The following is a 461,373-nucleotide window of genomic DNA, read 5'->3' as shown; positions in this document are numbered from 1 at the left end:
AAACAAGATCTGGACACTATTAACAGTGGGCAAAGAGTGACGCTGATTAAAACCCATTTTTTTGGTCGAGAGAAAAAGTTGCAACCTTATTTGTATGAAAAGTTTCCGCTCTATGATGAAAATAATGAGTGTGTAGGCACGGTGTTTTATGGCAAAAAAATGGATTTTATTTCACCCCAGCAATATGCGAGCAGGATCAATCCTTCGGGATTAAAGGTGGCTCCTCCAATGAAATTATTTAACAAGTCAGAGCTGAGAATCATATTTTTTATATTGCAGTCGATGAGTGCTAAGGAGATCGCGAGGAAACTCTATCGCTCTCATAGGACGATAGAAAATAATCTGTACAGGATGTACCAAAAATCGGCAGTCAGTTCCTTGAAAGAATTTAAAAAATTTTGCCAGAAAGCCGGATTTGATCGTTATATTCCACCCGAATTTATTCCGCTTGGTATCCAGTTTATTGAAAATAGGAGGGCGTCGTGATGAGTAACCGACAAAGTAGGGCGAGAAACCGCGCGTTAAAAAATAAAATAATAGCGATCGCGCAAAATGAAAATAAAAAATTATTTTATAGATTAATAAATTGGCTAAAGAAAAAAAGAAAGCCAGAAAAACACTATTTACTCAGTATAAAATAAAACACTTTTCCTGGCGGTAAAATAAATTATTCACTGTTCGCGATGAAGAGAGAAAAAAAGAATCAGTGCTGAAAATTTGCGATGCGCTTCGCAGATTATAAAAGGGATGAAGGATTTATTTTTAAAATAATAATTAACGTGAAGCCGTCATGCGCTGCACGGGAAATCCTTGCCGTTTTATTAAATGAAGACATTTTTATTATTTATTCGCGTTTAACGCAGGGCTTCGTATTGCCTGCATTTAGAGAAAGTACCTTCCAGTAGGTGGAGAACGCAGGCACACACTGGATAGCCGGACGGTGGGCGATAAACGATAGCCGGGCTTGGGGCGGGAACAGTCTGTACAGTATGTTCATTCGACGAATAGGACGACTGATTTTGTGAGATAAATCAGCAATCCAAGTAGCAAAAGTGAATTCACTATGCGTCCACGCGAGTGGGCGCATAAATGAATTTTCTTAACAAAGCAGGCCATCAATTTGTTTGGATATACCCAATGAATTTCGAGTTACCGCAAGGCGGCCAGGGGGTGAGACCGATGAGCGTAGATAGACTACGTGATGCGGCGAACACCCGTAGCCAATGCCGCCGTAACTTGAAAGGCGAAGGGTATACAAGGGAGGAACTCTCATGAAAACAACCTTGACCCCGGAAAAAAGAGGCTTATGCACCATAACTCCTCGCGATTTAAGGGACAAATTCGCAGGCTATTTGAATACGTTACCTTTGCATCAAGAGGCCGGCAGGGATCCTGTTTTTTGTCAGGAAGAGCGTGATGCATTGTTCACCTTGTTGGATCACGTTGAAGCGAGCTTGCCTGAATACCGTATTGTTAACGAAATTCACCCAAAAAGAATGATGATTTACTCCCTCCTTTGTTTTTACATGAAAGTGATCCCTCATGAAATTAATGCCAACCCTCGTATTTTTATCGATGTTGTTGGGTGGCTGTAGTAGCACGCGGCATCATCGGCCTGCCGATAACGATGCCCTGAACTTTGTGGCGACCCAAATACACACGCATAGCCAACGGATTGCCCAGGCGCAAGAGAGGCTAAAACAGGCTAGTGCTACAGCGATACGCCCTCGTTTATCGGAGCACAAGCTGAGGACAGCAACAGGCCTCACGCAACCCCCCACGCCGGTCGCAACCGTGTCGAAGCAGGCGCTTAACAAGGACGTTAACGCAACAGCGGACAGTAAGGAAAAGCGCACGACGGTATCGAGCGGCTTCATCTCAACGAAGGCCACGACGCCTGCGGTTAAGGGTAGCGTTAAGTCGGTACCAAAACCGATTCAGGCGGCAAAAATGTGGCGAGCAGAACGGGGCTCCACCCTCAAAGATACGCTGTATGTGTGGGCGGCAGCACAGAAGTGCCCGCATGGGCAGAATGCCACCTGGAATATTGTCTGGGCAACCGAAATCAATTACCGCATTGATGCCCCTTTATCCTTTCCCGGGAGTTTTCGCGAGGCGTTAAACGGCGTATTTCACTTGTATACCACGGCCACCGTGCCCTTGTTTGCCGGTATCAATACCCCCCAATGCTTGCTGAAAGTCGATGACAAGGCGGTGCGCTAATGAGTCTGGGGTATTGGTTGTTGTCGATGTTTTTAGTGCTTTTTTTGATGATTGCCGATATGAACCACCGGGGGGCTTATCAGGCCACGCAAGCGGCTGACAGTGCAAACCAGCAGCGCGCCCGTCAGACGGTGCATTACATCAATACCATTAATGATTATTTGTACGCCAACCCGCAAAATCGGGGTGTTATCAGCGAGGCGAAATTGGGTTTCGCCTCTGTGCCGTCGTTGGCACATGTTATTGAAAAGGGTCGGGTCTTTGTCTACCAACCTAACCAACCGGGGTTAATGCGTGCACTGAGAGCCCAGACCCGCGATTCGGCGCTGCTAGGACGGGTACACCAGCGCCGCTTAGTGGATAACCGGGGTGATGAGTTAAACATCACGCTTCCTAACGTCATTCCTGACACCGCGCTTGTCTATCTCAATTGATAGGGTTTTTTTCATGCCAAAAATGTCCACTGTGTCGGCGTTAGCCTTCGCACTCAGTCTTCTGCTGGTCGGTTGTGCCAGCTTTGATCGCGTTAACCACATTAAAAAGCAGGCCGATGAGGAGCTCCGCCACGCAAAACAGCAATTTACGCAAATCACGTCAGGCTCACCGGTGCAAGAGTTAAGCACCCAGTGGATCAATCCGCTGCCGCTAAACAGCACAACGCCAACGCGGGCGCCATTACCGGGGTGTGCCGTGACCTTTACCCGTCCTGGCGAGGTGACATTGGCCGAGGTCAGTGCCTTCATCACCCGTACTTGCCGTATCGTGGTAGTGGTGACCCCGGATGCGCAATTTTCAGCCGGGCAAGGGAAAACCGAAAAAATGCAGGGCGCGCTGCCCGCCCCGGAGGCCAGTGGTATGGTGCCGTTGGAGGCCATCGGGGGCAATGAGAGACCCAACATGCCCTCGAACCGGCCCAATCGCCTGCGGGGCGTTTACTGGCAGGGCTCTCTGGCCGGGTTGCTTGACGATGTCACCACGCGATTAGGGCTCTTCTGGCGTTATGAGCAGGGGAGGGTGTCGATTTTTTATCTGGATACCCGCACGTTCCCGGTGATGTTTCTCGATTCCAAGACCGCCTTTAGTTCAAAAGTGGTCAGCGGAACCACAACATCATCGGGGGCGTCTGGCAGCAGCGGCGGGTTGTCGGGCGATGTGAATACCTCGCAGATCACCACCACAGAAATGAAAGGAGAACGCTACCACGATTTACAGAATACCGTGAAGGCGATGTTGACACCCGGTACCGGGCGCTTGTTTCTGGCCGCAGGGTTACTGACCGTCACCGATACCCCCCGGGTGCTTGGCGAGGTGCAACGGCATATTGATGATCGTAACAAGGAGCTCACCCGTCAAGTGGTGCTCAACGTGAAAGTGTTTTCAGTGGCAAAACGCCAGCAGGATCAAATGGGAATCGACTGGCAGGCGGTATTTAACGCCGGCCGTGTGGCGGGGTCACTGGGCAGTACCTTCACGGAGGCATCGGCTTCTGCGCTGACGGGAGGCTTGTCTATTCTGGACGGCACATTTGCCAACTCAAAAACCTTCATCAAAGCACTGTCTGAACAAGCCAGTGTGTCATTGGTGACCCAGCAAGCCAGCACCACCACCAATATGTCGGCGGCACCCATCCAGATAGGTGACCAGCAGGATTACGCCAGTCAAGTGAATACGGAAACTACCGCCAACGTGGGTACATCGACCTCGATCACCAAATCGACAATGACGACGGGTTTTAACATGACGGTATTGCCGTACATCATGCCGCATTCCAGCCAAATTGAGCTGCAATTCTCCATTAACATCAGCGATAAACCGACCCGGCGCACCTTCACCAGCGGTAACAGCAGCATTGAATTGATGAAAACACAATTGAAAACCCTGACCCAACGGGTGATTTTGCGTTCCGGGCAGGCCTTGGTGCTCAGCGGTTTTCAACAAATGAATCACAAAAGTGACCAGCAAGGGGTGGGATCGGCGTCCTTCTTTGGCTTGGGCGGTGGCACCAAAGCCCAAAAAGACGACAGCCTGCTGCTGATTATCATTACCCCCACACTCATTTAATGTAAGGAAAGCCATTATGCGACCCCTAAAACACCTATTCCCCCGTTTACTCGCGGTGCTCTTATTAACACTTTCTTCTTCTGCGTTTTGTGTGATGTCAACGCTACTTTAGATTGACCACTTTTTGCTACTTTAAAATGTCCAGTTTTTGCTAATTTTCCTGTTGGGTTTCTATTCCAGGCGCCTGGATAATATCAGTCGTTTTTATAGGCAACATGCCTGCTTTGCGTTTATTTTTGAGTCGATAGCTTTCTCCTTTAATATTCAATGTGGTTGAATGATGTAAAAGCCTGTCTAAAATCGCAGTTGCTAAAATGTGATCACCGAATACGTCCCCCCAATCAGTAAAACTTTTATTTGATGTGAGAATGATGCTCGCCTTTTCATAACGACGGCTCAATAACCTGAAAAATAGGCTAGCTTCTTCGCGATTCATCGGTAAATACCCGATTTCATCCAGTATTAATACCCTGGCATAGCACAGTTGCTGAAGTTGGCGTTCCAGACGGTTTTCTTGCTTTGCCTTCATTAAGGTACAGCAGAGTCTATCCAGAGGCATAAACAATACCCGATGCCCAGCTGTAGCTGCCTTGACAGCCAGCGCTATCGCCAAATGCGTTTTCCCTACCCCAGGTGGGCCTAACAAAATGACGTTTTCATGATGTTCGACAAACCTCAGCCCCGCCAGCTCGCGGATAATTTTCCTGTCTATACTTGGTTGGAAAGTAAAGTCAAATTGCTCCAAGGTTTTTATCCACGGCAAACGTGCTTGTTTTAACCGCGATTCCAAGCCTTTTTGGTGACGCCCGTTCCATTCCTGGGCTAATGCCTGCTGGAGAAATTCACGGTAGTTCAGTGCTTTCTTGGTGGCTTCTTCACATAAACTCTCCAACGCATCGCCCAGGTAATCCATTTTTAACCGTATCAACAAGTTTTCCATTTCCATCAGAGTAGCTCCTCATACACACTGAGCGAACGAGACGCTACTCGATTGACCTGTTGCCAAAGGGCTTGATGATGTTCTGGCACCTTTTGCCAGCCCTGCGTTACCTCCTGCAAGAGATGCGTCGCGAGCAGTTGCTCATCGCCGTAAATACGTAGCGTATTATCTAAACCGATACGAATATTAACCGCACGACCACACCAGAATGAAGGCACGCTATAGCGATTACCTCTGACATCGATATAGCTGTCCCATGCCACTTGTCGTAGGTCGAAGTAGCTGGTATCGAAATCAGTCGCAGGGAGTGGCATCAAAGCTATTTTTTCCTCAGCAAAACGATTTTCCGGTGTCTGCTTGAATTGACGAAGATGACGCTGGTCTGCCACTTTCGCCAGCCACATCGCTAGCAGTTGATTAACATGAGCGAAACTCTCAAACTGACGGTAGCGAGTGAAAAAATTGTGTTTAACATAGCCCACCATCCGTTCGGTTTTGCCTTTCGTTTGCGGTCGATAGGGCTTACAGGCGCGAGGACTAAACCCATAGTGATTAGCCAGTTGCAGGAAGCCTGCATTGAACTCGATGTGGCCATTTTGTCCATGTTTGATAACAGCGGCTTTTTGGTTATCTACCAAGACATTTTTTACGCTGCCACCGAAGTAATTGAAGCTGCGAACCAGCGATTCATACGTGTGCTCAGCATCTTGCTTAGGGGCAGCAAAGACATGAAAGCGACGCGAAAAACCGAGCGTATTAACGGCAAAATTAACCGTACAGGCAGAGCCTGCCACCTCAACGATGATTTCTCCCCAATCGTGTTGAAGTTGATAACCGGGGAGGGTTTCAAAGCGTACCGTGTTTTTCGAGGCCCTGAGCGGACGTTTGGGATGTATATAACGTCGGAGCATCGCACTCCCACCCCGGTAGCCTTTTTCACGGATTTCCTCAAAAATAACCGCCGCATTCCAAACCTGTTCACTCAACCTTGAATCGATGTAGTCTTTAAAGGGCTCGAGTTTAGCAACCTGTTTTTTACCGCGTTTTGCTGTTGGCGGCGCAGGATAGCTAATGTGCCGTCTCACCGTTTTTTCTGAACACCCTATCTGATGGGCAATATCAACAATAAATGCCCCCTGTTGATGGCGTTGTTTTATCATGTAGTGGTCCTCTCTTCTTAGCATGCTTATTTCCCTCATGGCTTTGTCACCACAAAGGAAACTGCATTCTGGCTTGAGTGGACAAATTAAATTAGCAATTTACGGTCTTTTATCATTAGCGCTGACAAAGGCTTCAATCTGGTCTGGAGTCATCCTGGGTTAAGACGCCTCTACGCGATGATAGGCATTATGATGTTGATAACCTCACCCGCTTTCACGCTGGCCCCCTTGCTAGTGAAGACACATTTTGGCGGTGGTGCCCCTGAGGTTGCCTTTATTGAAGGCATGGCGGGCGCAGGCATAATAGCTGGCGGGCTCGGTGTGGCTTTCTTTGCACCGCGAAAAAAAATTTCCTGGATGCTATGGGGCCTTTCTTTCTCGTGTTTTGCCATAGCGCTGACGGGGCTCACGCCTGCCAGTCTTTTTGGGATTGCCTCTATCTGTTGGATGATTAGTAGTCTGACCTTTATTTTGGGAGAGGCTCCGCTGACTACCCTGCTGCAAAGCAGTATTCCTAATCACCAGCAGGGACGAGTCCTTTCGTTGATGAACATGCTTCTTGGGCTGGGTGCTCCGCTCGGATTGGCGTTAACTACCCCGTTGGGTGAACTTATCGGGGTACGATGGCTGTTTGTTGTCATGGGAAGCGTTGGAGGCCTCGCTTGCTTGTTGGGGTTCCTCTCCGTTCACATACGACACCTTGAAGGCGGTATCAGTCACGAATAATGAGGTAGATAAACTTACCGGCGCACTCGTGTATCTGCGCCGGTACAAAAGTATATAAGTGCAGAAAAAGTTAAGGAGAAGTATACCCTATTGGCACCAATTGTTTTATCAGGAAATACGCTAACTATTACGGAACATCACAATCTCTCTGAACTTTGCAGGTTATACCCAGCGCAGTGGATGAACTCAATTAAACATAGCCCACTCAACGGTATATAAGATCTTGAAAATGGCTTAGCGCGGGCTTCCGTACCACTGAGCAATTGGACTCCTAAATTAGCCAAAAGTCAGGTGTTGCGGGGCTTTTAGACGGTTATTATGGGGCTTTTATGTCGTTTTTTTAAGCTTACCTATGTTAAAAAGTGGCGAAATTGTTGAAAACATAATCTATAACTTATATTATAAAAATATAAGCTATACCTTATGAGGATTTGATTTTGTGGACAGTGATTTTCACTCCAAGATTTGACGTCTGGCTACAGGAACAAGAAGAGGGAATGCAGGAAAAGATACTAGCCGATCTAACCAACCTTGAAACTTATGGCTCGAAACTGTCGCGTCCCTATGCCGATACAGTGAAAGGCTCCAGGCACAAAAACATGAAAGAGCTACGCGTACAGTATTCAGGCCGCCCGGTACGCGCGTTTTTTGCTTTTGACCCTAAACGTCAAGCTATCGTGTTGTGCGCCGGTGACAAAAGTAACGACAAGCGGTTTTACGATACGATGATCCGCGTAGCGGATGAAGAATTTACCGCACATTTAACCGTGATCGAGGAACAGAAATGAAGACATTACGTGATGCTGTAGCAGCTCGTTCGCCAGAGAGCCAAGCGCGGATTAAAGAAATGGCGGATGAAATGATTCTGGAAACTGGACTCCAGTTGATGCGGGAAGAATTGCAGCTTTCACAAAAATCTCTGGCTGAAACGATGGGGGTCAGCCAGCCAGCCATAACTCAAATTGAGCAACGAGGTAACGACGTTAAACTAGCGACGCTGAAACGTTATATTGAAGCTATGGGCGGAAAGTTGAGTCTGACCGTCGAACTTCCTGAAGGAGGTGGGCGGGTGTTCCATATCTGACAATAGTCAGAGGGATGTAATGATGTGATGGACACCCCTCTCTAGCACTTAGCAGAGAAAGTGTTACCAACAATGCAAAACTGAGCCAAGCCAACAATTGAAATCTGAGCCACTTGTTTTCACCATGGTGTCTTTTCGGAGGTACTTTGATTTCAAAAGAAGAACTCATGAAAATTCAGATTTTGTATAAACAGGGGCTGTCACAAAGAGCTATCGCCAGACAACTGGGCATCTCGCGTAATACCGTCAAGCGGTATTTGCACAGCAAGATGAATGAGCCAGTGTAATGGTCTAATGTTTCCGGCCACTTTTGAAGAGCTGTAATAAACTGCAAATCAGAGGTGTATAAAATGAAAAGTAAAAAGAAGCCATTGACATTTACGCTGGAGTTTAAACAAGACGCAGCAAAGTGAGTCCTGTAAAAAGCGTATACGTGCAAACAAGCGTCAGAGAGTTTAGGGGTTTCATTAAGAGCGATAAAAAGCTGGGTCAAGGCTGAAAGGGGGGAGTTTCCCCGGTAGGCTCTGAACAGGTGAGTCTTAGTTTGGCCGAGCGTGAAGAATTACTTCGTCTGCGCAAAGAGCGCAATAATTTGTTAATGGAGCGTGAAATATAAAAAAAAGCGGCGGTCTTCTTTGCGAAAGAAAACGGATAAGATTTCAGTTTATTCGTGAGCAAAAGAAACCTACCTTTGCCCGTTATCCAAAACGCCATAAGATAACAACGGACAGCGCTCATAATCATTCTATCGTACCCAACCTGTTGGCGCGGGAATTTACCGTTACTCAGAGAGAGGAGGTATGGACAACGGATATCACCTATGTTTGGACTTATGAAGGCTGGATGTATTTAGCGGTGGTGATGGACTTATACTCGCGCCAAATAATCGGTTGGGCAATGGCAGCCCACATGAAGACAGCACTGTGTGTACAAGCTCTCCAGATGGCTTACTGGCGCAGAAAACCTCCAAAAGGGTTGCTCCATCACTCAGATAGAGGCAGCCAATATACCCGCCATCAGTATCGTGCCCATTTGCAAGTGATGGGTGTGCAAGCCAGTATGAGTGGTAAAGGGCAAGGTTGGCATAACGCACCAACAGAACGTTTTTTTCGGAGCTTGAAATATGAATACTTGAATTATGAAATACTTAAAACCCGTAATGATGCCAAGTTAGGGGGGCTGGATTATTTAGCCTATTACAATAGTAGAAGACCACATAGTCTACTCGCTTATTTTTCACCCATGGAATTTGAGCTTATACCTGTAGTCAATTTGTCTTAAAAATGTGTCTGGGTTTACTTGAACACTACACTAAAAGCCAGCCAGATTGGAAAACGTTTACCGACGTTCAACTTTCTGGGGTTTACCTGCTATTGGGGGAAAACGCGAAATGGATACTGGCGGCTAAAATTTACCAGTCGAAAAGATCGTTTCGCAGCCAAACTCAAAGGATTAAGAGACTTTCTTTGGAGGAATCTTGTCACAGATAAAAGGCAAACCCTAAACACCGTCATTAGAGTTGTCAGAGGCTGGGTAAACTACCACGGCATTTCAGACAATCAAAGACGGGTTGGCCAGTTTATACACCAAAGTCGCCATATCATCTTCAGGTGGTTTAACCGTAAAGGGGGACAACGTCGCTTGACATGGGAAAAGCTCGATTTAATCCTTAAAATGCGGGGTTATCCAACAAAATGGAAAACCCGATCAATGTTTCAATCTCGCTGAATAGGTGTGGGGACACTGATCTATCGGGAGCCGGATGCGGTAGTTCCGCAAGTCCGGTTCTGAGGAGGGTTCGACTGGAGTGATCTGGCAGTTCTACTCACCCAACAGTATGCGAGCAAAATCACCCCATCAGGATTAAAGGTGGCTCCTCCAATGAAATTATTTAACAAATTAGAGCTGAGAATCATATTTTTTATATTACAGTCAATGAATGCTAAAGAAGTCGCGAAGAAGCTCCATCGCTCCCCTCGAACGATAGGCAATGCTCTGTGCAGGATATACAGAAAATCGAAAGTTAATTCTTTACAAGAGTTTAAAAATTTTTGCTACAAAGTCGGATTTGATTGCTATATTCCACCAGAATTTATTCCGCTTGGCATCCAGTTTATTGAAAATAGGAGAGCGTCATGATGAGCAATAGACAGAGTAGAGCTAAAAAACGCGCGTTAAAAAATAAAATATTAGTAGTCACACAAAATGAAAAGAAAAGCATATTTTATAAGTTAATATATTGGTTAAAAAAAAGAATATCGCGATTACGCATTAATTATACATTTACTGATATCAATTATGATTATATTAAGCTCATAGATTATCATGAAAATGTTTATTATTAGTTTCCCTAAAAATATTGTTTGCGGAGTATTTTACACACTTGCACTGAATGTTTTTAAAAATTTAAAATTATAAATAATTTAAATTCTGTTGCTAAAAATAGGTATTCTCTTGAATTTATTAAAATTAGTTGTAATTGGGGTGTACGGTATAATTGGGTTGATTGGATGGTATAAATATTATGAAGAGTTGGCAGCGCGTCCGATGGGAGCAGCTACCGTAAATAAATTCTCGCCGGAAATGACGGTAACCTATATTCCAGCGATGGTCAGGTATCATTCTATAGGAAAATTACAAGTATTACGTTCTATCCTACTTACCGATAATTTAGAGGATCAAGAGCAGGTAAAGACAAGGATAACGAATATACTGAAACATTGTACATCGGTACATATTCGTGATTTTAATTTATTAGACACACCAATTAAAAACATTGGTAATTGGTATCAGGATAATTTTGATTTTGATAACTTTCTTGCTGCTGTTTTTGATGAAGTATTTAATAGTAAATTATCCGTAGAAGAAAAAATCCGCAATATCTTTGATGTAATGGAAACATATCAAAATGCAACAACCCAAAAATTATTGATTGAGATGAATAAGCTAACAGGCAATCAATACTAAAATAGATTTGACTTTATTTTCGCTTGAAAAAAATGATAGAGGTAATGTAATTGTTTTATTTTATAACTTTTTTGACGGTGTCACTGTTTTTTTTGATTGTTGTTATTTACCACATAGAGGCGAAAAATAATGTTAACCAATTAAAAAAACATGATCTTTCATATAATGAAAACACCCGTCAAGTGATCCTTGATGGGTGTTTTGTCCTTACGTCTTTCCGTCAAGGCTCTTTAAATTGTTCTTTGTTTCAGTATCTAAATAAAAATCGAGATAAAAAATTATCTTATGATGAACTTAATGACAGGGTTTTCAAAGGCCGTCATGTTGAGTTAAACAAGGTGGTTGATGCTATGGGGTTCCGAGGTGATCTCAAACGTATATTGTTCAGTTTCGATGCGAACAGTATCATTTTTCACCCGGAAAAAATAAATCAAGTTAATGATTTAATTAGGTTAAATTAAAGATATAAGTTCTAAATCCCGTTAAATAAAGTGTGATCACTATCACATTCTGACTTCTTCCAGCTTAAATTATTTTCTTCCGACTGCTTCCGACTGCTTCCGACTAGCCATTTCATGCCTTTCCTATGTGTTCACATCGACTATTATTTTTTACGAAGCAGCGATCACCAGGGATTTTCGAAATTAGGTTATTGGGAGGTAATAAGGTAAGGATGCCGTTTTACAAACAGGACGAAAATTATATTAAAAGGGATAAAACATTATTTGTGATAATGGGTTGAATCTATCGACAAGGCTATTTCTTAAGAGAGGTAAGTAAAAACAACATTTATTTAGGTAATGCTAAAAATTTTTCATCACAATATGTCATTAATTATTTTAGGTAAGGAGTGATTATGAACAAAATAACTTGCAATACCTTCAATAGATTTATGGTCAGTACATTATTATGTGCGGCATCTTTCAGTGCGATGGCTCACAATCCATCTGCAATTTTAAAGGTAACAGGTAAGCTGACACCCACTAGCTGTAATATAAGTCTATCAAACAATATACTCGATTTTGGTACGATTAGTTCAGGTCAATTTACCCGTCTCGCTAAAGGTAAGGAGTTGCGTGGTATCGATGTCACAGATGATGTTGGATATATCAAGAGAAATGATAAAAGTGTCGTATTAACAGCCAGTTGTGACGGCATCGCTACCCTGGGGGTTAAACCCAAAGATAATTATGATAACGCCACGGTGATGAATTTTAGAAATTTAAAACTTGATGGTGTAACGCTTGGTCAAGCGTTTGGTTTAAGACGCCTGGAAGGAGAAAAAAGAACAGGGGTTTACTTTCTTAACTACTCAGATGCAACAGTAGATGGTGCTGGCAAACCTTTTTATGATAATAAAAAAATGGCCGATACCAAAATATGGGGTATTAATGAAAACACCCCCTCTTCAGGAAGAAATTTTTCGGTCAAAATCACCCCAACACTGGTTTTCTATTATGACCGAGAAGATGCTGGAACAATGGGTGAAACTCAATTTGAAGGATCTACCACCTTTGAGCTGAAATATATTTAATTTAATTAAATTTAAATCAGTAAACTATTAAATTTAGGGCAGTTTATTTCTGCTGCCTTGTTTAAGAATAAAGCGGTTTCTTAATAAAAAATGCTTTAATTTATTAGGGGATATTTTGCATTACTTCGCGCGAAAAAATTATTTAGCGGATTTTCTATAGCACCCATTGTTATTTAATAAGCGTCGGGTCGTTATTAAGAAACCGCTTTAATATCATTCAATTTATTAATAACTCACCTTATAAATATAAATAAGGAGATTTTTATCGTGCCAATAAAAAATATTATAGTGCTGTTGCTGTCATTTATCTTTTTCCCAGCAACAGGAATAACCGGTTATCTGAAACCTCATACGTCTGTGGTGATAATAGAGGCTGATGAGGGAGAACAGTCCTTCCTGGTAAAAAACGAAGCCGATTATCCCTTAATGATGCTCACCACCCTGCAGACACTGCCTGAAGACCCGGAAAAACTTCTTACTGTCACCCCCCCGGTTTCTCGAGTAGAAGCCGGCGACACTCAGGTGGTGCGTTTTATACTGAAGCGCATCCATGACCTTAAAACGGAACGCCTATCCCGCGTGATCTTTGAAGGCATTCCGCCCAAAAATGACAAATCAACAAAAAATATCGCTATCAATCTCGCCCAAAATATGCCGGTCATTGTAAGACCCAAAGGTCTTAAACGCGATTACGCGCCCTGGAAGCATTTGCAATGGAAAATCGCTAACAACAGCCTGACGGTGCACAATCCGTCGCCCTATGTGGTGCGGTTTCATTCCGTGTTGACGCTGTTACCCGCTCAGAGCACCGCCAGTTTACCGGACAGCTACATTCTTCCGGGAAAAACCCTGTTCGTCACCCTGCCAGCGCAGAAAAGTCCAGTTACCAGTGTCAGGCTAACCCCGGCATCGCTGTACGGTTATATGCATGCGCCTGTTGCTCTCCCCGTCACCGCGTCATAAGGATTTTAGCTATGAAAATACGCTTGTGTCCCACTGGTTTTGCCCTGGTGCTATCATTTTCACTGTGTCTGCTCGACAACTCTCGGGCGCAGTCTCTGACCAATTTTAATACCGATATAATCAGGGCTCGCGGGATCCCTGCGTCGGTTGCAACCTACTTTCAGACTAGTGCTCGCTTTTTACCAGGGGTAAACCATCCCACTCTGGTGGTCAATGGCAATTCGCGCGGCACCCTGTCAGTCAACTTTAGCGACCAGGGGACATTGTGTGCCGATGAGCGTTTTCTGAAGGCCGCGGGGATACTAACGCAACAGCCTGATAGCAGGGTATCGGATCAGAATAATCTCTGTCCGTCACTACCCGCAAGTATTGAAGCAAAACTACAGCCTGGGCGTAATCGTATTGAACTTTTGGTTCCTCCCCAACTGCTTGATAATCGTGAGTCTGAACCCCTGTATGTGAGTGGCGGGCGCGCCTCGCTGCTGAACTACTCTCTTTTCGCCGTCAGTAACCACACTCCTCGATATACTTCGCAAACCTTTTATGGCAGTACGGAAAGCGGTTTTAATTTTGATAATTGGGTAATACGCAGCCACGACCTCTATTCTGGTCAGGGAAATCAAGCGCAATTTAAGCATCAAAGCGCCTGGATACAACGAACATTTCCGGATATCAAGTCAACCCTGCAGGCGGGTCAGCTCTATCTCAACAGCCCTCTATTTTCTGCTCCGTCGTTTAATGGATTCCTGTTAATGCCGGAAACCGCATTAATAAAAACTGACAACGGCATTCGTGTCTCCGGCATTGCGCCATCAGCCGCACGTGTAGAAGTTCGTCAAGGTGGCACCCTGATTTATTCCACACTGGTTCCCCCTGACCATTTTGTGTTGGAAAATCTGCCACTGATAAGTTTGTCGCAAGACCTGGAAGTGTCCGTTATTGAAAACACCGGCGAGCAACGTCGCTTTATCGTTCCGGCAACTTCATTTGCCACAAATTTCATGCCTGTACAACGAAGATGGACATTCGCCGCCGGAAAGCACCGGGATACTGGATATGGAACTACCGACCTGAACAGCAACGGGTTCATTACAGCAACAGCGACCCTTCCTGTGAGGGCATTACAAAGCAATATGACGGCGGGGATCCTGGCTGCGCAACACTACACCTCTGCTGGACTAAATGCCTCTACCCAATTGTGGAAGCACTCTTCTAGCTATCTTCGCTTGCTCGTCGCCCGTGATGCGCGAACGGGGACACAAGGCACGGTGACGCAAGCAGGACACAACATGTTACTGAGTGAAAACCTGTCAGGGGATGTCAGTGCGGCCTTTTATAGTGCTGGTTTTCGACATCTGACCGATCGGCCTCGATCCGATGCATCACGCCGTAGCTTGCAAAAACGACTTTACAGTACCAAATTGGAATGGAATAACGAAGTCCTCGGTGCTTTTTCTTTCGGCCTGACTCGAACCGAGCGGTTTGATGGCAGTGCTGAAAATTATCCTGTCATTAACTGGAGCCGCAGTTTCGGAAACGCGAATGTTTCTTTAACCATGGAGCCCCACAGCGGCCAACGCGATGAAAATAGGTATTATCTGAATATTAGCCTACCACTGGGCAGGGCTTACGCTAGCTTCTCTGCCACCCAAGAAGGGCGTTACACCCGTGCCTCTCTCAACGCCAGCCAGCAAGTCAATGAATATGTCAGTTACAGCCTGGGGACATCCACCCTCGATAATCGGTTCCGGCGGTATGGTTTTAACGGCTCACTGAACCTGCGGCCACTTTATACCAGCCTGTATGCAGGTTATTCCTATAATGGGCACAATAGTCATTCATGGTCTGGCAGTATGAATGGTGGTGTGGTGTATGACGGCCAGGGTTTACTTTTTTCGCCTCAGTCAGTCAGTGATACCTTTGGTATCGTTAGTCTTCCGGAGTTGCCTGGCGCGAAGATACAGACCCCTGCCGGTACAGTATGGATCAACGGCAGTGGCCGCGCCGCCGTGCCTTCCATTACCCCTTATCAGCGCTCACATGTCGAGCTGGTTACTCATGGACTACCACGTAATGTCGAGGTGCGTAACGCCCTCAGTGTCACCGAAGCTGGACGAGGCTCCGTTAGCCGTGTCAGTCTGAAAGCCGAACGACACCGAAAAATTCTACTGCAAGTCACTCGACCCGACGGAAAGATTTTCCCGCAGGGAATGGCCGTATTGGACGCAAGGGGGAACTATCTGAGTATCACAGGCAGCGACAGTGACATCTATTTGGCCGCTGAGCATACCGGCAACGGCGTGGTGATTGAAGATGATAACGGGCAGCGTTGCACGCTGGACTTTATATTAAATTCGCTCCCTCCCAAAGACGACGCCCCTTATGAAACTATTCCGGCAATCTGTCGGTAAATTTTGAATGGCGTACCAAAAAAAAAGGAATATAAGATGAAGATGATCCCCCTGACACTTATCATCACTGCCCTGATGGCATTCTCTTTCGTTAACAAAGCGCTTGCGAGGGATGTACCTGGTTGTAGTATTAGCACTAATCCAACCGAGATTGATTTGGGTGAATTGAAAGAAATTCAGCGAGATAATGAATTCTTCATTACAAAGCATTTTCAGCTGGTTATAGATTGTAAAGATTTTGAAAGAAAGCTTGAAATTGAAACCAAATCAATTAAAACAGGCAACCTAATTTTAAAAGTGACATCTCTTTTAGAAAAAACGGCTGATGCCTATCTTACACTCGACAAAATAACAGTGAATAATAATGCAGTGATTGACTCCACTCCTACAGATCCCCTATACAGCAATATATTGAGTGAAACTATTTCTTTAGGTAAAAAATTAGATGAAAAGATAGGAGAAGAGTGGTTAAAAGGCCAGCCCTTTCATGCTACTTTAAACCTAAGATTTATACTGTTTATTCCAGGTAACTTAACCCATCTTAAAGAAACGCTTGATCTGGATGAAATATATCAATTCACCTTGGATAAAAGTTATCTATAGTAACGATAATTGGCATAGGCGGTGGGTATTGATCCAAACCGCGGCCACTCTTGACATTAGGATACAACATCATTTAACAGTGATTAGCGGGCGTTGCCCGCTATGCTATCCATCTCCCTTCAAAATAACTCGCTAACGCTCACTAGCTATCGATGAAGAATTTCGCGCAAACTGTTAAATTTCAATACTTATACTACCTATGCTATAACTGTCAATCCGGCGGACAATACAGAGATACTTGTGAAAGATGCGCTAAAGTGTCAAGAAATGACAAAACCTTTTCCTCATGCTGTGAAAATAAATTTGCTGTCAGAGATTTGTGCGCCATTAAAACCACTGTAAAATTTGCTCAACTAGGGGTCGTGGGTCGGGGGGAAGTTCCCTTGCGCGACCCGATAGCCCCTGTAATGGCATTTTTCTGGCGCATTGGATGTAATCATTATTAAACAATTTAGCTATATTATTCCTTATTTGATGAATAAGATTAAAGGAAATTGATATCATCCACTGGGTTTTGATGAATTACCAATGTCCAATATTTGGTGCGGACGCCCATGGCTCTTGTTTTGGTAATCTCTCACCTTTTTGTAACAATTCAATGGAAATATTATCGGGTGATCGTATAAATGCCATATACTCATCCCGAGGTGGTCTATTAATAATAACCCCCGCATCCTTTAAACACTGGTAGGTTTCGTAAATATTATCCACGCATAAGCTAGGTGACCGAAATAACGCTCTTCAGGGTAGGTTTGGGTGTCCCAATTGTTAAGTCAATTCCAGCATGAGCCCATGTGATATTTCAATTCTATTTAAATCGCCAGGGGCGGCTAAAAATATCAAAGTAAATTGTAAAAGTTTGAATTTAATCTGACATTCTAATATGTTTAGTATGAGATAAAGGAGTGTTAGGCCTAGCGCTCCGGAACTTGTGCCCTGACGCAAAAATCTAAAATATCTAACAAAGCCATGGCTAATTTCTCAGCTGCTGAATCCATGCAAGCGTGGCGTAAAGTCATCGAATCTCGTTTCTATGTAAACTTTGCATACATCAAACATGCAGTAATTAATGTAAAATCAAAAAAAGTAACTTTTAATTTTACATGTTGTAACTTTAAATTATACAATACTTGTATTGAATGGAATGATGGAACAGATAATGATTAAGTCTTTTAGGAATAAAAACTTAGAACTGTTCTACATGGAGAGTAAACGAGATCGCGCAATACCGGCAACAATAGAACGCCAGTTAGCTAAAAAGCTTGATATGTTAGCCGCTGCACACAGTGAACGCGATTTGTTTATTCCAACCAGTAATTATTATAAACGCCTCTCTGGACAGTTTTATGGTTTGTCCAGCATGAGAGTCAATATTCAATGGCGGTTAATGTTTCAGTGGAAAGATGGATATGCTGAAAACATCTACCTTGATCCTCATCAAGACACCTAGTTAGGGGGATTTATGCTTGATACCACTACCCGTGAACCTACCACTGTGGGTGAGATTTTGCAGGAAGAGTTTTTAACCTCGCTGGGAATAGGTCAAGAAGAATTAGCGGACATTATGGGAGTTACCCGCGCAACGGTTAACCGGTTGTGTAAGGGACGTCGTCGTTTAACTGTAGAGGAAGCGACGTTGTTTTCTGAGTTGTTCGAGACAACCCCTGAGTTTTGGTTAAACCTCCAAGCTGCTCATGATCGCTGGGAAGCCCGTGAGGTTCTTCAAAAACAAAAACGTCTCCCAATGCGGCCAATTATGGAAATGCTGGGACGGCGTATATCACACGGATGATCCTGTTCAATTAATTATGTTATAGATGGTTCCTGAGCACATTCCCAGGAGAGATACACATAGTTCGTTAGTATGCGGTGAGTTTGCTTTAGGTATGCTTTTAACGAACCGGTGATATGTGGTACTGTTTAGATAACATCAATAACTTAAACCAGACTGGTTCAGCTAAATGATCCTAACAGTACCAAAGTATTTTGTTCGTGCTTGTCTTCGTGCTTCGACCAGTAAACAAAGCCCCCGCTCTTAGGTCTGTACCTTTAGGGATAAGACACCTGACGACCATTTAGGCATTTTTTCTAGGGATTGGGCTTACCGCCCTCCCCCTGCTAACGTTTGTCGCTTCGTTCACACTCGGCGTAGTATCCGATATCTGTGTATCCTCTGCTATAACATTAACTGCTGTGTCTGTTACCTGTACAGTGCCAAAAACTCGCGCATTACCGCGCACTGTCGTATTACCCATTACTCGAGCATTACCGTATATTTTAGCATTCTCATATATATCTATTCGATCATATCCTCGCGACTTTGTGCGACCTACACACGCGCTACCGTACACTCGTGCATTACCGTATATATTTGCATCGTATATTCGCGCATTACCATTGTCAACGCTACTTTAGATTGACCACTTTTTGCTACTTTAAAATGTCCAGTTTTTGCTAATTTTCCTGTTGGGTTTCTATTCCAGGCGCCTGGATAATATCAGTCGTTTTTATAGGCAACATGCCTGCTTTGCGTTTATTTTTGAGTCGATAGCTTTCTCCTTTAATATTCAATGTGGTTGAATGATGTAAAAGCCTGTCTAAAATCGCAGTTGCTAAAATGTGATCACCGAATACGTCCCCCCAATCAGTAAAACTTTTATTTGATGTGAGAATGATGCTCGCCTTTTCATAACGACGGCTCAATAACCTGAAAAATAGGCTAGCTTCTTCGCGATTCATCGGTAAATACCCGATTTCATCCAGTATTAATACCCTGGCATAGCACAGTTGCTGAAGTTGGCGTTCCAGACGGTTTTCTTGCTTTGCCTTCATTAAGGTACAGCAGAGTCTATCCAGAGGCATAAACAATACCCGATGCCCAGCTGTAGCTGCCTTGACAGCCAGCGCTATCGCCAAATGCGTTTTCCCTACCCCAGGTGGGCCTAACAAAATGACGTTTTCATGATGTTCGACAAACCTCAGCCCCGCCAGCTCGCGGATAATTTTCCTGTCTATACTTGGTTGGAAAGTAAAGTCAAATTGCTCCAAGGTTTTTATCCACGGCAAACGTGCTTGTTTTAACCGCGATTCCAAGCCTTTTTGGTGACGCCCGTTCCATTCCTGGGCTAATGCCTGCTGGAGAAATTCACGGTAGTTCAGTGCTTTCTTGGTGGCTTCTTCACATAAACTCTCCAACGCATCGCCCAGGTAATCCATTTTTAACCGTATCAACAAGTTTTCCATTTCCATCAGAGTAGCTCCTCATACACACTGAGCGAACGAGACGCTACTCGATTGACCTGTTGCCAAAGGGCTTGATGATGTTCTGGCACCTTTTGCCAGCCCTGCGTTACCTCCTGCAAGAGATGCGTCGCGAGCAGTTGCTCATCGCCGTAAATACGTAGCGTATTATCTAAACCGATACGAATATTAACCGCACGACCACACCAGAATGAAGGCACGCTATAGCGATTACCTCTGACATCGATATAGCTGTCCCATGCCACTTGTCGTAGGTCGAAGTAGCTGGTATCGAAATCAGTCGCAGGGAGTGGCATCAAGGCTATTTTTTCCTCAGCAAAACGATTTTCCGGTGTCTGCTTGAATTGACGAAGATGACGCTGGTCTGCCACTTTCGCCAGCCACATCGCTAGCAGTTGATTAACATGAGCGAAACTCTCAAACTGACGGTAGCGAGTGAAAAAATTGTGTTTAACATAGCCCACCATCCGTTCGGTTTTGCCTTTCGTTTGCGGTCGATAAGGCTTACAGGCGCGAGGGCTAAACCCATAGTGATTAGCCAGTTGCAGGAAGCCCGCATTGAACTCGATGTGGCCATTTTGTCCATGTTTGATAACAGCGGCTTTTTGGTTATCTACCAAGACATTTTTTACGCTGCCACCGAAGTAATTGAAGCTGCGAACCAGCGATTCATACGTGTGCTCAGCATCTTGCTTAGGGGCAGCAAAGACATGAAAGCGACGCGAAAAACCGAGCGTATTAACGGCAAAATTAACCGTACAGGCAGAGCCTGCCACCTCAACGATGATTTCTCCCCAATCGTGTTGAAGTTGATAACCGGGGAGGGTTTCAAAGCGTACCGTGTTTTTCGAGGCCCTGAGCGGACGTTTGGGATGTATATAACGTCGGAGCATCGCACTCCCACCCCGGTAGCCTTTTTCACGGATTTCCTCAAAAATAACCGCCGCATTCCAAACCTGTTCACTCAACCTTGAATCGATGTAGTCTTTAAAGGGCTCGAGTTTAGCAACCTGTTTTTTACCGCGTTTTGCTGTTGGCGGCGCAGGATAGCTAATGTGCCGTCTCACCGTTTTTTCTGAACACCCTATCTGATGGGCAATATCAACAATAAATGCCCCCTGTTGATGGCGTTGTTTTATCATGTAGTGGTCCTCTCTTCTTAGCATGCTTATTTCCCTCATGGCTTTGTCACCACAAAGGAAACTGCATTCTGGCTTGAGTGGACAAATTAAATTAGCAATTTACGGTCTTTTATCATTAGCGCTGACACTAGCGTATGCTCTTTGCGGTTAAAGCGGCTTTTATGCTCTTCTGGGCGGTAAAACCACTGTTTTTTCTTTACCGCCCACTTACAGCCCATTTCCTTTAAGGTGTCTTTGTGTTCGTGGGTTTCACCGTTGATCCAAACCCAGTTACCAATGATCTCATAAATCACGCCCGCCAGACAAGAAAGGATATTTAATACATTTTCCAATTCCTCGCCGTAGTTGTAACGGGCGCTTTCGTCATTACTCTGAAATTGGTTGATTTTGTCGATGTTCGCGATCAAAAAATCAAAAGCAGCATTAACGGCTTTCATCATTTCGTCACCTAAAGGGTTACGATCTGGATGATATTTCAGTGCCATTTTTTTATAGGTCGTTTTAATGTCTTGCTCGGTCAATTCACCGGATAAACCAAAAACGTTTAGGGCTTCTTGTACATTCATTTTAAATCTCCTGCCCGCGGGGGCTTTGGTTGGTAGTGGATAATTCCACTCCCTTCTGTTTATTGTACTGACCATTGTCAGTAATACAAGATTTTATTACTCTTTTTTATTTGAGCAGGATCATACGTGTGAGATACGCCGTCCCAGCATTTCCATAATTGGCCGCATTGGGGGACGTTTTTGAAGGGTTTCACGCGCTTCCCAACGATCATGAGCAGCCTGGAGGTTTAACCAAAACTCAGGGGTTGTCTCGAACAATTCAGAAAACAATGTCGCTTCCTCTACTTTATGCTTTCCATTGTTTGGGGAAGAGCTCTTTCGAGAGCATAAAAAGCTTGTTTATTGTGTTGATGTATTTCGCCTGGGAATGAGTCGTGTTGTATTTTCCTATCGATTGCTTACAACAAGGTATTAGTAACCTCTATACAGGTTTTAATAGGCAGCCACATTTCAAGACATGAAGGATCGCTTTGCTCAGCGGGTAAAAAATCATACTGTTGATAAAACGGAATGACCTCAGGAGTCATAGGATCAACAAAGAGTCCTATGGCTGATATTTGTTGCGCAACTAGCACTGTTCGATAGATCGCATCAACCAATAGCATTTCGCCTAATTTTTTCCCCTGATGAGAACGATCAACAGCAAGACGAGCCAGTTTTACGGCATTCAGGGGATGAGGATATTTTTTATACTCTTTATGGGTGGGCGGAGTTGTGACTGAATACCCGGTTAGCGTGTAATAACCGACGATAGTGGTGGGAGCTGCATCTGAGCAAGCCACGTAAGTTTTTGATATATTTTTTACGGTTTTCTGCCGTGCTTGTTGTTGTAGAAACTGATTTAATTCATTGATACCGCAATCAAATACTTTGCGATTGTGTTGGTGGGTGATGGCTTCAATGGTTATGGGCATTCATTGTATCCTTGTAGCCCTGTACTGCCTTAAGAAGCTTCTTGCTTGCTTTTGGAGGATTTTCCAATACAGCAAACAATGCATCTGCACCGGCCATCGAAAGGTGAAACGTTTCAGTTCGTTCAATCACATGGCGAGCCTTATCCATTGCAGATTCAATAAGGAATTGTGAAAGGGTGGCACCGGAGTAATCTGCCGCCCTTTGTATGATCTTTTGTATTTCTGTGGAGGTTCGCGCAACTAAACGGGTTTCTTTACGTTCTGCATGAGTGGTCATAATTTTACCTGCGTCTTCAATAGGGGTAAATTTCAATCATTTATCACTATGACATACAAAATCAGCCTATGTCAAATTGTGTGCCATTTAGGCATACAGTAATGCCGATGTGCATTATTGGGATTGTACTATCGGCAGAGTAAAAAGCGGAGTATCCACGAAACTGCAAAGATTACCCTACCGGGTACAATTGCTCTCAGGTATGCCGGATTTAGAGCTTCTACCGACAGGAAAGTCAAGGAAACCTAGATTAGGCTCTTATTGGTAATCAGAGGTATCAAGTCATGTTAATCATTTTTAGTGGTTTACCGGGAAGTGGAAAAAGTACTATTGCGTATACATTATCCGAACAGCTGAACGCAGTTTACTTACGTGTTGACACTATAGAACAGGCTATTCGAGAAGCTGAAGAAGGAGATAAAGAAATGGGATCTGCTGGTTATTTTGTCGCGTATGAATTAGCCAGAGAGAACCTGAAAATAGGGTCAACAGTTATAACTGATTCTGTTAACCCGATGCTGCTGACGCGAAATGCTTACCGTGATGTTGCCCTTTCTGTAGGGGTATCCTTTTGTCAACGCTACTTTAGATTGACCACTTTTTGCTACTTTAAAATGTCCAGTTTTTGCTAATTTTCCTGTTGGGTTTCTATTCCAGGCGCCTGGATAATATCAGTCGTTTTTATAGGCAACATGCCTGCTTTGCGTTTATTTTTGAGTCGATAGCTTTCTCCTTTAATATTCAATGTGGTTGAATGATGTAAAAGCCTGTCTAAAATCGCAGTTGCTAAAATGTGATCACCGAATACGTCCCCCCAATCAGTAAAACTTTTATTTGATGTGAGAATGATGCTCGCCTTTTCATAACGACGGCTCAATAACCTGAAAAATAGGCTAGCTTCTTCGCGATTCATCGGTAAATACCCGATTTCATCCAGTATTAATACCCTGGCATAGCACAGTTGCTGAAGTTGGCGTTCCAGACGGTTTTCTTGCTTTGCCTTCATTAAGGTACAGCAGAGTCTATCCAGAGGCATAAACAATACCCGATGCCCAGCTGTAGCTGCCTTGACAGCCAGCGCTATCGCCAAATGCGTTTTCCCTACCCCAGGTGGGCCTAACAAAATGACGTTTTCATGATGTTCGACAAACCTCAGCCCCGCCAGCTCGCGGATAATTTTCCTGTCTATACTTGGTTGGAAAGTAAAGTCAAATTGCTCCAAGGTTTTTATCCACGGCAAACGTGCTTGTTTTAACCGCGATTCCAAGCCTTTTTGGTGACGCCCGTTCCATTCCTGGGCTAATGCCTGCTGGAGAAATTCACGGTAGTTCAGTGCTTTCTTGGTGGCTTCTTCACATAAACTCTCCAACGCATCGCCCAGGTAATCCATTTTTAACCGTATCAACAAGTTTTCCATTTCCATCAGAGTAGCTCCTCATACACACTGAGCGAACGAGACGCTACTCGATTGACCTGTTGCCAAAGGGCTTGATGATGTTCTGGCACCTTTTGCCAGCCCTGCGTTACCTCCTGCAAGAGATGCGTCGCGAGCAGTTGCTCATCGCCGTAAATACGTAGCGTATTATCTAAACCGATACGAATATTAACCGCACGACCACACCAGAATGAAGGCACGCTATAGCGATTACCTCTGACATCGATATAGCTGTCCCATGCCACTTGTCGTAGGTCGAAGTAGCTGGTATCGAAATCAGTCGCAGGGAGTGGCATCAAGGCTATTTTTTCCTCAGCAAAACGATTTTCCGGTGTCTGCTTGAATTGACGAAGATGACGCTGGTCTGCCACTTTCGCCAGCCACATCGCTAGCAGTTGATTAACATGAGCGAAACTCTCAAACTGACGGTAGCGAGTGAAAAAATTGTGTTTAACATAGCCCACCATCCGTTCGGTTTTGCCTTTCGTTTGCGGTCGATAAGGCTTACAGGCGCGAGGGCTAAACCCATAGTGATTAGCCAGTTGCAGGAAGCCCGCATTGAACTCGATGTGGCCATTTTGTCCATGTTTGATAACAGCGGCTTTTTGGTTATCTACCAAGACATTTTTTACGCTGCCACCGAAGTAATTGAAGCTGCGAACCAGCGATTCATACGTGTGCTCAGCATCTTGCTTAGGGGCAGCAAAGACATGAAAGCGACGCGAAAAACCGAGCGTATTAACGGCAAAATTAACCGTACAGGCAGAGCCTGCCACCTCAACGATGATTTCTCCCCAATCGTGTTGAAGTTGATAACCGGGGAGGGTTTCAAAGCGTACCGTGTTTTTCGAGGCCCTGAGCGGACGTTTGGGATGTATATAACGTCGGAGCATCGCACTCCCACCCCGGTAGCCTTTTTCACGGATTTCCTCAAAAATAACCGCCGCATTCCAAACCTGTTCACTCAACCTTGAATCGATGTAGTCTTTAAAGGGCTCGAGTTTAGCAACCTGTTTTTTACCGCGTTTTGCTGTTGGCGGCGCAGGATAGCTAATGTGCCGTCTCACCGTTTTTTCTGAACACCCTATCTGATGGGCAATATCAACAATAAATGCCCCCTGTTGATGGCGTTGTTTTATCATGTAGTGGTCCTCTCTTCTTAGCATGCTTATTTCCCTCATGGCTTTGTCACCACAAAGGAAACTGCATTCTGGCTTGAGTGGACAAATTAAATTAGCAATTTACGGTCTTTTATCATTAGCGCTGACAACACAACCCGATGACCCCCTACCTTTTATCTTCGATGAGGTGGAAAAACAGGCCGCTGAACAAGAGAAAAAAAACAGAGAGATTGCACAACTACAGCCTGAGCAAGAAAATCAGGCGATAGCTATCGAGAAAGCAGCGAAGAGCATCCAAGAAGAAGTGACACAGAATACATTAAAATCAGATCTATCAAGTAAAGATAATGGTACGCAAGAGGTTGCCCAAACAACTCTGTCTTCTGACCGGTTGCAGAAGCTGGAACGGGATATAGTGAAAGAAAAAACATTCGGGGAATAGCGAGAAACTAGCATCTATGTAGGGAAAAACACTTATCAATTGAGGGTACTGAGTTTAACTGTCTGAAATGTAGCAACAATCGAAGCAGAATATTTTAAAATGAAATCATGATTTCATTCTAAAACTTATCGCATATAATTATTTCATTATTTCATTATTTCATTACTCTGTTTGATATCGATAACATTAACTCACAATGGGAATAAAAGAAGCTATTCTAAGAATAGATTATAATTTAAATAATCATTAAACCATTAAATCATTATTTCATGATTGAGGTAAGCAAGCGTGATAATAAGTTTTTTGAGCCAAAAAGGTGGGGTATCCAAAAGCGCATTAGCCAGAACAACTGCCGTCGGGTTCATTAATGGCGGCTGGCGTGTCCATGTAGCTGATTTAGATGAAAAGCAACAGACGACAATGAAATGGTGCAAAAGACGTGAAGATAATGGCCTTAATTCTGTCGATTGTGCAGTTTACCGCAGGGCAGCGTCTGCTTTAAAAGTAAGCCATCAGCATGATCTAGATCTCGTTATCATTGATGGACGTCCTGCCGCTGAGCATTCATATTTGGAGATATCCAAAGGATCGGATTTGGTGGTACTAACTACAGGAGCCACGGTAGATGACCTTGAACCATCCTTAGAGCTGGGTCGTGAGCTGGTCAAAGGGGGGCTGGATAAAAACCATTTGGTTTTCTCTATCAATAAAGCTCCATCTGAAGCAGAAGCAATAAAAGCTATCGCTACGATCACAGAATGGGGTTTTAAGTCGCTTAAAAGCATTATCTATTTCCAGAACGCTTATGGTCAAGCGCTTGATAAAGGCCGTGCTTTGACGGAAACGCCCTACTCATCCCTCAACGAAAAAGCACAAGAGATGGTTGATGAAATTGATGAATTAATTAATTCATCAAAGCATGATATAATTAATTCATGATATCATGCTTTGTTTTTTGAGCTGAAAGGAAAAAATTATGGTTATGCCGCCAAAAATAAAATCCAAGCTGACGCCACCGGCTGACAATGAACCTACGTTGAACATGACAGGTAAAAGTTCACAACCTGATGGAACAGTTAAGCCTATCCAAATAAAGATAACAATGGCAAAACACAAAGAGATCAAGACTTATGCAGCAGAGCAGGGGATAACAATCACAGAGCTGCTATTAGCGGGTTACGATATGTATCGTTCTAAAATGAATTAATGAAATCATGATTTCATTATTAACTGCAAAACGTCGGTTACACACCGGTAGAACGCGGAATATTGCTGTTTGAAGCAGCCCAGTATTCCCTGAATAATACAAAGGTAAATACCGTACCCACTCTGAAGCCAAAGAAATCACTCCCAGCCACAATGAACTGGAACAGAGCCATGAAAATCGGTGCATTAAAACAAACGATAGAAAAGTCCAACAAGATTTGGAGTCACATCCAATCCAATAGGTATAGCAGGATGAATACTCTATTAAAATATCACCTATTAATAGTTAATAATCTTCGTTATTATAGAGTAGCTTTTAAGCTAAAATTGTCCTTATGAACGAAATTATCCATTATTTAACACCAGAAGGTAAAGATCTGTACCAAGATTGGCTAAACAACCTGAATGATAGAATCGCTAAGGCTCGAATAACCACCAGGGTTAACAGAGTAGCAGCAGGTGCCTTCGGAGATTGTAAGCCTGTTGACAGCGGGGTATGGGAACTTCGTATAGACCAAGGAGCAGGATACAGAGTCTATTACGCTCTAACGGGCAAGAAAGTAGTTTTGTTGCTACTCGGGGGTGATAAGCGAACACAGCAGGCCGACATCAACAAAGCGGTTGAGTGTTGGAAAGACTTCCAACGGAGGAAATAATGAACAAATCACGTAGTCACGATGAAACGGTTATCGAAATGATACGTAACGACCCTGATTTTGCCGAATTTTATCTTCATGCTGCTTTTGAAGAGCTGGATGAGGAAAGCGGCGAAGCGGGTTTCCTGTTAGCACTTCGCCACATTGTTGAAGCACGTGGTGGAATGGGGATGATTGCCGAAAAAGCGGGTCTATCACGTGAAAGCCTTTACAGGGCTCTCTCACCGAAGGGCAATCCTACCTTGAAAACCATGAAACAGGTTGTTCATGCAACTGGTCTAAAATTTGCCGCTATCGCGTAAACGGGGCGATAAAACAATATATAACCTAATTGAATTCAATGAACCTAACAGATGCTTCACTAAGTTTCCGTAAAGAAATGACTCAAAACAACGATTGGCAGCACCCTGTCCCGATTGATGAGCAATCAACAGCAGCCGAATATCCTCTAGATGCCTTGCCAACTCTCATTCGAAATGCTGTTTCTGCCTATCACTGTTATGGTCAACAGCCTATTCCTCTTATTGCCAGTAGTGCATTAGCTAACATCTCGTTGGCTTGTCAAGCGCATGCTAGGCCTTGTTGGGGTTATTAGGCGTCAACCCAATCCCATCAAGTAAGCAATTGAGGCAGGTGGCTCATTGGATTGTTATTTTGATCAAATAAGCCACCTGACGATCATTTCGATGTTTTTTCTGGGGATTGGGCTTACCGCCCTTTCCCTTTGTGGTTTTTTATGTAGTGCTCGTGGTCGTTTCACATTCACTCGGCGTATGATCCGATATCTGTGTATCCCCTTCTATAACTATAGCTGTGGTGTCTATTACTGGCACAGTGCCAAAAACTCGCGCATTACCGCGTATTTTTGTACTACCCATTACTCGTGCATTGCCGTATACCTCGGCATTCTCATCTATCTCTATACTACTATATCCTAGCCCACCTGTACTTTCTACACACGCATTACCGTACACTCGTGCATTACCGAACAAGAATGCATATACTAGTCGTGCATTACCATACACTTTCGCATTGGATCCTACAAGCCCACCACTGACATGAGCGTCACCATACAGTTGCGCATTGGCAGTAATTCTTGCTTTCCGGATTATCGCATTGCCGTAGGCTTGTGAATTGCCTTCCATAAGTCCGTCTATTCGAGCATTTCCATAGACTGTCGCATTATTATGTATACGTGGCGCATTAAAATCATTTGTATGGTTCCCTGGATCCGCATTGTAGATTTGTGCATTGTTATAGACTTTCGCATTGTCGTATACATGAGCGTTGGTAAAAACAGTTGCATAATCAAATACTTGTGCCTTATCGTAGATTTTCGCGTAGCCATACACATTGGCCGAACCATAGATCTGCGCTTCACCGTAAACGCGGGCGTATTCACTCACCTGTGCTCGGTCATATACTTGTGCCTGGCCGTACACCTGCACATTTCTAAATATGCGTGCGTTGCCATATATGTGTGCTTGACCGTAGACTCTTACATCACCCCCCCCTCAATTCCGATACAGGCATCCCCATAAACCCGTGAATTATAGCCAACCCACGAGAGACCTGTTTGCGAGAGATTAGCTGCTTTCTCAATCAACCCACCCTCTGATCCTGGACACTGAGTACCGAAATACTTCAATGCCCTAATTCTGTAAAACGTCACACCATCAATTTCTTGTGGATCAATTAACTCATACTTATCACTCATATTCTCTCCTTAAATATAAAAAAGCGCGATTAACGCGCGGTGATTGGCTCGATATTTCCATATCGGGCATAAAATGATTAGTTGGATCTTGATAATCGCACTTATCAAAATCAACAATCAGATTTGTTAATTTAAATAATTAATCCCTGGTGAAAACGAAAATTTATTCAGAACAAAAAAGAAGGGTTAGTAAGATAATTATTACTGCAAATTAATCGGCTAATGCGAGAACGAATAAAATAGCGGTAATTATTTGATAGCAGCTAATAAGATTTAGTTTTTGAAAATAGAAACACTAAAAATCCTCAACGAAGCTTCAGTTGATTTTAGTTTTTATTAAATTAAGAGGTAACTACAAAAAATAAGAACTTTGGCAGTGGTAATACGGGGTGTATGTTTATTAATAATTTTTTATTTCAGCATTGAAACTGCTTAGGGATGCTAATAATTACTTAGTGAACTCAGTCATTATTATAAAACAAGATAGAGAGATGCTAGGTTAAAAAACCGACTATGGTTCAGCCTACGCCAACTATATGCAAAATACAAGCGATTAATTATACTAGTGTTCTTATGCTTGCAATGGCCTTTGATTCTCAGTGGTACGGAAAACTAGCGCTACTCGACGAAAACCCTAAATGATGCGACGGTCATGTGTTTAATGTTAGAGATACCCAACCAGTATTGTCAGATCAATTCAGTTTTTAAGCGTTTTTTGGCTCAAATTGTAGTAATGTAACTATATATAATAAGTTAAATAGGAGGCTTCCATGACTATTACAACGTTATCTAGTCGAGAACTCAATCAGGACATTGGTCGTGCGAAGAAGGCAGCCAGACAAGGCCCGGTGTTCATTACTGATCGCGGAAAGACCGCCCATGTGTTATTAAGCATTGAAGAATATCAACGGATTACTGGAAATCGCAGGAATATCGTTAAGGCACTGGCTATGTCTGGGCTGGCGGATATCGATTTTGAACCTCAAGGGATTACCATCCAAAGTCGCACGGTGGAATTCCTATGATGTTTTTGCTTGATACCAACATCATTTCCGAATTGCGCAAAGTCGGGGATAGAAAAGCAGATACCAACGTCTGCAGGTGGTTATCCCATACAGACGCCGCGGGCTTCTACGTTTCAGCAGTGACTATTATGGAGTTGGAAATCGGCGTCTTACGGGTTGAGCGTCGTGATCCCTTACAAGGTAAAATGCTTCGCACATGGTTTGATACTCATGTTCTGCCTGAATTTTCTGAACGAACTCTGTCGATAGATGCCACGGTCGCACTGTGTTGTGCCCGATTGCATGTACCTAACCCTTGTGCTGAGCGGGACGCCCTCATTGCCTCCACCGCCATTGTTCACGGGATGACTGTTGTTACGCGGAATATAGTTGATTTCGAGACGACGGGCGTTCCTCTCCTAAATCCTTGGGTTAAACATACAGGTCGACCAGAGCGATAGCCAGATGGTCACAGACGAAAACCCAAATTTTATAATTTTTATGGATTTATTGAAGGAAAAACCGCAGTTTCTTTTTCTTCTGGTGGTTTGTTCGATTTTGGTTTGAACATCAGAGAAAGGGAGTATCCGCAGGCGTCTGCGTAGTAGCGTAAGTTTTTGATAGATGGATTATAGCGGTTGTTTTCTAGCTTAGAGATATTTCCTTTATCCGTTCCCATTCGTGTTGCAACCTCTTCCTGAGATAAGCCAGCCATACGACGAATATTGATTAGCTGATTAATTTCCTGAATTTCTGTAGCCCTTCTTTCTACATCTCGAATAAAGCCCGGGGAGATTTCCTCTATCTCTTTCATTACATTATCGAAGGATTGTGTATTCATTCTTCAACCTCTTTTTTACGTTTTCTCGCCAATGCTAAATTTTGCTCAGGGGTCTGTTGCGTTTTTTTCTGAAAAACATGGAGAACATAAATTTTTTTACCCTTCTGAAAAAAATACAGACTCCTGGCTATCCCATCCTTTGCTGATGCTCTGAGTTCAAACAGTCCGTCTTTCATTGCTCTTGAATGAGGGAGCCCTAACTGATGACCCTCTGTTCGTAGCAGGCTGATAAGTGACATAGTTTCAACTTGAAGGCTATACGGTAGTTTTTTTATTTCTTTAACCGCATTTTTATGAAAATCAATGGTAAACATTATTCTCCCTACGTTAATGTTGTACTATAGGATAACTTTTGAACGGATGCAAGGAAGCTGGCGTAAAGGGCAGGACAATAGTTTGTTTTAAGTATGCTTTTAACGAACCGGTGATATGTGGTACTGTTTAGATAACATCAATAACTTAAACCAGACTGGTTCAGCTAAATGATCCTAACAGTACCAAAGTATTTTGTTCGTGCTTGTCTTCGTGCTTCGACCAGTAAACAAAGCCCCCGCTCTTAGGTCTGTACCTTTAGGGATAAGACACCTGACGACCATTTAGGCATTTTTTCTAGGGATTGGGCTTACCGCCCTCCCCCTGCTAACGTTTGTCGCTTCGTTCACACTCGGCGTAGTATCCGATATCTGTGTATCCTCTGCTATAACATTAACTGCTGTGTCTGTTACCTGTACAGTGCCAAAAACTCGCGCATTACCGCGCACTGTCGTATTACCCATTACTCGAGCATTACCGTATATTTTAGCATTCTCATATATATCTATTCGATCATATCCTCGCGACTTTGTGCGACCTACACACGCGCTACCGTACACTCGTGCATTACCGTATATATTTGCATCGTATATTCGCGCATTACCATACACTTTTGCATGACCTTTTAGACTCCCATCCAGATAAGCGTCACCATACAGTTGTGCGTCGTCATGAATGCTCCCATCGTTTATCGCCTTGCCGTACGCTTGTGAATTGCCATCCATTAATCCGTGTACTCGAGCACTGCCGTAGACTCTTGCATTACCCCATATATGTGGCCCTATTAAATTGGGAGTGCTATAGTCCCCTGGATGCTTGTTGTAGATTTGTGCATTGTTGTAGACTTTCGCATTGCCGTTTACCCTTACATTGGTAAAAATAGTTGCACAATCAAATACTTGTGCCTTATCGTAGATCTGCGCGTAGCCATGCACATTGGACGAACCATAGATCTGTGCTTCACCGTAGACGCACACGCCATCACTCACCCATGCTTGATCATATATTTGTGCCTGGCCGTACACCTGTACATTTCCAAATACGAGTGCTCGGTCATATATTTGTGCTTGACCGTAGACTCTTACAGCACTTCCATTAACTGCGATTCCGACTCTGGCTCCGATATGGGCATCGTCAAACACGCGAGCATCACCATAAACCCGTGAATCATAGCCAACCCACGAGAGACCTGTTTGCGAGAGATTAGCCACTTTTTCAATCAATCCCCCCTCTGATCCTGGATACTGATTGCCGAAATACTTCAATGCTCTAATTCTGTAAAACGTCACACCATCAATTTCTCGTGGTTCAATTAACTCATACTTATCACTCATATTCTCTCCTTAAATATAAAAAAGCGCGATTAACGCGCGGTGATTGGCTCGATATTTCCATATCGGGCATAAAATGATTGGCCGGTTCCTGATAAGCGCACTTATCCAGCATCAACAGTCAGATTTATCAATTTAAATAATTAGTCCCTGATGAAAATGAAAATTTATTCAGAACAAAAAAGGTGAGTAAGACAACTATTACTGCGAATTAATCAGCGAGTGTGAGAACGAATAAAATAGCGGTCATGATTTGATAATCGCGAATAAGCTTTATTTTTTGAATACTAAAAATCTTCAACGAGGCTTCAATTTATTTTAGTTTTAATTTATTAGAGGTAACTAAAAAACAAACACGTTGGGTGCATTATTTTATGAAATAATATTTTTAATAATTTTTCATTTCAGCATTATTTATGGTGTAAAAAAATTGCTTAGGGAGGCTAATAATTATTTAGTGAACTCAGTGAGTATTATAAAACAAGACAGGTATATGCCAGGTTGCAATAACCCAACTATGGTGCAGCCTACGCCAACTATATGCAAAATACAAGCGATTAATTACACTTGTGTTTTATGACTGGACAACGTATTTATAATAACCTGAAAACTTGGAAAGTTTTGATCAAAATTCCCAGTAACTATACGGAAGAACGTTTTCATCGAGTCGTGGTTGAGTAGACTCAAAATAGGTTAATGATTTTATCGTCAATGGAAATGATTTGGATGATTGCCCAGATTTTTTTATGCTCTCCTCTTAAGGCCAGATTATTGAATGCTATCGCCAAAGAGGTCACGGCCTAATTTCATTAGTAGTGATAGGTTGAACAGCAAGACGCAAGCCCATAACACGTAAAATCGCGTTTAAGCTTCTGATTTCTGGATTACCCCTCGCAGATAAAGTGCTTTCGTACCTATGATGTAATTCGTACATATATTTCGTACGGAAACATTATCATGTCACGGGTTTTTTGCTTACTGCCCAGGGCGTTCATATAAACGTATTATCTGTTCAAGTCCATAAGGCAGGATATTGAGCACGGATAAGAGGGACTGCTGGGTGCGGGTCTGTTTCTCTTGCGCTTGAAAGACAGTCATCGCGTGAGACGGAACTGTGCTATCAGTCTTGCCCAGCAGCTCACACAGCGGTGGATTGGCATAAATCGTGGATGCGGCATCAGTGAGACCACAGGGATCAGTACTGTGCAGGCAGGTCAACATCAGGGATTTATTCATGCTGCACCTCCCAACTTCAGGAGATGTGTGCGTTGACGCAAGGTCAAGTTGTGCGAAATACGGGCAAACAACACCAGTATGATAGGTTGTGCTTCACATATGAGCACGCGGAAGGTAGACTTTTTCATAGTCCGACTCCTAGTTTAGTTAGGTTTTGGATTAGCTATTCGTAGGTGTTGGCTCACCTGCGAGTAGCGATTAATTAGTCATAACTAATTTCATTTTCACTATAAATTACTGGTACAGCTTTAAGTTTCTTAACTTCTTCCCATCCTTTTTCCTGTTCACATTCATGCGCGACGATAGTTGCCGAAAAAACAGCCTTTCTTTGAAAAGGACTTCCAGAAAAAGCAATTTTTTCGTTCACCACATAAGTATTAACATTTCCTGTTTTTATTATTTGTACATAGTTATGCTTGGCTAAATGAGATACTGCCCTTGTGATAGTTGCTCTAGACTTATCTATAATTTTGCATAAGGCTCTATTGGATATAGTTACTGCATTTGTTCCAATCTGCATATGTTCCCGAATTATACTAAATACTAGTGATGCTGCTGGGCTTTCTTGCTGTAAAGCTCTCAAGTTTTTTTCAGCCTCACGAGACATCATATAGTAACCACCTGGAACAAAATTCTTTGTCCTGCGCTGCTCAGCAATAACGTCATTCAACTTATCAGTCGTTAGATTAAGTAGATTTCTTGTTTTTGATAATTTTTTCCTTAGATCATCAACTGATTCTTTTTCCATGGTGCGCATCCCGTGAGCCTATAAGTGCTCATTTATGAGTTATGAGTGCTCTCATATGAGGCAATATAGCTAGAGTATTAATCAAAACCGAGGGTGAGTCAACATGCATCAAAAAAATTTAAGTAAACTCATTAGTGCTCATAGCTCATGAGCTGAAGAGGTGCACAACATGAGCATATCAACAATAAAAAATTATTTTAATATCAATTTATTAATTGATGATACCTTTCTATTTCTACACTAGCTTAACTGAGACGGTTATAAACATTAACTGAGCCAGTTATAATTTATAATCATCTCAGTTATAAAAAGTTTTATAAAAATGTTATTTTTCAATAAATTATATATATATTCTCATTCTATTATATTGTATACATACGCCGTATTTTTAAGGTATTAATTTTTTAATAAAAAATACTTAAAAATTTACCCCTGTGTTACATATCCTCATATTGGGGACTAATGTTCCTTAATAATATGAGGATAAATAATTATTATAATTAATTGAATTTAAATAAAAAAATACCACTACCTCCTTCTATTATATTCTTACGACTTCCGCCAGCCAAAAACACAACCCCAGTGCTTACTTTTTTATCAAAGAGTGACCGAGTTCCTTTTTGACACCAGATGATATTCCGCTTCCTCGAACGGCCTTCGCAAAGCGAAGGCCATTCTTGCGGCGAGCGTTGCGGATCTAAAAAATCCGTTTTAATTCAAATTTTTAAAAAATCGGTTTAATCATCCCGCTAAGGATTAGGGATTGGCTGTAGCGGTCTGAATTTACCTTTCGTCAAACGACCCCAAGCCCGCTTCAACCTGATCCAACAGCTCCAACAACCCGTCAAGCGCTTCCTCACAAAAAGCATGATCCCTGCCGGCCTCCTGATGCAACGGTAACGTATTCAAATAGCCTGCGAATTTGTCCCTTAAATCGCAAGGAGTTATAGTGCATAAGCCTCTTTTTTCCGGGGTCAAGGTCGTTTTCATGAGGGTTCCTCCCTTGTATCCAAACAAATTGATTGCCTGTTTTGCCAAGAAAACTCAGTCCTGCGCCCACTTGCGTGGACGCAGAGTGAATTCACTTTTGTTACTTGGATTGCTGATCCCTGAATTCGAACCAGTCGCCCTGTTCGTCGAAAAACATCCTGTTCTCGCCCCAAGCCCGGCTATCCAATCTGTGCTGACAGTTTCTGTCCGCTTTATCCCCTATTGGAAAAGGGGTTTTTCTCTAAATGCAGGCAATACAAAGCCCTGCGTTAAACACGAATAAATAATAAAAATGTCTTCATGTAATAAAACGGCAAGGATTTCCCGTGCAGCGCATGACTGCTTCACGTTAACTCTTATTATTAAAATAAATCCTTCATCCCTTTTATAATCTGCGAAGCGCATCGCAAATTTTCAGCACTTATTCTTTTTTTCTCTTTTCTATATTCATCACGAACAGTGAATAATTTATTATACCTCTAGGAAAGGCGTTTTATTTTATATTTGGTAAATAGCGATTTTCTGGCTTTCTTTTTTTCTTTAGCCAATTTATTAAGTAGTGTCGTCACGTAATAAAAAATATATTATCATGTAACAAATAACGACAACTGTTGAGATGATTCAATAATGAAAGATGATTCGGGAATGAATTTAGCCCATCGCCGCCACGATATATCCGATCATGTTTGGAGCCTATTGGAAGCTCATCTCCCGGGGAGAAAAGGCACTTGGGGTGGCATAGCCAGAGATAACAGGCAGTTTATTAATGCTGTTTTCTGGATATTGAGAACCGGCGCTCCCTGGCGTGATTTACCGCCTGATTATGGCGGTTGGAAAAATACTCATCGCCGGTTTTGCCGCTGGCGTGACAAGGGGCTATGGGAGTCTCTGCTCGAAGCGCTGATTGTGGAGCCAGATTTTGAATGGCTGATGATTGATGCCACTCATAGCAAAGTTCACCCTCATGCAGCAGGCGCAAAAGGCGGTAATCAGGATATGGAGCGCACAAAAGGGGGCTCAACAGTAAGATACATCTGGCCGTGGATGCGCATGGTATGCCGGTCAGAATTTTTATTACATCAGGTACCACAGCAGATTGTCAGCAAGCAACGAATTTAACCAAAGGTATTGCAGCAGAATATCTGTTGGCTGACAAGGGCTATGACAGTGATAACATCATTAAAAAAGCAGAAGAAGCCGGCATGCAAATCGTAATACCACCTAAAAAGAATCGTAAAATTCAACGTGAGTACGATAAAGCGCTCTACAAGCATCGACATCTCGTGGAAAATGCTTTTCTGCACCTAAAGCGCTGGCGAGGTATTGCTACTCGTTATGCAAAAAATACCTCCTCTTTTCTCGCTGCTGTACAAATACGATGCCTTGCTCTATGGCTCAAGATCTCATGACGACACTATATAATTTATAAAATAATTTTTTATTTTCATTTCTCTTTTTATCTAATATCTTATATCTTAATTCTCGGTTTCTCGCTCTACTTTGTCGATTGCTCATAATGACGCCTCCCTATTTTCAATAAACTGGATACCAAGCGGGATAAATTCAGGTGGAATATAACGATCAAATCCGGTTTTCTGGCAAAATTTTCTAAATTCTTTCAAGGAACTGACTGCCGATTTTTGGTACATCCTGCATAAATTATTTTCTATCGTTCGATGAGAGCGAGAAAGTTTCCTCGCGATCTCCTTAGCACTCATCGACTGTAATATGAAAAATATGAACTTGTTAAATAATTTCATTGGAGGAGCCACCTTTAATCCTGATGGGGTGATCCTGCTCGCATATTGCTGTGGTGAAACAAAATCCATTTTTTTGCCATAAAACACCGTGCCTACGCACTCATTATTTTCATCATAGAGCGGAAATTTTTCATACAAATAAGGTTGCAACTTTTTCTCTCGACCAAAAAAATGGGTTTTAATGATAGTTACTCTTTGCCCACTGCTGATAGTTTCTTGATCCTGTTTTTTCAATTCTTCAGCAAATTCCGCGACCGGTGTGGGAAGTTGATCATCGCTTTTTCCTTCAATTTTAAATTTATCAGGGATATTTAAAAATTTACGAAAAGCACGATTGGTATAAATAAACCGTGATTCACAATCTTTTATTCCCCAAATATCTTCACTGTGTTCCATTATAGAAATAAGGGAAAATGATTTTAACGAAACCGCCATCTTTTTCATAAAAAATAAATCTCCCTCCAATTAATTTTTATTTGTAAGAAGACTAATAATTATTTTAATTTTTTGAAAAACTTGTATTACAAAAACAAAATTTAGCATCCATCATTAATATGATATATTATAACTAGTTATAATGTTTTCCCTGGTATCAGTCTTACAAAGAAAATAAATACATAATGTGATATAGAATATCAATCATATTATTATTACAGTATTTATCCTTAAAATTTTACATACATCCACTTTATAAATTTAATTATAATGGAACCCAAAACTAATTATGTCACATTCATCATTCATAATTTTCCACTATTTGCTTCACAAGCATTACCATGTTACATAACATATTCAACATCAGTACTTAATGCTCCATATGACTGAAAGTTTGTCGAATATAAAAATAAATATAAGCAAGTTGACTCTACTTCAGATTCTGGTTTAGTGCCCTCAATTAAGTGATCAGTTACCATAGCGGTTTTCTTAATTTATTCAGCATTAGCAATCTATTCTTCATTTCTTCGTGTTCATCAATAAACGTGTCACACACCTTACTTCACCTATGTTCCTCCATTTGAACAAGATACTATCTGGATGTTTTCCATATAGAGTACTTGATACCTTTTTTCTTCACTTTTTTAACAGAACATTAAACCGTACGTAGGAACTTTGTGCTTATTCTGCAACTATGGGTACCATAGGAGAGCATAAGGGTGAGATTCCCTTGGGCTACTCGACCACTTATGATGAAAATAAGCTTTATCACTCTCCGAAAACACATTTTCTCTAACACAGATAATTATTCCCTCGAAGAAAAACGTGGGATATATAACGACATCATAAGTCTCCTCGATTTACCTAAGAACATCAAAAGATCCGAGACTTTAATACTGCAACAAAGCCATCAAAACACACATAGGTCAAAATATTTAAAACCAAATGCATTATCTTTGAACGGTAGCTCAAACCTCACGACGGAAAAACCAAATAACAAAATATACACACACTCTTGAAACTCACTTTTTACAGGAGTAAATTGTACTTACTCTGACTTAGAGATTTGCTGAATTCTCTGTTGTCACTCAGGGTTTTGTTTTAGTCTTAGGAGATATATGATGGATAAAATTAAATCAGATAAAATACAAAACTCTCAAAATTTGGTTGTAGAATCTCTAAATTCATTACCACTCATTTCAATCACAGAACATAGCAATGAACCATGGGTTATAAGAGACTGCCAATCACGATATGTATATGTCAATCAAGCGGGGCTTGATTTCTTAGGCTTACCCGCTAATTTTAACATTGAAGGTAAATTGGACAACGAATGCCCGGCTGATTGGGCAGAATTCGCCGCAGAATACCAAGCAAACGACAGAAAAGCAGAAAAGACCGGAAAGCGTGTAGCTATTATCTCAACTAATTTTTATGGGCGAAAAAAAATACTGGAACCTTATTACCTTCCAAGATTTCCAATTTACAATAAATTGGGTGAATGTATAGGTACTTTAACAAATGCAAGCAAGTTAAATTTTATTTCTCTTTCTCAATATGTGAACCAGCGAACGCCTTCTGTTTTAACGCTTACTCCTCCCACGACCCTCTTTACCGAGAAAGAACTTAGAGTGATATTTTTTATATTACAGCCCATGACAGCTAAAATGGTGGGGGATAGACTTTGCCGTGCTAAAAAGACGATAGAAAATAACCTAAGGGTCATATATGATAAAGCAGGTGTCAGTTCTTTAAAAGATTTCAGAGAATGGTGTGGAACGATAGGTTTAGATCTATATATTCCCCCTGAATTTGTAAAACCCAGAGTACAGTCTCAGAGGCTGTCTTGAAATAATTTCATCGTAGTTTGGCAAGAGTAAGACGTACCATAGCAATTCTGAATATATTTTCAGCGGTGGCGGTAAGGATTTCAACCTCCTTTGCCAGGCGCCGAAACCCATTAAGCGAAGCAAAGGTACGTTCAACAATCCACCGTATAGGCAAGACCGCGAAGACATCTTTAATTTTTGTCGAGATGTTTAATTTCAGTTTTAATCGCTCTTCAACAAATTCTACTGCTGTGCCCCGATAGCCGGCATCCCCCGAAAACGCTTTGATTGATGGATATTTTTCAGCGGCTCGTTCGAATACAGCAACGCCCGCTTTCGTGTCGTTGATATTGGCTTTGTGTACCGACACATGCAGTAAATTCCCCAATGTATCAACGATAATATGCCGTTTTCTGCCTTTTATTTTCTTACCGCCATCGAATCCTCTTTCTTCGCTGGCATAGACCGTTTTAACGCTTTGGGAATCAATAATCGCATAACTGGGCACCCTTCTTTTTTTTTGAGTGGCGATATTGCTCGTTTAGCTTATCTAGGGCACATTCCCATACGCCTGCTTTATTCCAGCGGCTGAAATGGTCATAAACCGTCTTCCACGGGGGGAAATCTTTTGGCATCATCCGCCACTGGCAGCCGCTTTTCACGACATACAAAATCGCATCCACAATTGTTTTTTTATCATGTTTCGATTTGCGGCCTCGTTTATCACTAGGGTTGAAATAATTCTTTATTATCAACCATTCGGCGTCTTTTAAGTCACTTTGGTACACAAAATATTCCCAGAAAAATAAAAATAGGCAGGTTTACGAAAAAATTATTGTAAAACAGTATATTTACTCTTGCCAAGCAAGATTAAATTATTTCAAGACGGGTTCTCAATCTTTTTGAGTATTTGCGCTCATTCATACACATGAAAAACTAACTTTAGGCGTTTCGATGAATCTAGCTTTCTCAGCACGCTCTTAGCCATCGTTGTGTTCCTGTTGGTGAAGCTACTTCTTAGTTACTACGATCTTTTCAACTAAGATGAAGTGACGAAATTTCCGGCGTACAACCCCATGTTTGATACTTTTCATGTACGCATTCAATACATACATATTGTTGTTTACCCGACTTTATTGTACTATTTTAATACGTAAAAAAAGGAAAGATCTCCCATGCCTCAGCTCCTAGTAGAAACCAATGACCGTATGTCATTGCGTATTGCCTCGGAAGAAAAATCGTTGTTAATACGCGCAGCCGCTATACAGCATACTAACCTGACTGAATTTGTAATTCGTAATGTGGTGTCGGTAGCACGAAAAATTATCGACGATAACGAACGGCTGGAACTCACAGAGAGAGACAGTTTACATGTACTGGAGCTTTTGGATAATCCGCCGACACCCAACGATAAGTTGATGACGGCTGCATTTTCTTTGCCGATGCTGTCATGACGTTACCAGGTTGGCACGAAGCTCCCATAGGTAAACATCATGATCGCGCAGCCTTCGATTGTGGTGATGATACGTTGAATCAATTTTTACATCGTCATGCGCGGCAGAGCCATGAGAAAGGTGGGGCAAAAACCTACCTTGCTGTTAGTGACAGCAATCAAAAGGTTTTGGGTTACTACAGCCTTAGCCCCGCCTCCATTGCTTACGAACGCGCCCCGGAGGTGATAAAACGTGGTTTGGCTCGGCATGAAGTGCCCGTATTTCGGCTTGGCCGTCTGGCTGTAGATATTTCAGTACAGGGGAAAGGGCTTGGTGGGCAGTTATTACTTGCAGCAGGGCGACGCTGCCTTTTGGTTGCCACACAGGCAGGCGGTGTCGCGCTTATGATTGATGCTAAGAGTGAGCAAGTAGCTCATTGGTATGCGAGTTATGGTGCTGTTCCACTGTTAGATGCGCCTTTGTCTCTGTTGTTGCCGTTAAAAACGATTCATGCTGCACTTACTACAGCAGGGAAACTCTAAATGAATGATGAAAATTCAAAATATGAAGCGACAAACCTCAGCAAACTCCCGGCCAGTATCTCCGTTAAAAAGCGCGGAAACACCTATGTCATTTTTAGAAACGGCCATGAAGAAATAGGCGGCATCGTTGTTTGTGGTACTCCGTTAGGTGATACTCAGCTTCAGCCCTATGTTGAGGAGCCACAAGATAGGAACAAAACAATTGTCGCTTTGGTAGCACAGCAAATGTCAGATGCGCTACTGGTGCATATAGCTAAAAAGCCTGAGTATTTAAGACGTGACGCCTTCCCGCCAAACTTTGTTCCCGCAGGGACAGAGGTTCTTGAAAACAAGGTGTTTCCTTGCTCAAAATGCAATCAGATCGTTGCCAGACTGGTATTTTCCTGGAACACTGCGTCAACAGAAGAAATGGAAATGGTAGGTAAAAAGTTCGAGCTGGAAGCCTCCGTTTCTGATTATCCGGTATGGGTGCTTGGCGCCCCTGATTGCGATGATAACGATATTGCAAAGTACCTAACCTTTCAAATTGCGCCTACAAAAGGCGCCGTTTATTGGGAACATCCGGACGACATGAACAAGCGGTTGATCGCGCTGGATGTTAACCATTGCTGAGTGGTCTACGAATCACACACTAGCCGTTTGTTTCCCAATAGCTCTATACACAGTTGGACGTGATACTGAAAACACTTCAGCACGAGTACTCCCCCGTTCCGTGCATGTGACGTGGCTCTTTCTGTTGTTTATCAGAGAGTTTTGGTTGTTTACCCCACACTTTTTTATGCTCTCCTAAGTCGGTTCGCTGTTCCACTACTCCCCAATCAGGAGAGCAGCTGAGTTCTGATAGATCCGAGCTTTTTAAGTATTGCTACAGCCTTTTTATCAAAAGTAGCGAAAATCTCGCCGCCGAGGGCAAAACCTTCATAGGCTATGACGCCATCGGCAAAGTCGCCACCAGAACGAAGCATTGCAATACCGGCATCTACTGCACCCTGGTTAACTTTGACGTTATCAGCTTCTATGAGAATCCCTATAGCGTCGGCTATATCCTCGTTTGCCAGTTTATAGCCTCGTGACAGGTTCCATACGACTTCACAAAGTACCGGCAAAGGAATAGTTACCAATATTGCTTCTTTCATTACTTTACGCGCTATAGTGGCCTGTTTTATATCATCGGCCAGCAGGTAGCGGAGTACAACATTGGTATCGATGGCAAGTTTCATTTTTCACTCGCCCAACCCTTGCGAGCTATCTCGTTCATGTCGTCGATAGACAAAACAACATTGCCCTTATTTTTTGCCCGGAGGATCCCAAATGCATCTTCAATGTTTCGCCCTTCCCGCACTGCTTGAATTACTGCCCGACCACCTGGAAGCGTATTGACGTTTATTTTCTGGCCGGGTTTAATGCCAAGGTGTCTCAGAAGTGTTTGCTTAAACGTCACCTGGCCTTTCGCCGTGACTGTAAGGGTAGTCATGCTGCTAACCTCATTTATTGAACATGACCATATAGTAAGGCAACATCACCTTACTAGCAAGCAATTATCATGGTTTTGGGTTTTCGTCGAGGTAAATACAATGATGTTATTGGAGATTTTCCAATTTGATATTTTTGCGTCAGGGCGCGAGTTCCGGAGCATCAGGCCAATAAGGATCCAAGGGACTATAGCAATCCCAATTTAGCGGGGCCATATATACGTGACAATGCGACAGTCTACGGCAATGCTCGAATATGCGGATCAATGGACGGCAATTCACAAGCGTACGGCAATACGATACTAGACAGTGGAAGCATTAGTGACGATGCGAAACTGTATGGTGACGCTTATCTGATATATTCGACTCTAAAAGGCAATGCGAAACTGTATGGTAATGCTCGAATAAGATATGCACGTGTATACGGTAATGCACGCGTGTACGGTAACACGTGTGTGGGAGGCACTCCTTCTGGGTATGGATATGATGAAATAGAGATATATGAGAATGCTGAGGTATATGGCAATGCCCGACTAATGGGTAGTACGAAAGTACGCGGCAATGCGCGAGTTTTCGGCACTGTACAGGTAATAGACGCCACAGCTAAAGTTATAGAAGGGGATACACAGATATCGGATAATCCGCCGAGTGTGAGCGAAGCGACAACAAGCACTACATAAAAAGCCACAAAGGGGAAGGGCGGTAAGCCCAATCCCCAGAAAAAACATCGAAATGATCGTCAGGTGGCTTATTTGATCAAAATAACAATCCAATGAGCCACTTGCCTCAATTGCTTACTTAATGGGATTGGGTTGACGCCTAATAACCCCAACAAGACTAATATTAAGTGTTTTCTTCATTTTTTGGGAAGAATTCATTTATCACTTCTGCTGTATCATTACGGACGGCACGAGCCATCAATTTGTAATCTAATTTTTCATTATCTTGTATTTCAGACATAAATGAATTAATGCCTAATAATTTCTGACAAATAAAACTGGTTTTTACCACATTCTCCAATATGACCTTGTTAAATTCTGTTTGATTAAAATTACTGTCTGTTTTTTTCTGCTGCAATTCATAGACCTTTAAACCCAACTCAATTAGCATGGATGCTGTATTAGATGTATTAGCTTCATGTTCTTTTGCTCCATCGTTACGTTTATCAATAACAATAGTGTTTATGTTTTCTAAAATAGCCTTACTAACAAAAACCTGAACTTTTGGCATGGTTAATCTCTGTTAAAAGCTAAAAAAATAGAGTCTATTATAGAGTCTTTCTAGCTAACATGCCAGAAAAAACAGAATCTGTTGTAGAATCCATCATGGCTAGCAACCTATATAACTCATTGTTATAAAATAAAAAATATAAATAGACTCTATTTAGAGTCTATTTTAAAGTTAAAAACAAAAATGCATAAACATTTTAAAGTTAACATGTTGAAAATAAAACATAATCATGCAAGATAGAATCTTGCGAAGTGTGTGGATATCTTATGGCTAAAAAAGAAGTGCTTATAATACCATTTAAGACTGAATTTTATGTATAACACGGGTTGAAATTTTAAAGAAAAATAGAATTTCAGTGGAATTAAGTCTAGTGAATTTCGTGACTTTTCTTTTAATAGCTGTGGCACGGCATAGCGGATACCAAGGCGCGGAAAAATAACAATCAATTTAGCTTGTTTTTAATTTTAAATTATCAGGGGTCTATTGGCTTTCTATTTACCCATGACCCTTATCAAAGAAGAGAAAGGGGTTAGCAAAAAAGCTCTACGGAAACAGGCTATGTCATCATTATTTTGTGGCTAACTAAGTTGACAGCCTGTATTTTCAATCATGAGAGGCTCAGGCAAGGTTGCTTCAACCTGATCCAACAGATTCAATAGCACCTCAAGCGCTTCCTCACAAAAAGCATGATCAATACCGGCATACTGATGCAAAGGCAACGTATTAAAATAGCATACTAATTTGTGCTCTAAATCACGAAGACTCATGGCGCATAAGCCCCTTTTTTCCAGAGTCAAGGTCGTTTTCATGAGGATTTCTCCCTTGCATCCAAACAAATTGATTGCGCCTGCCTGCTTTGCTAAGAAAAATCAGTCCTACGCCCACGTGAGTGGATTCAGGGTGAACATCCTGTCCTCACCCCAAGCCCAGCTATCCAATCTGTGCCAACTTTTTTTCTCTATTGGAAGGGGCATTTTTTCTAAATACTGGCAATACAAAGCCCTGCGTTAAACGCTAATAAATAATACAAGTGTCTTCATTTAATAAAACTGAGTGCTTATTTATTTTTTTTCCCTTTTCTCTATTCATCGCGAACAATAAATAATTTATCCTACCTCTAGGAAAGGCATTTTATTTTATACTGAGAAAATAACAGTTTTCTGGCTTTCTTTTTTTCTTTAGCCAATTTGTTAATTTATAAAATAATTTTTTCTTTTCATTTTTCTTTTGATCTAATATTTTATATCTTAATTCTCGGTTTCTCGCTCTACTTTGTCGGTTACTCATAATGATGCTATCCTATTTTCAATAAACTATATTCCAAGCAGAATAAACTTTTGTGGAATATAGCGATAAAATCCGATTTTATGACAGGATTTTTTAAACTCCCGTAATGAATTAACCTCCGATTTTTCGTATATCACTTGCAAATAATTTTCTATCATTCTATAAAAATGATCTAATTTTTTTCGCTATCTATTTAGCGCTTAAAAAGCGTAATATATAAAAGACGATTTTAAGCTACAAAAGCTGTAAAAAATATTTTTCATTGCACAGTTGAAATCTTTCACAGAGATATAGTTTCGTTTTATTTTAAATATAATCACTATAATTAAATATACAACAAAATATTAATGTGGGATATTTATTAGATTGCAAGATATTTATTTTTTGATATTTATTAAAAAATATTTATTTAATGATTTTATTTTTCTAAAATTTACAACATACTCTATTTATAAATCTACGTGGAAGGTAACGATGATAATTTTTCTCTTCGCAAAAAGCTCTAAAATCATCAATGTGATTAACTCCCGCTTTGTTGTACATCCTTTGCAAGCTATTCTCTATCGTTCGGCAGGAAAGGTACATTATATTTCCTATAACTCTACTTTTTAGCCCTTGTAATCTGAAAAATATTATTTCGCATTCACGCTCTGAAAAAGTATCATCAGGCCGATTCAACAGCAATGAACCTGGCATCGACCCTCTTACATAGTCATTGAGAGTACAAATTTCGAGATTTCTATTATGACCAATAATACCAATACACTCCCCTTCGTTATTCAACAAAGGAACTTTCCTAACAATGAACGGATGATCAATCGCCTTAGGGTGAATTTCTAATGTAACCAAACTACATTTAGTATCAATAACCTGCTTATCCTGCTTCTGAAATTCTTCAGCCGCATTATCAAATTGCACTAATTTTGATTTAATCTCATGATCAAATTTACCTACAACATCAGAGACAGATTTCACGCCAAACAAAGCAATCAGCGCCGGATTAGCATAAACAATCCGAGATTCAAGATCTTTGATGCCGTACGGTTCTGGAAATTTATCTAACGCCACGGTTAACACGTTAGACACCCCGCCAGAAAAATCAGTAGTGACCATGATAGTTACCTCCGTTCATTAGACTTATATAAAGTATAGAATAACTCTACCTATATAAATTACCTCTTGTAGATATTTTATATAGGGTAATTTTTACTTAGCTTTACTAAAATTTAATTCTATTTTATCTCCGCTCTATTTTTAATTATTACAAAATATATTATTGCAATAACAACTAATATAGTATATTTATTGTTTTTTAATTAAAATTCACCGTATAAGTTTCAATAAAGCCATATTTGAATCTTTCGAAAAGAAAAATTATTATCATTGTCTTCCATGACAATGCCTGATTAGGAACACATTTAATTTTGCGGAAAAATAACATTATTAGCGATGATTATGCTGTAAGTCGTGTGCCGTTAAAAGCGCGTGCCAGTCTGCTTAGTACCACCCTAATACGAGTGGGAGCAATGACAGCTTTATCACAATTTCTAATCGGCGCTACGCTGGGTCATTCAATGACATTTGGTCAAGCAGTGCTGGCTACTTTTATTGGTAGTTTACTCCTCGAGTTTGTTAGCCTTGGACTGGGCATCGCTGGTGCCCGAGAGGGAATGTCAACAAGCTTATTGGCGCGTTGGTGTGGTTTTGGCCGTTTTGGATCTGTACTCATTGGAATGGTTATAGCGATTAGTTTCCTCGGTTGGTTTGGTGTGCAGAATTCGATTTCTGCCAAAGGATTGAATTATGCGTTTAATGATCAACTCGGCTTTACCTGGTCAGCGATCATTTCAGGTATCGCGCTGACTGTATTAGTTGCATTTGGATTTCGCGCTTTGAGTTGGACGGCAATAGTGTCAGTACCTGTTTTCTTTCTGGTAATAGGTTGGATTGCTACAAGCCTTCTCATGGGGCATAACATTACTGATTTGATTTCTATCGCTCCCTCTGGTACACCTTTTTCTCTCGGCACAGGTGTCATGGTTGTTGCTGGCGGTGCTATTTCTGGTGCACTTATCACACCGGATATCAGTCGCTATTGCAAAAACGGGCGACACGCATTCTGGATGATAACGCTTTCTATCATTGCTAGCGAATTCATTGTTAATACCATTGCCATATTAATTGCACACGCACTTGATACTTCTGATGTCGTTACCATTATGACGCAAAGTGCGGGATGGATTGGGCTACTTGCTGTCATTCTCGCTGTCGTTAAGGTTAATGATGTTAATTTATATTCATCGTCACTGGCTTTAGCCAACGCTATAGAGTGCGTAGCAGGAAAGAGATTAAATCACGTAGGATTAATTTTTGGATTAGGAATAGCAGGCACAATCCTCTCAATCGCAGGAATTTTAGATAACTTTCTCAATTTCCTTATTCTAATGGGGGTTGTTTTTCCTCCTGTTGCCGGTGTAATACTTGTTGATTATTATATTTTACGTACTAGTCGCAAGCTACTTGATACGACCCGCGATAAAGAAATTCTACCTACAAAGAAATTAACTCCATCAATAGGGTGGCCTGCAATTATTTCCTGGGTTGCGGGTAGCGTTGTCGGTTTGGTAATTGAGTGGGGCATACCATCGCTCAACGCCTTATTAGTTGCCAGTGTTATATACTGGACAATGTGTACCGTTCGCAAAGTACGTTCAACTAAGATGAGGTGACAAAATTTCCGGCGGTTCCGGCATACGTATGCCACGAATGGTTTCATGGTGAGCTAAAAGAGCGAATATTCGGACTGACGATAGGCATATCGGAGAAGGGACGGATGTAAGCACGGGATTAGCTGGATAGAATTACTTCACACTTTTATGAGCATAGTTTTATTGAAATGGTCGTCTGGCGGGTTGATCCACCTGTTAAAGCCAGTCAACATAGCTACAAATATCGCTTGGCATACATAGAAAAAGGCGTCTGTGTGCTCCGTTATGATAATGAAGCCGGCAAAGGAGACCACAAACACATCGGCAGTCAGGAGAGCCCCATCATTTTTAATGACGCGGCTCAGTTAGTCTCAGATTTCCGTGCCGAAGTAGAGAAGTACAGAAAAGGAGTAATATCATGAAAACATTAACCTTGAATGTTTTAACGTCCGATACTGTTGATGAACGTTTCATTTGCGCGATGAACGGTGATGAAATGGGAGAGTTCATCAGTTTTCCCTCCTTTGATTTGCTTTGGAAAATCATTAGCCCAAAACGCCTGGCTATATTACGAGCTATGGTCGGTGGCGGTGAAATGTCCATACGCAGCGCAGCGCGGCGAGTCGCTCGTGATATTAAAGCCGTACATGCTGATGTGCAGGCGTTGCTTGCGGCGGGTATCATTGAAAAAAACGGGGAGAAAATCTTATTTCCGTATGACCAAATACATGTGGATTTTGTCGTATCGAACATCGCGGCTTAATCGGCCTAGCGCTCCGGAACTCGCGCCCTGACGCAAAAATCTAAAAATCACTGATTTTTTCTACAAATTCCCTTTTCGTTTGGTATTTTTTTATTCGAACATCTTCTAGTTCCTACTTATAATTCGTGGTTGATATTACTATCCGATTTGAGTAGATTTCAACGACAACTTTAAGTGAATATGGCCTTTTTAGTTCCGACTCTGGCTATTCTAGGAACTGACTGACTGAATAAAATATGAAGCAATAAACTTTATAAAAACAAAGCTATTTTAAATTTTTGCGTCAGGGCGCGAGTTCCGGAGCGCTAGGCCTAATCAAAAAAATTAAGCCAATAAAGCCAGACGTAAGGATTCGGGCGTAAATATGTAATATCGGCTGTTTATCCTTTCCACTCCTGAATTTTCAAAACATTACAGCATAATTTACGGGTGCTGGATGGGGTCGTTGGTGAGTAGATTGACCCAGTATGATGACTCCTGGTTTTCAGTGTTTCACCAGCTTAAAATCAGGGTGTTCCCCGGCAAGTAAAAGTAATAATATGTACTCACTTTTTGAAACCTTTCTATTTTGCGCACTGTCCTTACTCAACTCTTTTTTCTGCCAATAGTTTAGTGAGATACCAAACAGGTCAGCAGTTTCTTTTTGTGTTAACCCTGCTTTAACACGCAAACGTTTAATTTCTTCTGGCGTTGATAACTCACTTTTCATTGCGGTAACCATCAAATGTCATTTCTTTAATGATATTAATGAATATATCTTTTTCTACAGGCGATAATGACGAAAAAATATCATCATGATTTATCGAACCAATCGATTGCGTTTTTATTATTTTATTAAAAACAACTTGCCTTGTGGTGGATTTCGATTTGTCTGCTATTTTTTTCTTTGACCGTATTTTTATTTTTTTCTCAAATGTTAATAAACATCCATCATCCATTTTTTGACAGGTTACGCAATATGTTCTGTTTCCGACACCTTTTCTAATATACATTTCATTTGATGAACTCATATTATTTTTGACATCCTCCCCGCCCTAAAGGCCGAGGTTTTACAGCATACCGGATAATAGTTTAAGGGGGCTTTTGCCCCCATTCTGGTTATGCTCTGGCTTCTACTTTCTTCCAGCCTTTCGCTTTGTGGCGTCCGTCCGTTCCATACATTTGCCGTATTTCTTCTAGTGTCAACGCTACTTTAGATTGACCACTTTTTGCTACTTTAAAATGTCCAGTTTTTGCTAATTTTCCTGTTGGGTTTCTATTCCAGGCGCCTGGATAATATCAGTCGTTTTTATAGGCAACATGCCTGCTTTGCGTTTATTTTTGAGTCGATAGCTTTCTCCTTTAATATTCAATGTGGTTGAATGATGTAAAAGCCTGTCTAAAATCGCAGTTGCTAAAATGTGATCACCGAATACGTCCCCCCAATCAGTAAAACTTTTATTTGATGTGAGAATGATGCTCGCCTTTTCATAACGACGGCTCAATAACCTGAAAAATAGGCTAGCTTCTTCGCGATTCATCGGTAAATACCCGATTTCATCCAGTATTAATACCCTGGCATAGCACAGTTGCTGAAGTTGGCGTTCCAGACGGTTTTCTTGCTTTGCCTTCATTAAGGTACAGCAGAGTCTATCCAGAGGCATAAACAATACCCGATGCCCAGCTGTAGCTGCCTTGACAGCCAGCGCTATCGCCAAATGCGTTTTCCCTACCCCAGGTGGGCCTAACAAAATGACGTTTTCATGATGTTCGACAAACCTCAGCCCCGCCAGCTCGCGGATAATTTTCCTGTCTATACTTGGTTGGAAAGTAAAGTCAAATTGCTCCAAGGTTTTTATCCACGGCAAACGTGCTTGTTTTAACCGCGATTCCAAGCCTTTTTGGTGACGCCCGTTCCATTCCTGGGCTAATGCCTGCTGGAGAAATTCACGGTAGTTCAGTGCTTTCTTGGTGGCTTCTTCACATAAACTCTCCAACGCATCGCCCAGGTAATCCATTTTTAACCGTATCAACAAGTTTTCCATTTCCATCAGAGTAGCTCCTCATACACACTGAGCGAACGAGACGCTACTCGATTGACCTGTTGCCAAAGGGCTTGATGATGTTCTGGCACCTTTTGCCAGCCCTGCGTTACCTCCTGCAAGAGATGCGTCGCGAGCAGTTGCTCATCGCCGTAAATACGTAGCGTATTATCTAAACCGATACGAATATTAACCGCACGACCACACCAGAATGAAGGCACGCTATAGCGATTACCTCTGACATCGATATAGCTGTCCCATGCCACTTGTCGTAGGTCGAAGTAGCTGGTATCGAAATCAGTCGCAGGGAGTGGCATCAAGGCTATTTTTTCCTCAGCAAAACGATTTTCCGGTGTCTGCTTGAATTGACGAAGATGACGCTGGTCTGCCACTTTCGCCAGCCACATCGCTAGCAGTTGATTAACATGAGCGAAACTCTCAAACTGACGGTAGCGAGTGAAAAAATTGTGTTTAACATAGCCCACCATCCGTTCGGTTTTGCCTTTCGTTTGCGGTCGATAAGGCTTACAGGCGCGAGGGCTAAACCCATAGTGATTAGCCAGTTGCAGGAAGCCCGCATTGAACTCGATGTGGCCATTTTGTCCATGTTTGATAACAGCGGCTTTTTGGTTATCTACCAAGACATTTTTTACGCTGCCACCGAAGTAATTGAAGCTGCGAACCAGCGATTCATACGTGTGCTCAGCATCTTGCTTAGGGGCAGCAAAGACATGAAAGCGACGCGAAAAACCGAGCGTATTAACGGCAAAATTAACCGTACAGGCAGAGCCTGCCACCTCAACGATGATTTCTCCCCAATCGTGTTGAAGTTGATAACCGGGGAGGGTTTCAAAGCGTACCGTGTTTTTCGAGGCCCTGAGCGGACGTTTGGGATGTATATAACGTCGGAGCATCGCACTCCCACCCCGGTAGCCTTTTTCACGGATTTCCTCAAAAATAACCGCCGCATTCCAAACCTGTTCACTCAACCTTGAATCGATGTAGTCTTTAAAGGGCTCGAGTTTAGCAACCTGTTTTTTACCGCGTTTTGCTGTTGGCGGCGCAGGATAGCTAATGTGCCGTCTCACCGTTTTTTCTGAACACCCTATCTGATGGGCAATATCAACAATAAATGCCCCCTGTTGATGGCGTTGTTTTATCATGTAGTGGTCCTCTCTTCTTAGCATGCTTATTTCCCTCATGGCTTTGTCACCACAAAGGAAACTGCATTCTGGCTTGAGTGGACAAATTAAATTAGCAATTTACGGTCTTTTATCATTAGCGCTGACATAGATCGAGTTGTGCCCGAATGTATTGTGGAGAAAGCTTGAGTTTTTTTAGAGCAACGTTGCAATATTCCTGAAGGATTTGGGTAGAAAGCACCCCACTTGCGTCTTCGTAAAGCTGTTTAAGCAGGGAAAGAGCAGCTTTCTGCTTCACGGGTATGTCGCTTGCCTCTGCGTAAACAAGGATATTGGTGTCGATAAAACTACGATTTGCCATGCGATTAACGCTCATTGGCTTCGTTACGATCAAATTGCCAACCGTCAAGCTTAGCGGATGATTGCAAACAACGAGCTTCAAACTGTACCCATTGCTGATCACGGTAGGCACTGCCTGCTAACTGCTCCAGGTAGTCACGTACAATCTGGTTAAGGCTTTTACCCATTTTTTGCGCTGCGTCACGTGCCCGTTGCGCAACTTGTTTGTCTACAGAAAGAGTGATATTCATGATTGATCTCCATTATTTTTGGATATAGCACATATTATGTGCGCACATTGAATGTTTTTCAAAAATGGATGAGGTATGTGATGTAGATTACAGATATTGATAGCGACTGAAGTCTAGCTGCCCTTGTTTTTTATCCTATCGTTTTTAAAGCCACATAAGCCACGTAGCGTTAAGGTAAGGTGAAGCCGTAGGTAAGTATGGGTAAGTCAAAGAAAGCGTCTCTATGGCCATTCTAGAGCCCTTGGAGGGGCATCATTGAATCTTATCTCTGTCCTATCTCTGTATTATCTAATTTTTTCCTGTTAATCCGATTTTTTAACGATATTTTTTTAATTCTAAAAAAATTTTAATGAAAATGGTTTTTTTAGATCGGTAACGCTCGCCGCAAGAATGGATTTCGCAAAGCGAAAGCCGTTCGAGGAAGCGGAATATCATCTGATACTAAAAAGGAACTCGGTCACTCTTTGGCTAAAGGTAAGCTCTGGATTTTTTTGTAACTACAGGTTATTGAAAATGGAAAATATTGGAGAAAGAAAATGGCGTTTTTTTAACCGGTCTTCTGAAATAGAGGTCGTTATAATTACGACGATAAAGAAGGTTACTCACAATTTTTTATTTTAGCTCCATGTTTTTATTTTCTTTATTCTTTATATTCTCTTTATTTAGAGTTAAATTTTGCTTTTTTTATCAATACGTTACGATGTTTAAGGTCGCGTGATTTCTGCGAAAGGTCGCGTGATTTCTGAAAAAGGTCGCGTGATTTCTGCGAAAGGTCGCGTGATTTCTGTGTGGATAACTTTTGTTTCTGTGCTATTGATTATCTGAGATAAATAGCTACCTAATGATGATTATTTGTTCTGTTAAAATCAGGAGAGTGCTATTTTTGAATGTTTTTTATCAGCTGAGTTGTGCCAAGAAAGGGTATACAGTAAGTACTAAAAAAGTACTAAAAAAATTTAAGGTCGCTAGATTTCTGTTTTGATAATCAGGATTGCTTGTGATTAATTATCGGGATAAAAACTCTTTAAGTTTATATCAATTAACTGTTTTTAAAAAAAATTTTATGTTGTCAATATAGATCATCAAAACATTTTAGCGCTCTAGAAATCGCGCAATTTTTTTCGATAAAAAAATAAAAGGTCTTTTTATTGATTTATGAGAAGACCTTTATATACTAAAGGAAGTAGAAATGAAGGATAAGAAGGTTATAAATTTCATGGATCTGATTTCTATAGAAAAAAAAGTTGTTGTACAATCAAACTCGATTGTTGATGGTGTTTATAAGATTACATTAGATGAAGCAAGGGTAATAAACCTTGCTATATCAAAAATAAAAAAACATGATCCGCCCGGTAGCCCCGTTAGAATCACTCACGCAGAATTTACTAATACCTGGAAAATTAAAGATAATAATTTAAAAAGAAGACTGTCAGATATAGGTGATGAGTTAATTCAACGAACAATAGATACAATATCTATTGATAAATCTACAGGTAAAAAAATAAAGATACGGAGGACATGGATATCTAAGATAGAATATAATATGGATAACATAGATCAATATTTAGAAATAACATTTTCTCAAGATGTTGAAAGATTTATTTATCAATTAAAAAATAATTTTACTATGTTTGAAATAGAAAATGTTTCTAATTTTACCTCACCATATTCTTTTAGAATTTATGCCTGGATTTATAAATATATAAATTTTTTTTCACATGTGAAAGATGGATTGCATTTTACAGATCAAATAAAAATTGATGATTTTAAAGAAATGATGGGTATATCAAAAAATTACGAAAAATATAAATATCTTAAAAATGGAGTTATAGAAAAAGCAATAAAAGAAATTAATAATTACTCTGATTTGTCAGTAATTTTAGAAGAATTTAGAATAGGCCGTTCAGTAAAACAAATAAGGTTTGTTTTTGTTAGAGAAAAGAACACTATTTTCTCTAACGAGGAAAAAAAACCTAAAAGAGCTAGATTACCATCTAGACCAAAAGTTAAGGTAAGAACCCATTTGGAAGGAGAGTGGGCTAGACGGTGTATTGATATCATTGAGAAATATGAAAAAGATATAAGAAACTATGATGCTACTATGGTATTGCCAATATCTGATTTGGAAAAGTTAATTAATTATTATCAAATATTAGGAGACAAACAAAAAGTTAGCGAGTTAAGTAAAAAACTGGAAGCAAGAAGAAATTGATTTTTGCGCTGATCGTAGGAGTCGTGACCTCCTCCAATCAGCTAATCACACAAACCTATCTAGGAGGTCTATATGACTGCGTTCGATCTTACCCAATGTGCGGTGTTACGCAAAGTATTTCCTGAACTTACTAATGCTCAATTTGAAACAGCCATACTGTTTGCTGTGGGTTTTTCGCGTAAAGAAATTGCGGGTTTGCGTGTTGTTTCAGATTCTTGTATTGAACATACATTGAATGTTGTGAAAGAAAAATTTAACATTGCTAGCATAGGCAGTTTAAGAAATATTATCTTGTTAAGATATCTTTTGAGTAAAAAGTAATTTAGCTAATTAATGTATTAGATTATCTTCTTCATGCTAATAGGCATGATGATACGATTTAAGTTTTTTCGCCGAGTCCGGTCACCGCAGATGTTGCTGGCCGGAATACCCAAAGTTCAGTATCAGCTAGGGTGAACGAATGCATAAATACCAATCAATTATCAATTCGGATTTTTTTAACCTAACTTTGTGAGTGTTACCTAACGTTTTAGGGTTGTTTACTAAGCGCAAATAGTATGGATATTGATCATTTTTATTCAGAATATTTTTATCTTTGATTTACTCATTGATGCGTCCCTGCCGGTAGCTATCGTAAAATAGCTGACAAGTTAAGTAAAAAATACTCTGTATTAATAGTAAGTAAATAGTACCGTATAATACAATCACACTGAGCGAGTTATGAATCGTTAGCGCTTGGTATTAGTTTATTTAACTTTTTGTTTTTTATTAAAACTTACTATCTACGATAGAAGGATGAAAAATTAATGATAAACGATAAAATTATTTATATAGTCACTATTAATTCTGAATTAACATTAATACTTGATCAAGTACCAGAGTCTTGGGGTATCCCGTTTCGTTTATGCGAATCTGGCGTTGATTAGCTTAAACAATTTGAAATCTAGCTCGGATATGGTCGGCAAAATTGATCATGAAGTTGAGTCAAAGTCAGCGGAATTAGAGGCTGAATCGTTTGAAAAACAAGATATTCAGGTATTTGAAACTCAACAAGATCTGCTCACCTTTGTGTTTGTGATAAATAGAATAATAGTTTTTCCCGTTTTATTTTTGTTAAAGTAGGAATTTAGTTGAATTTATTGAAATTAATTATTATTGGCTTGTACGGTGTGATTGGGTTGGTCGGGTGGTATAAATATACGGAATTGGTCGCTCATCCTGTGACAGTTGTCACTGTCGATAAATTCTCCTCGGAAATGACGGTAGCCTACATTCGTGCCATGGTTTGGTATCATTCTAGAGGCAAGTTACAGGAATTACGTTCTATCCTATTGACTGATAATTTAGCGAATGAAAAGCAGATAAAAATAAGAATAACGAATATGTTGAAGCATCGAACATCGGCATATATTCGTGATTTTAATTCATTAGACACGCCCATTGAAAACATTGGTAATTGGTATCAAAATAATTTTGATTTTGATAATTTTCTTTCGGCTGTTTTTGATGAAGTATTTAATAATAAATTGTCCGTAGAAGAAAAAATACGCAGTGTCTCTGATGTAATGGAAGCCTATCAAAATTTAACAACCCAAAAATTATTGATTAATCTGAATAAACTAAAAGGAAATTAATATGGATACTGATAAAAAAGTAGCGGTTATTTTGTCAGGCTGTGGTGTCTATGATGGTGCTGAAATTAATGAAGTCGTTTTGACGTTATTATCGCTTGAAGAAAATGAAATTCAATATCAATGTTTTGCTCCAGATATCGATCAGCATCATGTTGTTAATCATTGTACGGGTAAGGAAGTTACTGAAAGAAGAAATGTTTTGGTTGAATCTGCCAGAATAGTACGCGGCAACATTAAATCATTAAACGAATGCAAGGCAAATGAGTTTACAGCAATGATTGTTCCTGGTGGATTTGGAGTGGCAAAAAATCTCTCTGATTTTGCTTTTAAAGGAGCTAATGTTAAGGTAGAAAAAGTGTTTCTTACTATTTGTGAAGCATTTAAAAATAGCAAGAAACCTGTAGGGTTTATGTGTATCGCTCCAGTTCTTTTAAGTAAAATATATGGTAAAGGGGTTATTTTAACTGTGGGTAATGATAAAGATACCATTGCTGCCATTTCAACTATGGGTGGGGAGCATAAGGTGTCTACAGTTAATGAAATTGTGTTTGATGAAAAAAATAAAATTGTGACGACCCCAGCATATATGTTAGCAACGAGTATTATTGAAGCAAAAAAGGGAATAGATATGTTAATTAAAAAAATTATAGAGATAATGTAATTGTTTTATTTTATAACTTTTTTGATGGTGTCACTATTTTTTTTGATTGTTATTATTTACCGCCTGAATGCGAAAAATAATATTAATAAATTGAAAGGACACAATCTCTCATATAACGAAAACACCCGTCAAGTTATTATTGATGGGTGTTTTGTCCTCACCTCTTTCCGTCAAGAATCTTTAAATTGTTCTTTGTTTCAGTATTTGAATAAGAACCGAGATAGAAAGTTATCTTATGACGAACTTAACGACACTGTTTTCAAAGGCAGGCATGTTGAGTTAAACAAGGTAGTTGATGCCATGGGATTTCGAGGTGATCTCAAGCGTATATTGTTCAGTTTTGATACGAATAGTATCACTTTTCACCCAGAAAAATTAAATCAAGTTAATAAGTTAATTAGATTAAATTAAAAATATGGATTTTAAATCTACTCAAAATAAAGTGTGATCAGCAAGGAATCTAAGTCAGGCACTGTTTTAGTGCCGTTATCTAAACCGGTTGTATCCACAACCCTATCCTCGGCGGGGTACACAAGCCCCGAGTTAATCCAATTTATTTCACGCTGTTAACTCTCTGCTTGGCAATCTAAAAACTCCCCTGGGTCTACCACGCCTTTGCCTTCGGCAAGTATGCTACTCGATACTTCGCAGCATTTATCTATCGCTTTTTAACCCCGGTTTCAATCTCAAGGATCTATCTCCGCGTTTGCTTTTGGCTGCTGTGCTATTTGTGCGCTCCACTCAACAAGGATACTTCTGATGGCTTAAGCTCCTTGATAATCAGGAGATAAAATGTGATCACTGTCACATTCTGACTTCTTCCGACTTAAATTATTTTTTTCCGACTTCTTCAGACTAGCCATTCCATGTCTTCCCTGTATTTTTATATTTGCTATTCTGTGTGTGTCGGAAGATCAAGGCTGCTACTTCACAAGTATGTATAAATTACAATTGTGTTTTTTACCCAATTTACATTAGTTTAACGTTGCTGTAATTTTATCTATATTAAAAAATCGGGGTTTAACTTAAGGAATGTGGAAAGTGGAATTAGATAACGATTTTAATGAAAAAGGAACGACAGTGACTGTCAAAATAACTGCGACTGCAAATAATTTTTTAATAGAAAGCGCCAAACATTCAAAAAGAACAAAAAAATGTGAATCAGAATTAAGATTGGAAGATCATTTACGCCGTTTTTCATCTATCTCGGCGATTGGTATAACGAAAAATAGATGTGAATAAAATGATGATTCTATCACTGGGGAAACTATTTAAATCTTATCAGAAAAAAGAAAATATTATTATGAGCAACCGACAAAGTAGAGCGAGAAAACGTGCGTTAAAAAATAAAATAGTAGCGGCCACGCGAAATGAAAATAAAAAATTATTTTACCGGTTAATAACTTGGTTAAGAAAAAAGGCTGAACAACGATTACTATAAATACATTTTATTGACTATTAATAAAATAATGTGTTTAACACAGGACTTTTTTATTACTTGTTATATCCATGCTATGGATAATGGATTTGCATTATTTTTTTAAAAAACGAGCAGTGAAATGTAAGACTAATACCAGGGATTTTTATAAAATTTTAATATAACTGGAGTAAATTATGATTCTGTCTATTAAGGCTGCGGGCAGTGCTATATCTAAAAAAATTAATAAAAAAAATAATAACCACTATATCGTGTTAATACTTATTTCAATCATGGCACTTTTGGGCATAACCAGTACGGTTCAAGCTGTTGATTTAATGGCAGGAGGAAAAGTGACGGTCACTGATACTTTTGGTGCAAGCTCTGCCATCGCTAAGTGGATAATATTGGCGGAAGTGATTGTCGGCATTATTACCTTTATCAAAACAAAAAATGTGTTCATGTTGTTTGGTATTGCTGTTGTGATTGTCTTTACCACGATTGGATTTAGTTTGACTGTTTGATTATCTGATTAAATTAAGAGGGCGATCATGACTACTGAAGATGATCTCCAAAAGTACCGATTCCCGAAAACGCTCAGTGAACAACGTCGGTTATTCGGTTTGCCCTATGATGAGGCCATACCGTCGTTACCTGTTTTTTTATGGGGCATTATGGTTCATCAAGCTTTATTTGGGATGGGGATGGCATTGGTAATTTGTTTGGGTATTCGCAGCGCAAAACGCGGAAAAGGGAGTATGTGGCTATACAACCTGCTTTACTGGTATTTCCCTACTATTCTGTTTCGCTCTGTTTTTAAAGTGATCCCCTATTCAAGTTTTCGGCAATGGATAAAATAAAGGACTCAGGAAAATACTGTGGAGCTAACAGCACGTCATTCCTCTAATAAAATAATCGCCGTCACCTTGTTGGTTATTTTTTTAATGCTGATCTTGAGCTTAATATCAACCATTTTACTGGCGGTAGATAATCACTCTCTCAGGCGTCACCAGGAAAAAATAGTTATTCCGATGGCATTCAATGTTCCTTTTGCTATTTCAGAAGCGCTGGCCAGTCCAGCTTATTTGCAAATGATGGCGCTATCATTTATTTCATTGCGCCTCAATGTGTCACCGGAAACCGTCGATGCCCAGCATCAATTTTTACTCTCATTTGCCAAACCAGGTGCTCAATCTGATTTCAAAATAACGCTGGCTGAGGAATCCCGAAGAATTAGACAAAATGAAGTCAGTTCAGCGTTCTATCAGACCCGTATTCGTGTTTTTCCTGCGGAAAGCATTGTTGAGATCCACGGGGTATTAAAAACCTGGATCGGTAACGGTAAGCCAACCAGTGAACAAAAAAATTATAACCTCAAACTGGATTATGCCGATGGCATGACGCGCATTGTTGCCTTCCTGGAGAAAACCGATGCGAAAAAATAACCTTTTGTTCGTTGTTATCATTGCCATCGGAGTGTGTTTTTTTACGACTGCAAAGGCGGTTACTGCATTGCAGGCAGTGGCTCTGCCTGCTGATGGCCAGTTTCAGTTAGCTATTAGCAGTAACAATCCTAACTTGATAGGTGTTTTGGGTGATCGGGTTGTGGCGATAAACAGTGCAGCCGGTATGTTGACCGATAAGCGTAATACTGTCGATGGTGCAGTATTGTTTTCTTCTCTCAGTGAAAAGCCGTTTACATTGTATATCGAGACAGAGCACAGACAGGTTTTTTCTGTCCAGGCGACACCCAGTAAAGGAGCAGGGCGACGTTATCGCTTGTCGGGCGAGCAATCAGTAGATCGGCCTGCTGCGAAAGTCTGGGAAACTGCTCAACCCTACGGATCTTTATTGGTTGAACTGAATAAGGCGGCATGGCGGGGAAAAATGCCGGAGAGTTATGCACAGGCTGATTTGACTCAATCTCGCGCATCGGCACCGACTGGTTTAACCATGACAGCAGAGCAAGCCTGGGTGGGCGATGCATTGCGTGTCATCCGTTATCACGTGCGTAATCCTAAGTAGTGTCGTCACGTAATAAAAAATATATTATCATGTAACAAATAACGACAACTGTTGAGATGATTCAATAATGAAAGATGATTCGGGAATGAATTTAGCCCATCGCCGCCACGATATATCCGATCATGTTTGGAGCCTATTGGAAGCTCATCTCCCGGGGAGAAAAGGCACTTGGGGTGGCATAGCCAGAGATAACAGGCAGTTTATTAATGCTGTTTTCTGGATATTGAGAACCGGCGCTCCCTGGCGTGATTTACCGCCTGATTATGGCGGTTGGAAAAATACTCATCGCCGGTTTTGCCGCTGGCGTGACAAGGGGCTATGGGAGTCTCTGCTCGAAGCGCTGATTGTGGAGCCAGATTTTGAATGGCTGATGATTGATGCCACTCATAGCAAAGTTCACCCTCATGCAGCAGGCGCAAAAGGCGGTAATCAGGATATGGAGCGCACAAAAGGGGGCTCAACAGTAAGATACATCTGGCCGTGGATGCGCATGGTATGCCGGTCAGAATTTTTATTACATCAGGTACCACAGCAGATTGTCAGCAAGCAACGAATTTAACCAAAGGTATTGCAGCAGAATATCTGTTGGCTGACAAGGGCTATGACAGTGATAACATCATTAAAAAAGCAGAAGAAGCCGGCATGCAAATCGTAATACCACCTAAAAAGAATCGTAAAATTCAACGTGAGTACGATAAAGCGCTCTACAAGCATCGACATCTCGTGGAAAATGCTTTTCTGCACCTAAAGCGCTGGCGAGGTATTGCTACTCGTTATGCAAAAAATACCTCCTCTTTTCTCGCTGCTGTACAAATACGATGCCTTGCTCTATGGCTCAAGATCTCATGACGACACTATATAACGCTTATTCGGTTCACTTAACCGAGCAGGATTTTTGGCAGCCCGGTATTCGTGCCGTGATGTTTACTCAACCGGTAAAGCACTTGTTGCCGGGTGCTACGCTCTCCCTCTATATCACGACAGGGAAGGAGCGTGATCATGGCGAATATTAATGCATTGGTGAAACGTAAACAGATGACACTGTTTATCGCCGTTGCGCTGGGTTTGTCGGCTGCGATGGGCGTGGGCTGGTATGCCTCTCGGGTATCGATGAAAAATGAGACTCAACCTCTAAGTTCAGAGCCTGCCCCTAATATGACGGGGGTCGTCAATGCGACCTTTGATGACAAAGTGCAACAAAATGCGATCATAGAATCTCAAGCTACGACTAATGAGATACGTAAAGAGATGGCGGCGGTGCGTCAGCAGATGGATAGCTTATCAAGCCACCGTGAACATGATCAAAAACGTATCAGCGATCTGGAGCATGAAAATGATCTTTTACAGAGTCAGTTAACGGCATTTGATAATGCGCCACCTGATGAGCCTTTGCCCTCTGTTGGGTTCAATCAACAGGGCGTCCCGCCTCCTAGCGCGTTCTATCCTGGCATGGGCTCTGCTCCACAAGGGCAAATAACGTATGCGCCCGTGCCCACGATGCAAAGTCCAGGCACAGTAGAAACCACCCGTTTTTCTTATGCTGAATCGGTGATTAAACCCAGGCTACCTTATATCCCGTCAGGGAGTTTTGCTCAGTCGCTGGTGATTGAGGGCGCTGATACCAATGCCGCTGTCACCGGTCCGCAAAATACGGCGCCGATGCAATTTCGTTTGACCGGAAAAGTACAACTGCCGAATGATCGTGAAGTGGATTTAACCGGCTGTTTTGTTAACGCCGAAGCCTACGGTGATGTGTCCAGTGAGCGAGCAGAAGTACGTACCCGCAGCCTGAGTTGCCATCTTGGTGATGACGTCATCGACCAGAAAATTGCCGGTCATGTGAGTTTTATGGGCAAAAACGGCATTAAGGGTAAGGTGGTGATGCGTAATGGCAAGATCCTAGGTTGGGCGTTTGGCGCAGGCTTTGTTGATGGTATCGGCAAGGGGATTGAAAAGGCGGCTTCACCCCAGGTTGGATTAGGCGCCATCGCCACAATGGGTGCGCGTGATATTGCGCAATTAGGGATGGGTGGCGGTGCCAGTCAGGCCGCCAAAACACTGAGTGATTACTACATCAAACGTGCCGAGCAGTATCATGCCGTTATTCCTATTGGTGCAGGGAATGAGGTTACCGTGGTCTTTCAGGAGGGTTTTCAATTGGAAACCCTGGAAGAAGCTCGACTGAAAAAGGCCAATAAAATACAGCAACAGTCCCATGATGCACTCAGTACACCTAACATGATCAACTCACTGAATGAATTGAAAGTGGGCGATTTAATCCACGCGACAGGGCAATAAGGAACAGTTAATGAAGCATTTTCTTTTACTCGCTGTGGTTGGCAGCGTTTTGCTACTGACAGGCTGTGCGGGTGTCAGTGGTGATTTTGAGTGTCATGCCACCACCGGCGACCGTTGTATGACGATGGAGCAGGCCAATCAAAAAGCGCGTCAGCAGGAAAAAACCAGTAAGGAAAAGCAAGCGGTGGCCAGCCTACCTGGCTTGGTTAATTTGTCACCATCGGCTTCTGATGCGGCACCTGCTGTATTGCCATCGTTGTTACCTCAGCCCGTTAACCCGTCATCGCGTCAACAAACGGAGAGGTTAACCGTTACGGTATTACCTCCAATGACAGCATCCCCCCTTATAGCCACGCCACACTGTCCAGCCCATAGCTGTCATCTCAAGAAAAAAATGCGTGCCCAACGTACCGCAGAAAAGATAGCGCACATCTGGATTGCACCGTGGATCGATACGGATGATGCGTTGCACCAACCAGGTAGGATCTCGTTTGTTGTCGGCTCTGCCCACTGGCAGTTGCCACAGGCAATGGATTAAGGGGGAAGAGGATGGAACGTTTACTTGATGCGGCGAATCGTTTGATACAGGCGTTTAACACGCCGGACGGGGCAACACAGGCCAATAAAACCCTAGGTGAAATGAACTACCCACAGATAAGCAGTATGTTGCCCTACCGTGACTACGATGCGGAGAGTGGCTTGTATATGAATAACGCCTCTATCGGTTTTATGCTGCAAGCGGTGCCGCTGATGGGTGCCAATGAACACATCATCCAGGTATTGGATGATCTGATCAAAAGTAAGTTACCGCGTCACATGCCTATTGCCTTCCATTTCGTCTCCAGCAAGGTCATTGGTAAGCAAATTGACGCCGGGCTTGCTGATTTCCGTTGGCAAGGAACGCAAGCTGAACGCTTTAACCGTATTACTCAGGCATTTTATCACCGTGCCGCCCAGCAGCACTTTAACAGCCCCACCCACTTACCGCTGACGCTGCGGGATTATCGCCTTTATATCTCTTATTGCCAAAAAACGAAAAAACGAGACAGTGCCACCCTCATGGCGTTGACCCACTTGCTGAAAGTGATCCGTGCCTCGTTGGATTCAGCAAAGATTAGCACGCAATCTGTATCGCAGGCTGATTTTGTCAACATTATTAGCCAGATGGTGAATCATTTCCCCGATGCGCTTTATGCGGATCCGGTCAATGTCAGCACTTATGATGATCTTAATCGCCAGTGTGTAGACAGAAGTCTCGATATCGTCGTCAAGCCGGATCATTTGTCATTGACCCTGAATAAATCCACAGGGGAGAAGTCTTGTACACGGGTCATGAATTTTATGCTGGAGAGTAACCCTGATTTATTTTTCCTGTGGCAAGGCGGCGACAATATCAGCAATTTGCTCAGCCCTGACTTGAGTATTGCTAGCCCATTTATCATGACCTTTATCCTGGAAGCGGAAGATCAGGTTAAAACACAAAATGAAGCCACACGTAAATTTATCGATCTGGATAAAAAGGCGAATTCACCCTATGCCAAGTTATTTCCCAGTGTGGGCAGGCAAGCCAAAGAGTGGGGAGCGCTGCGTGAGCGATTGAACAGTAATCAATCCTGTGTAGTACGTTATTTTTTCAATATCACGACCTTCTGTCTCGATGAGGATGAAGCCGCCTTGGTTTGTGAACAACAAGTTATTAATACCTTTAAAAAAAATGGTTTACGTCTGTATTCGCCGCGTTATATGCAGATGCGTAATTACCTGGCGATGTTCCCTTTTGTTGCTGGAGAAGGGCTATGGCAAGACATTAAAGCCAGCGGCGCCACCTGCCGTGCTGAAAGTACCCAGGTGGTCAATCTTTTGCCCATCGTGGCGGATAACCGTTTGTGTTCTCGTGGCCTGCTGGCACCGTCTTATCGCAATCAACTGGCTTTCCTCGACATCTACGGTGCCAGACTAGGAAACACCAATTACAACATGGCGGTAACGGGAACATCCGGGGCAGGCAAAACCGGTCTGGTGCAGCCTATTTTACGCAGCGTACTGGATTCCGGTGGCATCGTATGGGTATTTGATATGGGGGATGGTTACAAATCATTTTGCGAAAATGTCGGTGGTGTGTACCTGGATGGGCAATCCCTTAAATTCAACCCCTTTGCCAATATCAGCAATATCAGTGAGTCTGGTGAACGTATTCGTGATCAATTGGCGGTGTTAGCCAGTCCGAATGGAACGCTAGATGAAGTGCATGAAGATTTATTGCTAAAAGCCGTGATGAGTGCCTGGAACAGTAAGCAACAAACTGCCCGTATTGATGATGTGGTGGATTACCTGAAAACCGCCCGCAATGCGCCACATTACGCCAATGCTGAGCGTATTACCGGGCGTATGGACGAAATTATCGAATTGTTGGAGAAATACAGTGCACAGGGTATTTACGGTGATTATTTTAACAGTGATCAGCCTTCTCTGAGCGGTGATGCCAGAATGGTGGTGCTGGAGTTGGGCGGTTTGCAGGATAAACCGGCTTTGCTGGCGGCGGTGATGTTTTCGCTGATTATTTATATCGAAGACAAAATGTATCACAGCCCGCGCGATCAGAAAAAATGTTGCACCATTGATGAAGGTTGGAAATTGCTGAACTTCAAAAATGCCAAAGTCGGCGCTTTTATCGAAACAGGCTACCGTACCGTGCGTCGCCATCTGGGTTCATTTATTACTATCAGTCAGAACATCAAGGATTTCGATGCCGATGATGCGTCGACGGCGGCTAAAGCCGCGTGGGGGAATTCTGCTTTTAAGCTGGTGCTGAAACAGGATGCGGCAGAGTTCAAAGCCTATAACCAAAGCCGCCCGGATCAGTTCAGTGAACTGGAACGTTTAGTTATCAGTCGATTTGGTGATGCAAAAGACCAATGGTTTAGCGCTTTTATGCTGCGCATTAATGATAGCCGTTCATTCCATCGATTATTTGTCGATCCCCTCAGTCGCGCCATGTTCAGCTCGAATGGGCGTGATTTTGAATTTATCCGTGATCAACGCCGCAAAGGGGTAGATATCCACACCGCAGTTTATGCCTTGGCACAACGTAACTTCCCTGAGGAAATGGAGGCGCTGGAATTATGGTCAACAATAGCGTAACCCCGATTGAAATGATGATCCCTAAAAAAGCAGAAAAAAAGTGGAGCAAACGTCGTCGTCGTTGTGTCAAGCCGGTGGTTATCGTGATTGCCTGCATGATGGTACTGCATGCGGCTGTTGCGCTGTTGCTGATTCAGTGGCAATCGCCGGTCATTGTGACCTTTGATATGAAGGAAACCGTGGACAGCTTTATGGATCAAAGCGCTAAAACACGCTTGTCACCGGCGCAAACGGAGCAATTGGTGGATCGTTTCAATCGAGCACTGGACAGCAGCCTGGCTGAATATCGAAAAACACAGCGAGCGATCATTCTGGTAGCGCCTTCTGTGGTCAGTGGTGCGCGTGATATTACCGCCGCGATTCAACAAGACATTGCTCGCCGTATGCGGACGGGTCGTGACGAATGAAGCCGTTATGGCTGGCTATGATCACACTGGTTTGTTCGCCCCTCGCCCAGACGGTTGATTTGGGGACATGGGGGGATCTATACCCGATAGCGGAGCCTGACATGCTGATGACTATCCATAACCGTTTGCATGACATGGATCAGAGCGGTGAATTGGCCAAACAGCAAGCTGCCTTTAAACAGCGCGTGATTAAAAATAGCCTGCGGCCTGCACCGGTAACGGGACTGACAGTAGCGCAAGAAGACAGCACGCATTATGTCGATCCCTCTTTTGTTGTCAGCCAGGATATAGCTGACCATCAAGGTCGCATTTTTGCCCACAAAGGTGAGCGGCATAACCCGCTGGAATTCGTGCCCTTTATGCAAACGCTGTATTTTATTGACGCGGACGATCCGCGCCAAATAGCTTGGCTGAAGCAGCAAAAACCAGCAACCACAGGTCGTAAAGTGATCCTGGTGAAGGGGGATGTTAGTGCAAGCACTCGGACTCTCGATACCCGTATTTACTTTGACCAACAAGGGATAATGAGCCGCAAGTTTGCGCTTACTGCGGTACCGGCTCGCGTGACGGCGTCACAAGAGGGCAAACGTCTGCGTGTAGAGACCTTTGCCATGAGGGAGCAGCCATGATGCGTAATGCCTTGTTGACTTTAGCGTTTCTGATGATGTTCACCGGCAGGGTCAATGCAACAGCCACGGAATGTGAGGGAAGATTTGTTAACCCGATCACTGATATTTGCTGGCAATGTCTTTTCCCGATTTCGATTGGCAGTATTGCAGTGACGTCGGGTATCGCGCCCGACACCGCGAATCCCTCCAGCCCTATCCAGCTGTGTCCGGTTGGCCTGCTGTATCGGGTTGGATTGGCTATCGGTTATTGGGAGCCAATGGCGTTGACAGACGTCACGCGCTCGCCTTATTGCATGGTTAATCTGGGCGGTTTTAGCTTAGATATCGGTAAAGTGGGGACAGGGACAGCAGGTCAGAGCGATAAACCGGCAGCAGGGGCTTTCTACCATGTGCATTGGTATAAATATCCGCTGACCTATTGGCTGAACATCATCACCTCGGCAGGGTGTCAGCGCTAATGATAAAAGACCGTAAATTGCTAATTTAATTTGTCCACTCAAGCCAGAATGCAGTTTCCTTTGTGGTGACAAAGCCATGAGGGAAATAAGCATGCTAAGAAGAGAGGACCACTACATGATAAAACAACGCCATCAACAGGGGGCATTTATTGTTGATATTGCCCATCAGATAGGGTGTTCAGAAAAAACGGTGAGACGGCACATTAGCTATCCTGCGCCGCCAACAGCAAAACGCGGTAAAAAACAGGTTGCTAAACTCGAGCCCTTTAAAGACTACATCGATTCAAGGTTGAGTGAACAGGTTTGGAATGCGGCGGTTATTTTTGAGGAAATCCGTGAAAAAGGCTACCGGGGTGGGAGTGCGATGCTCCGACGTTATATACATCCCAAACGTCCGCTCAGGGCCTCGAAAAACACGGTACGCTTTGAAACCCTCCCCGGTTATCAACTTCAACACGATTGGGGAGAAATCATCGTTGAGGTGGCAGGCTCTGCCTGTACGGTTAATTTTGCCGTTAATACGCTCGGTTTTTCGCGTCGCTTTCATGTCTTTGCTGCCCCTAAGCAAGATGCTGAGCACACGTATGAATCGCTGGTTCGCAGCTTCAATTACTTCGGTGGCAGCGTAAAAAATGTCTTGGTAGATAACCAAAAAGCCGCTGTTATCAAACATGGACAAAATGGCCACATCGAGTTCAATGCGGGCTTCCTGCAACTGGCTAATCACTATGGGTTTAGCCCTCGCGCCTGTAAGCCTTATCGACCGCAAACGAAAGGCAAAACCGAACGGATGGTGGGCTATGTTAAACACAATTTTTTCACTCGCTACCGTCAGTTTGAGAGTTTCGCTCATGTTAATCAACTGCTAGCGATGTGGCTGGCGAAAGTGGCAGACCAGCGTCATCTTCGTCAATTCAAGCAGACACCGGAAAATCGTTTTGCTGAGGAAAAAATAGCCTTGATGCCACTCCCTGCGACTGATTTCGATACCAGCTACTTCGACCTACGACAAGTGGCATGGGACAGCTATATCGATGTCAGAGGTAATCGCTATAGCGTGCCTTCATTCTGGTGTGGTCGTGCGGTTAATATTCGTATCGGTTTAGATAATACGCTACGTATTTACGGCGATGAGCAACTGCTCGCGACGCATCTCTTGCAGGAGGTAACGCAGGGCTGGCAAAAGGTGCCAGAACATCATCAAGCCCTTTGGCAACAGGTCAATCGAGTAGCGTCTCGTTCGCTCAGTGTGTATGAGGAGCTACTCTGATGGAAATGGAAAACTTGTTGATACGGTTAAAAATGGATTACCTGGGCGATGCGTTGGAGAGTTTATGTGAAGAAGCCACCAAGAAAGCACTGAACTACCGTGAATTTCTCCAGCAGGCATTAGCCCAGGAATGGAACGGGCGTCACCAAAAAGGCTTGGAATCGCGGTTAAAACAAGCACGTTTGCCGTGGATAAAAACCTTGGAGCAATTTGACTTTACTTTCCAACCAAGTATAGACAGGAAAATTATCCGCGAGCTGGCGGGGCTGAGGTTTGTCGAACATCATGAAAACGTCATTTTGTTAGGCCCACCTGGGGTAGGGAAAACGCATTTGGCGATAGCGCTGGCTGTCAAGGCAGCTACAGCTGGGCATCGGGTATTGTTTATGCCTCTGGATAGACTCTGCTGTACCTTAATGAAGGCAAAGCAAGAAAACCGTCTGGAACGCCAACTTCAGCAACTGTGCTATGCCAGGGTATTAATACTGGATGAAATCGGGTATTTACCGATGAATCGCGAAGAAGCTAGCCTATTTTTCAGGTTATTGAGCCGTCGTTATGAAAAGGCGAGCATCATTCTCACATCAAATAAAAGTTTTACTGATTGGGGGGACGTATTCGGTGATCACATTTTAGCAACTGCGATTTTAGACAGGCTTTTACATCATTCAACCACATTGAATATTAAAGGAGAAAGCTATCGACTCAAAAATAAACGCAAAGCAGGCATGTTGCCTATAAAAACGACTGATATTATCCAGGCGCCTGGAATAGAAACCCAACAGGAAAATTAGCAAAAACTGGACATTTTAAAGTAGCAAAAAGTGGTCAATCTAAAGTAGCGTTGACAGCGTCTTCCTGACCTCGGGTTTTTTACTATTTCTAACCGAGATACAACATGGACAAACGTCGCATGGGTACGCCTGGAAATGACGGCTTTCTTTTGCTCAGTGCCTTGATTGGCGTTGCCGTTATTTTTTGGTTCTTTTTGGCAGAGCTCATTTACTGGAGTTGTCTGCTGCTGTATCACCTCTGGCAATGCTGTGATCTGCCTCGCCTTCACGCTGTTGTTGCCCCCCGTATTAACCTGCTGGCGGCGACCGCTAACAACGCCGATAATGTGACCTTGATGCAATGGCTGAGTGTGATGAACCAGACCGCCGGTATTTTGCTACTCTTCCTCCTGCCGCTGGCCATCATGGGGATATACGCCACTGTCACGCATCCCGCCAGTAAGACCCGACGAGAAATCAACATCCACACGCTGCCCAAAATCATGGCAAGGTTCTCACCCAGTATCATTCCAGCACTCTGTTACGGCGATCCCCGGACGCAATTGTTAAATGTTGACCCGCCCGCGCATCGCAGTGCACGTGACCCGGCGGAATTTGCCCAGCAGCACCAACTGGTGATCAACCGGCGTTTGGATCATAAGAAAGCGACCGCGGTCTTTATTCAGCAGCTGAGCCGCCAGATAACCCAATTAGCGGATCTGAATGCCTATGAGCGCGCCTTGTTCGCCGTCTTTGGACTGCAATTTTTTTTCAATGACCGTAAGGCAGCTGAAACGCTGCTCGATACCTTAAACCGTTCTTGCCTGATCAAAAGCCGTCGTGAAAAGGAAAACATCGGCTATCCGGTATGGTCTGCGGCCAGCCAGGCATTCAAAAGGCTCGCCGCCCATCCCGCCGCGAGACAGTGGATCAAACAACACCGCTATGCGCGTACGGCTCTCGCCGCCCTGCATGCCAATGATCTTCATCTGCCCCCCGCCCGTTTTCGCTGGTTAAAGGGGCTTGATCGCACGCTATGGTATGCGCTGTGCTCCTCAGATCGCCCAAAACCCTTTGTCGAAGGAGCCGGTGTCGTCACTCAGGCGCAGTGGGAACGGGAAGCGGCTCAACATCAGGTCACCTTACCCGCCCCTATCCTCAATTATGCCGTGGAAGGACTGGAGCGGGATTTGATCAGCGTCGGTATCGTTATCGATGATAGGAAGCCAAAAACCGATGAAAGCGAAGAGGACGATAAGGCGCCGCAGGAAGAAGACCCGCCAATACAGAGCAATCCTCCCTCGCAGAAGGCGGTACCGATGCCCCCCAGCGTAACAAAAACCGAGGAAACCTTACCCTCCGCCCCTTTTGTATGTAAACCCAAAAATACCCTCTGACAGCAATAAGGACTGCTATGCGCCCGAAAACATTTTCTACCCACATCATCGGCTCCATCCTGACGACCCGCCTCGGTCATGCTGACAGCGGCGCGGTGCTTTTTACCTTGGATATCAGCCAGGAAACCCATTTTTTCATGCAGGGTAACCACCTGATCATTCGCCAAAATAACCAGCAAGATATCGTTATGCTCGATGACCGTCTTTCACCCGCTGATGCCCAAAACGTGCTCAATACGTTGACCCAGGCTGTGATGCAACACCAAAAAATAAAATTATGGCGGAGGCGAATAGTGTGGGGTCTCATACTTATCACCCTAGCGGCGGTGTGCGGCCATCGACTCTTACCCACGACACCCCCGATACAGACCGCGCTATTGCCGTCATCCGAGCAGCCCCCGGCATCCTGGCTGGCTGCCTCATCGGTGCCGGAAACCGTTCAACTCCCCTCCCGTGAATACCGCGAGCCGGCAGAGACGATTCAACCTACGTCAACCGCATGGGCCACCTTAGCCAATAATTTACGCGACGCCGCTGGGCGAAAGCTCTTCACCGTTCCTTTAACCACCGGTCATTCACGCACTTTATACGTATTTTCCGACCCCCTCTGCCAACATTGCCGGGATCTCGAACCCACCTTGGCGGCCATGGGCAAAAACGTCAATATTGACGTTTTTCCGGTGACATTGATTGGAAAAAACCAAACCGCGGCTCAGATAATCCCCGTGCTTTGTGCTCCACCCGAAAAACGGCGCGCCTTGTGGAAAGCGTTATTGGCTGACAACTCCCCCGCTCAAGCGCCTTCCTGTGATATTGGCGAAAAAGCCTTAGCGGTTAACGACAAAGCCTTTGCTGCGTATGGTTTCCCCGGGACACCGCAACTGATTGCAGATGACGGTCGTCCCGTGCCCTTCAGTGCGCTAGAAAACGATGAAACATTAGCAGCATTTATGAATGCAGGCGCCCCGCTTAAGAGAAAATAACGTTTAAACTGCCTGCTTTTGGTGTACGGCGAGATTTACCAATCACTATTTGTACATCACGTCCCAGCAAAGTAAGGCATTCCAGCATTTTAGTTTCGCTGATCCCTCTAAACTGCCCTCGTAGCAGGTGAGATAATTTGGGTTGTGTCATACCCAGTAAACGGGCTGCTTCAGTCTGGGTCATGCGTTTATGCTTAATAATATCGGTAATTTTTGATGCCAATTGCGCTTTTAATTGCATGGTTTCAGCATCAGGCATCTCGAGATCGGCATAAATATTGCCGCTGCTGATTTCAATATTGGGTGTCATTTCAGCCTCCTTTAGCATCATTTTCCGCTATTTTGAGACGCTCGCGTATTTTCTCTACATCAGGCTTAGGCGTCGCTATGCCTGAATTGGATTTTTTTTGGAAAACATGAAGCACGTACACAGCGGTATCAAATCTAACGGTATACACTGCTCTATAGGCATTTGTAGCATAATTTTCGACAACTTCTAACACCCCAGCACCGCCAAAACCTTTCAATGGTTTCGCATCAGGATGCTTTTCACCTGATTGAGCCAGATGCAACGCATAGCCAAATACATCCTGGACTTCATCAGGCAACAGTTGCAAATCTTTTTTACTGCTACCAACCCATAGCAACGATTTTTGTGATGGTGTTTTCATCCATTAATTATATCTAAATGGGTATAAAAAACTACCGGTAAAAACAAAGACAAAAATCCCCTTTTATCTAACATGTCACCAAGGTATCTATATTTTATGGATAAACGACCCGCTTCAATCGATCCGCGGCGAGTGAATCGCCCTCTGTTCAATGCCACTCTTGCCGACACGTTACTGTCTCCCACGGGCGTACAATTAATGCTATTGATGGCATTGATTTTTGGCTGCTTCTGGCCAGCCACCTTGCTGATGGGATTGCCTGCCTCAGTAATAATATTGATTCTTTTCAGCGATAGACCGTTTCGTATGCCGCTACGGCTCCCCACGGATGTCGGGGAGCCCGATCTGACCACGGAGCGTGAAAGCTTTAAAGCGCGCTCAGGGCTGGCGGGACTGTTCTCTTTTGTCACTCGTACGCGAAACTACCAGCAGGCCGCGGGCATACTCTGTCTGGGTTACGCGCGGGGCAAATCGCTGGCGCGGGAATTGTGGCTGAATCTCGATGATGCATTGCGCCATATCCAACTGATGGCCACCACCGGGGGCGGAAAAACCGAAGCCATTTTATCGGTTTACCTTAATTCACTCTGCTGGGGTCGCGGCATGTGCCTCTCAGACGGTAAAGCAGAAAACAGCCTGGCCTTCGCGGTCTGGTCACTGGCGCGTCGCTTTGGTCGGGAAGACGATGTGTATGTGCTGAATTTTTTAACTGGGGGGAAGAGCAAATTTACCTCTTTGGTGAAGGGCGAGCACTCGCGGCCTCAATCCAATTCCATTAACCTGTTTGCCAACGCCTCCGAAACCTTCATCATCCAGTTAATGGATTCTCTCTTGCCCACGGCAAACGGCAATGAAGACGGCTGGCAAGACAAAGCCAGAGCCATGATCAGCGCCTTAATCTATGCGCTGTGCTACAAACGGGAAAAAGACGGATTACTGTTATCACAAAGCGTCATTCAGCATTATTTGCCGCTGCGCAAGACAGTGGAACTCTATCAAGAGGCCAAAAAAAATAACTGGCATGCGGCCGGCTATCAACCGCTGGAAAATTACTTAAATACGCTGGCAGGGTTTGATATGACCCTGATCGACCGACCGTCTGAATGGGCGCAAAGCGTCTTCGATCAGCATGGCTTTCTTATTCAGCAATTCACTCGCATGCTTACCCTGTTTAATGACATTTACGGCCATGTGTTCCCTCAAGGCGCCGGTGACATTGATTTGCGCGATGTCCTGCATAATGATCGCATTCTTGTCGTCCTTATTCCTGCCCTGGAGCTCTCCAGTAGCGAAGCCGCTACCCTGGGTAAACTCTATATTTCCGGCCTGCGCATGACCCTCAGTCAGGATTTGGGCGATCGCTTTGAAGGGAAACGCGAAGACGTCCTGATCGCGAAAAAATTTGCAGGAAAATTCCCCTACCCCCTCATTTTTGACGAACTGGGTGCTTATTTTGCGCCGGGTATCGACAAACTGGCGGCACAGATGCGTTCGTTGCACTACATGCTCATGATTGCCGCCCAAGATGTGCAATCCTTACTGGCAAAATCGATGCGTGAATTTTTTACCGTCAGCGCCAACCAGCGCACCAAATGGTTTATGGCATTAGAAGATGCCGTGGAAACCTTCAACATCATTCGTTCCGCCGCCGGTAAGGGCTATTATTCTGAACTGGCTACCGTCGAGCGTAAAAGCGGTATCGTCGGGGAGCAATACGAAGAGGCGGATACCCGCCACATCCGTGAACGCGACAACATCGAGCTGAGTGAATTAAAAGCCCTCAACAGCGGTGAAGGGGTGATTGTTTTTCAGGATGCCGTTGTACGCAGTTCAGCGATTTTCATTCCTGACGATGAAAAGCTGTCAACCAAACTGCCGATGCGCATTAACCGCTTTATCGAATTAAAGCGCCCGACGTTCAATGCGCTCTGTGAAATCGTGCCTGAATTGGCGCAAAAGCGCCCGGTTTCTCAGGCCAATGTTGACGGTATTTTGCGGCAACTCCAGCATGCGCCGAGGAAAATGGCACGGATGGAAGACAAAACCTTAATGAAGGTGGCTACCGTCGCTCTCGACCTGGATAACCGTGATGACACCTCCTACACGCCAGCAGAACGCGGCATATTGTTGTTTGAAGCCGCCCGGCGTTCGTTAACAAGGACAACGGGTCACTACAAAAGCCAGCAGGAACCCAAAAACATTAGCATTAGCCGTAAGGAGCTAGAAAACACTCATGAAAATACGTAAATCCGTTTCCATCCCGCGCGAATAAACGCAATGCTGAAAACGTAGTAGTGCTATGGAATATGCCTACGCGCGCGATGCGGTATCAGCAAGAATTTATTCGCCTTTGGCATGAGGCAGACGTGCTTTCACCCGCCTATTGACTTATTTAGCGCTACGGATGTCAACGCTACTTTAGATTGACCACTTTTTGCTACTTTAAAATGTCCAGTTTTTGCTAATTTTCCTGTTGGGTTTCTATTCCAGGCGCCTGGATAATATCAGTCGTTTTTATAGGCAACATGCCTGCTTTGCGTTTATTTTTGAGTCGATAGCTTTCTCCTTTAATATTCAATGTGGTTGAATGATGTAAAAGCCTGTCTAAAATCGCAGTTGCTAAAATGTGATCACCGAATACGTCCCCCCAATCAGTAAAACTTTTATTTGATGTGAGAATGATGCTCGCCTTTTCATAACGACGGCTCAATAACCTGAAAAATAGGCTAGCTTCTTCGCGATTCATCGGTAAATACCCGATTTCATCCAGTATTAATACCCTGGCATAGCACAGTTGCTGAAGTTGGCGTTCCAGACGGTTTTCTTGCTTTGCCTTCATTAAGGTACAGCAGAGTCTATCCAGAGGCATAAACAATACCCGATGCCCAGCTGTAGCTGCCTTGACAGCCAGCGCTATCGCCAAATGCGTTTTCCCTACCCCAGGTGGGCCTAACAAAATGACGTTTTCATGATGTTCGACAAACCTCAGCCCCGCCAGCTCGCGGATAATTTTCCTGTCTATACTTGGTTGGAAAGTAAAGTCAAATTGCTCCAAGGTTTTTATCCACGGCAAACGTGCTTGTTTTAACCGCGATTCCAAGCCTTTTTGGTGACGCCCGTTCCATTCCTGGGCTAATGCCTGCTGGAGAAATTCACGGTAGTTCAGTGCTTTCTTGGTGGCTTCTTCACATAAACTCTCCAACGCATCGCCCAGGTAATCCATTTTTAACCGTATCAACAAGTTTTCCATTTCCATCAGAGTAGCTCCTCATACACACTGAGCGAACGAGACGCTACTCGATTGACCTGTTGCCAAAGGGCTTGATGATGTTCTGGCACCTTTTGCCAGCCCTGCGTTACCTCCTGCAAGAGATGCGTCGCGAGCAGTTGCTCATCGCCGTAAATACGTAGCGTATTATCTAAACCGATACGAATATTAACCGCACGACCACACCAGAATGAAGGCACGCTATAGCGATTACCTCTGACATCGATATAGCTGTCCCATGCCACTTGTCGTAGGTCGAAGTAGCTGGTATCGAAATCAGTCGCAGGGAGTGGCATCAAAGCTATTTTTTCCTCAGCAAAACGATTTTCCGGTGTCTGCTTGAATTGACGAAGATGACGCTGGTCTGCCACTTTCGCCAGCCACATCGCTAGCAGTTGATTAACATGAGCGAAACTCTCAAACTGACGGTAGCGAGTGAAAAAATTGTGTTTAACATAGCCCACCATCCGTTCGGTTTTGCCTTTCGTTTGCGGTCGATAGGGCTTACAGGCGCGAGGACTAAACCCATAGTGATTAGCCAGTTGCAGGAAGCCCGCATTGAACTCGATGTGGCCATTTTGTCCATGTTTGATAACAGCGGCTTTTTGGTTATCTACCAAGACATTTTTTACGCTGCCACCGAAGTAATTGAAGCTGCGAACCAGCGATTCATACGTGTGCTCAGCATCTTGCTTAGGGGCAGCAAAGACATGAAAGCGACGCGAAAAACCGAGCGTATTAACGGCAAAATTAACCGTACAGGCAGAGCCTGCCACCTCAACGATGATTTCTCCCCAATCGTGTTGAAGTTGATAACCGGGGAGGGTTTCAAAGCGTACCGTGTTTTTCGAGGCCCTGAGTGGACGCTTCGGATGAATATAACGTCGGAGCATCGCACTCCCGCCGCGGTAGCCTTTTTCACGGATTTCCTCAAAAATAACCGCCGCATTCCAAACCTGTTCACTCAACCTTGAATCGATGTAGTCTTTAAAGGGCTCGAGTTTAGCAACCTGTTTTTTACCGCATTTTGCTGTTGGCGGCGCAGGATAGCTAATGTGCCGTCTCACCGTCTTTTCTGAACACCCTATCTGATGGGCAATATCAACAATAAATGCCCCCTGTTGATGGCGTTGTTTTATCATGTAGTGATCCTCTCTTCTTAGCATGCTTATTTCCCTCATGGCTTTGTCACCACAAAGGAAACTGCATTCTGGCTTGAGTGGACAAATTAAATTAGCAATTTACGGTCTTTTATCATTAGCGCTGACAACGGAATTGGCCGCCTGGCGTCAATGTGAAGCGTTGTGGGTATAAATGATTTCATTGCGTGTTGTTATTTTACGGCGTGAGAAGGAAAAGCAGTGAATAATACGTTTGAGCGATATTAAATAATGGATCTATTTATTTTATGTTATCAAGCGGAAAAATATTTTTCATGTTTAATCATTAAATTTTTCGGCAGGTATTATAAATAAAATATAAGTAAAAATAGAGAGCAATCATTTTTTATAAGAACAGAGTCAATAACATGACATAACGTGTCTTTTTTTAGAGGCGCGCCCTGTCATCATGTTTTAGCTGAAGACTAAGATAACCTTTAAATAAAATTATAAAGTGAAAAAATAAGTTATGATAAACTCAAATCATCCCATAATAAATCTCGATATTAAGCTACTTAGAACTTTTGTCGCTGTGGCGGAGAGAAAAACGTTTTCTGCTACTGCTGAGACAATTTGTCGAACGCAATCTGCGGTAAGTCAACAAATGCAACGTTTAGAACAAGTGATGGGTAAAGAATTATTTATTCGTCATGGCCGTAATAAACGGCTGACAGAATACGGCGTCCAGTTGCTTCATTATGCCCGAAAAATTTTAGCGTTTAATGATGAAGCTTGTCATTCTCTGATTTTAAATCATTTCACGGGTCTTGATATCGCGCAACAAATTGTCAGTTGTAAATCAACGAAATTATCGCCTTGGTAGTCTTTACACTGATAATGTCTAAGCGTTAATTTGATAAATTACGGTTATTTTAATCAATGACAGTAATTATAAAAGTGGCTTGCCGATATTGAATAATATTATTATCAGGTTTATTCCGTTCTGTTTTAGTTAATATCCCTCTTACTATGTAAAATACAAGCGATGAATTACACGGGTGTTTTATGACTGGACAACGTATTTAGAATAAACTGCAAATAAGGGAATTTTTGATCGAAATTCCCGGCAACTATCTGGCAGAATGTTTTCATCGAGTCGTGGTTGAGTAGATCCCAATGGGTTAATGATTTGGATGATTGCCCTAGATTTTTTTATGTTCTCCTCTTAAGGCCAGATTATTGAATACTATCGGCAAAGAGGTCACTGCCTAATTTAATTAGTAGTGATAGGTTGAACAGCAAGACGCAAGCCCATAACACGTAAAATCGCGTTTAAACTTCTGATTTCTGGATTACCCCTCGCAGATAAAGTGCGATAGAGCTGGTTTGAATTCAACTCAGCCTCCTTTGCCACCCGGCGAACACCACCGAAAGCTTTAGCCATCTGGCGCATAGCAACCAGTAATTCGGCTTGTTCACCGTCTTCGAGGATGTCATTAAGCAGCTCAGCTGCATAAGCAGGGTCTTTACGGAATATTTCGGCCATTGCATCGTCGTGTGATCTGTCTTTCATTAGCCCATTCTCCTATCCGCTCTTGCTTTTCCATTCGCGCCAATATTCACATGCGCGGGTTATGTCTGCATCCTGCTTGCGTTTGTCTCCACCGCAGAGCAGCAGAACTATCGTCAAGCCAGCTTTAGCGTAATAGACTCGATAGCCAGGACCAATATCGATGCGTAACTCCCAGACGCCTTCACGTAAAAGCTTGTGGTCGCCGAAATTGCCTAGCTCTACACGCATGATACGTCGGTCAATAGCAATCCTAGCCTTGGTGTCGCGTATCTGCTCACGCCACTCATCAAAAGGGTCGTTTCCATTGTTATCGATGTAGTGTCGTATTTCATTCATATCTTACATTGTCGTTTATAAACGATAATATATCAAGTTAAATGCAGATGTTGTTGTATTTATATCGGGAGCAAGTCAGGATACACATGTAATTGACCAGTTTCATTTTTAAAAAGGGCGTTTATCCCTTGTCAGGCTTAGGTTTTATGGTTTGTTATTCAAATCTAATTTGAATACAGTATCGATTCGAAACCGACCGGTTTCGGACACCCACGGTCAACAATGTACAAAAGTAAGGATAATTAATTTCGTACCTATGATATAATTCGTACATATATTTCGTACGGAAATAACCTGATCCTAATTATTTATTATCTTTTATTAATTTTTATCATTAAACTATAATTCAAGGCGGATAGAAACGTTGCTCAATCTATTTTTATAACAAAAGCTAGAGATAATGTTTTGCTCTTTATTTTTGACCGCAAGTGAACCCATCAAATGTCGATATTCGTTGCGGTTTCGAGTGGCCTATTATAGAAAATAATTCAGAGCACAGGAAATTGCTTTGAGTTATTCTTTATTGGAAAATAAATTTGTCGGTACTATAAATGGCAGAAAGATAATGATGACACTAATGCAAGTAAAAAATATAGATAAAATAGAATTATCTAAAATCGCTGCCATAACACCAGGAAAAAAAGACAGAATAGCCGTCGTCCAGCCAGGTAAACCGATATCTCTAAATCTCTTTGCTGTTATATTTAATAGAGAGAAAAAATAAAGCAATATAACTAATATACTGGAGAATGCAGAAGTAATACCTGTGAGGCTTGACGTCGTCATCTCTGAAAATAAAAAAATTGTGGGTGCATCATGAAAATTTCCAACATTCATAAATGAAATAATAAACGAAATAGTAAAAGAAATAATAAACGAGAGAAAAAATGAAAGTGCTATTGAAAACATGTTGTAAAGTAAAAAATTTAGCCTCTGTATTTTTCCAGTCATACATTCACAAAACAATATCCTAAGCATGTTCATGCTGTTCTCACTATAGAAATAGATGTATATCTATATTGATATTAGTTGATACCATCCTGCAGCTTTATATTTATTATTTTTTATGAATAATTCATTATTGAATAATAATCCATGACTAATCATGTAACTTGTTTAAGGCGCAGTAAAGTGGCAACAAGGCCTAGCGCTCCGGAACTCGCGCCCTGACGCAAAAATTAAAAATAGCTTTGTTTTTATAAAGTTTATTTCTTCATATTTTATTCATTCAGTCAGTTCCTAGAATAGCCAGAGTCGGAACTAAAAAGGCCATATTCACTTAAAGTTGTCGTTGAAATCTACTCAAATTGGATAGTAATATCAACCACGAATTATAAGTAGGAACTAGAAGATGTTCGAATAAAAAAATACCAAACGAAAAGGGAATTTGTAGAAAAAATCAGTGATTTTTAGATTTTTGCGTCAGGGCGTGAGTTCCGGAGCGCTAGGCCATGAAAGTACTGGATTAGCTGCTTAGGATTGCCCCACACTTTTTTATGCTCTCCTACTGAAACAAAGCCACTTTATGACCATTGGTGACAGCTTTAAGCCAATCAGCACTGTTAGCTTTTATCCATGAGTCTAAGCAATAGTCATATATCATTTTATTCTTTTTTGACCACTGATTCATTTTGGTTTCAAAGCATTGTGTGTATTGACTCGCTTCACAGACGATTCCAGCCCAGGGATCAACAACCCAGCACCCATCATAATCTGAAAAATGAACGTTGTCAGTTGCCGTATTAGGAGGAATACCTACTAACGTAAACGCATGTGTTCCCTTATCATCAACTCTGTATTGCTTTGCATATCCTCCACTTGCATTGATTAATTGGGCAGCAATTCCGGCCATTTCACTACAATTTCCTACCGCCATCTCCCAGGCATACCTATAGTTCGGTGACCCTTTATCTTTATCTGTTTGATTTATTTTTTTTCTAACATCAGGAAGCTTAAGATTAGCTAGTTCCATGCGTTCTACACTTTCAGCATTGCCGAAGTTATACTTGTTTGCTGATTTTATACCGATATTTTTAAATCGATTTCTTACCAGGCCAAATGCGGTTCTTGCAAAGTATTCGGTTCCATTATTTTTCAGCGTATCGACATTTTTCTTAAAAATTTGAATAATACTGGAAAAATTTTCCTGTATCTCTTGAGATTTTTGTTTTTTTTCACCGTCATTAGTCGCCGAACTATCAGTGATACCTTTTTTTACTAAAAATTTATTAATTCGGCTAGATTCTTCTTTTTTTTGCTCTAAGCTTGATGTAACAGATGTTAATATTGCTGGCGAGTTGCTGGTTCCATCAGGAATTTTGCTTTTTATGTTACTTATTATTGTAATTGAATAGTTAGAAGATGAAGTTTCAGCGTAGGTTTTTTTTACATTTTTCTCCATTGCTTCTTTTTTTCTTAGATGTGCTTCCAACTCCTGGAAAGTAAAATTTCTACTGTTGTTTTCAGGACTCGTATTCTCTGCGCTACTTGCTATTTTGAATTTATACTGAGATGAAGAAGTTTGACAGAAATAAACTTTCCTTCCATTTAAATTAGGTAAATTAATAAATTTTCCACATCCAGCAAGCATCTGAGTGCCCAAAATACTAGGAGCAGCGGCAGTCAGCTCGATGAGATTATTGAGCTGCATTTTATCATTGAGTTCAACCCATGAACCGTTTTGCGGAGTTAACTGTGTTATTTTATCGGTGATAAATTGTTTTAATTGTTCCTGTTTCTTTATTAATGAGACCTGTTCAGGCGCATCAGCAATAATACCTTCCTGTTTTATGTCACCATTGATTTCAGCAATCACAACTTGCTGAAATTCATTAAAATTTATCAATTCACCGAACTCTTCACCAAAGCAATGATCGTAAGTTGCTCTAATCAAAATTTTTTCTTTTGATACTCGGAATATATCTATTGAATAGATGTTCGATAATGTTTCAGGATTAATAAAAGCGAGCTGTCCTTTAAGAGAGAAGGAGCGCATTAAGAACTGATAAAAATGGGATTGTTTGGTATTATGGAAGTAGTCACTTATCTTAGATTCAACTAATTTTTTTTTCAGCTCATGATAATAAGGAATATCTGGGCAATTATTTTGCTTACTATAAGTTTCTGTTACTCGTGCTGTGCTGTTCTGTGCTGATTCACATTGACTCAGATTAGATTGATTTATTTTATTAGCTGTATTTATCTGGCTATAAATATTACTGGTTACTTTGCTAGAAGCTGAAGAAAAAACAGAAGACATAATGTTATTTATATTTTGATTAATGGATTGAATTAATCGTATGACTATATAAAAAAATCAAGCATAACACTTTCAAAAAACGTTTTTTTCAGCATTCACTGGAATTATGTGAATTATTTTCGGTATGGATTGAATTATTTACGCAACTATTTATTAAATTTTTCTTATTATACAAGGGCTCCGTTTGGGAAAAAAATCTTTTACGTTGAGACTGATCATCCCCGAGTGCCTACCTAACTATCAAATCTCTTTGGATGTTTTGATTAAGTAGTTATGACAGTACTTTTGATAGGTCTTTTACAAGATAATCAAATGGTATACTATTTGAGACGGCACAAAAAGTGCAGTTAAACAACTATCAGATATCATTGATCTTAATGAATCCTTGGGGTTTGGATTAAGTAAAGTAACCAAAACCCCAGATCAAGAGGGATCAGGCTAGATCCATTAATGTGATGACAACGGATTTGCTGCTAAATTTGGGTCACGGGTGAATAGACTCGGATTCACAGATGACGTAGCTTCCCGTTCAGACGAAGGGAATGAAGGGATCATCTGCACTAATCGCGCGATATCATCACCGCGCATTTCATCTCTGCCCATCTTTATTTTCTCAATTTGAAAAGCAGATGATTTGAAGTAGTGCTTAACGGTTATCCTGTCGGTATCCTTGGCAAGGAATGTAATTTGCAAGTCGTTTCCTGCTCTTTTAAACCGCAAATCATTGTGGGTTATCCCTTCATCAAAGAGCAAAGTATCATGGCCGCCTGCATCATTAATCAGATCATCACCATCCCCCTGGCCATAACGATAGGTATCATCCCCTTCACCGCCCATCAGCTGATCATTGCCGGTACCGCCTAGCAGAATATCGTTTCCGACATCACTAAACAGTTGATCATCGCCTTCCCCTCCTTCGAGGGTTTTTCTGCCTGATCGACTGGCTATTAATATATCGTTGCCCGCATCGCCATATAACCTGCGATCACATTCGCTGCTATCAAAAACCGTGTCGTCACCGGCCAGTGCATGGAAACTCCCTTCTGCCAGGATGATGGCGCCCGATAACAGAATACTGTCATCGCGCTCCGTTGCCTGAATTTCACTTTGTTTCTGACCAAGATAAGCCTGACCCTGTTCATCCACATCCAAAGTGTAGGAACCCCCCCGTTTATCCACCACCGTGATATGACGGTAACGCGCGTCGAGCATAAAGTTGCGCAGACCAATTTTAAATTGACCCAAGGCCGGGCTGGCGTGACTTAACACAATATCGTTACCTACCTGGCTGATTTTACTGATTTGCTCAATCGCTACCGGCAAGATCAACCAATCTGACTGGGGATTGGGGTGAGGATCCTCATTATCGATCCAGATCATTCTGGGCGTGTCACCTTGGTTTTCGTCAAGATGGATAATGTAGCTATCAGTACCGCCTTTTCCCTGCAACTGGTCATTTCCCCGGCGGCTATGTAACTGATTATTGGCATTGTCGCCCACCAAATAATCATTAAAAGGCGTATCTTCCGCCACCAATTGCATAAAGGTCGGCAGCGATAGTGTGGCACCCGCGACCGTAATTTTTCCCTGGCCATTATTCTGCGCCAAGCGAATAGGGCTATCTGCCGGTTGCGGAGCCTTAAAGAAATTCAGGCTGCTGGCTCGGTGATCATGTGCAATGCTGTATTGCGCGTTAAAAATCGGCGAAAACGACCCATTGCCCTCATCATCTTGCGCGATACTGTCTGGCCATCCCGAGAGCAATAATACCCCGTCACGGGTTGACAGCAGGTAGCGGTTAGCTAAGGTGAGATATTTGCTGTTTTCATTATTACGCTGGTAAGCGTCCTTTAATAACAGCGTGGTGTGTGTGCCATTGTTATTGCGCAGCCTGATCGCGACCTTTACCGGGTATCTCTCATCTCCATCGCCCCCTGAAATGATACGAATAGATTCTATCTGATCGACATGATGACTGAGCATGATATTACTCACTTCTCCTGCCAATTCACTGTCACTTAATGAGATTTCGACGTCTTTTTCTTGTGAATTTTGCAAAATACAGTAAGTATCTATGCCAGTGCCGCCATTGGCCTCCCCTGCCGCCAATGTCAATACATCATCTCCTCCCAGGCCAAACAGCTTGTCTTCCCCTCCTTGACCATCAAGCTGATTGTTATCCTCATTTCCTATCAGCACATCATGGGTTTCACGATGTCCGATAACATGCTCAATATTAAAAACCTCAGCGACCAGACCTGTTATGCCTCGATAGCGGATCTCACCCCGTTTAAGATCGATGAGATAACCGTAAGCGGCCAGCGGTTTGCCACGGGCAACCAGCGTGTCGTGCTCTTTTGTCGGAGAAAAGGGGGCATTTGAATCGCTGGCTAATGCACTGCCGCCATCCAGTCGACTCGGATTAGCAGGCATCGCCGTGCAGTCCAGATAGAAAATATCCGATAATCGGCCGCCGGTATAATTTTTTCTCCCCGCGCCGATATTAATATTAAAACTATTTCTTTTGTTGCGATGACCGATAGCGATATCGTCACCGTCACCGAGATCAAACAGAGCCACCATCTCTTCACTGTCAGCGAGCGCCTCCTGTGGAGGATGGGCTAAAACCGCTTTTCTGACGGTGCTGGCCGGGGAAAGCGGCGCATTGGCATCAACGAAATCATTGATACCATAAAGCTGAGTTGGGATAAAACTTACGCTATCTTTATACGTAAAACCGCCATTAAGCACCAAATAATAAGGTGTCGCATTTTGTAGAAGACCTACCACGCTAAGATCCAGCTCTCTTTTAACGTATTCCTTCAGATGGAAATCACCCCGACTGTAATAGTAACTCTCGAGCCGTTGTAAGGGAGAAGCTTGTTTCAGCAATGTATCCGCATATTTTTCTAATAACTTGTCATATTCTTGACGTATTGCTGGCTTCTCTACCTGTTCTGTCCACCGTCTCTGCACCTCGGGTGTCAAATTTTCCCCTAAAAATAGCCGCCAACCATTCTCCCAGCTTTCAATGGTCGTCAGTGTGATATGTCGCTTGATGGCTTCAATCTGGCGCACGGCGGAATAAATTTGAGCACTGGCGATAATCGCCGCGCCCAGCGCAAGACCCAAGGGGCCTGCAACCACAGCGGCGGTTCCGCCAATGGCAAAGGCAATATTCACCCCGATGCCAACCGCCGCTCCCAGCACCGAAAGTGAGCCATTCACCATCAGATCTTGCCGAATTTCGGGATCAGTGGTCTGCGCCAATTGGGAAAATGATCGGTAAGCATTGTAAATGTCAAAGCCGCTCGCCAATACACCTAACGCAGGCGCGCCCATTCTGGCGAATTTGCTCCCCGCATTGAAGCTAATCTGCCCGAGGCGAGAGCCTAATATCTCCAGTCCCACGGTTGCCCGACTCGCGCCCAGCCTGCTAGCAAGAAAAGGCGCAAAGGGTCTGAGGCCACATTGTGCAATCTCGATAACCGGCGTAGGTCCTGTACGCGCCAGATAGCCCCCCAATTTAGCCAGGCCGTATTGGCTACCATCAATCAAAAAGTTAGATGTCAGTGAGGCGATAGCGAAATTGCGTTCAAAGCGTAAATCCCGCTTTTCTTCCTGGGTCAAATCAGTGCGATTGAGCAGCCGGTTATAGTTAATCAGATCCTGTATCCCGCGGGTGTAGCCATAACCTTGCATCAGCCTGTCAACGCTACTTTAGATTGACCACTTTTTGCTACTTTAAAATGTCCAGTTTTTGCTAATTTTCCTGTTGGGTTTCTATTCCAGGCGCCTGGATAATATCAGTCGTTTTTATAGGCAACATGCCTGCTTTGCGTTTATTTTTGAGTCGATAGCTTTCTCCTTTAATATTCAATGTGGTTGAATGATGTAAAAGCCTGTCTAAAATCGCAGTTGCTAAAATGTGATCACCGAATACGTCCCCCCAATCAGTAAAACTTTTATTTGATGTGAGAATGATGCTCGCCTTTTCATAACGACGGCTCAATAACCTGAAAAATAGGCTAGCTTCTTCGCGATTCATCGGTAAATACCCGATTTCATCCAGTATTAATACCCTGGCATAGCACAGTTGCTGAAGTTGGCGTTCCAGACGGTTTTCTTGCTTTGCCTTCATTAAGGTACAGCAGAGTCTATCCAGAGGCATAAACAATACCCGATGCCCAGCTGTAGCTGCCTTGACAGCCAGCGCTATCGCCAAATGCGTTTTCCCTACCCCAGGTGGGCCTAACAAAATGACGTTTTCATGATGTTCGACAAACCTCAGCCCCGCCAGCTCGCGGATAATTTTCCTGTCTATACTTGGTTGGAAAGTAAAGTCAAATTGCTCCAAGGTTTTTATCCACGGCAAACGTGCTTGTTTTAACCGCGATTCCAAGCCTTTTTGGTGACGCCCGTTCCATTCCTGGGCTAATGCCTGCTGGAGAAATTCACGGTAGTTCAGTGCTTTCTTGGTGGCTTCTTCACATAAACTCTCCAACGCATCGCCCAGGTAATCCATTTTTAACCGTATCAACAAGTTTTCCATTTCCATCAGAGTAGCTCCTCATACACACTGAGCGAACGAGACGCTACTCGATTGACCTGTTGCCAAAGGGCTTGATGATGTTCTGGCACCTTTTGCCAGCCCTGCGTTACCTCCTGCAAGAGATGCGTCGCGAGCAGTTGCTCATCGCCGTAAATACGTAGCGTATTATCTAAACCGATACGAATATTAACCGCACGACCACACCAGAATGAAGGCACGCTATAGCGATTACCTCTGACATCGATATAGCTGTCCCATGCCACTTGTCGTAGGTCGAAGTAGCTGGTATCGAAATCAGTCGCAGGGAGTGGCATCAAGGCTATTTTTTCCTCAGCAAAACGATTTTCCGGTGTCTGCTTGAATTGACGAAGATGACGCTGGTCTGCCACTTTCGCCAGCCACATCGCTAGCAGTTGATTAACATGAGCGAAACTCTCAAACTGACGGTAGCGAGTGAAAAAATTGTGTTTAACATAGCCCACCATCCGTTCGGTTTTGCCTTTCGTTTGCGGTCGATAAGGCTTACAGGCGCGAGGGCTAAACCCATAGTGATTAGCCAGTTGCAGGAAGCCCGCATTGAACTCGATGTGGCCATTTTGTCCATGTTTGATAACAGCGGCTTTTTGGTTATCTACCAAGACATTTTTTACGCTGCCACCGAAGTAATTGAAGCTGCGAACCAGCGATTCATACGTGTGCTCAGCATCTTGCTTAGGGGCAGCAAAGACATGAAAGCGACGCGAAAAACCGAGCGTATTAACGGCAAAATTAACCGTACAGGCAGAGCCTGCCACCTCAACGATGATTTCTCCCCAATCGTGTTGAAGTTGATAACCGGGGAGGGTTTCAAAGCGTACCGTGTTTTTCGAGGCCCTGAGCGGACGTTTGGGATGTATATAACGTCGGAGCATCGCACTCCCACCCCGGTAGCCTTTTTCACGGATTTCCTCAAAAATAACCGCCGCATTCCAAACCTGTTCACTCAACCTTGAATCGATGTAGTCTTTAAAGGGCTCGAGTTTAGCAACCTGTTTTTTACCGCGTTTTGCTGTTGGCGGCGCAGGATAGCTAATGTGCCGTCTCACCGTTTTTTCTGAACACCCTATCTGATGGGCAATATCAACAATAAATGCCCCCTGTTGATGGCGTTGTTTTATCATGTAGTGGTCCTCTCTTCTTAGCATGCTTATTTCCCTCATGGCTTTGTCACCACAAAGGAAACTGCATTCTGGCTTGAGTGGACAAATTAAATTAGCAATTTACGGTCTTTTATCATTAGCGCTGACAGGTTGCAACAGTGGCTACGAAATCGACCTAATCCAAGTCTACGGGAGATACTCGAATAATATGACCATCGGGGTCTTTAACCAGGAAAGTACGACCAAAGACTTCATTGTAGGGTTTCTTCACAATATTAATGTTGTCGTTCTTTTCCCATTTCTCAAAGAGGCGATCTACATCTTCGTTAGATGGCAAGAGAATGCCGATCTCAGAGAACCGAGGAGTAGCAATCTCTGGGGTTGTTCCACCTGTCCAAACGGTAAACAGTGCTTTACCGCTGTCGTCAGCGGCAAATGTCACATAGCGTGGGCTCGAAAACACGGGATCAGCATTGAAAATAGTTTTGTAGAATGCTACCGAACGTTCGATATCCGATACGTAAACAAGCTGAAGGTTGGGTTTAGGGGATACTGTCACTATGTACTCCTCTTCAAGGGTGGGAATAAGCTGTTGTAATGTGAATATCAGCCGAAGTTGGCTCGATTAAAGCCGCTAACACTGCTATTTGCAACAGTGCCGATTCAACCAGTAAATGTAACCCTAAAATTATTATTTATGCATAAAAGGTCATAACCTATTAATTTACAGAGTGTTCCTTGAACGGTTCTGCTTATCTAACCATCCGACCACATAAGCACGATATTCATCAAACCATTCATCTACCTGCATCCCACCAAGATCTGTATTGACATTTGACCAATGAGGGCCTCGTTTAAAAAGCCAATTAAGAAATAGACTGAAAAATCCGTTTTTGCCAAAACCCTCTATTTTTGCAGCAAAATAAGCATCATCAGAAAAGGCACTATGCTGGACATGAGGGATCCATACAGTCGCATTTTGGATTTTGTTCAACTGATCGGCAACATCTTCCTGGTATTGCATCATCCCTCTGATGAACAGGACAGGTTTGCCAAATGGATTAGGCGGTACACCGACACGCCCAAAAACTTCGCGTTCGGTAATTTTTGAATCTATATCTACAATTGCTTTAATTCTGGGGTCGGTAAATCCCATAATATGTGCCACATTTGCCCCTAAGCTACGACCCATAAGGATGACTTTATCAGGATCCAATGTCGAGCTGATCCCTCCCAACGTTTTTAAATTATCTAAAACATAAGCAATGTCGTTGATATATCCTTCAATGACTTCATCGTCGTAAGCGTAACGATAGTCCCGGTTCCTTGAAACATTCCATGCATCTTTAAAAGTCGGAGCAATTTTGCTGCCGTCAGGAAATTTCACAAAATTAGTCACATAAGATTGATCCATCGCAAGAACGGCATATCCTTGTGAAGCAAGTTCTTCGTACAAAACAGTTTCTCTCTGCCGTTCTTCACCACGACCAGGGATAGCGATAATCAGTGGGAATTGTTGAGATATGATGGGCACGGCGTTGGGTTTAGCAAAAGAGATGACCTTTTCCCCCTCTACTATGCCCTCTTCAAGAGTGCCTGGCATATAAGGATAAGCCCCTGAATGACACATAGCGGGGTAAAAAAATTGTACCATCCAACGTCTTGTTTCATTTCCTCTCAGCATTAGACGCAAAGGATCCTGCAGCTCTATCGCTTGCGTACCAACAGAGTAGATACCCGTTGGCTTAGGAAGGGTGAGTTCTTTAGCATACAGGGAGAGAATATTGAAAAGTAAGCTCATCAAAATAGTGCAAAGTATCACAAAAAATTTCATGCTGACCTCAAAATAACCTTTTCTCCATTTTAAAATCGGAAAACGTGTTGTTGAGACAGGAACTGGAAGCCTTTCTTTTCGAAAAATGGCCTTGCAGTAATGCTGGCTTCAGTAAACAGCAGTAAAACACCATTGTTAGCAGCATCTTGTTCAGTGGCAGCCAGAAGTAAAGAAGCCACTCCCTTACCCTGGTAAGCCGGATGTACAAACAACATATCAAGATGACCTTCAGGTCCGAGACTCGTAAACCCAATTATTGTTTTTTCGAGTACAGCCACCCACGTTAGCTGACCGAGGCGGCGTTGAGCAAACACCTGGCGATCAATATTCAACCAGCGATTTGTTCGGTATCGTAGTCTCTGGATGCGACATATCGTACAGCACCTGTAAATACATCAATGACATCATCAAGATCAGTTGGCTGATATGTGCGCAATAATAGATCGGTATATTTTCAGCGTATCACCTCCGGATGCTGCGATAAAAGCTTCCGATTAAGCGTTTTTATACGGTTTTCGCATTCCTGTGGGTAGCAGAGGCCGGTATATTCCGCAACTTCCCGACCAAGCCGCCCATATAGCTGTATCGTTGCCTCAAATGCGCGTTGTGCATCAGTCGCGTCAAACTGCCCAAAAGTTTCCTGCAGCTCAATCCACGTTTGTGGGGCAACCCATTCATGCATACGTAAACCGTTATGCCAGATATCTACAGGTTTAGGGCTGCAGGCAATGGCATGCCATTCCAGCATACACAACAAGAGCTCTTTCATCGTATTATCACGTAGCTTAACCATCCAGAGTTCACCGCGGGCAAGATACTTAGGAATATGAAAGGCTTCAAACCAGAATTCTTCAACCGAGGTTCTGAATGAATATTGTGATGGCAGAGTCCTGCCGGGAAAGCCATATGATGTTGCTGGTAGTCCCGCGGTTATCGCCGTTTTGTCGAGCAGGATACGATAACCACGTTCATAAAGTTCACAGAGCTTTCCTTCGTCAGCCATACCGCGAACACGCTCAATGCCAGCCAGTGTGAAATCAACTTTCACACCATCGCGATAAATGGCGAGGCGGGTTGCCCATTCCTGATCACTATTAGGATCGAGGCGCAGCACAGTAATCAGCTCGCCAATTTTATTCATCCATTGGTCATCGTTCATCAGGACTTCAGGGTTGGATGTGATGATTTCGATATCAATGTCTGAAAGAATATCCGCAGAATTATCATTCCTTGCCAGGGAGCCGGTTTGAATCAATGCCTGTACACCGTCGGCGTTCTTCGCCCATTTGACAATCGCTTCCAGATCCTCATCTTGAGACTTCATCTGATATCCTTGGATTTTCCGCATGTCCAGCCAAAACTAGCAATGACTGATATTTTAGATTTTTGCGTCAGGGCACAAGTTCCGGAGTCTTAGGCCTAAAAGTGGAAATTAATTCACAGTGGTACTCCAATTCATGTACCAAGTGATAGATAAAGGGTCATCGGGTGATCACGGCAGGAGGTAAATCCGTAATGCTCATAGAACGCTTTGGCTCGTTCTCCCTTTGCACCGACCACCAAAGCATATGCAGCTACCTGTTTCTTCGCCTCTAAACAACGCTCAACGGCACACCCAATGAGGAGTCGTCCCAAGCCACGCCTGCGATGGGCAGAATGTGTCGCTAAACGTCCTAGGCGAAAGCACGGCACTGGGTAACGCGGTAGTTTTCGCTGTGTACGTTCATCCATTTGAATCACATCGATTTGAGCGGCGCTCAAACTGTAGTAACCCAATATGCTCTCAGGTACGTCAGTGTCGACCAACACACGTACTACGGCAATACCTTTTTTGCTTTGTTGTACGGCGAAACGATGAATATATTCGTCAAGCTCAGCAACGCCGCAGGTAAAGGATTGGCGGTTATGACGATGTGGATCGAGTAATTGATCTTCAAGCACGAGAAACCTTTTGCGCAATACTTATTGCGTTTTGCAACGCGGCATTAGGTGAAAATGCCACATTAAGCGCTGACGTGAATGCCTGGAAATCTTGATCTGACATCGTGATGCGGGATTCTCTATCTAACAGTTCGCGCGCTTTTTCTTTGGCGGCGGCTCGTACAAATGCAGCCATCGTGGTGCCTACTAAAGCCGCAGCGCGAGAAACAACCTTTTTTTCATTGATATCCATTTTTAAATCAAATCGGGCAGTGGTAGACATACTAACCTCCTAAAATACGGCAAATTTACGTATACGGAAATATACCGTATAGATAAACAGCAAACAAGTGTCACTTAGGATTTTCATGGTCAATTTTCAGTTCCTTGCGGCTGATGGTAAGCGGGATTGGTGATCCTATGCCTGGCTAGATAGTTGATAGTTACCTAAAAGGAAAGCACTTAGTGGTTTTCCGATGCCACGTGAAACGATAAAATTAAGGTATTCATTTTTTGTTTGTTCTTTCACTGAAATTTAAATAGATGTGAATTAATTTTAATTTGCGTCTATCCATTGGTTACATTAAAATGTGTATCTATTAGATATACACGAGGCGTTTGTTATGTACAGAACAGCACCGATCAACATGCGTGTTAAGCCCAGCCAGCATGCATTATTAACCAAAGCCGCTGCGCTCCTTCATAAGGATAGAAGTGCTTTTATTCTGGATGTTGCCTGCCGAGAAGCAGAAAATATCCTCTTGGATCAGCGTCTTTTCTGTTTGAATGAAGAGAAATTTAAGGCATTCGAAGCCGCGCTAGTTACTCCTCTCGCTAGCAACGCCAAGCTTAAGGCGTTATTAACGGAGCTATCACCTTGGGAAAAATAACGGCTCCAGTACTGCTCAGTGCTGAGTACGATACAACCTCATTTAATAGTGGGGTGCTTTCTCTGGATGAATGGCTTATCAAGCGTGCATTGAAAAACCAGAACACCGGAGCCAGCCGGACTTTTGTCATTTGTGAGAATAACAGGGTAGCAGGTTACTATGCCCTCGCGACCGGTAGTGTTGAACGATGGGTCGTGCAAAATTCAATCGCTCGAAATATGCCTGATCCAATACCTGTCATTGTGTTGGGAAGATTAGCTATTGATAGGCAATATCAACGGCGGCGGTTGGGTGCTGCCTTGCTCAAAGACGCTATGTTGCGAACGTTATCTGTTGCTCAAAGTGTGGGTGTTAGATGTCTATTGGTGCATGCTATTTCAGAGGAAGCCAAGAAATTTTATCTAAACTATGGCTTCCTAGTATCACCTATCGAACCCATGACTTTAATTTTGCCCATCCAGCATATCAAAGGCTATTTTACAGAGTAGTATTATTGATATAGCCAGCTGCACGGGTTATCACAGATGTTCACCAGTCAGTCAAAATAGGGGATTAGCTAGCACCATGACGCCATTGCCTGCGGGTTGATTGTAATTACTGTCTTGCCACCCTCTTTTTGTATTCTGATCCAATGATGTTCAATCAACATGTTTAATGCATGGTTACGTTGATCTTTGTCGCGTACGGGACTGGACTGCTGAATTGTCCGAGGGGTAGTTTGTTGCAATCCTTTGGATAGTAGCCATTGCATGAGCATTTTAGCATCTTGATGACGGGTATTAGCGGATGTTGGCGCAAGTAATCGTTTTGCTTCCTGCAAGTGCCAGTTAACGATTTCAATAGCTTGTTCGGTATGCACAAGACTAATATCACCGACAGCACCTTCAAATAAATGGAAAAGGGCGGCTAGACGCGCGGCATTTTCCGCCGTTTTACTGGCAAAATCTTTTACATCAACCCACAGTCCTTCGTTTTTAAGCCCCATCTCAAGGCTGTTGAAAAAAAGGATCCACTTTTGTTTGGCCTGTCGACTAAAAAATAATGTTGGGATAGGGTGACAACCTTGGCGGGTCAGCTTCTTTGTTTGATTCAGGCAAGCTGTAAGGTGTTTTTCATACTCTGCCATATATTTTCTAGATTCAGGCGGCTCCTGATAAAATCGGCTGCCCATGGCGCTTTCGGGATAGGCGAGTAGGCAGCGCGCTAAAAAACCACTTTGTCTGCCAATCCCCTTAGCCTGATTGGCGAGTTTTTGTAATAGGATCGGCTGCATCATCAAATTTAAGGTGAGTCGACGATGTTCAAGTGTATAGTCATCGCTGGTTTTGCGATGAGCAGTGAATGATTTGCCGTCCCACAGTTGATTTAATAGTGCGATAAATCGTAATGGATTTCCTTGCATGCTGTGGCTACCTAGAACAATCCCAGCCTCGTTACTCCAAAGGGAAGCGCTTGGCCAACCATCCGATAGGTTAAAAGCCAGTGCTTCCTGAGTTGCATCCTCGAAATAAAGCCTAGGTTGCAGAGGGATTTCTGGTTCTTGTCGCATTAGGTTACTCAGTAGTAACTTTAAATATTCAGTGTTATCGCCCGTGATCATCGAGCGTTTGATTTGCGTTAATAATCCTTCTTTTTCCATTGACCAGGCATAATGCAAGGATTTTGCGGTTGATACGGCGGGAGCACGTTGCTTTCTTACCCCATGTGCCGTAAAGCCTCGTCGTTCAGGGCGAGGATATAAGGCACGGTTTTCTCCTAACTTGGTGTTTTCTGTTGTTCAATGTATTGCCTGATGATGGATATTGGTGCCCCTCCACAGCTGCTAGCAAAATAGCTTGGTGTCCATAGAGCGCCTTTGTAGTAGTATCGCTCGGCAATATCTGGACGATCTCGGCGCAGTAGCCTGCTGGATACCCCCTTAAGACTGTTAACCAGACTGGATACCGGGAGCTTGGGTGGATAGTTGATCAGCAAGTGAACGTGATCTCGCTCACCGTCCATCTCAACCAATTCAACATCAAAGTCAATGCATACGCTGGTGAAATAGCCTCGCAGTTTCTCAATAGCATCCTGATCAAATATGTTGCGTCGATACTTGGCAACAAACACCAAATGAACATGCATAATGAAAGAGCAGTGTCTTCCTCGACGAATATTAATTTTTTTTGTCATAGACCAAGAGTATAATTTGCAGTATGAAACGACTGCAAGCCTTTAAATTCCAGTTAAGACCAAATGGTCAGCAAGAGCGCGATATGTGGCGCTTCGCTGGAGCCTGTCGTTTTGTGTTCAATAAATCATTGGCCTTGCAGAACGAAAACCATGAAACGGGGAATAAATATGTTCCTTACGCCAAAATGACCGCATGGCTGGTTGAATGGAAAAATTCACCTGAAACGCGATGGTTGAAAGCAACACCATCTCAACCCTTGCAACAATCACTCAAAGCTCTGGAGCGAGCATACAAAAATTTCTTCCATAAAAGGACTTCATTTCCTCGCTTTAAAAAGCGGGGTCAAAGTGATAGATTCCGCTACCCGCAAGGTGTGAAACTTGATCAGGAAAACAGCCGTATCTCTTTGCCTAAACTTGGCTGGATAAACTATCGCAACAGCCGCCAGGTTATGGGTGAGGTTAAAAACGTGACTGTCAGTCAGTCATGCGGCAAATGGTACGTCAGTATTCAGACCGAATATGAGGTTTCCGAACCGGTTCACCCCTCAACGTCGATGATTGGGTTGGATGCAGGTATAGCAAAGTTAGCGACATTGTCAGATGGCACTATTTTTAAACCTGTAAACAGCTTTAAATCGAACCAGAAAAAGCTCGCCAAACTCCAGCGTAAAATGAGTAAGAAGGTGAAATTCAGCAACAACTGGAAAAAGGTCAAAAGCAAAGTCCAAAATCTGCATTCCCGCATCGGTAATATCCGCCGCGATTACCTTCATAAAGTTAGCATGACAATCAGCAAAAACCACGCAATGATCGTCAAAAATAAGCGTTTTCTGAAAGAATTATCATGGCATTATCTTTACGCTTCTTTACTGAAAATTAATTAAATTGGAATATAAGAATGATATATCCTCCACCGCTTCCAGATCCATTGAAAGAGTACTACAAAAGAAATGATAAACTATTTGGAGAAGATTTTCATGCTAAATTAAATAACATTTATCATAAAAATCATACAGGAAAAAAGGAGGTTGTGATATCTAGCGAAGAACGTTATTTTTCTGAAAACAGTCTAGAAAGCTGTTATAAGATTCACAATTCACCCGCTGTTTTAGAACATAAAAAGATTGTGGAAAGCGATTTCCCTCAATCTTTTTTATTACATTTAGTTCCAAATTTTATTGAATCATTATTGTATAAAGGAAACAGCTCAGGCTTCATTGTATTCAATCAAGTTCGATATTCGGACGATATAAAAAAAGAAAAATATATTATAAACAACAAGGAACCTATAATTTTTATGCACAAAAATGGGTTGTGTTACGGATTAGCATTTGCCTGGTTAGTGAGACAAGGAAATGATAGCAGTAATGATTTTTTTGAATATATTAAAACAGAATCAGGCTATGATGAAATCTGTTATGTACATAAAATACAAAAAAGTAAAAATGATATTAAAAAACGAGAAGAAAAAATTAAAAAACGAGAAGAAGGAATTAAAGAATGCGAAGAAAAAATTAAAGAATTCGAAGAAGAAATTAAAAAAGAGCCAAAAAGTACAATCTATCAATTTTTCATAGATGTAAAAAAAGATATTATAAATAGCAGAGAAAATACTATAAAAATAAATAAAGATATGATAAATGCCAACGAATTTATTATAAATATCCGCATAAATAATTTTGGCTATTACGATATAGATAATGGAGATAAAAAAATATATGTTTATACAATCAATGACTATGTAAATGACATGACAGGTAAAAAACATCGGTGTAGAGAATTAGCTATCAATATATTCCCAACAAATGATGGTCGATATCATATTAGATACAATAATAATCATACGATAGCTCTGTTTATTGATAATAAAACCAACAAATTTAAATTGTTTGACGCCAATTATGGTGAGTATTCGTTTTTTACTCTTACCGACATGAAGAACCACTTCAACCAATTTTATCGAGCTAAAGGGGAAATAACAAACATTTTCGCCTACCAGGTTATACCAGAGCCAGATCTGACTGCAGCTACCGCAACGGCTTAAAGTGTAATATAGACCTAGCGCCCCGGAACTTGTGCCCTGACGCAAAAATCTAAAAGATTTAAAGCTATGATTAGCTAAAAAGCTTGATATGTTAGCCGCTGCACACAGTGAACGAGATTTGTTTATTCCAACCAGTAATTATTACAAACGCCTCTCTGGACAGCTCGATGGTTTGTCCAGCATAAGAGTCAATATTTAATGGCGGTTAATGTTTCGGTGGAAAGAGGGATATGCTGAAAACATCTACCTTGATCCTCATCAAGATACCTAGTAGGGGGATTTATGCTTGATACCACTACCCGTGAACCCACCACTGTGGGTGAAATTTTGCAGGAAGAATTTTTAACCTCGCTGGGGATAAGTCAGGAAGAATTAGCAGGCATTATGGGAGTTACCCGCGCAACGGTTAACCGGTTGTGTAAGGGACGGTCGTTTAACCGTAGAGAAAGAGACATTGTTTCCTGAATTGTTCGAGACAACCCCTGAGTTTTGGTTAAACCTCCAAGCTGCTCATGATCGTTGAAAAGCGCGTGAAACCCTTCAAAAACGTCCCCCAATGCGGCCAATTATGGAAATGCTGGGACGGCGTATCTCACACGCATGATCCTGCTCAAATAAAAAAGAGTAATAAAATCTTGTATTACTGACAATGGTCAGTATAATAAACAGAAGGGAGTGGAATTATCCACTACCAACCAAAGCCCCCACGGGCAGGAGATTTAAAATGAATGTACAAGAATCCCTAAACGTTTTTGGTTTATCCGGTGAATTGACCGAGCAGGACATTAAAACGACCTATAAAAAAATGGCACTGAAATATCATCCAGAGCGTAACCCTTTAGGTGACGAAATGATGAAAGCCGTTAATGCTGCTTTTGATTTTTTGATCGCGAACATCGACAAAATCAACCAGTTTCAGAGTAATGACGAAAGCGCCCGTTACAACTACGGCGAGGAATTGGAAAATGTATTAAATATCCTTTCTTGTCTGGCGGGCGTGATTTATGAGATCATTGGTAACTGGGTTTGGATAAACGGTGAAACCCACGAACACAAAGACACCTTAAAAGAAATGGGCTGTAAGTTGGGCAGTAAAGAAAAAACAGTGGTTTTACCGCCCAGAAGAGCATAAAAGCCGCTTTAACCGCAAAGAGCATACGCTAGAAGAAATACGGGAAATGTATGGAACGGACGGACGCCACAAAGCGAAAGGCTGGAAGAAAGTAGAAGCCAGAGCATAACCAGAACGGGGGCGAAAGCCCCCTTAAACTATTATCCGGTATGCCGTAAAACCTCGGCCTTTAAGGCGGGGAGGATGTCAAAAATAATATGAGTTCATCAAATGAAATGTATATTAGAAAAGGTATTGGAAACAGAACATATTGCGTAACCTGTCAAAAAATGGATGATGGATGTTTATTAAAATTTGAGAAAAAAATAAAAATACGGTCAAAGAAAAAAATAGCAGACGAATCGAAATCCACCACAAGGCAAGTTGTTTTTAATAAAATAATAAAAACACAATCGATTGGTTCGATAAATCATGATGATATTTTTTCGTCATTATCGCCTGTAGAAAAAGATATATTCATTAATATCATTAAAGAAATGACAGATGGTTACAACAATGAAAAGTGAGTTATCAACGCCAGAAGAAATTAAACGTTTGCGTGTTAAAGCAAGGTTAACACAAAAAGAAACTGCTGACCTGTTTGGTATCTCACTATATAGTGTCGTCATGAGATCTTGAGCCATAGAGCAAGGCATCGTATTTGTACAGCAGCGAGAAAAGAGGAGGTATTTTTTGCATAACGAGTAGCAATACCTCGCCAGCGCTTTAGGTGCAGAAAAGCATTTTCCACGAGATGTCGATGCTTGTAGAGCGCTTTATCGTACTCACGTTGAATTTTACGATTCTTTTTAGGTGGTATTACGATTTGCATGCCGGCTTCTTCTGCTTTTTTAATGATGTTATCACTGTCATAGCCCTTGTCAGCCAACAGATATTCTGCTGCAATACCTTTGGTTAAATTCGTTGCTTGCTGACAATCTGCTGTGGTACCTGATGTAATAAAAATTCTGACCGGCATACCATGCGCATCCACGGCCAGATGTATCTTACTGTTGAGCCCCCTTTTGTGCGCTCCATATCCTGATTACCGCCTTTTGCGCCTGCTGCATGAGGGTGAACTTTGCTATGAGTGGCATCAATCATCAGCCATTCAAAATCTGGCTCCACAATCAGCGCTTCGAGCAGAGACTCCCATAGCCCCTTGTCACGCCAGCGGCAAAACCGGCGATGAGTATTTTTCCAACCGCCATAATCAGGCGGTAAATCACGCCAGGGAGCGCCGGTTCTCAATATCCAGAAAACAGCATTAATAAACTGCCTGTTATCTCTGGCTATGCCACCCCAAGTGCCTTTTCTCCCCGGGAGATGAGCTTCCAATAGGCTCCAAACATGATCGGATATATCGTGGCGGCGATGGGCTAAATTCATTCCCGAATCATCTTTCATTATTGAATCATCTCAACAGTTGTCGTTATTTGTTACATGATAATATATTTTTTATTACGTGACGACACTACTTAAGATGAGGTGACGAAATTTCCGGCGGTTCCAGCGACAGATATTGATGGCTGCTGAAGTCTAGCTGCGCCTATCTTTGCTAAATCAATTTTAAAGCCCCATAAGCGCCCAAGCGTGACTTTAACGTTTAAATCTTCAGTCTGGTATGGATAATAAGTTTACGGCGCTTACAGGTGCCTTAGAGAGAAGATTATCGCGGCATTGAATGGATGTTTACCCCTGTTAAGTTTCTTAATCTGTTGCAATTTAAAAAATTTCTAGCAAAACGAATTTGTTAGATTGGTAACGCTCGCCGCAAGAATGGCCTGAGCAAAGCGAAGGCCGTTCGAGGAAACGGAATATCATTTGATGCTGAAAAGGAACTTGGTCACTCTTTGAATAAAATATAAGCATTTGGTTTGTGATTACACGTTGTTTAGAGTGAAAAAGATCCACCCGGATATTTTCCGCGTCCGCGGATTAAAAAAGATTAGCGGGAAAGGTTGAATTATATTTTTTTTAAAATCATGTGGTTATATTATTATTTTTTAGGATCGCGCTACTCGCTATACCCCTATTGGTATCCGTTATCCCCCCTATTGTGGTTTGCGTATTAGCAATGCGGTGATTATTGAAAATTACGATCTTATGATACGAAATGGAGCGCTCAAGCGTTCGAGAATACCGTAGGTAACAGCGGCCATAAGAAATGAATTCAGTGAGGGGATACCCCATTCAACCGTCAATCCAACAAAACTACCAGCAAGCCAAGCAATAATCGCTGACCACCCTATTAATAACGTAGAAGCCGTAGTGGGTAGATTTCCTTTAGCACGAGTAGTATCAAGCAGTACACGGCTCGTGCGTAAAATGTAATAGTCAATCAACATCACTCCCCCAATAGGAGGGAAAAGGACGCCCAACAGAATAAGGAAATCGGTAAATTTATCTAATATACCGAACACAGAAAGCACGGTACTGATGGCGCCAAATGCCAATGTTATCCAGGTATAGCGCCATTTTTTACCTGTGATACCTTCGACAACATTTGTGACTGCCAATGAAGTGGTATATAAAATCACGTCATTCACTTTAACCGAAGAAAGAATGATCGTCAGTAATCCAATCCAGCCCGCGCTCTGTGTCATAATTGTAACAACATCCGGGGTATTAAGTGTGTGAGCAACTAATATTGCTACACCATTAACGATGAATTCACCGATAATAATCGTCGCGGTGATCATCCAGAATACATCCCGCTGACCACGACAATAACGGCTAATATCTGGAGTAATAATCGCTCCAACAATATAGCTCCCCGCTACGGCAGTGGCAGCAGCACCCAGGGTTAGTGGGGTACCCATTGGTGCAGCAGCAATCAGATCAACCAGATTATGCCCTTTCAATATATCGAATAAAATCCAACCAATGACCAGAAAAAATAGCGGAACCGTGATTTTGGCCGTCCAGCTTAATGCCCGAAATCCAAAAGCGACTAATACGGTAAGGGATAGACCAGATAGTGCTGCCGCCATGCCAAAATTAAGCTGTTCATTAGTTGCGTACACTAATCCTTTAGCCAGGATCGAGTTTTGCATACACAACCAGCCTACAGTGCTAACAATGATAGCGCACCCAATCAACACTGAACCAAAACGGCCAAACCCACACCAACGGGATAATAAGCTGGTTGATAATCCTTCACGCGCGCCAGCTATCCCCATAAACAGACCAACAAACTCAAGAATAAGACTCCCCAGCAACGTAGCTAGCATAGGTATGTCCCAACGTCGCTCCTAGCATAAATTGGGACAGGGCGGATATTCCACCGACACGGATTAATATAATATTGAAAAGATTAGAACGAGCATGAAGGGGGACACGACCGAAAGCATAATCGTCGGTGATAGGGTTGTTTCTTCTCAAAGGGGTTCGGGGTGAGTAACCCCCTCAAAATGAATGCTCAGTTGGGGGATGAATTTTTTTGGAAGGTAACGGTGATAATTTTTTTCTTCGCAAAAACATTTAAACTCGTCAGAGTTCTTAACCCCGGCTTTTGTATAGAGTAGTTGCAGACGATTTTCTATTGTTCTACGAGAAAGGTTCAGCCTCTCACCTATAGCGCTACATTTCATACCTTGTAGTCTGAAAAAAATCACTTCGCATTCTTTTTCATCAAAAAAACCATCGGGATTTCTCAACAATAATGAACCTGGCATCGATCCTTTTACATAACTGTCTAAAGAACAAACCTCGAGAGTTTTAACATAACCAACAACCCCAATACACTCCTGTTTATCATTGAAATACGGATATTTTCTTACAACGTAGGGATAATCAACAGCTTTAGGGTAAAGTTCCAGTGTGACCAGATCTTTTTTAGTTTTGAATACCTTTCTATCTTGTTCTTTAAATGATTCAGCCCCTAACTCTGCTAACGTCGATTCGACTTCATGATCAATTTTACCGACCATATCCGAGCTAGATTTTAAACTGTTTAAACGAATCAACGCTGGATTGGCATAGACGAAACGGGATTCAAGGTTTTTAATACCCCAAGGCTCTGGTACTTGGTCAAGTATTAATTTTAATTCATTCGGAATAGTGATTTCAGGAATCGTTTCATAGTTCATAATTAATTTTTCATCCTTCTATCGTAGATAGTAAGTTTTAATAAAAAACAAACCGTTAAATAAGCTAATACCAAGCGCTAACGATTCATCGCTCTTTAATAGCTATATTATACCGTACTATTTACTCAGGGTGGGATCCCACTCATTAATTAATCAATATCAGATTATAAAACGAACAATTTGTGCATATTAATTAAACAAATAAGAAAATTTTGTCTGCGAAATGCTTAAATATCAATCTTGTTGATGACAAAAAATACAAAGTGGAATCCCGCCCTGACTATTTACTTACCATTAGTATAGAGTATTTTTTACTTAATCCATCAACTACGTAAGTAAGATAGTTGATGGACTTGTTTTTTATCCTATCGATTTTAAAGCCACATAAACCACTTAGCGTTAATTTAAGGTTGAAGCCGTAGTTAGGTATGGGTAAGTCAAAGAAAGCATCTCTATGGCCGTTCTAGAGACTTTAGAAGGGCATCATAGTATCTATCTCTGTATTGATTGATTTTTTGATGAGATTTTTTCTAATTTCCAAAAAAATTCTAATGAAAATGATTTTGTTAGATCTGTAACGCTCGCCGCAAGAATGGCTTGAGCAAAGCGAAGGCCGTTCGAGGAAGCGGAATATCATCTGATTCTGAAAAAGAACTCGGTCACTCTTTGACTAAAAGATGAGCACTTGGTTTGTGTTTGTAATTACAGGTTGTTTAGTGTGAAAAAGATCCACTCGAAGATTTTTCGCGCGCGCGGATTAAAAAAGATTATTTTCTTTTGATTATAAAAGATTAGTGAAAAAATTAACTTCTAATATTTTTCTTTTAAATCAATAAATTATTCCATTATTTTTTTGTGCTTTGGTATCCGCTATGCCGTGCTTTGGTATCCGCTATGCCGTGCCTTGGTATCCGCTATGCCGTGCCTTGGTATCCGCTATGCCGTGCTTGGTATCCGCTATGCCGTGCCTTGGTATCCGCTATGCCGTGCCTTGGTATCCGCTATGCCGTGCTTTGGTATCCGCTATGCCGTGCTTGGTATCCGCTATGCCGTGCCTTGGTATCCGCTATGCTGTGTCACATTAACTAATTTAATCTTAATTATAACTTATTGAAATTATTGTTATATATATAATATCGGTTTGATTTAATAGAAATAAAAAAGCGGGTATTGTTTTTTAGATCGGAGGTGCTATATTGAATGGAGTGAATTTTATTCAATTGACTAATGAATTTAACGCAGGCGGAAAAAGGGCTTAAACTTTCTCCACCGGCTGACCACTACAACCTAGACAGAGGCTGATATGGCTAAGATTGATCGTAACTCATTACGAGTGTTTTACCAATGCTCCCTTTCATTTTATTCCCTTCTTGTTTGTTTTGATTCTATTTTTTCAAGTGTTTATTTGAAAAATCTCATTAAATTTTTTAATGGGAGAAACAAGTGATGCTCAAAAATATTCAAGATTTGATGAAGCTCGGGTTAGAAAATCTTGAAAAAAAACAAGCTGATGGATTAAATGATCTTGAAGCTCACAAAGCATTCATTGAGGCATCTCTAGCGAAAGAAAAAAGGCGAAATACGCCCAAAAATGAAATGATTGAAAGTAAAACAACAGGTTCTCTACTGCCTTCTTGTTCGAATAATGTTTTTATACTTCCTAATGCTATTTTGCGGTGCTCTTTGTTCGGCATAGTTGCAAAAGGGAAGAGGTGTTATGAGAAAAAAAGTCTCAAAGCTGCTGTTAAAGGTATTACGGTTAAGTTTACTGGTGAACAACTTGATCAAGCCGATCTTGATGTCTGGGCAGAGTGTATTCATCGTTGCCGAGGTTATGAATTAGGAGAAAAAATCCGTTTTTCTTCACATTCTTTTCTCAAAGCAATTCGGCGCAGTACAGGTAACTCTCAGCATGAATGGTTGAAATCTTGTTTACTCCGGTTGTCAGCTTGTGTATTGGAGCTTGGTGATGGACGTTTTTTCTATGTGGGGCACCTTCTTCAGGAATGGTATCGAGATGAAAAAACTGGAGAATATATTGTTGTAATTAATCCAAAAATTGCAGTGTTTTTTTCAGTCGACATGTGGACAGGAATTTTAGCGGAACAGCGAGCAAAATTGAAAAATAAACCGTTAGCAAAGTGGTTACATGCCTTTTACAGTACGCACGATAAGCCATTTGAATACAAAGTAGAAACATTAATGAATTTATGTGGTAGTGAAGTTTTTGCGGTGAAGACCTTTAAGCAAAAACTTAAAAAATCCCTTGTCGATCTCTCTGATGTGACAGGTTGGGAGTGTTCGATAGATAAAAATGATTTGGTACAAGTAAAAAAGAATTAATATTGGCGCTGCTTGCAGGAGTTAGCCGCTCCCGCATGCAGCTAATCACATAAACCTATTCTGGAGGTCTATATGACTGCGTTTGATCCTACCCAATTTATCCAGTTTCACAAGGTTTTTTCGGAACTTTCCGTTGCGCAAAGTGAAACGGTGCTGCTATTTGCAATAGGGATTCCCTATGAAGACATAGCGGATTTTCGTCATATTTCGGTGAAAAGTGTGAGAAGACATCTCCATGAATCAATGAAGAAATTATCTATTTTTTCCCTAAATTCACTACGTTCTGTAATTATTATTCGTTTATTTTTATTCACATTTAACGGTATTTCAGCTGGTCAGTGATGCTGTGACTGCCAGTGTTTTCTAAACACGGAAAATACCGGTGGGTTTAGTGACAATATAACGGGGGCGTTGTTCATCGGTAGCGTTTTTTGTTAGCATAATCCCTCTTTTCTATTTTCTGTTTTTTTATGGATAACCATGAAAAAGAAAAAGCCGGTATTGCAAGATATTGCTGACATGATCGGGATCAGTAAGATGACAGTGAGTCGTTATCTATGTGATCCACGCCGAGTTTCAGAGCGCTTACAAGTCAAAATTGCTACCGCTTTAAATGAATTCGGCTATATTCCCAATCGGGCTCCAGGTATTTTGTCTAACTCTACCAGTCGTGCTATCGGTGTATTATTACCTTCACTGACCAACCAAGTATTTTCTGAAGTTCTGCGTGGTATTGAAAGTATTACTGATAAACACCATTACCAAACCATGTTGGCACATTATGGCTATCAGCCAAAATTGGAAGAGGAAAGGTTAACCTCATTGCTTTCTTACAGCATTGACGGCTTAATTTTATCGGAACGCACGCATACAGAGCGTACACTGAAAATGATAAAGGTCGCTGGGATACCTGTGGTTGAAGTCATGGATTCTGTTTCACCGTGCATCGATATGGCAGTAGGTTTTGATAATTTTAAAGCGGCCTATCAAATGACCAAACGCATGATCACACGTGGATACTGTAATACAGTCTACTTAGGTGCACGTCAGGATGAGCGTACGCTGATAAAACAACAGGGATATGAACGGGCGATGTGTGATAATCATTTACAGCCAAAGAGTGTCCTTGTTGCGTCTCCTTCTTCCTACTCGATAGGTTGTCAATTATTGGATAAAACTTTGAAAGTTCATCCGAAAACAAACGGTATTTTCTGTACGAATGACGATCTGGCTATTGGTGCGATGTTTGAGTGTCAGCGGCGGGGTTTAGCCATTCCTAAGGATATGGCTATTGCTGGTTTCCATGGACATGATATTGGTCAGGTTATGAAACCACGGTTAGCGAGCGTATTAACACCTCGTGAGTGTATTGGTCGAATGGCTGCTAAATGTTTGCTGGAACGTTTACACAATAAAATGTCTTCTTCTAAGCAAATTGATGTGGGCTTTTCTGTTATTGATGGGGAAAGTATCTAGCGATGATACGTAATAAAGAGTATTAAATACTTGGTTTTTTGTTTTGATAAGTGGTAGTTTGAGTAATAAGTGAACCTTACTCTGTTTAAAAGGTGAAGCATAGAGTTAAAAAATAGAGGGTGATATCATGAAAACAAAAGCTAATCTGATGAAAAATATGATATTAATATCAGAAATTACTGCCATTTCTTCGTGCTTTTTTTCACTTTCAAATGTTACCGGTAACATTGTTAGTGTCATGAATATGACCTCACTGTAGGAGTCGATATGAATATCCAACAGTGTCCGCCGCATCACGTTTATATTGTTATGGGTGTTTCCGGCAGTGGAAAATCTACCCTTGCCAATGCGGTTGCTCGCCAGCTTAATGCGGCTTTTCTCGATGGGGATTTTTTACATCCCCGCGCAAATATTATCAAAATGTCTCAGGGGCAAGCCCTGAATGATGAGGATCGAATGCCTTGGCTGGCCATTCTGAGTGATGCGGCTTTTGCTATGCAGCAGAGTGTCCACGAAATTTCGTTGATTGCCTGTTCTTCATTGAAAAAATGTTACCGGGACCATTTACGCTTAAATAACAAAAATCTTTCGTTTATCTATTTGAAGGGTGATTTCGATGTTATCGAGCGCCGACTTAAAGCCCGTCATGGCCATTTTTTTCAGTCTCAACTGTTAATCACACAATTCAATATCTTAGAAGAACCCAATGAAGATGAACAGGATGTCTATGCCATTGATGTCAATGTACCACTTAAGGATGTCATTGCCGCTACCGTGAAGCATATTCACGCCAAAGGAACCCAAGCAATGGAAGGGAGCAAGGAAAAATTATGAATATTTTAACGCTGGTGTTAACAGCTATGGGATCAGTTTTGTTGCTGTTATTTTTAGTGATGAAAGTACGTATGCACGCTTTTATTGCTTTAATACTGGTTTCCGTGGGTGCAGGGGTATTTTCTGGTATGCCTGTTGAAAAAATAGCTGAGACTATGCAAAAAGGGATGGGAGGGATATTAGGATTTTTGGCTATTGTGGTCGCTTTGGGGGCGATGTTCGGTCGAATTTTGCATGAAACTGGGGCGCTTGATCAAATTGCAATGAAATTGCTACAAACATTTGGTGAAAAACGTGCTCATTATACGTTAGGTATCGTCGGTCTTATCTGTGCTCTCCCCTTGTTTTTTGATGTAGCAGTAGTGCTACTTATTGGCACCGTATTTGCCATTGCCCGTCACACACGTGGTAATGTTATTAAATTGGCTATCCCATTGTTTGCCGGTGTGGCTGCCGCTGCCGCCTTTTTGCTGCCAGGATCGGCTCCAATGCTGTTAGCGTCCCAAATGGGTGCTGACTATGGTTGGATGATTTTGATTGGTCTGGCGGCGGCGATCCCTGGAATGATCCTGGCTGGTCCAATGTACGGTAGCTTTATTAGCCGTCACGTTATTCTCACATTACCTAAAGAGACGGGGGAAAACAGCCATAAAGGCCAGCTACCTTCATTTGGTTTTAGCTTGGCGTTGATACTTTTTCCGTTAGTGTTAGTGGGTTTGAGAACTCTAGGTACAGGCTTTGTTGAGCAAGGCACCCCTTTGTTCCATTGGTTAGAATTTATCGGTCATCCGTTTACTGCACTTTTAGCCGCGTGCTTAATTGCTATTTATGGTTTAGCGCTCCGTTGTGGGATGAATAGAGAGAAAATCATGGATATTTGCTCAGCCGCTATCCAGCCCGCCGGTATTATTCTGTTGATTACAGGAGCAGGTGGGGTATTTAAACGGGTTTTGGTAGATTCAGGTGTCGGCCCGGCTTTGGGTAATGCACTGATCAATGCAGGTTTACCTATTGCTATTGCTTGTTTTGTACTTTCTGCTGCCGTACGTGTCATTCAAGGTTCCGCGACTGTGGCGGGTTTAACGACAGTGGGTCTGGTGATGCCGGTTATCAGTGAATTGGGTTTCAGTGGGGCACAGATGGCCGCGCTCTCTATTTGTATCGCAGGGGGATCGATTGTACTCAGTCATGTTAACGATTCTGGTTTCTGGTTGTTCAGTAAATTCACCGGAGCGACCGAAGCCCAGACGTTGAAAACATGGTCGGTAATGGAAACTATTTTAGGAACGACAGGTGCAGCAATTGGCATGATAGCTTTTGCCATGCTGTAACTTTTATTTTAATAGAAATGTAACAGTAGATATTTAGGGACAGAGAAAATGTTGTTAAAACAGTTTTATTGATTCATTAAAATCTTAGAGGGATGAGATATGTTTATTTACGACGATAACCACACTAAATGTCTTATGAAGGTTTTTCATGAGCTTTCAGCAGCAGAAGTGAGAATATTGGTTATGTACTCATCAGACATTGCAAATAAGGATATTGTTTTTAAATCAAGGTGTCGCGATTGTGGCGGGTTTGACGACAGTGGGTCTGGTGATGCCGGTTATCAGTGAGTTGGGTTTCAGTGGTGTACAGATGGTCACGTTCTCTATCTGTATAGCAGAGGAATCGATTGTACTCAGTCATGTTAACGATTTTGGTTGTTCAGTAAATTCATCGGAGCGACCGAAACCCAGACTTTGAAAATATAGTCGGTGATGGAAACTATTTTAGGAGTGGTTCATTAAAATCTTGGAGGGATTAGATATGTTTATTTACGATGATAATCAGACTAAATTTCTTATGAGGGCTTTTCATGAGCTTTCAGCGGCTGAAGTGAGAATATTAGCTATGTACTCATCAGGCATTGCAAATAAGGATATTGCTGTTAAATTAAACATTAGTGTGAAAACGGTAAATTCTCATCTTAACAATGCTGCCCATAAATATAATTTACAGTCTTTTTCAGAATTAAGATCGTTATTTAGCATAAGATTGACACTGTTAACGTTGGAGATCCGAGATACTGCGCTTTGTACCGAATAAATTTCTATGTTTTTTTTAATATAAGTATTTGTTCTATATCCATAAATAATAGAGTAGCTAAAATAGATATATAAAAATGTATTTTGTTATTTTAATTCAGTAGACGACAATATAAAAAATAACTATATAACTATTGTTTTTATTAAAATGTGACATGCATCACATGATGGGTTATTTGAGACAGGGTAATTGTATTGATGCATAATTTTTTGTTAATTGCAACGTGTCTTTTTTCCTCGTATACATCATCTAAAGGTTATTGTAATTTATAGTCGTATTTATAAAAAAGAGATTAAATTAAGGAGCAATAGAGAGTGACATTAGATAATGATTTTAATGAAACAGGAACGACAGTGACGGTTAAAATAACAGCGAAGGCAAATAATTTTTTAATAGAAAGTGCTAGACATTCAAAAAGAACAAAAAAATGTGAATCAGAATTAAGATTGGAAGATCATTTGCGTCGTTTTTCATCCATCTCTGCGATTGGTATAACGAAGAATAGATGTGAATAGAATAATAATTTGATCACTGGGAATATTTATATCTTGTCAGAAAAAAAGATATCCGAGAAAAATATCATTATGAGCAACCGACAAAGTAGGGCGAGAAACCGCGCATTAAAAGAAAAAATAGTAGCGGCCACACGAAATGAAAAGAAAAAACTATTTAATAAATAAAAATCAATTTAATTGGGATTGACTGGCGATGACCAATATTAATCATTCATTAAAATCATTTCCCCTAATATCCATAATGGAAAGTAGCAACGATATTTGGGGTATAAAAGATTGCGAATCCCGATTTATTTATACTAATCGGGCTTTTCGTGAATTTTTAAATATTCCGGCCCGATTTAAAATTGAAGGAAAGCGTGATGAACAACTTCCCACGCCGATTTCTGAATTTGCTCCGGAGTTGCAAAAACAAGATCTGGACACTATTAACAGTGGGCAAAGAGTGACGCTGATTAAAACCCATTTTTTTGGTCGAGAGAAAAAGTTGCAACCTTATTTGTATGAAAAGTTTCCGCTCTATGATGAAAATAATGAGTGTGTAGGCACGGTGTTTTATGGCAAAAAAATGGATTTTATTTCACCCCAGCAATATGCGAGCAGGATCAATCCTTCGGGATTAAAGGTGGCTCCTCCAATGAAATTATTTAACAAGTCAGAGCTGAGAATCATATTTTTTATATTGCAGTCGATGAGTGCTAAGGAGATCGCGAGGAAACTCTATCGCTCTCATAGGACGATAGAAAATAATCTGTACAGGATGTACCAAAAATCGGCAGTCAGTTCCTTGAAAGAATTTAAAAAATTTTGCCAGAAAGCCGGATTTGATCGTTATATTCCACCCGAATTTATTCCGCTTGGTATCCAGTTTATTGAAAATAGGAGGGCGTCGTGATGAGTAACCGACAAAGTAGGGCGAGAAACCGCGCGTTAAAAAATAAAATAATAGCGATCGCGCAAAATGAAAATAAAAAATTATTTTATAGATTAATAAATTGGCTAAAGAAAAAAAGAAAGCCAGAAAAACACTATTTACTCAGTATAAAATAAAACACTTTTCCTGGCGGTAAAATAAATTATTCACTGTTCGCGATGAAGAGAGAAAAAAAGAATCAGTGCTGAAAATTTGCGATGCGCTTCGCAGATTATAAAAGGGATGAAGGATTTATTTTTAAAATAATAATTAACGTGAAGCCGTCATGCGCTGCACGGGAAATCCTTGCCGTTTTATTAAATGAAGACATTTTTATTATTTATTCGCGTTTAACGCAGGGCTTCGTATTGCCTGCATTTAGAGAAAGTACCTTCCAGTAGGTGGAGAACGCAGGCACACACTGGATAGCCGGACGGTGGGCGATAAACGATAGCCGGGCTTGGGGCGGGAACAGTCTGTACAGTATGTTCATTCGACGAATAGGACGACTGATTTTGTGAGATAAATCAGCAATCCAAGTAGCAAAAGTGAATTCACTATGCGTCCACGCGAGTGGGCGCATAAATGAATTTTCTTAACAAAGCAGGCCATCAATTTGTTTGGATATACCCAATGAATTTCGAGTTACCGCAAGGCGGCCAGGGGGTGAGACCGATGAGCGTAGATAGACTACGTGATGCGGCGAACACCCGTAGCCAATGCCGCCGTAACTTGAAAGGCGAAGGGTATACAAGGGAGGAACTCTCATGAAAACAACCTTGACCCCGGAAAAAAGAGGCTTATGCACCATAACTCCTCGCGATTTAAGGGACAAATTCGCAGGCTATTTGAATACGTTACCTTTGCATCAAGAGGCCGGCAGGGATCCTGTTTTTTGTCAGGAAGAGCGTGATGCATTGTTCACCTTGTTGGATCACGTTGAAGCGAGCTTGCCTGAATACCGTATTGTTAACGAAATTCACCCAAAAAGAATGATGATTTACTCCCTCCTTTGTTTTTACATGAAAGTGATCCCTCATGAAATTAATGCCAACCCTCGTATTTTTATCGATGTTGTTGGGTGGCTGTAGTAGCACGCGGCATCATCGGCCTGCCGATAACGATGCCCTGAACTTTGTGGCGACCCAAATACACACGCATAGCCAACGGATTGCCCAGGCGCAAGAGAGGCTAAAACAGGCTAGTGCTACAGCGATACGCCCTCGTTTATCGGAGCACAAGCTGAGGACAGCAACAGGCCTCACGCAACCCCCCACGCCGGTCGCAACCGTGTCGAAGCAGGCGCTTAACAAGGACGTTAACGCAACAGCGGACAGTAAGGAAAAGCGCACGACGGTATCGAGCGGCTTCATCTCAACGAAGGCCACGACGCCTGCGGTTAAGGGTAGCGTTAAGTCGGTACCAAAACCGATTCAGGCGGCAAAAATGTGGCGAGCAGAACGGGGCTCCACCCTCAAAGATACGCTGTATGTGTGGGCGGCAGCACAGAAGTGCCCGCATGGGCAGAATGCCACCTGGAATATTGTCTGGGCAACCGAAATCAATTACCGCATTGATGCCCCTTTATCCTTTCCCGGGAGTTTTCGCGAGGCGTTAAACGGCGTATTTCACTTGTATACCACGGCCACCGTGCCCTTGTTTGCCGGTATCAATACCCCCCAATGCTTGCTGAAAGTCGATGACAAGGCGGTGCGCTAATGAGTCTGGGGTATTGGTTGTTGTCGATGTTTTTAGTGCTTTTTTTGATGATTGCCGATATGAACCACCGGGGGGCTTATCAGGCCACGCAAGCGGCTGACAGTGCAAACCAGCAGCGCGCCCGTCAGACGGTGCATTACATCAATACCATTAATGATTATTTGTACGCCAACCCGCAAAATCGGGGTGTTATCAGCGAGGCGAAATTGGGTTTCGCCTCTGTGCCGTCGTTGGCACATGTTATTGAAAAGGGTCGGGTCTTTGTCTACCAACCTAACCAACCGGGGTTAATGCGTGCACTGAGAGCCCAGACCCGCGATTCGGCGCTGCTAGGACGGGTACACCAGCGCCGCTTAGTGGATAACCGGGGTGATGAGTTAAACATCACGCTTCCTAACGTCATTCCTGACACCGCGCTTGTCTATCTCAATTGATAGGGTTTTTTTCATGCCAAAAATGTCCACTGTGTCGGCGTTAGCCTTCGCACTCAGTCTTCTGCTGGTCGGTTGTGCCAGCTTTGATCGCGTTAACCACATTAAAAAGCAGGCCGATGAGGAGCTCCGCCACGCAAAACAGCAATTTACGCAAATCACGTCAGGCTCACCGGTGCAAGAGTTAAGCACCCAGTGGATCAATCCGCTGCCGCTAAACAGCACAACGCCAACGCGGGCGCCATTACCGGGGTGTGCCGTGACCTTTACCCGTCCTGGCGAGGTGACATTGGCCGAGGTCAGTGCCTTCATCACCCGTACTTGCCGTATCGTGGTAGTGGTGACCCCGGATGCGCAATTTTCAGCCGGGCAAGGGAAAACCGAAAAAATGCAGGGCGCGCTGCCCGCCCCGGAGGCCAGTGGTATGGTGCCGTTGGAGGCCATCGGGGGCAATGAGAGACCCAACATGCCCTCGAACCGGCCCAATCGCCTGCGGGGCGTTTACTGGCAGGGCTCTCTGGCCGGGTTGCTTGACGATGTCACCACGCGATTAGGGCTCTTCTGGCGTTATGAGCAGGGGAGGGTGTCGATTTTTTATCTGGATACCCGCACGTTCCCGGTGATGTTTCTCGATTCCAAGACCGCCTTTAGTTCAAAAGTGGTCAGCGGAACCACAACATCATCGGGGGCGTCTGGCAGCAGCGGCGGGTTGTCGGGCGATGTGAATACCTCGCAGATCACCACCACAGAAATGAAAGGAGAACGCTACCACGATTTACAGAATACCGTGAAGGCGATGTTGACACCCGGTACCGGGCGCTTGTTTCTGGCCGCAGGGTTACTGACCGTCACCGATACCCCCCGGGTGCTTGGCGAGGTGCAACGGCATATTGATGATCGTAACAAGGAGCTCACCCGTCAAGTGGTGCTCAACGTGAAAGTGTTTTCAGTGGCAAAACGCCAGCAGGATCAAATGGGAATCGACTGGCAGGCGGTATTTAACGCCGGCCGTGTGGCGGGGTCACTGGGCAGTACCTTCACGGAGGCATCGGCTTCTGCGCTGACGGGAGGCTTGTCTATTCTGGACGGCACATTTGCCAACTCAAAAACCTTCATCAAAGCACTGTCTGAACAAGCCAGTGTGTCATTGGTGACCCAGCAAGCCAGCACCACCACCAATATGTCGGCGGCACCCATCCAGATAGGTGACCAGCAGGATTACGCCAGTCAAGTGAATACGGAAACTACCGCCAACGTGGGTACATCGACCTCGATCACCAAATCGACAATGACGACGGGTTTTAACATGACGGTATTGCCGTACATCATGCCGCATTCCAGCCAAATTGAGCTGCAATTCTCCATTAACATCAGCGATAAACCGACCCGGCGCACCTTCACCAGCGGTAACAGCAGCATTGAATTGATGAAAACACAATTGAAAACCCTGACCCAACGGGTGATTTTGCGTTCCGGGCAGGCCTTGGTGCTCAGCGGTTTTCAACAAATGAATCACAAAAGTGACCAGCAAGGGGTGGGATCGGCGTCCTTCTTTGGCTTGGGCGGTGGCACCAAAGCCCAAAAAGACGACAGCCTGCTGCTGATTATCATTACCCCCACACTCATTTAATGTAAGGAAAGCCATTATGCGACCCCTAAAACACCTATTCCCCCGTTTACTCGCGGTGCTCTTATTAACACTTTCTTCTTCTGCGTTTTGTGTGATGTCAACGCTACTTTAGATTGACCACTTTTTGCTACTTTAAAATGTCCAGTTTTTGCTAATTTTCCTGTTGGGTTTCTATTCCAGGCGCCTGGATAATATCAGTCGTTTTTATAGGCAACATGCCTGCTTTGCGTTTATTTTTGAGTCGATAGCTTTCTCCTTTAATATTCAATGTGGTTGAATGATGTAAAAGCCTGTCTAAAATCGCAGTTGCTAAAATGTGATCACCGAATACGTCCCCCCAATCAGTAAAACTTTTATTTGATGTGAGAATGATGCTCGCCTTTTCATAACGACGGCTCAATAACCTGAAAAATAGGCTAGCTTCTTCGCGATTCATCGGTAAATACCCGATTTCATCCAGTATTAATACCCTGGCATAGCACAGTTGCTGAAGTTGGCGTTCCAGACGGTTTTCTTGCTTTGCCTTCATTAAGGTACAGCAGAGTCTATCCAGAGGCATAAACAATACCCGATGCCCAGCTGTAGCTGCCTTGACAGCCAGCGCTATCGCCAAATGCGTTTTCCCTACCCCAGGTGGGCCTAACAAAATGACGTTTTCATGATGTTCGACAAACCTCAGCCCCGCCAGCTCGCGGATAATTTTCCTGTCTATACTTGGTTGGAAAGTAAAGTCAAATTGCTCCAAGGTTTTTATCCACGGCAAACGTGCTTGTTTTAACCGCGATTCCAAGCCTTTTTGGTGACGCCCGTTCCATTCCTGGGCTAATGCCTGCTGGAGAAATTCACGGTAGTTCAGTGCTTTCTTGGTGGCTTCTTCACATAAACTCTCCAACGCATCGCCCAGGTAATCCATTTTTAACCGTATCAACAAGTTTTCCATTTCCATCAGAGTAGCTCCTCATACACACTGAGCGAACGAGACGCTACTCGATTGACCTGTTGCCAAAGGGCTTGATGATGTTCTGGCACCTTTTGCCAGCCCTGCGTTACCTCCTGCAAGAGATGCGTCGCGAGCAGTTGCTCATCGCCGTAAATACGTAGCGTATTATCTAAACCGATACGAATATTAACCGCACGACCACACCAGAATGAAGGCACGCTATAGCGATTACCTCTGACATCGATATAGCTGTCCCATGCCACTTGTCGTAGGTCGAAGTAGCTGGTATCGAAATCAGTCGCAGGGAGTGGCATCAAAGCTATTTTTTCCTCAGCAAAACGATTTTCCGGTGTCTGCTTGAATTGACGAAGATGACGCTGGTCTGCCACTTTCGCCAGCCACATCGCTAGCAGTTGATTAACATGAGCGAAACTCTCAAACTGACGGTAGCGAGTGAAAAAATTGTGTTTAACATAGCCCACCATCCGTTCGGTTTTGCCTTTCGTTTGCGGTCGATAGGGCTTACAGGCGCGAGGACTAAACCCATAGTGATTAGCCAGTTGCAGGAAGCCTGCATTGAACTCGATGTGGCCATTTTGTCCATGTTTGATAACAGCGGCTTTTTGGTTATCTACCAAGACATTTTTTACGCTGCCACCGAAGTAATTGAAGCTGCGAACCAGCGATTCATACGTGTGCTCAGCATCTTGCTTAGGGGCAGCAAAGACATGAAAGCGACGCGAAAAACCGAGCGTATTAACGGCAAAATTAACCGTACAGGCAGAGCCTGCCACCTCAACGATGATTTCTCCCCAATCGTGTTGAAGTTGATAACCGGGGAGGGTTTCAAAGCGTACCGTGTTTTTCGAGGCCCTGAGCGGACGTTTGGGATGTATATAACGTCGGAGCATCGCACTCCCACCCCGGTAGCCTTTTTCACGGATTTCCTCAAAAATAACCGCCGCATTCCAAACCTGTTCACTCAACCTTGAATCGATGTAGTCTTTAAAGGGCTCGAGTTTAGCAACCTGTTTTTTACCGCGTTTTGCTGTTGGCGGCGCAGGATAGCTAATGTGCCGTCTCACCGTTTTTTCTGAACACCCTATCTGATGGGCAATATCAACAATAAATGCCCCCTGTTGATGGCGTTGTTTTATCATGTAGTGGTCCTCTCTTCTTAGCATGCTTATTTCCCTCATGGCTTTGTCACCACAAAGGAAACTGCATTCTGGCTTGAGTGGACAAATTAAATTAGCAATTTACGGTCTTTTATCATTAGCGCTGACAACCTAAACGCACCGGAAAGGGTTTTCCGTCAACGGTTTGAAACACCACACTCGCTTCATCTGGCCAGGGCGTCGCAGGACGATTTAACGGCAGCATCGCCAGCGCGGCTGACAACGGCGGAAACAGCAGATTGACACCCCCGTGAGTCGAGGCGGCCAAGATCGTAGCCGTCCAGGCGCGCAGGGGGTCGCCAAACGTGCGGGTGATCTCACAAATGCCCCAAGATTGGAAGGCTTTCTGCAACATCGTGATATTGCGTTTCACCCCCGGGGGCGTGTCCGCCCAGGTACTGGCCGTGATGGTCATCACGCAGGTGGGATCACGATCATTGGTTTGCGCCAGCCAATTGACGGCGGCATACACGGGGCGCAATGAGGGGATCACCGCCAGAAAATCCAGCGCCGTGCGTTTTTTGCCCAAGATAGCGTGCCCGCCGGGCATGACATCAAAACGTACCCGAAAGGGCACTTTGCGATTAATCTTATTCAACAGCTGGCTGAACGTTTCCGGTTTCTGAGGCCCCAGTGTTACCGCCAGACTGCTGTGCCACAGGCCATCGAGCTCAACCAGATTGCCGTGAGTGTTGACCTCGGACGAAAACAGCTGGTAATTCAGGTGAGGGGGCAGCAGCGCGCTGTCGTCCTCATTTTTCGGTCGCCCATGGGGAAACATCGGATCCCCCGGCAACAGGGGCTGCCAATCGCAAGCGGTGCCTTCCCGATCAATTTCTTCTCGGACAGTGAATCCCACTTCATGCCCCTCCATCAAGCGCAGCAATACGCCTTGACCGTCAGTGGAAAAATCCTGTTCTATCTTGCTCACCAGCGCATCGTGACGAATTTTCAAGCCTTCCAGGCGATAATGCTCTGGATCCTGGCCAAATCGCGCCCTGGGAGCCCCTTCTAGCCGTTGGTTGAGGCGTTGTTGCTCATCCTTGAGTTCTGACGCCGGCAAGGCAATCCGACCGGTGTAAACCACCATAAAAGCCCGTTCTCGCGCGACAAAAGGGACTAATTTATCGATTTTCTCTTGCAAAATATCATCAAGATCAAGACCCAAACGGCGGGTGGCACGGGATTGCGGGGACATCAGTCGGGTTAATTCTTCCCGCGCTTTATCCGGATCACGCTCAAAAACAAAACTGAGTTTATGGCCCAAGGTTTTAAACTCACTGGCCAGCGCAGTATGCAGCCGCGCGATGTAATCATGGAAAGCGTAGCTGTCTTCTTTTTTCGACGTCTCACTTAAGGTCGCTTGCTCATCAAACTCGCAAAAGGCACCTTGTATTTCAAATACGCTGGCGTAATCACCGCGGTGGGTGACAAAGAGGTAAGGCGCTTGCAACGCCGGGCGAAGCATTTTATCTTCTTTGGTTAAGCCAATCACGGTACGCAGATCACAATAGGTAGCGAAATCTTTTCCCAGCGTGTAGCGCGAAACCGCTGCTATCATAAAAATCCTTCATGGTGTGGACTATGGAACATAACTTTTACGCCACCGATGTATATCCCATTGACATATACAAATTACGTGTCAAACTTGGATATACACTGTGCATATCCAAATAACGGAGAAAATATGGAACAAACCTCAATATTTAAAAGCAATCGCAGCCAGGCTGTTCGCCTACCTAAAGCAGTCGCGCTACCAGAAGACGTTAAACGGGTTAATATTGTGGCGATAGGTCGTACCCGGATCATCACACCGGCAGGAGAGTCCTGGGATAGCTGGTTTGATGGAGAAAGTGTATCCGCTGACTTTATGGTGAGTCGTGAGCAACCGGTAGACCAGGAACGGGACACATTTTGATGCTGAAATATATGCTCGATACCAATATTTGCATCTTTACTATTAAGAACAAGCCACAGGAAGTACGCGCCACATTTGATCGTCATCATGGCCAACTCTGCATCAGCACCGTGACGTTAATGGAGCTAATTTATGGCGCTGAAAAATCGCATTCTGCTGAGAAAAATTTACGGGTTATTGAAGGATTTGTCGCACGCCTTGAAGTGCTCAATTACACGCAGAAAGCGGCTGCCGATAGTGGTCAGCTTAGGGCTGAACTGGCTAACAATGGCACCCCAATTGGCTCCTATGACCAAATGATCGCCGGTCATGCGCGTTCACAAGGATTAATTTTGGTAACAAACAATTTACGTGAATTTGAGCGTGTACCCGGTCTCCGTGTTGAAGATTGGGTGATTAATCAGGCTAAATTAGTGTTCGAGTAACCCTGATACAAATCCGTCCACTGCGCAGTGTCCCATTCAGTTCCGTTATCGGCAAAAATACCCTTACCGGTTAATTTTTTGGGATTACGTATTAACGCTAAATGACGCCAGCGGCGCTGTAATTCAGCGCGTTGTTCGTCACCGGCCTGCGCCAGGGCTTCAGCAAATTCACCCGGATGCGCAGTCCCCCAGAACTCTTCCACGTCTTTTTTGTGGGCGGCCAACCAGTTTATTACCGCTTTGGCCGCCTCACGATAAACCGGATCGACTGATTGCAGCGCAAAAATCGCCGCACGCTGCAAGTGATTCACTTCTTCGGGTCTTATTTCCGGCAGATACACCACTACTCCGTCGTCCGCATTCAGTGCGCCCAGGTTTTGCCAAGCTTCACATAAGGGATCAACCACCGTAAGGTTGTCACGGTGGTGATTAAGCGGATTGTGATCAACAAAATGCAGGCGGTTATTTTTTGACGTGTAACCACAATACTCGCATTGATGTTGACTGTTTTCATGCGCGTGGTGATGCAGTTTATCGGGGATTTTTTGGTGCGCCTGACCCCAAGTGTGGCGCAAGAGAGAAAAAATCAGCATGGTTGATCCTCAGAAAATGTGTCCCCCCTCAACCCACACTGACCGGCCGCAGACCCGCCTGTTTTTGACCGCGACTGATGAACTGATCGAGGGCTATCAAAATGTAGCCGATGCCAATAAATATCACGATGTGTGATCCTTTTACATGTGGATCGTTTTTCTTGCGTAACCACAAGAAAATACCGGCAATCACACAACCGATGCCCGCCACTTGTGCGGCTAACAGCAGTCCGGGTTTGACGCGGGTAATGCCCGCCGTGATGCTATTGACTATGGCGGCAATATCTTCATCGGCCGACGCCGCCTGCGCACTGCACAGGCCAATCAGCGCGAGGAGCCCTTGTGCCATTTTTTGGCTAACGCGCTCAAACGCCAAAGAAAGATGGGTGCAAACAAAGAGGATGGGGTGATGAAAGGGGCGCATAAAATCTCCTGTATTGAAGTAAGGGGGGATGAATTGTCCGGCGTTTCCATTACCAGACGATGTTAAGGGTGTTTTGCAAGGCGGTTAAAAAGTAAGGATTACAAATGAGTAGCGTGCCAATCAGCAGTTTAATTACGCCGTTGGAGACATCTTCACCGGCGGTCAGACCGGTATGGCCATCGATAAGCGAGCGTTTCATACGTCGCAAGCCTTGGTAGAAAAAAATCACCCCCAGTAAACGCAGCAGCGTGAGTACGGCATTGATATGGAAACCCTGAAGAACCGATAATGAATGCTATATTTTGAGCTAAGCCTTTGTAACGCACTTTTCTAAAGTTGAACTGGCATTTTAATACACGGAAGGGGTGTTCTACTTTAGCCCGGATTTTCGCGTTGAGACTTTGCTGATGCCGATGTTTTTCCCATACCTGCTGCTCCTGCCCGGGCAAGGCCAATACCCTCCGTCGGAGGATGTGCCAGGTGACCACGCTAACCGGCATCACCATGAACAACCTCTTCTTGGCCGTGAAGAAGGTGATGAACTTGCGTCACATCGGCTACATTCGCCGAGGTTCCCACCAGGGAATGCACCAGCCCCCGTCTGTGCATCCACGCCAATATGCGCTTTCATGCCAAAGTAGCACTGATTGCCTTTACGGGTGGCTTTCATGTCTGGCTCACGAGTATTTTGCCGGTTTTGAGTTGAACTGGGTGCATCAATAATCGTAGCATCGACAATGCTACCCCGTTTGATAAATAGCTGAAGCGAAGCTAAATGCGTATTAACTTCTTCAAACAGCGCTTCACTTGGGGTAATGACGACTGAATTTGGCCAGAATCTTTTCCCGGGGAACTATCCTATTCATTTGCGCTTAAAAGTCGGCTCGTCTCGTCGATTTCGTTTTCATTTCACTATTAACCTAAAAAAATTATTGCTAACAGAATAGACTACTTTTAGCGGTTTTTCAGGGTTTCCATATAAGCAGGAAGAAGAGAGATTTAGTAGCTCAAACAAAAAATAGATTAATCGGGCTAACGCTCCGGAACTTGCGCGCTTACGCAAAAATCTAAAATATCAGTTATTGCCAGCTTGATCTGGATATACGAGAAAATCCAATGTAGGAGTTTTAATGAAATGCTTCTGTGGTCTGTACAAAAAGCTGGAAATAAGTCAGTATTAGGTCTACATTTGGCTCTAATATTGAACTGCTACCCAGTAGAGGTGTTTATGTTGCAGAAAGTTATGTGTGGCTACGCCATACCTATTAGCAAATTCAAATCCAATCCCAGACGTGCTTTAGTTGAAGCCGACGGAGAGACTATAGCGGTTTCGTCTCATAACGAGATCTTGTTCTATGCGGTACCCGCAGAGATCTATGAAGAAATGCTTCGCTTCGTTGAATTTAAACAGCGTGGTACCTCTGAACTCAAAGCAGCGCCCGCTAAGTTTAATTTGACAGCCGAAATAGTTGAAGAAATGACAAAAAAACTCAGAAATATTTCTGATGATGAGGCCGGAGAATTTATTGAATGCGCAAGCAACATATAAAAGTCAGTGGTAATAAAACGGTTTACGCATCCTGGATCCACAATGTCCACCTCAGCGGTAGAATAAACGAAATTTCATCCAATAGATGATCAGCTTAATAAACTTGCCCCGCAACGAAAAAAGCTCTAGATAAGAATATAATATAGGGTTTTCAATGAGAAAGGTTAGGCTATTCCAGAGTAAGCTTATCGTCGATACGATAAGCAAAGCCACCGACAGGGCTTGCATCAATTCCGGTAATTCCCTCGGTGTCAACGCGGGTCTATTTTTCTTTTTCGGTTTTTCAAAAGCTTTACCAATACCGCCCGCGGGGTTGGCATCAATTAATCCACAGTTAACGGCAAAAATCATGATTTCATTTAACCGTTGCGTTAATCTTTTTACCGTTTCCAGCGCGCCTTTGGCCTTGACGGGCTCCAAAGCAGTAATAAGCGTGCGTGCTTTAATCTCCTGTATCCCTACCTGTCCAACCACAGGAAAAATATCACGTTCAAGCGATCGCCATACATCACGGGCATGGTTTGCCGTGATACTGGATTGCTTAATTTTAAACCACTCAGTGGCAACCTTTTCCAAGGTATTAATCCTCGCTTCTTGCTCACTGGCTAATATCGTTCGTTGGTACTCCTGTGGATCCATCTTTTTTGCCAACAGGGCTTTTGCAGCCTCTCGCTTCTGCCTGGCCTCAGCCAGTGAGAGGGCGGGATAATGGCCAAAAGTGACCGTCGTTCTTTTTTTACTCAGGGGGTGATAGTAGCGAAAGCGCCATGTTTTAACACCCGATGTTTTGACAAATAATAATAAGCCGCCACCATCATGTAATGATAAATCTTTGCCGATGGTTTTTGCTGCTTTTACTTCGGTATTCGTTAGGGGTTTTGCCTGTATTGCCATGTTCATCACCCTTTAAGGACTATGGGACTACCTATTTTGGGATCTAAAAAACAGAGTCCCTTATGTAGTCCTAAAAAAACAGGGTATAACCATGCCACACCCAAATAAAACAGGCAATAAAAAACCCGCAAACCTAATTGGAGTGCGGGTTTTTCTTGGTTTACCGGTACTTTCTAGTGACTACCGATAGTTTATTTGATTGACGTCATGGCGTCTGAACCCGCAACTGCTGATAATGCTGATAAACCCGTCTGGCATACTTCATGCAGCGTGGGTGGTTATGACGCGCCAAGCCGGCATTGTAGGAGCCGAGGCACGGCCAGTTCACGCCACAGCGTTGCAGGTGTTTGGCCAAAATCCAGGCGCCAATCTGGACATTCAGGCAAGCGTTACTGAGTAACTCCTTTTTTGATTTGATGACCCCCATCGACACCAAGGTAGGAATGTGACGGGAGTTAATTTGCATCAAGCCATAGTCGGTACTGAGTGCCTTGCCCGCCTTGTTGCGGTTAATATTGACGGCACGCGGATCCAGGCCACTTTCTTGTACCGCCATCGCTTTTAGCAACAGCGGATCGACCTGATAACGCAGCCCAGCGGCCTGAAAACACAAGGCGTTAACGCTGCCAGAGAAGCCGAGCAAACACAAAATGGGTATCAAAAACTTTTTTTTCATTTTTACCGCCAAATAAAAAATAACTTTAATAGCACGCTTAACCGGTCTATTATTCAATCTATTCATGTGTTAAACAAAAGGAAGAACGTGACATGCCAAATCTCATCCTTAGTGATACCAGTGCCAGCGTGAGTGAGTTGAAAAAAAATCCGATGGCAACAGTGGATGCCGGAGACGGCTTACCGGTCGCTATCCTCAATCGAAACAAACCCGCTTTTTACTGTGTGCCCGCTCCCCTTTATGAAGCCATGATGGGATCACTGGATGATCTCGATCTGATAGAGATTGTTCGCCAACGCGAAGGAGGTGAAACCGTAGAGGTGGATTTGGATCAATACTTATGATCTATAAAATTAAATTTGATAAAAAAGCCTTCAAAGAATGGGAAGCACTGACTGATCCCCTTCGTAAACAATTTGCTAAAGCATTAAAGAAAAGACAAGAACAACCCAGAGTACCGCAAGCAAAATTATCAGGATTAGCGGACTGCTATAAAATTAAGCTGCGAGCTTCTGGTTTTAGGCTGGTTTACAAAGTCGTTGATAATACGCTTATTATCACGGTGATAGCCGTAGGTAAGAGAGAACGTAACCAGGTATACGTGGCGGCTAAAAAGCGCCTCACTTGACGATAAGCGACTGACTCCAATACCTATCCCCTCCTTCACCGGTACAGTACTACGTTAAGCTTTTAAATTTCAGGGTGTTATTGCCGGCCGAGCCGGTGTCAGCGACACACTGCGCCCCGGTAAGCGCCGCAGAAACAGACCCAATGGTGGTGGTGGTATTGATGGTGGTTTCCGCAATCACGCTGGTTTGCGACAGCTTGGTAGCCAAAGTGACACAGGCTTCTTGCGGTACCCCGGTATAGCTGACCGAAAACCCGGTTTTGTTGTTGCCTGTGGAGGTTTCAGGTTGCACGGTCACGCTGCCACCCCAGGTGTTAATCACCGTCGCTGTCCCCGCACTTTTGTTACCCAGTAAGGTCATTGAATTAGGGATGCCACCAAATTGCGCCAACATGCCGGTCATTTGGGCGGCGGTGGTGAAGTCATACACCCCTTTGGTTTTCAGCAAGGTGCGGTTTGCGTGATGATGTCCTGCACGTTGCCGAGCTCCATGGTGGTGTTGTTTTTGCTAAACAAACTGCCGCTGTTAGAGAAAATGTAAATGATTAAAATCACGACAATCGCCAACGTGACGACCAAATCAATAGTCAATACACCGCGATGAACCGCGCGGGCAAGGTTTTTCATAAGTAGGCTCCTGTAAAGGGCGGATGGGCGGTAACGCCAAAAGAGGACAAAGGGGAAAAAACGTTTATTGGCCGATTTGCCCGGCCAGTTGATTCAGTTGTTGGATGACCTGCACCAGCAACAGCATGTAGCCACTGACCAGCAAAAATAAGGCCGTGGAGAGGCGGGCAGTACGCCGTTTAAGGGTTATGATGGTGTTTTTCAGCCACTGGTTGGCGTAATTTTCAATGATACGTTCGGCATTATCACCGTCAGTGAGCAACATCAATTTGTTGACACAGGGCTTGGACGGAAAATGATAGTCGGTATTGCGTAGCGCGAGCCCCAGGTGTTGGCCTTGGCGCACTAAGCGGCGGGCAGCATTTAAGCGTTCCAGCAGCCACGGCGAGGCATTGCGTGTAGTGGTCAAGTAAACCCAGACACATTTTTAAGACAAATTGATTACAGGTATAAGCTCAAATTCGATGGGTGAAAAATAAGCGAGTAGACTATGTGGTCTTCTACTATTGTAATAGGCTAAATAATCCAGCCCCCCTAACTTGGCATCATTACGGGTTTTAAGTATTTCATAATTCAAGTATTCATATTTCAAGCTCCGAAAAAAACGTTCTGTTGGTGCGTTATCCCAACATTGCCCTTTACCACTCATACTGGCTTGCACACCCATCACTTGCAAATGGGCACGATACTGATGGCGGGTATATTGGCTGCCTCTATCTGAGTGATGGAGCAACCCTTTTGGAGGTTTTCTGCGCCAGTAAGCCATCTGGAGAGCTTGTACACACAGTGCTGTCTTCATGTGGGCTGCCATTGCCCAACCGATTATTTGGCGCGAGTATAAGTCCATCACCACCGCTAAATACATCCAGCCTTCATAAGTCCAAACATAGGTGATATCCGTTGTCCATACCTCCTCTCTCTGAGTTGTCAACGCTACTTTAGATTGACCACTTTTTGCTACTTTAAAATGTCCAGTTTTTGCTAATTTTCCTGTTGGGTTTCTATTCCAGGCGCCTGGATAATATCAGTCGTTTTTATAGGCAACATGCCTGCTTTGCGTTTATTTTTGAGTCGATAGCTTTCTCCTTTAATATTCAATGTGGTTGAATGATGTAAAAGCCTGTCTAAAATCGCAGTTGCTAAAATGTGATCACCGAATACGTCCCCCCAATCAGTAAAACTTTTATTTGATGTGAGAATGATGCTCGCCTTTTCATAACGACGGCTCAATAACCTGAAAAATAGGCTAGCTTCTTCGCGATTCATCGGTAAATACCCGATTTCATCCAGTATTAATACCCTGGCATAGCACAGTTGCTGAAGTTGGCGTTCCAGACGGTTTTCTTGCTTTGCCTTCATTAAGGTACAGCAGAGTCTATCCAGAGGCATAAACAATACCCGATGCCCAGCTGTAGCTGCCTTGACAGCCAGCGCTATCGCCAAATGCGTTTTCCCTACCCCAGGTGGGCCTAACAAAATGACGTTTTCATGATGTTCGACAAACCTCAGCCCCGCCAGCTCGCGGATAATTTTCCTGTCTATACTTGGTTGGAAAGTAAAGTCAAATTGCTCCAAGGTTTTTATCCACGGCAAACGTGCTTGTTTTAACCGCGATTCCAAGCCTTTTTGGTGACGCCCGTTCCATTCCTGGGCTAATGCCTGCTGGAGAAATTCACGGTAGTTCAGTGCTTTCTTGGTGGCTTCTTCACATAAACTCTCCAACGCATCGCCCAGGTAATCCATTTTTAACCGTATCAACAAGTTTTCCATTTCCATCAGAGTAGCTCCTCATACACACTGAGCGAACGAGACGCTACTCGATTGACCTGTTGCCAAAGGGCTTGATGATGTTCTGGCACCTTTTGCCAGCCCTGCGTTACCTCCTGCAAGAGATGCGTCGCGAGCAGTTGCTCATCGCCGTAAATACGTAGCGTATTATCTAAACCGATACGAATATTAACCGCACGACCACACCAGAATGAAGGCACGCTATAGCGATTACCTCTGACATCGATATAGCTGTCCCATGCCACTTGTCGTAGGTCGAAGTAGCTGGTATCGAAATCAGTCGCAGGGAGTGGCATCAAAGCTATTTTTTCCTCAGCAAAACGATTTTCCGGTGTCTGCTTGAATTGACGAAGATGACGCTGGTCTGCCACTTTCGCCAGCCACATCGCTAGCAGTTGATTAACATGAGCGAAACTCTCAAACTGACGGTAGCGAGTGAAAAAATTGTGTTTAACATAGCCCACCATCCGTTCGGTTTTGCCTTTCGTTTGCGGTCGATAGGGCTTACAGGCGCGAGGACTAAACCCATAGTGATTAGCCAGTTGCAGGAAGCCTGCATTGAACTCGATGTGGCCATTTTGTCCATGTTTGATAACAGCGGCTTTTTGGTTATCTACCAAGACATTTTTTACGCTGCCACCGAAGTAATTGAAGCTGCGAACCAGCGATTCATACGTGTGCTCAGCATCTTGCTTAGGGGCAGCAAAGACATGAAAGCGACGCGAAAAACCGAGCGTATTAACGGCAAAATTAACCGTACAGGCAGAGCCTGCCACCTCAACGATGATTTCTCCCCAATCGTGTTGAAGTTGATAACCGGGGAGGGTTTCAAAGCGTACCGTGTTTTTCGAGGCCCTGAGTGGACGCTTCGGATGAATATAACGTCGGAGCATCGCACTCCCGCCGCGGTAGCCTTTTTCACGGATTTCCTCAAAAATAACCGCCGCATTCCAAACCTGTTCACTCAACCTTGAATCGATGTAGTCTTTAAAGGGCTCGAGTTTAGCAACCTGTTTTTTACCGCATTTTGCTGTTGGCGGCGCAGGATAGCTAATGTGCCGTCTCACCGTCTTTTCTGAACACCCTATCTGATGGGCAATATCAACAATAAATGCCCCCTGTTGATGGCGTTGTTTTATCATGTAGTGGTCCTCTCTTCTTAGCATGCTTATTTCCCTCATGGCTTTGTCACCACAAAGGAAACTGCATTCTGGCTTGAGTGGACAAATTAAATTAGCAATTTACGGTCTTTTATCATTAGCGCTGACATCAACAAGGCTTCACAGGCGATATTTTCCGTGGGGAGTGGCTCACCCCGTTTACTCGCCAGCTGTCGTAAATCGGCGACACTGGCATAACTTTCTCTTTCAGGGGAATCGATATCAGTGATAAGCATGTTATTTTCCCTGCTCACTGTGTTGCCACCCTTCCTCCTGCCAGCGGGTCACTTCATTGGCATGGACATTAGCAGTGATCGGCTCATCAGGATGTAACGGATTGTAGCGCACCATCCGGATCAGCGCTGAAGGGGGCTTGATTGTTGTAGTGTCTTTTTTGCTTTTCGTCATATTTCCTCATTCAACTTATTCATACTAAAGAGGATATTTTCAATAAAGTAAAATATACTTTGTCATCCCTTTTTTAGTCATGTATTTTAATCCTCTCTCCTTACTGGTATTGCAATCTTGCTGAAAGTGAAACAACGAGAGTGACAGTAAATACGCTTTTTAAGTATGACGAAAACCAGGAAGGGTAGATGAAAAGAACTAGAAAATTGTTGGCGGCAGCATTACCGATTTTATTATCACCCATGCTGGCTTTTGCTTCCCCCGCTTTAGGTTGTTTTAATGTTATGTCTGCACGCTTGTAAAACTTAACATAGGAGAGGAGCACATGATGTTTTTATTAGAAACAGCGATGAAATTTATTGACACAGTTACAAATTTTATCGCCAATAAAAACAGTGGTGCAGTAGCTAAGCACACTTCGCTTCCACTGGTGGTACGAATAAATAAAGCCCGCAGTGGTGGACGAAGTTATAAACTGTACTTTAAAAATTCCAATAAATCCTATCTATTAAAAGATGGCATATTACAAGAGAACAGTGAGCAAACAGCAGTAGGCGAGGCGCTACGCTCTCCAACTACCTTGCCCCCCCATGCTCAAGGGAAGCTAAGAACGTTAGATCTAATTCGCTATCAACAATCATCAGCTTTTGTTGCGTTAGAAAAAGGGGGTATTGATAAATCTTCCTGTACCTACTTGATTGATAATGGTATTTATGAATCCTGTGAAGCAAATATGGTGAATATTCTAGCGCCATCAGGCAAGAGCTTGCTGGTTGGCAATGATAATGCTAATTGGCTTGATGGGGGGGCGGGAACTGAACGCAAAAGCATTATTGGGCATGATGGCGATGATGTTTTAGCGCTACATATCGGCTCTGCCGCTGGAGGAAAGGGCAAAGATACCTATATGATAAAATCGCTAGCGTCCTATCAAAGAAACAATGTGAGCGAGCGACCTGCTGATATCGAGATCGACGAATCTGATAACGAGATAAGCATAATAAAATTTGATTATGAATATCAAAATGTTAAATTCTACGATGGTATTATCTCTTTCAAAACAATCCCTCCCACTCGCTTCCTGTTGACGGGTCCCCTCTATTTTCAATACTTCCCTATTATAGAGCGCGGGAAAGAGAAACCCTTGGATGAAATGCTAGGTAAATCGATAGAAACTGACAGACCCGATACTACAGAGCGAGAGAAAACAATGTGGGCACTCTATTACGAACACATCATGACGGATAATGCCAGTCTCTATTTCACTATAGATCTCAATAATGGAAGCGAGCATGATGGAAATACAGCAGTCAATGTTAGTACTGAACAACAAATCGAGGTTGGGCGAAGAGCAGAGCTTGGCGCAATCATAGCGCTCTCTGCTGCATTAACGCCTCAGAATGAGAGGAGTAGTAGCAGGTCTTTAGAGCATAGCCCGCTACAATTTCAACTTCCTGTTGTTACCGCAACAAGTACATTAGCTTTAGCACATTAATGCGCACCTATTATTGAATTTGAGATAACGATGTTCCTATACATAGCGGCCATGGTAAGGAAACAGAGCCATATCGCGCTATGTCTCCCTAATTGATTGCCTGGGGGATTTGGTAGTATCGACATTGGCCTTTCAAAAAATATGTCGTTTACGCTCTACTCTATTATCAATACATTTTCAAGATGATTTATAGCGCGATTGCCCTGAGATAATGCGCTTTTTTTATATAATAGTTGGATTTATGCTTATCCCTATAAAGTTAAAATAAAGCAGCTATCACACCACCCTATTAGCCTAAAATCAAAGCACTGTGCTCCGGTTTCACTGCCGCTACCCCCCAGGCCAGACCCACTTCATAGCGGATCTGACGATACTGGCGGTAGAGCGCCACTTGGAAAGTGATACCAGAGACCGGATCAGTGACATTCATCACATCATCGGCGGTATCTCCCCCGTCGGGCATGGCGGGGGTTCGCGAAGCGAGCAAGAAGGCATGACGATCAAAGGCCATATTCGCTGTGTAGTTACCCCCCCAGTGTGATAGCGGTGTTATCGGCAAGATCTTGCAACAAGCCCGGTGCCGACAGGGTGATAACGGAGGCGCTGGCAGTTGCTACTACATACTGATGCGTATCACCGGCAAAGGTAACAATATCTCCGCGATTCACCGTGCCGCTGCCAGTATCCACCGCAATCAGCTGCGCACCCACCTGATACCCACCTGACTTGTTGACCAAAAAACCGCTGCCTGTCCCTGCGGTTACCCGTTTGATGCCAGCGGAATTATGCAAGTTAAAGCCTTCGATCCGCCCAATGGTACCTTCACGCAGCAAGCTTTCACTGCCAGCTTCATTGACTTTAAATAACACCGATTGTTTGCCGCGAATAGCTGATATCGCCGCGGAGCCCAACACCATTTGCAGATCGGTCGTTGGCGCCCCATTATCTTCCAGCACCCGACGCGCATCAGCAAAATCGGCCAGGTCTTCTTTGACGCCAAAGGGCGTGCTGCCGGCTTTCCCGACAGCTCGCGCCGAGCCGTAATACAGTGCCCCTATATCCTGATCGACTTCATTGGCCAAGGCACGAAAAGCTTGTTTAAATTGGTCAGCCAGCAGCAAGTTATAGCTGCCTGCCGACCCCATGGCCATTTGTTCTTCGCCGTTCCATTGCACCGGTGCCATTTTGGATTTGCTGATTTTAACTTCCACGGTGCTGATCGTTTGTTCCGCACTGCCGGCCGCGGTAGGACCGGGGACGATATCCACCGTTTTGGCAATCGGCGCCACTGGGGCGGTGACATTTTGATCGAGGGCGGCGGCTTCTGCTTTGCTGTTGCGGGCGACGGCGGGAATAAAACCGACCTGCTCACGGGACACGCTGTCTAATGCGGTATAAATCGTGGGGATCAACCCCGTTAAGGTGTTTGCCATGCGGTGACTCCAAGGTTAAATGAGATACAATTAATCGACGATGGACATACCGTCTTTGAGGGCGGCCTGTTTACTGCCACTGTCCAAGGCATCAAAGGCGCTGCGTTTGAGGGTTTTTTGTCCTAATGGAGGTTGTGTTTGTTGTGACCCGCCGCCACTGTGGCCGGACGCTTTCAGAATGTGGTCTTTGTGCGGATACTGTTCGATAAGGTATTCCAAGGCTTCATCAAACTCCGCCATTTCGCCAGGCCGGCGGCGGGAGAAGACTTTGTTGCCTGCGGCATCCGTCGCGACCACTTTACCCGCCTCGATGTTGAATGCTTGACCGAATCGCGCCTGCACCAAATCCGCCGGAATGGCCAGGTTTGTCAGCGCTAATGATAAAAGACCGTAAATTGCTAATTTAATTTGTCCACTCAAGCCAGAATGCAGTTTCCTTTGTGGTGACAAAGCCATGAGGGAAATAAGCATGCTAAGAAGAGAGGACCACTACATGATAAAACAACGCCATCAACAGGGGGCATTTATTGTTGATATTGCCCATCAGATAGGGTGTTCAGAAAAGACGGTGAGACGGCACATTAGCTATCCTGCGCCGCCAACAGCAAAATGCGGTAAAAAACAGGTTGCTAAACTCGAGCCCTTTAAAGACTACATCGATTCAAGGTTGAGTGAACAGGTTTGGAATGCGGCGGTTATTTTTGAGGAAATCCGTGAAAAAGGCTACCGCGGCGGGAGTGCGATGCTCCGACGTTATATTCATCCGAAGCGTCCACTCAGGGCCTCGAAAAACACGGTACGCTTTGAAACCCTCCCCGGTTATCAACTTCAACACGATTGGGGAGAAATCATCGTTGAGGTGGCAGGCTCTGCCTGTACGGTTAATTTTGCCGTTAATACGCTCGGTTTTTCGCGTCGCTTTCATGTCTTTGCTGCCCCTAAGCAAGATGCTGAGCACACGTATGAATCGCTGGTTCGCAGCTTCAATTACTTCGGTGGCAGCGTAAAAAATGTCTTGGTAGATAACCAAAAAGCCGCTGTTATCAAACATGGACAAAATGGCCACATCGAGTTCAATGCGGGCTTCCTGCAACTGGCTAATCACTATGGGTTTAGCCCTCGCGCCTGTAAGCCTTATCGACCGCAAACGAAAGGCAAAACCGAACGGATGGTGGGCTATGTTAAACACAATTTTTTCACTCGCTACCGTCAGTTTGAGAGTTTCGCTCATGTTAATCAACTGCTAGCGATGTGGCTGGCGAAAGTGGCAGACCAGCGTCATCTTCGTCAATTCAAGCAGACACCGGAAAATCGTTTTGCTGAGGAAAAAATAGCCTTGATGCCACTCCCTGCGACTGATTTCGATACCAGCTACTTCGACCTACGACAAGTGGCATGGGACAGCTATATCGATGTCAGAGGTAATCGCTATAGCGTGCCTTCATTCTGGTGTGGTCGTGCGGTTAATATTCGTATCGGTTTAGATAATACGCTACGTATTTACGGCGATGAGCAACTGCTCGCGACGCATCTCTTGCAGGAGGTAACGCAGGGCTGGCAAAAGGTGCCAGAACATCATCAAGCCCTTTGGCAACAGGTCAATCGAGTAGCGTCTCGTTCGCTCAGTGTGTATGAGGAGCTACTCTGATGGAAATGGAAAACTTGTTGATACGGTTAAAAATGGATTACCTGGGCGATGCGTTGGAGAGTTTATGTGAAGAAGCCACCAAGAAAGCACTGAACTACCGTGAATTTCTCCAGCAGGCATTAGCCCAGGAATGGAACGGGCGTCACCAAAAAGGCTTGGAATCGCGGTTAAAACAAGCACGTTTGCCGTGGATAAAAACCTTGGAGCAATTTGACTTTACTTTCCAACCAAGTATAGACAGGAAAATTATCCGCGAGCTGGCGGGGCTGAGGTTTGTCGAACATCATGAAAACGTCATTTTGTTAGGCCCACCTGGGGTAGGGAAAACGCATTTGGCGATAGCGCTGGCTGTCAAGGCAGCTACAGCTGGGCATCGGGTATTGTTTATGCCTCTGGATAGACTCTGCTGTACCTTAATGAAGGCAAAGCAAGAAAACCGTCTGGAACGCCAACTTCAGCAACTGTGCTATGCCAGGGTATTAATACTGGATGAAATCGGGTATTTACCGATGAATCGCGAAGAAGCTAGCCTATTTTTCAGGTTATTGAGCCGTCGTTATGAAAAGGCGAGCATCATTCTCACATCAAATAAAAGTTTTACTGATTGGGGGGACGTATTCGGTGATCACATTTTAGCAACTGCGATTTTAGACAGGCTTTTACATCATTCAACCACATTGAATATTAAAGGAGAAAGCTATCGACTCAAAAATAAACGCAAAGCAGGCATGTTGCCTATAAAAACGACTGATATTATCCAGGCGCCTGGAATAGAAACCCAACAGGAAAATTAGCAAAAACTGGACATTTTAAAGTAGCAAAAAGTGGTCAATCTAAAGTAGCGTTGACAAGGTTATCCTTGATAAACGTCGAACTGTTGAAACGGCTACCTATCATCTCTTGATATAACTGCGCTTCCAGGGTGTTATTTTTGCTGCTGGCCTCATCAAGCTGGCTCTGAAAGGCTTGGGTGATTTGCGCTTTCACCTGATCGACTGCCCCGGCCTCGATTAATTTCTTTTGATCGATCTTGGTCAGGGTATGCAGCGCTTCACGTGCTTTAGCTGGGTCGTCAATGCCAGCAAACTGGCTCAACTTGGCTTCAAGCGCCTCCTTGGCCTCCCGATGGCTTTTGATCTCGGTATTGAGCGCGGTAATTTTATTCAACGCGGCCAACGCATCAAACGGGATCGCTTTGCCATCCTCATGCAGATACACCGGCATGCCGTTTTCCAGTACTGCTTTTCCTTCTGTATCGATATGCAATTTCATTGCGATTTTCTCCGTGCATAAAAAAACCACCTTAAGGTGGCTTCGGGGAATTTGAATGACTTGGTGGTTAATTAAAATATTCAGTTTTTGCTACTTTATTTCATTACGCTTTCTTTCATTTTTCTTCATTTTATATCAGATACATCAATCGTTTTGTAACAATCATTGAACTGGAAAATCAAAATAAGTCGTTAAATAGGGTTCATTGACAAAAGTAAAATGCCACCACTCCGTATCTAAAGGTTTGAATCCTGCCGCTACCATTAAAGAGCGCAACAACAATCGGTTAGCTTTAGATTGTGCTGATATATTTTGAGAGTCGGGATGCGAAAGTGGACTGAAACAGTCAAAACCCGTGCCAAAATCTAAACTATTATCAGGGGATCTTTGTGATTTAGGGGCAGTACAACTGACTTGTTGATTTTTTTTGTCATAAAATGGGATCGTGCTGTTGATTGGCACTATGGTTAAATCAAGTGTACTGCCCCGACTGTGTCCAGACCGGCGGGCAATATAGCCCTCACTAAACAGTTTATTTTTTTCGACTGAGGGATAAAATTCAGTACGCATGAGCACGTTACCACTTTCACTCGCCCATTTGACGAAATCATCCACTGCGGTTTGTGGCCGATAACAATCGTAAACCTTCAATGTTAGCCCCATAGGCAATAGCTTCGTTACTACCGTTTTCAATGCTTCAGCAGCCGGTACCGTCAGTAAGCAAATCGGAGCCTGATAACCCTGTATCCTTCTCCCGACAAAATTATGTTCAGAAAAATAACGCATATCTATTTGTATCTTTGGGATAATCTGTTTTATATCAACAAAATCAGCGGGGCGTTGTTTTTCTATTTTAATGTTATTTGTATCTGCTGTGGAAAGCAGAGGGAATATCATTAACAAAACATTAAACAGTTTCATATCAATTGCCCTTTATCAGTCCAATGCGCTATTACGGTATTTCAGACAATCGAAGGCGGGTTGACCCATTTATACATCAGAAGACTTGTTGTATCGACTATAGATGCTTTAAGCGAAAAAATGAGCAATGTTGCCTTAATATCTGATGTGGGAAAGCGGAACCTAATGCTTAAAATGTCCGGTTTTTCTACTTCAAGCAAACACATATTAACTTGTGTAGATAGGCTCATGGGTAATGTTAGGCCTTTATCATTTACACCGCCATGTTATATTTTTACTTTATAGCAGTAATTGCATGCAGCTGCTCCAATGTCAACCACTCCCCTTTATCGCTGAAAAAATCATCAACCTGTCGCTTCCCTTCACGCAGCAGGTTGGCGCGGGTTTTCCCCAGCACCTGGACTTGGCGAGAATAAGGTTGTTGCTGTAACCAGTCAGCATAAGTCGTCTCCGCCGGCACTTGCCCGTCCATACTGGCGCGGGTGCCCGCCTCCAGCTCATCCCGATCAATGCCGAGGGCACGCCAGGATTTTGTGATGAGTGTCTCGGTTGAACGACAGCAGAAATGCAGTCGCCCTGCTCCTTGCAGGTAAGGAATGGTATGACCGATAGGTTTGCCCGCTAAGCTGTAGCACAAACGGTCACGGATAATACAGGGCGATGAGGTTTTGTTATCCAGCGTACTGAGCCACTGTTTTTTGTCGATCAGTTCAGCATTATTCTCGGCAAACTTATTCCGTGCTACTGCCGAAACATGATTGACCGCGGTTTTGACCACCGTGGTGAGATTTTTGCGGCTGAGGTTAAGTACCCCCTCTTGATACTGTTTTGCGCGGCTGCCCCGTACCTTGCGGGTAATGTGCTCGACGCTATCCCCCAAGAGAAACCCGTGCTTTACCGCATGATTAATACGGCTCACGCGATCGATTGCCAAATGGTTGACCCAATCATGCAGTAAACGCCCTTGAAAGGGCTGTGCCATTGCCGCGGCGTAAACCTGTTCTGGCGTGATAATGGCTAACGGATAGCGCGCCAGTACCACATCCGGTAGCAGGGAATCAAAAAGGCGGTAGTGATAACCGGTTTCGTGCGCGGCAAAGGCCAATAATTCCTCACTGAGTGAGACAAACATCGCCGTCATCGCCTGCTGATTCACCGCCTGGACGCTGGCTAATAAGTGGGCTAACTGTTTTATCTCAATATAATGTGGATTGACTTTATCCAGTGCAACCCGCAGTCGGGCGATTAATTCAGCATCGCTTTTATTGAGTATGGCGACTATTTTTCTGGCAACACCGCGGGCATAGCGCGATTGAAACAGACTGTGCGCCAGGGCTTCATCACGCAGACGTTGGTTGACTGTGGACATGGTAACCCCTTAATAGAAAAACCGGTTTGATGGAATGAAGATAACGGGGTGTTTCTGTACAGCCTGCGAGTCACCTCACGATTACACGAGAACGTTACAGTAAATCCAGTGGCAAATTGTTCAGTTCATCACACACCCTGTCCGGATTGGCATCGGCATCGATAATGTTCAGCGACTGTAAAGCGCGTATCGCATCCACCTGACGAATATCACCCCCTTGCCGCAGAGCTTGTATCGCTAAGGCGGCCGGGGCATTGACGCTTTGCTGAGCGGTTTCAAGTTCGGTACGAATATCCACCTTGCCGCCGTCTTTTTCACCGACCCAGTCGGCCATCAATTGCAAAATGTTATCTAAGGCATCTTCCAGTGAATTCGATAAGGTATAGAGCGGCGAGTGCGCTTGCAGGCGTTCTTCACTCACCTGGTCAATCGTTTTAGTGCTGCTATTTTGACAACGCAGCAGTTTGCCCCCGGCTTGCCGCATCTGCTCGACTAAATCGCTCAAGGCGGCTTTTCCGGCGTCCACCGCTGCGCCCGAATGTTCGGTGTAAGCGGTGCCCTGCCGGGTACGGTCAGTGAAATGCAGGGCACTGGCGGCGCCAATGGCCAAGGTTTCGCCTTCCTCAAGACCAAACACATTGAGAATGGGCACCCGCGCCACATGTAAAATATTGTCTTGCTCACTCTGACTTTGCCAATGTTTGATATTGAGTAACGCCAGATTGAGTAGCGGCGGGGCACCGCACATAAACCCGGTGCGTTTACTGTACAACGTGACCAGCGGGATAACCGGGCAGGAGGTAACCCAGCTATCATGCAGCCTCCAGCGTTCCACCCCGTCGGCCTGTGTCATTTTACGGTAGAGTTCAACCCGCCCGGGGGTCAATTTGCGAATTTGCTCGATTTTCTGCGGGTGATAGGGAGCCGTCTCGACCACAATCTGTTCTTTGATGCGCAGTTCCGTCAATTGACACTGTCCCCCCGAATGGTGCGATTGCCAGCCAATCACCTGACGCGGATTAATCAACACCGCATACGGGCGAGCCCCGCAGGCTTTTTCCTCAGCACGGGTTTTCAACGCCTCCACGCGGGGATAATCAACCAATGCATGCGCCACGCCGTATTGCAGCGCCAGGCTAAAATACGCCTGTGCCCACACATCCAGCCGGTTGCCCTGCAAATCCATATTGTGGCAGTAATCGACTATCACCGCGGGCGTAGTCTCACTTAATTGCGTCGGCTCAGAAAACACCCGCCCCAGGTTATTTTTCAGCGTTTCCTCGTAAGCCGGCAGGAGTGTGGCTACCGCGAGACGTTGTTGGTAGCGCTGTTTATCTTCATGAGGCCAACGCGGTAAATAGCGCTCGCCCTGCTGCCGCAGAAATAAGGTGCCACCCATCAAGGCATCGTTAATGTCCCAGGCTTCAGTCAGCTTGCTATAGTCGAGATGGGGGGTGGAAATATCTGGCATGATGATGCTCCGAGAGAAGTCAATCACCCTTGACGTCGTGATGGTAATCTGTACACTGTGTTTAATGTACACCAATGACGTATAAACGATGATTTTTATTGAAACCGCTATTTTTACGGAAGATTTTCGCGCCTTACTGAGCGACGATGAATATCGGGCATTACAGCAGGCGCTTGCGGATAACCCAGAGGTCGGCGATGTCATTGCACAAACAGGCGGATTGCGTAAAGTACGCTGGGCAGCAAAAGGTAAAGGTAAGCGCAGTGGTGTCAGAATTATTTACTATCATAAGGCCGCTGTGTCTCATATCAGGTTGTTGCTGATTTACAAAAAAGGGATCAAAGACGACTTAAGTGCGGATGAAAAAAAAGTATTACGTATGCTGAATGAAAGGTGGTAATGATGGATAAGAAACTTTTTTCTCGATTGACCGACAGCATGAAACAGATGAACGATATCATCGATGGGGATGCCTCCCCGTCTCGTGAAACGATTGTCAGTAATGTTAAGGTGAAGACTATTAGGCAAACCACCGGTTTGACGCAAATTGGGTTCGCTCGGTTGCTGGCGGTTAATGTGGGCACGTTACGTAATTGGGAGCAGGGACGCCGTGAACCGACAGGCCCGGCGAAAGCGTTATTACGGGCTATTAATAACGATCCGACCCATGTACTCAAAGCACTGTCAGCTTGATGATACGCTCCTCTAGATGAGTAATGACCTGACTTTACCGCGGCGTAGACGGCAATTCTGTTTGGCGACAGCAAAATAACGAAAGGCATCGGCGGCATGGGAGCTGGCATCGTGCAAGGGCTTGTCTTTCCAGCAGCCATGCTGGTTATCCCAGGCCTTGCGGTAACGCTCCAGGTGACTCAGCCCCTGTTCACAAGTCACGCTATCAAAGGCACAGCGCGGCAGGATTTCCCGTACCGATTCAATGCCTTCATCGATACACAGTCGCGGCACCACTTTAAAATTGAGGCGGTAAATGTCACCGTCGAGCACATAGCCTTCATAAGCCCGTTGCCGACGGGTTTTGCCGTCGCCGGAAAACTCGCGGTGCTCAATATCGTGCGGTGCCCAGTGTTCGCCATACGGATACGCCCGTGCTTTTAGCACCTGCAAGTAATGTCGCAAGCCTTCACCGCTGTTTTGGTAATAGTCAATCAGGTGAAATTCACTGCCGACCTCGCGCACAAACCAAATCACCGTGGCATCACCTACGCCTAAATCCCAAAAGGTGTGCACCGGCAGGTGCGGGTTAGCCGGTAAGGTACCAATGCGCTGATGTTCATAGAGATAACGAAACTGATGCGCATAATAGGCGCCTTCAATCGATTGCTGAAAAGCTTCCGCGGGGATTGACGGGTATTCGCGCATCATGTCCTCACCCAGGGTCGATGCTTTGGCGTGATACCAGGCTTGTTGTTCCTCTGTCAGGGTAATCCTGTTCTTGGCCTGAAAATCGCTAAAATAAGCCTGTAAACGCCGCGGCAGCGGACGACGCAACGGCAAGGCATACTGCGGGTTTTTCCACCAAGGGAAAAAGAAGAATTTCCAGTCCAACTGCCCTAAGGGGCGGTTGCTAAGTAAGGTTTTTTCTGCCGTTTGACAGTAATCGAAAAAATACCCTGTCCGCCCTTCGGCAGTCGATTCAATGGTGACAACCCCTTTGGTCGCCACCGCTTCAAAGGCGCCGGTGACGATTTCACGGGCTTTTTCGGGAAACGCGGCGCAAATCTTACCGAATTCAGAAATATGCAAATAACGCAAAGTGCCGCCGCGAAAGGAGGTACTGATATACAATGAGCCGCCGTTGCTAAACACCAATTCCCCTGCCGAATCATTGCGCGCTGGATTGGCCTGCTTTAACAGTGTCGGCAGATTATCGTAGGCGTATTTCACCTTCTCGCGAAACAACCGTTTAGCATCGTTTAAGGTATGCGCAATCAAGGCACATTTGGCTGATTCAAACAGCGCGGCATCCAGCTGAATCAAACAGACCAAGGTGGTAAAGCCCAGTTGGCGGGCTTTCAAAATGATATTGCGGGTATGCATGCCAGTGAAATAGTCACGCTGCGGAGCGGTCATGGTAAAGCGGATTTTGCCGCCTTGTTTATCGGTAATGGAGTACAGGTGGTTAAGACGCCACAGCCGATGTCAACGCTACTTTAGATTGACCACTTTTTGCTACTTTAAAATGTCCAGTTTTTGCTAATTTTCCTGTTGGGTTTCTATTCCAGGCGCCTGGATAATATCAGTCGTTTTTATAGGCAACATGCCTGCTTTGCGTTTATTTTTGAGTCGATAGCTTTCTCCTTTAATATTCAATGTGGTTGAATGATGTAAAAGCCTGTCTAAAATCGCAGTTGCTAAAATGTGATCACCGAATACGTCCCCCCAATCAGTAAAACTTTTATTTGATGTGAGAATGATGCTCGCCTTTTCATAACGACGGCTCAATAACCTGAAAAATAGGCTAGCTTCTTCGCGATTCATCGGTAAATACCCGATTTCATCCAGTATTAATACCCTGGCATAGCACAGTTGCTGAAGTTGGCGTTCCAGACGGTTTTCTTGCTTTGCCTTCATTAAGGTACAGCAGAGTCTATCCAGAGGCATAAACAATACCCGATGCCCAGCTGTAGCTGCCTTGACAGCCAGCGCTATCGCCAAATGCGTTTTCCCTACCCCAGGTGGGCCTAACAAAATGACGTTTTCATGATGTTCGACAAACCTCAGCCCCGCCAGCTCGCGGATAATTTTCCTGTCTATACTTGGTTGGAAAGTAAAGTCAAATTGCTCCAAGGTTTTTATCCACGGCAAACGTGCTTGTTTTAACCGCGATTCCAAGCCTTTTTGGTGACGCCCGTTCCATTCCTGGGCTAATGCCTGCTGGAGAAATTCACGGTAGTTCAGTGCTTTCTTGGTGGCTTCTTCACATAAACTCTCCAACGCATCGCCCAGGTAATCCATTTTTAACCGTATCAACAAGTTTTCCATTTCCATCAGAGTAGCTCCTCATACACACTGAGCGAACGAGACGCTACTCGATTGACCTGTTGCCAAAGGGCTTGATGATGTTCTGGCACCTTTTGCCAGCCCTGCGTTACCTCCTGCAAGAGATGCGTCGCGAGCAGTTGCTCATCGCCGTAAATACGTAGCGTATTATCTAAACCGATACGAATATTAACCGCACGACCACACCAGAATGAAGGCACGCTATAGCGATTACCTCTGACATCGATATAGCTGTCCCATGCCACTTGTCGTAGGTCGAAGTAGCTGGTATCGAAATCAGTCGCAGGGAGTGGCATCAAGGCTATTTTTTCCTCAGCAAAACGATTTTCCGGTGTCTGCTTGAATTGACGAAGATGACGCTGGTCTGCCACTTTCGCCAGCCACATCGCTAGCAGTTGATTAACATGAGCGAAACTCTCAAACTGACGGTAGCGAGTGAAAAAATTGTGTTTAACATAGCCCACCATCCGTTCGGTTTTGCCTTTCGTTTGCGGTCGATAAGGCTTACAGGCGCGAGGGCTAAACCCATAGTGATTAGCCAGTTGCAGGAAGCCCGCATTGAACTCGATGTGGCCATTTTGTCCATGTTTGATAACAGCGGCTTTTTGGTTATCTACCAAGACATTTTTTACGCTGCCACCGAAGTAATTGAAGCTGCGAACCAGCGATTCATACGTGTGCTCAGCATCTTGCTTAGGGGCAGCAAAGACATGAAAGCGACGCGAAAAACCGAGCGTATTAACGGCAAAATTAACCGTACAGGCAGAGCCTGCCACCTCAACGATGATTTCTCCCCAATCGTGTTGAAGTTGATAACCGGGGAGGGTTTCAAAGCGTACCGTGTTTTTCGAGGCCCTGAGCGGACGTTTGGGATGTATATAACGTCGGAGCATCGCACTCCCACCCCGGTAGCCTTTTTCACGGATTTCCTCAAAAATAACCGCCGCATTCCAAACCTGTTCACTCAACCTTGAATCGATGTAGTCTTTAAAGGGCTCGAGTTTAGCAACCTGTTTTTTACCGCGTTTTGCTGTTGGCGGCGCAGGATAGCTAATGTGCCGTCTCACCGTTTTTTCTGAACACCCTATCTGATGGGCAATATCAACAATAAATGCCCCCTGTTGATGGCGTTGTTTTATCATGTAGTGGTCCTCTCTTCTTAGCATGCTTATTTCCCTCATGGCTTTGTCACCACAAAGGAAACTGCATTCTGGCTTGAGTGGACAAATTAAATTAGCAATTTACGGTCTTTTATCATTAGCGCTGACAAAACAAGCGTTAACCAGTGCCAAACTTAAATTTGAACCTCGTTCACTGCACGGTTTGTTCACGATATTTCATATCCGCCTAACACTGTTTGCCTTGCAGGGATGCCGTAAGCGCCTGCCCCGAGAGCGATGAGCGCAAAAAAGACAGACTCTCCACTGAGGAGACTAGCCATTTTTATTTTTCTGCCTAAACTGGGCACGGGCTAAGTAACTGACCCTCTTCTATTGAGGAGAGGGCGTGAAGAGGTGAAGAACCGCCGATGAAGACGATAGCACTGGAATTAAACACCTTCCCCCTAACCGCGCTGATGGACAAGAGTCTAGATAGCTGGGGAATCAAAGACAGGCACTCGCGTTTTATTTATACCAACCGTGCTTTTCTGGATTGTTTTAATTTACCACCGGGAGTCGATATTATCGGCAAACGGCATGATGAACTGCCGTCCTGCGTGGCAGAATTTTTGGCTAATCTACGCCAGGAAGAAAAAAACGTCATTAAAAGCGGACAAAGAACGACGCTGATAAAAGCGCATTTATTGAGGCATAAGCAAAAACGCCACCCTTATTTATACGAAATCTTCCCGCTGTATAATCAAGAAGGCCGCTGTGTGGGCACGGTTTTTTATGGCAAAAAGCCCGATACTTTTTCATTACCTCCCATCAGATATTTTTACGCTATCTGAATGGCAGATTATCTTTTATTTATTACGCACTTTTAACACCAGGGAAATCACGATAATAAAAAATAGAATAGGTATTATCGATCCAAAGGTAAAAGTAAATTCATTGCGGGAATTTAAAACCTTTTATCATCAAACTGGTTTTGATCGTTATTTTTCCAAGACGTTATCTCACGTGAAATACGGTGTATTGAAGAGAGGAGAGATTGTAATGAGTAACAGACAAAGCAGAATCAGAAAACGCGCATTAAGGAATAAGCTATTAGCTGCCAAACGGAGAGAAAAAAATAAAACCTGGTTTACTCGATTAATGTGTTTATTTAAGCAGGAGAAAACGCATGTTATCTTCTGAGACGGAAAAGAAAATAACTATTTCCACCCCACTCTACCAAACACTGGAAAAATCCGCCGCTTCGGTGAGCGTTCATTGTGGTTGCACGGTCACGCCAGATAATTTCATTCATTACCTGATCGAGCATTATGCTGAAAGCGCTTGCGATAATATTATTGCCAAGCTGGAAAATTAAAAAATATCATGACAGAATAAAATAAAAATAATCGCTATTTTGATTTCGGTTATTTTTATCGGATAAACTGGATAGATATTTAACGCCATTTTTTGCCAAAAATAAGAAGGAGGATAATAATACCTGAAAATTGTTAATACTATTATTTTTGTTGATTAATCATCATTCACCCCCTTACTTTTTTCATCACTGACGGACTTCTTTTTATTAAAGAGGAGCCGTCATTATTTTTTATTGTTGAAATAAATTTATTCAAATGACCTTCTGTAACTTTTCCGTTTAAAACACGGACGAAGTGATGACATTTTTAACCTTAACAAAGAGAAAACGACAATGGAAGTCAGCCTTAAGCAATGGAATGAAAACCAACCCCGCCCGCGTTGCATGGAACAAGTACGCCGATGGGTACGCTCTGGTGTCATACAACCACCCCCTCGGCTCGATGGCCGAGAATACCTCGTCAAGGCTGATGCCGTGAAAATCGACCTAACAACCCCCGCAAGTTACGCCAGAAAGCGCTTAATGGAGAAACTGTATCATGGCACGTAAAAGAAAGCCGGCTAACCGAGATTTGCCACCCAATCTGTATGTGCGCAATAACGGCTATTATTGCTACCGAGACCCACGGACGGGTAAGGAATACGGCGTAGGTAGCGTGAAACGCATGGCGATCAACGAAGCCGTTGCAATGAATATGCAGATTTTTGACCAGCACCATAGCCTGGTAGACAGAATTAACGCGGTCAATACGCTGTCAGTGACAGAATGGATAACCCGATTTAAAGAAAAATTGCATCAACGTGGCCTTCGTCCAAAAACGATTCAAGACTATCAGAAAAGATTAGTACCTGTCGCCCGTGCTTTTGCTGATAAAACGCTGAATACCCTTACTACCAAAGAGATTGCTGAATTTATAAACAGTTACAGCGCTCAAGGTAAAACCACCACCGCCAAATTAATCCGTAGTTTGTTGATCGATATGTTTAATGAAGCGATTGCAGAAGGGCATTTGGCAACTAATCCGGCTACAGCGACAAAAAGCCCTCGTGTACAGGTACAGAGAGAACGCTTATCACTGGAAGATTTTCTGGTAATTAGAGGGGTGGCAAACAAACGGCAGCCGTGGGTAGCGCTGAGTATGGATTTAGCCTTGCTGACAGGTCAAAGAGTGGGAGATATCCAACAGATGCGGTGGCACGATATTTATGATGGGAAATGGTGGGTAAAGCAACAGAAAACAGGGATGAAATTGGCGATTCCCTTAACCTTGAGTCTGGAAGTGATTGATAAGAGCCTTGAAGGTGTTCTCAATGATTGTCGGCAACAAATAAAGAGTGAAAATTATGTCTTTGCGGGAAGGAATAAAACCTGCTTCAGTCAGTTCTATCTATCGATAACTTTTGCAAATTCAAGAAAAAAATCAGGCTTGACATGGCAAGGTACACCGCCCTCATTTCACGAAATCAGAAGTTTATCCGCAAGGCTACATAGTGAAGCCAGAGGTAAGGATTTTGCACAAAAATTGCTGGGACATAAATCCTCCGCTATGACAGATAAATACCGTGATAGCAGAGGGAGTGAGTGGGACGAAATCTGATATCAATTTATGATTTTTAGGTTATCAAGTAAGATGTTAGGAGATAAAATAATCCAATAGGCATTGTGACCTTATTTTGATCGATTGTGACCTTTGTATTTTAATGCATTGATTTTTATTGTAAATAAAATACAGTAGCTAATTCGGATATCGCTTGAATTTGTGTATATTTAGATTCTCCCAATCCTTTTTGTGCGCAGAGTGTCGGATAGTCAGCAGACATTAAATTATGAAGAGATCCAAATTCCGCGATTAAATTTCCGGCCATTTCCATCACATGTATCCCCGCTACTCCGGTACGCAAAAAAATGGCGAGTAGCTCGGTGTCAGTGAGTGACGCAGCACCAAATTTTAGTAATTTCTCCCGAGGCGGCATACATCCAGGCCATGCATTCATCCCTGAGCTCCTACTTTTCTCACCATAACCACATTATCAGTATGCCATTCAACAAACTTCTGCGCGATTTCGTTTTGAGAAATATGCGGGATACTCCGCAAAATTGGCTTAACAATTATGCTAAAATAGCGCACCTTAACGCTTGTATTAAAGATCATCACAATGAGCAAATTGCTAGGAAAACGTATTGTGCTTGGTATCAGCGGGGGTATTGCAGCCTATAAATGCCCCGAATTGATACGCCGTTTACGTGAAAGAGGCGTCCAGATCCGGGTGGTAATGACAGAAGCCGCGCATTCTTTTATTACTGCACTCACGTTACAGGCAGTTTCAGGGTATCCAGTTTATGATAATTTACTCGATTCCAGCGCAGAAGCGGCCATGGGGCATATTGAATTAGCTAAATGGGCTGATCTGATCGTTATAGCGCCTGCTAGCGCAGATTTATTAGCACGGATCGCCACAGGGATGGCCAATGATCTGTTAACCAGTCTTTGTCTCGCCAGTGCCGCCCCTATCGCGCTAGTCCCTGCTATGAATCAACAAATGTATCGCACTAGTGTTACTCAGGATAATATTAAATTGCTCGCTAAGCGCAGCCTGATAATATGGGGTCCTGACAGTGGTAGTCAGGCGTGCGGTGATGTCGGCCCTGGTAGAATGCTTGAGCCTGATAACATTGTCGATTTAATACAAGCCCATTTTGCGAGTAGACAAGACCTAAAACATCTGCACATTATGATTACCGCCGGACCTACCCGTGAAGCTTTAGATCCAGTGCGTTTTATTAGTAATCACAGCTCAGGAAAAATGGGATTTGCTATCGCTCAGGCTGCAATAGATCGCGGAGCACAAGTGACTTTAATCGCCGGGCCGGTCAATTTAGTGACACCGCCCGGCGTTAAACGTATTGATGTAACCTGTGCGTTAGAAATGCAACATCTAGTGCAAAAAAATGCCGCAACCCAGCACATTTTTATTTCATGTGCCGCTGTAGCAGATTATCGGGCAGTTCAAATCTCAGATAAAAAAATTAAAAAGCAACCAGAGGAAATCAGCCTGAGAATGATAAAAAATCCAGATATTGTTGCTGGTGTTGCCGCGATGGTTGAAAATCGTCCCTTTGTCGTTGGATTTGCTGCTGAAACTGATAATGTAGAAAAATATGCACGCCAAAAACGGATCCAAAAAAATTTGGATCTTATTTGCGCCAACGATGTATCCCTGACAGGGCATGGGTTTCATAGTGATACTAATGCTTTGCACCTTTTTTGGCAGTCAGGGGACAAATATTTAGCGCATAGCGATAAATTTTCCCTTAGTCAACGCCTCATCGATGAGATTGTGAACCTTTATGAAGAAAAAAATCGACGTTAAGATATTGGATGCAAGAATCGGCAAAGAATTTCCTTTACCTTGCTATGCAACCCCTGGCTCTGCCGGGTTGGATTTACGTGCCTGTTTAGATGAGCCGTTAAATGTCGCCCCTGGTGATTGCGTTTTATTACCAACCGGATTAGCTGTCCATATTGCCGACCACAATTTAGCGGCCGTTATTTTGCCCCGCTCTGGATTAGGCCATAAAAATGGGATTGTATTAGGTAATTTAGTCGGATTAATCGACTCTGATTATCAAGGTCAATTAATGGTGTCAATATGGAACCGCAGTAACCAGCCTTTTAATATCAAGCCAGGGGATCGTATTGCTCAAATGGTATTGATACCTGTAGTAAAAACAGAATTTAATATTGTTGAAGAGTTTACCAGTAGCGAACGAGGAACCGGTGGGTTTGGTCATTCTGGGCGCCATTAAGTTTATTGGCGTGATGATCCGCAAATTTTTAAGCTGTTTTTTATCCTGTATACCCAATGAATTTCGAGTTACGGCAAGGCGGCAATCAATCGAATCCCAGGAGTGTACAGGTAGTACATGACAGAGGATGAGGGTGAGCAGCCAACGCCGCCGTAACTTGAAAGGCGAAGGGTATATGCCGTAAAACCTCGGCCTTCAGGGCGGGGAGGATGTCAATCTGCTTACCCCCCACCCTATTTTTCAGGGTGGAGGTAAGCACATCGAATAAAATATTATGCAAGAAGTCTACTCTTTTCATGGCTGTTTGCGTTTCTGTAATAGCCAATAAACCATTGATAAAATAATAAACCACAAGGGTATTACCATTAAGGCTTGCCGGGTATGGGTTTCAAATGTTAACAACAGGATAATAAAAGCAAAAAAAACCAGACAAATCCATGACATAAAAATACCGGCGGGCATTTTATATCGCGATTTTTTATGCAATTCGGGTCGTTTTTTTCGGTAGATAAGATAAGAGCATAAAATCATTGACCAAACGAATATAAACAAAACCGCTGACACTGTCGTCACTAAAGTAAATACCCTCATAACATCAGGGATCAGATAGATTAAAATCACCCCTCCGAGCAAGCAAACACAAGAAAACGTCAGCCCATGCGCCGGTACCGAATAACGTGATAAATGACTAAATTGTTTAGGCGCATTGCCTTTTTTAGCGAGGCCAAAAAGCATTCTGCTGGTAGAAAAAACACCGCTGTTAGCCGATGATAACGCTGAGGTTAATACAACAAAATTGATCACACTGGCGACAGCAGGGAAACTAACTAAAACAAATAATTCGACAAAAGGGCTTTGGTTAAGCGTGACAGAACGCCAAGGCGTGACTGACATAATCGTGATCAATGAAAAAACGTAAAATACAATAATACGAATAGGAATCGAGTTGATAGCACGTGGTAATACTATTTCAGGATCTTTGGTTTCCGCCGCGGTGGTGCCTACCAGTTCGATACCAACAAAAGCAAAAATGGCTATTTGAAAACCGGCAAAAAATCCCATTAAACCTTTCGGAAACATACCACCGTCTTGCCATAAATGATGCACAGAAGCGCCAGAGGAAAATGACAAAGGCAGGTAATTTATCAAAATCATCCCGAAACCAACCACAATCAATGCAACGATAGCGATGATTTTGATCATAGCAAACCAAAACTCTATTTCACCAAACAACTTTACTGCGGTTAAATTCAGTAAAAATAATAATAAAACGGCTAATAAAGATGCCACCCAATGCGAAGATTCTGGAAACCAAAACTGCGTATATGCCGTGATAGCGACTATGTCCGCGATACCGGTAATTATCCAACAAAACCAATATGTCCAACCGGTAAAAAATCCAGCCCAGGGACCTAAAAAATCAGCAGCAAAATCGCTAAATGAACGGTATTGCAAATTAGACAATAACAGTTCTCCCATTGCCCGCATCACAAAAAATAATATAAATCCGATGATCATATATACGAAGATAATTGAAGGACCGGCAAGCGCAATACTTTTACCTGATCCCATAAATAATCCGGTGCCAATGGCACCACCAATAGCAATTAATTGAACATGGCGATTGGTAAGACTACGTTGCAGGTGCTGGTGCTTTTTTTGCTTCAAGCTTGTATCAATTTCCGTTTGCTCTACCATTTTTTCATATTCTCTTTTGTTTACATTTTTTAGTAATATTTTTAGCCGCTAAATTAACCTTTCGATTATATAAATTAAGAGAACAAACACGCTGCATTTATCTTTATTTTCTTGCAAAAATCAGACGGCTTGCAAAACCCCCTTACCGTAACTCGAAATTCATTGGGTATAGAATTCGCTCTTCGCAGTAGGTTTTGCAAGCCGTTTATCGAAAAAATGAATGAAGTATTTGACAGTCGTACTTAAGAAAGGAATAATCGCCAGCAACCGGGTCGTTAGCTCAGTTGGTAGAGCAGTTGACTCTTAATCAATTGGTCGCAGGTTCAAGCCCTGCACGACCCACCAGTTTTATCAACGGGTGATATACCCAATGAATTTCGAGTTACGGCAAGGCGGCAATCAATCGAATCGATACACGGCTGGAATGAGTGATCGCTGCCAACGCCGCCGTAACTGGAAAAGCGAAGGCTATAAATCTCAAGTGCCCGTCAGATTGCTTACATTTGACCACAAGGTAGTATAAAGGCGAGAGAAATTTGCATTTTCTGACATCAAGCTCAAACGTTGCTGAGGATCGAATGAAGAAAGGCTGGATACCAATGTATCAATATTACTACCACTGAGTTCACCATCTACCGTTTGGATTTTTTCGATTCTATTCGAAGGCGATTTAAAATATTCTTCTACTGTGATGCTATGTTCAGCCAGCAGTATTTCTAGATCCTCCCCCTTCTTCTGAAGAAAAATTTCTTTTTTTGTGATGCCGCCAGCAAAGATAATAGTATCATTCCCCCCTATATCCTTGATGAGATCCCAGCCATCATCAGGATCAAAAATATAACTGTCATCTCCTTGCCCCCCAAAAAGATCATCATTGCCTTTGCCCCCATAAAGTTTATCGCTTCCCGCACTACCATACAGTTCATCGTTACCCGTATCGCCGAATAGCTGATCATCTCCTTCCTCACCATCTACTCTTTTTATTCCTTTACCCCTGACGATCAAAATATCATTACCCTCCCCTCCGAATAAGCTATGATCGTATTCACTGGTATCAATAACAACATCGTCACCGGCCAGAGCAAAAAAAGTATTATCCGTCAGTGTGACAACATTGGATAAAAGAATAACGTCATCTCCTTCCGTTGCCTGTGTTTCACTCAGTTTATGGCCGAGATAAGGACGCCCTTGTTTGTCAACATCCAGCGGATGGAAATCCCCATTTTTATCCACCAAAAGAATATGGCGGTAACGGGCATCGCGCATAAAATTCAGCATACGTACCTCAACGTACCCGCTAGATGATTCGAAGGGACCTAAAATGATATCGTTATCTTCTTGTCTAATATGCTTGATTTGTTCAATAAAGACCGGAAGTATTAACAAATCCAGCTGATGAGTGTTTTCCATGTCTTCGTTATTAATCGAAATGGTTCGATGGGTATTTTTTTCTATCGGATCATCATGAAGATAATAAATATCAGCGCCTTCTCCGCCTGTTAAGATGTCATTACCTCGACGACTGTGGAGCATGTTATTGAATTTATCTCCCTTAATATGATCATTAAACGGCGAATCTTCAGCCACAAGCCGGACATATTCAGGCAATAACTTGGTGATACCATTGATGGTGATTTGCCCTTGCCCACGACCATTATCCTGTTGCAACTCAATTTTGGGGGTAGCTGATGGATTATTGGCAAAAAATTCCTGCAAACTTTGATCATGCACAATGCTGTATTGTGCTTTAAAAGCAGAAAAAAACAGCCAATTGCCACTGTCATCTTGTTCAAGGATTTCTGGCCATTCAGGAAATAATAATAACCCGTCACGGGTTGACAAAATATATTGGTTAGCCTGCTTAAGCTGCTTATTATTATCAACAACAAGCTGATAAGCATTCTTTAATAATAGCGTCGTTTGCGTGCCATTATCGTTCCATAAGCTGATGAATACTGAATACTTTGATCCGCTATGACTTTCCGCCAATAATGAGATCCTGTCTATTTGATCAATATTATGGTTGAGCATAATATTATTAACCTCTGGCACGCCATTATTTGACATTAAAGGATCATGCAACGTTATTGTGACGTCTCTTGTTTGTGAATTTTGCAAAATACAATAAGTATCAATCCCAGTGCCACCTTCCGCTTCTCCCTGCTCTAGTGACAGAACATCATTACCACCTCGCCCCTGGAGATAATCTAAACCTCCTCGACCATTGAGCTGGTTATCACCCTCATCACCTATCAAAATATCTCCCGTTTTAGCGTGCCCCAACGCATGCTCAATATTAACGACAGTAGCAACGAGGGCATTCATGCCAATATAACGGACTTCACCTTGCATAAGATCGATCACATAACCACTGGCTCCGACGGGGAGAGAACCAGCAGCAACCAGTGTATCGTTATCTATTAACTTATTTTTATCAGGAATATGTCTATTTTGTTGTGCAGCGGGTAATGGAGCGGATCCTTTACCATTGAGTATACTGGCCTGTTGCGGGGGAATAGCGCCCATTAAATAAAAAGTATCCGCTAATTGACCTCCGGTATATTGTTTAAAACCTGCCCCCACGGTAAAAACATTTTTTTTATTTCGGTAGCCAATGACAGTATCATTACCTCCTCCCAGTTCAAAAAAAGCAGCATTACCCGCCTGTTGCTCTGGATTAATCGCCAACAGATCATCTGCATTGCCAGGAATATTCGCTATGTCATGGTTTGCTAAATAAGGATTAGTACGACTTGGCTGGTTTAACGACATCTCCGATAAAGTCAGCCTTCTAACGCTATCCTGAGTATAACTATCAGCGGTATTGGTATTAACATCAATGTTATCGTCAATGCTATGTAACGCTGTTGGCTCAAAATAAAATAATCCACTGTTATGCGTGGCAAAGGATCCCTCTTTTAATCGATGAGCCTGTTCTCGCTGCACTTTACCTATATCTTGTAGACGAACTTTCTCGGCTAAAATAATCAAATTCTGATCAGCCGGTTTGACAAATGTCACACCAGGAGAAACTAATATTAATGTCAAGTACTCTTTTTCTAATAAAGTAAAATCACCACGGCTATAATAGATGACATCAGCCTGTTGCGCCGATTTTTCCAGAATTTTACCCGCATGTTCATCTAACTGTCGGTCATATTCTTTACGTACTGCTTTTTGGCTTTCCAATTTTGCCAATCTATTTTGCACGTCTTTGCTTAGATCCAAGCCGAAAAAGAGCCGGCTCGTATTTTCTAGTTGTTCAAATGTCGTTAATACGATATTTTTTTTGATTTTTTCCATGGTACGGCTAGCAAAATAAGCTTGACTCACCATGATGATAGCAACACCCAAAGCAACACCTAATGATCCAGCCAATGTGGCTGATGTTCCCCCCGCAGCAAAGGCAATGCCAACACTAATGTTAACCGCGGCAGAGATAACAGCTAATGACCCGGTGAAGATAAGATCTTGCCGGGTTTCAGCATTATCCGTGATCGTGAACTGAGAAAATGCTCGATAAGCACTATAAATATCAAAGCCACTCGATAAAATCGTTAACGTCGACCCACCAAATTTTGCTATTTTAGTACTGGCATTAAAGCGCATCTGCCCTAGGCGAGCACCGGTAAGCATGGCTGTACCTGTTATTCTATGCCCGCGAAAAAATTTATTGAACATATGCTGGGTACGGTTGATCATAGCCGTCGGGCCTGTAGAAGCAAGCTGTTGTCCCCATTTAACCAAGCCGTATTGGGTCGCATCGATCAACACATTAGAGCCAAACGAAGCCAGCGCTAAATTTCTTTCGTAGACCAACTCGTTTTTTTCTTCGTCAGTGAGATCATCACGCTTGAGCATTGCTCGATATTTAATCAAGTCATAGATACCGCGAGTGTAGCCATATCCTTGCATTCCTACGCCGACACGATGGACTGAACGGTTAAAGCGCCCCCACACTGTGGCATCGTGCAACGATGACCATAAGCCAGACATGATATGTCCATTTTTTACATGGTAATTAATTTTATCTAATAGCACGATGGAGACTTCGTGCATACTTTGATTCTTGCTCGTTGTTAACAGATCCGCAAGCCTCCCTTTTTGCACGAAGATTTGTTGTTTTAGTAACATAACGGCCTGGATAGCAACAGGATCATTTTTATCCAGTTGCATTAGGTAATTATTCAGTTGTGCGGGGAAAAAACGTAACCTGGCAAGCCGAGAAGCGTCAGTGAGATGACGGGGGGAAAGCGGCTCCCCGTCAATGTTTGCACCCATTTGGCTGAGTGCGTGCGCTGGCAGGGTAACATTACCAAGGCGGACATCTCCTGCCTGTGTCATCCTCTGTTGGTGAGTACGAAAGTCCACCAATAATGTTTGCAGTTGAGTCAAGGCGGGTAATTGCTGAACAGCATTAGCGATATTCACTTGGTAGACGGTGAAGTGATATTGATTATTTTTTTGCGTTACCCCGTATTGCTCTGCTCGAGTGTCAGGATCCAACAGCGCGTTTCTACCTTGCAAGTAATCATTTAGTATTGCATTAAGCGCTAGGCTGCTCTTAGCGCTGTCTTTACCACTACAGCGTATTTCGCCAACATGGGGATCGTACAGATAGTAAATATGCTGCCCGTTTTCAATCTGGCTGGCTAGCATCAACGCATGGTGTTGGCTTTTAAACAAATAATAACCGGGTTTCCAATCAAAGGGTGATATCAGTTGCTGAGTAAAAAGTTTTTTATCATTTAAATCAAAATTTTGTAATTTGATAAATTGCTGACGGAAAAGATTGGCCTGGATCATTTCGCCGTCGGTAATCATCCCATCAGCATCCGCTTTTTGTTCGTTAATCAGGGTATGGGTAAGTAAACCATTTAACAGGCGACGGGTTTCCGGTGTTCCCAAATATCGGGCATGGAGCCAAGCCAGCCCTAAACTGATAGCGTTAGATTGCGTGTGTAGCTCACTGCCACCAATATATAATCCTTGTGGCGCGATTTGCATTTGGATACTGACAGCGCTGCCATTTTGTTTCATACTCGCCTCAGCCAGTGCAACAATGCTTTTTGCCTGGATTTTGTTCCACTGTTGACTCTGCTGCAATGCAGCTTGTACGCTTAATCCTGATAATTGAGGATGATGGGTATCTTGTAGTTGTAACAGTTGATAGATTTCGTGACGCCACGCCAAATAATCCATGTTATTAAATGCGGTTAGCATTAGCCGTTTAACATCTAACTTCCCTTGCTTCGATTGAAATGCATCGTTCAAATCAGCAAGCTCTTCCAAATTCAATGCCCTATATTTCAGTTCACCTGAGGCTAGGTTATCGACTAGGCTTAACACCCGCTGCAAACGTATCGACAGATCCGTGGTCGGGACTAATCGACCTTGTTTATTCCAAGTTAGAATTAATTTATTTTCACTGGCCTTATGATGCCAAGAGCCACGGCTATCCAGTGTCATTTTTTGACCGCGGGGCGTAACCGCCATTTCGGCACTGTGGGCGGAGACATTAGAGTAGATATCGTGTTTACCGAGTTCTTGAGCAAATTGCCAAGCAAAACCACCTTCTTTACTCGTGTCGATCAATGAACAACCCACCAAGCTAATGGAGTGGGGATCCTGATTAATTTTGAATTTAGCCCCGAAGGCGTGATGAAAGCCTTGTAGATTGTTCGCCAGTACTCTAGCGGACTGATATGCCAAGGTAACCTCAGTGCCCCGGACAAAACCATGACCGACCAGCTGCCAACGCAGTTTTCCTTTCAATTTTTTTGCATCACCAAAAACGACACGGTAATAGCCATTTTTATCTAATTGTACTAATACTGAGTTCTTATGTTTGCCTACCAAATAGCCAGCAGATTTGGCAACAACCCGATCATTTTGTAACTGAATAATGATTTGACCGTCATAATGCGTATCTCCACCATTGTGCGCTGTGACTTCGGGGATATCCCAAGAACTCACCATAGAGGCGAAGTTATTATTGCCCCTGCTGCTATAAGTGTTTGTATCAACCAGCGAATTGCTTTGTACTCCATTGCTTCCATTCATAAACGAAACTCCATATTAAAGCGATTGAATTAAACAGAATTAAGATAGTTATGTAATATAGTCAAAACATTTTAATTTGATTCTGTGTTGTCGTCGCTTGCCGTACTATTTGTACTGTCTGTGCTCCTCCGACTTGAATCAAATTTATAATCAAAACATTTCGCAAGTGGGACGTAAAATGATCCCCCCCTTTTTTTAAGATAAACCACAGCATCTCGCACCATTAGATTAAAAACATAATGGCATTCATTAACGCGATGATAATTAAAAGTATGAAATCACAATGAGACGATAGGAATATATCGTTAACTCATAATAAGATGCCCTCTACTGTCAACAAACCGTTATCTTTTTCATATAGCCAAGTCAGTTTAATTTGATTCTGTGTTGTCATCACTTGCCGTACTATTTGTACTGTCTGCGCTCCTCCGCCTTGAATCAAATTAAACTGATTTGGCTATATCGTGCCTCAAAATTTTATTTAATATAATGATATCTTTGCTTTTTATTAAAAATAACTACAATAGAAACAGCTGACTTTTTTTAGTTGTCTTGAATAACGTTACCAATCCACAGGAGGCATATGTTCTGAGAATGCATCTTTCTCTTTATTAGAAGATAAATTTTCTGCATGCGTTGTTGTTTGCTGTACTGTCACATCTTTTTCTGATTGAGAAAGTGTATTATCTGTATTGACAACGGTTTTCTTATGTAAGCATATTTTTGATGGGAAGAACTGAATCTTTCCAGACTTCCAAAGTTCTTGGCATATATTTGAAATGGTTCTTTCATGAGAAGCTGAAGCCACCGTTGATAATAATAAGATAGATAACACGCTCAACAGAGTTTTTATTGTTTTCATATACTCATCTCCCATTTTCCAATCAACCCCATTTGATATGCCTTGAGTTGCTGTCGCTTATTAAGCCTAGTCACAATAATCGTTATTTTCCTTCTCAATCTTTTATTACTCATTTATCACTTAAGATCATTGACGGCGTTTTATTTCAAAGGCAACCCGATTCCTATATAGCAGAATCAGTCTAATTTGATTCAAGTCGGAGGAGTACAGACAGTACAAATGCCCCCCCTCTCTCCCTAGGGAATAAAGGTGATGTGTTTATAAAAGGAGAGGCTAAAATTTGGCCATTACAGACCAGGATGAATTAATTTTTACCGGGCAGCTGCCTGAGTACTTCATCGCTAAAATAGGGTTCATCTTCAACCCAAAAAATATAATTTAATCCTAAATAATGCTGGGCAAAATCAAGAATATCCGCCACTGTATTTTTTTTACCTGTTTTAGGATTAATTTGGCGAAGATTACCTTCTTGTACCGCCATGCCTTTTACCAACGTAGAGGGAAAGGTTTTGAAAAAGCCATAACTCTGCGCCATGTGACTTTTGCGGTAGGGCATTAAATCGGGGCCACCTATGCCCATTTTGAGTTTTTCTGCTTGCGCAAACAAACTACGCATATAGTTTTTGTCGTCCCATGGCAACCATTCGCCTGGCACAAAATTAAGATAGACCATCGGGATGGATTTTTTGAACGCCCCTGCAAGCACTTGCATATTTTCTCGCACCGCATCGATATAAGCTTTGGGGGTAAAATCGACAGGAAAGGTCGTGCTGCCATCTGCGTTTTCTATTCCGATATCGATCGAGCTTTCACTAAAATTAATCCCGGCAATTTTTCCATCAAATTCACGCCCTAACTGCTGAACCAGTTTTTGATAACGTTTTCGAACAGGTTGTTCCCACATTTTGGCTGACCAGCCATATTCGTCGGCAGCAGGCGGTTTATTAGGATCACGCTCCGGAGCCGTCAACATGCTCTGTTTAAGCACACCGCCTTTATATAATGGATCCTGCAAAATATAGTCAGGTACATTGTAATGAGGAGTGAAAGACTTTTCCTGGAGTTGGATCCAAAGCTGTTTTCCAATCGAATTTAGATAAAGGAGATCTTCTTTTATTGCACTAAAATCATATTGATCTTTGCTTGGCTCAAGATTGCGCCATGTATAGACAATTTGTGCACCACTAAAACGCGCATCGTGCAATGCCTTGTCTGCACGGATGTTAGCCCCACCGGCATCTCGATGATAAAAATAAATATAATGCTGCAGTGGATGCTCAGCAGCAACCGAAGCAACATTCCCTGCTATTAGCAACAAAAAAAAGCACAGCCTAATAAAATTTTCCATCGTTCCTCCACTGTTATTGAGCCAAAAAAGTAGCAAGTTGTGAGCATAGTTGTTCAGCAGCTAATAAGCTACGTGGCCCAGCGCGATTAAACCAATCTTCATTGAGTGTGATCACAGGTAACTTCAGTTGTGGTAGCCAAAAATTTTTAACATGCGCCGCAGATTGGCCAGTGATAACAATTAACTGAGGTTGACGACGCAACACTTGCTCGCGACTGATTTGCGGCCAAGGTACTCGACTATCGGCAAAAATATTTTCGCCACCACACAAGAAAATGATTTCGTTTTGCAAGGTATCCGCTGAACTGGTAAAGAGTGGCTGAGTGCCCAATTGTATTAAAATCCGTAACGGTGAGGAGCGATGCACAGATTGATGGCCATATTGGCGGTATAATTCGGCACTTCGTTGGCGGATATGCGCCGCTGCTTGCCGTGCACGATCGGGATGCGGACTATATGCTGTCAGTTTTTCCAACTCTTGCGCTATCTGTTCAAAACTACGCGCATCAGAATAAAAAATAGGGATACCTAACGCCGCCAGTTGGTCTAATGGACGCTGTGGATTTCCCCCGCGCCACGCAAGGATCAGATCAGGTTTTAACGCTAAAATACGTTCAACATTGATTCCCTGCCAAGAAGCAACCCGTTCTAATTTATTCGCCGCCGCCGGATAATCAGAAAAATCACTGGCCGCTACCAATTTTTCTCCTAATCCAGCCGCGTAGGCGAGTTCAGTGGTGCTCGGTGCTAAGCTGATCACCCGCTCTACAGCGGCATATACCGGTAATGCGATTAACCAATATCCTAGCAAGCCGATAAAAAAACGATATATACCCTTCGTCTTTGAAGCCGCCGAGTTGTTGGCGGCGGGGGCTCGCCTCATCAGGTAGTAGTCTACGCTCATCGGTCTCACACCCTTGCCGTAACTCGAAATTCATTGGGTATAAGCACCCTAAAAACCAATTTAAAATCTCTGTGGCTTGCTGATATTTTGCCAAAATAGATGCACCGATAATTTATTGGTTAACATAAATCTTGGCTAAGGTGGATTAACATAGCTTCAACCAATGCGCTAGATTGTATTGCTGCTGTGTCTAGAAATTCTTCAAAGCTTAAATGAGACTCTTGGCAGGCGACATCCGAAATGGCACGCACGACCACAAAAGGGATCCCGTATTGATGACAAATGTGACCGATGGCCGCCGCTTCCATATCCACCGCAATCGCGTCTGGAAAAGTAGTGAGGATATCATTTAATGGTTTACCTCCATTGATAAAAGCATCACCACTGCAAATCAAGCCGGTTACCGACGATGGATTTAACGGCTCAGGACAGGTTTCTGCCACAGATAACTTTAACTGCTGTAAACATTTTTCTGCCATCTTTATCAATTTTTCATTGGCTTTAAATCTTGCCGGACAACCCGCCATTTGTCCCTTAGCATAACCAAATGCCGTCACATCCACATCATGGTAGAGCACTTCTTGAGAGATAACGATATCCCCTATATTTAAATCCTTACTTAATCCACCGGCAGAGCCCGTATTAATCACATAATCCGGCTGACAAGAATCAAGCAATAATGTCGTTCCCATTGCAGCGGAAACTTTACCGATACCTGATTTCAATAAAGCAACATTAACACCTTGTAATTCACCGGTATAAATTTCAATTCCCTTTAATGATCCGCGCAACGGCTGAATTTTGCATTCTTTAATTTGAGCACGTAAATGAATTACTTCCTGCTCCATCGCACCGATAATGCCTACTTTTATCATAGCTATTCTCTTGTTACTAAGATTAAATATTTGCTAAAGACTGGTATTGTTTTTTACTATTGACCGGTCACATGACCTACTGCACGGTGCGAAATCAAAGCGCCCTACACGCCGCAACCTTTGTTAACACAAAGTACATGCGCATTGTGAGCACCGCGTAACCTAGAATTCGTACCATGCAGTAGGTCATGAAAATCTAATGAACTTCGCGTCGGCGAGTTAATCATACTGAATACAACGAAGCAACTAAGCCAACGTTTTTATCAGCTAATTTTATTGTCAAAAAGAGAAATTAATTTTATGAATAAAACAATTTTAGTGCTGAATGTCTTGGCATTAAGTATAAGTTTAGCCATAGCACCAACCACAGCCACTGCTCTAGAAACAGCCCCTTCCCTTCCTAGTAGCCAACCACTACCCAGCTTGGCACCGATGCTAGAAAAAGTCATGCCTTCTGTGGTGAGTATCAATGTTGAAGGCAGTACTATGGTTAAAAACGGCACTATGTCACAGCCATTCCAGCAATTCTTTGGCGGTAATTCTCCTTTCTGTCAGGAAGATTCGCCATTTCAGGATACACCTTTATGTCAAAATGACCGCATGAGCCCAAGACAATCAAAAAAAGAAGAATTTAAAGCATCGGGAGCAGGTGTCGTGATCAATGCCGCTAAAGGATATATCGTTACTAATAACCATGTCGTCGAAAATGCGAATAAAATTCAGGTTCAATTAAGTGATGGCCGCCGTTATAACGCAGAAACAGTGGGTCAAGATCCTCGAACTGATATTGCACTCCTCAAATTGAAAGATTTTAACAATTTAACAGCAATAAAAATGGCAGATTCAAGTCAACTGCGGGTAGGAGATTATACTGTTGCTATTGGTAACCCCTTTGGTATAGGCGAAACAGCGACATCTGGCATTGTTTCTGCGTTAGGCCGTAGTGGAGTAAATATAGAAAATTATGAAAATTTTATCCAAACCGACGCCGCCATTAACCGTGGTAACTCAGGCGGTGCCTTAGTTAACTTGAACGGTGAATTAATTGGTATGAATACGGCTATCTTGGCTCCAGACGGCGGTAATATTGGTATCGGTTTCGCCATTCCTAGCAACATGATAAAAAATATAACGACTCAAATAGCAGAGTCTGGAAAAGTAAAACGTGGTGAAATAGGGATCATGGGCACTGAACTCAATGCCGGGCTCGCCAAAGCGATGAATCTGGAGACACAGAAAGGCGCGTTGATTAGCCAGGTAATAGCAAACTCTTCAGCCGCTAAAGCAGGTATCAAAGCGGGGGATGTGATCATCAAATTAAATGGTAAACCGATCAATAGTTTCGCTGCTTTTCGAGCAGAAGTCAGTAGCTTACCTATTGGTACACAAGTCAATTTGGGTCTACTACGTGATGGAAAATCCATTTCAATAGACGTGAAATTAGCGGAGAGTTCGCGGGCTCAAAATGCGCATGACAATATTATTTATAAAGGGCTTGAAGGGGCTGAATTAAGTAACGCAGAGGGAAATAAAGGAATAAAAGTGGGGAAAGTGGAAGCTAATTCTATCGCTGCCCGCTTCGGTCTAAAAGAAAACGATATTATTACAGAAGTGAATACAGAAAAAAGACCAAATTTAGAGAAGTTACGCAAAATTCTTGATGCCGCTCCCCCCGCATTAGCATTAGGTATCCAACGTGGGGAAAGTGTCATTTATCTTTTTATTAGCTTATAGCCATGATTAATAGGTTTTTCTTAAAGCCTGTGCCAAATCTTCTTGAGCGACGCTCATTTTTGACGAAGTATCAGCGAGCACAAGAAGATTTTCCATATAGCCGAATCAGTTTAATTTGATTTAAGGCGGAGGAGCGCAGACAGTACAAATAGTACGGCAAGTGACGACAACACTTAAATCAAATTAAACTGCTTTGGCTATGACACTGTTAACAAAGTAATTTAAAAACCTTAAGACAAGAGATGGCGAAAAAAGAAAAGAAGGTGACATCCAGCTTATCAAAGCGTAAAGCGAGTCTTTTGTGTTCTTTTATTTTGCCGAAGAAACGTTCAATGGCATTACGTGTTTTATATTTTTCTTTATCTTTTGGCGGGATACCGGGATAAATCGCGCCTTGGCGGCGAGGGATAACCGGGTATTTTCTGCTATCACGAATAAGCTTTTTGACATCATAAAAATCGTAGCCTTTATCCGCGATAACATCGTTTATCTGTCTCCAGTCTCCTTTTGCCCACAAAATAGGAAAAACTTTCATATCGGTACGTTGTCCGTAAGAATAAACAAACACTCCTGAGATAATCGCCTGAAAGGCCGACATGAATTTTAGTACTCATTCCTTTGCGACCGCGCCCTATCGACTGAACTCCTTTTTTTTTAAACTCCCTGAGCCGTGGCGGTGTAGGCTCACTGTGGTGCTGTCTATCCAGACGCAGTCAAGGCTGATTTTCTTTTTTTCTGCAATAGATAAAGCAAATGCCAGAATAACCCATTCTCACTCCAGCGTTTAAAACGTGTGTAAATCGTATGCCAGTGGCCATAAAAAGTAGGCACGTCACGCCAAGGGATACCGGTTCTCAATACGTATAACACTGCCGAGAAAAAGTGATAATGACTGATACCCGTGGGTTTGCCTGGACGCTTGTAATATTTAAGAATATGAGGCTCGATTTCTTTTATAAAATCGGACGCTTTGTGAGATCAATTATACGGAGGCTGAAGCCAGAGCAACCCTTGTTGCTTGATATTGATAGGCACAGGATTTGCCGGCATGGTGTTCTCCTTAATATTAACAGACGACAACTATGCTGACACAGGGGGTTATTGAGTGATCTTCTTGATGATAATATGCATTGATATCCGCATAACAGCACGAACGTCTGGAGACATTTTAAATAGTGTCATCACGTAATAAAAGTAAGCGATTCTTTATATTTATTTTTATCGTGATTATGCATGATGAATTAAATAAAAAATTCACTTATTGCTTTGACAATGAGTGATTATTAACATTAATCAGAGGATATCAATGATATGCCAATAGTACAAACTGGAACGAAGCAAAGCGTAGCAATGACATCTACACAAACTAACACACAAAAACCAACAGCTACAGCATGTACCCGGGAACTTATCCAAGTTGCTAATGATCAGGTTACTAATGCAGAGCCGCTTCTTAATTTCAAAGGGTCAGAAACACTACCACAACTATCAACAGAATCTCAAAGAAACTACCGTATATTTCCAGAAAACAATGAATCCATTCTGGAACACCCAGATGCTAGTGAGAGTAAAGTCGATGATGGTAACTTTGAAATAAGTGATGACTGTGGAGCCGAAAAAGACGAGCTCATCAGGCCATATTATAAGAGCAAAGTCACAAGCCTCCCTATTTCTATATCTCCCTCCATTCTAGAAGAGACTAAAGAAACTATGGTAAAGGAAGTGAACCCTGATGGTATTGCCGTGTGGTGGCTTCGGCCTATTGCTTGGATTGGAGCACGGCTAGGCTATCATGGCATTGGGCAAAGCAATTGCTCCTCTTGTAGCGTTGCAGTGGCGGATAGCCTTAAAATCGGACAATTGTGCCGTGCGGATCCTACTCTTCGTGGCGGCTGTCAACGCTACTTTAGATTGACCACTTTTTGCTACTTTAAAATGTCCAGTTTTTGCTAATTTTCCTGTTGGGTTTCTATTCCAGGCGCCTGGATAATATCAGTCGTTTTTATAGGCAACATGCCTGCTTTGCGTTTATTTTTGAGTCGATAGCTTTCTCCTTTAATATTCAATGTGGTTGAATGATGTAAAAGCCTGTCTAAAATCGCAGTTGCTAAAATGTGATCACCGAATACGTCCCCCCAATCAGTAAAACTTTTATTTGATGTGAGAATGATGCTCGCCTTTTCATAACGACGGCTCAATAACCTGAAAAATAGGCTAGCTTCTTCGCGATTCATCGGTAAATACCCGATTTCATCCAGTATTAATACCCTGGCATAGCACAGTTGCTGAAGTTGGCGTTCCAGACGGTTTTCTTGCTTTGCCTTCATTAAGGTACAGCAGAGTCTATCCAGAGGCATAAACAATACCCGATGCCCAGCTGTAGCTGCCTTGACAGCCAGCGCTATCGCCAAATGCGTTTTCCCTACCCCAGGTGGGCCTAACAAAATGACGTTTTCATGATGTTCGACAAACCTCAGCCCCGCCAGCTCGCGGATAATTTTCCTGTCTATACTTGGTTGGAAAGTAAAGTCAAATTGCTCCAAGGTTTTTATCCACGGCAAACGTGCTTGTTTTAACCGCGATTCCAAGCCTTTTTGGTGACGCCCGTTCCATTCCTGGGCTAATGCCTGCTGGAGAAATTCACGGTAGTTCAGTGCTTTCTTGGTGGCTTCTTCACATAAACTCTCCAACGCATCGCCCAGGTAATCCATTTTTAACCGTATCAACAAGTTTTCCATTTCCATCAGAGTAGCTCCTCATACACACTGAGCGAACGAGACGCTACTCGATTGACCTGTTGCCAAAGGGCTTGATGATGTTCTGGCACCTTTTGCCAGCCCTGCGTTACCTCCTGCAAGAGATGCGTCGCGAGCAGTTGCTCATCGCCGTAAATACGTAGCGTATTATCTAAACCGATACGAATATTAACCGCACGACCACACCAGAATGAAGGCACGCTATAGCGATTACCTCTGACATCGATATAGCTGTCCCATGCCACTTGTCGTAGGTCGAAGTAGCTGGTATCGAAATCAGTCGCAGGGAGTGGCATCAAGGCTATTTTTTCCTCAGCAAAACGATTTTCCGGTGTCTGCTTGAATTGACGAAGATGACGCTGGTCTGCCACTTTCGCCAGCCACATCGCTAGCAGTTGATTAACATGAGCGAAACTCTCAAACTGACGGTAGCGAGTGAAAAAATTGTGTTTAACATAGCCCACCATCCGTTCGGTTTTGCCTTTCGTTTGCGGTCGATAAGGCTTACAGGCGCGAGGGCTAAACCCATAGTGATTAGCCAGTTGCAGGAAGCCCGCATTGAACTCGATGTGGCCATTTTGTCCATGTTTGATAACAGCGGCTTTTTGGTTATCTACCAAGACATTTTTTACGCTGCCACCGAAGTAATTGAAGCTGCGAACCAGCGATTCATACGTGTGCTCAGCATCTTGCTTAGGGGCAGCAAAGACATGAAAGCGACGCGAAAAACCGAGCGTATTAACGGCAAAATTAACCGTACAGGCAGAGCCTGCCACCTCAACGATGATTTCTCCCCAATCGTGTTGAAGTTGATAACCGGGGAGGGTTTCAAAGCGTACCGTGTTTTTCGAGGCCCTGAGCGGACGTTTGGGATGTATATAACGTCGGAGCATCGCACTCCCACCCCGGTAGCCTTTTTCACGGATTTCCTCAAAAATAACCGCCGCATTCCAAACCTGTTCACTCAACCTTGAATCGATGTAGTCTTTAAAGGGCTCGAGTTTAGCAACCTGTTTTTTACCGCGTTTTGCTGTTGGCGGCGCAGGATAGCTAATGTGCCGTCTCACCGTTTTTTCTGAACACCCTATCTGATGGGCAATATCAACAATAAATGCCCCCTGTTGATGGCGTTGTTTTATCATGTAGTGGTCCTCTCTTCTTAGCATGCTTATTTCCCTCATGGCTTTGTCACCACAAAGGAAACTGCATTCTGGCTTGAGTGGACAAATTAAATTAGCAATTTACGGTCTTTTATCATTAGCGCTGACAGCGGCAGGCGTGATCAGTTTGAAACGCTAGCAAACATTGAGTTTAAGATGTTCAACCCCATCGACAAGTTAGATCCCAGCAACGAGTCCAAGTTAGATCCCATCGACAAGTTAGTTGAATATATCCAAGCGAATCAGGATCTCAACGCTGTATTACTTATTAAGCGTCCTTGGTATTATCGTTTCTTTTCCGGTGTTGATGGTCATGCCGTGAATATATTTCAGTACGCAGGCACAACCCACTATATGGATGCGCAAAAGAAGATTTACCCGTCTATATCGGCTGAGGCCAAAAAGATGAAATCGGAACTGACTTCTCTAATAGGATCCTTCCACGGTTCCCTGGAGATAGGCAACGTTGGTTTCTAAGAGCTGGTTTGATTGCTCATATTCCATCCAGTAATTCTTCATTAGAAAGGGAGGCAATATGCAGGGACATGATTCATTTACCCTTTTGAATAGCATTATGAAAGGGACTTCTTCTAAATAAGGTTACTGTCCACCCCTTTGTGCCATTATGGCACTGTTAACAAAGTGTATTCATATAAATTATTGAAATAATTATAATTTAAATACATTTAAAGTAAACGGTTCCTCTTTAAAAAAACAGATGAATCGATTTTTTATGGCAGCGATCGGCGAATTCTTTCAATGATGAAGCCGATCACAAAAAGTATTATTTTTATCTCATCATTATTTTATGCGTCCTAAATATTTTTATAAATTCTTTTTTATTCAATAGTTTAACTTTGTTAACAGTGCCATAGCCAAATCAGTTTAATTTGATTTAAGTGTTGTCGTTGCTTGTCGTACTATTTGTACTGTCTGCGCTCCTCCGCCTTGAATCAAATTAAACTGATTCGGCTATATGGAAACCCTGAAAAACCGCTAAAAGTAGTCTATTCTGTTAGCAATAATTTTTTTAGGTTAATAGTGAAATGAAAACGAAATCGACGAGACGAGCCGGCTTTTAAGCGCAAATGAATAGGATAGTTCCCCGGGAAAAGATTCTGGCCAAACTCAGTCGTCATTACCCCAAGGCAAGTCCTAAAGGCGGCAGACCGGCGAAACCGTTAGAAGTGATGCTGCGGATTTATTTTTTACAGAATGGGTTTAATTATGCTGATTTATCGATGGAAGAAGCGTTATACGACATCCCCTTATTACGTCAATTTGCGGGGGTATGTGTCGATGCCATTCCCTCCGATCCCACTATCCTGCATTTTCGTCATTGGCTGGAAAAACATCATTTAAGCGAAGCGCTGTTTGAAGAAGTTAATACGCATTTAGCTTCGCTTCAGCTATTTATCAAACGGGGTAGCATTGTCGATGCTACGATTATTGATGCACCCAGTTCAACTCAAAACCGGCAAAATACTCGTGAGCCAGACATGAAAGCCACCCGTAAAGGCAATCAGTGCTACTTTGGCATGAAAGCGCATATTGGCGTGGATGCACAGACGGGGCTGGTGCATTCCCTGGTGGGAACCTCGGCGAATGTAGCCGATGTGACGCAAGTTCATCACCTTCTTCACGGCCAAGAAGAGGTTGTTCATGGTGATGCCGGTTAGCCAGGTCACTTGGCACATCCCCCGACGGAGGGTATTGGCCTTGCCCGGGCAGGAGCAGCAGGTATGGGAAAAACATCGGCATCAGCAAAGTCTCAACGCGAAAATCCGGGCTAAAGTAGAACACCCCTTCCGTGTATTAAAATGCCAGTTCAACTTTAGAAAAGTGCGTTACAAAGGCTTAGCTAAAAATACGGCGCAATTATTCAGCTTATTTGCTTTGACCAATCTCTTTCTCGCTAGAAAAATTTTGTTTTGTCGCCCCTAATTGACCCTTGATACTGAAAAATGTTTAGCTATTAACTCAAAATATAGCATTCATTATCGGTTCTTCAGAGGTTCCTTATGGAAGTTTTTTCAGTGTTTCCGTAGGTGTTGGATCCGCTTCAACTAAAACAACCAATTCATGTTTAAGCTAATTAAATTTCAATACTTACTTGCACTTATTAATGCTTAATAAAATATTATTATTTTTTATAAATTAAAACCAAACCATTTTTCATTATTTATTTTAAATACAATGGGTTAATTAATTTTTTAGCTGAAAATTTTCCGTATTCTTCTTTGTTTTGTCGACAAATGGTGTTTTATAATCATTTTTATCCCCGTAGAATAGCGCTAGCTAAATAAAAAGCGTCATCTTTCATTTAGCCAATGTAATTAAAATGGAGAAAAAATAATATTAATCTATTATTTTATAATAATTTCTTATAAAAAATAAAAAAGGAATTTTCAATGAAAAAATTTTTACAACTGATAGCAGTAGGTTGTCTTTTATCTGCATCAATCTTCGTCCAGGCCAGCGAGGGAACAACAAAAACGACTTTTTCTCTAGAACAATGTCCTGATTGTCAACCCGGCGGACAGTACAGAGATACTTGTGAAAGATGCGCTAAAGTGACAAAAAATAGCGACGCCTTTCCCTTATGCTGTGAAAATAAATCAGGTGCCAGAGATTGGTGCAATAATTTTCTCAATTATGTTCCAAAGTTCTAGTCATCGCGAACGCTTTGATTAAATATTGTTGTTAATAGACTTTTGCGATCCGTTATGGGTTTCAAGTGATCATTAACGATATAACCCTTTTAACTCAATATATTGCTGAACTGCAGGCGGTAACAGATTATCGCAGCGTTGTCCTTGATGATAACGGTGACGAATATCGGTAGCGGAAATATCTAATAATGGTGTATTGGCCAAATAAATATAACCTTTTGGCTGCTGACAGAGTTTTTTAACGTCTTTTATTTGATATTTTTTTAACCACTGTTGCAGTTCAGGAATCGGTGTTTCATTAACATGATGGGGGCGAGCACAAACTAACAAATGGCAAAAATCCAGTAGTGATAACCAACGCTGCCACGTAGGCAAAGACAGTAATGAATCCTGACCAATAATAAACGCTAATGGCACTTTATTCCCCTTTTCCAGGCGCACCCTCTCAAGCGTATCAACGGTGTAAGAAGGGCCATCATGCATAAGCTCTCGTCTATCCACACTAAATAATGGATTATCCGCCACGGCTAATTCAACCATTTTTAAACGTTGTTGGGGACTGGCTTCCGGTTGCCTACGATGGGGAGGAACATGGTTAGGCATTAGCATCACATGTTGTAACCCTATCTGACGCGCTAATGACTCTATTGGCCGTAAATGACCGTAATGAATGGGATCGAAGGTACCGCCTAGTAAAGCATGTAGCTTATTTATATCAATATGTTTGCTAGACATTTAAAAAACTCTCAGCTAACACTTCACCGCACAGCAGCATGGATAGTGTTTCTAATCCAGGCCATATTGAATAACTGTGATCATTTTTAAAATGGATTTCTATTTTTGTGAGCAAATGAATGGCTTGGTAAATTTGTTGTATCGAGAGGCGTTGCAGTGCCTGAGTTAAGACATTACGGCGATTTTGCCAAACGTGATACTGCTCGAACAGCACAGTTAAACCCGTTTGTTTCATCTGGCGTTTGAGTGTTGTCAATAATAATAATTCACGTTGTAATATTCGCAACAGAATAACAGGGGTGTCCTCTTCTTGTTGCAGTTTTTTCAATATATGCCAAGTTCGTTGACGTGATCCTGCCAATACCGCATCTAACCAATGATAAGGGGTGAAACACGCCAAATTATGCACAGCTTGTTCGACACGCGGCAAGGTGAGTTTACCATCAGGGTAGCATAACGACAGTGTTTGCAATGCTTGAGAAAGTGCTAACAAATTACCTTCATAACAATCACACAGTAACAAAATTGCCGCCTCATCCACCTCCAGTTTCATTTTTTTGGCGCGGGTGTGGATCCAACGCGGAAGCTGGGTGTGATCCGGCGTCTGACAGTTGACTAATACCGCATTTTGGCTTAATGCCTTATACCACTGACTATTTTCTTGAGTTTTGATCAATTTATTGATACCCAGTATCAATAAAATATCAGGATGTAGCAAAGTCACTAACTTAATGAGCTGTTGACTCATCAAGGCGCTTAATCCTGTTTCCGGAAAAGTAAGCGATAATATCTGACGGCTAGCAAAAAGACTTAAGGACTGACAAATACTAAAAATCGCCTCCCAATCAGTATGTGCATCTAATGTAATATTAAAATATTCACTGAAATTATGTTGCTGAGCAGCATGACGGAGACTTTCTTGGCTCTCCTGTCGCAATAAAGGATCGTTACCACAGAATAAATAGCAACCGTGCAACCCTACATTCAATTGCCCGGCAAGCTGCTGCGGATAGATGCGGATCATCGTTGATTAAGACGTTGCGTATACCCTTCGTCTTTGAAGCCGCCGCGTTGTTGGCTGCGGGGATTCGCCTCATCAGGTAGTCTATCTACGCTCATCGGTCGGTCGCCCTTGCCGCCTTGCCGTAACTCGAAATTCATTGGGTATATCATTGATAGCGAGTGGATCATTTTTTTGTTTCTCCTTACTGTCACTGTTTTCAACATCCACCGTCAATAGCTTTCTTATTAATTTTTCAGCGGCCTGATCGCGCATTTGTTGATGAATAATTTCACTTTCAGCCTCTTTGGCTAACGCGGTTAATGGATTATTAAAGAAAGAGCGAAAAACCGTGACATCGAGCGGATAAATGCCCCGTCCTGGCATCAAAATTTGTGTCTGCACTTTTAATGCTAACTGATTTTCCGCACTGGTTCCGTTTTTAAAAATGGATACTGTGCTTTGACTGTCAGATGAACCTATAATGCGTAACGTTGGCAGATCTTTACGTGTCGCGTCATCAACAATATTCACATTGTTAAGCCGCAATTGCTGACGGATAGATCTGGTTAATGAACCGTAAGGATCACTGCTCTCCAGTAGCATGTTTTGTAGTTTTGCGGGTACCTGCGTACTGCCCCGTAAATGAAAACCACAGCCAGCACTCAGCAGTACAGCAAGTCCCAGCAGCAGTATGCCAATCATATGTCGCACTATTCCTCCTCTTTTCTTTCAAAAGTTTCATTTTTGACCTGGCGGGTCTTAACAGTAACCAAATTCATCAGTTTACCAGGAACATAAAATACCTCAGGCTTGGTCAACCCGTCTAAGTATTTAGTCACTGAATATTCTCGACACGCATACTCATAAACTTGTTCTTTTTCGGCATTAACAGGCACAGTGATTTTGCCGCGTACTTTGCCGTTGACTTGTACAATCACTAAATTAACTTCTTCAATCATTGCCTGCTGATCGACAACCGGCCAAGGGGCGGTATCAATATCACCTTCACCCCGTAATTGTTGCCATAAGGTAAAACAAATATGAGGGCTGAATGGATATAACATTTTCACCACCGCCAACAATGATTCTTGCATCAATGCACGAGCGGATTCAGTATCCTGTGGTGTATTATTAAGCTGTTTCATTAATTCCATGATTGCCGCTATAGCGGTATTAAATGTCTGACGACGGCCAATATCGTCAGTAACTTTAGCGATAGTTTTATGGAGATCACGCCGCAAAGATTTCTGTTCGGGGTTTAAACAAGTCTTGTCCAATTCTTGCGTAGCACCTTTTCCAACATGATTAAAAACCAGGCGCCAAAGACGTTTCAAAAAGCGGTTCGCCCCTTCAACGCCGGATTCTTGCCATTCTAATGTCATTTCAGCGGGCGCAGCGAACATCATAAATAATCGCACCGTATCCGCCCCATATTTTTCGACCATTAATTGTGGATCGATGCCATTATTTTTCGATTTTGACATTTTACACATGCCAGTATACTCAAGCTGATGACCTTCATTATCGACTGCTTTAACGATACGCCCCTTATTATCGCGTTCAACAATGGCATCAATCGGAGAAACCCAAATCCGTTGACCATTATCACCAATATAATAAAACGCATCCGCCAACACCATGCCTTGACAAAGCAAACGTTTGGCAGGCTCATCAGAATTAACGAGCCCAGCATCGCGCATCAATTTATGGAAGAAACGAAAATACATCAAATGCATGATGGCATGTTCAATACCGCCGACATATTGATCTACCGGTAACCAATAATTAGCAGCAGCAGGATCTAACATACCGCGATCATAGTTTGGACAGGTATAGCGCGCATAATACCAAGATGATTCCATAAAAGTATCAAAGGTATCCGTCTCACGCAGACCCGGCAAACCATTAACGGTCGTTTTAGCCCACTGTGGATCGGATTTAATTGGGCTGTTAATGCCATCCATTATCACATCTTCTGGCAGAATAACGGGCAACTGATCGGCAGGAGCGGGAACTACACTACCGTCTTCCAGAGTGATCATCGGGATAGGTGCACCCCAATAACGTTGACGTGAAACCCCCCAATCACGCAAGCGATAGTTAACTTTTTTCTGACCCGCACCGACCGATACCAGCTTATCGACAATAGCATTAGCGCCATCTTGATGATTCAAACCATCGAATTGATTTGAATTAAATAATCTACCTTTTTCAGTCATCGCTTGTTGATTTAAGTCAGGCACTTGATCATCAGCGGTCAATATTACCGCTTTAATCGGCAAACCATATTTTACAGCAAATTCCCAATCGCGTTGGTCATGAGCAGGAACTGCCATCACAGCACCAGTGCCGTAATCCATCAGCACAAAATTGGCGATCCAAATCGCAATTTTTTCGCCACTGAGAGGATGAATAGCAAACAAACCTGTTGCCATGCCTTTTTTTTCCATTGTCGCTACGTCAGCTTCAGCAATTTTAGTATTACGGCATTGCTCGACGAATTCAGCCACGCCAGAGTCGACGGCAGCCACTTGTAAAGAAAGTGGATGACCTGCCGCTACCGCTAAGTAGGTGACCCCCATAAAGGTATCAGGGCGCGTACTGTAAACCGTCAACTTTTCTTTCATACCCACAACATCGAAACTGATTTCTACCCCTTCAGAGCGACCAATCCAGTTCCGCTGCATGGTTTTCACTTGTTCTGGCCAGCTTTCTAGCTTGTCTAGATCATCGAGTAATTGATCAGCGTAAGCAGTAATTTTAATGAACCATTGCGGGATCTCTTTACGTTCAACTTTACTATCACAACGCCAACAGCACCCATCGATCACTTGCTCATTAGCCAATACGGTACGATCATGAGGGCACCAGTTAACCGCTGATGTTTTTTTATAGGCCATACCTTTTTGATATAACTGGGTAAAAAACCACTGTTCCCAATGATAATAATCCGGTTTACAGGTTGCAATTTCACGATCCCAGTCGTAACTGAAACCCAATAATTGCAACTGTTTCTTCATATAATCGATATTTTCATAAGTCCAAGGGGCAGGAACGGTATGATTTTTCACTGCCGCGCTCTCTGCCGGGAGACCAAAGGCATCCCATCCCATAGGCTGTAAAACATTTTTACCTAACATACGTTGGTAACGAGAGATGACATCACCGATAGTATAATTACGAACGTGCCCCATATGCAGGCGACCAGAAGGGTAAGGTAACATCGAAAGGCAATAGTATTTTTCTTTACTGCTGTCCTCCACCACCTTAAACGTTTTTTTCTGCTGCCAATGAAGCTGTACCTGTGGTTCGATATCTTCCGGACAATATTGTTCTTGCATAGCGGTGGCTAATCCTATTGATAATAAAAATTTTTCCTATCCTCCTAGCATAACTGATAAGCAGTAGAGGCAACAACTGCCACAGAAATCTAAGAACAGGCTCTAAGGAGAAAATTGTGCTGGTAAGATGCTGTCAGTAGAAATCTACTTCCCCCGCTCATACATTTGATAATGAACTATAATAAGATTATTTATTGATCAGGTAACGCATTTGTTATTTTAATCTAGTGTAATAGTGAGGTCATTATGCAACTATTTAGAATAAATTTAACAAACCTTGTCGAAGAAATAAAAACAAATTATTCACAATATGATGAAATAAGGACTAACCTTAGACAGGTTGGAAATACCTTTCATAAAAGTTGTCCTGCAATTTCAGCAAGAAAAAAAGAATTGTTGTTTAATAATTTAAATAAAAAAATTAAAACCGTAAGAAAGATTATTGATCATAAATTGGCAACCACCGACAAGAAAATTATTCGATTAAAAAATAAAAATTCGATTACCATTGAAGCAGCAGAAAACTTTATTATTGAAGGTAGAGATTCTAAGATTGTCGATTTATTAATGGGAGAAAATTGCTTCTGGTATAAATTAGGCGAAAAAAAATCAAATCGAAAAGATTTATTTAAAGCAGTGGAATTATTTAAAAAACAAAAAAAATATAAAGCACTGCTGGAAGAAATTAATCATTGTATTAAATTATAATTGTATTTTCTGTAAAAAATTAAAATACTTATTTATTCTATATAAATTGTGCTTTTAGAAATATTTTTCATTGTTTGATCCGCTATAAAAGAAAATTCACAATAGACGCTATTAGACTTCTCGCAAAACCGCAGTGTACAATCAGGCAAACACAACGCAGAATTCATGCCATGCAGTCGGCTATGCAACATAGTCTATTTTATCTGGCGTAGACACCAATTATTAAACAACTTTCAAACAATTATGTACAGAGCGGAATACACTGGGCAAAATTAGTATTAGACTTCTTGCATAAATCTATTATGAACTATTCATAGCCTAGATCAGACGGAGAGCTAATAATGAACACATTAAAAGCCGGTGATAGTGTGCCGGAATTTGTTTTACTCGATCAGAATGGCCTGAAAACCAGCTTGGCGGACATTCCTACGGGAAAACGTGCCTTAATTTATTTTTATCCCAAAGCCATGACGCCAGGTTGTACCGTTCAGGCCTGTTGTTTGCGTGACAATATGGCTAAATTGGCAGCAGCTAACGTCGAAGTAATGGGGATAAGCACCGATAAACCCGAAAAACTCCTCCGTTTTTTCGAAAAAGAATTATTAAATTTTACCCTGCTATCTGATGAAACACATGAAGTCGCTGAAAAATTTGGCGTGTGGGGAGAAAAATTTTTTATGGGAAAAACGTACGAGGGGATCCATCGAATTAGCTTTTTAATTGATGAAGCAGGCAAAGTAGAAAAAGTGTTTGATGATTTTAAAACCAGCAACCACCATGATATCGTGCTGGATTATTTACAACAAAAAGAAAAATAATAGCTTTACACCTTAGTGGAATTATATACCCTTTGTCTTTGAGTTGCCGCTAGGCGGCCAGGGCGTGAGACCCGATGAGCGTAGATCTACTACATGATTCGGGCGAATGTCCGCAGCCAACAACGCAGCGGCTTCAAAGGCGAAGGGTATACGTTAACCAGAGCGGCGGTCGAAGGTGAGGCCGATGGGGGTGTTGTTAACGGTTTTTAATCTCCAGAGGATGAAAAGGATGGCGGTATCATAGACTGCTGCGGCGATCAATCTGGGATAGGGGTACCTATGTCTCCCATATAGATAGGCGAGATCTCCAGCAAGAGAGCCATCATCTTGTATATTATTTTGTGATGAAATTGGTTTTGAATATTCTTTACTCACCCTATATAGATAAGCGAGATGTCCAGCAGGGAGACCTTTTATATTATTTGGTGATGAGGTTAGTGTAGGTAGATCTGGCATTAAAGTTAGCATTTATACTTTTCTCTTTAATTGAGGCTATGGCAATAACATTTCGTGTGATTAAAATTAAAAACATATTATGGAAACACTGAAGAACCGATAGAAAGTAGTCTAGTCTATATTCAATAAATTTCGAGTTACGGCAAGATGGTAATCAAAATCGAGTCTGGGTCAGATCATATGACTGAGATGAGTACAAACAGCCAACGCGGCCGTAACTTGAAAGGCGAAGGGTATAAAAGATTTCGAACAGGCTCTAAGACATACCCTCGTCCTGGTGATTATCCTGTATTGAGCAAAGAAAAAACCTTCATAGATTGACGATGTCATAAATAGTATTACATCAAAAGGAGAGTTTTTTTATATGGTTTTTTTCAAGCTTAGCAAAACAGTGATCACCCTATTAAGCATCTTACATTGCTGGCCAACCACCACCACCGCAGCAGTATCAGATCCGCTACCTGATATCGGCACTACGGCGGGCGGTGTACTTAGCATCAATCAAGAATTGGCGCTGGGTGATTTTTATCAGCGCCAAATGCGTGCTCGGGCACCCATAATTAATGATCCACTGTTAAGTCAATATATTGATCAATTAGGTAATAAATTAGTCCTCAATGCGCATTCGGTTCTGACACCTTTTCATTTTTATTTAATTAATAACGATCGGATCAACGCTTTTGCTTTTTTTGGTGGCAACGTGGTATTACATTCGTCCCTATTGTGGCATACCGAAAATGAAAGTGAATTAGCTTCGGTCATTGCCCACGAAATTGCACATGTCACCCAACGTCATTTAGCACGTGCCATGGAAGAAACAAAAAGCACAGCTCCACTAACCTGGGTTGGCATGCTAGGTTCTGTTTTGTTAACCATGGCTAATCCACAAGCAGGAATGGCAGCACTAAATTCAACTATCGCCGGTAACCAACAAGGCATTATTAGTTTTACTCAGTTAAATGAGCAGGAAGCCGACCGTCTTGGGATTCAAATTTTGCAACGTTCGGGGTTTGATCCACAAGCAATGGCGAATTTTTTACGCAAGCTAGCTGATCAAGCCCGTTATGCTGACGCCCCTCTTGAGATATTACAAACTCACCCCTTACCAGAGAGTCGTGTATCGGATGTACGAAATCGCGCAGATCAGATGCCAGCAGGCTCCGTGAATTCTTCACAAGAATATTGGTTTGCAAAAGTACGTATTCTTGCCATGTATTCACAAAAAAATAACTTGCGGGATGATTTATTTACTCGCCTTAATAAAAGCACTGGTGAGCAACAATTAGCCGCTAAATATGGTCAAGCCATTATGTTTTTTCAAACTAAAAATTATGGCAATTCTCGTCATATATTGGAGCCTTTATTAGCACAGCAATCGGATAACATCTGGTTTCTTGATTTAATTACCGATATCGATCTGGCAGAAAACAAAAATGCACAAGCTATCGCCCGTTTACAACAGGCAATGAGCCGAAAACAAATTCACACTCAAAACACAGATGATAAAAATAATGAGAAGGTATTGCAGTTAAATCTCGCTAACGCCTACATTAAAGGAGGCCAACTGGTTGCAGCCGGTAAGTTATTATATTCCTATACCTTCGCTTATCCCGATGATCTGAATGGCTGGGATTTACTGACCGAAGCGATGGCGAAACAAGGGAAGCGCGATGAAGAATTGGCAGCGAGGGCTGAGAGTTTAGCGCTCCGTGGTAATCTCCCTCAAGCCATCGAAGTATTAAGTAATGCCAGCACACAGGCAAAGCTCGGTAGCCTGAACCAGGCGCGCTATGATACAAGAATTGATCAATTACGGGCATTAAATCGGCGCTTTCGCCAATATACCTCTTTCTAAACCTACTGCGTGACGCGAATCCTGCGTTGCCCCGTGCGCGCAATCTCTAAAGGCGGCAGACCGGCGAAACCGTTAGAAGTGATGCTGCGGATTTATTTTTTACAGAATGGGTTTAATTATGCTGATTTATCGATGGAAGAAGCGTTATACGACATCCCCTTATTACGTCAATTTGCGGGGGTATGTGTCGATGCCATTCCCTCCGATCCCACTATCCTGCATTTTCGTCATTGGCTGGAAAAACATCATTTAAGCGAAGCGCTGTTTGAAGAAGTTAATACGCATTTAGCTTCGCTTCAGCTATTTATCAAACGGGGTAGCATTGTCGATGCTACGATTATTGATGCACCCAGTTCAACTCAAAACCGGCAAAATACTCGTGAGCCAGACATGAAAGCCACCCGTAAAGGCAATCAGTGCTACTTTGGCATGAAAGCGCATATTGGCGTGGATGCACAGACGGGGCTGGTGCATTCCCTGGTGGGAACCTCGGCGAATGTAGCCGATGTGACGCAAGTTCATCACCTTCTTCACGGCCAAGAAGAGGTTGTTCATGGTGATGCCGGTTAGCCAGGTCACTTGGCACATCCCCCGACGGAGGGTATTGGCCTTGCCCGGGCAGGAGCAGCAGGTATGGGAAAAACATCGGCATCAGCAAAGTCTCAACGCGAAAATCCGGGCTAAAGTAGAACACCCCTTCCGTGTATTAAAATGCCAGTTCAACTTTAGAAAAGTGCGTTACAAAGGCTTAGCTAAAAATACGGCGCAATTATTCAGCTTATTTGCTTTGACCAATCTCTTTCTCGCTAGAAAAATTTTGTTTTGTCGCCCCTAATTGACCCTTGATACTGAAAAATGTTTAGCTATTAACTCAAAATATAGCATTCATTATCGGTTCTTCAGGGTTTCCATAGGTCGCGCCTGTGGTCACTTTGTCCATGCTCTGTCTCGTCTATTAAATGGAAAAGGGGAGATGAAAAATAGCGCCATCCCCCGTTTACCCTCTCGTGGATAAAAGAATTTGAGCACTGATGGGCAGGGGGGAGGTGCTAAAAGGTAAAAAGGCCGCGCGATGCGTGGCCATTGAAATAAAAAGCGGTCAATAACGTTAAATAATAAACAGGTAATAAAAATTGAAAGGGAAAATTGCTTTTTTGGTGACTATGCTAAATAAGAGATCAAAAACCAGTACCGATTAAATGAGGCTAACAGGAAAACAGGAGGACGAGGAGCGATGCAGCATTATCATCTTGTTATATTTTCAATGAGTTGCACAAATAAAACTATCGCCACACTAGAACATGACAGAAAGAGGTGAACGGCATGAAAAAAAGAAAAACTATTTTGAAGGCGTTACCCATTTTGCTGATGCCAACGTTTGCCTCGGCTATTCAAGAGACGCCACGAACTTGTGACCTTCCTTGGGATGGATTAATGCCCATAGAAATAAACTGTAAACAGGAGGCCACTGCAAATGCTGCTAAGCAGTCCACATTAGACACGCCTCAAGGGGTAAGTATCGCATTTGTTCGCGCGATAGCTTTACTTTTATGAATAGCATAAGACCCCATTAATTGATCATGAGATAACGCTAAGTATGTCTTTAGTGTCCCACACCATAAAACGCTTTAGTGTGATTATGTAAAGAAAAAGAGATTTAAGATCAATTAATGGCTGAAACTATATAATTCGCGGTCTTTGAAATAAAGGGCAAACTTTTACCTAAAAAGTTATCACCAAACAATAAATGGGTAATAAAGATTGAGCAGGAAAATTACTTTTCTGGTGACTATGCTAATAACAGATTAAAAATCAGTACCAATTTGAGGCTAACAGGAAATAATCCGATGAAAAAAATAACAACATTCTTGAAACTGTTACCTGTTTTATTATTATTTTCATTAGCAGTCCCTGCATGGGCGTCTTCTGTTTGTAACACCACTACGTGGGAGGTGACTTTTTTTGGTTCCATCCCTGTGTGTGAAGCAGGGCGGGATCCCACTTTAATTTGAACTCTATGTAGGCAGAATGATCATAAGAGTATTTATCCTAATGAATACCTAACGATGAGCCTATTTAAGCAATTAGCCCTGATCCCCAACCCGTGTAAAGATATCAATATTAAGCACCAATTGATCGATGTGATTTTCTTAGTTTTTGCCGCGGTGTTAAGTGGAGCCTCGGGATGGAAATCAATCCAGGATTTTGGCGAAGCTCAGCTCTTTAGGGGTAAAACTGTTCACCCTATTAATCCTTATATAGCAAGGCTTTTAGCATAGTGTGAACAGGGGTGAACACTTTTTCCTATTATTTTTAGTACCCCCCTATCACCACCGGATTAGTGGTTTAAATCAGCGGTGCCTGTCGCTCGTGGTAGCCATTCATCCGCACTGTCTACATTCAAATTCAGGTTGCTACGGATCCCCTGCCTGCTTTTCTTACGTAGATACTGTAAGCCAAATTCCGCTAAGGAGCCCGGCATATCACTGCCAAAACGTGTTACTGATACCGGTTTAGTCAGATTGTTACCTCTCATGTACGCAAGATAAGCGTGATACAGATATTTACGCGGATTAAACGGGATAATCTCCGCATTGCCTACCAACATCCCATCCGCTTCAACCGAGGCTAACAGATAGCCACAAAAATCTACCAGCGAATCAGTACTCCGTTTGACATTAAGCGCTTCGGCTGATTTTTGCTGCTCCAGCAATAAGCATTTGGCTTTGGCAGGCTCAACAAAACGGGTCAGCAGGTGGCGGATAATCACCGGTAATTCTCGGGCGATTTTATCACGCAATAAGGTATCACGTTCATTTTCAGGGATGATTTCTGAGAAGTTAAAAATGACGCGCCGACGAGACACACCGCCACTCCGATCACTGAAACTCATGGCGTTATTATTCACCGCCACTATCACCGCAGGGATACGTGTCGAATAAGGTTGTTTATGTTTGGGATCGACAGAAACTTCATCACCACCGGTAATCGCCTTGATCCCTGAGCCTTCTCCCACATAGCGAATTTGGTCGGGCATGATGATCAGTGAGTAGCCGATGATTAACGCACGTTCGCGTGGGTTCTCCAGTGCTGTCATACTGGCTGATACCCTGTTATTTTTTCCTGCCAGCAGGGTACAAATTTCCGCCAGAAGGCTTTTACCGCTGCCGCCTGCGCCTGTGACCTCAAGAAATAATTGCCAGTCATAGCGGTTAGCCAGCACCATAAACAGCGCGGCGAGTACTCTGTCTGTTTTGCGATCATGGTTTGCTGTTGCTCTGCGTATCCACTGCCAAAAATGAGGCGCGTTATCGACCAGTGTTTCACCCGGTTCCGGCGAAGTGAAGTCGATTTCATTGACGATCAATAACCCATCTTCCTTATTATGTGGTCTGAACTGCTTTTTTTGCAGATCAAAGACGCCATTACAGAAGCCGATTAAGTGACGAGCCGGGCTTTTCATTAACGGCAGTTGAAGTTTTAGTGCATCAACGGCAGAACGGATGCCGATTGACGTATAAGGCACATCTGATCCGATAAAGATAGCCACCATTTCCCGCATTAAATCGCGATCACTGATGGCACGCCAGGCGATATGGAAACCCTGAAGAACCGATAATGAATGCTATATTTTGAGCTAGTAGCGTTAATTCTTAAGGTCATGTAATAAAAAAGGAAATTAATGCACTCTTTTTTTACGGTATAAGAGACGGCGGATACACTTTTTTTCAGTATCAATGGAAAATCAGGGGTTACAGAGCAGGATTTTTCTAGCGAGAAAGAGATTGGTCAAAGCAAATAAGCTGAATAACTGCGCGGTATTTTTAGCTAAGCCTTTGTAACGCACTTTTCTAAAGTTGAACTGGCATTTTAATACACGGAAGGGGTGTTCTACTTTAGCCCGGATTTTCGCGTTGAGACTTTGCTGATGCCGATGTTTTTCCCATACCTGCTGCTCCTGCCCGGGCAAGGGCAATACCCTCCGTCGGGGGATGTGCCAGGTGACCGCACGATGTTAATGTTCACTGCGTCGCATCACGCCTTTATAACCGGCATCACCATGAACAACCTCTTCTTGGCCGTGAAGAAGGTGATGAACTTGCGTCACATCGGCTACATTCGCCGAGGTTCCCACCAGGGAATGCACCAGCCCCGTCTGTGCATCCACGCCAATATGCGCTTTCATGCCAAAGTAGCACTGATTGCCTTTACGGGTGGCTTTCATGTCTGGCTCACGAGTATTTTGCCGGTTTTGAGTTGAACTGGGTGCATCAATAATCGTAGCATCGACAATGCTACCCCGTTTGATAAATAGCTGAAGCGAAGCTAAATGCGTATTAATTTCTTCAAACAGCGCTTCGCTTAAATGATGTTTTTCCAGCCAATGACGAAAATGCAGGATAGTGGGATCGGAGGGAATAGCATCGACACATACCCCCGCAAATTGACGTAATAAGGGGATGTCGTATAACGCTTCTTCCATCGATAAATCAGCATAATTAAACCCATTCTGTAAAAAATAAATCCGCAGCATCACTTCTAACGGTTTCGCCGGTCTGCCGCCTTTAGATACCGTCTTGCCTACGTCTTTGCAAGCGCTATTTTTTCATCAAAAGGGACGCCTGATTTCAGCACGCCATACGCCAGTTGAAGTAATTTGCGCATTGCAGCACAGACGCCTATTTTTCCTCCTTTATTGCGTTTTACCAACCGTTCCCATTGAGACTTTATTATTGGGTTATAAGTGATTGAGGTAAGGGCTGGCATGTATAGTGCTTTTCTGAGTTCTGTACACCCGATTTTTGAGAGACGGCTTCGTCCTTTAAATACGCCTGATTCGCACAGTTTCGGATTAAGCCCTGCGTAGGCTACCACTTGCTTGCTGCTAGTGAATTTTGATACATCACCGACAAACGCCAATAAAGTGGCACTCAATATTTCGCCTATACCGGGAATACTTTCCAAGAGCTGCTTATTTTTTTTCAGCTCGGGGGAGTCATTGATATGCTGTTTAATTTTTTGTTTTATCTCGCGTATTTGCTTTTCTAATGCACAGATACTTTCTGTCAAAAAAGGCTGGACGATTTCATCTGCGCCCTCTTTTCGGTTATATTCCATCTGTTTCATTTCGACTAAATGATTAAGACGACGTATCAGTGCAGTAAGCTGACGTTCATTTAACGGGGCGGGAAACCAGCGTGCGGGTGAATAAAGCGCGCAATAACGGGCAATCATCTTCGCATCCCCTTGGTCCGTTTTATTACGACTCAGCTCACTTTGAGCAAAGGCATGAATGCGGGCGGGGTTTTCCACACTGACCTCAACCCCGTTATCCACCAAAAAAGTGGCCAGTGGCAGACTGTAATGGCTGGTTGCTTCCAGACAAATGTGGCAGTCACCGTAAGGAAGTAGCCACTTCAGCAAGTCGCTAAAACCGGAGGGGGTATTATCAAACACTTTTGTTTTGTATTTTTTTCTTTCAATCCAGACAGCCACATCGAACTTTAATTTTGCTATATCAATACCGACGGGGGTTTTGTCCATCAGAGACACTCCAGACATGACAGTAAAAATCAGAGAATTCGCCAAGATCATCCTTATAAATAGGTGCTCGAAGCACAAGATACCGTTCGGTCTTGAAGGCGATGATGAATATGTCACCGGGGTTTTATCTATTCAACAAGCTTTAAGCTTAAGGACTTACCCAAACTCACCGGTGACATCGCGATGATCAGTCGGGGAGCATCAACCTTTGAAAGCTAATGATCAAGATATAAGGACTTGCCTTGGGGTAATGACGACTGAGTTTGGCCAGAATCTTCTCCCAGGGAACTATCCTATTCATTTGCGCTTAAAAGTCGCCTCGTCTCGTCGATTTCGTTTTCATTTCACTATTTTATTGCTAACAGAATAGGCTACTTTTAGCGGTTTTTCAGGGTTTCCATATGTGAAGATGAGTGGTTTTTAAAGAATAACGAAGGTTGGTCCCCCGAGCAGCGCTTTGCGGCGGTCATTGAAAGCGCAGTGATGTCTGAAATTGAGCTGGCGGAATACTGTAGGCATAAAGGATTGTTTGTTGAACAGGTTAAGGAATGGCGAACGGTTTCGCTCCAGGCACATGAGATGAAAACCTCAAATAATCATAAAGTTGATAAAATCGTCAAAGAATACAGACAAAAGAACCGTGAACTTGAAAAAGAACTCGCTAGAAAAGAAAAGGCACTTGCGGAAACCGCAGCCCTACTGGTATTAAGGGAAAAGTTCAATGCCTTCTGGGACAACAGCGAGGACGTCTGATACCTCTCCCGGAGCGGCTTAATATAGTTGATATGCTCAGGAATGCGATGAAACAGGGAGCTCGTAAGGCGCAGGCCTGCCCAGTATCCCAAAGCTAACGCCAAAACGTTTAGCCCGTTCGTATTGGTAATCATCAGGATAAGTAGCGACATCTTCTGCTAGCGCTTCCATATCTATTTTGGTAGCCGGTTTATTGTGCGTCGTGCAAAGCGTTATGCGGCGATTCCAGCGCATAGGACTGGCCATCCCTACGCCAAAACGAGACGCTGTTTTCGCATACGTCAGCTTTTCTTTTTCTTTAATGGCCAAGACATGTTGGCGAAATTTTAATGGATAAGTCATCAGATTAGTATACATCATAAAATAAAGTGTTAGCTCTACCGTGCCAATGCGGATCAAATTTGCCAGGCGGCGTTGATAGTCTGCGTGATTGAAGGTTTTCATGCCCTCAGTGTGTCGCCTATCGGGCGCGGGAGCATGTGACTGGTGTTGTGTGGGGAGTGGGACAAAGCGAAAAAGATTAGTGTGCAGCAAGTAAAAGAAGAAAAAATAAGCTAGATTTTGATATGTGGCCACAATGTGGCTATAATGTGATTTTAACTCATTGGAGAAATAGCATGGTTGATACTATTGTAAAAGCACGAGTGACACCAGAATCTAAGGCAGCAGCTATCGTGAATGCTAAGGCGCTGGGATTAAATTTATCTACTGTGATCCGTATGGTAGTCAATCGGTTAGCAGTAAACGCAGATTTACCCGCTGATTTTTTCCAGCCTAATCGGACAACATTGCAGGCAATCTCTGATTTAGAAAAGGGTGTTGGTATTAATCGAGTCAATACGGTTGATGATCTAAAACGTGATTTAGGATGGTAGACAATGTTAACCATTGTTTACCAAAATCAATTTAAAAAAGATGCAAAACGTTATGTAAATAACAAAAAATCAAAAAAAGTAATTTTGGATACCATAGCCTTATTGCAAACGGGCAACGCCCTGCCGAGCAAATACAGAGAGCATCAACTAATTGGTAAATACATAGGGTATCTGGAATGTCATGGTTCTCCAGATATCTTATTGATCTACCGACGGACGCATACTGAATTAAAGTTATACAGGGTTGGTAGTCATGCTGAATTATTTTAAATAAATGACTGTTACACAGCGCGGGAGCATGTGACTGGCGTTGTGTGGGGAGTGGGACAGAGAAAGGAACTACATGTTGAACTGTGAACATCAATGACAAAAAAGATCATTTGATGTCTGATTATTCTGGCCTAATAAATTTGGACACTAAAGAAGGGAAAAATTTTAGTGAATAGAGAGTGAATAGATTAAGGTATAAAGAAGATGTCTACCCAGAAATGTACGCCAGAATTTAAACATGAAGTGGCTAACTTAGTGATTGAGCAAAATTACACAATTTCCCAAGCGAGTACGGCCATGGTTGTTAGCAAAAGTGTGTTACGACAGTGGGTGAAACAATTACTCAGTGAAAAGAAAGGAAATACCCGTTTGACAAGCAAAGCGATAACAGCAGAGCAGCGACGTATTCAATAACTTGAAGCCAGATTGCGCCAGGTTGAACGAGAAAAAGAAATACTAAAAAAGGCTTCTGCTCTCTTAATGTTGAACTCCTACAATCGGTTAGTCTGATTGATAAATTAAGTGAGCATTATACCCGAATGGAGTTGTGTCATGTCTTCGGCGTCAACCGAAGCAGCTACTACTATCAACGTAAACGTCAGCGAGAAGGTGACGCCGAACGCGAACGCCTGAAAATACGATTAACTGAACTTCATCAGGCTAGCCGAGAGTCTGCAGGAGCCCGTATGTTATCAGTAGTGGGGTGGTCTTTTTCGACATCACCCGACAGTGAACTCACCCGACGGGCTCTCATGTTAGCTTATCAATCAAGAGGAAGACCTAAAGATGTCCTGTTTCACTCAGACCAAGGCTGTCATTACAGTAGCCTATCGTATAGACAACAGCTCTGGAAATATCAGATAAAACAGAGTATGAGCCGCCGGGGTAATTGTTGGGATAATGCCCCAATGGAGCGCTTCTTTGGCAGTTTAAAGTCAGAATGGATACCAAAACAGGGCTATAGTACCGTTCAACAAGCACAAGCTGATGTACTTCCCTACCTCACTCATTATTACAATCAAGTCAGGCTACATAGTGTTAATGATTACCAAACGCCAATGATTAAAGAATACCAGGCGGCATAAAACACCTGAATTTGTGTCCAAAATTATTTGACCAGAGCAATTCCAAGAACGGCAGACAAATTAGGCAATGGTTTGAATCCCCTTATTTTTAACTACTGTGAGTAATTTAAGTGCTGAACCACAGGGTTTTCTCGTTCCACGTTCCCAATCGGATATGAGATTTTTGCTCACATTCAAATAGCGGGCAAAAACCGGTTGTGATAACTGTTCGCGTTCACGAAGAGAACGTATGTCTTCAGGTGATAATGGTTGCACAGGGGTAAGACAAGCGTCATCAAAGGCTCGCATAGTTTGCTTGTCGATTGCATTGACTTCTCGTAACGACCCCATCATTTCATGAATAGCCGCAAATGCATCACTGCGATATTTTTTCATCATTTTGATTGACCTCATAAAACTGCTTCTTGCTGATTAATTCAGCGAGTTGCTGATCAGATAATGCCAGTACGTGGATGGCGGTTGTTTTAAATAAAGCTTTTTCATCATCATCAATATTGGCTCTATCGTTTTTACAAAAGCCATAGACAAAGAAAGCCCGTTTTGTTGTGCGATATAGGATGATGGTGCGATATCCAGCAGATCGCCCTTGTCCTACGCGAGCGATACGCTGCTTAAGCACTCCCTTACCTAGATTGGCATCAATCTGGCCTTTTTCTGCTCGTTGCACCGCCTCAAGGAGCATTTGGGCGGTGATCTTTTGTTTTCTAGCAAACCGCTCAAACCATAAATTTTTGAATACCCTCACAATATGTATCCTGTGGTTTATAGATTATAAATATCATACAGAGTATGATATTTTTTTGCTAATAAATAAACAAAAACCGGTTGCTCAGATCTAAGTCGGTTGACATCCATCGTTCTTAGCCGATTGGAAAGAGAATAATCCAATATTTTTATCCGGTACACATCATGACAATCAACACCTTCACTTGGCGTACGCAAGGTACCCCGGAGGCAGGGCGGGATCCCACGTTAATTTGAACTCTATGTAGGCAGAATGATCATAAGAGTATTTGTCCTAATGAATATCTAACCATGAGCATTTTAAAGCAATTAGCCCTGATTCCTGACCCGCGTAAAGATATCAATATTAAGCACCAATTGATCGATGTGATTTTCTTAGTTTTTGCCGCGGTGTTAAGTGGAGCCTCGGGATGGAAATCAATCCAGGATTTTGGCGAAGCTCAGCTCGATTGGCTAAAAAAGTATGGCACTTATCAAAACGGCATCCCACGCCGCCATTGCATTGCTAACATTATCAATGCATTAGATACGGATTTACTGGTTCAAACCTTGCTTTCATGGATTAATGAACGACGTGAGCGAACGGGTAGGACGCTGATAGCACTCGACGGTAAAACCTTACGCAGAAGCTGGTCTGAAGAGATTTGTACCACCTTACATACCGTCAGTGCCTATGAGGTGGACGCCGGTATTACGCTCTATCAAAAAGCGGCAAACAGTAAGGGCAAAGAAGGCGAACTCGCTCGTCAAATCATCGATGCATTAGCGTTGGATAATGCGATTGTGACGCTCGATTCATTGCATTGCCAAACCTCAACGTTATCACTTATCACGCAACGCAACGCAACGCAACGCAACGGTGATTTTGTCGTGCAGCTTAAAGCCAACCAAAAGACACTGTTTGAACAGGTAAAACAGCAATTTGCTACCCCCTATTATACGGATAAAGTGCATGAATACACACAGACTAATCAGGGACATGGGCGAGTAGAGAAACGCACCGTCATGCAAATCAATGCGGAATTACCGGAGGAATTAAAAGCCAAATGGCCTTCCATTCGCACCTTCATTGAGGTAGCCAGTGAGCGAACAAAGAATGAGGTAACCCACTGTCGTTCGCGTTGGTATGTCAGCTCACTCCCTTTAAATGCAGAACAAGCGGCATTGGCGATTCGGCAACATTGGGGGATAGAAAATCAACTTCACTGGGTTCTGGATGTGGTGTTTAGAGAAGATGAACTCTCGATAAAGGCGCTTGAGGGCGCCGCACATATGGCTCTTTTCAATCGTGTTGCCTTGAGCCTGATTAAACAACATAAAGGCAAACAAGACAGCATTGCCAGTAAACGTAGAAAAGCCGCCTGGTCAGCCGATTTTCGCAGTCAACTTATTTTTGGATAAAATATCAGCAAAGTGGAATCCCGCCCTGCCCCGGAGGGCAGTTTTTTACATCGCGTCAGGGTGGCGAAATTTGGCGACGGCTATCAACAGGTGGCTGGCGATGGCATCAACCCGGAACGCCAATCCTGGCCGCTGACCTTTCAAGGCACAGAACCCGATATGCTGCCGTTACTAACTTTTATTCGTCAGCATACGATAAAAGCGTGCTTATGGACGCCGCCCTATGGGATACAGGGTCTGTATCGTGTCACCGCAGATTCTATCAAACTAACTCCCTTGGGCGGCAACATCCTGTCCATCAGCTTTACCTTTGAACAAGCCTTTCAGCCTTAATCACGAGTTACACCATGACCATTAATACCGACCTGCAACGCCTGTCGCCGGGCAATCGTATTCGTTTGTTCGAAGTCGACGGCACCGCCTTTCATGCCGAGATATTACGCTTTCATGCTGATACTTTAGCCTACACGCCAGAAGAATTAGCCGCGGCCGGGGGCGATGAAACGCAATTACCCGCAAAATCCATCTGGTGGCAAGGTAAGGACTATGCCCCTTGGCCAGTACAAATCGAGGGACTGGAAACTGCTAGCGACGGGCAACAAGCCCAGCCTAAATTAACGGTGGCCAATTTAAACGGGGTCATCACTGTACTTTGTCTGAAATTTGATGACCTGCTCCAAGCTAAAGTCATTATTCACGATACCTTCAAACACTATCTAGATGCGCGTAATTTCCCGCACGGCAATATTGAGGCCGATCCACAACAAGAAAAAGTCCAGGTTTATCACATCGACAGCAAATCGATGGAAACTAACGAAATCGTCGAATTCACCCTCTCCAGTCCCGCGGATTTGCAAGGGGTGTTAATTCCGACACGGCAGATTCATTCACTGTGCAGCTGGGCAATGCGCGGAGGCTACCGCAGCGGTAATGGCTGTGATTATGCGGTTAGCTTGTATTTTGATGAGCAGGGTAACTCAACAGATGACCCGACCCAGGACAAATGCACTGGCCGGTTAGTGGAATGTAAAAAACGTTTCGGCAAACATAATCCGCTGCCTTTTGGCGGCTTCCCTGGCTCCGCGCTGGTCAAGAGGTAATGATGCGTAAAAAAACGCGACAAGCGATACTGGCGCATGCGGCTGCCGTTTATCCCTTTGAGTGTTGTGGGATCATCGCCCAGCAATCACGGCAAGAACGTTATTTCCCCTGCCGCCATCGTGCACAGTCATCCCGAGTGCGACAAGAAGTCGCATCCATCTTGCGGGTGAAAGTCCCGTCGTAGAAGGTGAAACCAGCACTACTACGTAGCGAGTCTTGCGTTTCCGGCGGCAACAAAGGAGACGAAGCGTAGATAGCGAAACACTCGAGCCGAAATCGAAAGGTGAACGCTGTAGCCCTGAAAAAATGATGGTCGCAAAGAGCCGACACGTTTCGGGACGTGGCAGGCAACAGGACATGGTGAGGAAAACCTGGTCACGAGCCATGACCAAATGCCGGGGTTGTAGGCGTCGGCGAGTTTGTAGAGATGGATGTCGAAACTTGTGAGATCCATTAATTCCTTCAAGGATCGAAGTATTCGATGCGCAAGTGCAAAACACAAGGCATTAAAAATGGGTTAATGGAAGTCGGAGTCAGCCATAGTAGTGATGAAGCAGAGTAATGCCTGTGGAGCGAAGGGCTGGCAGATAGATCGAGCGTGAAAAGAGAAACAATGACTGTACACAGCAACGACAGACCATCATGGTTAACAAAACTTGAGCGCATAGGCGAATTATCAGCGCGTAACAAGGAAATGGTGTTTAACAACATTGGCCACTTGTTGAATGCTGATATGTTAAAGGAGCAATACCAGCAGCTGGATGGAAAGAAGGCTATTGGCATCGATAAAGTGACGAAAGAAACGTATGGCAAAGCCCTTGATGAGAACATTAATAACCTCATCAAGCGGATCCGCCGTGGGACATACAAACCCAAGCCCTCTCGGATAACTGAGATACCTAAAGAAGATGGAAGCCCACGGCCATTGGCTATATCGTGTGTAGAAGACAAACTGGTTCAATCAGCAGTCAGCACACTATTAACCAAGATTTACGAGCCGTTATTCCTTCCTTGTTCCTATGGTTTTAGGCCGGGAAAAAGCTGCCACGATGCCTTAAAAGCACTAATGACATCAGTGTTCCCCAATATGAATGGTGCAATAGTAGAGATCGACATACGTAAATATTTTAATTCAATACCACACTCTGTGATATTGGAACTATTGCATTGTCAACGCTACTTTAGATTGACCACTTTTTGCTACTTTAAAATGTCCAGTTTTTGCTAATTTTCCTGTTGGGTTTCTATTCCAGGCGCCTGGATAATATCAGTCGTTTTTATAGGCAACATGCCTGCTTTGCGTTTATTTTTGAGTCGATAGCTTTCTCCTTTAATATTCAATGTGGTTGAATGATGTAAAAGCCTGTCTAAAATCGCAGTTGCTAAAATGTGATCACCGAATACGTCCCCCCAATCAGTAAAACTTTTATTTGATGTGAGAATGATGCTCGCCTTTTCATAACGACGGCTCAATAACCTGAAAAATAGGCTAGCTTCTTCGCGATTCATCGGTAAATACCCGATTTCATCCAGTATTAATACCCTGGCATAGCACAGTTGCTGAAGTTGGCGTTCCAGACGGTTTTCTTGCTTTGCCTTCATTAAGGTACAGCAGAGTCTATCCAGAGGCATAAACAATACCCGATGCCCAGCTGTAGCTGCCTTGACAGCCAGCGCTATCGCCAAATGCGTTTTCCCTACCCCAGGTGGGCCTAACAAAATGACGTTTTCATGATGTTCGACAAACCTCAGCCCCGCCAGCTCGCGGATAATTTTCCTGTCTATACTTGGTTGGAAAGTAAAGTCAAATTGCTCCAAGGTTTTTATCCACGGCAAACGTGCTTGTTTTAACCGCGATTCCAAGCCTTTTTGGTGACGCCCGTTCCATTCCTGGGCTAATGCCTGCTGGAGAAATTCACGGTAGTTCAGTGCTTTCTTGGTGGCTTCTTCACATAAACTCTCCAACGCATCGCCCAGGTAATCCATTTTTAACCGTATCAACAAGTTTTCCATTTCCATCAGAGTAGCTCCTCATACACACTGAGCGAACGAGACGCTACTCGATTGACCTGTTGCCAAAGGGCTTGATGATGTTCTGGCACCTTTTGCCAGCCCTGCGTTACCTCCTGCAAGAGATGCGTCGCGAGCAGTTGCTCATCGCCGTAAATACGTAGCGTATTATCTAAACCGATACGAATATTAACCGCACGACCACACCAGAATGAAGGCACGCTATAGCGATTACCTCTGACATCGATATAGCTGTCCCATGCCACTTGTCGTAGGTCGAAGTAGCTGGTATCGAAATCAGTCGCAGGGAGTGGCATCAAGGCTATTTTTTCCTCAGCAAAACGATTTTCCGGTGTCTGCTTGAATTGACGAAGATGACGCTGGTCTGCCACTTTCGCCAGCCACATCGCTAGCAGTTGATTAACATGAGCGAAACTCTCAAACTGACGGTAGCGAGTGAAAAAATTGTGTTTAACATAGCCCACCATCCGTTCGGTTTTGCCTTTCGTTTGCGGTCGATAAGGCTTACAGGCGCGAGGGCTAAACCCATAGTGATTAGCCAGTTGCAGGAAGCCCGCATTGAACTCGATGTGGCCATTTTGTCCATGTTTGATAACAGCGGCTTTTTGGTTATCTACCAAGACATTTTTTACGCTGCCACCGAAGTAATTGAAGCTGCGAACCAGCGATTCATACGTGTGCTCAGCATCTTGCTTAGGGGCAGCAAAGACATGAAAGCGACGCGAAAAACCGAGCGTATTAACGGCAAAATTAACCGTACAGGCAGAGCCTGCCACCTCAACGATGATTTCTCCCCAATCGTGTTGAAGTTGATAACCGGGGAGGGTTTCAAAGCGTACCGTGTTTTTCGAGGCCCTGAGCGGACGTTTGGGATGTATATAACGTCGGAGCATCGCACTCCCACCCCGGTAGCCTTTTTCACGGATTTCCTCAAAAATAACCGCCGCATTCCAAACCTGTTCACTCAACCTTGAATCGATGTAGTCTTTAAAGGGCTCGAGTTTAGCAACCTGTTTTTTACCGCGTTTTGCTGTTGGCGGCGCAGGATAGCTAATGTGCCGTCTCACCGTTTTTTCTGAACACCCTATCTGATGGGCAATATCAACAATAAATGCCCCCTGTTGATGGCGTTGTTTTATCATGTAGTGGTCCTCTCTTCTTAGCATGCTTATTTCCCTCATGGCTTTGTCACCACAAAGGAAACTGCATTCTGGCTTGAGTGGACAAATTAAATTAGCAATTTACGGTCTTTTATCATTAGCGCTGACAGAGTAACGGTAAATTCCCGCGCCAACAGGTTGGGTACGATAGAATGATTATGAGCGCTGTCCGTTGTTATCTTATGGCGTTTTGGATAACGGGCAAATAACGCTAATTTTTTCATGAGGCTTCGTACTTTGTAGCGACCCACTGAAAATCCTAATTCATTAATTTTTACCTTTAACCTTCTAGAACCCAGCGTCTTTTTATGGTCTATAAATAGTCTAACCGCCTCTTGCTCCAGCGCCGTCAAGGCAGAAGCGATTACCTGATGTGATTTTCATGCCCTCTCATAAAACTCACTTTGCTGCGTCTTGTTTAAACTCCAGCGTAAATGTCAATGGCTTCTTTTTACTTTTCATTTTATACACCTCTGATTTGCAGTTTATTACAGCTCTTCAAAAGTGGCCGGAAACATTAGACCATTACACCTCCAACGGGGTGATTGCGGTACAGCATTGGCTGTTAGCCCATGGCCTGCCCAAACTGGCCGTCACTAATGTTAAAGACAGTCAGATGACAGCGCTCTGGGATGATAAAGCCATTCGGGTGGTGAAAAATACCGGCAAGCCTTGTTATGCCTGTGCGGGTGTTAATTGTTTTTCGGCACAGGAGGAAGAGGTATTGACCGATTGTTAATAACAATTTTAAAAACAGAATAAACTGATGCAAAGAAGGAACGTACATTCATTATTTCATAACTTTGGCGCTACTACAGCTAACTTTCTTAGATGGGATAAAAAATAGGCACTCACACTGTAATAACATATTAATTTTTATTCACAGATTTTAATAATTTGATTCAGTATTTCACTGGCAAGAACTAAAACTTCTTCAGGCGCTTTCTTCCAAGGATGGAGTTTTGCATTTCTTCGCCTCCAATCGAAACTTTTAGGTTGGTGGGCTAATACATAACTGGCTTTACCTTTAGCTCCAATAAATTTCACAGCAAATGGATTAGTTTCATTGGACTCAGACGTTGTCATAGGAAGCCCAATGACAATTCTTGTTCGGTCATTAAATGCCTTCGGTGATAAAACAAGTAACGGATGTAAATCTTTCATTTCACACCCAACTTGAGGATTGAAATCAATCGAGATAATGTCGCAACGTTCAGGTACCCAAATTCTACTTGCCATCAAAACACCTCGGCACCAATACGGCCAGTTGCTATCACTTCACCACCGTGTTTTGTTGTATCAAATGCTTTCAATCTTTGCTCTAGAGTTAATTTTGGTGAACCTTTTCTATGAACTAGGATACCTAAATCATTAGATAAAACTTCTACGGGTTGCCCTACAACAAAATGTGCTTTTCTCGCAATAGCCGCTGGAATACGTACCGCCAAGCTATTGCCCCATTGCTGCACAGTTGAAATCTTTCTTTTATCCATATCTCCTCCCCATATGTAGATACAAGGATATACAAAAAGCATAGGCATATCAACCGTACCTTTATGTTGGGTAATAATTAAGAATCTTTTTTGTGTTAACTTACGAGCCCCCCATCAAATCCGCATCGGCACCCCCCTTTTTTTCACCTTCTGCCGTATGATCATTTTTCGCTTGCCGTTAAAACCGCGGCTATCAACGGTTTTCACCCCGATAAAAGGGTGCATAAATATGCACACATTAGCCAAAGCGCGGGGGCGTGGCGGGGAGCGCACGCTTGAGGTACGGAAGGGCGTTTTTTGATCCGCTCCTGGTAGCCATGGCTTTCAGTTTTACGAACGGGTCTTTAAATAGACATTAAAGGCTAATGGTAACGCTAAAACACTACTGCATATCAGTACCAGCCCTAAATGTTGGCCCCAGCCGGCCAGAGCCAACCCACAACCTAACAGTAAATAATAAAATAGACCCAATAACGCCCCCGCCGTCCCCAAACGATCAACATAATGAGCAAGTGCTGAGGTCAGAATATTGGGAATGGCAATCCCATAAGCCATGACAATCAGCAAAATAGGCAATATGAATAATTTGCTGCTATTCATCAATAATACCGCAACGACAATACTGCCGATGAGTGACGTTACCGCAGCGTACAGCACCAGGCGCGAAGAGTGGTAACCTCTCTTTAGCATAAATTTGTTTAACCAAGCTCCCATACCCACACCTAAAGTCAGTAGCAATCCACTATAGCCAAGCACCTCTGGAGATAATCCTAACTTTTCGAAATGAAAAGGTGCCAGCTGATAGTAACTGAATAGATTGACATTGAATAATGCCACTAAGAAAGCGGTACACCAGATACCCGTATCCATCACCATCATTATGAAGGTTTGCATCAGTGGCGCGATCTTCACGTTATTGGGACGGGTTTCCGGTAATGCTATAACTGACCAGCCGACTAAAACCGCGGCCAATAACGTCAAACCAGCAAAGACCCCCTGGTAACCCCAAAATTGGGTTAACATCCCGCCAGCCAACATTCCTATCCCAGGGCTGACCGCTAGAGCGACCCCCATAACCGAAAATACTCGCGCCAATGTCGCCCCTTGAAATGTATCGCGGATCATAGTTTGTGTTCCTATAGAGCCGACAGCAGCGCCAAAAGCGGCAAACATCCTGGCAACCAGTAGAATTGCAAACTGCTGGCTAAACAATGCCATCAAGGACGCGGCGCTATACAACAGCAAACCACCGAGTATAGCGGGACGTCTTCCCGCGATATCACAAACTCGCCCCCAGAACACAACACCCAATGCAAAGGCAAAAAAATACAATGACAGCGTTTGGGCTGCTTCCTCAGCACTGACCTTAAAGCCGTGCGCAATATGGGTTAAGGCTGGGCTATAGATAGTTTCCACTATTTGAGGAAACATCATCAGAGCGGTAAGCAATACCAATCCAATATTTTTATTCATCTTATTTTTATCTTTTCAGTCAAATAATGAGGAAAGGATAGCAGTTGTTTATTTTGATGGTGACAATAATAAAGACGAATTGTATATAATAAATATATGGAAACACTGAAAAACCGATAATGAATGCTATATTTTGAGCTAACGGATTATTAATCCTTGTCGTCAAATGAGCCATTCAAATTGACGTAACCTTAATACTGTTTTTGGAAGACGCTGCTTTAATAAACAGTCAAAATATTCATTGATACTTAATGGAGGGTTTTTAAGTTCAGCTCTATGACGGCGGGTTGCTTCAATAACTACACTGGCATCTAGATTCATCAAATAGACTATAAAATCATCGGGGTGAATTGCGCTTAGGTTATATTTTTGTAATGCTTCATTTGGGAAATCTTTGAGATTAAAGGTCACGATAACATCTGCATTAGTTTGAACGGCAGCGGCGACAACATGACGATCATTTTGGTCTGGCAACGCTATCATAGGGATCAATGATTCATAACCTGTTACCAATGCCTCCGAAACATGACTGTCCATGAGTAGGCGTACCCTCTCCAATTTTTCTCTATTGAGATCTGAACGCACCGCCAGCAAATTCCTCATCCATTCTTCATGAATATCATGAGACCAGCGAGCGTTAAATAAATCAGACAACGCTAAATACATTAGCAAACTTCGTAAAGGAGCAGGGTACATAACACAGGCGTCATAGACAACGGTATAGGTTGAACTCATTCGTAGCCTAACCCTAATGCTTGATCTAACGAAGATAACTCAGATAAGGCTTTCAACCGTTTATTTTCAATTTGTTGTTGCCATACACGAAGATCAGAAAATTTCACTTTTCTACGATTACCCACTCTACGATATGGAATTTCTCCTTCATCCAGCAATTTGATCAACGTTGGGCGTGATACACTGATCAAGTCGGCGGCTTCTTGGGTGGTTAATTCTGCGGATACAGGAACCAATTTAACGGTATTACCTTCACCCAGTTTAGTCAGCATATCGACGAATAACCGAAGTGCATTGACAGGCATTGTCATTGTATGTATGCCCCCCTTACGATCAGTCAGCGACATGGTCTGGCTTTCTGCTTTAGTCTCCAACCCCGCCGATAATTCCAGGCTACATAGCTTCGCAAGGGCGGCTTCTTTTTGGGTAGGTAATTTTTCTTGCAAGCGATTCATGCTAAAACCTCTTTAAAATATTACCCTATTGGTATTATTCGAACTATTCGCAATTTTGTCACTTTTTCGAATTATTCGCAAGAATAATGTCATTTACTTGCAAAAGAAAATTTCGACCCCTCAAACCCGCATCGGCACCCCTACTATGCAATCCGTTAATCCCTCCGTTAACTCTGACGAAATAACAGAACTCCATTTTTTAATACATTATTCGTATTACCTTGAAATCATGAGAGAACGTCTCTTTTCACGCTTAGACAAACTGGTGTTATACGTTCAATTCATGCTAGCTTCATGGGTTATCGCTTCTATGCCTTACTCAGTACTGGTTGGGTTACTACTGATTTTATTGGCTGCTATTCAATTCAGTTATCAATACGGTACAGCGGCTTCTCAGTCAAAAAATCAGGCGGCTAAATATAAAGCCTTGCGCTATGAGTTACCGAGGTTGACGGCGCAAGCTATTCGCCAACAATTACACGTCATTGAAGAAACTGACCCACCAGAAGTGGGCGCATTATGTCTTCCTGCTTATTGGCGTACCTGTATTCGCCTTGACCATGCGGATCTCAATAACCGCATGGAAACCCTTTCCCGTTGGCAAAAAATAATCGCCTGGCTGGCAGGTGATCTGCCGACGAAACCGCCTCACTTTTTGACGCAATAACCTTCAATTCTATAAAGCCCTTTCGACAATTTCATTTGCGGGAAGGCTTTTATGCGACGTTTTAAAGCGCCTGACGCTTTTTACGTTTTATTTCTTCTTCATGCAGGAGCAATTGTTGCCAACCGGTTAATTTGGTGTGTTTCTTTCGGTACGCCTGGATGGCGATAATCACCGTGAAAAACATCGTGATGGATATCAAGAGTGCTATGAAATAACTCATCTTCTCTCCTTGCTATTTTTTTCATCTGGTATAACTGATCGATGTAATCGGTAGCTTGTGCTAACGCATCCACCTTGCCAAACGACTGATTATCTAACCACAGGTGATAACGGCTCATCGGCTGCGTCGCCGTTTTCGGCAAGTAGGTAATGGTAAACCCACGGTATGCTTTGGAATGACGACTTATGGGGGTTGTGGGATGTGTCATATATTCCCTCAAACGCGCTTTTCGATGGTATCAAAACACTCGATAACAGGGATTGCATAAAGAGCTACCATATTGATACGTTTTAATTCTCTTCAATTGTTTATCGTGCGTTTCAATAATGGGAGGTAGTTACGCTCAGCATCACTTTGAACTTGTCTTAATTCCATGCCAGTAAACTTTGCATACTCACTAAGTGTCATGCTTGGCCTGATATTATTTGCTGTTAAATAAGAAAGAGATAACTCCATAGCACTAGCTATGGAAGGATGCGGATTCCTTTGCGTCAATGAAACAATACCTTCTTTTGATTTTGGAACGCGGATCAATTCACTTTCCAATGGTTTATTTTGTTGCACTGCTTCCATGAGTTATCCTTACTGGATTGGTTTTAATTGGCCTTTTATGGTCTTGTAAACATTACCTAGATAAGAAGGATGGTCTTGTGAGCATGACCAAGTCAAGTGATTATGCAAGAAAATTAAAACTTATGAGAAAATCAGAAGGTTTGACACAAAAAGAATTTTCAAAAATAACAGGAATCCCTTTAGGAACATTGAAAAATTATGAAACGAACCAGTTTGAAGCTGGATTAAAAGTGATCGAATTGGTTATCCAGCATCAATTATTCACTAAGTACACGTTATGGCTGATGACTGACATGATAGCTCCGGAATCAGGACAAATAGCACCGGCTCTCACATACCGTGAAAAAGAGAAGGAAAAACCTTCCAGACCAATGGATATTTGATAAAAAATTCATTTCGTTACGTTAAAACGGTATGTATAAGTTCAGACTCGCTTCGATATAAACTGATAAAATGGTAGTCGCTATCAAGTTGAGTCTGAACGGGCTAAATCGTCAATTAGCTATGTTTATTTTTTGAGAAAAAATCACACAAACCTTTATCTTTCATCTCATTCAGTACGAAAGAAATATCGTCTGCAATATAGCTAACTAGTTGATGGATCAAAAGCTTATGGATACCATTTAGTTCTTGATGAATAAAATTTACGTTTAGGAGTACTAATAAATTTTTTGAACGATTTAATTTGTGATAACTTTCAACACTGATTTATGACTGTTTCATGACGCGATCTCCCTGGATAAACGCTCTTCATCACGCCCTCTTAGCCAGCTTTCCACCTCATCGGCATACCACCCTATACGACGAATGCCAATGCGGATCGGATTAGGGAAATCATGTTTTTTCCACATTTCATCTAAAGCGCTGTCGGAGGCAATACGCAGAATGGACTTCACTTCCTTTCTCAATAAAATTTTACGATTTAACATTGACATTGCTCTTTTTTCCTTGAGTAAACGGGATGCCCCGCGGAGGAAAAGATGATTGATCTTTTTTTAACAGATAGAAAGAAATGGGGGGCTAATTTAGCCCCCTCGTCTCTTAATTAGCGGTCAGACATTTTTTATAGGTTGTCTTTGACGGCTTCGTACCAGTTTTTAAGCGTGTCTTTATTGAATTTGTGATTACAGCCCGCTTCAAGCGCATAAGCTGACAAGATGTTGGCCGCTTGCGTATAATTGACTGAAATCTTTCCATGTGTTTTTTCGTACAGCGTAATAATGGCTATTTTGCAAGCGAGAGAGAGTCGACCGTTGTTGCTATTTTTGGCTTGGTGACGATTTGAGATGAGGGCGTTAGGAACCGGCTTGCCGGTCGTTTTGAGTCGATGGATTAACGCCTGTCGCTGTAAATAGAAGAGAGTAAAATTGTATTCGGTATTACAAACAGCAGCCTTTCGCAATGCTTGTATACTCATTCAACTTGAAGGTCTGGATTAGATGGTTTGGAAATTATCGTTAATTCTGCCCCTGAGAAAGGGAGCAATTTTTGCCAATGTACTATCAAAAAATTCGGCTATAGCCGCCCGAAACTCTTTGGCTGAAGAGAAAAATCGGTTGTTTCTGACACGCTCGTTCATGACCTTCCATAATCGCTCGATGGGATTAAGATTAGGGCTATAAGGGGGTAAATAATGGAGTACGATAGCCTTCTCTAATGCGGCGTCTTTGACTCGCTGACGGCAATGATAGCCAGAATTATCTAAAATAATGTGTATCTTTTGTGCATCAGGATAAGCCGTTTTGAGCTGCTCAAAAAAAGCGACGGTGGTTTCTGAATTCACCTGCTCAGGACGGGCACTGACAACCTTCATGGTGCTCAATTCAATGGCACTCATGATATTAACCCGTGTTTTTGCCCCTGTTTTGACCAGCGGCTTATCTTTGCCTTTCCTTATCCAACCGCAGACCACTTTGGTGGCCATCGTTGGATGGGCTGAATCCATAAAAACAATCGGTTCATTCTTAAGAGCACTCTCTAGCAAAGTGAAATAAGACGCGATAAACGCTTCTTGCTGAGCAACATCCACTTTAACCGGCGTCGCTTTGGGCTGCTTATAGCTAAAACAATGCGCTTTCAGTCATTTTGTCATGCCAGATACGGTGTATACATGTTGCCTCACTGTTTCTTCATGAATACGTAATGCTTGGGCAATCGCTTTGTTATTCTAGCCTTCATTTTTCAACAACACGGCTTTGATTCGATCTCGAACACGGCCATCGTGTTCGTAACGATGAAGGCGTTCCAAATCTTGTTTTTGAGAGGCTGTCAGTGAGTTTATTTTCATGACCTTATTTTTAATCTAGTTGAGCAAATTTTACAGTGGTTTTAATGGCGATGGGTTATTCCAACTGGAAGGTAGCCAGTGCGTTGGCGATGCCTGGGCTAACGAAACCATTGCTTAGCTTGATATATTGAGCCGCCATCTCTATTGTTTCGTCGATTACTTCGTCGTGATCGCCAAGATATTGCGTCACGGTATTACTACAAAGGCGTTCTGTGAACACCGAGCTATTTTGCCAGTAACTGCGGAGAGGGGAATACATTGAACAACAGTAAACACCAAGTTAAGAAAACCGTGCCTTATATCCCCGCCCTGAAGGCCGAGGTTTTACGGCACACCGGATACTAAGATAAAAATTTTGAAAAATCATTCAACTGGTTACGGGTTTTACCCCTGAATATTTCGGTAGAATAGCCGGGGTTGCCAATTCATTGTGACGACCGATACTCAGGTGCGACAAAACAAATTGTTCGGAAAAATAATGACTAAAAGTTAAAATGAAACCAAGCTATAGCAACAAATATTTTGATCAATCAAGTGTTTTTCTCCCTCTAATTCAGATAACTTGATGATAAAAGCCGCATCATTCACTTCACCGCCTAAACGGCGAATGAGTTTTACCGTGGCGGCAATAGTCCCTCCGGTCGCTAGCAAGTCGTCGATCACTAATACTTTATCATCAGGTTTGATACTGTCGCGATGGATCTCCAAGGTATCAGTACCGTATTCAAGTTGATAATCTTCGCTGATCGTTTCACGCGGCAATTTTCCTTGCTTACGTACTGGCACAAAACCCACACCAAGAGACAAAGCAACCGGAGCCGAAAATAAAAACCCACGCGCTTCAGTACCTACAACTTTAGTGATCCCTTTATCTCGATACGGTTCAACTAATAAAGCCACACTATCAGCATAGGCAACAGGATTGGCCAACAAACTGGTAATATCACGAAAAAGTATCCCCGGCTTGGGATAATTCGGTATGTTTTTTATACTATTTTGAATATTATTTATCATCAATTTACGTTTTTCTTGAGGGGATAACATTATAGGGATCCATTATTTGTGCCTAATCAAAATGCGATATAAAGTCTTATAGCCAAATCAAAAATGAAAAAAAGGATAACGGTTATCAATGAAAACAGAACAATTATTAACAGTGCTTACAACGCAGATTGAAGCCCTATCGGAAAAAATTGAGCCGCTGGGCAATATTTCTACTCAACAAGCGCGGTTTGATCAAGTTTTGTTTAACAACCATGGCACACGTTTGCGAGATTACTTGTTAGAAGTGCGAAAAAATTTGGCGCAACTAAAACAAGTGGTAGCAGAACAGCACCAGCAACAAGTTGCCTTTTTAGCAGAAAAATTAGTTGCGCAGGCAGCTGCATTACAGCGTGAGCTGGCCACTCAAGTGCTACGCAAAAAATAATCCCCCGCCTGCATTGCGGCGAGGGTTTACAGCAAATTTTGCTAAAATAAAAAAATGTAACCTGCAAAAATTTTTTTATTTTTTTGGCATATGACGATAAATATAGATACCACTGATAATAGTGAATAACAGCGTTAACAACGTCAAACCGAATACTTTAAAATTTACCCATACCTCTTGTGGCAACCAAAATGCAACATACAAATTGATTACCCCGCAAATTAAAAAAAATAACGCCCAAGACAGATTAAGTTTTGACCATACACTGTTCGGTAATATCAGCTCTTTCCCTAATATTTGTTGAATAAGTGATTTTTTTAGTATCAGTTGACTGACTAACAAAATAACAGAAAACAAGATATAGATAACTGTTACTTTCCATTTGATAAAAAGATCACTTTGAAAAGCAAAGGTCAAGGAACCAAAAATAACGACCATCAATGCGCTAATCAACGCCATTTTTTCTACTTGACGGTATTTCATCCAAGTAAAAATTAAAGCAAATACAGTCGCCACTACCAGTGCAGCAGAAGCAACAAAGATGTCGTAGATTTTGTAAAAAACAAAAAATACTACCAATGGAAGAAAATCTACAAGCTGCTTCATGTCATTATCCGTTATTTGTAGATCACTCGATTATAGCCGCGTTGTTGGCTGCGGGGGGTTCGCCGAATCACGTAGTATATCTACGATCATCGGTCTCACGCCCTAGCCGCCTAGCGGTAACTCCAAAGACGAAGGGTATAATCGTTCACCCCATACTTGATTTTTTAATTAATTCAATAACACGTAATTTAGCGATAGCTTTTGCCAGTTCAGCGGATACTTGAGCATAATCGACATCGCTGTGAGAATGACCGATATGGGTTTCTGCTTTTTGTTTCGCTTCCAGTGCTTTTGTTTCATCGAGATCTTCTCCACGAATAGCGGTATCGGCTAAGACGATAACGACATTAGGCTGAACTTCAAGCAAACCACCAGAAAGATAAATAAAGGCTTCATCACCACATTGTTTAACAATACGCACCATGCCCGGTTTAATAGCCGTGAGCAGCGGGGCGTGACCGGGAAAAATGCCTAATTCGCCCTCACTCCCCGTTACCTGAATTTTCTGTACTACGCCAGAGAACATCCTTTTTTCTGCACTTACGACATCTAGACGGTAAGTTGTTACAGCCATATGCCCTCCTGTCGGTTACAGTTTTTTGGCTTTTTCTACAGCTTCTTCAATGGTTCCAACCATGTAGAAAGCCTGCTCAGGTAGATGGTCATAATCACCATTCATAATGCCTTTAAAACCACGGATGGTATCTTTCAACGAAACGAACTTACCTGGAGAACCGGTAAAAACTTCAGCAACAAAGAAAGGCTGTGATAAGAAACGCTGAATTTTACGTGCACGAGAAACAACCAATTTGTCTTCTTCCGACAATTCATCCATCCCTAAGATCGCAATAATATCTTTCAGCTCTTGATAACGCTGTAAGATCGACTGCACGCCACGCGCTACGTTGTAATGCTCTTGACCCACAACTAAGGGATCAAGTTGGCGACTGGTTGAATCAAGTGGATCAACTGCTGGATAAATTCCCAAAGAGGCAATTTGACGGCTGAGAACAACAGTCGCATCTAAATGCGCAAAGGTAGTGGCAGGTGAAGGATCGGTTAAATCATCTGCTGGAACATAAACAGCTTGTACTGAAGTAATGGAGCCGGTTTTTGTCGAAGTAATACGTTCTTGTAGTACGCCCATTTCTTCTGCCAAGGTCGGTTGGTAACCTACCGCAGATGGCATACGCCCTAACAAGGCTGAAACCTCAGTACCGGCTAAAGTATAACGATAAATGTTATCGACAAAGAACAGCACATCTCGCCCTTCATCGCGGAACTTTTCCGCCATCGTCAGACCCGTCAACGCCACACGGAGACGATTTCCTGGCGGCTCATTCATTTGACCATATACCAAAGAAACTTTATCCAATACATTGGAATCCATCATTTCATGGTAAAAATCATTACCTTCACGGGTACGTTCACCCACGCCAGCAAAAACAGAATAGCCAGAATGCTCTATCGCAATATTGCGGATTAATTCCATCATATTGACGGTTTTACCGACACCCGCGCCCCCGAACAGACCCACCTTACCCCCTTTAGCAAAGGGACAAATTAAGTCCATCACTTTAATACCGGTCTCTAACAAATCTTGTGAGCTGGCCAATTCTTCATAAGAGGGGGCTTCTCGGTGGATAGCCCAACGTTCTTTTTCGCCAATTGGGCCTTTCATATCGATGGGATCACCCAGTACATTCATGATACGCCCAAGCGTTGCCGCCCCAACAGGCACTTCAATGGGATGAGCCAAATCAGTAACTTTTAAGCCTCGTCTTAAGCCGTCGGAAGAGCCCATGACAATACAGCGAACCACACCTCCACCCAGTTGTTGCTGTACTTCTAATACCAATTTTGCTGCGCTGTCTTTCAGATCTACCTCAAGGGCACTATATACTTTGGGTACTCTTTTTTGATCAAATTCGACGTCCACTACGGCGCCAATTACCTGGATAATTTTTCCAGTAGCCATCTTGAATCCTCTACGTGATGCGTAAAATTTTAGCTTTTAACCATTTATACCCTTCGCCTTTCAAGTTACGGCGGCGTTGGTTGCAGGTGCTCACCGAATCACGTAGTTGTCTACGCTCATCGGTCGGTCGCCCTAGCCGCTTTGCCGTAACTCGAAATTCATTGGGTATAGCTTTAAACCGCGGAGGCTCCTCCAACTATTTCGGTGAGCTCTTGAGTGATACTGGCCTGACGCGCCTTGTTATAAATCAGTTGTAATTCTTTGATCAGACTGCCGCCGTTATCAGTAGCCGCTTTCATCGCTACCATTCGCGCGGCCTGTTCACTGGCCAAATTCTCAACAACTCCTTGATAAACTTGTGATTCTAAATAGCGGCGCAGAAGCGTATCCAGTAAAACTTTAGGATCAGGTTCATATAAATAATCCCAAGATTTTTTCTTCAGTTCACTGTCTTTTTCAGGTACAAGCGGTAACAATTGTACGATTTGTGGCTCCTGAGACATGGTATTAATAAATTTGTTATTGACGATATACAGCTTGTCCAGACGGCCTTCATCGTAGGCTTGTAACATCACCTTTACCGGCCCGATCAGTTCAGATAACGATGGGTTATCTCCCATACCCGTGACTTCTGCAACGATGTTATTCGCTAAACTGTTACCCGCGAAGGAGCTAAAAAAAGAGACCGCTTTTGTTCCAATCAGCGCCAAGCTGCATTTAACCCCTTTATCAGACCAAGTTTGCATGTCAGCTAACAATTTTTTGAATAAATTCGTATTCAAACCACCACATAAACCGCGATCGGTAGAAACAACAAGATAGCCTAAGTGCTTTACATCCCGATCTTCTAAATAAGGGTGTTTATATTCCAAATTACCTAATGCGAGGTGACCGATCACACTACGTATCGCTTCTGCATAAGGACGGCAGGATGCCATTCTTTCTTGCGATTTACGCATTTTAGAAGCAGCAACCATTTCCATCGCTTTAGTGATTTTTTGCGTGTTTTGTACGCTCGCAATCTTAGAGCGTATCTCTTTTGCGCCGGCCATTTCCGCTTCTCCTTCATCGCTAGACAGGTGAGACTATCTATGTAGCCAAATCATTTTAATTTGATTCTGTGTTGTCGTCGCTTGCCGTACGATTTGTACTGTCTGCGCTCCTCCGCCTTGAATCAAGTTAAACTGATTCGGCTATCCCCTTCGCCTTTCAAGTTACGGCGGTGTTGGCTGCTTTGATTGCCGCCTTGCCGTAACTCGAAATTCATTGGGTATAGCTTTTACCAGGATTGGTTTGTTTTAAACTCATCAAGGATATTTTTTAGCTCACCCTTTATTTGATCGTTATATTCACCCGTTTGGTTAATTTTTTGCAAAAACTGGGGATATTCACGGTCGGTAAAAGCGAATAGTGCAGTTTCAAAGTTACCTATCATCGTTAGATCAATATCTGCTAAATAGCCTTCTTCTGCAGCAAATAACACCAAAGATTGCTGTGCAACCGACATAGGTCCGTACTGTTTTTGTTTCAGCAATTCAGTCACTTTTTGACCATGATTTAATTGTTTTCGCGTTGTGTCATCTAAATCAGAAGCAAATTGAGAAAATGCAGCAAGTTCACGGTACTGTGCCAGTGCGGTACGGATCCCCCCCGATAATTTCTTAATGATTTGGGTCTGCGCAGCCCCTCCTACACGTGATACAGAGATGCCAGGGTTGACGGCAGGGCGAATACCTGAGTTAAACAAGCTCGATTCTAGAAAAATCTGACCATCAGTGATCGAAATAACATTTGTGGGAACAAAGGCGGAGACGTCACCGGCCTGCGTTTCTATTATTGGTAACGCGGTCAAAGAGCCTGTTTTACCTTTCACTTTACCTTTAGTAAAAGCAGTAACGTAGTCCGCATTAACACGGGCGGCACGTTCTAACAAACGTGAATGAAGGTAAAATACGTCACCCGGATAAGCTTCACGGCCTGGAGGACGACGGAGTAATAAAGAAATTTGGCGATATGCCACGGCTTGTTTGGATAAATCATCATAAACAATCAGTGCATTTTCGCCTCTATCGCGAAAATACTCACCCATAGCACAACCAGAATAAGGTGCTAAATACTGTAGCGCAGCAGATTCAGATGCGGTGGCTACCACCACAATAGTATTGGCTAATGCGTCATGTTCTTCTAGCTTACGCACCACGTTTGCAACAGTAGAGGCTTTTTGCCCAATCGCAACGTATACACATTTGATATCAGAATGACGTTGATTAATGATGGCATCTATTGCTAAAGCGGTTTTACCTGTTTGACGGTCGCCGATAATTAATTCTCGTTGACCACGGCCAATTGGAATTATTGCATCGACAGATTTATAACCTGTTTGAACCGATTCATTAACCGATTGGCGATCAATAACACCAGGCGCTATAGCTTCAACGGCAGAAAAACCATCATTTTCTATCGGACCTTTGCCATCAATAGGTTCACCGAGCGTGTTGATCACTCGCCCTAATAAACCAGAACCAACAGGAACCTCCAAAATACGACCGGTACATTTAACTTTCATCCCTTCAGCAAGATCTGCGTAAGGTCCCATCACTACTGCGCCAACAGAGTCGCGTTCTAAGTTTAATGCCATGGCGTAGCTATTACCCGGCAGCGCTATCATCTCACCCTGCATGACATCGGCTAAACCATGTATACGAATGATGCCATCGCTAACGGAAATAATAGTACCTTCATTATGAGCTTCACTGACTACATTAAATTGAGCAATGCGTTGTTTAATCAGTTCGCTAATTTCAGTGGAATTTAGTTGCATATACTCCAGTTCCCTCAAGACTGCAAGACGTCAGATAGACGTCTAAGACGATCACCTACACTGCCGTCTATGACCATATCACCAGCACGAATTATTACCCCTGCTATGACAGACGAATCGATTTTGCAATTTAATTTAACTTTACGTGATAGCTGTTTTTCCATCACAACAGCTATTTTCTTTTTTTGTTGATCATTTAGCGGCATAGCAGAGCAAATTTCGACATCAACGGTAGATTCTAATGAATCACGCAATTGAATAAACTGTGCTAGCACTTCAGGAAAAACTAATAAACGATTGTTTTCAGCCATAACTCGAATGAAGTTTTGGGCGGGTTCACTCAGTTGGTCGCCATAAGCGGCTATAAATATTTTGGCCATAGTTTCGGGCGCTAATGCGCCAGAAAGCAGTGAAATAATAGATTCATCATAGGTTACTCGGGCAGCAAAAGTTAACATATCCTGCCAATATTCAACTGTTTTATGTTCAACCGCAAAATCAAAAGCCGCTTTAGCATAAGGACGGGCTACAGTGGTAGATTCAGACATTAGCCCTCCTACTGTTCAAGTTCAGCGACCATGGTATCAACAAGCGTTCTGTTAATCGTTTCATTGACGGAACAGTTGATAATTCTCTCAGCACCAGCTATTGCCAATCCTGCGATTTGTTTACGTAACTCCTCATAAGCACGTTTACGATCAGCGTCTATCTCAGCCTGTGCTTGCATGATGATTTTTTTACGTTCTTGTTCGGCCTCTACTTTAGCATTTTCAAGTATCTGAACCTTGCGTTTGTTTGCCTGCTCTATGATTACCTGTGCCTGTTCTTTGGCTTTTTGCAGTTGTTCGGTCACATTGGCTTGCGCTAAATCTAAATCTCTTTTGGCACGTTCTGCAGAAGCAATACCGTCAGCAATTTCTTTTTGACGTTTCTCGATGGCTCCAATAAGGGGAGGCCATACATACTTCATACAAAATATGACAAATAAAAAAAACGCAATGGCCTGGCCGAGAATGGTCGCATTAAGATTCACAGCACCATGCCTCTTTTAATAAAGTTAATAAATGAGCTTCATATTTTTTCCAAAAAAGGATCAGGCAACCGCGAACATCACGTATAAACCTAGCCCCACCGCGATCATTGGAATAGCATCGACTAATCCCATTACAATAAAAAATTGTGTCCGTAATAAAGGAATGAGATCAGGTTGACGCGCTGCCCCCTCTAAAAATTTGCCCCCAAGAATGCCAATACCGATTGCTGCCCCGATCGCCGCTAGCCCCATCATCACAGCAGCTGCCATATACAGCATATCCATGTTCAGGTTTTCCATGATAAGTCTCCATTTTAGTTAAAACACAGTAGTGTACCTTTCGTTTTTGAAGTTGCCTTCGGCTGCCAGGGTGACCGACCGATGAGAGTAGACATGCTACCTGATGAGACGAGCACCCGCAGCCAACAACCCGGCGGCTTCAAAGACGAAGGATATATAAAAAATCAGTGCTCTTCAGATGCCATAGCAAGATAAACAATCGTCAGAACCATGAAAATAAAAGCCTGTAGCGCAATGATCAAAATATGAAAAATGGCCCAAGGCACACTTAACAACCACTGAGACCACCAAGGTAACAGACCCGCAATCAGGATGAAGATTAATTCACCTGCATACATGTTACCAAACAGCCGTAGCCCTAGTGAAATAGGTTTAGATAACAGGCTGACCCCTTCTAATATTATATTGACTGGAATAAATAGCGGGTGATTAAACGGCTGTAGGGTTAATTCTTTTATGAAGCCACAACTTCCTTTCATTTTGATGCTATAGAACAGGATGAGGGCGAACACCCCCAAGGCCATTGATAAAGTGATACTGACATCAGCACTAGGAACGACTCGTAAAGCGGGTAATCCAAAAATATGTTCGGCAATATAAGGTAAGAAATCAATGGGGAGTAAATCCATGGTATTCATTAACACCACCCAAACGAATACGGTTAACGCCAGTGGGGCGATAACTTTACTTTTCCCTTGGTACATGTCTTTCACATTGCTGTCAACGAAACCAACTATTAATTCGATGACTGTTTGTAGTTTACCGGGTACCCCACTGGTGGCGTTGACGGCAATTTTACGGAAAACAAGCAGAAAGAGGATCCCCAATACCAGTGAGAAAAACAGAGAATCAATATTGAGTGTCCAAAACGAAGCAGGATCGGCAGAATGGGGATTGATGAGTTCAAAGTTACGGAGATCCAACTGAAGGTGATTCAGATGGTGACTGATATACGCTTGTTGAGAGGGAGTTTCGCCAGACATAATGCCTTTTACCGTCGCTAATAATCTTAAAATAATCAATAGATCTTTTGTGAGAGTCTGTTCGAAATCTTTTGTGCTCGCTGATACTTTGTCAAAAAAGCAACTGTGCTTTTTCGCCTTTTTTTCATCAATTGAGTGCCGCTCAAAGAATATTTCTAACTGTCTCTGAAATCTACTGCGTTATGAGCATTTTCGTTCAATTTCTACACTTTAACTATTAATCAGTTAAATGATCCAAAGTGGGCAAATTATACGGTGCCGTCAGATGAATTCAATCTATAAGTTGTGAAAAAGGGATGTTAGTAGGAATTTTTATCTGGTATACCGTAGAATCTCGGCCTTTAAGCTGGGAAGGATGTTAAATGTTAAGGATGTTACTCAGGTTTAATTTGTATTTACATTGATATTATTAAATACAATAATTAATTATCGAATAATATTTATTGTGGTGTTATATGACATTAGCGGTTAATATGCAGCCAGCTGTAGAAGCTGTAGTATCAGTGCCGTCAGAGGTAATAAATCCTGAGGGATTGGCAGCACGTTTAAAAAAAGCAAGTAATACCAGCATACCGGTTCATTTTTTAAGAGAGGCGGGGCTTTTTGTAGCAAAGCTTCCTTATTACTTTTTAAAGGGGCTTCTTTATGTAGGGCGTATTATCCTCCAAATAGTATTTGTTGTACCTACTGCTGTGGGAGTGGGGATAGGGAGTTTCTGTGTTAATGCTCACAGGATTAATAAAGAGATGTCAGGAAAGCCTGCAAAGCAGCGTATTGATGGAATAATAAATAAAGGTTCGTTCAAAAGCGGAGAGCAAGTTTATAAGAGTGTGTGTGTTTTGCTTGACGGGATAGATCAAGTTACGCTTAGAAAACACTTTCATAAGTAAGCGTTTTCTAAGTAAATCATCTTTTAAACATCGTCACTTAATTATTTTTCAATTAAAAGTGACGATGTAAGCGAGTTAATATTTGAGCGTTGAAAGCGAAGTAAGATCGACGGCTCAGGGATTGATGAGTTTAAAGTTGTAACAACTCTCCGGAAGATGATTCAGAGGGTAACTGAATGTGTTTTTGTGGAGAGGAGGTTTTGCTAAACATAATTTTTGTTACCTTCCGCTAATAATCTTGAAATAATCAATAAATTCCTTGATCAAATTTACTGTGTTATCGGTATTTTTACTTAAGGAATGCCTTTCATTTTTGTAAATTTTTTGTTACGAAGTGTTGTTATATTAAATAATTTTCTTTGCTACTATTTTAATGAATAGTAATTTTGAGGGTTATATAAAATGACACTTCCAATTGGACTCTTAGGTACGGCGGCGGGGGCGGCGACATCACAACCCCAAGAAAACACAGCAACAAGTGATTTTCAACGAAGAATAGTGGATACAAGTAATATATCAACTGAGGTACTTACTGAGTTATTAGCTAATAGATTAGCTGTGGAGGGACAAGTAAAAGGTCCAGTAGCGGGAGCAACGGTAGCAAGTAGTCTTCAAAAAGTAATGAACACAGATAGTACACGAACTGAGAAGTCTTCTGGGGACTTATTTAGTAGATTAGTTGATGAAATGAAAAGATCGAGTGGGAAAGTAGCTGATGAAGTTGGTAGAACTGCACCTAGGGTAGAGGGAGAAATTAGTAGATCGGCGGATAAAATAGTTAATCAAGTTCAAAGATCGGCAGATGACGTAAAGGAAGGAGCTCGTCAACTGGAAGGGAACATTAGGAAGTTTTTAAAAAAATGGTAAAAGTAAACGATTTCAGAAAAAGTTAGGATTATTATTTTCCTTTCCCCCAATACTAATCATTTAAATTTTTTATTTCGGCATTTAATTTGAGAATAATTAAATGCCGCTCTTCAGCTAATTCAGGGACGGATAATTTATTGATTGATAATACCGTCGCCATTCCTTCCGATAGATTGATTAATTCCTCACTTGGATTTTTTCCTTTCAGGGCATAAAAATGCCCTTTATTTTTATCAACTAAATGATGGCAGCAAGACAGCATATCGGTTAATGATGCAAAGGCGCGACTGATCACGCCATGAAACTTAACTTCTGTGACAAAATCTTCAACACGGCTTTGTGTCGGCGCAATATTAGCTAATCTAAGTTCAAGTTGTACCTGCCGTAGAAAGCGGACACGTTTACCTAAGCTATCAAGTAAAGTGAAATGGATATTAGGACAGATAATGGCTAAAGGAATACCGGGTAAACCCGCGCCAGTTCCAACATCAATAAATTTATCGCCTTGTAAATAAGGCTTAACAACGATGCTATCCATAATATGACGAATTAACATTTGTTGTGGATCACGTACCGAGGTTAAATTATAAGTTTTATTCCATTTATCTAATAAAAAGACATAATTAATAAGCTGATTTTTTTGTTCATCAGATAAGGTAATTTCTGCTATTGCTAATAAATGTTCTAATTTTTTTAACACCTTTTAAGCTCTTAATAATATTTAATCTTTATATAGGAAATTATTTAAATTAAGCACTGCGGCGTAATAAACTTTGTTTTTTTAGCCAAATAAGCAAAATAGATATGGCGGCAGGGGTAATACCTGAAATACGTGATGCTTGCCCAATGGAATGCGGTTTATGATCATTAAGTTTGGCGATCACTTCGTTTGATAGGCCAGGTATTTCGTGGTAATTGGTATTAATGGATAATTTTGTATTTTCATTACGTAATTGTTTTGTGATTTCTTCTTGCTGACGTTCAATATATCCCTGATATTTTGTTTGAATTTCAACTTGAGCGGCAGCTTGATAATCTTGCAGTGCGGGGCCAAATAAATTAAGTGTAGTCAGGTTATGATAATTAATTTCTGGCCGGCGTAATAATTCTTCACCATTGGCTTCTTTTGATAATGGCGTTTTAAGTAATTCATTGATTTGCATAATATGTGGTGATTGAGGAGATATCCAGGTATTACGCAAACGTTGGCGTTCTTTTTCTATTTTCTCAACTTTCTCACAGTAATGTTTCCATCGATCATCATCAACTAAACCTAAGCCACGACCTATTTCAGTTAAACGTAAATCAGCGTTATCTTCACGTAGCATTAATCGGTATTCAGCCCTAGAAGTAAACATGCGGTAGGGTTCTTTGGTACCTAGCGTGCTTAAGTCGTCTACTAAGACGCCAAGATAAGCTTCATCACGTCTTGGTGACCAGCCTTCTTTTCCTTTAGCCAAACGTGCTGCATTTAGCCCTGCGAGTAAGCCTTGTGCAGCGGCCTCTTCATAACCGGTAGTGCCGTTGATTTGGCCGGCAAAGAAGAGTCCGTGGAGATATTTGCTTTCTAACGTGTTTTTTAAATCACGTGGATCAAAATAATCATATTCAATGGCATAGCCGGGGCGGATGATGCACGCGTTTTCCATTCCCTTTATCGAGTGGATGAGATTTATTTGAGTGTCTAAAGGCAGACTGGTTGAGATGCCATTTGGGTAGATCTCGTTACTGTTTAATCCCTCAGGCTCTAAAAAAATTTGATGGGTATCACGGTCGGCAAAGCGAACTATTTTATCTTCAATCGATGGGCAGTAGCGGGGGCCGATTCCTTCAATTTCTCCTGTGTACATCGGACTACGATCAAGATTGTTTCTGATGATTTCATGTGTTTTTTTATTAGTGTGAGTGATATGACATGCAATCTGTTTTGGTCGTTGTGTCAGATGGTTTAGGAAAGAAAAGCTTGGGATAGGCGTGTCACCTAACTGCACGGTTAATTGACTAAAGTCGATAGTTTTTGCATCGATACGGGGTGGAGTGCCTGTTTTTAAACGATTGACTCGTAGTGGAAGTTCTTTTAAGCGACGTGACAATGTGATTGATGCAGGGTCTCCTGCACGACCCCCGCTGTGATTTTCTAAGCCAATATGGATTTTACCGTCGAGGAAGGTACCAACGGTTAAAATTACGGCTTTGGCTTGGAATCTTTGGCCAGTCTTTGTCACTGCACCCGCTACAGAATTATTTTCGATGATCAGGTCTTCGACAGTTTGAGCGAAAATGGAAAGATTTTTTTGTTTTTCTAACGCGTTACGTATCGCTTGCCGATACAGTGCTCTGTCTGCTTGCGCTCTGGTAGCCCTGACTGCGGGACCTTTGCTGGAATTTAAAATTCTAAATTGAATGCCAGCTTGGTCGATGGCTTTTCCCATTAGGCCACCTAGTGCGTCGATCTCTTTTACCAGATGCCCCTTGCCGATCCCTCCAATGGCAGGGTTGCAAGACATTTCGCCTAAGGTTTCGATGTTGTGAGTTAGTAACAAGGTTTGACATCCCATGCGAGCGCTGGCCATAGCAGCTTCAGTGCCTGCATGCCCCCCGCCGATGATGATAACGTCAAATTGTTCTGGACAAAACATGCTGATTGAACCTTGCGATTATGCCAATGAGGGTTGTTCGTTCTGAATGCTGTGGATTCTACGCAAAATTTTTTGATTAGCCAAATTTTATTTATTGCGTTTTTTGATTTTTTGGCGTCGGTAATTATTTAAAGATCTTTTTTTTTAGATCTTTTTTATTATTATTATTATTAGGGAGAGCGTTTTCTGTGGATAAGTCATTATTTTTTATTTAAATCATAACGTTAAAAAAAGGATAACCTGTGCGTAACTTGTGATTATTTTATGTATAAGTTGTGAATAAAATGGCGAGTTATCCACAGGGTTTTTTATTCAAAATTCATCCACAAGATAATCACAGGATATACACATGCTTTACACAGCTTTTACACAGGTTTATCCACAGCTGATTGCTTGTTTTTTAATCTGATGAAAATTTAGCCATCCAATCAATTAACCATTTTTCTGCCGCAATTTCTGGAATGGGATATTTAGCCACATCAATCTCAAGTTTTTTACTCATTTGAATAGCGCCTCGCGCTATCAATTGCTGCTCTAATTTTTTGATTGCGCCACAAAATTGATCGTAGCTAGAGTCGCCTAAACCTATTGCGCCGAAATAGACCTGAGATAGATCGGGTTTTTGTTGTTTAATTTGTGTGGATAGAAGTTGCAGATTATCCGGGAGCTCGCCTGCACCATGGGTTGAAGTGATAACTAGCCACTGACCTGATAGGCGCAGTTCATCCAGATTAGGGCCATGTAAAAGTGTGGTACTGAACCCCGCCAATTGTAATTTTTTGGTTAAATCTTCAGCGAAATCTTCAGTGTTACCGAGTGTGCTACCGGTGATTAGCGTAATGTGAGGCATTAAAGGCTCCAATTAAAGAAAATAAATAACAATTATACCGAGTTTATTACCTGTTGATAACCTGTTAGCAACCTGTTGATAAGCCCGGTATAACCTGTGCGTAACTTATATTTTTATTTTAAGACTATGCAACTGGTTGAATTTATGCATACTTAAATTGACTCTGGTAAAAATTAATTCATGACGGTAGAAATCGTATATTCAAGTTAAGTGTTGCAGTAAAACACACTCCCTATTTTTGGCTAATTTTTAGGCGTAAAAAACGCTTTTACTGATGTTTAAGAGCCTATTCGAAATCTCTTGTACTCGCTGATACAAAGAAGATTTTGAACAGGCTCTAAGTAATCAAAAGAAATAAACTATGAATACAGAACGTAAACAGTCTTTATTAGCGATAACACTTTCCACAATAGGTATTGTTTTCGGTGATATAGGGACAAGTTCTCTTTACACTTTACGTGAATGTTTTTCTTCTCATTACGCTTTGGATGTTCGTCCTGATGTGGTATTTGGATTCTTGTCACTGATTTTTTGGCTGTTAGTTTTAAGTGTTTCACTAAAATATTTAACTTTTGTTATGCGGGCGGATAACGCGGGCGAGGGCGGGATTTTAACCTTGATGTTGTTGTCTGGGCGTAACACTTCTGAGCGTATTACCGCAAAATTAGTTACGATCGGTCTCATTGGCGCCAGTTTTTTTTATGGTGAAGTGGTGATAACACCGGCCATGTCTGTGATGTCAGCGATAGAAGGATTACACATTGTTGCTCCTTCGTTACAGCATTACATTTTGCCTTGTTCAATAGCGGTATTAACTTTGCTTTTTGCTATTCAAAAAAAAGGAACGGCTAAAGTAGGGAAACTCTTCGCTCCTGTTATGTTGATATGGTTTTTAACTTTAGGGGTTCTAGGCCTGCGTAGTATTATTGCTAATCCTGAAGTATTGAATGCACTTCATCCAAAATGGGCGGTCACCTTTTTTATCAACTATAAAATGGTTTCTTTTTTTGCGTTGGGTTCGGTGGTACTGGCCGTTACGGGCGTAGAAGCCTTATATACTGATATGGGGCATTTTGGTAAACGTTCTATTCGATTAGGTTGGTTTATTCTTGTATTTCCTTCTTTAGTGCTTAATTATTTTGGCCAGGGTGCGTTATTATTAAAAAATCCTGAAGCTGTCAGAAATCCTTTCTTTTTACTCGCCCCAGATTGGGCAATGATCCCTCTATTGATATTAGCAACACTGGCAACGGTTATTGCTTCACAGGCTGTTATCTCCGGCGTATTTTCTCTTACTCGACAAGCGGTACATTTAGGTTATTTACCGCCAATGCGTATTATTAATACATCAGAAATAGAGTCAGGCCAGATTTATATACCAGTCATTAACTGGCTTTTATATATTGCTGTTATATTTGTGATCTTAGGTTTTGGACATTCGAGTAATTTAGCTAATGCTTATGGTATCGCTGTAACAGGGACTATGATTATCACCAGTGTTCTTTTTTGCACGGTAATATTTAAAAACTGGCACTGGGATCGTCTCGTTGTTATTGTTTTATTGTTGCTATTATTGAGTATCGATATTCCATTATTTGCGGCTAATGCCTTAAAATTTTTTTCGGGGGGGTGGCTGCCGCTCATGTTGGGGTTGGTGATGTTTACTATTATGACCACCTGGAAAAATGGGCAGATTTGCCTGTTACGCAGGATGCATGAACACGGCAATTCGTTGCATGCCATGATAACTTCGTTGGAAAAATCACCGCCCATGAGCGTGCCGGGTACAGCAGTTTATATGTCACGTGCTGCCAATGTTATCCCTTGTGCATTATTATGTAATCTAAAACACAATAAAATATTACATGAAAGAATACTTTTGTTGACTCTGCAGACAGAAAATACGCCTTATGTACATAATATTCGTCGGGTTACAATTAAAAAACTGTCACCCACTTTTTTTCAGATCTGTGCGCGCTATGGTTTTAAAGAGACGCCAAATGTGGAAGAAATTTTTTATCTTTGTAGTTTAGAAAATTTATCATGTCAAATGATAGAAACATCGTTTTTTATGTCGTATGAATCGATTTTTTTAACTAAACGACCCTGGTATCTCTCTTTTCGTGGCAAATTGTTTATTTTACTTAAACGCAACGCCTTACGTGCCTCAGATCAATTTGAAATACCACCTAATAGGATAATTGAATTAAGTATACAGGTAAGAATTTAATCTAATAAAAGGAAGTAATAGTGAAAGAGAGCGGTAAATATTGATGATAAAGAATATTGTTTTCTGAATTTAGATTGTGCTATCGTCAAAATAGTTAAATTTTTAATCCAATTATTGGTAAACACGAGAGATTTCGTATAGGCGTTTAGATTATTAGCGGCGTTAATGAATGATAAAGGAATAAATCATTTCTATCACAGGAATCATTTTTATGAAAATAAATAAATGGGTTACCTTATTTATATTAAATTTTGCATTGAGCACCCAAACAATGGCTAAGGATACCATTGCGTTAGTCGTTTCTACTTTAAACAATCCATTTTTTATTTCGTTAATAGAAGGCGCACAAAAAGAAGCCTACAAACGGGGTTATGAATTAGAGGTGTTCGATTCGAAGAATAATTCAGCTACCGAGTTACTCAATGTACATTCTCTGATTAGCCGTACTGATATTAAATTTCTGTTAATTAGTACGGTAAATTCCAATGCGGTAGGTAATTCTATTAAATTAGCCAATGAGGCTAATATCCCTGTTATCACTTTGGATCGCGTCGCCCATCAGGTGAAAGTAAAAAGTCATATTACGTCTGATAATGTATTAGGTTCAAAAATGGCGGGGGATTTTATTGCGAATAAACTCGGGGATGGCGCTAAAGTGATACAATTGGAAGGTATTGCTATTTCTTCTGGCGTTCGCGAACGGGCTGAAGGGTTCAAACAATCAGTAAAACAACATAAGTTCAATTTATTAGCCAGTCAGCCAGCATATTATGATCGCACCGATGGTATGCACGTGATGCAAGAATTGTTAGCCACTTACCCACAGGTTCAAGCGGTGTTTGCACAGAATGATGAGATGGCGTTGGGTGCATTGCACACGTTGCAAAATTTGGGAAGAACGGATGTGTTGGTGGTAGGATTTGACGGTACTAATGATGCCGTTAAAGCGGTAAAAAATGGAGAAATGGCGGCGACCATCGCTCAGCAACCAGAAAAGATTGGTGCAAAAGGCGTAGAAATGGCAGATAAAGTCTTAAAAGGTGAAAAAATACCCCGTCTTACCCTAATAAGTTTAAAGTTAGTCACTCAATAAACATCCCAAATTTTTTCTTTATTCATAGAAGGTTTTAAGAGCTTGTTCGAAATCTTCTTTGAACTGTTTTTGACAAAGTATCAGTGAGCACAAGAAATTTTAAATAGTCTCTAACGTAGACGTTAACATTTTTTTGGTAGAGACGTTGCCGGTATTTTTGATATTGATAGAGCGGGCATAAGCTGTGTTGTTATCACAGCAGCGGCGAATTCCTTCATCACTCGACGGTATACATCACGTTTAAAAGAGACCACTTGACGTACAGGATACCAGTAGCTTACCCAAAGCCAACCGTCAAATTCTGGCGGATTGCTCTGTTGCATGTTGATATTGCTATCATCACTGGTTAATTGAAGTAAAAACCATTTTTGTTTCTGGCCTACACACACGGGTTTCGTATCCCAACGAACCAAACGTTTAGGTAATTTATAACGTAACCAACTACGGGTAGAGGCCAATATGCGAACGTTCTTTTTACTTAAACCCACCTCTTCAAAAAGTTCACGGTACATTGCCTGTTCTGGTGTTTCATCTGCATTAATGCCGCCCTGAGGAAATTGCCAGGAATGTTGACCGCAACGGCGAGCCCATAAAACCTGTCCCTGCCGGTTACAAATGACAATACCAACATTTGGGCGGTAGCCATCATCATCGATCACTAGACTACCTCGATAAACTTAGAATTCAGAAATGATCTGATTGTTTCATACTAACCACAGGCGGTAAACTAATTAAAAGATACTCACATTAGACATCTTTCGAAACCGTAGTTCGTTATGTGAAGTCAAGGCGCCCGGCGCACAGCAACCGGAGTGTACGTGTGAGTACATGAGGATTGCGCGCACCGGGCAACGCAGGATCCGCGTCACGCAGTAGGTTTCGAAAGAGGTCTATATACCCTTCGCCTTTGAAGCCGCTGAGTTGTTGGTTACGAGCCGTCGCCCTCATGGTATGTCCACGCTCATCGGTCTCACGCTCTAACCGCCTAGCGGCAGCTTTAAGGACAGTGGGTATAGAGCATCAGCAATTTCTAAAGAGGTCTCGTGTGTAATTTAATTTCTGTCCCTCCCCTCCGTGATGAAAATCAGCTTTTGCTCCGTGCTCAGGCTTTATCGGGATTTACCTTGGGTGAATTAGCGATGAAAGCGCAATGGCATATGCCTGCCAATTTGAAAAGAGCAAAAGGTTGGGTAGGCGTATTATTAGAATTTCATCTTGGTGCGAAAGCAGGAAGTAAGCCTGAGCAGGATTTTGCTGATATCGGCATTGAACTAAAAACTATCCCAGTGAATGCTCAAGGCAGAGCATTGGAAACCACTTTTGTTTGTGTGGCACCATTAACGGGCAATAGTGGGGTGATTTGGGAGAGCTGTCATCTTCGCAATAAACTTTCCCGGGTTTTATGGATCCCTGTAGAAGGTGAAAGGCAGATCCCTTTAGCAGAGCGCCGTGTTGGTACTCCTTTGTTATGGAGTCCAAGTGCAGAGGAAGAAAAACAGCTCCGCGACGATTGGGAAGAGCTGATGGATTTGATTGTTTTAGGTAACGTGGAAAGTATTAGAGCGCACCATGGTGAGATTTTACAATTGCGTCCTAAAGCAGCGAATGGTCAGTCTTTAACCGAGGCAGTGGGTAAACAAGGGCAGCGTATCATGACCTTGCCTCGTGGTTTTTATTTGAAAAAAAACTTTACTAATAAATTATTATCTCGCTATTTTTCTATTTGATAGCCTGTATATTTAAAAATAACCACTTCTTTCATTATGATTAATAGAAATATAGCGCGTATAATCAAGTCTTTTTGTTTAATAGGATATATGAGTAATGTTTGAATGGATTGCTGATCCAAATGCTTGGTTAGCTCTGGGTACACTCACTATCCTAGAGATTATTTTAGGTATAGATAATATTATTTTCTTATCTTTGGTCGTGGCAAAATTGCCTAAAGCACAACAAAATAAAGCGAGAAGGATTGGTTTATCTGCTGCGATGTTGATGCGTTTAACTTTGTTGGCGTCTATTACCTGGGTCATTGGTTTAACGAAGCCTCTTTTTACTCTTGCAGAACATGCTATTTCAACACGTGATTTGATCTTGTTTTTCGGCGGGTTATTTTTAATTTGGAAGTCGACTAAAGAAATTTATGACTCGATCATTGGGGATGAAAATTATCACAGTAGCCATGTGAGTTCTTTTGCTAGCGCTATCATACAAATTATGTTGTTAGACATTATTTTTAGTTTAGATTCCGTCATCACGGCGGTTGGGCTTTCTGATCATCTGTTTATTATGATGACCGCCGTTATCGTTGCTGTCGGTGTGATGATGTTTGCCGCCCGGCCTATTGGAGAGTTTGTCAATAATTACCCCTCGGTTAAAATGTTGGCGCTTGCTTTTTTGATTTTGGTTGGAGTGACTTTAATGTTGGAAAGCATTCAAGTACAAATACCTAAGGGATATATCTATTTCTCTCTGTTTTTTTCCATCAGCGTCGAAAGCTTAAATTGGTTACGAGGTAGAAAGAGAAATAAAGAGGAAGGAAATAAGTGAATAATGCTGAAAGCCTTGCAGAAATTTGCCATTTTTTGCGCGAACAGCATGTACTCACACTCTGCGCAAAGCGTAGTGATGATATGTGGTGCGCGAATTGTTTTTATTTTTTTGATCAAGACAAGATGGCGTTATATTTGATGACTGAACCGACCACCCATCATGCGAAGTTAATGCAGATTAATCCACAGGTTGTCGGGACTATTGCCAACCAGCCCCATCAAATCGAATTAATCAAAGGTATTCAGTATCGCGGTGATATTACTGTGCTAACAAAAGAGCGGGATACCTCGATGCGTAAGCGTTATTGCCACCGTTTCCCCGCTGCCAAAGGCGCGACAACCCCCCTTTGGCAGCTGTGTCTGCGGGAAATCAAAATGACCAATAATACATTAGGGTTCGCTAAAAAATTGTTTTGGCGGCGTGAAGAATAAACTTCTTGCATAACCGACAGTAAAAATTCAAAGATTTATGCGGTGAAATGGTATTTTAATAAATACCATCACCGCAAATTATTGAAATATTTAATTATCAGTATCATTCCTGTTTATAATTATTGGAATGATACTGAATTTTATGAGCTAGGTTGAAAAATAAGTATTTCTGATAATGATGTATTCTCAAATCCGTTTTCAGTCCTATTTTTGGCAAATTGAGCAGGGTTTTTTAACAGGTTTTCTGCATAATCATGATATTCGGTTTTTACATTTTCGTTAATCCATTGTTTCATCAACCCTTCGTTTAATTCATTCATTGCACCTGGATAATCAAAATACTGCGGAGGATCGCAGAACTCTTTCGTGTCTACACAAGGATCTATCATACTTTGCCTAAGCTTGTCGTCTTTTGTAGTAGCGGCTACTATCGTCATAAGCAATGCATATTCATCATATGTTTTAAGTGAATTTTTTTCTTGCGGTGAAAATTCCTTCCCCTCTATAATCTTTGGACTTATTTCCGTGAACTGTTGCAACAAACCAATTGTCGTGTTCTCAAAGGTTATTCCGGGGGTTGTAGGGAGTCCCTGTCTTACTCTTGATTCTAAATCAATAAACTTAACACTATTATTTTTATCATCAACCATATTTTCTAATTTAATATTTTTAGCCATATTTTCTAATTTTATGTCGATAAGATAGGTAGCTATTTTATGTAATTCAGCTAAATCTTTCGTGGAATTTTCAAAATCTTTTATTTCGACGGTATTATTATTAAATAATATTGCAGCTAAAGATTCACCTGCATTAAGAGCAATCATTACATCCTCTCCGACTACTGTACTGTAGATCATGGTTCTTAAACCAAGTAAATCGCTGTTATCAGATTTAGTGTCAAATTTGGGTGATTGTTCATTAAGCGGCGCAAGAGCAATCCATCTGTCACTTATACCAATAGCTTTTTTAGCACCACCCTCTAGTGGAGTACTAGGCTTCCTATCGGGTACAGAAAGCGTAATCCCCTCTATGCCACGATAAAATTTTTTGCCATATATTTTACTATTAGCACTTTTATAGGTTAATTCCTGACGACTTGCGTCATTAAACTCTTTTGATGCTAATAGTTTTGTACGAGCTCTGACGGCACCTAGTATTCTATTAGCTGCCTCTTCTTTTGTAATAGGTTTACTGTTAGCGGCTATTCCTTCTTCTCCTTTTTTTACGGGAAAAAACAGGGTTCTTGGTTTTGGCTCTGGTTTTTTTAATGCCACTTTCTCTTCAGTTGCTAAATTTTTCAACTCAACAGAACTATTTTTTCCTGTTTCAAATTGTTTTATCAATGATCCAGTATTGCCTGTTAATTCTAATCTATTGATTAATACATAATTGGGTTTTCTAACCGAATACACTTCTACTTTCTTCATAATGATATTTCCTGGAGTTAATTTTTATGTCATTTTATTGTCACTCCATAAATAAAATTATCAAAAACAGATTATGGTATAAATTATTACTTGTCATATAGAATAAAATACATTTTTTTATTTTTCTTTAAGGATCCGCAGCATACGCCGCAGTGGCTCTGCGGCACCCCACAGTAATTGATCCCCTACGGTGAATGCCGATAAATACGTTGATCCCATATTGAGTTTACGTAAGCGCCCAACAGGCGTTTTTAAGCTGCCAGTGACGGCTGCTGGAGTGAGTTTACTCATTGTATTCTTGCGATCATTGGGGATCACCTCTACCCACTTGTTATGCTCAGCAAGCAATTGTTCAATTTCTGGCAAGGGAAGATCTTTTTTTAGTTTCAAGGTAAAAGCTTGACTATGGCAACGCAGGGCTCCAATACGTACGCATAAACCATCAATCGGAATGATATTTTTGCGTGCTAATATTTTGTTGGTCTCTGCCTGACCCTTCCATTCTTCACGGCTTTGCCCGTTTTGAAGGGCGCTATCAATCCACGGGATCAAACTGCCGGCCAGCGGTACACCGAAATTATCGGTGGGTAAATTACTACTGTTGGTTTTTTCCGTTACCTTTCGTTCAATATCAAGAATGGCTGATGCAGGATTGTCCAATTCTGTTATGACCTCTTTATGTAAAGCACCCATTTGCGTGAGCAATTCACGCATATGTTTTGCTCCGCCTCCGGAAGCTGCCTGATAAGTGGCGACAGAAGCCCATTCAACCAAATCATTAGCAAATAATCCGCCCAGTGACATTAACATCAGGCTAACGGTACAGTTACCACCAACAAAGGTTTTGATGCCTTTATCTATGCCCTGCTGAATCTGCTTTTTATTAACCGGATCCAAAATAATAATGGCGTCATCTTTCATGCGTAGAGCGGAGGCGGCGTCGATCCAATAACCTTGCCATCCGCTGTCACGTAATTGTGGATAAATCTTGTTGGTATAATCGCCGCCTTGACAGCTGATAATGATGTCCATATTTGACAATTTATTAATATCATAAGCATCTTCTAAGAGGGTATCAGCTAGACTTTTGATCACTGAAACCTTTTTGTCGCTTTTTTGTGACGTAGAGAAAAATACTGGCTCGATAGCCTCAAAATCGTTTTCTTCTTCCATACGTTGCATCAGCACGGAACCGACCATGCCACGCCAGCCGATAAAACCTACTGTTTTTTTCATATTTATTGCCTTGTTTGAGGAGGTTGAAATAGGTTTTTATACCCTTCGCCTTTCAAGTTACGGCTTTGTTGTCTGCGGGTGCTCGCCGAATCACGTAGTATGTCTACGCTCATCGGTCTCCCCCCCTGGCCGTAACTCGAAATTCATTGGGTATACACCTTAGTCAGTATTTCGAGCTGTTCTTGCATCGCTAACCACGCTATTTCAACTTTTTCTAATTTCATTTTAAGCTGAGCTTGTTGTTGCAGACATGAGATAAGCTCATTTTTACGTGCTATATCGTAGAGTGTTTGATCAAGCAATTTTTGTTCAATGGTTTGCAATTCAATACTTAATTGCTCCATTTTTTGTTCCAGTAGCGTAATTTTATTACGCAAGGGTTGGCTCTGTTTGCGTAATTCTGCTCTGTGGCGTTTTTGATCAACCCGTCCTGCAACAAATTTAACTGCCGGTTCAGGGGGTTGCTGTTCATTTTGTTGATCCTGTGAACCCATTAGCCATTGTTGATAATCAGTTAAATCCCCGTCGAAGGGCGCAACACTGCCATTGTGAACCAGATAAAGATCGTCGGTGGTTGATCGCAATAAGTGTCGGTCATGTGAAACCACCACCAGCGCCCCTTCAAATTCAATGAGTGCTTCTGTTAAGGTTTGGCGCATATCTAAATCTAAATGGTTAGTAGGTTCATCAAGCAATAATAAATTAGGGCGCTGCCAGACAATCAGCGCCAGTACCAATCGCGCTTTTTCGCCTCCGGAAAAACGTTCCGTTAGGCTGGTTACTTGATCCCCTTGAAAACCAAAACCACCAAGATAGTTACGTAACTGCTGCTCAGGCTCAAGTGGTGCTAGGCGAGCCATATGTTGCAGCGGTGATTCATCCGCATGTAAATATTCAAGCTGATGTTGTGCAAAATAGCCTAGCTTGATGCCCTTAGCTAAATTTATTTCGCCACTTTGTGGCTTAAGTGTACCGGCTAATAACTTAATTAACGTCGATTTTCCTGCGCCGTTACAGCCTAATAATCCGATACGCGAGCCAGGAACTAAATTGAGTTTGATGGATTGTAAAATCACTTTTTCATCATAACCGGCACAGACTTTTTCCATCCTTAACAATGGATTGGGTAAATTTTCGGGTGGAAAAAAACGAAAATGCAACGGATTATCAATAACGGCGGGGGCGATTAACTCCATCCGTTCAAGCATTTTTATGCGGCTTTGGGCTTGTTTAGCTTTACTGGCTTTAGCACGGAAACGATTAATATAGTGTTGTAAATGCGCTACTTTTTCTTGTTGATGCTGATATATTGATTTTTGTTGTAAAAGTTTAGCTGTTCGCTGACGTTCAAATGATGAATAATTTCCCGTGTATTCATTTAGCTTTTGCTGTTCAATATGTAAAATTTTGTTGATAATTGGATCCAAAAAATCGCGATCATGGGAGATAAGCATCAAAGTGCCGGGATAATTTTTCAGCCATTTTTCTAGCCAAATCACGGCATCTAAATCGAGATGGTTAGTGGGTTCATCCAAGAGCAGTAAATCTGAGCGACAAATCAGTGCCCGCGCTAAATTAAGACGCATTCGCCAGCCCCCTGAAAAGGAGCAGACAGGTTGTTGTAGTTGATGTTGTGAAAACCCTAGGCCATTGAGCAGATTGGCGGCGCGCGATTGAATGGTCCAGGCTCCAATGGCTTCTAGTTCTCCGTGTAAATTAGCGATGGCATGACCATCATTTTTTTCGTTGACGATTTGTAACTGGTTTTCTAAATGACGAAATTGGCGATCACCGTCGATAACGTATTCTATGGCGGGAACCTTTAATCCGGGCGTTTCTTGGTCAACCCAGGACACTGTCCAATTAGGGGGAAAAATGGCATCACCGCTTTCGGCGCTGATTTCTTTTTTCAATAGCGCCAGCAGCGTGGACTTTCCACAACCGTTCTTGCCAATGAGCCCGACCTTTTTACCTGGATTGATCGTTGCGGTTGCGTTGTCAAGTAACACACGAGTACCACGTCGAATTTGAAGAGAAGAAAAAACAATCATAGGCGCCGTATGTTTAAAATATGTTAAATTGTATTGTTTGATGACCGATTCAGAGTAACTCTTTGCCTTTGAAGTTGCCGCCAACAGCGCGGCGGCTTCAAAGGCAAAGGGTATACCGGACGTTTTTTATCTTTACTCGCATGGTAACGGAAAACCAGCATTTTGACGACTTTTGGAGGAAAATGATGTTACCGATGCCTAAAATTTTATTATTGTATGCTCATCCCGAATCACAAAATTCGGTGGCTAATAAAATTTTATTACAATCCGCGGCGAAGTTAGCGCATGTTACTGTGCATGATCTCTACGCTTGTTACCCCGAATTTTTTATTGATGTTTGTCACGAACAACAACTATTGCGTGACCATCAATTCATTGTATTTCAACATCCTTTGTATACTTATAGCTGTCCAACTTTATTAAAAGAATGGTTTGACCGCGTATTATCTCGGGGTTTTGCCAGTGGCGTAGGTGGCAATGCTCTGCGAGGAAAATATTGGCGGTCGGTGATCACTACCGGTGAACCTGAGGGCAGCTTTTACCGCGACTATGATAACCGGTATCTGATGGAAGATATTTTGCAGCCTTTTAAATTTATTGCATCGATGTGTCATATGCATTGGATCATGCCGATGATTGTTTATTGTGCTCGCCGGTTAGCGCCAGCGATGTTGCATCGACATGCTAAGGAGTACGTTCAATGGTTACAGTCCCCACTATCCATCTCTGTATCTACGGGAAAAAAATAATGGAAGATTCGGGGTTATTAACGGCTATCTTATTATTTTTATTTGCGGCGGTGGTGGCCGTTCCTATCGCCCAACGTTTGGGGATTGGGGGGGTATTAGGTTATTTGATAGCGGGGATAGCGATCGGGCCTTGGGGATTAGGTTTTATCCATGATGTTGATGAAATTTTGCATTTTGCTGAGCTTGGTGTGGTTTTTTTGATGTTTATCATTGGACTAGAACTTAAACCGGCGAAGCTCTGGCAGCTTAGACGCTCGATATTTGGTGTAGGTGCTGGCCAGGTGGTGATCACTGCTTTGATCTTGGGTGCGTTGCTTTATTATAGCGATTTTGCTTGGCAGGCGGCGGTCATTGGTGGCATCGGTCTAGCGACTTCTTCTACCGCAATGGCGCTACAGTTGATGCGTGAAAAAGGAATGAATCGCAACGAAGGGGGGCAGCTTGGATTTTCAGTCTTATTATTTCAAGATATAGCGATAATTCCTGCATTGGCATTGATTCCTCTTTTGGCGGGATGTCATGGGGCCGTCGAGAACGATTGGGGTAAAATTAGCCTGAAAATGGCCGCTTTTGCTGGGATGCTGATCGGTTGTCGTTATCTGTTACGCCCTTTATTTAGTTATATCGTGGCGTCCGGTGCACGTGAAGTGTTTACCGCTGCTGCTCTCTTGGTGGTCTTAGGCTCGGCATTATTTATGGATATGTTGGGTTTATCGATGGCATTAGGGACTTTTATTGCCGGTGTTTTATTAGCAGAAAGTGAATTCCAACATGAATTAGAAATTGCTATTGAGCCTTTTAAAGGGTTGTTACTCGGGCTGTTTTTTATTTCTGTTGGGATGGCGCTAGATGTAGGCGTGCTTTTTGTTCATTTTTTTATCATATTGATGGGTGTGATTGCACTGGTTTCTATTAAAATTGCGGTGCTTTGGGCTTTATCGAGTATTTTAACGTTAAATCGTTCGGTACGATTGCAGTTTTCCACGGTACTGAGTCAGGGAGGAGAATTTGCATTTGTTCTATTTTCTGCGGCATTTAGCCAAAAAGTGCTGACGGCAGATCAATTGGCGCTGTTATTGGTGGTGGTGACGCTGTCGATGATGACGACGCCGCTGTTGATGAAGGGAATTGATTGGATGTTGGTGCGTCGCTATAACGAGCAGGAAGAAAACGATGAAAAGCCCTTTGTAGAAGATAATGATCCACAGGTGATTATTGTCGGTTTCGGTCGTTTTGGGCAGGTGATAGGGCGTTTATTAATGGCAAATAAGATGCGCATTACTGTATTAGAGCGTGATGTTAGTGCCGTTAGTATGATGCGTAAATATGGTTATAAGGTTTATTATGGCGATGCCACGCAACTAGATTTATTACGTGCCGCTGGTGCTGAAAAAGCAAAAGCCATCGTTATCACCTGTGATGAACCGGAAGATACGATGGAATTGGTTCGCCTCTGTCAGCAATATTTTCCGAATTTATGTATTTTTGCTCGCGCCCGTGGCCGGGTGGAGGCACATGAGTTGTTGCAATCTGGCGTAGATAATTTCGCCCGTGAAACTTTCTCTAGCGCTTTGGAATTGGGTCGTAAAACGTTATTAGCGTTAGGAATGCATCCTCATCAGGCTTATAGAGTACAGCAACATTTTCGTCGTTTGGATATGCGAATGCTACGCGAATTGATGCCACAGCATCATGGGGATGTCGCTCAGATTTCTAGAGTAAAAGAAGCGCGGCGTGAATTAGAAGATATTTTTCAGCGAGACATGCAAGATGAACAACGGCAATTTGCTGATTGGGATAAATGATAAGTCGTAAAGTCGTATTGATAATTTCGAAATCTTCTTGAGCGATGTTCAATTGAGGAAAAAATGAGCACAAGAGATTTCAACGCGGAGATAACAATGACAACACGTAAAAGGTTTATCGCTGGTGCAATTTGCCCACATTGTCATGCGTTAGATACATTAGCGTTGTGGCGAGAAGAGCAGGCTGGTGTCGCAATGGTAAAGTGTGTGAAATGTGATTATTACCAGCGTCAGCCGGATAAAAAAGCGAGTAAAACCATTCATGTTGATGAAAAAATAATAGGGATGTTTCATGTCTTTTGATGTCTTTAAAAATGATGTTATTTAAATTATTACGCTCGATTATTTTAGGGCTGATTGCTGCCGCCATTCTATTACTTTTATACCGTAGTATAAAAAATAATATTCATGAAACCATTCCGGTTAGTTATAGCAGAGCGGTAAGCCTTGCAGCGCCCGCGGTGGTAAATGTTTATAATCATAGTGTAGGAAATTTAGCTCAAGTTCCTTTAACGATACGGATGTTGGGGTCTGGCGTCATTATGAGTGACAAAGGCTATATACTGACCAATAAACATGTTATCAATTACGCTGAAAAAATTATTGTTGCGTTACAAGATGGTCGTATATATGAAGCATCATTGGTTGGTTCAGACGCTTTGACAGATTTAGCGGTATTGAAAATTGAGGCAGATAATTTGCCGGTGATTTCAATTAACCTGAATCAGGTAACCCATGTTGGTGATGTCGTTTTGGCAATAGGTAATCCTTATAATCTAGGACAGACTATCACTCAAGGTATTATTAGTGCCACAGGTCGAGTTGGTTTGAGTGATTCTGGTCGACAAAATTTTTTACAAACGGATGCTTCAATTAATCGCGGCAATTCCGGCGGAGCCTTAGTCAATAGCTTAGGTCAGTTAGTTGGTATCAATACATTATCATTTGACAAAAGCAGTAATGGTGAGATCCCGGAAGGCATCGGTTTTGCTATCCCTACGGCTTTGGCAACTAAGGTGATGCAAAAATTGATTCGTGATGGAAGGGTAATACGTGGTTTTATTGGTATTACCGGCGACGATTATCCACAGTTTAATTTAACTAATGCTAATAAAAAACCGATACAAGGCATTAAAGTGAACAAAATTTTGCCTGAGGGCCCCGCTGCTGCTGCGGGGATCCGGATTGGAGATATTATTCTTAGCGTAAATGATATCCGCGTTATTTCTACAATAGAAACGATGGATCAGGTGGCAGAAATACAACCTGGTACTGTTATACCGGTGCTGATATTACGTGATGAACAACAAATTATGTTGAAAATAATCATTAGTGAATATCCTGATAGTTGAATGGTTATTACTTTTAGAGATTTCGACGGGCGCTTAACATAGAAACCAGAAGCGTGTTATTTATTTTTCGGTCAGTTATACTGCCCGCATCATTCATTTTCTTTCCATAAACGATTATGCCAATGTTTTCGATTTTGGCTTTGATTGCCTATTTATTCAGTTTGGGATTAATTATCCCCAGTTTATTACGGAAAAATAGTGCCTACCGACGTTTGGCACTGCTTTTTGCTGTCTTAGCGTTAATTTGTCATGCTGCGGCGTTAAAACAACAGATTTTTGATGTGGTGGACGGTAGTCAAAATCTTACTTTACTTAATATTGGTTCTACCGTAGGGCTTGTTGTGTGCTCAATCATGACCATAGTGGCATCACGTGGGCGTGTGTGGTTTATGTTGCCGATTGTTTACAGCTTTGCCATGATTAATTTGGCTTTTGCTAGTTTGTGCCCTGGTGAGTTTATGACTCATTTAGAAGGGACGCCTACATTATTTGTCCATATTGGTTTGGCTTTATTGGGTTATGCTACTTTAATTATTGCTGCACTGTATGCTTTACAATTGGCTTGGCTTGATTATTTGTTGAAACATAAAAAGCTGGTTTCTACTGCCGATATGCCTCCTCTCATGAGTATTGAGCGTCAAATGTTTTATATCACGCAAATTGGGGTGGTGTTATTGAGCTTAACTTTGTTTACTGGACTCTTTTTTAAAGATAATTTGTTTAGTGAAGAAAATCGTTATAAAACATTATTATCTGCTATAGCTTGGTGGATTTATATTGTTTTATTGTGGGGGCATTATTACAAAGGCTGGCGGGGTCGCCCCGTGGTGGGGTTTAGCCTGGTGGGCGCATTTTTTTTGACTTGTGCCTATTTTGGTAGTCGCTTAATTCAATAAACCCTTCGTCTTTGAAACCGCCGCGTTGTCGGCTGCGGGTGTTCGCCGAATCACGTAGTATGTCCACGCTCATCGGTCGGTCGCCCTGGTAGCCGAAGGCAACTTCAAAGGCGAAGGGTATAAGAGACTATTCGAAACCTCTTTAAATCAAAATACTCATCCAGACAAAAAAAGCCATTAAAATAGTCAGAAAAACCGCTGCTGAGGCGATATCTTTTGCTTGGCCAGAGAGCGGATGCTGTTCACTGCCAATCCGATCGATAGCGGTTTCAATCGCACTATTTATTATTTCAACAATGATAACCAGTACAATCGACCCTATTAATAAAATACGTTCTATTGTCGTAAAATCTAGGCAATAAGCTAATATAATGGCGATAATAGCTACTATTGTTTCTTGGCGAAAAGCGGCTTCATTTTTCCACACCGCTAGCAATCCTTTTAGCGAATATTGGCTAGCGTGGTAGAGGCGGGTTAATCCCGTTTTTTTATTTTTTATCAATGGGTATGCCTTTATCTTTGTTAATTCACAACTTTAATCGAGGGTTTCTGGTATCCTTGCGCTGAATTGCTAATGCTAATTTATAGAAGAGAGGCTTGACCTTGTTATGTCGGGTTGGCGTAAAATATACTACAAGTTACTGAATTTACCACTTAATGTTTTGGTAAAAAGCAAGCCGATTCCGGCAGATATGCTAACCGTATTAGGTTTAGATCCCTTATGTCCCATTCTGTATGTTTTACCCTATTATGCTAAAGCGGATTTGCTGACGTTACGAACGCAGTGTTTAGTGCGAGATTTACCTGATCCCTTAACGCCATTAGAAATAGCCGGCAGGCAACTTCCCCGTTATATTTGCCTTGCCAATGGCGCTAAAACGGCGCCTGACGGTCAGTTCAAAACGTTATTTCACCATTATTTGGATCTATATCAAGTTAATCCTAAATTGGATCTACAAATATTACCTGTTACGGTGATGTTTGGTCGTTCTCCTGGTCGTGAAAATAATAATCCTCCTTATTTCCGTCTATTAAAGGGATTGCGGAAATTTTTCACTTTGTTATGGCTAGGGCGTGATACTTTTGTGCACTTTTCTGCCAAAGTGTCATTGCGTGCCTTGGCAAATGAACATGGTCAAGATAAAGCCATCGCTGATAAATTAGCGCGGGTAGCGGCTATTCATTTTTTACGGCAACGTTTAATGATTATTGGGCCACCCCTGCCGATTCGGCAAGATTTGTTTAAAAAACTGCTCTCTTCTAAGGTGATTGAAAAAGCGATTTTGGATGAAGCGCGGGTAAAAAAAATCTCTGATAAAAAAGCATCGCGTTCTGCGCTGCTATTAATGGAAGAAATTGCCACTGATATTTCTTACGAAGCGGTGCGTTTTTCTGATCGTATATTGGGTTGGATGTGGAATCGTCTTTACCAAGGAATTAGTGTCCACAATGCGCAGCGGGTACGCAAATTAGCGCAAGCAGGGCATGAGATTGTTTATGTGCCTTGTCATCGTAGCCATATGGATTATTTATTGCTCTCTTATGTGCTTTATTATCAAGGTTTAGTACCCCCTCATATCGCCGCGGGAGTGAATCTAAATTTTTGGCCCGCGGGTCCTATCTTTCGCCGCTTAGGCGCGTTTTTTATTCGCCGTTCTTTCAACGGCAATAAACTTTATTCAACGGTATTTTGTGAGTATCTTGGCGAACTGTTTAGCCGTGGTTATTCGGTCGAATATTTTATCGAGGGGGGGCGCTCTCGGACTGGGCGTCTTTTGGAGCCAAAAACCGGGATCCTCTCCATTACACTTCAATCAATGTTACGGAAAGGGATCCGCCCTATCACATTAGTGCCGGTTTATATTGGCTATGAACATGTGATGGAAGTGGCGACCTATACGAAAGAATTGCGTGGCGCGGTCAAGAAAAAAGAAAGTCTCCTACAGATGATACAGGGTCTGCGAAAATTGCGTAATCTGGGTCAAGGTTACGTGAATTTTGGTGAGCCTTTGTCGTTGACCGATTATCTTAACCATTATGCGCCAGATTGGCGTCGATCTATCGATGCGGTAGAGGCTCAGCGCCCAAGTTGGCTGACACCGGCAGTGAATGACTTAGCCAGTACAATAATGATCAGGATTAATAACGCTGCGGCGGCTAATGCGATGAATTTGTGTTCAACGGCGCTGTTAGCGGCGCGCCAATTTTTGTTAACAGCAAAGCAATTGCTTGAACAACTTGATTGTTATTTGCAACTTCTTCTGCATGTGCCTTATACCACAGAAGTGACAGTGCCGGATAAAGCGCCGGAAGAATTACTCAATAATGCACTGAGTATGAATAAATTCCAGTTAAAGCATGATAATGGGGAAGATATTATTACTTTATCCCATGAGCAGGCGGTATTGGTGACTTATTATCGCAATAATATTCAGCATTTACTTATATTGCCTTCATTGGTTGCTAGCATAGTAATCAATCATCATGGGATCAGTCGGCAAGAGGTTATACATCAGGTGGCGCTGATTTATCCCATGCTGAAAGCGGAGTTATTTTTGCATTATAGTCAAGAGCAGCTTCCCTCCGTATTGAATGCTTTGTGTGATGAATTGATTCGCCAGCAATTAATCAATGAAAGTCATCACCAGCTGATGGCGAACCCGATGCGATGTTATCCATTACAATTATTGGCTGCTGGAGCCAGTGACAGGTTACAGCGCTATGCCATCACTTTTTTCTTGCTCAGTACTCATCCCTCGATCAATCGGGCAGAATTAGAAAAAAACAGCCGTTTGCTGGCACAAGGTTTATCCGCATTATCGGGTATTAATTCCCCTGAATTTGCTGATAAAACAGGGTTCTCGATATTGATCGCTAAGCTACGAGAAATGGGTTTTATCAGTGATAAAGAGAATAAAATAGCGAGCGATGTGTTAGCTATCTATCGTATGTTGAGCCAGTTGATAGCCCCTGAGGTAAAGCAGAGCATAGAAAATAGTAACTTGTTGGAGAAGAGCTAAGACCTCCCTATGGCATAAGTTAATCCATATTTTAAGATAATTATATATATTTATAATTAATTTATAATTATATATTAATATATAATTAATTTTATTATATATTAAGTAATGTCTTTTATAGGGAAAATGTTAAAATTATGGGAAATGGGCTAAGTATTCCAACTAATCATTCGGGTTTGTCTGTTTCGTCAGTAGCTACTTTTTATCAACAGGATCAAGAGCAGATACTAAAACTGGAACTAGACAGGTATCAGAATGATCTGACACAGAATCCTGACGAAGATCATGCCCGTGTTGTAGATACAATAATATCTTGTATTGCAAATAGGTTAGAAACATTAAATTTGAATGGTATGTCATTTAGTACCTTGCCAAATATTAAGCTTTGGGGAGTGGGGATAGAAAACATAAAAGAAATATCGATCAGAGATAATCCCTTGTTAAGGGAGCTGCCGGATATGAGCGCTTGCAAAAATTTAAGAAGTTTGGATTTGACAGGGAGTGATAATATAGAAAAATTACCTGATTGTGTAGTGAAAAGGATGAAATATTTAAAAGCAAAAAAATTACTTTCTCTCTTAGAGATATTATGTCCTCTTAATGAAGATAGTACCCAAAAAAATATTAAATCTTACTTAAAAAAAATAATTGAAAAGGAAACTAATGATCTAAAAAAATTAGAAAAGATTAATTGCTCTGAAAATTCATACTTGATACGGCAATGTTTATTTCCAGGAGAGGTTGACATATTAACGATGGTATCTACTTTTATTACGTCTCATGCTGATGAGGAATCGATTATTAATGTATCGGATAGCGAGAATGGCTCATTAGTAAAGAGTAATCAGAAGAAAATAAAATTTTTTAATATTAAAGATCTCCCCGGCACTTGGTGGAGAGAATCATAATAAGAAATTAACCTCAACAAATAAGCTAGAGTTATACTTTGGCTTATTTTATCACTCCTGCATTTAATATATAAAAAATAAATATCATCCTGTTTAATATTTTTTAATTATATTGTTATGCTTACCTTCCTTGACGAAAAGCTTTTATTAAACTTTACTGTATTTGTGATTTTAATTATTTTATTTAATAGGGTTTAAATAAAATAATACTTTGTCTAATCTAAGTTAACGTTATTTTTGCTGGATATTTATTCTCTCTAATTTATATCATTATAAATTTATGGAGTTATATGGCTATTATCTACAGTGTTTCTCTGGAGAATAAAGGTGATATGAATAGAAGATATTATTTGATACAAGATAAAGTGAAATATTTTCTAAGAATTTTAGCAATAGCGAGCCATATTTTTTGTATTTCTTCGGTATCAATTGTTTATTCTTCTACACAGTTAAATAGCGGTTTAGTGATATTTGATCGTTCAGACTATTTTGGCAATGACGTTCTCCATGCAAATGGAGGAGCGATTGAAGCCAGTGATAATAAACTTGATCTTCATAATAAAATTATTTTAGATGATGAAGGACTGATCATTCAGGGTACAAATCCATTCACGTTATCGGGTCAGATTAGCGGGATAGGCAAATTAATAAAATTGGGTTCTTCCAATCTAATATTGAATTCATTTAACACTTATCGTGGTGGTACCCTTACTAAGGAGGGGCAATTAACACTTGGTAACTCTGCCGCATTGGGCAGTGGTATATTAACGGTTGAAGGCGCCACGAAATTAGATAATTCTCATCATATCCCCTTAAATAATCCAATAAAACTCAATGCAGACCTCTCTATAGAAGGGAATCAGAATCTGGATATTAATGGCATTATTTCAGGAGCAGGAGGGTTACATAAATACGGTACCAGTGAATTGATGTTGAATGCCGTTAATCACTATAGCGGTGGCACTGTCCTTTATGATGGAAGATTGTTCCTCGGTAACGAAGACGTCTTGGGCAGTGGTTCACTAAACGTGAAAGGTGAAGCAATACTTGATCACAGTAGAGGTTTTACATTGAATAACGCGATTGAACTGGATGCTGATCTTAAGCTAGCGGGGCGTTATTTGACGTTAAATGGAACTATTTCAGGAGCGGGGGGGATAAATAAGCTGTCTTCTGCTCAACTAACCTTGAATGCGGCTAACAGTTATAGCGGTGGCACTGTTATTAAAGGGGGAGGAAAGCTGGTCATTGGAGACAATTTAGCATTAGGTAGTGGTGCTTTAGTGGTCGATAAGGAGGTGCGCTTAGATAGTTGGCAAAATTTAGCATTAAAAAATGATCTCCATTTAAATGCCGACCTGGAGCTAGAAGGTAGCCATGATCTTATGCTCAATGGGATTATTTCAGGTAGCAAAGGGATCAAAAAACAAGGGAGGGCTTCATTGACGTTAAAGAGGGATAACAGCTACCAGGGGGGTACCACCATAAATGAAGGAAACTTGATACTCGGTGGTGATACGGCCTTGGGCAGTGGCGGGGTGAAGTTAGAAAAAAAGATGTCTTTAAATAGCCTCATCCCATTAAGGTTAATGAATACTGTGTGGGTAAATGAAGATCTCAAAGTGGTGGGGGATCACGATCTAACACTCGATGGCGTTATTTCAGGCTCTGGAAGCCTTTCGAAGTTTGGTATGAATCATCTGATGTTGAATGCGGCTAACAACTACAGTGGTGGCACTTTTTTTCATCATGGAATACTGGTGTTGGGTAACGATGCGGCATTAGGCAGCGGCACATTAACGGTTAGAGGGATGTTGAATCGATTAGGAACGACCACTGCCCTTACATTAAATAATCCCATCGAGCTTATTGGGGAGCTCATCGTAGATGGACATCATGATTTGACATTAAATGGGGCTATTTCTGGCGAAGAATACCTCAACAAACACGGTGAGGCCACGTTAAGATTAAACGCCGCTAACCGCCATGAGGGTGGGGTTATACTCAGTGGTGGCAAACTATTGCTGGGTAATAGTGCTGCCCTTGGCAGCGGTAGTTTGATGCTGTTGGAAAAAGGGGGCAGCTTAGAAACGACCACTGCATTAACGCTGAATAATACGGTTAAGTTATGGGCAGGAAAGCTCGACCTAAGCGGTAGTGAGGATTTAACGTTGGAAAGCGAGCTATTGGGCCCGGGAATGATCACCAAATCTGGCACGGGTGTACTGACATTAAATGCCGCTAACCACTATGAAGGGGGAACCCTGCTGAGTAATGGAAAATTGCTATTGGGCAATAATGCGGCATTGGGGAGCGGTGTATTGCAGATTGCTAAGCAGGAGACAAGCCTCGCTACCCGTCGTGCCCTGACGCTGAATAATCACATTGAACTTAATGCGGATCTCAATGTAGCCGAAGGCAGCCAGGACATGACTTTGAACGGGGTGATTAAAGGGGAAGGGAAAATAATCAAATCGGGCTCTGCTGCATTACAGTTGAATCAGTCTAACCACTATAGTGGTGGCACTGTGCTTAATAATGGCAAGCTATTACTGGGTGATGATAGCGCATTGGGCAGAGGTGCTTTGACGGTGGCGGGCGCGTCGACTTTGGCTACCGTTACCCCGCTGGAGCTGAATAATAGCATTGAAATTAAGGCAGATCTCAAGGTTGTAGTGGATCACCGACTAGCGTTAAACGAGAAGATCACTGGCGTTGGCAAAATCATCAAATCTGGATCTGAAACCCTAAGTTTAAATACCGATAACCACTATAGTGGTGGCACTGTGCTTAATAAGGGCACAGTGCGACTCAGTAATGCTAAGGCGTTGGGCAGTGGTGGTTTAATTGTCACAGGTAGCGCGACCTTAGATACCGTTCCTCATCTCGCGTTGGACACGCCTATTGAGCTGAAAGCTGATCTTGATATAACAGGCCGCTATCTGACCTTGAACAGTATTATTTCAGGCTCAGGCGGCATAATTAAATCCAGCTCTGCGCCACTTAGGTTAAATGCGGCTAACCGTTATAACGGTGGCACTACGCTGTACGATGGTAAATTGTTATTGGGGCATCCGATGGCATTAGGTCAGGGTACCTTGACGATCAAAGGGGCGGCTATCCTCGATAATCAGCTTGAATTGGCGTTGAATAATCGCATTGAATTGCAGGATGATCTCAATGTCATGGGCGTAGAAAATTTGACCTTGAACGCTGTCATCTCAGGGACTAAAGGGTTAACTAAATACGGTCAAGCGGCGCTGACGCTGAATGCGGCTAACACTTACCAGGGGGATACCACTTTGTATGACGGTACTTTGGCTCTCGGCAAGGGAGCCCGTTTGGCCGCAACTAACAGAGTAAATATGATTGGCGCTAAAGCGAAATGGGATATTTCGGCGGCGGGGGATCAGCGTATTGGCGCTTTAACCGGAGTGATCGGCAGTGGAGTCGATTTAGGAAAAAATTCGCTTACTTTTGGTAATGATAAACAACAAACCTTTGCAGGGGTGATCAGCGGTCAAGGGGGAATAACAAAAATAGGAAAGGGAAAAGCAATATTGAGTGGTACCAATACGTTTACCGGTAACACAACGATTGATGAAGGTGCGTTACAAATTGGTGATGGAGGCACAGGGGGGAGCCTAGTTGGCGATATTATTAACAATAGTTTGCTGATATTTAATCATGTTGATAACCGTGTTTTTAGCGGCGCGATCAGCGGCAAGGGGAGTCTTATTAAAGAAGGGAAAGGACAATTAATACTGGCAGGAAATAACACTTATACCGGGGAGACGGTGGTTAACGCAGGGGTGCTGAAGGTGGTCGGCTCTTTTCCTCAGGCTAAGGTAAAAATCAATAATGGGGCGATTTTTCAAGCCATAGGGACGGTAGGTGACTTAAATGTTGAAACTGGGGCGACTTTTACCACCACTAATCGTACGGTTCGTTCAACGGTGCCCAGTAGTGATAGTGATCTCAATAATCATTTACAGGTAGTGGGTGATGTTAATTTTGCCGCGGGTTCATTTTATGATGTGCAGCTCGATGAACAACAAAGTGACGCGATCAGCGTTACCGGTCAGGCTAATGTATCGGGTGCAACCCTGAGAATACAAGCGGCTCCAGGCGCTTATCCATTAGAGAAGGAATATGAAATTTTGACCGCCGAGAAGGGGATCAAGGGTACCTTTGCTAATATCACTTCTGATCTGGTTTTTGTAACACCTACGTTGCGTCAAAATGAGCATAATGCGGTGCTAACGTTACCACGCAGTAAAATCCCTTTTGAGCAGTTAGCCGACAGCCAAAATCAAAAAAATGTGGCGGAAATACTAAATAAACGAGAAATATCAACGCCTATTAATCGTCATTTACTGCTTCTTAATGAGGACTCTGCTCACACCGCGTTCGATAATTTATCTGGAGCCGTTCAAGCCAGTGTACACAGTATTTTACTTGCTAATAGTCATACCATCAGAGAAGTAGTGACGACAGCGATGCATCGCAGAAAGGCGGCTGACAATCACCAAAGCGTTTGGGGAAATTTACTGGCCAGCAAGAGCAGTTTAAAAGGAGATAGTAAGACTGAGGGAGTGGATCATCGTACCCATGGGTTGGTTATCGGTAGCGACATTAAGTTAGGTGATCATTGGCATGTCGGTATTGCCGGGGCAGTAGGCCAGACTTTTTTCAATACTGATCAAGCGGGCAGTTCTGGCGTCATTGATAATTATAATCTGGCGTTATACGGTGGATCGCATTTGGGCGCATTAGTCGCAAGATTCGGTGGTGCTTATGCTTTCCATGATCTTAATCTTGATCGCCGCATTGTCTTTCCCGGTTTTAGTGAAACGGTTAAATCAAATTATAACGCGGGAACAATGCAGTTTTGGGGGGAACTGAGTTATGCCATCCCCACAAACGCGGCGCTGTTTGAACCTTTCTTTGGTTTGGCGCATGTCAGTGTACAGAGTGATAAATTTACCGAGACAGCGGGAAGCAGTGCATTGATGGGGAATAAAGATAACCACCATGTGACTTTTTCAACCTTGGGATTAAGAACAGAGGTCGCTTTTGATAGCTTTGATTCAAGGGTCAATGGCCGTGGTTCTCTTGCTTGGCGTCGCGGATGGGGAGATTTGGCATCCACCAAAAATCTTGCTTTTAATGACAAAAGCACCGATTTTTTTGACGTCGTCGGCGTTCCTATCACGAAAGATGCCTTGCTGGTGGCAAGTGGTATCGACATTAAGATCGGTAAAAAATGCATGCTAGAGGTGGGCTATACTGGCCAATTTGCTGCAAAAATGAAAGATAATGCGATTAGTACGCGGATAAAATGGTTTTTTTAATCTGCAAAACCGTAGTGAGGGGGATGAATTCGGCGTTGCGCGGTGCTCACAATCCTCATGTTGTGTACACTCCGGTTGCTGCGCTCCGTGCGCTTTGACTCCGCGCTACACAGCAGGCTATGCAATAAGTCTTTTGTAAAAAAAGGGCTCAAAGAAGATTGCGAATGGGCTCTTGCGACGATCTCGGTGCCAAGCAGTATGTTTTGTAGCAGCTCTACTATATAATCTGCCTCTTTTTAAAAATAGAGGCTGTTATGGCTATCGAACGTACCCTATCGATCATTAAGCCCAATGCCGTTGCTAAAAATGTCATTGGTGCCATTTATGAGCGTTTTGAAGCGGCGGGATTTAAAATTGTTGCAGCAAAAAAAATGCATTTAAATAAAGAGCAGGCTGAAGGTTTTTACGCGGAACACAAAGATCGCCCATTTTTTGCTGCGTTGATTGCCTTTATGACTTCAGGGTCGATAATGGTACAGGTGCTGGAAGCTGAAAATGCAGTACAACGTCATCGTGACATCATGGGGGCGACTGATCCGGAGCAGGCTCTACCCGGTACACTGCGTGCTGATTTCGCTGATAGTGTTACCGCCAATGCGGTTCATGGCTCTGATAGCGTTGGATCGGCTCAACGTGAAATTGCTTATTTTTTTACCGCCGATGAAATTCTTTATGATCGGGTCATCTAAAAAATTTAAGAGTACTCCCTACCATGGTTAGCACTAAAGTCAATCTGCTTGATTTAAATCGTCAGCAATTACGCCATTTTTTTATCGAAATGGGGGAAAAGCCCTTTCGTGCTGATCAGGTGATGAAATGGATATATCACTATTGTTACGATGATTTCGAACAAATGAGTGATATCAATAAAGTATTACGCACCAAGTTACAACAAATAGCAGAAATTCGCGCCCCGGAAGTGGCACAAGAGCAACGATCGGCGGACGGTACCATTAAGTGGGCGATTAAAGTAGGCGATCAACAAGTTGAAACGGTTTATATCCCAGAAGCTGATCGCGCTACCTTATGTGTTTCCTCACAGGTAGGTTGCGCGTTGGAATGTACGTTTTGTTCAACTGCTCAGCAAGGCTTTAGCCGTAACTTACGTGTCGCGGAAATTATTGGTCAAGTCTGGCGTGCCGCCAAAATTATCGGCTCGCTAAAATCCAGTGGTCGGCGTCCTATTACTAACGTAGTCATGATGGGCATGGGCGAGCCGTTATTGAACTTAAATAACGTGGTGCCAGCGATGGATATTATGATGGACGATTTCGGTTTTGGTTTGTCCAAACGCCGCGTTACCCTATCGACCTCGGGTGTGGTACCGGCGTTAGATAAATTGGGTGATATGATCGACGTCGCTTTAGCTATTTCTCTTCATGCACCGACGGATGAGATCAGAGATGAAATTGTGCCGATTAATCGTAAATATAATATCGACACTTTTTTAGCGGCAGTGCGGCGTTATCTGGCGAAATCTAATGCTAATCAAGGGCGTGTTACTGTTGAATATGTGATGCTCGATCATATTAATGACAGTCCCGAGCAAGCTCATCAATTAGCCGAACGTTTAAAAAATACCCCCTGTAAAATTAATCTTATTCCTTGGAACCCTTTCCCGGGCGCGCCCTATGGTCGAAGCTCTAACAGCCGTGTGGATCGATTTTCCAAGGTGTTAATACAGTATGGTTTTACCACTATTGTACGTAAAACACGGGGTGATGATATCGACGCGGCTTGCGGTCAGTTAGCGGGGGAGGTGATTGATCGTACTAAACGGACATTGAAAAAGAGAATAGCGAAAGAAGGTATATCTATTAAACTTCTTGCATAACCTACTGGGTGGTGCAAGAAGTCCATTCCCTTTTAATTACTGCCATCAAATTTTTAAACCGTTAAGTCTTGCTTCTATTTGTTGTTGAATACCTGCTGCATCGAGGCCAAATTCACGGCGCATTTCATTTTGTTCTCCCTGCGGAATAAAGTGATCAGGTAGACCAATATTTAGCACGGGTATTCGTGATTGCGTCATCATTAATAGCTCATTGACGCCACTGCCTGCCCCTCCTTTAATAACATTTTCCTCTATTGTCACTAAAAATTGATGGCGAGCCGCGATCTCTAATACCATGGCCTCATCTAACGGCTTAATAAAACGCATATCGACTAATGTTGCATCTAACTGATTTGCAACTTGCGCCGCTTCTGTTAATAAACTGCCGAAACAAAGAATGGCAATTTTTTTTCCTTCGCGGCGCACGACCGCTTTACCAATAGCTAGCGCTTGCAAGGGCTGCAACTCAACACCGGTGCCATTACCGCGCGGATAACGTACTGCCGCCGGCCCATGATGCAGATACCCGGTATGTAACATTTGGCGGCATTCGTTTTCGTCACTGGGTGTCATGATCACCATATTCGGAATGCAGCGCATAAAAGAAAGATCAAAAGCCCCTTGATGCGTTTGACCATCGGCACCGACCAGACCTGCCCGGTCGATAGCCAATAACACGGGTAAGTTTTGTAGTGCGATATCGTGGATCAACTGATCATAAGCCCGTTGTAAAAACGTGGAGTAGATAGCGACCACCGGTTTATAACCGCCAATCGCCAAACCGGCAGCAAAAGTAATGGCATGTTGCTCGGCGATAGCAACATCAAAATATTGTTGTGGATATTCGCGTGAAAAACGCACCATACCTGAGCCTTCACGCATGGCAGGCGTGATCGCCATTAATTTCGGATCTGCCGCCGCGGTTTCGCATAACCAGTCGCCAAAAATGGCGGAGTAAGTGGGGAGCCCTTGTTTTCCTTTGGGCAAAGTGCCTGATGTCAGATCAAATTTAGGTACTGCATGCCAACTTATGGGATCTAATTCTGCCGGGGGATAGCCTTTGCCTTTTTTAGTGATAATATGCAGCAATTGTGGGCCTTTTAGCTGCCGTATGTTTTTCAGTGTGGGGATCAGGATTTCAATATTATGCCCATCAATTGGCCCAATGTAGTTGAATCCCAATTCTTCAAATAATGTCCCCGGGACAACCATTCCTTTAAGATGTTCTTCTGTGCGTTTTAATAGCGCTTTGATCGGTGGCAGCCCCTCAAATGCCTTTTTCCCACTTTCCCGTAGCGTAGCGTAGCATTTGCTTGATAATAATTTTGCTAAATAATTATTTAGACCACCCACATTTTCTGAAATTGACATTTCATTGTCATTCAGTATTACCAGCATATCCGCGTGTATTTCCCCAGCATGATTCATCGCTTCAAAAGCCAGGCCTGCTGTCATCGCACCGTCACCGATAACGCACACTGTATGTTTTTCTGATTTTTCTTGTTTTGCCGCTACCGCCATACCCAGCCCGGCACTGATCGAGGTTGAAGAATGACCCACAGAAAGCGCATCATATTCACTCTCTTCACGACAAGGAAAAGGATGCAATCCGCCTTTTTGCCGAATTTTTGTGATGTTTTCACGACGGCCAGTGAGAATTTTATGAGGATAAGCTTGATGACCCACATCCCAAACCAAATTATCAAAGGGAGTCTCATAAACATAATGCAAGGCTACTGTCAGCTCAACAACACCTAATCCTGAGGCAAAATGCCCGCTGGAAAGACTGACACAATCAAGTAAATACTGGCGCAGCTCATCACATAATGTTGGCAATTGATCTTCGGATAATAGGCGCAATTTTTCTGGATTTTCCGCTAGAGCTAGGGTCGGGTATTTAGCAGTATCAAAACTCATTCGTTACTCGTATTAGGTTGTGGGCTTTAAATCTTCTTGTTTCCTCAATTGAGCGTCGCTCAAGAAGATTTCGAATCAGATGATGAAGTCTAATAATTTTAACGATCACGCTGGATAATAAAAAGCGCTAATGCACGCAGTGATCGGGTGTCGTAAGAGGCTCCACTGTCTTGAAGTGATTGGCTCGCCAAACTATCAAGTGCTATTTGCGCGTCTTGACAAAACTTTTTGGCTTTTATTTTTGCCCCTTCAAGGCCGAGCAATGAGGAGTAAGTGCTTTTGTTTCTTTGCTGATCAGCGCCTTGCTGTTTACCCATTCTATCTGTCTCACCGGTAATGTCTAAAATATCGTCTTGTACTTGGAAAGCCAAACCAATCGCGTCGGCATAGTCATCTAACAGTGACAAGGTTTTTTCACTGCGCTCACCGGCTGCTAATGCGCCGATACGTACCGCGGCACGGATCAATGCGCCGGTTTTATGGCGATGAATTTTTTCTAATGATGCCAATGAAATTTGGCAATGTTCAGCGGCTAAATCGAGGGCTTGACCAGCACACATCCCGCCTGCACCAATGGCTTTCGCCAGTTCAGATACTATCTTGAGGCGATTTTCGAGAGTAACATTTGGCATCGGTTGATCGGCTAAAAGAGAAAAAGCCAGCGTCTGTAAAGCATCACCGGCTAAAATAGCAATAGCTTCACCAAATTTAATATGGCAGCTTGGTTGTCCACGACGTAAATTATCATCATCCATTGCCGGTAGATCGTCATGAACTAATGAATAAGCATGTATGCATTCAACAGCAGCGGCGGCTACATCCAAGCTACCAGGTGATAGGCCAAACATTTTGCCGGTAGCGTAAACCAGATAAGGACGTATTCGTTTACCGCCACAAAGCACAGTATAGCGTATGGCTTCTATGAGTTGGCGGCTGTGAAAAGGCAATGGTTGGATAAAATTTTTGAGTTTTTCATCAACGCGCCGCTGATAAAGCGTAAGCTGTTGATGAAAATCAATTGGTAAATTGAGATCAGACATTCGCTTATTCAGGCTCTACGACAAAAGGTGTTAATGGTTTATCAACATCGTCACTGAGTAAGATCTTAACCCGTTGCTCCGCTTGTTGCAGTGTTTGTTGGCTTGTTTTAGCCAGTTGTATCCCACGCTCAAATTCATTTAACGCCTCTTCCAATGGTAATTCTCCTGACTCTAAACGGGTCACTATCTGTTCCAATTCACGCAGTGAAGTTTCAAAACTGGCAACAGCTGGCTTGCGGGTCTTTTTAGCGATTTCGGGTGATACCGTTTTTTTTGGCATAATGGTTAGCTTTTGTGCATAGAGACATTTATACCCTTCGCCTTTCAAGTTACGGCGGCGTTGGCTACGGGTGCTCGCCGAATCACGTAGTATGTCTACGCTCATCGGTCGGTCGCCCTTGCCGCCTTGCCGTAACTCGAAATTCATTGGGTATAGTCATGGGCTTTTTGTAACAAGTCTATTGATGATAGACTTCGCGCCTTATTAAATAACGAAAGGTTGCCATGAAGTTTATCATTAAATTGTCGCCAGAAATAACTATCAAAAGCCAGTCTGTGCGATTACGTTTTATTAAAATCCTTTCCACTAATATTCGCAACATACTGAAGCCCTGCTGTGATTCATTGGCGGTGGTTCGTCATTGGGATTATATTGAGGTGCGGACAAAAAATAGTGCGCAGGCTCCCCAAATTTGTGATGCGCTGACACGTCTCCCCGGGATCCACCATATTCTTGAAGTTGAGGAGCATAGCTACAAGGATATGCAGGATATTTCTGCGCAGACGCTGGCTTGTTACCATGACCTATTGGTCGATAAAACCTTTTGTGTACGGGTTAAACGCCGTGGCCAGCATTCGTTTTCTTCCCTCGAGGTCGAGCGATATGTTGGTGCTAGATTAAATCAACAGATTAAAAATACCAAAGTCGATCTAACCTGTCCTCAGGTCACTGTACGTTTAACCATCGATGAAGATCAACTCGGGTTGATCCAAGCTCGTCACCAAGGGTTGGGTGGTTTACCGATTGGTACGCAAGAAGACGTATTATCATTGATTTCCGGTGGTTTTGATTCTGGCGTATCCAGTTATATGCTGATGCGCCGAGGTTGTCGAGTCCATTTTTGTTTTTTTAACCTCGGGGGAGTGGCGCATGAACTGGGGGTTAAACAGGTAGCTTACCATCTGTGGCATCGCTTTAGCCGTTGTCATCGCGTGCGTTTTGTGAGTATTGATTTTGCCGAAGTTGTGGCTGAAATTTTAACCAAGGTGAGCGATAGCCAAAGGGGGGTGGTGCTGAAACGGATGATGATACGTGCGGCGACTAAAATTGCGGAGCGTTATAAAGTACAGGCTATCGTTACCGGCGAGGCGTTAGGGCAGGTTTCCAGCCAGACGCTGACCAATTTGAACGTCATCGACAATGTTTCCGATACGCTGATTTTACGTCCGTTAATCGCGCATGATAAAGAACAGATTATCCGATTGGCGCGTGAAATTGGTACTGAAGAATTTGCTAAAACGATGCCAGAGTATTGTGGTGTGATGTCCAAAAGCCCGACGGTAAAAGCGGTGAAAGCCGAAATTGAAGCGCAAGAGTCTCATTTTGATTTTTCTCTACTCGATCGCGCCGTCAGTGAAGCTAAAAATAGCGATATTCGTGAAATCGCGCAGCAAGATCCCTCTTTATTACCGATTGAAACGGTCACTGAAATGACGGCAGGTGATGTCTTGTTAGATATTCGCGCGCCGGAAGAGCAAGAAGAGAAACCATTGGATTTAGATCCAGTCCACATTCTGCCCTTTTATAAACTCAGGAGCCAATTTAGCACGCTTGATCAGAGTAAAACTTATTTGTTGTATTGTGATCGGGGCATCATGAGCCGTTTACAAGCCCTTGATTTACGCGAACAGGGTTTTACCAATGTGAAAGTGTATCAAAAAGAAAAAAATGAGACGCCCGGTTAGCGACTCATTGTGCTCCGCGTGGTCAGAAGCGGAGCACTGAAGATTAATAGTATTTCACACAAGCCACATAGCTAGTGCTAGTAGCAGTGATTGGGGTCTCAATCACGTGTCCGTTGCCTAAGTGAACACTATAGCCACTAGGATCCCGTGTCCAATAGTTATCGCTTTGCCAACCATAGCCATAATAATGAGTCATGCTCCCCCATTCACTCCATAATATACGATCAGCGACACGAGTCGCGTTTGTTTTTTGCTGTTCTGTTGCATTGGTCATGAAAGATATAAGGGGTAATTGAAAACCGTTGCCTCCATTGTTACAAATGGAGTCAGCTTTACTATTGGTGAGTTTTATAAGACCACTATTAATCCACCATTCTTCTATCGTAAATTTATAAGATTGCATATTATTCTGTATATCTCTATCTTTCGCCGTAATGCTAACAGTGGTAGAAAATGGGTCGAGTGGACTCACCATTGTCACAAAACCATTTTGATCTACCGAGACATTCTGATCAGACGAACTCCAATCATAGTCTTTATTATTAGCCTCTGTTCCATTGACCAGCAATTGAAAACGAGCCCCTTCAAACCCGGTTTGTGGAAAGCCTTGATCAACATCAAATTCAGCCCCATTGACCCGTACTTTTGTAAAAATCAGTTGGGGTTTTAATGTGACGCGGGGCGATGGGATCCCAGCGACGGGTTTACCCGCGATCTGTAGCTCAATCGTCACCTCTTTGGCGGCACTGCCTTTCAAGGTAGCGGTGTAAATGCCGCCGTCTTGCTCCGTCACTTTACTCAGTATGGTGTCAGCGGCGTCGTTTACCTTGAAGTTTACTGTTAGTCCACTGAGGGGTTTGTTATCGGCATCTTTAGCAGTAAAGGTCAAAATAGATTCATCATTGCCATCGGCAAGCATTTTCGGTTTGGAAACCACAAATGAAGACTTGTCTGGACTTACTTCATCCACTTTCACTTTTTTCGCCGCCAAAGTGAGTTTTTGTGGGGTTACGCCGATAGATTTGCCTGTGATCAGCGGTTCGATAGTAACCTCTTTTGCGGCACTGCCTTTCAAGGTAGCGGTGTAAATGCCGCCGTCTTGCTCCGTCACCTTACTCAGTATGGTGTCAGCGGCGTCGTTTACCTTGAAGCTTACTGTTAGTCCACTGAGGGGCTTGTTATCGGTGTCTTTAGCAGTAAAGGTCAAGACAGTTTCATCATTGCCATCGGCAAGGATCTTCGGTTTGGAAACCACAAACGAAGAGGTGTCTGGATTCACTCCCTCCACTTTTTTCTGTATTAAGGTCACAGCTTTGGGGGGGATAGCGGCTATTGAATTACCATCGATGCGGGGTTCGATAGTCACTTCTTTTGCAATGCTTCCTTTCAAGGTGGCGGTGTAAATGCCGCCGTCTTGCTCCGTCATCTTACTCAGTGTGGTACCAGTGGCATCACTCACCTCAAAGCTTACCGGTAATCCACTAAGGGGCTTGCTATCGGCATCTTTGGCAGTAAAAATCAAGACAGATTCATCATTGTTGTCGGCAATAATCTTATTTTTGGAAACTATAAAATCAAATTTAGCAATTTTATTAAGCTTATGAACTTTCATTAAATTCACAGTGTACGGTTGCAATATGTTTTTATTCAAACTCGGGGTGAGCTCTATTGTCCCTGGTTGCGTGCCTGCCGTTAAGATGGTGGTATATTTACCCGGTTTCGATTCTTTTATATCACTTAATTTAATCGGTGATCCCGGAAGTGTTTCCCCATTTTCAGGGTTCTCTGTTGCGGTAAAACGCGGTGTTAAAATTAATTGATTCGCCATTCCTTCAATGGGTTGATTATTATCATCGCGTAAATTGATATAAATATGGCTGGTTGACTGACCATCAGCAATTAAAGCATCTGATGATGCCCATGTTTGTGAGTGCTGCCCGTTGACATTTTGAGGTGTTACCATTAATTGCACGATAACAGGGGTAGATGTATTCCCTTTATTATCATAAGCAACTGAACTTAAAGTATAAATATTATTGCTGCCTGGCTGATAAGGAGGCATTGTGATCTCTAACGCAACAGGAGACACTGATCGCACCGTTCCTCCCGCCGCCTGTAAAGCAGCACTGTTCCATTCAATACGTCCTAGACCATATTTTGTCGTGACCGACGCGGTTAAACTCTGTTTACTTTTCGCCATCCCGGTTATTTTTTTCGGCAAGGTTAAGCTGATCAGTGGCTGTTTTTGATGATCCAACACAATATGATTATTGCGCTCTACCAAATCGTAGTGGCTACCGGCCAGGCTCCGTATCGTTGCTACTGTTGTTGGGTTGATCTGTGTTTGCCAGGGTTGGCCTATCCGATAATTTATTTGAAGATTAAAACGCGTATCGCTTTTATTTCCTTTTCCTTCTCTATGCTCAGCACCCAAGGTGATTAATGGGATCGGGGTATAATTGATCCCCATACTGATAGCATAAGGATCACGCTGGCGCTGACTTTTACCCCATAAATCGACATCATTACCTCGATATTGTTCAAATAACAGTTTACCGCCCAGTTGTGGATAAAAGGGTAAATACATTTCAGCACCTATGTCGTATCCATTCGCTGGCCGTTCGTTATAATCAGCAAAATCTGCTGACGAGTGCCAATCCGTGATGGCGACATAATGGTTGGCGGATAATTTTAGGTGATCCGACCAAATTTCGGCGCCTATCCCAATACGTCGGTTTTTATTCGTCACGTCTTGATCAAAAAAGGTATTCATCCCAAACAGCCAATGATTTTGCCAGGTGCGTATTCCCATGCCGATATTGACGGTGTTGCGGCTATCTTTATTACGGGCACCGAGCTGAGTAAATAACATCGATTGGGGGCTATCGTATAGAGGAAGCAGAAGATCGAGCGCACTTCCCTTTAAATGAAAATGATCATTAACATTGAATTGTACTCGCGCGGTGCCAAATTGTTTGAGCCATTGCTGAATTGAGGTATTCGCTTGCGTCAACAACGCTGATCGCGCCATATTAATGGCCGCATCAGTGGTATTACTGCTTGATAATAAGGAGCCTGTTTTCATTACGACAGTAGCTAATTGGGTATCAGCGGTCTTTTCTTCAAAATAATGCGTATTTTTATCTGAAAATGAAGTGGCATCACTATTGGCCATAATCATTAATGGTGAAAAATAAAGACTCAATGGAAATAACAGCTGAAAGACAATATTAACCCAGGTTATACTTCGCAAAAGGCGGGACTGTTTTTTTAAATTGGCATAGATCCTATCAACAGGTTTTTTAGGGTGATTTTTTAGCAATAAAACTGTAGCTTTAAAAAAAAGCAGCATAAACGTCCTTATCAAGTATTTCCCTGTAGTACGGGTAGTGCCATGAATTAAATAAGTTTAAGTGTAGTGCCATAGTGTCTATTTGCCAGAAACAGGCTAAAAATAATAAATTTTTAAAAAACATAAAAATAAAATACAACCTACAGGAGAGAATATGCCCTCGTTTGATATTGTTTCTGAAATCGATATGCAAGAAGTGCGCAATGCAGTAGAAAACGCCACCCGTGATTTAAGTACTCGTTGGGATTTTCGTAATATTCCCGCCAGTTTTGAGTTTAATGAAAAAAGCGAAAGCATTAAAGTTGCTTGTGAATCGGATTTTCAAGTTAAACAATTAGTCGATATTTTGCGTGAAAAACTGGCCAAAAGAGGGATTGAAGGGGCGGTATTGGATATCTCGCAAGACATTATCCACAGCGGTAAAACCTACAGTGTAGAAGCCAAACTAAAACAAGGCATTGAAAGTTTACTGGCAAAAAAATTGGTAAAGCTGATTAAAGACAGTAAGTTGAAAGTTCAAACACAAATCCAAGGTGAACAAGTCAGAGTCACAGGGAAATCCCGTGATGATCTACAAGGGGTGATGGCATTGATTCGCGGGGCAGATTTGGGGCAACCTTTTCAATTCAATAATTTTCGTGATTAATTTTTCTCTCACAGTAAATATACCCTTCGTCTTTGAAGTTGCCGCTAGGCAGCAAAGGCGAAGGGTATTTACCATAAAGATTACCGACGCTGTTTGATGAAGTGTGGTTGATTAGTTAAATTTTTTCTACTATAAAATAACTATTATTATTTAATTAAATAGGAAAACAATGCCTAATCATTCTGATGGTTTTTCTTATTCTTATTTACCCTTATCTTCTTCTGATTTTTCATCAACACTGAATGAGTGGGATATATTTAGAATAAAAAATAAAGGAACTAAATTCAGTGCAACGGTATTTAGAAAATGGTTTGAATGGTTGAAAAAAAAATTAGGTATGAAACTCAGTAAAACTGAATATATTATGCTGAGTCAAGCGATTGAGAATAAGGATGGAATGTATAATGCACTAAATGTAATGCATGTTCTCTATGATTTGATGCCAAGATATGAAAAAGAAAATATTGAATTCACCGTTAATTTTGATACTCATTTTCGTGGCAGCAGCCCGCTTAGTGTGCACATGAAGCATAAAGGTGATGTTTTGATTTCAAGTAATTTATCTGATTTTTCAGATTATAAATATTTTAAAGAAAACTTTAAAACCTTTACTATAAACTTTCCCTATATTAACTTGCAGAATATTTTTAAAGAAGTTAATGACATTGGTTTTAATTTTCCTGATCTTATTAAAAAAATGAATAATATTATTAAATTAGAACAAATGACTGATCCTACTCCAGATTATAAAATAGTTTGTCCGGAGACTCTCCCTCCTCATTATGAAAATTTAGCTTCTTATGAAGAGAAGGTTAATTATAATGATGAAGTTTATGCCAATCAAAAAAATGTTTTCACAGCCATAGCGATTTCCTGCATATTATTATCATTTGCAACGGAGATCGCGCTCTGTAGCCGCTTGGTTTCTGAGAATTTTCAATATAAATTTAAAGATCATAAAAGATATATTAATTTTATGGTTAATCGTGCCGAAGCAGATATTGATAATATTTTAAATAAAGATGAAGATAATGCATTCAATAAAGAGACTAAAATTAAAGAAATCCTCGAAAATTTTTTGGCTAAAATAAATAAGAAAATAGAAGATCAGACTAAATATGAAGGCGTTGTCATTGAATTATATTTATCCTCAACGGTTGATGAACCCCACCGTTTGGCCATGTTAGGGCACATTTCGGAAGAAAAAATAAAACAAAATCCGTTTTTTTCTGAGGAAGATAAGTCTCAATTTATAGCAAAACTTAGCGCATCTACGCCTCGCGGTATCTAATCGTATATTTTCATCTGTTATACCCTTCGCCTTTGAAGCTGTCGCGCTATTGGCTGCGGGTGTTCGCCTTGCATCAAATTAAACTGATTCGGCTATAATTATTAACTAATTGCTCTAGCTGACGGCGAGTCGTTTGTTTGGTATCCACTTTTACGTAAATGCTTTTTTCCGTTTTTACTACCATCACTTCTGTTACTCCGGGCTGCTCTTTGATACATCGCTCTAGTGTTATGCTATTTTGTATCGCTGATGAAGGCAGGATAATGCGTAGGCTGCTGACGTAAGGCGGCTCTTGCATAGTACAACTAACAGTAAGCCATAACAGCGCAAGCAATCCTCCGGCTAAAAATACAGTTTCAATCCCTGCCAGACCCAATATCCACCCCCCCATACTACCGCCAATAGCAACGCCAACAAATTGACTGGTGGCGTAAATTCCCATCGCTGTACCTTTATAGCCTACAGGGGCTTCTTTGCTAATCAGTGAAGGTAAAATCGCCTCCATTACGTTAAAAGCAATAAAAAATAATTGCACTGCGGCAATGATGACCCAAAGATGTTGCTCTGCTTTCCACCATATTATTTCTGCGACTAACAATAATGCGACAGCCGTAATGAAGACCTGTTTTATTTTTCGTTGCAGTTCCGCATAGATAATGACAGGCACCACTGCGGCAAAGGAAATTAGCATAGTCACCAGATACACTTGCCAATGTTGAGTTGGCGCTAATCCGGCATTTGCCATCACTTGCGGCACGACAACAAAACTCGACATTAATAGCGCATGCAAGGACATAATACCGAAATTGAGTTTTAATAAACGCCGATTTTTAATCACTTTATTGATACTGCTTTTAACAATATTCGACTCGCGATTTAAAATAGGGGTATTAGGAGAAGGTACCGCGAATAAAGTAATAACGATAGCCAATAAAGCGAGTAAAGCCATGCCGAAAAATAAATTTTGTAGGCCAAAAGCATGGGTAAAAATAGGTCCCAACACCATAGCACCGGCAAAAGTAACGCCAAAACTAACGCCGATAAACGCCATCGCTTTAGTGCGGTTTTGCTCACGAGTGAGATCAGACAACAAAGCCATTACTGCCGCCGAGATGGCACCTGAGCCTTGCAACGCACGTCCCAGGATAATCCCCCAAATAGAGGTGCTTAGAAATGCTATCAGGCTGCCAAGTGCAAAAAGCAATAATCCAGCAACGATAATTGGCTTACGACCAATACGATCAGCCAGCAGTCCAAGAGGAATTTGCAACAGCGCCTGCGTTAGTCCATAAATACCAATAGCGATACCAATCAGTGATTCAGTGGCGCCTTCCAACGTCATGCCATAAATGCTAATCACAGGTAATAGCATAAACATACCCAGCATGCGCAGTGAAAAAACCGTCCCCAGCCCCCAAGTGGTACGTAGTTCTAACGAGGTCATTTTATTGTCGTTAATATTGGGTATAGATCTCATGTTGCAACTGCAAACACCGTCAAGCTGTTGGGGTAAGAGGTTTAATAAAATCAATAGACATCATGATACTCAATGAGGTGATGGCAATGATGGAAAACACAAAAAGTTTTCTCGCCCAAAGATGATTATCTATTGCTTGATAACCGCGCAATGCCATAACGAACCACCAAAGGCTTACTGCGCCGGTCACGATAAAATAGTGATATCCGGTATAACCACTTAACGTTAGCATTAACGTGGCTACCATAAATGCCAAAATATAAAGTGTGATGTGGTTTTTTGTGACCGATATACCTTTTATGATAGGTAAGATAGGAATATTGGCGGCGCGATAATCCTTAATGCGGAAGATAGCAATAGCGTAGGAATGTGGCATTTGCCACACACAAAAAATGAAGAATAGAATAAAAGCAGCGGTATCAAATTGCCCTGTAACGGCGCAATAACCAATAACCGGGGGTGTAGCGCCAGATAAACTGCCAACTAAAGTACCGTAGACAGAGTGACGTTTCATGTAAAGACTATAAATGCCAACATAGATAATAAGACCTATTACCGCTAATATCACAGCCAGTACATTAGTCATAAAACAAAGCAACAAAACACCGATAATACCTAATAGGGAAGCATAAACCAGGCTGGTTTTTGGATCGATAAGTCCTTTTACCAGCGCCCGGTTTTTGGTTCTTTCCATCATTTTATCGATATCGCGATCAATATAGTTATTAAATACACAGCCTGAAGCAATAACTAATGAGACACCCAAAAGAGTAGCCAGCAATAAAGCATAATCAACACTACCCTGTGCCGCTAGCAAAAATCCGCCAACGACGGAAATTAAATTACCAAAAATAATACCGGGTTTAGTGATCTGTAGGTATTGCTTCATCATTACAATACAGCTCTTAGAGGCTGTTTGAAATCTCTCGTGTGTACTGATACCTTGTCAAAAAAAGGCTCGAAACGTCCATTGATGTCCTTGTTTTTGTATAAAAAAGGCAACTGCGCTTTTTCGCCCATTTTTTTTTCAACTGAGCGTAGCGGTAGCTCAACGGCGATTTCAAATACGCTTTTATTGATCATCATATTAGTTAGGGCATCATATTGATATTAAGGTTATACATAATCCAAAGTGAGCCAACAACAATAATAGCTATTACCAAGATGGTGAATAAAAAAGCGCCTAAATTCCAACGCTCTTCCGATGAGCCATTCATATGTAAGAAATAGACTAGATGTACGATAATTTGCACGATCGCTAAAGCCACTACCGTAGTAAGAATAAGAGTATGAGAAGCAGTATTGCTCATCACCATGGCAAACGGAATCACGGTCAGAATAATGGACAGCACGAAGCCAATCAAATAGGACTTCAAACTTCCATGACTCGCCCCAGCATGGTCAGTAGTATCAATCATTTACATTGCTCCCAACAAATAAACAATGGTGAATACGCAGATCCAGACCACATCAAGAAAATGCCAAAATAAGCTCAGACACATCAACCGCGTTTGATTTGTGGTGTTTAAACCCCGTCTCATGACTTGAATTATCATAATAATGATCCAGATCAAACCGGCGCTGACATGGATACCGTGAGTGGCCACCAATGCGAAGAAGCTCGATAAAAAAGCGCTGCGATCCGGGCCATAGCCTTCAGCAATGAGTTCATGGAATTCAAAAATTTCCATCGCGACAAAACCCAGCCCCAAAATAAAAGTCAATGCCAACCAAATGTTAACTTGATTTTTACAGCCTTTATTGATGCCGAGCATTGCGATACCGTAAGTGATGCTACTCAATAACAGCAAGAAGGTTTCTATCAATACGAATCGCAGATCAAAAATATCTTTACCGCTTGGTCCATCTGCTATGCCATTGACTAACACAGCATAGGTTGCAAATAGCGCTGCAAATAAAATGCAATCGCTCATTAAGTAAATCCAGAAACCGAATACCTTAATGGCGCCCATGTCCTGGTGATGGTGCTCTGAATGAATACTATTATGATGGGTGATATTATTAGGGTGCGCCAGAGTTTCAGTTGACATAATTCACGCCTGCTTTGCTGATTTGTTCATGATGTTGACTCTCTATACGGGCTACTTCGTCAATGGGTACATAGTAATCCACATCTTCATCGAAGCTTTTTATAATCCAAGTAACCATAGCGCCAATCAGACCGACAATAGCTAACCACCAGATATACCAAATCATCGCAAAACCGAAGATCAAGCTAAACCCAGCAATAATCACGCCTGCTCCAGTATTTTTTGGCATATGGATGGGTTCATATTTTGCGGAGTTTGGTTTGATAACATCGGATTTCGCTGTGTCTGGCGAGGCCAAAAACGGGTAAGCCTCAGCATTTTCTTTCATCCGCCAGAATTCATCACGATCATGAATTTGTGGCACTAGCGCGAAGTTATAAAATGGAGGAGGAGAAGAAGTCGCCCATTCTAATGTCCGTGCATTCCAGGGATCACCGGTGAGATCGCGATTTTTTTCACGATCACGAATGCTGACAAAAATTTGGATGAGCTGACATAAAATCCCGCAGGCGATCAGCAAGGCGCCGCCGGTCGCGACCATCAACATCGGATGAAATTCTGGGTTAATATCTTGGCTCAGGCGTCGCGTCATCCCCATAAAGCCTAAAATGTACAGCGGCATAAAGGCGACAAAGAAACCAACGAGCCAGAACCAGAATGCGCGGATCCCCCATTTTTCATCGAGTGTAAAACCAAAAGATTTTGGAAACCAATAAGTCAAACCGGCGAAACAACCAAACACAACCCCTCCAATAATCACATTATGGAAGTGAGCAATTAGAAATAAGCTGTTATGTAGAACAAAATTGGCACCTGGTACCGCCAGTAGCACGCCAGTCATACCACCCACGGTAAAGGTAACAATAAATCCGATAGTCCACAGCATAGCAGAATTGAATTGGATACGACCTTGGTACATGGTAAACAGCCAATTGAAGATTTTCACCCCAGTGGGTATAGAAATAATCATAGTGGCGATACCAAAGAAAGCGTTAACGTTAGCACCTGATCCCATAGTGAAAAAATGGTGTAACCAAACGACAAAGGAGAGAATGGTAATAACAATGGTCGCCCAGACTAATGAGGTGTAGCCAAATAAACGTTTCCGGCAAAAAGTGGCGGTTACTTCAGAAAATATACCAAATGCGGGCAGAACGAGAATGTAAACTTCCGGATGGCCCCAGGCCCAAATCAGGTTGATATACATCATCATGTTGCCACCCATATCGTTAGTAAAGAAATGAGTGCCAAGGTAGCGATCTAACGTCAGTAACGCGATAGTCACTGTCAGGATGGGAAAGGCAACGATGATTAAAATATTCGAACAGAGTGCTGTCCAGGTGAACACTGGCATTTGCATCATCGACATGCCAGGTGCTCGCATTCTAAGAATGGTAGCGAAAAAGTTGACACCTGCCAGCAAGGTACCGAGGCCAGATATTTGCAGACTCCATATCCAATAATCGACCCCAACGCCTGGATTATATTCTTTAGCTGATAACGGTGGATAAGCCAACCATCCCGTTTGTGCAAATTCACCCACGCCAAGCGATATGTTAATCAAGAGTACACCGACGACAAACAACCAAAAGCTCAGTGAATTTAAAAATGGATAGGCAACATCACGTGCTCCGATCTGTAAAGGCACCACAATATTCATCAAACCGACGATAAAAGGCATCGCCATAAAAAAAATCATGATCACGCCATGGGCGGTAAAAATTTGATCGTAGTGATGAGGGGGCAAAAACCCCGCTTCTCCCGCTGAAGAAAGCGCTTGCTGGCTCCGCATCATAATCGCATCAGCAAAACCACGCAGCAGCATGACCATGGCAACGATGATATACATAATACCGATTTTTTTATGGTCAACTGAAGTCAACCATTCGCTCCATAGCCATTTCCACTTGCCAAAGTAGGTTAAGGCCGCTGTCAGCGCCAATCCAGCCAGCATAACGATCGCAAGGGTTACCATAACGATAGGTTCGTGAAACGGCACCGCGTCAAGTGTTAATTTTCCTAACATCTTTTATTCCTCGGCCTCTAGGTGAGCATGTTCACTTTTATGTGTGTCTTTATGCATGTTTTCGTTCATATGACTGCCATTATGCATATGCATATCACCCATAAATTTGTTAATCGTTTCATTAAATAGTTCGGATTTCACACTAGAAAAGTATTGAACGGGATTATTTTCACTGGGCAGCGCTAATGCATCAAAATCAGCTGTATCTTTTAAAGCGTCTGGTGAGGCTTTCACTTGAGCGACCCATTGATCAAAATCTGCTTCTGTAGGCGTAGCGATAGCGGTAAATTTCATACCTGAGAAGCCGGCACCACTGTAACTACTGGAGATGCCTTTGTATTGACCCGCTTCATTAGCAATGAGATGCAATTTGGTTTGCATTCCCGCCATCGCGTAAATTTGCCCGCCTAACTGAGGGATAAAAAACGCATTCATTACCGAGTTAGAGGTGATTTTAAAATTCACGGGGACATGAGTTGGAAAGGCTAATTCATTGACGGTGGCAATACCTTGCTCGGGGTAGATAAATAGCCATTTCCAATCAAGTGAAATCACTTCAATAGTGACAGGTTGTTTATCGCTAACAAGGGGTTTGTAAGGATCAAGCTCATGGCTGGTTCGCCAAGTTATTACTGCCAAAATAACAATGATAATGATTGGCACTGTCCAAACAACAAACTCTATCTTGTTAGAGTGGCACCAGTTAGGCTTGTAAGTGGCATTTTTATTGGTAGCACGAAACTTCCATACGAAAAAAAAGGTCATCAAAATAACCGGGATGACCACGATTAACATCAAACCGGTAGCCATCAGTATCAATTTTTTTTGTTCAACTCCGATAGCACCCTTAGGATCCATTAACACAGTATCACAACCACCCAACATGATTGTGGCTACTAATAAAAAAAACATTCCTATGTTTTTAATGTTACTTTTCAGTCCCATCTAACGACCCCAATAACAAAAATAGTGCGATGAAATTTCGCTCGAAACTGATTGTTGCGCGTCTTTGGCGCTTTGAATTTATTGATATCATCTATACTCATCGCCTTTGAAGCCGCCGTGTTGTTGGCTGCCAGCTCTCGCCTCATGGTATGTCTACGCTCATCGGCCTCACCCCCTGGCAGCCGAAGGAAACTTCAAAGGCGATGGGTATATCCTTGTCTTTGAAGGACAGGGTTTCACGGCGCATCGGATAAACGGCCATTCTACGGCAAGGTTATTGGACTGTAAATAAGCTTAATTTAAGATATACCCTTCGTCTTTGCAGACGCCGTGTTGTTGGCTGCGGGTGCTCGCCTCATGGTATATCTACGCTCATCGGTCGGTCGCCCTGGCAGCCGAAGGCAACTTCAAAGACGAAGGGTATAGCATTGAGTGGGAAGGAGAAGGTGGTGCTGAAAAAGAATTCTGTTAAGATGCGGTTGGGTGCTTGAGGCTTTTTGCTTTGAGCAGTCGTGATAGGCAGGAAGACAAAAGCCCCAAGTTATTTTTCAATTAACCTGAGGCTCTCGAATGCTCCAACAACATAAGAGTAGCCTCTTAACCGCAGTAATGCAACCGGAGGCTAAAATGTCACGAAGACTTATTTTGTATGGACTTATCGTTATTTGTGTAACCATACTGGTGTTCACCTGGATGGTAAGAGGTTCACTTTGTGAACTAAGTATCAAACAAGGAAACACAGAGTTTTCTGCCGTTTTAGCCTACGAAGCAAAACGTTAAGAGCAACTCTGGCGGGAGGTGACTCCCGCCGTTTTGCTGCTGTTGCATGCGAGTTTTTAAGCACCCAACCCCTCTCTACTTAACTTACTTTTAGTTGTGCGCTGCTGCGCCCCGGATCCTTTCCCCTCACAGAAAAAAATGAATCCAAAGACAAGCATGCTATTTCTTCCTGTTTGGCTGTGTGATAGGGAAGCGATCGTTAGCACCTAGGGTCAGATAGCATTGAGTGGGAAGGAGAAGGTGGTGCTGAAAAGGAATTCTGTTAAGATGCGGTTGGGTGCTTGAGGCTTTTTGCTTTGAGCAGTCGTGATAGGCAGAAAGACGAAAGCCCCGAGTAATTTTCTTAATTAACCCGAGGCTCCAATATGTCCACAGAACATAAGGATAGCCTCTTAACTGCAGAAATGCAATCGGAGGTCAGAATGCCGCGAAAATTCGCGTTATCCGGTTTAATTGTGATTTGTATCACAATTTTACTTTTCACCTTGCTGATACGCGATTCACTGTGTGAGTTACGTATCAAACAAGGTAACACGGAGGTAGCGGTGTTCCTGAACTACGAATTTAAGAGCTAACCGCGAGGCGGGGTTCGCGCCCCGCCTTTTCGGTGAAAGACATGTGACACTTGAGCACCCAACCTTTTCTGCTTACTTTTAGTTGTGCGCTGCGCCCCAGATCCTCTCCCCTCACAGAAAAAAATGAACTCAAAGCATTGAGTGGGAAGGAGAAGGTGGCGCTGAAAAAGAATTCTGTTAAGATGCCGTTGGGTGCTTGAGACTTTCTGTCTTGAGCGGTCGTGACGGACAGAAAGACGAAAGCCCCGAGAATTTTTTTAATTAAACTCGAGGCCATCTATATGTCTACACAACGTAAGGATAGCCTCTTAACTGCAGAAATGCAATCGGAGGTCAGAATGCCGCGAAAATTCGCGTTATCCGGTTTAATTGTGATTTGTATCACAATTTTACTTTTCACCTTGCTGATACGCGATTCACTGTGTGAGTTACGTATCAAACAAGGTAACACGGAGGTAGCGGTGTTCCTGAACTACGAATTTAAGAGCTAACCGCGAGGCGGGGTTCGCGCCCCGCCTTTTCGGTGAAAGACATGTGACACTTGAGCACCCAACCTTTTCTGCTTACTTTTAGTTGTGTGCTGCGCCTCAGATCCTCTCCCCTCACAGAAAAAAATGAACTCAAAGACAAGCATGCTATTATGTCACGAAGACTTATTTTGTATGGACTTATCGTTATTTGTGTAACGATACTGGTGTTCACCTGTATGGTAAGAGCCTATTCGAAATCTCTTGTGCTCGCTGATACTTCGTCAAAACATTAAGATAAAAAAGAATTGCGCTTTTTTTCATCAATTGAGCACAGCTCAAAGAAGATTTCAAATAGGCTCTATACTCCAGTCCTTCAAGTTTCCGCTAGGCGGCCAGGAAGTGAGACCGATGAGCGTAGACTACTATGTGATTCGGGCGACTCCCGCAGCCAACAACGCGGAGGTTTCAAAGGCGAAAGGTGTAAATACTTCCCTTTACCAGAAACGCCTGATAGATAAAACAAATATTCGTGTCTCTCCAGTATTTAAAGTTAATTGTCTACAGAATTTGGTGAGATGTGTCGCAAATGGGCAGGCTAAGCTCAATCTTCCTTATTTATCTTTAATCCCTTTACTATTTCTTCACACGCCAGAAGTAACAGAACTTAAATTAAGCGTATACGGAAACGAAAAAGATAGATGAAAATAATAGTATGTATATTATTATGCTTAATAAAAATTTAATGTTAATTACAGTATTGGGAAAATATTTCAATTATGGAAATGCCAGGTTTTGTAACTAGTGCAGCTAATTATGTTTACTCGTTTTCGTCGCCAGAAGATACCTCTCTGCACAACAGGTATAAAGTGCTAGATGCGTACCAGAATGATCCAAATCAGAAGCCTGGTGAAGATCGTGCTCAGGTTGTCAATATATTGAAAAATCGTGCTAAATATGAATACGGTATATTAGATTTGTCTGATCTACGATTTAGTGCTTTACCAGATGCTAAGTTCTGGGGAAAGGGGATAACAGAGCTATGGATCAAAAATAATACACTTTTAAAGGAACTGCCGGATATTAGTATTTTAGAAGATTTAGTGGTTTTGGATTTGACAGATAGTAATATAGAAATATTACCTGCTTGTGTAGTGGGCAGGATAAAGTTTTTAAAAGCAAACATTTTACTTGAGCGGTTAAATATATTATTAGATATTTTTAATAAGAAAAAACTTCTTAATGAAGAAAACCTCCTAGAGCTTAAAAAGGTAAAAATTTATTTAGAAAAATTAGTTAGTGACGGAACCGAGGATCTAAAAAAATCGGAAAAATTTTATTACTTTTATAGTAAAGGCCATGACCATATCATGCTGCAATCTTTATTGCCAGGAGAGGCTTATATATCAATATGGACGTCTCTTATTAATAATTTTTGGCCTGATGAAAAATTGAGAGAAATATCAGTACATAATTTTGATGATATGATTATGCCTGTACCTAGTAAAATGCATGATATACAACATTACGGCCCATTTTTTGGAATTCGTCCGCCTGGTTTTATTGAATACGAAAAAATTATTATGGATCATTTAGCAGCGGTTAGGAAGAGAGCTCATTTTGACGTTTCTATGACCGAATATGACACCAATAAATAAGCTAGAGTTATACTTTCGCTTATTTATAGCTTCTGTCTGTATGTACTATCTTCGTGGGGTGTACGACCCCACCTTGAACTATACCCTTCGCCTTTCAAGTTACGGCGGCGTTGGCTGCGGGTGTTCGCCGAATCACGTAGTATGTCTACGCTCATCGGTCTCACCCCCTGGCCGCCTTGCCGTAACTCGAAATTCATTGGGTATATCTATGCTGTATCACTTTTCATGCCCCTCGATACCCTCGGTGTGCTTACTAAAATGACGACGAACCATCACAAAGAATAATGGGATAAAGAAGATAGCCAGTACTGTTGCAGCAATCATTCCTCCCATAACCCCGGTACCTACCGCATTTTGTGCGCCCGAACCTGCTCCGCTGCTAATGACTAACGGTGTAACGCCGAGGATAAAAGCCAAGGAGGTCATTAGAATGGGTCGCAAACGCATGCGAACCGCTTCAAGCGTTGCTTCAATCAACCCTTTATTTTCTTTTTCCATCAGTTCTTTGGCAAATTCCACGATCAGAATGGCATTTTTAGCGGACAACCCGATAGTGGTTAGCAAACCCACTTGAAAATAAACATCATTATCCAATCCACGTAAAAAGGTGGCCAATAAGGTTCCGAGGATCCCTACAGGTACTACCAAAATAACCGCGAATGGAATTGACCAACTTTCATATAATGCAGCCAGGCATAGAAAGACGACCATCAGCGAGATAGCGTATAGCATGGTTGCTTGATTGCCAGATTGACGTTCTTGATAAGACATGCCACTCCATTCATAACCTATTCCAGCGGGGAGTTTTGCGGCTAAATCTTGCATTAGATCCATGGCTTCACCGGTACTTTTGCCGGGTGCCGCCTGTCCTAAAATCTGCATTGATGGCCGACCGTTATAACGTTCTAACCGTGGTGAACCCTGTTCCCATTTGGCACTGGAAAACGCGGAAAAGGGCACCATTTTATCTGTATTGCTGCGGACGTACCATTTATCGATATCATCTGGCAACATACGAAATGGCGCGGCAGCTTGCACAAAAACTTTCTTTACCCTGCCACGATCAATAAAATCATTGACATAGCTGCCACCTAATGCAGAACTCAGGGTGGTATTAATATCCGAGATGGTCAGTCCTAACGCTTGTGCTTTTTCCATATCGATTGAAAGTTTGAATTGTGGCGTATCTTCTAAGCCATTAGGTCTCACCCCAACTAATACATCGGGATGTTGTGCTGCCATCCCTAATAGCTGATTGCGTGCTTCGGTTAGTTTTCGGTGCCCTAGATTTCCTTGATCAATGAGCTGAAAATCAAAGCCGGTAGCGGTACCTAATTCGGTGATCGCCGGAATATTAAAAACGAAGACTAAGCCGTCTTTAATGCCTGCAAAAGTTCGAGCCGCACGGTTCACTACCGCTTGCACGGTATTTTCTTTCCCGGCTCGTTTGTTCCATTCTTTCAAGCTGATGAATGCTAAACCCATATTTTGCCCCTGCCCGCTGGTGGCAAATCCGTTAATGGTGAGCAATGAGCTAACGGCATCTTGGGACAGGAAATAATCGGTGACTTGTTCAAGTATTTTTTCCGTACGTTGTTGCGTCGCCCCAGCGGGAAGTTGAGCTAAGGTTAGTAGTACCCCTTGATCTTCTTCTGGCAAGAACGAGGTTGGCAAACGTAAAAATAGGATAATGGTACCCAGTATAATCAGGAGATAAAGCACTAAATAGCGCCCGGTAGTCCGTAAAATACGGTTCACGCCATCACTGTACTGTTGGGTGGCTTTGGCGAATAGGCGATTAAACCAACCAAAGAAGCCTTTCACTGAATGGTGACTCCCTTTGGCGATAGGCTTTAACATGGTTGCGCACAAGGCGGGGGTTAAAATTAACGCGACAATAACCGACAGCACCATGGCAGAAACAATAGTAATGGAAAACTGTCGATAAATTACACCGGTAGCCCCCTCAAAAAAAGCCATAGGAATAAATACGGCAGATAAAACTAGCGTGATCCCCACCAAAGCACCTTGAATTTGTCCCATGGCTTTTTTAGTTGCCGCTTTGGGCGATAAGCCTTCTTCCTGCATCACTCGCTCAACATTTTCTACCACCACGATAGCATCATCCACCAACAGGCCAATCGCCAGCACAATGCCAAACATCGTGAGTGTATTGATCGAATAACCAAAGGCGTAGAGGATAGCAAAGGTACCCAGTAAAACGATTGGGACTGCAATTGTTGGGATCAGGGTTGCGCGGAAATTCTGCAAAAATAGATACATGACGAGAAAAACGAGGATAATGGCTTCAACGAGCGTGGTCACCACGCCTTTAATAGAGGTTTTTACAAAAGGGGTGGTATCGTACGGATGAACCACTTTTAAACCCGGCGGAAAAAATTGTTGCAGTTTATCTAATTCCTCTTTGACTGCTGCTGCCGTTTTTAATGCGTTAGCCCCAGTGGCTAATTTAATCCCTAAACTTGTCGCGGGTTTGCCGTTATAACGGATAATCATGTTATAACTTTCAGCACCAAGCTCAACAGTAGCGATATCTTTTAAACGTACCTGTGAACCATCAGGGTTGATTTTGAGTAAAATTTGGTTGAATTCTTCTGCTGAAGTGAGGCGAGTTTGAGAGATAATCGAAGCGTTAAGTTGTTGGCCTGGTACCGCAGGAGTAGCACCGAGCTGCCCCACTGCCACCTGATCATTTTGCGCTCGAATAGCATTAATGACCTCAACAGGCGTTAACTTAAACCTATTAAGTTTATTCGGATCCATCCAAATACGCATCGCGTTTTGTGCGCCAAAAAGCGGTGCATCACCGACACCCGATATTCGACTAATAGGATCTTTAATATTGGTGGCAATATAATCAGCAATTTCTTCTTGTTGCATGGAGCCATCTTCAGAAACAAAGCTGGGAAACATTAAATAAGCATCACTTGATTTTTCAACTTCAACACCTTGCTGTTGAACCTGTTGGGGCAGTAGCGGCATTGCCAACTGTAATTTATTTTGCACCTGTACTTGGGCGACATCCGGATCGGTACCAGGTTTAAATGTTAAAGAAATCTCTACATTACCTGAATAGTCACTACTAGAAGATAAATACAGCAGATTATCGATACCATTCATTTTTTGCTCGATAACTTGCGTCACTGTATTTTGTACGGTCGCCGCATCAGCCCCTTGATAATTGGCGGATATGCTAATGGTGGGGGGGGCTACAGTAGGATATTGTGCAATCGGTAATATCATTATTGCCGCACTTCCTACCAACATAATCATGATGGCAATAACCCAAGCGAAAATAGGGCGATCTATAAAAAAATTAGTCATGAATTATCGGCTCCTATTTAAGCTGAGACATCTGAATTTTTTTATACCCTTGCCTTTGAAGCCGCTGCGTTGTTGGCTGTGGGTGCTCGCCGAATCACGTAGTATGTCTACGCTCATCGGTCGGTCGCCCTGGCAGCCGAAGGCAACTTCAAAGACAAAGGGTATATTCATTGTGGAACTGTATCGGATGCCGGATGATCAATCTCCTGTCCCTTAACCTGAATACCCGGTTTTATTTTTTGTAAGCCGGTTAAAATAACGCGATCACCGGGTTGCAATCCTTCGGTAACCAACCATTTATCACCAATCGCTTGCCCTGTTGTCAGTTTACGTAACTCTACTTTGTTATCTTGGCCTATTACCATCGCGATGGCGTCACCACGAGGATCACGGGTAACTCCTTGTTGTGGTACCAGTAGCGCATCCGTTTTTATACCCTCATCCAAACGAGTCCGAACAAACATCCCCGGTAACAATGCTCCATTAGGATTTGGAAAAACAGCACGTAAAGTAATGGAATTGGTGCTTTGATCAACAGTGACATCAGAGAATTCTAGCGTGCCGGTAGCCGGATATTCTCTGCCATTTTCTAATAGCAGACGTACTCTGGCTTTGCCTGCTTCTTGTTTTAGTCTACCGGTTGCTAATTCTTCTTTCAGACGCAGAAATTGATCACTCGACTGCGTAACATCCACATACATAGGATCAAGTTGTTGGATGGTTGTCAATGGATTGGTTTGACCGCTGCTGACCAATGCCCCTTCAGTGACCAATGATTTACCACTACGCCCCGAAATGGGTGAATTCACTTTGGTATAGGCTAAATTAATGCGCGCTGTTTCCAACTTTGCTTTCGCACTCATCACTTCTGCATTCGCTTGGGTCAATGCAGATGAAGCCTCATCGTATTCTTGTTTACTGACATAATGTGTTTTTAACAGTGGTTTATAGCGATTTAATTTCATACCGGCGATTTCGGCACTGGCCTGTGCTTTTGCTAAATCACCCTTGGCGCTGTTATAAGCAGCATGATAGGGGGCAGGATCAATTTGATACAGTGAGCTGCCAGTAGTGACATTACTGCCTTCTGTGTAATTACGTTTCAGGATAATACCACTTACCTGTGGGCGAACTTCCGCTACCAAGGATGCGGCTGTACGACCTGGAAGCTCAGTGGTGACATTGATGGATTGTGCTGCTAGGGTCACGATTCCCACTTCAACCAAGGGTCGTGAAGCCGCCTTTTGTGAACTATCTTTATCATTACAGCCTACAATGACGACACTGCTTAAAAGTATTAGCATTGGAACCAGAGGTATTAACCCTTTTTTTTTGCTCATAAATAAACCTCAAGCATTCTATTGCCAATAAATTAATGGATGGTAAATGCTTAAAACCTGTTTGATAGCGCTAGTGCTCTTATTAATGGTATCTCAATTAGAATCACATTATAGCTAAAGTTATTATAACTACAGCTATATTGTAGCTATAATCCTTTGCCTTTGAAGCTGTCATGTTGTTGGCTGCGGGTGTTCGCCCGACTCACGTATAGCCAAACACCTAGCGGCAACTTGAAGGACTGTGGGTATAAATCAAAACCTAGCTTGTTTTTCTTCTCGCTTGTCACCCCCTGATTTTTTCCTTTTCGCATTTGATGATAAACGTCTATTCAACAAAAAATTAATGTTGATGATGCCCTTGCTCATCAGTATTTTCACTTCTATGCTTCTCTATAGGCTGGGATTTCATTAAGGAATCACTAATGCTACCTATCAGCTCGTCAGAGCCGTCTGCGATCAACCCTTTTGCTCAGTTGCGTTATAGTAAACGTGCGCCAATATTCATAGTAGACAGTGAGCAAGCGATGACTTTCACTGAGAAATTGGATCAAAATATTAATGACTGGTGTCTTTCTCCGGAAGAAAAGGACGCTACTGCCTATCAAGCAGCTTGGAATGAAAGAATAAATACCAGTCATCACCTTCTTAATAATCAAAAAATTTATTTTTTTTCAGGTTTGTATGCCTCTGAACAGATACGCTTTTACGTCTATAAAATTAATGATGAAACCCCGGCTGGCATGATGATCACATCTTGTTTTTATGAGGGGTACCTAACAATCGAACGCTTGGTAACGCATCCAGGTTCAATGGGGTGTGGAGGGGCTTTAATAGAAGAAGCCGTCAGATATTCTGAAATGCAAGGTTATCACGGTGTGGTTAAATTAATCGCGGTTGATGACAAAGCAGCACTTTGTTATCTAGCGTTAGGATTTAAAGAGGAAAAAGAAGAAGAGGAAGATGAGGTACTGCTGCTAAAGCTTGACCCTAATACCAATGAACATTGGGAAAAAAATAAAGAAAATGATAATAAGTGGTCTTTGAAGAAATATATCACTACATTCTATTTGGAAAATGTGTTTAAAGAAGTTGCTGGCGAATAAAAGGATATTAGTATGAAATGGCATATTTTTATTATGACGGTTTTAATGGTGTGCAGTCATTCCTTGTTGGCACAAAGCGATAAAGTTGATATGCGCGTCATTCTTTTAGGAACCTCTGGGCCAGAAATGTCACCTGATCGTTCAGGATACGCAACATTGATTGAGGTGGGAGGAAAAAAATTATTGTTTGATGCGGGTCGTGGCGTGTTGCAACGGCTTTATGAATCGGAAGTAGATATTAAAAAAGTGACTACTGTTTTTTTAACCCATCTTCATAATGATCATATCGAAGGATTAGCTAGCCTTTGGATCACGCCTTGGTTTTTGTTGGGGCGAACGGAGCAGATGAAAATATGGGGTCCTGTCGGCACATTGAAAATGCGCGATGGTATGCGAACTATGTATGGTCATGATGTACAAAATCGTTCAGATGAACATAATAAAAAAGAATCACTGGATCTCAAGGTTATAGAAATTGAAAATCCCAAAGAAAATGTTTGTCCAAAAAAGGGCGACCCGATAAGTCTAGGACAAGAGCTTTACAAAGAAAAAGATAATACGCCAGCAGCGCATGAAATTAAGGTAACCGCATTTCCGGTGTGTCATGCCGATGGTAATCCTGCTTTTGGATATAGTATTACTTACAACAATAGAAAAGTGGTTTTGTCAGGAGATACTACCTACTCGCGTAATGTTGTGCATCACGGTATGAACGCTGATTTAATTGTTCATAATGTGATCGCAACCGGTAAAGATTTTTCCCATACACCAGAAATGCAGATCATTTTGGGAAAATTAACGACCCCGGAACAGGCGGCCGACGTTTTTAAAGAAGCCAAACCGAAAATGGCGGTATTCTCTCATATTGTTAAAAAAGGACTTCCTGGCGCGGAGGGCGATAAAGAAATAATGAAGAGGACACAAGAAACCTATAAAGGTCCTCTTGAAATGGGTGTTGATCGGATGATCATTGACATTGGTAGTCAAGTGAGAGTAATCAAACCCAAGGTAATCTCTGATTTAACTGATCTTGATTTTAAGAAGCATCCTGATAAATGAGGGTCATGTTAATTCGAGAGAAAGTCGATGCGACAAAACCGCTAATCCGCTACTGTTTGTAGCAGTGAATCAGTAACAGGGAGCAGAATATTGTCAGTTTGGTCGCTGTCAAACATTTCTGCTCCTCCCGTTTTTTCACTGTAATATGCCGCCAATTTTTTCGCTGTTGTGTATTGGTTGTGAAAGATAAATTGTACTTTTCTAGCCATCTCGTCATCTTCACTGTCTATAAACACACCAACCACCACCAGTAGTTTATCATCAACAAACATTCTCAAATCATTCTGTTCTCGGGTGATAAGTACCTTGGAAAAATCAGTGCTATCGGGGAACTGGCAATATATTTTCTTCTGGTTGTTAGTGGTAATGTTACAAATATAAATCACTGTGTAATGAAATAAGGTTGGATTAAACGTAAAGCTCATGTGTTGCTGATCGTCGGTCATGATCACTAATAAAGCCGGTACGTCAATTTCTACATGTGCTTGCTCAGTGAGCCTGAGTACATGATCTGCCTTTAATACCAGCAAATTATCCAAGCGTTGGTAATTGGGGCTCTGGTCTGGAAAAGTGATACGGCCACCGTTATCATAAATTTTAAGTAATAGCTGGCTTGAAAATCTGCTAGCAGCACGGATAAACCAGGCCGATCTGTCCCATTTGTTAAAACCAAGATAACGATATAGTCGATCAGCATCATGGATAATAAATAATTTTTGACTAGCGGGGTGATACCAGCCTCGATGCTGATTTCTACAATTCATTGGTATCACTTCGGGAACGCTATAATAATGGCAGAGCGTGCTAAGATCTTGTTTTAATTTTGTGATGTCTAATATTTCGTTTTGATGATAACCATCAATAAAGTTATCGGTGGCGGATAATAATAGCGTATCAAACCCGTTAGCTTGCTTGCGGATATAAAAAATCAATCCACCTTCAGTAATCGCCTTTATATCGCCATTATCCTGCGGAATAATGTAAGTTAAAAATTTATCTTTTTCCGCTAATACGTTGCCCATACTCTGTACGATCAGATGGGGAATTAGCGCTTTATGAGCCAATAGATTGCCGCTAAAAATAGCCGCTAATTGATCCGGCTCCAGGGTAGGTATGTAGCCCAGCGTTTTTTTCCCGGCAGTATTTTCTGCGGAGAGCCAGGCTCCTTGCTGGCCGTTAACCTCATGTGCGATACCCAGATAGCGCAGTTTTTGCCAATGACTACTTTGGCAAAGAACAAATTGTTCTCCATCACATTGATACCAGGCGTGCAGTGGTTTCCCTTCCTCACCCATGAGCAAGCCAAACAGGGTAAGATTTGCTTCTACCTTAATCGCTTTTTTTTGTCCGGCGGGCAGTGCTGAAACACCATGTAGCCGCTCTTGCAGTGTTCTTACGTAATGTTGCAGCGCTATTGGCCAGTTTATTTGCTGTTCGAGCCATATTTTTCTTACCCCGACCAGGGTAAGAGAATCACTATCAGATAGACGATAGATTAGCCCATCTCTCATGCTGAGCAGTGTATCCTGAATGTTGAATACCTGTTGGTTATTCAAGCCGAAATCACTCAGAGCTATTTCGCTAGCATCATAATTGTCTTGTTGCACATACAATTTAATATTTTGATAATGGTTCGCTGGTGGAATGAGGTACCAAAAGTAATAGTGACTATGGTTATCACTGCTATTTTCTACCGGCGCTTTTCCCGCCGGCTTGATAAGATAATCGACATTATTCATGGTACTGGTATCTATCTTGGCAGAAATTTTTTCATTTACGTCATAGCTTTCACTCAGTACCGGCCATATTAGCTGATGACTAAAGGATCCTATGAGTTGATCGCCTCCCGACAAGAATTGCGGTTTTTTGATGGATAACAGAGCTGTATTGGGTAAGCGGATTGGGGAAAGATGTTTATACAACAACTGTGGGGTGGCATCGTCAAGCAGGGGATTAATATTCAACATGGGATCAATGTTATCTCTGCCACCTTGTCTGACGATAAGATCGGTTAACACCCGAAAATTTTTCTCCGTTGATAGCGCATTTAGCACATTTTCTGGCAAGCCGCTGGCCTGAGTGAGCTGTAAGCTGTTATCAATATCAGCGGTATCAATCAGATAATCAAGCAAAGCTTGAACTGTGCGGGGAGGATGAGAGTCAGAGCCTGGACTGAGATAACTGTATTGCTGCTGAAAGCGAATAGTGCCAGGAGAAACTTGCCAATTGATCAGCGTTGACGGAGATTTATATTTATACTGTTCTGTCTGCATATTACTGTTTTGTGTATCAAGCAGATGACTCATATAGATTTTGATCAGCCGTTGCCAATTGAAGCGCTCTGGCAGAGATTTATTTTGTTCTATCTCCTGTTCTATCTGCGTATTCATTACTTTTATATTCATTTTATGATTGATAGGCAGGTAGATCTTTATCAGCTCTTTAGTATAAAAATCAGATACCCAGCAGATATTATGATAAGTATAAATATTGGCTTTTGTGGTTTGATCTGCCGGCTGATTATGATCAATCTCATGCGGAATAATGACTGAGACATTTCCCTTATACCAGGCATATTTTTCATTGGTAAATAATAACTCAACATGAGTGCGTTTCGTTTTATGCGTAAAAAGTGTATTGTCATCGGTTTTGGTATAAATAAAATCGTTCTGCCTTAAAGAATAAAAACAGGCTTGACTTTGCTCTTCTTCAATCGGATGAAAATTATTTATTCGCAGTAGTTTAATAACTTCTTTCAGGCCTTTGGTATATTCAGCCAGATATTTTTTTACCGTTCTCTGATTTTTATTAGCAATAATTCTATTATCTAGTAGGGTTTGTACATTAACCTGTAACGGAATTATACTTAGGTTTTGTTTATCTATTTCCAATAGACCGGTGGCAAGTTGAATAATAAGCTGCGTATTCTTGATGTCAGTAATAGTAATTTTAATTGTTTCCGTTTTTTTGTCCGGAGAATGACGCTGGAAATTTAATACTGAATCCGTCAAGGTGACTTGCATACCGGATAAATGGCTGGCAGAAATCACCCACTTTACTTTATTATTACTGCATTTTATCCTGAGGTCTGCTTGTGCTTTATTTAATCCTAACACCACAACCGCATCGCCTGTTTCTGGTGCGAAAAGCGTATAATACAAATACCCTTTGTATAGGCTATGTTCTACTTGCTGATCTTCACTAACACCTGGCGCAATGAGTTTGTAATCACCATTTCCTAATAAAATATCTATTGTTGTCCAGCTATAATTAAATATTATTTTGGTTATTACTCTCCAGACCGATGTTATCGATGCGCTTGTTTTTATCTGTTCTGCAAATATAAATCCGGGATCTTTTTGTGCAAACTGGCGCAGGGTTTTAAATTCAGGCAATGTTTGTAAAACAGGAAATAATACGGAGTCATAAATAGGTTCCATGCTGGCTCTCGGTGTCACAGGTAAGACAAACCGGTTTAAATTGGGATTGTCTTGTAGAACAGTGATGGTTTTTTCTTCTTCTATGCCTGTTAATTTATGTAAATTAATATAGGTATCCAGATCGGTAGGAATACCGGCTTTTTCCATTTTTCGTATTTGTTGACCATGCCTATCGAACAATACGGTAGGATTATTGCGTCTTCGTAGATCTATTCGGCGGATGACAACGCCTTCGACTGGGAGTAAAACCCCTTGTTCAAGGCTAAATCCTCCCTGTTGCCACCCCTCATTCATACGATTGAAATAGTGACCCCAAGTGTGTATGTTTTCTCTATTTTTTAATGAATTCTCTGTCTTATGCGGTATAAATCGACTGAGTGCAGTCAGCATAATGTTAGTTATGGATAGCATTACCGTTGCAATATTGCCGGCGATGCTAAAAGCGGTGTTCATGACATTATCGGTGATCTGTGTCATAGCACTATGATGTTTTTCTTGCTCTTTGGTTGCGATTAACTCATCAGTATTCAGTACAAAATTTTTTCTGGCTAATCCAGAAGCGATGACTTCGGTTTTTTTATTACTGGTTCTATCCATCATGTTAAAAAAACGGTTAACACTTTTCATTCTTGCTGGAATTTGACTGAGTTTACCCTCTCTAAATAATGTTAATTGTATATCAGTTGCGGTATCTGAAGTGTTGGATACATTGTTAATATCTATCGGAACAGATAGCGCGAAATAGATATCGAGCGCTTTTCTTAAATCAATAAATATTGGGCTAATATTATTAATGCCAATATCCATATCAGACCAAAATTTATATACTGATGCAGTAAAATCAGCTTTATTTCCTATATTATTAATATCAATTATTTTACTCAGGTGTTTAATTGGTAATTGCCCATTGCCAAATCGACAAAATTCCCGAATGGTTGCTGTCGATTTATCTAATAACGGGTTGATGTCGGTAAAAAATTTATTGGTTGTTTCTAATGTTTTTATTTCAATAAAATCGTTAATATTTAGATAGGGTATTCTGTATTTTTTTTCTTGTGGGTAGTATCGAATATCCGATAGTATCGCTATCCATTCATCGCCAAGTATACCTGCCATTTTTATTTTCTTAGCTGCGAATGATAGGATGTAAGGATAAATATTATTGATAATATAGCCCGATTTTGATTGCTTGATACGTTCTATATATTTAATCTTGCTATAATTGTCTTGTAATCTATTTATTTTAGTAGAAAAATTTTGTGTATTATAATCAATAAGATAAAAGGAATGATAATAAATAGAAATATTTTTAGGTAAAAGTTTAAGAAAGTTATTAATATCATAAATAGTCGAAGAAATTGTTGTGATATTTAATCCCGTGCTATTTTTTGTTATTTCTTGACGATTTAAAAAAATATAGTCATCAATATTTCCTAGATAAACGGCAGCAATAATGTCGCTCTTGCTGTACATCTTTTGCAATATTTTATTGATGTCCTGTGTGTTTCTATTTTTAGCCAAATCTATATGGTAAAAGGTAAACTGGTTGTGGCGTACCCGACTTTGTAGCCGCTCAAAAGCGATTTGAGGCGCATGGAATAGTTTGTTGATCAAAGATTTCAATGCTAATTTTCCGTTGGAAAGATTCAGTGAATCAAACCAGTCGGTATAATTTTTCTTTAATAATGAGCTGGCTAACGCCTCCATCAGGAGCGCTATCTTAGCGAGTTGGCGATCAAAAATAATGATTTCTCCTCCTCCTCCCCCCATAGCAACGAGTAATACCATGCTATCGGCAGACATTAACAGCGCGCCTTGTTGCCCGCTGTGCAACAGCGCCTGGGCGGTGTCTTCATGAATCCAGCAGGCGGATAGCTTTTTCTGATTAATGATCGGTGTCTTAGTGATGTAACCGAGTGTAAAGGGCTCTGGCTGGAAGGCAGTAACGATTTTATTGGGATCAATAAGGTACTTTTCTAAGGGGTGAGAGAGTAACGTTTTTTGATCATCTTCTTGATTATTACTGATGATGATTTTTTTGTCGCCAGGTTGTGTCAAATTCCATGTCATGCCTGATGATGTTGCTGTACCTGTCCATTTCAAGCCAATGGTATCAACAGTAATGAGTTTTTCCTGGATTATTGTGCGTTTTATTTCCACTTCTTTTTCAGTAAGAACAGCACAAAAATCGACAATAAAACGGGGTAGCTGAAAAATTTCGCCGGGCTGCTTAATATCTTCTTCTAAAAATTTAACGGTTTCGGTAAATTCAACGGTTGAAAACCCAGTAGCCATCAGGCTCAATTGTGTAATGATGTCATGGCTTCTTAATAGTGGTTGATTAATGAATAGCGGTTTATGAAGCAGTAAATTAGCGATTATTTCCCCATCGATGCTGGATTCGCCGCTGTTGTTCTCCATTCGATTATCCACCAAAATAATTCTTTTTTTTCGGTGGTCGCCAAGATATTCAGTGCCAGCAACTTTGGCTAATTGTTGTTTGAGGGGATCATAGCGATACCAAATACTCAACAGAGGATTTTGCTGATAGAGGAAATTGGCAGCTGCTAGCGCCGCCGGGTTGGCGTAGAGCTGGATAATGTATTGCTGATCGTAGCACGGGCGGTTAATTAGCAGGCTGTAGTCGCGCATTACCCCTGATAAGCGTGATTGATAAATTTCTTCAGTTAAAAAGAACACATTGATAAAAGGCTGCTCGGATGCCATGAGTGTTTTAGTGCGTTCAATCTCGACCTGATTATACAAATCGGCACAAGCATAATCATAAGCACGGATCCCGGTCAATTCATCGCTTGAGCGAGCATGTTGCCCCTTGTGGGCAATATTATCATCGCGATACTGAACCAATACACTCGCATCAAATCGCAACGATAATTCCATTAGTCGTTGCTTGTGTCAACGCTACTTTAGATTGACCACTTTTTGCTACTTTAAAATGTCCAGTTTTTGCTAATTTTCCTGTTGGGTTTCTATTCCAGGCGCCTGGATAATATCAGTCGTTTTTATAGGCAACATGCCTGCTTTGCGTTTATTTTTGAGTCGATAGCTTTCTCCTTTAATATTCAATGTGGTTGAATGATGTAAAAGCCTGTCTAAAATCGCAGTTGCTAAAATGTGATCACCGAATACGTCCCCCCAATCAGTAAAACTTTTATTTGATGTGAGAATGATGCTCGCCTTTTCATAACGACGGCTCAATAACCTGAAAAATAGGCTAGCTTCTTCGCGATTCATCGGTAAATACCCGATTTCATCCAGTATTAATACCCTGGCATAGCACAGTTGCTGAAGTTGGCGTTCCAGACGGTTTTCTTGCTTTGCCTTCATTAAGGTACAGCAGAGTCTATCCAGAGGCATAAACAATACCCGATGCCCAGCTGTAGCTGCCTTGACAGCCAGCGCTATCGCCAAATGCGTTTTCCCTACCCCAGGTGGGCCTAACAAAATGACGTTTTCATGATGTTCGACAAACCTCAGCCCCGCCAGCTCGCGGATAATTTTCCTGTCTATACTTGGTTGGAAAGTAAAGTCAAATTGCTCCAAGGTTTTTATCCACGGCAAACGTGCTTGTTTTAACCGCGATTCCAAGCCTTTTTGGTGACGCCCGTTCCATTCCTGGGCTAATGCCTGCTGGAGAAATTCACGGTAGTTCAGTGCTTTCTTGGTGGCTTCTTCACATAAACTCTCCAACGCATCGCCCAGGTAATCCATTTTTAACCGTATCAACAAGTTTTCCATTTCCATCAGAGTAGCTCCTCATACACACTGAGCGAACGAGACGCTACTCGATTGACCTGTTGCCAAAGGGCTTGATGATGTTCTGGCACCTTTTGCCAGCCCTGCGTTACCTCCTGCAAGAGATGCGTCGCGAGCAGTTGCTCATCGCCGTAAATACGTAGCGTATTATCTAAACCGATACGAATATTAACCGCACGACCACACCAGAATGAAGGCACGCTATAGCGATTACCTCTGACATCGATATAGCTGTCCCATGCCACTTGTCGTAGGTCGAAGTAGCTGGTATCGAAATCAGTCGCAGGGAGTGGCATCAAGGCTATTTTTTCCTCAGCAAAACGATTTTCCGGTGTCTGCTTGAATTGACGAAGATGACGCTGGTCTGCCACTTTCGCCAGCCACATCGCTAGCAGTTGATTAACATGAGCGAAACTCTCAAACTGACGGTAGCGAGTGAAAAAATTGTGTTTAACATAGCCCACCATCCGTTCGGTTTTGCCTTTCGTTTGCGGTCGATAAGGCTTACAGGCGCGAGGGCTAAACCCATAGTGATTAGCCAGTTGCAGGAAGCCCGCATTGAACTCGATGTGGCCATTTTGTCCATGTTTGATAACAGCGGCTTTTTGGTTATCTACCAAGACATTTTTTACGCTGCCACCGAAGTAATTGAAGCTGCGAACCAGCGATTCATACGTGTGCTCAGCATCTTGCTTAGGGGCAGCAAAGACATGAAAGCGACGCGAAAAACCGAGCGTATTAACGGCAAAATTAACCGTACAGGCAGAGCCTGCCACCTCAACGATGATTTCTCCCCAATCGTGTTGAAGTTGATAACCGGGGAGGGTTTCAAAGCGTACCGTGTTTTTCGAGGCCCTGAGCGGACGTTTGGGATGTATATAACGTCGGAGCATCGCACTCCCACCCCGGTAGCCTTTTTCACGGATTTCCTCAAAAATAACCGCCGCATTCCAAACCTGTTCACTCAACCTTGAATCGATGTAGTCTTTAAAGGGCTCGAGTTTAGCAACCTGTTTTTTACCGCGTTTTGCTGTTGGCGGCGCAGGATAGCTAATGTGCCGTCTCACCGTTTTTTCTGAACACCCTATCTGATGGGCAATATCAACAATAAATGCCCCCTGTTGATGGCGTTGTTTTATCATGTAGTGGTCCTCTCTTCTTAGCATGCTTATTTCCCTCATGGCTTTGTCACCACAAAGGAAACTGCATTCTGGCTTGAGTGGACAAATTAAATTAGCAATTTACGGTCTTTTATCATTAGCGCTGACAGCTTGAGTGCGGCTTGAGCGAATTCAGGTTGCCATTCGATCAGGGTTAACCGGTCAATGCTATAAAGGCTATGCTTAATGAGTAAATGACCTTTATTGAGATTGTCTAACATCTTTTTGATGCATAAACTATCCTTTTTCGCGACCACAGCCCGGTTATAGCCAGTGTCATATTGACATTGGAAATAGGGATCCACTTTTAATTCGTTAAGCGATTTGAAGAGAGGAATATTTTGTTCATGCGCTCTGGCCAGCACATCTTTTATCTTATTGACAAAAAGAGGTTCAACAAATTGCTCGCCTTCAACCTCTGAGGCTACCGGCACCCTCCCCGTTTGTTTCTGCTGATCTAAAATAATATTGACAATGCGCCGTTGACTTTCAGCGCCCTCTGGGTCTTCCGCGGTGCTGTCGATAAATTCGCTAAATAACGTTGTATTTATTGCGGGTAACAGGTCGGTATGCAAACAAATACCGCCATATTCTTGCAGTATCAACAGGCGACAAATATCGCTGGCGGCGGCTAGGTTGCCGCGTAACGCCAACTCTTTAATATACCATTCACTTTCTTTTTTATCTGGCGGTATTTGTATGCTATCTGTATCCGGTACAAGATCAAAGACAGTTTCAGGCGAGATATCAGGTAAAAGTTGCGATAAGTTGCGTAGGTTTAATCGATAAATTTTGGCTGTAGGATTGCGGCTTTGTAGCTCACTCAAGGCATCATCAATGCTTTTTTCATTTTTTAGTTTGATTTGTTTCAGTTCATCTTTTGTCGCTAAATTTTTATTTTGTAGAAATTCTGAGATGGCTTGATCAAAACTAAAAAAATCGGTCTCCATAGCGGTTTTAATGGTTTCATAAGCCTGATTTTGCTCTATGATCCTGTTTTCTTTAGACAAGGAATAAAGCTCACCTGTGCCGATAGTGAGCGCAGTAAGTGCTGCTTTACTCGCCTCGTTCTGTAAACGCAGTGCCAGCTCCCAAGCTAAAGTAGCTGTATTATCAACCCAGATATTTATTTCATAATCCGGATTATGTTTTATCCACAGATCGATGTATTGTTGTTGTATTTCCGTTATTTTTATCAGGCAGATAAAGTGTATTTTTTTATCTACGGTTTCTTTAATTGCTTCAATCCGTAAATCGAACACATCAATTAATTTATTTTTTTTTATTATTTTATTTTTTTCATCGATAAATATATCGGAACTTTCTTTCAATGAATCAAGAAGCTGTAGCAATAATAACATCTCTTCTGCGGTGGTTTGCTCAGGTGTCAGATTTTCATAGCAGCTCTTGAGGTTAATAAATTGTTTATAAAATATATTCTGTTGATAATAGTCATTGTTGGTATGAATGTTTCTTAGAAGGCTGATAACGAATGCGCGTTGAGCAGTTTGGTCAAGTGTGCGCTCTACATCAAATTCAAATGTCATAATCAATTTCCCTATTAATTAGCATAAATGTTGGTTTGTAATAGCCAACGCCGCCGTAACTTGAAAGGCGAAGGGTATATAGCCGAATCAGTTTAATTTGATTCAAGGCGGAGGGGATAGTAAGCAAGGAAGAAAGTAAAAGAAGGGTTGGGTGCTTAAAAAGACGCTGAAAAGTAAGTAGAGAAAGGGTTGGGTGCTCAAGCGTCGTATGTCTTTCACCGAAAAGGCGGGGCGTGAACCCCGCCTCGCGGTTAGCTCTTAAATTCGTAGTTCAGGAACACCGCTATCTCCGTGTTACCTTGTTTGATACGTAATTCACACAGTGAATCGCGCATCAGCAAGGTGAAAAGTAAGATTGTGATACAAATCACAATTAAACCGGATAACGCGAATTTTCGCGGCATTCTGACCTCCGATTGCATTTCTGCAGTTAAGAGGCTACCATAATGGTGTGTAGTCATAACGGAACCTCGGGTTAATTAAAAAAATAACTCGGGGTTTTTGTCTTTCTGTCCGTCACGACTGCTCGAGACAGAAAGCCTCAAGCACCCAAACTCATCTTAACAGAATTCTTTTTCAGTACCATCTTCTCCTTCCCAGTGACAACTTCCACCCTATTAGGCGAGGTGCCCCAATAGATTAAGTCAGACGAATAGGCTCTGGTAGGGTTCTATCGCATTAATTGAGGTTGCAGAAGGTAAATATAGGATTTATTACGAAGTGAGAGGTCTATACCCTTCGCCTTTCAAGTTACGGCTTTGTTGTCTGCGGGTGCTCGCCGAATCACGTAGTCTGTCTACGCTCATCGGCCTCACACCTTGGCCGCCTTGCCGTAACTCGAAATTCATTGGATATATACGCTGGATGAAGTTACAACAAACCAAATTGTGGCGCAGTCTACGCCAACTGTATGCAAAATACAAGGTCAATCAGGGGCGTATGAAACAGCGAATCGACTTAAGGATCGGGCATTTTTGTACACTCGCAGCCAACAACACGGCAGCTTCAAAGGCGAAGGGAGTAAATGGCAAAATAGTTCGTATCTACTAAGCTCATCAATGGAAAAGTAGGCGGAGTGCTATAAATTAAAATTGTCGGTCAGACAAAAGAGGATCATCATGGAACAAACGATTAACCCAATAAATGAATTTAAAAAAGGGATTGATGTTTCACACTTTCAAGGAAATATCGATTGGTCGCGGGTAGCGGCCAGCGGTATTTGTTATGGCATGGCTAAAATGAGCGAAGGCGCAACCTATACAGATGAGCGCTTTGTAACGAATTTTAAAGGGATGAAAAGCCAGGGTATCGCCGCCGGGGGGTATCATTATTTCCGGGCTTTAAGCAGCTCGGCACAACAGCAACGGGACAACATCCACGCCAGATTGAATGACAGTGGATTTGACCTTACCCAAGATAGGCTGGCAATAGATGTAGAAGCAGGGGGAAATGAAGGCGCGACACCCGATCAAATGGCGGATAATTTATATGAATTGGTCAATTTGCTGAAAGACTCGCTGCTTAATGGTCGTTTTCCTTACATTTATACTTCTCCCAGCGTTTGGACTGAAAAAGTGGCGTGGAAAAAATATGATTTCAGTGGCTGTCCTCTTTGGATTGCTCATTGGAGTGCGACTGAACCGAAGGTTCCGGATACCTGGAAAGATAAAAGTTGGTGTTGGTGGCAGCATAGTAGTAAAGGAAAGGTTGAAGGGATAGTTGGTAGCGTGGATCTCGATTGGATTAAATCTTAGAGCTTGTTCGAAATCTCTTGTACTCGCTGATATACCCTTCGCCTTTCAAGTTACGGCTTTGTTGTCTGCGGGTGCTCGCCGAATCACGTAGTATGTCTACGCTCATCGGTCGGTCGCCCTTGCCGCCTTGCCGTAACTCGAAATTCATTGGGTATACTTCGTTAAAAACGAGCTCAAAATGCGCATTACTCTATGTAAACTGCGCTTTTTCGCCCGTTTTTTCCTCGTCTGAGCGTCGCTCAAGAAGATTTTGAATAGTCTCTCAGTTGAGGAATAAGATGAAAGCGTCCCTTTTCACCCCTACCCAAGCCGCTGAGTGGGGTCTGTTGATCGCTGATGTGATGAATGCTTACCAAGCAGGCGATCCTCATATTATGTGCCGCCAACCGTTGCCTGGCAGCCGCCTCGCAGCGAGCTGGCAGATCCAAGGTTGTCTGGTAGCCAATGATGCTTTTGGTTTAAGTGATGCTAACAGTTGGCGCTTTTATGGCGTATTAGCACAACAGGTGGAAACGAGCGAGTATGCCGTTGTGCTACGTGGTACGGCAAATATACAAGAGTGGATCGATAGCCTCAAATGTTGTTTGATTTCCCATCCTGCTCTAGAGGCGGGGAAAGTCGAAGAAGGGTTTTTTCGCCTGTACCAAAGCATGAGGTATCTTCCCCTGCGTCAAGACGGAAACGGGTTACTCTCAAATATTCCAGACAATGCGCCCAGTGCTGCCTCCGGGATTTATGATGCGGTGGATAAGCACCATTTGGTCATTACTGGCCATAGCTTGGGTGCTGCCTTGGGTACCTATTTAGCCTTTGATCTCGCTGATCGCTATTATAGTGATCAGCCTCAGGCGGCAACATTGAGCATGTGTTTGTTTGCCTCACCGCGTCCAGGTGACAAAGGCTTTGCTGATCGTTTTGAAGGGCTAATGGCTGACTGTTACTTAGTCTACAATTATGCACGCGATATCGTGCCGCATCTGCCCCCTTCCTTATTCGACTATTGTTCTCTCACTCAGGTTGTCGAGCTAACACCCCAAATGGCTCAAGCCGTTATTGCCGCCGATATTGCCTGTAACCACCATATTTTGTGCTATTGCGCGATGCTGGACTATAACTGTATTGAAAATTGGCATCTTCTTTTGGCGCGTACCGGAGATAACAACACTTGTATTTGTGGTTCTAATATTCAATAGAGCCATTAACTTTCCTTCTTGTTCTCTTTTTACCATCATTTATTACAGAGAGATATCCAAACGAAATTCAGCCAAGCTGATCACATGTACTATAATTTATCGCACGCTGGCTACAGACGGCGATAAGCGATTATGGCTCAGCGAAGGCGTCCATAAGGTTGGCATAAATGAGGTTTCCATTGGATCGCCAACGGATAATGCGCCCATCGCTTGGATCAGCCGTTGATAACCGTTATTTTCATTAAAAATGGGTTTGGTGCGTTCTGTTATATCCTCGCGGCTCAGTCGCGTTTCTCCTATTTTGATCAGCTGGATGCCATGAGATGAAGATAGGAAATGGTTTTTTACCCTAATACTGTTTTCGCCATCGGGCAGTTGTATCAGCAGATCATTTCCTTCCTGAGTAAACTGTAAGTCTTGTGCGCTAATATCGGCGAGAAGCTTCACTGTATTAGCGCCGTGGCTGTCCTCGATAACATCGTGGCCATCACCCAGCCGAAAAGTATAGGTGTCATCTCCTTGCCCACCCAGCAGCCAATCATCTCCCTTGCCTCCCAAAAGATAATCGTTTCCTTCCCCTGCATCGAGCCAATTATTGCCTTCCCCCCCAATGAGTTCGTCTTGCAGCGCGCCGCCGCGTAACCAATTATGGCTTTTTCCCGTATCGATAACTTTATTTTTATTCAAGCCACCAGCAATGTAGTGGTTTCCTGTTTGGCTCAGCAGTGGGGTGCCAATAACGGAAGACGGTGATCTTGTGTGTAGCGCGGTATTGTGTAGCGCGGTATTGTAATGATGGTCAGCGATTGCCTGCATCAGCGTTGCAATATTGTAACAGGCTCCCGCCACTTCCACTGTTGCCAGCAAAGTTCCCTGTGAGTTGAAGTAGTTGTTTAATGTTATCAGACCGGATTGCCTTCCCTCTCGCGCCGCAATAACGATATTAAGATGCTCCGCTTTTTTATATAACCAAAGATCAGCCAGGGTGATCCCCTCTAAACGTAACTGGTTTCTCCCCTCGCAGTCGGTTATTTCATCCTCGCCATCCCCTAAACGATAGAGGTAAGTATCATTACCGATACCACCAAACAGCCTGTCATTGTCTGTACCGCCATCAAGTATATCGTCACCATTGCCGCCAAATAAGATATCGTTGCCAGCGCCGCCATACAGGCGATCATGTCCAATGCCGCCGTCAAGCAGATCGTCTCCTGCCTCCCCTTCCAACCTGTCGTTACCCATACCGCCGAACAGGCGATCGTTTCCTTCTCCCCCATACAGATGGTCATTACCTGCTTCACCAAACAGACTGTCGTTACCGCTTAGCCCATATAAATGGTCGTCTCCTGCTCCGCCTTCTTGCCAATTGTCTTGCTCATCGCCCCTGATGTTGTTATTGGTTTCGTCTCCGACGGTGCGTGCAGTCGTCGCTAACAGATCATTGAGGCGATAATTTTGCTGCTCTAGCCGGATGATTTCTAGCTGATGATCGGCGGAAAGGAAGTGATTTTTCACCCTAATGATGTTTATTGCATTATTTTTATCGCCTGCCTTCGGCGCAATAACGATCTGTAAATCGTCGTATACTCGGAGCAATCTAACCTGCTGGCGCGTGATCCCAGCAAGTAACATCAATGTATCAACACCTTTTATGTCTTCGATCTCATCATCACCATCACCGTACTGATACAGGTAAAGATCGTTTCCTGTGCCGCCCGCTAAATGGTCGTTGCCTTTATGACCCTGCAATATATCGTCGCCCTCACCGCCATCCAGCCTATCGTTATCACTGCCGCCATAGAGCTTGTCATTGCCCTCACCGCCATAAAAGGTTTTTTTACCTTCAGGCAGCGCAGGCGCCTGTGGATTTTGTTTGGGATCCAGCATCGGATTGCCATTTGTATAGGGAACGACGCGGATTTCATCATCTCCCACCCCGCCATGGATTGTGCGATCACTCCGACTTTTGTCAGTAATGATGTCGTTGCCCCCTAGCGCGTCGAAGGTGTTATTGGGCAGCATCACCGCCCCCGATAACTCGAGGGTATCCTTGCCCTGTGTCGCTTGGATCGCTGATTTTTTTTGCCCAAGATAGGCCTGCCCCTGTTCGTCGATATCCAAGGCATAGTCATTGCCATAGCGGTCAACCACCACCAAATGTCGATAACGGCTAGCGGTAAAGAAGCGTTTGATCTTGATTTCAAGAATACCGAGCCGTTGATCAAGAGTGTTGGCACACAAAACCAAATCATCCCCCTCTCGACGCAACTGGTTTAATTGATCGATAGAAACCGAATGCAAAACAATGATATCGGGCGGAAGCTCAGCCTGATCAATCACATATTGTGTCGATCTGGGTTGGTAACGGGCATCATCGTTATCAATTGTCACCACACGGCGGTGTTTTGCATGATGGACAATATTATAGATATCTGTCCCTACCCCTCCTGTTAGTTTGTCGTCACCGTATAAACTGTTGAGAACATTGTTATGTTGATCACCGGTTATATCGTCATTGTGTTCGGTATCTTGCAGACGCAATTGTAGAAAAGGAGGGAGTATTCTTTCTGTGCCATTAACGGTGACGATGCCACGGCCGTTAAGCTGTTTTAGTTGCACCTGCTGCCCCGCCTCTAATGGCTGGTGGAAGAAATCCCGCTGGCTTTCATCCAATTGCGCCACGTATTCCACGGCAATCACTGGCAATCGCCAGCTTCCATCCACCGAGCGTTTGATCACTTTTGGCCAGCCTCGACCCGGCTCCCCCTGTGGATCATAGAGCACAAAGCCGTCAGAAGTACGTAAATTATAGTTAGTTAACAATTCAAGTTGCAGGCCATCAGCGGAAAGTTGATACGCATCCTGTAACAATAAGGTGGTGTGGCTGCCGTTTTTATTGGTCAATAGCCATTGTATTTGATAGCGCCCCTGCTCCTGCTCAACTAACAGGATCGACTCGATGTCATTAATAGCGAATTCCAGTTTTACCACGCTGTATTCTTGCTTTGCCTGCGCATTTTTATCAGATGAAGCGTCATCACGTACATAAACGGTGGCATCAATAGCCTGTAAATGCTGCTGAATAATATAGGTGTCTATGTCTATGCCGCCTTCTGCTCTGCCATTGGCCAATGCCAAAATATCATTGCCGGCAAGACCAAGCAGGATATCGCGCCCGCCCCCTTGTCCACTTAGGTAGTTAGCCTGATTATTGCCGGTGAAATAATCGTTGGATTGAAAGTGTCCGATGGCATTTTCAATGTTATGCAACCGAGCGACCCGCTGTTGACGACCCGGATCGAGGCGAATTTTTTCCCCTTCGATACGGCCGCTGACTTCATTTGCCAGTGAATTGATGGTTCCTTCTATCAAATCAATCTGATAACCCCAACCATTGACTGGTTTTCCGGCAAGAATGACTATATCGCCATCATCCGCTGGCGTAGCTTCGCCACCATTAAAGGTATTGATAGCCCCCTCTTGAGTGTGAGCACTTAAATAAAAGCGATCAGCCTGTTGGCCACCGATATAGCGTCCATTCGGCTGGGTCTTAAAGTGATTAGGGCGATTTTTATAGCCCTGTAGCTCGTCTTTTCCTCCTCGCAGATCCCATACCACCGCGGCATTCACGCGGCGGGAAGTAGGCGACAACGCCACCATGCTGACGCTGTGTAAGCCAGGGGGTTGATATTGACGTAAAAGCGTCTCTGACAGCGCACGGTATTTTTGTCGATAAAGTGTGTCATGCACCTGTTGGCGAATTTTTTCACGTGATTTTTTAAGCAGATTAGCGTAGTGCTCAGCGCGGACAGTGCGGTAAGTGGCTTTGATCTGCGCGCTTTCTGGCCGTTTTCTATAGCCATTAACGGCGTCACGATGGGCTTTAGCGCGGTTTTCTGCCTGATAATAGGCGGTTATTCGCGCCCGCTCCTCATCACCATGTGTTGGATTGTCACAGTGATCCTGATGTGAGAGGCATTCTTCAACCTGTGCTTGGTACCAAAGATTTACCAATCTCTCGGTCTCCGCAGCGTAATGCTGGTTGTAAAGGCGGCTAGTGGCTGCTGCCATTGATTCAGACTCAAATGCTAAACTGGCATACACCTTAGCATACAGCTCGGTCTCAATTTCAGCTTCAATGTCTTGCGGTTTCAGCGCCTTGGCATAGGCCACATGATGATAAGTTTGTGCGTATTCTTCCGCTTGATAGTGAATGTCATCGAGCTGATGTTGATAATCACGCTCCCAGCGCACAGCATTAAAAGTATCATCGACGTCTTGCAGTGCCATCGGTTGGAAATAGTATTTATCGCTTTTTTCAACCTCAAACGATATCAAAGCTGTGTCATATTGACGCTCAAAATTGACTTTAGCCCGCGCCATCTCTTCTTGTGTGCCTATTTTTATGGTATTGAAAAGATCGATAGGAAGCATGCCAGGCACATTCATGGTGCTTATCGGCACCATTTTCAATTTAAAATAATGATGCTGGCTATAATCAAAACGACCTCGGCTGTAAAAATAGAAAGCGCTTTCGGGATCGTCGAGCAGAGCATAGTAAGCCCGTTGCTGTAACCATCCGTCAAAATTGAATCGGTCTGTTGGACGTTGTACCGCCTCGGCATAACGCCTTTGTACATCAGCGGTAAATTCTTGCCACCAAAAATTGCGCCACCCATTGACCCATTTTTCTCCCGTACTCAGTGTGATCTTCTCTTCTAAGCGTTGAATGGCATTGACGGCAGAATGAATTTTCCCTACCGCCAGCAGCGCGGCACCGAGCACGATACCCGCGGGTCCCGCCGCCGCCGCGATGGCCGCACCACCGAATAAAAAAGCAGCGGTGACCGTCAGATTAACCACTGCGCCCGCCACGGCTAATCCGCCTTCAATATAAAGCTCTCGTCTGCGTGCGGGATCCTTCTCGTTGCTCGCCTTGGTGAATGCCTCTATTGCGGTATGAACATCAAACACCAAGCCACAGGCGCTTAAGGCAGCCCCTCCCCATTTGATTAGTCCGAGTTTCAAGCCATTTATCGTTCCCCCTTTTGCCTGCTGCTGGGCAAAGGATCCTGCAACATGACTGAGGAAAGTTTGTAGCGGATCGGCCAGACCATTGTAGCCAAAACTTGCCCAAGCCCAATCTCGCTGATATTCCAGATCGCGCCGCTCTGCTGGCGTTAGTGCATCACTGGCTAAGCTTTCATGCAGCATTGATAGCCCCATAAGGCCATCGATGTAGCCAAAAATTTGTGATGCGTAGGACAAACGATGAATACCAATATTGAAACGCATCCAGCCAAGGCGCGCTTGATGATGGAGTGTCGACATCAATTGAGTATCAGTGGTAGCTTGTTGAGCACTACTGAGTTGCAGGTGACGGTCGATGATCTTCAGTAAACGCTGTGCTTCAACAGACAAACGCGAGCCCTGGCTGAGGGGCAATAGCGCATGATGAACGCCGCTTTCAATACGTTTGCGTAAGCGTTTTAACAAACCCAGTACGGTTTTTGCCACTTCGGTATCGGGTGAAAGATGAGTAAAAAAACGTAGCCAAGTAGATGAAATAAATTTTAATTTGCTAAACAGCTGCCAATCATTAAGGTGCTCAGGTGACAAGGGCTGCTCTGCGCCCATTTGGTTGAGCACCCTGATATCGGTAACGGTTAACGGCATTTGCACTGTAGGCACATAGCGATGCTGTCTGTGATCAAAGCTCAAACTGACTCTCGCATGACGTGCACTCAGCTCTGCCTTGCCACCTGATACCAAGTGTCGGTGCCCGATCCCTCGCTCCGCTTCTGCTGTGCTGATTTTGATTTCATCTGAGTAACCGACGATTTCAGCGGGGACTATGCCGCGTTTAGATAATTCAGGTGCCAAGTCAAACAAAAAGCCGCTTTCATGATTATCATTGACCAATGCACAGCTGATCAGGATCAGTTTATTGACCGCTTTATCGACAGCATATTGTGTTGCCAGTGTGCTACAGAGCTGTTTTGCTACTTCGGCTAATTCCGCCGCAGGGTATCCTGCCAGTGTAGTGTTATTGTGCGCATTATCTTTACCGCCGCGCCCATGCCCGACAAAAAACAGATCCAGCTCACCCGGTAAGTGCTGTGGGTCACCGTAGACTAAACGCAGTTTTCCTTGCACATCCCGCTGAAAAATTACTGTGTGTTTAGGATATTTACTGGCCAGATCACCGGCCGCGATCAGGCTGGCAGCGTCATTTTCCAATTGGATGATAACGCGATTTTTTTGCCTCCCCTCACCGTTGACATCTGTATTTTCTTGCTGCACCACAGGGATCGCCCAGCGATCGACCTCATCGCGTTGCAGCGAGTCAGGGGCACTAAGGCTGCCGCTTTCATCTAAAAATGCAGGCATCATGATTTGGTTAAACAGAGGGGTCAGCTGGGTTTGAATTTGTTCGGAGACACTATGAGAAAATTGAGATCCACCGCTAGCAAGAGGCTGCTGCCATGATGACCAGGTGCTACCATCGGCAAAATGGTAAATGGCTTTACCATAGATGCTGACTCCTTTACGACCCCTAATAAGAATATTGTCTTGCAGAAACAGGCTTTGCCCTTCCTGAGGAAAGGGGATTTGTAACTGCAAATGCACAAATGGGTTTTCTCCTCTTTCAATCTGCGTCATTTTAGCTGCGATAACATCGCCATTTTCCTGTATTAAATTAAATTTCTCTCCATGCACTACTGAAGAAACACGCACATCCCTTGCTTTTTTCACCGCACTGGCGGTGAGTAATAATTGAGGAAAATGTGCAGCACTGTTAATAACCTCTGTCAATGAGGGGAGATGTTTAAAGGGGTAGATTATCCGGGTCGCGCGAAATTGTTGAAGCGCGACATCTTCAGGAGTAGCAGGATTTAGCGGCGTATGGGCATGTTGGGCATAATCAGGAAACTCCAAATCTAGATTATCAACACCTGATATTTTCAATACAAAATCGTTTCTGCCCGCCGTCGGCGACAAATCATTTTGATAGACGAGCTGTGCGAGAAGCGTTTTGCCGGTCGCAGTCTGCACCGCCACTTTTTTGCCGATATCTTGCGCCATCAGACGCCGATTTAAACGCCAAACAGCGCCACTATGGGTATCGATACGTACCACACTGAGCGGTTCAATATCTGCCTTGAGTAAGGGTATGAAAGCGTTTTTAAGTATCTCGCTGGCTTGTTGATCAATGAGTTCTTTTAACTTGCCCTCTCTATATTGGCTATTATCAAAAATTTTCTGCTCTACAATCGTATCCAATGCCCTTTCTGTATTTGTGGTTAATCTGGGTAAAATAACCTCACGAATAACCCTATCAATTTCAGCTATCAGTTGCTCTGACTTTCCTTCGGAAAACGTCTGTGAATACATGAAGGTTTCTAACGATAGCGCGTTTGAATAGAAGGGTAGCAGGCCGGTGAGTTTCCTTACTGCCGCCGCGGCACTGAACGATGGAAGAAAAAGAGAATCAATTTTTGCTCGTAAAGCCTTTTTCAGCTCCAAATGATAAGCCGGCTGTAACAGTTCATCCAAGGGTAACATTTGGCTGATCCTTTCGCTCAAGGCACCATTTAGCACTGGAGAGGGGAGCGCAGGATGCCCTGACCCTGTGACGGTAGGTTGACCCGGCTTTATTTGGATTATGCCGTTTTCATCGGCTATATGAAAAGATACTGTGCTTCCGTCCGCTTTCAATAAGGTAAACATCCGACCAATGTCCTCTGTTGCCAGAGGCCGATTCATCGCCCAATGAGCATCACCTGGTACGGGTTTTGGCTGCAAAGGCGGCAGAGGTTCATTCAAGGCATAAGTCAATAATTTTGTAATAATGGCCTGGTGTAGATCGCCGTATATCATGGTGTTACTGGCGTCAAAGAGATACTCGTTTAGTGTGCGCTCTATGACCTGATCATTTAACCTGGGTAAAATGATCCGACTCAGCACCCTGGTTAGCCAAAATTGTAGGCTCTGTTTTTGCTCTGGTGAGGATAATATTTCCACTACAGGGGCTAACTCTGCTAACGCTGAAGCTGTTGCATTAGACGGCAATAAGCCGCGGATCATGTTAAGCGCTGATGTCAGATCGTTAATCGTCGGTTGGTTTATTTTTGACATGACAGCAGACTTAAGCTGTGCACGATAATCGGCTATCACAACGTCCAATTCCTGTTGTAACTGGTCGGTTATATAGCCGGTATCTTGCGGTGGTGTTAACCATTCACGGTTTGGCGAGCCGTCCGCAAAGGTGTAAATCACCCGCCCATAGCACCATTTACCATTGATAAGAGTGGGAATATTATCTTGTAGTGCCCTTTGCTGTTCTAAAAGGGCTCTGGATGTGGTTCCGGAGGTGCTTCTGGATGTGGTTTTCGGTATTTGCAACCTGATGAATGGGTTGTCTCCGTCGCTAATCGCGACGACTGTTGCTACTGTGCCATTTAACAGTTTCCATTTATCGTCGTGACGGGATATGGTTTTTTTTTCCATTGCCCGCGCTATTTTTCTTTCCCCTTCTGTGTGCACGCTTCTACGCCGAATTGGATAGTTTTCTAAGGGCGATTTAACCTGAAAAAAATACAACTGGCTGATGATGCCAGACAGCTCTAAATGAAAATATCCCCCTTGAGATTGAGCGGACAGACCGACGCCGGTTGTACTCGGCGCATTAAAATGTATGCGAGCAAATGCCGTAAGCCCTTCCAATAGCGGAATCTTTACCATGGTATCGATATCTGCCAGGCTAAGTGCTCTGTTCATTATCAAATCATTGCCTTTGCATTCTATAGTAAGCGGTATCGGCGGCTGTGTTAGGGCGGCTGTGAGTAAGCTATTCATCGCTGCCCTCACTTGTACCGCTATAAATTGATCGAAGTTTCTAAAGACATATTTTCCCTTGCGGAGAACATCCGATACTGTTTTTTTCACTAATTCATCGCTGATCCTGGGAAGTAAAATACGACAGATTTTTTCTGTTCTTTCCGATAGCGGTATTTTTTGCAACGCCGCTCGCCGTGGATCATCGAGTGGTAATATCATCGCTAAATGGGAAAAATTAATGTACTGGAGATAGTCGCCAATTTTGGCGATGATTTTCGGCTGCAAGGTATCAATCACTGTATCCATCAGCGTTAAATGCCGTGAGATCTCTGTTTTTAACGATCTCTCGGTATGGACAGGAAGCCTATGATGCTTAAAGGATAATTTTGATTGGTCAGGGAACAGATAGGAGATGCGGCCGTATTTTTCTTCTCCATGCCGTAACACCGGGATATTGTGTTGGAGTACCGCTTCATTGACATCGGCTCGGGAAGCAGCAACCCTCAGTTTTACCTGTGGCTCATCTCCTTCGCCAATGAAGATCACTTCTGTAACAGTGCCGTCGCTGAGAGTAAAGGTGTCACCGACTTTTTCTACTGACGCCTTTTTTTCACTTCTTTTAATCATGACGTCATACTGAACCTCACTGCCAAAAGGGGCACGGATGTGTTGTAAATGAAGGGTGTCGGTAGCGGGAAGGCCAAATATTTCTAATGTAAATTTTTGATCGGTATCATCAAAACCGACCTGAGCAAAGACAGGTTCGCCCTCCATCGTTGGAATTTTAACCATGCTGCCCACGTCTTCTTTACTAAAATAGCGATTTGCTTTCCAACTTGTGCCTTCGCGTTCTATCAATAGAGGGATAAGCGGCGAATTCAGTAATCTGCTGAAGGCGCTTCTTATGATCTTAGGAGCCTGATATCTTATCGAGGTATCATCAGTACCATACTGGTTAAGCTGTTGTGCCATCGCTAAGAGAAAAGCTTCGCTTAATCTTGGTAACAGAATGAACCTAATCACCTCGCCAAGCTTGGTGCGTATTTTAATTTCATTCTCTAAAGAGATCCTCAGATTGGGTTGCCATGGAATAGGAATGGCATCAGAACCCAATACAGGCTGATCCTGCTGAAGCGACGGTGTCGATAACAACATAAATAGGTTAACTTCTGGGATATCAGGTAGCAGCGCAGTGATGATTTCAGTGACCGAGCCGAGTGAGTGGGGTTGCTGTAAAATACTCATTAAAGTAGTAATGATAGGTTGTTGTAAAATACCCGTCAAAGTAGTAATGATATTTTGTTCAGCGGGGTTTGTTATCTGACTCGAACCTGCGATGGCCGCCACAGCTGAACCTGTTTTATTTGCATCTAGTTTTATTCTTTTTGCTGAAGGAACTAACGAATCTTGTACCATGATCTATTTATAAATGCATTCCCTTTGCGAAATACCTTTCACCTTGAATCACATTAAACTGATTCGGCTATACCCTTTGCCTTTCAAGTTACGTGTAGGTATAAACTTCCGCACGCTTTCCGCATTCATCCTTAAATTTGAAAGTTATTTTTAACATCAGAGTAATATAGTTTCTGATTTAGAACGTTGATGGTGATGGTTGAATGAGTACACTTTACATGTGACTCAGCTTTTTAAAAATCACGACCAAGGATAGCCAACATAAACCGCTGAATAGATTAAACAGATTAAAAGCACCAGCGTTACCCCATTGATAAGCTAGCTTAGACAACTCAATCCCTAGGGTAAATATCAGCATACTGAACATTCCTGCTGTGGCGGATACGGTACCTTTACTCACTTTGCTAGAAAATAAGGTCAATCGATACAAGCCAGCGTTGGTTAAACCAACACCAAAAGCATATAGGCTCAGCCCAAAGGTCATCCACAGATAACTGCAAGAAGAATAAAAAGTAGCGGTTGCCGCCAATAACAGCCCTACAATGATAGGGAATGCCCCGAATGTTAGCAGTTGGAAAATACTCTTTTTATCGGCTAAATATGCTAGTGCTAGGCTACCCATGATGAGTGCACTAAACACGGGTATTTGCAGCATGCCATATTTAAAGGTAGTCAGTCCCTCATCTTTAATTAAAATAATCGGTGATTGTGCAATCCATGTTAGTAATGGCAAACTGCCAAAACCGATGGCGAGGGCTCCACAGAGAAAGCGGCAGTTGCTGACAACCTGTTTATAATCATGCCACATAATGCTAAAAGAAAGCGGTGTGCCCTGTAAAGATGCCGTTTCTGGCATGGCGTACCACAGACCGATGAAAGCGATGGCAGCAGCCCCAGCAAAGATAACAAACATCCAGTGCCAGGAGATAAGCTGGATTAACACTGCGCCCGCCAATGGGCCGAAAAGCGGCGCAATTAATGCGGCATTTGCCATCAAAGCGGTGATCTTGATACAGGTTTTTTCTTCAAATGATTCTTGAATGGTGGCATAGCCTACAGCACCAATAAAACACAGCCCAATCCCTTGTAGAAAACGCATGACCATAAATTGCTCGATGGATGTGACCAGCAGTATCGCCAGACAGGTGACGATAAAAAACAACACACCGGCGAGCATGACTGGCCGCCGGCCTCGGCGATCTGATAGTGGACCTAGCAGCCATTGCAAAAACGCACCACCGGCCAGATAAGCGGTCATCGAAGTGGGAACCCATTTAACATCGGCATTAAAATTGGCTACTACTGCCAGCATGCCCGGTTGTATCATGTCGTTACCGATATAAACGGTAAATTCGAATAAAACTAAACAGCTAATGAACAGTAAAGCTTGGCGGTTTAAGCTTATGATGCCTGGAAACGTTTTTTGCATAGGATAATTTACAAGATAGTGATCGAGGCTTCTCGCCCATTTTTTCTCTATTTTAGCAGAGCTAAAAAAGTATCTGCCGTCACTATACCGTAAAAAAGGGCGCATTGATCTTCTTTTGTATCACATTACTTTTAGAGTTAACGCTAATTAAAGCTTCAGCCAATCCAGTTGTTCCATCTGAGGCAGGAAGCAGTGGTTAGGCTAGTGTCAATTCTAGCGCACCATCTAGCCAACAATGATTTAGCAATACGCTGGTGAATGCCTTCATTTCTCGTTTACTTGGTGAAGAATATGGATGCCTTGCAGCCTCTGCTCGAGTGTTAGTTGCTTTTCTACGCAGGAGAGATATTTATTGACGGATTGTTGATAATTTTAATGTTAATTATTAATACACAAAATTTACGATTAAATAAAAAAAAGAATATGCTCGACTTTAATGATTCTACGCAGAAATGTTATCTAACAAAGTATACCTCCCTTGCAACAGACACGGAGTCTAAAGTGAGAAGTAATTTGTTAATATCCCAAAAAATGTCTCAGAATAATCTAGGTATTTTGCAGAAATGGGTGAACGAATCATCTAATGGTTGCAATAACAATCGCAAAAACGTGGCATCACGAATTATAGAGTGTGAAGATAATGGTCTTTTGCATTTAACATTAACGGGATTACGCCTGGAAAAATTACCGCCTTATTTGCCACAAAATATAACAACTCTGGACATATCCGAGATGGGTTTGGAAAGTTTGGATGATTTGAGTAAATTAACACCTTGTCTAAAATGGTTAATTGTATCGCACAATAACCTTAAAACTGCACCTAGGGTAGAGAACTTGCCGTTAACATTAAACCTTCTGGATTTATCCTACAATTCCCAGCTTGTGTTACGTGAGGGGGAATCATTGGAAGCGTACAAATTATCGTTACAGCAGGGCACAAAGCTAGAAAGATTGTTTACCGCTGGTATTCTGTTGGAACAATCATCGATCGAGAACATTACCAAAAAACAAAAAACGGGATTATTGTCAAAAATGCACGGTCATGTTGCAGTGGTCAGTGCTTTTATTACTCGTTGTCTGACGAACCAAAAACTAGCCACTGGTTATCTTCCAAATAATAGAGCTGGAGAATTTAATGATGAATATATACGAGCCAGTGATGCTTTTGAACATTTGTTTGTTCGTATTGAGACAGTAGTAGATGCAAGTAGTTTAGAACATTTGAAAGAACTTGGTTGGCAAGGCAAATTTATTGTTACCTCTGATGGTAAATTGAGAATTGGAACCTTTAAACAGAAAGAAGGTGCTAATTTAAAAACCTTATCTCACCCATCTTTGTCAAGTATGGAAAATAATCAACCACTGCCTGTTGTGAGTGCTGGTTACATTGGGAGAAAAGAAAATGGTAATACATATATTACGCATATGTCTGGGCATTTTCTTCCTAATAAAAAGAGCCTAAATTATGCATCTAAAATTTTATTCGCATTAGGTGTGCCCCATCAGCAAGTCTCAGCTTTCGGATTTAAACATTTTAAACTCATTCATCAAAAAGTTTTTCCTCCTTTAAATTAAAGCCCTTTTATATTCCGGGAAGCTGAATCTATTAGTTTCTAGATAAATTAAACTGATTTGGCTATATACAGAAAAAACTAAAGGCTACGCCACATTTTTTTATTTTTATACTACCTTTTTAGTGTTGATGCTGTTTTAACCCAGTATAGTTGAGTTGGATTATTATGAAAAAAATCATTATGGCTTGTAGTGTTATGATGTTGGTGGGATGCACTGGCTTGGCACTGATCAACAACTTTGGCAGTGAACCTTTGGTCACTGCAGCGGCACAGGTCGGTGCCACCCAACAACAAATTTTGCAGGTGGCCGGGCAACCTCACAACCGTCAAGCTATCCGTAATGGTAGTGGCACCTGTTTTGATTATATGTTGCAAAAAGAAGGTCGCTCTACCGCTTTTTACGTCGCTTTCAATCCACAGGGCTTGGTAACGGCGCATGGTTTTACCACCTGTAACACCGCTGACCAGCAGGGGGGATTAAAAGCTGGTCAACCTAATCGCCAGGTTTATTACTGATATTTTGGGCGCTTTTCCAGCATAATAGTGAGGTGGGAATGTCAACGGGGCATTAGCCCCGTTGGTTTTATACCCTTCGCCTTTCAAGTTACGGCGGCGTTGGCAGCGATCACTCATGGTATTCACCGGTCGGTCGCTCTGGCCACCTAGCGGCAACTTCAAAAACGAAGGGTATAGTAACTATTTTTTGAACATATTATATTCTAGGTTCAATCAAACTATTTTGACCCAAGTCATGTATCGACGACAGTCTGTTAACCGCTCCTATTTCCCCTGCTTCTTCTTGAAATGAACTCATCGCCTGTGCTAAAGCGTCGGGTTGATCCCCGACTAAAGCGCGAGATTGACGATGGCTCCCCTCACCCCGGGAGATTTTTACTAACCAACTACGTCTGGTGGTGATATCAAAAATACCCTCGGCGATTTCACCTTTACGGTTGCTAAGGAGCAACGGCAGGTAGGGATCAGCGGTAAATGGTATTTGATCGGTAAAATGGGTGCGTAATGCTTGATTAATTTGGGCGAGGTTGATCGTCGTATCTAATTCCTCCTGGCTGTCAATCATCAGCGCCAGACCCCAGTGTTGCTGAGCCTCTGCCGTTATTGTGGCTGTGCCGGGAAGCGCAGGCAGCGATGTCAATTTTAACATCACTTTAGGATTGCCTTCAGTGTGTAAAAAAAGCGTCGTTTGATGATCTAAACCACGGATTTTTGTCCCAATCGGCGCAAATACTTTGGTGGGTATCGCAGGCAATGCGGATAAATCGATACCGCTTATCTCAGGTGGTATCGAGAGCGTGAGCGATGAGATAGGAAGACCGATATCAGTTTGACTGAGCGTCAACCATTCCTGACGTCGTTCTGTCGAGGGCGGCAAGACAGTTACCGCCAGACGAGGGAAATTGCTAGCATCGGTGGCGAAGGTGGTAAATTGATAATCGTCTTTTTGCCACGTCGCTTTACGGAAAAAACGGTTTCCTTCTGTATCCCAGGCCAGCTCTACATCCATAGGTATCATAGGGGCTTTGATGGATATCATCTGTTGATTTGACTGAGTATGAAGCGTATCCAGCAACGCCATCAAGGGTGCTTGCTCCTTGCCATTTTTTTCATCGAGGTAGATAGCTTTAAGTTGCTGATAGCGCGCATTTTGCGGCAAATCATGAAAATAGTGATAGTCAACACGGCTTTTTCTATTATTAAAGGGGTGGGCAACACCCACAACAGCGAGCTGTTGTTGCGTTGTATCGTATTCGATATGGGCAACGCTGGTGGTATGTTGAGGGGCAATAAGCAAAGGCAGGATATCCCCCTGACTATTATAAAAATGAGGATGAGCAACGGCACTACCCTCATCTATATTACTGATCGCTTGCCAACGCTGAGTGGCTAAATCTAATAATCCTTTTGCCATATCATCTTGCCCGACTCGGATAGCGATAGGTACCCGTTGATCAATAACAAATCGCGGATCATTGGCGAATTTGCTCTGGATAAACGCCAGAGTTTTGGTGAGATTGTCAGCCAATAACGCCTCCCTGCTCGCCGCTTCCAATCCGACATAAAATTTAGGCGTCTCCCCCCCTGGGCGTGCTGACGCTGTTAGCGTAAACGTTATCCCCGGTAGCTCGACGATACGCATCTGTAACGCAATATGACCTGGCAGCTCGCCGTCAATGTGCACCTTTTTATTATTCGCTAATTGCAGATCCCATCCGCTGTGACCCTTTGCTAACCTTAGTTGCGCGATATTGCCCTGTTGTAACGCCATACTGCTCGCCTGATCTTGCTCATTTAACTTTTGTACAGGAGTCTCAGCGGCTTCCATCTGTCAGCGCTAATGATAAAAGACCGTAAATTGCTAATTTAATTTGTCCACTCAAGCCAGAATGCAGTTTCCTTTGTGGTGACAAAGCCATGAGGGAAATAAGCATGCTAAGAAGAGAGGACCACTACATGATAAAACAACGCCATCAACAGGGGGCATTTATTGTTGATATTGCCCATCAGATAGGGTGTTCAGAAAAAACGGTGAGACGGCACATTAGCTATCCTGCGCCGCCAACAGCAAAACGCGGTAAAAAACAGGTTGCTAAACTCGAGCCCTTTAAAGACTACATCGATTCAAGGTTGAGTGAACAGGTTTGGAATGCGGCGGTTATTTTTGAGGAAATCCGTGAAAAAGGCTACCGGGGTGGGAGTGCGATGCTCCGACGTTATATACATCCCAAACGTCCGCTCAGGGCCTCGAAAAACACGGTACGCTTTGAAACCCTCCCCGGTTATCAACTTCAACACGATTGGGGAGAAATCATCGTTGAGGTGGCAGGCTCTGCCTGTACGGTTAATTTTGCCGTTAATACGCTCGGTTTTTCGCGTCGCTTTCATGTCTTTGCTGCCCCTAAGCAAGATGCTGAGCACACGTATGAATCGCTGGTTCGCAGCTTCAATTACTTCGGTGGCAGCGTAAAAAATGTCTTGGTAGATAACCAAAAAGCCGCTGTTATCAAACATGGACAAAATGGCCACATCGAGTTCAATGCGGGCTTCCTGCAACTGGCTAATCACTATGGGTTTAGCCCTCGCGCCTGTAAGCCTTATCGACCGCAAACGAAAGGCAAAACCGAACGGATGGTGGGCTATGTTAAACACAATTTTTTCACTCGCTACCGTCAGTTTGAGAGTTTCGCTCATGTTAATCAACTGCTAGCGATGTGGCTGGCGAAAGTGGCAGACCAGCGTCATCTTCGTCAATTCAAGCAGACACCGGAAAATCGTTTTGCTGAGGAAAAAATAGCCTTGATGCCACTCCCTGCGACTGATTTCGATACCAGCTACTTCGACCTACGACAAGTGGCATGGGACAGCTATATCGATGTCAGAGGTAATCGCTATAGCGTGCCTTCATTCTGGTGTGGTCGTGCGGTTAATATTCGTATCGGTTTAGATAATACGCTACGTATTTACGGCGATGAGCAACTGCTCGCGACGCATCTCTTGCAGGAGGTAACGCAGGGCTGGCAAAAGGTGCCAGAACATCATCAAGCCCTTTGGCAACAGGTCAATCGAGTAGCGTCTCGTTCGCTCAGTGTGTATGAGGAGCTACTCTGATGGAAATGGAAAACTTGTTGATACGGTTAAAAATGGATTACCTGGGCGATGCGTTGGAGAGTTTATGTGAAGAAGCCACCAAGAAAGCACTGAACTACCGTGAATTTCTCCAGCAGGCATTAGCCCAGGAATGGAACGGGCGTCACCAAAAAGGCTTGGAATCGCGGTTAAAACAAGCACGTTTGCCGTGGATAAAAACCTTGGAGCAATTTGACTTTACTTTCCAACCAAGTATAGACAGGAAAATTATCCGCGAGCTGGCGGGGCTGAGGTTTGTCGAACATCATGAAAACGTCATTTTGTTAGGCCCACCTGGGGTAGGGAAAACGCATTTGGCGATAGCGCTGGCTGTCAAGGCAGCTACAGCTGGGCATCGGGTATTGTTTATGCCTCTGGATAGACTCTGCTGTACCTTAATGAAGGCAAAGCAAGAAAACCGTCTGGAACGCCAACTTCAGCAACTGTGCTATGCCAGGGTATTAATACTGGATGAAATCGGGTATTTACCGATGAATCGCGAAGAAGCTAGCCTATTTTTCAGGTTATTGAGCCGTCGTTATGAAAAGGCGAGCATCATTCTCACATCAAATAAAAGTTTTACTGATTGGGGGGACGTATTCGGTGATCACATTTTAGCAACTGCGATTTTAGACAGGCTTTTACATCATTCAACCACATTGAATATTAAAGGAGAAAGCTATCGACTCAAAAATAAACGCAAAGCAGGCATGTTGCCTATAAAAACGACTGATATTATCCAGGCGCCTGGAATAGAAACCCAACAGGAAAATTAGCAAAAACTGGACATTTTAAAGTAGCAAAAAGTGGTCAATCTAAAGTAGCGTTGACACCATCAACGTTCGCAGATCCACTTTAGTATGCAAGTCGCTCAAGGGATCAGACATTCGCTGGATAACGTCATAGACACTCCAAACAAATCCCCCTAATCCTCCTAACAAAGGTTTATCTGGTATTTCTGTTTTTCGAATATGCTCTACCAACAGATCGTGTATCTTTGACATATCCGCCGGAGCAATCCCCATATTCAGTAACGCCAAGACAGCCTCACCGTATGTTATAGTCGGGCGTTGTTGCCATTCCGACCAGACTTTTTTTCTGTTCGCCATCGCGTCAAGTGTATCCGGGGTGATATCCAATACCCAGCGCTCGTTTTTCCGTTTTACAGCTTCCTGATGGGGTTGAATGATGATCTGCCGTCTATCATCAAATAAATCAATCCGGGTGATGCCCCCTCCCCCTTTAAATCGATAGGTCAAAAAATGAGCATTTTCTGCATTTGTCATCGGGGTGGGTAAGCTCCCAGCGTGAAGCCCTTCATGATCATCGCCCTTAATAGAAGTCAACTCCTGAGGAGATTGAAAAGCAATACTACGCTCAGTTTCATCCAATTCTATAACGTATTCTGTTGCGCGAGGGATGAAGACCGTATGGTTTGGGGAATGGTCACCGCCAACGTGAAAAACATTGGCATCCGATGAGTTGTAATACGCGCTGAATCTATTGAAGACTTCTTTTCCGTCTAAGCTGCCGTAAGCGCCGACATCATGCATAAAATTGTAATGCCCATCCAACGCCGCCGGCAATAATAAGTACTGTGTCGACCTCAGCTTCTCATATTGTTGCACTTCTCGAGAAACATCAAAACCGAGTGCCGTATAGGCGCTAAGCGACTCACCGTGTGTTGTCGAATGCTCACGATTAGCAGGATTAAATCGGGGAATGCCGATATCTGCGACCTGTACTGACAAGATCTGCCCGTTTATTCGGATCTTTTTCAGCGGGACGTAAGGTTCAAAATAGACCATTTTCGCATCGTCACTGACTTGCGCAATATCGATGGGCGTGAGGATAGTTTTGTTTTTTGAATGGCGAAAAGGCGCAACGACTTCATCCAATTCAATTTGGTAATGGGTGTTATTAAAAGTGATAGCCTCCAGCAACGCATTGACCCCAATCATCATACCTGCGAAAACGACGCTTAGAGGGCCTGCAACCCCCATAAAGCTGGCAATAGCAGGTGCAACGGTAGGAGCAATGCTGGCAACCACAGGTAATATCGCCAGCCCGGTATCTACCGCCAATTGTGTGCCTGCTAACGCCACGCGCGCGATAACAAAATCTTTTTGTGGCCCTGGCGGCATAGCGTTGAGATCAGAAATGGCATCAATAAAATTGATGATATCTATCGCGACATTGACCACACTACCGGCATGGGTGTAAGCCGTCCCCCCCAACAGCTTGCCTAACATGCTTTCTGCCTGAGTACCTGCCCCCCGTAATAGCTTGATCGTTCTGACGATAGTGCTGAGATCTTGCCCAATTCCATGCAGTATTTGCCCCACATTGGCCATACCGACAAATTTTTTCCAGGGCGAGAGATTATCATCATGGGGCTGTGATAAAAGATGCAGCGCCAGAAAGGCGGCATTCATCGTCGAGATACCTTCGGCTTGTGCTATCTCTGGCTCAAGCAACAGCATTTTTTCTTGTATTCGTGTAAACAGAGTCTGTTCGCGCGACACTCCCGCTCGCTCCGATAGCCCTTCGGCTACAGAAAACCTAAAGTTATCACCGTCTTTTTCGTATTGTAAAGCGATGCGTTTTCCAGGCGGTGCGCCTTCTTGTATTGACGGTTTTTCCTCTAAAAAAAGTACCGCGTTATTACTATCATGTTTCACTATGACACGCTTATCTTGCTGATCGTCTGTTGTCTTAAAAATACATTCAATCTGATCCCCCACGTTCTCGAAGCCAAAAAAGCGATATTTCTTGCCATAGTAACTGGTTAACGCCTTTTCATAATGTTTAATCAGTGTGTTCGCCATTCGCTCTAGTTGCTGTAACTCGACGCGCGTCTGTTCTTTTTCCGCTGCTTTGATTTCCGCTTCATCTTCTCGCGTTATGGTAGAAGGTTGACCATTCGGATGCCTGCCCGCTGTCATAACCGCTTGCTTTGTTGCGATCTTTCCTTCCTCTTGCCGCATAGAAAATGTAAACGCAGGGAAATACCGCTGTTGTTGACTGTCAAATGCCAAACTGATCCGCGCCGGGCGAACAGGCTCGCCAATCCTCCCTTCAACAAACTGATGGCGATGTCCAACATCGCGCGCATGTGCGGCATCCGTTATCGCTAGCTCGCTGGCATAGGCGACTAACTGAGCGGGTTTTTGACCCCTTTGTTGCGCCAATGCGGCAGCGGCATCAAACAAAAATCCACTTTTTTTATCGTCATTAACCAACGCACAGCCCACCAGCACCAGCTTATTAATCTGAGGATCTAGGGCTAATTTTTGAGATATTTGCTGGGGCAGCGCCGCTAGCTCGAGTGCGCTGTAACCCGCCAAGCTGGTATTATCTTGCACATCTCCAAGCCCTCCTCGGCCATGACCGACCAATAACAACGCCACTTCACCGCTACCGCTCAGCACTATCGGGTCGCCATATATCAGACGCATATTACCTTGCACATCCCTTTGATAAACCACGGCCTCACCCGGGTGTTTCTCTGCCAGCGCTATCGCCGAGCGTAAGCTTTCTGCGTCATTTTCCAACTGGACGATAATACGACGTTTAAGCGGCGCCTCGCCCCCAGCAATGAAGCGTTCTCCAGTGGTTGGTGGCGTCGCCCAGTTAGCAACATTATCCCGCTGCGCCGCCCCTAAACGGCTTAACGCGCTTATCGTCTGATTGCCATCAGGCTCTGATACGTTTTGCCAACTTCCCTCAATACGTCTTCCTTTTCTAAACGTTGAAGCGCTTTCGGAGAATGTCTCAATACGTATCGATTGATTTGGGTTTAGATCCGGATAATGAAAGACACTACTAAAACCATTTCGCAAACGGACGGATCCATAATCGACAACACCCACCAAATGACCGTTGTTTAAATCCCGAATGGTTTCACCCTCTACAAGATACTTCTCCTGTGTTAATAATAGGTAGAGATTATCTCCCACTTTCTGGCTGGCGGTGACTCGAAAGTAGTGATCTGGGGTTAACAGAATTTCTGCGGTATTTTTATCTGTTATACCGGCAGTATTACGCCCTTCAGTGATCCCTTCGAGCACATAGATGACTCTGCCTTGATTCAGGTGCTTTATCGCTTTGATTGATTCAATACTGGCGTCGGTGGTCAATAAACCTCGATAACTCATCAGCTGATTAGGTTGTCAACGCTACTTTAGATTGACCACTTTTTGCTACTTTAAAATGTCCAGTTTTTGCTAATTTTCCTGTTGGGTTTCTATTCCAGGCGCCTGGATAATATCAGTCGTTTTTATAGGCAACATGCCTGCTTTGCGTTTATTTTTGAGTCGATAGCTTTCTCCTTTAATATTCAATGTGGTTGAATGATGTAAAAGCCTGTCTAAAATCGCAGTTGCTAAAATGTGATCACCGAATACGTCCCCCCAATCAGTAAAACTTTTATTTGATGTGAGAATGATGCTCGCCTTTTCATAACGACGGCTCAATAACCTGAAAAATAGGCTAGCTTCTTCGCGATTCATCGGTAAATACCCGATTTCATCCAGTATTAATACCCTGGCATAGCACAGTTGCTGAAGTTGGCGTTCCAGACGGTTTTCTTGCTTTGCCTTCATTAAGGTACAGCAGAGTCTATCCAGAGGCATAAACAATACCCGATGCCCAGCTGTAGCTGCCTTGACAGCCAGCGCTATCGCCAAATGCGTTTTCCCTACCCCAGGTGGGCCTAACAAAATGACGTTTTCATGATGTTCGACAAACCTCAGCCCCGCCAGCTCGCGGATAATTTTCCTGTCTATACTTGGTTGGAAAGTAAAGTCAAATTGCTCCAAGGTTTTTATCCACGGCAAACGTGCTTGTTTTAACCGCGATTCCAAGCCTTTTTGGTGACGCCCGTTCCATTCCTGGGCTAATGCCTGCTGGAGAAATTCACGGTAGTTCAGTGCTTTCTTGGTGGCTTCTTCACATAAACTCTCCAACGCATCGCCCAGGTAATCCATTTTTAACCGTATCAACAAGTTTTCCATTTCCATCAGAGTAGCTCCTCATACACACTGAGCGAACGAGACGCTACTCGATTGACCTGTTGCCAAAGGGCTTGATGATGTTCTGGCACCTTTTGCCAGCCCTGCGTTACCTCCTGCAAGAGATGCGTCGCGAGCAGTTGCTCATCGCCGTAAATACGTAGCGTATTATCTAAACCGATACGAATATTAACCGCACGACCACACCAGAATGAAGGCACGCTATAGCGATTACCTCTGACATCGATATAGCTGTCCCATGCCACTTGTCGTAGGTCGAAGTAGCTGGTATCGAAATCAGTCGCAGGGAGTGGCATCAAGGCTATTTTTTCCTCAGCAAAACGATTTTCCGGTGTCTGCTTGAATTGACGAAGATGACGCTGGTCTGCCACTTTCGCCAGCCACATCGCTAGCAGTTGATTAACATGAGCGAAACTCTCAAACTGACGGTAGCGAGTGAAAAAATTGTGTTTAACATAGCCCACCATCCGTTCGGTTTTGCCTTTCGTTTGCGGTCGATAAGGCTTACAGGCGCGAGGGCTAAACCCATAGTGATTAGCCAGTTGCAGGAAGCCCGCATTGAACTCGATGTGGCCATTTTGTCCATGTTTGATAACAGCGGCTTTTTGGTTATCTACCAAGACATTTTTTACGCTGCCACCGAAGTAATTGAAGCTGCGAACCAGCGATTCATACGTGTGCTCAGCATCTTGCTTAGGGGCAGCAAAGACATGAAAGCGACGCGAAAAACCGAGCGTATTAACGGCAAAATTAACCGTACAGGCAGAGCCTGCCACCTCAACGATGATTTCTCCCCAATCGTGTTGAAGTTGATAACCGGGGAGGGTTTCAAAGCGTACCGTGTTTTTCGAGGCCCTGAGCGGACGTTTGGGATGTATATAACGTCGGAGCATCGCACTCCCACCCCGGTAGCCTTTTTCACGGATTTCCTCAAAAATAACCGCCGCATTCCAAACCTGTTCACTCAACCTTGAATCGATGTAGTCTTTAAAGGGCTCGAGTTTAGCAACCTGTTTTTTACCGCGTTTTGCTGTTGGCGGCGCAGGATAGCTAATGTGCCGTCTCACCGTTTTTTCTGAACACCCTATCTGATGGGCAATATCAACAATAAATGCCCCCTGTTGATGGCGTTGTTTTATCATGTAGTGGTCCTCTCTTCTTAGCATGCTTATTTCCCTCATGGCTTTGTCACCACAAAGGAAACTGCATTCTGGCTTGAGTGGACAAATTAAATTAGCAATTTACGGTCTTTTATCATTAGCGCTGACACTCTGATTGCGCAGAATGTTATAGGTGTCTGTGCCTTTCCCGCCAGCGGCATACCCGCGCCCTAAGCCGAGGGTGTTGTTACCTTCATCGCCGCTCAATACCACATTAACTTCAGTCTGTCCGTAGGCATTTTCAATATTTTTTAACTGCGCCAGCACCTGAAACTGCGCCAACGCCGTTAACTGCGCTATCGCTTCTTCTCGCGCCTGCCCGGATAACGGTGCAATGCGCGCTAAGTGATCAATCACCTGTTGGCGCTGATCTTCACGGAAATACGCGGCGAGGCCAATATCGATCGCCAGCAGGGTGCTTTTGCCATTCGCGGGACGACGGGAGGCGATCACCGTATCATTCAGGTCAGGCAGATGACTGCCGACCTCATTCCCGCCATCCAAAATGCTTGGCGTGGCCGGCGCAGCTTGACCCAAGAGATGAAAACGGTCGGCCTGGCTGCCGCCGGTAAACTGTTTGCGGCCGCCACCGACGTCAAAGTCATTTTTTCTGTCACGCTTACCCAGGACGGTATCGTTACCCCCGCCCATATTCACTTTGTTGATAGACTCTGCCTCCGAGGGGCGGCGAAACGGAGCGCGGATCAGTTCGCCGCTGGGACGGACTGACAATAAGCACTTCTCACCGTTTTCTTCAATAATGCCTATTATTTGCGCATCGCCCCGCAGCGCGAAGCGATTCTGGCGACTTTCTGTCTTTTCCGTACCAAAAGTGCCGTCAGCTTGTCCCTCGGCAATGGTATAGCTGCCATCGTCTTGAATGACCACTAAATCAGCGCGTTGGTCGCCATTCATATCATGCAGCTGTATTTGCGCATTATTAAATTTACCGGACTCGAATAGCTTTTTTATCCCCTCGTGCTCTTTTGCCTCTTTCGTGATAAAAGGCGCCAGGCGATTTCCACTACTCAATAATGTGTAGAGCATCCCGGTTTTTGTCATCGAGACAATATCGTCATCCCCATCGCCATCAATATCGCCAACCAGCCGATGAAGGTATTCCGCCACCGACGCCGGCGAGGTGGCGCCGTATAATGTGGCAAGTGCCATCGAATGCAGGGGCTCAAAAATACCGGTGGCCTGAGCAGCAGTATCATCGGCCTCCACCTTTTTGCCATAAATGATGTTGACATAGCCTAGCTGGCTATCGCCACTGCTCAGACCGCGGGTAAATGACACCACATCCGCGCGGCCATCTTTATCCACGTCCAGCAACACCGCGGGTGCGTCACTTAAACGCGACTGTCGCACGCCGTATGATTGTTCACTATGGGCAAAGGTGCCGTCTTGCTTGGCCAAAAAAATCTGCATCGGCTCGCTACTGTCACCGACGGCAACCATATCGTCCCAGCCATCGCCGTTGATATCCCCTACCATGGTTCTGAGGGTTGGCCAGATGAGCGGTACGACGCTATCGATACGCCGCTGATCGCTATAACCGCCTTGACCATCAGATTTAACAACATCGAACCCTTCCTTAGAATAATAGGCGATATCAGGATGACCATCATGGTTAATATCGATACGCATCACGCGGCTATCATTTTGTAAGGGATTCAAATCCGTCGTTGGCAACGGTTGAGCGGCCGTCGCCACAAAGGCGCCTACCGACTGCTCCGCCCCGATAAAGGATTTTTTTAGCACCGTTGACGGAAGATTCGCATCATCATTCAGATCAACCACCTCGTCGACGCTCCCCGCTTGAGGCAAATAGTAATTTAGATCATAGGGTTGCAATCTCACCGCCGTTTTTCCTTCACTTTGTTTGAAGGTTAATACCGTGTTTCCTCTACTATGACGCGCGGCGTAGCTGGCCGCTGCTTGTTGCTCGGCCTCTGATGAAGGTGTTTCTGTCGACCGGATGCGATCACGTAGGATGTGATCCCCTCCGGAGATATCTGTTGCCACCAACCGCCGATAGCTTCTTGTTTTCAGCGTAACTTCACCCCGGCTGAGGTACAGCGTCTCAATGTTGATGTTAGCCCGCAATAGGGTTTTAGCGGCCTTGTTCAGTCGGGCGGTCAGCGCTTTCTCTGCCGCCGCTTTTACCTGGTAGGCCGCCAGCCGATTTTCCAGACTATACGTCTGATCTTGCCCGGTAAAGGCCAACACGCCGGCTTGAAAGGTCTCCCAACCGTCTAACGCGATCACTTTTTTGATCTCCTCCACTTCACGTACGGCAGAATAAATGCCGCCGGCCAATAGCAGCGCCGCGCCGAAGGCCAATCCCACCGGACCTGCCACGGCTGCTGCCGTGCCGCCAATCGCAAACGCGATGGGGACGCCGATGCTGACCAGCGCCCCAGTGAGCGATAAAGCGCCTTCAACGATCAAATCTTGGCGCATTGTCGGATCGGTGGTAGTGCTGAGCTTACTGAAGGCACGGAAGGCCTGGTATAAGTCAAAACCGCTGGATAAGACGCCCAGCGCCGGCCCGCCAAAACGCGCCAGCTGTAGTTTGAACCCTGACCGCAGCCCCAGCTGGGTCAGACGACTGCCCCAGACGCCGAGCCCCTCTTGGGTCAGATCAATCGCCATGTTGGAGCTTAAGGCAAACAGCGCCAGATCTCTTTCTTGCGTCAATTGTTCTCTCTGTTCAGGCGTTAAGGATTGATTTTGCAGTCGCCGGTTATATTTGGTCAGATCACTGAGTGAACGCAGGTAGCCATAGCCCTGCATGGTACCGCCCGCGCGGCGGGTAAAGTGTTGCAGACGCGCCGAGCCGGCTATCGGCACGCTTTTTAGCGTATCGCCCAGGCTCGGGGCGATTTCTAACGTCAGCTTCGGCGTTTGGCTGCCTACCGTTTCCGTTTGCGCCGCCAGCTGAGGCTTGAATGTCACCTGCTGGCGAATCGCCTCCAGCTGCGCCAGCACACTGGCCTTGGTTGCAGCATTATCACTGGCGATAAGTAGACTCTCCATGCTGCCTTCCGTCGGTATTTGCTGCCGCAGGAAACGCACCGCTTGTTGGGCTTCAAAGCTACCGTAATCCGCCTGGTGCAGATAACGCGCCAATTTTTTGCCATCAAAGCGCAGCTGCTCAGCCAATTGTAGCGGTGAGAGGCGTTTTAGATGATCGACAGAAAAAGGCTTGCCGTCGATGCGCGCCCCCATCTTATTGAGCACCGCGACCGGGATCGGCACCGCGCTCAGGGTAACATCCGGCGCCGCTGCTAGCCGTTGTGCTTCGGTTTTATAATCGCTTAACAGCGTTTGTAGTTGCTTTAGCCCAGAGAATTGTTCACGGGCAGCAATCAGATCGACTTTATACAAAGTGACTTCGGTGGAGGAATTGATGTGGGCACGCAAGGTAGACTCAAGTGCCTGGCGGTTTTGGCCAACGTCCGCCCCCGTGATCTGCATCGCCCCCACATTGGGATGATAGAGAGAAAAGTGACCATTATTTTTGACAGAGAGTGTCAGTACCTGATGATCGATTTTTATTAAATACTGACCCGGCGCCATTTCAGCGTGCGTCACTGGCAACGGCTGTTGGCTAAAAATCGTCGGATGATCGTCAGGCGTAGCCAATAATCCATCAAACAACTGACGAAATTGCTTCACTTGTTTGGCATCATTATCTGAGAGAGGCGCTTCAGCGCGCTGTTCATTGAGCGTTGCGTAAGTATTGAGGCCATTAAGATAGCGCTCACTGGCCAGCCCGCCTTGTGCCTGTGCATCTAACCAGGCGAGTCCCGTGGCCGTGGCCGCCGTCTGTGCGTGCCGGCTAGCGTCAGCAATAAATAACGCCTGTGGCGCGAGCCGCACGTTGGAGCCATGTTCAGCCTCAACGCCTTTCCATGCCGTGATAGCACTGATTTGCTGCCGGTTCGACTCTTGACTGCGCACCAGCGCTTGTTCACCCGTCAAATGCGCTAATTGCGCATGAGCATCCGGTAATTGCAGCAGCTGTTTTACATTGTCATGCCAAAGGGCAAAATGGCGCGCGTCAGTGATGAAGGGAGCAATCTTCCTTTCATCAACCGCGCCGTCGGCATCAGGAAAAAAATCTGCCAAGTCAAGACGTTGCTGAGCATCCAGCGTATCGAAGGTTAACGCATTGGTATGCAGCGCATCCATTAGCGCGATAACCCGATGCAGGCGGGTAGCGAGATCGGCACGATCCACCAGCGGATCAGCATATGCTCTATTTCCACCGAGCAGACCTTTTGAACGAGGTACGCTAGGTTGTAGCACAAGCGGTTGCACCTGGATAGCACCATCAGCAGAAACAGCAAGTGGCGCGGTATAATCAATAGCGACTTCGGTATGAGATTGAGTGTTTCCGTAAATAATTTTACCCAATACAACCTGTAGATTGGTGACATTACCCCCATTGGTTAACAGTGGATCAATAAAACGACTGATCATTTGCGGAGTATCGGGCGATGAAAATGCCTCTTTCTCACCGAAAAAAAGTATCCGCACTTGTTGTTCAGCCAGTAAAGGCACTATTTTTTGTTGCAACGCTTGACGTGCTGACGCTGTCGTCTCTCCTTCCATTGGATTACCATTCGGTGAATAGCGATGGTAATTGATATCGCTAATGTCCCTATGTGCTGGGTCTTCTCTTAACCATCGACCCGCCGCCGTCATGGCTTCTTCGTCCTGCGGATCAATCACTGCTATTTCGTGCGCATAAAAGTGATGCGGTACCGGTTGTTCACCCGCCAGGTTGATGTTATCAGCCACGCTTGTTCCACCAGCAACGTTCTCTCGCCTGACAGGGCTATAATCTTTGGAGTCTGAAAGGGTTAATAATTTTTGCAAAACAGGATTGAGGCTTTCTAGAATTTGCTTTTCCATGGGCTTTGTCATGCTATCCGCAGGGACAGGTGTTTCTTCAGTGGTAAGCGGATAAGGGAAGGAATATTCGGTACCGTCGGTAAATTGATAGCGGATCCCGCTATAGGTTTCTACGCCATTTCTGATAACTAAAACATTACGCTGTAATGATCTTCTGTCATCCATAGACAGGTTAGGGATTTGCATCAGCACGCGGGGGTCGTTTTCGTCTCCAAGTGAAATCGCTCTTGCTGCTATAATGAGCCCGTTTTGCAATCCAATGCTAAACTCTGCTCCCTGATTTACTACTCCCACTATATCGCCTATCCTGGTATTTATCCGGTACGAATCCTTTAATAAAGGAACCGATATCCGGCTATCAGGGAATTCTATGTTGCGATCAACACCTGATATGACCAATTCAAAACTTCCATCTGGCATACTCGCTATACGCGCAAAGGCTCGCTTGCCGGTCGCCGTGGGTACGGTAATCATTTTATTAACGTCTTGCTGAGTAAAACGTCGATTTAATGTTAACTCTTCTCCTTGCCGTTCGATACGAAGAGGGGGCACAGCATCACTTAATGCAGCAACCAGGAGTTGTTGAATAATGACCTTGGCTTGTTGGTTAATCAGCTGTTCCTGCTGCCCGCTGTGATATTGTGCATAATCAGGTTCATGCTGGTTCACCAGGTTATTGAATGCCTCTTCCGTACTTTGCGTTAACCTTAATGGGATGACCTCGCCGAAAATAGTGTCAATCTGGGATTTTAGTTGTTCACTTAGATCCGTAGGCACTCGCCCTGAATGAAGTAATGGTTGTAATGCTACTATTTGTAAGTTGAATGGAAATAACGTGGTGAGTTTCTCCACTGCGGAAGCAGTGTCTATCGATGGCTGCAAAATATTTGCAATTTGTTCAAGAATTTTCAACTTGAGCCGATGGGTATGGGCAGACTTTAAAAAAGCATCCAGTTGTAGAGACGCTTTGATCTGTTCTGTTAATGCGCTCGCTGTTGCGACAGGCTCAGTACTGTTCCAGGAAGGCGACTCTGTACCATCGGCAAAGAGGTAATGGATCCGCCGGCTGATTTTTTTGCCATTTTGCTGAACAGTAATCATGCGTTGTAATGCATTTTTATCACTTTCGGTCTGAGGATACGCCCTCAACTGCACGACCGGATTTTCTTCGGAGCCGATTGAGATAACCTCTGCTTTTACTGAAACACCGTCTTGATTTGGTCTGTTGATGCCAATCATTAACGCTTGTCCCTCTTGTGCTATCACTGCCGATTGCCGCGTTTCTTCCATCAATACCGGATAACTCGCTTTTATAAATGGCACTTTTATCGCAATATTCCCCTGAGGTTGGGCATCCACAATCGAAGCAACGCCAGAGACTTTTAAGCTAAATGTATCATTTTTATATATTATCTGAGCAAATTGATTGTTGCCATCCACCCTTGGCAATTCCACCATCCGACCGATATCTTCTTGGGAAAAATGCCGATTTGCTTGTAAAACTCCCTCTTTGAGTTTTATCTGGAGGGGGGCAAGCGGCTCATTCATGGCGTTTGTGAATAATTTTCTAACAATTTTAACCACTTCTTGGTCAATGAACACTTGCTCCGGCGGCGCGGCTTGCGTTGTATTATTATCCAAAAAATAGTCATTCAGTGTACGGGTTAATAGCTCCGTCTTTAGCCGGGGTAAAATTATCTTTTTGACTATCTCATTAATCTTCTTTTTCAGCGAGATGGTTTCTTCTGGAAAAAAATCAGTTAGGCTGCGCGAGTTTGCTAATATTGAGGCTGGCATATCAAGGGGTAACATGCCAGCCAGCATATTTACGGCTACATGCGTGCTTTGCTGGAAATCAGAAGGCCGAATGACTTCAATGATTTTGGACCAAAGTGCTGCACGAAAACGGGTTAAAACCGCGTTGGCTTCTATTTGCAGCTGTTTAGTCAGAGAAGCCATTGTCTCAACAACAGGTTGTTGATCCTTGCCCCAGAAAGACAATTGACTGCCGTCGGAAAATTGGTAGATAACGCGCCCGTAGTCTTTTCTTCCGTTGATATCAATGGAAATATTACGTTGTAGTGCACCGGTATCTTCCAGAGCCGCTTTAAGTTTTGGCACCTTGAGCGTAACAAAGGGGTTCTTGCCTTTACTTATTGAGACAACCTGTGCTTGAGTGCCATCGAACAGCGTAAAGGTGTCACCTACTGTTTTTATCTCTTTTGTTGAAACGCCCTCCCTCATTTCTATCCGATATTCTTCACCGAAGGGCGGCCGGAATTTTGTTATCATAGCGCTAAAATCATCCCAATTTGGGATGCCCGATATACGTAAAATGAAACGCTGTGTTTGGCTATTAAAATCTATCCGTGCAAATACCGTTTTTTCATTCGGTAGTGGGACAGCGACCATCGTCCCTATATCGTTGAGGCTAAAATTACGATTAACTTGCCAATGCGTTTCTTTTATTGTGATTTGTAAAGGGGAAAGAGAGAAATTGAATGGATAAGTTAATAACCCGTCGATAAATTGAGTGGCCTGTTGCTGAATAAACCGTGCGCTTTCTTCCGGTGAGTATGAAGCTTTCACTTGCAGGGCTTTTTGTTCCACTTTCCTTTCTAAGGATCCGGTATCGATTAGCGGCGCGATAATGTTTTGCATCAGGTGATAAATTTTAGCTAACAGCGGCTGTGTTATCTTTGGCGGCAGCTGTTTAACGTTAATTAATTGTTGCACCCTTAACTGCTGTGTACGATCGGCATTGGGCAGTAATTTTCCAAGCAAGGTTGCAGGATCCTGTAGTGTCTTTTGGATCTGCTGGACGATGGACGGGACCTGAGATTTTATCATCCAATGAGTCAGATCAAGCCGGCTTTTGATCTCTGCCTCTAATGATTGCTCAGGGTTAACGGGAGGCAACGGATCCCAGAAAGAGAGTTCGCTGCCGTCTGGAAACTGGTAAATGGCTCGCCCATAGCTCTCTTCTCCGTTGTGCATCACGAGAATATTGCGTTGTAACCCTTTTTTTTCATCGGCCGATAGGGTTGGCATCTTTAAGCGTACCAATGGATTTTTTTCATGGTCGCTGATTGAAGCGACTTCTATCTGGATACTTCTGCTCTCTGTTAATTCAAATGTAAATGTCTCTTCCTGCGTTACTATTTTGGCTCCTGCTACATTGCTTTTTCTCATTCTTATATAATCTGCACCCTCTGTGGGGGCGAGGTGATCAGGATCTATGAAATCTGAGCGGACTCTTTTTATTCTTAGCGTGCTGTCGTGCAACTCTTTAAAAGTATCCTCGTTAACGCCTGAAATTTTTAATTCAAAGCGAGCCCTATCATCAGGAAATCCAGCATCTCTTTCATCTCTCTCAATACGCGCAAAGACCGTTTTACCTTTTTTTGTTGTCACTTGCACCATGCGACCAAGGTCTTGCCGAGTAAAATTACGATTGGTTTGCCAATAGGTTCCGTCTTTTGAGAGGCTGATACGAAGGGGGATCAGTGACCCATTGAGCGCACGGGTGAATAATATCTTAAGGATCCTATTGGCCTGTTGGTCAATAAATTGTTGATTCGATGCACGCTGATGTTGATTAAAATCAGCGGCATGTTGATCCAGGATCTCGTTTAATAAGCGTTGATCGGAGCGGATAAGAATACTATCGCTGACAATATCATGAACCAGCTTTGCCAGACTTTCTCTCTGTTTCAAACTCATTAAGTTAATTGAATCAATCAATGTTGGCACTGTGGGAGCCTGAGGCTGCAAAGCTGCGATCAGTATGGCTATTGTCGCGCTATCAACAGGACGCTGTAAAATCTTGCGGATAACGGCAGATTTTATGTGCAGACGGGTTGAAATCGCGTCCAGTTGTAACTGCTCTGTAATTTGTTGTGTAGCAGATAGCGTTGTTTCCTCGCTATGAGCGACCGGTGCCAAGGGATAGAATTCAGATTTATCGGGAAATTGATAAATCACTTCCCCATAGATTTCTTTGCCATTTTGTAAGATAGCAACATGGGCAGGTAACGAGGCTTGCTGATTATCGAATAGGTAGGGTATTTCCAATCGTATTAACGGATTTTTCCCCACAACGCTTTCCATTTCGATAACCTTGGCTGTTATTGAAAAGGCAGTTACATCCGTTGCTAACGCAAGATCCAATGTGTGCCCAACTCTGGATATCGGCTCTTTTTGTCCATTTTTGATCATTTCTATGGGGTATGGCGTCGTTAACAAAGGGGGCTGTAAGGTTGCGGTGGTTAAATATTCCTCCTGGTTAACACCAGATAATTTTAAACGAAATTGTTCATTCTCAAAGACCACCCGTGCCAGTAAGGTTTTTCCGCTTCTGATCGGGAGTACAACCAGGCTACCAATATCTTGTTGCGTCAAACACCGGTTGATGTGCCAAGTGCTCTCTTTGCGTACTATTTGCAGAGGAAGAGGAGACCGATTCAGCCATGTTTTAAATGCGCTACGAATGACTTCAGCGGATTGGCTTCTGATGGCTGCTTCATCAAATTCTCCCTCCACGCTGACTTGCCTTATCAGCTCTTGCAGGTGTTCCTCGTTGATACGCGGCACAATGAAAGACGAGATGATACCGTTAAGCTGAGTCCGAAGGTGTTCTACGGTTTCTTGCTTTTCGGTGAAGAGTAACTTTGCCACTTCCTTTATCTGTGGGTAATCAGGCAACAGACTGGTGAGGATTTCTGCATTGGAACCGAGCTGTTGCGGATCTAGCAAAATATCAGTAAAGATAGCGACAAATTTAGCTCTATTTTCATCAACCATTACCATACTGCTCGAGCCGGCTTCTGGTATGGCTTCCACCAGACTGTTACTGTACCCACTTTCGGTGCTGCTCTCTGCAACTAACCCATTTTTATCTTTTTTTACTTTTATTCCTAAAAAAGAAGCCAACGCTTTTTTCATAATTTATCTGTGAATGCATTCCGCTTGCGTACGATTATACCCATAGTCCTTCAAGTTGCTGCTAGGCAACCAGGGTGAAGGGTACACACACTTTCAACATCCATCCTTATATAGTGTGAAGATTAATTTTATTTAATCTGAAATAGGTTTAAAAAGGGAACTGAATGCCTAAGAGACTATTAGAGATCTCTTGTTTGTACTAGCACGTTTTTTCATCAATTGAGCACATTTCAAAGAAGATTTCGAATAGGCTCTAAGGTACGAGCAATATTACCTACCAGCGATCTAGCATTTAGAGAAAGATTAATCAAAAAAATATAACCTAAACTAATTTGGATTTATTATTAAAATTTATTATTTTCATTAAATAGTATTGTGCGTCTATCATTAACTTATCATGCCTTACTTTACTATTATTATAAGTTAATTTAAAATATTATTTCATATTTCAGATGTCAAAAAAATAAATAACCAAAAAGAAAATTTAATAACTATAAATTTATTTACCGCAATTGTTTATATATTTTTTTGCTCCGTGGTAATAATTTTTTATTTGCACGTAAAATAATCAACAGATAGGAAAAAAGGTAGTGGTGATTAGGACTTGAGGGGGTAGCCTTGTATATCGACCTGTATTTGATTGTAGCTACTAACTACGACTGATATAATTATTTTTAAAATGTTAACCCGTTCTCTGGATATAACAGAATGGATGCTGATAAATGGTTATGTGAACCACACAGAAGCTCTGCTTTATCTGAGGGGTATGTTTTTTACTGGTGTACTATCTCAAATACAGTGCTAAATTTTGCATTTCCAATTCCCGATTCGACACAGATGGTTAATTGCTATGATTAAATTTATATCAAATAGTTACAATGAAATGCAGGATAAAGACCTTAAAGATTTTTTCTGTCTTAGAAAAAAAATATTTAAAGACAGATTAAACTGGTTGGTCGCATGTAAAGATGGAATGGAATTTGATGAATATGATAACGAAAATACCTCATATCTTCTTGGCAAAGTAGAAGATAAAATAATTTGTGGCTGTAGGTTTATAGATATGAAACATCACAATATGTGTGTTGGAATATTTTATAAATACTTCAATAAAATGAAAATCCTTGAAGGAAACTACATTGAAGTAACTCGTATTTTTATAGACAAAGATAGAGTTTTTAATATTGGAATCAGTAGTTATCCAATTAGTTTGATGTTTTTTTTGAATATGCAAATCTTTGCAAAAAATTCAGGATACGAAGGAATATATGCGGTAGTTACCGAACAACTGCTAAACATCCTGATAAAATCAGGATGGAAGATAGAAATACAGCAAAAAGGTATATCAGAAAAAAATGAGAATATATATTTAATAATAATGCCAACAAGTGAAAATACAATTATCCCATTAAGGGAAAAATTAAAATTAAAAATAACTCATGTATTAAACTTTTAACAGTCTCAGAAAGGCCACTAATTTTATTACAAATTATCTGGCCTATCTTATATTTTGTATAAATTTCTGTTTTTGACACCCTTCTCTCCTATTATGTCTATATACTCACCTTATTTCATTGTATTTGTCAGCAGGGAATACGACTAATTTTAAATCAGAAGCTAATCGTATAGCATGTTTTGCATTAACTGCGCCTAATTTTTGAACTATATTACCCATATGGAATTTAACAGTACAATCCTTAATTCCTGTAATTATTGAAATTTCTTTATAGGTTTTTCCTATGGAAGCCCAATAAAGAATGTCATTTTCTTTCTTCGTTATACAAATACTACCTCTACTACCAACTTTACAAGTCCCTCCACGACTATCATACTCAGATAGCATCCTCTGGTGTGCTTCCATTAACAAAAAAAGTAGTTTTTCTTTATTTAATAAAATTTCTCTTTCGGATTCCAGAAGGTAATTATTGAAAATGGATAGTAGTGCAAGATTATTTTTACAGTCATGCAATATAAATGTATAGCCATTATGAATACAGTATTCTTTTGCATGCGTCATAACTCCTGGTAAAGTTAGTTTTGATGAAATCGAAATGTCCTCATCCCAGGAAAAACATTTTACTCTGGATAAAGATTTAATCACGACAGGATCTACCATCTGATGGTTACATTTTACATACAAATCAAACCACTCAGGATAATTATTTATAATGCAAATTTCATTTAAATTTCTTTTGTTTATTATGAAATACCCGAATTTACAGTCCTTTTTTTTTGATAAATTTTCTTCTAAAAATTTCTTTATATCATTATTAATTTCTTCATTCTGAAAAAAATTAGAAATCACCTTTGCTCCTTTTTAAAAAATAATGAAAAGAAAAAATACATGATAGCAATTGCAGAACTGTCAAATGCTATACTTTAATATAGTCAGTATAAACAATCCAGGCTCATCAGGAAAATATTATATTACTCACAGCTAGGCGGCCAGAGCCTGAGATCGATGAGCATAGACATATATCATAACGAATTAATTTTGATTGCAATATAAAACTAAATTTTTCACTAGGTAGTTAGAGATGAGCTACTCAATCGATCTTCGTTGTAAAATCCTGAGTATTCGAGAAAAAGAAAACTTGAGCATAAGAGAGATAGCTAACTGTTTCCACATTGGTTCAGCTTCCATCACCCGTTGGCTCAGTCGTATCGAGGTTAAACCTTTTTTCCCCCGTCGGCGTAAGCTTGACAAAGAGGCGTTAGCCAAGGATGTTGAGCTTTATCTCGATGCTTACCAACGGGAACGGGCGGCACGTTTTGGCGTGTGCCAGAAAACCATTTGGCAAGCACTGAAAAACCTTGGCGTCACCTATAAAAAAACCCTGCCGACTTATCGTCGCAGGGCATGGGTGGTTATTTTATCAACTCAATCAAAGCTAGGTGTTTTAATCCACCAAAATTATTTAATTTTAGCTTCTTTGTATAGAACGTGTTTACGAATGACTGGATCAAATTTTTTGAATTCAAATTTATCTGGGCAGGTACGTTTATTTTTTGTAGTCGTATAGAAATGACCCGTACCGGCAGAAGAAACCAGCTTAATTTTTTCGCTACTGCTTTTAGCCATGATTCAATTCCTCAATACTTTACGCCTTTAGCGTCAAGTGTCTTCAGTACCTTTTCGATACCGTGTTTATCAATGGTACGCATAGCTTTGGTAGATATACGTAGTTTTACAAAACGTCCTTTTTCTGTGTCCCAAAAACGGTGGCTTTGTAGATTTACATTAAAACTTCGTTTAGTTGCGTTCATCGCATGAGAGCGTTTATTACCACGCATTGCGCGTTTGCCACTAACCGGACAAATTCGGGACATATCTATTTTCTCCAAAAAATCAAATCAGCGCGAGCTTCATATAGGACATGGCCGAGGTTTTACGGCACTCCGGATAAAATCAGATAAGAAACTGCTACCAGCAAAAAATATCCACTGAAAAAAGACTTTTATGCCAAATCCCCCCTCATTTAAACAAATGAGGCGCTCAAAAGAGGGGCATTATACGCCTTGCAATGTAAGTGCTCAAGTCCTGAACCGTTAAAGCCAGCCAAGGTGTATTTATACCCACAGTCTTTCAAGTCACCGCTAGGCGCCCAGGGCATGAATACTAAGTGATACGGGCAAACACCTACATCCAACAACACGGCGGCTTCAAAGGCGAAGAGTATATTTCCACAGCTCGTGTCAGGTGACATAGTTCCTGTTAGACTAAGTCGCATAATTTATTTCTTCTTCAATAACGAGAGTCGAGCGGTGAAAAAAGCAATGAATACTCAAGTTACAAAACAATGTAAAACACTAGAACAAGCCGTTGAGCATGCATTGCAGCTGGCCAGCCTTTCTTCTGATGCTGCTGAAGTTGCCATCACGAAAACAACGGGTATCAGTATCAGCACCCGCGATGGTGAAGTAGAAAACGTGGAATTCAACAGCGATGGGGCGTTAGGCATCACTGTTTATCACCAACAACGCAAAGGGAGTGCATCTTCAACAGATCTCAGTCCTCATGCGATTGAACGCACAGTGAAAGCCGCGCTGGATATAGCACATCATACTTCAATCGATCCCTTTTCAGGGATCGCAGATAAAGAGCTGCTGGCCTTTAAGGCACCAGATTTGGATCTTTTGCATGCAAGCGATTTGGATGTTGATCATGGCATTAAACTGGCAGCGCAAGCAGAGCAGACCGCATTAAGCTTTGATAAATGTATCACCCATTCTGAAGGGGGTAATTTTAATAATCATTATGGTATTAGAGTTTTTGGTAATAGTCATGGCATGTTACAAAGTTATTGTTCCAGCCGCTATTCACTTTCTTGCAGTGTGATCGCCGAAAAAGATGGCAAAATGGAGCGGGACTACGCTTATAGCGTTAGCCGCAAAATATCAGATCTGAAAAATCCTGAGTGGATCGGTCAAGAATGTGCGCGTCGTGCATTATCCCGGTTGGGTACCGTTAAATTATCCACTAGAAAAGCGCCAGTATTATTTGCCGCAGAAGTAGCAACGGGATTATTTGGCCATTTGGTTTCTGCTATCAGTGGCGGCAATATTTACCGTAAATCCACTTTTCTGCTCGATCATCTGGGTAAACAAATTTTACCTGATTGGCTGACAATAGAAGAAAAACCACATTTACTTGGCGGGCTAGCATCTTCCCCCTTTGATAGTGAAGGTGTGCTGACGGTAACACGAGATATTGTTAAAGATGGCGTACTGCAAACTTACCTATTGAGCAGTTATTCTGCCCGTAAATTGGGCTTAAAAAGCACCGGCCATGCAGGCGGGATCCACAATTGGCTGATTTCCAGTCAGGAGAAAGATTTTCAGAAGAAGGATTTTACCAGTATGCTAAAGCAACTGGGTACAGGTTTATTAGTCACAGAACTGATGGGGGACGGTGTCAATACGGTTACCGGTGACTACTCGCGTGGTGCGGCCGGATTTTGGGTTGATAACGAGGAAATTCAATATCCGGTCAGTGGGATCACTATTGCCGGTAACTTGAAAGATATGCTGCGTAATATTGTCAGTATCGGTAGCGATATCGAAACCCGTAGTAATATTCAATGTGGTTCAGTGTTATTGCGACCGATGAAAATTGCGGGTGAATAAAATTTCATTGTAAATTTCACTGGCCTCGAACTTTAAATAGAAAGCCAGAGTGCGAGTGTTTTGATCGGTGATGGGAGAGGCGCCAATTTTTGCATTTTGCATAAAATTGGCGTAGCATTTCGCACGATGGGGCGCCTTGCAGATAATGTTTACCCATTCTCTCCGATGTAATTAAAATAGCAGTTATTCTTTATTGCTCTATATGAATTAAAATCGATAAAAACATTTCTATTAATATGATATTCCGTAAAAGTAAATTCAAATATTTATTTTTTCATCATATAAAAATAAATCACAAATTATTTATATGTCTGATTTAAAAAACAACGCTATTAAATACATTTCATTCATTATTTCTAAATAACTGAATTAATTTATCAAATTAACACTTATGCGTTATTACCAAGAAAGTCTTAGAATTAGGTTATAAAAATATATTTTTATAACCAGAATAAAATTATAAATACAGTATTAATTTTTATTACAAAAACATAAAATGAAATGGAGCCGTAAAATAATGGAATACAGCGATGTCATTAAGCAACTAGAAAACATCACCGTAGATGAGTCGAAGTATAATAGAAAAGATTATTATAGAAAATTTATAACAGTCAGAAATCACTACTTAGCTGCGATTCACCCTTTACCCCCCGTAGAAGAAACCAAGCTTTTATTTGAAATGTTGGATTGCCTTGAGAAATGGATTTTTATTCATAATAAAAACGGTGAAAAGCGATACAGTGGTTTTTTATCCAATATACTTTTAGCACGTAAAAATACCCTCATGACCGCTGTCCCTAAAATACTCCATTTTGTTTGCCTGTGTGAAATGACACACATTCAGCGGGACTATATTAATCTTTGGATAGCAGCGAATCCAGATTATGTCATCAAAATTCATACGGATAAATATGCATTTTTAGCGAGAGAGCTTGCTGTACGACTACAAAAACAAGCCAGTAAAGAAACGTTAAACCATTCCGGTAAGGCTTTTCGAACAGCCCTTTTTTCCTGGCAAAACGATGCTTTTAACTACATAAGAAACAGAGTGGCCACAGAGGCAGGGATAGAAAGTTTTGCTAATAGTTTCGATAATTGTGTCAAAGCATTTTGTCAAGAAAGAGGGCTAGGCACTGCTGAAGAGTTAGACAACAGCTATGATGCCAATAGAAACAGGCTATCATCTGCTCAGTACTTTCTGAGGAAAGCGAATCCAACAACGGATATCACCATTATCGTCAGTGAGGATGCTTTTTTTCCTTCGCCCTCTTATTATTTAACAGAGTTGGTTCGACGAGGAAATCTGATTACTGCCAGCGAAATACTGGGCTTACAGGTGTTACAAAAAGAAGGCGGCATTTATTTAGCGACCAATGTGTTGCCCGAGATCGATGAAAAACTATTTAATGTTGGGCACCGAAGCTTAATTCAGACCAGTATTCAAGATCCCCAGGGTGTGGAAAGCAAAGCGGTCATTGCCAGTTGTATCCTAGATGCATTAATGGAAAAAACCGATCCGGAAACGGGTACCAGCAAAATACTCGCCCGTGAAAAGTTGATTAAGGACTACCCGGTTTACAATATTGATTCAGCAAGACGGACAAAAATAGAAACAATAATACAACGTGCTATAGAAAAGAAAATTCCCTTGTTTAAAAGCCTTGGTGTCGTCAAAGTCGACCCTTTTTTTCGCTGTTGTTACGCTGATGGTTATGCCAAAGCGGTGGCCGTAAAAAAGTTTGATGATCAAGAAGGCATTCCATTTATTACTCACTTATTAAGCAATTTTGCTAAGACATATGCCATCATTGAAAAATACAATCCCCTTACTCTCAAGCTAACCGAGCCAGCTTTACGGCAATCTCTTATTTCTGAGATTGAGGCAGAGATAAAACGCGCAAATCTACAGCTCAGTGCTAAGGCGGTTCTTTCTTACCGTTGGGATATTCTAAATCAATATGAACAAACTAGCCCTGAACTGTTGGGCACCCCTGCCTATAATGTTGCTTATGCTCAACTATTGGATAATATGCTCGATCCGGTACTTAATGAAAAGGGTCAGCCGATACGGCCAACCAATGCCCTGATCTTTCAAAAAAAGTTCACGCCTTCTTTCAATGCTATCACCCCATTAACCGAAGAGGTATCACGCTCGCACTTAATGGGATCCATGTATTATCTTGAACCCTTTTCTAACAGCCCTCAATATGGCGGCCAATATATTATACAAATTCATAATGATGAGATTAGCACCAAAACGGCGCGGTTTTTATACCATCAAAACAGAGATATTAGCGATTGGTATCGTTATGATGAAGCCAAAAATACCCTTAGCCTACAACCCGATACCCTGGCTAGAGTCAATAAGGGAAGATATATTGTGTGGGCTGGAAACGGTCAGCCTATACCCCTCTTACATGCCCTAAAAATTACAGCATCATTGAAAGCGATGCTACCGATCAATATCACTAGGATAGAACAGCTGACCCTGGTGGCTTGTCAACCAGAGTCGAACCTAATAGCAGGCAACAATCATCGCTTTATCAAAAGTCTCTATGATGCTTTTGATAAGAGCGATCGTAAAATAAGCATTGATCGCATTGTGGTGCAAGAAAAGCTTTTTACTGTTGATAGCATGGGGCGTCAATGGCAGGGAAAACTGCCTGTAGCCAGCGCAGATAACTCAGCCGTAGCCGAAATAACGTGGGAAAATGTAATAGAAAGTGACAAGGTCGGGATCGCCACGAGATCGACCAATATGACGCTGTCTTATACCACTCGGCCTCTTGTCGAAGATAGGGTGATGCGCAATAAAATCATCGCTATGGCGACATTTAACCCAACCCCTTTTGCGCTGGGTTCGGTGATGGAAATTCCTCTGATCCCCCCTGAAAAACTAGAAGAGTGGATGAAGGATCCTCACAAACTCGATGGATGGATAGATCAAGCAACAGCTAAAGGGATGCTAGACAGTATTAAGCAAGGTGTGGTGGTGACTGTTGCCGAGAGCATGGCACTCATCGCCGCGATGGGTGCCGTGGATCACGAGCTTATCATCAGCGATCCTGATCTTGCCAAGATCTCGGTAGTGATGCAGGCATTAAGGCTGAGCCTTGAAGTTGAAACTTACACACAGTGGTATGAACTGCTTGATTTTAGTTGCGGTAAAATTGAATTCAATCTGCTCGTCAATACCCTTTTTCCAACACAGACTGCGCGAGATCACGCTTTTGGGTGCCTTCAATGGCGGGTCAGCAGCAAACGTATCACCTTTTTCAACCTTAATCTCAATAAAGACGGCAGTGCGACGAGCATACGTCAAGGAATGAAAAGTAAAGCCGCCATTAAAGCCATTTTTTTGGGTAGCCTGGAAGGGCTTTTATTGCCGGATAGCCAAGTCGGCACCAGAGACAATCTTATAAAACAGGCTAGGCATCGCGTCGACAGCCTCGAGATCAATTTAAACAGCCTGCAAAATACCGCTCAAACTCCCCATGCTCCGCTCAAACGTTACTATTACTCATTGTGGGAGCCTAAACCCAGCTTGCAGCAACGGGACAGCCCCCTGGCACTAGAAAATTATATCAACAGTAATGACATACTGAGAGCCATGCAATTACATTGGCGGGCAGGAAATCATCCCAGTTTCGATTATGCTGTCCTGTACTCGCAACATCAGGCATGGAAACGTATCAATCATAATGTATTGAACGAAAGCCGACTCGCGCCAGGAGAGTGGGTGATCTTATTTTCGACACTGCGATATGATCCGATCGATCAACTCTACACTATCAGCTATTTAAACATTTCTGACCATAATATAACCGATATCACCACTCGGGAGCCTTTTTTTGCTGAGATGAGGATGTATTTAGATAAAAAAATTGCATTGATTAAACACCATCACCCATTGATGAAGAAAAAAAGCCAGATTGCCAGAGCGGTTGGCCGTACCGGTGGAACTGGAGGCTTTGCCAATTTTGACGATTCAATCCTGTCTATTTACCATTTTTTTAGCCAAGCAGTCTCCGTCACTCACGAGAAAAAAGAACCGCTCTCTTTCGCCATAAAACTGCACACTTGGATCTCTTTATTAGGCGATATTAATAACATCAGCAGCATGGCCTCTACTCTGACTGATGGTAGTGAAAGATTGCTGGAGTCTGCTGTACAAAACGACTGGCTATTCAAGCGTTTTACCGGAACCATTAATGCTTTATGGAATGCCAGTTATCGTATTGCCTCCTCGCCGGCTATAAAAAAAATAGGGAACGCTACCACAACAACCAGTTTTGCATTAACGGCCATTAGTTTTGTATTCAATAGCTATGAATACTATCAAGCCAAAAATGATCTGCAACGCAGTCACGCTATCGTCAGAATGGCATTCGATGGGGTGAACTTTGCATTCACCGTGGGAAGTTTATGGTCTCTTGGTTTTAGTCCAACGTTGGCTCCTTTTTTGATCGTCATTGGTGCCGGTTATGGTTTATCTAAACTGAGTGAAGAAGTCAGTTATCTCTTAGGAGAAAATACTGACAATATTACCAAAGCACAACTGTGCGGAATCAAATTTAATCAAATAAAACAGGGTTTTGAGCAGGGCGGCTTTACTGTCGTTAATGATAAGGTATTGGTGCCTGTCGAGGGCGCGGTAATGAAAAGAATTCATTTGGAGAATACCAGAAGACCCTATGTCATCTTTGATGATATCGGTGTACAAATGCGCAAAAAAACGGCTCAAGGGAAAGATCTAACCATTAACAAAGCGGATCCTTATGACCCTGTTCATTACATCAATCTGAGAGCATTAAGCGGAATAGAAGAAAACCAAGCCATTACTATCGCTGATCTCCCCATAGGTGATCAACCTGCCGTGAATACAGTGATCTTACCCAAGACACCTCGAACTAAAATTGATCCTAAGTATAAGGCAGTAGTAGCCTTTATGAATCAGCGTGGTGATATTGAGTTTGATGCCATGCGTTTTTTTGCTGAAAAAGATCCCCATTTCATTTATTTATTTCATCGAAGCTTGAACATACCCAATCCTCTTTCTATTTTGAGCAAACTCGAGCAGAAGGTGGGTTTCGACTGGATGCTGATCAATGATCTTCAGTATCACTATGAAAAAACGGATATCAACATTTATTTCGGTAATAACAATTACAACGTGATGCTACAGGGGATTAAAGAAGATCAAAAAATCACAGATTCGGTTAGCAAAAACTATTTACATTACCGCTTTTATGGCTCGGAGCAGGGAAGTGCAACGATTTTTTTGGTATTCAATCGGGGACAGGCTGATATTACCATCGCACGTAGTAACCCAAATATCGTTTGGATCATCAATGCTAATCATCCCTATATTCCTGAGATGTCATTTGAGGTGACTAATGAGGGTTATAAATTGTTTGACGTTAACGCAGATGAATACGGGGACAAAAATAGCATTGCGATAAAGGTTATTGATCGCGCTAACACCAACATCACTTTTCAGCTTCCCTTGGGAATTATTAGCATAAAGTGTGATGAGAAAAATTCATGTAAGCGTATTGTTAGAGAATTTAACGCGGATCAGTTTATTTATTATCTAACAGAACAAACCATCCAGATCCTTGATCCTAAGAAGGAGACGAAGCGCATGTCTCCAGCAAGGAAAAAATTAGAACTGACAAGACGCTATTTGCGACTCATGATTCAAAATACCCATTTTTCGCCGAATTATATTCCAGTAAAAAAACTTTCACTGATCGGTGATGAAAAGAGCGATCAGGTTTACTATTCTACCCACGACGAACAATTTGTTCATACGGCAAACAAGCCCGGTACGCTGTTTGAAGATACCAATCGTACTGATGTCCACGTTCTTTTTTTCGGTGAGAAGTATGCCTGGTTTAAGGGAGATTTATTGATGCAGGTGGCGTCTGAGGGTCTTGAGCATCTTTACTACTATCGAAATCTCTTTTGGCTATCAGAAATTAAGACGCATCGCTTGCAACACATTTATCTGCCCTTGTGTCATCTACCCGATGTGCTTGATACTCAAAATCCCCTCACGCGGGAAAAAATAGCGCTCCCTTCTCAATCCACCCTCACCCTCATCACTCAGCCCAAAGATATCACCCGATACATCGTTTTTGAACAACGCTATCAAGCCATTGATCATCAACAACCGCTGATTATGAGGTACAAAATTGATACTCAATATCCTCAAAAAGGATTGATATTCACTGAAGCTCAGTATTTACCAGAAGGAATACAACAGCAACTGATTCAAAGTGGCAATCTCAGCATACTGAATGATTTTATGAAAAATAAAGCGAACACAGAGATAAAAACGCTTGATGTCAGTAAGCTGGATCCATGGACAGGTACAGGATCTAATGTTGTGGCGGTAGATAATATGACAGCAGACACTGTCATCACCATCGGGCGTAAACTACTGTGGCCATTGCACGGTAGCATCGTGCTAAAAGGGGAAATAAATGCACGTCTTCCTGATGAAGTGATCAATAACCCGGACAACCTCATTCATTATGCTGGCACCACAAAAATAGTGATTGATGAAGATACCGCAGTAGAAGTCAAAATAGGCACGAGTACTAAATATTACCATTTTTGGTGTGTTACCGATCAGGATCAAAAATTTAAAAAACTGTATGTCCAACAAGATCAACTGCCCGCGACAGAAATGCAATTGGGTGATTTTAATATTACTAATAACCAAATATTGAGTATAAAAAATAAAATTATTCGTACTGTGGATGGCAAGCTGTATGGCCTAAACGATAATGAAACCCTTTTATTAGTAGGAATAGGACAAGATTGGTTAGTACAACATGAAAGTTGGTGGTTTTACTTTAAAAGACATATCGATCAACTCACAGAGAGGATGGAAGGGACGACTTCACTGCCAACAACACAAAAAAAATCGATTAACATTGCCCCCTATCTCACCCTTTCCGGCTTACTACAGAATGATGGCATAAAACCGCTGTCAGCTTGGTATGATCGTGCCAGCAAGCAATTTATTTTTTGGCAAAATGAAGAGGATCAGCAGCTAGTCTACCTGGGTATGGACAGCCAAAGTAAAGTGGGGGCTTGGGTCATGACTATCAGCAATAAAAACCAGAAAGAAATAGGCTATATCGATGCCATAGAAATTGATGAAGTGGGTAAGATCTTTCACGGCATCATCCTAAAGAAAAAAACGAAAATACCGAGTATTAACACCGTCACTTCAGCGACAATAGCTGACAAATCCTTGTCTTTTACCCAAGCCAGTCCGGAAAAAGAAGGAATAGTAAAGGGAACCACCACTGACGGGCTGTTACTTGATATTAGTAGAGAAAATGGAGCATTTCATATCACGTTATTAGCCGTCGACACTACCCTGGCCTGGAAACAAGAAAAGGAAGCAAATTTATCTCGATCGATCATTGAAATTCAGCTCGGCCAGCTTGTTGAAAAGTATCACGCCCCTGAAGTGATCAAAGTGACGTTAAGCAATAATCAGCAGGGTTGGTATCATGCGGGTCAAAAGAAACTGTTTTTGCCTTTTACCACCGATGAATCAGGTAGCATCAAAACACATAATTTGGATCAATATCTTGGTTTAACTCACCAAAGCCACAGTGCTTACTTTAATAGCAAAGTGGGCGAGCAGCTGGATTTGATAAAAATGAATCAAGATGGCACATTAGAAAAAAAGATGCCGAACAAGGGAATGATTTACCAACGGGCAAAGCCCATTCTTATTTTGGACAGTGGCTCTGTTTCGGTGCTTGCTGATGATGATTATATCAATATTGATGTACCTGCCTTGCTGATCACCACCCCTTTTACACAAACCCAGGATCAATCTTTTACCTTTAGCATTGATAAATTTAGTTACCCAATGATCTACCTGATGCATCTTAATTTAGGCAAGCTACGATGCATCATGCCGACGGGAAGTACACCGGAAAGCCTGTTGATCACACAAAAAGGCTGGAATGTCTGTGTCATTATCAAAAAAAATCTGGTGATGTTGTTATGTCATAAAAAGGAAAAACTTGAATTTATATTCAATGGGATAGAGATGCCAGCCAAAGGATTATCAACCCACTATACTGCGCTTAATCATGAGCCTCAGGCAGGTTCACTGATTGATGTCAAAATTTCCTTTGCAAAATTAGAAACCTATTATCATGCTCAATATCCAAATGAAAATAAATACAGTATGGATGGCCATCTGGTAGCGCCTTTTCCTGCATTTTGATTTTTCCTTATCTGCTTTAGGTAACCAGTCGTAATAAAAAAATAGGCTTTCAATTTTTTTCTTTGCGACTGCGTCGCCGGAAAAATTTTACATGACTTTATAACAATGCGGTTGCTTTTATACCGCATGAACCTCTCTTATAGCCGAATAAAATTAAAATGATTTGGCTATAAATCTTATTCCTCGTTGACATTATTTACTTATTTTCACAGCAGGATAAATATGATTTCTTCAGATTTAGTGCAGCAGCTCAATATCTTTATTAATAACTATGTGCCGGTTATATCAAATAACAGTCATATCGGCACATCAAATGAATATATGCGTTTTATTAGCATTGTAGATCAATATAAACATCACACCCCGCTATTTGATCCGCCTAAAGGGGCAAAAAATATATCGACTGATCCAGAACAAGAAATGCGATTATTAATTCATATGAAAACTTTTATTGAAAAAATACCGCCATTATCCAATGTCATACTTATTCGTAATGCCATTGAAAAGCGTATCAATAAATTGCACGTATTAGTGCCTAAAAAAATACATTTTGTTTGGTTAGATGAATTGGGTGGTTTTGAATTAGGCCAAATTGGACTTTGGATAAAAGCAAATCCTGATTACGAAATCACGCTGTGGACAGACCAAACGGCCTCACTTTCATTACGATTGTCTGCTTATTTGCAACGTGCGGCTTGGGATCAGGTTTTTAAAAAAGCAACGGCTGAACCTCTCCCCAACACGGAAGAAGAAGCCAATAATAGATATAAAATTACATTCGATCACTTTCAACAAGAACTTATTTTTCTACAAAATGATATTTATGATTATGTCACTGAGGATATGGCTGCAAGGAATAAACCGTTAACGTTTAATCAAGCCGCTTCTCAGAATTTGATTACCCTGATGATCAGCAAAAAGAAAGCGTTAGATGAAGTCATTGAATCTCACCAAACCAGTTTTAAGGCTGGTTTGGTTAAATTAAAAAAAATGGCGGCACATTCGGACAACATAAAAATTGGTGATATTAATCAACTGATGAAAGCTGATCAGGTTATTCAAAATATCTATTATAAAGAAATCATTTTACGTGGCAATTTATCCTCTGTGATTGATCTGGTTAGTTTGCAAATATTAAAACAAGAGGGAGGTTATTATTTTAATATCGATGCTCTGCCGGCGATTAATCAACAATTATTTGATACGGAATGGATGGATAATGTAATAGAGGTATTAGGTGTAGCTAAAACGAATCAACTTATTCTACAAATGATTTTAGATAAATTAAGCAGCGATAAACCGAGTCAGCTTCCCGCGCGTAAAATGGCGATAGAAAGCATCGAGGGCAGTGGTTATGTTGATCACGCTCAAGACGTTGATGTTGCCATTATTAATGCGTTAGAAACCGTACTCAATAATCCGGATAATAAGGGTAAATTTTTCAAACCGCTACAAGAAACCACCGTCGATCCTTTATTTTCCTTTCGTCATAATTTTCCTATCGACATGAATTTTTATCACACAACTTATAGCCGTGCGATGGTATCACTCCCTCGCAGTCGTTACATTCAAGCACGGTTAAATAACTGGGTAGATATGTTTAATGTTATGAGCGAATATAATATTGATGGCTGTCGACAAGGCTATATTAATGATGAGTGGCAATACCATCCTATTCCACAAGCAGTAACAGAAGAATTTGAAAACGCAATTATCGCAATAGGACGAGATAAATCGGTTGCACAGTCTTTACTCTCTTTCCGTTATGAAGATTACAACCTGGGAAATGTTTCTGCTAGTAATGTCCTTGCCGGTGGCGATGCACATAAATATGTGGTTGCTAAATTAATGGATCCTAATGGCATCGCCACATCTCATTATCTCACCTTAACTGATCCAGTCACCGATCCTTTTACTGATGCAACCTTTTATTTTGAAGAATTTCGCATCGAATTATGGAAAAGAGCCAAGACACTATTAAATAATAAAACAAATTACGACGGTAATATTATTATATCTTTTAGCCAAGATTATAAAATATATCAATCAGATCTTTTTCTATTCAATAAAAACATGTCCCGTAGTTTATTTTTAGAATATAACAGAGAGAAAGGAAAGCTAATTACCAAAAAGCGAGGCGAAGATTTTTTTTATCAAGGGAAACTACGAATTTATCTCACTGGCCATACGGGTGATATAAAAACAGTGGGTGCCGTCAGAATTGCAGATTTAATTTTCGATAAACTCATACAAAGAGAAGTCAAAGAAGTGGCACGGGTCAATATAACCGCTTGTGAACTGGCCGAAGGGGTTCCCACTGACAAAACCATGACCAATTATTGGTCTGGTTCAGTGACAGAAGGATTCATCTATGACTTTTTTCATCAAATAGAAGAAAGAAATACGCTGATTGGCAAGCGGGGAAAAATCATGATTGAAAGTTTAGCCGCTTACGCTAGCCCGGTTTCTATTATGTTTAATGGTACTGCTTGGACGGTTCAAATAGAAAATCCGGAGGCACCGCCAGAAGAACAAAAAAAATCGCCTTACGTATCGAAGAAGCGGCCACTAAAATTATTTTTACCCAAAATCCCCTCGGTAACAGAAAAAAATTAGCACAAAATAGGTTGATTACCTATCGCCGTTTACCGCTGAAAGAAGGATTAGTTCAACAGAGAACAGGAGGGTCATTAGGTTCATGCCACTCATCAAATAGCCCTGTGCTGAGTTACGCTAGGCTAAAAAAGAGCCTTCGGCTAAAAAGAAGTCTTCGCGCATCAAATGTATGCCGCTTCAGTACGAATAATAACTTTGATGTGCCCATCACAGAGCGCAGGAACACTACGAAAACAAGACTTTACAGCGGGATTGATCTAACCACCGCCAGAAAGATCAAGACGGATGTTAGATCAGGAACGGTATTATTAGCTACCGCTGATAGCATGGCATTAATAGCCGCTATGAGTGCCGGCCCCTATGAAATTTTGATTAGTGATAACAATCTGTCGCGGATCAGGGTTCTAAAACAGGTTTTACTGCAAAGTTTGACTAAACAGCGCTATGAAGATTGGTTCGCTTCACTTGATGTTTTCGAGGAGAAAAAAGGGTTATCAACAGTGATTAACCTGGTATTTGGCCAGAATACCCAAGCAGCCTATCAGCGCCTACGCAACCGTGTAATAAATAATGAATTTGGTTTCTATCATTTGGATTTAACGGAAAGTAGCAACATAGCGCTCACACTGCCTAACCGGCGCAGTCTGGCGCCGATGAAAAGTATTTACTTGGGTACGATTGAAAATCAGCTTGAAACCGTGATTGCTGCTACAAAGAGAGAGCCGTTTGGATTGAATCGCCCCTTGACAATTTTCCTGCGAGCCGCGCTGCTGACATTAGAAAATAATATAAAAGCATTAAATACAGCAAAAATGGCACAACCGCTCTATTATTCTTCTGCGGTTAGCTTACAATCAGAAACTTGTACCACAGCCCGCCCTTATTTGCATGAAAATTATAGTCAAAAAAAATATTTATTACGCGCACAGCAAATACTAGAAAAGGCGCCCAACACCCTCTCTTTATTAATAAAGGTTTATCAATATGTCAATTTACTTCAGCAAGAAAACAATAATCTATTAAATTCAGCTAATATACCATCTGCGGAAATTAATAAATGGATACCGATATTTTCATCGCTATCTTATGATATAGATAAAAAAGAATATCGCATTTCTTATCTCCATATTGATAATAACAGCGTAAAAGAAATAAAAACAAAAAATGAGTACTTCGCTCAAGTTAAAATTTTTTTAGATAAATATAATATTGATCTAAAAAAACACTACGATTTAAATGAACAGGGTCATATTCGCCCCAAATATCTGGCTAAAATAGGAAAAATTGATACGCTCGCCGATATCATCAATATATTCCGGGCGTTCAATAGTTGGTTAAACCAAGGCATTACTGTTGAAGGAAATACTGCCCTCTCTCATGCGCTACAACTGCATGTGTATTTGGGCATCACGTCGGTGACTATAGGCACCTTTAACACCGTGACTGAAGTGGTAACCTTTGTCAAAAATAGGCTGATAAAGGAAAAAAACTTTTTGACCGGGGGTGCAGTAAAAAAATTCTGGCGCGGCTTTAAATCGGTAGGCCGCAAAGCGGGTAAACTTGCGCCCTTACTTTTGTTAGCCAATGTTGCCTTCAGTGCCACTGAATTATATTACGCAGAAAATGAAATCCAACGCCTTATTTTTACCTACCAGCTTATCTTCGATGTTGTGGATTTGACGTTACAAATCGTCATTTATGTTTCTCTGACTACCGCCAAATCCGGAGCCGTATGGATGTATCCGGTCGCGGCTGTTGCCATTCTTTTAGCTATTGCGTTGGATCAGATGCGCGATTACATCTTGGATGAACTCCAGAAAAAATATAACAATATAGAAAAAATGAAAGCCTGCGGCCGCTATTTTAATAGCATGAGGGAAGGTTGGATAAAAGGAGGGTTTTCTTTTAATGACGGTGTATGGATGCCTTACCATGGGGTAGTGATAAAAAAAATAGATTTAATAAATGGCTTTGTTGAATTCGATAATTTTGGTCAGCAAATGCGTAAAATGAATAGCATAAAAACGCCCGCCTTTGCTGAGCAAGATGAACAAGCTTATATTAATTTGCGTGAACGCTGTGGTATTGGTATCAAACAAACGATTACTGATTTTTCTCATGACGCGGCGAGGATCACCTTAGTATTACCGACCGCCGCACGAGCAAAAATAAACCCTCAATACAGTTTTATTTCTTTTTACCGTGACATCAGTAATGGTGTTGAATGTGAAGCGATGAATTTTTTTTCTCAGCAAGAAAATTCTTATTTTATCTTTAAACATATTTCCTCTGAATTTAATCGATTGGATAGGATGGGTTTACGATCGCTTTATCTTAGGCCAGATATCGGTCAATTTCTTACTGAGCTGAATTTTAATTATCATAACCAAATAAAAACGAATATTGATGTTCACTTAGGTAATAAAACTTATCATTTGATTGCGCCAGGTTTTGATAAAAATCAACCGACGGATGATTCGCTTTATAAAAAACATTTACATTATCATCTTCACAGTCCTCACACAGGGAAAGCCACCATTATATTATTTATCAATCGAGCACAAGCAGAAATAACCATAGAATGTACTAACGAACAGGTCGATTGGATTATTGATGCAAGTCATATTGATTTACCGCCACAGGCTTATGTAAATAAAACGCTGATCGAGGAAAGCATAGCGAATTTAACGTTACAGGGTGATAATGATATCCATTTTTTTCTAACCGGTAGTATTAACGAAACCATAACAATTAAAATTAAATATTTGGTCAGTACTCGCTTCATTATACAATTGCCGGAAGGCATTTATAAAATTAATTATGACACAACCCCCTTCTCTTTCATTCCTTACCATCTCAATGCCATTGAATTAGAAAAAATAAATAAAATTAATGACAGAAAGCCAGAAACAATAAGAGATTATCTTATTCATCACACAAAAGAAATAAAAGACATCATCCCTTATATTCCAATAGATAATTTCATTCTTGATAATAAAGAAATGGATCGTTTATTTTATCAATTACGAGAAGAGCAATGTCTTTACACTGCCAATGATACCAGCACATTGTTTACTTCGGATGTGATACGCAGTCATACTCGGTTGTTATTTAATAATCAATTTTTTGCTTGGTACCAAGGCGATCTGAGTGTCAATTTAAATAATATAACCTACAGCTATAAAAATGTTATTTGGGTCTCGCAGGCAGAGGCAAAAAAATATGAATTTGGAAAAATAAATACCGAGCAGGAAAAAAGAAAGCTACTTTATATCTATATACCTATCAGCCATTTGCCGAGTATGGAAGGAGATGAATCTTATCATTCTCCCTCCCTTATTATTAAAACAGAAATATTAGCCCAAGCGATTTTATTTCAGCAAGAATATCACTATCAATCGGAGAGGAGCGGTATACAACAAAAAGGTTTATTTACTTATTTGATTGATACCTCTGTCACTGCATCCAAAGAACAATTTAAAATAATAGAAGTGAATTTACCTTTGCATTATATTCTAGATACAGAAATCGCCAAACAGACTTCCCTCAATAAAATCGGCATGTTTATGCAGGGGAAAAGCGGCAAAAACATGAGAGATATCGGATTGAAAATTGATCCGCTAGCACCCAGCGGAAAAAATGTTGCTAAAATTACTTTCCCACAAACCACGACGTCTTTATTGACAGGTAGATACCGACTGTTATGGCCACTGGCTAATAGTTTTGATGGAATAACCGGTATTATTTTTCCCAATATTATTGAACAGATCCAAGGGGAAGAAATTATTAATCACCCCGATTACCTGACGCATCTTGCAGCTGCTATTAAAGGCACTCGCGCCGATAATCACATTTTTTTCTGGAGTATCTTAAAAAATAATAATCAATTACATGCACTCTACATTCAAAAAGGTTATGCCGTAGCAACAGAAATTAATTTAACCGAGTTCGGGATAGAAAAAAACGATGTAAAAGGCATTACTCATAGTTACCGTGGCGTGCGTATTAATACTAAAAAAAATTACATTTATCACCTTGGTGCCGATCAAACACTCAGCTTACAAGGCTTAGAAATAAGGGGTAATGGGAAGCAAGAAAATTGGGCAGCGTCTTTAATGAATAAAGTTGAACAGATTAAATCACGACAATTTGTTAAATCAATTACCCTCGCCCCTGTTGTTGCCATAACCGGTTTATTACATAGCCAACCAAAATTATGGAAATTACCGGCCTGGTTTGATCATATTAATCAGCGGCTTTTTATCACACAAGAAGATAATAACCAACAGTTAAGTTGTTTAGGAACGGCCAATGATGGCAGGGGCGCTTGGATATTAGATAGTCAAGATAAAAAAAATCAAGGAATTTACTATTTATCTAACATAGTGATTAATCAAGTGCCACTATTTTTTATGGATCATGTTTTATTAAAAACAGCACAGATACCTAAATTACAGTTACTCCCCATCCATTTATTGGCAAATGGTGATAGCATTATCAATGCTCATTTATCGATAAATAGAAATATACAAATTGAGACAACCATAGGGCTGCTTATTGATATCAATAAGCAACAAAATGAATTTCAAATGGTTTTATTGTCTGTCAACGAAAAATTCACCCAAAAATATTTTGATCAATCAACAAAAAAATTAGATTTTAATAAAATTAAAATAGCGCTCGACGCTTTTAAAAAAAATTATATCTATCCGGAAATAATAAAATTGGCGATCAACAATAAAATATTGGCTTGGTATCATGCGCAGAGTGAAAATTTATTTGTTTTAGATAGTCATTATAGTTCCAGTGATTACCGATATCTTGGTTTCTCTGCCAAGTCAGAACCCGGGGAGATAGAACAGCCAGCGATTTATTTTATTTCACAAAATAAAAACCCTCGAAAAATATTAAAAATTTCGGGTGAAAATAATCATACAGAAATAATAAATAGTACGATAGATTACCAACGTAAAAATAATTTGTTAATTTTAAATGGCGACGCGACTGAAAATTTTGATGACTGTATTTATATTGAAGACGTCAACGTATTAATAGCAACAACAATAGCCCAATCACCCGATCAATCTTTGCTAATTAATATCGCGTTATTGCATTATCCAGTGATTCATTTCTCTCATGCTGGCCAAGGAATGTTAATTTGCCAAATACCGAATATCGCTATCGACAGGTTATCCCATCAAACTGAAATCAGCACAATAGCCTCTCCTATCATTGCTAGAAAAAATGAGCATATGTTTATTTTTACCGATAATAAATTATTAATTATTGAAGATGCTTTTGATACCAATAAAAATATTTTTCATGCTCGATTGACTATTTCTTACAACAATAACAGTCTATCTGTTGATCATTTAGCCACACACTACATGAATAAATTTCCGCAAGCAAAAAAAGAAACATACGGGAAAATACCACTGCTTAATTTATATCATCCAACCTAATAAAAAAATGGTAAATAACATGACCTATTCAGAACTCGAAAAAAAGATAAATGACTTTCTCGAAAAAAATCTCATTATATTAACTAAACCCAGTGAAGAGGAATTGGCTTCTGCCCTAATGGAATATCTCGCCAGCAGTAAAAAAAATGTGGTGCAGCAAAAAGAAACAGAAAATAAAAATCAAAATATTCCGATGACAAAGCAAGTAGGCGACCCCCTCTCGCCAAAAGCGGAAATGGAAGCGCTAACTAGCATCTTATATTGGATAGAGAAATGTAATTACTATCCCTTTTATCAAAGTCATTTGCTTAAAGCTATCCAGCAGCGCGTGGCCATATTATCAGAGCCAGTGCCGCAGGAAATCCATTTTATGTTTGTAGGAAAATTAGAAGCGATTCAAATAGACTATATCAAATTATGGGTACAGCATAATTGCAAAGAATATAAAATCAATATATGGCGCGATGCTACCACATTGCTAGCCGGAGAACTTTGTGGACGTTTAGAAGAAGCAGCAATTAGACATTCATTAAATGCGGAATACCGAAGTAACGAAGCATTTAAAACACAGCTGATCAATTGGCAAGATATGGCATATAAAGAAATCACCAGAACCATGTCGCAATATGACGCCAACCAGCCTGGTAATAAAAAATTTTCTTTTGATCAGGCGGTGATCCTATTTTTAGAAGCCAACGGACTGGCAAAACCAAGAGAACTTGCCAAGATCCGTGAAGCCAACGCCGCCAGTTTTTACTCTGATCTAGAAAAATTGCGCCAAGGTGTAAATTCGCCTAATAACATCAATCTGCTTGATTTTAACCTCATGCAGGATCTTCCCGATTATCAACTGTATATTAAAGAACTCACCTCAAGAGGTAATTTAATCGCCGCTACTGATATTAGTCGCTTATTAATATTAGAAAAGCATGGAGGAATTTATCTTGATAACGATTTATTACCCAATTTGCATAACATGCTGCTCTTTCGGCTAAGTAAAATAAATACGACCAGGCAATATAACCAAGAAATTATCATGAGGATTGTTTTAGATGAGCTGGCCTCCCGTGGTGAAATGCCGGCGCGGCAGGCCATTATTGCCAGTAAAAACCGTGGCGGTTATCTTGATCAATTACAAGATATCGACGTTCTGGATGTACAACGGATCAGAGAGGCTGTGATCATTACTCTAGATCGGGGACAACCGCTATTCGCCTCACTGAGCAAATTCACCGTCGATCCTTATTTTCAATATAATTATGCTGATAGCAATAACAAAGCCATTATAGCAGCGCCTTACAGTCGTTTTATTGATCAAGTCTTGACGCATCTGCGGCAAATTCATGCAGTGATTGCCAGGCATAATATTGATGGGTTGAATCCCAGTCAGCCTATTCCACGTACAATAAGCAGTGACATTGCCCAAGATTTGCAAACCAACAGGCTGCTACTCGGTGATAACGCTTCTTTATTATCTTATCGTTCCGAAGGGATCGTTACCGCTCGTATCCCTGGTACCCGTGAGATTGGCGGTGTTACCGCTTACAAGCACGCTTATGCTGCAATGTTAGAGGATATCGGTGTGCTACCGGTGCCTGATAGGGATCTAAGATCATCATTACATAAAATTTTATCTCCTATCACGCCGGCTTTTTTTGCTACTGAAGAAGCTTATCTTTCATGTTTACGAGGGCCAGGTTTAAAATTGCCGCACGATGTCTTCCCGCAGTACAGTCATTACGACAGTCAATATATTATACAACTGCAAGACGATGCCTCAGTGAATCCAATGGCACGCTATCTTTACAATAAAAACCGTAGTCGTACCGCCCACTATTGTTATCAACAAACCAGTGATGAGTTAATAGCGGTGAACATTGCGCCCAGTTTTGAATTTAACGGCCGTACCCGCATTATTCTGATAGGCCACGGCCGCTTTATGCAGGCATTGGGCGGTAAAAGAATAGTGAGTTTGCTGATCAATAAAGGCTTATTGAAAAAAACAGCCAATGGATTATTTTCAACAGTAGAGCGTGTATCAATAGCCGCCTGTTACATCACGGAAGCGGCTCCCGCGGGCGTTTCGAGAACGCGCTTACCGACAAAACCGATTATCGATATCCCACCAGGCGCATTCATAGACGATCTTTATCGCGCTTTTTCCACAGCAACAATACCGGTCGGCAGCATTAGTGTGCGTGAAAAGTTAGTCGCCGTTGATGTGTTAGGTCGTAAATGGTCAGGCGAGCCTATCAACCCTAATGCCCCTCAAAGTAAATGGCAAATTAATTGGGTATTAGTAAAAGAAAGCGATAAAAAACTTATTTTTACCCAACAAGAGGATGGCGCTATTGTTAGCGAACGGATCTCAAGGGTGGAAAAAAGTCCGATGCGCAGCAGACGACTGCGTACCTCTTACTTGGGACGATTTGGTGTCGATCACCTGATGCAAGTTACCGCTGGACAGACAACAAGACTGAATGGATATGTGGACGAAACAACGGCTATCCATATTACAGAGGAGCTAAAAAAAGGCGCGGTTTTATTGGCGGCCGATAGCATGGCATTGATCGCAGGAATGAGTGAACATTACCCGCGTTATAACATTATTATTAATGGGGATGAGCCTAATATGGCCGCCTTACAGCAAGCTTTGTGGCAAACTCAAAATCATGATGATTACAAAACCTGGTTAACGGGATTGAAACTGGCGGGGGGAGAAAAAATATTAACTGCCCGGATAAAAAAAATGTTTACCGATCCGCAAGCCGCTTTTAAGCGCCTCAAACAACGCTATTTGTGTGATGAATTTGATTTATTCTGTCTTGATCTTAGTGATCCCAATACCGCCGGCATTATTGAACGCGATAGGCGTAAGAAAGCGCCTATTACGAGTATTTATTTGGGGAAAATCGAAGAATTATTGGATAGCACCACTCAGCAAAGCATGCAACTTGACGATGAATTAGCAACCCATCAAGAAAAAATACGACACACCGTCGATAAAATCAACAGTACACTCAGCCGTTTAAGTGGTAATAATGACCATACGCCCCTTTATTATTATTCAAAAATAACCAATAAATCGGTAAAAAGTAGCGTTGGGAATAGCAAATTAGCAGAAAAATACACTAAAAAGCGCTACCTTATCCAAACACGAGCCTATCATAACGCAACACCTACCTCTTTGAGTCGTTCCATCAGTATGCCGATAACACTATGCGACACCTTTAGCCAGGCGAGCCAAGAATTACTGGTATCCAATCACTTACCTGCTGATCAATGCATGCCACTATTATTAGCCATGACTTACGATATAAATAACAAAAATTATAATATTAATTATTTACATAATAATGTTATGCAAGAACAAACACTGACAACCCGTAACGATGAATTTGCTGAAATGAAACGTTTTTTAGAACAACAGCATGAAATCTTACATCAGCATTACAATGTCGCTAATGGATGTCTTTACCCCTCTCAAGGTTATAGCAATAAATTTTTTGGTTATACCGAAGCGGTAGGCATGGGTGTCAATGCCGTGTTTGCAATTATGGCGATACAAAGTTGGTTGCGAAATGACAGCACAGTGCCAGGCAATACGCAGCTGGCTCAAATATTACAACTTCATACTTATCTGGCGATGACACAGGTAACTTTTAATACTAGTCACGATATGGCCTTACTACAGGCAGCATTAAGAAAAGGCAATATTGGCCTGACACGCTTGTTTCAATTTATAGCAACACCGGTAGGATTAGCATTAACCCTCTCTGATGTCGCTCTCAGCGCTATTGAATTGAGTAAAGCTGAAAACGAAGGGCAACGTATTCTCGCGACCACTCAGCTCAGTTTTTCAGTCATTGGCCTCTCTTTATTTGTCGGTAGTCTGGTTGCCTGTTTGCTCGGCAGCACGCTATTGGTTAGCGGATTATTTATCCTTGGTATCACGCTGGCCGTGACGGGGTACATCATACAAAGCACAGTAGTGGAAAACCTGAATAAACTCGATAAAGCCAAAATTATTGCTAACTATTTCACCAGTATGCTAAAGGGGTGGCGACAGGCGGGTTTTACCCTAAACCAAGGAATATTAGTCCCTTGCCAAGGGGCGGTGATCACACAAGTCGATCTGCAAAATGCAACCTCTCTTGCTGTGGTGTTTGATGCCAAAGGACAACGGATAAAAAGGAGGAGAGCACAAGGAAGATCGCCCAGTGACTATATCAATCTATACCAGCTGCGTCAGATAGTAACCACTCGCCGTACCCTCGCTCTGCCGGTTAATGCAGCAGGAATGAAAACGCTAGTATTACCGACACAACCTCGTGCGCGGATTAATCCTATCATGAATGAAAAATTCAGTTTTTCATTGCAAAATAATAATGGTAGCGAATTTCAAGCAATGCACTTTTTCAGCAGAAAAGATGCGGATTTTCCATTTATGATATATCCCGCCGCGCTTTCTCGGGTACCTTATTTTTCAGTTCCTAGTGAACTTCAATTGCATTATTTTCATACCAAAATCGATATTTTATTAGGTAATCAGCATTATTACTTGATTGCCCCAGGGGTAGATGAAGGATCACCAGAAAACCCGCTAATCAACCCACCGATATACAGTGAACATCTCCATTATCATTTTCATGCTCCGCGACAAAAAGCGGCGTGGGTGGTTTTGGTGTTGAATCGCGCCCAAGCCAACATGACCATCGATTGTGTTAACGATCAAGTCAATTGGCTAATTGATGTTAGCCATATTAATGATATTGAAATGACATCTAGTCACAGTACCGAATTCCCTGCTGGCCATCTATTGAAATTTTTTTGTCGTACACCGACAACGGCAGGCGAATACATGACAGAAGTCATCACCACCATTAGTGTTAAAAATAGTGAAGAAACGAAAATCACACTGAACCTACCGCAGGGAGCCATTGAGTGGAAACCACAGCAAACGCTTTTTTGTCGTATTAATTTTACTGAGTTGAACATCAGCTCAAACCAACAAGAAAGTATTGACGAAGCAAGCGTATTGATAGCAATACAAAACTATTTGCGACAACAGCGCACTCATCACCGTTATGCTATTAACAGGGTTCGCCTCGATAACTATAGGCAACAAGGGGAGCGACATATCGGCAATGCAGCCAATGAACTTGAAAATATTAACGACTATTTTTACCCACTCAGCCAACCTGCATTACTCTATACGGCAAATAATGACCAGACTATTTTCAACGATAGTAGCCAACGCAGTAATGTTGTATTGATTTTCCATAACCAAACTTCTGCTTGGTATCGTGGCGATCTTGCTATTACATTCCAACGGGCTAATGGTCAACCTGAGCCGACGATCTACAAAAACATTTTTTGGATGTCAGATATTCAAACGAAAAAGTTACGACATTTGTATTTACCTGCCATTCATTTACCGGTTACCACGCAGCGTACAGCAAGCATGATAGGCCGCCCTGCCCCAGTCACCTCAGAAATCGTCCAAACCCATGTATTAAGCAAAGGCATTTTATTTCAGCAAAACTACACCTATTATCTTGCCGATATTGATGGAGAAAACAATATAAGTCGGCAGATCCAGCTTATCTATATGATTGATACTCAATCTACGAGAGGAAGTCTGGCATTGCTTGAAGCGCGGGGGTTACCGCAAGATGTGATGACTAAGTTAATTAACGAGGGTAATTTAACCGCGCTCGATCATTTTATGACGCAACAAGCATCAGCCTCATCTGCGGGTGCACAGTTTTCTTCAATAAGATCGACTCATGCCAATATTGCTCAGCTGATTTTGCCACAGACGACCACGACGATATCCATAGGTAACAATAGGCTAATATGGCCGCTGGCTAATAGCCTAGATGGCGTGATGGGCAACGTCATTGCCAACATTGATAGCCAAATTTTGAATAATACGCAATATTTTGTCACCTTGGTCAGTGCGATTAAGGGAGAGGATATACCCACAGCCCTTGAAGTTGCCGCTAGGCGGCCAGGGCGTGAGACCGATGAGCGTAGACAACTACGTGATTCGGCGAATGCCCGCAGCCAACAACGCGGCAGCTTCAAAGGCGAAGGGTATATAGAAGATAATCACTACTTTTGGAGTGTGACAGAGCCTGATGTCAACGCTACTTTAGATTGACCACTTTTTGCTACTTTAAAATGTCCAGTTTTTGCTAATTTTCCTGTTGGGTTTCTATTCCAGGCGCCTGGATAATATCAGTCGTTTTTATAGGCAACATGCCTGCTTTGCGTTTATTTTTGAGTCGATAGCTTTCTCCTTTAATATTCAATGTGGTTGAATGATGTAAAAGCCTGTCTAAAATCGCAGTTGCTAAAATGTGATCACCGAATACGTCCCCCCAATCAGTAAAACTTTTATTTGATGTGAGAATGATGCTCGCCTTTTCATAACGACGGCTCAATAACCTGAAAAATAGGCTAGCTTCTTCGCGATTCATCGGTAAATACCCGATTTCATCCAGTATTAATACCCTGGCATAGCACAGTTGCTGAAGTTGGCGTTCCAGACGGTTTTCTTGCTTTGCCTTCATTAAGGTACAGCAGAGTCTATCCAGAGGCATAAACAATACCCGATGCCCAGCTGTAGCTGCCTTGACAGCCAGCGCTATCGCCAAATGCGTTTTCCCTACCCCAGGTGGGCCTAACAAAATGACGTTTTCATGATGTTCGACAAACCTCAGCCCCGCCAGCTCGCGGATAATTTTCCTGTCTATACTTGGTTGGAAAGTAAAGTCAAATTGCTCCAAGGTTTTTATCCACGGCAAACGTGCTTGTTTTAACCGCGATTCCAAGCCTTTTTGGTGACGCCCGTTCCATTCCTGGGCTAATGCCTGCTGGAGAAATTCACGGTAGTTCAGTGCTTTCTTGGTGGCTTCTTCACATAAACTCTCCAACGCATCGCCCAGGTAATCCATTTTTAACCGTATCAACAAGTTTTCCATTTCCATCAGAGTAGCTCCTCATACACACTGAGCGAACGAGACGCTACTCGATTGACCTGTTGCCAAAGGGCTTGATGATGTTCTGGCACCTTTTGCCAGCCCTGCGTTACCTCCTGCAAGAGATGCGTCGCGAGCAGTTGCTCATCGCCGTAAATACGTAGCGTATTATCTAAACCGATACGAATATTAACCGCACGACCACACCAGAATGAAGGCACGCTATAGCGATTACCTCTGACATCGATATAGCTGTCCCATGCCACTTGTCGTAGGTCGAAGTAGCTGGTATCGAAATCAGTCGCAGGGAGTGGCATCAAGGCTATTTTTTCCTCAGCAAAACGATTTTCCGGTGTCTGCTTGAATTGACGAAGATGACGCTGGTCTGCCACTTTCGCCAGCCACATCGCTAGCAGTTGATTAACATGAGCGAAACTCTCAAACTGACGGTAGCGAGTGAAAAAATTGTGTTTAACATAGCCCACCATCCGTTCGGTTTTGCCTTTCGTTTGCGGTCGATAAGGCTTACAGGCGCGAGGGCTAAACCCATAGTGATTAGCCAGTTGCAGGAAGCCCGCATTGAACTCGATGTGGCCATTTTGTCCATGTTTGATAACAGCGGCTTTTTGGTTATCTACCAAGACATTTTTTACGCTGCCACCGAAGTAATTGAAGCTGCGAACCAGCGATTCATACGTGTGCTCAGCATCTTGCTTAGGGGCAGCAAAGACATGAAAGCGACGCGAAAAACCGAGCGTATTAACGGCAAAATTAACCGTACAGGCAGAGCCTGCCACCTCAACGATGATTTCTCCCCAATCGTGTTGAAGTTGATAACCGGGGAGGGTTTCAAAGCGTACCGTGTTTTTCGAGGCCCTGAGCGGACGTTTGGGATGTATATAACGTCGGAGCATCGCACTCCCACCCCGGTAGCCTTTTTCACGGATTTCCTCAAAAATAACCGCCGCATTCCAAACCTGTTCACTCAACCTTGAATCGATGTAGTCTTTAAAGGGCTCGAGTTTAGCAACCTGTTTTTTACCGCGTTTTGCTGTTGGCGGCGCAGGATAGCTAATGTGCCGTCTCACCGTTTTTTCTGAACACCCTATCTGATGGGCAATATCAACAATAAATGCCCCCTGTTGATGGCGTTGTTTTATCATGTAGTGGTCCTCTCTTCTTAGCATGCTTATTTCCCTCATGGCTTTGTCACCACAAAGGAAACTGCATTCTGGCTTGAGTGGACAAATTAAATTAGCAATTTACGGTCTTTTATCATTAGCGCTGACACTCTGATTGCGCAGAATGTTATAGGTGTCTGTGCCTTTCCCGCCAGCGGCATACCCGCGCCCTAAGCCGAGGGTGTTGTTACCTTCATCGCCGCTCAATACCACATTAACTTCAGTCTGTCCGTAGGCATTTTCAATATTTTTTAACTGCGCCAGCACCTGAAACTGCGCCAACGCCGTTAACTGCGCTATCGCTTCTTCTCGCGCCTGCCCGGATAACGGTGCAATGCGCGCTAAGTGATCAATCACCTGTTGGCGCTGATCTTCACGGAAATACGCGGCGAGGCCAATATCGATCGCCAGCAGGGTGCTTTTGCCATTCGCGGGACGACGGGAGGCGATCACCGTATCATTCAGGTCAGGCAGATGACTGCCGACCTCATTCCCGCCATCCAAAATGCTTGGCGTGGCCGGCGCAGCTTGACCCAAGAGATGAAAACGGTCGGCCTGGCTGCCGCCGGTAAACTGTTTGCGGCCGCCACCGACGTCAAAGTCATTTTTTCTGTCACGCTTACCCAGGACGGTATCGTTACCCCCGCCCATATTCACTTTGTTGATAGACTCTGCCTCCGAGGGGCGGCGAAACGGAGCGCGGATCAGTTCGCCGCTGGGACGGACTGACAATAAGCACTTCTCACCGTTTTCTTCAATAATGCCTATTATTTGCGCATCGCCCCGCAGCGCGAAGCGATTCTGGCGACTTTCTGTCTTTTCCGTACCAAAAGTGCCGTCAGCTTGTCCCTCGGCAATGGTATAGCTGCCATCGTCTTGAATGACCACTAAATCAGCGCGTTGGTCGCCATTCATATCATGCAGCTGTATTTGCGCATTATTAAATTTACCGGACTCGAATAGCTTTTTTATCCCCTCGTGCTCTTTTGCCTCTTTCGTGATAAAAGGCGCCAGGCGATTTCCACTACTCAATAATGTGTAGAGCATCCCGGTTTTTGTCATCGAGACAATATCGTCATCCCCATCGCCATCAATATCGCCAACCAGCCGATGAAGGTATTCCGCCACCGACGCCGGCGAGGTGGCGCCGTATAATGTGGCAAGTGCCATCGAATGCAGGGGCTCAAAAATACCGGTGGCCTGAGCAGCAGTATCATCGGCCTCCACCTTTTTGCCATAAATGATGTTGACATAGCCTAGCTGGCTATCGCCACTGCTCAGACCGCGGGTAAATGACACCACATCCGCGCGGCCATCTTTATCCACGTCCAGCAACACCGCGGGTGCGTCACTTAAACGCGACTGTCGCACGCCGTATGATTGTTCACTATGGGCAAAGGTGCCGTCTTGCTTGGCCAAAAAAATCTGCATCGGCTCGCTACTGTCACCGACGGCAACCATATCGTCCCAGCCATCGCCGTTGATATCCCCTACCATGGTTCTGAGGGTTGGCCAGATGAGCGGTACGACGCTATCGATACGCCGCTGATCGCTATAACCGCCTTGACCATCAGATTTAACAACATCGAACCCTTCCTTAGAATAATAGGCGATATCAGGATGACCATCATGGTTAATATCGATACGCATCACGCGGCTATCATTTTGTAAGGGATTCAAATCCGTCGTTGGCAACGGTTGAGCGGCCGTCGCCACAAAGGCGCCTACCGACTGCTCCGCCCCGATAAAGGATTTTTTTAGCACCGTTGACGGAAGATTCGCATCATCATTCAGATCAACCACCTCGTCGACGCTCCCCGCTTGAGGCAAATAGTAATTTAGATCATAGGGTTGCAATCTCACCGCCGTTTTTCCTTCACTTTGTTTGAAGGTTAATACCGTGTTTCCTCTACTATGACGCGCGGCGTAGCTGGCCGCTGCTTGTTGCTCGGCCTCTGATGAAGGTGTTTCTGTCGACCGGATGCGATCACGTAGGATGTGATCCCCTCCGGAGATATCTGTTGCCACCAACCGCCGATAGCTTCTTGTTTTCAGCGTAACTTCACCCCGGCTGAGGTACAGCGTCTCAATGTTGATGTTAGCCCGCAATAGGGTTTTAGCGGCCTTGTTCAGTCGGGCGGTCAGCGCTTTCTCTGCCGCCGCTTTTACCTGGTAGGCCGCCAGCCGATTTTCCAGACTATACGTCTGATCTTGCCCGGTAAAGGCCAACACGCCGGCTTGAAAGGTCTCCCAACCGTCTAACGCGATCACTTTTTTGATCTCCTCCACTTCACGTACGGCAGAATAAATGCCGCCGGCCAATAGCAGCGCCGCGCCGAAGGCCAATCCCACCGGACCTGCCACGGCTGCTGCCGTGCCGCCAATCGCAAACGCGATGGGGACGCCGATGCTGACCAGCGCCCCAGTGAGCGATAAAGCGCCTTCAACGATCAAATCTTGGCGCATTGTCGGATCGGTGGTAGTGCTGAGCTTACTGAAGGCACGGAAGGCCTGGTATAAGTCAAAACCGCTGGATAAGACGCCCAGCGCCGGCCCGCCAAAACGCGCCAGCTGTAGTTTGAACCCTGACCGCAGCCCCAGCTGGGTCAGACGACTGCCCCAGACGCCGAGCCCCTCTTGGGTCAGATCAATCGCCATGTTGGAGCTTAAGGCAAACAGCGCCAGATCTCTTTCTTGCGTCAATTGTTCTCTCTGTTCAGGCGTTAAGGATTGATTTTGCAGTCGCCGGTTATATTTGGTCAGATCACTGAGTGAACGCAGGTAGCCATAGCCCTGCATGGTACCGCCCGCGCGGCGGGTAAAGTGTTGCAGACGCGCCGAGCCGGCTATCGGCACGCTTTTTAGCGTATCGCCCAGGCTCGGGGCGATTTCTAACGTCAGCTTCGGCGTTTGGCTGCCTACCGTTTCCGTTTGCGCCGCCAGCTGAGGCTTGAATGTCACCTGCTGGCGAATCGCCTCCAGCTGCGCCAGCACACTGGCCTTGGTTGCAGCATTATCACTGGCGATAAGTAGACTCTCCATGCTGCCTTCCGTCGGTATTTGCTGCCGCAGGAAACGCACCGCTTGTTGGGCTTCAAAGCTACCGTAATCCGCCTGGTGCAGATAACGCGCCAATTTTTTGCCATCAAAGCGCAGCTGCTCAGCCAATTGTAGCGGTGAGAGGCGTTTTAGATGATCGACAGAAAAAGGCTTGCCGTCGATGCGCGCCCCCATCTTATTGAGCACCGCGACCGGGATCGGCACCGCGCTCAGGGTAACATCCGGCGCCGCTGCTAGCCGTTGTGCTTCGGTTTTATAATCGCTTAACAGCGTTTGTAGTTGCTTTAGCCCAGAGAATTGTTCACGGGCAGCAATCAGATCGACTTTATACAAAGTGACTTCGGTGGAGGAATTGATGTGGGCACGCAAGGTAGACTCAAGTGCCTGGCGGTTTTGGCCAACGTCCGCCCCCGTGATCTGCATCGCCCCCACATTGGGATGATAGAGAGAAAAGTGACCATTATTTTTGACAGAGAGTGTCAGTACCTGATGATCGATTTTTATTAAATACTGACCCGGCGCCATTTCAGCGTGCGTCACTGGCAACGGCTGTTGGCTAAAAATCGTCGGATGATCGTCAGGCGTAGCCAATAATCCATCAAACAACTGACGAAATTGCTTCACTTGTTTGGCATCATTATCTGAGAGAGGCGCTTCAGCGCGCTGTTCATTGAGCGTTGCGTAAGTATTGAGGCCATTAAGATAGCGCTCACTGGCCAGCCCGCCTTGTGCCTGTGCATCTAACCAGGCGAGTCCCGTGGCCGTGGCCGCCGTCTGTGCGTGCCGGCTAGCGTCAGCAATAAATAACGCCTGTGGCGCGAGCCGCACGTTGGAGCCATGTTCAGCCTCAACGCCTTTCCATGCCGTGATAGCACTGATTTGCTGCCGGTTCGACTCTTGACTGCGCACCAGCGCTTGTTCACCCGTCAAATGCGCTAATTGCGCATGAGCATCCGGTAATTGCAGCAGCTGTTTTACATTGTCATGCCAAAGGGCAAAATGGCGCGCGTCAGTGATGAAGGGAGCAATCTTCCTTTCATCAACCGCGCCGTCGGCATCAGGAAAAAAATCTGCCAAGTCAAGACGTTGCTGAGCATCCAGCGTATCGAAGGTTAACGCATTGGTATGCAGCGCATCCATTAGCGCGATAACCCGATGCAGGCGGGTAGCGAGATCGGCACGATCCACCAGCGGATCAGCATATGCTCTATTTCCACCGAGCAGACCTTTTGAACGAGGTACGCTAGGTTGTAGCACAAGCGGTTGCACCTGGATAGCACCATCAGCAGAAACAGCAAGTGGCGCGGTATAATCAATAGCGACTTCGGTATGAGATTGAGTGTTTCCGTAAATAATTTTACCCAATACAACCTGTAGATTGGTGACATTACCCCCATTGGTTAACAGTGGATCAATAAAACGACTGATCATTTGCGGAGTATCGGGCGATGAAAATGCCTCTTTCTCACCGAAAAAAAGTATCCGCACTTGTTGTTCAGCCAGTAAAGGCACTATTTTTTGTTGCAACGCTTGACGTGCTGACGCTGTCGTCTCTCCTTCCATTGGATTACCATTCGGTGAATAGCGATGGTAATTGATATCGCTAATGTCCCTATGTGCTGGGTCTTCTCTTAACCATCGACCCGCCGCCGTCATGGCTTCTTCGTCCTGCGGATCAATCACTGCTATTTCGTGCGCATAAAAGTGATGCGGTACCGGTTGTTCACCCGCCAGGTTGATGTTATCAGCCACGCTTGTTCCACCAGCAACGTTCTCTCGCCTGACAGGGCTATAATCTTTGGAGTCTGAAAGGGTTAATAATTTTTGCAAAACAGGATTGAGGCTTTCTAGAATTTGCTTTTCCATGGGCTTTGTCATGCTATCCGCAGGGACAGGTGTTTCTTCAGTGGTAAGCGGATAAGGGAAGGAATATTCGGTACCGTCGGTAAATTGATAGCGGATCCCGCTATAGGTTTCTACGCCATTTCTGATAACTAAAACATTACGCTGTAATGATCTTCTGTCATCCATAGACAGGTTAGGGATTTGCATCAGCACGCGGGGGTCGTTTTCGTCTCCAAGTGAAATCGCTCTTGCTGCTATAATGAGCCCGTTTTGCAATCCAATGCTAAACTCTGCTCCCTGATTTACTACTCCCACTATATCGCCTATCCTGGTATTTATCCGGTACGAATCCTTTAATAAAGGAACCGATATCCGGCTATCAGGGAATTCTATGTTGCGATCAACACCTGATATGACCAATTCAAAACTTCCATCTGGCATACTCGCTATACGCGCAAAGGCTCGCTTGCCGGTCGCCGTGGGTACGGTAATCATTTTATTAACGTCTTGCTGAGTAAAACGTCGATTTAATGTTAACTCTTCTCCTTGCCGTTCGATACGAAGAGGGGGCACAGCATCACTTAATGCAGCAACCAGGAGTTGTTGAATAATGACCTTGGCTTGTTGGTTAATCAGCTGTTCCTGCTGCCCGCTGTGATATTGTGCATAATCAGGTTCATGCTGGTTCACCAGGTTATTGAATGCCTCTTCCGTACTTTGCGTTAACCTTAATGGGATGACCTCGCCGAAAATAGTGTCAATCTGGGATTTTAGTTGTTCACTTAGATCCGTAGGCACTCGCCCTGAATGAAGTAATGGTTGTAATGCTACTATTTGTAAGTTGAATGGAAATAACGTGGTGAGTTTCTCCACTGCGGAAGCAGTGTCTATCGATGGCTGCAAAATATTTGCAATTTGTTCAAGAATTTTCAACTTGAGCCGATGGGTATGGGCAGACTTTAAAAAAGCATCCAGTTGTAGAGACGCTTTGATCTGTTCTGTTAATGCGCTCGCTGTTGCGACAGGCTCAGTACTGTTCCAGGAAGGCGACTCTGTACCATCGGCAAAGAGGTAATGGATCCGCCGGCTGATTTTTTTGCCATTTTGCTGAACAGTAATCATGCGTTGTAATGCATTTTTATCACTTTCGGTCTGAGGATACGCCCTCAACTGCACGACCGGATTTTCTTCGGAGCCGATTGAGATAACCTCTGCTTTTACTGAAACACCGTCTTGATTTGGTCTGTTGATGCCAATCATTAACGCTTGTCCCTCTTGTGCTATCACTGCCGATTGCCGCGTTTCTTCCATCAATACCGGATAACTCGCTTTTATAAATGGCACTTTTATCGCAATATTCCCCTGAGGTTGGGCATCCACAATCGAAGCAACGCCAGAGACTTTTAAGCTAAATGTATCATTTTTATATATTATCTGAGCAAATTGATTGTTGCCATCCACCCTTGGCAATTCCACCATCCGACCGATATCTTCTTGGGAAAAATGCCGATTTGCTTGTAAAACTCCCTCTTTGAGTTTTATCTGGAGGGGGGCAAGCGGCTCATTCATGGCGTTTGTGAATAATTTTCTAACAATTTTAACCACTTCTTGGTCAATGAACACTTGCTCCGGCGGCGCGGCTTGCGTTGTATTATTATCCAAAAAATAGTCATTCAGTGTACGGGTTAATAGCTCCGTCTTTAGCCGGGGTAAAATTATCTTTTTGACTATCTCATTAATCTTCTTTTTCAGCGAGATGGTTTCTTCTGGAAAAAAATCAGTTAGGCTGCGCGAGTTTGCTAATATTGAGGCTGGCATATCAAGGGGTAACATGCCAGCCAGCATATTTACGGCTACATGCGTGCTTTGCTGGAAATCAGAAGGCCGAATGACTTCAATGATTTTGGACCAAAGTGCTGCACGAAAACGGGTTAAAACCGCGTTGGCTTCTATTTGCAGCTGTTTAGTCAGAGAAGCCATTGTCTCAACAACAGGTTGTTGATCCTTGCCCCAGAAAGACAATTGACTGCCGTCGGAAAATTGGTAGATAACGCGCCCGTAGTCTTTTCTTCCGTTGATATCAATGGAAATATTACGTTGTAGTGCACCGGTATCTTCCAGAGCCGCTTTAAGTTTTGGCACCTTGAGCGTAACAAAGGGGTTCTTGCCTTTACTTATTGAGACAACCTGTGCTTGAGTGCCATCGAACAGCGTAAAGGTGTCACCTACTGTTTTTATCTCTTTTGTTGAAACGCCCTCCCTCATTTCTATCCGATATTCTTCACCGAAGGGCGGCCGGAATTTTGTTATCATAGCGCTAAAATCATCCCAATTTGGGATGCCCGATATACGTAAAATGAAACGCTGTGTTTGGCTATTAAAATCTATCCGTGCAAATACCGTTTTTTCATTCGGTAGTGGGACAGCGACCATCGTCCCTATATCGTTGAGGCTAAAATTACGATTAACTTGCCAATGCGTTTCTTTTATTGTGATTTGTAAAGGGGAAAGAGAGAAATTGAATGGATAAGTTAATAACCCGTCGATAAATTGAGTGGCCTGTTGCTGAATAAACCGTGCGCTTTCTTCCGGTGAGTATGAAGCTTTCACTTGCAGGGCTTTTTGTTCCACTTTCCTTTCTAAGGATCCGGTATCGATTAGCGGCGCGATAATGTTTTGCATCAGGTGATAAATTTTAGCTAACAGCGGCTGTGTTATCTTTGGCGGCAGCTGTTTAACGTTAATTAATTGTTGCACCCTTAACTGCTGTGTACGATCGGCATTGGGCAGTAATTTTCCAAGCAAGGTTGCAGGATCCTGTAGTGTCTTTTGGATCTGCTGGACGATGGACGGGACCTGAGATTTTATCATCCAATGAGTCAGATCAAGCCGGCTTTTGATCTCTGCCTCTAATGATTGCTCAGGGTTAACGGGAGGCAACGGATCCCAGAAAGAGAGTTCGCTGCCGTCTGGAAACTGGTAAATGGCTCGCCCATAGCTCTCTTCTCCGTTGTGCATCACGAGAATATTGCGTTGTAACCCTTTTTTTTCATCGGCCGATAGGGTTGGCATCTTTAAGCGTACCAATGGATTTTTTTCATGGTCGCTGATTGAAGCGACTTCTATCTGGATACTTCTGCTCTCTGTTAATTCAAATGTAAATGTCTCTTCCTGCGTTACTATTTTGGCTCCTGCTACATTGCTTTTTCTCATTCTTATATAATCTGCACCCTCTGTGGGGGCGAGGTGATCAGGATCTATGAAATCTGAGCGGACTCTTTTTATTCTTAGCGTGCTGTCGTGCAACTCTTTAAAAGTATCCTCGTTAACGCCTGAAATTTTTAATTCAAAGCGAGCCCTATCATCAGGAAATCCAGCATCTCTTTCATCTCTCTCAATACGCGCAAAGACCGTTTTACCTTTTTTTGTTGTCACTTGCACCATGCGACCAAGGTCTTGCCGAGTAAAATTACGATTGGTTTGCCAATAGGTTCCGTCTTTTGAGAGGCTGATACGAAGGGGGATCAGTGACCCATTGAGCGCACGGGTGAATAATATCTTAAGGATCCTATTGGCCTGTTGGTCAATAAATTGTTGATTCGATGCACGCTGATGTTGATTAAAATCAGCGGCATGTTGATCCAGGATCTCGTTTAATAAGCGTTGATCGGAGCGGATAAGAATACTATCGCTGACAATATCATGAACCAGCTTTGCCAGACTTTCTCTCTGTTTCAAACTCATTAAGTTAATTGAATCAATCAATGTTGGCACTGTGGGAGCCTGAGGCTGCAAAGCTGCGATCAGTATGGCTATTGTCGCGCTATCAACAGGACGCTGTAAAATCTTGCGGATAACGGCAGATTTTATGTGCAGACGGGTTGAAATCGCGTCCAGTTGTAACTGCTCTGTAATTTGTTGTGTAGCAGATAGCGTTGTTTCCTCGCTATGAGCGACCGGTGCCAAGGGATAGAATTCAGATTTATCGGGAAATTGATAAATCACTTCCCCATAGATTTCTTTGCCATTTTGTAAGATAGCAACATGGGCAGGTAACGAGGCTTGCTGATTATCGAATAGGTAGGGTATTTCCAATCGTATTAACGGATTTTTCCCCACAACGCTTTCCATTTCGATAACCTTGGCTGTTATTGAAAAGGCAGTTACATCCGTTGCTAACGCAAGATCCAATGTGTGCCCAACTCTGGATATCGGCTCTTTTTGTCCATTTTTGATCATTTCTATGGGGTATGGCGTCGTTAACAAAGGGGGCTGTAAGGTTGCGGTGGTTAAATATTCCTCCTGGTTAACACCAGATAATTTTAAACGAAATTGTTCATTCTCAAAGACCACCCGTGCCAGTAAGGTTTTTCCGCTTCTGATCGGGAGTACAACCAGGCTACCAATATCTTGTTGCGTCAAACACCGGTTGATGTGCCAAGTGCTCTCTTTGCGTACTATTTGCAGAGGAAGAGGAGACCGATTCAGCCATGTTTTAAATGCGCTACGAATGACTTCAGCGGATTGGCTTCTGATGGCTGCTTCATCAAATTCTCCCTCCACGCTGACTTGCCTTATCAGCTCTTGCAGGTGTTCCTCGTTGATACGCGGCACAATGAAAGACGAGATGATACCGTTAAGCTGAGTCCGAAGGTGTTCTACGGTTTCTTGCTTTTCGGTGAAGAGTAACTTTGCCACTTCCTTTATCTGTGGGTAATCAGGCAACAGACTGGTGAGGATTTCTGCATTGGAACCGAGCTGTTGCGGATCTAGCAAAATATCAGTAAAGATAGCGACAAATTTAGCTCTATTTTCATCAACCATTACCATACTGCTCGAGCCGGCTTCTGGTATGGCTTCCACCAGACTGTTACTGTACCCACTTTCGGTGCTGCTCTCTGCAACTAACCCATTTTTATCTTTTTTTACTTTTATTCCTAAAAAAGAAGCCAACGCTTTTTTCATAATTTATCTGTGAATGCATTCCGCTTGCGTACGATTATACCCATAGTCCTTCAAGTTGCTGCTAGGCAACCAGGGTGAAGGGTACACACACTTTCAACATCCATCCTTATATAGTGTGAAGATTAATTTTATTTAATCTGAAATAGGTTTAAAAAGGGAACTGAATGCCTAAGAGACTATTAGAGATCTCTTGTTTGTACTAGCACGTTTTTTCATCAATTGAGCACATTTCAAAGAAGATTTCGAATAGGCTCTAAGGTACGAGCAATATTACCTACCAGCGATCTAGCATTTAGAGAAAGATTAATCAAAAAAATATAACCTAAACTAATTTGGATTTATTATTAAAATTTATTATTTTCATTAAATAGTATTGTGCGTCTATCATTAACTTATCATGCCTTACTTTACTATTATTATAAGTTAATTTAAAATATTATTTCATATTTCAGATGTCAAAAAAATAAATAACCAAAAAGAAAATTTAATAACTATAAATTTATTTACCGCAATTGTTTATATATTTTTTTGCTCCGTGGTAATAATTTTTTATTTGCACGTAAAATAATCAACAGATAGGAAAAAAGGTAGTGGTGATTAGGACTTGAGGGGGTAGCCTTGTATATCGACCTGTATTTGATTGTAGCTACTAACTACGACTGATATAATTATTTTTAAAATGTTAACCCGTTCTCTGGATATAACAGAATGGATGCTGATAAATGGTTATGTGAACCACACAGAAGCTCTGCTTTATCTGAGGGGTATGTTTTTTACTGGTGTACTATCTCAAATACAGTGCTAAATTTTGCATTTCCAATTCCCGATTCGACACAGATGGTTAATTGCTATGATTAAATTTATATCAAATAGTTACAATGAAATGCAGGATAAAGACCTTAAAGATTTTTTCTGTCTTAGAAAAAAAATATTTAAAGACAGATTAAACTGGTTGGTCGCATGTAAAGATGGAATGGAATTTGATGAATATGATAACGAAAATACCTCATATCTTCTTGGCAAAGTAGAAGATAAAATAATTTGTGGCTGTAGGTTTATAGATATGAAACATCACAATATGTGTGTTGGAATATTTTATAAATACTTCAATAAAATGAAAATCCTTGAAGGAAACTACATTGAAGTAACTCGTATTTTTATAGACAAAGATAGAGTTTTTAATATTGGAATCAGTAGTTATCCAATTAGTTTGATGTTTTTTTTGAATATGCAAATCTTTGCAAAAAATTCAGGATACGAAGGAATATATGCGGTAGTTACCGAACAACTGCTAAACATCCTGATAAAATCAGGATGGAAGATAGAAATACAGCAAAAAGGTATATCAGAAAAAAATGAGAATATATATTTAATAATAATGCCAACAAGTGAAAATACAATTATCCCATTAAGGGAAAAATTAAAATTAAAAATAACTCATGTATTAAACTTTTAACAGTCTCAGAAAGGCCACTAATTTTATTACAAATTATCTGGCCTATCTTATATTTTGTATAAATTTCTGTTTTTGACACCCTTCTCTCCTATTATGTCTATATACTCACCTTATTTCATTGTATTTGTCAGCAGGGAATACGACTAATTTTAAATCAGAAGCTAATCGTATAGCATGTTTTGCATTAACTGCGCCTAATTTTTGAACTATATTACCCATATGGAATTTAACAGTACAATCCTTAATTCCTGTAATTATTGAAATTTCTTTATAGGTTTTTCCTATGGAAGCCCAATAAAGAATGTCATTTTCTTTCTTCGTTATACAAATACTACCTCTACTACCAACTTTACAAGTCCCTCCACGACTATCATACTCAGATAGCATCCTCTGGTGTGCTTCCATTAACAAAAAAAGTAGTTTTTCTTTATTTAATAAAATTTCTCTTTCGGATTCCAGAAGGTAATTATTGAAAATGGATAGTAGTGCAAGATTATTTTTACAGTCATGCAATATAAATGTATAGCCATTATGAATACAGTATTCTTTTGCATGCGTCATAACTCCTGGTAAAGTTAGTTTTGATGAAATCGAAATGTCCTCATCCCAGGAAAAACATTTTACTCTGGATAAAGATTTAATCACGACAGGATCTACCATCTGATGGTTACATTTTACATACAAATCAAACCACTCAGGATAATTATTTATAATGCAAATTTCATTTAAATTTCTTTTGTTTATTATGAAATACCCGAATTTACAGTCCTTTTTTTTTGATAAATTTTCTTCTAAAAATTTCTTTATATCATTATTAATTTCTTCATTCTGAAAAAAATTAGAAATCACCTTTGCTCCTTTTTAAAAAATAATGAAAAGAAAAAATACATGATAGCAATTGCAGAACTGTCAAATGCTATACTTTAATATAGTCAGTATAAACAATCCAGGCTCATCAGGAAAATATTATATTACTCACAGCTAGGCGGCCAGAGCCTGAGATCGATGAGCATAGACATATATCATAACGAATTAATTTTGATTGCAATATAAAACTAAATTTTTCACTAGGTAGTTAGAGATGAGCTACTCAATCGATCTTCGTTGTAAAATCCTGAGTATTCGAGAAAAAGAAAACTTGAGCATAAGAGAGATAGCTAACTGTTTCCACATTGGTTCAGCTTCCATCACCCGTTGGCTCAGTCGTATCGAGGTTAAACCTTTTTTCCCCCGTCGGCGTAAGCTTGACAAAGAGGCGTTAGCCAAGGATGTTGAGCTTTATCTCGATGCTTACCAACGGGAACGGGCGGCACGTTTTGGCGTGTGCCAGAAAACCATTTGGCAAGCACTGAAAAACCTTGGCGTCACCTATAAAAAAACCCTGCCGACTTATCGTCGCAGGGCATGGGTGGTTATTTTATCAACTCAATCAAAGCTAGGTGTTTTAATCCACCAAAATTATTTAATTTTAGCTTCTTTGTATAGAACGTGTTTACGAATGACTGGATCAAATTTTTTGAATTCAAATTTATCTGGGCAGGTACGTTTATTTTTTGTAGTCGTATAGAAATGACCCGTACCGGCAGAAGAAACCAGCTTAATTTTTTCGCTACTGCTTTTAGCCATGATTCAATTCCTCAATACTTTACGCCTTTAGCGTCAAGTGTCTTCAGTACCTTTTCGATACCGTGTTTATCAATGGTACGCATAGCTTTGGTAGATATACGTAGTTTTACAAAACGTCCTTTTTCTGTGTCCCAAAAACGGTGGCTTTGTAGATTTACATTAAAACTTCGTTTAGTTGCGTTCATCGCATGAGAGCGTTTATTACCACGCATTGCGCGTTTGCCACTAACCGGACAAATTCGGGACATATCTATTTTCTCCAAAAAATCAAATCAGCGCGAGCTTCATATAGGACATGGCCGAGGTTTTACGGCACTCCGGATAAAATCAGATAAGAAACTGCTACCAGCAAAAAATATCCACTGAAAAAAGACTTTTATGCCAAATCCCCCCTCATTTAAACAAATGAGGCGCTCAAAAGAGGGGCATTATACGCCTTGCAATGTAAGTGCTCAAGTCCTGAACCGTTAAAGCCAGCCAAGGTGTATTTATACCCACAGTCTTTCAAGTCACCGCTAGGCGCCCAGGGCATGAATACTAAGTGATACGGGCAAACACCTACATCCAACAACACGGCGGCTTCAAAGGCGAAGAGTATATTTCCACAGCTCGTGTCAGGTGACATAGTTCCTGTTAGACTAAGTCGCATAATTTATTTCTTCTTCAATAACGAGAGTCGAGCGGTGAAAAAAGCAATGAATACTCAAGTTACAAAACAATGTAAAACACTAGAACAAGCCGTTGAGCATGCATTGCAGCTGGCCAGCCTTTCTTCTGATGCTGCTGAAGTTGCCATCACGAAAACAACGGGTATCAGTATCAGCACCCGCGATGGTGAAGTAGAAAACGTGGAATTCAACAGCGATGGGGCGTTAGGCATCACTGTTTATCACCAACAACGCAAAGGGAGTGCATCTTCAACAGATCTCAGTCCTCATGCGATTGAACGCACAGTGAAAGCCGCGCTGGATATAGCACATCATACTTCAATCGATCCCTTTTCAGGGATCGCAGATAAAGAGCTGCTGGCCTTTAAGGCACCAGATTTGGATCTTTTGCATGCAAGCGATTTGGATGTTGATCATGGCATTAAACTGGCAGCGCAAGCAGAGCAGACCGCATTAAGCTTTGATAAATGTATCACCCATTCTGAAGGGGGTAATTTTAATAATCATTATGGTATTAGAGTTTTTGGTAATAGTCATGGCATGTTACAAAGTTATTGTTCCAGCCGCTATTCACTTTCTTGCAGTGTGATCGCCGAAAAAGATGGCAAAATGGAGCGGGACTACGCTTATAGCGTTAGCCGCAAAATATCAGATCTGAAAAATCCTGAGTGGATCGGTCAAGAATGTGCGCGTCGTGCATTATCCCGGTTGGGTACCGTTAAATTATCCACTAGAAAAGCGCCAGTATTATTTGCCGCAGAAGTAGCAACGGGATTATTTGGCCATTTGGTTTCTGCTATCAGTGGCGGCAATATTTACCGTAAATCCACTTTTCTGCTCGATCATCTGGGTAAACAAATTTTACCTGATTGGCTGACAATAGAAGAAAAACCACATTTACTTGGCGGGCTAGCATCTTCCCCCTTTGATAGTGAAGGTGTGCTGACGGTAACACGAGATATTGTTAAAGATGGCGTACTGCAAACTTACCTATTGAGCAGTTATTCTGCCCGTAAATTGGGCTTAAAAAGCACCGGCCATGCAGGCGGGATCCACAATTGGCTGATTTCCAGTCAGGAGAAAGATTTTCAGAAGAAGGATTTTACCAGTATGCTAAAGCAACTGGGTACAGGTTTATTAGTCACAGAACTGATGGGGGACGGTGTCAATACGGTTACCGGTGACTACTCGCGTGGTGCGGCCGGATTTTGGGTTGATAACGAGGAAATTCAATATCCGGTCAGTGGGATCACTATTGCCGGTAACTTGAAAGATATGCTGCGTAATATTGTCAGTATCGGTAGCGATATCGAAACCCGTAGTAATATTCAATGTGGTTCAGTGTTATTGCGACCGATGAAAATTGCGGGTGAATAAAATTTCATTGTAAATTTCACTGGCCTCGAACTTTAAATAGAAAGCCAGAGTGCGAGTGTTTTGATCGGTGATGGGAGAGGCGCCAATTTTTGCATTTTGCATAAAATTGGCGTAGCATTTCGCACGATGGGGCGCCTTGCAGATAATGTTTACCCATTCTCTCCGATGTAATTAAAATAGCAGTTATTCTTTATTGCTCTATATGAATTAAAATCGATAAAAACATTTCTATTAATATGATATTCCGTAAAAGTAAATTCAAATATTTATTTTTTCATCATATAAAAATAAATCACAAATTATTTATATGTCTGATTTAAAAAACAACGCTATTAAATACATTTCATTCATTATTTCTAAATAACTGAATTAATTTATCAAATTAACACTTATGCGTTATTACCAAGAAAGTCTTAGAATTAGGTTATAAAAATATATTTTTATAACCAGAATAAAATTATAAATACAGTATTAATTTTTATTACAAAAACATAAAATGAAATGGAGCCGTAAAATAATGGAATACAGCGATGTCATTAAGCAACTAGAAAACATCACCGTAGATGAGTCGAAGTATAATAGAAAAGATTATTATAGAAAATTTATAACAGTCAGAAATCACTACTTAGCTGCGATTCACCCTTTACCCCCCGTAGAAGAAACCAAGCTTTTATTTGAAATGTTGGATTGCCTTGAGAAATGGATTTTTATTCATAATAAAAACGGTGAAAAGCGATACAGTGGTTTTTTATCCAATATACTTTTAGCACGTAAAAATACCCTCATGACCGCTGTCCCTAAAATACTCCATTTTGTTTGCCTGTGTGAAATGACACACATTCAGCGGGACTATATTAATCTTTGGATAGCAGCGAATCCAGATTATGTCATCAAAATTCATACGGATAAATATGCATTTTTAGCGAGAGAGCTTGCTGTACGACTACAAAAACAAGCCAGTAAAGAAACGTTAAACCATTCCGGTAAGGCTTTTCGAACAGCCCTTTTTTCCTGGCAAAACGATGCTTTTAACTACATAAGAAACAGAGTGGCCACAGAGGCAGGGATAGAAAGTTTTGCTAATAGTTTCGATAATTGTGTCAAAGCATTTTGTCAAGAAAGAGGGCTAGGCACTGCTGAAGAGTTAGACAACAGCTATGATGCCAATAGAAACAGGCTATCATCTGCTCAGTACTTTCTGAGGAAAGCGAATCCAACAACGGATATCACCATTATCGTCAGTGAGGATGCTTTTTTTCCTTCGCCCTCTTATTATTTAACAGAGTTGGTTCGACGAGGAAATCTGATTACTGCCAGCGAAATACTGGGCTTACAGGTGTTACAAAAAGAAGGCGGCATTTATTTAGCGACCAATGTGTTGCCCGAGATCGATGAAAAACTATTTAATGTTGGGCACCGAAGCTTAATTCAGACCAGTATTCAAGATCCCCAGGGTGTGGAAAGCAAAGCGGTCATTGCCAGTTGTATCCTAGATGCATTAATGGAAAAAACCGATCCGGAAACGGGTACCAGCAAAATACTCGCCCGTGAAAAGTTGATTAAGGACTACCCGGTTTACAATATTGATTCAGCAAGACGGACAAAAATAGAAACAATAATACAACGTGCTATAGAAAAGAAAATTCCCTTGTTTAAAAGCCTTGGTGTCGTCAAAGTCGACCCTTTTTTTCGCTGTTGTTACGCTGATGGTTATGCCAAAGCGGTGGCCGTAAAAAAGTTTGATGATCAAGAAGGCATTCCATTTATTACTCACTTATTAAGCAATTTTGCTAAGACATATGCCATCATTGAAAAATACAATCCCCTTACTCTCAAGCTAACCGAGCCAGCTTTACGGCAATCTCTTATTTCTGAGATTGAGGCAGAGATAAAACGCGCAAATCTACAGCTCAGTGCTAAGGCGGTTCTTTCTTACCGTTGGGATATTCTAAATCAATATGAACAAACTAGCCCTGAACTGTTGGGCACCCCTGCCTATAATGTTGCTTATGCTCAACTATTGGATAATATGCTCGATCCGGTACTTAATGAAAAGGGTCAGCCGATACGGCCAACCAATGCCCTGATCTTTCAAAAAAAGTTCACGCCTTCTTTCAATGCTATCACCCCATTAACCGAAGAGGTATCACGCTCGCACTTAATGGGATCCATGTATTATCTTGAACCCTTTTCTAACAGCCCTCAATATGGCGGCCAATATATTATACAAATTCATAATGATGAGATTAGCACCAAAACGGCGCGGTTTTTATACCATCAAAACAGAGATATTAGCGATTGGTATCGTTATGATGAAGCCAAAAATACCCTTAGCCTACAACCCGATACCCTGGCTAGAGTCAATAAGGGAAGATATATTGTGTGGGCTGGAAACGGTCAGCCTATACCCCTCTTACATGCCCTAAAAATTACAGCATCATTGAAAGCGATGCTACCGATCAATATCACTAGGATAGAACAGCTGACCCTGGTGGCTTGTCAACCAGAGTCGAACCTAATAGCAGGCAACAATCATCGCTTTATCAAAAGTCTCTATGATGCTTTTGATAAGAGCGATCGTAAAATAAGCATTGATCGCATTGTGGTGCAAGAAAAGCTTTTTACTGTTGATAGCATGGGGCGTCAATGGCAGGGAAAACTGCCTGTAGCCAGCGCAGATAACTCAGCCGTAGCCGAAATAACGTGGGAAAATGTAATAGAAAGTGACAAGGTCGGGATCGCCACGAGATCGACCAATATGACGCTGTCTTATACCACTCGGCCTCTTGTCGAAGATAGGGTGATGCGCAATAAAATCATCGCTATGGCGACATTTAACCCAACCCCTTTTGCGCTGGGTTCGGTGATGGAAATTCCTCTGATCCCCCCTGAAAAACTAGAAGAGTGGATGAAGGATCCTCACAAACTCGATGGATGGATAGATCAAGCAACAGCTAAAGGGATGCTAGACAGTATTAAGCAAGGTGTGGTGGTGACTGTTGCCGAGAGCATGGCACTCATCGCCGCGATGGGTGCCGTGGATCACGAGCTTATCATCAGCGATCCTGATCTTGCCAAGATCTCGGTAGTGATGCAGGCATTAAGGCTGAGCCTTGAAGTTGAAACTTACACACAGTGGTATGAACTGCTTGATTTTAGTTGCGGTAAAATTGAATTCAATCTGCTCGTCAATACCCTTTTTCCAACACAGACTGCGCGAGATCACGCTTTTGGGTGCCTTCAATGGCGGGTCAGCAGCAAACGTATCACCTTTTTCAACCTTAATCTCAATAAAGACGGCAGTGCGACGAGCATACGTCAAGGAATGAAAAGTAAAGCCGCCATTAAAGCCATTTTTTTGGGTAGCCTGGAAGGGCTTTTATTGCCGGATAGCCAAGTCGGCACCAGAGACAATCTTATAAAACAGGCTAGGCATCGCGTCGACAGCCTCGAGATCAATTTAAACAGCCTGCAAAATACCGCTCAAACTCCCCATGCTCCGCTCAAACGTTACTATTACTCATTGTGGGAGCCTAAACCCAGCTTGCAGCAACGGGACAGCCCCCTGGCACTAGAAAATTATATCAACAGTAATGACATACTGAGAGCCATGCAATTACATTGGCGGGCAGGAAATCATCCCAGTTTCGATTATGCTGTCCTGTACTCGCAACATCAGGCATGGAAACGTATCAATCATAATGTATTGAACGAAAGCCGACTCGCGCCAGGAGAGTGGGTGATCTTATTTTCGACACTGCGATATGATCCGATCGATCAACTCTACACTATCAGCTATTTAAACATTTCTGACCATAATATAACCGATATCACCACTCGGGAGCCTTTTTTTGCTGAGATGAGGATGTATTTAGATAAAAAAATTGCATTGATTAAACACCATCACCCATTGATGAAGAAAAAAAGCCAGATTGCCAGAGCGGTTGGCCGTACCGGTGGAACTGGAGGCTTTGCCAATTTTGACGATTCAATCCTGTCTATTTACCATTTTTTTAGCCAAGCAGTCTCCGTCACTCACGAGAAAAAAGAACCGCTCTCTTTCGCCATAAAACTGCACACTTGGATCTCTTTATTAGGCGATATTAATAACATCAGCAGCATGGCCTCTACTCTGACTGATGGTAGTGAAAGATTGCTGGAGTCTGCTGTACAAAACGACTGGCTATTCAAGCGTTTTACCGGAACCATTAATGCTTTATGGAATGCCAGTTATCGTATTGCCTCCTCGCCGGCTATAAAAAAAATAGGGAACGCTACCACAACAACCAGTTTTGCATTAACGGCCATTAGTTTTGTATTCAATAGCTATGAATACTATCAAGCCAAAAATGATCTGCAACGCAGTCACGCTATCGTCAGAATGGCATTCGATGGGGTGAACTTTGCATTCACCGTGGGAAGTTTATGGTCTCTTGGTTTTAGTCCAACGTTGGCTCCTTTTTTGATCGTCATTGGTGCCGGTTATGGTTTATCTAAACTGAGTGAAGAAGTCAGTTATCTCTTAGGAGAAAATACTGACAATATTACCAAAGCACAACTGTGCGGAATCAAATTTAATCAAATAAAACAGGGTTTTGAGCAGGGCGGCTTTACTGTCGTTAATGATAAGGTATTGGTGCCTGTCGAGGGCGCGGTAATGAAAAGAATTCATTTGGAGAATACCAGAAGACCCTATGTCATCTTTGATGATATCGGTGTACAAATGCGCAAAAAAACGGCTCAAGGGAAAGATCTAACCATTAACAAAGCGGATCCTTATGACCCTGTTCATTACATCAATCTGAGAGCATTAAGCGGAATAGAAGAAAACCAAGCCATTACTATCGCTGATCTCCCCATAGGTGATCAACCTGCCGTGAATACAGTGATCTTACCCAAGACACCTCGAACTAAAATTGATCCTAAGTATAAGGCAGTAGTAGCCTTTATGAATCAGCGTGGTGATATTGAGTTTGATGCCATGCGTTTTTTTGCTGAAAAAGATCCCCATTTCATTTATTTATTTCATCGAAGCTTGAACATACCCAATCCTCTTTCTATTTTGAGCAAACTCGAGCAGAAGGTGGGTTTCGACTGGATGCTGATCAATGATCTTCAGTATCACTATGAAAAAACGGATATCAACATTTATTTCGGTAATAACAATTACAACGTGATGCTACAGGGGATTAAAGAAGATCAAAAAATCACAGATTCGGTTAGCAAAAACTATTTACATTACCGCTTTTATGGCTCGGAGCAGGGAAGTGCAACGATTTTTTTGGTATTCAATCGGGGACAGGCTGATATTACCATCGCACGTAGTAACCCAAATATCGTTTGGATCATCAATGCTAATCATCCCTATATTCCTGAGATGTCATTTGAGGTGACTAATGAGGGTTATAAATTGTTTGACGTTAACGCAGATGAATACGGGGACAAAAATAGCATTGCGATAAAGGTTATTGATCGCGCTAACACCAACATCACTTTTCAGCTTCCCTTGGGAATTATTAGCATAAAGTGTGATGAGAAAAATTCATGTAAGCGTATTGTTAGAGAATTTAACGCGGATCAGTTTATTTATTATCTAACAGAACAAACCATCCAGATCCTTGATCCTAAGAAGGAGACGAAGCGCATGTCTCCAGCAAGGAAAAAATTAGAACTGACAAGACGCTATTTGCGACTCATGATTCAAAATACCCATTTTTCGCCGAATTATATTCCAGTAAAAAAACTTTCACTGATCGGTGATGAAAAGAGCGATCAGGTTTACTATTCTACCCACGACGAACAATTTGTTCATACGGCAAACAAGCCCGGTACGCTGTTTGAAGATACCAATCGTACTGATGTCCACGTTCTTTTTTTCGGTGAGAAGTATGCCTGGTTTAAGGGAGATTTATTGATGCAGGTGGCGTCTGAGGGTCTTGAGCATCTTTACTACTATCGAAATCTCTTTTGGCTATCAGAAATTAAGACGCATCGCTTGCAACACATTTATCTGCCCTTGTGTCATCTACCCGATGTGCTTGATACTCAAAATCCCCTCACGCGGGAAAAAATAGCGCTCCCTTCTCAATCCACCCTCACCCTCATCACTCAGCCCAAAGATATCACCCGATACATCGTTTTTGAACAACGCTATCAAGCCATTGATCATCAACAACCGCTGATTATGAGGTACAAAATTGATACTCAATATCCTCAAAAAGGATTGATATTCACTGAAGCTCAGTATTTACCAGAAGGAATACAACAGCAACTGATTCAAAGTGGCAATCTCAGCATACTGAATGATTTTATGAAAAATAAAGCGAACACAGAGATAAAAACGCTTGATGTCAGTAAGCTGGATCCATGGACAGGTACAGGATCTAATGTTGTGGCGGTAGATAATATGACAGCAGACACTGTCATCACCATCGGGCGTAAACTACTGTGGCCATTGCACGGTAGCATCGTGCTAAAAGGGGAAATAAATGCACGTCTTCCTGATGAAGTGATCAATAACCCGGACAACCTCATTCATTATGCTGGCACCACAAAAATAGTGATTGATGAAGATACCGCAGTAGAAGTCAAAATAGGCACGAGTACTAAATATTACCATTTTTGGTGTGTTACCGATCAGGATCAAAAATTTAAAAAACTGTATGTCCAACAAGATCAACTGCCCGCGACAGAAATGCAATTGGGTGATTTTAATATTACTAATAACCAAATATTGAGTATAAAAAATAAAATTATTCGTACTGTGGATGGCAAGCTGTATGGCCTAAACGATAATGAAACCCTTTTATTAGTAGGAATAGGACAAGATTGGTTAGTACAACATGAAAGTTGGTGGTTTTACTTTAAAAGACATATCGATCAACTCACAGAGAGGATGGAAGGGACGACTTCACTGCCAACAACACAAAAAAAATCGATTAACATTGCCCCCTATCTCACCCTTTCCGGCTTACTACAGAATGATGGCATAAAACCGCTGTCAGCTTGGTATGATCGTGCCAGCAAGCAATTTATTTTTTGGCAAAATGAAGAGGATCAGCAGCTAGTCTACCTGGGTATGGACAGCCAAAGTAAAGTGGGGGCTTGGGTCATGACTATCAGCAATAAAAACCAGAAAGAAATAGGCTATATCGATGCCATAGAAATTGATGAAGTGGGTAAGATCTTTCACGGCATCATCCTAAAGAAAAAAACGAAAATACCGAGTATTAACACCGTCACTTCAGCGACAATAGCTGACAAATCCTTGTCTTTTACCCAAGCCAGTCCGGAAAAAGAAGGAATAGTAAAGGGAACCACCACTGACGGGCTGTTACTTGATATTAGTAGAGAAAATGGAGCATTTCATATCACGTTATTAGCCGTCGACACTACCCTGGCCTGGAAACAAGAAAAGGAAGCAAATTTATCTCGATCGATCATTGAAATTCAGCTCGGCCAGCTTGTTGAAAAGTATCACGCCCCTGAAGTGATCAAAGTGACGTTAAGCAATAATCAGCAGGGTTGGTATCATGCGGGTCAAAAGAAACTGTTTTTGCCTTTTACCACCGATGAATCAGGTAGCATCAAAACACATAATTTGGATCAATATCTTGGTTTAACTCACCAAAGCCACAGTGCTTACTTTAATAGCAAAGTGGGCGAGCAGCTGGATTTGATAAAAATGAATCAAGATGGCACATTAGAAAAAAAGATGCCGAACAAGGGAATGATTTACCAACGGGCAAAGCCCATTCTTATTTTGGACAGTGGCTCTGTTTCGGTGCTTGCTGATGATGATTATATCAATATTGATGTACCTGCCTTGCTGATCACCACCCCTTTTACACAAACCCAGGATCAATCTTTTACCTTTAGCATTGATAAATTTAGTTACCCAATGATCTACCTGATGCATCTTAATTTAGGCAAGCTACGATGCATCATGCCGACGGGAAGTACACCGGAAAGCCTGTTGATCACACAAAAAGGCTGGAATGTCTGTGTCATTATCAAAAAAAATCTGGTGATGTTGTTATGTCATAAAAAGGAAAAACTTGAATTTATATTCAATGGGATAGAGATGCCAGCCAAAGGATTATCAACCCACTATACTGCGCTTAATCATGAGCCTCAGGCAGGTTCACTGATTGATGTCAAAATTTCCTTTGCAAAATTAGAAACCTATTATCATGCTCAATATCCAAATGAAAATAAATACAGTATGGATGGCCATCTGGTAGCGCCTTTTCCTGCATTTTGATTTTTCCTTATCTGCTTTAGGTAACCAGTCGTAATAAAAAAATAGGCTTTCAATTTTTTTCTTTGCGACTGCGTCGCCGGAAAAATTTTACATGACTTTATAACAATGCGGTTGCTTTTATACCGCATGAACCTCTCTTATAGCCGAATAAAATTAAAATGATTTGGCTATAAATCTTATTCCTCGTTGACATTATTTACTTATTTTCACAGCAGGATAAATATGATTTCTTCAGATTTAGTGCAGCAGCTCAATATCTTTATTAATAACTATGTGCCGGTTATATCAAATAACAGTCATATCGGCACATCAAATGAATATATGCGTTTTATTAGCATTGTAGATCAATATAAACATCACACCCCGCTATTTGATCCGCCTAAAGGGGCAAAAAATATATCGACTGATCCAGAACAAGAAATGCGATTATTAATTCATATGAAAACTTTTATTGAAAAAATACCGCCATTATCCAATGTCATACTTATTCGTAATGCCATTGAAAAGCGTATCAATAAATTGCACGTATTAGTGCCTAAAAAAATACATTTTGTTTGGTTAGATGAATTGGGTGGTTTTGAATTAGGCCAAATTGGACTTTGGATAAAAGCAAATCCTGATTACGAAATCACGCTGTGGACAGACCAAACGGCCTCACTTTCATTACGATTGTCTGCTTATTTGCAACGTGCGGCTTGGGATCAGGTTTTTAAAAAAGCAACGGCTGAACCTCTCCCCAACACGGAAGAAGAAGCCAATAATAGATATAAAATTACATTCGATCACTTTCAACAAGAACTTATTTTTCTACAAAATGATATTTATGATTATGTCACTGAGGATATGGCTGCAAGGAATAAACCGTTAACGTTTAATCAAGCCGCTTCTCAGAATTTGATTACCCTGATGATCAGCAAAAAGAAAGCGTTAGATGAAGTCATTGAATCTCACCAAACCAGTTTTAAGGCTGGTTTGGTTAAATTAAAAAAAATGGCGGCACATTCGGACAACATAAAAATTGGTGATATTAATCAACTGATGAAAGCTGATCAGGTTATTCAAAATATCTATTATAAAGAAATCATTTTACGTGGCAATTTATCCTCTGTGATTGATCTGGTTAGTTTGCAAATATTAAAACAAGAGGGAGGTTATTATTTTAATATCGATGCTCTGCCGGCGATTAATCAACAATTATTTGATACGGAATGGATGGATAATGTAATAGAGGTATTAGGTGTAGCTAAAACGAATCAACTTATTCTACAAATGATTTTAGATAAATTAAGCAGCGATAAACCGAGTCAGCTTCCCGCGCGTAAAATGGCGATAGAAAGCATCGAGGGCAGTGGTTATGTTGATCACGCTCAAGACGTTGATGTTGCCATTATTAATGCGTTAGAAACCGTACTCAATAATCCGGATAATAAGGGTAAATTTTTCAAACCGCTACAAGAAACCACCGTCGATCCTTTATTTTCCTTTCGTCATAATTTTCCTATCGACATGAATTTTTATCACACAACTTATAGCCGTGCGATGGTATCACTCCCTCGCAGTCGTTACATTCAAGCACGGTTAAATAACTGGGTAGATATGTTTAATGTTATGAGCGAATATAATATTGATGGCTGTCGACAAGGCTATATTAATGATGAGTGGCAATACCATCCTATTCCACAAGCAGTAACAGAAGAATTTGAAAACGCAATTATCGCAATAGGACGAGATAAATCGGTTGCACAGTCTTTACTCTCTTTCCGTTATGAAGATTACAACCTGGGAAATGTTTCTGCTAGTAATGTCCTTGCCGGTGGCGATGCACATAAATATGTGGTTGCTAAATTAATGGATCCTAATGGCATCGCCACATCTCATTATCTCACCTTAACTGATCCAGTCACCGATCCTTTTACTGATGCAACCTTTTATTTTGAAGAATTTCGCATCGAATTATGGAAAAGAGCCAAGACACTATTAAATAATAAAACAAATTACGACGGTAATATTATTATATCTTTTAGCCAAGATTATAAAATATATCAATCAGATCTTTTTCTATTCAATAAAAACATGTCCCGTAGTTTATTTTTAGAATATAACAGAGAGAAAGGAAAGCTAATTACCAAAAAGCGAGGCGAAGATTTTTTTTATCAAGGGAAACTACGAATTTATCTCACTGGCCATACGGGTGATATAAAAACAGTGGGTGCCGTCAGAATTGCAGATTTAATTTTCGATAAACTCATACAAAGAGAAGTCAAAGAAGTGGCACGGGTCAATATAACCGCTTGTGAACTGGCCGAAGGGGTTCCCACTGACAAAACCATGACCAATTATTGGTCTGGTTCAGTGACAGAAGGATTCATCTATGACTTTTTTCATCAAATAGAAGAAAGAAATACGCTGATTGGCAAGCGGGGAAAAATCATGATTGAAAGTTTAGCCGCTTACGCTAGCCCGGTTTCTATTATGTTTAATGGTACTGCTTGGACGGTTCAAATAGAAAATCCGGAGGCACCGCCAGAAGAACAAAAAAAATCGCCTTACGTATCGAAGAAGCGGCCACTAAAATTATTTTTACCCAAAATCCCCTCGGTAACAGAAAAAAATTAGCACAAAATAGGTTGATTACCTATCGCCGTTTACCGCTGAAAGAAGGATTAGTTCAACAGAGAACAGGAGGGTCATTAGGTTCATGCCACTCATCAAATAGCCCTGTGCTGAGTTACGCTAGGCTAAAAAAGAGCCTTCGGCTAAAAAGAAGTCTTCGCGCATCAAATGTATGCCGCTTCAGTACGAATAATAACTTTGATGTGCCCATCACAGAGCGCAGGAACACTACGAAAACAAGACTTTACAGCGGGATTGATCTAACCACCGCCAGAAAGATCAAGACGGATGTTAGATCAGGAACGGTATTATTAGCTACCGCTGATAGCATGGCATTAATAGCCGCTATGAGTGCCGGCCCCTATGAAATTTTGATTAGTGATAACAATCTGTCGCGGATCAGGGTTCTAAAACAGGTTTTACTGCAAAGTTTGACTAAACAGCGCTATGAAGATTGGTTCGCTTCACTTGATGTTTTCGAGGAGAAAAAAGGGTTATCAACAGTGATTAACCTGGTATTTGGCCAGAATACCCAAGCAGCCTATCAGCGCCTACGCAACCGTGTAATAAATAATGAATTTGGTTTCTATCATTTGGATTTAACGGAAAGTAGCAACATAGCGCTCACACTGCCTAACCGGCGCAGTCTGGCGCCGATGAAAAGTATTTACTTGGGTACGATTGAAAATCAGCTTGAAACCGTGATTGCTGCTACAAAGAGAGAGCCGTTTGGATTGAATCGCCCCTTGACAATTTTCCTGCGAGCCGCGCTGCTGACATTAGAAAATAATATAAAAGCATTAAATACAGCAAAAATGGCACAACCGCTCTATTATTCTTCTGCGGTTAGCTTACAATCAGAAACTTGTACCACAGCCCGCCCTTATTTGCATGAAAATTATAGTCAAAAAAAATATTTATTACGCGCACAGCAAATACTAGAAAAGGCGCCCAACACCCTCTCTTTATTAATAAAGGTTTATCAATATGTCAATTTACTTCAGCAAGAAAACAATAATCTATTAAATTCAGCTAATATACCATCTGCGGAAATTAATAAATGGATACCGATATTTTCATCGCTATCTTATGATATAGATAAAAAAGAATATCGCATTTCTTATCTCCATATTGATAATAACAGCGTAAAAGAAATAAAAACAAAAAATGAGTACTTCGCTCAAGTTAAAATTTTTTTAGATAAATATAATATTGATCTAAAAAAACACTACGATTTAAATGAACAGGGTCATATTCGCCCCAAATATCTGGCTAAAATAGGAAAAATTGATACGCTCGCCGATATCATCAATATATTCCGGGCGTTCAATAGTTGGTTAAACCAAGGCATTACTGTTGAAGGAAATACTGCCCTCTCTCATGCGCTACAACTGCATGTGTATTTGGGCATCACGTCGGTGACTATAGGCACCTTTAACACCGTGACTGAAGTGGTAACCTTTGTCAAAAATAGGCTGATAAAGGAAAAAAACTTTTTGACCGGGGGTGCAGTAAAAAAATTCTGGCGCGGCTTTAAATCGGTAGGCCGCAAAGCGGGTAAACTTGCGCCCTTACTTTTGTTAGCCAATGTTGCCTTCAGTGCCACTGAATTATATTACGCAGAAAATGAAATCCAACGCCTTATTTTTACCTACCAGCTTATCTTCGATGTTGTGGATTTGACGTTACAAATCGTCATTTATGTTTCTCTGACTACCGCCAAATCCGGAGCCGTATGGATGTATCCGGTCGCGGCTGTTGCCATTCTTTTAGCTATTGCGTTGGATCAGATGCGCGATTACATCTTGGATGAACTCCAGAAAAAATATAACAATATAGAAAAAATGAAAGCCTGCGGCCGCTATTTTAATAGCATGAGGGAAGGTTGGATAAAAGGAGGGTTTTCTTTTAATGACGGTGTATGGATGCCTTACCATGGGGTAGTGATAAAAAAAATAGATTTAATAAATGGCTTTGTTGAATTCGATAATTTTGGTCAGCAAATGCGTAAAATGAATAGCATAAAAACGCCCGCCTTTGCTGAGCAAGATGAACAAGCTTATATTAATTTGCGTGAACGCTGTGGTATTGGTATCAAACAAACGATTACTGATTTTTCTCATGACGCGGCGAGGATCACCTTAGTATTACCGACCGCCGCACGAGCAAAAATAAACCCTCAATACAGTTTTATTTCTTTTTACCGTGACATCAGTAATGGTGTTGAATGTGAAGCGATGAATTTTTTTTCTCAGCAAGAAAATTCTTATTTTATCTTTAAACATATTTCCTCTGAATTTAATCGATTGGATAGGATGGGTTTACGATCGCTTTATCTTAGGCCAGATATCGGTCAATTTCTTACTGAGCTGAATTTTAATTATCATAACCAAATAAAAACGAATATTGATGTTCACTTAGGTAATAAAACTTATCATTTGATTGCGCCAGGTTTTGATAAAAATCAACCGACGGATGATTCGCTTTATAAAAAACATTTACATTATCATCTTCACAGTCCTCACACAGGGAAAGCCACCATTATATTATTTATCAATCGAGCACAAGCAGAAATAACCATAGAATGTACTAACGAACAGGTCGATTGGATTATTGATGCAAGTCATATTGATTTACCGCCACAGGCTTATGTAAATAAAACGCTGATCGAGGAAAGCATAGCGAATTTAACGTTACAGGGTGATAATGATATCCATTTTTTTCTAACCGGTAGTATTAACGAAACCATAACAATTAAAATTAAATATTTGGTCAGTACTCGCTTCATTATACAATTGCCGGAAGGCATTTATAAAATTAATTATGACACAACCCCCTTCTCTTTCATTCCTTACCATCTCAATGCCATTGAATTAGAAAAAATAAATAAAATTAATGACAGAAAGCCAGAAACAATAAGAGATTATCTTATTCATCACACAAAAGAAATAAAAGACATCATCCCTTATATTCCAATAGATAATTTCATTCTTGATAATAAAGAAATGGATCGTTTATTTTATCAATTACGAGAAGAGCAATGTCTTTACACTGCCAATGATACCAGCACATTGTTTACTTCGGATGTGATACGCAGTCATACTCGGTTGTTATTTAATAATCAATTTTTTGCTTGGTACCAAGGCGATCTGAGTGTCAATTTAAATAATATAACCTACAGCTATAAAAATGTTATTTGGGTCTCGCAGGCAGAGGCAAAAAAATATGAATTTGGAAAAATAAATACCGAGCAGGAAAAAAGAAAGCTACTTTATATCTATATACCTATCAGCCATTTGCCGAGTATGGAAGGAGATGAATCTTATCATTCTCCCTCCCTTATTATTAAAACAGAAATATTAGCCCAAGCGATTTTATTTCAGCAAGAATATCACTATCAATCGGAGAGGAGCGGTATACAACAAAAAGGTTTATTTACTTATTTGATTGATACCTCTGTCACTGCATCCAAAGAACAATTTAAAATAATAGAAGTGAATTTACCTTTGCATTATATTCTAGATACAGAAATCGCCAAACAGACTTCCCTCAATAAAATCGGCATGTTTATGCAGGGGAAAAGCGGCAAAAACATGAGAGATATCGGATTGAAAATTGATCCGCTAGCACCCAGCGGAAAAAATGTTGCTAAAATTACTTTCCCACAAACCACGACGTCTTTATTGACAGGTAGATACCGACTGTTATGGCCACTGGCTAATAGTTTTGATGGAATAACCGGTATTATTTTTCCCAATATTATTGAACAGATCCAAGGGGAAGAAATTATTAATCACCCCGATTACCTGACGCATCTTGCAGCTGCTATTAAAGGCACTCGCGCCGATAATCACATTTTTTTCTGGAGTATCTTAAAAAATAATAATCAATTACATGCACTCTACATTCAAAAAGGTTATGCCGTAGCAACAGAAATTAATTTAACCGAGTTCGGGATAGAAAAAAACGATGTAAAAGGCATTACTCATAGTTACCGTGGCGTGCGTATTAATACTAAAAAAAATTACATTTATCACCTTGGTGCCGATCAAACACTCAGCTTACAAGGCTTAGAAATAAGGGGTAATGGGAAGCAAGAAAATTGGGCAGCGTCTTTAATGAATAAAGTTGAACAGATTAAATCACGACAATTTGTTAAATCAATTACCCTCGCCCCTGTTGTTGCCATAACCGGTTTATTACATAGCCAACCAAAATTATGGAAATTACCGGCCTGGTTTGATCATATTAATCAGCGGCTTTTTATCACACAAGAAGATAATAACCAACAGTTAAGTTGTTTAGGAACGGCCAATGATGGCAGGGGCGCTTGGATATTAGATAGTCAAGATAAAAAAAATCAAGGAATTTACTATTTATCTAACATAGTGATTAATCAAGTGCCACTATTTTTTATGGATCATGTTTTATTAAAAACAGCACAGATACCTAAATTACAGTTACTCCCCATCCATTTATTGGCAAATGGTGATAGCATTATCAATGCTCATTTATCGATAAATAGAAATATACAAATTGAGACAACCATAGGGCTGCTTATTGATATCAATAAGCAACAAAATGAATTTCAAATGGTTTTATTGTCTGTCAACGAAAAATTCACCCAAAAATATTTTGATCAATCAACAAAAAAATTAGATTTTAATAAAATTAAAATAGCGCTCGACGCTTTTAAAAAAAATTATATCTATCCGGAAATAATAAAATTGGCGATCAACAATAAAATATTGGCTTGGTATCATGCGCAGAGTGAAAATTTATTTGTTTTAGATAGTCATTATAGTTCCAGTGATTACCGATATCTTGGTTTCTCTGCCAAGTCAGAACCCGGGGAGATAGAACAGCCAGCGATTTATTTTATTTCACAAAATAAAAACCCTCGAAAAATATTAAAAATTTCGGGTGAAAATAATCATACAGAAATAATAAATAGTACGATAGATTACCAACGTAAAAATAATTTGTTAATTTTAAATGGCGACGCGACTGAAAATTTTGATGACTGTATTTATATTGAAGACGTCAACGTATTAATAGCAACAACAATAGCCCAATCACCCGATCAATCTTTGCTAATTAATATCGCGTTATTGCATTATCCAGTGATTCATTTCTCTCATGCTGGCCAAGGAATGTTAATTTGCCAAATACCGAATATCGCTATCGACAGGTTATCCCATCAAACTGAAATCAGCACAATAGCCTCTCCTATCATTGCTAGAAAAAATGAGCATATGTTTATTTTTACCGATAATAAATTATTAATTATTGAAGATGCTTTTGATACCAATAAAAATATTTTTCATGCTCGATTGACTATTTCTTACAACAATAACAGTCTATCTGTTGATCATTTAGCCACACACTACATGAATAAATTTCCGCAAGCAAAAAAAGAAACATACGGGAAAATACCACTGCTTAATTTATATCATCCAACCTAATAAAAAAATGGTAAATAACATGACCTATTCAGAACTCGAAAAAAAGATAAATGACTTTCTCGAAAAAAATCTCATTATATTAACTAAACCCAGTGAAGAGGAATTGGCTTCTGCCCTAATGGAATATCTCGCCAGCAGTAAAAAAAATGTGGTGCAGCAAAAAGAAACAGAAAATAAAAATCAAAATATTCCGATGACAAAGCAAGTAGGCGACCCCCTCTCGCCAAAAGCGGAAATGGAAGCGCTAACTAGCATCTTATATTGGATAGAGAAATGTAATTACTATCCCTTTTATCAAAGTCATTTGCTTAAAGCTATCCAGCAGCGCGTGGCCATATTATCAGAGCCAGTGCCGCAGGAAATCCATTTTATGTTTGTAGGAAAATTAGAAGCGATTCAAATAGACTATATCAAATTATGGGTACAGCATAATTGCAAAGAATATAAAATCAATATATGGCGCGATGCTACCACATTGCTAGCCGGAGAACTTTGTGGACGTTTAGAAGAAGCAGCAATTAGACATTCATTAAATGCGGAATACCGAAGTAACGAAGCATTTAAAACACAGCTGATCAATTGGCAAGATATGGCATATAAAGAAATCACCAGAACCATGTCGCAATATGACGCCAACCAGCCTGGTAATAAAAAATTTTCTTTTGATCAGGCGGTGATCCTATTTTTAGAAGCCAACGGACTGGCAAAACCAAGAGAACTTGCCAAGATCCGTGAAGCCAACGCCGCCAGTTTTTACTCTGATCTAGAAAAATTGCGCCAAGGTGTAAATTCGCCTAATAACATCAATCTGCTTGATTTTAACCTCATGCAGGATCTTCCCGATTATCAACTGTATATTAAAGAACTCACCTCAAGAGGTAATTTAATCGCCGCTACTGATATTAGTCGCTTATTAATATTAGAAAAGCATGGAGGAATTTATCTTGATAACGATTTATTACCCAATTTGCATAACATGCTGCTCTTTCGGCTAAGTAAAATAAATACGACCAGGCAATATAACCAAGAAATTATCATGAGGATTGTTTTAGATGAGCTGGCCTCCCGTGGTGAAATGCCGGCGCGGCAGGCCATTATTGCCAGTAAAAACCGTGGCGGTTATCTTGATCAATTACAAGATATCGACGTTCTGGATGTACAACGGATCAGAGAGGCTGTGATCATTACTCTAGATCGGGGACAACCGCTATTCGCCTCACTGAGCAAATTCACCGTCGATCCTTATTTTCAATATAATTATGCTGATAGCAATAACAAAGCCATTATAGCAGCGCCTTACAGTCGTTTTATTGATCAAGTCTTGACGCATCTGCGGCAAATTCATGCAGTGATTGCCAGGCATAATATTGATGGGTTGAATCCCAGTCAGCCTATTCCACGTACAATAAGCAGTGACATTGCCCAAGATTTGCAAACCAACAGGCTGCTACTCGGTGATAACGCTTCTTTATTATCTTATCGTTCCGAAGGGATCGTTACCGCTCGTATCCCTGGTACCCGTGAGATTGGCGGTGTTACCGCTTACAAGCACGCTTATGCTGCAATGTTAGAGGATATCGGTGTGCTACCGGTGCCTGATAGGGATCTAAGATCATCATTACATAAAATTTTATCTCCTATCACGCCGGCTTTTTTTGCTACTGAAGAAGCTTATCTTTCATGTTTACGAGGGCCAGGTTTAAAATTGCCGCACGATGTCTTCCCGCAGTACAGTCATTACGACAGTCAATATATTATACAACTGCAAGACGATGCCTCAGTGAATCCAATGGCACGCTATCTTTACAATAAAAACCGTAGTCGTACCGCCCACTATTGTTATCAACAAACCAGTGATGAGTTAATAGCGGTGAACATTGCGCCCAGTTTTGAATTTAACGGCCGTACCCGCATTATTCTGATAGGCCACGGCCGCTTTATGCAGGCATTGGGCGGTAAAAGAATAGTGAGTTTGCTGATCAATAAAGGCTTATTGAAAAAAACAGCCAATGGATTATTTTCAACAGTAGAGCGTGTATCAATAGCCGCCTGTTACATCACGGAAGCGGCTCCCGCGGGCGTTTCGAGAACGCGCTTACCGACAAAACCGATTATCGATATCCCACCAGGCGCATTCATAGACGATCTTTATCGCGCTTTTTCCACAGCAACAATACCGGTCGGCAGCATTAGTGTGCGTGAAAAGTTAGTCGCCGTTGATGTGTTAGGTCGTAAATGGTCAGGCGAGCCTATCAACCCTAATGCCCCTCAAAGTAAATGGCAAATTAATTGGGTATTAGTAAAAGAAAGCGATAAAAAACTTATTTTTACCCAACAAGAGGATGGCGCTATTGTTAGCGAACGGATCTCAAGGGTGGAAAAAAGTCCGATGCGCAGCAGACGACTGCGTACCTCTTACTTGGGACGATTTGGTGTCGATCACCTGATGCAAGTTACCGCTGGACAGACAACAAGACTGAATGGATATGTGGACGAAACAACGGCTATCCATATTACAGAGGAGCTAAAAAAAGGCGCGGTTTTATTGGCGGCCGATAGCATGGCATTGATCGCAGGAATGAGTGAACATTACCCGCGTTATAACATTATTATTAATGGGGATGAGCCTAATATGGCCGCCTTACAGCAAGCTTTGTGGCAAACTCAAAATCATGATGATTACAAAACCTGGTTAACGGGATTGAAACTGGCGGGGGGAGAAAAAATATTAACTGCCCGGATAAAAAAAATGTTTACCGATCCGCAAGCCGCTTTTAAGCGCCTCAAACAACGCTATTTGTGTGATGAATTTGATTTATTCTGTCTTGATCTTAGTGATCCCAATACCGCCGGCATTATTGAACGCGATAGGCGTAAGAAAGCGCCTATTACGAGTATTTATTTGGGGAAAATCGAAGAATTATTGGATAGCACCACTCAGCAAAGCATGCAACTTGACGATGAATTAGCAACCCATCAAGAAAAAATACGACACACCGTCGATAAAATCAACAGTACACTCAGCCGTTTAAGTGGTAATAATGACCATACGCCCCTTTATTATTATTCAAAAATAACCAATAAATCGGTAAAAAGTAGCGTTGGGAATAGCAAATTAGCAGAAAAATACACTAAAAAGCGCTACCTTATCCAAACACGAGCCTATCATAACGCAACACCTACCTCTTTGAGTCGTTCCATCAGTATGCCGATAACACTATGCGACACCTTTAGCCAGGCGAGCCAAGAATTACTGGTATCCAATCACTTACCTGCTGATCAATGCATGCCACTATTATTAGCCATGACTTACGATATAAATAACAAAAATTATAATATTAATTATTTACATAATAATGTTATGCAAGAACAAACACTGACAACCCGTAACGATGAATTTGCTGAAATGAAACGTTTTTTAGAACAACAGCATGAAATCTTACATCAGCATTACAATGTCGCTAATGGATGTCTTTACCCCTCTCAAGGTTATAGCAATAAATTTTTTGGTTATACCGAAGCGGTAGGCATGGGTGTCAATGCCGTGTTTGCAATTATGGCGATACAAAGTTGGTTGCGAAATGACAGCACAGTGCCAGGCAATACGCAGCTGGCTCAAATATTACAACTTCATACTTATCTGGCGATGACACAGGTAACTTTTAATACTAGTCACGATATGGCCTTACTACAGGCAGCATTAAGAAAAGGCAATATTGGCCTGACACGCTTGTTTCAATTTATAGCAACACCGGTAGGATTAGCATTAACCCTCTCTGATGTCGCTCTCAGCGCTATTGAATTGAGTAAAGCTGAAAACGAAGGGCAACGTATTCTCGCGACCACTCAGCTCAGTTTTTCAGTCATTGGCCTCTCTTTATTTGTCGGTAGTCTGGTTGCCTGTTTGCTCGGCAGCACGCTATTGGTTAGCGGATTATTTATCCTTGGTATCACGCTGGCCGTGACGGGGTACATCATACAAAGCACAGTAGTGGAAAACCTGAATAAACTCGATAAAGCCAAAATTATTGCTAACTATTTCACCAGTATGCTAAAGGGGTGGCGACAGGCGGGTTTTACCCTAAACCAAGGAATATTAGTCCCTTGCCAAGGGGCGGTGATCACACAAGTCGATCTGCAAAATGCAACCTCTCTTGCTGTGGTGTTTGATGCCAAAGGACAACGGATAAAAAGGAGGAGAGCACAAGGAAGATCGCCCAGTGACTATATCAATCTATACCAGCTGCGTCAGATAGTAACCACTCGCCGTACCCTCGCTCTGCCGGTTAATGCAGCAGGAATGAAAACGCTAGTATTACCGACACAACCTCGTGCGCGGATTAATCCTATCATGAATGAAAAATTCAGTTTTTCATTGCAAAATAATAATGGTAGCGAATTTCAAGCAATGCACTTTTTCAGCAGAAAAGATGCGGATTTTCCATTTATGATATATCCCGCCGCGCTTTCTCGGGTACCTTATTTTTCAGTTCCTAGTGAACTTCAATTGCATTATTTTCATACCAAAATCGATATTTTATTAGGTAATCAGCATTATTACTTGATTGCCCCAGGGGTAGATGAAGGATCACCAGAAAACCCGCTAATCAACCCACCGATATACAGTGAACATCTCCATTATCATTTTCATGCTCCGCGACAAAAAGCGGCGTGGGTGGTTTTGGTGTTGAATCGCGCCCAAGCCAACATGACCATCGATTGTGTTAACGATCAAGTCAATTGGCTAATTGATGTTAGCCATATTAATGATATTGAAATGACATCTAGTCACAGTACCGAATTCCCTGCTGGCCATCTATTGAAATTTTTTTGTCGTACACCGACAACGGCAGGCGAATACATGACAGAAGTCATCACCACCATTAGTGTTAAAAATAGTGAAGAAACGAAAATCACACTGAACCTACCGCAGGGAGCCATTGAGTGGAAACCACAGCAAACGCTTTTTTGTCGTATTAATTTTACTGAGTTGAACATCAGCTCAAACCAACAAGAAAGTATTGACGAAGCAAGCGTATTGATAGCAATACAAAACTATTTGCGACAACAGCGCACTCATCACCGTTATGCTATTAACAGGGTTCGCCTCGATAACTATAGGCAACAAGGGGAGCGACATATCGGCAATGCAGCCAATGAACTTGAAAATATTAACGACTATTTTTACCCACTCAGCCAACCTGCATTACTCTATACGGCAAATAATGACCAGACTATTTTCAACGATAGTAGCCAACGCAGTAATGTTGTATTGATTTTCCATAACCAAACTTCTGCTTGGTATCGTGGCGATCTTGCTATTACATTCCAACGGGCTAATGGTCAACCTGAGCCGACGATCTACAAAAACATTTTTTGGATGTCAGATATTCAAACGAAAAAGTTACGACATTTGTATTTACCTGCCATTCATTTACCGGTTACCACGCAGCGTACAGCAAGCATGATAGGCCGCCCTGCCCCAGTCACCTCAGAAATCGTCCAAACCCATGTATTAAGCAAAGGCATTTTATTTCAGCAAAACTACACCTATTATCTTGCCGATATTGATGGAGAAAACAATATAAGTCGGCAGATCCAGCTTATCTATATGATTGATACTCAATCTACGAGAGGAAGTCTGGCATTGCTTGAAGCGCGGGGGTTACCGCAAGATGTGATGACTAAGTTAATTAACGAGGGTAATTTAACCGCGCTCGATCATTTTATGACGCAACAAGCATCAGCCTCATCTGCGGGTGCACAGTTTTCTTCAATAAGATCGACTCATGCCAATATTGCTCAGCTGATTTTGCCACAGACGACCACGACGATATCCATAGGTAACAATAGGCTAATATGGCCGCTGGCTAATAGCCTAGATGGCGTGATGGGCAACGTCATTGCCAACATTGATAGCCAAATTTTGAATAATACGCAATATTTTGTCACCTTGGTCAGTGCGATTAAGGGAGAGGATATACCCACAGCCCTTGAAGTTGCCGCTAGGCGGCCAGGGCGTGAGACCGATGAGCGTAGACAACTACGTGATTCGGCGAATGCCCGCAGCCAACAACGCGGCAGCTTCAAAGGCGAAGGGTATATAGAAGATAATCACTACTTTTGGAGTGTGACAGAGCCTGATGTCAACGCTACTTTAGATTGACCACTTTTTGCTACTTTAAAATGTCCAGTTTTTGCTAATTTTCCTGTTGGGTTTCTATTCCAGGCGCCTGGATAATATCAGTCGTTTTTATAGGCAACATGCCTGCTTTGCGTTTATTTTTGAGTCGATAGCTTTCTCCTTTAATATTCAATGTGGTTGAATGATGTAAAAGCCTGTCTAAAATCGCAGTTGCTAAAATGTGATCACCGAATACGTCCCCCCAATCAGTAAAACTTTTATTTGATGTGAGAATGATGCTCGCCTTTTCATAACGACGGCTCAATAACCTGAAAAATAGGCTAGCTTCTTCGCGATTCATCGGTAAATACCCGATTTCATCCAGTATTAATACCCTGGCATAGCACAGTTGCTGAAGTTGGCGTTCCAGACGGTTTTCTTGCTTTGCCTTCATTAAGGTACAGCAGAGTCTATCCAGAGGCATAAACAATACCCGATGCCCAGCTGTAGCTGCCTTGACAGCCAGCGCTATCGCCAAATGCGTTTTCCCTACCCCAGGTGGGCCTAACAAAATGACGTTTTCATGATGTTCGACAAACCTCAGCCCCGCCAGCTCGCGGATAATTTTCCTGTCTATACTTGGTTGGAAAGTAAAGTCAAATTGCTCCAAGGTTTTTATCCACGGCAAACGTGCTTGTTTTAACCGCGATTCCAAGCCTTTTTGGTGACGCCCGTTCCATTCCTGGGCTAATGCCTGCTGGAGAAATTCACGGTAGTTCAGTGCTTTCTTGGTGGCTTCTTCACATAAACTCTCCAACGCATCGCCCAGGTAATCCATTTTTAACCGTATCAACAAGTTTTCCATTTCCATCAGAGTAGCTCCTCATACACACTGAGCGAACGAGACGCTACTCGATTGACCTGTTGCCAAAGGGCTTGATGATGTTCTGGCACCTTTTGCCAGCCCTGCGTTACCTCCTGCAAGAGATGCGTCGCGAGCAGTTGCTCATCGCCGTAAATACGTAGCGTATTATCTAAACCGATACGAATATTAACCGCACGACCACACCAGAATGAAGGCACGCTATAGCGATTACCTCTGACATCGATATAGCTGTCCCATGCCACTTGTCGTAGGTCGAAGTAGCTGGTATCGAAATCAGTCGCAGGGAGTGGCATCAAGGCTATTTTTTCCTCAGCAAAACGATTTTCCGGTGTCTGCTTGAATTGACGAAGATGACGCTGGTCTGCCACTTTCGCCAGCCACATCGCTAGCAGTTGATTAACATGAGCGAAACTCTCAAACTGACGGTAGCGAGTGAAAAAATTGTGTTTAACATAGCCCACCATCCGTTCGGTTTTGCCTTTCGTTTGCGGTCGATAAGGCTTACAGGCGCGAGGGCTAAACCCATAGTGATTAGCCAGTTGCAGGAAGCCCGCATTGAACTCGATGTGGCCATTTTGTCCATGTTTGATAACAGCGGCTTTTTGGTTATCTACCAAGACATTTTTTACGCTGCCACCGAAGTAATTGAAGCTGCGAACCAGCGATTCATACGTGTGCTCAGCATCTTGCTTAGGGGCAGCAAAGACATGAAAGCGACGCGAAAAACCGAGCGTATTAACGGCAAAATTAACCGTACAGGCAGAGCCTGCCACCTCAACGATGATTTCTCCCCAATCGTGTTGAAGTTGATAACCGGGGAGGGTTTCAAAGCGTACCGTGTTTTTCGAGGCCCTGAGCGGACGTTTGGGATGTATATAACGTCGGAGCATCGCACTCCCACCCCGGTAGCCTTTTTCACGGATTTCCTCAAAAATAACCGCCGCATTCCAAACCTGTTCACTCAACCTTGAATCGATGTAGTCTTTAAAGGGCTCGAGTTTAGCAACCTGTTTTTTACCGCGTTTTGCTGTTGGCGGCGCAGGATAGCTAATGTGCCGTCTCACCGTTTTTTCTGAACACCCTATCTGATGGGCAATATCAACAATAAATGCCCCCTGTTGATGGCGTTGTTTTATCATGTAGTGGTCCTCTCTTCTTAGCATGCTTATTTCCCTCATGGCTTTGTCACCACAAAGGAAACTGCATTCTGGCTTGAGTGGACAAATTAAATTAGCAATTTACGGTCTTTTATCATTAGCGCTGACACTACAGAAAAAGCGTCATCTTCCTCAATCGCTGCAATTCCTCTTTCCTTCGGGCAGAAGAAGTAGGAGACCCATTTTGATTTTCTGTAAGAATTGTTGTTTTCTGTGCTGTTGTCTCTTTTTCAGGGCATCTGACTACGAGTATTTGGGATATCCTGGGTTGAGGTACCATACGAGCTGTACAACCATTAGGGAGCCAATCAGAAGAAAGCCCCCAATCAGGAGAGGCTAAAACAGGCACCGGTAATAATATAACCGGTAATATTCTGAAGAAAATTTTTATTGTCTGAATAGTGATTACCACCATGGCCACACCTTCCGCATTTTTGCTTTGAATTCCTCTTCGTGTTTTTGCATAGAAGAAGATGGGTTTTCTCCATGGAAGGAGGTTGCTTGCTGTTCAATAATTTTTTGTTGCTTACACACGGGGATGAGACCCACAAAAGTCATCTCCCACGTAGTGGCGTTACAAATAGAAGAAGCCCAAGCCGGTGTGAGTAATGCTAATAATATAACGAATAAACTATTCAAGCAGGTTCTTATTTTTTTCATCTGCCCACCTCCTGTTTTCCGGTTAGCCTCATTTAATCGGTACTGGTTTTTGATCTCTTATTTAGCATAGTCACCAGAAAAGCAATTTTCCCTTTCAATTTTTATTACCTGTTTATTGTTTAACGTTATTGACAGCCTTTTATTTTAATGGCTACGCATCGCGCGGCCTTTTCACCTTTTAGCGCCTCCCCCTGCCCATCAGTGTTCAATTCTTTTATCCACGAGAGGGTAAACGGGGGACGGCGCTATTTTTCATCTTCCCTTTCCCACTTAAGAGACGAGACTAACCATGGACAAACTGACCACAGGCGCGACCTATGCGGCGTGCGCCGGGAGTATTTTTAATGGTTTGCTGAGCAGCGATAGCTCAGAACAATGGAATGCCATTGGTGTGCTGGCGGGCGTCTCGTTGGCGGTACTCACCTATCTGACGAATTTGTATTTCAAGATTAAAGAAGACCGACGTAAGAGCAGGGCAGGAAAATGAGCACGCTAAGCAAACCCCTGCTGGGACTGATTTTGGCAGGAGCAACAACAACCGCCATCCTGACGCAATTTTTGCAGGAAAAAGAAGGCAATCGGCTAACGGCGTATCGCGATGGCGCACATGTTTGGACGATTTGCCGCGGGGCGACACGGGTCGATGGCCAGCCGGTGAAGCCCGGCATGATACTCAGTCGCGAGCAGTGTGAGCAAGTTAACCAATTTGAAGTGGATAAGGCGATTGCTTGGGTAGAGCGTCATATCAAGCTGCCGTTAACCGAGGCGCAGAAAGCCGGTATTGCTTCGTTTTGTCCTTATAACCTTGGCGCGAGTAAATGCACGGCGTCCACTTTCTATCGCAAACTCAATGCCGGTGACTATCAAGGCGCCTGTGCAGAAATCAAGCGCTGGATTTTCGATGGCGGTAAAGATTGTCGCCTTCGTGCCAATAATTGTGCGGGTCAAGTGATAAGACGCGCGCAGGAAAGTGAGCTGACCTGTTGGGGGAGGGATGTTTAATCGATTATTTTTTATCCTGTTGAGTCTCATTCTGCTCGTGAGTCTCACGGCTATTTATTATCACGCTGAATCAGCAAAAAAAGACAATGCCATTAAAGCACTACTCCATGAACGCGATAATGCGTGGATGACGATGGAAAGCATGAAAAAGCAGCATCAGCAGCTCGCTGTACTCGATAGCCAACACATGCAGGAACTCAATGATGCCAACAGACAAATTGCGGCGCTTGAACGTGCTGTTCATACTGGCCAGCGTCGGTTGCAGTTCGCTGCCCGATGTGAAAAATTGCCCCACACCGCCGCCTCCGCCCGCCTGGATGATGTTGCCGGTGCCCGACTTGACGATACCGCTGTCCACGCTTATTTCCGTCTCCGAAACGGAATTGAAATAGTCACCCAGCAAATCAAGGGATTACAGGACTACATTACCCAAGTCTGTTTGGCGCAATAAACCCTCGAAAAGATAAGATAAGTAGATACAGCATGCGCATTTGAAATGCGACCCTTTAGAACGATGCAACAAAATGGCATCACCTCTATTAATTAATACGTAATCAATTACTCACTTCGGTGGGTTTTTTTATGCTTGTGCTTCACACGCGCATTAATACCAAGAACCTTTTCAGGAATGAATCCTTGAGGAAGCCAGTAGTGGTAGGCGTATCCTCTTGGGCTGGTATTTCTGTGTGATAAGGGTTCATTGCTGAACAGGAACAACGTAATGAAATATCCAACCGTTGTCATTGAAAATGCTTATGTTCGCAGTAATGAAAATGGAATGTACAATCTCAATGACCTACATCGAGCGGCACTTCAGGCTGGGCTTGCTAAAAAATGGCAAGTTCCGAGTCAGTTTAGAAAAAGCGACGGAATTGAAAAATATATTGATGAAGCCGTGAGAATGCTAAATTGCACTCTGGATAAAAATCATATACTTATCATTAAAAATGGCGGTAAAAACAGTGGAATATGGGCACATGAGCTGATTACTCTTCGCTATGCAGCATGGTTATCACCGGCTTTTGAGTTCAAGGTTTATCAAACTTTCCGTGAGGTCGTCATGCGCGGCATGAATGTGATGAATCGCATTAACCGTCTTGATCATGTGATTCATGGTGAGGAGAAAACTATCAGTGATTGTGCACGAAAAATGCGTCAGTGGGGGATCGGTGGGAGAAAGGCCGTGTTGCAGACGACGAGACAAAGAATGATAGAAGAAGCGCAGTTATTGATACCTGGTTTAGCATCATGAAATGCAAATCAGCAGAAAAATAGCGGATTTCAAATCCGACCCTTGGGAGCCTTCGTCATTTTCGGAGGTGAAATCCATAGCTTAGATGGAGATAAGTCATCTTCATTATGAAGACAACTGCTCGCTTTTATGTTGAAGAGACGGATTGCATTGATAATAGATTGAGCTGCTACCAAAGTGCGAAAATACACTTTGAAATAAAATCAGTGGGTTATGTTAAATGGTTTCTAGCGCCTCTTTTAAACCTGCGCATTAGCATTTAAGGGGCACAATTTTGTACTCACTGATTTTATTGATAAAAATGGTGCTATTTTACCAATGAATAAAAGGGGGAATTTTTACACTATTTACCCTTATGATTTTATTGGTCATTTTCAGAAGGCAAAATCCCCCCGTTAGCACTGTGTCACTCCCTTTCTTCATGTTCATTTTTTTCACTTTTATCGACATAACGACAGAACATGTCGATCACATCAACACAGGAGCCACCATGGCAACACCGGACTGGGAGGCCATCGAAGCGGCGTATCGCGCGGGGTCGTTGTCCATTCGCGCTATCGGCAAACGCTATCACGTCAGTGACACCGCTATCCGCAAAAAAGCGATCCAACGCCATTGGTTGCGTGACCTGACGGATAAAGTGAAGACAGCCACCCACATTCAGCTGGTTCGCAAAGGGGGTTTGCACGCTCCCACCGTGCGAACGGAGACCGACATTATCCACGCCGCGGCGGATGAAGCGGCTTCTGTCGTTTTGTCTCATCGGATTGATTTAGCCGGCTGGCGGCAAATTGCGGCTAACCTCAAAGGCTTCCTTATGGACACGGTTATCACCGAAGACAATCATACCGCGCTGGCTCGCACCTTTAGCGCCGGGGTGGAGGCGCAGCTGAAACTGATTAAGGGCGAGCGCGAGGCATATAATTTAAACCACGAGGCCACCCCTGGCACGGATAACGCGCTGGCGCAATGGATGAAAGAGCTTGCGGAAGGGGATGCACATGGCAATCGACCCCGGTCTGAAAACAAAATTAGCGGATCGGCTGTGGCGTCTTAACCACCTGTACTCCATTACCGATAAACAAGGCGGCAAAATCCGCTTTACCATGACCGCCCCGCAGCGTGACTATTTCACTGGCATGCATACCCGCAATATCATTTTGAAAGCCCGCCAGCTGGGCTTTACCACCTTGGTCTGTTTGATTCAGCTGGATGCCGCGCTGTTTGAATCAGCCAAATGTGCCTTAATTGCGCATACCTTAAACGATGCTAAACGGTTGTTTCGCGAGAAGGTAAAATACGCCTACGATAATCTGCCGACACTGTTAAAGCAGGCCAATCCAGCGCGCAATGATTCGGCAGGGGAATTGGTGTTTAGCAACGGCGGCTCACTGTACATCAGCACCTCTTTTCGCGGCGGCACCTTGCGTTATTTGCATATTTCTGAATTCGGTAAGATTTGCGCCGCGTTTCCCGAAAAAGCCCGTGAAATTGTCACCGGCGCCTTTGAAGCGGTGGCGACCAAAGGGGTTGTCACCATTGAATCGACTGCCGAGGGGCGGACAGGGTATTTTTTCGATTACTGTCAAACGGCAGAAAAAACCTTACTTAGCAACCGCCCCTTAGGGCAGTTGGATTGGAAATTCTTCTTTTTCCCTTGGTGGAAAAACCCGCAGTATGCCTTGCCGTTGCGTCGTCCGCTGCCGCGGCGTTTACAGGCTTATTTTAGCGATTTTCAGGCCAAGAACAGGATTACCCTGACAGAGGAACAACAAGCCTGGTATCACGCCAAAGCATCGACCCTGGGTGAGGACATGATGCGCGAATACCCGTCAATCCCCGCGGAAGCTTTTCAGCAATCGATTGAAGGCGCCTATTATACTCATCAGTTTCGTTATCTCTATGAACATCAGCGCATTGGTACCTTACCGGCTAACCCGCACCTGCCGGTGCACACCTTTTGGGATTTAGGCGTGGGTGATGCCACGGTGATTTGGTTTGTGCGGGAGGTCGGCAGTGAATTTCACCTGATCGACTATTACCAAAACAGCGGTGAAGGCTTGCGGCATTACCTGCAGGTGCTGAAAGCACGGGCGTATCCGTATGGCGAACACTGGGCACCGCACGATATTGAGCACCGCGAATTTTCCGGAGACGGCAAAACCCGTCGGCAACGGGCTTATGAAGGCTATGTGCTCGACGGTGACATTTACCGCCTCAATTTTAAAGTGGTGCCGCGACTGAGTATCGATGAAGGCATTGAATCGGTACGGGAAATCCTGCCGCGCTGTGCCTTTGATAGCGTGACTTGTGAACAGGGGCTGAGTCACCTGGAGCGTTACCGCAAGGCCTGGGATAACCAGCATGGCTGCTGGAAAGACAAGCCCTTGCACGATGCCAGCTCCCATGCCGCCGATGCCTTTCGCTATTTTGCTGTCGCCAAACAGAATTGCCGTCTACGCCGCGGGCAGGTGACACCCTTAAGACTGTAAATCAGGGATGCAGGTTTAACCTCAATGATTTTTTGCCTGGGCAGTGAAGGGGACACCTAATGCATCCATGACTTTACGCACTGTCAGAAAATGTGGATTGGCGCCAGGTTTAAATGCTTTGTACAAATTTTGACGACTTAAGCCGGTTTTCTTGGCAATGTGACCCATTCCGCGTGCCCGAGCCACGTCAGCCAGCGCACTCAGAAAAACGTCTGGATCGGCGTCTTCGGCAGACAAAGCTAAATAGTGAGCGATGGTCTCATCATCATCGAGCAGTTCAGCGGGATCGAAATCATTTAATTCAATACGGGGCGTTTTATTCATTTTAGCGTACTCCGTTTAAGCGCTGCCCACAGGGCTTTAGCCTGGGTAATGTCGCGTTGCTGATTTTTTTTATCGCCCCCCAATAACAATACGTGGACGATGTCATCTTCACGTGCAAAGTAGATCCGATATCCAGGACCAAAATGAATTCTCATTTCGCTGACACCTTCTCCTACCGGGCGTACGTCGCCAATATTGCCCTGCGTAACACGTTTTAAGCGAGTAACGATGTGTGCCTTACCTTGGCTGTCTTTTAGACCTTTGTACCAAGTAATAAATTTATCGGTTCTTTTTAATCGGATCATCGGGTGATTGTCTTTCAAAAGAGACATTTTATCAAGAGTACGATGAACGAATAAAGGGTTATCGTGAACATGTGGAACACCATCATGCCAGATATTGCTAGACCCCATCTCGATTACAACAGCTTGCTGGCCGCCTGGGACATTAACGATGCCTTGATGGGTGGCACCTTATTTCTGCGGCAGCAGGGCGAGCGCTATTTACCGCGTTGGCCTCATGAAGATAAACAGCGCTACCAACAACGTCTCGCGGTAGCCACACTCCTGCCGGCTTACGAGGAAACGCTGAAAAATAACCTGGGGCGGGTATTTTCTGAGCCGACGCAATTAAGTGAGGCCACGCCCGCGGTGATAGTCGATTACTGCCACAATATGGATTTGCAGGGCAACCGGCTGGATGTGTGGGCACAGGCGTATTTTAGCCTGGCGCTGCAATACGGCGTGGCGCATGCGTTGGTTGATTATCCCCGCGTGGGGGCGCTGAAAACCCGTGCTGAGGAGAAAGCCCGCGGGGCTCGCCCCTATGCGGTGTTGATTAATCCGCGTCAGGTGATTGGCTGGCAATCGCGCCATTCCGAGGGTCAGTGTCAATTGACGGAACTGCGCATCAAAGAACAGATTGTGGTCGAGACTGCCCCCTATCACCCGCAGAAAATCGAACAAATTCGCAAATTGACCCCCGGGCGGGTTGAACTCTACCGTAAAATGACACAGGCCGACGGCGTGGAACGCTGGAGGCTGCATGATAGCTGGGTTACCTCCTGCCCGGTTATCCCGCTGGTCACGTTGTACAGCAAACGCACCGGGTTTATGTGCGGTGCCCCGCCGCTACTCAATCTGGCGTTACTCAATATCAAACATTTGTCAGCGCTAATGATAAAAGACCGTAAATTGCTAATTTAATTTGTCCACTCAAGCCAGAATGCAGTTTCCTTTGTGGTGACAAAGCCATGAGGGAAATAAGCATGCTAAGAAGAGAGGACCACTACATGATAAAACAACGCCATCAACAGGGGGCATTTATTGTTGATATTGCCCATCAGATAGGGTGTTCAGAAAAAACGGTGAGACGGCACATTAGCTATCCTGCGCCGCCAACAGCAAAACGCGGTAAAAAACAGGTTGCTAAACTCGAGCCCTTTAAAGACTACATCGATTCAAGGTTGAGTGAACAGGTTTGGAATGCGGCGGTTATTTTTGAGGAAATCCGTGAAAAAGGCTACCGGGGTGGGAGTGCGATGCTCCGACGTTATATACATCCCAAACGTCCGCTCAGGGCCTCGAAAAACACGGTACGCTTTGAAACCCTCCCCGGTTATCAACTTCAACACGATTGGGGAGAAATCATCGTTGAGGTGGCAGGCTCTGCCTGTACGGTTAATTTTGCCGTTAATACGCTCGGTTTTTCGCGTCGCTTTCATGTCTTTGCTGCCCCTAAGCAAGATGCTGAGCACACGTATGAATCGCTGGTTCGCAGCTTCAATTACTTCGGTGGCAGCGTAAAAAATGTCTTGGTAGATAACCAAAAAGCCGCTGTTATCAAACATGGACAAAATGGCCACATCGAGTTCAATGCGGGCTTCCTGCAACTGGCTAATCACTATGGGTTTAGCCCTCGCGCCTGTAAGCCTTATCGACCGCAAACGAAAGGCAAAACCGAACGGATGGTGGGCTATGTTAAACACAATTTTTTCACTCGCTACCGTCAGTTTGAGAGTTTCGCTCATGTTAATCAACTGCTAGCGATGTGGCTGGCGAAAGTGGCAGACCAGCGTCATCTTCGTCAATTCAAGCAGACACCGGAAAATCGTTTTGCTGAGGAAAAAATAGCCTTGATGCCACTCCCTGCGACTGATTTCGATACCAGCTACTTCGACCTACGACAAGTGGCATGGGACAGCTATATCGATGTCAGAGGTAATCGCTATAGCGTGCCTTCATTCTGGTGTGGTCGTGCGGTTAATATTCGTATCGGTTTAGATAATACGCTACGTATTTACGGCGATGAGCAACTGCTCGCGACGCATCTCTTGCAGGAGGTAACGCAGGGCTGGCAAAAGGTGCCAGAACATCATCAAGCCCTTTGGCAACAGGTCAATCGAGTAGCGTCTCGTTCGCTCAGTGTGTATGAGGAGCTACTCTGATGGAAATGGAAAACTTGTTGATACGGTTAAAAATGGATTACCTGGGCGATGCGTTGGAGAGTTTATGTGAAGAAGCCACCAAGAAAGCACTGAACTACCGTGAATTTCTCCAGCAGGCATTAGCCCAGGAATGGAACGGGCGTCACCAAAAAGGCTTGGAATCGCGGTTAAAACAAGCACGTTTGCCGTGGATAAAAACCTTGGAGCAATTTGACTTTACTTTCCAACCAAGTATAGACAGGAAAATTATCCGCGAGCTGGCGGGGCTGAGGTTTGTCGAACATCATGAAAACGTCATTTTGTTAGGCCCACCTGGGGTAGGGAAAACGCATTTGGCGATAGCGCTGGCTGTCAAGGCAGCTACAGCTGGGCATCGGGTATTGTTTATGCCTCTGGATAGACTCTGCTGTACCTTAATGAAGGCAAAGCAAGAAAACCGTCTGGAACGCCAACTTCAGCAACTGTGCTATGCCAGGGTATTAATACTGGATGAAATCGGGTATTTACCGATGAATCGCGAAGAAGCTAGCCTATTTTTCAGGTTATTGAGCCGTCGTTATGAAAAGGCGAGCATCATTCTCACATCAAATAAAAGTTTTACTGATTGGGGGGACGTATTCGGTGATCACATTTTAGCAACTGCGATTTTAGACAGGCTTTTACATCATTCAACCACATTGAATATTAAAGGAGAAAGCTATCGACTCAAAAATAAACGCAAAGCAGGCATGTTGCCTATAAAAACGACTGATATTATCCAGGCGCCTGGAATAGAAACCCAACAGGAAAATTAGCAAAAACTGGACATTTTAAAGTAGCAAAAAGTGGTCAATCTAAAGTAGCGTTGACACCTGATAATCATCACCAGTTCTACAAACTATATCGACAAAAAGGAGAGGCGTTGGCACAAGAGGTGTCATTAAATAATTTTGGCTTGCTAAGCGCTGATGTATTGAGTATTACCGGGATCCATCAAGGTGTCGCAATCAGCATGAAAAATGGGCACAGTTACCATTTCACACTTGATTTAATCGAACAGGAGCAACTCAGCTTACACAGCCTGGGCAAGGCGTGGCAAATACTGTATCAAAATTGGTTGCCGATCTTGAAAATGTATCTTGGGCAATTTAAAGAGCAAGCGCAAACAGGTTCTTTATTTGGCAATAAACAAAAGAAAACCATTCATATTGCGCCTATTTTATCTATCACTGATCTGCTACACAGCGATGGCCAAACAGTTATTCCGGTTTGGTATGATACTATTGCTAATCATTTATTTATTTATAAAGAAAGCAGTGAACCTACTGTAGAACTCAGCTGCTTAGGTATCACCGATGATCAGCGAAGTGCTTGGATCTTAAGCAAATACCCTGACAAGTTAACCATTGGCTATTTACCCTCGGTTAATGCCGATACCAGTGTCGCGCTCTTTAAGCATAGTCGTTTACTCACGACGGCTGAAATACCCCCTTTGGTGTTATTGCCAACAGACATATTCCCCAGTGATGATGTTTGTGTTAGCGCATCTGCAGCACAACAAGGTCATATCAATGTAGTAACACAAAATGGGCTCATCCTTGATATTAGTAAGGGAGATAATAATGATGATATACCGGCCACATTTATAACTAAACTGTTAGGCGTCAATACGACATTTAGTGACCGATACTACAGTGCTACAGGGGATTTAGACGCGATAATGTTAAAACAGGCCTTAAGTTTACTGAGTAAAAAATATATCTGCCCAGAAATCATATCCATCCCACTCAAAAGCAACCAGCATGGCTGGTATCATCCACAAAGCCATCATTTATTTATCCCTCCTTATAATGAAAGCACTGCACAATACCTTGGTTTCAGTGAAAAAGATCAAGCGGCTTACTTTACTACCCATAGGCAGAGTTTTTTGTTAAAAATGTCTTCGTCGAGTGATGATAGCTTTATTGATAATCATAATGCGGTTTATCAACGCCTCGATGAGCTCTTGATTTTAAAATACCATCAGGTTGAAACTGCTGATCAGCAAAATACGGTTGACGCTTTTTATGCGCTCAATATTGATGGGATCTCCCGTTTATTAATTATCGGCAGCCGAGAACAAAAAAATCACCAACATTTTACTGTTAATATCGCCGCACTGAATTATGCCGTGCTACAAATTGCTCATCGGGGGATGGGATTTTTACACTGTCATCTGCCTCAGCAACCTGCGGCAATGGGTTATACTATCACCCGCAAGGGGCAGCACCTTTTACTGTTTATCACCCATCAAATGTTGATCATAAATGATGTTTTCGATCTACGAAAAAACACCGCCCACAGCCGACTAGAATTCATTTTTACCCATGGATCTATTACCGTCGCCGAACTGGCGAGCTATTACAATACCTGCAATAACAATACCGATAATAACAATGCTAACGACGAAGGAGCCGTGATACCAATGCCTCATTTGCTGCCATTAACTTAACTGTATTGTTCTTAGAGCCCGCGCCATCTCTTCTTAATATATTCAACTACTTTCTGGGTTTCCGGCTCTTGCAAGAAACCCTGCCGAAACAGAATACTGCCTTGTATTTCTGGTATTGATTCATTCAAATCTAATTGCCGTTTTATTTCAGGGACGCCGCCATCTATCGACCAATCGGGCTCTAATGCATTATATTTTCCAACTTTATACAGTGCCATCCCAATATACAAACGTGTTTTAGTGGGTTGAACAACATTTGCCCACCACTTTGCAATCACATCATAAGATGCCTCTTTTCTAGCAACAGGCCAATAAATTTGTGGCGCGATATAATCAATTAATTCTTCTTGAACCCATCGGCGAGTATCGGCATAGGCCGTATCATAATTCGGGAGACCTGCTTGAGTGTCTGATCCTTTAGGATCATCTTTTTTATTTCGCCATACTCCAGCAGGACTAATGCCAAATTCGACATGCGGCTTAAGTGTTTTTATTTTTTTTGATAACTGCTGGATTAACAAATAGGTATTGTTTCTGCGCCAATCTGCTTTATTGCTAAATGCAGTGCCATAGGCCAAATAGGTTTTTTCATCATTTACAGTTGAATCTGTTGATTCATAGTAAAAATAATCATCAAAATGAATACCGTCGATATCGTAATTGCTCACAATTTCAGTAACAATGTCTTCAATCCAAGCACGCACGGCGGGGATCCCGGGATCAAGCACGAAAAGGTTATAAGCCGTTCTGATCCAGTCTGGGTGGCTGCTATAAACACTCTTTGGTGCCTTTGGTGGCGTGTTTTCTAGCATATGGATAGTCTTTTTACTGGTATCCATAGCAACGCGATAGGGATTAAGCCAAACGTGCAATTTAAGATTGCGTTTGTGGGCTTCTTTGATAATAAAATCTAACGGATCATAACCCGGATCCTGACCTAAGGTTCCGGTTAAATAAGCAGACCAAGGAAGAATATTGGAACGATAAAATGCATCTGCATTAGGTTTGACTTGGAATATTATGGCATTCATACCCATATTGACTGATTCGTCCAATATCGCAATCAATTCTTTTTTTTGCGTCGCAATACGATCTGCAGTGAAAACGGGTACAGATTTAGGCCAATCTAGTTGTTCTACTGTAGCAACCCAACTGGCGCGTAAATGGGTTGTATTTTCAGATTTAACCGATTTCGAACATGCTGAAATGAGTAAAGATAACAGTATAACGATTGTAAATTTATAATATTTCATACGGTGACACTTTTTTGACCATTTTTTAGTTTAACTGTGTAGTCATCATCGTGATATCTGTTTGATAGGTCGCGTGACGGAGCCTTTTTTCAGAAAAATCTGCTGAGTAGAGCTAGTGTAGCTCTTTTTCTAAAGAAGATAGTAAAATTCGTGCCCCAAACTACGGAGTAGGTATTTTGAATACAATTTCGGTCACATAATCTTTAACAGCAATGGCTTCATAACGCCATATTTTCACCGCTTTTTTTACTTCGCGTTCAAAAATATTGCGTGGAGTAGCCTCCAATATGCGGAGATTAATCACATAGCCATTTTTATCGATGTCATATTGAATCTTAACTCTCCCTTCGATACCTAATGCTTGCGCACGTGCGGGATAGATGGGTTTAGTTTTAATCAGTGCTCTTGGTTCACTAGGAAGCGAAGGTGTTTTTAGTGTTGTTGAGGCTGTCGGCAGCTGCTCACTTCCAGTTTTGGATATCAGTGAGTTGGGAGCTGACTCATTCATCGAGGAGTTTGTTTTTATAGTTTCAGATTTTTTGATCTTTGGTTGCGTTAATGTAGGTTTAAGCGCCTGTTGCACCGGCTTAACTAAATGTTGTGGCTTAGAGACATTGTTGAGTGCTGATGATATTGTTTCAGCCTGTTCATGTTGGCTTTTTTCCGACCTTGTTGTCGTTCTTTGCGGTGCAGTGATAAAAGTAGAATTATTCACCATAGTTACTGCTAATGGTGCGCTGTTTGTTATAGGAAAAACAGGGTTATTTTGTGTAAAAAAATAAAGTAACAACACAATTAGGCTACCATGTAATCCAATGGAAAATATGGCTGACCCTATAATGTGATGATGTGAAATCACTTTCTTGCGTTGCATAATAATTTAGTACCCTACTGGTGCCGTTAAGTTTAAATGAAAATAGCAATCATATTCAACAAACATTATTTTCATATTGGAATTGCGCTTATTTTGTTTTTCTTTACTGTGACTATCCACAGTCCTTCAAGTTGCAGCGTCGCGGCCGGGGCGTAAGACGTAAGACCGATGAGCGTATACCCAATGAATTTCGAGTTACGGCAAGGTGACAATCAATCGAATCGGTACATGACAGAGGATGAGTGATCGCTGCCAACGTAACTTCAAAGGCGAAGGGTATACACAGCAATGCCGGCTTTCAACAGGAATACTGCTCTTATGATCACATTTTATACGGTAATCAGTTGGCTCTCTCTTTTTGGCTATTGGCTGCTTATCGCTGGAGTAACGCTGCGTATACTCATGAAGCGTCGCACTGTTCCTTCAGCTATGGCGTGGTTGTTGGTCATTTACATTTTGCCCTTGGTTGGCGTTATGACTTATCTTTTATTCGGTGAATTGCATCTTGGCAAACGTCGTGCTGAACGTGCGAAATCAATGTGGCCCTCCACTTCTAATTGGTTAAAAGCACTGAAAGATTACCAACATATTTTCACAAACCAAAATAGTGAAGTGGCGCTTCCATTATTTAAACTGTGTGAAAAGCGTCAAGGGATAAGCGGTGTTAAAGGCAATCAGCTAAAGCTACTGACTACGACAACGGATACGCTAAAAACATTAATTCGTGACATTCAATTAGCGCGTTGCAATATAGAAATGGTGTTTTACATTTGGCAATCTGGAGGTCTGGTTGATCAGGTTGCTGAAGCATTAATGGCTGCGGCTCGTCGTGGAGTCAGTTGTCGTTTAATGTTGGATTCTGCAGGTAGCCGCCATTTTTTTCGGGGTTCTTATCCTAAGATGATGCGTGATGCCGGTGTTGAGGTTATCGAAGCACTAAAAGTTAATCTATTCCGGGTATTTTTCCGTAGAATGGACTTGCGTCAGCATCGAAAAATGGTGCTGATTGATAATGCTATTGCCTATACCGGTAGCATGAACATGGTTGAGCCTCGTTTTTTTAAACAAAATTCTGGTGTTGGGCATTGGATTGACTTGATGGCACGAACGGAAGGACCGATAGCCACGACTATGGGTATAGTCTATGCCTGTGATTGGGAAATTGAGACTGGTCAACGCATGTTGCCCCCTCCCCCCAATATTAATCTTATGACGTCAGAACAAAAAACAGATCGTATCATTCAAGTCATTGCTTCTGGGCCTGGATTTCCTGAAGAATTAATTCATCAAGCATTACTGACAGCCGTCTATGCTGCTCGCCAGCAGTTAGTTATGACCACCCCTTATTTTGTACCCAGTGATGACTTATTACATGCTATTTGTACCGCTGCCCATCGAGGTGTCGATGTTAGCATTATTGTACCGCACAAAAATGATTCTATGATGGTGCGTTGGGCCAGCCGCTCATTCTTTGCAGAATTATTAGAGGCAGGAGTAAAAATATATCAATTCGAAGGAGGCCTACTACATAGCAAAAGTGTATTAGTCGATAAACAGCTTAGTTTGCTTGGTACTGCTAATTTAGATATGCGCAGTCTGTGGTTAAATTTTGAAATTACCTTACTCATTGATGATGATGTTTTCGGGCGTGATTTAGCAAGAGTACAGGAGGATTATATTGCCCGCTCTGTACTGATAGATGTGGCTAAATGGGCTAAGCGTTCCATTAGGCAGCGAGTGACTGAGCGACTTTTTTATTTTTTTAGTCCACTATTATAATCAAACGATATCATTAATTAATATAATGGATTTATTTCCTTTCTGTAACTTGTTTATTGTTAAATTTTTTTGTTTTGAAATATAAGTAATTTGCACTCTAATTGATAATCCGTTCTTGGAATGATAATGCTCTACAATAAGGATTTTCTAAAAAGATAGAGTGAGAAATGACTGTGTCTGGGGAGATTTATTCAATTTTTTATTTTTTATAAATTTACATGATATGTGGTGTAGAAATATCTATAACAAATAGATTACTTAATGAAAAATTATGTTTTCATATAGCATCAATTTGTAACAGCTTTAAAATTCTAGGTATAATTTGGGGGTAATAAAAAATCGTGGTAAATATCTAGAGATTTTTAGTAATTAGATAAAAATATTTTGCTTTAAAATAATTATTTTTATCGGGCTTATCCAATTAGCTATTGCAGAAAATAAAATAGCATTCTATTATTTATCCACACACCTACCCACTATTATTAATTTGAGACCAGGACAATGAGCGAAGCATTAAAAATTCTTAATAACATACGTACGCTACGTGCTCAAGGGCGCGAATGTACTATTGAAACATTGGAAGAAATGTACGAAAAATTAGGCACTATCGTTAATGAGCGTCGTGCAGAAGAAGATCAAGCAAAGGTAGAACAGGAAGAACGGGCGCGTAAACTCTCTCAATATCGAGAAATGTTAATTTCTGATGGAATTGATCCCAACGAATTATTGGCAAGTCCTACTCCACGTCTGGCTGCTAGCAAGACGAAAACGGCTATTAGCAAAATACAGAAGAAACGTGCCCCCCGTCCCGCTAAATATAAATACACAGAAAATGGCGAAGAGAAGACATGGACCGGTCAAGGCCGTACTCCTGCCGCTATTAAAAAAGCAGTAGAGAAGGAAGGTAAATCGCTGGACTCTTTTTTAATTTAAAATAATATTATTTTGTCAATTCTGCCTTGAAGAATCCCCCTCTTTATTGTAAAGAAAGAGGGATTATCTTCCTTTCTGTCTCGCGACTAAAACTTTATTGATTGGTCGATTTTTCCAAAATTTTATTCACAACTGTCACCTATCAATTTTTTATATGATTAACGAAATCATCATCTTGTAATAATGTTTCACTCGCTTATAAAAACAGTGTTTCAGGATACTTCGGTTAAAAATTATTTTGCTATATTAGATAAACAAGGCAATCTGATACGGCTATTTCAATGTGGAATTTACTCAAGGCGTTTGCTTAATAGAAGCACCCCTACCAATTGCATAATACGTTATCCCGTGCCGATTTACCTGTTCCGGATTGTATAAGTTACGCCCATCAAAAATAATGGGCTGTCTTAGCTTCCCCTTAATTTCATCAAAATTAGGCGCGCGAAAATTTTGCCATTCGGTGCAAATAATCAAAGCATCAGCATTTTCCAATGCTGCTTCCTTAGTTCCCGAAAGTATAAAGTCCGCACAGTTACCATAAATATGCGAAGCTTCTTTCATTGCCTTAGGATCATAAGCTTGGATAATCGCTCCTGCTTCCCGTAATGTTTTTATAACAATGCGACTTGGAGCTTCACGCATATCATCAGTGTTTGCCTTGAATGCTAGCCCCCAAACGGCAAAGATTTTTCCTTTCAACGGTTTTTCTTCTTGCTGACCACCGAAGTGTTTGAATATTAATTTTGTTAATTTATATTTCTGTTGATTATTAATTTGCTCTACAGACTGTAACAATTGAGCTGGATAATCGACGCTGCTAGCCGTACGGATTAATGCTCGAATATCTTTTGGGAAACAAGAACCACCATAACCACAGCCTGCATAGATAAAATGATGACCGATACGGGAATCAGAACCAATCCCTTGGCGTACATTTTCAATATCAGCGCCCAATGATTCTGCCAAACTAGCCATTTCATTCATAAAACTAATTTTGGTTGCAAGCATACAGTTAGCAGCATATTTAGTCAGTTCTGCACTGCGTATATCCATTTCTATTATACGATTATGATTACGATTAAAGGGGGCGTATAACTCACGAAGCAGTTTAAATGCATTTTGATTATCAGCGCCAATAACAATGCGTTCTGGACGCCGGCAATCGGCAACAGCTGCCCCTTCTTTTAAGAATTCTGGATTTGAAACCACATCAAAAGAAATTTTTTCCCGCTTTTCCCATTTTTCCTGTTCTTCCCGCTGTTGCAAAATCGCCTGCATTGCGTCACGCACTTTATCTGCAGTGCCAACCGGAACCGTTGATTTGTTGATCACCGTTTTGGGCGTTTTCATGTGATGGGCAATAGTTTTAGCAACTTCGATAACATATTTTAGATCGGCAGCACCATCTTCATCAGGAGGAGTGCCAACAGCGATAAATAAGAGGCAGCCATGTGCAACACCCGCTGCTGCATCGGTAGAAAAATGCAATTTGCCCTTCTTAAGTCTGTCGTCGACCAAAGCAGCAAGTCCAGGTTCATAAATAGGGATTTCCCCTTTTTTCAAATTTTCGATTTTTTCTCTATCAACGTCGACACAATAGACATCGTGGCCAACTTCTGCCAGTACTGCCGCCAGGACTAAACCGACATATCCGATGCCAAAAACGGTGACATTCATTATTTTCATCCTAATAACTGTTGAAAGACAATAATTATTCTATCTTGGTACTGACTAACATAGATTCGTATAAATGAAGCAGGAATCAAGATTGTATCAGTTAATCCTTCAACTGAATATGGGACATTACTAGGCACGAATAAGCATTGAGAACGTTGTATCATCGTTCGAATAGGCCCCGCTATTTTTTAGAGATCATTAGCAATATCTAAATAAAAATCAAAGCTAGAGTGAGATAAAGTTTCAATTTAATACCTAATATTAATTATCAAGAGATGAAAAGTAACAATAGTAGTATAAGTAATATACAATCTGAAAAATTAAACCATTATTCAGTGGAAAGTATTAGCCTCAAACGACTTCCACCCCCAGAGATTTGGCACTCCCAAGCGTGACAATGTTGACTGATTTGATTCAAATAAGCAGCATTTAAAGTACCTAATGGCATACCATTACTAAGCTGAATTTTATCTTTATCTACCGTGATATTAGCATGTAAGCCAGCTGAAATCAGACTAAGATTTTTATATTTGGAGTGGTAATATCCGAGTAATAAAGGAAACTGACCATCAAGATGTGTGCAACGTAATAATTGATTTAATTGTTGTAGCAATGCTGTCATTTGTGGCAGTCTTTGTTTTTTTTGTACCAGATGCTCTTGTAAAATACCATTAAATAATACGCGTAACAGTAACGCCGCCAATACACCGTTTTCCTTGGCTTTAGTAATATCTAGGCAATAAAACGCTAATTCGTCAGTAGATAAAGCTGCAATATCAAGCACTAATCCTGGTTGTTCTACCATGGTTAATTGCTGATAGTTTATGTTGCATTGTGCTATTTTTTGTTGCAAAGGCGGTTGCAATTGGAGTAATAATTTTGCTGCTTTTTGCGGATTTTTTCTTAATTCATCCCAATCTTGATTAAATTCTCTTCTCTCAAGCGCCGGAGAAGCAAACAAGTCGGCATAAAGACACTCTAATACGGCTTCCCGTAAACGGGCGAGATCAACTATGGGTTTGAGTAACACATCTTTTGCTCCCATGCGTAACACCTGAGCTATATCCGTCATTTTATTCGTTGCAGAAATAATTAATACCGGAATTTTTATGCTTTGTATCGATAAGCATTCAACAAATTCAATCCCCCCCATTTCTGGCATGCTGATATCACAAAGAATCAGATCCAAGGAGTACAGATCAAGAAGGTCAAGTGCCTCACGTCCATTTACAGCCTGATATATAGAAGCCCCGAGCGAGCTTAAGTAACCGGTTAATACCGAGCGGAATACTATTTCATCTTCTACAATCAAAATTTTTTTACTTGCTAATGGCTTTTCCATGAATAGCCTCTCTTACCTAGTATCACTTCTAATAGTGGCTCAAAATGAGCGCTTATGCTTGTCATAATTTGGTATGCCCCCATTTTTTTTCCGAATTGCGAACATCTTTGCATTTTTCTGTAATAAGTAATATTTACTCTATTTTTTATACTTCAAGATTGATGCTTGATATTTTATCTGCTAATCCAGAAAAATATTTATTATTAGATAAATACATTAAAACAGGTTCAATCAACAATTGTGTTCAATAATTGATAATTTTAACAAGGTTAATTTTTATTAATCTAAAAAATGCTGATTTATTACTAGATAATTTGTTTAACTAAATATGGACTATTTTAGTAAAATTTTTCATTAGAATATAAAAATAATATCGAGTTTTAAGTGAAAATTAGATAATATAACTAATGCTAATTTTTCTACCTGATCGGAGAATCTTTTGTCTATATTTTGCCCATGCGGTAGTGCGTTAGAATATAATATTTGCTGTGAGCCTTATATTACGGGTAAAAAAATTGCCAGCGAACCCGGAATTTTGATGCGTTCACGCTATAGTGCTTATGTAAAACGTAACGTCGATTATCTTATCATTAGTTGGCATCCAGATTGTTGCCCAGAAAATTTTCGAGACACTTTAATACAAAAAGAGCGTAAATGGCATGGATTAACTGTAATAGAAGAAAGTGTTGGTTCTCATATCAACGAAGGTTTTGTTGAGTTTTCTGCATGTTTTACTGATAAAAATACCACTAAAAAAATTATAATACATGAACGTTCACGTTTTCTTCGCGTAAATAAAATTTGGTATTACATAGATGGTATCTTCAAATACCCTATTTCGTCAAATAACGATATATGATATTTATTATTTTATAAACAATAATAAAATCGTGTTTGACTGTAAAATAACGTCCCTGGTATATAGAAATGATACAATTACACTTGTTTATGTCAAAATTATTGATTTACATTTTCAACGTAATTAATAATTTTATTGAGTACACTCGAATGTGATTTTGATTTATAAAAATAGAGATTATTTTTACCAAAAATTTCTTTTGTGAAATGTACAAAAGCGAGTTTTGAATCACCATCGAAATCATCCATCATAGAATTAGTAATACATATATAGCGTCCGGTGTGTATAGATTTCAAACAACATGTTGTATTGTCTATTTGTCTTATATTCACTTTAGATACATTATTAGTTACTCTTTCTTCCAGTGATTTTATAAATTGACTTTTAAACAGAGCTGGATTGCATAGCCATATATTTTCATGTAGCAAACTCATAACATCTTCACTTTTATTAATAATATCTTTTCTAGCATATATACCAAAATCGAAATCTTGTACTTCTTTTAGTAAGGAAAATCTTTCACATATTATTTTTTCTGATGTTAAAATAAGCATGTTACCATAATAATCAGGAATGTCATTTATATTCTCTGAATTTAATCTAAAAATGTTTGTATGTATATTGTTTGTTTCTGCTACTTTGAATATTTCACTTAAAATTCTTTCTTTTCCCCAATCATAATATATATTAACTGTATTGGTGATATGACTGGTTAAATATTTTTTTGTTATCTCTTTTTCCTGTTGATATAAATTTTTTAAATCATGATATAGAGCTGTACCTTCATTAGTTAGCCGCATACCAAATTTTTCCCGTTTAAATAATTTTTTTCCAATGGTACATTCAAAATCTTTAATTGATTTTGCTATAGGCGGTGTAGTTCGGTTCATCACTTTAGCTGCCTTACTTAGCGATCCATTTTCAACAACGGTCATAAATGCTTCAAATTTTTTCGATAAAAACATAATTACTAATCCTATTCTTGTTATGAAAAATATTTCTGGCCTATAGCTATTAATAAAATAGATAAGCTACTTAAATTTAATATTGTAAGATATAATTATGAGATAAATTATTATCTTTTACTTTAAAGCATAAATTTTCAAGTTATATATTTTTTCATTGAAATACATTCCATTGCTATAAGAGAAAGAAATATAGTCAACATAATAAATAAAAAATGAAGCTATATTATTTAACAAATCTTGCTTAAATATCTTTAAACAAGCCGTGATGAAACTCATTTCTAACAAATTTATTAATATAATACTATGATTTTTAATAATTATTTTTTAATATAGCTGTAACAACAATAATTAATTAACATCAAAAGAACATGTTAATTCTTCGTTGCATGAAATATTTTTCGATTATAAAAGTAAGCAAATATATAAATATTTGTGGTTGATATTCTTTATTGATATGAATTAATAAAAAATTATCATTTATTTTAGAAAATTAAAATAATGTCCATCGAACTAAGATTTGCTCATGTCTGGAAGGGATAATATCAGTTATATAACCGATTCAGTTTAATTTGATTTTGTGTTGTCGTCGTTTGCCGTATTATTTGTACTTGTTTGTACTCCTCCTCAATTGAATCAAATTAAATTGAATCGGCTATATCATCTATTATTTTTATTAGCTGAAGGGAGATAAATATTAGAAATCAAGGCGAGCTACTATCAATAAATTTTTTTCTGATGTCATCGATGTGAGAGGTTAATATTAATCGTTTAGGCAGAGTAAAGGAGAAGTTCGCGCCAACGCCAACTTTACTGACGATATCCAGGTAGCTACCATGATGGTTCAATGCATGTTTTACAATAGCCAGTCCTAAACCATTTCCTCCCGTTTCTCGCGAACGAGCCTCATCTACCCGATAGAAACGTTCAGTCAGCCTGGGAAGATGCTCTGCGGAGATTCCATCTCCATCATCACTTATTTGAAATTGCGCGCCTTGAGGTGTGAGTTGCCAGTGAATCTCAATTTTAGTTCCAGTGGGTGTATGGTTAATTGCATTATACACTAGATTTGAAATAGCGCTGGATAGCTGATCTTTATTACCCAAAATTTTTAACTGTGGGTCAACATGAAAGGTGATTTGATGGTACTTATTATTAATTGCTGTATTTATTGCTGCAATTTCATGTTGTAATGTCTGCAATATTATTGGAATATCAACCGTCTCATTCATATTGATCGTAGTAGGTGCCGCCTCAATCCGTGATAGCATTAATAATTGCTTAACCAAGACATCCATTCGCTTAGTCTGCTCTTGCATAGTGACAAGAATTTTATTTTGTATAGTTCCTTCCAACTGTTGATCATGCATCATTTCTAAGTAACCTTGCAAAACCGTTAACGGTGTGCGTAGTTCATGATTTACATTGGCAAAAAATATACGCCGAGTGCTTTCTAATTGCATCATCTGGGTGACATCTCGTGCGACTAGTAGCCATTGCCCTGCAGAATATGGCATGACACGAAACTCTACATGATGGCTATTATTTAATTGTAAAGTTAAGGGCCAGAGAAATGCTTGTTGGCGTATATAATCATTAAATTCAGGATAACGTAATAAATTAAGAATATGCTGGCCATTATCTTCTGGCCAGCGAAATTCCAATAATTGCTGAGCTAGCTGGTTACACCAGAGAATGTGACCATCAACAGTGATTATCACCACCGCATCAGGTAAGGATCCGGCACCACTACGAAAGCGTTTAATCAATAGCGCTAATTCACGTCGGCGTTTACGATTGCGTAATTGCATCTGATGCAGTCCGTAGAATAACGACTCCCAGTTTCCATATCCTCTGGGTGGCATCATACTTCGATCCAACCACAACCAGTCAGAAAGTCTGAGTTGGTTATAAAAATTCCAAGTTAAAGCGGTTAACACTGAAATCAGTAGGCACCAAGGAAGGTAACCAACAAAAAGCCCTATTAATAACGCGGGTAGACAAAAGAAAATCAACTCCAATGCCAGTCTTTTCCATGATAAACGTTTTAACACAACGAAGTCTCCGACATGACATCTTTTTCACATCCTTCCTACGCCATAAATGACGAGGTGCACATGATTAATCTCAGTGAATCCTGTTTCAAAGAACGGCACCTGACTGCGCCGTTCTTCCTCTGCAACACAGCATGCCCTGCCGCTAAAATGTTAAAAATGTCAACAGCACTCAGTATTATCAGAGTCTCTACTCTTATGGTGGGTATAGGCTATGTGCTAGGTTTATTTGTATTTAAGCTTACAGCACATCAGATAAAAAATTTAGTAGCATGTTGAGAACCGATATCCAGTTCCTCGTACAGTTTGAATCATTTTATCGTGACCATTTTTTTCGAGCACTTTACGCAGTCGCCGAATATGTACATCAACAGTACGATCTTCTACGTAAACGTTGGTGCCCCAAACATAGTTTAACAATTGTTCGCGATTATAAACTCGTTCTGGACGTGTCATAAAAAAGTGTAGCAATTTGAATTCCGTCGGCCCCATGGCTAATACTTGTTTATTGGTTATGACACGATGTGACGATGGATCTAAAATTAAACCTTGTATTTCAATTATTTCTTTAGTTGTCGTAGGAACAGTGCGTCGTATCATGGCACGAATACGTGCCACTACTTCTTTCGGTGAAAAAGGTTTAGTAATATAATCGTCGGCTCCGAGTTCTAATCCACAAACGCGATCTTCTTCTTCCCCTCGCGCCGTCAACATAATTACAGGAATACTACGGGTTAACATCTCACGCCTTATGTGTTGAATGAATTGGATACCGGAACCTCCAGGTAGCATCCAGTCAAGTAGTATTAGATCGGGTAAGAGGCCAGTAAGAGATGCCACTGCGTTACTATAATTTTCGGCTGTTAACGGTTGGTAACCATTTTGCTGCAGTAAAAGGCAGAGCATTTCTCGAATTGCTACCTCATCTTCCACCACCAAAATGCGTTTTGTCATTATTAAATTCTGCCAATTCGCCATATTCCGCGTTATCTGGTTATTCACTACAGAAACCCTAAGAGCCTATGCGAAATTTTCTTTGGCGAATCTCAGACGAGGAAAATTTCTTATAATCTCTAAGACGAAGAAGGTTACTATCAAAGATAGATTAATAGTATTAGATAGTTAGTTAATATGTCTACCACTTTCCATGTATTTTTAGACTGTGTCCGTTTGGTATAAATATTTATACATAACAATGAGAGGAAGAAATGAAGCAGATATTGAGATCTGCTTCTATCTTACATGACAAGAAAGGAACTGGTTGATAATTACACGCGCATGAAGTCGATATGAGTGAATTTAGGCTTAAATGGATGGCGTTGCACTGCCTGTACTTTCACATTATTTGCTTTACCATCGATCATTAAAGTTAGGGGTTCTCCATAAAAACCCAGTTTTGATTCAAGATTTATTATAACATCCTGCTCAAGAGCAATGGAAATAGCTTGTTCTGAGCCGCCATAGACGACCGCGGGAAATTTATTTTTAGCACGCAGGCGGCGGCTCGCACCTTTCCCCTGATCTTTAACATCACGTACAGTTGCATTGATAGTGATCATTTTATTTTCTCTTAAGAATAATTATCCTGCTACAGGCGACCCAGCAGCAGCTTTGAAATAGCCTTTACCCTGGAATAATCTAAAGCAAAGCAGGCGGGATTCTAGCGAAATATCAATCAGACAGCAAATAAAACCGTAGGGTATCAATAGTGGTTTAAAATCATGCACGAATTAATCACGATTGCTGTTATGTAATACTCTACGCCCAGTGTGGTATCGTTTCTTCCAATATTGATCATTAAGGCTAGATATTGTTACCCCAGTAGCGGCAGATACATGAACGAATTTATTATTATCTAAATAAATACCAATATGACGTCCAGTGGGACCTGCCCGAAATAATACTAAATCCCCGGCCTTTAATTTAATCCGTTGAATTTTTTTACCAACCGTTTGCTGCGCAGAAGTTGAGCGTGGTAAGTTTATGCCAAATTGTTCACGGAAAGTCAGTTGTACAAAAGCAGAACAATCAATCCCTTTTTTACTGCTACCTCCGAAACGATAACGTACGGCTTTCCAACCCGTATATTGTTTTAATATTTTTGATTTGATGAAGCGGGTTTCAAATGTATTTTGCGAGTTGTATGGTTCATATCGACTATTTTTCCAAGAGGCATGTGAGTTTGATTTTTGTGGTGTACTACATGCAGACAACATGGTGGTAACAGCAATTAAAGGAATGATTTGCAAAATATATTTTGTAAGAATTTGAGATTTAACCATAGTGGTACTGTCTCCTGAAACTATCATGGTCTCAATGTCAGATTTTTTTATGTGAAACTAAGCAGAATCGTTATTCGTGTTAGTATAAATTTAAAAAATGTTTAATAATTTATAGCAGATAAAAAAGAAAATATTATTTTGGTTGATTATTGACCAACTTTCTGCCGCATCGTTCTTGATGATAAATTGTTCATTTTGGATGTGAATTGCACGAAGAAAGCATAAGTTAAAAAAATCGTTTGACTTATAAATGTGGGAAAGTAATATGTGCCCCACGCAGTACTGATGAGCCTCACGAGCAAATTAAGTACAGTTGCGTAGGTGAGGTGGCCGAGCGGCTGAAGGCGCTCCCCTGCTAAGGGAGTATATGGTTAATAGCCGTATCGAGGGTTCGAATCCCTCCCTCACCGCCAATAGATAATGCATCCATAGCTCAGCTGGATAGAGTACTCGGCTACGAACCGAGCGGTCGGAGGTTCAAATCCTTCTGGATGCACCAAATATAGTATCGGTGGTGAGTATAAAATCACTGTAGTAAAAAATCCGCACTCCAATGGGTTTGCGGTTTTTTTGTTATCTGGTTTTGATAATGGTCAATTCACTTCATTTTTATTTAGTATTTTTTATTGCAATACACTTAAATAGCCGCATCAACTAAAATTAGTGAATAGCCGTTTTTTTAACTCGACAATACTCGTTAACAGTATGCTCGTAATAATATTGGATACCAATTTAATTAATTTTTACTTTTTATTGTAAGTAAATAATAAATTATTGTAACTCTATCCGGTAATGATACTATCAATATAAAGTGTATCTGGTTTTTATAAAATATTAGCAGGCAGAGGTGATTTCGCACTGTCTCTTAGAGGCTCAATGTTTTCCGAGATCGGCCGTTGTATTGATAATTTTTTTGGTTCTATGCAAACCCATACGGTTCGAAGGCGATAAGGTGCTTGTCGATGCTGTATCAATCGATTGAAAAAAATTCAACTGCAGTGTTTTTTCTCGAATTCGAGTGAGTATAAATTTAAGCGCAAAATTGTTCAATTCAACTAAACTTGTATCCGTTAGCAACGCGCTAGACTAAGCTATTTACATTTTATATCGATGTAATAGCTTACGTTTTCATGGTGTATAATGGATAATAGCGGGGAAACTGAGAGACCCGACTCTTTTAATTTTTCAAGGAGCAAAGAATGCTTATTCTGACTCGTCGAGTTGGTGAAAAAATAATGATTGGCGATGGAGACCACGTTATTGAGGTTACTATTTTAGGAATTAAGGGCAATCAAATAAGAGTAGGTGTGGGAGCTCCAAAAGACGTGTCTGTTCACCGTCAAGAAATCTATGAACGTATTCAAGCAGAAAAGAGCCAGCCGGATGTCTCCGAATGACTCTAAAGCGGGGCTTTGCTTTTTTATGAAGAGCTCTGCCACCGCTAGTGTTCTGTTTTTATAAGGGATACCGTATCCTGTATTCTAAAGTCTTTAACACTACTGATGCTAATTGAGATTTTTTGATATCTTCCCTGCGATAAATAACGAGGATTTCTACACAGCGCTAAATAGAGATCTGGCATGCCTCAGTGGGTTCCTGCTTCATCGAGCGACCCTAAGTCGACGCTCTCCCTCCAACACTTCCTTCGCGTCTACGGCTCTTGAAGGTCAAGGTTTTACGGCATACCGGATAATTTAATATCTTTTATCCGTTTGATATTAGCACCTAGTTTACTTAGTTTATCTTCGATCTTTTCATAACCGCGATCAATATGATAAATACGGTCGATGGTAGTTACACCCTCAGCAATACAGGCTGCCAGGACAAGACTGGCAGAAGCACGTAGATCTGTTGCCATAACTTGTGCCCCGGAAAGTTTTTCAACACCGTAACAGATAACGCTGTTGTGTTTGATTTCTGCTTTTGCTCCCATACGAACTAATTCTGGCACGTGCATAAAACGATTTTCGAAAATGGTTTCAGTGATCACACCACGACCTTCTGCAACAAGGTTAAGCAAACTAAATTGCGCTTGCATGTCTGTTGGAAATCCGGGGTGGGGTGCTGTACATAAAGTAACAGCTTTTGGGCGTTTGCCGTGCATATCCAAGCTGATCTGTTTTTTATCTTTGTCTATTTCAATAGAAGCGCCGGCATCACCAAGTTTAGCCAATACAGCCTCCAAAGTGTCAGCACAAGTATTATGACAAACAATTTTGCCTCTTGAAATGGCGGCAGCTACCAAGAAAGTACCGGTTTCAATTCGATCAGGAAGTATAGAATATATCCCCCCACGGTTTAACTTATTGACCCCTTCGATGGTAATGCTATCAGTACCCGCGCCACTGATTTTTGCGCCTAACATATTGAGAAAATTTGCGGTATCAACAATTTCTGGTTCTCTCGCCGCGTTCTCAATCTTTGTGATGCCTTCGGCTAACGTTGCCGCGCTCATAATGGTGACTGTTGCGCCCACGCTGACCGCTTTCATTTTAATATGCGCCCCTTTCAGACGCCCGTCGACAGAGGCTTTGACATAGCCATCTTCCAGCTTTATTTGGACACCTAGACTTTTCAAACCATCAATATGTAGATCAACCGGACGTGCACCAATAGCACAGCCACCCGGTAAAGAAACTTCACCTTTACCAAATCTTGCGACTAAGGGTCCTAATGCCCAGATGGAAGCACGCATCGTTTTCACCAATTCATAAGGAGCACGAAACTTATTAACTTGGCTAGCATCAATAAACACCGAACCATTCCGCTCAATTTTGATCCCCAAACGGCGGAGTAATTTAATGGTGGTATCGATATCTTTGAGATGCGGAATATTCTGTAATTCCACAGGCTTTTCAGCTAATAATGAAGCGAATAATATTGGCAGGGCGGCGTTTTTTGCACCAGAAATAGTGACCTCACCTGTCAGGCAAGCTACCCCTTCCACCTGAAATTTTTCCATTATGACGGCTCTTTATGATTGAATTATGGTTATACCCTTCGCCTTTGAAGCTGTAGTGTTGTTGGCTGCGGGTGTTCGCCGAATCACGTAGTCTATCTACGCTCATCGGTCTCACACTCTGGCCGCCTAACGGCAACTTCAAGGGCTGTGGGTATATACCCTTCGCCTTTCAAGTTACGGCGGCGTTGGCAGCGATCACTCACCCTCTGTCATGTACTACCTGTACACTCCTGGGATTCGATTGATTGCCGTCTTGCCGTAACTCGAAATTCATTGGGTATATAGATGAAAGATTAAAAACCATTGAGTTTGCGATCTCTTTGCCATTCTTGTGGTGTATAGGCTTTAATTGAGACAGCATGCATACTGCCTTTAGCAATATATTCCGCTAATACTGCGTAGACAGCCTGGTGTTTTTGTCTAAGATTCATATCAGTAAAAACCTCGCTGATAACCGTCACTTGAAAATGGCTACCTTCAACACTGACGTGAGCGTCTTGTAGTGATAATGCTTCTGCTTGCATCAACAATTCTTTAACTTTTGCAGCGTCAATAATAATGTTCATGTTTACTCGTTAATTGAAGCGGTATTGTTATACCCTTCAGCCTTTGAAGCTGTTGGCTGCGAGTGTTCGCCGAATCACGGTAGTATGTCTACGCTTATCGGCCTCACGCCCTGGCCGCCTAGCGGTAACTTCAAAGGCGAAGGGTATAACCGTCTCATATAGAAATTATTTGCTGGAGATTGTAGAGCTTAATCAGTGTGGCTAACTGATCACTGATACCTGATATGGCTAACTTTATATTTTGCTGCTGAGATTTAAAATGAATGAAATGAACCAGCAGCGCTAGACCAGCAGAATCGACTCGTTGTAGCTGTGCTACATCAATACAATCAATATCAGTGAGCAGTTTGTTACGTTGCTGCCATAAGGGCAACAAGGTGCCACGATCCAGATCGCCTTGCAATAGTAAGCTGTTTGTCTGTAATTGCCAGTGTAATTTAACGATCATGATTGTTATTCATTCCATTATTATTTTTTGTTTAATTTTATTTCCTGCTTGCTGCTGGCTTCTAATGCTTTGGTTAGACCTTTAATTCCTGTTTGCTGCAAAATAGAATCCCACCCGCTTTTTTTGGTCTGAAGCATGCTTACTCCTTCAACAATCATGTCGAAAGCTTGCCAATTTTTAGTTTGACTGTTACGACGCCACTGAAAATCAAGACGTATTGGTGGGCGTCCGTTGGGATCTATGATCTCGACACGGATAGGGATAATCTCTCTATCTAACGGTTGTTCCGGTGAAATTTTGTACGTTTGCCCCTGATACATTGTTAATGCTTGGGCGTAAGCCTGTTCTAAATATTTTGTGAAGGCGCTAAAATAATCGTCGAGAGTGGTTTTATCGGCTTTGATTTGGTCTTCGGTTTTGCCTTTGGTTTCTATTGCTCTTGTATAATAAGACCCTAATACCAATGCTCCGGCGTACTTTATTTGTACAGCAGGGATGAGCTCTTGACTTACAATGGTTCGTAGATAATCGGGATTTTGTTTGATTGTGGATTGTTCTTTTTTTAACCTATCAAAGGTTCTTTGTGCCACATCTTCCATCAGGCGATAAGGATTCGTTTTGTCTACCGCACTGGCCAAAGGTGTGATTAACAATAACGTCATCATTAATAAATAGTTAAGCATGCGTGCCCTGATCATTTCAAAATCCCTCCTGGGTTGATGTTACGGTATTATTGTCGTCTTTTTTATAAATTAATTGCCCGATTAAATCTTCTAAAATCAACGCGGACTTAGTGTCTTCAATGGTATCACCCGCTTTTAAGATACGCGTACCCATTTCTTGATCTTCAAAACCGACATTAAGTGCCAGAAATTGTTCCCCTAGCAACCCCGCGGTTCTAATAGCTAAAGAGCTGCTGTTGGGAATATGGTTATAATTTTCCTGGATATCTATTGCGACTCGAGGGGTATAATTTTTTTTATCTAAAGAGATATCGGCTACTCGCCCCACTACCACCCCACCAATTTTCACCGGCGAATTGATTTTTAATCCGCCTATATTGTTGAAAGTCGCGTATATACGGTAAGTTGATTGATTACCTATTGATTTGATATCAGCCACTTTTAGGCATAAAAAAATCACGGCAATGAAAGCCACTAGAACAAACAGGCCTACTCCTATTTCACTTTTTTTCGTTTGCATTATTTAATTTCCGAACATGAGTGTGGTCAGCACAAAATCTAATCCTAGCACTGCTAATGATGAATACACTACAGTACGAGTGGTTGCTTGACTAATGCCTTCAGATGTCGGAAGTGCATCATAGCCGTTAAATAGCGCAATCCAAGTGATGGCCACGGTGAATACTAGGCTTTTAATCAAACTATTTATTAAATCAACTCGCCATTCAACAGCATTTTGCATCGCCGTCCAAAAGAAACCAGCGTCGATCCCCTTCCAGTCAACCCCGACTATCGCTCCCCCGACTATTCCAAACGCAATAAAAATAGCCATCAGTAATGGCATACTAACGACGCCGGCCCAAAAATGAGGGGCGATTATCCGTCGAAGAGGATCAATCGCCATCATCTCTAAGCTAGCAAGCTGTTCCGTGGCTTTCATTAGGCCGATTTCAGCAGTTAGCGCTGATCCTGCTCTTCCGGCGAATAATAATGCTGTTATCACTGGACCCAGTTCCCGCAGCAATGATAACGCTACCATCATCCCCAGGCTGCTCTCAGCACTGTAAGTCATCAAGATTAAATAGCCTTGTAATCCCAGTACCATGCCGATAAATAATCCAGAAACCACAATAATTGACAGAGATTGTGTTCCCAGATTGTGGAGCTGTTTTACTAGCAATGGCCATTGTTTGCGCGGTTCTGGTTTACCCACCAGCGCATGAAATAACATCCATCCGGCGCGCCCGAATGATGTGCATACATCGATCGCTTTACCACCTAGGGACGCCAACGCTTTTACTAGCATAAATACTCCATCAGCCTAAAATTTATTCAAAATCTGCTGTGTTCGCTGATATTGGGTGAAAATCAGTAGCAACATATTTTCCTCGTCTTAGCGCCGCTCAAAGAAGATTTCGAATAGGCTCTAAGAAGTTGCTAATCTATCATTTATCACAGTGGATCTGAGTTTCATTTTTCGCTTTTTTGTTAGCGCGTATTTTTATATTATTGATGTTTATGTTTTTTTAATAATTCTATTTTATAGTCACCGGCTGGAAAACGAAAAGGAATAGGCTCATCAGCAATACCGTCAAGGAACTGACGTACCTGTTGGTTATGATTATTTTGTAATTGTGTTGCTGTTCCTTCAGCAATCACCTGTTGGTCAGCAATAATGTAAGCATAATCAGCGATACTGAGTACTTCTTGTACATCATGCGACACCACGATACAGGTAACACCTAATGCATGGTTTAACTCATCGATAAGTTTAACGAGAATTCCCATCGTAATCGGATCTTGGCCGCCAAAGGGTTCATCAAACATAACTAATTCAGGATCGAGTGCGATCGCTCGAGCCAATGCAACTCGCCTGGCCATACCGCCAGAAAGTTCCGACGGCATCATTTTGGCAGCGCCTCGTAATCCGACGGCTTCCAATTTCATCATTACTGTAATGTGCAATAGTTCGTCTGGTAGGCTGCTATGTTCACGTAGAGGAAACGCAACATTTTCGAAAACATTCAGATCAGTAAATAAGGCACCAGACTGAAATAACATTCCCATTTTTTTACGTACATTATACAGTCGTTGACGTGACAAGGTTGGGATATTGTCGCCATTAAATAAAATCATGCCACAGTCAGGCACTAATTGCCCACCGATCAATCGTAACAAAGTTGTTTTACCTATCCCTGATGGCCCCATAATCGCCGTTATTTTTCCACGGGGTACTGTCATATTAATATCGGAAAATATCCTACGTTCACGGCGGGTAAAACTCATACTCTGGATTTCAATTAAATTCGCTGCCAATGGGTTCATTTTTATTCGCCTTTGTTGTGCTTGATGACGGTTATACCCTTCGCCTTTGAAGCTGCCGCGTTGTTGGCTGCGGGTGTTCGCCGAATCACGTAGTCTATCTACGCGCATCGGTCTCATTTCCTGGCCGCCTAGCAGCAACTTCAAAGGCTGTGGATATATTTTACTCGGCTGTGTGACCGAAGCTCTGTTATTAAGTAAGTTTATCGTTTATCTTGTGATGTTTTTTATACCCTTCGTCTTTGAAGCCGCCGCGTTGTTGGCTGCCAGCTCTCGCCTCATGGTATGTCTACGCTCATCGGTCGGTCGCCCTGGCAGCCAGGCAACTTCAAAGACGAAGGGTATATAGCATTGCTCGATTTAACGTCGCAGCCGAGTTTTATAACCGAGCAGGGGTCGAATATGTCTCATGTTGAATTATCATCAGGCGCCTGTTTTCCAGGCAATTGCTCTGAAGACTGTTGCTTTCAACAAGCTGGAAAAAAAGTATTACAAATTGAGCGTAATGCTCTAGCACAGCTTGATCAATACATTAATCATGATTTTTCTCATGCTTGCGAAAAAATCTTTAATTGTCAGGGCAAAGTGGTAGTAATGGGGATAGGTAAATCAGGTCATATTGGCCGAAAAATAGCAGCGACCTTTGCCAGTACCGGCACCCCTGCTTTTTTTATCCATCCCACCGAAGCTAGCCATGGTGATTTAGGAATGGTGACATCACAGGATATTGTCTTGGCTATCTCAAATTCGGGTGAAACAAGTGAAATTTTATCCCTGATCCCGATTTTAAAACGCCAAAAAATTTTGTTGATTGCCATGAGCGGCAATCCTAAAAGTAACATGAGTGAAGTGGCGGATATCCATTTATGCATTAAAGTACCCGAAGAGGCTTGCCCATTGGGACTTGCCCCAACAGCGAGTACCACCGCTACCCTTGTTATGGGTGATGCCCTTGCAGTGGCGTTACTGAAAAAACGTCGCTTTACCCCACAACATTTTGCCCTTTCTCATCCAGGTGGTTTATTAGGACGAAAATTACTCGTTCGTGTTGACGAGATTATGCATATTGGAACTGAAATTCCACAGGTGACTCTTGATGCTTCATTGCGTGATGCATTGCTGGAAATTACGCAAAAAAAACTCGGTTTAACCGTTATCTGTGATGATCAGATGAAAATTGCCGGTGTTTTTACTGATGGCGATTTACGCCGAGTATTATCTGATAACAAGTTTGATCTCAATAACGCTAAAATTGCTGAGGTTATGACATCGGGTGGTATCCATATTTCTGCTGATAAGCTGGCGGTGGAAGCGCTCAATTTAATGCAATTACATAATATTACGGTACTGCTAGTGGTCGAAGGTGAGCGCCTATTGGGTGTAGTGCATATGCACGACCTGCTAAAAGCGGGTATCGTATAAAAGGGAGACATAAATGTATACAGAAACTGATTATGGATTAGTACTGACAAAAATTATTGAGTGCGCTGCTAAGATCCGTTTACTCATTTGTGATGTCGATGGGGTATTGTCGAATGGTTTAATTTATATGGGTAATCAAGGTGAAGAACTGAAAGCTTTTCATGTGCGAGACGGTTATGGTATCCGTTGTTTAAAAAAATCTGGTGTGGAAGTTGCCATTATCACGGCGCGTAGTGCCGAATTAGTCAAAAATCGGGCGCAAACATTATCCATTACACACCTATATCAAGGCCAAGTGGATAAATCTTTAGCCTATAAAGAATTATTAACAAAACTCAATTGCCAACCTGAGCAAGTGGCTTATATTGGTGATGATTTGATCGACTTACCCGTAATGAATGAGGTGGGATTATCAGTTGCGGTGGCAGATGCTCATCCTGTAGTGCGAAAAAAAGCACATTATATTACTCGTATTGCAGGGGGACAGGGTGCGGTGCGAGAAGTTTGTGATCTCATCTTGTTTGCAAAAAAAAAGTTTGAACAAAAAAATGCAACAGATTTGTAGGATGTTGATATACCCACAGCCCTTGAAGTTGCCGCTAGGCGGCCAGGGCGTGAGACCAATGAGCGTAGACAACTACGTGATTCGGCGAACACTCGCCGCCAACAACGCGGCGGCTTCAAAGGCGAAGGGGATATGACTAAAATCAGAATAGGGATAACACTGTTACTGACCATGATCGCTTTGGTGTTAATTGGTTGGAATTTCTCTGGTTTTAATCAGCAGGTAATACAACCTGTTGATCATCATCGGCCTACTTATCAAAGTCAACAAACGGCTACAGCGGTATATGCACTAGACGGTAAACTACATTATCGATTGATGGCAGAAGAGGTTAAGAATTACACCAATAGCTCAGTTAATAATGCGGCTCTCGATCATTCGACGGTCACTTGGTTCACTAAGCCAGTCATGACCTTGTTTGATGAAAACGCGGTAGGCAGTTGGGCAATAAAAGCGGATCAGGCCAAACTCACCGATGGTAAAATGCTCTATTTGTATGGTCATGTTGAGGTTAATAATTTAACAGCAATCTCACAGTTGCAAAAAATTACCACTGATAATGCTGAAGTTAATTTAATCAATCAAAATATCTCATCAAATGATGATGTTAACCTGTATGGTGTTGGATTCACTGTCAATGGTATGAAAATGCGGGGAAATTTGCGTAATCAAACCGTAGAACTAAGCGAGAAGGTTAAAACCCATTATGAAAATCAGCAATAAAATCCATGGTATTTTACTGACCGGCTTATTTTTAGCGGCATTTTTAACAGTGAACTTTCCCGCTTTAGCGTTAAGCAGTGATAGTGAGCAACCCATTCATATCACCTCAGATACACAATCACTCGATTTACCTAACAATGTTTCAGTTTTTATCGATAATGTCATCATTAAGCAAGGTAGCATTGAAATTAAAGCGAATAAAGTGGTTGTCACCCGTCCCGACGGTGAGCAAAAAAAAACGGTAATGGAAGGTTTTGGCACCCCAGTCACTTTTCAGCAAATGCAAGATAACGGTAAGTTAGTGACCGGACACGGCGAAAAATTGCGTTATCAGTTAGCTAATCAATTCTTGGTACTTACTGGTAATGCCTACCTGAAACAACTAGATAGCAATATTGAAGCTGATCGCATTACTTATCAGGTTGAAAAGCAGTTAATGGAAGCTTTCAGTGATAAAGGTAAACGTGTCACCACTGTATTGTTGCCTGCTCAATTACAAGATACTAAGCCACAAAAAAATCGTAAAACAAATGAGACAAAAAATTAGGAGCCTATACCCAATGAATTTCGAGTTACGGCAAGGCGGCAAGGGCGACCGACCGATGAGCGTAGACCTACTACGTGATTCGGGCGAGCGTCCGCAGCCAATAACGCGGCGGCTTCAAAGGCGAAGGGTATATTTCAAATCTTCTTGAGCGACGCTCAGATATTGAACAGGCTCTCACAACCATGGGCGACAACAATGGCAAGCTTAATCGTAACAAAATTGGCCAAAGCGTATAAAGGACGCAAAGTAGTTGAAGAGGTTAGCTTAACCGTAAATTCAGGTGAAATTGTTGGTTTGTTAGGCCCTAATGGGGCAGGAAAAACAACTACTTTTTATATGATTGTGGGTATAGTTGCACGTGACGCTGGATGTATTTTGCTTGATGAAGAAGATATCAGCCTGTTACCTTTGCATGAGCGCGCACGACGCGGGATTGGTTATCTACCGCAAGAAGCGTCTATTTTTCGTGGCCTAAGTGTTTATCATAACTTAATGGCGGTACTAGAAATTCGTCAAGATCTATTAGCTCAGCAGCGTACAGAACGTGCAAAAGAGCTGATGGAAGAGTTCCATATTGCGCATTTACACGATAACCTAGGCCAATCGCTTTCCGGTGGAGAACGTCGACGTGTTGAAATTGCTCGAGCGTTGGCCGCTAATCCTAAGTTCATTTTACTTGATGAACCCTTTGCCGGAGTCGATCCGATTTCGGTGATTGACATCAAAAAAATTATTAAGCATTTACGAGGGAGGGGATTGGGCGTTTTGATTACCGATCACAACGTGCGTGAAACGCTAGATGTTTGTGAGCGAGCCTATATCGTGAATCGAGGGCATCTGATCGCCCAGGGCACACCGCAAGAAATTTTAGCAGACGAACAAGTTAAACGAGTTTATTTAGGCGAAGAGTTTCGGCTGTGATTTTAGATCCTATGAAGATCGGGTTAAAAATATTTATTTAATATATTCATATTACTGCGTTTTTTGGGTTTTCCTCATCTGAGCTTTTCTCAAGAATATTTCGAATAGGCTCTTGGTCATCCGCATTTTTAATAAATGTAGGATTTTAATAAAAGGCTGATGTCTAACATTGAGTGGTTACGGAAAATTGATCTAACATTATGAAGCAAGGTTTACAACTTAGGCTCAGTCAGCAATTGGCTATGACCCCACAACTTCAGCAGGCAATACGTTTGTTGCATCTCTCTACTGCTGAATTACAACAAGAGATTCAGTTGGCATTAGCCAATAATCCTCTGCTAGAGCAAACAAATAGCCATGTGGAAGTTGACACGAAAGAGACGGTAAACCCAGAAGATTTTGATAGCCTTAACGCCCTAGAAAAAGAAAATATACCGGAAGAGTTGCCGCTGGATGTAACCTGGGAAGAGATGTATAACACCAGTATGTCATTCGGAATGAGTCATGATTACGGCAATGATAATGATGATTTACCCTGCTACCAGGGGGAAAATACTCAAAGCTTACAAGACTATCTGATGTGGCAAGTGGATCTCACGCCCTTTTCTGATACTGATACTGCTATCGCCATTTCTATCATTGATGCGGTAGATGAAACTGGGTATCTTACCGTATCGCTAGAAGAGATTTTAGCCACTATCGGTGATAAAGAGCTGACACTTGACGAAGTGGAAGTAGTGTTAAAACGGGTACAACATTTTGATCCTGTTGGGGTCGCGTCTCGTAATTTACGGGAATGTTTATTAGTCCAATTATCACAATGTGCTACAAATACGCCTTACCTGATAGAAGCACGCTTAATAGTTGCGGATTATCTCGATTTGTTGGGTAATCATGATTACCGCACAATAATTCGCTTAAGCCGACTAAAAGAAACGGCGCTAAAAGAAGCCATTGCCTTGATCCAGTCGCTCGATCCGCGTCCGGGGCAGTCGGTTGTTAGTACAGGCACATCACAGTATGTTATTCCAGATGTTATTTTGAGCAAGAAGGGGAATGATTGGACGGTTGAATTGAACACTGATAGCCTTCCACACTTGAAAATTAACCAACAATATGCAGCCCTAACATCAGCAGGAGGGGGTTTACTTAACGATAACGACAGCCAGTATATTCGTAGTAATCTACAAGAAGCAAAATGGTTAATAAAAAGTTTAGCAAGCCGCCATGAAACATTACTGAAAGTGGCGCGCTGTATTGTTGATCAACAAATTGCGTTTTTCGAACAGGGTGAAGAATCTATGCAACCCATGGTTCTTGCTGACGTCGCTAGTGTAGTGCAGATGCATGAGTCAACAATATCGCGCATTACTACTCAAAAATATCTTCACAGTCCTCGAGGGATTTTTGAGCTCAAGTACTTCTTTTCTAGTCATGTAAATACTGAAAGTGGAGGTGAAGCTTCTTCTATAGCAATCAGAGCGTTGATAAAAAAATTGATAGCCGGAGAAAACCCTATCAAGCCGCTAAGTGATAGCAAATTGACTTTATTGCTTTGCGAACAAGGCATTATTGTGGCTCGGCGTACTGTTGCCAAGTACCGAGAGTCGTTGTCCATTCCACCCTCTAATCAACGTAAACGGTTAATTTGACCTGAATTGAGAAGGAAAAATGTATGCAGCTAAATGTAACTGGACGTCATCATCTAGAGATTACTGATCCATTGCGTGATTTTATTGAAAAAAAATTAAGCAGGCTTGAGCGCTATTTTGACCATATTAATCAGGTACGTGTGGAGTTAAGAGTAGAAAAAACGGAACACATTGCAGAAGCAACGGTGGATGTAAATGGAGGAAAACTGCATGCAACCTCAGAGCACCCCAAACAGGTACACCAAGATATGTATGCTGCGATTGATTGTTTGGTCGATAAATTGGCCTGTCAACTTAAAAAACATAAAGACAAATTGAAAAAGCGTTAAGGGCTATTGCAAAGAAAATTTTAAATTTGCTGTAGTAAGTTTGTTATATCAGGAGCAAACTGAATTACCCATCGACGACAGAATTTTTAGAATAAGGATGAAACAGCGATTAAGTGAAAGATAACATGACTAACGATTATACAATGCAGCTACATTCAGTATTAAATATCGAGTGTACTAAGATTCTAAGTCCTGAAGAGTGCTCAAGTAAAAAACGCGCCTTAGAAATTATTAGTGAGCTGGCGGCTAAACAGCTTGGGTTATCCACCCAGGTTATTTTTGACGCCTTGTTAACACGTGAACGTTTAGGTAGCACGGGAATTGGTAACGGCATCGCCATCCCTCATGGAAAACTAAAAGAAGATACATTGCGCGCCGTTGGTGTGTTTATTCGTCTTAAGCAACCTATATCTTTTGAGGCTATTGATAATCAACCCGTTGATATATTGTTCGCTTTATTAGTGTCTGCAGACCAATGTAAAACTCATTTACATATGTTATCTTTAGTTGCTGATAAATTAGCTGATAAAACGGTTTGTCGCTCTTTACGTACGGTTGAAAGCGATGAGGCGCTTTACCGAATCATTACTGAGCCGCCTCTAAAAAACACATAAAACAGTATGAGCTATTTAACATGATTATTTTTTTATATCAATATATTAATATAAAATTCACCATTAACAGATATATTACATACTAATAATAAATTTAATTATTTAAAATTAAAAGGAACAGGTTGTCATTGAAATACTGGGGAGGTTATGGTGTTGATAATTGTTAGTGGTCGTTCTGGTTCGGGTAAGTCGGTGGCCTTACGCGCATTGGAAGATATGGGTTTTTATTGTGTTGATAATTTGCCTATAGTGTTACTACCACAGCTGGTGGACACGCTCATTGAGAGCAATAGTTCTGCCGCAATCAGTATTGATATCCGTAACATGCCTGAATCACCTGAAACATTTGCACAGGCAATAGAAGAATTGCCTGAAAAATTTTCCCCAAAGCTGCTTTTTTTAGATGCTGATAACAACACATTAATCCGCCGTTATAGCGACACGCGCCGCTTACACCCACTATCGAGTAAAGATTTGTCTTTAGAAAACGCCATCGATAAAGAAAATAGATTACTCGCTCAGTTACGTGCCGATGCTTATCTAATCATTGATACCTCTGAGGTATCAGTGCATGAATTAGCGACAAAATTACGTACTTGTTTGCTTGGAAAATGTGACAGTAAATTGACCTTGCTTTTTGAGTCTTTTGGTTTTAAATACGGCCTGCCAATTAATGCAGATTATGTCTTCGATGTCCGTTTTTTGCCGAATCCGCATTGGGATCAAAAATTATGTTCTATGACAGGGCTAGACCAACCCGTCATTGATTTTTTTGAAAAGCATATTGAAGTGCGTGAATTTATTAATGAAACAGGTTGCTATTTAGAAAGATGGCTGCCGATGTTGGAGAATAGTAACCGCCATTACCTCACCGTTGCTGTTGGTTGTACTGGTGGTCAACATCGTTCGGTCTATGTTACTGAAAAATTAGTGAAACACTTTCGTTCTAAAGGGAAAATTGTCCAATTACATCACCGTGCTTTGGAAAAATAATAATGATAAAAAAAACAGTTGAAATAAAAAACAAATTGGGCATGCATGCTAGACCCGCGATGAGATTATTTGAACTTGTACAACATTTTAACGCGGAAGTGATATTACGTAATGAAAGCGGCACGACAGCAGAAGCTAGCAGTGTGATAGCGTTATTGATGCTTGATTCGGCACAAGGTCGCCAAATCGAGGTTGAAGCCAGTGGTCCGGATGAAATTCTAGCATTGCGGGCGGTCATCGAACTGTTTGATTCTGGTTTTGATGAAGACCAATAATGTCATTGAGTATATACCCTTACTTGAAAGGCGAAGGGTATACAGGAGCATAAAAAATGGCTAATCCGCTGTATCAAAAACACATTATTTCTATAAAAGATTTAAGCCGCAACGAATTAACATTAGTTATGCGTATGGCGGGGAGTCTAAAGCAACGTGCTCAACCCGAACTATTAAAAAATAAAATTATAGCCAGTTGTTTTTTTGAATCCTCTACCCGTACTCGTCTATCTTTTGAAACGGCAATCTATCGTTTAGGTGGTTCAGTAGTAGGTTTTGCCGATAGCAGTAATATCTCGGTAAATAAAGGAGAAACGCTAGCAGACACCATTAGAGTCATTAGCAGCTACGTTGATGCGATTATAATACGTCATCCACAAGAAGGGAGCGCTTATCATGCTGCCTCATTGTCAAATAGAGTGCCTATCATTAATGCAGGTGATGGTGCTAATCAACATCCAAGCCAAACTTTGTTAGATTTATTTACTATTCAAGAAACACAGGGGCGTTTGGATAATCTTAATATCGCGATGGTGGGTGACTTAAAATATGGTCGTACAGTGCATTCTCTCACTCAAGCCTTAGCAAAATTTTGTGGTAATCATTTGTTTTTTATTGCTCCAGATGCATTGGCTATGCCTGCTGATATTGTGAAAGTATTGGATGAAAAAGCGGTTTCTTACAGTATGCACGCTAGTATTGAAGATGTTCTACCGGAGTTAGATATTTTGTATATGACTCGAATACAGAAAGAACGTCAAGAAGGATTGACCGATATAAACCGGAAGTCTCCATTTGTTTTGTCTGCAAATATGCTTATCTCTGCACGCCAGAATCTAAAAATACTACATCCTTTACCACGTGTTGACGAAATTTCTACAGAGGTAGATGAGACCCCTTACGCATATTATTTTCAGCAAGCGAGTAACGGTATTTTTGCGCGGCAAGCGCTACTAGCACTGTTATTAAATGCTGAATTGGTTGTTGCAGATTAATTTAATAGGATCAAAAAATCGTTTGTTAACCTTTTTTATTAGACCACTTCCGAAACCCTAGTGAGTGATGCGAAGTCAAGGCACACAGCAACCTTCGTTGCCATGCGAGTACATGAGGATTGCGCACACCGGGTAACGCAGGATCCACGTCACTCAATAGATTTCGAAAGCGGTCTATTATTTATCGATCAGGAATCAATATGAAACATACGGTTAAAGCCACATTGAACACCGAAGAAAAACGCACAATCAAGACTGAACGCGCCCCTGAAGCAATAGGCCCTTATATCCAAGGTGTTGATTTAGGTAGTCTGATTATCACTTCTGGCCAGCTCCCTATTGATGCCAAAACCAATACAATTGCTGATGATATTGCCGCCCAAACTCGTCAGTCACTTGAAAATGTAGCAGCGGTAGTCGAGAAAGCCGGTCTAAGTGTTGCCGATATCGTTAAAACTACCGTATTTGTTAAAGATCTTAATGAGTTTGTCACCATGAATACAGCATACCGCCTTTTCTTTGAGGAACACCAAGCCCCGTTTCCTGCGCGTTCTTGTGTTGAAGTTGCTCGTTTACCTAAAGATGTAAAAATTGAAATTGAGGCTATTGCTGTACGCCGTTAGATGCTATAGTCGCCGATTAATGGCGCATTGCAGCTTGTGCCGATCCCTCGCGGTGATCCCTCTTATAATATTCTCCGTAAACTGCATCTAACTTTATTGTTGAAAACAGGAGAATCTGGAGCTTCTCATTATATGTCATTTGACTCTCTCGGCTTAAACGCCGATATCCTGCGTGCTATTACAGAGCAGAAATATTCTGCGCCTACGCCAATTCAAGAAAAGGCAATCCCTGAGGTGTTGGCTGGCCGTGATTTAATGGCTTCTGCGCAAACCGGTACGGGAAAAACGGCAGGGTTTACCTTGCCGTTACTACAATTACTGAGCGAAAATCAGTCGCTAATTAAAGGCCGACGTCCAGTACGAGCATTAATTTTAACGCCGACCCGTGAACTTGCAGCCCAAATCGGTGATAACGTAAAAAATTACAGTGAATTCCTTAAGTTGCGTTCGATGGTCGTGTTTGGTGGAGTCAGTATCAATCCCCAAATGATGAAATTACGAGGTGGCGTCGATATTTTAGTGGCAACACCGGGTCGTTTATTGGATTTGGAACATCAAAATGCTGTTGATTTAGCCAAAATTGAAATTTTAGTGTTAGATGAAGCTGATCGGATGTTGGATATGGGATTTATCCATGATATCCGCCGAATTTTGGCTAAATTGCCGGCAAAGCGGCAAAATTTGTTATTTTCGGCCACTTTTTCAAATGACATAAAATTATTAGCAAAAAAGTTGTTAAATAATCCTGCTTATATTGAAGTTTCTCCTGGTAATACCACGGCTAAACATATTACTCAGCGAGTTCATTTCGTCGATAAAAGTCGTAAGCGCCAACTCCTTTCTTATATGATTGGCAGCCAAAACTGGCAACAAGTACTGGTATTTAATCGAACTAAACACGGTGCCAATCATTTAGCCGAGCAGTTAAATAAGGATGGCATCACTGCTGCTGCTATTCACGGTAATAAAAGTCAAGGGGCTCGTACACGTGCTCTCGCCGATTTTAAAGACGGTAAGATCCGGGTATTAGTGGCGACAGACATTGCCGCTCGCGGCCTGGATATCGATCAATTGCCGCATGTTGTTAATTATGAACTCCCCAATGTTCCGGAAGACTATGTGCACCGCATTGGTCGAACGGGTCGAGCAGAATGTAGCGGTGAAGCGATTTCTTTGGTGTGTGTCGATGAGCATAAATTATTGAGAGATATTGAACGCTTGCTGAAAAATGAAATACCGCGTATTGCAATCGATGGCTATCAACCTGATCCAACCATTAAAGCCGAACCGATTCAAAATGGACGCCAGGGGCGGGGTTCGTCGAATCGTGGTAAAAATATCAGTCAAACTAGGCGTTCACATAGATAACATCAACGCCAGTAAAAATACAAAAATTTTTTAAGAGCCTATGCGAAATCTTTTTTTTGACGAAGTATCAGCGAGCACAAGAGATTTCGAATATCCCCACAGCCCTTGAAGTTGCCTTCGGTTGCCAGGGGGTGAGACCGATGAGCGTAGACCTCTACGTGATTCGGCGAGCACTCGCAGCCAACACAAAGGCGAAGGGTATAGGCATCTAAGGATGCTACAGCATTCTTGATTCTCGGTAGAATTTATAGGCCAGGTAAACCAATTCGTCATTTTGGTGGTGCAAAAGCTAAACACAGGGTGATTGTTTCACCTTGTTTCGTTATAAAGTTATAGTCGTATTTTTGTGACAAATTGAGAGTAGGAAAATCTTTTTTTACGTTACTAAAATCGGCTTGCTGGCAATTCATTCCGCTTTCACTCAGGAATAATCCCCCGTCAGTTATAATGTTTTCTTCAGTGATATCTACATTATAAACATTAGGTTTTTGTTGATTTGACCACTTGGTCGTAATTTTCGGATGATCAGGTGCATAAAATATTAACCATTCAGATAGGCTGCCTCCTCCCACATATTTTAATGGCACATTATAGTGTTTCTGCCATAAATTATTTAATTCTAAGCTGATAGGTTTTATATAATTACGCTTCGAACCTGCTCCACGAATATCTTTCGTGAGTACTAAAACGTAACCGGAAACAACGAGAATGGCAAAAGATAATAATCCTAAATTTATTTTATTCCAGCATTTTATTTTTTCTACATTTATAAATAGCAATGTTAATAGCGGTGCTAAAATTGAAAAAGGTTGTAACCATTCTGTTATCCGTCCACCGTTGTTAAAAAGAAAATAAATGAATATTATAAAAACAGGTGGCAATAAAATGAAAATAACCGCTCGCTTTTCTTTTGTATTCGGTGATTCTATTTTCCCACCGAGTGGAAATAAAATTAATCCCATTATAATTACCGGATAAAAAACAGACAAAAAAGCAATAAAAATTTTTCCATTGAGACCTGGTTCTATTTGTGAGCCAACCCAATCAAATGCGGCAAAATCATGTTCATAAAGCCACAGAACATTGGGTGAAATGATACAAATGAACAGCAGAATTGAAAAATAAAATTCTTTATATTTAAAAGCTTTCCTGCCTTCTTTTGTTATTAAAATATAAGACAGCATAAAAGGTAAAAAAGATAATGAAGAATATTTCGACATTGTTGCTAACCCACAAAATAATGCGAGTAATAACCAATATCTTTTATTGTCATAAATTGCTTTAATAAAAAAAAGAAATAGATAAGGCCAAAGCATAACAAGTAAATAATTATCGTTATAAGGAATTATATCAAAATTAATAATACCACTTATATTTAAACTCATTAAGGAAAAAAAAGCCATAACATGACAATAAAAAAGACGTAAACTCAGTAACCATATTCCGAACATACCAATAGATATAGTGAGAAAATGTGTTGCATACCAATAGAAATCAAAGGGAATCAATTTATTAAAAAATAAGGCAGGGAGCATTACCGCACCTACTAGATAAGGATTTTTTGGTGAACCAAACTCAGAGTTGCTTGCCCAATTTAATGCCTCAATAGCATCATAAGGTACGGATGGATCAAAAAGATAACTCGCGAATGTCCATGCGATGGCATAAAAAACGATAAAAAAAAGAGCAGGCATTATGCTAGAATTATGTACCTTCATGAATTTATTGCCTTAATTGATTCAATAATTTTTGCATTATTTTAACGTAGAACATACTGATTTACTATGATATACCCACAGTCCTTCAAGTTGCTGCTAGGCGAACCCCCGCAGCCAACAACGCGGGGGTTCAAAGACGAAGGGTATAACGGAGGTTGATGATTTTTATATGTCAGTAGGTATCTTGAATTCACATTTTCGTAGAAATTAACTTCAATTCTATCTATTGTCCTTGTCGTTTAATTGGAGCTTTTATAGGGGTATGCTATTATGGATTTCTTTGGCTTAATTGCTGGAATTTTTATTAAATGAATCGTACCGAATGAAAGTGAAAATATTCTTGTTATCACTATATTTATTTTAGATAAAAATAAATATAAGTGCTGATGATATTTTTTTGAAAATTCGAAATTAATTTTTATTACAACCAGGTTTTATTATTAAATAAAATTCAAATAGGATAAGAGATGATTAATAATGATGTACTACGTAGTATTCGCTATATGCTTAATGTTAATGATACTAAAATAGTCGACATTATTAAATTAACAGGTTATCAAATTAATAATCTAGATATTATTAGTTTTCTTAAAAAAGACAATGAAGCAGGTTATCAATATTGCTCTGATGAGGTAATGGTACATTTTCTTAATGGTTTAATTTTTTTTAAACGTGGTAAAAATGATAAATTTCCGCTCCCTAATATTGAAGTTAAATTAAATAATAATATTTTTTTAAAAAAATTACGGGTGGCTTTTTCGTTGAAAGATAGTGATATGCATGCTCTTTTTCTTTCGGTTAATTTTCCTGTAAGCAAACCGGAATTAAATGCGCTTTTCCGCAAAGAAGGCAGTAAAAATTTTCGTTTATGTGGCGATCAACTATTACGCCATTTTTTGAAGGGACTCACTCTACGTATTCGCAGTTAAACCTCTTGCATACCCTTCGTCTTTGAAGTTGCCGGCGGCCAGGGTGTGAGCTGATGAGTGTGGACACATGAGGGCGATCACCCGCAGCTAACATGGCTTCAAAGACGAGGGGTAAATAACCTATTGCGTGGTATGAATTTCTGCGTTGTGCAGTGCTCGCAATCCTCATGTACTCGCATGGCAACGAAGGTTGCTTGTGCCTTGGCTTTACATAACGAACTACGGTTTTGCAAGCAGTCTTTTATCGAAAACGAGCTCAAAATGCTCATTATATTTTATGTAAACTGCACTTTTTCGCTCATTTTTTCCTCGTCTAAGTGTCGCTTAAGAAGATTTGGAACAGGCTCTTAGAAATTAAATGATCTTTGCATAATCAAGGCTGTGATATTAAGCTTCAAAAGTGTGGAAGGCGTTAAAATAGTTAGCATTAGGAGTATCCTGAGGAGCGAAACACCTCATCTCCAGCATTTTTTCGTGAATATAGTAAAATAAAAAGGTTTAGCACGTGCCACGGTCTTTATAGTTGTAAAGATTTACAACAAGATATACCGTTCGCCTTTGAAGTTGCCTTCGGCTGCCAGGGCGACCGACCGATGAGCGTAGATATACTACGTGATTCGGCGAGCACTCGCAGCCAACAACGCGGCGGCTTCAAAGGCGAACGGTATAGAGATATAGCCGAATCAAATTAAACTGATTTGGCTATAATAGACCCCTTGTACTAGGCGGCATGTGAAAAGAACTTAAGATAATGGATGTTTATTGAAAATTTTCAATTTATACAATTTTAACCGTATCCGATGTGCGTAACTCAACCACTTTTTTCACTTATGCAGGATATTTTGAGTCTTGTCGCTGCTGCTTGTGATTGATAAAGTAGGCGGATTTTTCCTCCCTCAGCTTGCAGGATTACCCTTTACTATGTTTAAGAAATTTCGCGGCATGTTTTCTAATGATTTATCAATCGATTTAGGTACCGCCAACACCTTAATTTATGTTAAAGGACAAGGCATTGTATTAAATGAACCTTCCGTGGTTGCAATACGCCAGGATCGCGCGGGCTCGCCTAAGAGTGTTGCGGCAGTTGGGCAAGATGCCAAACAAATGCTGGGGCGTACTCCTGGCAATATTGCAGCCATTCGTCCGATGAAAGATGGCGTCATTGCTGATTTTTTCGTGACTGAAAAAATGCTACAACATTTTATTAAGCAAGTGCATAGCAATAGCTTCATGCGTCCCAGTCCCCGGGTGCTAGTCTGTGTACCTGTAGGGGCAACACAGGTTGAACGCCGCGCGATCCGTGAATCTGCTCAAGGCGCGGGTGCCCGTGAAGTTTTTCTGATTGAAGAGCCGATGGCGGCAGCAATTGGTGCTGGTTTACCGGTTTCTGAAGCGACGGGTTCAATGGTGGTTGATATTGGTGGAGGGACGACAGAGGTTGCTGTTATCTCACTAAATGGGGTGGTTTATTCTTCTTCGGTACGTATTGGTGGTGATCGTTTTGATGAAGCTATCATAAATTATGTGCGCCGTAATTATGGCTCTTTAATTGGTGAGGCGACAGCTGAGCGTATTAAACACAGCATTGGTTCGTCTTATCCTGGTGATGAAGTATTAGAAATTGAAGTGCGCGGTCGTAATCTAGCAGAAGGGGTACCGCGGGGTTTTACATTGAATTCAAACGAAATTCTTGAAGCACTGCAAGAGCCGCTTACTGGTATCGTCAGCGCGGTGATGGTTGCATTGGAACAATGTCCGCCGGAGTTGGCCTCTGATATTTCTGAGCGCGGGATGGTGCTCACGGGGGGTGGGGCATTATTACGTAATTTAGAACGTCTGCTGATGGAAGAAACAGGTATTCCGGTCGTGGTTGCTGATGATCCGCTGACTTGTGTTGCTCGTGGTGGCGGTAAAGCATTGGAGATGATAGATATTCATGGTGGCGATCTATTTAGTGAAGAATAAATTTATGAAACCGAATTTATGAAGCGGATATTTCATCGGGATCCATCCCTTTCTTTACGATTGTTTATTGCTGCTAGTGCAGCGATTGCGCTGATTATTGTTGATAGCCGTTTTAGTTCATTTATAAAAATACGAACTTACATGGATACGGCTATTAGCCCCTTCTATTTTCTTGCCAACGTGCCCCGCAGCCTACTAGACGGCATTTCTGAAGCCTTAGCAACGAGACAACAACTTGAGCTGGAAAATCGGGCATTACGCCAAGAGCTGTTATTAAAAAGTTCCGACCTGCAATTATTAAAACAATTTAAATATGAAAATATCCGATTACGTGAATTGCTGGGTTCTCCTTTGCGTCAGGATGAATACAAAATGGTCACTCAGGTAATGTCTAGCGGTACTGATCCCTATAGTGATCAAGTGGTCATTGATAAAGGCAGCAGTAATGGTGTTTACGAAGGGCAGCCGGTTATTAGTGACCGCGGTGTTATCGGCCAGGTAACGGCAGTGGGGAAGTTTACTAGCCGTGTCGTCTTGATCTGCGATATATCGCATGCTTTACCCGTTCAAGTATTACGCAATGATATTCGCGTAATTGCTGCTGGCGGGGGTTGTAGCGATGATTTAGTGTTAGAGCATTTTTTTAGCAATGCGGATATCCGTGTTGGGGATGTGTTAGTGACATCTGGGTTAGGTGGACGTTTTCCTGAAGGTTATCCAGTCGCGATAGTGACTTCAGTAAAAGTAGATAATCAACGTGCTTATACGGTTATTCACGCTAAGCCTACCGCTGATTTACAGCGACTACGTTATTTACTATTGCTTTGGGCCAGTGATCGTGGAGATGATAAGCCTCCGTCGGCGGCGGATGCTGTACATCAAGTGGCGCAACAGCGTTTGACACAGATACGTGCTGAATGGGATGAAAGAAAATCTAACGAAATGGATCCAGCGTCATCTACTCAAGCACATGATAAGCTCCATCCCGACGTAATAGAAGACAAGCAGCACCCTGCAACGCTTGATACAGGTTTAATATCAGATGATCCCAGCCCTAACACAGTCAGTGGTGCTCCGGCGAATACACCCCTTGTTCAAGGCACAGTAATGCCATGAGCTACTTTTATAGCTATGGCCGTTGGGTCATTTGGTTATCATTCCTGATTGCGATTATCTTTCAGATTACACCTTGGCCTGAAAAAATTTATCTATTTCGTCCCTCCTGGTTGACTCTCGTCTTTATTTACTGGGTAATGGCCTTACCTCACCGTGTTAACGTAGGTACTGGCTTTTTTCTCGGCTTAGCTATGGATCTTATTTTTGGATCAACCCTTGGCGTACGCGCATTGGGATTGAGTTTTGTCGCTTATTTTGTCGCTTTTAAGTTTCAGTTATTTCGCAATATGGCGTTATGGCAGCAAGCGCTCATGGTGATGTTACTGGTTCTTATGATGAATGTAGTGGTGTTCTGGTCAGAGTTTTTGGTTATTAATGTCTCGTTTCGCCCAGAAATTTTTTATAGCAGTGTAATAAATGGTATTTTATGGCCTTGGTTATTTTTATTGATGCGCAAGATCCGCCGTCAATTCGAGGTGCAATAGATGTTGGTGAAAGGTTAGCTGGTGGGTCGGGAGAATGATATGACCACCACATTATTGATCAATGTTACAGCATCAGAAACACGGCTGGCCTATCTCGAGGAGGGCGTTTTACAAGAGATTCATATTGAACGTGAAGCAAAAAGAGGCATTGTCGGCAATATTTATCAAGGTCATGTTAAGCGAGTTTTACCAGGGATACAGGCTGCTTTTATTGATATTGGTTTGGATAAGGCTGGATTTCTTCATGCTAAGGAGATAACACCTGACAGGATGAAAAAAAATGAATCCCATCATTTTCAATCATCTGACATTACCCGGCAAGTTTATCAAGGCCAATATTTAATGGTGCAAGTAGTTAAAGATCCGCTGGGTAGCAAGGGTGCTCTGTTAACAAAGGATATCCGTTTGCCCTCTCGATATTTAGTCATGATGCCTGGCGTTCAACATGTTGGTGTTTCTCAGCGCATTAAAAATGAAAAAGAACGTGAACGTTTAAAAAATATTGTTACTTTGTCCTGTGATCAAACACTGGGATTTATTATCCGTACTGCCGCTGAAAATATTTGTGAAGAAAAATTATCAGCTGATGTGCTCTTTCTTCAACGTTTATGGCAGGACGTGCTGGCAAAGAAAAAATGTAATCATGCAAAAATCCGCCAACTTTATGCTGAATACCCCCTCTCTTCGCGTATATTGCGTGATTTTGCTGTTACCGAATTAGATCACATTCTAATTGATTCTAAATTAACTTATGACTCGCTTTTGGCGTTTACGGGTAAATATATTCCAGAAATAAAGTCAAAATTGCAGCATTACACCGCTAGTCAGCCTCTCTTCGAGAAGTATAATGTTGAAAATGAAATTCAACGCTCATTGAATCGGAAAGTTATTTTGAAGTCGGGCGGTTATTTAATTATTGATCAAACGGAAGCCCTGACGACTATTGATATTAATACGGGTTCCTCTGTGGGTTATCATAATCTTGATGAAACTATCTTCAATACCAATCTTGAAGCCACCCAAGCTATTGCACGTCAGTTACGGATACGTAATTTGGGAGGGATCATCATCATTGATTTTATTGATATGCATAATAAACAGCATCGTGAATCAGTATTAAAGTCTTTGCAAGAAGCGTTAAGCAAGGATCGAGTGAAAACCACGATTAGTGGTTTTTCTCCGCTTGGACTGGTAGAAATGACACGTAAACGTACTCGTGAAAGTATTGGACAGGTGCTCTGCCATGATTGCTTAACTTGTCAAGGGCAGGGTAGAGTGAAATCAGCAGAAACAGTGTGCTATGAAATTTTAAGAAAAATTGTTGAGATGCATCGTAACAATGATGCCAATGGTTTTGTCGTTTCTGCCTCTCCTTCTGTAGGTGAAAAACTACAGAGCAAAGAATTTGGTGCATTAACAGAAACCGCGAATTTTGTAGGTAAGTCGATAAAAATACAGATTAACCCCCTTTATAGCCAAGAAAATTTTAACGTCGTGATGATGTAATCAGTATAAAATGCTTATACCCTGTGTCTTTTAAGTTGCCTTGGGCTGCCAGGGCGTGAGACCCGATGAGTGTAGACAGACTACATGATTCGGGCGAGGGCTCGCAGCCAACAACACGGCGGTTTCAAAGGCGAAGGGTATATCAATCCATTAAAAATTAATCAGATAAAGAGTGATAAAAATATGAGTCTTACTTCTGTCAGCGATCAGCTACTTACTCCTAATACGCTGACCCATCAGGATCTGTTTTCAGTATTAAGCCAGTTGACAGAACGCGCTCTTGATTACGCCGATCTTTATTTTCAATCCAGCTATCATGAAGCTTGGGTATTGGAAGACAGCTTGATTAAAGAAGGCTCTTATCATATTGACCAAGGCGTTGGGGTGCGCGCGATCAGCGGTGAAAAAACCGGATTTGCTTATGCAGACCAAATTACCTTAAAGGCATTACAACAAAGTGCACAAGCGGCTCGTAGCATCGTTAAAGAAAATGGGACAAGTCAAATACCCCTGTTGCGTGAAGTTTCTTATCCCAGCCGTTATTCGTCGTTAGATCCATTAACAAATTATGATCGTGAAAAAAAAATTGAGTTGTTGCATCGGGTCGATAGGGTGGCGCGTGCTGTAGATAAGCGGGTAAAAGAAGTGACCGCTAGCTTAACCGGTGTTTATGAATTGATTTTAGTCGCCGCCACTGATGGCACCCTGGCGGCTGATGTACGTCCGTTGGTTCGTTTATCCGTGAATGTTTTGGTAGAAGATGCCAACGGTAAGCGTGAACGGGGTAGTTGTGGTGGGGGTGGACGTTGTAGTTATGATTATTTTTTTGAATCTGTTGATGGTGAAGAGCGAGTTGATACTTTTGCTAAAGAAGCCGTTCGAATCGCCTTGGTTAATCTTGATGCTATCGCTGCTCCTGCTGGTACCATGCCAGTGGTGTTAGGTGCTGGTTGGCCAGGGGTATTGCTACATGAAGCAGTAGGTCACGGTTTGGAAGGCGATTTTAATCGCCGAGGCAGTTCTGTATTTAGTGGAAAAATAGAAAAAATGGTTACTTCTGAACTCTGTACTGTGGTTGACGATGGTACCTTGTCGAACCTTCGTGGTTCACTGGCCATTGATGATGAAGGGGTGCCAGGTCAGTATAATATTTTGATTGAAAACGGCATTTTAAAAGGTTACATGCAAGATAAACTGAATGCACGGTTAATGGGGATGGCAGCAACAGGTAATGGTCGTCGGGAGTCTTATGCTCATTTGCCGATGCCTCGTATGACGAATACCTATATGTTAGCGGGACGATCAACGCCGGAAGAAATCATTGAGAGTGTAGAATATGGCCTGTATGCCCCGAATTTCTCGGGTGGGCAGGTAGATATCACCTCAGGCAAATTTGTCTTTTCAACCTCAGAAGCGTATTTAATTGAAAACGGTAAAAAGACTCAGGCAGTGAAAGGCGCGACTTTGATTGGTTCCGGCATTGAAGCTATGCAGCAAATTTCAATGGTTGGTAATGACTTGGCCTTCGATAAAGGTATTGGTGTTTGTGGCAAAGACGGGCAAAGCGTACCTGTAGGTGTCGGGCAGCCTACGCTGAAACTGGATAATTTGACAGTCGGTGGCACCGCTTAAATCAGCATGTACCCTTCGTCTTTCTACGGCGGCCGAAGGGTACATATTAAGGAAAGGGAGATGAATAAAAAATTCTGGTCTATTTTACTGATGATAATGTTATCCGTAGTGGCTGTTGTAATGATAGTGTCAAAAACAGACCAGATCGCTCCAGAGGATCCTAGCTCAGCAGTAAAAATTTCTGCGCACCCTGTCTCTATCGAACAATTGACGGAAGATAGACGCATAGCCAATTATTTAAAGCAACATCATCGTTTACCTCATTTTTATATCACGAAGAAACAAGCGCGCGAGCTAGGTTGGGATGCACGCAAAGGAAACTTGTGCCAGATACTGCCGGGTAAAGCCATTGGTGGTGATCTTTTTTCTAACCGTGAACGGCAGCTCCCTGAGGCACGCGGGCGTATTTGGCATGAAGCAGATGTGAATTATAAATGTGGTCATCGGGGAAGCGAACGGTTGTTATATTCTAACGATGGTTTGATTTATCTCACCCAGAATCATTACAAAAACTTCGTTTTGTTGGAGTCAATCGATCAATGAAAATAATGAAAGTGATATTTGATTTTGACCATATTCCCGATGTCGCGACCTTTTATGTTGAGTTTATTCGCCAGTTTGCACTGGATGACGATTTTGGCGCTAATTTGGATGCATTGTGGGATATGTTGACCGGCGGTGGCATTAGTTTACCGGTAAAAATTGAATTTATTCATTTCAATCGAGATAGAGCACGGCATTTTATTGATCTTGCGCGAGTATTTTCTGAAGCAGAACAAGAGTTGTCAGGACGCTTGCGCTTTAGCATGACGGCTTAGCGAAACTCGCGCCGTCTCCTCTTAGCTCAGCGCTAAGCACCTAGGGGTCTATTGATTTTTTTCTGCTTGCTCACGTAGGCATTGAAAAATGTGTTGGGATGATTTTGCTGGTTTGTTGGTTGTCTTTTCTTTTTGCGCATTGCGGATGAGGTTGCGTAATTGCTGACGATCAATTTCAGGATAAAGTGCTAATACGCTAGGCATAGCTTCGTCCCCTTTATGAATTAAATCATCACGCAGTGTTTCTAGTTTATGGAACAGAAAAACTTGTTGATTGTGGCGGTTTTTTATTTTATCCAACGCGGTCTGAATGGGCTCTATCTCACGCTTCCGTAATAATTTACCAATAAGTTGAATTTGGCGTCGGTGCGCGCCTTTATCAATCTTTTGGGCTAATTGGATAGCGGCCAGCAGTTCTTCGTCTAATGGAATACGTTCCAATACATTTTTACTGAGGTTAACTAATTCACTACCGAGATCTTTCAGTGCTTCGGCATCGCGTTTTATTTCGCTTTTACTTACCCAAATAATTTCATCATCATCATTGTTATCGTTATTTTTTTGTCGCTTCATGTGTCAAATTCCTCACTGCTCACTAATAACCTACTGCGTGGCGTGAATTCTGCGTTATGCAGTAGGTTTCGAAAGAGGTTTACTCCCTTGGCCTTTCAAGTTGCCGCTAGGCGAACACCCGCAGCCAACAACGCGGTGGCTTGAAAGGCCAAGGCTGTATCTATAATCGCGCATCCACCCACGCTCGCACGCTAGCTAATGCCGCTGGGAGCGTCGCTACATTCGTTCCTCCGCCCATCGCCATCTCTGCTCGTCCACCGCCTTTACCCCCCAATTGCTTGGCAAGATCAGTGACCAATTCACCCGCCTTGATTTTATCAGTGAGATTTTTAGTCACTCCGACGATCACATTAACTTTATTATCTTGCTTCGTCGCCAAAACAATAATGGCTGACTTTAATTCTTGTTTTAGTGAATCGATAAGGGTTTTCAGCATTTCTGGCGCAATATTATCCACCTGTTTTACCAGGAGTTTGCCTCCTTTTATCTGTTGTGCACTATCGGATAAGGAGATACTTTTCTGCTTAGCTTGTTGCGCTTTAAGCTGTTGTAATTCCTGCTCTAAATTTTTATTGTGCTCCTGTATTTTACTAATTTTATCAAGCAGATTACTGCTATCGCCTTTTAGTTGATACGAGATCTTATGTAATAAATGACTTTCCTGATGTAACAATGTCATTGCCGCTTCACCGGTTACTGCTTCGATACGACGAATCCCCGCCGCCGTCGCTGATTCAGCAGTAATACGGAATAAACCGATATCACCGGTACGGTTAGTATGGGTTCCCCCGCAAAGCTCAATAGAAAAAGTTCCCATGGTGAGCACCCGCACCTTATCGCTGTATTTTTCACCGAAAAATGCCATCGCCCCTGTTTTTTTAGCCTCTTCTAACGCCATAATTTTTGTTTCGATAGGCAGATTAGCGCGAATTTCAGCATTCACTTGAAGTTCAACTTGCTGAATTTGCGCTTTCGTCATCGCCTGAGAATGAGAAAAATCGAAGCGCAAGTAGTGGTCATTGACTAGAGAGCCTTTTTGAGCAACATGCTGACCCAAGGTTTGACGCAAGGCGGCATGCAACAAATGTGTTGCTGAATGATTTAAGCGAATACGATGACGTCGCTCAGCATCAACAGCGGCATTAATATTCTCTCCGATTCGTAAACAGCCTGTCGTGAGCTGCCCTACATGGGCGATAGTGGCGCCATGTTTTTGCGTATCTCGCACGGTAAAATGCGCGCTATCATTCACTAATTTACCGCTGTCACCCACTTGTCCGCCGGATTCAGCATAAAAGGGCGTTTTATCCAAAATCACTAAAATTTCTTCGTCAGGAGCAGCTTTGTCACTGAAATGAATTTCATCCACTGCTTTGCCATTATGAATTAGCGCAATGATGAGAGCCTGCTGCTGTAGATGTTGGTGTTCATAGCCAGAAAATTCGCTTTTCCCCTCTACTTTTATCAAATTATTATAATCAGTGGCAAAAACGTTCGAATCCCGTGCGCGAAGACGTTGTGCTGCCATCGCCCGTTCAAAACCCGCTTCATCAACCTTTAGGTGACGCTCACGACAGACATCTGCGGTAAGATCGAGCGGAAAACCATAGGTGTCATATAAACGGAAAGCCGTTTCACCCGCCAGCGTATCCCCAGTTATTTTGCTGAGTTCTTCATCTAATAAGGCCAGACCACGCTCTAAAGTGCGAGCGAACTGCTCTTCTTCGGTTTTTAGCCATTGTTCAATCAATGATTGCTGCTGTTTCAATGCTTCTGCCGCTGATCCCATCACGGAAATTAATGGCGCCACCAGTTTGTAGAAAAAAACGCTTTTTATGCCCAACATATGGCCATGGCGAATGGCTCTACGGATGATGCGTCGTAAAACATAGCCCCGATTTTCGTTTGACGGCATCACCCCATCAGCAATTAAAAAAGCACAGGAACGAATATGATCCGCAATCACCCGTAAAGATTGGTTGGATAAATCGCTAACAGCGGTAATTTCGGCGATGGCTTTAATCAAATCACGGAATAAATCAATTTCATAGTTGGAGTTAACCTGTTGCAATACCGCCGCAATACGTTCTAGCCCCATACCGGTATCTACTGAGGGCTGGGGTAACGCTAGCATCGTCCCATCGAGCTGACGATTAAATTGCATAAACACGATATTCCAAATTTCGATATAGCGGTCACCCTCTTCTTCAGGGCTGCCGGGGGGACCTCCCCAAAGGTGATCACCATGATCGTAGAAAATTTCAGTGCAAGGACCGCAAGGGCCGGTGTCTCCCATTTGCCAAAAGTTATCTGAGGCAAATGCCCCTCCTTTGTTATCCCCAATCCGAATAATTCTTTCGGCGGGGATACCCACTTCGTCAGCCCAGATACGATAAGTTTTATCATCAGTTTTATATACGGTTATCCAAAGTTTATCTTTGGGTAAATGAAAGTACTGTTCACTGGTTAATAGTTCCCAAGCAAAATGAATGGCTTCAGATTTAAAATAATCACCAAAACTGAAGTTACCTAGCATTTCGAAAAAGGTGTGATGACGCGCGGTATAACCTACATTTTCGAGATCATTATGTTTACCTCCGGCACGGATACAACGCTGAGAGCTGGTGGCGCGGACAGAGTCAATTTGTTCTAAACCCAAAAAAACGTTTTTAAATTGATTCATACCCGCGTTGGTAAATAACAGGGTAGGATCATTGTGAGGAACCAACGAGCTGCTTGCTACGACCTGGTGTCCTTTACTATGGAAGAAATCGAGAAACATTTGACGGATCTCAGCGGTACTCTTACTCATAATTTTCCTGGAATAAAGCGATAAAAACACTGTTTAGGCAAATTCAATACCTATCTATGCTATGAGAGCATTGTTTACATCTCGGCGTGATATACCCTTCGCCTTTCAAGTTACGGCGGCGTTGGCTGCGGGTGCTCGCCGAATCACGTAGTTGTCTACGCTCATCGCCCGCCCTGGCAGCCGAAGGCAACTTCAAAGATGAAGGGTATATTAGTGGTATTTTCACTTAAGATGAGGTTAAAACTCTTCACTGGTTTCATTGTTTTTTTCTGCGATGAAGCTTTCTGTTACCGCTGGATGTGCTGTATCAGCATCGGTTGCATTAGATCCACCTCCTAGCAACATGTCACGTAATGTTTTATCTAATTCAGATTTGATTGCTTCATTTTCTTTTAAATATTGACTTGCATTAGCTTTACCTTGGCCAATTTTATTGCCTTTATAACTGTACCAAGCCCCGGCTTTTTCGATGAGTTTATGTTTTACGCCCAGATCAATTAATTCACCATTGAGGTTAATCCCTTCACCATAATGAATTTGAAATTCAGCCTGTTTAAAGGGTGCTGCGATTTTATTTTTCACCACCTTGACGCGCGTGTCACTACCGATAACTTCCTCACCGTTTTTTATCGAGCCAATTCGCCGGATATCCAAACGTACCGACGCATAAAATTTTAGCGCATTTCCTCCTGTCGTTGTTTCGGGATTACCAAACATCACCCCAATTTTCATCCGGATCTGATTGATAAAAATCAGCAACGTATTGGCGTTTTTCAAGTTTCCAGCTAATTTACGCATGGCTTGACTCATCATGCGCGCGGCCAGACCCATATGAGAATCGCCAATTTCACCTTCGATTTCCGCTTTCGGTGTTAAGGCGGCAACTGAATCAACAATGATGACATCAACCGCCCCTGAACGGGTCAGCGCATCACAAATTTCCAACGCTTGTTCACCGGTGTCTGGCTGAGAGCATAATAAATCATCAATTTTTACGCCTAATTTTTGCGCATAGATCGGATCGAGCGCATGTTCTGCATCAATAAATGCACAGGTTTTACCTGCACGTTGAGCTGCTGCGATAACTTGCAAGGTGAGTGTTGTTTTACCTGATGACTCTGGGCCGTAGATCTCAACGATACGCCCCATCGGCAAACCACCGGCCCCTAATGCGATATCCAGTGACAATGATCCGGTGGAGATAGTTTCAACATCCATCGAGCGATCTTCACCCAAACGCATGATGGAGCCTTTACCAAATTGTTTTTCAATTTGTGTGAGTGCTGCTGCTAACGCCTTTTTTTTGTTTTCATCAGTAGTGACCATTTTTACCTCGTTAGAAGGATGGATTAAAATTGTTTTTTGTGTGCTTGATAATAACACTCTTTGTTCGTTCTGCCGTAATTTGAACAAAAGATGCGAGATTTTTCACAAATATACCCAATGAATTTCGAGTTACGGCAAGGCGGCCAGGGCGACCGACCGATGAGCGTAGATAGACTACGTGATTCGGCGAGCACCCGCAGACAACAAAGCCGTAACTTGAAAGGCGAAGGGTATAAAAGTGCTCTAGAAGCGCCTCTAGGTAGGAATGCTGGCTGCGGGTGCTCGCCTTCAGGGTATGTCCACGCTCATCGGTCGGTCGTCCTGGCAGCCGAAGGCAATTTCAAAGACGAAGGGGATAATGCGTTTGAGTGATATTAAATAATTGCTTCATTTATTTTACTTATTTATGTTATTAGTTTTATTTATAAGTATCTGTCATTTTCTTACCAAGAAGGAAAAATATTTTTTATATTTAATAATTAAGTTTTTCAGTGTGCATTATAAATAAAACATTAGAATAACAAGTTACAATAACGGGTAATTATTTATTTTTAAATATTAAAAATTTTTATATTCTCTTGTTTTTATAAGTAAAAATAGATAATAATCATTCTTTATAAGAATAGAATGAATAACATGATACAAAGTGTCTTTTTTTCGATGCCCGCCCTGTCATTATATTTTAGCTGAAGGCTAAGATAACCTTTAAATAAAATTATAAAGTGAAAAAATAGGTTATGATAAATTCAAATCGCCCCATAATAAATCTCGATCTTGAGCTACTTAGAACTTTTGTCACTGTGGCGGATAGAAAAACTTTTTCTGCTGCTGCTGAGACAATTTGTCGAACTCAGTCTGCGGTAAGTCAACAAATGCAACGTTTAGAACAATTGGTTGGTAAAGAATTATTTATTCGTCATGGCCGCAATAAACTGCTGACCGAATACGGCTTCCAGTTGCTTCGTTATGCCAGAAAAATTTTAGATTTTAATGATGAAGCCTGTCAAACTCTGATTTTCAATCAGTTCACTGGTTTTGGTATCGCGCAACACATTGTCAGTTGTAAATCGACGAAATTATCTCCTTGGTAGTATTTACACTGATAATGCCTAAGCGTTAATTTGGTCAATTACTGTTATTTTTGATAAATGACAGTAATGATAAAAATGATTTGCCGATTTTGAAAAACATTATTATCACATTTGTGAGTGATATAGCTGAATCAAATTAAACTGATTTGGCTATAACCCTATTATTCATCATATTTTCATCAGGATTATTCCATTCTTTTTTAACTAATATCCCTCTCTTCATTTATCGCTGTGAAAAAATTTCTTTTTAAACAGCTCCAGACTAGAGGGTTCTCAAAAGAATTTATAATATGACGGGTTTTAATTTAGTTAATGATTCTTCAAGAAAAAGTATTCTTACTCAAAATATTTTAAATCAACCTGAAGGAAATTTTTCCAAACCAGGTTTCGTCAATCATTTGACTCACTGTGACAACACACCAGAAACGATGCTGAGCGGAAAAGAACTAAAAGCAAATAGAATTGAAGCTATTACTAATGCTCAAATGTGTGGAACAACACCAATAAATAACATTGCCATGTTGGGTACGCATGATTCGGGAACTTATGCAATGGAAAATTTAACAGGAATCAGTAGATGCCAAAAAATTAATTTAATCCAACAAGCAGAGCAAGGCGCTCAATATTTCGATCTGCGAGTGAGAAGAAACGATGAGGGGGTTTGGAAATTTTATCATGGAGAAAGAGGAGCGGCATTCGGAGGATTTAATAGCCCCAATGAGGCTATACCGGAAGTGAAAGCCCTTTTTAAATATGCCGCTGAGCATCCCGAAAATATGTTTATATTTAAATTTCATTTTGATACAAAGGGTCGATTCGCGACTGACAATGAAACCACGGTTAAGAATTTTATCGATGAAGTATCATCTGATTATAGGGCTCGCTTGATCAAAAAAACCAATGAGAATGATAGGTTAGGGGATCTGACTCTAGATCAGACGCTTAAGGAAAAAAATAATATTGCAATACTAGCAAATCATGCCGGTACAGTGCCTCAGAATAATGAAGAAATTTGGGATTATAAAGCAACTACCCGAGGGGGTTGGGGTAAAACGCCCAGTGCCGAACAATTAGTGAAGCATTTAGAAAAAAGCTTAAAAAGTGATAAAGAAGAAATTCTGGTATCACAAACAAATCTTCCCGCATTTTTACCCCCTTCAGCGGCTATTTTTTCAAACCCTAAGGCATTAATGGGACTGGAAGCATTAGCGAAAAGCCTTCATGCAAAAGTGGCCACTGCATTTTCTAAACTAGTAAAAGAAAATAATTTTAATCCGGGGATAATATCAATGGATTTTATCGGTATTGATGAGCTGTCTTCATATAAAACATACAGCGCATTATGCAATTTCCATAACAGACAATTTGTGCCAAAAATAAGTGAATTACTTATGGCGAGTTAATATTGGCCGCCTTGCTGTAATTCGAAATTCATTGGGCATAATTACAACACTGAAAACTCCCCTTCCTGGTAAAAATCATCTAATGGGCTATCATGTTAGTTTCTTGGAGCCTCTCCTGGCGGCGCGTTTTATACCCTTCGCCCTCATGGTATGCCCACACTCATCGGTCTCACTCTCTGACCGCCTAGCGGCAACTTCAAGGGCGAAGGGTATAAGCAGATTGAGTCATGTGAAACTATGTCGACAACAACGGAAATAATCGCCCACCATTGGGCATTTGCTGTTTTTATTATTAGTGCGATAGGTCTGTGTGGTTTTATGCTATTGGCGGCTTTTTTTCTCGGTGGCAAAGCGCTCGCCCGTGCTAAGCATATTCCTTACGAGTCAGGTATTGATTCTGTTGGCTCGGCACAGATGAGATTGTCGGCTAAATTTTATTTAGTCGCGATGTTTTTTGTTATCTTTGATGTTGAAGCACTATATTTATACGCATGGTCTGTTTCTATTCGTGAAAATGGCTGGCTGGGTTTTATCGAAGCCAGTATTTTTATTTTCGTGTTGTTGGCGGGGTTGGTTTATTTAGTCCGTATTGGTGCTTTAAATTGGACGCCGCCGCGATCTGGTCGTCAAGTAAAACCAAGCGTGATCACGAAAGCCTATTCGAAACAGAGACAGTAACGAGGTATTAATATGGACTATACGCTTACACGGGCAGAGCCGAGCGGTGAAAATGACCGTTATCCTCTGCAATCGCAGGAAACGGTCAGTGGTGATCCGCTTGAACAGCATGTTCACCGTAGTGTTTATATGGGGAAACTGGAAAATGCGTTGCATGATATGGTGAATTGGGGGCGAAAAAATTCCCTGTGGCCGTATAATTTTGGCCTTTCTTGTTGTTATGTTGAAATGGTGACCTCTTTCACTGCGGTGCATGATGTGGCGCGCTTCGGCGCTGAAGTGCTGCGTGCCTCGCCGCGCCAAGCTGATTTTATGGTGGTAGCAGGAACCTGTTTTACCAAAATGGCACCGGTTATTCAGCGCTTATATGAACAGATGCTTGAGCCGAAATGGGTGATTTCAATGGGAGCCTGTGCCAACTCGGGGGGCATGTATGACATTTATTCAGTAGTGCAAGGGGTGGATAAATTCCTGCCGGTTGATGTTTATATTCCAGGTTGTCCTCCCCGTCCAGAAGCCTATATGCAAGCCTTGCTATTGTTACAAAAATCTATTGATAAAGAACGCCGTCCGCTTTCTTGGACTGTTGGCGATCAAGGGGTCTATCGCGCCAACATGCCGTCAGAAAGAGAGCGTAAACGAGCCGAACGTATTGCGGTGACGCATTTGCGTACGCCTGATGACATTTAGAGTTTAGCCATGATGACAGAGCCGACGGCGTCCGGCAGTGCCCAACCAACATATCCTACCTCTGATCATAGCGATGATCCGATCATTGAACTTTTATCACTCTTTTTCGGCGCTGAAGCTTTTGTGTTGCAGGCAACACGTACTGGCATGCCAGTATTGTGGATAAAAAAAGAAAAATTACTTGATGTGATGTTGTGGTTAAAAAAACAACCGCAACCCTATGTGATGTTGTTTGATTTACATGGTGTTGATGAACGTCAACGTACTTATCGTCAGGATTTGCCTGCGGCGGATTTTTCAGTTTTTTACCATTTGCTCTCGATTGAACGTAATCGCGATATCATGCTGAAAGTGGCATTATCTGAAAAAGCATTACAACTCCCTAGCGTTCAGCAAATTTTTCCTAATGCTAACTGGTATGAACGTGAAACCTGGGAAATGTTTGGTATTACCTTTGAAGGCCATCCTCATTTAACACGTATCATGATGCCGCAGAGTTGGCAGGGGCACCCGCTGCGTAAAGACTATCCTGCGCGCGCCACTGAGTTCGATCCCTTTATCCTCACCAAACAAAAACAAGATCTGGAGATGGAGTCGCTGACTTTTAAACCGGAAGACTGGGGCATGAAACGAGGGCGCGAAAATGAAGATTTTATGTTTCTCAATCTGGGGCCCAATCATCCTTCGTCTCATGGCGCTTTTCGCATTATTTTACAACTGGATGGAGAGGAGATTATCGATTGTGTACCGGATATTGGCTACCATCATCGTGGTGCCGAAAAAATGGGCGAACGCCAGTCTTGGCATAGCTATATTCCTTACACAGACCGCATTGAATATTTAGGGGGTTGTGTTAACGAAATGCCTTACGTGCTGGCTGTTGAAAAATTGGCCGGTATTGTGGTGCCGGATCGTGTGAAGGTTATTCGCGTGATGTTATCGGAGCTGTTCCGCATCAACAGCCATTTATTGTATATCAGCACCTTTATTCAAGATGTGGGGGCGATGAGTCCAGTATTTTTGGCTTTTACTGATCGACAAAAAATCTATGATTTGGTTGAGGCGATCACCGGTTTTCGTATGCATCCGGCGTGGTTTCGCATTGGCGGTGTCGCCCATGACTTGCCGCGCGGTTGGCAGCATTTACTGCATGATTTTCTTCATTGGATGCCAAAACGCCTTGATTCCTATGTAAAAATCGCCCTGAAAAATAGCATTCTAAAAGGGCGTTCTATCGGTGTGGCTTCTTATGATGCCTCGGCGGCTTTGGAATGGGGAGTGACTGGCGCGGCTCTGCGAGCGACGGGTATTCCATTTGATGTACGTAAATGGCGCCCCTATTCTGGTTATGAAAACTTTGATTTTGATGTCCCGATCGGCGATGGCAATAGTGACTGCTATACTCGAGTGATGCTCAAAGTTGAAGAGATCCGCCAAAGTCTGCGTATTTTGCAACAATGTTATAAAAATATGCCAGAAGGTTCTTTTAAGGCCGATCACCCGCTGACCACGCCACCGCCGAAAGAGCGTACGTTACAACATATTGAAACGCTGATTACTCACTTTTTACAGGTTTCTTGGGGGCCAGTGATGCCGGCTAACGAATCTTTTCAAATGATTGAAGCGACCAAGGGAATTAATAGTTACTACTTAACCAGTGATGGCGGCACCATGAGCTATCGCACGCGGGTTCGTACGCCGAGTTTTGCTCATTTGCAGCAGATCCCTTCGGTGATCCGTGGCAGCTTGGTTTCTGATCTGATTGTTTATTTGGGCAGTATTGATTTTGTTATGTCTGATGTGGATCGCTAATCACTCGCTACGGTTTCAAAAAAGGTTTAATGATGAATGATCAAAAAAATCATCTCGAGGGGATGGCTATTACCCCATCCGATTTTGTGCTGAGTGCAGAAGAACAGGCCGCTATTGAGCAAGAAAAACAGCATTATGAGGATGCGCGCGCGGCCACCATCGAAGCGTTAAAAATCGTGCAAAAAAAACGTGGGTGGGTGCCGGATGGGGCTATTTATGCCATTGCTGAAATATTGGCTATTCCGGCTAGTGATGTGGAAGGGGTCGCGACTTTTTACAGTCAGATTTTCCGCCGTCCCGTTGGTCGTCATGTGATCCGTTATTGCGACAGCGTAGTGTGCTATATCACCGGTTATCAGGAGATCCAAGCGGCGCTTGAAAAAAAACTCAGCATTAAGCCCGGTCAAACGACGACCGATGGCAGATTCACTCTGTTGCCCACTTGCTGTTTAGGTAATTGTGATAAAGGGCCGACGATGATGATTGATGAAGATACGCACAGTTATCTCAAACCTGAAGACATCGAACCGTTATTGGAGCGATATCCATGAATCCTCATTTAACCGCGGCCACTCATCCGTTAACCTGGCGTTTGCGTGCCGACAAACAACCGCTGTGGTTAGAGGAATACCGTAATAAAAATGGTTATCAAGGCGCTAAAATTGCTTTAACCAGCATGGCACCGTCAGAGGTGGTTGATGTGGTGAAAAATGCCGGTTTAAAAGGGCGTGGCGGCGCAGGATTCCCTACCGGTTTAAAATGGAGCTTGATGCCTAAAGATGACAGCATCAACATTCGCTACCTGCTGTGTAATGCCGATGAAATGGAGCCGGGCACTTACAAAGACCGCTTATTAATGGAGCAACTGCCTCATTTACTGATAGAAGGTATGTTAATCAGTGCGTTTGCCCTCAAAGCTTATCGTGGTTATATCTTCCTGCGCGGCGAATACATTGAAGCCGCGGTACGCTTGCGTCAAGCGATTAGTGAAGCCAAGGGCGCGGGATTATTGGGTAAAAATATTCTTGGCAGTGGTTTTGATTTTGAGCTGTTTGTGCATACCGGTGCGGGGCGTTATATCTGTGGTGAAGAAACCGCGCTGATTAACTCGTTAGAAGGCCGTCGCGCCAACCCACGTGCTAAACCGCCCTTTCCGGCGTCTTCAGGGGTGTGGGGCAGGCCGACTTGCGTCAATAACGTAGAAACGCTTTGTAACGTACCTGCTATCCTTGAACAGGGTGTTGACTGGTATCAGGGGATCACCGCAGGAAAAAGTAATGATGCGGGGACGAAACTGATGGGGTTCTCTGGTCGGGTGAAAAATCCGGGCGTATGGGAATTGCCTTTTGGCATCACCGCCCGTGAAATTTTGGAAGATTATGCGGGCGGGATGTGTGATGGGTTGAAATTGAAAGCCTGGCAACCGGGCGGGGCGGGGACGGATTTTTTGACCGCCGATCATCTCGATCTGCCGATGGATTTTGAACATATTGGCAAAGCCGGTAGCCGTTTAGGTACGGCGTTGGCGATGGCAGTGGATCATCAAATCAATATGGTTTCCTTGACACGTAATCTAGAAGAATTTTTTGCGCGTGAATCTTGCGGCTGGTGCACTCCCTGTCGTGATGGTTTGCCGTGGAGCGTTAAGATCTTGCAAGCGTTGGAGCGTGGCGAAGGGCAGCCGGGTGATATCGAAACTTTAGAGCAATTGTGTCGTTTACTCGGGCCAGGAAAAACCTTTTGCGCGCATGCCCCTGGGGCAGTTGAACCGCTGCAAAGTGCGATTAAATATTTTCGTGATGAATTTGCCGCTGGCATAGCGTCAAAATATCAGGGGCACTTTGACATTATTAATAGGGGGAATGCTGCATCGATAAAGGGTATTCAGGCCAATTTGTTGAATGAGCGCTGGGTAGAGTAAGAAAATAGATATGGCGACGATACATGTAGACGGAAAAAAATATCATGTCAACGGGGCTAACAACCTGTTGCAGGCTTGCCTTTCTCTTGGGCTAGATATTCCGTATTTTTGCTGGCATCCGGCGCTAGGCAGCGTGGGTGCTTGCCGTCAATGTGCGGTGAAACAGTATCAAAATTCAGAAGATACGCGCGGGCGTTTGGTGATGTCTTGCATGACGCCGGCGAGTGACGGCAGCTTTATTTCTATCGATGACGATGAAGCCAAAGAATTTCGCGCTAGCGTGGTGGAATGGTTAATGACCAATCATCCACACGACTGTCCCGTATGTGAAGAAGGGGGGAATTGCCATCTGCAAGATATGACAGTGATGACCGGACACAACGCGAGGCGATACCGCTTTACCAAACGCACCCATGAAAACCAGCAGCTGGGTCCTTTTATCGCCCATGAAATGAACCGCTGTATTGCCTGCTATCGCTGTGTACGTTATTACAACGATTATGCCGATGGTACTGATTTTGGGGTGTATGGCACTCATGATAATGTCTATTTCGGTCGCCCTGAAAGCGGTACTTTGGAAAGCGAATTCTCTGGCAATTTAGTCGAAATCTGCCCCACCGGTGTTTTCACGGATAAAACGCATTCCGAACGTTATAACCGTAAATGGGATATGCAATTTGCGCCGAGTATCTGCCAGCAATGCAGTGTCGGTTGTAATATCAGCCCTGGTGAACGTTATGGCGAGTTGCGTCGCATTGAAAACCGCTACAACGGCAGCATCAACCATTATTTTATCTGTGATCGGGGGCGTTTTGGCTACGGTTACGTCAATTTAAAAAATCGTCCACGTCAGCCGCAACAAAGGCAGGGTAATGATTGGATCAGGCTGGATGCTGATCAAGCGATACAACAAACCGCCGATCTGCTGCGCCAAGCGAAAAAAATAATTGGCATCGGCTCCGCCCGGGCGAGTTTAGAAAATAACTTCGCGTTACGTGAATTGGTGGGCGCGGAAAATTTCTATAGCGGCATAGCGCAGGGTGAGCAAAACTGTTTGCAACTGATGTTGAAAGTACTTCGCGAAGGGGGGATCCACACGCCCTCATTGCGTGAAATGGAAAGTTACGATGCGGTACTGGTATTGGGTGAAGATCTGACGCAAACCGCTGCCCGTATTGCGTTGGCGGTTCGTCAAGCGGTGAAAGGCAAAGCCCGTGAGATGGCTGCGGCACAAAAAGTAGCCGATTGGCAAATTGCCGCGGTATTAAACATTGGCCAGCATGCTAAACATCCTTTATTTATCACTAACGTTGATGATACTCGTTTGGATGATATTGCCGCCTGGAATTACCGCGCGCCGGTGTGTGAACAGGCGCGCTTAGGTTTTGCCATCGCACAGGGATTAGATCCCTTAGCCCCGGCAGTCAGTGATCTTGCCGATAATTTACAAATTAAAGTGGATATCATCGTGCAAGCGCTGGCGGGCGCGCAAAAACCGCTGATCATTAGCGGCAGTAGCGCTGGCAGTGAAGCGATCATTGCCGCGGCGGCTAACGTCGCCAAGGCATTGCAAAGTCGCGGGAGTGAAGTGGGCATCAGTTTTGTTGCCTCGGCCGCGAACAGCTTGGGTTTAGCCATGATGGGCGGCGGCTGCTTGGATCAGGCGTTAGATCAGCTCAACGCTGAAATGGCAGATACCCTGATCGTGTTGGAAAATGATCTCTATCGTCATGCTGTGGCCGATAAAGTGAATACCGCTTTAGCAGCAGTAAAAAATGTGGTGGTGTTAGATCACCAACACACTGCCATTATGGATCGCGCTGATGTGATCCTCCCCGCGACGAGTTTTGCCGAAAGTGACGGTACTTTAGTCAATCAGGAAGGGCGGGCGCAGCGCTTTTTTCAAGTTTATGATCCGACTTATTATGATACCGCAGATAATAAAAGGTTCATGCAAGCCAGTTGGCGTTGGCTGCATTCATTAGCCGCGAGCTATCACTGCCATCCGATTCACTGGGCACAACTTGATGATGTCATTCAAGCTTGCGCCACCGCTTTGCCATCATTGCAAGGTATCCTTGCTGCTGCCCCTGATGCGACTTTCCGCATTGACGGCCAAAAATTAGCGCGTTCTCCACAGCGTTACAGTGGTCGCACCGCAATGCGTGCCGATATCAACGTGCATGAGCCGCGTCAGCCACAGGATCTCGATAGCCCCTTTGCTTTTTCCATGGAAGGCAACAACAGCCCCTGTGCCGATCGGCAGCAAATTCCCTTCGCTTGGGCGCCGGGTTGGAACTCACCTCAAGCCTGGAATAAATTTCAGGCCGAAGTGGGGGGCGCATTGCGCTTTGGTGATCCGGGCGTGCGTTTGATCGACGCTGCCGTAAGCAACTTGGCTTATTTTGATCAGGTGCCTGCTGCTTTTCACTCGGAAAGCCATCATTGGATTGTCGCGCCTTATTATCATCTATTCGGCAGTGAAGAAATGTCACAACGGGCAGAGGTGATCCAGCAACGCATGCCGATGCCTTATTTAATACTCAATACTGACGATGCAACGCAACTGGGGTTAACCCTAGGCGCGGTGATTGAATTTATCTGTGCCGGCCAAAGGCTACGTCTGCCGCTGCGTTGCAGTGCAACCTTAGCGCCTGGGCAAGTGGGTTTGCCGCTGGGTCTACCGGGGATCCCGCCGATTTTGCTTGGCGAACGCATTTATCATTTGCAGGAGACGCCATAATGAGTTGGCTCTCTCCTGACTTGAGTGAAATTTTATGCTCTATCTTAAAAGCATGGGTGATCTTATTGGTGATTGTGATCTGCGGTGCTTTTATGAGCTTTGGCGAGCGTCGCTTGTTAGCGCTGTTTCAAAATCGTTATGGGCCAAATCGGGTGGGGTGGGGCGGATTCTTACAGCTGCTGGCTGACATGATCAAAATGTTTTTTAAAGAAGACTGGGTGCCCCATTTCGCTGATCGATTCTTTTTTACCCTGGCACCGATGATCGCCTTTACTTCGTTACTGTTGGCGTTTGCTATTGTCCCCATTAGCCCAACTTGGGTGGTGGCGGATCTGAATATTGGCATTTTATTTTTTTTGATGATGGCCGGTTTGGCGGTGTACGCCGTGCTGTTTGCGGGTTGGGCGAGTAATAACAAATATTCTTTATTGGGTGCGATGCGTGCTTGCGCACAAACGCTGAGCTATGAAGTATTTATCGGCTTATCATTAATGGGCGTGGTGGCACAAACCGGCTCTTTTAATATGCAAGATATTGTCAATCAACAGCAGCAGGTTTGGAACATCATCCCGCAATTTTTTGGTTTTATCACTTTTGCCATTGCTGGGGTAGCGGTTTGTCATCGTCATCCCTTTGATCAACCGGAAGCAGAGCAAGAACTGGCTGATGGCTATCACATTGAATATTCGGGGATGAAATTTGGTTTATTTTTTGTCGGTGAATATATTGCTATTGTGACGGTTTCGGCGTTGATCGTGACGTTATTTTTTGGCGGCTGGCAAGGCGCATTTTTACCGCCTTTTGTCTGGTTTGCCCTGAAAACCGCTTTTTTTATGGTGATGTTTATTCTGATCCGCGCCGCGCTACCACGCCCACGTTATGATCAGATGATGTCATTCGGCTGGAAAGTTTGCTTGCCATTGACTTTACTCAATTTGCTGGCCACCGCTGCGGTTATTTTGTGTAACACTTAAATAAAGAGTGATCACCATGACATTAAAAGAATTAATAATCGGTTTTGGCACTCAGATACGTAGCCTGTGGCTAATGGCGTTGCATGCTTTTCATCCGCGTGAAACGAAAATGTACCCAGAAGAGCCGGTTTATCTGCCGCCGAGGTATCGCGGTCGAATTGTATTAACACGGGATCCTGATGGCCAGGAACGTTGCGTTGCCTGTAATTTATGCGCGGCGGTCTGTCCGGTGGACTGTATCTCGTTGCAAAAAGCGGAAACCAAAGACGGTCGTTGGTACCCAGAATTTTTTCGTATTAATTTCTCTCGTTGCATTTTTTGCGGTTTGTGTGAAGAAGCCTGCCCGACGCTAGCTATCCAGTTGACTCCGGATTTTGAAATGGGGGAATTTAAACGCCAAGATTTAGTTTATGAAAAAGAAGATTTGTTGATCTCAGGATCAGGTAAATATCCAGAATACAATTTTTACCGCATGGCAGGGATGTCAATTGAAGGGAAGCAAAAAGGAGAGGCCGAGCATGAAGCCAAGCCGATTGATGTTAAAAGTCTGATGCCTTAAGGATATTTTTGATGGAATTTGTCTTCTATACTGCCGCTGTGATCGCGGTGTTGGCAACACTGCGGGTGATCTCTCACCACAATCCCATTCATGCTTTGCTGTATTTAGTGGTTTCTCTGTTAGCGATCGCCGCGGTATTTTTTTCACTCGGTGCTTATTTCGCCGGGGCGTTGGAAATTATTGTTTACGCCGGGGCGATTATGGTGCTGTTTGTTTTTGTAGTGATGATGCTGAATTTGGGTGATAGCATCCAGCAGCAAGAAAAGGCATGGCTAAAACCCAGTGTGTGGATCGGCCCTGGTTTATTGTCATTGACGTTGCTGGTGGTGCTGATGATGGCGCTCGGCAGTGTCACAGCTGAGATAAGGGGTACTATGGTTGATGCCAAACAGGTAGGGATCAGTTTGTTCGGCCCTTATGTATTGGCTGTGGAATTAGCGTCCATGTTGTTATTGGCAGGTCTGGTAGTAGCCTTTCATCTTGGCCGTGAAGATCGCGGGGGTAAAAATAATTGCTGTATACCCGCAGCCAGCAACACGGCGGCTTCAAAGGCGAAGGGTATAACGATGGAAAAACAACCATGATCCCACTACAACACGGCTTGATTTTGGCGGCGATATTGTTTGTGCTCGGACTAACCGGTTTGCTCATACGCCGTAACCTTTTATTTATGCTGATCAGTTTGGAAATCATGATCAATGCCGCGGCTTTGGCGTTTGTGGTAGCGGGCAGCTATTGGCAGCAAGCAGACGGTCAAGTGATGTATATTTTAGCTATCAGTCTGGCGGCGGCGGAAGCCAGTATTGGCCTGGCATTATTGCTACAGCTTTACCGTCGTCATCATACTCTAAATATCGATTCTCTCAGTGAGATGCGTGGATGAATCTTTTATTTTTAATTGTTCTTCTCCCTTTGCTTAGCTTTTTATTATTGTCATTTTCTGCCGGACGTTTTTCGGAAAAGATCTCCGCGCTTATTGGTGTGGGAATGATAGGTTTAACCGCGTTGGTCACGCTTTATGTTGCCGTCGATTTCTTGAACCAACCACTTAGCCAACCAGAAAAGGCGTTCCCCGTCTTTCATCAAACATTATGGCATTGGATATCGGTCGGTGATTTCAGTATTCCAGTGACGCTAACATTAGATAAATTATCCTTAGCCATGCTACTTGTCGTCACTGTCGTGGGATTTTTTATCCATTTATACGCCTCTTGGTATATGCGCACGGAAGAAGGTTATTCGCGCTTTTTCGCTTATACCAACCTGTTTATCGCCAGCATGGTCATTTTAGTGTTGGCGGATAATTTATTATTACTTTACCTCGGTTGGGAAGGTGTAGGGTTATGCAGCTATTTATTAATTGGTTTCTATTACCGCCATTCGGCTAACGGCGCTGCGGCAATGAAAGCCTTTATCGTTACCCGTATTGGTGATGTGTTTTTGGCGGTGGCGTTATTCATCCTATATCAAGCATTGGGTACCTTGAATATTGATGAATTAATGCGGTTAGCGCCCGAAAAATGGGCAATAGGTTCGAATGTCATCAGCTGGGTGACACTGATGCTGCTGGTTGGCGCAGTGGGTAAATCGGCGCAATTGCCGTTACAAACCTGGCTGGCGGATGCGATGGCGGGTCCAACCCCGGTTTCTGCATTAATTCATGCCGCAACCATGGTCACTGCCGGGGTCTATCTGATTGTTCGTACTCAGGGCTTATTTCTCATGGCGCCGGAAGTGTTACAGCTGGTGGGAATGGTTGGGGCTATCACTTTGCTGCTGGCGGGTTTTGCCGCCTTGGTACAAACCGATATCAAACGGGTACTGGCCTACTCTACCATGAGTCAGATTGGTTATATGTTCCTCGCATTGGGGATCCAAGCTTGGGATGCAGCAATACATCATCTGGTTATCCATGCCTTTTTTAAAGCCTTGCTGTTTTTGGCGGCGGGATCAGTGATCCAGGCCTGTCATCATCAGCAAAATATATTCAAAATGGGCGGATTAGGTAAAAAAATTCCGCTGGTGTATCTCTGTTTTTTAATCGGAGGGGCTTCACTGGCGGCATTGCCCTTTACTCCCGGTTTTCACAGTAAAGATGATATTTTGTGGCATGCGTGGGAGCGAGGGCATATCACCTTGGTGATCATGGGGCTATTCGGGGCATTTCTCACTGCACTTTATACCTTCAGAATGATTTTTATTGTTTTTCATGGTGATATTAACACTCAGCCAAAACGGGTAACGGGTATCAGCCACAGTTTACCTTTGGTGATGTTAATGATTTTTTCTACTTTTATTGGTGTGTGGCCAGAAGGGTACTTTTCTCATTTTTTTAAAACAGATAAAACCTTGTTAGAGATATTCTCTGGAACATTGGTGATTATGGGTGTTTTATTGGCCGCAGCGCTGTATTTGGGTAAAAGGCGGTTTGTGAATAGGGCTGCATCTAGCAGAATAGGAAAATTTTTTACCTCATGGTGGCTCCATGCGTGGGGATTCGATTGGCTGTACGATAGACTCTTTGTTAAGCCTTATCTGTGGATTGCTAAAGTTTTACAAAGTGATCCGCTCAATTCATTGATGAATTTTCCTGTGTTGCTGGCGCTTTTTGCCAATCGTGCTTTGTCTATCAGTGAAAATGGCAGTGTGCGTTGGTATGCGGCATCGATGGGGTTGGGGGCAGTCACTGTATTGTTGGTACTGCTATTTGTTTAACCGATATCCTGTATACCCAATGAATTTCGAGTTACGGTAAGGCGGCTTCAAAGGCGAAGGGTATAAAACCATATAAGGGACACAAAGTGCTATGTTACTACCTTGGCTAATTCTTATTCCCTTTATTGGCGGTCTGCTCTGCTGGCAGTGTGAACGCTTCGGGACTAAAGCGCCGCGCTGGATAGCGTTGTTCGCCATGGGGCTGACATTAGCACTGACGGTCTATTTATTTTTACAGCCTACGGCAATATCAGCCCTCACTGAGGGGCTGACTGATACAGCAGACATACCCCAATGGCAAGCAGAATTTACCCTGCCCTGGATCCTGAGTTTTGGCATTGAGTTTCATTTAGCGCTTGATGGCCTGTCATGGTTAATGGTGATGCTAACCTGTCTGCTGGGTCTGCTAGCGATCCTTTGCTCTTGGTGTGAAATTCAGCGCAATCTCGGTTTTTTCCATCTCAATTTATTGTGGATCCTTGGCGCTGTTATCGGTGTTTTCCTGGCGATGGATCTCTTCTTGTTTTTTCTTTTTTGGGAAATGATGTTGGTGCCGATGTATTTCCTGATCGCGTTATGGGGGCATAAAGCATCGAGTGGCCAGAGCAGGATCACCACCGCGACGAAATTTTTTATTTATACCCAAGCCAGCGGCTTGATCATGCTGATTGCCATTATTGGTTTGGTGCTGGTGCATTACCAAACCACTGAGCTGTGGACGTTTAATTATAATTTGCTACTACAAACACCGATGTCGCCGCAGATTGAATACCTACTGATGTTAGGATTTTTTATCGCTTTTGCGGTAAAAATGCCAGTGGTACCGTTACACGGTTGGTTGCCGGATGCACACAGCCAGGCACCGACAGCAGGCTCTGTCGATTTGGCGGGGATCTTACTCAAAACGGCGGCTTATGGTTTATTGCGCTTCGGTCTACCCTTATTCCCGCAGGCTTCTCATGATTTTGCCCCCATAGCGATGGGATTCGGTGTCATCGGTATTTTTTACGGCGCTTGGCTGGCATTTTGTCAAACAGATATTAAACGCCTTATTGCCTACACCAGTGTGTCGCATATGGGGTTTGTCTTAATTGCCATTTATAGCGGCAGTCAATTGGCATACCAAGGGGCTGTGATCCAAATGATTGCGCATGGTTTATCGGCGGCGGGGCTGTTTATCCTTTGCGGTCAATTGTATGAGCGTTTGCATACACGTGATATACGTCAAATGGGCGGATTATGGTCACGCATTCAATATCTACCGGCTTTATCACTGTTTTTTGCCATGGCAACCCTCGGTATACCGGGGACGGGTAACTTTGTTGGTGAATTTATGATTTTATGCGGCAGTTTCCAAGTAGCGCCCTTGATCACGGTGATAGCCACTTTTGGCTTGGTATTTGCCAGTGTTTATTCTCTGGTGATGATCCAGCGCGCCTATTATGGCGAGGCGAAATCACCACACGCTTTGCCGAGCATGACGATGCGAGAATTATCAATCATCTTATTATTGGTTACGCTGTTAATATTGCTCGGAATTTATCCACAGCCGATCCTCGATACCTTTGATGCTGTGATGACAAAAATCCAACAACGGTTTGCTGCCTCATCCATTTTAACCACAGGGCTGTGATGCCATGACAACCACTTTTGAGCTATCGACCGTAACACTATCGCTGATCTCAATGTTACCGCTGTTAATTATTGGTTTAATGACGGTAGTGCTTATGCTCTCTATTGCCTGGCGCCGTCATCATTTTATTAACGCTACGCTAACCGTGATAGGGCTGACTGCCGCGCTGATTTCGCTCTGCTTTGCTTGGCAAATGGGGATTTTGCAATACTTGCCACAGGATGTGACGGCATTAGTACGCTTCGATGGTTATTCGATGTTTTATACCGGACTGGTGCTAATAGCGAGTCTTGCTACCACTATTTTTGCTTATCCTTGGCTAGTGGGGTACCCGGATAATCGCGAAGAATTTTATTTACTACTATTGATTGCCACCTTGGGCGGTATATTGCTGGTCAGTGCACATCATTTGGCTTCGTTATTTTTGGGAATTGAACTGATTTCTTTGCCGCTGTTTGGTCTCATTGGTTACGCTTATCGCCAACCTCGCGCATTAGAAGCAAGCATCAAATATATGTTGCTATCGGCGGCTGCGTCGTCGTTTCTGTTATTTGGTATGGCGCTGTTATACGCCGAATCGGGCAGCTTATCTTTTAGCGAATTGGGCAATAGCCTAAATGAGAGTACTGTGCATCGACCGCTGATCTTGGCGGGATTGGGCATGATGCTGGTGGGTTTATGTTTTAAATTATCGTTGGTTCCCTTTCAGCTTTGGACACCAGATATTTATCAGGGCGCGCCTGCCCCGGTAGTCGCGTTTTTAGCGACGGCGAGTAAAATTGCCCTCTTTGCAGTCGTCATGCGTTTATTTCTTTATTCTTCCGCCACGCATGATGAAGTGATGGATATTCTGTTATCGATTATGGCGATGGGTTCAATTTTATTTGGCAATTTGATGGCGCTCACGCAAAGCAATATCAAACGGCTACTGGGTTATTCTTCAATCGCCCATTTAGGATACCTGCTGATCACATTAATGCTGGTGAACCCCGAACCTTCATCGAGTATCGTTGGCATTTACCTGACAGGGTACTTACTGAGTAGCCTAGGTGCATTTGGTGTCATCAGCCTGATGTCTAGTCCATACCAAGGGGCGGATGCCGAATCATTATTTGTCTACCGTGGTTTATTTTGGCACAAACCGATCCTGGCTGCGGTGATGACGGTGATGATGCTATCACTCGCCGGCATCCCACTTACCTTAGGTTTTATTGGTAAATTTTTGCTGATCACCTTAGGTGTCAGCGCACAGCTAGGGTGGCTAACTGGTGCGGTGGTATTAGGGAGCGCCATAGGCTTATATTATTACCTACGTGTCACCGTCAGCTTGTTTCTCAGTCCCTCGCAAAAATTCCCCCGCCACATCCCTCATCATTGGGCTCTCACTGCCGCCGGTATGGTGGTGTTAATTTGCACGCTATTAGTGCTGTTCTTTGGTATTTATCCCCAACCGTTAATGTCATTAATTCAATTTGCCCAGCCGATGCTGTGATGGTTTGCCAGCCGTTATATACCCATCGACTTTGAAGCTGCCGCGTTGTTGGCTGCCAGCTCTCTAGGTGCATGGGTGAGAGTTGTTTATAGAGAAAGAATGGAGTATCTTTAAGAAATTTTTCAATTTTAGTGAAAGTGAAGGAGCACTTCGATGGCACAGGCAGTATTTGACACGTTAAAATTTGTAAAAATCCTCACCGCTAAGGGCATCCCTGTCGAACAGGCAGAAGCCTTTTCCGACGCGGTACTTGAATCTCACGCGGCTTCTGATGTGGCCACTAAACGTGATCTGGATGATTTGCGTAAGGATATGGATGCGGGCTTCGAAAAAACCGATGCTCAGATAGCCAGTGTGCGCAAAGATATGGATGTCCGCTTTGAACAAGTGGATATGCGTTTTGAGCAGGTAGACAAGCGATTTGAGCAAGTTGATAAGCGCTTTGAGCAAGTGGATAAACGTTTTGATAAATTAGAATCCAAATTCGATCGTGTACAATGGTTTATCGTCGCGGCGGCGCTGGGATTAATCTTTAAAGAACAGATCGCCCGTTTGCTGGGTATCTAAAGCCTATTCGAAATCTATTAGGTGACGCAAATCTTGCTTTTTCTTAACATAACGAACTCAGTTTAAACAGTCAGCGCATATTAATTCAGCTGATATTTTTATTTTAAATATGAATTTAATTTTTTCGGCGAAGATTTTTAATTTAAAGCCAATAAATAGGATGTTATATCGATAAATCATTTTATTTATTGTTATTTTAAAACTAATGTAAATATACGTTATCTTATTTATATTACTACTTGATTTAAAATAATAATGTTTATTGAATGAGCGATTTTTGGTATTTATTGAACGAGATAACATTTAATATTCTTAGGCCATAAAAAATAAATTTAAGATTATTATTAAAAATAAAATGAGGTTATTATGAAAGTTTTAGGTTCTATGTCACATAAGCTTTCCCAATTTTTGGGAAGAAGTAATACCGTAAATACTGAAAAAGAAATGAAACGACTAAATAAGGATATTGAAAAATACATTACTGAAGTAAAAAATAAAGGCGTTAATGTTAATGAGGCTACTCAAGAAAAAACAGAAAAATTAACAATAAAAATACGTGATTCTTTTATTAAACTTTCTGTTTTTGAAAGTAAAGCTAGAGAAAAATCTAATAATAAAGATAAAGATACAGATAAACATAATAATGTAATTGAAAAAATTGAAAATTTAAAAAATAAATTCAATCTTGTGACTGGGGATCTGATTGATACTAGTACTAATACACAGTCATCGACACCGATAAAAAGTTCGCTAAATTTATCTCCAACAAGAAGTGCAGCGGAGATATTTATGACTAATAGGAAAGCGGAAGAGGATTTTAGGAAAGCGGAAGAGGATTTCTCAACCTGGGCGAGCGGTAGAACGACATATGCCCCTCACTCGCGTCCAAGTAAGGGGCTGATTGATACTAGTACTAGTACTGGTACACCGTTATCGCTAGCGCCAGGAAGTTCACTAAATGTAGCTGAGCCAAGGAATGGAGCGGAGATATTTATGGCTAGGAAAGCGGGAGATGACTTCACAGCATTTACACAAGAACGTGCTCCTAAAATGGTAGAAGACGATTCCACAGTATTGGATAAAGAAATATTGAAAGCGAAGGAACATATATTATCTTTCAAAAAAGATCTGGCAGCAAAAAAAGAAAAATTAGAGGGGTTAGGGAACAGTGTTCAAGATTTTTTGGAAGAAACGAAATTAAAAGAAGGAATAGATAATATTAATAGAAAAATAGATGATCTTGAATTTTTTATCACTAACTTCAAATCCGGTAATGCATCACCGAGATCAGTGGCATTAACCTCACCATCTAATTCTGCTCCTGATGATACCTCATTGGTACTAAAACCACAGCCGTTTTCTGAGAAGCTGATGGGTGGGCAATCTGAATCTAATCTTGCACCTCCTCAGAAAGAAAAGCCGCCAGTGCCACCTAAACCAGATTATCTTAAACGGGGCGCGGTCAGTCAGTCTCCTATGTCAGATAAGCAGGTAACAAATTTCTCATCCAAGTTTGAATTTAAACCAGTAGCAGCTTTACCTGATCCAGTAGCAACTTCCTATGCTCTTGAAAAGTTAAAAGAAAGTACCGAGGTATGAAGAAAAGGGAACTACATAATATGCTCTTCCTAGGAGGATGAAAGGATCATAATTTTAAACTAGAAAAAATTGATGGCGGTGTAAATAGCTTGGAGATTAAAAAATATCATGAAGCAAATCTTCTCAGTTAGATAATCACCCGCCATTTATCAGATCATTTTTGGCTAGTGGCTTTTTTTATCATATCAGTAGGTTAGAATTGCAAGATGAATTTTGCCACAAGCATATAATAAATAAACCTAATATAGCAGTAATTATAAAGTTAAAATGGATGTTAAAAATAGTATTTATAATTACTTCAATAACATTCTATATGAGAGATTACATTATGAACATATTATCCTGTAGAAGTGGTGTACAGAGAACGGCTGCGCTTTTGAAAGAAAATAAAAAAATTTCTGCAAAACTAAACGCATTAGAAAATATAGAAAACACAAGCAATAGTAGTCAAGCATTAAAAAAAAATTATCTCTTAAATAAGAAAAATAAAAATATTGATGGATTAAAAAGAGAGGAAAAAAATAGCAATAAAATAATGAGTGAGATGAAAAGTCAATGGGAGGAATTGATAAGTAGAAATAAAATTGATCGCAATGGTCTAGATAGACTAGAAAAATTAGTCAATCTAAATGGAGGAAATGCAATTATTCTAGCTAAGAATGAACATGAAATGAAAGCGATAAGTTATATAATTAGATATAATAAACATCAACAGAACTTAGATGATATTAAGAATGCTACACAGAAGCCGGTGCCACTGTCGCGAACTATTCTTCGAGTTACACAAGATGATATTCAAGCTGGTCGTAAACGGCTCAAACAAGTATCGAGTGCGGCCAGTCAGCCTCCTGTAGAGAAAAAAGAGCCGCCGGTGCTACTACCACGAACTGTTTTTGGGTCTTTCGTACCACTTACACCAGCTGGTCGTAGACGGCTCCAAAGCGTATCGCCTATGCTGATCAGTCAGTATCCTACAAAGCCACCTAAACCAGCTAATCTTGAATTGAAGTATCTACAAAATGGAGAGATATATTCTCTTCCCAGGAGAAAAAGGATCATCATTTTAAACTAGAAAAAATTGATGGCGGTGTAAATAGCTTGGAGATTAAAAAATATCATGAAGCAAATCTTCTCAGTTAGATAATCACCCGCCATTTATCAGATCATTTTTGGCTAGTGGCTTTTTTTATCATATCAGCAGGTTAGAATTGCAAGATGAATCTCGCCACAAGCATTTCCCCTTTTTCACCATCCCCTCTAGCAGTGCCTTGTGCGCTGCTAATTCATCGGCACTGGCATAAATAATTTTTAACGCTGAGGTCGGGCGCTCAATGGGTTTAATTTCTTCTTTATTATTTTGCTGCTGCTGATCGGTTTCCATCGAAAAAGAGAGCGAAGTTTGCCCCCCTGTCATTGCCAGATAAACTTCCGCTAAAATCTCGGCATCGAGTAACGCGCCGTGCAACGTCCGTTTACTGTTATCGATATGATAACGATCACATAACGCATTTAAATTATTACGTTTACCGGGGAACAACTGTCGCGCCAACAATAAACTATCGGTGATCGTGCAAAAGGTTTCAATCTTAGCGCTATTCTGCTCTAGTAAACGAAATTCATAATCTAAAAAGCCAATATCAAAGGCGGCATTATGGATGATTAAATCCGCTCCACGAATAAAATCGAGGAACCTTTTGGCTGTATCGGCAAAGGTGGGTTTATCTGCTAAAAATTCGTCACTAATACCATGAATAGCATAGGCTTCGGGATCGACTAATCGATCAGGTTTCAAATAGACATGAAAATGATTACCGGTTAAACGCCGATTCACCATCTCAACCGCCCCGATTTCAATAACCCGGTGGCCTTGATAATGCGCTCCTACCTTATTGAGCCCTGTGGTTTCAGTATCCAAAACAATTTGTCGTCTTGTTGCCGTGTTCATTGTGTTCGCTTATGTCAGAATTGGGATTTTAATGAAGAGTCTATCAGAATGCATAAACAGGTAGAAATTTTCACTGATGGTTCATGTTTGGGTAATCCCGGACCGGGAGGATATGGCGCTATTTTACGCTATAAACAGCATGAAAAAATCCTCAGTGATGGCTATTATTTAACCACAAATAACCGTATGGAACTTATGGCGGCGATTATTGCGCTCGAAGCGCTGACATCACCTTGTCAAGTCAGGCTCAGTAGTGACAGTCAATATGTTCGTCAAGGGATTAGCGAATGGATCCATAACTGGAAAAAACGTGGCTGGAAAACCACTCAACGCACGCCGGTAAAAAATGCCGATTTATGGCAGCGTTTAG

408 protein-coding genes, 3 tRNA genes and 34 pseudogenes (2 of these 445 cut by a window edge) are annotated in these 461,373 nt (G+C 42.5%); 238 read left to right on the top strand and 207 right to left on the bottom strand.

Annotated features, from left to right (window positions below; translation table 11 throughout):
* From AACL30_RS11930 to AACL30_RS11905, 6 genes are all read left to right on the top strand, one after another.
* A protein-coding gene (locus AACL30_RS11930; RefSeq protein WP_339056714.1) for a helix-turn-helix transcriptional regulator crosses the window boundary here: on the top strand, positions 1-486 show its 3' portion. 168 nt of this gene lie to the left of the window's left edge; 486 of the gene's 654 nt are visible here — the last part of the coding sequence; the start codon falls outside the window, past its left edge; its stop codon occupies positions 484-486.
* Between the two features lie 603 nt (positions 487-1,089).
* Positions 1,090-1,275, top strand: coding sequence for a hypothetical protein (locus AACL30_RS11925; RefSeq protein WP_339056713.1), 186 nt, complete (start codon positions 1,090-1,092; stop codon positions 1,273-1,275).
* Positions 1,272-1,595, top strand: a complete 324-nt coding sequence (locus AACL30_RS11920) for a hypothetical protein (protein ID WP_339056712.1) — start codon at positions 1,272-1,274, stop codon at positions 1,593-1,595. The genes AACL30_RS11925 and AACL30_RS11920 overlap by 4 nt, the downstream gene beginning before the upstream one ends.
* Complete coding sequence (locus tag AACL30_RS11915; RefSeq protein ID WP_339056711.1) at positions 1,543-2,223, top strand: toxin co-regulated pilus biosynthesis Q family protein; 681 nt, start codon at positions 1,543-1,545, stop codon at positions 2,221-2,223. The genes AACL30_RS11920 and AACL30_RS11915 overlap by 53 nt, the downstream gene beginning before the upstream one ends.
* Complete coding sequence (gene pilM / locus AACL30_RS11910) at positions 2,223-2,657, top strand: type IV pilus biogenesis protein PilM (protein WP_339056710.1); 435 nt, start codon at positions 2,223-2,225, stop codon at positions 2,655-2,657. Before AACL30_RS11915 ends, pilM (AACL30_RS11910) begins: the two co-directional genes overlap by 1 nt.
* Positions 2,658-2,670: 13 nt before the next feature.
* Complete coding sequence (locus tag AACL30_RS11905) at positions 2,671-4,284, top strand: PilN family type IVB pilus formation outer membrane protein (RefSeq protein WP_339056709.1); 1,614 nt, start codon at positions 2,671-2,673, stop codon at positions 4,282-4,284.
* 151 nt (positions 4,285-4,435) lie between these two features.
* Here the strand turns inward: AACL30_RS11905 and istB (AACL30_RS11900) are convergent, their stop codons facing one another.
* The gene (gene istB / locus AACL30_RS11900) at positions 4,436-5,233 is read right to left on the bottom strand and encodes an IS21-like element helper ATPase IstB (protein ID WP_339058365.1); all 798 of its coding nucleotides are present in this window, start codon (positions 5,231-5,233) and stop codon (positions 4,436-4,438) included.
* Positions 5,230-6,408, bottom strand: coding sequence for an IS21 family transposase (istA, locus tag AACL30_RS11895; protein ID WP_339056344.1), 1,179 nt, complete (start codon positions 6,406-6,408; stop codon positions 5,230-5,232). Before istA (AACL30_RS11895) ends, istB (AACL30_RS11900) begins: the two co-directional genes overlap by 4 nt.
* Between istA (AACL30_RS11895) and AACL30_RS11890 the strand changes: the two genes are divergently transcribed.
* The 15 genes and pseudogenes from AACL30_RS11890 (at position 6,407) to AACL30_RS11820 (ending at position 18,464) form a co-directional block, all read left to right on the top strand.
* On the top strand, positions 6,407-6,547 hold the full coding sequence (locus AACL30_RS11890; RefSeq protein WP_339056796.1) for a hypothetical protein: 141 nt from the start codon (positions 6,407-6,409) through the stop codon (positions 6,545-6,547). The two genes, istA (AACL30_RS11895) and AACL30_RS11890, sit on opposite strands and share 2 nt — an antisense overlap.
* 26 nt (positions 6,548-6,573) lie before the next feature.
* Complete coding sequence (locus AACL30_RS11885) at positions 6,574-7,110, top strand: MFS transporter (protein ID WP_339056795.1); 537 nt, start codon at positions 6,574-6,576, stop codon at positions 7,108-7,110.
* 437 nt (positions 7,111-7,547) lie between these two features.
* Positions 7,548-7,898 carry a type II toxin-antitoxin system RelE/ParE family toxin gene (locus AACL30_RS11880; protein WP_339056794.1) on the top strand — a complete coding sequence of 117 codons (351 nt, stop codon included), beginning with the start codon at positions 7,548-7,550 and terminating at the stop codon, positions 7,896-7,898.
* Positions 7,895-8,194 (top strand): helix-turn-helix domain-containing protein, encoded by a 300-nt coding sequence (locus AACL30_RS11875; RefSeq protein WP_339056793.1) that lies wholly within the window; start codon positions 7,895-7,897, stop codon positions 8,192-8,194. Before AACL30_RS11880 ends, AACL30_RS11875 begins: the two co-directional genes overlap by 4 nt.
* Positions 8,195-8,340: 146 nt before the next feature.
* Positions 8,341-8,454 (top strand): annotated as a pseudogene (locus tag AACL30_RS11870) (helix-turn-helix domain-containing protein); the annotation flags it as partial.
* A 352-nt stretch (positions 8,455-8,806) separates the two neighbouring features.
* Positions 8,807-9,475 (top strand): IS3 family transposase, encoded by a 669-nt coding sequence (locus AACL30_RS11865; RefSeq protein ID WP_339058468.1) that lies wholly within the window; start codon positions 8,807-8,809, stop codon positions 9,473-9,475.
* Between the two features lie 33 nt (positions 9,476-9,508).
* Positions 9,509-9,922 (top strand): annotated as a pseudogene (locus tag AACL30_RS11860) (group II intron reverse transcriptase/maturase); the annotation flags it as partial.
* 726 nt (positions 9,923-10,648) lie between these two features.
* On the top strand, positions 10,649-11,161 hold the full coding sequence (locus AACL30_RS11855) for a hypothetical protein (protein WP_339056792.1): 513 nt from the start codon (positions 10,649-10,651) through the stop codon (positions 11,159-11,161).
* Between the two features lie 50 nt (positions 11,162-11,211).
* On the top strand, positions 11,212-11,622 hold the full coding sequence (locus AACL30_RS11850) for a hypothetical protein (RefSeq protein WP_339056791.1): 411 nt from the start codon (positions 11,212-11,214) through the stop codon (positions 11,620-11,622).
* Positions 11,623-12,017: 395 nt separating this feature from the next.
* On the top strand, positions 12,018-12,695 hold the full coding sequence (locus AACL30_RS11845; RefSeq protein WP_339056790.1) for a hypothetical protein: 678 nt from the start codon (positions 12,018-12,020) through the stop codon (positions 12,693-12,695).
* A gap of 267 nt (positions 12,696-12,962) precedes the next feature.
* Complete coding sequence (locus tag AACL30_RS11840) at positions 12,963-13,658, top strand: fimbria/pilus chaperone family protein (protein WP_339056789.1); 696 nt, start codon at positions 12,963-12,965, stop codon at positions 13,656-13,658.
* A gap of 11 nt (positions 13,659-13,669) precedes the next feature.
* A complete protein-coding gene (locus AACL30_RS11835; RefSeq protein WP_339056788.1) occupies positions 13,670-16,069 on the top strand; it encodes a fimbria/pilus outer membrane usher protein in 2,400 nt (799 codons plus the stop codon).
* A 36-nt stretch (positions 16,070-16,105) separates the two neighbouring features.
* On the top strand, positions 16,106-16,672 hold the full coding sequence (locus AACL30_RS11830) for a hypothetical protein (protein WP_339056787.1): 567 nt from the start codon (positions 16,106-16,108) through the stop codon (positions 16,670-16,672).
* Positions 16,673-17,816: 1,144 nt separating this feature from the next.
* The gene (locus AACL30_RS11825) at positions 17,817-18,122 is read left to right on the top strand and encodes a type II toxin-antitoxin system RelE/ParE family toxin (RefSeq protein ID WP_339056786.1); all 306 of its coding nucleotides are present in this window, start codon (positions 17,817-17,819) and stop codon (positions 18,120-18,122) included.
* A gap of 12 nt (positions 18,123-18,134) precedes the next feature.
* Complete coding sequence (locus AACL30_RS11820; RefSeq protein WP_339056785.1) at positions 18,135-18,464, top strand: HigA family addiction module antitoxin; 330 nt, start codon at positions 18,135-18,137, stop codon at positions 18,462-18,464.
* A gap of 283 nt (positions 18,465-18,747) precedes the next feature.
* Here the strand turns inward: AACL30_RS11820 and AACL30_RS16530 are convergent, their stop codons facing one another.
* The 6 genes from AACL30_RS16530 to AACL30_RS11795 form a co-directional block, all read right to left on the bottom strand.
* A complete protein-coding gene (locus AACL30_RS16530; RefSeq protein WP_422389605.1) occupies positions 18,748-19,041 on the bottom strand; it encodes a hypothetical protein in 294 nt (97 codons plus the stop codon).
* Between the two features lie 85 nt (positions 19,042-19,126).
* Positions 19,127-19,924, bottom strand: a complete 798-nt coding sequence (gene istB, locus AACL30_RS11815) for an IS21-like element helper ATPase IstB (RefSeq protein WP_339058365.1) — start codon at positions 19,922-19,924, stop codon at positions 19,127-19,129.
* Entirely contained in the window at positions 19,921-21,099 is a 1,179-nt protein-coding gene (gene istA / locus AACL30_RS11810) for an IS21 family transposase (RefSeq protein ID WP_339056344.1), read from the bottom strand. The genes istB (AACL30_RS11815) and istA (AACL30_RS11810) overlap by 4 nt, the downstream gene beginning before the upstream one ends.
* A gap of 62 nt (positions 21,100-21,161) precedes the next feature.
* Positions 21,162-21,641, bottom strand: coding sequence for a J domain-containing protein (locus AACL30_RS11805; RefSeq protein ID WP_339056784.1), 480 nt, complete (start codon positions 21,639-21,641; stop codon positions 21,162-21,164).
* Positions 21,642-22,039: 398 nt separating this feature from the next.
* Positions 22,040-22,555 carry a GNAT family N-acetyltransferase gene (locus tag AACL30_RS11800; RefSeq protein ID WP_339056783.1) on the bottom strand — a complete coding sequence of 172 codons (516 nt, stop codon included), beginning with the start codon at positions 22,553-22,555 and terminating at the stop codon, positions 22,040-22,042.
* Positions 22,539-22,868, bottom strand: coding sequence for a DUF1778 domain-containing protein (locus AACL30_RS11795; protein WP_339056782.1), 330 nt, complete (start codon positions 22,866-22,868; stop codon positions 22,539-22,541). Before AACL30_RS11795 ends, AACL30_RS11800 begins: the two co-directional genes overlap by 17 nt.
* Positions 22,869-23,116: 248 nt before the next feature.
* Here AACL30_RS11795 and AACL30_RS11790 point away from each other — a divergent pair.
* Positions 23,117-23,410, top strand: a pseudogene (locus tag AACL30_RS11790) (AAA family ATPase); the annotation flags it as partial.
* Between the two features lie 50 nt (positions 23,411-23,460).
* Here AACL30_RS11790 and istB (AACL30_RS11785) read toward each other — a convergent pair.
* The gene (gene istB, locus AACL30_RS11785; protein WP_339058365.1) at positions 23,461-24,258 is read right to left on the bottom strand and encodes an IS21-like element helper ATPase IstB; all 798 of its coding nucleotides are present in this window, start codon (positions 24,256-24,258) and stop codon (positions 23,461-23,463) included.
* Positions 24,255-25,433: an IS21 family transposase gene (gene istA, locus AACL30_RS11780; RefSeq protein ID WP_339056344.1), complete on the bottom strand. Its 1,179-nt coding sequence runs from the start codon at positions 25,431-25,433 to the stop codon at positions 24,255-24,257. The genes istB (AACL30_RS11785) and istA (AACL30_RS11780) overlap by 4 nt, the downstream gene beginning before the upstream one ends.
* Here istA (AACL30_RS11780) and AACL30_RS11775 point away from each other — a divergent pair.
* From AACL30_RS11775 to AACL30_RS11750, 6 genes are all read left to right on the top strand, one after another.
* Complete coding sequence (locus AACL30_RS11775) at positions 25,432-25,830, top strand: hypothetical protein (RefSeq protein ID WP_339056781.1); 399 nt, start codon at positions 25,432-25,434, stop codon at positions 25,828-25,830. The genes istA (AACL30_RS11780) and AACL30_RS11775 overlap by 2 nt on opposite strands.
* Positions 25,831-26,118: 288 nt before the next feature.
* Entirely contained in the window at positions 26,119-26,769 is a 651-nt protein-coding gene (locus tag AACL30_RS11770; RefSeq protein WP_339056780.1) for a ParA family protein, read from the top strand.
* 37 nt (positions 26,770-26,806) lie between these two features.
* Complete coding sequence (locus AACL30_RS11765) at positions 26,807-27,037, top strand: hypothetical protein (protein WP_339056779.1); 231 nt, start codon at positions 26,807-26,809, stop codon at positions 27,035-27,037.
* A gap of 334 nt (positions 27,038-27,371) precedes the next feature.
* Entirely contained in the window at positions 27,372-27,692 is a 321-nt protein-coding gene (locus AACL30_RS11760; protein ID WP_339056778.1) for a type II toxin-antitoxin system RelE/ParE family toxin, read from the top strand.
* Complete coding sequence (locus tag AACL30_RS11755; protein WP_339056777.1) at positions 27,692-27,994, top strand: addiction module antidote protein; 303 nt, start codon at positions 27,692-27,694, stop codon at positions 27,992-27,994. The genes AACL30_RS11760 and AACL30_RS11755 overlap by 1 nt, the downstream gene beginning before the upstream one ends.
* 77 nt (positions 27,995-28,071) lie before the next feature.
* Positions 28,072-28,287, top strand: coding sequence for a hypothetical protein (locus tag AACL30_RS11750; protein ID WP_339056776.1), 216 nt, complete (start codon positions 28,072-28,074; stop codon positions 28,285-28,287).
* Between the two features lie 139 nt (positions 28,288-28,426).
* Here the strand turns inward: AACL30_RS11750 and AACL30_RS11745 are convergent, their stop codons facing one another.
* The 3 genes and pseudogenes from AACL30_RS11745 to AACL30_RS11740 form a co-directional block, all read right to left on the bottom strand.
* On the bottom strand, positions 28,427-28,837 hold the full coding sequence (locus AACL30_RS11745; RefSeq protein ID WP_339056775.1) for a hypothetical protein: 411 nt from the start codon (positions 28,835-28,837) through the stop codon (positions 28,427-28,429).
* 288 nt (positions 28,838-29,125) lie between these two features.
* Positions 29,126-29,170 (bottom strand): annotated as a pseudogene (locus AACL30_RS16525) (hypothetical protein); the annotation flags it as partial.
* Between the two features lie 20 nt (positions 29,171-29,190).
* Positions 29,191-29,409: a hypothetical protein gene (locus tag AACL30_RS11740; protein WP_339056774.1), complete on the bottom strand. Its 219-nt coding sequence runs from the start codon at positions 29,407-29,409 to the stop codon at positions 29,191-29,193.
* 770 nt (positions 29,410-30,179) lie between these two features.
* Between AACL30_RS11740 and AACL30_RS11735 the strand changes: the two genes are divergently transcribed.
* On the top strand, positions 30,180-30,434 hold the full coding sequence (locus AACL30_RS11735; RefSeq protein ID WP_339056773.1) for a type II toxin-antitoxin system Phd/YefM family antitoxin: 255 nt from the start codon (positions 30,180-30,182) through the stop codon (positions 30,432-30,434).
* Positions 30,434-30,874, top strand: a complete 441-nt coding sequence (locus tag AACL30_RS11730; RefSeq protein WP_339058467.1) for a type II toxin-antitoxin system VapC family toxin — start codon at positions 30,434-30,436, stop codon at positions 30,872-30,874. The genes AACL30_RS11735 and AACL30_RS11730 overlap by 1 nt, the downstream gene beginning before the upstream one ends.
* A 38-nt stretch (positions 30,875-30,912) precedes the next feature.
* Here AACL30_RS11730 and AACL30_RS11725 read toward each other — a convergent pair whose 3' ends face one another.
* From AACL30_RS11725 to AACL30_RS11700, 5 genes are all read right to left on the bottom strand, one after another.
* Entirely contained in the window at positions 30,913-31,254 is a 342-nt protein-coding gene (locus tag AACL30_RS11725) for a helix-turn-helix transcriptional regulator (protein WP_339056772.1), read from the bottom strand.
* Positions 31,251-31,568 (bottom strand): type II toxin-antitoxin system RelE/ParE family toxin, encoded by a 318-nt coding sequence (locus AACL30_RS11720; protein WP_339056771.1) that lies wholly within the window; start codon positions 31,566-31,568, stop codon positions 31,251-31,253. Before AACL30_RS11720 ends, AACL30_RS11725 begins: the two co-directional genes overlap by 4 nt.
* A 282-nt stretch (positions 31,569-31,850) precedes the next feature.
* Positions 31,851-32,900, bottom strand: a complete 1,050-nt coding sequence (locus AACL30_RS11715) for a hypothetical protein (RefSeq protein WP_339056770.1) — start codon at positions 32,898-32,900, stop codon at positions 31,851-31,853.
* 972 nt (positions 32,901-33,872) lie between these two features.
* On the bottom strand, positions 33,873-34,133 hold the full coding sequence (locus AACL30_RS11705; protein ID WP_339056769.1) for a hypothetical protein: 261 nt from the start codon (positions 34,131-34,133) through the stop codon (positions 33,873-33,875).
* A 202-nt stretch (positions 34,134-34,335) separates the two neighbouring features.
* The gene (locus AACL30_RS11700; protein ID WP_339056768.1) at positions 34,336-34,881 is read right to left on the bottom strand and encodes a plasmid replication initiator-like protein; all 546 of its coding nucleotides are present in this window, start codon (positions 34,879-34,881) and stop codon (positions 34,336-34,338) included.
* Between the two features lie 949 nt (positions 34,882-35,830).
* On the opposite strand from AACL30_RS11700, the gene AACL30_RS11695 reads away from it, so the two are divergent.
* Entirely contained in the window at positions 35,831-36,154 is a 324-nt protein-coding gene (locus tag AACL30_RS11695; protein ID WP_339056767.1) for a hypothetical protein, read from the top strand.
* Between the two features lie 362 nt (positions 36,155-36,516).
* Positions 36,517-37,280, top strand: a protein-coding gene (locus tag AACL30_RS11690; RefSeq protein ID WP_422389587.1) for an IS5 family transposase whose coding sequence is annotated in 2 segments (ribosomal slippage) — positions 36,517-36,877 and positions 36,877-37,280 — 765 coding nt in all. Because the reading frame shifts where the segments join, the coding sequence is not laid out codon by codon here.
* A 102-nt stretch (positions 37,281-37,382) separates the two neighbouring features.
* On the opposite strand, the gene AACL30_RS11685 is transcribed toward AACL30_RS11690, so the two are convergent.
* On the bottom strand, positions 37,383-38,075 hold the full coding sequence (locus AACL30_RS11685) for a helix-turn-helix transcriptional regulator (RefSeq protein WP_339056766.1): 693 nt from the start codon (positions 38,073-38,075) through the stop codon (positions 37,383-37,385).
* 1,112 nt (positions 38,076-39,187) lie between these two features.
* Here AACL30_RS11685 and AACL30_RS11680 point away from each other — a divergent pair.
* On the top strand, positions 39,188-39,916 hold the full coding sequence (locus tag AACL30_RS11680; protein ID WP_119797950.1) for a PAS domain-containing protein: 729 nt from the start codon (positions 39,188-39,190) through the stop codon (positions 39,914-39,916).
* A 7-nt stretch (positions 39,917-39,923) separates the two neighbouring features.
* Here AACL30_RS11680 and AACL30_RS11675 read toward each other — a convergent pair whose 3' ends face one another.
* Positions 39,924-40,403: a transposase gene (locus AACL30_RS11675; protein WP_240313954.1), complete on the bottom strand. Its 480-nt coding sequence runs from the start codon at positions 40,401-40,403 to the stop codon at positions 39,924-39,926.
* Positions 40,381-40,683 carry a transposase gene (locus tag AACL30_RS11670; RefSeq protein WP_240313955.1) on the bottom strand — a complete coding sequence of 101 codons (303 nt, stop codon included), beginning with the start codon at positions 40,681-40,683 and terminating at the stop codon, positions 40,381-40,383. Before AACL30_RS11670 ends, AACL30_RS11675 begins: the two co-directional genes overlap by 23 nt.
* A gap of 387 nt (positions 40,684-41,070) precedes the next feature.
* On the opposite strand from AACL30_RS11670, the gene AACL30_RS11665 reads away from it, so the two are divergent.
* The 3 genes from AACL30_RS11665 to AACL30_RS11655 are packed head-to-tail and all read left to right on the top strand — an operon-like array spanning position 41,071 to position 42,482.
* Positions 41,071-41,349 carry a DUF1778 domain-containing protein gene (locus AACL30_RS11665; RefSeq protein ID WP_119797951.1) on the top strand — a complete coding sequence of 93 codons (279 nt, stop codon included), beginning with the start codon at positions 41,071-41,073 and terminating at the stop codon, positions 41,347-41,349.
* Positions 41,346-41,870, top strand: coding sequence for a GNAT family N-acetyltransferase (locus AACL30_RS11660; protein WP_339056765.1), 525 nt, complete (start codon positions 41,346-41,348; stop codon positions 41,868-41,870). Before AACL30_RS11665 ends, AACL30_RS11660 begins: the two co-directional genes overlap by 4 nt.
* Positions 41,871-42,482 (top strand): hypothetical protein, encoded by a 612-nt coding sequence (locus AACL30_RS11655; protein ID WP_119797953.1) that lies wholly within the window; start codon positions 41,871-41,873, stop codon positions 42,480-42,482.
* Between the two features lie 12 nt (positions 42,483-42,494).
* On the opposite strand, the pseudogene AACL30_RS11650 reads toward AACL30_RS11655, so the two are convergent.
* The 3 genes and pseudogenes from AACL30_RS11650 to AACL30_RS11640 all read right to left on the bottom strand — a co-directional run.
* Positions 42,495-42,645, bottom strand: a pseudogene (locus tag AACL30_RS11650) (recombinase family protein); the annotation flags it as partial.
* Between the two features lie 43 nt (positions 42,646-42,688).
* A complete protein-coding gene (locus tag AACL30_RS11645; protein WP_119797954.1) occupies positions 42,689-43,090 on the bottom strand; it encodes a type II toxin-antitoxin system VapC family toxin in 402 nt (133 codons plus the stop codon).
* Positions 43,087-43,344: an AbrB/MazE/SpoVT family DNA-binding domain-containing protein gene (locus AACL30_RS11640; RefSeq protein ID WP_119797955.1), complete on the bottom strand. Its 258-nt coding sequence runs from the start codon at positions 43,342-43,344 to the stop codon at positions 43,087-43,089. Before AACL30_RS11640 ends, AACL30_RS11645 begins: the two co-directional genes overlap by 4 nt.
* Positions 43,345-43,608: 264 nt before the next feature.
* On the opposite strand from AACL30_RS11640, the gene AACL30_RS16520 reads away from it, so the two are divergent.
* Positions 43,609-44,022 (top strand): hypothetical protein, encoded by a 414-nt coding sequence (locus AACL30_RS16520; protein ID WP_422389547.1) that lies wholly within the window; start codon positions 43,609-43,611, stop codon positions 44,020-44,022.
* A gap of 163 nt (positions 44,023-44,185) precedes the next feature.
* Here AACL30_RS16520 and traM read toward each other — a convergent pair whose 3' ends face one another.
* The 3 genes from traM to AACL30_RS11625 form a co-directional block, all read right to left on the bottom strand.
* Positions 44,186-44,572: a conjugal transfer relaxosome DNA-binding protein TraM gene (gene traM, locus AACL30_RS11635; protein WP_339056764.1), complete on the bottom strand. Its 387-nt coding sequence runs from the start codon at positions 44,570-44,572 to the stop codon at positions 44,186-44,188.
* A gap of 578 nt (positions 44,573-45,150) precedes the next feature.
* Positions 45,151-45,339, bottom strand: coding sequence for a hypothetical protein (locus tag AACL30_RS11630; RefSeq protein WP_339056763.1), 189 nt, complete (start codon positions 45,337-45,339; stop codon positions 45,151-45,153).
* Positions 45,340-46,285: 946 nt separating this feature from the next.
* Positions 46,286-46,972: a helix-turn-helix transcriptional regulator gene (locus AACL30_RS11625; RefSeq protein WP_339056762.1), complete on the bottom strand. Its 687-nt coding sequence runs from the start codon at positions 46,970-46,972 to the stop codon at positions 46,286-46,288.
* A 311-nt stretch (positions 46,973-47,283) separates the two neighbouring features.
* Here AACL30_RS11625 and AACL30_RS11620 point away from each other — a divergent pair, with 311 nt between their 5' ends.
* The 3 genes from AACL30_RS11620 (at position 47,284) to AACL30_RS11610 (ending at position 49,330) form a co-directional block, all read left to right on the top strand.
* Entirely contained in the window at positions 47,284-48,588 is a 1,305-nt protein-coding gene (locus AACL30_RS11620; RefSeq protein ID WP_339056761.1) for a cytosine permease, read from the top strand.
* A 122-nt stretch (positions 48,589-48,710) separates the two neighbouring features.
* Positions 48,711-48,989: a toxin-antitoxin system TumE family protein gene (locus tag AACL30_RS11615; protein ID WP_339058466.1), complete on the top strand. Its 279-nt coding sequence runs from the start codon at positions 48,711-48,713 to the stop codon at positions 48,987-48,989.
* Positions 48,986-49,330 carry a transcriptional regulator gene (locus AACL30_RS11610; protein ID WP_006705577.1) on the top strand — a complete coding sequence of 115 codons (345 nt, stop codon included), beginning with the start codon at positions 48,986-48,988 and terminating at the stop codon, positions 49,328-49,330. Before AACL30_RS11615 ends, AACL30_RS11610 begins: the two co-directional genes overlap by 4 nt.
* Positions 49,331-49,814: 484 nt before the next feature.
* On the opposite strand, the gene AACL30_RS11605 is transcribed toward AACL30_RS11610, so the two are convergent.
* The 6 genes from AACL30_RS11605 to AACL30_RS11580 all read right to left on the bottom strand — a co-directional run bounded on the left by AACL30_RS11605 (position 49,815) and on the right by AACL30_RS11580 (position 53,083).
* Entirely contained in the window at positions 49,815-50,039 is a 225-nt protein-coding gene (locus AACL30_RS11605) for a helix-turn-helix domain-containing protein (RefSeq protein WP_176487201.1), read from the bottom strand.
* Positions 50,029-50,340 (bottom strand): hypothetical protein, encoded by a 312-nt coding sequence (locus AACL30_RS11600; protein ID WP_339056760.1) that lies wholly within the window; start codon positions 50,338-50,340, stop codon positions 50,029-50,031. Before AACL30_RS11600 ends, AACL30_RS11605 begins: the two co-directional genes overlap by 11 nt.
* A gap of 225 nt (positions 50,341-50,565) precedes the next feature.
* Positions 50,566-51,363 carry an IS21-like element helper ATPase IstB gene (istB, locus tag AACL30_RS11595; protein WP_339058365.1) on the bottom strand — a complete coding sequence of 266 codons (798 nt, stop codon included), beginning with the start codon at positions 51,361-51,363 and terminating at the stop codon, positions 50,566-50,568.
* Positions 51,360-52,538: an IS21 family transposase gene (istA, locus tag AACL30_RS11590; protein ID WP_339056344.1), complete on the bottom strand. Its 1,179-nt coding sequence runs from the start codon at positions 52,536-52,538 to the stop codon at positions 51,360-51,362. The genes istB (AACL30_RS11595) and istA (AACL30_RS11590) overlap by 4 nt, the downstream gene beginning before the upstream one ends.
* A gap of 91 nt (positions 52,539-52,629) precedes the next feature.
* Entirely contained in the window at positions 52,630-52,854 is a 225-nt protein-coding gene (locus AACL30_RS11585) for a hypothetical protein (RefSeq protein WP_339056759.1), read from the bottom strand.
* A gap of 4 nt (positions 52,855-52,858) precedes the next feature.
* On the bottom strand, positions 52,859-53,083 hold the full coding sequence (locus AACL30_RS11580; protein ID WP_006705592.1) for a DUF6364 family protein: 225 nt from the start codon (positions 53,081-53,083) through the stop codon (positions 52,859-52,861).
* Between the two features lie 1,189 nt (positions 53,084-54,272).
* On the opposite strand from AACL30_RS11580, the gene AACL30_RS11575 reads away from it, so the two are divergent.
* The 21 genes and pseudogenes from AACL30_RS11575 to AACL30_RS11470 all read left to right on the top strand — a co-directional run bounded on the left by AACL30_RS11575 (position 54,273) and on the right by AACL30_RS11470 (position 72,388).
* A complete protein-coding gene (locus tag AACL30_RS11575; RefSeq protein WP_339056758.1) occupies positions 54,273-55,295 on the top strand; it encodes a replication initiation protein in 1,023 nt (340 codons plus the stop codon).
* Positions 55,296-55,367: 72 nt separating this feature from the next.
* A complete protein-coding gene (locus AACL30_RS11570; protein ID WP_339056757.1) occupies positions 55,368-55,616 on the top strand; it encodes a transcriptional regulator in 249 nt (82 codons plus the stop codon).
* Between the two features lie 809 nt (positions 55,617-56,425).
* On the top strand, positions 56,426-56,929 hold the full coding sequence (locus AACL30_RS11565; protein ID WP_339056756.1) for a hypothetical protein: 504 nt from the start codon (positions 56,426-56,428) through the stop codon (positions 56,927-56,929).
* A 1-nt stretch (position 56,930) separates the two neighbouring features.
* On the top strand, positions 56,931-57,590 hold the full coding sequence (gene elbB / locus AACL30_RS11560) for an isoprenoid biosynthesis glyoxalase ElbB (RefSeq protein ID WP_339056755.1): 660 nt from the start codon (positions 56,931-56,933) through the stop codon (positions 57,588-57,590).
* 1,041 nt (positions 57,591-58,631) lie between these two features.
* Positions 58,632-58,832 (top strand): TraY domain-containing protein, encoded by a 201-nt coding sequence (locus AACL30_RS11550; protein ID WP_339056754.1) that lies wholly within the window; start codon positions 58,632-58,634, stop codon positions 58,830-58,832.
* Positions 58,833-59,204: 372 nt separating this feature from the next.
* Complete coding sequence (locus AACL30_RS11545) at positions 59,205-59,531, top strand: type IV conjugative transfer system pilin TraA (protein WP_339056753.1); 327 nt, start codon at positions 59,205-59,207, stop codon at positions 59,529-59,531.
* A 27-nt stretch (positions 59,532-59,558) separates the two neighbouring features.
* Complete coding sequence (gene traL / locus AACL30_RS11540) at positions 59,559-59,867, top strand: type IV conjugative transfer system protein TraL (RefSeq protein ID WP_339056752.1); 309 nt, start codon at positions 59,559-59,561, stop codon at positions 59,865-59,867.
* 18 nt (positions 59,868-59,885) lie between these two features.
* On the top strand, positions 59,886-60,452 hold the full coding sequence (gene traE / locus AACL30_RS11535) for a type IV conjugative transfer system protein TraE (protein ID WP_339056751.1): 567 nt from the start codon (positions 59,886-59,888) through the stop codon (positions 60,450-60,452).
* Positions 60,439-61,032 (top strand): TraK domain-containing protein, encoded by a 594-nt coding sequence (locus AACL30_RS11530; protein WP_339056750.1) that lies wholly within the window; start codon positions 60,439-60,441, stop codon positions 61,030-61,032. The genes traE and AACL30_RS11530 overlap by 14 nt, the downstream gene beginning before the upstream one ends.
* A gap of 85 nt (positions 61,033-61,117) precedes the next feature.
* Positions 61,118-61,881 (top strand): IS5 family transposase gene (locus AACL30_RS11525; RefSeq protein ID WP_422389587.1). Its coding sequence is split into 2 segments (ribosomal slippage): positions 61,118-61,478 and positions 61,478-61,881, totalling 765 coding nucleotides; the frame shifts between segments, so codons are not numbered across the junction.
* A complete protein-coding gene (locus AACL30_RS11520; protein WP_339058512.1) occupies positions 61,863-62,045 on the top strand; it encodes a hypothetical protein in 183 nt (60 codons plus the stop codon). Before AACL30_RS11525 ends, AACL30_RS11520 begins: the two co-directional genes overlap by 19 nt.
* On the top strand, positions 62,032-63,330 hold the full coding sequence (gene traB, locus AACL30_RS11515; protein ID WP_339056749.1) for an F-type conjugal transfer pilus assembly protein TraB: 1,299 nt from the start codon (positions 62,032-62,034) through the stop codon (positions 63,328-63,330). Before AACL30_RS11520 ends, traB begins: the two co-directional genes overlap by 14 nt.
* 10 nt (positions 63,331-63,340) lie before the next feature.
* Positions 63,341-63,868, top strand: a complete 528-nt coding sequence (gene traV, locus AACL30_RS11510) for a type IV conjugative transfer system lipoprotein TraV (RefSeq protein WP_339056748.1) — start codon at positions 63,341-63,343, stop codon at positions 63,866-63,868.
* Between the two features lie 11 nt (positions 63,869-63,879).
* The gene (traC, locus tag AACL30_RS11505) at positions 63,880-66,471 is read left to right on the top strand and encodes a type IV secretion system protein TraC (protein WP_339056747.1); all 2,592 of its coding nucleotides are present in this window, start codon (positions 63,880-63,882) and stop codon (positions 66,469-66,471) included.
* Positions 66,453-66,878 carry a type-F conjugative transfer system protein TrbI gene (gene trbI, locus AACL30_RS11500; protein WP_339056746.1) on the top strand — a complete coding sequence of 142 codons (426 nt, stop codon included), beginning with the start codon at positions 66,453-66,455 and terminating at the stop codon, positions 66,876-66,878. Before traC ends, trbI begins: the two co-directional genes overlap by 19 nt.
* Positions 66,875-67,507, top strand: coding sequence for a type-F conjugative transfer system protein TraW (gene traW / locus AACL30_RS11495; protein ID WP_339056745.1), 633 nt, complete (start codon positions 66,875-66,877; stop codon positions 67,505-67,507). Before trbI ends, traW begins: the two co-directional genes overlap by 4 nt.
* A pseudogene (locus AACL30_RS11490) lies at positions 67,504-67,956 on the top strand (TraU family protein); the annotation flags it as partial. The gene traW and the pseudogene AACL30_RS11490, both read left to right, overlap by 4 nt.
* 100 nt (positions 67,957-68,056) lie before the next feature.
* Positions 68,057-69,235 (top strand): IS21 family transposase, encoded by a 1,179-nt coding sequence (gene istA / locus AACL30_RS11485; RefSeq protein ID WP_339056344.1) that lies wholly within the window; start codon positions 68,057-68,059, stop codon positions 69,233-69,235.
* A complete protein-coding gene (istB, locus tag AACL30_RS11480) occupies positions 69,232-70,029 on the top strand; it encodes an IS21-like element helper ATPase IstB (RefSeq protein WP_339058365.1) in 798 nt (265 codons plus the stop codon). The genes istA (AACL30_RS11485) and istB (AACL30_RS11480) overlap by 4 nt, the downstream gene beginning before the upstream one ends.
* 104 nt (positions 70,030-70,133) lie before the next feature.
* Positions 70,134-71,405, top strand: a complete 1,272-nt coding sequence (locus AACL30_RS11475; RefSeq protein WP_339056744.1) for a conjugal transfer protein TrbA — start codon at positions 70,134-70,136, stop codon at positions 71,403-71,405.
* A gap of 17 nt (positions 71,406-71,422) precedes the next feature.
* Positions 71,423-72,388: a DsbC family protein gene (locus tag AACL30_RS11470; RefSeq protein ID WP_339056743.1), complete on the top strand. Its 966-nt coding sequence runs from the start codon at positions 71,423-71,425 to the stop codon at positions 72,386-72,388.
* Here the strand turns inward: AACL30_RS11470 and AACL30_RS11465 are convergent.
* Both AACL30_RS11465 and AACL30_RS11460 read right to left on the bottom strand, forming a co-directional pair.
* Positions 72,375-72,698: a helix-turn-helix transcriptional regulator gene (locus AACL30_RS11465; protein ID WP_339056742.1), complete on the bottom strand. Its 324-nt coding sequence runs from the start codon at positions 72,696-72,698 to the stop codon at positions 72,375-72,377. The two genes, AACL30_RS11470 and AACL30_RS11465, sit on opposite strands and share 14 nt — an antisense overlap.
* A gap of 1 nt (position 72,699) precedes the next feature.
* Positions 72,700-73,059, bottom strand: coding sequence for a type II toxin-antitoxin system RelE/ParE family toxin (locus tag AACL30_RS11460; protein ID WP_176488696.1), 360 nt, complete (start codon positions 73,057-73,059; stop codon positions 72,700-72,702).
* A gap of 96 nt (positions 73,060-73,155) precedes the next feature.
* Here AACL30_RS11460 and trbC point away from each other — a divergent pair, with 96 nt between their 5' ends.
* Positions 73,156-75,306: an F-type conjugative transfer protein TrbC gene (gene trbC / locus AACL30_RS11455; RefSeq protein ID WP_339056741.1), complete on the top strand. Its 2,151-nt coding sequence runs from the start codon at positions 73,156-73,158 to the stop codon at positions 75,304-75,306.
* A 214-nt stretch (positions 75,307-75,520) separates the two neighbouring features.
* Here trbC and istB (AACL30_RS11450) read toward each other — a convergent pair whose 3' ends face one another.
* Positions 75,521-76,318: an IS21-like element helper ATPase IstB gene (istB, locus tag AACL30_RS11450; RefSeq protein ID WP_339058365.1), complete on the bottom strand. Its 798-nt coding sequence runs from the start codon at positions 76,316-76,318 to the stop codon at positions 75,521-75,523.
* Positions 76,315-77,493: an IS21 family transposase gene (gene istA / locus AACL30_RS11445; protein WP_339056693.1), complete on the bottom strand. Its 1,179-nt coding sequence runs from the start codon at positions 77,491-77,493 to the stop codon at positions 76,315-76,317. Before istA (AACL30_RS11445) ends, istB (AACL30_RS11450) begins: the two co-directional genes overlap by 4 nt.
* Between istA (AACL30_RS11445) and AACL30_RS11440 the strand changes: the two genes are divergently transcribed.
* Entirely contained in the window at positions 77,492-77,641 is a 150-nt protein-coding gene (locus AACL30_RS11440; RefSeq protein WP_339056740.1) for a hypothetical protein, read from the top strand. The two genes, istA (AACL30_RS11445) and AACL30_RS11440, sit on opposite strands and share 2 nt — an antisense overlap.
* 315 nt (positions 77,642-77,956) lie before the next feature.
* A pseudogene (locus AACL30_RS11435) lies at positions 77,957-78,256 on the top strand (LysR family transcriptional regulator); the annotation flags it as partial.
* 444 nt (positions 78,257-78,700) lie between these two features.
* On the opposite strand, the gene AACL30_RS11430 reads toward AACL30_RS11435, so the two are convergent.
* The 13 genes from AACL30_RS11430 to AACL30_RS11370 form a co-directional block, all read right to left on the bottom strand.
* Positions 78,701-79,000: a DNA-binding protein gene (locus AACL30_RS11430; protein WP_176488693.1), complete on the bottom strand. Its 300-nt coding sequence runs from the start codon at positions 78,998-79,000 to the stop codon at positions 78,701-78,703.
* A gap of 12 nt (positions 79,001-79,012) precedes the next feature.
* Entirely contained in the window at positions 79,013-79,336 is a 324-nt protein-coding gene (locus AACL30_RS11425; RefSeq protein WP_339056739.1) for a type II toxin-antitoxin system RelE/ParE family toxin, read from the bottom strand.
* Between the two features lie 513 nt (positions 79,337-79,849).
* On the bottom strand, positions 79,850-80,245 hold the full coding sequence (locus AACL30_RS16515) for a hypothetical protein (protein WP_422389604.1): 396 nt from the start codon (positions 80,243-80,245) through the stop codon (positions 79,850-79,852).
* Positions 80,246-80,840: 595 nt separating this feature from the next.
* Positions 80,841-82,595, bottom strand: a complete 1,755-nt coding sequence (locus AACL30_RS11415; protein WP_339056737.1) for a hypothetical protein — start codon at positions 82,593-82,595, stop codon at positions 80,841-80,843.
* A 447-nt stretch (positions 82,596-83,042) separates the two neighbouring features.
* Positions 83,043-86,297, bottom strand: coding sequence for a calcium-binding protein (locus AACL30_RS11410; protein ID WP_339056736.1), 3,255 nt, complete (start codon positions 86,295-86,297; stop codon positions 83,043-83,045).
* A gap of 61 nt (positions 86,298-86,358) precedes the next feature.
* Positions 86,359-87,156 (bottom strand): IS21-like element helper ATPase IstB, encoded by a 798-nt coding sequence (gene istB, locus AACL30_RS11405; protein ID WP_339058365.1) that lies wholly within the window; start codon positions 87,154-87,156, stop codon positions 86,359-86,361.
* Entirely contained in the window at positions 87,153-88,331 is a 1,179-nt protein-coding gene (gene istA, locus AACL30_RS11400) for an IS21 family transposase (protein WP_339056344.1), read from the bottom strand. The genes istB (AACL30_RS11405) and istA (AACL30_RS11400) overlap by 4 nt, the downstream gene beginning before the upstream one ends.
* 130 nt (positions 88,332-88,461) lie before the next feature.
* Complete coding sequence (locus tag AACL30_RS11395) at positions 88,462-88,845, bottom strand: VOC family protein (RefSeq protein WP_339056735.1); 384 nt, start codon at positions 88,843-88,845, stop codon at positions 88,462-88,464.
* A gap of 165 nt (positions 88,846-89,010) precedes the next feature.
* The gene (locus AACL30_RS11390; RefSeq protein WP_339056734.1) at positions 89,011-90,120 is read right to left on the bottom strand and encodes a hypothetical protein; all 1,110 of its coding nucleotides are present in this window, start codon (positions 90,118-90,120) and stop codon (positions 89,011-89,013) included.
* A 29-nt stretch (positions 90,121-90,149) separates the two neighbouring features.
* Positions 90,150-90,452 carry a GNAT family N-acetyltransferase gene (locus AACL30_RS11385; protein ID WP_339056733.1) on the bottom strand — a complete coding sequence of 101 codons (303 nt, stop codon included), beginning with the start codon at positions 90,450-90,452 and terminating at the stop codon, positions 90,150-90,152.
* A 122-nt stretch (positions 90,453-90,574) separates the two neighbouring features.
* On the bottom strand, positions 90,575-91,444 hold the full coding sequence (locus AACL30_RS11380; protein WP_339056732.1) for an aminoglycoside 6-adenylyltransferase: 870 nt from the start codon (positions 91,442-91,444) through the stop codon (positions 90,575-90,577).
* 131 nt (positions 91,445-91,575) lie between these two features.
* Positions 91,576-92,079, bottom strand: a complete 504-nt coding sequence (locus AACL30_RS11375; protein ID WP_339056731.1) for a GNAT family N-acetyltransferase — start codon at positions 92,077-92,079, stop codon at positions 91,576-91,578.
* Complete coding sequence (locus AACL30_RS11370) at positions 92,054-92,323, bottom strand: DUF1778 domain-containing protein (RefSeq protein WP_339056730.1); 270 nt, start codon at positions 92,321-92,323, stop codon at positions 92,054-92,056. Before AACL30_RS11370 ends, AACL30_RS11375 begins: the two co-directional genes overlap by 26 nt.
* A 340-nt stretch (positions 92,324-92,663) precedes the next feature.
* On the opposite strand from AACL30_RS11370, the gene AACL30_RS11365 reads away from it, so the two are divergent.
* Both AACL30_RS11365 and AACL30_RS11360 read left to right on the top strand, forming a co-directional pair.
* On the top strand, positions 92,664-92,930 hold the full coding sequence (locus AACL30_RS11365; protein WP_176487236.1) for a DUF1778 domain-containing protein: 267 nt from the start codon (positions 92,664-92,666) through the stop codon (positions 92,928-92,930).
* The gene (locus AACL30_RS11360; RefSeq protein WP_339056729.1) at positions 92,918-93,418 is read left to right on the top strand and encodes a GNAT family N-acetyltransferase; all 501 of its coding nucleotides are present in this window, start codon (positions 92,918-92,920) and stop codon (positions 93,416-93,418) included. The genes AACL30_RS11365 and AACL30_RS11360 overlap by 13 nt, the downstream gene beginning before the upstream one ends.
* A gap of 68 nt (positions 93,419-93,486) precedes the next feature.
* Here AACL30_RS11360 and AACL30_RS11355 read toward each other — a convergent pair whose 3' ends face one another.
* Both AACL30_RS11355 and tnpA read right to left on the bottom strand, forming a co-directional pair.
* Positions 93,487-94,569 carry a YfjI family protein gene (locus AACL30_RS11355; RefSeq protein ID WP_339056728.1) on the bottom strand — a complete coding sequence of 361 codons (1,083 nt, stop codon included), beginning with the start codon at positions 94,567-94,569 and terminating at the stop codon, positions 93,487-93,489.
* A gap of 116 nt (positions 94,570-94,685) precedes the next feature.
* Positions 94,686-95,102 carry an IS200/IS605 family transposase gene (gene tnpA, locus AACL30_RS11350; protein ID WP_339056727.1) on the bottom strand — a complete coding sequence of 139 codons (417 nt, stop codon included), beginning with the start codon at positions 95,100-95,102 and terminating at the stop codon, positions 94,686-94,688.
* A gap of 23 nt (positions 95,103-95,125) precedes the next feature.
* Between tnpA and AACL30_RS11345 the strand changes: the two are divergent.
* The 6 genes and pseudogenes from AACL30_RS11345 to AACL30_RS11320 all read left to right on the top strand — a co-directional run.
* Positions 95,126-95,920: pseudogene (locus AACL30_RS11345) on the top strand (RNA-guided endonuclease InsQ/TnpB family protein); the annotation flags it as partial.
* 83 nt (positions 95,921-96,003) lie between these two features.
* Positions 96,004-97,149 carry a YopT-type cysteine protease domain-containing protein gene (locus tag AACL30_RS11340; RefSeq protein ID WP_339056726.1) on the top strand — a complete coding sequence of 382 codons (1,146 nt, stop codon included), beginning with the start codon at positions 96,004-96,006 and terminating at the stop codon, positions 97,147-97,149.
* Between the two features lie 82 nt (positions 97,150-97,231).
* Positions 97,232-97,348 (top strand): annotated as a pseudogene (locus AACL30_RS11335) (type II toxin-antitoxin system RelE/ParE family toxin); the annotation flags it as partial.
* 83 nt (positions 97,349-97,431) lie between these two features.
* Positions 97,432-97,614, top strand: coding sequence for a helix-turn-helix transcriptional regulator (locus AACL30_RS11330; protein ID WP_339056725.1), 183 nt, complete (start codon positions 97,432-97,434; stop codon positions 97,612-97,614).
* Positions 97,615-97,873: 259 nt separating this feature from the next.
* Positions 97,874-98,390, top strand: a pseudogene (locus tag AACL30_RS11325) (J domain-containing protein).
* An 88-nt stretch (positions 98,391-98,478) separates the two neighbouring features.
* Positions 98,479-98,787, top strand: coding sequence for a hypothetical protein (locus tag AACL30_RS11320; RefSeq protein WP_339056724.1), 309 nt, complete (start codon positions 98,479-98,481; stop codon positions 98,785-98,787).
* Positions 98,788-98,885: 98 nt separating this feature from the next.
* Here the strand turns inward: AACL30_RS11320 and AACL30_RS11315 are convergent.
* The 3 genes and pseudogenes from AACL30_RS11315 to AACL30_RS11305 all read right to left on the bottom strand — a co-directional run bounded on the left by AACL30_RS11315 (position 98,886) and on the right by AACL30_RS11305 (position 102,351).
* Positions 98,886-99,649 (bottom strand): IS5 family transposase gene (locus AACL30_RS11315; protein ID WP_422389587.1). Its coding sequence is split into 2 segments (ribosomal slippage): positions 98,886-99,289 and positions 99,289-99,649, totalling 765 coding nucleotides; the frame shifts between segments, so codons are not numbered across the junction.
* 707 nt (positions 99,650-100,356) lie between these two features.
* A pseudogene (locus AACL30_RS11310) lies at positions 100,357-101,644 on the bottom strand (purine-cytosine permease family protein).
* Entirely contained in the window at positions 101,641-102,351 is a 711-nt protein-coding gene (locus tag AACL30_RS11305; protein WP_339056722.1) for a helix-turn-helix transcriptional regulator, read from the bottom strand. The pseudogene AACL30_RS11310 and the gene AACL30_RS11305 overlap by 4 nt, the downstream one beginning before the upstream one ends.
* A gap of 877 nt (positions 102,352-103,228) precedes the next feature.
* On the opposite strand from AACL30_RS11305, the gene AACL30_RS11300 reads away from it, so the two are divergent.
* The 16 genes and pseudogenes from AACL30_RS11300 to AACL30_RS11225 all read left to right on the top strand — a co-directional run bounded on the left by AACL30_RS11300 (position 103,229) and on the right by AACL30_RS11225 (position 114,303).
* Complete coding sequence (locus tag AACL30_RS11300; RefSeq protein WP_339056721.1) at positions 103,229-103,465, top strand: hypothetical protein; 237 nt, start codon at positions 103,229-103,231, stop codon at positions 103,463-103,465.
* A gap of 332 nt (positions 103,466-103,797) precedes the next feature.
* Positions 103,798-104,694, top strand: coding sequence for a plasmid replication initiator TrfA (trfA, locus tag AACL30_RS11295; RefSeq protein WP_339056720.1), 897 nt, complete (start codon positions 103,798-103,800; stop codon positions 104,692-104,694).
* A 72-nt stretch (positions 104,695-104,766) separates the two neighbouring features.
* Complete coding sequence (locus AACL30_RS11290) at positions 104,767-105,036, top strand: helix-turn-helix transcriptional regulator (protein ID WP_176488775.1); 270 nt, start codon at positions 104,767-104,769, stop codon at positions 105,034-105,036.
* Between the two features lie 138 nt (positions 105,037-105,174).
* Positions 105,175-106,170, top strand: a complete 996-nt coding sequence (gene gntR / locus AACL30_RS11285) for a gluconate operon transcriptional repressor GntR (RefSeq protein WP_339056719.1) — start codon at positions 105,175-105,177, stop codon at positions 106,168-106,170.
* 267 nt (positions 106,171-106,437) lie between these two features.
* Positions 106,438-107,004, top strand: coding sequence for a gluconokinase (gene gntK / locus AACL30_RS11280; RefSeq protein WP_339056718.1), 567 nt, complete (start codon positions 106,438-106,440; stop codon positions 107,002-107,004).
* Positions 107,001-108,335, top strand: a complete 1,335-nt coding sequence (gene gntU / locus AACL30_RS11275) for a gluconate transporter (protein WP_339056717.1) — start codon at positions 107,001-107,003, stop codon at positions 108,333-108,335. Before gntK ends, gntU begins: the two co-directional genes overlap by 4 nt.
* Before the next feature lie 99 nt (positions 108,336-108,434).
* Complete coding sequence (locus AACL30_RS11270; RefSeq protein ID WP_339058511.1) at positions 108,435-108,623, top strand: hypothetical protein; 189 nt, start codon at positions 108,435-108,437, stop codon at positions 108,621-108,623.
* A pseudogene (locus AACL30_RS11265) lies at positions 108,562-108,758 on the top strand (gluconate transporter); the annotation flags it as partial. The gene AACL30_RS11270 and the pseudogene AACL30_RS11265, both read left to right, overlap by 62 nt.
* Positions 108,759-108,816: 58 nt before the next feature.
* Entirely contained in the window at positions 108,817-109,095 is a 279-nt protein-coding gene (locus AACL30_RS11260) for a helix-turn-helix transcriptional regulator (protein WP_339056716.1), read from the top strand.
* Positions 109,096-109,409: 314 nt separating this feature from the next.
* Positions 109,410-109,610, top strand: a complete 201-nt coding sequence (locus AACL30_RS11255) for a TraY domain-containing protein (protein WP_339056715.1) — start codon at positions 109,410-109,412, stop codon at positions 109,608-109,610.
* Between the two features lie 241 nt (positions 109,611-109,851).
* Entirely contained in the window at positions 109,852-110,505 is a 654-nt protein-coding gene (locus AACL30_RS11250) for a helix-turn-helix transcriptional regulator (protein WP_339056714.1), read from the top strand.
* A gap of 603 nt (positions 110,506-111,108) precedes the next feature.
* The gene (locus AACL30_RS11245) at positions 111,109-111,294 is read left to right on the top strand and encodes a hypothetical protein (RefSeq protein ID WP_339056713.1); all 186 of its coding nucleotides are present in this window, start codon (positions 111,109-111,111) and stop codon (positions 111,292-111,294) included.
* Positions 111,291-111,614, top strand: coding sequence for a hypothetical protein (locus AACL30_RS11240; RefSeq protein WP_339056712.1), 324 nt, complete (start codon positions 111,291-111,293; stop codon positions 111,612-111,614). The genes AACL30_RS11245 and AACL30_RS11240 overlap by 4 nt, the downstream gene beginning before the upstream one ends.
* Positions 111,562-112,242 carry a toxin co-regulated pilus biosynthesis Q family protein gene (locus AACL30_RS11235; RefSeq protein WP_339056711.1) on the top strand — a complete coding sequence of 227 codons (681 nt, stop codon included), beginning with the start codon at positions 111,562-111,564 and terminating at the stop codon, positions 112,240-112,242. The genes AACL30_RS11240 and AACL30_RS11235 overlap by 53 nt, the downstream gene beginning before the upstream one ends.
* Positions 112,242-112,676 (top strand): type IV pilus biogenesis protein PilM, encoded by a 435-nt coding sequence (gene pilM, locus AACL30_RS11230; RefSeq protein ID WP_339056710.1) that lies wholly within the window; start codon positions 112,242-112,244, stop codon positions 112,674-112,676. The genes AACL30_RS11235 and pilM (AACL30_RS11230) overlap by 1 nt, the downstream gene beginning before the upstream one ends.
* Positions 112,677-112,689: 13 nt before the next feature.
* Positions 112,690-114,303 carry a PilN family type IVB pilus formation outer membrane protein gene (locus AACL30_RS11225; protein WP_339056709.1) on the top strand — a complete coding sequence of 538 codons (1,614 nt, stop codon included), beginning with the start codon at positions 112,690-112,692 and terminating at the stop codon, positions 114,301-114,303.
* Between the two features lie 151 nt (positions 114,304-114,454).
* Here AACL30_RS11225 and istB (AACL30_RS11220) read toward each other — a convergent pair whose 3' ends face one another.
* The 3 genes from istB (AACL30_RS11220) to AACL30_RS11210 all read right to left on the bottom strand — a co-directional run bounded on the left by istB (AACL30_RS11220) (position 114,455) and on the right by AACL30_RS11210 (position 117,982).
* Complete coding sequence (gene istB, locus AACL30_RS11220) at positions 114,455-115,252, bottom strand: IS21-like element helper ATPase IstB (RefSeq protein WP_339058365.1); 798 nt, start codon at positions 115,250-115,252, stop codon at positions 114,455-114,457.
* Complete coding sequence (istA, locus tag AACL30_RS11215) at positions 115,249-116,427, bottom strand: IS21 family transposase (protein WP_339056344.1); 1,179 nt, start codon at positions 116,425-116,427, stop codon at positions 115,249-115,251. The genes istB (AACL30_RS11220) and istA (AACL30_RS11215) overlap by 4 nt, the downstream gene beginning before the upstream one ends.
* Positions 116,428-116,518: 91 nt before the next feature.
* On the bottom strand, positions 116,519-117,982 hold the full coding sequence (locus tag AACL30_RS11210; protein ID WP_339056708.1) for a hypothetical protein: 1,464 nt from the start codon (positions 117,980-117,982) through the stop codon (positions 116,519-116,521).
* Positions 117,983-118,108: 126 nt separating this feature from the next.
* Here AACL30_RS11210 and vapB point away from each other — a divergent pair, with 126 nt between their 5' ends.
* On the top strand, positions 118,109-118,339 hold the full coding sequence (vapB, locus tag AACL30_RS11205) for a type II toxin-antitoxin system VapB family antitoxin (RefSeq protein WP_339056707.1): 231 nt from the start codon (positions 118,109-118,111) through the stop codon (positions 118,337-118,339).
* Positions 118,339-118,764, top strand: coding sequence for a type II toxin-antitoxin system tRNA(fMet)-specific endonuclease VapC (gene vapC / locus AACL30_RS11200; protein WP_339056706.1), 426 nt, complete (start codon positions 118,339-118,341; stop codon positions 118,762-118,764). Before vapB ends, vapC begins: the two co-directional genes overlap by 1 nt.
* On the opposite strand, the gene AACL30_RS11195 is transcribed toward vapC, so the two are convergent.
* The 5 genes and pseudogenes from AACL30_RS11195 to AACL30_RS16510 all read right to left on the bottom strand — a co-directional run.
* A complete protein-coding gene (locus tag AACL30_RS11195) occupies positions 118,740-119,357 on the bottom strand; it encodes a TraT conjugal transfer protein (protein WP_339056705.1) in 618 nt (205 codons plus the stop codon). The two genes, vapC and AACL30_RS11195, sit on opposite strands and share 25 nt — an antisense overlap.
* Before the next feature lie 28 nt (positions 119,358-119,385).
* Positions 119,386-119,781, bottom strand: coding sequence for a DUF6750 family protein (locus tag AACL30_RS11190; protein WP_339056704.1), 396 nt, complete (start codon positions 119,779-119,781; stop codon positions 119,386-119,388).
* A gap of 49 nt (positions 119,782-119,830) precedes the next feature.
* Positions 119,831-120,046, bottom strand: a pseudogene (gene traQ / locus AACL30_RS11185) (conjugal transfer protein TraQ); the annotation flags it as partial.
* Between the two features lie 28 nt (positions 120,047-120,074).
* Positions 120,075-120,269 (bottom strand): annotated as a pseudogene (locus AACL30_RS11180) (IS5/IS1182 family transposase); the annotation flags it as partial.
* A 2-nt stretch (positions 120,270-120,271) separates the two neighbouring features.
* Positions 120,272-120,526, bottom strand: a pseudogene (locus AACL30_RS16510) (transposase); the annotation flags it as partial.
* A 390-nt stretch (positions 120,527-120,916) separates the two neighbouring features.
* Between AACL30_RS16510 and AACL30_RS11170 the strand changes: the two are divergent.
* Positions 120,917-121,330 carry an antitoxin of toxin-antitoxin stability system gene (locus AACL30_RS11170; protein WP_339056702.1) on the top strand — a complete coding sequence of 138 codons (414 nt, stop codon included), beginning with the start codon at positions 120,917-120,919 and terminating at the stop codon, positions 121,328-121,330.
* A 51-nt stretch (positions 121,331-121,381) separates the two neighbouring features.
* On the opposite strand, the gene AACL30_RS11165 is transcribed toward AACL30_RS11170, so the two are convergent.
* Together AACL30_RS11165 and AACL30_RS11160 are read right to left on the bottom strand one after the other, a co-directional pair.
* The gene (locus tag AACL30_RS11165) at positions 121,382-122,230 is read right to left on the bottom strand and encodes a phage integrase central domain-containing protein (RefSeq protein WP_339056701.1); all 849 of its coding nucleotides are present in this window, start codon (positions 122,228-122,230) and stop codon (positions 121,382-121,384) included.
* A gap of 199 nt (positions 122,231-122,429) precedes the next feature.
* Positions 122,430-122,900: a lytic transglycosylase domain-containing protein gene (locus AACL30_RS11160; protein WP_339058465.1), complete on the bottom strand. Its 471-nt coding sequence runs from the start codon at positions 122,898-122,900 to the stop codon at positions 122,430-122,432.
* Positions 122,901-122,992: 92 nt separating this feature from the next.
* On the opposite strand from AACL30_RS11160, the gene AACL30_RS11155 reads away from it, so the two are divergent.
* The gene (locus tag AACL30_RS11155; protein ID WP_006705282.1) at positions 122,993-123,244 is read left to right on the top strand and encodes a type II toxin-antitoxin system Phd/YefM family antitoxin; all 252 of its coding nucleotides are present in this window, start codon (positions 122,993-122,995) and stop codon (positions 123,242-123,244) included.
* A complete protein-coding gene (locus tag AACL30_RS11150) occupies positions 123,241-123,528 on the top strand; it encodes a type II toxin-antitoxin system RelE family toxin (RefSeq protein WP_006705281.1) in 288 nt (95 codons plus the stop codon). The genes AACL30_RS11155 and AACL30_RS11150 overlap by 4 nt, the downstream gene beginning before the upstream one ends.
* A 49-nt stretch (positions 123,529-123,577) precedes the next feature.
* Here AACL30_RS11150 and AACL30_RS11145 read toward each other — a convergent pair whose 3' ends face one another.
* The 8 genes from AACL30_RS11145 to AACL30_RS11110 form a co-directional block, all read right to left on the bottom strand.
* Positions 123,578-123,958 (bottom strand): type 4 pilus major pilin, encoded by a 381-nt coding sequence (locus AACL30_RS11145; RefSeq protein ID WP_339056700.1) that lies wholly within the window; start codon positions 123,956-123,958, stop codon positions 123,578-123,580.
* An 11-nt stretch (positions 123,959-123,969) separates the two neighbouring features.
* Positions 123,970-124,155: a hypothetical protein gene (locus AACL30_RS11140; RefSeq protein WP_339056699.1), complete on the bottom strand. Its 186-nt coding sequence runs from the start codon at positions 124,153-124,155 to the stop codon at positions 123,970-123,972.
* A 64-nt stretch (positions 124,156-124,219) separates the two neighbouring features.
* Positions 124,220-124,564: a type II secretion system F family protein gene (locus tag AACL30_RS11135; RefSeq protein ID WP_339056698.1), complete on the bottom strand. Its 345-nt coding sequence runs from the start codon at positions 124,562-124,564 to the stop codon at positions 124,220-124,222.
* Positions 124,565-124,582: 18 nt separating this feature from the next.
* Positions 124,583-125,086 (bottom strand): IS3 family transposase, encoded by a 504-nt coding sequence (locus tag AACL30_RS11130; protein WP_339056697.1) that lies wholly within the window; start codon positions 125,084-125,086, stop codon positions 124,583-124,585.
* A 50-nt stretch (positions 125,087-125,136) separates the two neighbouring features.
* Positions 125,137-125,934, bottom strand: a complete 798-nt coding sequence (gene istB / locus AACL30_RS11125) for an IS21-like element helper ATPase IstB (protein WP_339058365.1) — start codon at positions 125,932-125,934, stop codon at positions 125,137-125,139.
* Positions 125,931-127,109: an IS21 family transposase gene (gene istA / locus AACL30_RS11120; RefSeq protein WP_339056693.1), complete on the bottom strand. Its 1,179-nt coding sequence runs from the start codon at positions 127,107-127,109 to the stop codon at positions 125,931-125,933. Before istA (AACL30_RS11120) ends, istB (AACL30_RS11125) begins: the two co-directional genes overlap by 4 nt.
* A gap of 62 nt (positions 127,110-127,171) precedes the next feature.
* The gene (locus tag AACL30_RS11115) at positions 127,172-127,339 is read right to left on the bottom strand and encodes a hypothetical protein (RefSeq protein ID WP_339056696.1); all 168 of its coding nucleotides are present in this window, start codon (positions 127,337-127,339) and stop codon (positions 127,172-127,174) included.
* Position 127,340: 1 nt separating this feature from the next.
* Positions 127,341-127,511, bottom strand: coding sequence for a hypothetical protein (locus tag AACL30_RS11110; protein ID WP_339056695.1), 171 nt, complete (start codon positions 127,509-127,511; stop codon positions 127,341-127,343).
* Positions 127,512-127,836: 325 nt separating this feature from the next.
* On the opposite strand from AACL30_RS11110, the gene AACL30_RS11105 reads away from it, so the two are divergent.
* The gene (locus tag AACL30_RS11105; protein WP_339056694.1) at positions 127,837-129,006 is read left to right on the top strand and encodes a hypothetical protein; all 1,170 of its coding nucleotides are present in this window, start codon (positions 127,837-127,839) and stop codon (positions 129,004-129,006) included.
* Positions 129,007-129,295: 289 nt separating this feature from the next.
* Here AACL30_RS11105 and AACL30_RS11100 read toward each other — a convergent pair.
* Positions 129,296-130,439: pseudogene (locus AACL30_RS11100) on the bottom strand (P22 phage major capsid protein family protein).
* Positions 130,440-130,469: 30 nt separating this feature from the next.
* A pseudogene (locus AACL30_RS11095) lies at positions 130,470-130,802 on the bottom strand (DUF6651 domain-containing protein); the annotation flags it as partial.
* A gap of 106 nt (positions 130,803-130,908) precedes the next feature.
* Between AACL30_RS11095 and istA (AACL30_RS11090) the strand changes: the two are divergent.
* Positions 130,909-132,087: an IS21 family transposase gene (gene istA / locus AACL30_RS11090; protein ID WP_339056693.1), complete on the top strand. Its 1,179-nt coding sequence runs from the start codon at positions 130,909-130,911 to the stop codon at positions 132,085-132,087.
* Positions 132,084-132,881: an IS21-like element helper ATPase IstB gene (gene istB / locus AACL30_RS11085; RefSeq protein WP_339058365.1), complete on the top strand. Its 798-nt coding sequence runs from the start codon at positions 132,084-132,086 to the stop codon at positions 132,879-132,881. Before istA (AACL30_RS11090) ends, istB (AACL30_RS11085) begins: the two co-directional genes overlap by 4 nt.
* Positions 132,882-132,915: 34 nt before the next feature.
* Here the strand turns inward: istB (AACL30_RS11085) and AACL30_RS11080 are convergent, their stop codons facing one another.
* The 4 genes from AACL30_RS11080 to AACL30_RS11065 form a co-directional block, all read right to left on the bottom strand.
* A complete protein-coding gene (locus AACL30_RS11080; RefSeq protein WP_339056692.1) occupies positions 132,916-133,359 on the bottom strand; it encodes a hypothetical protein in 444 nt (147 codons plus the stop codon).
* Between the two features lie 162 nt (positions 133,360-133,521).
* Positions 133,522-134,280, bottom strand: a complete 759-nt coding sequence (locus AACL30_RS11075; protein WP_339056691.1) for a M15 family metallopeptidase — start codon at positions 134,278-134,280, stop codon at positions 133,522-133,524.
* Positions 134,281-134,554: 274 nt separating this feature from the next.
* Entirely contained in the window at positions 134,555-135,649 is a 1,095-nt protein-coding gene (locus AACL30_RS11070) for a hypothetical protein (protein ID WP_339056690.1), read from the bottom strand.
* A 94-nt stretch (positions 135,650-135,743) separates the two neighbouring features.
* Positions 135,744-137,120: a DUF4055 domain-containing protein gene (locus AACL30_RS11065; RefSeq protein WP_339056689.1), complete on the bottom strand. Its 1,377-nt coding sequence runs from the start codon at positions 137,118-137,120 to the stop codon at positions 135,744-135,746.
* Positions 137,121-137,208: 88 nt separating this feature from the next.
* Between AACL30_RS11065 and AACL30_RS11060 the strand changes: the two genes are divergently transcribed.
* On the top strand, positions 137,209-137,520 hold the full coding sequence (locus tag AACL30_RS11060; protein WP_339056688.1) for a type II toxin-antitoxin system RelE/ParE family toxin: 312 nt from the start codon (positions 137,209-137,211) through the stop codon (positions 137,518-137,520).
* A 2-nt stretch (positions 137,521-137,522) separates the two neighbouring features.
* On the top strand, positions 137,523-137,813 hold the full coding sequence (locus tag AACL30_RS11055) for a helix-turn-helix domain-containing protein (RefSeq protein ID WP_039906959.1): 291 nt from the start codon (positions 137,523-137,525) through the stop codon (positions 137,811-137,813).
* A 12-nt stretch (positions 137,814-137,825) separates the two neighbouring features.
* On the opposite strand, the gene AACL30_RS11050 is transcribed toward AACL30_RS11055, so the two are convergent.
* The 3 genes from AACL30_RS11050 to istA (AACL30_RS11040) are packed head-to-tail and all read right to left on the bottom strand — an operon-like array spanning position 137,826 to position 141,307.
* A complete protein-coding gene (locus tag AACL30_RS11050; RefSeq protein ID WP_339058464.1) occupies positions 137,826-139,274 on the bottom strand; it encodes a terminase in 1,449 nt (482 codons plus the stop codon).
* 60 nt (positions 139,275-139,334) lie between these two features.
* Complete coding sequence (istB, locus tag AACL30_RS11045) at positions 139,335-140,132, bottom strand: IS21-like element helper ATPase IstB (protein WP_339058365.1); 798 nt, start codon at positions 140,130-140,132, stop codon at positions 139,335-139,337.
* Positions 140,129-141,307, bottom strand: coding sequence for an IS21 family transposase (gene istA, locus AACL30_RS11040; protein ID WP_339056344.1), 1,179 nt, complete (start codon positions 141,305-141,307; stop codon positions 140,129-140,131). The genes istB (AACL30_RS11045) and istA (AACL30_RS11040) overlap by 4 nt, the downstream gene beginning before the upstream one ends.
* On the opposite strand from istA (AACL30_RS11040), the gene AACL30_RS11035 reads away from it, so the two are divergent.
* The 6 genes from AACL30_RS11035 to AACL30_RS11010 all read left to right on the top strand — a co-directional run bounded on the left by AACL30_RS11035 (position 141,306) and on the right by AACL30_RS11010 (position 144,213).
* Positions 141,306-141,542 carry a hypothetical protein gene (locus AACL30_RS11035; RefSeq protein ID WP_339056687.1) on the top strand — a complete coding sequence of 79 codons (237 nt, stop codon included), beginning with the start codon at positions 141,306-141,308 and terminating at the stop codon, positions 141,540-141,542. The genes istA (AACL30_RS11040) and AACL30_RS11035 overlap by 2 nt on opposite strands.
* Before the next feature lie 127 nt (positions 141,543-141,669).
* Complete coding sequence (locus tag AACL30_RS11030) at positions 141,670-142,092, top strand: PAS domain-containing protein (protein ID WP_339056686.1); 423 nt, start codon at positions 141,670-141,672, stop codon at positions 142,090-142,092.
* A 208-nt stretch (positions 142,093-142,300) separates the two neighbouring features.
* Positions 142,301-142,441 (top strand): hypothetical protein, encoded by a 141-nt coding sequence (locus AACL30_RS11025; RefSeq protein ID WP_339056685.1) that lies wholly within the window; start codon positions 142,301-142,303, stop codon positions 142,439-142,441.
* Positions 142,428-142,616: a hypothetical protein gene (locus AACL30_RS11020; RefSeq protein WP_339056684.1), complete on the top strand. Its 189-nt coding sequence runs from the start codon at positions 142,428-142,430 to the stop codon at positions 142,614-142,616. The genes AACL30_RS11025 and AACL30_RS11020 overlap by 14 nt, the downstream gene beginning before the upstream one ends.
* A gap of 333 nt (positions 142,617-142,949) precedes the next feature.
* A complete protein-coding gene (locus AACL30_RS11015; protein ID WP_006706706.1) occupies positions 142,950-143,165 on the top strand; it encodes an excisionase in 216 nt (71 codons plus the stop codon).
* Entirely contained in the window at positions 143,155-144,213 is a 1,059-nt protein-coding gene (locus tag AACL30_RS11010; protein WP_339056683.1) for a tyrosine-type recombinase/integrase, read from the top strand. Before AACL30_RS11015 ends, AACL30_RS11010 begins: the two co-directional genes overlap by 11 nt.
* Positions 144,214-144,349: 136 nt before the next feature.
* On the opposite strand, the pseudogene AACL30_RS11005 reads toward AACL30_RS11010, so the two are convergent.
* Positions 144,350-144,610 (bottom strand): annotated as a pseudogene (locus tag AACL30_RS11005) (UPF0758 domain-containing protein); the annotation flags it as partial.
* Between the two features lie 162 nt (positions 144,611-144,772).
* On the opposite strand from AACL30_RS11005, the gene coaBC reads away from it, so the two are divergent.
* Together coaBC and dut are read left to right on the top strand one after the other, a co-directional pair.
* On the top strand, positions 144,773-145,987 hold the full coding sequence (coaBC, locus tag AACL30_RS11000) for a bifunctional phosphopantothenoylcysteine decarboxylase/phosphopantothenate--cysteine ligase CoaBC (protein ID WP_339056682.1): 1,215 nt from the start codon (positions 144,773-144,775) through the stop codon (positions 145,985-145,987).
* The gene (gene dut, locus AACL30_RS10995) at positions 145,965-146,423 is read left to right on the top strand and encodes a dUTP diphosphatase (protein ID WP_006706918.1); all 459 of its coding nucleotides are present in this window, start codon (positions 145,965-145,967) and stop codon (positions 146,421-146,423) included. Before coaBC ends, dut begins: the two co-directional genes overlap by 23 nt.
* A 294-nt stretch (positions 146,424-146,717) precedes the next feature.
* Here the strand turns inward: dut and cycA are convergent, their stop codons facing one another.
* A complete protein-coding gene (gene cycA, locus AACL30_RS10990; RefSeq protein ID WP_339056681.1) occupies positions 146,718-148,121 on the bottom strand; it encodes a D-serine/D-alanine/glycine transporter in 1,404 nt (467 codons plus the stop codon).
* 269 nt (positions 148,122-148,390) lie between these two features.
* On the opposite strand from cycA, the gene AACL30_RS10985 reads away from it, so the two are divergent.
* Positions 148,391-148,466 (top strand) — tRNA-Lys (locus tag AACL30_RS10985).
* Between the two features lie 132 nt (positions 148,467-148,598).
* On the opposite strand, the gene AACL30_RS10980 is transcribed toward AACL30_RS10985, so the two are convergent.
* The 6 genes from AACL30_RS10980 to mtnN form a co-directional block, all read right to left on the bottom strand.
* Positions 148,599-154,184: a C80 family cysteine peptidase gene (locus tag AACL30_RS10980; RefSeq protein ID WP_339056680.1), complete on the bottom strand. Its 5,586-nt coding sequence runs from the start codon at positions 154,182-154,184 to the stop codon at positions 148,599-148,601.
* Between the two features lie 562 nt (positions 154,185-154,746).
* Positions 154,747-155,061, bottom strand: coding sequence for a hypothetical protein (locus AACL30_RS10975; RefSeq protein WP_339056679.1), 315 nt, complete (start codon positions 155,059-155,061; stop codon positions 154,747-154,749).
* A 289-nt stretch (positions 155,062-155,350) separates the two neighbouring features.
* Positions 155,351-156,394 (bottom strand): hypothetical protein, encoded by a 1,044-nt coding sequence (locus AACL30_RS10970; RefSeq protein ID WP_339056678.1) that lies wholly within the window; start codon positions 156,392-156,394, stop codon positions 155,351-155,353.
* Positions 156,395-156,407: 13 nt separating this feature from the next.
* On the bottom strand, positions 156,408-157,205 hold the full coding sequence (gene btuF, locus AACL30_RS10965; protein WP_339056677.1) for a vitamin B12 ABC transporter substrate-binding protein BtuF: 798 nt from the start codon (positions 157,203-157,205) through the stop codon (positions 156,408-156,410).
* The gene (locus tag AACL30_RS10960; protein ID WP_339056676.1) at positions 157,126-157,332 is read right to left on the bottom strand and encodes a hypothetical protein; all 207 of its coding nucleotides are present in this window, start codon (positions 157,330-157,332) and stop codon (positions 157,126-157,128) included. The genes btuF and AACL30_RS10960 overlap by 80 nt, the downstream gene beginning before the upstream one ends.
* 85 nt (positions 157,333-157,417) lie before the next feature.
* Positions 157,418-158,170, bottom strand: a complete 753-nt coding sequence (gene mtnN / locus AACL30_RS10955) for a 5'-methylthioadenosine/S-adenosylhomocysteine nucleosidase (protein WP_039908615.1) — start codon at positions 158,168-158,170, stop codon at positions 157,418-157,420.
* Between the two features lie 303 nt (positions 158,171-158,473).
* On the opposite strand from mtnN, the gene degP reads away from it, so the two are divergent.
* The gene (degP, locus tag AACL30_RS10950; RefSeq protein WP_339056675.1) at positions 158,474-159,907 is read left to right on the top strand and encodes a serine endoprotease DegP; all 1,434 of its coding nucleotides are present in this window, start codon (positions 158,474-158,476) and stop codon (positions 159,905-159,907) included.
* Positions 159,908-160,115: 208 nt separating this feature from the next.
* On the opposite strand, the gene AACL30_RS10945 is transcribed toward degP, so the two are convergent.
* Positions 160,116-160,505: a transposase gene (locus AACL30_RS10945; protein ID WP_339056674.1), complete on the bottom strand. Its 390-nt coding sequence runs from the start codon at positions 160,503-160,505 to the stop codon at positions 160,116-160,118.
* A 101-nt stretch (positions 160,506-160,606) separates the two neighbouring features.
* The gene (locus AACL30_RS16505) at positions 160,607-160,855 is read right to left on the bottom strand and encodes a transposase (RefSeq protein ID WP_422389603.1); all 249 of its coding nucleotides are present in this window, start codon (positions 160,853-160,855) and stop codon (positions 160,607-160,609) included.
* 363 nt (positions 160,856-161,218) lie between these two features.
* Between AACL30_RS16505 and AACL30_RS10940 the strand changes: the two genes are divergently transcribed.
* Entirely contained in the window at positions 161,219-161,860 is a 642-nt protein-coding gene (locus AACL30_RS10940) for a hypothetical protein (RefSeq protein ID WP_339056673.1), read from the top strand.
* Here AACL30_RS10940 and istB (AACL30_RS10935) read toward each other — a convergent pair.
* On the bottom strand, positions 161,857-162,654 hold the full coding sequence (gene istB, locus AACL30_RS10935) for an IS21-like element helper ATPase IstB (RefSeq protein ID WP_339058365.1): 798 nt from the start codon (positions 162,652-162,654) through the stop codon (positions 161,857-161,859). The genes AACL30_RS10940 and istB (AACL30_RS10935) overlap by 4 nt on opposite strands.
* Positions 162,651-163,829 carry an IS21 family transposase gene (gene istA, locus AACL30_RS10930; protein WP_339056344.1) on the bottom strand — a complete coding sequence of 393 codons (1,179 nt, stop codon included), beginning with the start codon at positions 163,827-163,829 and terminating at the stop codon, positions 162,651-162,653. Before istA (AACL30_RS10930) ends, istB (AACL30_RS10935) begins: the two co-directional genes overlap by 4 nt.
* On the opposite strand from istA (AACL30_RS10930), the gene AACL30_RS10925 reads away from it, so the two are divergent.
* The 4 genes and pseudogenes from AACL30_RS10925 to AACL30_RS10910 all read left to right on the top strand — a co-directional run bounded on the left by AACL30_RS10925 (position 163,828) and on the right by AACL30_RS10910 (position 166,495).
* The gene (locus AACL30_RS10925) at positions 163,828-163,962 is read left to right on the top strand and encodes a hypothetical protein (protein WP_339056672.1); all 135 of its coding nucleotides are present in this window, start codon (positions 163,828-163,830) and stop codon (positions 163,960-163,962) included. The two genes, istA (AACL30_RS10930) and AACL30_RS10925, sit on opposite strands and share 2 nt — an antisense overlap.
* Positions 163,963-163,979: 17 nt before the next feature.
* Positions 163,980-164,300 carry a hypothetical protein gene (locus AACL30_RS10920; RefSeq protein WP_339056671.1) on the top strand — a complete coding sequence of 107 codons (321 nt, stop codon included), beginning with the start codon at positions 163,980-163,982 and terminating at the stop codon, positions 164,298-164,300.
* 569 nt (positions 164,301-164,869) lie between these two features.
* Positions 164,870-165,767: pseudogene (locus AACL30_RS10915) on the top strand (IS5 family transposase).
* Positions 165,768-166,234: 467 nt separating this feature from the next.
* Positions 166,235-166,495, top strand: a complete 261-nt coding sequence (locus tag AACL30_RS10910) for a hypothetical protein (RefSeq protein ID WP_339056670.1) — start codon at positions 166,235-166,237, stop codon at positions 166,493-166,495.
* A gap of 72 nt (positions 166,496-166,567) precedes the next feature.
* Here AACL30_RS10910 and nadD read toward each other — a convergent pair whose 3' ends face one another.
* The 5 genes from nadD to leuS are packed head-to-tail and all read right to left on the bottom strand — an operon-like array spanning position 166,568 to position 171,574.
* On the bottom strand, positions 166,568-167,230 hold the full coding sequence (gene nadD, locus AACL30_RS10905) for a nicotinate-nucleotide adenylyltransferase (protein ID WP_339056669.1): 663 nt from the start codon (positions 167,228-167,230) through the stop codon (positions 166,568-166,570).
* Positions 167,223-168,254, bottom strand: a complete 1,032-nt coding sequence (gene holA, locus AACL30_RS10900) for a DNA polymerase III subunit delta (RefSeq protein ID WP_339056668.1) — start codon at positions 168,252-168,254, stop codon at positions 167,223-167,225. Before holA ends, nadD begins: the two co-directional genes overlap by 8 nt.
* Positions 168,251-168,391 carry a hypothetical protein gene (locus tag AACL30_RS10895; protein WP_339056667.1) on the bottom strand — a complete coding sequence of 47 codons (141 nt, stop codon included), beginning with the start codon at positions 168,389-168,391 and terminating at the stop codon, positions 168,251-168,253. The genes holA and AACL30_RS10895 overlap by 4 nt, the downstream gene beginning before the upstream one ends.
* Positions 168,336-168,944 (bottom strand): LPS assembly lipoprotein LptE, encoded by a 609-nt coding sequence (gene lptE, locus AACL30_RS10890; protein ID WP_339056666.1) that lies wholly within the window; start codon positions 168,942-168,944, stop codon positions 168,336-168,338. The genes AACL30_RS10895 and lptE overlap by 56 nt, the downstream gene beginning before the upstream one ends.
* Entirely contained in the window at positions 168,944-171,574 is a 2,631-nt protein-coding gene (leuS, locus tag AACL30_RS10885; protein WP_339056665.1) for a leucine--tRNA ligase, read from the bottom strand. Before leuS ends, lptE begins: the two co-directional genes overlap by 1 nt.
* Positions 171,575-171,820: 246 nt before the next feature.
* On the opposite strand from leuS, the gene AACL30_RS10880 reads away from it, so the two are divergent.
* The 7 genes and pseudogenes from AACL30_RS10880 to AACL30_RS10850 all read left to right on the top strand — a co-directional run.
* Positions 171,821-172,282 carry a hypothetical protein gene (locus AACL30_RS10880; protein ID WP_339056664.1) on the top strand — a complete coding sequence of 154 codons (462 nt, stop codon included), beginning with the start codon at positions 171,821-171,823 and terminating at the stop codon, positions 172,280-172,282.
* Positions 172,283-172,623: 341 nt separating this feature from the next.
* Complete coding sequence (bcp, locus tag AACL30_RS10875) at positions 172,624-173,100, top strand: thioredoxin-dependent thiol peroxidase (RefSeq protein WP_339056663.1); 477 nt, start codon at positions 172,624-172,626, stop codon at positions 173,098-173,100.
* Between the two features lie 820 nt (positions 173,101-173,920).
* Positions 173,921-175,411, top strand: coding sequence for a M48 family metallopeptidase (locus tag AACL30_RS10870; RefSeq protein ID WP_339056662.1), 1,491 nt, complete (start codon positions 173,921-173,923; stop codon positions 175,409-175,411).
* Positions 175,412-175,420: 9 nt separating this feature from the next.
* Positions 175,421-175,975, top strand: a pseudogene (locus AACL30_RS10865) (IS5 family transposase); the annotation flags it as partial.
* The gene (locus tag AACL30_RS10860) at positions 175,965-176,246 is read left to right on the top strand and encodes a transposase (RefSeq protein ID WP_339056660.1); all 282 of its coding nucleotides are present in this window, start codon (positions 175,965-175,967) and stop codon (positions 176,244-176,246) included. The pseudogene AACL30_RS10865 and the gene AACL30_RS10860, both read left to right, overlap by 11 nt.
* A 488-nt stretch (positions 176,247-176,734) precedes the next feature.
* Positions 176,735-176,965, top strand: a complete 231-nt coding sequence (locus AACL30_RS10855) for a hypothetical protein (protein ID WP_339056659.1) — start codon at positions 176,735-176,737, stop codon at positions 176,963-176,965.
* A gap of 512 nt (positions 176,966-177,477) precedes the next feature.
* Positions 177,478-177,633 (top strand): annotated as a pseudogene (locus AACL30_RS10850) (transposase family protein); the annotation flags it as partial.
* 116 nt (positions 177,634-177,749) lie between these two features.
* On the opposite strand, the pseudogene AACL30_RS10845 reads toward AACL30_RS10850, so the two are convergent.
* From AACL30_RS10845 to AACL30_RS10830, 4 genes and pseudogenes are all read right to left on the bottom strand, one after another.
* Positions 177,750-179,006: pseudogene (locus AACL30_RS10845) on the bottom strand (DNA primase family protein); the annotation flags it as partial.
* A 150-nt stretch (positions 179,007-179,156) separates the two neighbouring features.
* Positions 179,157-179,324, bottom strand: a pseudogene (locus tag AACL30_RS10840) (transposase); the annotation flags it as partial.
* 105 nt (positions 179,325-179,429) lie between these two features.
* Positions 179,430-179,969, bottom strand: a pseudogene (locus AACL30_RS10835) (IS5 family transposase); the annotation flags it as partial.
* A gap of 23 nt (positions 179,970-179,992) precedes the next feature.
* Positions 179,993-180,955: an IS110 family transposase gene (locus AACL30_RS10830; protein WP_339056657.1), complete on the bottom strand. Its 963-nt coding sequence runs from the start codon at positions 180,953-180,955 to the stop codon at positions 179,993-179,995.
* A gap of 636 nt (positions 180,956-181,591) precedes the next feature.
* On the opposite strand from AACL30_RS10830, the pseudogene AACL30_RS16500 reads away from it, so the two are divergent.
* Positions 181,592-181,788: pseudogene (locus AACL30_RS16500) on the top strand (IS3 family transposase); the annotation flags it as partial.
* On the opposite strand, the gene AACL30_RS10820 reads toward AACL30_RS16500, so the two are convergent.
* The gene (locus tag AACL30_RS10820; RefSeq protein WP_339056655.1) at positions 181,745-182,152 is read right to left on the bottom strand and encodes an IS630 transposase-related protein; all 408 of its coding nucleotides are present in this window, start codon (positions 182,150-182,152) and stop codon (positions 181,745-181,747) included. The pseudogene AACL30_RS16500 and the gene AACL30_RS10820 sit on opposite strands and share 44 nt — an antisense overlap.
* Before the next feature lie 173 nt (positions 182,153-182,325).
* Between AACL30_RS10820 and AACL30_RS10815 the strand changes: the two genes are divergently transcribed.
* From AACL30_RS10815 to AACL30_RS10805, 3 genes and pseudogenes are all read left to right on the top strand, one after another.
* Positions 182,326-182,583 carry a type II toxin-antitoxin system RelB/DinJ family antitoxin gene (locus AACL30_RS10815; protein ID WP_339056654.1) on the top strand — a complete coding sequence of 86 codons (258 nt, stop codon included), beginning with the start codon at positions 182,326-182,328 and terminating at the stop codon, positions 182,581-182,583.
* A 3-nt stretch (positions 182,584-182,586) separates the two neighbouring features.
* On the top strand, positions 182,587-182,853 hold the full coding sequence (locus tag AACL30_RS10810; protein WP_339056653.1) for a type II toxin-antitoxin system YafQ family toxin: 267 nt from the start codon (positions 182,587-182,589) through the stop codon (positions 182,851-182,853).
* 204 nt (positions 182,854-183,057) lie between these two features.
* Positions 183,058-183,938, top strand: a pseudogene (locus AACL30_RS10805) (IS3 family transposase).
* Between the two features lie 60 nt (positions 183,939-183,998).
* Here AACL30_RS10805 and AACL30_RS10800 read toward each other — a convergent pair.
* Complete coding sequence (locus AACL30_RS10800; RefSeq protein ID WP_176488419.1) at positions 183,999-184,316, bottom strand: helix-turn-helix domain-containing protein; 318 nt, start codon at positions 184,314-184,316, stop codon at positions 183,999-184,001.
* Complete coding sequence (locus tag AACL30_RS10795) at positions 184,294-184,683, bottom strand: type II toxin-antitoxin system RelE/ParE family toxin (RefSeq protein WP_339056652.1); 390 nt, start codon at positions 184,681-184,683, stop codon at positions 184,294-184,296. The genes AACL30_RS10800 and AACL30_RS10795 overlap by 23 nt, the downstream gene beginning before the upstream one ends.
* A gap of 290 nt (positions 184,684-184,973) precedes the next feature.
* On the opposite strand from AACL30_RS10795, the gene AACL30_RS10790 reads away from it, so the two are divergent.
* From AACL30_RS10790 to AACL30_RS10770, 5 genes and pseudogenes are all read left to right on the top strand, one after another.
* A complete protein-coding gene (locus AACL30_RS10790) occupies positions 184,974-186,083 on the top strand; it encodes an ISAs1 family transposase (RefSeq protein ID WP_339056651.1) in 1,110 nt (369 codons plus the stop codon).
* Positions 186,084-186,086: 3 nt separating this feature from the next.
* The gene (locus tag AACL30_RS10785) at positions 186,087-186,416 is read left to right on the top strand and encodes a phage tail protein (RefSeq protein ID WP_339058463.1); all 330 of its coding nucleotides are present in this window, start codon (positions 186,087-186,089) and stop codon (positions 186,414-186,416) included.
* A gap of 14 nt (positions 186,417-186,430) precedes the next feature.
* The gene (locus tag AACL30_RS10780; protein WP_339056650.1) at positions 186,431-187,183 is read left to right on the top strand and encodes a phage minor tail protein L; all 753 of its coding nucleotides are present in this window, start codon (positions 186,431-186,433) and stop codon (positions 187,181-187,183) included.
* Positions 187,183-187,368 carry a Mov34/MPN/PAD-1 family protein gene (locus AACL30_RS10775; protein WP_422389546.1) on the top strand — a complete coding sequence of 62 codons (186 nt, stop codon included), beginning with the start codon at positions 187,183-187,185 and terminating at the stop codon, positions 187,366-187,368. The genes AACL30_RS10780 and AACL30_RS10775 overlap by 1 nt, the downstream gene beginning before the upstream one ends.
* Before the next feature lie 429 nt (positions 187,369-187,797).
* Positions 187,798-188,349, top strand: a pseudogene (locus AACL30_RS10770) (reverse transcriptase domain-containing protein); the annotation flags it as partial.
* 59 nt (positions 188,350-188,408) lie between these two features.
* Here AACL30_RS10770 and istB (AACL30_RS10765) read toward each other — a convergent pair.
* The 3 genes from istB (AACL30_RS10765) to AACL30_RS16495 form a co-directional block, all read right to left on the bottom strand.
* Positions 188,409-189,206 carry an IS21-like element helper ATPase IstB gene (gene istB, locus AACL30_RS10765; protein ID WP_339058365.1) on the bottom strand — a complete coding sequence of 266 codons (798 nt, stop codon included), beginning with the start codon at positions 189,204-189,206 and terminating at the stop codon, positions 188,409-188,411.
* Complete coding sequence (gene istA / locus AACL30_RS10760) at positions 189,203-190,381, bottom strand: IS21 family transposase (RefSeq protein ID WP_339056344.1); 1,179 nt, start codon at positions 190,379-190,381, stop codon at positions 189,203-189,205. Before istA (AACL30_RS10760) ends, istB (AACL30_RS10765) begins: the two co-directional genes overlap by 4 nt.
* A gap of 62 nt (positions 190,382-190,443) precedes the next feature.
* Positions 190,444-190,728 carry an IS3 family transposase gene (locus AACL30_RS16495; RefSeq protein ID WP_422389545.1) on the bottom strand — a complete coding sequence of 95 codons (285 nt, stop codon included), beginning with the start codon at positions 190,726-190,728 and terminating at the stop codon, positions 190,444-190,446.
* 29 nt (positions 190,729-190,757) lie between these two features.
* Between AACL30_RS16495 and AACL30_RS10755 the strand changes: the two genes are divergently transcribed.
* Positions 190,758-191,114, top strand: coding sequence for a hypothetical protein (locus tag AACL30_RS10755; RefSeq protein ID WP_339056649.1), 357 nt, complete (start codon positions 190,758-190,760; stop codon positions 191,112-191,114).
* 137 nt (positions 191,115-191,251) lie between these two features.
* Here the strand turns inward: AACL30_RS10755 and AACL30_RS10750 are convergent, their stop codons facing one another.
* The 5 genes from AACL30_RS10750 to AACL30_RS10730 all read right to left on the bottom strand — a co-directional run bounded on the left by AACL30_RS10750 (position 191,252) and on the right by AACL30_RS10730 (position 194,531).
* Complete coding sequence (locus AACL30_RS10750; protein ID WP_339056648.1) at positions 191,252-191,614, bottom strand: type II toxin-antitoxin system PemK/MazF family toxin; 363 nt, start codon at positions 191,612-191,614, stop codon at positions 191,252-191,254.
* Positions 191,614-191,868 (bottom strand): AbrB/MazE/SpoVT family DNA-binding domain-containing protein, encoded by a 255-nt coding sequence (locus tag AACL30_RS10745; protein WP_339056647.1) that lies wholly within the window; start codon positions 191,866-191,868, stop codon positions 191,614-191,616. Before AACL30_RS10745 ends, AACL30_RS10750 begins: the two co-directional genes overlap by 1 nt.
* Before the next feature lie 330 nt (positions 191,869-192,198).
* On the bottom strand, positions 192,199-193,341 hold the full coding sequence (locus tag AACL30_RS10740; protein ID WP_339056646.1) for an MFS transporter: 1,143 nt from the start codon (positions 193,339-193,341) through the stop codon (positions 192,199-192,201).
* A gap of 162 nt (positions 193,342-193,503) precedes the next feature.
* Complete coding sequence (locus tag AACL30_RS10735; protein ID WP_339056645.1) at positions 193,504-194,076, bottom strand: PIN domain-containing protein; 573 nt, start codon at positions 194,074-194,076, stop codon at positions 193,504-193,506.
* Positions 194,073-194,531, bottom strand: coding sequence for a helix-turn-helix domain-containing protein (locus AACL30_RS10730; RefSeq protein ID WP_339056644.1), 459 nt, complete (start codon positions 194,529-194,531; stop codon positions 194,073-194,075). The genes AACL30_RS10735 and AACL30_RS10730 overlap by 4 nt, the downstream gene beginning before the upstream one ends.
* A 97-nt stretch (positions 194,532-194,628) precedes the next feature.
* Between AACL30_RS10730 and AACL30_RS10725 the strand changes: the two genes are divergently transcribed.
* The gene (locus AACL30_RS10725) at positions 194,629-195,198 is read left to right on the top strand and encodes a hypothetical protein (protein WP_339056643.1); all 570 of its coding nucleotides are present in this window, start codon (positions 194,629-194,631) and stop codon (positions 195,196-195,198) included.
* Positions 195,199-195,296: 98 nt separating this feature from the next.
* Here AACL30_RS10725 and AACL30_RS10720 read toward each other — a convergent pair whose 3' ends face one another.
* Both AACL30_RS10720 and AACL30_RS10715 read right to left on the bottom strand, forming a co-directional pair.
* Complete coding sequence (locus AACL30_RS10720; RefSeq protein ID WP_339056642.1) at positions 195,297-195,626, bottom strand: hypothetical protein; 330 nt, start codon at positions 195,624-195,626, stop codon at positions 195,297-195,299.
* Positions 195,627-195,718: 92 nt separating this feature from the next.
* The gene (locus tag AACL30_RS10715; protein WP_339056641.1) at positions 195,719-195,991 is read right to left on the bottom strand and encodes a hypothetical protein; all 273 of its coding nucleotides are present in this window, start codon (positions 195,989-195,991) and stop codon (positions 195,719-195,721) included.
* A gap of 83 nt (positions 195,992-196,074) precedes the next feature.
* Between AACL30_RS10715 and AACL30_RS10710 the strand changes: the two genes are divergently transcribed.
* Positions 196,075-196,374: a helix-turn-helix transcriptional regulator gene (locus AACL30_RS10710; RefSeq protein ID WP_339056640.1), complete on the top strand. Its 300-nt coding sequence runs from the start codon at positions 196,075-196,077 to the stop codon at positions 196,372-196,374.
* Between the two features lie 336 nt (positions 196,375-196,710).
* Here the strand turns inward: AACL30_RS10710 and AACL30_RS10705 are convergent, their stop codons facing one another.
* The 3 genes and pseudogenes from AACL30_RS10705 to AACL30_RS10695 all read right to left on the bottom strand — a co-directional run bounded on the left by AACL30_RS10705 (position 196,711) and on the right by AACL30_RS10695 (position 198,278).
* On the bottom strand, positions 196,711-196,920 hold the full coding sequence (locus tag AACL30_RS10705; RefSeq protein WP_422389544.1) for a helix-turn-helix transcriptional regulator: 210 nt from the start codon (positions 196,918-196,920) through the stop codon (positions 196,711-196,713).
* Between the two features lie 134 nt (positions 196,921-197,054).
* Entirely contained in the window at positions 197,055-197,393 is a 339-nt protein-coding gene (locus tag AACL30_RS10700) for a hypothetical protein (RefSeq protein WP_339056638.1), read from the bottom strand.
* 33 nt (positions 197,394-197,426) lie between these two features.
* A pseudogene (locus tag AACL30_RS10695) lies at positions 197,427-198,278 on the bottom strand (IS630 family transposase).
* Positions 198,279-198,431: 153 nt separating this feature from the next.
* Between AACL30_RS10695 and AACL30_RS16490 the strand changes: the two are divergent.
* Positions 198,432-198,628, top strand: a pseudogene (locus AACL30_RS16490) (hypothetical protein); the annotation flags it as partial.
* Between the two features lie 139 nt (positions 198,629-198,767).
* On the opposite strand, the gene apt reads toward AACL30_RS16490, so the two are convergent.
* Positions 198,768-199,322, bottom strand: a complete 555-nt coding sequence (gene apt, locus AACL30_RS10690; protein ID WP_339056637.1) for an adenine phosphoribosyltransferase — start codon at positions 199,320-199,322, stop codon at positions 198,768-198,770.
* A gap of 88 nt (positions 199,323-199,410) precedes the next feature.
* Here apt and priC point away from each other — a divergent pair.
* Positions 199,411-199,701: pseudogene (gene priC, locus AACL30_RS10685) on the top strand (primosomal replication protein PriC); the annotation flags it as partial.
* 81 nt (positions 199,702-199,782) lie between these two features.
* Here priC and AACL30_RS10680 read toward each other — a convergent pair.
* The 10 genes from AACL30_RS10680 to atpB all read right to left on the bottom strand — a co-directional run bounded on the left by AACL30_RS10680 (position 199,783) and on the right by atpB (position 207,428).
* The gene (locus AACL30_RS10680) at positions 199,783-200,313 is read right to left on the bottom strand and encodes a septation protein A (protein WP_339056636.1); all 531 of its coding nucleotides are present in this window, start codon (positions 200,311-200,313) and stop codon (positions 199,783-199,785) included.
* A gap of 145 nt (positions 200,314-200,458) precedes the next feature.
* Positions 200,459-200,887 carry a F0F1 ATP synthase subunit epsilon gene (locus AACL30_RS10675; protein ID WP_006704023.1) on the bottom strand — a complete coding sequence of 143 codons (429 nt, stop codon included), beginning with the start codon at positions 200,885-200,887 and terminating at the stop codon, positions 200,459-200,461.
* A gap of 15 nt (positions 200,888-200,902) precedes the next feature.
* Positions 200,903-202,291, bottom strand: a complete 1,389-nt coding sequence (gene atpD, locus AACL30_RS10670) for a F0F1 ATP synthase subunit beta (RefSeq protein WP_006704022.1) — start codon at positions 202,289-202,291, stop codon at positions 200,903-200,905.
* A 10-nt stretch (positions 202,292-202,301) separates the two neighbouring features.
* Positions 202,302-202,487, bottom strand: a complete 186-nt coding sequence (locus AACL30_RS10665) for a hypothetical protein (protein WP_339056635.1) — start codon at positions 202,485-202,487, stop codon at positions 202,302-202,304.
* Positions 202,465-203,343 carry a F0F1 ATP synthase subunit gamma gene (gene atpG / locus AACL30_RS10660; protein ID WP_339056634.1) on the bottom strand — a complete coding sequence of 293 codons (879 nt, stop codon included), beginning with the start codon at positions 203,341-203,343 and terminating at the stop codon, positions 202,465-202,467. The genes AACL30_RS10665 and atpG overlap by 23 nt, the downstream gene beginning before the upstream one ends.
* Before the next feature lie 227 nt (positions 203,344-203,570).
* Positions 203,571-205,112: a F0F1 ATP synthase subunit alpha gene (atpA, locus tag AACL30_RS10655; protein ID WP_339056633.1), complete on the bottom strand. Its 1,542-nt coding sequence runs from the start codon at positions 205,110-205,112 to the stop codon at positions 203,571-203,573.
* A 14-nt stretch (positions 205,113-205,126) separates the two neighbouring features.
* Entirely contained in the window at positions 205,127-205,660 is a 534-nt protein-coding gene (atpH, locus tag AACL30_RS10650; RefSeq protein WP_339056632.1) for a F0F1 ATP synthase subunit delta, read from the bottom strand.
* An 8-nt stretch (positions 205,661-205,668) separates the two neighbouring features.
* Complete coding sequence (gene atpF, locus AACL30_RS10645; protein ID WP_339056631.1) at positions 205,669-206,145, bottom strand: F0F1 ATP synthase subunit B; 477 nt, start codon at positions 206,143-206,145, stop codon at positions 205,669-205,671.
* Between the two features lie 60 nt (positions 206,146-206,205).
* The gene (atpE, locus tag AACL30_RS10640) at positions 206,206-206,445 is read right to left on the bottom strand and encodes a F0F1 ATP synthase subunit C (protein ID WP_006704017.1); all 240 of its coding nucleotides are present in this window, start codon (positions 206,443-206,445) and stop codon (positions 206,206-206,208) included.
* A 164-nt stretch (positions 206,446-206,609) separates the two neighbouring features.
* Positions 206,610-207,428, bottom strand: coding sequence for a F0F1 ATP synthase subunit A (gene atpB / locus AACL30_RS10635; RefSeq protein ID WP_339058462.1), 819 nt, complete (start codon positions 207,426-207,428; stop codon positions 206,610-206,612).
* Positions 207,429-207,883: 455 nt separating this feature from the next.
* On the opposite strand from atpB, the gene AACL30_RS10630 reads away from it, so the two are divergent.
* Together AACL30_RS10630 and AACL30_RS10625 are read left to right on the top strand one after the other, a co-directional pair.
* The gene (locus tag AACL30_RS10630) at positions 207,884-208,318 is read left to right on the top strand and encodes a hypothetical protein (protein ID WP_339056630.1); all 435 of its coding nucleotides are present in this window, start codon (positions 207,884-207,886) and stop codon (positions 208,316-208,318) included.
* Positions 208,319-208,720: 402 nt separating this feature from the next.
* On the top strand, positions 208,721-209,185 hold the full coding sequence (locus AACL30_RS10625) for a hypothetical protein (protein ID WP_339056629.1): 465 nt from the start codon (positions 208,721-208,723) through the stop codon (positions 209,183-209,185).
* Between the two features lie 52 nt (positions 209,186-209,237).
* Here AACL30_RS10625 and rsmG read toward each other — a convergent pair whose 3' ends face one another.
* The 3 genes from rsmG to mioC all read right to left on the bottom strand — a co-directional run bounded on the left by rsmG (position 209,238) and on the right by mioC (position 212,674).
* On the bottom strand, positions 209,238-209,885 hold the full coding sequence (rsmG, locus tag AACL30_RS10620; RefSeq protein ID WP_339056628.1) for a 16S rRNA (guanine(527)-N(7))-methyltransferase RsmG: 648 nt from the start codon (positions 209,883-209,885) through the stop codon (positions 209,238-209,240).
* Between the two features lie 49 nt (positions 209,886-209,934).
* On the bottom strand, positions 209,935-211,824 hold the full coding sequence (gene mnmG / locus AACL30_RS10615) for a tRNA uridine-5-carboxymethylaminomethyl(34) synthesis enzyme MnmG (protein WP_339056627.1): 1,890 nt from the start codon (positions 211,822-211,824) through the stop codon (positions 209,935-209,937).
* Positions 211,825-212,224: 400 nt separating this feature from the next.
* A complete protein-coding gene (gene mioC / locus AACL30_RS10610) occupies positions 212,225-212,674 on the bottom strand; it encodes an FMN-binding protein MioC (RefSeq protein WP_339056626.1) in 450 nt (149 codons plus the stop codon).
* A gap of 361 nt (positions 212,675-213,035) precedes the next feature.
* Between mioC and kup the strand changes: the two genes are divergently transcribed.
* Both kup and rbsB read left to right on the top strand, forming a co-directional pair.
* Entirely contained in the window at positions 213,036-214,904 is a 1,869-nt protein-coding gene (gene kup / locus AACL30_RS10605) for a low affinity potassium transporter Kup (RefSeq protein ID WP_339056625.1), read from the top strand.
* Between the two features lie 211 nt (positions 214,905-215,115).
* Positions 215,116-215,997: a ribose ABC transporter substrate-binding protein RbsB gene (gene rbsB, locus AACL30_RS10600; RefSeq protein ID WP_339056624.1), complete on the top strand. Its 882-nt coding sequence runs from the start codon at positions 215,116-215,118 to the stop codon at positions 215,995-215,997.
* 122 nt (positions 215,998-216,119) lie between these two features.
* Here rbsB and rppH read toward each other — a convergent pair whose 3' ends face one another.
* A complete protein-coding gene (gene rppH, locus AACL30_RS10595) occupies positions 216,120-216,656 on the bottom strand; it encodes an RNA pyrophosphohydrolase (RefSeq protein ID WP_339056623.1) in 537 nt (178 codons plus the stop codon).
* A 384-nt stretch (positions 216,657-217,040) separates the two neighbouring features.
* Here rppH and mutH point away from each other — a divergent pair, with 384 nt between their 5' ends.
* The 3 genes from mutH to AACL30_RS10580 all read left to right on the top strand — a co-directional run bounded on the left by mutH (position 217,041) and on the right by AACL30_RS10580 (position 218,981).
* Positions 217,041-217,724: a DNA mismatch repair endonuclease MutH gene (gene mutH, locus AACL30_RS10590; protein ID WP_339056622.1), complete on the top strand. Its 684-nt coding sequence runs from the start codon at positions 217,041-217,043 to the stop codon at positions 217,722-217,724.
* Between the two features lie 97 nt (positions 217,725-217,821).
* Complete coding sequence (locus tag AACL30_RS10585; RefSeq protein WP_339056621.1) at positions 217,822-218,547, top strand: TerC family protein; 726 nt, start codon at positions 217,822-217,824, stop codon at positions 218,545-218,547.
* Complete coding sequence (locus AACL30_RS10580) at positions 218,544-218,981, top strand: YhbP family protein (RefSeq protein WP_339056620.1); 438 nt, start codon at positions 218,544-218,546, stop codon at positions 218,979-218,981. The genes AACL30_RS10585 and AACL30_RS10580 overlap by 4 nt, the downstream gene beginning before the upstream one ends.
* 140 nt (positions 218,982-219,121) lie before the next feature.
* Here the strand turns inward: AACL30_RS10580 and AACL30_RS10575 are convergent, their stop codons facing one another.
* From AACL30_RS10575 to AACL30_RS10565, 3 genes are all read right to left on the bottom strand, one after another.
* Positions 219,122-220,408: a hypothetical protein gene (locus tag AACL30_RS10575; protein ID WP_339056619.1), complete on the bottom strand. Its 1,287-nt coding sequence runs from the start codon at positions 220,406-220,408 to the stop codon at positions 219,122-219,124.
* Between the two features lie 117 nt (positions 220,409-220,525).
* A complete protein-coding gene (asd, locus tag AACL30_RS10570; RefSeq protein ID WP_339056618.1) occupies positions 220,526-221,644 on the bottom strand; it encodes an aspartate-semialdehyde dehydrogenase in 1,119 nt (372 codons plus the stop codon).
* A 143-nt stretch (positions 221,645-221,787) separates the two neighbouring features.
* A complete protein-coding gene (locus AACL30_RS10565; protein ID WP_339058461.1) occupies positions 221,788-223,695 on the bottom strand; it encodes an ABC transporter ATP-binding protein in 1,908 nt (635 codons plus the stop codon).
* A 185-nt stretch (positions 223,696-223,880) separates the two neighbouring features.
* On the opposite strand from AACL30_RS10565, the gene kefG reads away from it, so the two are divergent.
* From kefG to AACL30_RS10540, 5 genes are all read left to right on the top strand, one after another.
* The gene (gene kefG / locus AACL30_RS10560) at positions 223,881-224,444 is read left to right on the top strand and encodes a glutathione-regulated potassium-efflux system ancillary protein KefG (RefSeq protein ID WP_339056617.1); all 564 of its coding nucleotides are present in this window, start codon (positions 223,881-223,883) and stop codon (positions 224,442-224,444) included.
* On the top strand, positions 224,444-226,249 hold the full coding sequence (gene kefB, locus AACL30_RS10555; RefSeq protein WP_339058460.1) for a glutathione-regulated potassium-efflux system protein KefB: 1,806 nt from the start codon (positions 224,444-224,446) through the stop codon (positions 226,247-226,249). Before kefG ends, kefB begins: the two co-directional genes overlap by 1 nt.
* Before the next feature lie 96 nt (positions 226,250-226,345).
* A complete protein-coding gene (locus tag AACL30_RS10550) occupies positions 226,346-226,552 on the top strand; it encodes a YheV family putative zinc ribbon protein (protein ID WP_176487628.1) in 207 nt (68 codons plus the stop codon).
* A 14-nt stretch (positions 226,553-226,566) separates the two neighbouring features.
* On the top strand, positions 226,567-227,601 hold the full coding sequence (gene degS, locus AACL30_RS10545; protein ID WP_339058459.1) for an outer membrane-stress sensor serine endopeptidase DegS: 1,035 nt from the start codon (positions 226,567-226,569) through the stop codon (positions 227,599-227,601).
* A gap of 116 nt (positions 227,602-227,717) precedes the next feature.
* A complete protein-coding gene (locus AACL30_RS10540) occupies positions 227,718-228,497 on the top strand; it encodes an inner membrane protein YpjD (RefSeq protein WP_339056616.1) in 780 nt (259 codons plus the stop codon).
* 142 nt (positions 228,498-228,639) lie between these two features.
* Here the strand turns inward: AACL30_RS10540 and AACL30_RS10535 are convergent, their stop codons facing one another.
* A complete protein-coding gene (locus AACL30_RS10535; RefSeq protein ID WP_339058458.1) occupies positions 228,640-228,996 on the bottom strand; it encodes a diacylglycerol kinase in 357 nt (118 codons plus the stop codon).
* Positions 228,997-229,105: 109 nt separating this feature from the next.
* On the opposite strand from AACL30_RS10535, the gene plsB reads away from it, so the two are divergent.
* The 5 genes from plsB to AACL30_RS10510 all read left to right on the top strand — a co-directional run bounded on the left by plsB (position 229,106) and on the right by AACL30_RS10510 (position 239,613).
* Entirely contained in the window at positions 229,106-231,517 is a 2,412-nt protein-coding gene (plsB, locus tag AACL30_RS10530) for a glycerol-3-phosphate 1-O-acyltransferase PlsB (RefSeq protein ID WP_339056615.1), read from the top strand.
* Positions 231,518-231,654: 137 nt separating this feature from the next.
* Positions 231,655-232,425 (top strand): hypothetical protein, encoded by a 771-nt coding sequence (locus AACL30_RS10525; RefSeq protein ID WP_339056614.1) that lies wholly within the window; start codon positions 231,655-231,657, stop codon positions 232,423-232,425.
* A 290-nt stretch (positions 232,426-232,715) separates the two neighbouring features.
* Entirely contained in the window at positions 232,716-237,779 is a 5,064-nt protein-coding gene (locus AACL30_RS10520; protein ID WP_339056613.1) for an autotransporter-associated beta strand repeat-containing protein, read from the top strand.
* A gap of 254 nt (positions 237,780-238,033) precedes the next feature.
* Complete coding sequence (ndk, locus tag AACL30_RS10515; RefSeq protein ID WP_339056612.1) at positions 238,034-238,468, top strand: nucleoside-diphosphate kinase; 435 nt, start codon at positions 238,034-238,036, stop codon at positions 238,466-238,468.
* Positions 238,469-238,491: 23 nt separating this feature from the next.
* Positions 238,492-239,613, top strand: a complete 1,122-nt coding sequence (locus AACL30_RS10510; RefSeq protein ID WP_339056611.1) for a bifunctional tRNA (adenosine(37)-C2)-methyltransferase TrmG/ribosomal RNA large subunit methyltransferase RlmN — start codon at positions 238,492-238,494, stop codon at positions 239,611-239,613.
* 45 nt (positions 239,614-239,658) lie between these two features.
* On the opposite strand, the gene dxs is transcribed toward AACL30_RS10510, so the two are convergent.
* The 3 genes from dxs to xseB form a co-directional block, all read right to left on the bottom strand.
* Positions 239,659-241,530 (bottom strand): 1-deoxy-D-xylulose-5-phosphate synthase, encoded by a 1,872-nt coding sequence (dxs, locus tag AACL30_RS10505; RefSeq protein WP_339056610.1) that lies wholly within the window; start codon positions 241,528-241,530, stop codon positions 239,659-239,661.
* 98 nt (positions 241,531-241,628) lie between these two features.
* The gene (gene ispA, locus AACL30_RS10500) at positions 241,629-242,570 is read right to left on the bottom strand and encodes a (2E,6E)-farnesyl diphosphate synthase (RefSeq protein WP_339056609.1); all 942 of its coding nucleotides are present in this window, start codon (positions 242,568-242,570) and stop codon (positions 241,629-241,631) included.
* 4 nt (positions 242,571-242,574) lie between these two features.
* Complete coding sequence (gene xseB, locus AACL30_RS10495) at positions 242,575-242,850, bottom strand: exodeoxyribonuclease VII small subunit (protein ID WP_339058457.1); 276 nt, start codon at positions 242,848-242,850, stop codon at positions 242,575-242,577.
* Positions 242,851-243,074: 224 nt separating this feature from the next.
* On the opposite strand from xseB, the gene thiI reads away from it, so the two are divergent.
* Positions 243,075-244,535: a tRNA uracil 4-sulfurtransferase ThiI gene (gene thiI / locus AACL30_RS10490; RefSeq protein ID WP_339056608.1), complete on the top strand. Its 1,461-nt coding sequence runs from the start codon at positions 243,075-243,077 to the stop codon at positions 244,533-244,535.
* Positions 244,536-244,578: 43 nt separating this feature from the next.
* Here thiI and AACL30_RS10485 read toward each other — a convergent pair whose 3' ends face one another.
* Positions 244,579-247,887: an inverse autotransporter beta domain-containing protein gene (locus tag AACL30_RS10485; protein WP_339056607.1), complete on the bottom strand. Its 3,309-nt coding sequence runs from the start codon at positions 247,885-247,887 to the stop codon at positions 244,579-244,581.
* Positions 247,888-248,041: 154 nt separating this feature from the next.
* Here AACL30_RS10485 and AACL30_RS10480 point away from each other — a divergent pair, with 154 nt between their 5' ends.
* Positions 248,042-248,533, top strand: coding sequence for a YajQ family cyclic di-GMP-binding protein (locus AACL30_RS10480; protein WP_339056606.1), 492 nt, complete (start codon positions 248,042-248,044; stop codon positions 248,531-248,533).
* Positions 248,534-248,702: 169 nt separating this feature from the next.
* A complete protein-coding gene (locus AACL30_RS10475; protein ID WP_339056605.1) occupies positions 248,703-249,824 on the top strand; it encodes a hypothetical protein in 1,122 nt (373 codons plus the stop codon).
* Between the two features lie 73 nt (positions 249,825-249,897).
* On the opposite strand, the gene AACL30_RS10470 is transcribed toward AACL30_RS10475, so the two are convergent.
* Genes AACL30_RS10470 through cyoA form a run of 7 tightly spaced genes read right to left on the bottom strand, consistent with a single transcriptional unit; the run spans position 249,898 to position 256,323 of the window.
* Positions 249,898-251,283, bottom strand: coding sequence for an MFS transporter (locus tag AACL30_RS10470; protein WP_339058456.1), 1,386 nt, complete (start codon positions 251,281-251,283; stop codon positions 249,898-249,900).
* 37 nt (positions 251,284-251,320) lie between these two features.
* Complete coding sequence (gene cyoE, locus AACL30_RS10465) at positions 251,321-252,193, bottom strand: heme o synthase (protein ID WP_339056604.1); 873 nt, start codon at positions 252,191-252,193, stop codon at positions 251,321-251,323.
* The gene (locus tag AACL30_RS10460; protein ID WP_039908007.1) at positions 252,193-252,387 is read right to left on the bottom strand and encodes a hypothetical protein; all 195 of its coding nucleotides are present in this window, start codon (positions 252,385-252,387) and stop codon (positions 252,193-252,195) included. The genes cyoE and AACL30_RS10460 overlap by 1 nt, the downstream gene beginning before the upstream one ends.
* A gap of 5 nt (positions 252,388-252,392) precedes the next feature.
* Complete coding sequence (locus AACL30_RS10455) at positions 252,393-252,719, bottom strand: cytochrome o ubiquinol oxidase subunit IV (protein ID WP_006705177.1); 327 nt, start codon at positions 252,717-252,719, stop codon at positions 252,393-252,395.
* Positions 252,720-253,352: a cytochrome o ubiquinol oxidase subunit III gene (locus AACL30_RS10450; protein WP_339056603.1), complete on the bottom strand. Its 633-nt coding sequence runs from the start codon at positions 253,350-253,352 to the stop codon at positions 252,720-252,722.
* A complete protein-coding gene (cyoB, locus tag AACL30_RS10445; protein WP_339056602.1) occupies positions 253,342-255,378 on the bottom strand; it encodes a cytochrome o ubiquinol oxidase subunit I in 2,037 nt (678 codons plus the stop codon). The genes AACL30_RS10450 and cyoB overlap by 11 nt, the downstream gene beginning before the upstream one ends.
* Before the next feature lie 3 nt (positions 255,379-255,381).
* A complete protein-coding gene (cyoA, locus tag AACL30_RS10440; RefSeq protein ID WP_339056601.1) occupies positions 255,382-256,323 on the bottom strand; it encodes a cytochrome o ubiquinol oxidase subunit II in 942 nt (313 codons plus the stop codon).
* Between the two features lie 627 nt (positions 256,324-256,950).
* Here cyoA and AACL30_RS10435 point away from each other — a divergent pair.
* Positions 256,951-257,103 carry a Hok/Gef family protein gene (locus AACL30_RS10435; RefSeq protein ID WP_339056600.1) on the top strand — a complete coding sequence of 51 codons (153 nt, stop codon included), beginning with the start codon at positions 256,951-256,953 and terminating at the stop codon, positions 257,101-257,103.
* A gap of 422 nt (positions 257,104-257,525) precedes the next feature.
* Complete coding sequence (locus AACL30_RS10430; RefSeq protein WP_141553656.1) at positions 257,526-257,678, top strand: Hok/Gef family protein; 153 nt, start codon at positions 257,526-257,528, stop codon at positions 257,676-257,678.
* Here the strand turns inward: AACL30_RS10430 and AACL30_RS10425 are convergent.
* Entirely contained in the window at positions 257,668-257,955 is a 288-nt protein-coding gene (locus tag AACL30_RS10425) for a hypothetical protein (protein ID WP_339056599.1), read from the bottom strand. The genes AACL30_RS10430 and AACL30_RS10425 overlap by 11 nt on opposite strands.
* Before the next feature lie 61 nt (positions 257,956-258,016).
* Here AACL30_RS10425 and AACL30_RS10420 point away from each other — a divergent pair, with 61 nt between their 5' ends.
* The 3 genes from AACL30_RS10420 (at position 258,017) to AACL30_RS10410 (ending at position 259,803) form a co-directional block, all read left to right on the top strand.
* Positions 258,017-258,169 (top strand): Hok/Gef family protein, encoded by a 153-nt coding sequence (locus AACL30_RS10420; protein WP_141553656.1) that lies wholly within the window; start codon positions 258,017-258,019, stop codon positions 258,167-258,169.
* A 387-nt stretch (positions 258,170-258,556) separates the two neighbouring features.
* Positions 258,557-258,850, top strand: coding sequence for a hypothetical protein (locus AACL30_RS10415; protein WP_339056598.1), 294 nt, complete (start codon positions 258,557-258,559; stop codon positions 258,848-258,850).
* Positions 258,851-258,924: 74 nt separating this feature from the next.
* A complete protein-coding gene (locus AACL30_RS10410) occupies positions 258,925-259,803 on the top strand; it encodes a hypothetical protein (RefSeq protein ID WP_339056597.1) in 879 nt (292 codons plus the stop codon).
* Between the two features lie 23 nt (positions 259,804-259,826).
* On the opposite strand, the gene AACL30_RS10405 is transcribed toward AACL30_RS10410, so the two are convergent.
* The 5 genes from AACL30_RS10405 to AACL30_RS10385 form a co-directional block, all read right to left on the bottom strand.
* Complete coding sequence (locus AACL30_RS10405; RefSeq protein ID WP_176603490.1) at positions 259,827-260,000, bottom strand: hypothetical protein; 174 nt, start codon at positions 259,998-260,000, stop codon at positions 259,827-259,829.
* Between the two features lie 19 nt (positions 260,001-260,019).
* Complete coding sequence (locus AACL30_RS10400) at positions 260,020-263,148, bottom strand: efflux RND transporter permease subunit (protein WP_339056596.1); 3,129 nt, start codon at positions 263,146-263,148, stop codon at positions 260,020-260,022.
* A gap of 3 nt (positions 263,149-263,151) precedes the next feature.
* Complete coding sequence (locus tag AACL30_RS10395; protein ID WP_339056595.1) at positions 263,152-263,319, bottom strand: hypothetical protein; 168 nt, start codon at positions 263,317-263,319, stop codon at positions 263,152-263,154.
* A complete protein-coding gene (locus AACL30_RS10390) occupies positions 263,316-264,488 on the bottom strand; it encodes an efflux RND transporter periplasmic adaptor subunit (protein ID WP_339056594.1) in 1,173 nt (390 codons plus the stop codon). The genes AACL30_RS10395 and AACL30_RS10390 overlap by 4 nt, the downstream gene beginning before the upstream one ends.
* A 146-nt stretch (positions 264,489-264,634) precedes the next feature.
* A complete protein-coding gene (locus AACL30_RS10385) occupies positions 264,635-264,799 on the bottom strand; it encodes a hypothetical protein (protein ID WP_339056593.1) in 165 nt (54 codons plus the stop codon).
* 213 nt (positions 264,800-265,012) lie between these two features.
* On the opposite strand from AACL30_RS10385, the gene AACL30_RS10380 reads away from it, so the two are divergent.
* Both AACL30_RS10380 and AACL30_RS10375 read left to right on the top strand, forming a co-directional pair.
* Positions 265,013-265,591, top strand: coding sequence for a GNAT family N-acetyltransferase (locus tag AACL30_RS10380; protein WP_339056592.1), 579 nt, complete (start codon positions 265,013-265,015; stop codon positions 265,589-265,591).
* Between the two features lie 12 nt (positions 265,592-265,603).
* Positions 265,604-266,650 (top strand): MBL fold metallo-hydrolase, encoded by a 1,047-nt coding sequence (locus AACL30_RS10375; RefSeq protein WP_339056591.1) that lies wholly within the window; start codon positions 265,604-265,606, stop codon positions 266,648-266,650.
* 41 nt (positions 266,651-266,691) lie between these two features.
* Here the strand turns inward: AACL30_RS10375 and AACL30_RS10370 are convergent, their stop codons facing one another.
* From AACL30_RS10370 to AACL30_RS10345, 6 genes are all read right to left on the bottom strand, one after another.
* Positions 266,692-272,991, bottom strand: coding sequence for a hypothetical protein (locus AACL30_RS10370; RefSeq protein WP_339056590.1), 6,300 nt, complete (start codon positions 272,989-272,991; stop codon positions 266,692-266,694).
* Between the two features lie 69 nt (positions 272,992-273,060).
* A complete protein-coding gene (istB, locus tag AACL30_RS10365; RefSeq protein ID WP_339058365.1) occupies positions 273,061-273,858 on the bottom strand; it encodes an IS21-like element helper ATPase IstB in 798 nt (265 codons plus the stop codon).
* Complete coding sequence (gene istA / locus AACL30_RS10360; protein WP_339056344.1) at positions 273,855-275,033, bottom strand: IS21 family transposase; 1,179 nt, start codon at positions 275,031-275,033, stop codon at positions 273,855-273,857. The genes istB (AACL30_RS10365) and istA (AACL30_RS10360) overlap by 4 nt, the downstream gene beginning before the upstream one ends.
* Before the next feature lie 62 nt (positions 275,034-275,095).
* Positions 275,096-276,574, bottom strand: coding sequence for a TcdA/TcdB catalytic glycosyltransferase domain-containing protein (locus AACL30_RS10355; protein ID WP_339056589.1), 1,479 nt, complete (start codon positions 276,572-276,574; stop codon positions 275,096-275,098).
* Positions 276,575-276,825: 251 nt separating this feature from the next.
* Positions 276,826-276,978: a Hok/Gef family protein gene (locus tag AACL30_RS10350; protein ID WP_339056588.1), complete on the bottom strand. Its 153-nt coding sequence runs from the start codon at positions 276,976-276,978 to the stop codon at positions 276,826-276,828.
* A gap of 309 nt (positions 276,979-277,287) precedes the next feature.
* Positions 277,288-277,422, bottom strand: a complete 135-nt coding sequence (locus tag AACL30_RS10345; RefSeq protein ID WP_339056587.1) for a hypothetical protein — start codon at positions 277,420-277,422, stop codon at positions 277,288-277,290.
* Between the two features lie 270 nt (positions 277,423-277,692).
* On the opposite strand from AACL30_RS10345, the gene AACL30_RS10340 reads away from it, so the two are divergent.
* Positions 277,693-278,328: a glycoside hydrolase family 25 protein gene (locus tag AACL30_RS10340; RefSeq protein ID WP_339056586.1), complete on the top strand. Its 636-nt coding sequence runs from the start codon at positions 277,693-277,695 to the stop codon at positions 278,326-278,328.
* On the opposite strand, the gene AACL30_RS10335 is transcribed toward AACL30_RS10340, so the two are convergent.
* The gene (locus AACL30_RS10335; RefSeq protein WP_176603483.1) at positions 278,318-278,476 is read right to left on the bottom strand and encodes a hypothetical protein; all 159 of its coding nucleotides are present in this window, start codon (positions 278,474-278,476) and stop codon (positions 278,318-278,320) included. The two genes, AACL30_RS10340 and AACL30_RS10335, sit on opposite strands and share 11 nt — an antisense overlap.
* 130 nt (positions 278,477-278,606) lie before the next feature.
* Here AACL30_RS10335 and AACL30_RS10330 point away from each other — a divergent pair, with 130 nt between their 5' ends.
* The gene (locus AACL30_RS10330) at positions 278,607-279,521 is read left to right on the top strand and encodes a lipase family protein (RefSeq protein WP_339056585.1); all 915 of its coding nucleotides are present in this window, start codon (positions 278,607-278,609) and stop codon (positions 279,519-279,521) included.
* Positions 279,522-279,617: 96 nt separating this feature from the next.
* Here the strand turns inward: AACL30_RS10330 and AACL30_RS10325 are convergent, their stop codons facing one another.
* Both AACL30_RS10325 and AACL30_RS10320 read right to left on the bottom strand, forming a co-directional pair.
* Entirely contained in the window at positions 279,618-289,778 is a 10,161-nt protein-coding gene (locus AACL30_RS10325) for a C80 family cysteine peptidase (protein ID WP_339056584.1), read from the bottom strand.
* A gap of 214 nt (positions 289,779-289,992) precedes the next feature.
* Positions 289,993-291,207 carry an MFS transporter gene (locus AACL30_RS10320; protein WP_339058455.1) on the bottom strand — a complete coding sequence of 405 codons (1,215 nt, stop codon included), beginning with the start codon at positions 291,205-291,207 and terminating at the stop codon, positions 289,993-289,995.
* Between the two features lie 375 nt (positions 291,208-291,582).
* Between AACL30_RS10320 and AACL30_RS10315 the strand changes: the two genes are divergently transcribed.
* Together AACL30_RS10315 and osmE are read left to right on the top strand one after the other, a co-directional pair.
* The gene (locus AACL30_RS10315; RefSeq protein WP_339056583.1) at positions 291,583-292,782 is read left to right on the top strand and encodes a hypothetical protein; all 1,200 of its coding nucleotides are present in this window, start codon (positions 291,583-291,585) and stop codon (positions 292,780-292,782) included.
* A gap of 164 nt (positions 292,783-292,946) precedes the next feature.
* On the top strand, positions 292,947-293,297 hold the full coding sequence (osmE, locus tag AACL30_RS10310) for an osmotically-inducible lipoprotein OsmE (protein ID WP_339056582.1): 351 nt from the start codon (positions 292,947-292,949) through the stop codon (positions 293,295-293,297).
* Here the strand turns inward: osmE and AACL30_RS10305 are convergent.
* Positions 293,259-293,414 (bottom strand): hypothetical protein, encoded by a 156-nt coding sequence (locus AACL30_RS10305; protein ID WP_339056581.1) that lies wholly within the window; start codon positions 293,412-293,414, stop codon positions 293,259-293,261. The genes osmE and AACL30_RS10305 overlap by 39 nt on opposite strands.
* 79 nt (positions 293,415-293,493) lie before the next feature.
* On the bottom strand, positions 293,494-295,125 hold the full coding sequence (locus AACL30_RS10300) for a hypothetical protein (protein ID WP_339056580.1): 1,632 nt from the start codon (positions 295,123-295,125) through the stop codon (positions 293,494-293,496).
* Between the two features lie 104 nt (positions 295,126-295,229).
* Between AACL30_RS10300 and istA (AACL30_RS10295) the strand changes: the two genes are divergently transcribed.
* Positions 295,230-296,408 carry an IS21 family transposase gene (gene istA / locus AACL30_RS10295; RefSeq protein ID WP_339056344.1) on the top strand — a complete coding sequence of 393 codons (1,179 nt, stop codon included), beginning with the start codon at positions 295,230-295,232 and terminating at the stop codon, positions 296,406-296,408.
* The gene (gene istB / locus AACL30_RS10290) at positions 296,405-297,202 is read left to right on the top strand and encodes an IS21-like element helper ATPase IstB (protein WP_339058365.1); all 798 of its coding nucleotides are present in this window, start codon (positions 296,405-296,407) and stop codon (positions 297,200-297,202) included. The genes istA (AACL30_RS10295) and istB (AACL30_RS10290) overlap by 4 nt, the downstream gene beginning before the upstream one ends.
* Before the next feature lie 39 nt (positions 297,203-297,241).
* Here the strand turns inward: istB (AACL30_RS10290) and AACL30_RS10285 are convergent, their stop codons facing one another.
* From AACL30_RS10285 to AACL30_RS10270, 4 genes are all read right to left on the bottom strand, one after another.
* Positions 297,242-300,583 carry a C80 family cysteine peptidase gene (locus tag AACL30_RS10285; protein ID WP_339056579.1) on the bottom strand — a complete coding sequence of 1,114 codons (3,342 nt, stop codon included), beginning with the start codon at positions 300,581-300,583 and terminating at the stop codon, positions 297,242-297,244.
* 69 nt (positions 300,584-300,652) lie between these two features.
* Positions 300,653-301,450: an IS21-like element helper ATPase IstB gene (istB, locus tag AACL30_RS10280; protein WP_339058365.1), complete on the bottom strand. Its 798-nt coding sequence runs from the start codon at positions 301,448-301,450 to the stop codon at positions 300,653-300,655.
* Entirely contained in the window at positions 301,447-302,625 is a 1,179-nt protein-coding gene (istA, locus tag AACL30_RS10275) for an IS21 family transposase (protein ID WP_339056344.1), read from the bottom strand. The genes istB (AACL30_RS10280) and istA (AACL30_RS10275) overlap by 4 nt, the downstream gene beginning before the upstream one ends.
* 75 nt (positions 302,626-302,700) lie before the next feature.
* A complete protein-coding gene (locus AACL30_RS10270; protein WP_339056578.1) occupies positions 302,701-312,489 on the bottom strand; it encodes a VCBS repeat-containing protein in 9,789 nt (3,262 codons plus the stop codon).
* Between the two features lie 850 nt (positions 312,490-313,339).
* On the opposite strand from AACL30_RS10270, the gene AACL30_RS10265 reads away from it, so the two are divergent.
* Positions 313,340-313,945, top strand: a complete 606-nt coding sequence (locus AACL30_RS10265; RefSeq protein ID WP_339056577.1) for an acyl-homoserine-lactone synthase — start codon at positions 313,340-313,342, stop codon at positions 313,943-313,945.
* Positions 313,946-314,050: 105 nt separating this feature from the next.
* Here the strand turns inward: AACL30_RS10265 and AACL30_RS10260 are convergent, their stop codons facing one another.
* A complete protein-coding gene (locus AACL30_RS10260) occupies positions 314,051-314,794 on the bottom strand; it encodes a LuxR family transcriptional regulator (RefSeq protein WP_339056576.1) in 744 nt (247 codons plus the stop codon).
* Between the two features lie 232 nt (positions 314,795-315,026).
* Between AACL30_RS10260 and AACL30_RS10255 the strand changes: the two are divergent.
* Positions 315,027-315,329, top strand: a pseudogene (locus AACL30_RS10255) (IS630 transposase-related protein); the annotation flags it as partial.
* Between the two features lie 74 nt (positions 315,330-315,403).
* On the opposite strand, the gene rpmG (AACL30_RS10250) reads toward AACL30_RS10255, so the two are convergent.
* Together rpmG (AACL30_RS10250) and rpmB (AACL30_RS10245) are read right to left on the bottom strand one after the other, a co-directional pair.
* The gene (rpmG, locus tag AACL30_RS10250; protein WP_176488349.1) at positions 315,404-315,571 is read right to left on the bottom strand and encodes a 50S ribosomal protein L33; all 168 of its coding nucleotides are present in this window, start codon (positions 315,569-315,571) and stop codon (positions 315,404-315,406) included.
* Positions 315,572-315,582: 11 nt separating this feature from the next.
* Positions 315,583-315,819 carry a 50S ribosomal protein L28 gene (gene rpmB / locus AACL30_RS10245; protein ID WP_006707879.1) on the bottom strand — a complete coding sequence of 79 codons (237 nt, stop codon included), beginning with the start codon at positions 315,817-315,819 and terminating at the stop codon, positions 315,583-315,585.
* Between the two features lie 447 nt (positions 315,820-316,266).
* On the opposite strand from rpmB (AACL30_RS10245), the gene pmbA (AACL30_RS10240) reads away from it, so the two are divergent.
* From pmbA (AACL30_RS10240) to AACL30_RS10225, 4 genes are all read left to right on the top strand, one after another.
* The gene (pmbA, locus tag AACL30_RS10240) at positions 316,267-317,616 is read left to right on the top strand and encodes a metalloprotease PmbA (RefSeq protein ID WP_339056575.1); all 1,350 of its coding nucleotides are present in this window, start codon (positions 316,267-316,269) and stop codon (positions 317,614-317,616) included.
* Between the two features lie 517 nt (positions 317,617-318,133).
* Complete coding sequence (locus AACL30_RS10235) at positions 318,134-325,879, top strand: TcdA/TcdB catalytic glycosyltransferase domain-containing protein (RefSeq protein WP_339056574.1); 7,746 nt, start codon at positions 318,134-318,136, stop codon at positions 325,877-325,879.
* 2,489 nt (positions 325,880-328,368) lie between these two features.
* Positions 328,369-333,957, top strand: a complete 5,589-nt coding sequence (locus AACL30_RS10230) for a hypothetical protein (RefSeq protein ID WP_339056573.1) — start codon at positions 328,369-328,371, stop codon at positions 333,955-333,957.
* A gap of 19 nt (positions 333,958-333,976) precedes the next feature.
* A complete protein-coding gene (locus AACL30_RS10225; RefSeq protein ID WP_339056572.1) occupies positions 333,977-340,123 on the top strand; it encodes a TcdA/TcdB catalytic glycosyltransferase domain-containing protein in 6,147 nt (2,048 codons plus the stop codon).
* A gap of 34 nt (positions 340,124-340,157) precedes the next feature.
* Here the strand turns inward: AACL30_RS10225 and istB (AACL30_RS10220) are convergent, their stop codons facing one another.
* The 3 genes from istB (AACL30_RS10220) to AACL30_RS10210 all read right to left on the bottom strand — a co-directional run bounded on the left by istB (AACL30_RS10220) (position 340,158) and on the right by AACL30_RS10210 (position 351,994).
* Positions 340,158-340,955: an IS21-like element helper ATPase IstB gene (gene istB, locus AACL30_RS10220; RefSeq protein WP_339058365.1), complete on the bottom strand. Its 798-nt coding sequence runs from the start codon at positions 340,953-340,955 to the stop codon at positions 340,158-340,160.
* Complete coding sequence (gene istA / locus AACL30_RS10215) at positions 340,952-342,130, bottom strand: IS21 family transposase (protein ID WP_339056344.1); 1,179 nt, start codon at positions 342,128-342,130, stop codon at positions 340,952-340,954. Before istA (AACL30_RS10215) ends, istB (AACL30_RS10220) begins: the two co-directional genes overlap by 4 nt.
* 75 nt (positions 342,131-342,205) lie before the next feature.
* Positions 342,206-351,994 (bottom strand): VCBS repeat-containing protein, encoded by a 9,789-nt coding sequence (locus AACL30_RS10210; RefSeq protein ID WP_339056578.1) that lies wholly within the window; start codon positions 351,992-351,994, stop codon positions 342,206-342,208.
* An 850-nt stretch (positions 351,995-352,844) separates the two neighbouring features.
* On the opposite strand from AACL30_RS10210, the gene AACL30_RS10205 reads away from it, so the two are divergent.
* Positions 352,845-353,450, top strand: a complete 606-nt coding sequence (locus AACL30_RS10205; protein WP_339056577.1) for an acyl-homoserine-lactone synthase — start codon at positions 352,845-352,847, stop codon at positions 353,448-353,450.
* Between the two features lie 105 nt (positions 353,451-353,555).
* Here AACL30_RS10205 and AACL30_RS10200 read toward each other — a convergent pair whose 3' ends face one another.
* Positions 353,556-354,299, bottom strand: coding sequence for a LuxR family transcriptional regulator (locus tag AACL30_RS10200; RefSeq protein ID WP_339056576.1), 744 nt, complete (start codon positions 354,297-354,299; stop codon positions 353,556-353,558).
* Between the two features lie 232 nt (positions 354,300-354,531).
* On the opposite strand from AACL30_RS10200, the pseudogene AACL30_RS10195 reads away from it, so the two are divergent.
* Positions 354,532-354,834: pseudogene (locus tag AACL30_RS10195) on the top strand (IS630 transposase-related protein); the annotation flags it as partial.
* Positions 354,835-354,908: 74 nt separating this feature from the next.
* Here the strand turns inward: AACL30_RS10195 and rpmG (AACL30_RS10190) are convergent.
* On the bottom strand, positions 354,909-355,076 hold the full coding sequence (gene rpmG / locus AACL30_RS10190) for a 50S ribosomal protein L33 (protein ID WP_176488349.1): 168 nt from the start codon (positions 355,074-355,076) through the stop codon (positions 354,909-354,911).
* 11 nt (positions 355,077-355,087) lie between these two features.
* Positions 355,088-355,324 carry a 50S ribosomal protein L28 gene (gene rpmB, locus AACL30_RS10185; RefSeq protein ID WP_006707879.1) on the bottom strand — a complete coding sequence of 79 codons (237 nt, stop codon included), beginning with the start codon at positions 355,322-355,324 and terminating at the stop codon, positions 355,088-355,090.
* 447 nt (positions 355,325-355,771) lie between these two features.
* On the opposite strand from rpmB (AACL30_RS10185), the gene pmbA (AACL30_RS10180) reads away from it, so the two are divergent.
* From pmbA (AACL30_RS10180) to AACL30_RS10165, 4 genes are all read left to right on the top strand, one after another.
* The gene (gene pmbA / locus AACL30_RS10180) at positions 355,772-357,121 is read left to right on the top strand and encodes a metalloprotease PmbA (protein ID WP_339056575.1); all 1,350 of its coding nucleotides are present in this window, start codon (positions 355,772-355,774) and stop codon (positions 357,119-357,121) included.
* Between the two features lie 517 nt (positions 357,122-357,638).
* On the top strand, positions 357,639-365,384 hold the full coding sequence (locus AACL30_RS10175; RefSeq protein ID WP_339056574.1) for a TcdA/TcdB catalytic glycosyltransferase domain-containing protein: 7,746 nt from the start codon (positions 357,639-357,641) through the stop codon (positions 365,382-365,384).
* A gap of 2,489 nt (positions 365,385-367,873) precedes the next feature.
* Positions 367,874-373,462 carry a hypothetical protein gene (locus AACL30_RS10170; RefSeq protein WP_339056573.1) on the top strand — a complete coding sequence of 1,863 codons (5,589 nt, stop codon included), beginning with the start codon at positions 367,874-367,876 and terminating at the stop codon, positions 373,460-373,462.
* A 19-nt stretch (positions 373,463-373,481) separates the two neighbouring features.
* Positions 373,482-379,628 carry a TcdA/TcdB catalytic glycosyltransferase domain-containing protein gene (locus tag AACL30_RS10165; RefSeq protein ID WP_339056572.1) on the top strand — a complete coding sequence of 2,049 codons (6,147 nt, stop codon included), beginning with the start codon at positions 373,482-373,484 and terminating at the stop codon, positions 379,626-379,628.
* 34 nt (positions 379,629-379,662) lie between these two features.
* Here AACL30_RS10165 and istB (AACL30_RS10160) read toward each other — a convergent pair whose 3' ends face one another.
* Together istB (AACL30_RS10160) and istA (AACL30_RS10155) are read right to left on the bottom strand one after the other, a co-directional pair.
* Positions 379,663-380,460, bottom strand: a complete 798-nt coding sequence (gene istB, locus AACL30_RS10160; protein ID WP_339058365.1) for an IS21-like element helper ATPase IstB — start codon at positions 380,458-380,460, stop codon at positions 379,663-379,665.
* Positions 380,457-381,635 carry an IS21 family transposase gene (gene istA / locus AACL30_RS10155; RefSeq protein ID WP_339056344.1) on the bottom strand — a complete coding sequence of 393 codons (1,179 nt, stop codon included), beginning with the start codon at positions 381,633-381,635 and terminating at the stop codon, positions 380,457-380,459. The genes istB (AACL30_RS10160) and istA (AACL30_RS10155) overlap by 4 nt, the downstream gene beginning before the upstream one ends.
* Here istA (AACL30_RS10155) and AACL30_RS10150 point away from each other — a divergent pair.
* Entirely contained in the window at positions 381,634-381,969 is a 336-nt protein-coding gene (locus tag AACL30_RS10150) for a hypothetical protein (RefSeq protein WP_339056571.1), read from the top strand. The two genes, istA (AACL30_RS10155) and AACL30_RS10150, sit on opposite strands and share 2 nt — an antisense overlap.
* 65 nt (positions 381,970-382,034) lie before the next feature.
* Here the strand turns inward: AACL30_RS10150 and AACL30_RS10145 are convergent, their stop codons facing one another.
* Positions 382,035-382,289, bottom strand: coding sequence for a hypothetical protein (locus AACL30_RS10145; RefSeq protein ID WP_339056570.1), 255 nt, complete (start codon positions 382,287-382,289; stop codon positions 382,035-382,037).
* A gap of 289 nt (positions 382,290-382,578) precedes the next feature.
* Between AACL30_RS10145 and AACL30_RS10140 the strand changes: the two genes are divergently transcribed.
* The 6 genes from AACL30_RS10140 (at position 382,579) to AACL30_RS10115 (ending at position 387,035) form a co-directional block, all read left to right on the top strand.
* Positions 382,579-382,776: a class II holin family protein gene (locus tag AACL30_RS10140; protein WP_339056569.1), complete on the top strand. Its 198-nt coding sequence runs from the start codon at positions 382,579-382,581 to the stop codon at positions 382,774-382,776.
* On the top strand, positions 382,773-383,291 hold the full coding sequence (locus tag AACL30_RS10135; protein WP_339056568.1) for a lysozyme: 519 nt from the start codon (positions 382,773-382,775) through the stop codon (positions 383,289-383,291). The genes AACL30_RS10140 and AACL30_RS10135 overlap by 4 nt, the downstream gene beginning before the upstream one ends.
* Positions 383,284-383,742: a lysis protein gene (locus AACL30_RS10130; RefSeq protein ID WP_339056567.1), complete on the top strand. Its 459-nt coding sequence runs from the start codon at positions 383,284-383,286 to the stop codon at positions 383,740-383,742. The genes AACL30_RS10135 and AACL30_RS10130 overlap by 8 nt, the downstream gene beginning before the upstream one ends.
* Positions 383,743-384,012: 270 nt before the next feature.
* Complete coding sequence (locus AACL30_RS10125; RefSeq protein WP_339056566.1) at positions 384,013-384,543, top strand: KilA-N domain-containing protein; 531 nt, start codon at positions 384,013-384,015, stop codon at positions 384,541-384,543.
* A gap of 490 nt (positions 384,544-385,033) precedes the next feature.
* Complete coding sequence (locus AACL30_RS10120; RefSeq protein WP_339056565.1) at positions 385,034-385,600, top strand: hypothetical protein; 567 nt, start codon at positions 385,034-385,036, stop codon at positions 385,598-385,600.
* Positions 385,545-387,035 carry a terminase gene (locus AACL30_RS10115; protein WP_339056564.1) on the top strand — a complete coding sequence of 497 codons (1,491 nt, stop codon included), beginning with the start codon at positions 385,545-385,547 and terminating at the stop codon, positions 387,033-387,035. Before AACL30_RS10120 ends, AACL30_RS10115 begins: the two co-directional genes overlap by 56 nt.
* Positions 387,036-387,056: 21 nt before the next feature.
* Here AACL30_RS10115 and AACL30_RS10110 read toward each other — a convergent pair whose 3' ends face one another.
* Both AACL30_RS10110 and AACL30_RS10105 read right to left on the bottom strand, forming a co-directional pair.
* The gene (locus AACL30_RS10110) at positions 387,057-387,359 is read right to left on the bottom strand and encodes an addiction module antidote protein (protein WP_339056563.1); all 303 of its coding nucleotides are present in this window, start codon (positions 387,357-387,359) and stop codon (positions 387,057-387,059) included.
* Complete coding sequence (locus tag AACL30_RS10105; protein WP_339056562.1) at positions 387,356-387,772, bottom strand: type II toxin-antitoxin system RelE/ParE family toxin; 417 nt, start codon at positions 387,770-387,772, stop codon at positions 387,356-387,358. Before AACL30_RS10105 ends, AACL30_RS10110 begins: the two co-directional genes overlap by 4 nt.
* Between AACL30_RS10105 and AACL30_RS10100 the strand changes: the two genes are divergently transcribed.
* From AACL30_RS10100 to AACL30_RS10085, 4 genes are all read left to right on the top strand, one after another.
* The gene (locus AACL30_RS10100; RefSeq protein ID WP_422389543.1) at positions 387,749-388,564 is read left to right on the top strand and encodes a hypothetical protein; all 816 of its coding nucleotides are present in this window, start codon (positions 387,749-387,751) and stop codon (positions 388,562-388,564) included. The genes AACL30_RS10105 and AACL30_RS10100 overlap by 24 nt on opposite strands.
* A 62-nt stretch (positions 388,565-388,626) precedes the next feature.
* Positions 388,627-389,805 carry an IS21 family transposase gene (istA, locus tag AACL30_RS10095; RefSeq protein ID WP_339056344.1) on the top strand — a complete coding sequence of 393 codons (1,179 nt, stop codon included), beginning with the start codon at positions 388,627-388,629 and terminating at the stop codon, positions 389,803-389,805.
* Positions 389,802-390,599: an IS21-like element helper ATPase IstB gene (gene istB, locus AACL30_RS10090; RefSeq protein ID WP_339058365.1), complete on the top strand. Its 798-nt coding sequence runs from the start codon at positions 389,802-389,804 to the stop codon at positions 390,597-390,599. The genes istA (AACL30_RS10095) and istB (AACL30_RS10090) overlap by 4 nt, the downstream gene beginning before the upstream one ends.
* 107 nt (positions 390,600-390,706) lie before the next feature.
* Positions 390,707-392,275, top strand: coding sequence for a hypothetical protein (locus tag AACL30_RS10085; RefSeq protein ID WP_339056561.1), 1,569 nt, complete (start codon positions 390,707-390,709; stop codon positions 392,273-392,275).
* 11 nt (positions 392,276-392,286) lie between these two features.
* Here AACL30_RS10085 and AACL30_RS10080 read toward each other — a convergent pair whose 3' ends face one another.
* Both AACL30_RS10080 and AACL30_RS10075 read right to left on the bottom strand, forming a co-directional pair.
* Positions 392,287-393,528 (bottom strand): glycoside hydrolase family 10 protein, encoded by a 1,242-nt coding sequence (locus AACL30_RS10080; protein WP_339056560.1) that lies wholly within the window; start codon positions 393,526-393,528, stop codon positions 392,287-392,289.
* A gap of 160 nt (positions 393,529-393,688) precedes the next feature.
* Positions 393,689-394,402, bottom strand: coding sequence for a TonB family protein (locus AACL30_RS10075; RefSeq protein WP_339056559.1), 714 nt, complete (start codon positions 394,400-394,402; stop codon positions 393,689-393,691).
* Positions 394,403-394,720: 318 nt separating this feature from the next.
* Here AACL30_RS10075 and cls point away from each other — a divergent pair, with 318 nt between their 5' ends.
* Together cls and AACL30_RS10065 are read left to right on the top strand one after the other, a co-directional pair.
* Positions 394,721-396,181: a cardiolipin synthase gene (gene cls, locus AACL30_RS10070; protein WP_339056558.1), complete on the top strand. Its 1,461-nt coding sequence runs from the start codon at positions 394,721-394,723 to the stop codon at positions 396,179-396,181.
* 501 nt (positions 396,182-396,682) lie between these two features.
* Positions 396,683-397,114, top strand: coding sequence for an H-NS family nucleoid-associated regulatory protein (locus AACL30_RS10065; RefSeq protein ID WP_339056557.1), 432 nt, complete (start codon positions 396,683-396,685; stop codon positions 397,112-397,114).
* 294 nt (positions 397,115-397,408) lie between these two features.
* Here AACL30_RS10065 and AACL30_RS10060 read toward each other — a convergent pair whose 3' ends face one another.
* The gene (locus tag AACL30_RS10060) at positions 397,409-398,791 is read right to left on the bottom strand and encodes a UDP-glucose/GDP-mannose dehydrogenase family protein (RefSeq protein ID WP_339056556.1); all 1,383 of its coding nucleotides are present in this window, start codon (positions 398,789-398,791) and stop codon (positions 397,409-397,411) included.
* Between the two features lie 328 nt (positions 398,792-399,119).
* A complete protein-coding gene (rssB, locus tag AACL30_RS10055; protein WP_339056555.1) occupies positions 399,120-400,133 on the bottom strand; it encodes a two-component system response regulator RssB in 1,014 nt (337 codons plus the stop codon).
* A gap of 439 nt (positions 400,134-400,572) precedes the next feature.
* On the opposite strand from rssB, the gene AACL30_RS10050 reads away from it, so the two are divergent.
* Complete coding sequence (locus AACL30_RS10050; RefSeq protein ID WP_339056554.1) at positions 400,573-400,992, top strand: YchJ family metal-binding protein; 420 nt, start codon at positions 400,573-400,575, stop codon at positions 400,990-400,992.
* A gap of 98 nt (positions 400,993-401,090) precedes the next feature.
* On the opposite strand, the gene AACL30_RS10045 is transcribed toward AACL30_RS10050, so the two are convergent.
* The 5 genes from AACL30_RS10045 to mepS form a co-directional block, all read right to left on the bottom strand.
* Positions 401,091-401,957 (bottom strand): LysR family transcriptional regulator, encoded by an 867-nt coding sequence (locus tag AACL30_RS10045; RefSeq protein ID WP_339056553.1) that lies wholly within the window; start codon positions 401,955-401,957, stop codon positions 401,091-401,093.
* A gap of 704 nt (positions 401,958-402,661) precedes the next feature.
* Entirely contained in the window at positions 402,662-404,011 is a 1,350-nt protein-coding gene (gene phoR, locus AACL30_RS10040; RefSeq protein WP_339056552.1) for a phosphate regulon sensor histidine kinase PhoR, read from the bottom strand.
* 264 nt (positions 404,012-404,275) lie between these two features.
* The gene (gene phoB / locus AACL30_RS10035) at positions 404,276-404,965 is read right to left on the bottom strand and encodes a phosphate regulon transcriptional regulator PhoB (protein WP_339056551.1); all 690 of its coding nucleotides are present in this window, start codon (positions 404,963-404,965) and stop codon (positions 404,276-404,278) included.
* A gap of 314 nt (positions 404,966-405,279) precedes the next feature.
* Positions 405,280-405,570: a 50S ribosomal protein L25 gene (rplY, locus tag AACL30_RS10030; RefSeq protein ID WP_339056550.1), complete on the bottom strand. Its 291-nt coding sequence runs from the start codon at positions 405,568-405,570 to the stop codon at positions 405,280-405,282.
* A 171-nt stretch (positions 405,571-405,741) separates the two neighbouring features.
* The gene (mepS, locus tag AACL30_RS10025) at positions 405,742-406,293 is read right to left on the bottom strand and encodes a bifunctional murein DD-endopeptidase/murein LD-carboxypeptidase (RefSeq protein WP_339056549.1); all 552 of its coding nucleotides are present in this window, start codon (positions 406,291-406,293) and stop codon (positions 405,742-405,744) included.
* A 320-nt stretch (positions 406,294-406,613) separates the two neighbouring features.
* On the opposite strand from mepS, the gene AACL30_RS10020 reads away from it, so the two are divergent.
* From AACL30_RS10020 to csrA, 3 genes are all read left to right on the top strand, one after another.
* Positions 406,614-406,706 (top strand) — tRNA-Ser (locus AACL30_RS10020).
* Positions 406,707-406,715: 9 nt separating this feature from the next.
* Positions 406,716-406,792: transfer RNA gene (locus AACL30_RS10015), tRNA-Arg, on the top strand.
* 700 nt (positions 406,793-407,492) lie between these two features.
* Positions 407,493-407,690, top strand: a complete 198-nt coding sequence (gene csrA / locus AACL30_RS10010; RefSeq protein WP_339056548.1) for a carbon storage regulator CsrA — start codon at positions 407,493-407,495, stop codon at positions 407,688-407,690.
* Between the two features lie 278 nt (positions 407,691-407,968).
* On the opposite strand, the gene murA is transcribed toward csrA, so the two are convergent.
* The 8 genes from murA to mlaF all read right to left on the bottom strand — a co-directional run bounded on the left by murA (position 407,969) and on the right by mlaF (position 413,277).
* Positions 407,969-409,255, bottom strand: a complete 1,287-nt coding sequence (murA, locus tag AACL30_RS10005; protein WP_339056547.1) for a UDP-N-acetylglucosamine 1-carboxyvinyltransferase — start codon at positions 409,253-409,255, stop codon at positions 407,969-407,971.
* Positions 409,212-409,397, bottom strand: a complete 186-nt coding sequence (locus tag AACL30_RS10000; protein ID WP_339056546.1) for a hypothetical protein — start codon at positions 409,395-409,397, stop codon at positions 409,212-409,214. Before AACL30_RS10000 ends, murA begins: the two co-directional genes overlap by 44 nt.
* 151 nt (positions 409,398-409,548) lie before the next feature.
* Positions 409,549-409,809: a BolA family protein gene (locus AACL30_RS09995; RefSeq protein WP_339058454.1), complete on the bottom strand. Its 261-nt coding sequence runs from the start codon at positions 409,807-409,809 to the stop codon at positions 409,549-409,551.
* A 166-nt stretch (positions 409,810-409,975) separates the two neighbouring features.
* A complete protein-coding gene (gene mlaB, locus AACL30_RS09990) occupies positions 409,976-410,269 on the bottom strand; it encodes a lipid asymmetry maintenance protein MlaB (RefSeq protein WP_339056545.1) in 294 nt (97 codons plus the stop codon).
* Between the two features lie 20 nt (positions 410,270-410,289).
* Positions 410,290-410,952: a phospholipid-binding protein MlaC gene (mlaC, locus tag AACL30_RS09985; protein ID WP_339058453.1), complete on the bottom strand. Its 663-nt coding sequence runs from the start codon at positions 410,950-410,952 to the stop codon at positions 410,290-410,292.
* 16 nt (positions 410,953-410,968) lie between these two features.
* Complete coding sequence (mlaD, locus tag AACL30_RS09980; protein WP_339056544.1) at positions 410,969-411,472, bottom strand: outer membrane lipid asymmetry maintenance protein MlaD; 504 nt, start codon at positions 411,470-411,472, stop codon at positions 410,969-410,971.
* A 3-nt stretch (positions 411,473-411,475) separates the two neighbouring features.
* On the bottom strand, positions 411,476-412,258 hold the full coding sequence (mlaE, locus tag AACL30_RS09975; RefSeq protein ID WP_339056543.1) for a lipid asymmetry maintenance ABC transporter permease subunit MlaE: 783 nt from the start codon (positions 412,256-412,258) through the stop codon (positions 411,476-411,478).
* Positions 412,259-412,458: 200 nt separating this feature from the next.
* On the bottom strand, positions 412,459-413,277 hold the full coding sequence (gene mlaF, locus AACL30_RS09970; RefSeq protein ID WP_339058452.1) for a phospholipid ABC transporter ATP-binding protein MlaF: 819 nt from the start codon (positions 413,275-413,277) through the stop codon (positions 412,459-412,461).
* Between the two features lie 399 nt (positions 413,278-413,676).
* Here mlaF and kdsD point away from each other — a divergent pair, with 399 nt between their 5' ends.
* The 14 genes and pseudogenes from kdsD to rhlE form a co-directional block, all read left to right on the top strand.
* Complete coding sequence (kdsD, locus tag AACL30_RS09965; protein WP_339056542.1) at positions 413,677-414,696, top strand: arabinose-5-phosphate isomerase KdsD; 1,020 nt, start codon at positions 413,677-413,679, stop codon at positions 414,694-414,696.
* 13 nt (positions 414,697-414,709) lie between these two features.
* Positions 414,710-415,261: a 3-deoxy-manno-octulosonate-8-phosphatase KdsC gene (kdsC, locus tag AACL30_RS09960; protein WP_339056541.1), complete on the top strand. Its 552-nt coding sequence runs from the start codon at positions 414,710-414,712 to the stop codon at positions 415,259-415,261.
* A gap of 132 nt (positions 415,262-415,393) precedes the next feature.
* Complete coding sequence (gene lptC, locus AACL30_RS09955) at positions 415,394-415,984, top strand: LPS export ABC transporter periplasmic protein LptC (RefSeq protein WP_339056540.1); 591 nt, start codon at positions 415,394-415,396, stop codon at positions 415,982-415,984.
* Positions 415,968-416,531, top strand: coding sequence for a lipopolysaccharide ABC transporter substrate-binding protein LptA (gene lptA, locus AACL30_RS09950; protein ID WP_339056539.1), 564 nt, complete (start codon positions 415,968-415,970; stop codon positions 416,529-416,531). Before lptC ends, lptA begins: the two co-directional genes overlap by 17 nt.
* A 13-nt stretch (positions 416,532-416,544) precedes the next feature.
* The gene (locus tag AACL30_RS09945; protein ID WP_339058510.1) at positions 416,545-416,679 is read left to right on the top strand and encodes a hypothetical protein; all 135 of its coding nucleotides are present in this window, start codon (positions 416,545-416,547) and stop codon (positions 416,677-416,679) included.
* 47 nt (positions 416,680-416,726) lie between these two features.
* Positions 416,727-417,452, top strand: a complete 726-nt coding sequence (gene lptB, locus AACL30_RS09940; protein WP_039906837.1) for an LPS export ABC transporter ATP-binding protein — start codon at positions 416,727-416,729, stop codon at positions 417,450-417,452.
* A 200-nt stretch (positions 417,453-417,652) separates the two neighbouring features.
* Positions 417,653-419,104 carry an RNA polymerase factor sigma-54 gene (gene rpoN / locus AACL30_RS09935; RefSeq protein WP_339056538.1) on the top strand — a complete coding sequence of 484 codons (1,452 nt, stop codon included), beginning with the start codon at positions 417,653-417,655 and terminating at the stop codon, positions 419,102-419,104.
* A 23-nt stretch (positions 419,105-419,127) separates the two neighbouring features.
* Positions 419,128-419,433: a ribosome hibernation promoting factor gene (gene hpf / locus AACL30_RS09930; RefSeq protein ID WP_006706839.1), complete on the top strand. Its 306-nt coding sequence runs from the start codon at positions 419,128-419,130 to the stop codon at positions 419,431-419,433.
* A gap of 125 nt (positions 419,434-419,558) precedes the next feature.
* The gene (gene ptsN / locus AACL30_RS09925) at positions 419,559-420,047 is read left to right on the top strand and encodes a PTS IIA-like nitrogen regulatory protein PtsN (protein WP_339056537.1); all 489 of its coding nucleotides are present in this window, start codon (positions 419,559-419,561) and stop codon (positions 420,045-420,047) included.
* Between the two features lie 147 nt (positions 420,048-420,194).
* On the top strand, positions 420,195-421,040 hold the full coding sequence (rapZ, locus tag AACL30_RS09920; protein WP_339056536.1) for an RNase adapter RapZ: 846 nt from the start codon (positions 420,195-420,197) through the stop codon (positions 421,038-421,040).
* The gene (npr, locus tag AACL30_RS09915) at positions 421,040-421,315 is read left to right on the top strand and encodes a PTS phosphocarrier protein NPr (RefSeq protein WP_339058451.1); all 276 of its coding nucleotides are present in this window, start codon (positions 421,040-421,042) and stop codon (positions 421,313-421,315) included. The genes rapZ and npr overlap by 1 nt, the downstream gene beginning before the upstream one ends.
* A gap of 56 nt (positions 421,316-421,371) precedes the next feature.
* On the top strand, positions 421,372-422,310 hold the full coding sequence (gene pyrB / locus AACL30_RS09910) for an aspartate carbamoyltransferase (RefSeq protein WP_339056535.1): 939 nt from the start codon (positions 421,372-421,374) through the stop codon (positions 422,308-422,310).
* A 200-nt stretch (positions 422,311-422,510) separates the two neighbouring features.
* Complete coding sequence (locus AACL30_RS09905; RefSeq protein WP_339056534.1) at positions 422,511-422,933, top strand: Rid family detoxifying hydrolase; 423 nt, start codon at positions 422,511-422,513, stop codon at positions 422,931-422,933.
* A gap of 132 nt (positions 422,934-423,065) precedes the next feature.
* Positions 423,066-424,292 (top strand): annotated as a pseudogene (gene rhlE, locus AACL30_RS09900) (ATP-dependent RNA helicase RhlE); the annotation flags it as partial.
* A gap of 278 nt (positions 424,293-424,570) precedes the next feature.
* Here rhlE and AACL30_RS09895 read toward each other — a convergent pair.
* Positions 424,571-426,019, bottom strand: a complete 1,449-nt coding sequence (locus AACL30_RS09895) for a glycosyltransferase family 39 protein (protein ID WP_339056533.1) — start codon at positions 426,017-426,019, stop codon at positions 424,571-424,573.
* 467 nt (positions 426,020-426,486) lie between these two features.
* Here AACL30_RS09895 and AACL30_RS09890 point away from each other — a divergent pair, with 467 nt between their 5' ends.
* The 8 genes from AACL30_RS09890 to AACL30_RS09855 all read left to right on the top strand — a co-directional run bounded on the left by AACL30_RS09890 (position 426,487) and on the right by AACL30_RS09855 (position 434,470).
* Positions 426,487-426,948, top strand: a complete 462-nt coding sequence (locus AACL30_RS09890; RefSeq protein ID WP_339056532.1) for a DUF1456 family protein — start codon at positions 426,487-426,489, stop codon at positions 426,946-426,948.
* A gap of 921 nt (positions 426,949-427,869) precedes the next feature.
* A complete protein-coding gene (gene mreB / locus AACL30_RS09885; RefSeq protein WP_339056531.1) occupies positions 427,870-428,913 on the top strand; it encodes a rod shape-determining protein MreB in 1,044 nt (347 codons plus the stop codon).
* An 18-nt stretch (positions 428,914-428,931) separates the two neighbouring features.
* Complete coding sequence (gene mreC, locus AACL30_RS09880) at positions 428,932-430,029, top strand: rod shape-determining protein MreC (protein ID WP_339056530.1); 1,098 nt, start codon at positions 428,932-428,934, stop codon at positions 430,027-430,029.
* Positions 430,026-430,514: a rod shape-determining protein MreD gene (gene mreD / locus AACL30_RS09875; protein WP_339056529.1), complete on the top strand. Its 489-nt coding sequence runs from the start codon at positions 430,026-430,028 to the stop codon at positions 430,512-430,514. The genes mreC and mreD overlap by 4 nt, the downstream gene beginning before the upstream one ends.
* Positions 430,515-430,553: 39 nt before the next feature.
* On the top strand, positions 430,554-432,020 hold the full coding sequence (gene rng, locus AACL30_RS09870) for a ribonuclease G (protein ID WP_339058450.1): 1,467 nt from the start codon (positions 430,554-430,556) through the stop codon (positions 432,018-432,020).
* Between the two features lie 183 nt (positions 432,021-432,203).
* The gene (gene tldD, locus AACL30_RS09865; protein WP_339058449.1) at positions 432,204-433,652 is read left to right on the top strand and encodes a metalloprotease TldD; all 1,449 of its coding nucleotides are present in this window, start codon (positions 432,204-432,206) and stop codon (positions 433,650-433,652) included.
* 60 nt (positions 433,653-433,712) lie between these two features.
* The gene (locus tag AACL30_RS09860) at positions 433,713-434,195 is read left to right on the top strand and encodes a ribonuclease (protein WP_339056528.1); all 483 of its coding nucleotides are present in this window, start codon (positions 433,713-433,715) and stop codon (positions 434,193-434,195) included.
* 2 nt (positions 434,196-434,197) lie between these two features.
* The gene (locus AACL30_RS09855) at positions 434,198-434,470 is read left to right on the top strand and encodes a barstar family protein (protein ID WP_339058448.1); all 273 of its coding nucleotides are present in this window, start codon (positions 434,198-434,200) and stop codon (positions 434,468-434,470) included.
* Between the two features lie 48 nt (positions 434,471-434,518).
* Here AACL30_RS09855 and yjgA read toward each other — a convergent pair whose 3' ends face one another.
* The 4 genes from yjgA to recA all read right to left on the bottom strand — a co-directional run bounded on the left by yjgA (position 434,519) and on the right by recA (position 439,181).
* Entirely contained in the window at positions 434,519-435,043 is a 525-nt protein-coding gene (gene yjgA / locus AACL30_RS09850) for a ribosome biogenesis factor YjgA (protein ID WP_339056527.1), read from the bottom strand.
* 160 nt (positions 435,044-435,203) lie between these two features.
* Positions 435,204-437,855 carry an alanine--tRNA ligase gene (gene alaS / locus AACL30_RS09845; RefSeq protein WP_339056526.1) on the bottom strand — a complete coding sequence of 884 codons (2,652 nt, stop codon included), beginning with the start codon at positions 437,853-437,855 and terminating at the stop codon, positions 435,204-435,206.
* A 43-nt stretch (positions 437,856-437,898) separates the two neighbouring features.
* Positions 437,899-438,051 (bottom strand): hypothetical protein, encoded by a 153-nt coding sequence (locus tag AACL30_RS09840; RefSeq protein WP_339056525.1) that lies wholly within the window; start codon positions 438,049-438,051, stop codon positions 437,899-437,901.
* A 41-nt stretch (positions 438,052-438,092) separates the two neighbouring features.
* Positions 438,093-439,181 (bottom strand): recombinase RecA, encoded by a 1,089-nt coding sequence (recA, locus tag AACL30_RS09835; RefSeq protein ID WP_339056524.1) that lies wholly within the window; start codon positions 439,179-439,181, stop codon positions 438,093-438,095.
* A gap of 117 nt (positions 439,182-439,298) precedes the next feature.
* Here recA and AACL30_RS09830 point away from each other — a divergent pair, with 117 nt between their 5' ends.
* The 19 genes and pseudogenes from AACL30_RS09830 (at position 439,299) to AACL30_RS09740 (ending at position 460,130) form a co-directional block, all read left to right on the top strand.
* Entirely contained in the window at positions 439,299-439,553 is a 255-nt protein-coding gene (locus AACL30_RS09830) for a hypothetical protein (protein WP_339056523.1), read from the top strand.
* A 365-nt stretch (positions 439,554-439,918) separates the two neighbouring features.
* Positions 439,919-440,215, top strand: a pseudogene (locus AACL30_RS09825) (LysR family transcriptional regulator); the annotation flags it as partial.
* A gap of 347 nt (positions 440,216-440,562) precedes the next feature.
* A complete protein-coding gene (locus AACL30_RS09820; RefSeq protein WP_339056522.1) occupies positions 440,563-441,675 on the top strand; it encodes a phospholipase in 1,113 nt (370 codons plus the stop codon).
* Positions 441,676-441,912: 237 nt separating this feature from the next.
* On the top strand, positions 441,913-442,353 hold the full coding sequence (locus AACL30_RS09815) for an NADH-quinone oxidoreductase subunit A (RefSeq protein ID WP_339056521.1): 441 nt from the start codon (positions 441,913-441,915) through the stop codon (positions 442,351-442,353).
* 12 nt (positions 442,354-442,365) lie between these two features.
* Positions 442,366-443,043, top strand: a complete 678-nt coding sequence (locus AACL30_RS09810) for a NuoB/complex I 20 kDa subunit family protein (RefSeq protein WP_006704321.1) — start codon at positions 442,366-442,368, stop codon at positions 443,041-443,043.
* 12 nt (positions 443,044-443,055) lie between these two features.
* Positions 443,056-444,855, top strand: a complete 1,800-nt coding sequence (gene nuoC, locus AACL30_RS09805; RefSeq protein WP_339058447.1) for an NADH-quinone oxidoreductase subunit C/D — start codon at positions 443,056-443,058, stop codon at positions 444,853-444,855.
* A gap of 32 nt (positions 444,856-444,887) precedes the next feature.
* On the top strand, positions 444,888-445,406 hold the full coding sequence (nuoE, locus tag AACL30_RS09800) for an NADH-quinone oxidoreductase subunit NuoE (RefSeq protein WP_339056520.1): 519 nt from the start codon (positions 444,888-444,890) through the stop codon (positions 445,404-445,406).
* Complete coding sequence (gene nuoF / locus AACL30_RS09795) at positions 445,403-446,776, top strand: NADH-quinone oxidoreductase subunit NuoF (protein ID WP_339056519.1); 1,374 nt, start codon at positions 445,403-445,405, stop codon at positions 446,774-446,776. The genes nuoE and nuoF overlap by 4 nt, the downstream gene beginning before the upstream one ends.
* Positions 446,777-446,786: 10 nt before the next feature.
* Positions 446,787-449,519 (top strand): NADH-quinone oxidoreductase subunit NuoG, encoded by a 2,733-nt coding sequence (nuoG, locus tag AACL30_RS09790; protein ID WP_339056518.1) that lies wholly within the window; start codon positions 446,787-446,789, stop codon positions 449,517-449,519.
* A complete protein-coding gene (gene nuoH, locus AACL30_RS09785; RefSeq protein WP_339056517.1) occupies positions 449,519-450,493 on the top strand; it encodes an NADH-quinone oxidoreductase subunit NuoH in 975 nt (324 codons plus the stop codon). Before nuoG ends, nuoH begins: the two co-directional genes overlap by 1 nt.
* Before the next feature lie 16 nt (positions 450,494-450,509).
* Complete coding sequence (gene nuoI / locus AACL30_RS09780) at positions 450,510-451,052, top strand: NADH-quinone oxidoreductase subunit NuoI (RefSeq protein ID WP_339056516.1); 543 nt, start codon at positions 450,510-450,512, stop codon at positions 451,050-451,052.
* Positions 451,053-451,063: 11 nt separating this feature from the next.
* A complete protein-coding gene (gene nuoJ / locus AACL30_RS09775; protein WP_039906949.1) occupies positions 451,064-451,636 on the top strand; it encodes an NADH-quinone oxidoreductase subunit J in 573 nt (190 codons plus the stop codon).
* Positions 451,633-451,935, top strand: coding sequence for an NADH-quinone oxidoreductase subunit NuoK (gene nuoK, locus AACL30_RS09770; protein ID WP_339056515.1), 303 nt, complete (start codon positions 451,633-451,635; stop codon positions 451,933-451,935). Before nuoJ ends, nuoK begins: the two co-directional genes overlap by 4 nt.
* Positions 451,932-453,767, top strand: a complete 1,836-nt coding sequence (gene nuoL, locus AACL30_RS09765; RefSeq protein ID WP_339056514.1) for an NADH-quinone oxidoreductase subunit L — start codon at positions 451,932-451,934, stop codon at positions 453,765-453,767. Before nuoK ends, nuoL begins: the two co-directional genes overlap by 4 nt.
* Positions 453,768-453,858: 91 nt before the next feature.
* Positions 453,859-455,400 carry an NADH-quinone oxidoreductase subunit M gene (nuoM, locus tag AACL30_RS09760; RefSeq protein ID WP_339056513.1) on the top strand — a complete coding sequence of 514 codons (1,542 nt, stop codon included), beginning with the start codon at positions 453,859-453,861 and terminating at the stop codon, positions 455,398-455,400.
* Between the two features lie 4 nt (positions 455,401-455,404).
* Positions 455,405-456,892 (top strand): NADH-quinone oxidoreductase subunit NuoN, encoded by a 1,488-nt coding sequence (nuoN, locus tag AACL30_RS09755; protein ID WP_339056512.1) that lies wholly within the window; start codon positions 455,405-455,407, stop codon positions 456,890-456,892.
* A gap of 153 nt (positions 456,893-457,045) precedes the next feature.
* Entirely contained in the window at positions 457,046-457,459 is a 414-nt protein-coding gene (locus AACL30_RS09750) for a hypothetical protein (protein WP_339056511.1), read from the top strand.
* Between the two features lie 366 nt (positions 457,460-457,825).
* On the top strand, positions 457,826-459,058 hold the full coding sequence (locus AACL30_RS09745) for a hypothetical protein (RefSeq protein ID WP_339056510.1): 1,233 nt from the start codon (positions 457,826-457,828) through the stop codon (positions 459,056-459,058).
* A 199-nt stretch (positions 459,059-459,257) separates the two neighbouring features.
* On the top strand, positions 459,258-460,130 hold the full coding sequence (locus AACL30_RS09740) for a hypothetical protein (RefSeq protein ID WP_339056509.1): 873 nt from the start codon (positions 459,258-459,260) through the stop codon (positions 460,128-460,130).
* 117 nt (positions 460,131-460,247) lie between these two features.
* Here the strand turns inward: AACL30_RS09740 and dnaQ are convergent, their stop codons facing one another.
* Positions 460,248-461,003 carry a DNA polymerase III subunit epsilon gene (gene dnaQ, locus AACL30_RS09735; RefSeq protein WP_339056508.1) on the bottom strand — a complete coding sequence of 252 codons (756 nt, stop codon included), beginning with the start codon at positions 461,001-461,003 and terminating at the stop codon, positions 460,248-460,250.
* A 48-nt stretch (positions 461,004-461,051) separates the two neighbouring features.
* Between dnaQ and rnhA the strand changes: the two genes are divergently transcribed.
* Positions 461,052-461,373: the 5' portion of a ribonuclease HI gene (gene rnhA / locus AACL30_RS09730; RefSeq protein ID WP_339056507.1), read on the top strand. Its footprint extends 164 nt past the window's final position; only the first 322 of its 486 coding nucleotides appear in the window; its start codon is at positions 461,052-461,054; its stop codon lies off the right edge, out of view.

Origin of the sequence: Candidatus Regiella endosymbiont of Tuberolachnus salignus (assembly GCF_964020115.1) — a bacterium.
GTDB lineage: Bacteria > Pseudomonadota > Gammaproteobacteria > Enterobacterales > Enterobacteriaceae > Regiella > Regiella insecticola.
This window is presented reverse-complemented; position numbering and strand designations above follow the sequence as displayed.

What these genes read in the sequence shown, in the direction of transcription:
- AACL30_RS11925 (WP_339056713.1), top strand. Translation starts at nt 1,090, where the DNA reads ATGAATTTTCTTAACAAAGCAGGCCATCAATTTGTTTGGATATACCCA.
- AACL30_RS11920 (WP_339056712.1), top strand. Translation starts at nt 1,272, where the DNA reads ATGAAAACAACCTTGACCCCGGAAAAAAGAGGCTTATGCACCATAACT.
- AACL30_RS11915 (WP_339056711.1), top strand. Translation starts at nt 1,543, where the DNA reads ATGAAATTAATGCCAACCCTCGTATTTTTATCGATGTTGTTGGGTGGC.
- pilM (WP_339056710.1), top strand. Translation starts at nt 2,223, where the DNA reads ATGAGTCTGGGGTATTGGTTGTTGTCGATGTTTTTAGTGCTTTTTTTG.
- AACL30_RS11905 (WP_339056709.1), top strand. Translation starts at nt 2,671, where the DNA reads ATGCCAAAAATGTCCACTGTGTCGGCGTTAGCCTTCGCACTCAGTCTT.
- AACL30_RS11890 (WP_339056796.1), top strand. Translation starts at nt 6,407, where the DNA reads ATGCTTATTTCCCTCATGGCTTTGTCACCACAAAGGAAACTGCATTCT.
- istA (WP_339056344.1), bottom strand. Translation starts at nt 6,408, where the DNA reads ATGCTAAGAAGAGAGGACCACTACATGATAAAACAACGCCATCAACAG.
- AACL30_RS11885 (WP_339056795.1), top strand. Translation starts at nt 6,574, where the DNA reads ATGATGTTGATAACCTCACCCGCTTTCACGCTGGCCCCCTTGCTAGTG.
- AACL30_RS11875 (WP_339056793.1), top strand. Translation starts at nt 7,895, where the DNA reads ATGAAGACATTACGTGATGCTGTAGCAGCTCGTTCGCCAGAGAGCCAA.
- AACL30_RS11845 (WP_339056790.1), top strand. Translation starts at nt 12,018, where the DNA reads ATGAACAAAATAACTTGCAATACCTTCAATAGATTTATGGTCAGTACA.
- AACL30_RS11835 (WP_339056788.1), top strand. Translation starts at nt 13,670, where the DNA reads ATGAAAATACGCTTGTGTCCCACTGGTTTTGCCCTGGTGCTATCATTT.
- AACL30_RS11830 (WP_339056787.1), top strand. Translation starts at nt 16,106, where the DNA reads ATGAAGATGATCCCCCTGACACTTATCATCACTGCCCTGATGGCATTC.
- AACL30_RS11825 (WP_339056786.1), top strand. Translation starts at nt 17,817, where the DNA reads ATGATGGAACAGATAATGATTAAGTCTTTTAGGAATAAAAACTTAGAA.
- AACL30_RS11820 (WP_339056785.1), top strand. Translation starts at nt 18,135, where the DNA reads ATGCTTGATACCACTACCCGTGAACCTACCACTGTGGGTGAGATTTTG.
- istA (WP_339056344.1), bottom strand. Translation starts at nt 21,099, where the DNA reads ATGCTAAGAAGAGAGGACCACTACATGATAAAACAACGCCATCAACAG.
- AACL30_RS11805 (WP_339056784.1), bottom strand. Translation starts at nt 21,641, where the DNA reads ATGAATGTACAAGAAGCCCTAAACGTTTTTGGTTTATCCGGTGAATTG.
- AACL30_RS11800 (WP_339056783.1), bottom strand. Translation starts at nt 22,555, where the DNA reads ATGCCCATAACCATTGAAGCCATCACCCACCAACACAATCGCAAAGTA.
- AACL30_RS11775 (WP_339056781.1), top strand. Translation starts at nt 25,432, where the DNA reads ATGCTTATTTCCCTCATGGCTTTGTCACCACAAAGGAAACTGCATTCT.
- istA (WP_339056344.1), bottom strand. Translation starts at nt 25,433, where the DNA reads ATGCTAAGAAGAGAGGACCACTACATGATAAAACAACGCCATCAACAG.
- AACL30_RS11765 (WP_339056779.1), top strand. Translation starts at nt 26,807, where the DNA reads ATGGTTATGCCGCCAAAAATAAAATCCAAGCTGACGCCACCGGCTGAC.
- AACL30_RS11760 (WP_339056778.1), top strand. Translation starts at nt 27,372, where the DNA reads ATGAACGAAATTATCCATTATTTAACACCAGAAGGTAAAGATCTGTAC.
- AACL30_RS11755 (WP_339056777.1), top strand. Translation starts at nt 27,692, where the DNA reads ATGAACAAATCACGTAGTCACGATGAAACGGTTATCGAAATGATACGT.
- AACL30_RS11750 (WP_339056776.1), top strand. Translation starts at nt 28,072, where the DNA reads ATGACTCAAAACAACGATTGGCAGCACCCTGTCCCGATTGATGAGCAA.
- AACL30_RS11745 (WP_339056775.1), bottom strand. Translation starts at nt 28,837, where the DNA reads ATGGAAGGCAATTCACAAGCCTACGGCAATGCGATAATCCGGAAAGCA.
- AACL30_RS11740 (WP_339056774.1), bottom strand. Translation starts at nt 29,409, where the DNA reads ATGAGTGATAAGTATGAGTTAATTGATCCACAAGAAATTGATGGTGTG.
- AACL30_RS11735 (WP_339056773.1), top strand. Translation starts at nt 30,180, where the DNA reads ATGACTATTACAACGTTATCTAGTCGAGAACTCAATCAGGACATTGGT.
- AACL30_RS11730 (WP_339058467.1), top strand. Translation starts at nt 30,434, where the DNA reads ATGTTTTTGCTTGATACCAACATCATTTCCGAATTGCGCAAAGTCGGG.
- AACL30_RS11725 (WP_339056772.1), bottom strand. Translation starts at nt 31,254, where the DNA reads ATGAATACACAATCCTTCGATAATGTAATGAAAGAGATAGAGGAAATC.
- AACL30_RS11720 (WP_339056771.1), bottom strand. Translation starts at nt 31,568, where the DNA reads ATGTTTACCATTGATTTTCATAAAAATGCGGTTAAAGAAATAAAAAAA.
- AACL30_RS11715 (WP_339056770.1), bottom strand. Translation starts at nt 32,900, where the DNA reads ATGAGTGATAAGTATGAGTTAATTGAACCACGAGAAATTGATGGTGTG.
- AACL30_RS11705 (WP_339056769.1), bottom strand. Translation starts at nt 34,133, where the DNA reads ATGAATAAATCCCTGATGTTGACCTGCCTGCACAGTACTGATCCCTGT.
- AACL30_RS11700 (WP_339056768.1), bottom strand. Translation starts at nt 34,881, where the DNA reads ATGGAAAAAGAATCAGTTGATGATCTAAGGAAAAAATTATCAAAAACA.
- AACL30_RS11685 (WP_339056766.1), bottom strand. Translation starts at nt 38,075, where the DNA reads ATGAAAAAGATGGCGGTTTCGTTAAAATCATTTTCCCTTATTTCTATA.
- AACL30_RS11680 (WP_119797950.1), top strand. Translation starts at nt 39,188, where the DNA reads ATGGATAAAATTAAATCAGATAAAATACAAAACTCTCAAAATTTGGTT.
- AACL30_RS11665 (WP_119797951.1), top strand. Translation starts at nt 41,071, where the DNA reads ATGCCTCAGCTCCTAGTAGAAACCAATGACCGTATGTCATTGCGTATT.
- AACL30_RS11660 (WP_339056765.1), top strand. Translation starts at nt 41,346, where the DNA reads ATGACGTTACCAGGTTGGCACGAAGCTCCCATAGGTAAACATCATGAT.
- AACL30_RS11655 (WP_119797953.1), top strand. Translation starts at nt 41,871, where the DNA reads ATGAATGATGAAAATTCAAAATATGAAGCGACAAACCTCAGCAAACTC.
- AACL30_RS11645 (WP_119797954.1), bottom strand. Translation starts at nt 43,090, where the DNA reads ATGAAACTTGCCATCGATACCAATGTTGTACTCCGCTACCTGCTGGCC.
- AACL30_RS11640 (WP_119797955.1), bottom strand. Translation starts at nt 43,344, where the DNA reads ATGACTACCCTTACAGTCACGGCGAAAGGCCAGGTGACGTTTAAGCAA.
- AACL30_RS16520 (WP_422389547.1), top strand. Translation starts at nt 43,609, where the DNA reads ATGGACGGCAATTCACAAGCGTACGGCAATACGATACTAGACAGTGGA.
- traM (WP_339056764.1), bottom strand. Translation starts at nt 44,572, where the DNA reads ATGCCAAAAGTTCAGGTTTTTGTTAGTAAGGCTATTTTAGAAAACATA.
- AACL30_RS11630 (WP_339056763.1), bottom strand. Translation starts at nt 45,339, where the DNA reads ATGAGTCTTCGTGATTTAGAGCACAAATTAGTATGCTATTTTAATACG.
- AACL30_RS11625 (WP_339056762.1), bottom strand. Translation starts at nt 46,972, where the DNA reads ATGGTCACTACTGATTTTTCTGGCGGGGTGTCTAACGTGTTAACCGTG.
- AACL30_RS11610 (WP_006705577.1), top strand. Translation starts at nt 48,986, where the DNA reads ATGAAAACATTAACCTTGAATGTTTTAACGTCCGATACTGTTGATGAA.
- AACL30_RS11605 (WP_176487201.1), bottom strand. Translation starts at nt 50,039, where the DNA reads ATGAAAAGTGAGTTATCAACGCCAGAAGAAATTAAACGTTTGCGTGTT.
- AACL30_RS11600 (WP_339056760.1), bottom strand. Translation starts at nt 50,340, where the DNA reads ATGAGTTCATCAAATGAAATGTATATTAGAAAAGGTGTCGGAAACAGA.
- istA (WP_339056344.1), bottom strand. Translation starts at nt 52,538, where the DNA reads ATGCTAAGAAGAGAGGACCACTACATGATAAAACAACGCCATCAACAG.
- AACL30_RS11585 (WP_339056759.1), bottom strand. Translation starts at nt 52,854, where the DNA reads ATGGCAAATCGTAGTTTTATCGACACCAATATCCTTGTTTACGCAGAG.
- AACL30_RS11580 (WP_006705592.1), bottom strand. Translation starts at nt 53,083, where the DNA reads ATGAATATCACTCTTTCTGTAGACAAACAAGTTGCGCAACGGGCACGT.
- AACL30_RS11575 (WP_339056758.1), top strand. Translation starts at nt 54,273, where the DNA reads ATGAAGGATAAGAAGGTTATAAATTTCATGGATCTGATTTCTATAGAA.
- AACL30_RS11570 (WP_339056757.1), top strand. Translation starts at nt 55,368, where the DNA reads ATGACTGCGTTCGATCTTACCCAATGTGCGGTGTTACGCAAAGTATTT.
- elbB (WP_339056755.1), top strand. Translation starts at nt 56,931, where the DNA reads ATGGATACTGATAAAAAAGTAGCGGTTATTTTGTCAGGCTGTGGTGTC.
- AACL30_RS11545 (WP_339056753.1), top strand. Translation starts at nt 59,205, where the DNA reads ATGATTCTGTCTATTAAGGCTGCGGGCAGTGCTATATCTAAAAAAATT.
- traL (WP_339056752.1), top strand. Translation starts at nt 59,559, where the DNA reads ATGACTACTGAAGATGATCTCCAAAAGTACCGATTCCCGAAAACGCTC.
- AACL30_RS11530 (WP_339056750.1), top strand. Translation starts at nt 60,439, where the DNA reads ATGCGAAAAAATAACCTTTTGTTCGTTGTTATCATTGCCATCGGAGTG.
- AACL30_RS11520 (WP_339058512.1), top strand. Translation starts at nt 61,863, where the DNA reads ATGGCTCAAGATCTCATGACGACACTATATAACGCTTATTCGGTTCAC.
- traB (WP_339056749.1), top strand. Translation starts at nt 62,032, where the DNA reads ATGGCGAATATTAATGCATTGGTGAAACGTAAACAGATGACACTGTTT.
- traV (WP_339056748.1), top strand. Translation starts at nt 63,341, where the DNA reads ATGAAGCATTTTCTTTTACTCGCTGTGGTTGGCAGCGTTTTGCTACTG.
- traC (WP_339056747.1), top strand. Translation starts at nt 63,880, where the DNA reads ATGGAACGTTTACTTGATGCGGCGAATCGTTTGATACAGGCGTTTAAC.
- trbI (WP_339056746.1), top strand. Translation starts at nt 66,453, where the DNA reads ATGGTCAACAATAGCGTAACCCCGATTGAAATGATGATCCCTAAAAAA.
- traW (WP_339056745.1), top strand. Translation starts at nt 66,875, where the DNA reads ATGAAGCCGTTATGGCTGGCTATGATCACACTGGTTTGTTCGCCCCTC.
- istA (WP_339056344.1), top strand. Translation starts at nt 68,057, where the DNA reads ATGCTAAGAAGAGAGGACCACTACATGATAAAACAACGCCATCAACAG.
- AACL30_RS11475 (WP_339056744.1), top strand. Translation starts at nt 70,134, where the DNA reads ATGGACAAACGTCGCATGGGTACGCCTGGAAATGACGGCTTTCTTTTG.
- AACL30_RS11470 (WP_339056743.1), top strand. Translation starts at nt 71,423, where the DNA reads ATGCGCCCGAAAACATTTTCTACCCACATCATCGGCTCCATCCTGACG.
- AACL30_RS11465 (WP_339056742.1), bottom strand. Translation starts at nt 72,698, where the DNA reads ATGACACCCAATATTGAAATCAGCAGCGGCAATATTTATGCCGATCTC.
- AACL30_RS11460 (WP_176488696.1), bottom strand. Translation starts at nt 73,059, where the DNA reads ATGAAAACACCATCACAAAAATCGTTGCTATGGGTTGGTAGCAGTAAA.
- trbC (WP_339056741.1), top strand. Translation starts at nt 73,156, where the DNA reads ATGGATAAACGACCCGCTTCAATCGATCCGCGGCGAGTGAATCGCCCT.
- AACL30_RS11440 (WP_339056740.1), top strand. Translation starts at nt 77,492, where the DNA reads ATGCTTATTTCCCTCATGGCTTTGTCACCACAAAGGAAACTGCATTCT.
- istA (WP_339056693.1), bottom strand. Translation starts at nt 77,493, where the DNA reads ATGCTAAGAAGAGAGGATCACTACATGATAAAACAACGCCATCAACAG.
- AACL30_RS11430 (WP_176488693.1), bottom strand. Translation starts at nt 79,000, where the DNA reads ATGAAAGACAGATCACACGACGATGCAATGGCCGAAATATTCCGTAAA.
- AACL30_RS11425 (WP_339056739.1), bottom strand. Translation starts at nt 79,336, where the DNA reads ATGAATGAAATACGACACTACATCGATAACAATGGAAACGACCCTTTT.
- AACL30_RS16515 (WP_422389604.1), bottom strand. Translation starts at nt 80,245, where the DNA reads ATGTTTTCAATAGCACTTTCATTTTTTCTCTCGTTTATTATTTCTTTT.
- AACL30_RS11415 (WP_339056737.1), bottom strand. Translation starts at nt 82,595, where the DNA reads ATGTCTTCTGTTTTTTCTTCAGCTTCTAGCAAAGTAACCAGTAATATT.
- AACL30_RS11410 (WP_339056736.1), bottom strand. Translation starts at nt 86,297, where the DNA reads ATGCAAGGTTATGGCTACACCCGCGGGATACAGGATCTGATTAACTAT.
- istA (WP_339056344.1), bottom strand. Translation starts at nt 88,331, where the DNA reads ATGCTAAGAAGAGAGGACCACTACATGATAAAACAACGCCATCAACAG.
- AACL30_RS11390 (WP_339056734.1), bottom strand. Translation starts at nt 90,120, where the DNA reads ATGAAATTTTTTGTGATACTTTGCACTATTTTGATGAGCTTACTTTTC.
- AACL30_RS11380 (WP_339056732.1), bottom strand. Translation starts at nt 91,444, where the DNA reads ATGAAGTCTCAAGATGAGGATCTGGAAGCGATTGTCAAATGGGCGAAG.
- AACL30_RS11370 (WP_339056730.1), bottom strand. Translation starts at nt 92,323, where the DNA reads ATGTCTACCACTGCCCGATTTGATTTAAAAATGGATATCAATGAAAAA.
- AACL30_RS11365 (WP_176487236.1), top strand. Translation starts at nt 92,664, where the DNA reads ATGTACAGAACAGCACCGATCAACATGCGTGTTAAGCCCAGCCAGCAT.
- AACL30_RS11355 (WP_339056728.1), bottom strand. Translation starts at nt 94,569, where the DNA reads ATGGAAAAAGAAGGATTATTAACGCAAATCAAACGCTCGATGATCACG.
- tnpA (WP_339056727.1), bottom strand. Translation starts at nt 95,102, where the DNA reads ATGACAAAAAAAATTAATATTCGTCGAGGAAGACACTGCTCTTTCATT.
- AACL30_RS11340 (WP_339056726.1), top strand. Translation starts at nt 96,004, where the DNA reads ATGATATATCCTCCACCGCTTCCAGATCCATTGAAAGAGTACTACAAA.
- AACL30_RS11330 (WP_339056725.1), top strand. Translation starts at nt 97,432, where the DNA reads ATGCTTGATACCACTACCCGTGAACCCACCACTGTGGGTGAAATTTTG.
- AACL30_RS11320 (WP_339056724.1), top strand. Translation starts at nt 98,479, where the DNA reads ATGAGTTCATCAAATGAAATGTATATTAGAAAAGGTATTGGAAACAGA.
- AACL30_RS11305 (WP_339056722.1), bottom strand. Translation starts at nt 102,351, where the DNA reads ATGAACTATGAAACGATTCCTGAAATCACTATTCCGAATGAATTAAAA.
- trfA (WP_339056720.1), top strand. Translation starts at nt 103,798, where the DNA reads ATGCTCAAAAATATTCAAGATTTGATGAAGCTCGGGTTAGAAAATCTT.
- AACL30_RS11290 (WP_176488775.1), top strand. Translation starts at nt 104,767, where the DNA reads ATGACTGCGTTTGATCCTACCCAATTTATCCAGTTTCACAAGGTTTTT.
- gntR (WP_339056719.1), top strand. Translation starts at nt 105,175, where the DNA reads ATGAAAAAGAAAAAGCCGGTATTGCAAGATATTGCTGACATGATCGGG.
- gntK (WP_339056718.1), top strand. Translation starts at nt 106,438, where the DNA reads ATGAATATCCAACAGTGTCCGCCGCATCACGTTTATATTGTTATGGGT.
- gntU (WP_339056717.1), top strand. Translation starts at nt 107,001, where the DNA reads ATGAATATTTTAACGCTGGTGTTAACAGCTATGGGATCAGTTTTGTTG.
- AACL30_RS11270 (WP_339058511.1), top strand. Translation starts at nt 108,435, where the DNA reads ATGTTTATTTACGACGATAACCACACTAAATGTCTTATGAAGGTTTTT.
- AACL30_RS11260 (WP_339056716.1), top strand. Translation starts at nt 108,817, where the DNA reads ATGTTTATTTACGATGATAATCAGACTAAATTTCTTATGAGGGCTTTT.
- AACL30_RS11250 (WP_339056714.1), top strand. Translation starts at nt 109,852, where the DNA reads ATGGAAAGTAGCAACGATATTTGGGGTATAAAAGATTGCGAATCCCGA.
- AACL30_RS11245 (WP_339056713.1), top strand. Translation starts at nt 111,109, where the DNA reads ATGAATTTTCTTAACAAAGCAGGCCATCAATTTGTTTGGATATACCCA.
- AACL30_RS11240 (WP_339056712.1), top strand. Translation starts at nt 111,291, where the DNA reads ATGAAAACAACCTTGACCCCGGAAAAAAGAGGCTTATGCACCATAACT.
- AACL30_RS11235 (WP_339056711.1), top strand. Translation starts at nt 111,562, where the DNA reads ATGAAATTAATGCCAACCCTCGTATTTTTATCGATGTTGTTGGGTGGC.
- pilM (WP_339056710.1), top strand. Translation starts at nt 112,242, where the DNA reads ATGAGTCTGGGGTATTGGTTGTTGTCGATGTTTTTAGTGCTTTTTTTG.
- AACL30_RS11225 (WP_339056709.1), top strand. Translation starts at nt 112,690, where the DNA reads ATGCCAAAAATGTCCACTGTGTCGGCGTTAGCCTTCGCACTCAGTCTT.
- istA (WP_339056344.1), bottom strand. Translation starts at nt 116,427, where the DNA reads ATGCTAAGAAGAGAGGACCACTACATGATAAAACAACGCCATCAACAG.
- AACL30_RS11210 (WP_339056708.1), bottom strand. Translation starts at nt 117,982, where the DNA reads ATGATAGCAGCGGTTTCGCGCTACACGCTGGGAAAAGATTTCGCTACC.
- vapB (WP_339056707.1), top strand. Translation starts at nt 118,109, where the DNA reads ATGGAACAAACCTCAATATTTAAAAGCAATCGCAGCCAGGCTGTTCGC.
- vapC (WP_339056706.1), top strand. Translation starts at nt 118,339, where the DNA reads ATGCTGAAATATATGCTCGATACCAATATTTGCATCTTTACTATTAAG.
- AACL30_RS11195 (WP_339056705.1), bottom strand. Translation starts at nt 119,357, where the DNA reads ATGCTGATTTTTTCTCTCTTGCGCCACACTTGGGGTCAGGCGCACCAA.
- AACL30_RS11190 (WP_339056704.1), bottom strand. Translation starts at nt 119,781, where the DNA reads ATGCGCCCCTTTCATCACCCCATCCTCTTTGTTTGCACCCATCTTTCT.
- AACL30_RS11170 (WP_339056702.1), top strand. Translation starts at nt 120,917, where the DNA reads ATGCTTCTGTGGTCTGTACAAAAAGCTGGAAATAAGTCAGTATTAGGT.
- AACL30_RS11165 (WP_339056701.1), bottom strand. Translation starts at nt 122,230, where the DNA reads ATGAACATGGCAATACAGGCAAAACCCCTAACGAATACCGAAGTAAAA.
- AACL30_RS11160 (WP_339058465.1), bottom strand. Translation starts at nt 122,900, where the DNA reads ATGAAAAAAAAGTTTTTGATACCCATTTTGTGTTTGCTCGGCTTCTCT.
- AACL30_RS11155 (WP_006705282.1), top strand. Translation starts at nt 122,993, where the DNA reads ATGCCAAATCTCATCCTTAGTGATACCAGTGCCAGCGTGAGTGAGTTG.
- AACL30_RS11150 (WP_006705281.1), top strand. Translation starts at nt 123,241, where the DNA reads ATGATCTATAAAATTAAATTTGATAAAAAAGCCTTCAAAGAATGGGAA.
- AACL30_RS11140 (WP_339056699.1), bottom strand. Translation starts at nt 124,155, where the DNA reads ATGAAAAACCTTGCCCGCGCGGTTCATCGCGGTGTATTGACTATTGAT.
- istA (WP_339056693.1), bottom strand. Translation starts at nt 127,109, where the DNA reads ATGCTAAGAAGAGAGGACCACTACATGATAAAACAACGCCATCAACAG.
- AACL30_RS11115 (WP_339056696.1), bottom strand. Translation starts at nt 127,339, where the DNA reads ATGCTTATCACTGATATCGATTCCCCTGAAAGAGAAAGTTATGCCAGT.
- AACL30_RS11110 (WP_339056695.1), bottom strand. Translation starts at nt 127,511, where the DNA reads ATGACGAAAAGCAAAAAAGACACTACAACAATCAAGCCCCCTTCAGCG.
- AACL30_RS11105 (WP_339056694.1), top strand. Translation starts at nt 127,837, where the DNA reads ATGATGTTTTTATTAGAAACAGCGATGAAATTTATTGACACAGTTACA.
- istA (WP_339056693.1), top strand. Translation starts at nt 130,909, where the DNA reads ATGCTAAGAAGAGAGGACCACTACATGATAAAACAACGCCATCAACAG.
- AACL30_RS11080 (WP_339056692.1), bottom strand. Translation starts at nt 133,359, where the DNA reads ATGAAATTGCATATCGATACAGAAGGAAAAGCAGTACTGGAAAACGGC.
- AACL30_RS11075 (WP_339056691.1), bottom strand. Translation starts at nt 134,280, where the DNA reads ATGAAACTGTTTAATGTTTTGTTAATGATATTCCCTCTGCTTTCCACA.
- AACL30_RS11070 (WP_339056690.1), bottom strand. Translation starts at nt 135,649, where the DNA reads ATGTCCACAGTCAACCAACGTCTGCGTGATGAAGCCCTGGCGCACAGT.
- AACL30_RS11065 (WP_339056689.1), bottom strand. Translation starts at nt 137,120, where the DNA reads ATGCCAGATATTTCCACCCCCCATCTCGACTATAGCAAGCTGACTGAA.
- AACL30_RS11060 (WP_339056688.1), top strand. Translation starts at nt 137,209, where the DNA reads ATGATTTTTATTGAAACCGCTATTTTTACGGAAGATTTTCGCGCCTTA.
- AACL30_RS11055 (WP_039906959.1), top strand. Translation starts at nt 137,523, where the DNA reads ATGGATAAGAAACTTTTTTCTCGATTGACCGACAGCATGAAACAGATG.
- AACL30_RS11035 (WP_339056687.1), top strand. Translation starts at nt 141,306, where the DNA reads ATGCTTATTTCCCTCATGGCTTTGTCACCACAAAGGAAACTGCATTCT.
- istA (WP_339056344.1), bottom strand. Translation starts at nt 141,307, where the DNA reads ATGCTAAGAAGAGAGGACCACTACATGATAAAACAACGCCATCAACAG.
- AACL30_RS11030 (WP_339056686.1), top strand. Translation starts at nt 141,670, where the DNA reads ATGAAGACGATAGCACTGGAATTAAACACCTTCCCCCTAACCGCGCTG.
- AACL30_RS11025 (WP_339056685.1), top strand. Translation starts at nt 142,301, where the DNA reads ATGAGTAACAGACAAAGCAGAATCAGAAAACGCGCATTAAGGAATAAG.
- AACL30_RS11020 (WP_339056684.1), top strand. Translation starts at nt 142,428, where the DNA reads ATGTTATCTTCTGAGACGGAAAAGAAAATAACTATTTCCACCCCACTC.
- AACL30_RS11015 (WP_006706706.1), top strand. Translation starts at nt 142,950, where the DNA reads ATGGAAGTCAGCCTTAAGCAATGGAATGAAAACCAACCCCGCCCGCGT.
- AACL30_RS11010 (WP_339056683.1), top strand. Translation starts at nt 143,155, where the DNA reads ATGGCACGTAAAAGAAAGCCGGCTAACCGAGATTTGCCACCCAATCTG.
- coaBC (WP_339056682.1), top strand. Translation starts at nt 144,773, where the DNA reads ATGAGCAAATTGCTAGGAAAACGTATTGTGCTTGGTATCAGCGGGGGT.
- dut (WP_006706918.1), top strand. Translation starts at nt 145,965, where the DNA reads ATGAAGAAAAAAATCGACGTTAAGATATTGGATGCAAGAATCGGCAAA.
- cycA (WP_339056681.1), bottom strand. Translation starts at nt 148,121, where the DNA reads ATGGTAGAGCAAACGGAAATTGATACAAGCTTGAAGCAAAAAAAGCAC.
- AACL30_RS10980 (WP_339056680.1), bottom strand. Translation starts at nt 154,184, where the DNA reads ATGAATGGAAGCAATGGAGTACAAAGCAATTCGCTGGTTGATACAAAC.
- AACL30_RS10975 (WP_339056679.1), bottom strand. Translation starts at nt 155,061, where the DNA reads ATGGGAGATGAGTATATGAAAACAATAAAAACTCTGTTGAGCGTGTTA.
- AACL30_RS10970 (WP_339056678.1), bottom strand. Translation starts at nt 156,394, where the DNA reads ATGGAAAATTTTATTAGGCTGTGCTTTTTTTTGTTGCTAATAGCAGGG.
- AACL30_RS10960 (WP_339056676.1), bottom strand. Translation starts at nt 157,332, where the DNA reads ATGAATTTCGAGTTACGGCAAGGGTGTGAGACCGATGAGCGTAGACTA.
- degP (WP_339056675.1), top strand. Translation starts at nt 158,474, where the DNA reads ATGAATAAAACAATTTTAGTGCTGAATGTCTTGGCATTAAGTATAAGT.
- AACL30_RS10945 (WP_339056674.1), bottom strand. Translation starts at nt 160,505, where the DNA reads ATGTCGGCCTTTCAGGCGATTATCTCAGGAGTGTTTGTTTATTCTTAC.
- AACL30_RS10940 (WP_339056673.1), top strand. Translation starts at nt 161,219, where the DNA reads ATGCCAATAGTACAAACTGGAACGAAGCAAAGCGTAGCAATGACATCT.
- AACL30_RS10925 (WP_339056672.1), top strand. Translation starts at nt 163,828, where the DNA reads ATGCTTATTTCCCTCATGGCTTTGTCACCACAAAGGAAACTGCATTCT.
- istA (WP_339056344.1), bottom strand. Translation starts at nt 163,829, where the DNA reads ATGCTAAGAAGAGAGGACCACTACATGATAAAACAACGCCATCAACAG.
- AACL30_RS10920 (WP_339056671.1), top strand. Translation starts at nt 163,980, where the DNA reads ATGTTCAACCCCATCGACAAGTTAGATCCCAGCAACGAGTCCAAGTTA.
- AACL30_RS10910 (WP_339056670.1), top strand. Translation starts at nt 166,235, where the DNA reads ATGAAAAAATTTTTACAACTGATAGCAGTAGGTTGTCTTTTATCTGCA.
- nadD (WP_339056669.1), bottom strand. Translation starts at nt 167,230, where the DNA reads ATGTCTAGCAAACATATTGATATAAATAAGCTACATGCTTTACTAGGC.
- holA (WP_339056668.1), bottom strand. Translation starts at nt 168,254, where the DNA reads ATGATCCGCATCTATCCGCAGCAGCTTGCCGGGCAATTGAATGTAGGG.
- AACL30_RS10895 (WP_339056667.1), bottom strand. Translation starts at nt 168,391, where the DNA reads ATGAATTTCGAGTTACGGCAAGGCGGCAAGGGCGACCGACCGATGAGC.
- leuS (WP_339056665.1), bottom strand. Translation starts at nt 171,574, where the DNA reads ATGCAAGAACAATATTGTCCGGAAGATATCGAACCACAGGTACAGCTT.
- AACL30_RS10880 (WP_339056664.1), top strand. Translation starts at nt 171,821, where the DNA reads ATGCAACTATTTAGAATAAATTTAACAAACCTTGTCGAAGAAATAAAA.
- bcp (WP_339056663.1), top strand. Translation starts at nt 172,624, where the DNA reads ATGAACACATTAAAAGCCGGTGATAGTGTGCCGGAATTTGTTTTACTC.
- AACL30_RS10870 (WP_339056662.1), top strand. Translation starts at nt 173,921, where the DNA reads ATGGTTTTTTTCAAGCTTAGCAAAACAGTGATCACCCTATTAAGCATC.
- AACL30_RS10860 (WP_339056660.1), top strand. Translation starts at nt 175,965, where the DNA reads ATGGTGATGCCGGTTAGCCAGGTCACTTGGCACATCCCCCGACGGAGG.
- AACL30_RS10855 (WP_339056659.1), top strand. Translation starts at nt 176,735, where the DNA reads ATGAAAAAAAGAAAAACTATTTTGAAGGCGTTACCCATTTTGCTGATG.
- AACL30_RS10830 (WP_339056657.1), bottom strand. Translation starts at nt 180,955, where the DNA reads ATGGACAAAACCCCCGTCGGTATTGATATAGCAAAATTAAAGTTCGAT.
- AACL30_RS10820 (WP_339056655.1), bottom strand. Translation starts at nt 182,152, where the DNA reads ATGAAAACCTTCAATCACGCAGACTATCAACGCCGCCTGGCAAATTTG.
- AACL30_RS10815 (WP_339056654.1), top strand. Translation starts at nt 182,326, where the DNA reads ATGGTTGATACTATTGTAAAAGCACGAGTGACACCAGAATCTAAGGCA.
- AACL30_RS10810 (WP_339056653.1), top strand. Translation starts at nt 182,587, where the DNA reads ATGTTAACCATTGTTTACCAAAATCAATTTAAAAAAGATGCAAAACGT.
- AACL30_RS10800 (WP_176488419.1), bottom strand. Translation starts at nt 184,316, where the DNA reads ATGATGAAAAAATATCGCAGTGATGCATTTGCGGCTATTCATGAAATG.
- AACL30_RS10790 (WP_339056651.1), top strand. Translation starts at nt 184,974, where the DNA reads ATGAGCATTTTAAAGCAATTAGCCCTGATTCCTGACCCGCGTAAAGAT.
- AACL30_RS10780 (WP_339056650.1), top strand. Translation starts at nt 186,431, where the DNA reads ATGACCATTAATACCGACCTGCAACGCCTGTCGCCGGGCAATCGTATT.
- AACL30_RS10775 (WP_422389546.1), top strand. Translation starts at nt 187,183, where the DNA reads ATGATGCGTAAAAAAACGCGACAAGCGATACTGGCGCATGCGGCTGCC.
- istA (WP_339056344.1), bottom strand. Translation starts at nt 190,381, where the DNA reads ATGCTAAGAAGAGAGGACCACTACATGATAAAACAACGCCATCAACAG.
- AACL30_RS10755 (WP_339056649.1), top strand. Translation starts at nt 190,758, where the DNA reads ATGCCCTCTCATAAAACTCACTTTGCTGCGTCTTGTTTAAACTCCAGC.
- AACL30_RS10750 (WP_339056648.1), bottom strand. Translation starts at nt 191,614, where the DNA reads ATGGCAAGTAGAATTTGGGTACCTGAACGTTGCGACATTATCTCGATT.
- AACL30_RS10745 (WP_339056647.1), bottom strand. Translation starts at nt 191,868, where the DNA reads ATGGATAAAAGAAAGATTTCAACTGTGCAGCAATGGGGCAATAGCTTG.
- AACL30_RS10740 (WP_339056646.1), bottom strand. Translation starts at nt 193,341, where the DNA reads ATGAATAAAAATATTGGATTGGTATTGCTTACCGCTCTGATGATGTTT.
- AACL30_RS10735 (WP_339056645.1), bottom strand. Translation starts at nt 194,076, where the DNA reads ATGAGTTCAACCTATACCGTTGTCTATGACGCCTGTGTTATGTACCCT.
- AACL30_RS10730 (WP_339056644.1), bottom strand. Translation starts at nt 194,531, where the DNA reads ATGAATCGCTTGCAAGAAAAATTACCTACCCAAAAAGAAGCCGCCCTT.
- AACL30_RS10720 (WP_339056642.1), bottom strand. Translation starts at nt 195,626, where the DNA reads ATGACACATCCCACAACCCCCATAAGTCGTCATTCCAAAGCATACCGT.
- AACL30_RS10715 (WP_339056641.1), bottom strand. Translation starts at nt 195,991, where the DNA reads ATGGAAGCAGTGCAACAAAATAAACCATTGGAAAGTGAATTGATCCGC.
- AACL30_RS10710 (WP_339056640.1), top strand. Translation starts at nt 196,075, where the DNA reads ATGACCAAGTCAAGTGATTATGCAAGAAAATTAAAACTTATGAGAAAA.
- AACL30_RS10705 (WP_422389544.1), bottom strand. Translation starts at nt 196,920, where the DNA reads ATGTTAAATCGTAAAATTTTATTGAGAAAGGAAGTGAAGTCCATTCTG.
- apt (WP_339056637.1), bottom strand. Translation starts at nt 199,322, where the DNA reads ATGTTATCCCCTCAAGAAAAACGTAAATTGATGATAAATAATATTCAA.
- AACL30_RS10680 (WP_339056636.1), bottom strand. Translation starts at nt 200,313, where the DNA reads ATGAAGCAGCTTGTAGATTTTCTTCCATTGGTAGTATTTTTTGTTTTT.
- AACL30_RS10675 (WP_006704023.1), bottom strand. Translation starts at nt 200,887, where the DNA reads ATGGCTGTAACAACTTACCGTCTAGATGTCGTAAGTGCAGAAAAAAGG.
- atpD (WP_006704022.1), bottom strand. Translation starts at nt 202,291, where the DNA reads ATGGCTACTGGAAAAATTATCCAGGTAATTGGCGCCGTAGTGGACGTC.
- atpG (WP_339056634.1), bottom strand. Translation starts at nt 203,343, where the DNA reads ATGGCCGGCGCAAAAGAGATACGCTCTAAGATTGCGAGCGTACAAAAC.
- atpA (WP_339056633.1), bottom strand. Translation starts at nt 205,112, where the DNA reads ATGCAACTAAATTCCACTGAAATTAGCGAACTGATTAAACAACGCATT.
- atpH (WP_339056632.1), bottom strand. Translation starts at nt 205,660, where the DNA reads ATGTCTGAATCTACCACTGTAGCCCGTCCTTATGCTAAAGCGGCTTTT.
- atpE (WP_006704017.1), bottom strand. Translation starts at nt 206,445, where the DNA reads ATGGAAAACCTGAACATGGATATGCTGTATATGGCAGCTGCTGTGATG.
- atpB (WP_339058462.1), bottom strand. Translation starts at nt 207,428, where the DNA reads ATGTCTGGCGAAACTCCCTCTCAACAAGCGTATATCAGTCACCATCTG.
- AACL30_RS10630 (WP_339056630.1), top strand. Translation starts at nt 207,884, where the DNA reads ATGACATTAGCGGTTAATATGCAGCCAGCTGTAGAAGCTGTAGTATCA.
- AACL30_RS10625 (WP_339056629.1), top strand. Translation starts at nt 208,721, where the DNA reads ATGACACTTCCAATTGGACTCTTAGGTACGGCGGCGGGGGCGGCGACA.
- mnmG (WP_339056627.1), bottom strand. Translation starts at nt 211,824, where the DNA reads ATGTTTTGTCCAGAACAATTTGACGTTATCATCATCGGCGGGGGGCAT.
- mioC (WP_339056626.1), bottom strand. Translation starts at nt 212,674, where the DNA reads ATGCCTCACATTACGCTAATCACCGGTAGCACACTCGGTAACACTGAA.
- kup (WP_339056625.1), top strand. Translation starts at nt 213,036, where the DNA reads ATGAATACAGAACGTAAACAGTCTTTATTAGCGATAACACTTTCCACA.
- rbsB (WP_339056624.1), top strand. Translation starts at nt 215,116, where the DNA reads ATGAAAATAAATAAATGGGTTACCTTATTTATATTAAATTTTGCATTG.
- AACL30_RS10585 (WP_339056621.1), top strand. Translation starts at nt 217,822, where the DNA reads ATGTTTGAATGGATTGCTGATCCAAATGCTTGGTTAGCTCTGGGTACA.
- AACL30_RS10575 (WP_339056619.1), bottom strand. Translation starts at nt 220,408, where the DNA reads ATGAAGAAAGTAGAAGTGTATTCGGTTAGAAAACCCAATTATGTATTA.
- asd (WP_339056618.1), bottom strand. Translation starts at nt 221,644, where the DNA reads ATGAAAAAAACAGTAGGTTTTATCGGCTGGCGTGGCATGGTCGGTTCC.
- AACL30_RS10565 (WP_339058461.1), bottom strand. Translation starts at nt 223,695, where the DNA reads ATGATTGTTTTTTCTTCTCTTCAAATTCGACGTGGTACTCGTGTGTTA.
- kefG (WP_339056617.1), top strand. Translation starts at nt 223,881, where the DNA reads ATGTTACCGATGCCTAAAATTTTATTATTGTATGCTCATCCCGAATCA.
- kefB (WP_339058460.1), top strand. Translation starts at nt 224,444, where the DNA reads ATGGAAGATTCGGGGTTATTAACGGCTATCTTATTATTTTTATTTGCG.
- AACL30_RS10550 (WP_176487628.1), top strand. Translation starts at nt 226,346, where the DNA reads ATGACAACACGTAAAAGGTTTATCGCTGGTGCAATTTGCCCACATTGT.
- degS (WP_339058459.1), top strand. Translation starts at nt 226,567, where the DNA reads ATGTTATTTAAATTATTACGCTCGATTATTTTAGGGCTGATTGCTGCC.
- AACL30_RS10540 (WP_339056616.1), top strand. Translation starts at nt 227,718, where the DNA reads ATGCCAATGTTTTCGATTTTGGCTTTGATTGCCTATTTATTCAGTTTG.
- plsB (WP_339056615.1), top strand. Translation starts at nt 229,106, where the DNA reads ATGTCGGGTTGGCGTAAAATATACTACAAGTTACTGAATTTACCACTT.
- AACL30_RS10525 (WP_339056614.1), top strand. Translation starts at nt 231,655, where the DNA reads ATGGGAAATGGGCTAAGTATTCCAACTAATCATTCGGGTTTGTCTGTT.
- AACL30_RS10520 (WP_339056613.1), top strand. Translation starts at nt 232,716, where the DNA reads ATGGCTATTATCTACAGTGTTTCTCTGGAGAATAAAGGTGATATGAAT.
- ndk (WP_339056612.1), top strand. Translation starts at nt 238,034, where the DNA reads ATGGCTATCGAACGTACCCTATCGATCATTAAGCCCAATGCCGTTGCT.
- AACL30_RS10510 (WP_339056611.1), top strand. Translation starts at nt 238,492, where the DNA reads ATGGTTAGCACTAAAGTCAATCTGCTTGATTTAAATCGTCAGCAATTA.
- dxs (WP_339056610.1), bottom strand. Translation starts at nt 241,530, where the DNA reads ATGAGTTTTGATACTGCTAAATACCCGACCCTAGCTCTAGCGGAAAAT.
- ispA (WP_339056609.1), bottom strand. Translation starts at nt 242,570, where the DNA reads ATGTCTGATCTCAATTTACCAATTGATTTTCATCAACAGCTTACGCTT.
- xseB (WP_339058457.1), bottom strand. Translation starts at nt 242,850, where the DNA reads ATGCCAAAAAAAACGGTATCACCCGAAATCGCTAAAAAGACCCGCAAG.
- thiI (WP_339056608.1), top strand. Translation starts at nt 243,075, where the DNA reads ATGAAGTTTATCATTAAATTGTCGCCAGAAATAACTATCAAAAGCCAG.
- AACL30_RS10485 (WP_339056607.1), bottom strand. Translation starts at nt 247,887, where the DNA reads ATGCTGCTTTTTTTTAAAGCTACAGTTTTATTGCTAAAAAATCACCCT.
- AACL30_RS10480 (WP_339056606.1), top strand. Translation starts at nt 248,042, where the DNA reads ATGCCCTCGTTTGATATTGTTTCTGAAATCGATATGCAAGAAGTGCGC.
- AACL30_RS10475 (WP_339056605.1), top strand. Translation starts at nt 248,703, where the DNA reads ATGCCTAATCATTCTGATGGTTTTTCTTATTCTTATTTACCCTTATCT.
- cyoE (WP_339056604.1), bottom strand. Translation starts at nt 252,193, where the DNA reads ATGATGAAGCAATACCTACAGATCACTAAACCCGGTATTATTTTTGGT.
- AACL30_RS10460 (WP_039908007.1), bottom strand. Translation starts at nt 252,387, where the DNA reads ATGATGATCAATAAAAGCGTATTTGAAATCGCCGTTGAGCTACCGCTA.
- AACL30_RS10455 (WP_006705177.1), bottom strand. Translation starts at nt 252,719, where the DNA reads ATGATTGATACTACTGACCATGCTGGGGCGAGTCATGGAAGTTTGAAG.
- AACL30_RS10450 (WP_339056603.1), bottom strand. Translation starts at nt 253,352, where the DNA reads ATGTCAACTGAAACTCTGGCGCACCCTAATAATATCACCCATCATAAT.
- cyoB (WP_339056602.1), bottom strand. Translation starts at nt 255,378, where the DNA reads ATGTTAGGAAAATTAACACTTGACGCGGTGCCGTTTCACGAACCTATC.
- cyoA (WP_339056601.1), bottom strand. Translation starts at nt 256,323, where the DNA reads ATGGGACTGAAAAGTAACATTAAAAACATAGGAATGTTTTTTTTATTA.
- AACL30_RS10435 (WP_339056600.1), top strand. Translation starts at nt 256,951, where the DNA reads ATGTCACGAAGACTTATTTTGTATGGACTTATCGTTATTTGTGTAACC.
- AACL30_RS10430 (WP_141553656.1), top strand. Translation starts at nt 257,526, where the DNA reads ATGCCGCGAAAATTCGCGTTATCCGGTTTAATTGTGATTTGTATCACA.
- AACL30_RS10425 (WP_339056599.1), bottom strand. Translation starts at nt 257,955, where the DNA reads ATGGCCTCGAGTTTAATTAAAAAAATTCTCGGGGCTTTCGTCTTTCTG.
- AACL30_RS10420 (WP_141553656.1), top strand. Translation starts at nt 258,017, where the DNA reads ATGCCGCGAAAATTCGCGTTATCCGGTTTAATTGTGATTTGTATCACA.
- AACL30_RS10415 (WP_339056598.1), top strand. Translation starts at nt 258,557, where the DNA reads ATGAGCGTAGACTACTATGTGATTCGGGCGACTCCCGCAGCCAACAAC.
- AACL30_RS10410 (WP_339056597.1), top strand. Translation starts at nt 258,925, where the DNA reads ATGGAAATGCCAGGTTTTGTAACTAGTGCAGCTAATTATGTTTACTCG.
- AACL30_RS10405 (WP_176603490.1), bottom strand. Translation starts at nt 260,000, where the DNA reads ATGAATTTCGAGTTACGGCAAGGCGGCCAGGGGGTGAGACCGATGAGC.
- AACL30_RS10400 (WP_339056596.1), bottom strand. Translation starts at nt 263,148, where the DNA reads ATGACTAATTTTTTTATAGATCGCCCTATTTTCGCTTGGGTTATTGCC.
- AACL30_RS10395 (WP_339056595.1), bottom strand. Translation starts at nt 263,319, where the DNA reads ATGAATATACCCTTTGTCTTTGAAGTTGCCTTCGGCTGCCAGGGCGAC.
- AACL30_RS10390 (WP_339056594.1), bottom strand. Translation starts at nt 264,488, where the DNA reads ATGAGCAAAAAAAAAGGGTTAATACCTCTGGTTCCAATGCTAATACTT.
- AACL30_RS10385 (WP_339056593.1), bottom strand. Translation starts at nt 264,799, where the DNA reads ATGCGAAAAGGAAAAAATCAGGGGGTGACAAGCGAGAAGAAAAACAAG.
- AACL30_RS10380 (WP_339056592.1), top strand. Translation starts at nt 265,013, where the DNA reads ATGACTTTCACTGAGAAATTGGATCAAAATATTAATGACTGGTGTCTT.
- AACL30_RS10375 (WP_339056591.1), top strand. Translation starts at nt 265,604, where the DNA reads ATGAAATGGCATATTTTTATTATGACGGTTTTAATGGTGTGCAGTCAT.
- AACL30_RS10370 (WP_339056590.1), bottom strand. Translation starts at nt 272,991, where the DNA reads ATGGAATTATCGTTGCGATTTGATGCGAGTGTATTGGTTCAGTATCGC.
- istA (WP_339056344.1), bottom strand. Translation starts at nt 275,033, where the DNA reads ATGCTAAGAAGAGAGGACCACTACATGATAAAACAACGCCATCAACAG.
- AACL30_RS10355 (WP_339056589.1), bottom strand. Translation starts at nt 276,574, where the DNA reads ATGACATTTGAATTTGATGTAGAGCGCACACTTGACCAAACTGCTCAA.
- AACL30_RS10350 (WP_339056588.1), bottom strand. Translation starts at nt 276,978, where the DNA reads ATGCCGCGAAAATTCGCGTTATCCGGTTTAATTGTGATTTGTATCACA.
- AACL30_RS10345 (WP_339056587.1), bottom strand. Translation starts at nt 277,422, where the DNA reads ATGAATTTCGAGTTACGGCAAGGCGGCCAAGGTGTGAGGCCGATGAGC.
- AACL30_RS10340 (WP_339056586.1), top strand. Translation starts at nt 277,693, where the DNA reads ATGGAACAAACGATTAACCCAATAAATGAATTTAAAAAAGGGATTGAT.
- AACL30_RS10335 (WP_176603483.1), bottom strand. Translation starts at nt 278,476, where the DNA reads ATGAATTTCGAGTTACGGCAAGGCGGCAAGGGCGACCGACCGATGAGC.
- AACL30_RS10330 (WP_339056585.1), top strand. Translation starts at nt 278,607, where the DNA reads ATGAAAGCGTCCCTTTTCACCCCTACCCAAGCCGCTGAGTGGGGTCTG.
- AACL30_RS10325 (WP_339056584.1), bottom strand. Translation starts at nt 289,778, where the DNA reads ATGGTACAAGATTCGTTAGTTCCTTCAGCAAAAAGAATAAAACTAGAT.
- AACL30_RS10320 (WP_339058455.1), bottom strand. Translation starts at nt 291,207, where the DNA reads ATGCAAAAAACGTTTCCAGGCATCATAAGCTTAAACCGCCAAGCTTTA.
- AACL30_RS10315 (WP_339056583.1), top strand. Translation starts at nt 291,583, where the DNA reads ATGTTAATTATTAATACACAAAATTTACGATTAAATAAAAAAAAGAAT.
- osmE (WP_339056582.1), top strand. Translation starts at nt 292,947, where the DNA reads ATGAAAAAAATCATTATGGCTTGTAGTGTTATGATGTTGGTGGGATGC.
- AACL30_RS10305 (WP_339056581.1), bottom strand. Translation starts at nt 293,414, where the DNA reads ATGAGTGATCGCTGCCAACGCCGCCGTAACTTGAAAGGCGAAGGGTAT.
- AACL30_RS10300 (WP_339056580.1), bottom strand. Translation starts at nt 295,125, where the DNA reads ATGGAAGCCGCTGAGACTCCTGTACAAAAGTTAAATGAGCAAGATCAG.
- istA (WP_339056344.1), top strand. Translation starts at nt 295,230, where the DNA reads ATGCTAAGAAGAGAGGACCACTACATGATAAAACAACGCCATCAACAG.
- AACL30_RS10285 (WP_339056579.1), bottom strand. Translation starts at nt 300,583, where the DNA reads ATGAGTTATCGAGGTTTATTGACCACCGACGCCAGTATTGAATCAATC.
- istA (WP_339056344.1), bottom strand. Translation starts at nt 302,625, where the DNA reads ATGCTAAGAAGAGAGGACCACTACATGATAAAACAACGCCATCAACAG.
- AACL30_RS10270 (WP_339056578.1), bottom strand. Translation starts at nt 312,489, where the DNA reads ATGAAAAAAGCGTTGGCTTCTTTTTTAGGAATAAAAGTAAAAAAAGAT.
- AACL30_RS10265 (WP_339056577.1), top strand. Translation starts at nt 313,340, where the DNA reads ATGATTAAATTTATATCAAATAGTTACAATGAAATGCAGGATAAAGAC.
- rpmG (WP_176488349.1), bottom strand. Translation starts at nt 315,571, where the DNA reads ATGGCTAAAAGCAGTAGCGAAAAAATTAAGCTGGTTTCTTCTGCCGGT.
- rpmB (WP_006707879.1), bottom strand. Translation starts at nt 315,819, where the DNA reads ATGTCCCGAATTTGTCCGGTTAGTGGCAAACGCGCAATGCGTGGTAAT.
- pmbA (WP_339056575.1), top strand. Translation starts at nt 316,267, where the DNA reads ATGAATACTCAAGTTACAAAACAATGTAAAACACTAGAACAAGCCGTT.
- AACL30_RS10235 (WP_339056574.1), top strand. Translation starts at nt 318,134, where the DNA reads ATGGAATACAGCGATGTCATTAAGCAACTAGAAAACATCACCGTAGAT.
- AACL30_RS10225 (WP_339056572.1), top strand. Translation starts at nt 333,977, where the DNA reads ATGACCTATTCAGAACTCGAAAAAAAGATAAATGACTTTCTCGAAAAA.
- istA (WP_339056344.1), bottom strand. Translation starts at nt 342,130, where the DNA reads ATGCTAAGAAGAGAGGACCACTACATGATAAAACAACGCCATCAACAG.
- AACL30_RS10210 (WP_339056578.1), bottom strand. Translation starts at nt 351,994, where the DNA reads ATGAAAAAAGCGTTGGCTTCTTTTTTAGGAATAAAAGTAAAAAAAGAT.
- AACL30_RS10205 (WP_339056577.1), top strand. Translation starts at nt 352,845, where the DNA reads ATGATTAAATTTATATCAAATAGTTACAATGAAATGCAGGATAAAGAC.
- rpmG (WP_176488349.1), bottom strand. Translation starts at nt 355,076, where the DNA reads ATGGCTAAAAGCAGTAGCGAAAAAATTAAGCTGGTTTCTTCTGCCGGT.
- rpmB (WP_006707879.1), bottom strand. Translation starts at nt 355,324, where the DNA reads ATGTCCCGAATTTGTCCGGTTAGTGGCAAACGCGCAATGCGTGGTAAT.
- pmbA (WP_339056575.1), top strand. Translation starts at nt 355,772, where the DNA reads ATGAATACTCAAGTTACAAAACAATGTAAAACACTAGAACAAGCCGTT.
- AACL30_RS10175 (WP_339056574.1), top strand. Translation starts at nt 357,639, where the DNA reads ATGGAATACAGCGATGTCATTAAGCAACTAGAAAACATCACCGTAGAT.
- AACL30_RS10165 (WP_339056572.1), top strand. Translation starts at nt 373,482, where the DNA reads ATGACCTATTCAGAACTCGAAAAAAAGATAAATGACTTTCTCGAAAAA.
- AACL30_RS10150 (WP_339056571.1), top strand. Translation starts at nt 381,634, where the DNA reads ATGCTTATTTCCCTCATGGCTTTGTCACCACAAAGGAAACTGCATTCT.
- istA (WP_339056344.1), bottom strand. Translation starts at nt 381,635, where the DNA reads ATGCTAAGAAGAGAGGACCACTACATGATAAAACAACGCCATCAACAG.
- AACL30_RS10145 (WP_339056570.1), bottom strand. Translation starts at nt 382,289, where the DNA reads ATGAAAAAAATAAGAACCTGCTTGAATAGTTTATTCGTTATATTATTA.
- AACL30_RS10140 (WP_339056569.1), top strand. Translation starts at nt 382,579, where the DNA reads ATGGACAAACTGACCACAGGCGCGACCTATGCGGCGTGCGCCGGGAGT.
- AACL30_RS10135 (WP_339056568.1), top strand. Translation starts at nt 382,773, where the DNA reads ATGAGCACGCTAAGCAAACCCCTGCTGGGACTGATTTTGGCAGGAGCA.
- AACL30_RS10130 (WP_339056567.1), top strand. Translation starts at nt 383,284, where the DNA reads ATGTTTAATCGATTATTTTTTATCCTGTTGAGTCTCATTCTGCTCGTG.
- AACL30_RS10125 (WP_339056566.1), top strand. Translation starts at nt 384,013, where the DNA reads ATGAAATATCCAACCGTTGTCATTGAAAATGCTTATGTTCGCAGTAAT.
- AACL30_RS10120 (WP_339056565.1), top strand. Translation starts at nt 385,034, where the DNA reads ATGGCAACACCGGACTGGGAGGCCATCGAAGCGGCGTATCGCGCGGGG.
- AACL30_RS10115 (WP_339056564.1), top strand. Translation starts at nt 385,545, where the DNA reads ATGGCAATCGACCCCGGTCTGAAAACAAAATTAGCGGATCGGCTGTGG.
- AACL30_RS10110 (WP_339056563.1), bottom strand. Translation starts at nt 387,359, where the DNA reads ATGAATAAAACGCCCCGTATTGAATTAAATGATTTCGATCCCGCTGAA.
- AACL30_RS10100 (WP_422389543.1), top strand. Translation starts at nt 387,749, where the DNA reads ATGCCAGATATTGCTAGACCCCATCTCGATTACAACAGCTTGCTGGCC.
- AACL30_RS10105 (WP_339056562.1), bottom strand. Translation starts at nt 387,772, where the DNA reads ATGGGGTCTAGCAATATCTGGCATGATGGTGTTCCACATGTTCACGAT.
- istA (WP_339056344.1), top strand. Translation starts at nt 388,627, where the DNA reads ATGCTAAGAAGAGAGGACCACTACATGATAAAACAACGCCATCAACAG.
- AACL30_RS10080 (WP_339056560.1), bottom strand. Translation starts at nt 393,528, where the DNA reads ATGAAATATTATAAATTTACAATCGTTATACTGTTATCTTTACTCATT.
- AACL30_RS10075 (WP_339056559.1), bottom strand. Translation starts at nt 394,402, where the DNA reads ATGCAACGCAAGAAAGTGATTTCACATCATCACATTATAGGGTCAGCC.
- cls (WP_339056558.1), top strand. Translation starts at nt 394,721, where the DNA reads ATGATCACATTTTATACGGTAATCAGTTGGCTCTCTCTTTTTGGCTAT.
- AACL30_RS10065 (WP_339056557.1), top strand. Translation starts at nt 396,683, where the DNA reads ATGAGCGAAGCATTAAAAATTCTTAATAACATACGTACGCTACGTGCT.
- AACL30_RS10060 (WP_339056556.1), bottom strand. Translation starts at nt 398,791, where the DNA reads ATGAATGTCACCGTTTTTGGCATCGGATATGTCGGTTTAGTCCTGGCG.
- rssB (WP_339056555.1), bottom strand. Translation starts at nt 400,133, where the DNA reads ATGGAAAAGCCATTAGCAAGTAAAAAAATTTTGATTGTAGAAGATGAA.
- AACL30_RS10045 (WP_339056553.1), bottom strand. Translation starts at nt 401,957, where the DNA reads ATGTTTTTATCGAAAAAATTTGAAGCATTTATGACCGTTGTTGAAAAT.
- phoB (WP_339056551.1), bottom strand. Translation starts at nt 404,965, where the DNA reads ATGACAAAACGCATTTTGGTGGTGGAAGATGAGGTAGCAATTCGAGAA.
- rplY (WP_339056550.1), bottom strand. Translation starts at nt 405,570, where the DNA reads ATGATCACTATCAATGCAACTGTACGTGATGTTAAAGATCAGGGGAAA.
- mepS (WP_339056549.1), bottom strand. Translation starts at nt 406,293, where the DNA reads ATGGTTAAATCTCAAATTCTTACAAAATATATTTTGCAAATCATTCCT.
- csrA (WP_339056548.1), top strand. Translation starts at nt 407,493, where the DNA reads ATGCTTATTCTGACTCGTCGAGTTGGTGAAAAAATAATGATTGGCGAT.
- murA (WP_339056547.1), bottom strand. Translation starts at nt 409,255, where the DNA reads ATGGAAAAATTTCAGGTGGAAGGGGTAGCTTGCCTGACAGGTGAGGTC.
- mlaB (WP_339056545.1), bottom strand. Translation starts at nt 410,269, where the DNA reads ATGATCGTTAAATTACACTGGCAATTACAGACAAACAGCTTACTATTG.
- mlaC (WP_339058453.1), bottom strand. Translation starts at nt 410,952, where the DNA reads ATGCTTAACTATTTATTAATGATGACGTTATTGTTAATCACACCTTTG.
- mlaD (WP_339056544.1), bottom strand. Translation starts at nt 411,472, where the DNA reads ATGCAAACGAAAAAAAGTGAAATAGGAGTAGGCCTGTTTGTTCTAGTG.
- mlaE (WP_339056543.1), bottom strand. Translation starts at nt 412,258, where the DNA reads ATGCTAGTAAAAGCGTTGGCGTCCCTAGGTGGTAAAGCGATCGATGTA.
- mlaF (WP_339058452.1), bottom strand. Translation starts at nt 413,277, where the DNA reads ATGAACCCATTGGCAGCGAATTTAATTGAAATCCAGAGTATGAGTTTT.
- kdsD (WP_339056542.1), top strand. Translation starts at nt 413,677, where the DNA reads ATGTCTCATGTTGAATTATCATCAGGCGCCTGTTTTCCAGGCAATTGC.
- kdsC (WP_339056541.1), top strand. Translation starts at nt 414,710, where the DNA reads ATGTATACAGAAACTGATTATGGATTAGTACTGACAAAAATTATTGAG.
- lptC (WP_339056540.1), top strand. Translation starts at nt 415,394, where the DNA reads ATGACTAAAATCAGAATAGGGATAACACTGTTACTGACCATGATCGCT.
- lptA (WP_339056539.1), top strand. Translation starts at nt 415,968, where the DNA reads ATGAAAATCAGCAATAAAATCCATGGTATTTTACTGACCGGCTTATTT.
- AACL30_RS09945 (WP_339058510.1), top strand. Translation starts at nt 416,545, where the DNA reads ATGAATTTCGAGTTACGGCAAGGCGGCAAGGGCGACCGACCGATGAGC.
- lptB (WP_039906837.1), top strand. Translation starts at nt 416,727, where the DNA reads ATGGCAAGCTTAATCGTAACAAAATTGGCCAAAGCGTATAAAGGACGC.
- rpoN (WP_339056538.1), top strand. Translation starts at nt 417,653, where the DNA reads ATGAAGCAAGGTTTACAACTTAGGCTCAGTCAGCAATTGGCTATGACC.
- hpf (WP_006706839.1), top strand. Translation starts at nt 419,128, where the DNA reads ATGCAGCTAAATGTAACTGGACGTCATCATCTAGAGATTACTGATCCA.
- ptsN (WP_339056537.1), top strand. Translation starts at nt 419,559, where the DNA reads ATGACTAACGATTATACAATGCAGCTACATTCAGTATTAAATATCGAG.
- rapZ (WP_339056536.1), top strand. Translation starts at nt 420,195, where the DNA reads ATGGTGTTGATAATTGTTAGTGGTCGTTCTGGTTCGGGTAAGTCGGTG.
- pyrB (WP_339056535.1), top strand. Translation starts at nt 421,372, where the DNA reads ATGGCTAATCCGCTGTATCAAAAACACATTATTTCTATAAAAGATTTA.
- AACL30_RS09905 (WP_339056534.1), top strand. Translation starts at nt 422,511, where the DNA reads ATGAAACATACGGTTAAAGCCACATTGAACACCGAAGAAAAACGCACA.
- AACL30_RS09895 (WP_339056533.1), bottom strand. Translation starts at nt 426,019, where the DNA reads ATGAAGGTACATAATTCTAGCATAATGCCTGCTCTTTTTTTTATCGTT.
- AACL30_RS09890 (WP_339056532.1), top strand. Translation starts at nt 426,487, where the DNA reads ATGATTAATAATGATGTACTACGTAGTATTCGCTATATGCTTAATGTT.
- mreB (WP_339056531.1), top strand. Translation starts at nt 427,870, where the DNA reads ATGTTTAAGAAATTTCGCGGCATGTTTTCTAATGATTTATCAATCGAT.
- mreC (WP_339056530.1), top strand. Translation starts at nt 428,932, where the DNA reads ATGAAGCGGATATTTCATCGGGATCCATCCCTTTCTTTACGATTGTTT.
- mreD (WP_339056529.1), top strand. Translation starts at nt 430,026, where the DNA reads ATGAGCTACTTTTATAGCTATGGCCGTTGGGTCATTTGGTTATCATTC.
- rng (WP_339058450.1), top strand. Translation starts at nt 430,554, where the DNA reads ATGACCACCACATTATTGATCAATGTTACAGCATCAGAAACACGGCTG.
- tldD (WP_339058449.1), top strand. Translation starts at nt 432,204, where the DNA reads ATGAGTCTTACTTCTGTCAGCGATCAGCTACTTACTCCTAATACGCTG.
- AACL30_RS09860 (WP_339056528.1), top strand. Translation starts at nt 433,713, where the DNA reads ATGAATAAAAAATTCTGGTCTATTTTACTGATGATAATGTTATCCGTA.
- yjgA (WP_339056527.1), bottom strand. Translation starts at nt 435,043, where the DNA reads ATGAAGCGACAAAAAAATAACGATAACAATGATGATGATGAAATTATT.
- alaS (WP_339056526.1), bottom strand. Translation starts at nt 437,855, where the DNA reads ATGAGTAAGAGTACCGCTGAGATCCGTCAAATGTTTCTCGATTTCTTC.
- recA (WP_339056524.1), bottom strand. Translation starts at nt 439,181, where the DNA reads ATGGTCACTACTGATGAAAACAAAAAAAAGGCGTTAGCAGCAGCACTC.
- AACL30_RS09830 (WP_339056523.1), top strand. Translation starts at nt 439,299, where the DNA reads ATGAATTTCGAGTTACGGCAAGGCGGCCAGGGCGACCGACCGATGAGC.
- AACL30_RS09820 (WP_339056522.1), top strand. Translation starts at nt 440,563, where the DNA reads ATGACGGGTTTTAATTTAGTTAATGATTCTTCAAGAAAAAGTATTCTT.
- AACL30_RS09815 (WP_339056521.1), top strand. Translation starts at nt 441,913, where the DNA reads ATGTCGACAACAACGGAAATAATCGCCCACCATTGGGCATTTGCTGTT.
- AACL30_RS09810 (WP_006704321.1), top strand. Translation starts at nt 442,366, where the DNA reads ATGGACTATACGCTTACACGGGCAGAGCCGAGCGGTGAAAATGACCGT.
- nuoC (WP_339058447.1), top strand. Translation starts at nt 443,056, where the DNA reads ATGACAGAGCCGACGGCGTCCGGCAGTGCCCAACCAACATATCCTACC.
- nuoE (WP_339056520.1), top strand. Translation starts at nt 444,888, where the DNA reads ATGAATGATCAAAAAAATCATCTCGAGGGGATGGCTATTACCCCATCC.
- nuoF (WP_339056519.1), top strand. Translation starts at nt 445,403, where the DNA reads ATGAATCCTCATTTAACCGCGGCCACTCATCCGTTAACCTGGCGTTTG.
- nuoG (WP_339056518.1), top strand. Translation starts at nt 446,787, where the DNA reads ATGGCGACGATACATGTAGACGGAAAAAAATATCATGTCAACGGGGCT.
- nuoH (WP_339056517.1), top strand. Translation starts at nt 449,519, where the DNA reads ATGAGTTGGCTCTCTCCTGACTTGAGTGAAATTTTATGCTCTATCTTA.
- nuoI (WP_339056516.1), top strand. Translation starts at nt 450,510, where the DNA reads ATGACATTAAAAGAATTAATAATCGGTTTTGGCACTCAGATACGTAGC.
- nuoJ (WP_039906949.1), top strand. Translation starts at nt 451,064, where the DNA reads ATGGAATTTGTCTTCTATACTGCCGCTGTGATCGCGGTGTTGGCAACA.
- nuoK (WP_339056515.1), top strand. Translation starts at nt 451,633, where the DNA reads ATGATCCCACTACAACACGGCTTGATTTTGGCGGCGATATTGTTTGTG.
- nuoL (WP_339056514.1), top strand. Translation starts at nt 451,932, where the DNA reads ATGAATCTTTTATTTTTAATTGTTCTTCTCCCTTTGCTTAGCTTTTTA.
- nuoM (WP_339056513.1), top strand. Translation starts at nt 453,859, where the DNA reads ATGTTACTACCTTGGCTAATTCTTATTCCCTTTATTGGCGGTCTGCTC.
- nuoN (WP_339056512.1), top strand. Translation starts at nt 455,405, where the DNA reads ATGACAACCACTTTTGAGCTATCGACCGTAACACTATCGCTGATCTCA.
- AACL30_RS09750 (WP_339056511.1), top strand. Translation starts at nt 457,046, where the DNA reads ATGGCACAGGCAGTATTTGACACGTTAAAATTTGTAAAAATCCTCACC.
- AACL30_RS09745 (WP_339056510.1), top strand. Translation starts at nt 457,826, where the DNA reads ATGAAAGTTTTAGGTTCTATGTCACATAAGCTTTCCCAATTTTTGGGA.
- dnaQ (WP_339056508.1), bottom strand. Translation starts at nt 461,003, where the DNA reads ATGAACACGGCAACAAGACGACAAATTGTTTTGGATACTGAAACCACA.